Consider the following 451,221-nt stretch of genomic DNA (forward strand, 5'->3'; position numbering starts at 1 on the left):
GATCGAGAAGATCCCGAGCGGCAGTTTCCGCAACGCCATGCTGCAGAAGAACCGGTCGTTGCACCTCGCCAGCTTCGGCGGCTGGCTGAATTTCCCCGACTATTTCTTCTTCTGGGGCTATCACGGCCAGAATGCCGTATTCAACACCATGTCCTATCAGAGCAAGGCGATGGATGCCCTGATCGATGCCTCACGCTATGAGGAAGACCCGGCGAAATATCGCGAGCAACTGATGGGCTTCATCAAGATGGCGATGGTCGAGGTGCCGCGCGTGCCGCTGTACCAGCAGATGCTCGATGTCGGCATGCAGAAGAATATCAAGGGCTATACCTACTGGTTCCATCGCCAGCTCGACTTCCGCCAGATCGAGAAGCAGTGAGCCGGATATGAAGCATGGGTAACAAAAAACCCCGGCGGTTTCCCGCCGGGGTTTCTGGGCGAGGGCTTAAGCCCTGCCGAGTCTCTATTTACTCTGGTCACTCGTTCTTCTGGCCGAACAGGTTCAGCAGGGCCAGGAAGATGTTGAGGAAGTTCACGTAGAGCGAGACGGCGCCGAAGATCGCCTGCTTGGTCTGGATATCGGCCGGATCGCCTTCATAGAAGTCGCTCTTGATGCGCTGGGTGTCATAGGCGGTCAGGCCGGTGAACACCAGCACGGTGATCGCCGAGATCGCCATCTGCAGCACGCTCGAACCCAGGAAGATGTTCACGATGCCGGCGATCAGCAGGCCGATCACACCCATAAACAGGAACGAGCCCATGCCGGTGAGGTCACGTTTGGTGGTGTAGCCCCACAGGCTCATGGCACCGAACATCGACGCGGTGATCAGGAAGATGCGCGCGATCGAGCCGCCGGTATAGACCATGAAAATGCCGGCCAGCGACACGCCCATGGTGGCGGTGAAGGCCCAGTACAGCGCCTGCACGGCGGTGGCCGAGAGCTTGTTGGCGGCGAAGGTCATGATCAGCAGCAGGCCGAGCGGCACGAACGACACCAGCATGCCGAGGCCGGTGCCATACAGCGTCTGCATGATGGCCGGGCTCTGCGACACCGCGATGGCGAGGATGCCTGACAGCGCCAGGCCCGAACCCATCAGGTTATAGACACGAAGCATGTAGGAGCGCAGCGCCTGGTCGATGGTCGCGCGGTCCAACGTGCCGGCCGAGTAGCCGTAGCGCGTCTGGTTGAAGGGCGTGGACATGTGAGTAGCCTCCGTTGATGGAACGGCGTTTATGCGCCGTTTATGTCATCCCGATACTTGGGGATTTGCGCTGCAATTTCAAGCCCCCATCGCAGCCTCCCAGGAATGGCGATTCTCCCACTAAAACCGTTCATTTCAAAGGGAAATCGGTGTATTTGAAGATGCAAGAGCGCCTGATCAACCGGCGCCGGAGCCTCCCATGACCGCCTCTTCCCCGCCCGCCGCCCCGGGAACCCGGGTTTCGCTAGCGCGCCTGACCCTGATTCTCGGCGCCCTCACGGCCTTCACGCCGCTGGGCGTCGACATGTATTTGCCGGCCCTGCCGGCCCTGGGCCGTGAATTCGCCGCCGCCCATGGCCGCATCGAGCTGACCCTCTCTGCCTTCTTCCTCGGCCTGGCGCTGGGGCAGTTGCTGATCGGCCCGCTCTCCGACCGGTTCGGCCGGCTGAAGCCACTCTATATCGCCAGCGCGGTGTTCATCGTTGCTTCCGTCGCCTGTGCCTTCGCCCGCGATGTCGAAACCCTGATCGTGCTGCGCTTCGTGCAGGCCTTGGGCTGCTGCGGCGGCCTGGTGATCGGCCGCGCCATGGTGCGCGACCTCTATCCGCCGCAGGAGATGGCCCGCGTCTTCTCGCTGCTGATGCTGGTACTGGGCGTGGCGCCGATCCTGGCGCCCTTGCTCGGCGGTTACATGCTGATCTGGTTCGGCTGGCCCTCGATCTTCGGCTTCCTCGGCGCCATCGGCCTGGTGGTGCTTGGGGCTGCCATGTGGCTGCTGCCGGAAAGCCATCGCGGCCCGTATCAGCCACTCTCCTTGATTGGTACGCTCAAGGCCTATGCCGGCTTTTTCCGCGACCGCCGCTTCATGGGCTACACGCTGGCCTCGGCTTTGCCATCGGGTGGCATGTTCGCCTATATCGCCGGCTCGCCATACGTGTTCATCGACCTGCATGGCCTGCAGCCGCATCATTATGCCTGGGTGTTCGGCGGCGGTGCCTTCGGCCTGATCGGCCTGTCGCAGCTTAACCGCGTGCTGCTGCGCCATTTCAGCGCCGCCGAGGTGCTGAAAGTGGCCGGCGCGGTGGCCGCATTCTGCGGCATCGTGCTGTTCGCCGGCGCCTATGCCGGCCTCGGTCTCGGTTTCCTGATCCCCGGCGTGATCTGCACCATCGCGCCGATGGGCATGGTGATGCCGAATGCCGGCGCGTCGGCCATGGCCGGTGTGCTCGGGCCCCGTGCCGGCACGGCGGCGGCGCTCATGGGCATCATCCAGTTCGGCTGCGGCGGCATTTCCTCCGCCCTGGTCGGCGCGCTGCATAACGGCACGGCCCTGCCGATGACCGGCATGATCGCGCTGCTGATGACCGGCGGCTTCGTCGCCCGCGCCGTGCTGGTGCGGGAGGAAGACTGATCCGGCCGGGACTGACTAGGCTTGCCTGAGCAGGGGTGCTGGCTTGGCGTTCAGCGTTGCCCAGGCACCGCCGAGGCCGAGCAGCAGGGCGACGCCGAGGCCGCCGAGCGCGGTGAAGGCAGCGGTGCCGGCCAGCGGCGTATAGCCGGAACTCATGATCCGCGCCACGATGCCCCAGGAGGCGGCGAGGCCGAGGCCATAGGCGAGGGCCGCACCGACCAGGCCGACGGCGGCATATTCCAGCAGATGCGCCGCCAGGATATCGCTGCGCGTGGCGCCCAGCGCCTTCAGGATCGCGCCTTCGCGCAGCCGGCGGCGATGCTCGGCGGCCAGCGCGCCGGCCAGCACCAGCAGGCCGGAAATCAGCGTGACGATGGCGGCGCCGCGCACCGCCGAGCCGAGCTTGGTGACAAGGTTGTTAACCTCGGTCAGCACATCCTTCATGCGGATCACCGAGATGCCGGGCATCTGCCTGGTGACGGCGCGGAACAGCGCATTCTCGCCCTCCGGCGTCGCCTTCACAGTGGCGAGATGGGTATGCGGCGCGCGCTCCAGCAGGCCGGGCGAGAACACGATGACGAAATTGATGCCAAGGCTGCTCCAGTCGAGCCGTCGGATATTCGCGATCTTCGCCTCAATGTCGCGGCCCAGGATATTCACCGTCAGGCTGTCGCCGAGGCGCAGGCCCAGTCCCTTGGCGACGGCTTCCTCCAGCGAGATCAGCGGCGGGCCGTCATAATCCTTCGGCCACCATTCGCCGGCGACCAGCGTCGAGCCTTCCGGTAATTCGCGCGCATAGGTCAGGCCGCGGTCGCCCTGCAGCACCCAGCGCTGTTCTGGATCCACCGCCACCTGTTCCGGCGCCAGGGCACCGACGCGGGTGATGCGGCCACGCAGGTTCGGCACTGTCTGCACCGCGCCGGTGCCCGGTGTGGCCGCAACAAGCTGCTTGAAGGCGTCGATCTGGTCCGGCTGGATATCGACAAAGAAAAACGCCGGTGCTTCGTCGGGCAGGCGCTCGGTCACCTGCGCATGCAGGTTGCCTTCCACCTGCGCCATGGTGACGAGCAAGGTCAGCGCCACGCCGAGCGACAGCATCAGGCTGGCGGTGGCGGAACCCGGGCGATGCAGGGCGGCGAGCGCCAAGCGCAGCCGGGCGCTCCAGCGACCGCGATTGGCCGGCAGGGTGATGCGTGCCGCCACCTTGCCCAGGCCCCAGGCAAGCAGGCGGAAGAACAGGAAACTGACCGCCGCGCCGGCCACGAAATAGGCGGCGAAGCGCGGCACTTCGGCGGAGAAGATCGCCAGCGCCGCCAAGGCGGCGAAAAGCAAAGCCGTGCCGAGCAGGTAGGGCCAGCGCGGCAGGTTGAGGCCGGGCGCGACGAGGTCACGGTAGAGCGCGGCGGGGCGGATATCGGCGGCGCGCGCCAAGGGCCACAGCGCAAAAGCCAGCGCCACCAGCAGGCCATAGAGCCCGGCGACGGCCAGCGGCTGCCAGTAGAGGCTGGTGGCGAGCGGCACCGGCAGGGCGGTGTTCAGCGCGTTGGCGGCCAGCAGCGGCAGGAAGGCGCCGAGGCTGACGCCGATGATGATGCCGATGCCGGCGAGCAGGAATGTCTGCCACAGATAGACGCGGAAGATCAGCCCGGTGGTGGCGCCGAGCGATTTGAGCGTGGCGATGGTGCCGGTTTTGGCCTGCATATGGGCATGCACGGCATTGGCAACGCCGACGCCGCCGATCAGCAGGGCGGTGAGGCCGACCAGCACCAGGAACAGGCCAGCGCGGTCGAGGAAGCGGCGCAGGCCGGGATTGCCGCCGCGCCAGTCGCGGATGCGCCAGCCGCTTTCGGCGAATTCCGCCTTGGCACGCGCGGTCACGCTTTCCGGCTCGATGTCGGGGAAGTAAGAAACGCGGTAGTGGAAATAGCTTAAACTGCCGGGCTGCACCAGGCCGCTGGCATCCAGCGCGGCGCGGCTCGCTAGCACGCGCGGGCCCAGCGTCAGGCCCTCAGTGGCGCGGTCCGGTTCGCGCTCGATCACGGCGTTGAGCTTGAATTGCGCCTGGCCGATGCGGATCACATCGCCAAGCTGTGCTTCCAGCCGCACCAGTGTCGCTTCATCCACGGCGGCGCCGAATACATTGCCATCCCGGCGCAGCACGTCTGCCAGCGGCAGCGCCGGCTGCATTGCCACCTGGCCGACCAGCGGATAGGCAGCATCGACGGCTTTCAATTCGACCAGCGTGCTGCCATCGCCCTGGCTGCGGTGCGCCATGGCACGCATCTGCACGGTTTCGGAGACGCGGCCCTGGGAATCGAGGAAAGCACGTTCGCGCGGTTCGGCCTCGCGGTGGATGAGGCGGAATTCGATATCGCCGCCCAGCAGCAGGCGGCCATCGCGCTCAAGTCCGGCGACGATGGCGGAACTGAGCGAACCAATGCCGGCGATGGAGGCAACGCCGAGCGCGAGGCAAGCGACGAACAGGCGGAAGCCGAGCAGGCCGCCGCGCAGCTCGCGCCAGGAAAGTTTGAGTGACAGCATCAATCTGCTGCCTGGGCCAGCACGGCCTTGCCAGGCTCGATACTCCTGATCCGGCCATCCTCGATGCGCACCACGCGGTCACAGCGTTCGGCGAGTGCCTGATCGTGGGTGATCAGGATCAGTGTCGAATTCAGCCGGGCGGCCTCGCCAAACAACAGGTCAATTATCGTCTGGCCAGTGCTGCCATCGAGATTGCCGGTCGGCTCGTCGGCCAGCAGCAGGGCCGGCTTCGGCGCCACGGCGCGGGCCAAAGCCACGCGCTGTTGTTCGCCGCCGGAAAGCTGCGCCGGGTAATGGGTTTCGCGCTCTGCCAGCCCAACCTGTGCCAGCGCGGCCTTGGCTCGTGCCTCCGCATCCGCCGCGCCGGCGAGTTCCATCGGCACCATCACGTTTTCCAGCGCCGTCATGGTCGGGATCAGGTTGAAGGCCTGAAACACGATGCCGATACGCTGGCGGCGCCACAGCGCCAGTTCGTCCTCTTTAAGCTTGTTGAGATCGGCGCCGGCAACGCGCACTTGGCCGCTGCTGACGCCTTCCAGGCCGCCCAGCACCGCCAGCAGGGTGGATTTGCCGGAACCCGAGGGGCCGACAATGCCAATCCGTTCGCCCGGCGCCACACTGAGATCAATGCCGCGCAGGATGTTGACCGGGCCGGCCGTGCTGGTGAGAGTGAGCTTCACATCGGCCAGCGTCACGATGGCGCCGGCTAGGGAAATGGATTGCGAAGCGGATTCGGAGGCGGAAGAAGCTGTCATGCGCGTCATGGTTCCTTTGCACGGACTATATGGGAGGCTCCTGCGCCAGCGCCAATATTTGGCGCGGCTGTTTGTGATCCTGCTCACCATTACGTTATCGCCGTTCTCCGCCGCCTGGGGCCAAGCACAGGCCGTGCGCCTGCTGGCGCTCGGCGACAGCCTCACCGCCGGTTACAATCTGCCCGCCGATGCGGCTTTTCCGGCACAGCTTGAAAAGGCGTTGCGCGAGGCGGGCCTGAATGTCACCGCAATCAATGCCGGGGTTTCCGGTGATACCTCGGCTGGTGCGCTGTCGCGGCTCGATTGGTCGCTGGCGGACAAGCCGACCCATGCCCTGGTGGCGCTCGGCGCCAACGACATGCTGCGGGGCCTGAGCCCGGAGAATGCCCAGGCCAATATCGAGAAGATTGTTACCAAGCTGCAATCTGCTGGCGTCAAGGTGATGCTGGTCGGCATGCTGGCGGCGCCCAATCTCGGCGAGGATTACGGCCGCCGCTTCAATGCGCTGTATCCGGCCTTGGCCGAGAAATACAAGCTGCCGCTCTATCCGTTCTTTCTCGATGGCGTCGCCACCCGGCGCGACCTGACGTTGGATGACGGCATGCACCCTAACCGCGCCGGTGTTGCCGAGATGGTGAAGCGCATGCTGCCGTCGGTGACAGCGTGGCTGAAGGGCTGAGCTAACCTACAGCGTCATGCCCTGCGAAGGCAGGGCATCCAAGAGTTACCATTTTCTGGATATTTAAAACAAACTCGTGGATGGCCCGCCTGCGCGGGCCATGACGATTGTTAGATCCTTAGAATTCCTGCCAGTCGTCGTCATCCGCAGCCTTGGGGACAGGCTTCGGCGCTGCGGCCGGCTTTGCGATGGGCGCTGCCGGCTTCGGCGGGATCGGCTTTGCCGCCGGCTTGGCGGCAATCGGTGCCAGTTTGGGCGCGGCGGGAGCCATGGGCTTCGCCATCACAGGTGCTGCTGCCGACACCGGCGCTGTGGCAGTCGTTTCATCCAGCTTGAAGAAGCCGACCAGTTGCGCCAGTTCGCGGGCCTGTCCGGCCAGCGACTGCGCCGCCGCCGTGGTTTCCTCCACCAGGGCGGCATTGCGCTGGGTCATCTCGTCCATGCTGCCGACGGCGGTGTTGATCTGCTCAAGACCCGTGGCCTGCTCGCGGCTCGCCGCAGCGATCTCGGCGACGATATCCGACACCTTCTTGATCGCCGACACGATATCGGTAAGCGACTTGCCGGTCTGATTGACCAGGTTGGCGCCGGTTTTCACCTGTGCGTTAGAGGCCTGGATCAGCGCCTTGATGTCCTTGGAGGCATTGGCCGAGCGCTGCGCCAGCGCGCGGACTTCCTGCGCCACCACCGCGAAGCCCTTGCCGGCTTCGCCAGCACGGGCGGCTTCCACGCTGGCATTCAGTGCCAGCAGGTTGGTCTGGAAGGCGATTTCGTCGATCAGGCCGACAATGTCGGAAATCTTGCGCGCGCTTTCCTCGATCTGCGTCACCGCCGATACCGCGTCGTTCACCACCTTGCCGCCGGTTTCGGCGGTGTCGCGTGCCGTGGTGGCGAGCTGGTTGGCCGCCTGGGCATTGTCGGCATTCTGCTTCACCGTGGTGGTGATTTCGTGCATCGATGCCGCCGTCTCCTCAATGCTGGCGGCCTGGGATTCGGTGCGCTGCGCCAGATCCTGGCTGCCAGTGGAGATTTCGTCGGAGGCGGTGCGCACTGATTGCGCCGTCATGGTCAGGCGGCCGGCGAAATCGCGCATCTGGTCGGCCATGCTGTTGACGCCGTGCTTGATCTCGCCGAACACCCCGCGATAGTCGCCCTTCACGCGGGGCCGCAGGTCGCCATCGGCCATGGCGCCCATGGTAGAGGCGAGTTCCTCGCTCATGGTCTGCAACGTCACCACCAGGCGGTTCAGTTCCTGGCTGGTCGAAAGGAAGAAGCCGCTCTTGCCACTCTCGCTGATGCGGCCCGAGAGGTCGCCCTGGCCGACCTGGTTGACCAGCGTGGCGATTTCCTCGCCAGCGGCCTTCTCGCTGGCCTCGAGTTCCTGGCGGCGGCGCTCGGTTTCCTCGCGCTGGCGGGCGATATCGGCTTCGGCCTGTTCGCGCGCCACCATGTTGTCCTTGAATACCTGCAGCGCCTTGGCCATGCGGCCGATCTCGGCACCACGCTCGACGAAGGGAATGGTGGTGTCGAGGTCGCGTTCGGCCAGCCGCTGCATCGCCTCGGTCATGCCGCTGATCGGGCCGCTGACGCGCCATTGCACGATCAGGAAGCCGATAGCCGTCACCGCCACAGCCAGCGCCAGCAACACGCCGCTGATGATCAGGCGGCGTTGTGCCAGTTCCTTTTGATCCTCGGCCCGCAGGATCAGTTGCTCAAGCGCCTGGTTGGCGATTTCGTTGATCAGGCTGAGGCCTTCCACCTGGCGCGGCTGAAATTCCGCCTGCGGGATATCGGGCTTCTGGCCGGTGGCGAGCGCCATCACCACCTTCTGGCGTTCATCGGCCATCGGGCCCTGGAACACGGCGCGGGTCTTGTTGGCGGCTTCCGCCACGGCGGGCGGCGTGTCGTTGCGCGCGGCGGCTTCCGTGATGATGCTCCAGGCAGTGAGCAGCCGGCCGAAATCCTCGGCATGGGCGGCGATATCAGTGGCGGTCCATGGCTGGCCGCCGGTCATCGAACCCAGCAGGCGCAGCACCATCGAACCGGCATAGTTGCGCGCTACCCAGGCGGTGCGCTTCACCATCAGCAATTGGTCCACCATCGGGTCGACCATCTTGAGGGAGGCTTCGAGATAATCGGAAGCGGCTTCCACGGCATCGAGATAGGCCTGAGTCACGCGCGGCCAGTCGCGTATCGCTTGGGCGTCGCGTTGCGCTTCCGCAGCGGCCATCGCCGCCTGCGCCTTCGGCCGCAGCGCATCCACTGCATCATGGCTTTCCTTCAGCCTGGTCAGGATTGGGCCCGAGCCGGGCAGTGACGCCGCCAGGGCGCTGAAGCCGGCATAGCCATCCTGGAAGCCCTTCTTGGCCATGGCGCCGTAGTCGACGACATTCTTGCGCGCGGTATCCTCGGCCGGGTCCTTGCTGCGCATGGCGATGATGACGTTGCCGCGCTCCAGGCGATGCTGCTGCAGCGAGAGGAAGAAACTTTGGCTGATCGGCGCCAGGGCCGCGACGCGCTGTGCCGCCTGGCTACGCTCCAGGGCCTCCTGCAGCGACTTGACGCTGACCGCCACCAGCAGCAGCCCAAGCACGCCTATGATCACGCCAAGAATGGTGCGGATCGAAAGGTTTTTCATCGGCATTCCCCGCCTTGCCTCAATCTGTCAGGGGCGCAAATGCTTTGCGCCTTGGTTCGATTCTAACGGGTGATGGCGTGGAGGAGATAGCCTGCTTTTTTGCTGTTATCCCTTTCATTTCACGAATATTTCGGCCTGCAAAGATGCGTGCGGAGCTTGTACCCGGCTTAGCTCATGCAGCCTGCAGTGCGAATCACCCGACCAGGACATTTTGGCTGGCCAGCGATATGGGCGCGGGAATCAAAACGAGTCCGAAAGTGGACGGCATCGGCAAACTGTTATCTTCGGACAGGGAAAATTGCTTCAAACGCAATTAGTTGTTGTCGATGGGGTGGCCAACCTACAATATGTCGCTGTTACGCTTGTTGCCTGAAGGATTGCCGTTATGGAGTTTCGTCGCCTCGGTCGCACCGATTTGCAGGTGAGCCTGATCTGTCTCGGCACCATGACCTGGGGCCAGCAGAACACCGAAGCGGAAGCCCATGCCCAGCTTGATTATGCCTGGGAGCGCGGCATCAATTTCCTCGACGCCGCCGAAATGTATCCGGTGCCGCCCAGGGCCGAGACCCAGGGGCGCACCGAAAGCTATATCGGCACCTGGCTGAAGGCCCGCCAAAACCGCGACAAGGTGATTCTCGCCACCAAGGTGGCCGGCCGTGGCGGCGGGCCGCGCGGCGATTTCACCTGGCTGCGCGATGATGGCTTGCCGCCAAATTTAAGCCGCGGGCAAATTTTCGAGGCGGTGGACAAAAGCCTGAAGCGGCTGCAGACCGACTATATCGATCTCTACCAGACCCACTGGCCGGATCGCCTGACGACGAATTTCGGCCGTGCCGAATATCCTTGGAACGACGAAGAGTCGGTGGCGATCGAGGAAACCGTCGATGCCATGGCGGCGCTGGTGAAGGCTGGCAAGATCCGGCATTTCGGCGTCTCGAACGAAACCGCCTGGGGTGTCATGCGCCACCTTGGCTCGCCGGGTCCGCGCCTGGCCTCGATCCAGAATCCCTACAATCTGCTGAACCGCGCCTATGAAGGCTCGCTCTCCGAAGTGGCGCACAAGGAGCAGGTCGGCCTGCTGGCCTATTCGCCGCTCGGCATGGGCGTGCTCAGTGGCAAGTATCTTGATGGCGCGCGCCCGGCCGGCGCCCGGCTGACCTTGTTCACGCGCTTCACGCGCTATTCCAACCCGCAGGTTGACCGCACTGTCGGGCGCTATGTGGCGCTGGCGCGCCAGCATGGCCTCGATCCGGCGCAGATGGCGCTGGCTTATGTCAACACGCGGCCTTTCGTCACCGCGAATATCATCGGCGCCACCAGCCTGGAACAGCTCAAGGCCGATATCGACTCCCTTAACGTCAACCTGCCTAAGGAGGTGCTGGACGGCATCGACGCGATTCACCGCGACCAACCCAATCCTGCTGCCTGATATCGCCGCCCATTGCGGCCAGGCCAGCGTGACGAGGAGTACACGCCCATGGTCCGCCTGTTTGTCGCCTTAAGCATGCCCGAGGCCACGTCCCTGGCCTTGCGCGAACTCTGCTCCGGCCTGCCCGGAGCACGTTGGGTCAATCCCGCCCAGTTCCACATCACCTTACGCTTCATCGGCGAAGTGGATGGCCGCACCGCCCGCCATGTCGCGGAGGCCCTCAGCGGCATCCAGATGCCGAGCTTCGAGGTTGCCCTGCATGGGGTGGGCACGTTCGGCGACAAGCGCGCGGCGCGCAGCCTGTGGGCCGGTGTACGGCCGAGCCAGGGATTGGAACGGCTGCATGAGAAGGTGGATGGCGCCATGGCGCGGCTGGGCCTGGAGCCGGACCGGCGCAAATTCACGCCGCATGTCACCTTGGCGCGGCTGAATCAGCCGCCTGTGGATCGTCTTGGCGCATACCTGGCCCATCATGCGCTGGTCTCACCGCCCTGCTTCACCTGCGACCGCTTCGTGCTCTATTCCAGTTTCCTCTCCCATGGCGGCGCCATCTACACGCCGGAGCGGATCTATCGCCTGGATGGCGACGATGACCATGGCTGGATCGCCGACGAGGCCGAGGATTGGGAGCGGGCCGAAGCGGCGCGCGAACGTGAATCCTGGGAACAGGAGCGGCGCCATCTGCAACCAGCTCTGAGCTACGGCTTTGGCGACTAAATACCGTTCGCTGGTCATTCTTACCGGCGCCGGCATTTCCGCCGAGTCAGGGCTTGGCACCTTCCGCGACAAGGATGGGCTATGGACCAAGTATGACCTGCGCGATGTGGCGACGCCGGAAGGCTTCGAGCGCAATCCGGCCCTGGTGCATGATTTCTACAATGCCCGCCGCCGCAATCTGATCGAGGCCGTGCCCAACCCGGCCCATGCTGCTCTCGCGGCGCTGGAACGGGCCTGGCCCGGCGACTTCCTGCTGGTGACGCAGAATGTCGACGACCTGCATGAGCGTGCCGGCTCGGCCAAGCTGCTGCACATGCATGGCGAGTTGCTGAAGATCCGCTGCGAAAGCTGCGGCAACGTGTTGCCCTGCCGCGAGGATATCGATCTCTCCAGTGCCTGTCCGGCCTGTGCCACACCGGGCTACATGCGGCCGCATGTGGTGTGGTTCGGCGAGATGCCGTTCTACATGGACCGTATCGAACAGGCGCTGAATGGCTGCGACCTGTTCGTTTCCATCGGGACGTCGGGCAATGTCTATCCAGCCGCCGGCTTCGTTGCCGAGGCCCGCCGCCGCCGCGCCCATACGGTGGAACTCAATCTTGAGCCATCGGAGGGCTACTCGCACTTTGCCGAGAAACGCTATGGCGCGGCTTCCGAGATTGTCCCGGCCTACGTGCAGGAACTGCTCGGCTGACACCACGCTGTTGTGTTGCGCCGCCGCCGCTTTTCAGGCGACACTGCCGCGGGGTGACGGGGTGATGGATCGGGATGACCGAGGCGGGTAGGGCGCGTTTGCGCTGGTATGATGCGTGTTTCGCCGATCCCGGCGAAGAAGCGGCCTATCGCTGGGCCGATCTTGATGCCACCCTGTTTTTTGCCCGGATCGCGCTGCTGCTGGCATTGGCGCTGTTCGGCCTGTTCGCCGCCGTCGACCTGCTTTTTGGCGCCGATGGTCGCAGCCGGTTGCTGGTTGCCCGGGCGCTGATCTGCGCCAGCTTCGCCCTGCTCCTGCTGCTCACCTGGCATCCGGCCTTGCGTCGGCCGGACTGGGCGACGCGCCATTCCCAGGCCGCTGCCTTCGCCATTGCCCTGGGCTTTGGCCTGCTGGTTGGTTTGGCAGACGAGCCGCTGCGCGGCTTCTATGTTCCCGGCATCCTGCTGGTGGTGGTGGCATTGTTCGTGCTGCTGCGCCTGACGCTGCCGGAAATTGCCTGGGTGGCGGTGCCGCTGGTCTGCATCTACGACGCCGTCTGGCTGCGGGAATGGATCATGCCCGGCGAGTTCGGCGCTTTCGTGGTGATGCAGTTCTACCTCTTCGCCGCCGTCATCGTCGGCAGTTTCTCGAATTACGCCATCGCGCATCACCGCCGCATCACCCATGCCGCCGCCGGCGACCTGCGCGCCCAGGCGACGCGGCTGCAGCAGGCCCTGCAGCAGGCGGCGATGGCGCGGCAGCATGCTGAGCATGCCTCGCGGGCCAAGTCGGATTTCATTGCCCATATGAGCCATGAATTGCGCACGCCGCTGAACGCGGTGATCGGCTTCGGCCAGGTGCTGGAAGGCGAGGTCTATGGCCCGCTCGGCGGCGACAAGTACCGCGAATACGCCCGCCATATTCACGAAAGCGGCCAGCACCTGCTGTCGTTGATCAACGACGTCCTGGATCTTTCCAAGGTCGAGGCCGGGCAGTTCGAACTGCACCGCGAGGAAATCGACATCGCCGCCGCGATGCGCGCCGCCAGCCTGCTGGTTTCCGGCCTCTCCCACAAGCGGCAGGTGAAGCTGAAGTTGATAGTGCCGCCTTCACTGCCGTCGCTGCAGGCGGATGAGCGGGCGCTGAAGCAGATCCTGGTCAACCTGCTCTCGAACGCGGTGAAATTCTCACCTGCCGGTGGCGAGGTGACATTCGCGGCGGAAATTCTGCCGCAGGCCATCGCCTTCATTATCGCCGATGCCGGGCCCGGCATGGACGTGCAGCAGGTGGCGCGCGCCGTGGTGCCGTTCGGTCAGGCCAGCGGCCACACCGCTGAAGCGACGCGCGGTACCGGCCTCGGCCTGCCGCTGGCACAGCGCTTCACCGATCTGCATGGCGGCAGCCTGGTGATCGACAGCCGGCCGGGCCAGGGCACCCGCGTCACGGTGACGCTGCCATTAGAGTAACTTTGGTGCTCGGCTAATCCGTCGCCGCTTCGATGCGTTCCATATCCTCGTCGGACAGGCCGAAATGATGGCCGATCTCATGGATCAGCACATGGCGCACCAGCCGGCCCAAAGGCTCGGCATTCTCGCACCAGTAATCCAGCAAGGGCCGGCGGTAGAGGAAGATCATCGCCGGCATGGTGCCGGTGAAGCCGGCTTCTTCGGCGGTAATGCTGCCGCCCTGGTAGAGCCCGAGCAGGTCGAACGGGCTTTCCAGCCCCATCGTGGTCTGCACATCCTCATCGGGGAATTCCTCGACGCGGATTGGTACGCCATCGAGAAAACGGCCCAAAGCCGGCATCAGCCGCGAGCGTTCAGCTTCCGCGAGTGCGGCCAGATCATCCAGACTTGGCGGCAACTTGTCCGCACCGATATGTGAAGCAGAGCCCATGCGGCGTGTTGTCCCAGGGTGGTTGCGGCGGGGCGTGGTCCACGATAGGTAGTCGCCCCAGTACAGTTTGTATATTTTATTGAGCTGGCGCGGTTTGTATAGCCGCGGGCAGCAAGCGGAGGAGGCGGCCATGGCGATTGCCAAGCTGAATCAGGAAGAGCGCACAGCGGCGCTGGCGGCCTTGCCGCATTGGTCGCTGGTCGAGGGGCGCGATGCCATTCAGCGCTCCTTGCGCTTCGCCGACTTCAATGCCGCCTTCGGCTTCATGGCCTGCGTCGCGCTGGCAGCCGAAAAGGCGGACCATCATCCCGAATGGTTCAATGTCTGGAACCGCGTCGATATCACGCTCTCGACCCATGATGCCGGCGGCATAAGCCGCCGCGACATCGACCTGGCCAAGGTGATCGACGCCATGGCCCTTGCCATGGGGGCGACTGCCATGGGAGGCAAGGCATCATGAATTCCGCTCTGCGTGGCCTGGTCCGCGGCCTGGCGATTGCTGCTGTTGCGGCCATCGTGGTCTTTGCCGGCTTCTATGTCGTGCATTGGCTGGATGGCGGCAAGCAGGACAGTGCCGGCGTCGGCGAGGTCAGCATCGGCGGCCCTTACGCGCTCACCGACCAGAATGGCCGCGCCGTCACCGACAAGGATTTCCGCGGCAAGCTGCAACTGATCTATTTCGGCTTCACCTCCTGCCCCGATATCTGCCCCACGGCGTTGCAGACGGTCGCTATCGCGCTGGACGAGATGGGAGCTGCGGCAAAGGACGTGGTGCCGATCCTGATCACCGTGGACCCGGAACGCGATACGCCGCCGGTGATGAAGGAATATGTGCAGGCCTTCCACGAATCCATGATCGGCCTCACCGGCACGCCGGAGCAGATTGCCGCAGCAGCGAAGGCCTACCGCGTCTACTATCAGAAAGTGAAGCTGCAAAATTCCAGCCTGGACTATTCCATGGATCATTCCGGCTTCCTCTACCTGATGAACCGGGACGGCAAATATCTGGCGCATTTCCGCCACAACGCCACGCCGGAAGATATCGTGAAGCGAGTCAAGGCGGCGCTCTGAACATTGCCTTGGTGGACCAGGTCAAGGCCGCCGAAAGTATATTTTTGCACTGCAAAATAACACTATCCCTCGTGGCGGTTTCTTGTCATGATTCCGCCATGGCTGCGGTTTTCGCCGCGACATAAGGGGTGGGACCCGATGCTCTATCAACTACACGAATGGCAGCATGCTGCCATGGCGCCGATGCGTCTCATGGCCGAAGCACAGGCTAGCCTGCTGAACCTGCCGCATCCGGTGAACATGATGCCGGCGGCGCGCGGTCTGGCGGCCGGCCTGGAAGTGTTCGAGCGCGTCACACGGCGCTATCCGAAGCCGAAATTCGGCTTTGAGCCTGTCACCGTCGGCGGCCGCAAGCGCGCAGTGAACGAGCGCGTGGTGCTGCGCCTGCCATTCTGCCAGCTCAAGCATTTCGAGCGCGAGGGCACCGCCCAGCGCAAGGACCCCAAGCTGCTGATCGTAGCGCCGCTCTCGGGTCATTACGCCACGCTGCTGCGCGGTACTGTGGAAGCGATGCTGCCGAATCATGAGGTCTATATCACCGACTGGCGCGATGCCCGGCTGGTGCCATTGCGCGACGGTGATTTCGGCCTCGATGATTACATCGACTACATCATCCATTTTCTGCATCATCTCGGCCCCAACACCCATGTGATGGGGGTGTGCCAGCCGAGCGTGCCGGTGCTGGCGGCGGTGGCGCTGATGAGCCAGGCGCGCAATCCCAATGTGCCCGCTTCCATGACCCTGATGGGCGGCCCGATCGACACACGCTTAAGCCCCACGGTGCCGAACACCTTGGCGCAGGAACGCTCCATCGAATGGTTCGAGCATTCGGTGATCAACCGCGTGCCGGTGAATTATCCGGGCTTCATGCGCCGCGTCTATCCCGGCTTCATCCAGCTCTCCGGCTTCATGAGCATGAATATCGACCGCCATGTCGGCGCTCATGTGCGGCTGTTTCACCACCTGATCCAGGGCGATGGCGACAGCGCGCAGCAGCACAAGGCTTTCTACGACGAATATCTCTCGGTGATGGACCTGCCGGCGGATTACTACCTCGAAACCGTGCAGCGCGTGTTCCAGCAGCATCTGCTGCCGCTGCACCGTTTTCCCTGGCGCGGCCAGATCATCGATACCAATGCCATCGAGCGTACCGCCCTGCTCACCGTGGAAGGTGAACTCGACGATATTTCCGGCATCGGCCAGACCCATGCGGCGCATACCATCTGCGGCCGCATCCCGAAGGCAAAGCGCGAGCACCATTTGCAGCCCAGCGTGGGCCATTACGGCGTGTTCAACGGCCGCCGCTGGCGCGAGCAGATCGCGCCGCGTGTCACCGCTTTCATCGCCAGGCATGATCGGAACACCTGAGGCGCGATGCCGGGAGAAAAGCCTTTCTGGCGCCGCAAGACGCTGAAGCAGCTCACCACCGCCGAGTGGGAGGCGCTCTGCGACGGCTGCGGCAAATGCTGCCTCTATCGCCTCGAGGATGAGGACGAAGGCACGCTGGAGGCAACCAATGTCGCCTGCCGTCTGCTCGACTGCAAATCCGGCGCCTGCTCCAATTACGCCAAGCGCAAGGAAATCGTGCCGGACTGCATCAAGCTGACCCCGGCTGTGGTGGCGAAGATGGACTGGCTGCCGGCCACCTGCGGCTATCGCCGGGTACATCTCGGCAAGGACCTGCCCTGGTGGCATTACCTCAAGAGCGGCGACCGCGATCTGGTGCATAAGCTCGGTGTCTCGGTGCGCGGCAAGGCGATCTCGGAATTGAAGGCCGGGCCGCTGGAGCATCATATCGTCGACTGGGTCGACCATCCTGGCCCGCCGAAGCCCAAGAAGTCGGCGAAGAAAAAGACCAAGCGGGGCTAATTCTCGCTCTGACCCTCGTCATCCTCCGGCAGCGGCGCGTTGATCGCGTCGTCGTAATAGCTGTCCGGATCGGCGAAATAATTCTGCATCTCATGGAAATGCGGCACATCGCGCAGGCGGCAGGGCGTGATGCCCTCGTCATTGATCAGTCGCAGGTCGGCGCCGGGCAGACCCATGATGATCGGCGAATGGGTGGCGATGATCGCCTGCACATGGCTGCCATTCTGCCAGCGGTCCATCAGGCGCAGGAAACGCCGCATGCGTTGCGGCGACAGCGCAGCCTCGGGCTCATCGAGGATATAGATGCTGGGCTTGCGGCTTTTGAACTTGCTCTCGAAGGTGGCGAGAAAAGATTCCCCATGACTCTGATCCAGCAGCTTCTTGCCGCCCCAATAATCCTTGTCGCCTTCCTCGTCGATGTAGTTCGCCAGATTGAAGAAGCTTTCGGCGCGGAAGAAGAAGCCATGCGTCACCTTCGGTAGCCAGGCGGCCCGCAAGGCGTCGCGCAACGGATTGGCGCCACCGACATGCAGCAGCCGGTGATGCTGGTTGCCGCCATAGGCGGAAAAACCGCAAAGGCTGGCGATGGCTTCCAGGAGTGTCGATTTGCCGCTGCCATTCTCGCCTGCCAGAATCGTGATGGGGGCCGTGAAGCCGAGCTGGAAGTCATCCTCGAGCCAGGAGAGACGCGAGAACGGGAAGGCCGCGCGGTCGATCCGTTCCGGCAGCAAGATCAGGCGTTTCAAGAAAGGGGCGGAGAGCGGCATGGCGTTCAGTAAGGCTCGTCATCCGGGTCGAACGGCAGGGCCGGGGGCAGATCGGGCAGCGGCGTGTTGATGGCTTCGTCGTAATAGCTGTCGGGATCGTCGAAATAGCCCTGCAACTCGCGGAAATGCGGCACATCGCGCAGGCGACAGGGCGCGATGCCCTCGGCATTGATCAGCCGCAGGTCGGCGCCGGGCAGCCCCATGATGATCGGCGAATGGGTGGCGATGATGGCCTGGGTGCGGCTCGAGGTCTGCCATTCATCCAGGATACGGATGAACTGCCGCAGCCGCTGCGGCGACAAAGCCGCCTCGGGTTCGTCCAGGATGTAGAAGGCGCGCTCCTGGCTGTTCAGGCGGTGGCGGAAGGTGGCGAGGAAGGATTCGCCATGGCTCTGCCCATGCAGATTGCGGCCGCCCCAGGCATCGGGATTACCGTCGCGGTCGATATAGTCGGCGAGATTGAAAAAGCTTTCGGCACGGAAGAAGAAGCCCCGCGTCACCTTGGGCAGCCAGGAGGCACGCAGGGCATGGGCCAGCGGATCGGAACCGACGCCTGACAGCAACTGGTGATCCCGGCTGCCGCCATAGGCCGGAAAACCGGCGAGGCGGGCAATGGCTTCCAGCAAGGTGGATTTGCCGCTGCCATTCTCACCGGCCAGGATGGTGATGGGCGAAGTCAGGCTGATCTCGAAGTCTTCGTTCAGCCATTTCAGCCGGCTGAATGGGAAGAGATCCGGAAGCATCCGCTCCGGCAGCAGGGTGATGCGCTTGAGAAACGGGCTGGTCAGCATCGGCGCTGCTCCGAAAGGCGAGAAGTATGAAGAGGCAATATGATTAAGAGGGTAGCGCATAAAGAACATTATGGCAACATAAGAATCGCCGGCGATACGATTTTCCGCCCGTCTGCCGCGACGGCAGCACTGGCACGCGGTGAGGGTTCGCGCATAATCGGCGCCTTGCCGGAGGGTGCCCTTATTCATGTCTGATTCCATTTCGCTGGACGCTGCCCTGATTGCTTCGCTGTCCCAGATCAAGCTGCTGTCGCTCGATCTCGATGGCACGCTCACCGATGGCGGGCTGTATTATTTCGAGGATGGCGGCGAGGCGCGCAAATACCATGTGCAGGATGGCTTCGGCATCGTCGCGGTGCAGAAGGCCGGCATCGCCGTCTGCCTGATCACCATGAGCAATACGCCGGCCATCGCGCGCCGCGCCGAGCGGCTGCGCATCAAGCATTGCCATATGGGCGTGCATGACAAGCTGCCGGTGCTCAGGACGATCTGCGCTGATCTCGGCATCGGTCTGCACCAGGTGGCGCATATGGCTGATGACATCAACGACCTCACCGTGCTGCACGAAGTTGGCCTGCCGATTGCGGTGGCCAATGCGCGGCCGGCAGTGAAACAGGCATCGCGCTATGTCACGCAAGCCAAGGGTGGCGATGGCGCCGTGCGCGAGATTTGCGATTTCCTGCTCGACTATCAGAAAAGATAAGGGAGAAGAGTCCGATGGCCATCGATTTCCAGGGGCGCGTTGCCATTGTCACCGGTGCCGGCTCGGGCTTGGGCCGCAGCCATGCGCTGGCGCTGGCTGCGCGCGGCGCCCGCGTGGTGGTGAACGATCTCGGCGGCGCGGTGGATGGCACCGGCGGTTCGGCCAAGGCGGCGGACCAAGTGGTGGCTGAGATCAAGGCCGCTGGTGGTGAAGCGGTGGCGAACCATGACAGCGTTTCCGATGCGGCAGGTGCCGCACGCATCGTTCAGGCGGCCATGGATGCCTGGGACCGCGTCGATGTGCTGGTGAACAATGCCGGTATCCTGCGCGACAAGAGCTTCGCCAAGATGGAACTCGGTGATTTCGATACCGTGGTGGATGTGCATCTGCTTGGCTCGGCCTATGTCACCAAGGCAGCCTGGCCGGTGATGCAGGCGCAAAATTACGGCCGCATCGTCATGACCACTTCGGCTGCCGGGCTCTATGGCAATTTCGGCCAGACCAACTATGCCGCCGCCAAGCTCGGCCTGGTCGGCCTGATGAACGCGCTGAAGCAGGAAGGTGCCAAGAACGGCATCCTGGTCAACACCATCGCGCCGGTGGCCGCCACGCGCATGACCGAAGCCCTGTTTCCGCCGGCCCTGCTGCCGCATCTCAAGCCGGAATACATCACCGCCGCCGTGGTCTATCTCTGCTCGGAAGCCTGCAATGCCACCGGCGATATCGTTTCCGCCGGCGCCGGCTTCTATGCCAAGGCGCAGGTGGTGGAAAGCGAAGGCGTGTTCTTCGGTGCCGGCAGCAGTGTGTCGCCAGAAATGATCGCCGAGAATTACGGCCGCATTACCGATATGAGCCAGGCGCGCGCCTATGCCGCGGCCATGGAGGAAGTGGCGAAGATTTTTGGCTTCTTCCAGAAGAAGTGACGCGGCGCAAGCCCCCCGGGTCAAGCCCGGGGGTGACGCCTAGTGTTGATAGCCTCGTCATGCCCGGCCCTTCGGGCCTGTGCGCCCATGAACGCCCCTTGGCGCTCACGCGCTTACAGTGAGCCGGGCATCACTTTATTCAGTAATGCATCTCGGCGAAGACGACGCGGTTCTCGGCTGTCGGCCAGCTCTGCACCGCGAAGTTTTCGTCATTGCCGCGCACCAGCACGGTGCGGGGCGCCGCCGCCGGCAGCCGCAGCGTACCGGTGGATAGTGCGGGCACGCCTTCGCTCACGCCCGGCGCCACAGCGCCATCGATGGTGAAGACATCGCGGCCATGGCCGAAATAGCCACGCGGCCGGGTCAGCGTGATCGACGAGCCAGCCGCCTTGTCGGCATCGCTCAGGCGGCCCGGGCGCAGATGCACCAGGTTGGATGAGCGCGGGAAGGGCGTGCGGTAGATATGGGTGATCGCTTCGCCCGGCGCGCTGACCACGAATTCATAGGTCGCGTCCGGCTTGGCGGTGAAGGGGCCCCAGAGGCCATCGCTGCCGGTGGTTTTGCTATGCACCAGGCCGCGCCGCTGGCCGGTCGCCGGATCGGTCTCATAGATTTCCACCTTGGCGCCGGCAACCGGCAGATTGGTCGGCGTGCCGCCCGGCATGCCGTTCACCTTGCCGTTCAGTACCGGTGCGGCCTCGGCCTGGATCGCGAGGCTTGCCGGCGGCTTGCCGAGCAGGAATTCATAAATTGCCGCGAAGGCCTTGGGATGGAACGCTACCTCGCGGTGGTCCAGGCCCGGCAGCACGATATCCTTGGCGCCCTTCAGGGCCGGTCCCTCGAAGGTGACGCCGGTGGGCGTGCCGGCCGGCAGGCCGAGATAACGGCCATCGGGTTGAGCGAATTTGTCGGCATTGTCGGATCGCGTGGTGGCCCATTGCGTGCCGGGCACCACTTCGTTCGGCCCGTCATTGAGCTGGCGCAGGAAAGCACCGGCGCCGTTGAATTCGCTGCCGACCAGGATGCGGTCGGAGACGATCACGCCATGGTTCGGCGTACCGCAGAGGATGGCATGGCTGACATGGGCGGTGCCGCCGCCATTCTTGATGAAATTGCGCACCGCGTTGCCGCCGCGCGAGGAGGCGACCAGCGCGACTTTCTCGGCGCCGGTGCGTTGCTTCACTTCGGCGACAAAGGCGGCGAGTTCTTGGCGGGCCTCGGCGGTGGAGGAGCGCAGTTCCTGCTCTTTGTCATCGACGCTGCGCGATAGCGGATAGCGGAAGTCGATGGCGGCCAGGCGGTCGCGCGGAAAGCCGTTCGATTCAAAGCGCCACAGCATGGTGTGCCACAAGGCGGCGGTGTCGCCATTGCCATGCACGAACACGATCGGCACCGGTGGCGGCACCACCGGCGTGCTGGCGCAGCCGAGCAGTGGCAGCGTGGCTGCACCGGCAGTGCCGAGCAGGAAGGAGCGGCGGGAAACAGGCAGCATGGCGTTCACTCCGAGACGATTCTTATCTTTTCCAGCATGACAGCGGCCCCAGGGCTGGCCGTCAAGCATGGGTGGATGCTAATCATGACAATATGATGACAGTTATGTGAAGCCCCGCCGACAATGACCCCCCGCCGCCTGATTCTGCTGCTTTCCGCGCTGGGCGTGTTTGGCATCCTGCCCAATTCCAGTTTCCCCGCCCTGGTGCCGGATTTCATTGCCGCCTGGGGCCTAAGCAATGCCGAGGCCGGCTGGATCGCCGGCATGTACTACCTCGGCTACATGGCCTGCGTCGCCACGGCGATGCTGCTTACCGACCGTATCGATGCCAAATGGGTATTCCTCACCGGCTGCGTGCTGGCCGGTGGCAGCACCATCATCTACGCCGCCATTGCCGATGGCTTCTGGAGCGCCATGCTGCTGCGCGGTATCGCGGGGATCGGCCATGCCGCGATCTACATGCCCGGTCTGCGGGCGCTCACCGACCGGCTGAACCTGCTGCCGGGCGGCTCCGGCCCGGCGCTGCAAAGCCGTGCCGTCACCCTCTACACCGCCTGCTACTCGGTCAGCATCGCCGCCAGCTTCACGCTCACCGGCCTGCTGGCGGAGTGGTTCGGCTGGCGTGTCAGCTTCGCCGTTGTCGGCGCCCTGGCGCTGCTGCCCGCGATAGTGACCTGGCTGGTATTGTCGGATCTGCCGCCGCCGAAAACCGCAGGCAAGCCGCGGCTCGACTGGCGGCCGGTGTTCCGCAACCGGGCCGCCCTTGGCTATATCGTCGCCTATGGCGCCCATGGCTTCGAGCTGATGGCGATGCGCACCTGGCTCACGGCGTTTCTGGTTTTCGCCCTGGCGCGCGAGGCGGCGAACGCGCCCTCCTGGCTGCCCGGGCCGACCTTGCTCGCCGCTTTCGTCACCCTGATCGGCCTGCCGGCCAGCCTGCTTGGCAACGAGGTGGCGTTGAAGGTCGGCCGCCGCCGCGCACTGATGGTGATCATGGGTATCTCGGCGCTGATGGGCATCGCCTATGGCTTTGTCAGCGCGCTGCCTGTGCTCTGGCTGCTGCTCTACATGTGCGTCTACTTCATCTTCATCTGCGGCGATTCCGGCTCGCTCACCGCCGGCATGATGGCGGCGGCCGATCCGGCCTCGCGCGGCGCCACCATGGCGGTGCATTCGATCTTCGGCTTCGGCGCCAGCGTGCTTGGGCCGCTCTGCGTCGGCCTGGCGCTCGATGCCGTGTTCCCGGTCTTCGGCCAGGGTGTGCTGTCCTGGGGCTTGGGCCTGGCGGTGATGGGCTTTGGTGCCGGCCTGGGGCCGCTGGCGCTGTGGTGGTGGGCGCGGGAGAAAGCCCCCAACTAGAGCAATGCTCTAACGCCGCAGGCGCGGATTTAGCGGTTCCCAGAACAGGCGGTCGAGCGAGAGTGAGCCGGGGCCACGGATAACCAGCAGCAGTAGGCCGCCGGCCCACAACAGGTGATCGCTCCAGTCGCCGGGATAAACCCACTGGATCACCAGTGTCACCACCAAAAGGCCGGCGGCGGCGAAGCGGCCGAACAGGCCGAAAAGCAGCAGGGCCGAAAGGATCAGTTCGCCACCGGCGCCCAGCATGGCGGCGGTTTCCGGGCCCAGCAGCGGCACGCGGTATTCATTGGCGAAGATATCGACCACGCCGGCCGCCAGACGTGGCGGTATTTCCGGCAGCATGCCCGAAGCCGTGGTGGTGACCTTGGTGAGGCCGGACCGCCAGAACAGTATCGCGAGCGCGATGCGCAGCATCAGCAGCGCCGGACTGAGCGGCAAGGCGGTGAGGGCGCTGCGGATCGCGAACAGCATGGTGCGTCAGCCGGGCCGTCCGAAGACGCCGCCTTCCAGGCACCAGGCAAAACTGGCGGTGAAGTCGAATGTTCCGGCTGCCTGTGCCACCGCCTGGGCTTGGGCCACCGCCTTGGCCAGCGATTTGCCGGCGAGAATGGTGTCGAGGAAGACGGCTTCCGCGGCCGTCAGCTTGCACCAGCGCAGATCGATGCCGGCACGCCAGACCAGCAATTGCTCGCCGCCCTGCTTCAGGTCGATGCTGTCGATGGCTGGTGCATCGGGCTGGTGCACCTGCCAGATCTCGCTGACCGGCCAGGGCGTATCGAGGCGGCGGGCGGAAGGATGCAGCCGCAAGGCCCGCTTCGCCATGGCTTCGGCATCGCCGATATCGTCGGCGCCCAGCGGTGGCGCATCCTCGGCATGATAGGCCTGATGCAAGGCCCATTCGAAAGCCGCGACGCAGGGCAGGTAGGCATGGCCGGCGAGATCGCGCAACGCCCGCAATGCCGCCGGAAAGTCGCCGCCATACATGAACAGCCGGGGGTCGCGCGGCGGCTGGCGCAAGACGAAGTCACGTGCCGCCTGGGTGAAGAAGGCTTCGCCGACCAGGGCATGGCTGACTGGAAACGTGGCAGCCAGCGCCTCGATCAGGCTGATACGGAACTGATCGGCATAGACCTGGATGCGGCTGGAGGCCGGGATGGCATCCTCTAGCACGCGCGCCGCCATGGCGCTGGGTCGTCCGACCAGGGCGGCGGCGAAATCGCGCTGCAGGTCAGGCAGCCTGTTCATCGCCCTGCTCATCAATGCCGTTCGGGCTGCTGTCGAGGGTGGCGGCGCGGTGGCGGTCGGCCAGGGCGGCTTCCGCCACCAGGGCACTGAGCGGCGGGATGTTGCTGTCCCACTCGATCAGCGTCTCGGCTTCAGGAAATAGCTGCACCGCATGGCGGTAGAGCCGCCAGAGCGGTTCCGGCACCATGGTGCCATGGTCGTCGATCAGGATGGCATCGCCGCCATCCAGCTCGGCCTCGCGGTATCCGGCGAGGTGAAGCTGCCGCACCGCCTGGCGTGGCAAGTCCTCAAGATAGGCTTCCGCCACCGCATGGGCAGCGCCAGCGCCGATATGGTTGAAGCTCGAGACATAGATGTTGCCGATATCGCAGAGCAGGCCGCAGCCGGTGCTGGCCACCAGTTGCGTGAGGAAATCCACCTCCGACATATGGCTTTCGCTGTAGCGCAGGTAGGTCGCGGGATTCTCGATCAGGATCGGGCGCTGCAGGCGCTGCATCACTGCCGCGACATTGCGGCGGCAATGCTCCAGGGTCTCATCGGTATAAGGCAGCGGCAGTTGGTCGTTGTAGTAACGGCCATCGATGCCGGTCCAGGCGAGATGCTCAGAGACCAGCAGCGGTTCAGTCCGTGCCACCAGGGCAGCGAGCCGGTCGAGATGCGCCGCGTTCGGCGGTTCGCTGCCGCCAAGCCCAAGGCCGGTGCCATGCACGGCGATCGGCCAATGCTGGCGTGCCTGCTCCAGGTAATGCAGTGCCGCACCGCCGCCCATATAGCTCTCGGCATGGATTTCTAGCCAGCCGACCGGCGGGCGCTGCTCGAGCAAAGCCACATGATGCGGCGCGCGCATGCCGATGCCGGCCGGCAGCGGCATGGCTGCGGCACCGGTGGAAGCGGCAAACGGGGCGGCCATCTGCAACAGCCATACTCCTTGAGGCCAGGATCAGGATCGGAACCAGCGGATCATAACACCCGGTTGTGCGGCTTGACGCAAGGTTAACGCCGGTTGTTCTAGTCCGTGTTGCCCCGTTCAGGGTTGGCAGGCAGGCCGATGCGGCCGATGCCGGGCAGCTTGATGGCCGGCCGCAGCGGGTCGATGCCCAGCGTCAGGCCCAGCAAGTGGATTTCCAGGCCCTCGCGCGGTGCCACCAGCAGGCCGGCAAGGCCGAACAGCGATACCTGCACGCCCTCGCCGCTGGGGGCACGGCCGAGCAGCGCGCCATCGGTGATATAGTCCTTGCCGATGGCGGTTGGCGGCAATTCCAGGCCTAGTTCGGGCACGCTGCGGCCGATATGGGCGATGAAGCTGTTCGAGTTCGGCCCCGGCCAGGTGATGTATTCCTTGCCATGCGGATAGCTCTCGATGCTGGCGAGGATTTTCGGGATCAGCGCGGCGGCTTCCGGGCCGCGGCGGTCGAGCAGCAATTCCGGGGCGTTGCCGGCCCAGCGCGTATCCGGCTCTGTGGTGATGCGCTGGCGCAGCGGCGGGCTGCTCCAGCGCATGATGTCAAAGCGCTGGTAGCTCGGCGCGCCCTCCGGCTTCACCGCGATCCAGCTATGCACCGCCAATGCGCCGCGCCAGCCCCAAAGCCGCGCGGCATAGACCTGGATCACAGCTTCCTGCGTGGTCGCCGGATCGGGCGCGATATCGATGCTGGCGGTGGAAGCCACCGACCAATGTGGCCGCTCGCCCAGCGCCACCGAGGCGCCGCTCCAGGCCAGCGGCAGCAGCAGAGCCAGCAGCAGGATGAGGATCAGGCGCTTCATGCCGCCAGGCTGTCCGGAAACAACCGCGCCACGAAGCGCGGATAGGTCTCGGCCAGTTCGCGCGCGATCTGGCCGCGCATCAGCGCCAGGGTGGCGGCGTCAGGGGGCGGCGTTTCCGACACCGTTGCCGGGCAGTCGAAATCGAAACCGGTATGGTCGCGCACTTCCTCGACGCTGTGGCCCGGATGCACGCTCTCCAGCGTGAAGCGGCGGCGCGCGCGGTCGAAGGAGAACCAGCACAGATTGGTCAGCAGGCCGATGGGGCCGCCGGGGCGATAGGTGCCGTCATTCTTCGGTCCGGCCGAAGAGATGAAATCCACCTTCGGCACCAGCACGCGGCGCGAATGTTCTTCGCGGAACAGGATCACGCGCGGCACCAGGTAATAGAGATAGGCCGAGCCAAAGGAGCCGGGCCAGCGCACGTTGGTTTGCGGGTATTCGCCGCCGGCGCCGACGAGATTGATATTAGCCTCGCCATCGATCTGGCCGCCGCCGAGGAAGAAGGCCTCCAGCCGGCCCTGGGCCGCGATGTCGAATAATTCGACGCCGCCATCGCAGAAGAAATCGTTGCGGATGCTGCCGAGCACATTCACGCGCATACGGCCGCCGGATTGCGCCCGCGCCAGCAGCGCGCCGGCACCGGGGATCGGCGAGGACGAACCCGTGGCGATCAGCCGGCAGCCGGCCAGCAGCCGTGCGATGGTATGGATCAGCAATTCCTGCGGGCGGAACGGCAGTTCGGCCATGGCGCTCACTCCGCCGCCTGGCGCGGCAGCACGAATTCGGCGAGATACTGCGCGAAGCCGGCCTCGCTGCGCGCCAGTTCGCAATAGCGCGTGATATGCGCCTCGTCATGACCGTAGATATTCCACAGGTTCACCGGCCAGGCACCGCGCGGTGCCACGGCAATGCCGCCGATATAGGCGCCGGTCAGCGTGCCGGCGGCGCTCTCTTCGTTGGCCAGCAGGTCGATGTCGCGGATTTCCTCCACCGTCACCAACGCTTGCTTGGCGGCATGCGCCATCGCCACCAGTTCGCGGCGACGGCCAATGAAGACATTGCCGTTGCGGTCGGCGTAGGGAGCATGGAACAGGGCGAAATCCGGCCGGATCGCCGGCAGCAGCACGATGGGATCAGGCTCGGTGCTGAACGGATTGTCCATCACCTGCCAGTCGCTGCGATGTTTCAGCAGGTCGGTACCCAGCATGCCACGCAACGGCATGAAGGGAATGCCCTTGCCGGCGGCCTGGATCGCGGCATGGATCGCGGGGCAGGTGGCATCCAGCATGCGGAAGGCCTTCTGCTTCAGGCCGGCGATGAAGCGGTGCGCGGTGCCATACTCGCCGAGCGTGACGGCGGAGGTTTCCAGCACCCGCACGGCGCCGGCGCCGATCAGCATTTCGGTCTGCAGGCCGGTCACCGGCACGCCCACCACATGCAGATCGCGGATGCCGCGGCGGATCATGGCGCGGGTGAGTTCCATCGCCACGCCGGAATAATCCGGCGGCACGGCGACTTTGGCACCATTTGGAATCAGGGCAGCGAGATCGTCGACGGAGAAAGTCATGGCAGGCCTCCAGAGCCCGCCGATTGTCGCGCCGGTCGGCGCCTAGCGCAAGCGATGACGCACCGGGTCGGCACTGGCGCGGAGGTTGGCATCCTGACGTTTTAGTGATTTCTCCAAGGCCGTCACCGGCACGCCGATGCCGACCAGGCAGGAAGCCTGGTAGCACCATTCGTTGTAGCCGGCGATCAGGCCATCGCGCAGGCGATAGCGGCTGGCGCCGGCCATCAGTACGCGTTTGCCCTGGTTCGGCGCCATATTCGAGGTGAAGCTGAACAGCCAGTTGGCATAGCCGATGCCGTTTGCCGCCACCGGTTCGTGCATCTCCCATTCGAAATCGCTGCCATCGCGGAAGAATTTCGCCAGCATCTCGCCAATCGCCGCGCGGCCATCATGGCGGCCATAGAACACATCATCGTAATAGGCATCCGGCGTGAACAGGGCCGTGAAGCCGGGAATATCCTGGCGCCGCACGGCATCGGAAAACTGCTCCATCAAGGCAATGAAAGCCGCCGTCTCGCTCATTGTATCTCTCCCGGTTTTTATAGGTTATGCAGCCGCTGCAGCACGGCCTGTTCGGTCTTGTCCAGCACGGCATTCTGCTCTGTGGCAAAAGCGGCGCCGGCCTGGCCCATCGCCGCGAGCGCGGCTGGATCATCCAGCAGGCGGGCGAGTTCCAGAGCCAAAGCTGTGGCATCCGGCACTTGCGTGGCAGCATGACGCGCCACCAGATCGGCAGCAATTTCACTGAAATTGAACATATGCGGGCCGAACAGCACGGCGCGTCCAAGCCGCGCCGGCTCCATCGGATTCTGCCCGCCATGCGCGATCAGCGAACCGCCCATCACCGCAATCGGGCAGAGGCGATACCACAGGCCGAGTTCGCCGAGCGTGTCGGCAACATAGATGTCGGTCGCAGCAGTGATGGCTTCGCCAGCAGCCCGGCGGCTCACCTTGAGGCCGGCTTGGCGCAAAGCTTCGACTACCGCCGGCCCACGTTCGGGATGGCGCGGCACCACGATGCCGAGCAGGCCAGGATGCCGGGCGGCGACGGCACGCTGAATCGTGGCGGTGGTTTCATCTTCGCCGGGATGGGTGGAGGCCATCAGCCAGAGTGTCCGGCCGGCGGTCTGGGCCTGGAGGGCGGCCAGGGCTGCTGCGTCCGCCGGCAGCGGCGGCGCTGCGAGTTTCAGGTTGCCCAGACTCTGCACGTCGCGGGCGCCCAGCACGCGGTAGCGTTCGGCATCGGCCTGACTCTGGGCATAGATGGTCTCGAAGCCGGCAAGCAGCCAGCGTGCGATGCCGGGCACGCGCTGCCAGCGGCGGCAGGAGCGTTCCGACATACGTGCATTCAGCAGCAGCATGGGAATGCCGCGCCGCGCCGCGCCAGCCAGCAGGCCGGGCCAGAGTTCGCTTTCACTCCACAGCACCAGATTCGGCCGCCAATGGGCAAAGAAGCGGTCGGTGGCCTGTGGCAGATCGGATGGCAGATACTGGTGCAGCAGGCCCGGTGCGCGCGACGCCACGGTGGCCGCCGAGGTACGGGTGCCGGTGGTGATCAGCAAGGCAATGTCAGGACGTGCCGCCTGCAGCCGCTGCAGCAGCGGGATCAGCGCCACCGCTTCGCCAACGCTGGCGGCATGACTCCAGACCAGCAGGCCGGCGGGGCGGGGCAGACTGGCGATGCCATTGCGCTCACCAAGCCGCGCAGCATCTTCCTTGCCTTGCGCCACGCGGCGGCGCAGCCACAGGGCGATACCCGGCGCGATGGCATGGCCGATGCCACGCCACAGGCTTTCCAGCCCGCTCATGCTTTCAGCCATTGCCGTTGCCATGCCTGCAGCATGAGCACGCCCCACAGGCCGTATTGCCGGTTGGCGCGGCCGCTCAAGTGATCCTGCCAGGCTTGCCGGATCGGGGTGGCGCGCAGCAGGCCGGTTTCATTCAGGGCCGCTTCCGAGAGCAGATCCTCGGCCCAGTCGCGCAGCGGCCCACGCAGCCAGGTGCCGATCGGCACCGCGAAACCGCTTTTCGGCCGCTCGAACAATTCCGGCGGCACATAGCGGCCGAGCAGATGGCGCAGCAGCCATTTGCCCTTGCCGTCGCGCAGCTTGATATTGCGTGGCAGGGCCAGGCCGAAACTCAGCACGCGGTGATCCAGCAGCGGCACGCGCGCTTCCAGCGCCACCGCCATGGTGGCGCGGTCCACCTTGGTCAGCACATCGTCATGCAGATAAGTGCCGGCATCGAGGCGCTGCAGATAGGCAACTATATCCTCAGCTTTGTGGCGTTTCGCCAAGGGCGGCACCGCGCCCGGCTGTTGCAGCAGCACAGCGGCATCGGGCCATTGCTCCACCAGCGGGCGGTAATATTGCTCCAGGCTTTCCGCCTGCAACGTGCCGGCCAGCTTATGCAGCTTCTCGCCGAATTGCGGCGGGCGCAGTGAAGCCGGCAGCAGGCCGGCCGCACTATCCCATTGCGATGGACTCAACAGCCGCAGCGCACCGGCCAGGCCCTGGCGCAACGGCGCCGGCCAGGCGGCATAATTCTGCCAGGCTGGTGCCATGACATGGCGGTTATAGCCGGCGAAGCCTTCATCGCCGCCATCGCCGGAGAGTGCCACGGTGACATGCCGCCGCGTCAGCCGCGCCACCAGATAGGTCGGGATCTGCGAAGCATCGGCGAAGGGCTCGTCATAGATCGAGGCCAGGCCGGGAATTACTTCCAGCGCCTCGGCCGGCGTGACGGTCAGGGTGGTATGCTCGCAGCCGAGATGCTTCGCCACCGCCTCGGCGGCCTGCGATTCATCATAGCCGGACTCGGTATAGCCGATGGTGAAGGTTTTCACCGGCCGTGCCGACTGGCTCTGCATCAGGGCTGCCACCAGGCTGCTGTCGATGCCGCCGGAGAGGAAGGCGCCGAGCGGCACATCGCTGATCATGTGGTCGCGCACCGCGTCGCGCAGCAATTCGTGCAAGCGCTGCGTGGCTTCCGTATCGCTGGTGACAGCGGGTTCGGCGGCGATGGCCTGGTCCAGCGTCCAGTACAGCCGCTCTTCCGGCGCGGCATCCGGGCGCTTGATCAGTAGGCCACCCGGCGGCAGCTTGCGCAGGCCCTGCCAGATGCTGCGCGGCGTCGGGATGTAGTTGAAGCGCAGATAGTCGGAAACGGCCGTTGCATCCAGCCGTTTCTCGAAACCGGGCAAATAATGGAAGGCGCGGGTCTCGGAGGCGAAGGCGATGCCCTCAGTGCCGACCGGATACCAGTAGAGCGGCTTGATGCCGACGCGGTCGCGGGCCAGCGACAGGGTCCGGGTTTCATGGTCCCAGAGTGCCAGGGCAAACATGCCCTGCAGCCGGGCAAGGCAGGGTTCGAGCCCCCAGGCTTCTATGCCAGCCAGCATCACCTCGGTATCGGAATGGCCCCGGAACGGCACGCCGGCGGCTTCCAGTTCGCGCCGCAACGCCTGGAAGTTATAGATCTCGCCGTTATAGGTGAGCATGTAGCGGCCGCTATGGGAGGCCATGGGTTGGCGGCCAAGCGGCGACAGGTCGATGATACTGAGGCGGCGTTGACCCAGCGCGATGCCGGCGGTATCTGCCCACACATCGCCGTCATCGGGGCCGCGATGCTGCAACGAGGCCGTCATCGCCGCGGCGATTTCGCGCAGCCGGTCCGGGCCGGAATGAGGGTCGAGCAGGCCAGCGATGCCGCACATGGCGCGGACCTTAGAACATCACGTTCCCGAAATGAAGCATCGCGCTGCGGTAGAGCATGTAGGCCGCCACCAGCACCAGTATGGCGGCGAATAGCCGGGTCAGTAGGCCTCGGCGCTGTGCCAGTCGTTGTGCCAGTCCCTGGCCGAACCAGCCGCCGATGGCGCCGCCCAGGATGAACAGGCCGGCGATACCCCAATCGACCAGCCCGGCACTGGCATAGCTGACGGCAGTGGTGAGGCCGAACGCAGCTACGCCGAGCAGCGAGGAGCCGACGGCATTCAGTCCTGCCATGCCGGAACCCAGCAGCAGACCGGGCAGGATCAGGAAGCCGCCGCCGATACCGAAGAAGCCGGCCGCAAGCCCGGCAAGCAGGCCGAGGCCGGCCAGGCGCCAGGCAATGCGCGGTGTGATGCGCACGTTTGGATCGCCGCCATCAGCACGCCGGCGCAGCATGTTGGCGGCAACGGCCAGCATCGCCAGGGCAAATAGGGCAATCAGCTTCTGACCATCCACCTGGCGGCCGGCCCAGGCACCGATAGCGGCACCGAACATGCCGCTGGCGGCAAAGACACTGGCGCAGGGCCATTTCACTGTGCCGGCACGGGCATGCGGCACCAGGCTGAGGGCGGCGCTTGCCGCCACCGCCAGCGACGCCGTGCCGATGGCGCGGTGTGGATCGGAAATACCAACCCCATAGAGCAGCAGCGGCACCGCCAGGATCGAGCCGCCGCTGCCGATAACGCCCAGCACTAGGCCAACCAGGACGCCGGCGCCTGTGGCAGCGGCAGAGCTCAGGATCATGGTGTCACGCGGGTATGGAGAAGCGGCGATTCCATGGCATCAGGGCGAGCAGGCGGGCCATGCCACAGAAGCCGGTAACGCCGGCAAAGACCAAGCCGGCACCGACGAAGCCGGAAAGCATGATGAACCAGGGCGACACCAGCCAGGCGAGCAATGCGCCCAGCGCGACCAGGCTGCCAGCGGTGATCTGCACCTGGCGCATCAGGTCGATGGGGGCGTCGCGGTTTTCATGCAATGGCAGGCCGGCCTTGCGCCAGGCATCCAGGCCGCCTTGCAGGATATAGGCTTCCCGGAAACCGGCGGCAGCGAGTTTCGCTGCATTCATTGCCGTGCGATTGCCACTCTTGCAGTGGAATACCGCGATCTTGTCCTTGTCGCGGTCGAAGTCATGCTGGTCGAAGGCGGAAAGGGGGGCGAGGCGGGCACCCAGGATATGCTCGCGGGCATGCTCGGAGGGTTCGCGGATGTCGATCAGTACGGTCTGGCCGGCATCCATCAGGGTTTTCAGGCGGTCGGCAGTGATGCTTTGCAGGCTCATGTCACTTCTTCTTTGATTTGCCGGCGGGCTGGCAGAATTGCCGGTAGAGCAATTCGATCAGGGCCGCCACTTTCGGATCGGCAAGGTGGTAATAAATGGATTGCCCGTCGCGACGCGTGGCGACCAGGCCGTCATCACGCAGCTTCTGCAGATGCTGCGAGAGGGCAGACTGGCTAAGCTCCACACGCGCCGCCAGGTCGCCCACGCTCAATTCGCCCTCGACCAATTGGCAGAGGGCAAGCAGTCGCTTTTCATTGGCGAGCTGGCGCAGGAAGCGGCTGGCTTCCTGGGCGGCTTCGGCCATGGCAGCGGCGTTCGGCTTGGTCGGCATTGTACGGCAATCCATGTATTTTAGTTGTTGCTAATTTAGTATTATCTAATATAATTGGCAAGAGAAAAGATGAGGACGTCATGGCGCTGCAGATTTCTCCGCATTTCCACGAACCCACCTTTACGGTTGCCTACCTGCTTTGGGATGACGCCACGCGGCAGGCGGCGGTAATTGATCCGGTGCTGGATTTCGATGCCAAGTCTGGCCGCACCCACACCCAGTCGGTTGATGCGCTGCTGGCCGAGGTGGAGCGGCGCGGTCTTGAGGTGCGCTGGTCGTTGGAAACCCATGCCCATGCCGATCATCTTTCCGCCGCCCCGGTGGTGCGCAGCCGTACCGGTGCCCGCACTGTGATCGGTGAACGCATCACCCAGGTGCAGAAGGTATTCAAGCCGATCTTCGATGCCGGCGATCTGGCAACCGATGGCTCCGCCTTTGATCATTTGGCGAAGGATGGCGAAAGGCTGCCGCTCGGCAACCTGGAGATCGAGGTGATCCCGACGCCAGGCCATACCCCCGCCTGTGTCAGCTACCGCATTGCCGATGCTGTGTTCGTCGGCGACACATTATTCATGCCTGATTACGGCACAGCGCGCTGTGATTTTCCTGGTGGCAATGCCGCCACGTTGTATCGTTCGATCCGCAGATTGCTCAGCCTGCCGCCGGAAACGCGGCTGTTCATGTGCCACGACTACAAGGCGCCGGGCCGCGAGGCTTATGCCTGGGAAACCACGGTGGCGGCACAGCGCCAGGGCAATGTCCATGTACATGACGGGATCGACGAGGCGGCTTTTGTTGCCATGCGCGAGGCACGCGACCGCAAACTCGACATGCCGGCGCTGATCCTGCCTTCAGTGCAGGTGAATATCCGCGCCGGTGAGATGCCGCCGCCATCGGAGAATGGCATCCGTTATCTCAAACTGCCGGTGAACACCCTTTAACGGATGAAGCGGTCGACATAATCGGCGCCGAGGCCGCAGGCGGTGTAATGCTTGCGGCACATCTCGATCTTGCTGAACACATCCTCATAGGCCATCACCTTGCCCCAGGGATCGACATAGATCATGGCGCCGGTGATATGGAACAGCGTGATCATTTCCGGGCAATCTTCCGGCACCACCAGGGTATGGGTCTCGCCCGGCGGCTCGAACACGTAGGAGCCGGTCTCCGCCACCCAGTCATGCTCCAGGTAATGCCATTTGCCGCGCAACACTTGGCCGTGCACCGGCGCCGGATGGCGGTGGCGGCTCAAGACGCCGGAGCGGCGCACGCGCAGCAGGTTGACCCAGTAGCCCTGGCCGGCATGCAGGCAGAGCGGCCGGAACCAGACATTCTCCGCCTGCGGCACCCAGACGCGCTCATCCTCGGGAATGACGCTGCCGATCACGATTTCACTGGCCGCTTCCTTTGGAAACGGCAACTGGTAGGGCATGCGGCTGGTATCGTCGGTCATGATGTTTCCCTCTCAAGCGACGGCGTAGCCGCGCGCCTTGCGTTATGCGATAGCGTAGCCGCCATCGACCGGCAGAATGCTGCCGGTGATGAAGCCGGCGGCGTCGGAGGCCAGGAACAGCACGGCGCGCGCCACATCCTCAGGTCGGCCCCAGCGTTTCATCGGCGTGCGGTCGAGAATGCCCTGCGAACGGCCCGGGTCGTCCTGCAGCGCCTGGGTCAGCGGCGTCGCGATCCAGCCCGGCGCCACGGCGTTGACGCGGATATTCTCAGCTGCCCAGGCTATCGCCAGCGACTTGGTGAGCTGCATCACGCCGCCCTTGCTGGCCGAATAGGCCGGCACCAGGCCGCCGCCGAAGAAACTGAGCATCGAGGCGGTGTTGACAATGCTGCCGCCCTGGCGTGCCAGCAGCGGCCGCGCGGCGGTGCAGAGCCGCATTGTGCCGGCAAGATTTACGTCCAGCACGCGCAGGAAGGTTTCCATGTCGTATTCCGCCTGGCGACGGATCATGCCGGCGCAGTTCACCAGGATGTCGAGCCGGCCAGGATTGCTGCCGATACGGCTGACCAGGGCATCGACGCCGGCCTGATCGCCGGCATCCAGGGCGACGAATTCAATGCCGCTGGCGGATGGCGTCTCACCCGGCAGATGTGTGGCGATCACCCGCGCCCCGGCATCGCGGAAGGCTTCGGCGATGGCCCGGCCAATGCCGCTGCTGCCGCCGCTGACCAGCGCCACTTGGCCGGAAAAATCGAATGAATACCTGCCCATACCCGTCCCTCCCAAGACTAAACTGACATATCAGATATGAATCGCAGCGACAAGGCGAGGCGGAATCCAGTTGGCGCGACTCAAGGGGGCGCATTAAAGTTCCGTGATTGAAAGCGATGCGACTCCGAAGGTGGCGGGGGCTGCCGGGCGCAGGCTTGGGGGATATCACATGCTTGAGAGCTATTTCCGGCTGAAGGAAAACGGCACCACCGTGCGGGTCGAACTGGTGGCGGGTCTCACCACCTTCCTGACCATGGCCTACATCATCTTCGTCAACCCGATGATCATGTCCAAGGCCGGCATGGACCAGGGCGCCGCCTTCGTCGCCACCTGCCTCAGCGCCGCCTTCGCCAGTGCCTTGATGGGCCTGTGGGCACGCTATCCGGTGGCGCTGGCGCCGGGCATGGGCCTGAATGCCTATTTCACCTATGGCGTGGTGCTGGGCATGGGCCACACCTGGCAGGTCGGCCTGGGCGCCGTGTTCCTTTCCGGCTGCCTGTTCCTGATCATCAGCGTGCTGCCGATCCGGGAGAAGATCGTCAATGCCATCCCGATGAGCCAGAAGATGGCAATCGGCGCCGGTATCGGCCTGTTTCTCGCCATCATCGCCCTGGAAAACGCCAATATCGTGGTGGCGCATCCTGCCACCATCGTCACCCTGGGCAAGATCGGCGCCCCGGCCGGCCTGCTTGCCTGCCTCGGTTTCGTGCTGATCGTGGCGCTGGATTACCGCAAGATTCCCGGCTCGATCATGATCGCCATTCTGGCCATCACCGTGATCGGCATTATCGCCGGCGTCTCCAAGTTCAACGGCCTGGTTTCGGCGCCGCCGAGCCTGGGACCGACCTTCCTGCAGCTCGATATTCCCGGCGCGCTCTCGGTCGGCCTGGTTTCCATCGTCTTCGCCTTCTTCATGGTCGACCTGTTCGACAATACCGGCACGCTGATCTCGATTGCGCCGCGCGCCGGCATGATGGATGCGGATGGCAAGCTGAAGCGCATCGGCCCGGCCTTCATCTCGGACTCGGTCGCCTGCATGGTCGGTGCCGCGCTCGGCACTTCCACCGTCACCAGCTACATCGAATCCGCGGCCGGCATCCGCGCCGGCGGCCGCACCGGCCTTACCGCCGTGGTGGTGGCGGTGCTGTTCCTGCTTTCGATCTTCATCGCGCCGCTGGCCACCTCGATCCCGGCCTTCGCCACGGCTCCGGCCTTGTTCTTCGTTGCCTGCGTCATGGCCGGCAGCATGGTGAAGATCGATTGGGAGGATGTTACCGAATACGCCCCGGCGGTGGTGACGATGATCGCCATGCCGCTGACCTTCTCGATCGCCACTGGCATTGCGCTGGGCTTCATCGCCTATGTGGTCTCGAAGCTGCTCGCCGGCCGCATCCAGGAAGTCAGCTTCGTGATGATCCTGCTGGCGATTGCCTTCGTCGCCAAGCTGGCCTTTGCTTGAGGCCTCGGGCTTGAGGCCAGCTATTTAGATCGCGTGCGTGGCGAGGCTGAGGGCGATACCGCCGAGCAGCAGCGCCACGCCGACGATTTCGGTGGGGCTAGGCCTTTCGCGGAAGGCGAAATAGCCGATGAGGAAGGTGAAGATGATCTCCACCAGCCCCAGCATGCGGACATAGGCCGCCACCTGCAGCGCCATGGCGGTGAACCAGCCCGCTGACCCTGCGGCAGACGTGATGCCCACCATCAGGCCGGGTTTCCAGGCGGCAGCAACCGCCCGGAGCTGGCCCGGCTCGCGCCAGGCGATATAGGCCAGCATCAGCAAGGTCTGCGTCACCGTGGCATAGGCCAGCGTAGTGGCAGCGGCCAGCGGAATATTGGCGGCCTCGAGCGAGAGGGAGGCGGCGCGAAAGCCGATAGCCGAGACGGCGAAGAAGCCGCCCGACGCAATGCCGATCAGCGCCGAGCGTTCGGTCCAGCCGAGCAGGAAGGCGCGCAGCTTGTCGTCGCTGCCGCGCAGCGAAATCAGCATCACGCCGACGGTGCCGAGCATGATGGCGAACACGCCTGCGGCGCTGATCGTCTCGCCCAGCAGCACCACGCCGAAGATCGCCGCCTGGATCGCCTCGGTCTTGGAATAGGCGGTGCCGACCACGAAATTGCGCAAGCTCAGCGCCAGGATCAGCAGGTTGGTGGCGATGATCTGGGCCACGGCGCCAAACAGCATCCAGCCGAGGAAGCTGCTATTCGCCATGGGCACCGGCGCCTGACTGATCTTGGCGGCGATGAACAGGTAGATCAGTGCCAGCGGCATGCCGAAGACGAAGCGGGTGAAGCTGGCGCCGTTGGTGCTGAGGCGGCCCTTGAGATGCTTTTGCAGGCCGGTACGCACGGTCTGGCAGGCGGCGGCCCAGATGGTGATCGGTATCCAGGCCCATTCCATGGCACATCATCCTTATCGCTGGTGCGCCGTGGATACGCTGTGGCGCGAAATTAGGCAAATGAGAAAGCCGCAAGCCAGGTTGAAGGGAATTTCAAGTTGCTGATTTTGCTGGACCTTGCCGGTCATGCCGTTAAGCTTGGCATGCAACCTTGGGGATTGGAGCGCATGTTCGGCCTTGCTGCAGCAACCTGGCGACTGATGCTGGTCATGCTGTCGCTGATCGGCATGCCAGACATGGCCCGGTCGCAGCCTCCGGCCCAGCCTGCCAAGGAAACCTGGGTTATCGCCTGCGACAGCTTCTTCCCGCCCTATAACTGGCTCGACCAGGGCAAGGTCACGGGCATGGACGCGGAGATCGTCACCGCCCTGGTGCGCCGTGCCGGTGCCGAACCGCGTTTCGAGCCGGCACCCTGGAACCGGGTGCAGCAATTGCTCGAACTAGGCCAGATCGATGCTGCCTTCCAGTTTGTCGGCCGGCCGGACCGTTTCGAGAAATTCCACATGATAGGCCCCATCCGCCATGGCGAGACGGTGTTCGCGGTGCCGAGAGATGGCATGCCGGATTGGGACACGCTGGAAGATTTCAAGCCGTTCAGCATCGGCGTGGTGCAGGGCTACACTTATGGCGCGGCTTTCGATCAGGCGACCTATCTGCGCAAGGAAAGCACTGCCGGCGATAACCGCCTGCTGCTGCGCATGCTGGCAGCGAAGCGGGTGGATGCGGTGATTGGCGACCGCGTGACGCTGGCCTATCTGGCGCAGCAGGAGGGCCTGCGCGACAGTATCCGCTTCCTGACCAAGCCGTTCGATCGCGTGGCGCGCTATATCGCGGTGCCGAAGGCAAAAGCCGCCATTGCCGAACGGCTGCAGCGCGCGCTGGATGCCATGAATAGCGACGGCAGCATCACCCGTATTATGCTGAACTGGGAATAGTCCAGTTCAGGCGGCGAGCACGCGGCCCTGGGGAAAGCGCAAGGTGGCAGCTGTGCCGCGGCGCGGTGCCGAGCGCAGGTCAATGCGGCCGCCATGCAAAGCCATCAGCGAGCGCACGATGGGCAGGCCGAGGCCCATGCCATCCTCTGGGCGGGCCACCATGGCATTGGCGCGGCCGAATGGCTCGAAGACATGGCGGCGTTCATCGGGCGAGATGCCGCGCCCGGTATCGCTCACCACGATGCTCAAGCCCTCCGGTCCTTTCAGGGCCGATACCACGATGGAGCCGCCGGACTCGGTATACTTGATCGCGTTGCTGAGCAGGTTAAGCAGCATCTGGCGCAGCAGCAAAGGATCGGCCTTCAGCGCCGCTGCCGGCATATCGCCAATGCCGATCTGCAATTGCCGCGCTGCGGCCTGGGCGCGGACCAGATCCACCGCCTCGTTTACCGCCCGCACCACATCGCAGTTTTCCTCGCGCAGCGGCATCGCCTGGGATTCCAGCCGGGCGATCTGCAGCACCTGGTTCACCAGCCCGAGCAGATGTTCGCCGCTGCGGTGAATGTCCTGGCCATAGCGTTTGTAGGTGTCGCTCAAGCTTCCCAGCATGCCGCCGGCGATGATTTCGGAAAACCCCAGAATGGCATTCAGCGGTGTGCGCAATTCGTGGCTCATGCGGGCCATGAAATGCCGCTTGGCCTCGTTCGCCGCCTCGGCCCGGTTCAGTGCCCAGCGCACCCGTGCGGCTTCTGCATCGCGCCGGCGCAGCAGGGCCAGGATCAGCATCAGGAAACCCAAAGTCAGCAGCGTGGCGATGCTGCCGAGCACCAGCGGCAATACAATCTGACGCTGCCATTTGGCCTTGAGGTCCTGGAGTTCAACGCCGACGAAGGCGGTGACCGGCAGTTTTTCCAGCATGGCGTAGCCGGCCAGCATCGGCGGTACGGACTTACTGTTGGTATATTCTATTACACCGCTCGTCCCCTTGGTCTGGCGCAGGTTTTCGAGGAAATCTTCTGGCATCCGGGCACCGATCAGGTTGCGTTCCTCATTGGCGGTGAACAGCACCAGGCCATCCTGCCGCGCGATGCCGAGATAGGTCGGTGCCGAGATCAGGAAATCACTGTAGGCGTCACGGAAATGCGCCACTGGCACGGCGGCCAGCAATACTTCGACGCCATGGCTATTGGCGGAGGTGCGCATGGTCAGGGTGATCACCGGGCGACCAGAGACGCGGCTGCTGCGCACCGCAGAGATGTGCAGGTAACCCGGCTGCGCACCGGTCATGGCGCGCATGTATTCGCGGTCGCTGACATCAATGGCGCTTTCGCGTGGATCGCCGAGCCGCCATAGTTTCTGATCTCTGCCGATCAGGCCAAGTTCGATCGGTTCGTCGTCGAAACCTTGCAGGCGTGCCATCAGGTTTTCGATGTCGGCCATTGTATTTGCGTCACGGCCCAGCATGTGGTCGATGCCGGCCAGCATCACCTGGGCATTTTCCAGCGTCTTTCGCAGATGCGCCTGCAGCGCCTTCTGGGCGCCGAACAACTCATTCTCAGCATCATGCCGGATCTGGTCGTAGGTGGCAGCCATGCGTTGCGCCGTAGTGATCCAGATGCTGGCAACCACCAGGGTAGTGAAGACGATGACCGCGGCACGGGGGGCCAGCCAGAGACGGCGCAGTTTCCGGATCATCGTCGTCCCCCAACGTCGCTACTGACTATGCAGCGATTGCTTCCACCGCTGATGCGCCGAGCAGGCGGTCCGGATCCAGGATCGATACCATCTGCTCGCCGCGCGTCGCCAGGGCGGCGAGGAAGGCATGATCGCTGCCGAGCCCTGTCTGCGGCACCGGCTGCAGATCGCCGGGCGCCAGCGACAGTATATCGGAAACCGTGTCAACCAGCAGGCCATAGGTACCGGCAGCGGCGGCAATCACGATCACCACATGGCTGGGCGTCGGCGGTGTTGCCGTGGCCCCCAGCCGCAAGCGCAGATCATAGATCGGCACGACTTCGCCGCGCAGGTTGATCACACCGCGCACATGCGCCGGGCAGTTGGGCAGCGGGTTCTCCGCTGTCCAGCCACGGATCTCGCGTACCGTCAGGATATCGAGCGCATAGCTCTCTGTGGCGACGGTGAAGGCCAGGAAGTCGCGCGGGGAGTCGCCGGTGAAACTGGCGAGCAGGGGGGCGGGGGCATTGGTCGCAAGAGCGTTCATGGTCGTTCTCCTCAGAACCGATTCTGCTCAGAACTCAGTCCACGCGGCATCGCCTTCGGCATCGGCCTTGACCGCCGTGTTGCCGGCAAGCTTCAGCGCCGGCTTCGCGGCGGGCTTGGTTGCGGTCCTGGTGCCTGCGGGCTTGCTGCCGGCAACCGGAGCCAGAACCGGCTTGCGGTCATTGGCGGCGGGACGGGCGGCCTGCGGCTTGGTGTCGACGCGGAAGAAGGCCACCAGGCCGGAAAGCTGCTCGGCCTGGGTGGCGAGCTGCTGTGCGGCGGCCGAGGTTTCTTCAACCAGGGCGCCATTGCGCTGGGTGGTTTCATCCATGCCGGCAACGGCGGTGTTGATCTGCTCCAGGCCCACGGCCTGTTCCTGGCTGGCGGCGGCGATTTCACCGACGATGTCAGCCACTTTCTTCACCGCGCCGACAATGTCTTCCAGGCTGGTGCCGGCCTGCTGCACCAGGCTGGCGCCCTGGCGCACCTGGCCGTTCGACTCGTTGATCAGCGACTTGATTTCCTTCGAGGCGCCGGCGGAACGCTGCGCCAGGCTGCGCACTTCCTGCGCCACCACCGCAAAACCCTTGCCGGCTTCGCCGGCGCGCGCCGCTTCCACGGAAGCGTTCAGTGCCAGCAGGTTGGTCTGGAAGGCAATTTCGTCGATCAGGGTCATGATTTCGGAAATCTTGCGGGCGCTGTCTTCGATGCGGCCCATCGCCTGCACCGCCTCGCCGACAATGCCGCCGCCCTTGTTCGCCGTTTCGCGCGCCGTGGTGGCGAGCTGGTTGGCGGCCTGGGCATTCTCGGCATTCTGCTTCACGGTTGCGGTGATCTCCTGCATCGAGGCGGCGGTTTCCTCGATATTTGCCGCCTGCGCCTCGGTGCGGCTGGCCAGATCCTGGCTGCCGGCGGAGATTTCGGCGGAGGCATCGCGCACCGCGTGGGAGGCCTGACCAAGCTGGCCGGCAAAGTCGCGCAGCGTCGAGGACATGCCGTTGACGCTCTGCTTCAGCTCACCGAACACGCCGGCATAGTCGCCGTTCACGGTGCGGCTCAGGTCGCCTTCGGCCATGGCGCCGGTGATGGTGGCCAGTTCACCGGTCATGGTCTGCAGCATCCCGGCCAGGCTGTTGAGCTGCTGGCTCATGGTGAGCAGGAAGCCATCCTTGCCGGCTTCGTCCAGGCGGCTGTTGAGGTCGCCGGCGGCAATGCGGTCGCAGAGCTGGCTGATCTCGGCGATGGCGGCCTTCTCGCGCGCCTCACGCTCGGCGCGGGACTGCTCGTCGCTCTTGCGCTGGGCTTCGATCTGCGCTTCCGCCTCGGCACGGGCTACCATGTTGTCCTTGAACACGCCGACGGCCTTGGCCATGGCGCCGATTTCATCGCGGCGCTCGGCGCCATTGATGCGGGTTTCCAGGTCGCCGGTGGCAAGCTGGCGCATCGCGGCGGTGATGCCGGTGATCGGGCGGGTGATGGTGGCAATCACGATGAACAACGCCAGCGCGAGCACGATAACCAGGCCGGCGATGCTGCCCCAGATCATTACCGGGCGCTGCTGGTTGTAGAACACGGTCAGCGCGTCATTCATGTCGCCTGCTGCCTTGGCGTTGCGGTCGCTCACCGTTACCAGGGTATTGAGGATATTCTGGCGCAGCTCGCGGTAATCCTCGCGATCCGCCTCGAGCTGGGCGGTGATGATGCTGTCCAGTTCGGCGACGCGGGCAATCTGCTGGCGGCTCTTGATGAAGGCGGCGATCGGCGCCTTCACCTGGTCGGTAAAGGCTTGGCGCGATTCCACCGGCACCTTATTTTCCCACAGCGCGATCAACTCCTCGGCTTCCTTGATATGCTGGCGCAGGTCGGCATTGGCGCTCTTCATTTCTTGCTGATTGCGCGCGGTGTAGACGCCGCGGGTGTCGCCGACGATGGCGGTGATCACCGCATTCATCTTGAGGCTGAGCATGGCGCGCTCGGAAACGCTCGACATGGCGTTCGACTGTTCTTCGTAGCGGTCGAGGCCATTCACGCCCATGGCGCCGACCCCGACAGTCAGGGCGACCAGCAGGCCGAGCACGATGAAAATACGGACACCGATGTTGAAACGGGACAATAGGCGCATAGCTACCCCCTGCCTGCCGGGCAGCCAGCAGGCCTCAATAGAGACTAGAGTGGAGAGCCGATGATGTGCTGGGCGGCGCCGGTAACATGCGAGGCCCTCATCGACGGTATATGCGCCCCCCTTCCCGCGGGAGACGGCCACTCGCCATGCGGGCGATCTGCCCGAGCAACGGTTGTGGACGGGGCGGAAAATGACCGAGCAAAGATCATCTCGCAATTGCAAACTCTGACGGGCAGTCATGCATCTGGTGCATGCCTAGGCAGAAGTTGCGCCTTACGCTAATACATCCGCCATGAACAGCCCAATGACCGGCCCAATGACCAGCTTCGTGATCGCAATCGATGGCCCCGTTGCCGCCGGCAAGGGCACCCTGGCACGGCTTCTGGCGGCTCGTTTCGGCTACGCCTATCTGGATACCGGTGCGCTTTACCGTGCCGTAGGCTCCAAGGTTCTGCGGCTTGGCGGCGATCCTGCGGATGCGGATTTTGCCACGAAAGCCGCAGAAAACCTTACTGCCGATGACCTGACCGCGCCTGACCTGCGGGCCGAGGCGGTGGGCCTCGCAGCGTCCAAGGTGGCGTCCATTCCCGGCGTGCGGGCCGCCCTGCTGGATTACCAGCGCCGCTATGCCGCCCACCCGCCGGGTGGTGAGAAGGGCGCTGTGCTGGATGGCCGTGATATCGGCACCGTGGTCTGCCCCGATGCACCGGTGAAGCTGTTCGTTACCGCCAGCGACGAGGTCCGTGCCGGCCGCCGGCACAAGGAATTGCTCGAGAAAGGCGGCAATATTGCCTTCGAGCAGGTGCTGGAGGACTTGCGCCGGCGCGATGCCCAGGACAGTTCCCGCGCCACCGCACCGCTTAAACCGGCGGTGGATGCCCACTTGCTCGATACCTCGTATTTGGCTATAGATGCCGCCGCCGAGGCGGCAGCTCAGATTGTCGCCCGGGTCCTGGGGCGCTGACGCCCGCCCCGGGCGATCCATCCAACCTCCCGCCGCTCTAGCGTCAGCGCCGGACCCGCCTGCATCCCCCGCGGCGCAGCCTCCAGGACCATATGTCCCCGGGGCCGCCGGCAGGCACCAGCCCACGGGGACCTCAGGAGACAATATGGCTAAACGTAGCGCCGCGGCGGCCGTTCAGGTCGAGCCGATGGAAGTCGAAAATTTTGCTGCCCTGCTCGATGAATCGTTCAGCACGTCCAATTCCATGGAAGGTTCCGTGGTCAAGGGCGTGGTGGTTTCGATCGAGAATGATTTCGCTCTGATCGATGTGGGCCTCAAGTGCGAAGGCCGCATCTCGATCAAGGAATTCGCCGGTCCCGGCCAGCAGGCCGAGATCAAGGTCGGTGACGTGGTCGAGGTCTACCTCGAGCGCATCGAAAACGCGATGGGCGAAGCGGTGATCAGCCGCGACAAGGCCCGCCGCGAAGAGGCTTGGGAAAAGCTGGAGCAGGCGTTCAACGCCAACCAGCGCGTGGAAGGCATCCTGTTCGGCAAGGTCAAGGGCGGTTTCACCGTCGACCTGTCCGGCGCGGTCGCCTTCCTGCCCGGCAGCCAGGTCGATGTGCGCCCGGTGCGCGATGTCGGCCCGCTCATGGGCCATCCGATGCAGTTCCAGATCCTCAAGATGGATCGCCGCCGCGGCAATATCGTGGTGTCGCGCCGCGCCGTGCTCGAAGAGAGCCGCGCCGAGGCCCGTTCGGAACTGGTGTCGAACCTCAAGGAAGGCCAGGTGCTCGACGGCGTGGTCAAGAACATCACCGATTACGGTGCGTTCGTTGATCTCGGCGGCGTCGACGGCCTGCTGCATGTCACCGACATCGCGTGGCGCCGCGTCAATCACCCGTCCGAGGTGCTGACCATCGGCCAGACCGTCAAGGTGCAGGTGATCCGCGTCAATCCGGAAACCCAGCGCATCTCGCTCGGCATGAAGCAGCTCGAGGCGGATCCGTGGGAGGGCGTGAAGTCCAAGTATCCGGTCACCGCGAAGTTCATCGGTCGCGTCACCAACATCACCGACTACGGCGCCTTCGTGGAGCTGGAGCCGGGCGTGGAAGGTCTGGTGCACGTGTCCGAAATGAGCTGGACCAAGAAGAACGTGCATCCGGGCAAGATCGTCTCCACCTCTCAGGAAGTGGAAGTGATGATCCTCGAGGTCGATCCGGCCAAGCGCCGCATCAGCCTGGGCCTGAAGCAGTGCCTCGCCAATCCTTGGGACGCCTTCGCCGACAAGCATCCGATCGGCTCGGTCATCGAGGGCGAGATCAAGAACATCACCGAATTCGGTCTGTTCATCGGTCTCGACGGCCAGGTCGACGGCATGGTGCATCTCTCCGACCTCGACTGGAACAAGGCGGGCGAAGAGGCCATCAAGGAGTACCAGAAGGGCCAGATCGTCAAGGCGCAGGTGCTGGACGTGGATACCGAGAAGGAGCGTATCTCCCTCGGCATCAAGCAGCTCGCCAACGATCCGTTCCAGTCGCTCGGCAGCCTGAAGAAGGGCGACGTCGTCACCTCCACGGTGGTGGCGGTGGATCCGCGCGGCATCACGGTCAGCGTCGGCGACGGCGTGCAGGGCTACATCCGCAAGGCCGAGCTGTCGCGTGACCGCGACGAGCAGCGCCCGGACCGCTTCTCGGTCGGCGACAAGCTGGACGCCAAGATCGTCACCATCGACGGCAAGGCGCGCAAGCTGAGCCTGTCGGTGAAGGCGCGCGAGATCGAGGAAGAGCGCGAAGCCATGGAGCAGTATGGCTCCGCGGATTCGGGCGCTTCGCTCGGCGACATCCTGGGCGCCGCCATGCGCAAGAAGAAGGACGAGGACGCCGCTTAAGTAAGCGGCTCCCTCAACCCTGTTTCACGAGAAACCCCGGCGGAGCGATCCGCCGGGGTTTTTCTTTATTTGGGATTGCCATTCCAATCGTCATGCGCGGACTTGATCCGCGCATCTCAGGCCAATTGGAAAAAGATGCCCGGCTCAAGGCCGGGCATGACGATATGGAGGCGGCAGAATGGGGGGCGGAAAGCGCCTAGCCCAGCGTAAACGCTTCATGCACGGCGCTCTGCACGCCGCCGCCCATCACCGCGCCGCCGCCGGCGACATGGATATAGTCGCCGATCGCCACGGCGCCGAGGCCATGGCGCGGCGTCGGCATTGGCGCATAGGCCTGCCAGCGGTCGGTGCTGAGGTCATAAGCCTCGTTCTGGCCGAACACGCGGTTGGTGCCTTCGCCGCCCATGATGAAAATCTGGTTCCGGTACAGCACGGCGCCATGGCCGGACCGCGCGGTGGGCAGCGGGTTGCGCATGCGCCAGCGGTCCTCCTTGGCATCATAGGTGTGGTGCAGGTTGGAATTGGTATGGAAGCTGTCGACGCGGCCACCGATCACATGCACCACGCCATTGGCGACAAGCGTGCCGGTATGGTCGCGGGCAGTGGGCAGCGGCGCGGCGCTCTCCCATTTGTTGGCCTTGGGGTCGTAGGCCCAATGCCAGTCGACCGATTTCTTGGTCTCGAAAGTATCGCCGATGGCACCACCGATGGCATGGATGCGGCCCGCCAGCGCGACGCAGGCAATCGCCGCGAAAGGCTGCGGTAGTGGTGCAATGCTGCGCCAGGCATTGTTCTCGAACACGAAGCAGAGATTGTCCGGCTTGCGGTTCTGCTCAACGAATCCGCCGATGGCATAGAGTTTGCCATCCAGCACCGCGACGCCGACATGGTTGGCGCCGCGCGGCAGCAGCGGCGCGTCGATCCAGCGGTCGGCGGCCTGGTCGTAGGCATGGTGATAGGGGCGGTCGACACGCTGTTCGCCATAGCCGCCGACAATATGCATCTTATTTTCGAGCACAGTGGCCCAGGCCATCTCACTGCGCGGCAGCGGCAGCGGCGCGCGTTCCACCCAGCGGCCCGGGTTGGCGGCTTTCGGTGCCGGGCTGTCGGTAACGCGCTGCTCCTGCGCCACCTCCGGCACCGGGATGCGGCCAGGCCGGTCCAGCCGCTCGAACATCGGGCCGTGGCCGGCATGCTGTGCCCAGGCGCGGCCGGCGAGGGCCGGCATGGCAAAGGCGGCGGCGCCGAGGCCGGCCAGCAGGTTCCTGCGCTTGATCATCATATCCTCCCGGAGAGTCGCGTCGGGGAAGGCTATGCGAGCCGCCGGATAGCTGGAAGGGGGATTCTATGCCTCAGCCCTTGGCAGCGCCGACGGGGTCGAAATATTGCTGGATCATCTTGGCGATCTGGCGGTCGTGGCAGACATATTTCACCGCGATCATGCCGTCCTGGGCGGCGCGCATCACTTCCGCCTCGGCCTCGAAGGCAATCTGGATTTTCGGATTCTTGATCCGCACCGTGAGGCGCAGCTTCTCGCCGGTGGCGAGCGTGGCGCTCACCGGGCCGAACAGCAGGCCCATCGCGCTCCAGTTCTTCAGCGGCACCTTCATGGTCTCGACGACGACATGATCCTCGGGGCCGCAGATGGTGCGTGGTGCGCGGCGCTGCTCGCCGGCCTTGATGGTGCCGATCAGGTGGTCGATCAGCTCGGTGAGCTTTTCGCGGCGGTGGTCGGGCAGGCCAGCAGTGCTCAGCTTGTCGCGAATCGCCCCGGCCATTTCCAGTTTCTCGGCCTGGCTGGTCGAGGGATCGGCGAAATCCTTCGCCAGATCACGGTGCTCGGCCATGTAGAGCACGAATTTCAGCAGGATGTCGCGTGCGCCTTCGCCGATGGTCTGTTCATACAGCATCAGCGCCTGCATCAGCTTCGGGCCGGCATAGATACCCTGGATCAGGCGGGCGAGATTTTCCCGCGTCACCAGCCGCTTCATGCGGGTTTCCATGCGGTCGGCAACACCGATTTCCACCGCCAGGGCCTGGTCGCGCGTCAGCGTCTCGTAGACCAGCCGGGTGGCACGGAATTCCTCGTTCGGCTCGTCGGAAAGGAAGGGGATCGAACTATCGAGCAGGCGGCGGATGAGCTGCAGCACGGCGTCGCGCAGGGCCGACATCGGCTGACCATGCATCAGCTTGGTCAGTTTTTCGGCCAGCTCGGTCACCGGTTCATCCGCCGGCAAGGCAAAGCGCTCGTCTAGCAGCGCGAGCAGCTGTGCGATGCGGTGCAGCGGGTTGCGCGCCTTGCCCATCAGTTCCGGCACGCCGGTACGCGCGAGCAGGATTTCCGCCAGCGCGGCATCCAGGATATGCAGCGCGGCGGCATCGGCGGCGGGCCGCTGCGGGTTGCCGATCAACAGGAAGCAGCGTTCCGCTTTCTCGATCCAGCCACGGGTGAAGGCCAGATGGCGGGTCAGGGCGGCGAAGGCGATGCGCTCGCCATAGAGCGGATCGCCCTGCGCCAGTTTCGAGAGGCCGGCGGCATCCACCGGCGGCGGCGGCAATCGTTTCTCGAATTGCTGCGTCTGGGTCACAGCGCCGTTGAGCAGGGCGGTGAGCTTGTTGACGCGGTCGCGCACGCCTTGCTTCAGCGCCTGGGCCTGCGCGATGGCGACGCGTTGTACCAGGGCGCCGAACAGCGTGTCGCTGTTCACCACCATGCGCGCCTGTTCGCTGGAGGACAGCAGCTCAAGCGCGGTGAGCTTGTTCTCCTCCAGGTAATCGGCGGCAGCCCGAGCCACGGCGGCGCGGCCACGCGGACTGTAGAGCTCTTCGGTATTCTCGCAGACGATCAGGGGCCCTTGCGAGGCGGGTGCGGCGGTAACATTCATGCCACCGTCTTAAGCCGAAACCGCCGCGCTGCCGAGTCCGAATTGTCAGTTATCTATGCAACTACTGCTTGATACGAGCGTTGCTTCAGGCGGCGCGCTCGGCCATCGGGGCTTCCCCGGCGACGAAGGCACGCACCCGTTCGATGTTGGCGGGATCGCTCAGGATGCGGCGGTGTCCCAGGCCTTCGAGGATTTCCAGCCGCGCGCCACGCCAGGCATCGGCATTGTCGCGGCTGTGCTGCAGCGGCACCACGCGGTCGGCCCGGTCATGCAGGAACAGCGCTGGCAGGTTCAGGCGGCGCAGCAGCGGCGGCAGGTGCAGCGCCTGCATCGGGCGGCCGGCCAGGCTTTCGATGGCGAGCCGCATGCGTTGGAAGCTGGCTTCGTTCAGGCCGATGAAGCCGGCAATGCCGCGCGCGAAATGTTCCGGGTGATTGGGCGAGGCGAGGATCACGGCGCGACGGGCCGTTACGCCGAGCTCGGCCATGGCGATCATGGCGGCGGTGCCGCCGAGCGAATGCGCCACGATGGCTTCCAACGGCCCGACCAGGCGGGCCACTGCTGCGACGGCTTCGGCAAGCTGCGGGATCGGTGCCAGCCTGCCATCGGAGCGGCCATGACCCGGCAGGTCCAGCGCCACGACGCGGAAGCCCGACCAGGTGAGGCGGTCGATCAGCGCCGTCATGCCGCGATGGTCATCCTCCCAGCCATGCACCACCAGCACGGTCGGTCCCTGACCCCAGCTCCAGGCGCGCAGATGGCCGCCCCGGAAATCGAGTTCGAAAGGCGTGGCGCCACCCTGGGGTTCAGGCAGATGGGCCGGCGCACGGCGCTGTGGCGTGAGGAAGATCCGCGCCGCTCGTCCGGCGGCATAACCGGGCGCAAGGGTGAAACCGAGGCGATAACCCAGCCGCAGGGCGGCGAGGCTCAAGTATTGCCGCACGTTCGTGCTTAATTTACGCAGCGGATTGGTCTTGGCCATGGGCTGGCTCCTTATTCTCAGGCGTTGTTCGGGGAGGCTTGGGCGTACTGGAATGCAGCCAGCGGCGCAGCGCCATGACGTGCCATGAGCTGGGAAAAAGCGGTTTCGGCATGGCGCCGCCAAGCGGCATCGTGCAGCAGGCGGGCATGCTGCTGCGCTTCCAGGATCAGGCCGTAAAGCTGGAAGGCGATCAGGCCGGGATCGCCGGCATTGTCGAGATGGCCCTGGCGCATCGCGCGGCGGACGAATTCCTCCAGCGTGCCAACCCATTGCGCGTGGCTGTCGCGCAGCCGGTCCTGCAGCGGGCCGGGCAGGTCGTCCCATTCGCGCATCGCCGGAATCAGCGGGCAGCCGCCGGGCAGGCCATCGGCGGTCTCGACCCAATCAAGCCAGTAGCGAAAGATGGCAACTAGGCGCGGCAGGCCGCGCGGCGCCTGCAGGCTCGGGGTGAACACGGCGGTGGTGAAACGCGCCATCGCCGCTTCCAGCACGGCCATCTGCAGGCCCTGCTTGTTGCCGAACGGCAGCACCACGCCGGGTTTGCTTAACCCCAGCAGGCCGGCCAGACGGCCGAGCGACAGACCGCGCAGGCCTTCCAGGCTGGCTTCGATCAGCGCAGCATTCAAGATGCGGTCGCGGGTGGTGAGGATGGCAACGGACATGATCTCAATTTAACGAACGGTCGTAAAGCTGACAAGAAAAATCCCAGTATAGGGAAAAAATTAATAGAAAATAATGAGTTAGCCGAGTTTAACGGCGGTCCCGTTGGCCGTCACCATCAGCAGGGTACGGTCGTTGCCGCTGATCGCCTCGTAATCCAGGTCGATGCCGACCACGGCATCGGCGCCAAGTTTCTTGGCCTTCTCGGCCAGATCCTGCAGCGCCTCCTGCTTGGCGTCACCGAGCACGCCCTCATAGCTCTTGGTGCGGCCGCCGACGATGTCGCGCACGCCGGCGAAGAAATCCTTGAACAGGTTGGTGCCCATCACGGTCTCGCCCGAGACGACGCCGAGATAGGCGGTGATGCGCTTGCCTTCGACGCTGTCGGTAGTGGTCAGGATCATGGCGGGTTCCTCCTCGATGCTGACAGCAAGACTAGCATCGCCTGCCTTGATTTCGCCATCCCCGGGCTTTAAAGCCAAGGCCATGAACGCTGAACGCACGACCCGCCGCGCGCTGCTTGGCGCCGCCTGCCTTACCGGCCTTGCCGCCCTGCTGCCGCGCGCCGTCCTGGCGCAGGGCGCCAAGTTCTCGGATGCGGAAAAGGCGGAATTGGCGCGGCTTGCAGCGTATTTCAACGGCATCCGCAGCCTGATGGGCCGCTTCCTGCAGATCGGCCCCGATGGCAGTGCCAGCGAGGGCCTGATCGCCATGCAGCGACCGGGCCGCTTCCGCTTCGAATACGATCCGCCGGCGCCGTTGCTGATCGTGTCGGATGGCAGTTACATCACCATGGAAGACCGTCAGCTCAAGTCGGTCGACCGACTGCCGCTCGGCACCACGCCGCTCGACATCCTGGTCCGCGACCAGGTCAGCTTCGATGACCCCAAGCTGGCGGTAACGCGGCTGGAGCGCGGCGCTGCCGCCCTGCGGGTGACGCTTGCGGAAGCCGGCAAGCAGGGCGATGGCAGCCTGGTGCTGGCCTTCGCCGACAAGCCGCTCGGCTTCACCGGCTGGACGGTGCTCGATGCCCAGGGCAACACCACCACGGTTTCGCTCTCCAGCCTGGACCTCAATCCGACCCTGCCGGAGAGCCTTTTCCGCTATGGCATGCGGCCGGCCCAGCTCCGCGAATTGCAGCGCCGCCGGTAAACTTTTTTCGACAACGACGTTACATTTTGCAATACCTCCGCCCGGGCCCCGGGCCCCGGGCCGCGCCCCGGCAGGGGTGGGACCATTCCTGGAACTTTCGTCTAAAACCCGGATTCGCAAGGCCCGGCAGAGGTTGCGGCGGCAGCGGAGGCTGCTATAACCTCGCTCGCACTTCGAACCGAGAACAGCCGGGGTTCCAGAGCTTTTGCAGGGTTCCCCCCAAACCGAAGGTCCGCATGAATATCCATGAATACCAGGCCAAGAGCCTGCTCGCCAAATACGGTGTCGCGGTGCCCCGCGGCGGCGTCGCGTTCACCCCGGAAGAAGCCGCCAACGTGGCGCGCGAACTCGGTGGTCCGGTTTGGGTCGTGAAGGCCCAGATTCATGCCGGCGGCCGTGGCAAGGGCGGCGGCGTCAAGGTGGTGAAGTCGATCGATGCCGTCACCGATACCGCCAAGGCGATGCTGGGCATGACCCTGGTGACGCACCAGACCGGCCCCGAGGGCAAGCTGGTGAAGCGTCTCTACGTGGAAGAAGGCTGCGACATCAAGCGTGAGCTGTATCTCAGCCTGCTGATCGACCGCGCCACCTCGCGCATCACCGTGATGGCCTCCACCGAAGGCGGCATGGACATCGAGGAAGTGGCCGCCAAGCATCCGAAGAAGATCTTCAAGCTGGCGATCGACCCGGTGACCGGCCTGCAGCCCTTCCACGCCCGCAAGATCGCCTTCGCGCTGAAGCTGAAGGACAAGCAGGTCGGCTCGGCGGTTAAGTTCCTGCAGGCGATGTACCAGGCCTTCGTCGGCCTCGATGCTTCCATCGTCGAGATCAACCCGCTGGTGGTGACCGGTGCCGGCGACCTGATCGCGCTCGATGCCAAGATGAACTTCGACGACAACGCGCTGTTCCGCCACAAGGACGTGGCCGAGATGCGCGACCCGGACGAGGAAGACCCGTCCGAGCTCGAAGCCGCCAAATATGAACTGAACTACGTCAAGCTCGACGGCAAGATCGGCTGCATGGTCAATGGCGCCGGCCTTGCCATGGCGACCATGGACATCATCAAGCTCTACGGCTCCGAGCCGGCGAACTTCCTCGATGTCGGTGGCGGCGCCACCAAGGAGCGCGTCACTGCGGCCTTCAAGATCATTCTCAAGGACCCGAACGTGAAGGGCATCCTGGTGAATATCTTCGGCGGCATCATGCGTTGCGACGTGATCGCCGAAGGCGTGATCGCGGCTGCCCGCGAAGTGAAGCTGAGTGTGCCGCTTGTCGTTCGCCTCGAGGGCACTAACGTTGAGCTTGGCAAGAAGATCATGGCCGAGTCCGGCCTGCCGATCATTTCCGGCGACAATCTCGCCGATGCCGCCGCCAAGGTGGTCAAGGCCGTGAAGGAGGCCGCGTAATGGCTGTTCTCGTCAACAAGGACACCAAGGTCATCTGCCAGGGCATCACCGGCAGCCAGGGTACTTTCCACACCGAGCAGGCGATTGCCTACGGCACCAAGATGGTCGGCGGCGTCACCCCGGGCAAGGGCGGCAGCCAGCATATCGGCCTGCCGGTGTTCGACACCGTGGCCGACGCGGTGAAGAAGACCAAGGCCACCGCCAGCGTCATCTACGTGCCGCCGCCGTTCGCGGCTGACTCGATCCTGGAAGCCATCGACGCCCAGCTCAAGCTGGTGGTCTGCATCACCGAGGGCATCCCGGTGATCGACATGGTGCGCGTGAAGCGCGCCCTGCAGGGCTCCAAGACCCGCCTGATCGGCCCGAACTGCCCGGGCATCATCACGCCGGGCGAATGCAAGATCGGCATCATGCCGGGTCACATCCATCGCCGCGGCAAGGTCGGCATCGTGTCGCGTTCCGGCACCCTGACCTATGAAGCGGTGGCGCAGACCACGGCGGCCGGCCTGGGCCAGACCACCTGCATCGGCATCGGTGGCGATCCGGTGAACGGCACCAACTTCATCGACTGCCTCGACATGTTCCTCAAGGACCCCGAGACCGAAGCCATCATCATGATTGGCGAGATCGGCGGTTCGGCCGAGGAAGAGGCCGCCGAGTTCCTGCGCAAGAACAAGGTGAAGAAGCCGACCGTCGGCTTCATCGCCGGCCGCACGGCGCCTCCGGGCCGCCGCATGGGCCATGCCGGCGCCATCATTTCCGGTGGCAAGGGCGACGCCAATACCAAGCTTGAGGCCATGCGTTCGGCGGGCATCCGTGTTTCGGAAAGCCCGGCGGCGCTTGGCACCACCCTGGTCGATCTGTTGAACGGGAAGTAACGGCAACACACTGCAGAGGGCGGCGCCGGCCAACAAGCGGCGCCGCGATACAGCCCCATGACGGCGCAACTCGAACGCACCCAGTTCCTCTACGGCGGCAACAGCTCCTTCGTGGAGGAGCTGTACGGCAAGTTCGTCGCCGATCCCAACAGCGTCGATGCTTCCTGGCGCGAGTTCTTCTCCGGCCTTGGCGAAGGTTTCGCCAAGCCGGCGGAGGCCCAGACCCGGCCGTCATGGCAGCCGGTGCCGCCGCTGGTGCAGCTCGACGACGAGGGTCTGCTGGGCAGCCAGGGCAAGGCCGCCAAGGCTGCCGAAAAGGCGCTGAAGGGTGGCGCCACCGCCGCCGATGCCCGCGCCGCCGCGCTGGATACCATCCGTGCCGCGATGCTGATCCGCAATTACCGTATCCGTGGCCACCTCATGGCCAACCTGGATCCGCTCGGCATCCAGGCGCCGGGCGCGCATCCCGAACTCGAGCCGTCGAGCTACGGTTTCTCGGATGCCGATCTCGACCGTCCGATCTTCATTGATCACATGCTGGGCCTGGAAACCGCGTCTTTGCGCGAAATCCTCGCCATCCTGCGCCGCACCTACTGCTCCACCATCGGCGTGGAGTTCATGCATATCTATCACCAGGAACAGAAGGCCTGGATCCAGGCCCGCATCGAGGGCCGCGACAAGGAAGTGCACTTCACGCCCGAGGGCAAGAAGGCGATCCTCAACAAGCTGGTGGAAGCCGAAATCTTCGAGCGCTTCTGCCACATGAAGTTCACCGGCACCAAGCGCTTCGGCCTTGAGGGCGGCGAGGCGCTGATCCCGGCGCTGGAAGCCATCATCAAGCGCGGCGGCCAGATGGGCCTGAAGGATATCGAGCTGGGCATGCCGCATCGCGGCCGCCTCAACCTACTCGGCAACGTGATGGCCAAGCCCTACCGCGCCATCTTCTCCGAATTCAAGGGCATGGCCTATCACCCCGAGGATTTCCAGGGCTCGGGCGATGTGAAGTACCATCTCGGCGTTTCGTCCGACCGCGAATTCGACGGCAACAAGGTGCATCTCTCGCTGGCGGCCAACCCGTCGCATCTCGAGATCATCAACCCGGTCTGCCTCGGCAAGTCGCGCGCCAAGCAGACCCAGATGGGCGATACCGAGCGCGGTCAGGTGATGTCGGTGCTGCTGCATGGCGATGCTGCCTTTGCCGGCCAGGGCGTGGTGGCGGAATGCTTCGCGCTCAGCGAACTGCGCGGCTACCGCACCGGCGGCACCATCCACATCATCGTCAACAACCAGATCGGCTTCACCACCAACCCGAGCTATTCGCGCTCCTCGCCCTATCCCTCCGATGGCGCCAAGGTGGTGCAGGCCCCGATCTTCCATGTGAATGGCGATGATCCGGAAGCCGTGACGCATGTGGCGAAGATTGCCACCGAATTCCGCCAGACTTTCAAGAAGGATGTGGTGATCGACCTGTTCTGTTATCGCCGCCATGGCCATAACGAGACCGACGATCCTTCCTTCACCCAGCCGATCATGTATCGCACCATCGCGTCGCATCCGACAACGCGGCAGCTCTATTCGAAGCGGCTGATCGACGAAGGCACGATTTCGGAAGCTGATGCCGAGGCGATGGTGACCAACTTCCAGAATCGCCTGGAAGACGAGCTGGAGGCCTCGAAGTCGTTCAAGCCGAACAAGGCCGACTGGCTGGAAGGCAAGTGGGCCGGCCTCGAAGTCGCCTCGGGCGACGAGCGGCGCGGTTCGACCGCCGTGGAGCTGGATGTGCTGCGCAAGGTCGGCACCGCCATCACCACCGTGCCGGAAGGCTTCAACATCCATAAGACGCTGACCCGCCAGCTCGCCACCAAGAAGGCGATGATCGAGAGTGGCGAAGGCATCGACTGGGCGACGGCGGAAGCGCTGGCTTTCGGCTCGCTGCAGCTTGAAGGCCATGGCGTGCGCCTCTCGGGCCAGGATTGCGGCCGCGGCACTTTCAGCCAGCGCCACTCCGTGTGGCACGACCAGCAGACCGAAGAGCGCTATGTGCCGCTGAACAATATCGGCGATGGCGCTGCCAATTATGAAGTGATCGACAGCCTGCTCTCGGAAGTGGCGGTGCTGGGCTACGATTACGGCTACAGCCTGGCCGACCCGAACACCCTGACCATCTGGGAAGGCCAGTTCGGCGACTTCGCCAATGGCGCCCAGGTCGTGGTCGACCAGTTCATCTCGTCGGGCGAAGCCAAGTGGATGCGCATGTCGGGCCTCGTCATGATGCTGCCGCATGGCTACGAGGGCCAGGGACCGGAGCATAGCTCGGCCCGCCTCGAGCGCTATCTGCAGCTCTGCGCCGAAGACAACATGCAGGTGGCGAACTGCACCACGCCGGCCAACTACTTCCATATCCTGCGCCGCCAGTTGAAGCGCAATTTCCGCAAGCCGCTGGTGCTGATGACGCCGAAGTCGCTGCTGCGCCATAAGCTGGCGGTGTCGAAGCTCAGCGAGATGGGGCCGGGCTCGTCCTTCCACCGCGTGCTGTGGGACGACAAGCAGCCGGCGGCGGATGACAAGATCAAGCGCGTCATCCTCTGCACCGGCAAGGTCTATTACGATCTCTTCGAGGAGCGCGAGAAGCGCGAACTCAAGGATACCGTGATTCTGCGCATCGAGCAGCTCTATCCCTTCCCGCACAAGGCACTGGCGACTGAACTCGGTCGCTACAAGAATGCCAAGATCGTGGTCTGGGCCCAGGAAGAGCCGAAGAACATGGGTGCCTGGAGTTTCGTCGAGCCGTATCTCGAGAAGGTGCAGGTCGAAGTTGGTCTCAAGCCCAAGCGTCCGGTCTATGCCGGCCGCGTGGAGGCTGCTTCGCCGGCCACCGGTCTGATGAGCAAGCATAACCAGCAACAGGCGAAGCTGGTGGACGACGCGCTGACCGCGTGATTGTCCGTCCAATCGTCCGCGTAGCATGAAGGAATTAAGCAATGGCTGTTGAAATCCGTGTGCCGCAACTGGCGGAATCGATCTCGGAGGCCACCGTCGGCAAGTGGTCGGTGAAGGCCGGCGACAGCGTCGCCCGCGACCAGCTTCTGGTCGAACTCGAAACCGACAAGGTGACGGTTGAAGTCAATGCCACGGAAGCGGGCAGCGTGGGTGAAATCCTGGCCGCCGAAGGCGCCACGGTGAAGGTGGGCGACCTGCTCGCCACCATCACGGCGGGTGCCGGCGGTGCCAAGCCGGCGCCGAAGCCCGCTGCCGCTCCGGCTCCCGCGCCAGCCCCGGCCCCGGCACCTGTCGCCGCCCCGGCCGCCGCTCCGGTCGCAGCTAAGGCCGCCGGCCAGCCGCTGCCGGCCGCCGCCAAGGCTGCCGCCGAAGCCAATCTCGACGTCTCGGGCGTTTCCGGTTCGGGCAAGGATGGCCGCGTCACCAAGGGCGATGTGGCTGCCCTGCTGGCCGCCGGTGCTGCCGCGCCGGCTGCGAAGCCGGCGGCGCCCGCCGGCCCGCGCAGCAATGCCGAGCGCGAAGAGCGCAAGCCGATGTCGAAGCTGCGTCAGGTGATCGCGCGCCGCCTCAAGGAAGCGCAGAACACCGCCGCCATGCTCACCACCTTCAACGAGGTGGACATGTCGGCGCTGATGGCCGCGCGCAAGACCTATGTCGATGGCTTCGAGAAGAAGCATGGCGTGCGCCTTGGCTTCATGTCCTTCTTTGTGAAGGCCTGCGTGCAGGCGCTGAAGGAATTCCCGGCGGTGAATGCCGAGATCGAGGGCACCGATGTGGTGTTCAAGAATTACTACAATATCGGCTGCGCCGTCTCGACGCCCACCGGCCTCGTGGTGCCGGTGATCCGCGATGCCGACCAGATGTCGTTTGCCGGCATCGAGAAGGCCATTGGTGATTTCGGCAAGCGCGCCCGTGATGGCAAGCTGGGCCTGGATGAATTGCAGGGCGGCACCTTCTCGATCTCGAATGGTGGCGTGTTCGGCTCGCTGATGAGCACACCGATCCTCAACCCGCCGCAATCCGCCATCCTCGGCATGCACAAGATCCAGGACCGCCCGATGGCCGTGAACGGCCAGGTGGTGATCCGCCCGATGATGTACCTGGCGCTCTCCTACGACCACCGCATCATCGATGGCCGCGAGGCGGTAAGCTTCCTGGTGCGCGTGAAGGAAAGCATCGAAGATCCGCAGCGCCTGCTGTTCGAGGTGTAAGCCATGGCTGAGCAAGCGTTCGACGTCGTCGTCATCGGCGCCGGTCCCGGCGGCTACACCGCCGCGATCCGCGCAGCCCAACTTGGCTTCACCGTGGCCTGCATCGAAAAGGATGCAGGCTTGGGCGGCACCTGCACCAATGTCGGCTGCATCCCGTCCAAGGCCCTGCTGCATTCCTCGGAACTCTATCACGAGGCCACCCATGGCTTCGCGCAGCACGGTATCAAGGTCGGCAAGATCGAGATCGACCTGCCGGCGATGATGGCGCAGAAGCAGAGCGTGGTGACTTCTTCGAACAAGGGCATCGAGTTCCTGTTCAAGAAGAACAAGGTTACGCGCTTTCTGGGCGAAGCTAGCCTGCTGGGTGGTGGCAAGGTGCAGGTCGGCGAGGATACGCTCACCGCGAAGCATATCATCCTGGCGCCGGGTTCCGAGGTGACGCCGCTGCCGGGCATCGATATCGACGAGGAGAAAGTGGTTTCCTCGACCGGCGCGCTGAAGCTTGCTGCCGTGCCGAAGACCATGGTCGTCATCGGCGGCGGCGTGATCGGCCTTGAGCTTGGCTCGGTGTGGAGCCGGCTTGGCGCCGAGGTCACGGTGGTGGAATTCCTCGACCGCATCCTGCCGACCAATGACGGCGAAGTTTCCAAGCAGATGCAGCGCGTGCTGACCAAGCAGGGCATGAAGTTCAAGCTCGGCACCAAGGTCACGTCGGCCAAGGCGTCGAAGAAGGGCGTCACGCTTACCGTCGCGCCGGCTGCCGGCGGCGACGCGGAAGAACTCAACGCCGATGTGGTGCTGGTCAGCATCGGCCGCCGTCCCTATACCAAGGGCCTCGGCCTGGGCAAGGCCGGCGTCGAACTGGACGAGCGCGGCCGCATCAAGGTGGACGATCACTTCGCCACCACGGCGCCAGGCATCTATGCCATCGGCGACTGCATCCGGGGCGCCATGCTGGCACACAAGGCCGAGGAAGAAGGCGTGGTGCTGACGGAAATGCTGGCCGGCCAGAAGCCGCATATCAACTACGATGCCATTCCGGGCGTGGTCTACACCTGGCCGGAAGTGGCGAGCGTGGGCAAGACCGAGGAAGAACTGAAAGCCGCCGGCGTGCAGTACAAGACCGGCAAGTTCCCGTTCACCGCCAATGCGCGTGCCCGCGCCATGACGATGACGGATGGCTTCGTGAAGATCCTCGAGGATGCGGCGACGCAGAAGATCGTCGGCTGCCACATCATCGGCGCCGATGCCGGCCATATCATCCAGGAAATCGTGCAGGCGATCGAATTCGGCGCCTCGGCCGAGGATGTGTTCCGCACTGTGCATGCGCATCCGGCGCTCACCGAAGCAGTGAAGGAAGCCGCCCTCGCCGTGGAAGGCCGCCCGATCAATATTTGAGCTTTAGCATCTGACAGTGAAAAAGCCCGGCTTCTGTGCCGGGCTTTTTTATTGCCACCAGCCCGGTTCTTTCGGTGTCCACCATTGTGCGGCGGCTGTGATCCGGGCGGGGTAGTCCGGCCAGTCGGGCAGGATCAGCGGCAGGCGGATATCCTCGGCAACAATGGTGCGCAGCAGTGGCCAGTCGAGCGCCGGTCTGTCATGGCCGGCGCGGCGGCAGGCATAGCGCCAGATGTCGATTTCCTGGCCCCAGCAATAGATCTCCGTGGCGGCGACATTGGCCTGCATGCGGCGCGCCTCATCAATCCGCTGCGGCGCCGAGTAGCGCAGCCAGATATCGGCCTGCAGGCTGTCCACCGGTGCATCGGGCCGCCAGGTCAGGGCATCAGCCTGCACCAGGGTAAGCTTGGCGCGCGCCGGCTCCGGCAGCAATTCCAGCACGCCGGCGGCTCGTACTGCGGCGATCACGTCGCCATCACGCTCCACCACGGTAACGCGGCTGACTTCCGACCGCAAAGCCGCATTGGCCGCCAGCCAGCCCATGCCGAGGCCGAATACCACGGTATGGCCTCGGGCGGCACGCAGGCCGATTTCCTGGCTTTCGATTTCGGTAGGCGTCAGCGACATCCAGCTTTCGCGTCCGCCATCAGGGCCGTCGCGGGTCAGCACCACGCTGCCGCCGAGCGGCTTCACGTCGCCCCAATAGCCACGGCAGGCCACCATCCGGATCACATGCAGCCGCCAGGGGCCGGAGCGCAGCGAACGGTAGAGCGGCATGTACAGGTCGCTGTAGAGGCCGCCAAAGAATGGCGTCGGATCAATCAGGTCGTCGGACATGCAGGCTCCCGCAAGGCGGTAGCAGCATACACCGACAGCGCCAGACCCGGTAAAGCCCGGAGAAAGTGTGAAGCCTTACAGCAGGCCGGCGATAACGCGATCCGGCGGGGCGTGGCCGTCGGCGAAGGTCTTGATGTTGATGATCACCTTCTCGCCCATGTCGACGCGGCCTTCCAGCGTGGCCGAGCCCATATGCGGCAGCAGCACCACGTTCTTCAGCTCCAGCAGCTTCGGGTTCACCGCCGGCTCATGCTCGAACACGTCGAGGCCGGCGCCGGCGATCTCGCCCTTGCGCAGCTTGCGGATCAGCGCGTTCTCGTCGATCACCTCGCCGCGCGCGGTGTTGACCACATAGGCCTGCGGCTGCAGCAGGTCGAGGCGGCGGGCGGAAAGCAGGTGGAAGGTGGCCGGCGTATGCGGGCAGTTCACCGAGATGATGTCCATGCGCGCCAGCATCTGGTCCAGGCTTTCCCAGTAGGTCGCCTCCAGTTCCTGCTCGATGCTCTCATGCACGCGCTTGCGGTTATGGTAGTGGATCGACAGGCCGAACGCCTTGGCGCGGCGGGCCAGCGCCTGGCCGATGCGGCCCATGCCGATGATGCCGAGCCGCTTGCCCCAGATGCGCTGACCGAGCATCCAGGTCGGCGACCAGCCCTGCCATTCGCCGGTGCGCAGCACGGCGGCACCTTCGATCAGGCGGCGCGGGCCGGCCAGGATCAGCGCCATGGTCATGTCGGCGGTATCTTCGGTCAGCACGCCGGGCGTGTTGGTCACAGTGACGCCGCGCTGGCGGGCGCCGGCGAGGTCGATATGGTCGACGCCGGTACCGAAATTGGCCACCAGGCGGAAATTCGGGCCGGCATGGGCCAGCACGGCGCCGTCGATCCGGTCGGTCAGCGTCGGCACCAGCACGTCGGCGGTCTTCACCGCCTCAATCAGTTCGGCCTGGGTCAGCGGTTTGTCCGAGACATTAAGGCGGGTCTCGAACAGCTCCATCATCCGGGTTTCGATCTGGTCCGGCAGCTTCCGGGTGACAACCACCAGCGGGCGCTTTTTGGGCGTGGGCATAAGGGCGTTTCCGGTGCGAAATGATGAAGACTATCGGGCCTTGATTAGCAGATCGCCCCGACCGAGACAAACCCTCGGTGGGGGCGATTTTCCTGGCCTTTGGGCGGCTGCCGCCGCGGCAAGCCGCAGCCCGTATGTCTGCCTATGATTCGGGCGGCGCTTTAGGCACCCAACAGGTTGCCGGGTGCCATGGCCCGCCGCAATCAGCGGGCGTAAAGCGGCAGATACTGACGAATGTTACGCTCAAGCTCGCGGTCGACGTCGGTGCTCACGTCCTTGATCAGGTTATAGATCAGCAGGTCGCGGTCGTTCAGCGTCGCCTTCTCGTCGAGCGTGCCGGAACGCTTGGCCGAAGCCTGGGCCTCGCCGAGCTTGAAGCCACGGGCGTCGCGCACCTCCACCACCATGGCCAGGCTGGCCTCGAAGCGGCTGACTTGGTCATTGGTGAACTGGCCGCGCAGGCCGGGAGTCTTGGCGATATCCTGCTCGATCACGCTGGCATCCTTGATCACCACGCGAACACTGTTGTTCTGCGAGTTGTCGAGGCGGATGCGGTCGCGCGCCCAGCGCTCGGCCACCCGGGCCGGCGGCTGCGGCAGCAGGTGCTCGATATAGGGCGGGGCGAAGCTGGAGCGGAACTCGTTCACGGTCTCGGCCGAACCGGCGGCGAAGGTGAGCGGGCCAGACTGGGCGAAGCCGATCTCCGGCAGGTTCAGGCGCGGCGGCGGCGGCGTGGTGCAAGCGGCAAGCGAGAGGGCCAGCAACGGCAGGCCGGCAAGGACGGCGCGCCGAGCGAACTTCACTGGGGATTGCATGGGAGATTCTCCTCTTTAACCAGTAATTCCGGCTCTCAGTAAAAGCCGTCAAATAAGGCCGATTTAGGGCGTATTTTGGACGATTTCGGCCGCGAATTGATAGGTCTTGGAGCAAAATTGGCACGTTGCGGCGACCTGGCCGGCTTCCGTGATGTCGGCCAGTTCCTCGGGCGAGAAGGAGCGCAGGATGCCAAGCAGCCGGTCGCCATTGCAGGTGCAGCGTGCCTCCAGCGGTGCCGGCTCGTACACCCGCACCCCGTCCTCGTGATACAGCCGGTAAAGCAGCCGTTCCGCCGGCAGGTCGGGATCGCAAAGCTCCTGCACCTTCACGGTATGGGTCAGGGCCTTCACCCGTTCCCAGGCGTCGTGGCGTTCCTCGGGGCTGAGGCCATCGGCCTTCTGGGGTAATTGCTGGGCCATCAGGCCGCCGCCGCGCCAGCGCCAGACGCCATCGGCGCAGAGCACGCGGGCGGCGCCCAGCATGAGGCAGGCATTGAGCTGTTCCGACTGGGCGAAATAGGCGCGTGCCGCCTCGGCCAGCGTGGCGCCGGAAAGGTCGACGATACCCTGGTAGCGTTCCATGTCCTCGCCGGCCGGGTCGATGGTGAAGGCGAGATAGCCCTTGCCCAGCAGCAGCGGCACCGGCGCATTGCCGCGCGTCTCGCTATTGGGGCCCAGCGCAAGCGCGGCCAGGGCTTCGGCGTCGAAACTGGCATAGCCGCGCAGGCCGCCTGCCGTTTCGCCGTCAGCCTGATTGATGCGGTAATCGGCAACCAGCAGCGAGACCGGGCCATCGCCCTTGGCCTGCAGGCTGAAGATGCCATCGAATTTCAGCGCGGTCGCCATGGTGGCGGCCAGAGTCACGGCTTCGGCGACCAGCAGGGCCACCGGTTCCGGATAGGCATGGCGCTCCAGGGCATCGTCGAGCGCATGGCCCACCCGTACCAGGCGGCCGCGCACATCGCAGGCCTCGACCTGGAACGGCAAGGACAAATCGTCGGGCGGCAAGGTCACGGATCAGCCGTTGAAGCACCAGGCCAGGATGGCCTTTTGCGCATGCAGCCGGTTCTCGGCTTCGTCGAACACCACCGATTGCGGGCCGTCGATCACCTCAGGCGTCACTTCCTCGCCGCGATGCGCCGGCAGGCAATGCATGAAGATCGCCTTGGGCGCCGCCTTGGCCATCAGCGCGCCATCGACGCGGTAGGGCTCCAGCATGGCATGGCGGCGATTGGTCTCTTCATCCTGGCCCATCGACACCCAGGTATCGGCGACGACACAGGCGGCATCGGCGACAGCCGCCGCCGGATCATTGCTCAAATGCACCGAGCCGCCTTCGGCCCCGGCATGGGCCTGGGCCCAGTGCATCAGGCCATCGGTCGGGCGCAGGCCGGGCGGACAGGCGATATCAAGGCGGAAGCCGAATTTCACGGCGGCATGGATCCACGAGGCGGCAACGTTGTTGCCATCGCCGACCCAGGCGATCTTGTGGCCCTTCACCGGCCCGAGCTTTTCCTCGAAGGTCAGCAGGTCGGCCATGATCTGGCAGGGGTGGCTGTCGTCGGTCAGGCCGTTGATCACCGGGATGCTGGCATTGCGCGCCAGTTCCAGCAGGTTCTCATGCTTGCTGGTGCGCAGCATCACCGCGTCCACCATGCGCGAGAATATCCGTGCCGTGTCGGCGATGGTCTCGCCCCGGCCCAATTGCAGGTCGTCGGCGCGCAGCACCATGCTGGAGCCGCCAAGCTGGCGGATCGCGGCGTCGAATGACAGCCGCGTGCGCGTCGATGGCTTCTCGAAGATCATCGCCAGCACGCGGTCGCGGCCCGGCATATCCTGCTCGACCTTGCCGGTCGGCCAGCCGGCGCGGCCCGCCTTCATGCGCGCGGCATGGTCCAGGATTGCCCGCAGCGTCGCTGCGGGCAGATCCTTCAGGTCCAGGAAATGCCGCAGACTCATGCTGCCCCTTTGGCAGCCTGGGCCTGGCGAGCTTCCAGGTTGGTGCAGGCGATTTCCAGCTTGCGCACCGCTTCGCCGATTTCGGCATCGCTGACGGTCAGCGGCGGCAGCAGACGCACGGTGTTGTCGGCCGCCGAAACGGTGACCATCTCCTGCGCCACCAGCTCGTTGAGCAGGTCGCTGTTCGGCACTTTGGTCTTGACCGCCAGCAGCAGGCCCTGGCCACGCACTTCCTCGATGATCGAGGGATGGCGATCAGCGATCATGGCGAGCTGCTGGCGCAGCCGCAGGCCGCGCTGCTGCACCTGCTCCAGGAAGCCCGGCGCCAGCATCACGTCCAGCACGGCATTGCCCGCCGTCATCGCCAGCAGGTTGCCGCCAAAGGTGGTGCCATGGGTGCCGGGCGTGATGCCTGAGCCGGCGCGCTTGCTTACCAGGATGCCGGCGACGGGGAAGCCGCCGCCCAGGCCCTTGGCCATCGCCATGATGTCCGGCGTCACGCCGCTCCATTCATGGGCGAACAGCTTGCCGGTGCGGCCCATGCCGGTCTGCACCTCGTCGAAGATCAGCAGCAGGTCATGCTCATCGCAGATCTGGCGCAGCGCGCGCAGCGTCTCGGCGGGCACCTCGCGGATGCCGCCTTCGCCCTGGATCGGCTCCACCATCACGGCAGCGGTTTCCGGTCCGATGGCAGCCTTCAGCGCCTTCAGGTCGTTCAGCGGCACATGGTCGAAGCCGTCGGCCTTGTGGCCGAAGCCGTCGAGATACTTCTTGTTGTTGCCGGCGGCGAGCATCGCGATGGTGCGGCCATGGAAGGCGCCGTCAAACGTGATGACGCGCCAGCGCTCGGGCTGGCCCTTGGCGGCAAAATACTTGCGCGCAATCTTCACCGCGCCTTCGCAGGCCTCGGCGCCGGAATTGCAGAAGAAGGCCTGGTCGGCGAAAGTCGCCGCCACCAGACGCCGGCCCAGTTCTTCCTGGGCCGGAATCTGGAACAGGTTGGAGGTATGCCACAGCTTGCCGACCTGCTCCTGCAGCTTGGCCACCAGATGCGGATGGCTGTGGCCCAGGTTGGTGACGGCGATGCCAGAGGCGAAGTCGAGGTAACGTCGACCGTCGGCGGTGTAGAGGTAAGAACCCTCGCCCCGCTCGAACGCGAGGTTCTGCCTCGCGTAGGTCGACATCAATGCTTCGCTCACGACACTCTCCTGTTTCTGTGGCTGGGATCCCCCAGCAATTGGTTGGATCGCCGGGCATGCCATTCGCCCAAAACGACTTCGCCAGCCCCGGCTTTGGCGCTGCCGGGCTGGCGATACCCGTAGTTTTACGGGGCGGGGGTAATTGTGTCAATTCGGGGATTGAACCCGGACAATAGGGAATTCAGGGCCTTAGGCGGTAGCCTCGGCGAAACAGCAGCAGGCAGAAGCCCCAGAGCGCGGCTGCTACCACGGCCAGGGCGGTGGCGCCGAGCGCGATATCGCCATCGGTGTGGCCGGTCATGCCATAGCGGAAGCCGTCGATCATGAAAAAGAACGGGTTGGCATGGGCGGCGGCATACCAGAAGGCCGGCAGTTGCTGCACCGAATAGAAGGTGCCCGACAGGAAGGCCAGCGGCGTCACCACGAAATTGGTCACGGCGGCGAGGTGGTCGAATTTCTGGCTCCACAAACCGGCCAGGATGCCGGTCAGGCTCATGATCAGCGAGCCGGTGACGACGTAATAGATCACCGCCCACCAGGCCTGCACCGGCGTCGCGAGGAAAGGCTGCATGGCGATGAAGACGGCCGTGGCCACCACTGCGCCGCGGGTCACGCCGGCAAGCACATAGGCGGTGAGCAATTCGCCGGCCGACAGCGGCGGCATCAGCACGTCCACGATATTGCCCTGGATTTTCGAGATCATCAGCGATGACGAGGTGTTGGCGAAGGCATTCTGGGTGGTGGCCATCATGATCAGGCCGGGCGCCAGGAAGTCGATGAAGGGCAGGGCGCCGATATGACGTACGGCGCCACCCAGCGCCAGCGCGAACACGGCGAAGAACAGCAAGGTGGTCACCACCGGCGCCAGCACGGTCTGCGTGATCACTTTCAGGAAGCGCTGCACTTCCTTGAGATAGAGCGTCCACAGGCCGGTCCAGTTGACGGCGCCATAGGTGCGCGGACCGTTGATCGGGGCGGCGGCGGGCAGGTCGCTGGAAGGGGTCATGAAACTGGCCGGAGGGTACGGGGGGACGCTTGTCGGGCGCCTCTCATAGCGCGTATTTTGCGCCGATGCAAAACGCCGCCGCCCCCGCTGATGCAGCGCCTGCCTGGCTGCCGGGCCTGCTGGCCGGCGAACGTGCCGCGCTGGCCCGCGCGATTACCGCCGTCGAGAATGAAACGCCTGAGGCCCGCCCAGTGCTGCGTGCCATCCGCGACCGGCTGGGCCGTGCCCTGGTGGTGGGTTTCACCGGCGCGCCGGGTGCCGGCAAGAGCACGCTGGTCAACGCCTATGTGGCGGAACTGCGCCAGCGCGGCCTCACCGTCGGCGTGGTGGCGGTGGATCCCTCCAGCCCGCTCACTGGCGGCGCCATCCTGGGCGACCGCATCCGCATGAGCCAGCATGCCGCCGATCCTGGCGTGTTCATCCGCAGCCTCGCCAGCCGGGGCCATCTCGGCGGCCTGTCGCGCACGGCGGCACGGGTGATCGACGTGTTCGATGCCTCGGGCCGCGACGTGGTGGTGGTGGAAACCGTCGGCACCGGCCAGTCGGAAGTGGAAATCGCCGAGATCGCCGATGTGCGCGTGGTGGTCAACGCGCCGGGCCTCGGCGACGACATCCAGGCGATCAAGGCCGGCATCCTGGAAATCGCCGATGTGCTGGTGGTGAACAAATCCGACCTGCCTTTCGCCGAACGCTCGGCGCGGCAGCTTGCTGCAATGGCCGCTCAGCGTGATGGCCGCCCGGTGCCGGTGCTGCGCACCTCGGCGACGCGCAATGAAGGCGTGCCGGAATTGGCCGATGCCATCGCCGGCCTCGGGCGGCGCAAAAAACCCGATCCGAAGGCGCGGCTGCGCCGCCTGCTCACCGGCCTGGCGCAGGACTGGTTCCGCCGCCGCCTCGACACCCTGCCGCCGGCCAGGCTCGATGCCCTGGCGCTCGACCTGCTCGATGGCAGCGCCGATACCGATACCGTTCTCAAATCCCTCCTCCAACATCTGTCACGGGAGTCCGAGTAGTCTCATGTCCGTCACCGCCCCGATCCGCTCGAATATCCAGGCCATCAATGGTTCGCGTATCCGCATCGTCAACCGCGCCGCTGCCAACATGCCGGACGTGCTGCCGCTGTGGTTCGGCGAGGGCGACGATCCGACGCCGGCTTTCATCGCCGATGCCGCCGCCGAAGCGGCCAAGAGCGGCAAGACCTTCTACACCGCCAACCGTGGCATCCCGGAATTGCGCAGCGCCATCCAGCGATACCTCAAGCGCATCTACGACCAGGATGTGGCCATCGAGCGCATCACCGTCACGGCATCCGGCATGAACGCGCTGATGCTGATCACGCAATGCCTGGTCGGCCCCGGCGACAATGGCGTGGTGATCGGCCCGGTCTGGCCCAACGGCCAGCAGGCGATGCGGGTGATGGGCGCCGAGCCGCGCCGCGTCGACCTGGAGCCGCGTGAAGACGGCGGCTGGCGCCTCGATCTCGACAAGCTGTTCGATGCCTGCGACGAGAATACCCGCCTGATCTCGATCAATTCACCCGGCAATCCGACCGGCTGGATGGCGACGGAAGAGGAATTGCGCGCCATTCTGGATTTCTGCCGCGCCCGTGGCATCTGGGTGCTGTCCGACGAAGTCTATTCCCGCATTGTCTACGACCGCCCCTATGCGCCGAGCTTCCTCACCATCTCCGAGCCCGATGATCCGGTGATTATCGTCAACTCGTTTTCCAAGAGCTGGTCGATGACCGGCTGGCGGCTCGGCTGGATCATTGCGCCGCCACGGTTGCAGGCGGAAATCGAGAAGATGACCGAGTTCAATATCTCGCACGCCACCACCTTCGTGCAGTATGGCGGCGTGGCGGCGATGGATCACGGCGACGCCTACACCAACAGTCTGGTGCAGCGCTATGGCCAGGCCCGCGACATGGTATTTCAGCGCCTTGCCGCCTTGCCGCGCGTGCGCCTCGCCCGCCCGGAAGGCGCTTTCTATGCCTTCTTCGCGCTGGATGGCATGAGCGACAGCCTGGCCTTCTGCCTCAAGCTGCTGGAGACCGCCAAGGTCGGCCTGGCGCCGGGCATTGCCTTCGGCGATACCGGCGAAGGCCGCATCAGGCTCTGCTTCGCAGCCTCGCTGCCGAAGCTGTCTGAGGCGCTCGACCGCCTGGAGCCGCAGTTGCGCTAGTCCGATATAATCGCAATTGGTCACGTCATCGCCGGGCTTGACCCGGCGATCTCGCGGGAACGAGATGCCCGGATCAAGTCCGGGCATGACGATTAAAAAGGATAGTGGAGGAAAACATGCAGCAGCCGTATTTCAGCGACGAGCTGGAGCAGATGCGGGCGCAGATGGCGCGTTTCATCGCCCAGGAAGTAATGCCACAGGGCGAGGCCTGGGAGGAAAGCGGCGAGGTGCCACGCGAGATCCTGCGCCGCATGGGCGCGCTGGGTTTCCTTGGGCTGCGGCATGAGGAACGGTTTGGCGGCTTAGGGCTGGGCCCGCTGGCGTCCACGGTGCTGGCGGAGGAATGTGGCAAGTCCGGCTTTGGCGGCTTTTCCGCGACTGTACTGGTGCATACCGACATGGCCTCGCCGCATCTGCGCCATGCCGGCTCGGAAGCACAATTGGCCGAGCATATGCCGGCCATCGTGCGCGGCGAACGCATCACGGCGATTGCCGTCACCGAACCCGATGCCGGTTCGGACGTGGCCGGTATGAAAAGCCGGGCAAAGCGCGATGGCGGCGACTGGGTGCTGAGCGGCTCCAAGATGTTCATCACCAATGGCGCGCTGGCCGATATCTATTTCGTCGCTGCCCGCACCGACCCGGACGCCAAGGGCTCGCGCGGCATCTCGATTTTCATTCTGCGCAAAGGGGCGCCGGGTTTCAGCGTCAGCCGCCGGCTGCGCAAGCATGGCTGGCTCTGCTCGGATACTGCCGAACTGAGCTTCGATGGCGTGCGGATTCCGGCTGCCGACATGCTGGGTGAGGAGAACAAGGGCTTCTACGCCATCATGAAGAATTTCCAGAATGAGCGCCTGGTGCTGGGCGCCATGGCGGTGGGCGAATGCCGCCGCGCGCTGGAGATCACCAAGCGCTATGTGGCAGACCGCAAGGCCTTCGGCGCCACCCTGCTCGACAAGCAGGCGATCCGCCAGCGCCTGGCGATGCGCGAGGCGGAGACCGCCGCCGCCGCGCAACTGGTCTATCATGCCGCCTGGCTGATGGAGCAAGGCGTTGATGCCGTAAGGGAAGTATCCATGGTCAAGGCGCTCTGCGGCGAGCTGGTCAACCGCGTGACCTATGATTGCCTGCAATTCCATGGCGGTGCCGGCTACCTGCGCGACTCAGCCATCGAGCGTATGGCCCGCGATGCCCGCATCCATCCCATCGGCGGCGGCGCCACCGAGGTGATGCTGGAAGAGGTGGCGAAACGCTGGGCGGTATGACCGCCTTTGGGCGCTGAGCGGTCTGATCTGCGCCAGAAAATAGTCCGCTTACATTACAATTGCGTCCTGTCCGACTTAAGGGTAACTTTGTCGGACAAACTCTGGAGGGAACCCCGAAAATGACCGAAGCCGTCATCGTCTCGACCGCGCGTACCGGCCTTGCCAAGTCCTGGAAGGGCGGATTCAACATGACCCATGGCGCCACCCTGGGCGGCGCTGCCCTGTCCGCCGCCGTCGAGCGCGCCAAGGTCGATCCGGCCGAGATCGAGGACGTGATCATGGGCTGCGCCAATCCGGAAGGCGCCACCGGCAGCAACATCGCCCGCCAGATTGCCATTCGTGCCGGCCTGCCGGTCAGCACCTCGGGCGTCACCGTCAACCGTTTCTGCTCCTCGGGTCTCCAGACCATCGCCATGGCAGCGCAGCGTGTGATCGTCGATGGCGTGCCGGTGATGGCCGCCGGCGGCGTCGAGTCGATCTCGCTGGTGCAGAACGAGATGAACAAGAGCAACCTGGTCGATCCGTGGATTAAGGAGCACAAGCCGGAAATCTACTGGCCGATGCTGCAGACTGCCGAGACCGTGGCGAAGCGCTACAATATCAGCCGCGAGGACCAGGACCGCTATGGCGCCCGCAGCCAGCAGCGCGCTGCCGCTGCCCGCGCCGCCGGCAAGTTCGATGCCGAGATCATTCCGGTGAAGACCACCATGGCGATTGCCGATAAGGAAACCGGCCAGATCACCACGCGCGAAGTCACCGTGAACAGCGATGAAGGCATTCGTGCCGACACCACGTTCGAAGGCGTGTCGCAGATCAAGCCGGCGATTCCGGGCGGCGTGATTGCGGCGGGCAATGCCAGCCAGTTCTCAGACGGCGCCTCGGCCTGCATCGTGATGAATGCCAAGCTGGCTGAGAAGCGCGGCCTGCAGCCGCTTGGCTATTTCCGTGGTTTCGCGGTGGCCGGTTGCGAGCCGGATGAAATGGGCATCGGCCCGGTGTTTGCCGTGCCGCGCCTGCTGGAACGGGCCGGCCTCAAGGTATCCGATATCGGCCTGTGGGAGCTGAACGAAGCCTTTGCCTGCCAGGTGATCTACAGCCGCGACAAGCTCGGCATCCCGGATGAATTGCTCAACGTCAATGGCGGCGCCATTGCCGTCGGCCATCCCTATGGCACGTCCGGCGCGCGCCTCACCGGCCATGCCCTGATCGAGGGCAAGCGCCGTGGTGCCAAGTATGTGGTGGTGACCATGTGCATCGGCGGTGGCATGGGTGCCGCCGGCCTGTTCGAGGTCGCCTGAGCGGAAGACGCTGGTTTCGCTGCTAGGGAAGGGGCCGGTTCGCCGGCCCTTTTCTTTTTAGCTGCGCAGCACGTCGTTGATCGCCTGGGCAACGCGGGTCGGCGTGGCGTCGATGCCTTTCAGGATATTCACCAGGTTGGCGCGCGGCACGCCCACCTGCAGCGCAAAGTCATCCAGCGTGATGCCCTTAACGCGGCACCATTGAATCACTTGGTCGTGGGAATCCTTGGGGAAGTAGAGGCGGTTGTCCTGGCGGATCGGTGCAATAAGCATTGTTTTCTCGTTTGACACCGCCGCAGCCAGTGACTGGCGCGGCGATGAAGCTGCTGATCGTCGCGACACACAAACGCTAAAAAAAGACAGGGCGGATACATCGCCATAACAGGGAGGATCCGCCCTTGGCCGGTGTTAACCAAGCCTGGGGTAACGATGTGGTTATTAAGAAAGCCGGAGAGATTCGTCAACGGAATTTCTACGGGTACGGATCAACTGGGGCCGGCTGCCTAAGCGGGTGAAAAGTAACGCATTCTGTCCGAGTTGGCGGGCCAGGATGGTGCCGATCCGGCGCGGCATGCCGAGGATGGCGACCCCGGCTTCGGTCCAGGCCGGATCAGTGGCGCGGTATTCCGCCGGCAGCCAGCGGTAGCCCCCCTTGTCCAGCCAGGCTTTCAACGCAGCATCGGCGGCATGGTTTTCTGTGGCCGCGTGGCGGCGGCTGGCCGGATTCCAGGCGGTGAGCAGCACCGCCTGGTTCACCCGCTCGGCCCGCAGCCAGGCGTCAGTGGCGGGATCGTAGCGGTCCGGATGCAGTACCAGCTCGGCCGCGCCATTATCGGAGTTGCTTGGCCGCACCACCGCATAGGCGGTGGTGCGGTAGGCGCGGGCCAAGCTGGGGCGCATCAGCGCAGTTCGGCCTGTAGCAGCGCCTGGCGCAGTTCGCCGGTGCCGTTATTGGCCACGGCGTTGTTGTAGAGGATATCGCGCGGATGTGCCGAGCGGCCATAATAGGCTTCGTTGCGGCTATGGCGTGCGGTGATCACCGCACCTTCCACCGAAAAGCCGACCGCCAAGCCCTTGGTGCGGGCATAGGAAAGGATGTCGGCGCCCAGGTTGGTGGTGGTGGAGGCTTCGATGCCAACGCCGACCGGGCCGGCAGCAACGCTGGCATCGGCGCCGAGCTTGAATTCGTTGCGCAGGATCGCATCGACCGCACGGGCCGACATCAGCAGCAGCATCACTTCCGACACCTCGCCGCCGATCTGCAGGCCGATCGAGCCGGCGCCCATGGTGTAGATCGAGGGCTGGCTCCACTGGCCACTGTTGCGGGCCAGCAGCACGCCGGAACCGCCTTCGCCGCCGATGATGAAGCTGCCCTTGATGAGCTGCGGCACCACGAAGACACCGCGCGCATTCGCGAGATGGTGTCGCATATCGGTGAAATTGGTGTCACGGGTGAAGTTGTCGACGGCAATTCGGGCCTGATCAATCAAGGCTTGGTCGCCAGCCTGGGCCATGGCGGTACGGCTAATGGGGAGCAGGCCGGCGGCGCCGGCCAGGGCCAAGTTTTGCAGCAGGGTGCGGCGGGCAATCATGGGTCCATCCTCGCGTTGGTAAATCTCGGGGGTTGGCAAACATAATCATACAATATATGGAGCCAGCCAGGGACTGCCTGTGCGTTGTGGCAACCCCTGGGGCGGCCTTAGACTAGGCCGGCAAATGGGGCCGAATTTGGATCAGGAGGCGGCATGACTAAGGCAGCCAATACGACGGAAACGGCGGAAAACCAGCCGGAAATCCCCGCCGACATCCAGGCCATGAGCTTCGAGGCGGCCTTGAAGGCGCTGGACGAGATTGTCTCGCGGCTGGAGAGCGGCCGGGTGGAACTCGAGGAATCCATCGCGCTCTATGGCCGTGGTGCGTTGCTGCGCCGCCACTGCGAAACCAAGCTGCGGGCGGCGGAAGAGAAGATCGAGAAGATCGTGGTGGCGGGCGACGGTTCCGTCTCCGCCCAGCCGTTCCGGGGCGACTGAGCCACCCTGCCATGAGCGACACAGCTTTTCAGGCGGCGATGCAGGACGTGGCGGCCGCCATTGAGGCGTTGCTGCCGGAATTGCTGCCGAAACCCGAAGGCCATACCAAGGCCTTGGACGGCGCCATGCTCTATGCCTGCCTGGGCGGCGGTAAGCGCCTGCGGCCGCTGCTGACGGTCGCCGGTGCCGACCTGTTCGGCGTGCAGCGCGGCCACAGCCTGCGCGCCGCTGCGGCCATCGAGATGCTGCATTGCTATTCGCTGGCCCATGACGACCTGCCCTGCATGGACGATGACGACCTGCGACGCGGCCGGCCGACCCTGCATAAGGCCTATGACGAGGCCACCGCCGTGCTGGCCGGCGACGGGTTGCAGGCCCAGGCCTTTGCCGTGCTGGCCGATCCGGCGACACATCCGGATGCCGGCGTGCGGCTGGAACTGGTGGCGGCGCTGGCCCAGGCGGCGGGGCCGCGCGGCATGGTCGGCGGCCAGGCCATCGACCTGCATGCCGAAGCCCTGGCAGAGCAGGGCAAGCCCATGACCATGGCAGAGATCAGCCGGTTGCAGGCGCTGAAAACCGGCGCCCTGATTGGTTTCGCCGCCGAGGCCGGCGGCATCCTGGGCCGGGCGGATCCGGCGGCGCGACAGGCGTTGCGGGCTTATGCCGGAGCCATCGGCCTGGCCTTCCAGATCGCCGACGATATCCTGGACCGGGAGGGCGATGCCGCCACGCTCGGCAAGCGGGTGGGCAAGGACGAGGCTGCCGGCAAGGCCACCTTTGTTGGCCTGCTGGGCCTGGAGGGGGCCAAGGCGCGGGCCGCGGAACTGGTGCGCGAGGCCCAGGGGTATCTTGGCCAACTGCCGGGCGATACAGGGGTTTTGCATGGATTGGCGGCGTTTGTTATAACCCGCCGCTCGTGACAGAATACGCCCCATGATCAGCAACCGGACTCCCCTGCTGGATAGCGTGCGTTCGCCCGCCGATATCCGCGCTTTCGATACCGACCAGCTCAAGCAGCTGGCCGACGAACTGCGCCGTGAGACCATCGACGCGGTGTCGGTGACCGGTGGCCATCTCGGTGCCGGCCTGGGTGTCGTCGAGCTGACGGTGGCTATCCATCATGTTTTCGCCACGCCGCATGACAAGCTGATCTGGGATGTCGGCCATCAGGCCTATCCGCACAAGATCCTCACCGGCCGCCGCGACCGCATCCGTACGCTGCGCCAGGGTGGCGGGCTTTCCGGTTTCACGCGCCGCAGTGAAAGCGAATACGATCCGTTCGGCGCCGCGCATTCCTCCACATCGATTTCCGCCGGCCTCGGCATGGCGGTGGCGGCGCAGTTGAGCGGTCAGCCGCATGAGACCATCTGTGTCATCGGTGATGGCGCGATGTCGGCCGGCATGGCCTATGAGGCGATGAACAATGCCGGCTCGATGGATAGCCGCCTGCTGGTGGTGCTGAACGACAACGACATGTCGATTGCGCCGCCGGTCGGTGCCATGAGCGCCTATCTCTCGCGCCTGCTGTCCTCGCGCCAATACATGTCGCTGCGCCAACTCGCCAAGCAGCTTGGCCGCAAGGTGCTGCCCAAGGGCCTGGCCGATGCCGCCGAGAAGGCGGAGGAATATGCCCGCGGCATGGTGACGGGCGGTACGTTGTTCGAGGAACTGGGCTTCTACTATGTCGGCCCGGTGGATGGCCACAATCTTGAGCATCTGGTGCCGGTGCTGAAGAATATCCGCGACAACAAGCAGACCGGTCCGGTGCTGCTGCATGTCGTGACTCAGAAAGGCAAGGGCTATGCCCCGGCGGAAGCCGCCGACGACAAGTATCATGGCGTTGCCAAGTTCGATGTGGTGACTGGTGCCCAGGCGAAGCCGAAGGCTGGACCGCCGAGCTATACCAAGGTTTTTGCCGAAAGCCTGATCCGCGAGGCGGAAGGCGATAGCCGCATCGTCGCCGTCACCGCCGCGATGCCTTCGGGTACCGGACTCGATCTTTTCGCCAAGCGGTTTCCGCAGCGCTGCTTCGATGTTGGTATCGCCGAGCAGCATGCGGTGACGTTTGCCGCCGGCCTGGCCTGTGAAGGCTACAAGCCTTTCACCGCGATCTATTCCACCTTCCTGCAGCGCGCTTATGACCAGGTGGTGCATGATGTGGCGATCCAGAAGCTGCCGGTGCGCTTCGCCATCGACCGTGCCGGCCTGGTCGGCGCCGACGGCGCGACCCATGCCGGCAGTTTCGATGTTGCCTATCTCACCTGCCTGCCGGATATGGTGGTGATGGCGGCGGCCGACGAGGCCGAGCTGATGCATATGGTGGCGACTGCCGCCGCACTCGATGACCGCCCCTCGGCTTTCCGCTATCCGCGTGGCGAGGGCACCGGCGTGGCTTTGCCGGCGCGCGGTCAGATTCTGCCACTTGGAAAGGGCCGCGTGCTGCGCGAGGGCAATGCGGTGGCGATCCTCAGCCTCGGCACCCGGCTCGGCGAATGCCTCAAGGCCGCCGATGAGCTGGCTTCGCGCGGGCTTTCCACTACCGTGGCCGATGCGCGTTTCGCCAAGCCGCTGGACACCGATCTGGTGCGGCAACTGGCGCGGCATCATGAAGTGGTGCTCACGGTTGAAGAGGGCAGCATCGGCGGCTTCGGTAGCCAGGTGCTGCATTTCCTCAGCCATGACGGGCTGCTGGATCATGGCCTGAAGATCCGCCCGCTGGTGCTGCCGGATCGCTTCATCGATCACGACACGCCGCAGCGGCAATATGACGAAGCGGGCCTCAATGCCCCGCAGATTGCCGCCGCCGCGCTCATCGCGCTGGGCCGCTCGGCCGATATCCCGGCCCGCGCTTAAAGGTCTTAGCCATGTTGCTCCCCGAAGTCAGGGCCACCGTGGCCCTGGCGCTGCCAATCGTCGGCACCCAGCTGGCCCAGATGGCTATTCACACCACGGATATCATGCTGCTGGCGCGCTATTCCGAATCCGCGCTGGCGGCAGCCGCCGTCGGCATGTCGCTCTATTACATCCTCTGGGTGATGGGTATGGGCCTGGGCATGGCGACGCCGGCCATAGCGGCGCAGGCTTTGGGCCACGATGCCGCTGACCGCGAGGGCGTGCGCCATGCGGTGCATGACGGCCTGATCCTGGTCGGCATCTTCTGCCTGTTCTCGATGGTCTTGCTGTGGTTCACCGAGCCGCTGCTGTTGCTCACCGGTCAGGCGCCTGACCTTGCGGCAGAAGCCGCGCCCTTCGTGCGCGCGCTGAGCCTCAGCTTCCTGCCGTCGCTGTGGTTCATGGTGCTGCGGCATTTCACGGCGGCACTGGAGCGGCCGCGGCCGGCCATGCTGCTCACCATCGCGGCGGTGGCGCTGAACGCCGCCGTGAATTACGCCCTGGTCTTCGGTCGTTTCGGCATGCCGGAACTGGGCGCGGTCGGCGCCGGTCTGGGCTCGACGCTGGTCAATCTCGCAACCCTGGTCGCTCTTGGCGTCATCCTGGCGCGCGATCCTGGTTTCGCGGCCTATAGCTTGAGCCGAGGCTGGTGGCGCAGTTCCTGGCCACGGCTGCGCGCTTACTTGCGCATCGGCGTGCCGATTGCGCTGACGCTCGGCGCCGAGGTAGGGCTGTTCTCGGCCGCCGCCATGCTGATGGGCCGGCTGGGGGCGGCGGAAGTGGCGGCACACCAGATCGCGCTGCAATGGGCCGCCATTGCCTTCATGGTGCCGATGGGCATTTCCCAGGCCGCCACCGTGCGCGTCGGGTTGCATGTCGGCGCCGGCGATTTGCTTGGCGCACGCCGCGCCGGTCGCGTCGCTTTCGTGCTCGCCATCGGCTTCATGGCCTGCACCGGCCTTAGCTACTGGTTTGCCGCACCGGCACTGATTGCCGTGTTCCTGCCGGATCGCGCCAGCAACGTGCATCTGCTGGCGGTCCTTTATCTATCCTGGGCGGCCCTGTTCTCCACCATGGATGGGGCGCAGGCAGTGGCCAATGGCGCGCTGCGTGGTCTGAAGGACACTGCCATGCCAATGCTGCTGGCCAGTATCGGCTATTGGCTGATCGGCTTGCCGGTGGCGATCGCCTTCGGCTTTTTCACCGAGATGCGCGGCAGCGGCATCTGGCTCGGCCTTACCGCCAGCTTGATCAGTGTCGCGGTGATGCTGAGCTGGCGCTTCGAGGCACGCATTGCTAGGCTGCTGACGCGATGAGCAAGGCGCCGAAAATCCGCCTGGATCAGGCCTTGGTGGAGCGCGGCCTGGCGGAAAGCCGGGCCAAGGCGCAGGCCGCGATTATGGCCGGGCTGGTATTTTCCGGTGAGCGCAAGCTGGACAAGCCGGGTCATGCGGTCGCCGCTGACCAGCCGCTGGAATTGCGCGGCAAGCCGCATCCCTGGGTCAGCCGCGGCGGCATCAAGCTGAAACACGCGCTGGAACATTTCGGGCTGGATGCAACGGGCCGCGTCTGCCTCGATATCGGCGCCTCCACGGGTGGTTTTACCGATGTATTGCTGCAGCATGGCGCCGCCAAGGTCTATGCCGTGGATGTCGGCGAGGGGCAACTGGATTGGCGGCTGCGCAACGATCCCCGCGTGGTGGTGCTGGAAAAGACCAATGCGCGCCATCTCACCGCCGAACAGGTGCCGGAAGCGGTGGATGCCGTGGTCTGCGACGCCAGTTTCATCGGGCTTGAAACCGTGCTGCCGGCGCCGCTTGCCCTGGCCAAGCCCGGCGCCTTCGCCGTGGCGCTGATCAAGCCGCAATTCGAAGTTGGCCGCGAGCGCGTCGGCAAGGGCGGCGTGGTGCGCGATGCGGCGTTGCATGACGAAGTCTGTGCCCGTATCCGCGCCTGGTTCGAGGGCTTGGCCGGCTGGCGCGTGCTGGGCCTGGAGCCGAGCCCGATCCTGGGGCCGGAAGGCAACCGCGAATTCCTGATCGCCGCCATGAGGGACTCAAATGCGTGATGTGACCGGCACGATCCAGCGTATCGGCGGCCAGGGCCATGGCGTGCTGGAAACCGCCGATGGTTTGCGTGCCTATGTGCCCTATACGCTGCCCGGCGAGCGTGTTGCCGCGCGGATTCGGCCTGCCAAGCACAAGACCGCCCATGGCGATGGCGAGATGGCGGAGCTGGTCGAGATCGAAACCACCTCGCCCGAGCGTGTCGAGCCGCCCTGCGGCCATTTCCATGCCTGTGGTGGCTGCAACATGCAGCACTGGCGGCAGGACTCTTATGCGGCCTGGAAACGCGGCCGGCTGGTCTCGGCGCTGACGCGGCGCGACTGGAGTCAGGCCGAAGCCGAGGCAATCGTACAGCCGCTGCTGCTGATCCCGCCGCAGACCCGCCGTCGCGCCGAATTCGCTGCCCGCCGGGTGGGGCGGAAATTGCTGCTGGGCTTCCACGAAGCCGAAAGCCGGCGCATTGTTGATCTCACGGAATGCAGCGTGCTGCGGCCCGAATTGCTCAAGCCGCTGCCGCGCCTGCGCGAAGGGCTGGCGACGCTGATCGAGGATGGCCGTGGCCTTGATATCAAGCTGACCCTGGCCGAGAACGGCATTGATGCCCTGCTCAGCGGACCGCTCAAGCTGGATGCCGGCGCGCGCCAGGACCTCGCCGGGCTTGCCGCCGAACTTGGCATCGTGCGGCTTTGCCATCGCGCCACGCCTGACCAGCAGCCGGAAATCCTCGCGCAGGAAGCGGCGCCGCGGATCAAGTTCGGCAGCGTTGCCGTTACCCCGCCGCCAGGCGGTTTCCTGCAGGCCACCGCCGAGGCCGAGGCCGCCATGGCGGCGGCGCTGATCGGCGCGCTGCCGGCGCCAAGCGGCCTCAAGCTGGCCGATCTGTTCGCCGGCTGCGGCGCCTTCGCCTTGCGGCTGGCGGCGGCGAAACATGACGTGCTGGCCTGCGATGCCGATGGCCCGGCGATCAACACACTCACCGCCGCCGCCAATGCGCAGCAGCTTGCGGGTCAGGTGCGTGCCGAGCGCCGCGACCTGGAGCGCCGGCCGCTGCTTGCGGCAGACCTGAAGAAGCTCGATGCCGTGCTGCTCGATCCGCCGCGCGCCGGCGCCCGCGCCCAGGCCGCCGCCCTGGCCGAAGCGGTAAAGGCCAAGGCCGCGCCGCCGCTGGTGCTGATGGCTGCCTGCGATCCCAACAGTTTCGCCCGCGATGCCCGGTTGCTGGTGGAGGCCGGCTACCGCCTCGAAACCGCTCAGCCGATCGACCAGTTCCTGTGGACCCCGCATCTGGAACTGGTGGCGGTTTTCCGCCGCGGCTAGCAAAGTCAGGGGTCTGGATAGGCCCAGGGCGTCTCGGGGGCAGGCAGGGGGTTGCAAGCCCGGCCCGGACGGGCTATACCCCCCGCCGATCCCTGCTGGGGGATCGTCTAACGGTAGGACCCCAGACTCTGACTCTGGTTGTCTAGGTTCGAATCCTAGTCCCCCAGCCAACGCTCCTGCACCCCTCTGATAATCAAGCGCTTTGTCGGCTTGGACCAACCGTTCGGGGCGTCGTATGCGCTATGCTGCCACATTACCCTGAAGAGGGTCGTTTTCTATTACCCCCATCGATTTCCTGCCCCGCTGCGGCGGTGAACGGGCGCTCTCGCTGCTGACAACGAATTTTCGCCGTGCTGAGTATTTGGCATCACGGCTGGATCAAGCCTTTGCTCAGGCGCTCAGGCCTGTGGCCGAACTGCGAGCAAAAAAGCCATTGATGGTGACCAATAGGGGCTGCAGTTAATGATTCTGCCGAGTCCATCCACGGCTGCGTGCAATTCGCGATAACGCATCCCATTTGCAATTAAAAACAGGTAATTTTTGGCAATAAAAAATACAAATGTATACGGTGAAATTTGCCAAGCTGGGTATTCTGAAATAAATTGATGATAAATTACATTACATTGAACTAAATTATAATTTAGTTTCAAAATTCTAGCCATTCTCACAGTTCTCTTTGACGCCACGGCGTCATGATATCGAAATGTATACGCAGAGAGGCTTCAGCAGGCGATGACCAATCAGCTAAGCGAGCGAGTTTACACAGGCCTCCGGCAGGAAATCATTTCCGGCCGGATTGCCATGGGCGAGCGCCTGCGCGAGACACATCTGGCGATGCGGTTGAAAGTGTCGCGCACGCCGATCCGTGAGGCGCTGCAGCAACTCGCCGCCGAGGGGCTGGTCGAGGTCGATGAACAGGGCTTCCATGCCAGCATCTACTCGGCGGCACGCGTTGCCGAAATCTATGGCTGCCGCGCGCTGCTTGAAAGCGAGTCGGCCCGGCTGGTGGCGCAGACCGGGCTGAACAGCGAAGCCCAGATTGAGCTTGAGCAGGCAGTGGGCTTCTGCGACCGCCTGCTGGCCGATGCGCGTGCCAAGGGCATGATTTCCGATCCCGATGTGCGGCGCGCTTTCCTTGAGCAGAACAATATCTTCCATTCAGTGATGCATGCCGCTTGCCCGAACCGGATGCTGCGCGAACTCATCCGACAGGTTGGCGACATCCCGGCGTCGATCCGCAATTATTTTCGCTTCAGCGACGATCAGCTTTTCGAGAGCCATACCGCGCATCGCCGCATTCTGCGCGCCCTTATCGCGCGGGATGGCGAGCGCGCCGCGGCGCAGATGCGCGAGCATATCTGGGCGGCACGGGATCGCATGGATCCCACCGCGTTCCGCAAATTTACTGAAGCTAGTTCGGCAATACCGGTGCCACCCATGGCCCCGGAGGCAAACAGGGTAACATCCAACGAACAGGGGAATGACGATGAAAAGCAGCAAGTCGCCAGTTGAAAAGAAGCTCTCCCGCCGCCGGTTCCTCACCAACACGGCCGCCGGCGCGGTTGTGATCGGCATGCCTTGGGTCACCACCAAGGCCCGTGCCGCCGGCCAGCTAACCGTGGTGCTGAATCAGGGTCTGCTGGCGAAGCTCTGGATCGATCATCTCAATCCGGTGTTCGAGAAGGAAACCGGCGCCAAGCTGAATGTGCAGCAGTCGGTGACATCGAACATGCTGGCGATGCTCAAGACGCAGAAGGACAATCCGCCCGACCTGATGCAGTTCTCGGAAGCCGGTGTGTTTCTGGCCCGTGATGAAGGTCTGCTGCGGCAGCACAAGGCGGCGAATATTCCGAACTGGAAATTCCTGCGCAAGGAATTCAACATGGCCGACGACTACTCGGCCGGCATGATCGATGCCATGCATACGATCTTCTACAACACCAATGTGGTGAAGGAAGCGCCGAAATCCTGGGCCGAGTTGTGGGACCCGAAGAACAAGAACCGCATTGCCATTCCGCCGGTCACCTGGAATAACGGCCTGCGCATGATCGTAACGGCGGCCGAAATCGCCACCGGCAAGCCACTGGCCCAGGCCCAGTATGATTACGAAGCCGGCATCAAGCACCTTGCCAAACTGAAGCAGAATGGCGTGGTCATCTACAATGATGCGCCGCAGGCCCTGCAGATGATGCAAAGCGGCCAGGTGCCGTACGTGCCGTTCTATGTTGCCTTTGCCGCCCCGGTGGTGGCCCAGGGGGCGCCGATCTATCCGGCTTCCACCCTGAAGGAAGGCAAGCATGGCGAGATCGTCGGCCTGAACATGCCGGTGAACGCCAAGAATGTCGAGTTGGCTGAAGCCTATGTCAATCTCAGTCTGTCGAAGGACTTCCAGTCCAAGATCGACTCGGTGCTGCGGGCCCGCTGCGCCCATACCGAGGTTGTGGTTTCGCCGGATACCGCCAAGCTGATCGGCGCGCCGGAGAATACCACCTATGCCGATTGGGCCTTCCTGTCGAAGAACCGGGCCAAGATTACGGAAGTCTGGAACGAGGCATTCGCCTAATACCGGCAGGCCAGCAGGGGGTGCAGAAAGTGAGCGGCATCGCTACGCCAATGACCAGGTTCGACGCCACCGATTGGCGGCGTGTCAGCCGAGGTCTGCTGTTGCTCGCGCCCCTGCTGGCCTTCCTGCTGGTCTTTTACATCATGCCCTTCGCCAACATGATCGGCGAAAGCTTTTCCTACTGGAGCGGTGATGCCAAGACCGGGCAGGGGCCGACGCTGTTCCAGTATGTCAAGACTCTGGAAAGCGCCCGCGTCCTGCGCGCCTTGAACCGGACTTTCGGCATCGCCTTGAATACAGTGTTGATTACGCTGCTGCTGTCCTACCCGGTGGCCATGCTTCTGCTCGGGGTGGGGCGGCGACTGCGCACGGCCATCCTGCTTGTCACCTTCGTATCCCTGGCATCCAGCCTGATTATCCGGAATTACGGCTGGGTGGTGGTGCTGGCGGATGGCGGCGCGGTGAACAGCCTGCTCATAGCCCTGGGCCTGATCGATGCGCCGATACGGCTGATGTATTCCGAACTGGCGATCACGCTTGGCCTTGTGCATTACGCCATGCCCTTCATGATACTGCCGATCTACGGCACTTTGCTGCGCCTGCCGCCGTCGTTGCGGGAGGCATCACTCTCGCTCGGCGGCAGTGAATGGCGCACTTTCCTGCATGTTGTGCTGCCGCTCAGCCTGCCGGGGGTTTTCGGCGGCACTATGCTGACCTTCGCCGTCAGCATGAGCGCCTTCGTCACGCCCTTGATGCTGGGATCGCCGCGCACTGCCATGATCTCCCAGGTGGCCGCAGAGCAATTGCTGGTGCAGCTCAATTTCGCCTGGGGCTCGGCCATCATCGTGGTGCTGACGGTGATCACGTTCGCGATTGTCGCGATTTATGCATTCCTGCTGCGCAAGGTGTTCCGGGCCGATGTCTGACCGCAGCATATTCCACAGCGTCAACAGCGTTATTGCCTGGCTGTCCCTGGCGTTTCTGGTCTTCCCGGTTCTGCTCACCGTGGTCGTATCGTTCAATGCCTCTTTCTTCATTGAATTCCCGCCGAAGGCCTTTTCGCTGCATTGGTATGGCAATATTGGAAAGATTCACCGCATTGTGGATGCAACGCTGATCAGCGCCGGCATCGCCATCGCCAGTGGGATTTGCGCCTGCATCCTGGCTGTAGGCGCCAGCCTGGCACTTTCCCGCTCGCCACTGCCGGGGCGGGCGGCGATCACGGCTTTTCTGCTGTCGCCGGTGACCATGCCGATGGTGGCTATCGGCATCGCGCTGGTGCAGTTCTTCATCTCCATTGGCACCGCCTTCACTTGGTACAGCCTGATGATCGGACATATCGTGCTGGTGGTGGCGTATCCGATCCGCACCTTGCTGGCCTCGCTGGCGCTCACCAATCCGGCCCTTGAAGAAGCCGCCGAGTCACTGGGCGGCGGTCGCTGGACGGTATTTCGCACCATCACCTTGCCGCAGATGAAGCCCGGTCTGGTCAGCGGCTTCCTGTTCGCATCGCTGATCAGTTTCGACAACTACCCGATCAGCGTATTTCTGGTGCGGGGCGGCATCACCACAATGCCGATCGAAATATTCAACTACATCACGCAGAATCTTGATCCGACACCTGCTGCATTCTCCACTCTGTATATCGTGGTGATCAGCCTGGTGATTGCGCTGGCCGAATGGCGCTATCGGATCATTTCGCACACCATACCGTGAGGTGCCAATGGCAGGGCTTGAACTGGAAGCTGTACGGGTATGGATCGGTAATCACGAGATCCTCAAGGGCGTTGACCTGAATGTCGCTAAGGGGGAATGCCTGGCACTGCTTGGCCCTTCCGGCTGTGGAAAAACCACAACGCTGCGGGTAATCGCCGGCTTCACCAAGGCGCAGCAGGGGCAGGTGCGCGTTGCCGGCCGGAATGTCGCCGATACGCCGCCAAACAAGCGCAATGTCGGACTGGTGTTTCAGGATTACGCATTGTTCCCGCATATGACGATTGCCGAGAATGTCGGCTATGGCTTGCGCATGCGCGGATTGCCCAAGGCCGAGATATCCACCCGGGTAAATGATGCATTGGCCATGGTGCAGCTGGAGCACGTGGCTGCCCGTTTTCCGGCCAATCTTTCCGGCGGCCAACGCCAGCGTGTTGCCTTGGCGCGGGCCCTGGTGATCAAGCCCGATATCCTGCTGCTGGATGAACCGCTGGGCGCGCTTGACCGCAAGCTGCGCGATCAGATGCAGGTCGAACTCAAGCAACTGCAGCGGCGCAGCGGCATCACAACGATCATTGTTACCCATGATCAGGAGGAAGCGCTTTCGCTTGCGGATCGCGTGGCAGTGATGTTCAACGGCGCCATCCGCGAGATAGGCACGCCAGAGGTGCTTTATGAAACGCCGCGTTCGCGTGCGGTGATGGATTTCCTCGGCACCTCGAATATTGTGCTGGCTAATCTCGCCACGCCTGGAATCATGGTGCTGCCAAATGGCGTGCAATTGGCGCGGCCGCAGGCCTTGGCGAATACGGGTACCACGGCCACCCTGGGGATCCGGCCCGAGCATGTGCAGCTTGTCGCCGGCGCTGCATCCCCCGATACGATGACTGCCGATCTGATTGAGTGTGTCTATAAGGGCGGCTTGGTTGAAGTGCATGGCCGGTTGGCTGATGGCTCGGCCATCCAAATCAACACCACTGCCGCCCAGGCTGCCGCCCACGGCCTGAGCAGCCAGGGCGCCACGATCCGGTTCAGGTTCCCGCCTGAACGCCTGCAAATACTGGCCGAGTAGGGGCTGTGTGCCGCAGCTAAACAGACCGGGGCATGATGGAGGGAACAGTGGATAGAAAGGTCAACGATGTCGGGGGATTGCCCAAGGAAGGCGCTCTCCATCTCGAAGAACATCCCGTGACGCTGCACGAGAAGCGCATCGACGCTATGTTGATGCTGCTGACCAGCCCGAAGGTGGATGCCTTCAAGGTTGATGCGCTGCGCCGTGCCATCGAGCGCCATACCGCGGACGACTACCGGAAGTTCGGCTACTATGACAAGTGGATCCGCGCGGTACGCGATCTCCTGATCGAGCAGTCAATCCTTACGGCTGCCGAGATCGATGCCAGGATTGAGCAGCTCAAGGCTCGCCGGGCAGGGGGCGCCACATGACTGCAGTGCCACCAAAGCCAGGCCAGGCAATGAATATTGGCACGATGGTTCGCGTGTCGACCCGGAAACCAGAAGTGCATTGCCGCACGCCCAGCTATTTGCGCGGCGCGTCCGGCGTGGTGGATGAGGTGGTCGGCTTCTATCGCGACCCTTCTCTGTTGGCATTTCACAAACCGGGCCTCCCCATGCGCCTGCTGTATCGCGTGCGCTTCCGCCATCGCGATATCTGGCCGAATTACATGGGCAATGCCGCGGACAGCATATTCGCCGATCTCTATGGGGATTGGCTGGAGCCGATACAGGAGCAAAGCAATGGCCAGGCCTGAAAACCCGCACCATGATCATCACGACCATGACCATGACCATGACCATGACCATGACCATGACCATGATGACCATGCGCCGATCAATGATGATGATTTCAGCACCCGCTATGAAGTGCTGCTGGAAACGGCGATCCGGGAATTGCTCGATGAAAAAGGCATCTTGAGCAACGAGGATATCCATCGCCAGATTGATATCCAGGATAGCCGAACACCAGCGCTGGGGGCGAAGGTTGTTGCGAAAGCCTGGGTAGACCCGGCCTTCAAGGCGGCTTTGATCGCCGCGCCGCTCAAAGCCATCAATGATCACTTTGGCCTGGCCATCCAGACGCCGCTGGAACTCAAGGTGCTCGAGAATACCCAGACCCTGCACAATGTCGTGGTCTGCACGCTTTGCTCCTGCTATCCGCGCATGCTGCTGGGGATTCCGCCAGCCTGGTACAAGTCGATTGAGTACAGGTCCCGCGTTGTGGTCGAGCCACGCCAGGTTCTTACTGAATTTGGCACGGTACTGCCTGCCGATGTGGAAGTGCGGGTTTCCGACAGCACCGCAGATATCCGCTATCTCGTGCTGCCGATGCGTCCACCGGGCACGGATGGCCTGAGCGAAGACGCACTGGCGGCATTGGTGACGCGGGATGCCATGATCGGCACGGCCTTGCCGCTGCCCGTTGCCTGAAACCGTAACAGCTTATCTTAGTCAGGAGCATATTGTGCAAGCGACACCCACTCTGCGCGAAAGCCTCAACCGCGGTACCTTACTCAGCATTCCCGGCGTCTTTGACATGATTTCCGCGCGTATCGCCGACTCGCTCGGGTTTGATGTGCTGTATATGACCGGCTATGGCACGGTTGCTTCCTATCTCGGGCTGCCTGATGCTGGCTTGGCCACCTATACCGACATGGTTTCCTGTGTATCCCGTATAGCCAGCGGGACGCGCGCGCGATTGATTGCGGATGGCGATACCGGCTATGGCGGCCTGCTCAACGTGCAGCATACGGTGCGTGGCTATGAGATGGCTGGCGCTGCAGCGATCCAGCTTGAAGATCAGGAATTTCCCAAAAAATGTGGCCATACGCCGGGCCGCCGGGTGATCCCGAGCGAAGACATGGTGGCGAAGATCAAGGTGGCGGTGGAGACCCGCAGCAGCAGTGACTTTCTGATCGTGGCGCGCACCGATGCGCGTACCACGCTTGGTCTTGATGAGGCTCTGCGCCGCGCTGAAGCCTATGCCAGGGCCGGGGCGGATATATTGTTCGTTGAATCTCCCGAAAGCGAAGAGGAGATGGAACGGATCTGCCGCAGCTTCGACCTGCCGCTGCTTGCCAACATGGTGGAGGGCGGGCGTACCCCGGTGCTGCCGGCGGCGCGGCTGCAGGAACTTGGCTATGCGCTGGCGATTTTTCCCGCCACTGGCTTCCTCACGGTCGGCGCGGCACTCACCCGCAGCTACAGCGAAATCAAGGCGCATGGCTCCACCGCCAATCGCGACCTTGATCTCTACGATTTCATGGATTTCTCGCGCTTGATGGGTTTCGAAAAGGTCTGGGATTTTGAGCGCCGCACCGCCGGCCTTACATCAAATTAAGCCAGGAGCAAGCAGACATGGAGATCGCTGCCGATCTTTCGGAGAATTACCGCGTTGCCTTCGATGGCCGGATCGGCTTCGGCAAGCGACCTGCCCTGCTGTCGATCGATTTCGTCAAAGCCTATACCACGCCGGGGGCGGCGCTGTTTGCACCGGGTGTGGTCGACGCGGTGAAGGCATCGGTTGCGCTCTATGCCGCTGCCCGCAGGGCTGGGATTCCGATCATCTACACCAAGGTTATCTACCGGCCCGATGGCCGCGACGGCGCCGCCTTTGCTACCAAGGTTCCTTTGCTCAGAACCATGACGGCCGATAACCCACTCACCGAGATTGTCGATGAATTGCCGCCAGCGCCGGCAGATACCATCATCGTAAAGCAATTTGCCAGTGCTTTCTTTGCCACCAATCTGGCGCCGATGCTCACCTGGATGGGGGTGGACACCCTGATCCTCACCGGCTGCTCCACGAGCGGCTGCGTGCGGGCCACGGCGGTGGATGGTTGCTCCTATGGCTATCGTGTGATCGTGCCTGAGGAATGCGTTGGCGACCGCCATCCGGCGCCCCATCAGGCCAATCTGTTCGATATCAACTCGAAATATGGCGATGTCGTCGGCATTGCCGAGGCGAGCGACTATCTGGCGCAATGCCAGGCGATCAAGCGCTGAGCCGGAGGAACATTATGCGGATCAAGACAGCTTTTCTGGTTATGGCCATGACATTGGCCACCTCTGCGGCACAAGCGCATCATCCCATGGGTGGCATGACGCCGCGCAGCCTGATGGAGGGCCTGCTGTCAGGCCTTGGCCATCCCATCCTGGGCCTCGATCATTTCGCTGCGTTTATCGGCTTTGGCCTGATCGTGGCGCTAAGCGGGTTGCCGCTGGTTGTTGCGGTTCTGCTGCCCGCCTGCCTTGCGATGGGCGCTGTGCTGCATGTATCCGGTGTCTCGGTGCCCCATGCCGAAGCCTTGATCCTGCTCAGCCTGGTCGCAATGGCGGTGTCGCTGCTCGCCATCCGGAAGTTGGGGCGGCTGCTGCCAGCCTTGGTTATCCTGGTCAGTGCGGCGCTGCATGGCTATGTGCTGGCCGAAACCATAATCGGTGCCGAGCCCACCCCGCTGCTGGCCTATTTCGCCGGCCTTGTGATCATTCAATCGGCAATGCTGCTTGGCCTGGTGTTGCTGCTGCGCCTGCCTGTTTTGATGGCTGCTTCTGTCCCGGTCTCGCGCGCCGCCGCGGTTGCCCTGTTGCTTGTCGGCGGTCTGTCGCTCGTCCTCTGAGCGGACAGCTCATTGCATACATATGGTCTGTGCCCGCAGCGGATACTGCTGCCGCGTGAAGAGCCATAGCTGCTCGCCAATAGCGAGCAAGCCATAACTGGCCGTCAAAGCTGATTGGGCGGCTGGCAGATTTCGCTTGACTTATTTAATTCCTATATGGAAATTAGTTTAACTAAGTTATTCCATATAGGAATTTTTATGAGCCAGCCCTATCGGTGCGCCATCCTCAACGACTATCAGTCCGTTGCACTCACGATGGCCGATTGGAGCGGCGTGGCGGCTCAACTCGACATCACGGTGTTCGATCGCCATCTGGGCGATGAAAACGCCGTGGCGGCGGCATTGCAGGATTTCGAGATTGTCGTGCTGATGCGGGAACGCACGGCATTTCCGCGCAGCCTGTTCGCCCGCCTGCCGAAGTTGAAGCTGCTGGTCACCACGGGAAGGCGCAATCCGTCCGTAGACATCCAGGCGGCTCGCGACCATGGCGTATTCGCAGCCGGTACCGGTTCTTTCGACCACCCGACCGGCGAACTGACCTGGGGCCTGATCCTTGGCCTGCTGCGGCAGATTCCGCTGGAAGATGCGAACCTGCGCCAGCGCGGTCCCTGGCAGCGCAGCGTCGGCGTCGACCTCAAGGGGCGCACCATCGGTATCCTGGGCTTGGGCAAGCTGGGCGGTCAGGTCGCCCGGGTGGCCGAGGCATTCGGCATGCGCCGCATTGCCTGGAGCAACAACTTGACGCCGGAACGCTGCGCCGAACTCGGGGTCGAGTATGTCAGCAAGGACGAATTGCTGCGCCAGTCGGATATCCTGACCATCCACACTAATCTGAGCAAACGCACTATCGGCCTGATTGGCGCTGCCGAACTGGCCATGATGAAGCCCACGGCGATCCTGGTGAATACCTCGCGCGGTTTCATCGTCGATGAGAAGGCCTTGGTCGAAGCGTTGCGGCAGAACCGGATCGCCGGTGCCGCGCTGGACGTCTACGATCAAGAGCCGTTGCCGGATGACCACCCGTTGCGCGACCTGCCAAACACGCTGCTGACCCCGCATATCGGCTATGTCACCGAGGATAATTACCGCCTGTTCTTCAAGCTGGTGGTGGAGGATATCCGCGCCTGGCTCGATGGCGCACCAATCCGCGAGTTGACGCACGAAGCACAACTCGATCGCACTCAATAACGTAATATGGAATTATTATTGTAGACAACTTTCCATTTTGGAATGTAGCGTCTGCATCAACAGGACATCGACTAGTCGGAACAACAGACAGCAACGGGGGTTGGTGATGAGCAAGCTGGACAAGAAGCGTATTGGTCGCCGCGCGGCGCTGAAGACCCTGGGCGGCGGCGCTGCTGCTGCCGCCTTCACCCTTGGCGGCGCGCCCTGGAATTTCGCCATCGGCCAGAGCCAGCGCACCGTGCGGATCTGGACCACGCAATCGGCGCCGGCGCAGATCAAGGTGTATGACACGATCATCAAGATGTTCGAGGCCAAGAACCCGAAGATCAAGATCGCCCTTGAACTGGTTTCCGACGACGATGTTTTCCCCAAACTGACCGCTGCTCATGCGGCTGGCCAGCCGCCAGAAATCTGCTCCAACACGAATACCTATGTTCCTGGCGCGCTGCATGGCCGTGGCCTGGTGGAGAACATGGCCGACGTGGCCAAGGCGGTGGGCGATTTCACGCCGCGCTCGCTTGAAGTCTACAATGAAGGCGGCTTCCAGTTCTCGCTGGGCGCCGCGCTGACTGTGATCTCGGCGATGTGGGTGCGCACCGATCTGTTCGCCGCCGAAGGCCTGGACGTGCCCAAGCACTGGGATGATTATCTGGTCGCCGCCAAGAAGCTGACCAAGCGCGGCGTTTACGGCACGGCGCTGCCTTATGGTAAGGGTGCTTTCGCCAACCGCATGATGGACATGTTCATCCGCCAGGCCGGCGGAGATATCGTGGCGCCGGATATGTCGGTAGTGTTTGACAATCCCGGCACGCATCGCGCGCTGGAATTCATGGCTGAAGCACGGGCCTTTGCGCCGCCGGGCGCCAACAACTACAGCTTCGGCGAGACCCTTAATGCTTTCGTCAGTGGTGCCACCGCCATCGGCGTTTACTCTGGCCGCACGCTGTCAAACATTCATGCGCAGAATCCCAGCCTCAAGGACAAGGTGAAGGCCGCGTTCTATTCCTATCCGCGCGATGGCCAGCGTTACTGGGTCTGTGGCTATGATGCCTTCTTCATCAACAAGGGCGCCAAGGTGAATACCGACGAAGCCAAGATCTTCGCCGAGTTCTTCTACCAGCCAGAACCCTATACGCTGTTCCTGCATGGCGCGCCTGCGCATAACCTGCCGGTGGTGGACAAGGTGGCGCGTTCCGCGACTTACAATGACAACCCGGTGCTGAACCAGCACAAGGCCGATATCGACACTCTGATGGCCATCGCTGCCGAAGGCTGGGTTAATATCAAGCCGACGGCGAAGCATCCCTTCATCTTCAAGATGGGCGATATCTACGGCAGCAATATCATGGCCGAAGTGCTGCAGCGCGTCGTGGTCGAGAAACAGACCCCGAAGGCCGCCGCCGCCTGGGGCCAGGATCGTATCGCCGAGATCATGAAGGCCTGATCCGGCCGGCAAACCGAACGAGAGCAAGATGGCGCGTCCCCTAACCATCGAACAGCGCGACAGCCGGCTGGGTGTCTGGTTGATCGCGCCATCCGTTCTCGTTTTCCTTTGCCTGATCGCCTATCCGCTGGTCGATAGCGTCTGGATGAGTTTCCGCCAGATCAATACCATCACCCTGGATGGCCATTACGTCGGGCTGCGCAATTACGAGGAAATTATTAGCAGTCCGGATTTCTGGCGTTCGCTGATCAACAATTTCATTTGGACCGCCGGCGCGCTTACCTTGCAGGTTGTCGCCGGCATCGCTATCGGCCTGATGCTGCACCAGAATGTGTGGTGCCGTTCGTTGGCGCGCGGCTTGATTCTGTTTCCCTATCTGCTGCCGATGGTGGTGGCGGTTCTGGTTTGGAAATGGCTGTTCAACGATCTCTACGGCCTGCTGAATGCCGCCCTGGTGCATTCCGGGCTGGTGGATTTCCCGGTCGACTGGCTCGGCGGTATGCCAAGCGCGATGATCAGCATCATCATTGTCGGCGCCTGGAAATACTTCCCCTTCGTTGTGCTGACTGTGCTGGCGCGGCTGCAAAGCATCCCGGAGCAGCTCTACGAAGCAGCAAAGATTGATGGCGCCGGCCCACTGGCTCGATTTGTCGATATAACGCTGCCGCAATTGCGCGGAGTCCTCGTCATCGTGGTGTTGTTGCGTGCTATCTGGGATTTCAAGGAATTCGATCTGATCTACATGATGACCGGAGGCGGCCCGGTGATAAGCACGCAAACATTGCCATTGCTGGTGTTCAAGCATGCCTTTCCGTTGCAGCAGCTAGGCAAGGGTGCGGCTGTGGCCGTTATCATGATGCTGATTATGCTGGTATTCATGCTGGGTTACCTGCGACTCTACGGGCGGGAGCAGGATAAATGAGGCAGCATCCCTGGCTTGGCCGCCTGTTGTGGAATCTCATGGTATGGGCCGTGGTGCTCACCATTGCCTTTCCGCTTTTCTGGATCGTCTCAACGGCGCTGCGTCCTGAAACCGAATTGTTCCAGCGCCCGCCGTCTTTGCTGCCCGGCACGGTCACCTTCGAGCATTTCCGCCGGCTGGTGATGGATACGCCGTTTCCGATCTATTTCCGCAACAGCGCCATCGTCGCGCTAGGCACCACGCTGATGGTGATCATCGTGGGATCGCTGGGCGCCTATAGCCTGTCGCGCTTCCGCTATCGCGGACGGGGCGCCATCGCCAAGGTGGTGCTGCTCACTTACCTGATGCCGTCGGTCGTGCTGTTCCTGCCGCTTTACCTGATCATGGCTGAACTCGGCCTGGTCAACAGCCTGTTCTCGCTGGTGCTGGCCTATATGACCTTCGCGCTGCCCTTCGCGCTCTGGCTGCTGCGCTCGTTCATCGATGCGATCCCGGTGGAAACCGAGCTGGCCGCCATGGTGGATGGCGCGTCGCGCATGGGGGCGTTCTTCGACGTGGTGCTGCCGCAGGCGCTACCCGGCATCATCTCCACCGCGCTTTTCACCTTCATCCTGGCCTGGAATGAATATCTCTATGCCCTGGTCCTGACCAACCGGGATACGGAGAAGCCGTTGCCGCCGGGTGTCATCACGATGCTGACCTCGTCATACAATATCGAATGGGCCCTGCTGATGGCGGCATCGGTGCTGATGAGCCTGCCGCTGATCTTGAGCTTCGCCTTCATGCAAAAACATCTCACGCGCGGCTTCGGTGCCGGCGCAGTCAAAGGTTAGGGTAGCGGCGTGGCCAGTGTCACCTTGAAGCATCTCGGCAAGAACTACACCACGGCTGCGGCGGCGGCCGTGACGGATCTGTCGCTCGATATCCGCGAAGGCGAATTCATCGCCTTGCTGGGGCCGAGTGGCTGCGGCAAAAGCACCACATTGCGCATGATCGCTGGCTTGGAAACCCCTACCGCCGGCAACATCCTGTTCGGCGACAAGGATGTGACCTACGAATTGCCGGCCGACCGCAATATTGCCATGGTTTTCCAGAATTATGCGCTCTATCCGCATATGACGGTGCGGGAGAACCTGGAATATCCCTTGAAGAAGCGGCGCGTGCCGGTGGCAGAGCGCCAGGCGAGGTCGCGCGAGGTATCCGAGCTGCTGCAGATAACCGCGCTGCTCGATCGCCGTCCAGGCCAGCTTTCGGGCGGCCAGCAGCAGCGCGTGGCGCTGGGGCGCGCGCTGATCCGCAGCCCTTCCGTGTTTCTGCTCGACGAGCCGCTCTCCAACCTCGATGCCAAGCTGCGCAGCCATATGCGCACCGAGCTGGTGCAACTGCATCGTCGCTTGCGCACCACGATGATTTACGTCACCCATGATCAGCTTGAAGCCATGACCATGGCGGATCGCATCGCCATCATGTTCGATGGTAAATTGCAGCAATTCGATACCCCTGAGCAGATTTACAACAAGCCCTGCAATCGCGAGGTGGCCGGCTTCATCGGCACGCCGATGATGAACTTCCTTGCCGGCAGCGTGCAGCCCGGAGCCAATGGTCCGGAGTTGATCGTAGCCGGACATCTCGCAGCCATACTTCCTGCCCAGCTCAATAGCCTGTGTGGCCGCACGGTGACGGTTGGGGTTCGCCCCGAGGACGTTACGGAAACCGCCACTGGTATCGCGGCGCAAGTGGTGCTCACCGAGCCGATCGGGCACGAAACCCTGGTCAGCCTGGATCTTGGGCCGCATCGTGTGGTGATGCGCCATCGCCCGGATTTCCGGATTGGCGCAGGGGAGTACATGCAGCTTCACTTCAACCCTCAAAAAGTGCACTTATTCGACCCGGATACAGGGCAACGAGTCGACACAGGCACATGACCGGCCGGCCAGCCGGCAGCAAGGGAGAGCGAAGTGGACCTTAAGGAATTGCAGAGCTTTTGCATGGTGGCGCGGCTGCGCAGCTTCTCCAAGGCATCGCAGTCGCTAGGCATCGGGCAGCCGGCGGTGACCAAACATATCCATCGCCTGGAAGCCGAACTGGGCAAGAGCCTGATCGAGCGCGGCACCCGTCCTACCCAGTTGACGCCAGCCGGCCTAGAGCTGTTCCGGCTGGCAACGCCACTGGTGGAAGGATTGCTGCGTTTCGCCCGCAATGAACGGCAACAGGCTACCCTGGCGCCAGTGGTGGTGGCCTGCACCCACGGCTTCATGAACGAACTACTGCTGCGCTCGGTGCAATCCTTCCGCGTGGTTGAGCCGCATCAGCCGGTCCGTATCAAGCTTGGCACCAAGCAGGATGTGGTGTCGATGGTTACTTCCGGCGCAGCGGATTTCGGTATTGCGCCGAGCCCGGATCGCCTGAAAGCGCTTAATTTCGCACCGCTCGCGGCTTCTGAACGCGTGTTGATCACGCCACGTGACCATGAATTGCTCAACCGCCCGCTGACCAGCCTGGCTGAAATCGCCCGCTATCCGCTGATCCTGCTGGGCTACATGACTCAGACCCGGGTGCTGATCGAGGATGCCTTCAAGGAGCATGGCGTTGCTTATGAAGTCGCGGTCGAACTCGACAGCATGGATATGGTGAAGCGCTATGTCGAACTCGGCCTCGGGATCGGCATCGGCCACAAGATCGCGCTGGATGCCGAGGATAGCGTCAATCTCGGTATCGTGCCGCTGAGCAAGTTCCTGCCTTCCGAGCTGGTCGGCGTCACCACCAGCCGTTCACGCCCACTGCCAGAGGCAGCGGCGAAGCTGATCGATCATATGAAGCAGAAGCTCGAAAAGACCGTCAGCCGCCAGGCGGCGAAGCCGGTACCTGGCGCTGCGCGGCGCAGCCGCAGTTGATGCCATGGTAAACTCGGCAGCCGTTTCCGCCTCGCTGCTCGCCGCCGAACTGGCGCGGGCAGAGGCCGTGGCTGCCGCTGACGTGGCTGTGGCCCGCAACCGTGCCCAGCCGTTGAAGCTCTCCTTTCCAGTGGATAGCCAGACGATGCCGGCCTTTCAACCGAGCTGCCGTGAGCCGGCCGATGGCTGAAGCCGCCGATCTCAGTGTGGCCGACGCCGCCGCGCTGATTGCGCGCCGAGCGCTTTCGGCCCCGGAGCTGTGCGACAGCTACCTGGCGCGCATCGCGCGTCGCGATCAGCGCCTGAATGCCTATCTGCATGTTGATGCCGATGCGGTGCGACGCGCCGCTGCCACGCGACAGAACCTGATCGATCGCTCCGGTCCTGCTTCACCGCTGGATGGCATCCCGATTGCGGTCAAGGATATCATTGACGTCGCCGGCCAGCGCACCAGCAGCCATTCCGCCGTTACTGAGAACCATGTTGCCTCCCGCGATGCTGCTGTAGTCGAGAGGCTGCGGGAGAATGGCGCCATCATCCTCGGCAAGACCGCTTTGCATGAATTTGCCATTGGCGGGCCGTGCTTCGATCTGCCCTGGCCACCGGCGCGCAATCCCTGGGATGTGACACGCCACCCGGGGGGGTCCTCCAGCGGCTCCGGCGCGGCTGTTGCTGCCGGCATGGCGGCTGCCGCGCTTGGCACCGATACGGCGGGGTCCGTGCGCAACCCGGCCACCTGCTGCGGCCTGTATGGCCTCAAGCCGACTGCCGGTGCGATTTCACGGCGCGGTGTGTTCCCGCTTGCCTTCAGCTTGGATGCCGTTGGGCCGATCACGCGGCGCGTCGAAGACATGGCCCTGATTTTTGCGGCCCTGGCGCAGCCCGATCCGGATCCGGCAGGCAGTCGCGCGCATCCGCATCATGGCCGCCTGTATCCGATTGCCCAGGGCATCACGGGCATGACGCTGGGCCTGGTGCGCCGCTTCCACCGCGATGCGCCGGAAACCGAAGCAGTGATGGCGGAGAATTTCGAGCAGACGGCGGCTGCCTTTGCAGCACTGGGCGCCAGGCTGGTCGAGATCGACCTGCCGCCGCTGGCGGACTGGGCCAATTGCACCCGCGTGATCCAGCAGAGCGAAGCCTATTCGATCCATCGCCCCTGGTTGGAGAGCCAGCCAGAGCGCTACTGCGCCATCAGCCGGCAGAAGCTGCTTCCGGGGGCTTTCCTGCGCGCCATCGACTATATCGAAGCCCTGAAGGCGCGGCGGGTGCTGACAGCAATTCTGGACGATGCCTTCAGCCGTTGCGATGTGATGCTCTGTGTATCGAGCATGACTGTCCCCTGCCGCCTGGATGATCCGGAAGCGATCCGGACGACTTACGAGAAGCAGGCAAGGCTGCCCTTCAGTCTTTCCGGCCATCCGGCGCTGGCTTTCCCTACGGGCTTCACCGCCGACGGGTTGCCCCTGGGCCAGCAACTGGTGGCGCCGGCATGGCGCGAGGATTTGTTGTTCCGCTTCGCACAGACTTATGAGAAGGCACATCCCTGGCATGAAAGGCGGCCGCCATGCTAGCCGGTTCGTTGCGCGACAAGCTGCGCTCAGGCACAGCTTTCTTCGCCCTGCATTCCGCGGGTGCCAATCCGGACCTAGTGGAAATGCTGGCGAAGGCCGGTGCCGATGCGGTTTATCTCGATGCTGAGCGCAGCCCGCTCGACCTCGGCCAGATCGTCGCCATGCGCCGTGCCGCCCATGCCTCCGGCTGCCCGGTGCTGCTGCGGCCACATAGCGACATGCCGGCCGAACTGGTGCGCTATCTCGATACCGGCGTTGACGGCCTGATCTGCCCCCGGATTGAAAATCCCGCGGATCTGGTGGCGATCCGCGAGACCATTCGCTACGCCCGTGGCAAAGCAGCCGACAAGACAGCATTGGTGGCGCAGATTGAAAGCGCTGCCGCAGTGGAGGCGCGCGCCGCATTATTCGCCGCCGATGCCGCTGATGCTTTCTTCCTGGGGCCAAACGATATCGCCTGGGGCATGGGGCTGGAGGCATCGGCAGTGGAGGTGCAGGACCTGCTGCGCCTGACCTTGCGAGATGGCGCACAAGCTGGCCGCACGGTCGGCCTGCCCGTCGATCCAGCTTCCGTGGCTGAGTGGCATGAACATGGCGCCCGCTATTTCAGTGTTCGCCTTCCTGCCGTGTTCAAGGGCTTGATGCAGCAGTTGCAAGTGGCCACGGCTGGTTAGTGGCGCGTTACAGTAGAAACGAGGATTACATGCCGACATTGCCCAAGGAACGCTTTCCCTATTCCTCGCCTTTCACGCGACCGGCACTCAGCTTGCCCGATGGCGGACGGATGATCGTGTGGCCGGTGGTGAATATCGAGGAATGGGAAGTCACGCGCCCGATGCCGCGCCATGTCTCCTCGCCACCGATGGGGCAGCAGGTGATCCCCGACATGCCGAACTGGACCTGGCATGAATACGGCATGCGTGTGGGCATCTGGCGGTTGATCGAGGCTTTCGCAGCGGCTGACATACGACCGACGCTTTCGATCAACGCCAAGGTATGCAGCAGCTATCCGGAAGTGGCGCAGGCCGTGCGCAAGGCGGCCTGGGAATTCATGGCGCATTGCTATGTGCAGATGCCGATCCATCAGATCGAGGATCAACGCGACATGATCCGGCTGTCGCTCGATACCTTGCGCGATTTCACCGGCAAGCAGCCGGAAGGCTGGCTGGGGCCGGGGCGGACACAGACATTCCATACGCTGGATTTCGTCGCCGAAGCCGGGTTGAAATGGTTTGCTGACTGGATTCTGGATGACCAGCCTTTCTGGGTGAAGACGGCGCATGGCCCGATTCTGTCCATCCCGTATTCGGTCGAACTCAACGACATCACCATCATGGTGACCGGGCAGCATTCCTCCGACGAGATGTTCCGCCGCACCTGCGATGCCTTCGACCGGCTCTATGAGGAGTCGGCCAACTCGACGCGGGTGATGGCATTCGGCGTGCACCCATATGTCACCGGTGCGGCGCACCGCATCACCTATCTCGAGAAGATGCTGAATTACATGAAGCAGCGCAGCGGTGTCTGTTTCTGGACTGGCGAGCAGATCTACGACTGGTATTTGGCACAGGTGCCGGCGCCGGCCTGAAGGCGATCACGCACGGAGCGGATCGGCCTGCCGGCCCAGAACCAGATCGGCACAGGCGCGGCCATAGGCTGGCCCCAGAGTCATGCCATTCATGGTGACAGCGTGGAAGAAACCCCTCTCACGCCCCGACTCGCGCAGGATCGGCCGCCCATCGGTGCCGGAATTCACCGCCACCCAGCTTCGCAGCATCACCAGATCGGCTACCGGCGGCAGCACCCGCGCCGCCGTGACGAGATTCCCGGCGAGACGCGGGGCGCTGGCCCGCAAACGCCCATCGGCGGCAGCCACGGCGCGCCAGCCGCCACCGATGATCATGTTGCCGGCCTTGGCCTGCTTCATGGTCAGCCGTTCGCTGACATGCGCCAGCAGCAGATCGGTCAATGGCGGCGCCGGCTCGCTCACCAGCATATGCAGCGGTGTGGCGCGCACTGGAATTGTCTCGCCGATCATGCCGGCAATTTCTCCGGCCCAGCCGCCGGCGGCATTCACCACGCGGCGTGCCCGCACCAGGCCCCGCGCCGTCGCGATGGCAAAGCCTTCCGGTTCGCGGCGGATACCCTGCACCGGCGCCTGTTCCAGGATGGTGATGCCGTTGCGCCGGGCCAGCCGCGCGAGCGCCGGCGCGGCCAGCAATGGATTGATCTTGCCTTCATCGGCGCCATAGGAAGCGGCCATCACGGATGATGACAGGTGCGGTACGAAGCCTTGCGCTTCGGCGGCAGTAAGTAGCCGGCTATCGGCACCGGCGGCATTTTCCAGCACCACCTTGCGCCGCAGCTTCTCCAGGTCTTCCGGCGTCTCCGCCACCACCAGGCCGCCCGTCACGGCGATCTCGATATTGGTATCCAGCCTCGGCGCCAGGGCTTGCCACAAAGCAACGCTACGCTTTTGCAGTCGCAGCAGATCCAGTGCCGCTTGCACATTCTCGCCCTCCAGGATCGGAAAGGCATAGGCCAGAATCTGGGTATGCAGGCTGCCGGCATTGGCAAAGGAAGCCTGGCCGCGCCCCCGGTCGCGATCAATCACCACCACGCTGGCGCCACTCTCCTGGAGTGCCAGCGCCGTGCATAGGCCAATGGCACCGCCACCGATCACCGCCACATCGGCATGCAGCGGTGCGGGCAATGGCTGGCCGACACTCGGCGGCGGTGCCGGCAACGGCGCAACACTGGTTCCATCGCCAATCAATGCGGCATAGCCGGCCATCGCATCCAGCGTGATCGGTTTGGCCGGTACTTGAGCCGGCAGGCGGGAATCGGCTTGCATCGCTTCCGGATGGCAGGCCGCCAGATTGGCGCTGCAAAGCCGGCCCTGGCAACGTCCCATGCCGCAGCGCGTGGCCCGTTTCATATCGGCGAGCAACGCTGCCGCGTCGGACTGGGCCGCAAATACTTCGGCACGCGGCACCGCTTCGCAACGGCACAATATGGCGTCGTCATCCGGCAGATGCGCCAAGGGCGGCGCGCGGTAAATGCGCCAGAGCGCACCCTGGAACGCGCGCTGGCCGGCCTGGTCTTGCTGCCATTGGCGGGCCGCTGCATCCGGCCGTGCCTTGCCGGCCTCGCGGTCTGCCAGCAAGGCTTCGGCCGCCAGCCTGCCGCCGCTTTGCGCCGCATCCGCGCCCCAGATGCCGGCACAATCCCCGGCGACATAGAGGCCGGGCAGGCTGCTGCGGCCCATCGCATCGCAATCCGGCACAACGCCGCGTGCATGCTGGCGTTGATCCAGGGCCATGCCGAGCCCCAGTATCTGCTGCAATTCGAGATTGGGCTGGAAGCCATAGCCCATGCAGACGGTGTCGACCGCGCAGGTCCATTCACTGCCTGGAAGCGGCCGTCCTTCGGCATCGACGATGGCAAGGGTGGCGGCTTCGACCTGGTGCGCGCCATGCACCCGCAGCAGCGCGGTCGAGAAGTGCAGCGGTACGCGCCGCGCCCAGAGCTGGCCGAGATAACCAAGCCCGCGCAAAGTTTGCGCCGTGCCATGGCGGGCCAGCGCAACAAGATCGGCTGCCGCGGCGGCCCAGGGTGCTGGTGCCGCCTCGGCCACAGCGACCAGTTCGGCACCATCGGCGGCCAGGCTGGCGGCAAGCTGGAGATTGAGCGGCCCGTTGCCGGCGATCAGGATGCGTCGGCCAGGCGCCACGCGATAGCTGCGGCTCAGCGTCTGTGCCGCACCAGTCGCCATGACCCCGGGCAGGGTCCAGCCCGGCACCGGCAGCGGACGCTCGGCCGCCCCGGTGGCGAGGATGACAAACCGCGCCGACCAATGCAGCGCGTTGGCCTCGCTTTCGGCAAAGAGGTGGTATCCCTGTGCCTGCCGCGTGATGTCCCAAACCATGCAACCGGTGTGAAATCTGGCACCGGCGGCGCGCGCTTCGGCAACCAGCGCCTGTCCGGCGGCGAATTGTGCATCCGCCGCCGCCCCCTTGCGTGGCACAAAGCCAGGACTGAGCGGTTTGAAATACTGCCCGCCAGGACTGGGGCGTTCGTCCAGCACTGCCACATCCAGGCCGCGCCGTGCCAGCATTGCCGCCGCCGCCAGACCTGCCGGACCGGCGCCCACTATCGCGACATCGCAGCGCTCCTCACGCAGCGGCTTGCCGGGGCGTCCGGCAGCGGCACCGCCCTTTGTGTGTATTTCCTGCCCCGGCTGCACCTTGGTGAGGCAGGCCCGCTGCCCCGGTCTGCCATCTACGGTAACAATGCAATCCATGCATACGCCCATGCCGCAAAAGCCGGCGCGAATACGTCCGCGATCAACGCCGAATTGCCGCAAGCCGGATGCCGCCATGGCTGCGGCAATCGTATCGCCCTCTATTGCCGCAATGGCTTGCCCATCAACTCTGATGGCGACATCGGCACCACATTGGCGATAGGCTGGCGTGGCGAAGCGGTGGGAAATCTGAGCGTCCATGGTCCTGACAGACTAAGGTAATTGCGTTCGGCCCGGAAAAATATCTTTGATTAAAATGGAAATTTCTATAGTCTTAGTATTCCATTCTGGAAACATAGCCGGAGCACTAAAATGGATCGCAATTCGGTAGATTGGTCAGGGCAGGTGACTGCGGTGGTGACGCCGTTCAACCAGGATGGCTCGATCAATGAAGAAGGCCTGCGCAACCAGATCGACTTCCTGGTTGAAGAGGGCGTGAATGTGGTTATCGCCAACGGCTGTACCGGCGAGTTCTGGGCGCAGTCGATTGAGGAACGCAAGCGCGTTATGAAGGTGGCGGTGGAAGCCGCTGCCGGTCGCATCCCGGTGATCGGTGGCGCCAGCGCCAACTACACGCCAGACGTGGTCGATCTTACGCGCTACGCAGCCGATATCGGCTGCAGCGGCGTGATGGTGATGCCGCCATACCTGGTGCGACCGAACAACGATGATATCTATCACCATTACAAGATGGTGTCGGATGCGGTGGACCTGCCGATCCTGCTCTACAACATTCCACGCGACACGGTGAATGATCTGACGCCGGAACTGGTCAACAAGCTGGCGGATCTGCGTACCACGGTGGCGATCAAGGACAGCAGCTTCGACTTCAATATTTTCTGGCGCCTGCAGACCTCTGTCAGCGATCGCCTGCGCGTGCTGATCGGCCCGTCGACGATGTTTGGTGCGCCGGCCGTGCTGATGGGGGCCGATGGCTGGGTGGATACTTACTCCAACCTCTGGCCGCAGATGACGGTTGGTCTGTGGCGCGCAAGCAAGGCGGGCGATTGGGACAAGGCGCGACAGCTGCAGCGCGTCGGCATCGAGTTCCGCCGTTTCCTCTCCGAAGGCGACCGCAATATGTACAGCGCCGTGAAGGCGGCGATGAACATCATCGGCCTGCCGGGCGGCTATCCGCGCCTGCCGCTGCGCCCGCTCGAGGAACCGCATCTTTCCCAATTGCGCGATGGCATGATCCGCTTCGGCGTGCCGGGCCGCAGGCAGAACCTCGCCTCCGTAGCCGAATAAGAGCGGCGCGAAGTTCGAGCAGCGGAGGCGCAAGCCTCCGCTGCTTTTTTTGTGCTCAACGGGTGTGATCTGTGGCGCTCGTGCACCGCCGCGCAAGCAAGGCCGAGCGGCGGACAAAATCGGCGAGAACGGTCCGGTCGAAATCGGTGCGGCGGTATTCCGGGTGCGATTGCAAACCGAAACAGAACCCGTCCATCAGACCTTAAAAAGCTTCGATTATCCTGTCGGGCGAGCCGGCAGCGATGCGGAAATCACTGGATCCGACCAGGGCATGCCGGTGCAGGCTGTTACCTCTGGCCTCGCGGCTGACGCCCCTCTCACACATCCGCAGGCCATCGAGCCGGGTAAGGGATCGATGGCCTGCGTCTGGTGTCGCAATAGGCGGCTTTTCAGCTTCAATAGCCCGTCGGCGTTACTTCTTCACCAGCGGGCATTTTGACAGTGACAGCGGCTGGAATGCCTTATCCGCCGGAATGGTGGCCAGCAGCTTGTAATAATCCCACGGCCCCTTCGATTCGGATGGCTTCTTGACCTCGAACAGATACATGTCGTGGACCATGCGACCGTCCTCACGGATCTTGCCATTCTTGTAGAATACATCGTTGATGGTGATTTCACGCATCTTCGCCATAACTTCTTCGGTGCTGTCGGTGCCTGCCGCCTGCACCGCCTTCAGATAGTGCAGCACCGAGGAATAGGTGCCGGTCTGCAGCATGTTCGGCATGGCGCCCACGGTGGCAAAGAAACGCTGTGACCATTTCCGCGTTTCGTCATTCAGATCCCAGTAGGATGCCTCGGTAATTGTCAGGCCCTGGGCTTCCTTGAGGCCGAGGCCATGCACATCGTTGATGAAGCCGGCAAGGGCGGCGAGCTTGTGACCGCTCTGAGTCAGACCGAATTCAGAAGCCTGCTTGATCGAGTTGATCGTATCGCCGCCGGCATTGGCCAGGGCGATGACCTTCGGCTTCGAGTTTTGCGCCGTCAGCAGGGCGGACGAGAAATCTGCCGTGCCTACTGGATGCCGGGTGTTGCCAAGAACCTTGCCGCCGAGACTGGTGACGACGGCGCTGAGGTCGCTTTCCAGGCTATGGCCGAAGGCGTAGTCGGCGGTTACGAAATACCAGGTGTTGAAGCCTTGCTCCACCAGGGCGCGCCCAGTGCTCTGCGCGATGGCATAGGTATCATAGGCCCAATGCACCGCATAAGGCCCACAGGCATCGTTGGTGATCCGGATCGACCCAGGCGAACTAAGGGTAAGAATTTTCTTCTTTTCCTTGGCTATTTCCAGCACCGCAAGAGCCGGTGAGGAGGAGGCGACATCAAGGATGGCATCCACCTTCTCGGTGTCAAACCACTTGCGGGCGATGGCGCCGCCGATGTCGGGTTTGTTTTGGTGGTCCGCGTAGACCAGTTCAATCGGCATGCCGAGAACCTTGCCGCCGAATTCATCAATGGCCATCTGTGCGGCCGCCACCGCGCCCTTGCCGGTAATATCGGCATAGACACCAGACATATCCTCGATCACACCGACCTTGATGATGCCATCAGAGACTTTGGTGTTTTGTGCGAAAGCGGTATGCGCGCATAGAACTACGGTAGTGGCGAGCAGTGCCGCTGCAGCCTGGTTAGATATCTTCATGTTTGTCCTCCCATTGAAGTGGTTCTTGGTTTCCAGTGCCGGCCTATTTTTGTGTTCCCTTGCTTGCAAAGGCAGCAAGGCCGCGTTTGGCGTCCATGCTGGTGAAGGTGCGTTGGCCGAGCGCAGCCTCCTGGCGAAAAGCTTCGGCGAGCGGCAGGTCTGGCAGTGTTAGTGCCGCTTGCTTGATTGTCTGGATTGCTCCTGGACTTAATGCGGCGATTTTTTCGGCTATTTCAATGGCAAGTGATTCGACTTGATCTGCATCGCACACCTGATTGACGACGCCTCTGGCCAGCATGTCCTGTGCTGAGAATCTCTCCGCTGTCAGCATGATTTCCATGGCATGGGCATAACCGATCTGCCGAACCAGCCGTACCAGCGTGCCGCCAGCGGGCACGAAACCATGCTTCGGCTCCGGTAGCTGGAAAATTGCCGTATGCGCGGCGATGCGGATATCAGTTGCCAACATGATCTCGAAACCGCCACCCATGCAAAGGCCGCGGATGGCGCTGACAACGGGCTTGTAGAAGCCGGGAAACTTGATATGCGCCGGATCCCAGGCCGAGATATCGATCCGGTCGGAAGCCAGCGCCGGAATCGATTCCGTCAGATCAGCACCGACACAAAAGGCGCGATCACCTGCACCAGCAAGCACCACGACGCGAATCTCACTGTCGTCATTGACGGCATGAAACGCGCTGCCGAGCTCGTCATACATCGCAAGCGTCAGCGCATTCAGTTTGTCTGGCCGGTTGATCCGGATTGTCGCTATGTGTCCATTCTTTATCAGATCGATAGACATCAGATCGCTCCCGATGCCTTGAGCTGCTCGAATTCGGCAGGCGTCACGCCAGCAAGGCAGGAAAGCACCAGGGCGTTATGCTCGCCTGGCGCAGGAGCTTTTTCGAATGTCATGCCGGGGGCATGGGAAAGCTTGATCGGCTGGCCGAACATGCCGATCAGCTTGCCGGCGACAGGCACGTTAACGATCATGTTGCGCGCCGCGATATGGGGGTCTTCCACCACTTCGGCGATATTCTTGATGGCGCTGAGCGGGACTTTGTCGCCAGCCATGGCTTCAAGCTCGGCCTTCGTGTACTTGCCGAACCAACCTTCCAGAAGTGGCTTAACAATGCTTTCTGCCACCACCGGGTCGAAACGCTTTTCCATCGTATCGATTGCCGGGTCGGCAGCCTTTTCAGGATCGCCGAACAAGCTGCAGGTGATTGCCCAGAATTTGTCGGTATAGCCGCCGAAGAAGACATAGCCATCCTTGCAGCGGAATTGCCCATAGGGCCGCACAAAGGGATGATCGTTGCCGAGGGGCGAGGCGATTTCCTGCTTGGCGGTGTAGCGCACGACAGCATTCTCGGTGAGGGTGAGCACCGAATCCTGCTGCGAAACATCGACCACCTGGCCGATACCGGTCTTTTCTGCCTGCCGCAGCGCGGCAAGCGTACCGATGGCGGCATAGAGCGACGCGGCAAGATCGCCAATGATGGTGCCGACGCGCACCGGCGGCATATCTGGATAGCCGTTCATCGACCAGAGGCCACCGGCGGCCTGGCCGGTATTGTCGTAGGCTGGTTTGGACGAGTTGGGCCCGGTACGGCCGAACCCGCTGATCGCGGTATAGACCAGCCTGGGATTGATCTTCTGCAGCACCTCATAGCCGAGCCCAAGCTTATCCATCGTCCCGGGCCGGAAATTCTCGACCAGGATATCGGTGCGGCGGACCAGTTTTTTCAGCAATTCCCTGGCTTCATTGGATTTGAAGTTCAGGGTGATGCCGAGTTTGTTGCGGTTATACTGGGCGAAGAAAGCGCTCAACTGTTCGTCATCGATGCCGGCGAAAGGCGGGAAAGTCCTCGCGTAATCCGGGTCGTCCGGATGCTCAACCTTGATCACGGTGGCGCCCAGGTCGGCCAGCAGCATCGAGCAGAATGGGCCGGCAACCACTCGCGTGATGTCGAGCACTGTCAATCCCTTTAGCGGGCCGGCCCGTTCCTCCAGGCCAGTATTATGTTTTCCTGCGCTCATGTTTCTCTCCCATTTTCGCAACAGCTCTGCAGACAACATGGTTGTCAGGAGTTATCGCGGCGCAAGAGGGTGAAGACCGGAATTTTTTGCGCTGATACCGGCCGGCCGCGATTTGGCGGCATTGGTCAACTTCAGACTTTCTCCCGGCGCATGGATTCCAGCATTTCTTTGGCGCGATCGACGCGCACGTCGTGATTGGCGGCCAAGGCGGCAGCGATCTTTTCGATCTCGTCGCCGCTGGCACCGGCAACGATGGCGATGTTCCTGGCATGCAGCGCCATATGGCCCTTCTGGATTCCTTCCGTCGCCAGGGCGCGGAGAGCACCCATATTCTGTGCCAGGCCTACCGCAACGGCCACTTCAGCCAGCTCCTGGGCGGTTTCCACATTCAGGATCTTCAGGGCGGCGCGGGCGGCGGGATGGGTCTTGGTGGCGCCGCCTACCAGGCCAAGTGCCATCGGCATCTCAATCGTGCCGACGAGATTGCCAGCGCGGTTGATTTCCCAGTGCGTCAGCGAAGTATAGCGGCCGGACCGAGAGGCCCAGACATGGGCGCCGGCTTCGATGGCACGCCAGTCATTGCCGGTGGCCACAACAATCGGATCAATGCCGTTCATGATGCCTTTGTTATGGGTCGCCGCCCGGTAGGGATCCACCAGGGCGAAGGCGCAGGCCTCGACAATGCCGCCAGCGATGCGCTCGCCGGAATACTCCTCGGTCTTCAATGCTTCGGGTGTGATGGTAGCCATGGCGCGGGCGATGCGCAGATCGGCGAAATTCGACAGGATGCGCAGGCGGACTTCGCCACCGGTGATCTTCTCCACCAGAGGCGCGACGGTTTCCGCCATGGTATTGACCGTGTTGGCACCCATGGCATCGCGTACATCGACAATGAGATGGGCCACCACCATTGGGCCAACGGGGGTATCCTCGAAAATATGCACCTCGACATCGCGACAGCCGCCACCAAGTGAGATCAGTACTTTGTCCTTGGCATTCGCCGCAGCGATGATCTCCGCCCGTTCCCGCAACAATTTGGCGCGCGCGCCATATGGATCGGTGACGCCGAGCACCTGGATCTGTGCCCGCATGATCGGGCCGGTGCTGGAGGTCTGGAAGCCGCCGCATTTGCGGATGATGCGGGCCATGTAGGAAGCGGCGGCCACCACCGAGGGTTCCTCGACTGCCATTGGCACCAGATAGTCACGGCCGTTGATGGTGAAATTGGTGGCGACGGCAATCGGCAATTCAAACGTGCCGATCACATTCTCGATCATGCCATTCGCCAACGTGAGGGGCAGTGCGCCGGCGGCGAAGGCGTTTTTCTCGCTCTCGCCGAGGGCGGCGGCGACGGCTACCTGCTCCAACCGCTCTGTCGGCGTCAGATTGCGCAGATTCTCCAAACGGGAATTAACGACATGGCGGTTAACGCCACTGCCCAGTCCTGCCACGGTCGAATCTCCCTAACCAAATCCATTGTGTTTTTTTCACATATTCATTTTCTGGCTGGGTATGTAAGGGACGGTTTGAAGATATTGTCTCAAACTGTACCCATTCCATCTCATCGACCATGAGGTGCTTGACCCCAATATTTTCCCTGTAATTTAGTATTTAAGCTCTGAGTTATGGATATTGATGAAGCGCGAGGCCACATCGGACATCATGCGGGTGGACAGTTTAGGTAATTCTTTGCAACTGTACCCATGCATGAAGGGAGGGTGGTTTGGCTGGGGCAGGTGAGTTTAACAAGCGCGACACTTTGGTGGGTGAACTGGCCGCCAAGCTGCGTGATCAGATTGTGTCTGGCGTATTGGCCGAGGGCAGCCGCTTGCCATCGATCCGAAAGGCGGTGGTGAAATTCTCTGTTTCGAAAAATACTGTCGTCGAAGCCTATGACCGGTTGGTGTTAGCCAATCTCGTCGCCGCAAAGCCAGGCTCCGGCTTCGTTGTCATCTACCGCGGCGAGGCCGAGAATCTGAAGCCGAAGCATGTTGCTGAAGCGGTCGATATCGCCTCGCTTCTGAGCGCCCAGCTTTCACAGAGCTTTGAAATCCGGGTTGGCGATGGCAGGCCGCCTGCCTCCTGGACCGAGCAATCGGAAATCAAGCGGCATTTGAGCGGCATTGGCCGCATGCTGCCGGCAGATGCCGATGCCTATGGCTCCGCACTCGGCTATTTTCCGCTGCGCCAACAGATCGCCCAGCGCCTCCGTGGCCAGCAAGTGCAGGTTGGAGAAGAAGGCCTTCTCCTGACCTTTGGTGCCAATCACGCACTCGATCTCATTATCCGCGCGATGCTGATGCCGGGTGATACCGTTTTGGTGGATGAGCCAGGCTACTATCCGCTCTTCGCGAAACTGGCGCTGGCGCAGGTGCGAATGGTTGGTATCCGGCGTCTGCCGGATGGACCGGATGTCGACGATCTGCTCGCAAAAATTCAGTCCGAGCGGCCCAAGCTGTTCTTCACCCAATCTCTGGGTCACAATCCGACCGGTGGCTCAATCACCCTGCCGGTTGCTCATGCTGTTCTCAAGATCGCGACGCAGTTCAACCTCCTGATCGTCGAAGACGATCCGTTTGTTGACCTACCGACCATCGCCAAAAGCAGATTGGCGACACTGGATCAGCTCAACAACGTCATCATGGTCGGCACTTTCTCCAAGACGCTTTCCGCTAGTCTGCGGTCCGGTTTCATCGCTGCCCGCAGCGACCGCATCGCGGCGCTGGCGGAACTCAAGATGCTGACCACCGTGAACAGTTCCGGCCATGTCGAGCGCCTGATCCACCGCCTGCTTGTCGAGGGTCATTATGATCGCCATCTGAAGCGGCTGGGGCAGCGTACGGAAGTCGCGTTGGCTGGCGTGCAGGAGAATCTGCTGCGGGCCGGTCAGCGGATATATTCCCAGAGCAATGGTGGCTATTACCTTTATCTGATGCTGCCAGAGGGCATCGACGATATGGAGTTTGCCCGGCAGGGTGCCAGGCAAAGCATCTTCATCGCTCCGGGCAGCTTGTTCTGCCTCGATAAAAACAATCACCTGGCGCGCGGCATTCGGATAAATGTCTCACGTGCCGATAATACGAAATTCTATGAATTCCTTTCCCGGCATAGCAGCTAGCGCTGCAGGGCAATGTAAGCATTCGCATCACCTCTTAAAGTTGCCGTCTGCGCGAGGATGCATCCCTGTTCAATATTGATCTTGGCTGCCTTGCAAAATGTCCGAAGCGGTTATGTGCAAAACAGCAAAAATCCCGAAATCTAGCGTGATGCTGGCTTGTCATGACTGCCATCGATTGCTTCAAGGTTATGGCCCGTATGGCTTGGGAGCCGGCATCGACAACAAAGCGCCTTTGGGAGGGACAAAATGTTGAAATTTACTGGCTATGTGGCCGCGGCGGTCGTTTCGGCGCTGTGCATGGCGTCGCCCGTTCGGGCCGATGAGGCTTATCCACGCCTGAACTTCACCTATGCTCACATGGTTGCCGCCAACAATGCGCTGGCGAAGTTCGATGTGCGCTGGATGGAAATCGTCGAGCAGCGCAGCGGCGGCAGGATCAAGTTCAAAGTGTTCTGGTCCGGCGCCATGGGTGGGCCGACGGAGATTCCGGATCTTGTGGGCTCCGGCTCGGTGGATTTCGGCTCCACTGCATTGGGCTATCTGCCGAGCCAGTTCCCGCTTTCCGGCGTGGTTGGCAACATGCAGCGCACATTCGCCACGCCAACGGATGCGCGTCAGGCCTCGATGGAGATCTTCTCGCTGCCGCCGGTACAGGCGGAGCTGACCAAGGCCAACATCGTTATCCTCAACACTACCACGGCGAATCCCTACAACCTGACCTGTACGAAGCCGATCAAGACCATGGACGAGCTGAAGGGCAAGCGGATCCGTGCCAACGGCAAGTACCCGCCGATTTTCTTCAACACCTTCGGCGCCAGCCCGCAGACCATCGCTTTCGCTGAAATGTATGAAGGCCTGGAAAAAGGCCTGATTGATTGCGCCTGGATGTCGCATGATTTCGCCATTTCCTCGAAACTGAACGAAGTGGCAAAGTTCGCTATTGACCTCAATCTCGGGGCTGTGCCGGCTACCCAGTTGCTAGTAAATCGTAAGAAGTTTGTTGGTTTGCCGAAGAAGGTGCAGGAGTTGCTGATGTCGGCGGCAGAGCAGAGCAGTGTCGACGAAGCGAAGTATCTTGCCGAGGTGATGACCAACACCATCAAGGTTGACATGCCAGCCAAGGGCATGACCTATGTTCATTTCGAGGATGAGAAGAAGTTCGTTGCTGCCGAACCGAACATGCCAAAAATATGGGAAAAGGATATTGCGGCACAGGGGCAGCCCGAAGCCGCTAAGGCAATTGCCGATATTCTGCAAAAATATCGCGCCAAGCTGGTCAACTAAGCCTGTTCTTCAGGCAACGGAAAAGGAGGCATCCTACGGATGCCTCCTTTTTTCATTTCAGTTTGGCAGATTTCAGGGCGGCAGCTAGGCTAGTTGCGCGTCGATGATGCCCTGCTGGTTTTCCTGTAGAGGCTTGCGCCGGATTTTCTGGGTCTCGGTGCGCGGGATCGCGGCAACGAATTGCAAGTAGCGAGGCAACATGTATTTCGGCACCCGGGTTGCCAGAAAATCGCGCAGTTCCTTAATGGGGAAGGGGGTATCTGCCACCACGCAGACCTTGATTTCCTCCTCCAGGATCGGATCCGGCACCGCCACTGCGGCCACATCGCGTACCTTGCTAAAGGCCAGAATCAGTTCTTCCAAGGCAGTAGGCGAGATATTTTCGCCGCCCTTTCGGATGATTTCTTTGCTACGACCGAGGAAATAGAGGAAGCCATCTTCGTCGAAACGGCCGAGATCGCCGCTGTGAAACCATAAATTCCGCGATGCCTCCTGGGAGGCAGCCGGGTTGTTCCAGTATTCCAGCAGGATGCGGAAAGGTTCGCGGGGGCGCATCACGATTTCCCCAGGTTTGCCATGCGACACCGGATTGTCTTGTCCATCCACCAGCATCAGTTCGATGTCGTCGCGCACCTTGCCACAAGAGCCAAAGCGGTAATGTGCGACGGAGTTTGAACTGGCCCAGCCGGCGGTTTCCGACATGCCATAGAGCTCGAACGGCGTGACTCCGAACCGATCCTGCATCCTGTGCCATATTTCTGGCGAGCAGCCACCACCGACACAGCGAGTGACGCGGTGATTCCTGTCGCCGTCGGGCAGTTTGGCCGCAATCATCGCCAGCACAGAACCGACATAGGTGAACATAGTGGCGTCGAACTGCCGCGCCTCATCGAACACCCGGCTGGCCGAGAAGCGTTTGCGGATGATGATGGTGCAGCCGGTTTCCAACGCAGTCATCACGGCATAAATCTGCGGGTTGGCATGAAACAGCGGCAGCATCACCATGATGCGGTCGTCCATTGTGATATTCAGGGATTCGGCTAGCCGCCGGCCGCTCTCCAAGTAAGCGGTGTGGCAGTTTAGCACGCCCTTTGGCGCCCCCGTGGTGCCGGAGGTATAGACAATGGTGATCGGATCGCTACCAAGACCGGCATAGATCTCATCCTCGGACTCATTCTGCGTCATGGTTGCGATATCCGCCTCGTCGGCGAAGCGCAGCTTGATGAGCGGCTGGTCTATCTGGTCGATCTCTGCCGCAAGTGTTTTATGCAGCGCCTCTTCGATCAGTAGGAAGCTGGACTGCGATTGCACCAGGGCATAGCGCAGTCCATCGCCGACCAGGCCAACATTGACGGTGACGGCGATGGCGCCGACATTGGCGGCGGCAAACCAAGCAATCAGATAGGCGGCGCGGTTGCCGCAGATCAGGGCAACCCGATCGCCCTTGCGCAGGCCTTGGCGGCGCAGATAGCTGGAGAGGCGGAAGGATTGCCCAGCCAGTTCGGCCCAGCTCCAAGTGCCTTCGTCAGTAACGATAGCGGGGCGGCTGCCATCCCGCTGGGCCCGTTCGGCGAGTTTGACAGCAAGCGTGCTCATGGCGTCGCCTCCTGCCCTGTCGTGGCAAGCTGCGCCAGGCTTTTCGCAATCGTGTTTTTGAGTATCTCTGCGGAACCGCCAGCCACCTCATAAGCCTTGGCATCGCGCAAGTAGCGGCCAAAAGGTGCATTCTCCATGATGCCATAGGCACCACAGATCTGCGCGCACAGACTGGCCACCTGAGTCGCCACGCTGGCCGCCTTGTATTTGGCCTCGCTGCCCCAGCGCGGGATCTGGTGTCCATCGCTCAGCGCCTGGGCGGCGCGATAAACCAGAAGCCGCGCTCCGTCGATCTCGGTCAGCATGTCCGAGAAATACCATTGGATACCCTGGAAATCGATCACCTGCTGCTTGAATGCCCGGCGCCTGCGGGCAAAGTCCAGGGCGCCTTCATAGGCCGCGCGGGCGATGCCGAGCGAAACGGCGCCGGCAAGTGTACGAGAATAGTTCAGTACGCTGACCGCCTGACGCACGCCCTTGCCTTCGATGCCGATCATGTGGTCCGCCGGCACTCGCACATTTTCAAACACAATGTTCATATGTGGGCCATTGCGCAGACCAAACGTGGCGGAATTCTTGCCTTCGTAGCGTGAGACGCCCGGTGTGTCGCCCGGCACTGCGAATACTGTTACACCGACCGGGGTTTCGGCCAGGATGATGTAGAATTCCGCTGCCGTGCCTGACGTGATGAAGTGTTTTTCGCCCTGGATGATCCAGGTATCACCGTCGCGCCGAGCCTTGGTGTCGAGCTGGGTTATGTCGCTGCCGTGGTTTGACTCGGTAAGCGCATAGGCGCTGATCAGGCCGCGGGAGAATTGCGGCAGGAAACGCTGCTTCAGGCTATCCTGTCCGAACAGCCGGATCATGGTCTGTGCCTGATATATGGTGATCAGGCAGATACCAGTGGCGGCACTGGCAAAGGAAATTTCCTCGAGCGCGCAGGCGGCAAAGGGATAGCTGCGACCACCGCCGCCATAGGCAGGTTCCAGCGTCAAGGTGTTGTAGCCCTGTTCCGCCAGAGCCTTGACGATATGCACGGGATAGATGTCGTCGCGGTCGATCCGGTCTGCTTCCGGTGCAATATGTCTGGCGACGAAACGCTTGAGGTCCTGCACGAAGGCATCGTCGACATAGCTGGTCCAGAGGGAATTGTCACCGGCTGCTTGGTTGAGGTCAATCATCCTGCGTTTGCTCCCTTGGCTGCCTCTTGCTGGGGCATGCGGCTTTTCACCATTCTTTTGGCCGTGTATTCCAGCACCGTCTCACCCCGCTGGTTGATGACGGCGTTATGCGTGGTGACGATGCCGCGCCCGGGTTTCGAGGTTGGGCGCGTGTCGCTGACGGTGACGACAACATGGATGGTGTCACCGGCGAGGCATGGAGCCTTCACAGCGATTTCGCCACCGAGATAGGCGATACCGGTATGTTGCAGGGCAGCCTGCATCTGCAGGCCCTCGGCAAAGGCATAGACCATTATCCCGGGTGCTGGCCGCGCTTTGAACGACGAGGCCCGTGCGACATAGTCCAGGTCGGTAAACAACACTTCCACCATGCCGGTGGCATTCACGAAATTGGTGATATCGGCATCGGTAATCGATCGACCGATGGTCCGGAAGCAGCGGCCAAAGGTCCAGTCCTCGAGAAAAAAACCGAGGCCGATATAGCTGGGTTCTGCGTCGACCATGGTTCAGTCGCCGCTATAGACGGCGCCGCGCCGTTCCAGCATGGCGTTCACCGCCTCGGCATGGTCCTTGGTCTGGTGCGCCGCGCCCTGGTAGATGGCGGCCAATTCCAGGCTGGTCTCCAGCGTCGTATTCATACCCTCGCGCATCAGGCGCTTGGATAGGCGCAACTGACGGGGTGGGTGGCGTGCGATACGTACGGCCATTGCGTGGGCGGTTCCCATCAGCTTGTTTTCCGGTACCACGGAGGATACCAAACCCCATCTCAGGGCGGTGGCGGCATCTATCGGATCAGCGGTGAAAGTCATTTCAGCTGCACGCGATAGGCCGATCTGCCGTTGCAGCAGCCAGGAACCGCCATCGCCGGGGATCAGGCCGAGTTGCACAAAATTTTCTGCGAAGCGTGCAGTGGGGCCGGCTATGCGAATATCCGCCATCAGGGCCAGGTCGCAACCGGCGCCATAGGCAGCACCATTCACGGCAGCGATGATCGGCAATTCACACTGCCAGATTGTGCGCGCGAGCTTCTGTACGCTGCGGCGATACTGGTTCATCACAGTGAAAGTGTCGCCGCCGAAAATCGACTGCTTATCGCGGATGTGTTTGATGTTCCCGCCCGAGCAGAAAAACTTGCCGGCACCGGTGAGGATGATGCAACGCACCGAAGCGTCGTTACCCAGGCGGTCGAACTGCTCGATGATACTGGCGCAGAAGGCAGTGTCGGACAGGGCATTGGCCGTATCCGGCATATTCAGGGTGAGCGTAACGATATGCTGGTCCTGTTCGACCAATAATGTTTCCGCCATTGCGGCCCTCCCATACTCCAAGCCTACAGTATGACTTCGGCTTCCCCTGTGATTACCGGCCGGCCATGCTGCGTGGAGCCGTTGATGATGATGACGGTATGGCGCAGGCCATCGCGTTCACCAAGTGAGGCAACATGGCCGGTGAAGCTGAGAGCATCGCCGACCAGCACGGTCGCCAAGAATCTGGCTTTGAACCACCGGATATTGCGTTGTGGCCGCCAGCGGGTGAGCAGCCTGGCCATGCAGGCCATCACCAGCATGCCATGGGCAATCACATCCTCATGCCCCATGGCTCGGGCAATCGCCGGTTCGATATGGATGGCGGTGTGGTCGTGGGAAGCACCCGCGAAGAGCGCCAGGGTTTTGCGCGAGATCGGCGGCAGGGTCAGTTCGGGCAACTGGTAGCCGACATGTATTTTGCTGGTAAGGAGCTGGTTCATGCCGCTGGCTCCGCCTTGATGATCAGGCTGGATTCCATCCGTGCCACCAGTTGATCGAGCTGGTTCACCAGACAGGTCTCGGTGAGCACAAAGAGCAGGGCGCCGGATTTCTTCTCGAAGATATCGACGATCTTTTCGGTGATGGTCAGGTGGTCACCGGCGCATACCGGCTCATGGAACTCAAAGCTCTGTTCGCCATGCAGGGAACGCCCCAGTTCATCCTCGCTCATGTCAAGCACGGTGACATAAGGCATCTCCTCTGCCGAGCCGCGCAGGCAACTGAAGCAGAAAGTGGGCGGTGCCAGGATCGAACGATAGCCGGCGGCCTTCGCCGCCGCCTCGTCAAAATAGACCGGATCAGTTTCGCCAACCACTTTGGAGAAGAAGCGCAACTGACCCTTCTCGACCTCGTAGTGCAGCGGTGGCAGGATGTAGCCGACTTTGCTTCTATCTACCATGGTGGTTCTCGCGGGCAATCATGGTTGCTGCTCCGCCAGCGGTACGGTCACGGCACATTGGTGAGAATGGCGGTGCCGGCGGCAAAGAACATGCCGCCCACGCCCTGCACCATGGATATCTCCACACCATTGACCTGGGCCGGGGCGGTGCCGCGCAATTGCCGGATACCTTCCTGCAAGGCGAACATGCCGTAGCGACCGGGATGGGTATAGCACATGCCGCCACCATTGGTGTTCAGCGGCAGCGATCCACCTGGTGCGGTATGGCCCTCCTTGATGAAATCGCCAGCTTCCCCACGGCCAACAAAACCGATGGCTTCCAGGCCATAGATCGGCAGATGCGCGAAGGCGTCATAAATCATCAAGTGATCGACATCCTCCTTGGTGATACCGGCTTCCTGGAAAGCCTTGCGGCTGGAAACCGAGAACACATCGGCGCGGGTGAAATCGGCCATCTGGCTGATATTGTTCATGCTGACGGTTTCGCCGCCGCCCATATAGTAGATCGGCTTCTGCCGCAGGTCCTTGGCGCGGTCGGAACTGGTCACGATGATGGCACCGCCGGCGTCGGTTACCAGACAGCACATTAGCTTGGTGATCGGATCGGCGATCATGGTGGAGGACAGTACGTCATCCACTGTCACTGGATCGCGCAGATAGGCACGCGGATTCTTAGCAGCCCATTCACGCTGGCGTACATGCGCCCAGGCGAGATGCTCTGGCGTAAGACCGGTTTCATACATGAACCGGCGCACCGGCAGAGTGAACATGGTTGGCGGCATTGTGGCGCCGTATGGCAGTTCAAATTGCCGGTGGTTATCGGTATATTTCATGTCGAGGCCGGTGGTGCCAAGCCGCGAGCGGCCGCTCTCGCCATGGGTGATTAGAATCGTGGTGGCATGGCCGGCCTGGATTGCCGAGACGGCATGGCGCAGATGCAGCATATAGGCACAACCGCCGACATCGGTGGCATCGACCCAGGTTGGCGTGATGCCGAGGGCCGCTGCGATGGTCCAAGGCAGTTCTTCAGCGGAAGCGATGCCGTCGATATCCTTCGGCGTCAGACCAGCATCTTTCATGGCGCGTAGAGCAGCATTGCAATGCAGCTGTACCTGGCTCATGTCATCGACAATACCAATGCGGTCGCTTTCGGCGGCGCCAACGATGGCTACACTATGGCGCGGCATTCAGGCAATCTCCACGGGCTTGAACATCACCAGATTGATATCGTCACTTACCGGTTCGAATACCACTTCCACCGGCATTTCCATGGCGATCGAAGCGGAATCCTGTGGGCAGCCGACAATGTTGGTCAGCATGCGTGGGCCTTCATCGAGCTGTACCACCGCAATGGAATAGGGTGGTGTGAAGCCCGGAGAACGGAAATTTGAGATGATGAAGGTATGAATCCGGCCCTTGCCGGATGCCTTGACGACCTTGATCTTGCCATCGCCACAGGAGGGACAAAAGGGGCGAGGCGGAAAGTAGGTATGCTCGCAGGAATTACATTGCTGCAGCAGCAGTTCCCCTTTTTTCGCCCCCTCCCAGAAATGAGCTGTTTCCGGCGTCGGCACCGGAATTTGGCGCGCTTTGGTCAATACCCTCTCCTCATTTATGCCATTCCACGCCTCTTTGGGCGTTGCTGCAAAGGCTGAGGCATTTTGAGGTCAAAGAGGGTGGTCAAGAATAACGGATATCGACATTCTTATGTTCATTAAAACGCCCATGGAGCGACTTGTGGAATCGCACGCCATGGACGGTTGGCGCGGCGCGGTCAAACTACCATGCCGCCATTCACTTCGAGGATCGAGCCGGTGAGGTAGTCGTTGGCGAGAATATGCGCCGCTGCCATGGCGATATTCTCGATCTGACCAATGCGCCGCAGCGGAATCTGCGCCGCCAACGCTTTGAGGCCTTCCGCTGGCATGGAGCGCAGCAGATCGGTATCGACGGCACCTGGTGCGATCACCATTGAGCGGATGCCATAGCGGCCATATTCCTTAGCCCAGACCCGGCTCATTGCCACCAGACCGGCCTTGGCAGCGGAATAGTTAGTCTGGCCGTAATTGCCACGGAAAGAGCCGGACGAAATATTGACGATGGCGCGGTCGCTGCCATCCCCCGCCAGCATATGAGCGACGGCTTCCCGTGCGCAGAGGAATGCCCCCTTGAGGCAGACATTCATCACCTTGTCAAAATCCTCAAGACTCAGCTTGGACACTACCTTGCCATCGCGGACCTTGACCATCAGGCCATCGCGTATGATGCCGGCATTATTCACCAAGCCATGAATAGCGCCGAAGTCACCAGCGATTTCGGCGAAGCAATTTTCGACAGCTGATTCGTTTGTGATGTCACAGACATAGCCTTTGGCTCGAATGCCGATTCGCGAAACGGTTTCCTCAATCGTTGCTGCGTTTACGTCGATAATGGCGAGCCGGGCGCCATGTTGTGCCAGGTGATAGGCGATGCCCTGGCCGATGCCGCGTCCGCCGCCGGTAACCACTACTACCTTGTCCTGCAATCCCATTGATTTCCGTCCTGCCAGATACCTACGCGGGTCTTCCTGTCGCCCGCTCAGGTCTAGAATAGGAAGCACATGGGATATGGACATAACCAGAACTGCCAAACTGCTGTGCTGATCTGGCGGCGGATGTCAGCGGTGGCGATAGGATTCCGGTGTCGCACCGGTCCAGCCCTTGAAGGCGCGGCTGAAGGCGCTGGGTGTCGAAAAGCCCAGTCGCTCTGAGATCTCGGCGATAGTGTATTTGTTGTTGGTGAGGTGGAACACGGCCGTATCCAGCCGCAGGCTGTCCTTAATCTTCTGGAAGGTGTTGCCTTCCTGGCGCAGCCGCCGGCGCAAGGTCTGCTCGGTCATCGCCATTTCGCTGGCGATGATCTTGGAATTCTGCGCGTCGTCCTCAGTCTTGCGACTCAATGCCACATAGACCCTGTTGGTCAGGCTATCGGTGCCGATCAGCTTATTCAGCAGGTCCAGAGGGGCTCGCCGGTTATAGGCTTCTACATCCGAGGCAGTTTTCAGCACCGGAAGATTGAGATACTGCGCTGCGAAGGCCAGCATATTCGGGCCGGGCTGGCTGAAGCGATGCTCACAAGGGAACAGGTAGATATATTCGTTCAGATTCTCAGTCGGCGTATAAGCGAAATCGCAATATTGCAGGGTAATGGCGCGGCCAGCCAACCATGATGACAGACGAAAGCCGATGCACATGAAGGTTTCCACGACGAAATGCGCCACGTCCAGTTCCGGGCGCCGCAACTCCACCATGAAACGAGCTTCTTTGCCCACAGTCTTGAGCGTCAGCGCGACATCGTCGGTTACGGCACCATAGAAGCGGCAGATTTTTTGCAGTGCTTCGCCAATAGTCGCGGCATTCGCAGCATATTCGCAGGCGATAGAGAAGGTGCCGAAGCGCAGCCGGCGCGGCAGATAGCCGAAGGCCTCATCATCGATATGCGGCGCGATTTTCTGATACAGCCGTACATGGCTTTCTATCGGTACCCGCGCCTTGGCTTCCTGCATCACGGAAGGTGCGATATTGGCCTCCTGCAGGAATTTCTGGCATTGCGCGGGATCGTGCTGCAGGCCGTGCAGCAGTGTCTTCGGGTAGTGAATGCTCAAGGTAAGAGTTTTCATCCTGGCGGACCGCTGGTACGGGCTATTTCACCTGGGACAGGGCTTTGATGATCTTGGCGAAGGCATTGCTGACCCAGGCCGGATCCTCGCCCTTGCTCACTAACTGCTCATAGAAACCAAGGCGTGCCGAGGTCAGCAGCACCGCGACAACCCGCAATTCTCGATCGGTAAAACCCCTGTAGCTGCCGGCTTCCTTTTGGCGTCGCAGCGACTTCGTGTAACGCTGCAGCACATTCGCCATGTGATTGTTATAGGCCTCCGGGGCATAGACCTCGGCTTCTTTGAACACCCGCATGATCGGCGAACCTGAGGATACATAGTCGAAGTAGGTCTTAATCGAGCGTACTTCGCCCTCGACCACCGACTTAGCATCGTGGAATTCCTGTCCCAGGGTGGCGATGAGGTGTGAGCCCACCGCCGGCAGCAATTGCCGGAACAGGTCATCGCGGCTTTCGAAATACTGGTAGAACAGGCCGAGCGACAGGCCGGCGCGGCGTGTTACCTCGGCAATGGTGGCGGCTTCATAGCCGCTTTCGCCGACGATGCTCGCGGCGGCATTGATCAGTGCTTCGCGGTTTTCCCTCGCCCGCTCGGCCCTGGAGCGTCGGCGGCGGACTGGCTTGGTGGAGGTTGGCGTAGCGGCCGTCACGGTTACAGCCCGTATTCGGTGACGATCTGCGGCATCGAGCGGGAAACGATCTGACGCATGATTTCATTGGTGCCGCCGACGATCCGCTGCGAGCGGGCATCGGCATAGGCACGGGCAATGGGGAAATCCCAGATGAAGCCGTAGCCACCATAAAGCTGCAGGCAGCCATCCAGCACGCGGCCTTCCAGTTCGGTGACCCAGGCCTTGGCCATTGCGGCAGAAACCGGATCGAGCACGCCATCGGCAGATTTCTGAATGCAGTCATCTACGAAAAGGCGCCCAGCCTTGGCATCCATCACGTAATCGGCCAGTTTGAACTGGGTATTCTGGTAGGAGGCGACTGGTTTGCCGAAAACTTCTCGGTCACTGGTATAGGCGAAGGCATCGGCAATCGCTCGTTCGATCACCGCCATGGCCTGTATGGCGATCTGTGTCCGCTCCCAGGCCAGCTCGGTCATTAGATATTTGAAGCCCAGGCCTTCCTCGCCGAGCATATTCTCCTTTGGCACGCGCATGTCCTCGAAAAACAGCTCGGCGGTATCCTGTGCCTTCATGCCGAGCTTGTTGAGCAGTCGGCCGCGCTTGAAGCCAGGTGTATTGGATTCCACCAGGAAGAGGGATATGCCCTTGGCGCCGGCCTGCGGATCGGTCTTCGCTACCACCAGCACCAGATCGGCCATCCAGCCATTCGAGATAAAGGTTTTCGAACCGTTGATGATGTAGTCGTCGCCGTCGCGTACCGCGCGGGTGCGAATGCCTGCCAGGTTGGACCCCCCGCCAGGCTCGCTCATCGCGATGGCCATGATCCTGGTGCCGGCAATGAGCTGTGGCAGCCAGGTGCGCTTCTGCGCTTCGGTGCCGTAGCTGGCGATATAAGGCGACGCCATATCCGAATGCAGCCAGAAGCCGGGGCCAGTCTGGCCGGCATAGGCAGCTTCCTCAAGAAAGACTACAGGAAATTTACGATCGACTTCTGCACCACCATATTCCGCGGGTGCCGTCATGCACAGGAAACCCATCTGGCCGGCCTTCTGCCAGACTTCGCGGTCGACATGGCCTTGCTGCTCGAACTTCTCGCGGTAGGGAGTGACGTGCTCGGCGAAGAAGCGCCTGGCGGACTCGCGGAAAACCCTATGTTCTTCGTTGAAAATTGGGCGATTCATAGCTGCTTGCTTCTCCGTCTCTGCTCCCTTGGTTGTGTTCTGAGCTACACCCGCGTCGGGTTGGTGTCAATAAAAATGAAAAATGGTTCAATTTTTATTTTCTATGTTGACAAGGTGGTGCTGCACTCAATACTCCAGAAGCAACAACAATGAATTTCTGGGGAGTGGGCGTGTCTGGACCGTTGACGGGAATCAAGGGTATCGAGCTTGCCGGCATCGGTCCGGCGCCATTGGCAGCGATGCTGCTGGCCGATCTAGGTGCGGAAATTCTACGTATCGAAGCGCCGTTCAAGCGCGAACCAAGCGTTACCATCGACCGCCGGGCGGATATCATGCTGCGCGGTCGTCGTGCCATGACACTGGATCTGAAACAGCCGGCAGACCGCGACTATTTGCTGGAGCTTTGCGGCAAGGCGGATTTTCTTATCGAGGGTTTCCGGCCCGGCGTGATGGAGCGGCTTGGATTAGGGCCAGAGGATGTCTGGCGCGGCAATCCGAAGCTGGTATTCGGCAGGATGACTGGCTGGGGGCAGAGCGGGCCGCTGGCGCAGCGGGCAGGCCACGACATCAACTACATCGCCCTGGCGGGGGCCCTGCATCCCATCGGGCAGACTGAAGATGTGCCGCCGCCACCGCTCAACCTGATTGGCGATAATGGTGGCGGCGCGCTGTTTCTGGCTTTCGGCGTGCTCGCGGCCTACATCGAGGCACAGCGCTCCGGTCGGGGCCAGGTTGTAGATGCCGCCATTGTTGATGGCACGACAGCACTGATGGCGCCGTTCTTCAGCATGCTAGCCGCCGGCACCTGGAAATTGGAGCGGCAGAGCAACATGATCGACGGCGCTGCGCCATGGTATCGTGCCTATCGCACCGCCGATGGCCAGTTCGTTGCCATTGGTGCCATAGAAACCAAGTTCTACGACACCCTGATTAGCCGCATGGGGCTGGTACAGAGCGAATTGCCGAGTCAGTTCGACCGCAGCCGCTGGCCCGAACTGGAGCGGATATTTACCGCCACTTTCGCCAGCCGCACGCGCGATGAATGGGTTGCTATCCTTGAGCCTGAAGATAGCTGCTTCGCACCGGTATTGAATATCGGCGAAATGGCGCAGCACCCGCATGTGCAGGCGCGCGGGACGGTGGTTGAGCATCAGGGCGTGCTGCAGCCGGCGCCGGCGCCGCGCTTCAGCCGCACCCCTGGGGAATTGCAGGCGCTTTCCCATGAGGTGGCGTGGGATTGCACTGAATTGCTCCGGCGCTGGGGTGTTGCGGCGCGGATTTGAAGGCGGGCAGGTATGCTGCCGGTTTGACATGGTTCTGTGCGGCAGGTTGATTGTTTCCGGTATTTGTGCCCGAAGGACTGGCGCATATGCTGCGGAAAAATTGAACAGGCGGATAAACGAATTTACCGCCTGATGCGGAATATCCCAGGGAGGGATGGATGCAATTCGTAGCAGCGTTCAATTATTGGACCGACAGAGCAAATAACCTCGTTTATCAGTTCTGTGGCATCTGCATGCTGGTCATCATGGTGATCGGTGCTGTCGATATTGTGCTGGGTAACACAATAGGTTACAGGCCTCCGGCGACTATCGATATATCTCAATCACTATTCACGGTCAGTGTATTTCTGGCATTGCCTATTGTGATTGCACGAAACGATCATATTCGCGTTGATCTGTTTCTAGGCATTGGCAATGGCGGCTTTCGCCGATTTTCGGACAGGATTTCGGCTGTGATCAGTATTCCGGTCTATGCCGTTCTTGCCTACACGATGTGGCTGCTCTTCATGCAAAGTTGGGGAATGAAAGAGAAGTCAGTATCTCTGTTCGCCTTTCCGATCTACCCGATAAAGTTCGCCGCGTTTATTGGGCTAACATTAGCTGCATTTGTGAGCGCCAGTCGCTTATGTCTGATGCTGGTCCAATCTCAAGAAAAGAAAATCTGAGGTACGCGTTATGGAATTGTCAGGTCTTGGGCAAGGCACTCTCACTATCACCATCATCCTAGTGCTTATGGGTCTTGGAGTTCCAGTTGCTGTCTCAATGATCGTCGTTGCTGGTGCCGCGATGTGGTATTTCGTTGATATCAATTTCATGCTGACGAATTTCCGCACTCTGCCTTACACGCTTACCTCAAACTATACTTATGTTGTTGTGCCGATGTTCGTTTTGATGGGTGAATTGGCGTCGAAGTCTGGGATTATCTCCGATCTCTATATGGCAGCCCACCGCTTCACTAGTCGTATTCGGGGGGGGCTGTTTATGTCGACTATCCTGGCTTCCGCGGGCTTCGGTGCCGCTTCCGGTTCGACAGTTGTGTCGGCGAGTGTATTCACCAAGATCGCATTGCCGGAGATGAAGCGTTTCAAATACAATCTTGGTGTTTCTGCTGGTTGTATTGCTGCCTCAGGTACCTTGGCGGCGTTGATTCCCCCTTCGATCGCAATGGTCATCCTTGCCGTACTCACGGATCAGTCTATCGGCGCCTTGCTGATGGCTGGTGTGGTTCCCGGCTTGCTGACCGCCGCCTTCTACATGGGGGGCGCTTATATCTTCGTCCGTATCCGGCCTGATTGGGCGCCATTGACAGGCGAGTCCTATTCGTGGCGAGAGAAATTGCAGGGCCTGCGTGGTGTTTGGGCCATCATGCTGCTAGCCACTGTAGTCATAGGTGGATTGTATTTTGGTGTTTTTGCACCATCAGCAGCCGGTGCCGCAGGCGCAGCTGGCGCAGCTCTGATCGCTTTCTTGTCAAGACGCCTCACCTTGCGCGAATTCTGGGGGGCGACGCTGGAAGCGGCACGGATCACTACGGTTCTTTTCCTGATATTCATCGGCGGCATGCTGCTCAGCCGGGCATTGTTGGTGATGGGTTTCATTGATGACCTGAATGATATGATCGCGGGTTACGGTATATCTGCTGGCATGTTTATAGCCCTAGTAATTATCATCTACTTTATTCTTGGCATGTTCGTGGATTCCATATCGATCATGGTTATTACGCTGCCATTTATGTTCCCAATTTCACAGGTGCTAGGCATCAACGCTATATGGTTCTCAGTCCTGCTGATAAAGCTGGTTGAGATTGCCGCAATAACACCCCCCGTAGGCCTCAATTTATATGCAGTGCAGACAGCGGCTGCGGGGGAAATAAATTCACGACAAATATTCCTTGGCGTGTTGCCTTTCGTCGCAACGGAAATAGTGCTGCTGGCGGTTCTTATCATGGTGCCGGAATTTGCCACTTGGCTGCCAGACCAGATGCGGCGCTGAGCTTGGGAGGGAAGCGATATGCCGGAGTGGTATCCGAAAAAACGGGTTGGTGATCTGGCTGATGATGCTGCGCGCCGCTTCGGTGACAGAGAAGGCTTGGTCTACAAGGACAGGCGCTACAGCTTCCGGGCCATGGCCGAACAGGTGGACTTGGCGGCGCGGGCATTGCTGGCGCTGGGCGTTCAGCGCGGCGAACATGTGGCGCTGTGGCTGAACAACCGCGATGACTGGATTTTCCTGCAATACGCCATTGCCAAGATCGGCGCAGTTCTGGTGCCAGTCAACACGCGCTTCCGCAGCGGCGATATCGAATACTTATTGCGTCAATCGGATAGCGCCTACCTGATCACCCATGATGTCTCCGGCCCAATCAACTACCTCGATATCGTCCGTGATGTGGTGCGGCTGCCGGAGGGCGGCGATACGGTGAATGACGTTAATTTTCCCAAATTGCGCAAGGTGGTGATTCTAGGTGAGGGCGACCATGCCGGCACGGTTTCCTGGGAGGCAGCCAAGCGGGCCGGCGCCAAGGTGAGCATGGGCGAACTGACGGCGCGGGCCGCCTCAGTTGACCCCGACGATACCACGTTGATCCTCTATACTTCGGGTTCCACCGGCTTTCCCAAAGGGGTGATGCACACCCATATCATCATCCGGGTACTGGAAGAGCGGGCCTTCAAGCATAGCCTGAATGACCGTGATGCAATCATAAATTACCTGCCGCTGTTCCATGCCTTTAGCATCTCCGAAGGCTCGCTGATGTCCATGGTCAGCGGTGCGCGCCAGGTGCTAACCGAGCTGTTCGATCCAGCGGAAGCACTTGATCTGATTGAGCGGGAACGCATCACTATCGCCCATGGCTTCGATACCCATATCATGATGCTCATGGACGAACAGCAGAGGAAACCCCGCGATATCAGCACGCTGCGGGTCGGCTGGCTGCCGGCCGGACCGTCGAATGTGGTACCCACCGCTCACAAGGCCCGCAAGATACTGGCGCCGATCAAGACCTTCTCCGGCTTCGGTATGACCGAGACCTGGACCGGCGCCTGTGTCGGCGCGCTCGACGATACCGACGAGCAGCGTTGCGAAGCCTCAGGCCGGCCGGCGCTGGGATTCGAGGTGCGGGTGGCCGATCCCATAACCAATATCCCGCTGGGCATCAACGAACAAGGCGAGATTCAGGTGCGGGGCCCCAGCGTGATGAAGGGCTATTACAACAAGCCCGCTGAGACCAAGGCAACTTTCACCGAGGATGGCTGGCTTAAATCCGGCGATGTCGGCTTTTTCCGTGAGGATGGCTGCCTGCGCTTTTTCGGCAGGATCAAGGATATGCTCAAAGTCGGCGGCGAGAATGTCGATCCGCTGGAAATCGAGGGTTTCATTCTCGGCCACCCGCAGGTGCAGCAGGTTTCTATTGTCGGTGCGCCGGACAGGAAATTGTCCGAAGTGCCGGTCGCCTATGTGCGCAAGGTGGATGCCGCGACCATCAACGGCGAGGAAGTGATTGCTTTCTGCCGCAATAAGATGGCCAGCTTCAAGATTCCGCGCCATGTGGTGTTTGTTGAGGATTTTCCGATGACGGGATCGGGCAAAATCCGCAAGCAGGATCTGCGCGATGATGCGGCTAAGCGCTTTCCTGCCGCCATAGACTGAACAATGGTTTTCGAGACGATCCTTTGCGATATCGATGAACGTGGTGTCTGCACACTGGTATTGAATCGGCCGGACAAGGGTAATGCCGTATCGGAGACGATGCAGGCTGAATTGCTGACGGCGATCGGCAGAGCTGCAGGCGATGTCGCGATACGGGTGGTGGTGCTTTCCGGTCAGGGCAGGAATTTCTGCACCGGCGGCGATCTCGACTGGTTCATGCAGTCATTCGACGATACTAGGGAAGGGCGGATCCAGCGCAGTGCCGCCTTTAGTGATCTCTATGAGGCCCTTAACACTTTGCCGAAACCCCTGATCGGCCGCATCAATGGCTCGACCTTCGGCGGCGGCATGGGTTTGGTCGCGGTCTGCGATACGGTGCTTACACTCACTTCGGCCAAGTTCGGTTTTTCCGAAACCCGCATTGGCCTGGTGCCAGCCTCGTTCTCACCCTATGTCATTCCCCGCATCGGGATTGCCAATGCCCGCAGGACCATGCTGTCCGGTGCGCCTTTCACGGCGGATGTGGCGGCCAGGATCGGCCTGGTGGATGAGGTCTGCGGCGATGAGGCAGAACTGGATCGACGCGTGGCGGTCATTGTGGATGAGCATCTGGCTGCAGCACCGGTAGCCGCTGCCATGACCAAGCGTATGCTTGCCGGCTTCGCGCTGGAACCGCCCCAGGCATCGCGTGCCCATATGAGTACTTTGATCGGTGATGCGTGGGAAACCGGTGAGGCGAAGCAGCGCCTGGCAGAGCGACTAGGTAAGACGCGGGCCTGAGTGCGACGCATAGGCGCGGCAGAATGTCATTTCCTGTCATTGCCCTGATGCGGGCCTGACCGGCAGACTCTCCCTTCATGTTTTGGGAGGGAAGAATGCAGCCGCTGGCAAAGAACAGGGAACAGCCATTTCCGCATCTATTCCAGGCGGGACGGCTGCGCAATCTGGCGCTCAAGAACCGCCTGATCATGGCGCCGATGGAATCCAATCTTGCCGCCGAAGATGGTTCGGTTTCCGACCTGATGCGTGAGTATTACCGTGCCCGCGCAGTCGGCGGTGTTGGCATGATCATTGTCGAGTATACCTGCATCGACCGTCCCCTCGGTTTGGGCGGGCAACCTCAGTTGGGCCTGGATGACGATGCGTTGATTGCCAGTCATGCAGACTTGGTGCAGGCAGTGCATGCCGCTGGTAGCCGCATCTGCGTGCAACTGTTTCATGCCGGCCGGCAGACCCATCCGAAATTCACCGGCGGCCAGCAGCCGATTGCCGCCTCGGCGATTCCCTGTCCGATGTATCGCAAGATGCCGCGTGAAATGAATGCGGCGGATATGGACCGTGTGTTGCAGAAATTCCGCGACGCGGCGGAGCGGGCGGCGAAGGCCGGTTATGATGCCGTGGAGATCCACGGTGCCCATGGCTACCTGCCGGCCAATTTTCTCTCAGCGGCTTCCAACCAGCGCGGTGACGAGTTCGGCGGTTCGCTGGCCAACCGCCAGCGTTTTCCGCTGCGTATCGCGGAGGCTGTGCGGCAGGGTGCCGGCGACCTGCCGGTGATCTTCCGTCTCTCGGCCGATGAATTCGTCACCGGCGGTACGGATATCGGTGAGGCGATGGATACCGCGCGGCGGTTGGAAGCCGTGGGCGTGGATGCCATTCACGTTTCCACTGGCTGCCATGAGCGTATCGACCGCAATGTCGATCCGGTGTGGATGCCGGAAGGCTGGCGCCTGCCGCTGGCTCGGCAGATTCGCGATGTTGTCAACATCCCGGTGATTGGTGTCGGCGTGATCCGGCACCCGGAAGTGGCCGAACGGGCGATAGATGAGGGTTCGGCTGATTTCATTGCCCTGGGCCGGGCATTGCTGGCCGATCCGGAATGGCCGAACAAGGCTGCTGCCGGTAGAGTCGCTGATATCCGGCCTTGCACATCGTGCAATTGGTGCGTGGCGCAGATCGGTACCGGCCATACGCCGGTTGGCTGCGCCGAGAATCCTCGTACCGGACGTGAAACTCAACCGCAGCCGGTCTTCATCGGCAGCCGCGAATTGGCCGTGGTGATTGGCGCCGGGCCAGGCGGGATCGCGGCTGCATTGACCCTGGATCGTGCCGGCTACCGGGTATTGCTGATGGAGCGGCAGACCGCGTTGGCACCCGGCCTGCTGGCTTCGGCGGCGGCACCGAAGAAGGACAAGTTTCTCTGGTATCGCGATTATCTTGCGCACAAGCTACGGCATTCCGATGTCGAGCTGAAATTCGGCAGCGCCGCCGGCGCGGCGGACATCGCTGGACTCTCACCGGCTCTTGTGGTGCTGGCCACTGGATCGCGGGATCGCGCTCTGGAAGGGGTCCGTGGTCTGGACTTGCCGCTGGTGAAGTCGGCCTATGCTGTTCTTGCCGGCGACGACAGCATCCGACAAGGCCCGGTGGTGATCTATGGCGCCGGCGAGGTCGGCTGCGAGGCCGCGAAATTCGCGGCCAGTAAGGGTTTCGAGGTGATCTTGGCGACGCGTTCCAGCGATGCCAATGCCTTGTCGCGCTCCACTTCCCTGCGCATCTACCGCGAGCAGTTCATCGAAACCATCCGCGCCTACCCGAATATCAGAATTGAGTTGGGTACTGCGCTGCGGTCGGTTAGTCCGGATGCTGTTCACATGGAACGCGACGGGCAGGAAATCACATGGCGCACTGGCCAGCTTTTGCTTGCGGTGGGCAGATTGCCAAACGACGATCTGTCGGTCGCCCTACAGGCTGCCAGCATCCCGACGTTGGTGGTCGGCGATGCCGTGGACGTGCGCCGTATCGGCGATGCCGTGCATGATGCCTACTGGAAGATCCGCGATATGACGCGGCGGATCAACCCGCAAGGCACCGCAATAGAAAGTATCGATTTCCTCTAGGGGTGGCCGATTTCACAGCGGCAGGCGGTAAACCCGCTTTGCTGTATCGTGGAATAGGGCGTTTTTCTCGGTTTCGGAATAGGCGATCGTCAGGCGCTTGAAGCCATTCCACAGTACGGGATAGGCGATGGCGACGCCATCTACCGGGAAGTTGCTTTCGAACATGCAGCGCGACGGACCGAATTGCGTGATGACGTGATCGAACCAGGCCTCGTAATGCGTGGCATATTCCATTGAATCGAGCGGCCGATCGCGCTTGTGCCAGCCGAAACCGACCGGCGACATTGCCATGCCACCGAGCTTGATGCATAGGTTCGGGCATTGCGCCACCAGGGCGATGTTACTCTTCCATTCTTCGAAATATTCGGCATGACGGCCCTTGTAGGGGCCGACACCGATCACGCCGCCCATATGGTTGCAGACGATAGCCGCTTCAGGCACGGCACGGGCCAGGTCGGCGATTTCGGACAGGCGCGGGAAATAGACATAGGTATCGAAGGCGAGGCCGCGCTCGGCCAGGCGCTTTAGGCCGCGCCGGAAGGCGCTATCGGCTAGCAGGCCTTCAGGCGGGTTGGTGTGACCGTTCAGTAGGCCAGGATCGGGATGCCAGGCTGCAGAATTGCGGATGCCGCAGAGACGGCCGCCAGAAGCCTCGATCAGGGCATCGATCTCGGCATCGAGATTGGTACTGCGCAGATCGGTATAGCCGATCACGCCGGCCACGGGGTCACAGATCCTGGGGCGCCCCTGCTGCAATTCCCGCATCCGGGCGCCCTGTTCGGTGGCAAACCGCATTTCACCCGGGGCGCCGCCCTGGATGAAGAAATCAGCATTTGCCTCCATGTGGATGGCGCCACGGATATTGTGCCCGGTATCGACCATGGTGAGGAAGTCGGCAGCTAGGAATTCATGGCCACGTCCGGTGAAGAAGTGGAAATGTGGGTCAATGATGGGGCGATCGGGATCAATCGCGGTCTCTTGCACCTGCGCAAACCATTCCCGGCGATCATCACGTTTTCCAGCCAACGGTGATTCCATTCTCTAGTGCTATGTATTTGATCTAATGATACTATTTTGATGGGTGTGCTGAAGAGCAGAAACCTACATTCGAATAGACGAGAATTTATTCAGGGCCATATTGGGGTGGCTTGGCATATTGCGCGAATACACTGCTGTAGAATTCTGCTTCCCAGCGCGTGGGATCTGCCTTCAGGCATCGCCGTGATTTCGATTCGTGTCGTTGAAAGCCGGCAAATGCCTGTTTTTCTTGATAATTTCTCTGATATCGAGAGAGTTTTCTCTTTTCCAAGTTAAGTGGAGATTGCGTGTTTTTACCTGCTGACAGGGAATGGTGGACTGGGCAAAGCTGGCTGGCGACCGTTCAAACAGCCAGCCGTTCTCTTTAGCCGCCTGAGCGGGAGCCGTTTTGATTCTGATTTTGGCTATAAAGCCCTGCCATCTTACAGTTCCGATGGAAATGATCGGAAATCCCACCTGCAACCGCGTCCGTTTCCGGCTCACAATTGTATGCGGCGATGGCGATTAGCTGTGCGCCGATCCCAAAGACGCAGTATTTCCCGATTAACAACAATTTTCCAGAGAAGCTTGGCTCTCACAAAGCCTTGACTGACACGCCGCCACATGATTGGATCCATGATCAAGGCTTCAAAATTCAAAAAAGGAGGGAACACATGCTCAAGCGCTTCGCGGTGGCCGTCGCCGCCGCCAGTCTGCTCGGCTCCGCGGCCATGGCCCAGGAAGTCACGCTCACGATCCTGTCGCATAAGGTCCATGAAAATGTTTCACGTGGCCTGGTGCCTGGCACCACAGGCGGCGATATCGCCGGCGAATGGGCGAAAAAGAAGGGCGTGAAGCTCAATTGGATCACCGCCAATATCGAGCCGATGCATGATCGCCTGTTTCGCGAACTGTCGCTGCGCGAGACTTCTATCGATCTGGCCTTCGTGATCAACAAGTTCGCCACGCCGAAGGTGAGCGTGCTGCTCGAGCCGCTGGATGACTGGCAGAAGAAGTCGCCCATCGAGGCTTTCGACGGCATCCCGGCCAACCTGTTGGGCGCGATGCGCTATGGCGGCGTGCTGACCGCGATCCCGTTCCGCCATGCCACCACCGGCCTGCATTTCAACACCGAATTGTTGAAGGAGCGCGGCCTGACGCGGCCGCCACAGACCGCCGACGAGGTGGTGGAATATGCCCGCAAGCTGACCTACACCCGCGCCGATGGTACCCGGGTGAACGGCCTGACGATGAATTCCGGCGACGAGCATCTCGCCGTGCTCACTTTCCTCAACATGTATGGCGCTGAACTGATCGACAGCAAGATGCAGGTGCGCGCCAGCTCGCCGGAGATGATCAAGGCGCTGACCGTGATGGCGGCGCTCTACAAGGAAGGCGTGCTGCCGACCAACTATGCCTCGCTCAGCATCGACGAAGTGATCACCACCATGCAGGCCGGCCGCGCCGCCATGGCGATTGATCCCTTCGCGCGCTACACCGTCTACAACAATCCCAAGGCGTCGAAATTCCCTGGCGCCGTGGATGTAATGGTGCTGCCGTCCGATCCCGCGACCAAGCGCGACGGCACCGCGATGACCGAAATCTGGTCGATGGCGATTCCGAAGAACTCCAAGAACAAGGAGCTGGCCTGGGATCTGGCCCGCGAGTTGTCCGGTCCGGAAAATACCGTGCTGGTGGCGCTGAACGGCAACGGCCCGGTGCGCCCGCAGGCTTATAGCGACAAGCGGCTGCAAGAACGCCTGCCCTACACCAAGGAAGAGGCGCGCGCCATTGCCCAGGCGCTGGTGGTGCCCTCGGCCTTTAATGCTTCGCTTGAGGCGCTGGCGATCTTCCGCGAGGAGTCGCAGGCAGCGGTGATCGGCATGAAGAGCCCGGCCGATGCCGCGGCATCGATGCAGAAGCGTATCGAACCGCTGGTCAAGAAGTGATAGCGTGACATATCGGCGGGAGCCGGGCATTTCCGGCTCCCGCCTGATTTTTGTGTGGGTAGATCCAGGATACGTGAAACAGCATGCGCCGCCCTGATTTCTTCGCCTATATGCTGCTGGCGCCGGTGCACCTGCTGCTGCTGGCGGTGATCGCACTGCCCTCGCTTTACGTGCTGTGGCTCAGCCTGAATCAGTCTGGGTATGGCACCGGCCTGGAATTCGTCGGCCTTGCCAATTACTACAAGATCTTCGAGGACCGCTATTTCTGGCGCGCCTCGCTCAACACCTTCATCGTCGTCAATGCCGTGGTCTATGCCGAAATCGTGCTCGGCCTGGCCCTGGCGGCGCTGTTTGTGCGCGGTGTGCCCCTGCCACGTCTGATGTTCGCCATCGTGCTGATGCCCTATGCGGTCTCCGAAGTGGTCGGCGTGCTGACCTGGAAGATGCTGATGGATCCGAATTTCGGCACTATCAGCCGCCTGATCGAAGAACTGGGTCTCGGCCGTTTCAACTGGTCAGTCGCGCCCTACCAGGGCCTGACACTGATCTCAGTGATCAGCGTGTGGCACAATCTGCCCTTCACCTTCCTGCTGCTTTATGCCGGCATGCTGGCGATCCCGCAATCGGTCTACGAAGCGGCGAAGATCGATGGCGCCACGCCCTGGCAGACCTTTACGCGCATCACTCTGCCGCTGATGGTGCCGAGCATCCTGGTCGCCATCATCTTCCGGCTGGTTTTCGCCTTCCGCATCTTCTCCGAGGTCTGGCTGCTGACCAAGGGCGGGCCGGCGCGGTTCACCGAAGTGCTCGCAGTGTATCTCTATCAGGCGGGCTTCCGCTTTGGCGATTTCGGCGTCGCTTCGGCCACAGGCTGGGTGATGGTGATCGGATCGCTGCTCATTGCCTCGATCTATCTGCGCGAAATGCACAAGCGCATGGTGAACAAGCATGCTTAAGCGCGCCCTCGGCAGCCTGCTGCGCTATCTCGCCTTCGCCCTGGTCGCCTTGTGGTCGGCGGTGCCGGTGCTGTTTATCGTGCTGTCCTCGCTGAAGCGCGAACAGGATATCTTCACCTATCCGCCGGTGCTGCTATTCCGCCCGACTTTCGATCACTATGTCACGCTGTGGCAGCAATGGGGCGGCTTCTTCGATACCCTGCGCAACAGCCTGATCGTTGCCAGCGGCGCCACCCTGCTCGCCGCTGCGGTCAGTTTCCTCGCCGGTTTTGCCTATTCGCGCTATTCCAGCCGCTTCCTCGCCGGCAGCGCCTTCTACATGATCGCGGTGCGCCTGCTGCCGCCCATCGTTGTCACGTTGCCGTTGTTTCCGCTCGCTGATTTTCTGGGGTTGAGCGACAGCCACGTGCTGCTGATCGTGCTCTACGCCACCTTCTGGGTGTCACTGTTCACCATGATCATGAAAACCTTCATCGACGAAGTGCCGGTGGAACTGGACGAAGCCGCCTATGTCGATGGCGCTTCGCGCTGGCAGACGCTGATGAAGGTGATCTTCCCGTTGGCGCTGCAGGGCATGGCGGCGGGCAGCCTGTTCGTCTTCATCTATTCCTGGAACGAATTCCTGTTCGCGCTGATCTTCACCACCAAGGATGCCAAGACGGCGCCTCTGGTGATCAGCGAAGTGATGGGCTCTGTGGATGGCACGGCGTGGGGCGTGCTGTTCGCCGGCGTCACGGTGCAGTTGCTGCCGGTGGTGCTGCTGGCCGGTTTCGCCCAGCGTTTCCTGATCGCCGGGCTTACCGCCGGTTCAGTGAAGGGCTGAACCGCAGCGGATGGGTGGCTAAATGCCGCCTACCAACAGGTATTTCATTTCACAATATTCCTCGATGCCGTGGTGCGAGCCTTCGCGGCCGATGCCGGATTGCTTGAAACCACCAATGGGCGCCTGCTCGGTGCCGAGCGCCACGGCATTGATGCCGACCATGCCGTATTCCAGGCGTTCGGCCAGGCGGATCACGCGGCCGAGGTCGCGGCCATAGAGATAAGCCGCCAGGCCGTAATCGCCGGCATTGGCGCGCGCCACTAGATCGGCGTCGTCGGTGAATCGGCTCACGGCAGCCACCGGGCCAAATGTTTCCTCACGTGCGATCAGCATGTCATCGCTCACCTCGCAGAGCACGGTCGGCTCGTAGTAGGTGCCGCCCAGCGCCGAACGGTTGCCGCCGGCCAGCAGCTTCGCCTGCTTGGCCAGGGCGTCCGATACATGGCTTTCCACCTTGGCGACAGCGCGCTGGTTGATCAGCGGCCCCTGGGTGATGCCGGCGGCATCGCCGCGCCCCAGCGTCAGCTTCGCCACCTGGGCGGTGAAGCGTTCAAGGAAGGCATCATGGATGCTGGCATGTAGCCAGATGCGGTTGGCGCAGACGCAGGTCTGGCCCATGTTGCGGAACTTGGCGATCATCGCGCCTTCCACGGCGGCATCGAGATCGGCATCCTCCAGTACGATGAACGGTGCATGACCGCCGAGTTCCAGGCCGATTTTCTTCACCCCGGCGGCGGCCTGGCGCATCAGCAGTTTGCCCACGGCGGTGGAGCCGGTGAAGCCGATGAAGCGCACGGCCGGATGGGTGCAGAAGACATCGCCGATGGCGGCGGCATCACCGGTCACCACATTCAGCACGCCGGCGGGCAGGCCGGCTTCTTGGGCCAATGCGGCCATGGCCAGCGCAGTGAACGGCGTTTCCGGTGCCGGCTTCAGCACCACGGTGCAGCCGGCGGCCAGTGCCGGGCCGATCTTGCGCGCCACCATGCCGGCGGGAAAATTCCACGGCGTGATCGCCGCCACCACGCCGATCGGCTGGCGCAGCACCAGGATGCGGCTGTCCTGGCGGTGTGCCGGGATCACCTCGCCACGAATGCGCCGCGCCTCGTCGGCGAAGAAGTCGATATAGCCGGCAGCCGAGAGAATCTCGCCGCGTGCCTCCGCCAGCGGTTTGCCCTGTTCGGCGGTAAGGATTGCCGCCAGAGAATCGGCCTGCTGCGTCAGCAGATCGGCGAAGCGGCGCAGGATCAGGCCGCGGTCCTTGGCTATCAGGCCGCTCCAGGCCGGGAAGGCGGCACTGGCCGCTTCCACCGCCACAATCGCCCCCTCGCGCCCCAGGTCGGGTACCTGGCCGATCACGGTGCCGTCCGCCGGATTACGGATCGCCAGGCTGGGCTGGCCGGTCCAGGCGCCGTTCACGAGGCATTGCTGGCGCAGCAGGGAAGGGGCGAGATCGGCCATCGTGGTCTCCAAAGTATGTTTCATTAGGGATGTTGCATTATGGATCCAAATTTGCAATAGTCTGCCCGCCCGGGATGCGGCATGGATTGGCGCCGCATCCCGAGGCAGTGAGAAAAAAGAAAGTCGGGAAGCCATGCAGATAAGGGAATACGACGTCGTGGTTCTGGGCGCCGGCAGTGCCGGCATCGCTGCGGCGGTGGCCGCCGCGCGCAATGGCGCCCGCACCGTGCTGGTGGAAGGCGGCCCGACGCTCGGCGGCGAATTGCTCACCGGCATGACCATCGATGGCGCCATCAACGGCAAGGGCGAACAGATCATCGGCGGCGTGCTGAACGATCTGCTGGCCATTTGCCGCGAGATGGGTGGCTTCGTTGCGCCGCTGAACGATTGGCGCCTGATCCAGTATTTCGCCTATGACCCCGAGATCATGAAGATCGCGATTCCGCAGCTCATCTACGATGCCGGAGTCGACGTGCTGCTCTACACCACGGCGGAAGACGTGGTGCGCAAGGGTGAGGAAATCAGCGGCGTGGTGGTGCGCAACAAGACTGGCCGCACGCTGCTTACCGCCAAGGCTTTCGTCGATGCATCGGGCGATGCCGATCTCTGCTACATGGCCAATGCGCCGATGCTGCCGGACGAGGGGCCGGGCAATCCGCAGCCGGTGTCGATGATGTTCCGCATGGCCGGCGTTGAGACAGAGCCGCTGCTGCGCTTCGTGCAGCAGAATCCGGATTATGTCGCGGTGGGTGAGAGCGATGCGATCCGTGGCGGCCGCACCGACCAGCAGATCGTCGACGAGATCTACAAGCAGGGCCATCCTTGCGTGTTTTTCCGCGGCAATGGCGACCTGCTGCGCGGCGCCATCGAGCGCGGCGAGATGTTTCCCACCGCGCTCATCATGATGCAGCCGACCTCACCGGCGCGGAAGGAAATCTGTATCAACGCCACCCGCGTGTCGTTGAAGAATCCGCTGGAGCCGGAATCACTCAGCCTTGCCATGCGCAGCCTGATGCAGCAGGTGCGGCAATGCAGCGATTTCCTGATCCTTAATGTACCGGGCTTCGAAAAAGCCTGCCTTTCCGGTTTGGCGCCGCGTATCGGCATTCGCGAAACCCGCCGCATTGAGGGCGATTACGTGATGACGCGCGAGGATGTGCTGGAAGCGCGCAAGCGCAGCGATGGCATTGCCAAGGGCTGCCACCATGTTGATATCCACCAGGATGGTACCGGCCAGATCCGTATTCCGGTGGCGCATGGCGGTTCCTACGACATCCCGCTGGCCAGCTTGTTGCCGAAGACGCTCAGCAATGTGGTAGTGGCGGGGCGGTGTCTTTCCGCTTCGCGGGATGCCCATGGCTCGGCACGCGTGATGGGCGGCTGCATGGGCATGGGCCAGGCTGCCGGTGCCTTGACGGCAATGGCGCTGCGGCAGAATCGTTCCGCCGATCTGCGTGCCGTCGGCGTCGACCGCCTGCGGGAACGATTGCTGGAGCAGGGTGCCGTGCTCAGTGGCACGGCTTGAGGCGCTACTCAGCGGCTCGCGGCCACCGGCGCATCATGCAGATTGTCGAGAACCGTTGCCTGGGTGCCGGCGTTATGCGCGGTGAGCAGGGCAATAAGCTGGTTGCAGTCGCCGCGCTCGATGGCTTCCACCATCTCCGCATGGTCCTGCGTCGAGCGCTTGATGCGTGCTTGGTGCAGCAGTGCGGTGCGCTGGTAGCGTTCAGAAAGGTCGAACAGCGAGACGATATTGCGCAGGATGTAGCGGTTACGGCAGGGCTCGTACATCGCCAGGTGAAACGAGCGGTTGGCATCCATGTAATCATCCAGATCCTGGGTTGGATCGATGCCGCGCAACTGGCGCTCAAGATCGCGGATCTGGCGGCGGGTCTCCGCCGTGTAATGCGGCCAGGCCGCCAGCACCGCCCAATGCTCAACCACGCGGCGCGCGGAATACAGTTCTTCCATATCGTTGGCGGAAATATCCGCCACCACGGCGCTGCGATGCGGGTTGAGATGAATGAAGCCGCGTTCGGAAAGCCGCTCGATGGCCTGGCGCACTGGGTGCCGGCTGACATCCAGCCGCTTCGCCAGCTCAATCTGGTCGATCGGAGCGCCGGCCGGCAATTCACCGCTGAGGATGAGGTGCCGTATCTCCGCCGTGGTGTAGTCAGCGGTGCTTTTATAGCGCATAGCTTGCCGCATGGTTCCTCCAGGGCGTCGACGGTGAGACCCTTGTAGCACAGCACGAACTGCCCCCGGAGTCATTCTGGATCCACCATCATTGACCCAGAACAGCACCGGATGTCATAGTCTTACATTAAATGGATCCATGATCCAACAGTCTGCCAGGGATTTTATAGGGAGGCCGTTCATGGCCGACACGTATGATTACATCATCGTTGGCGCCGGGTCGGCCGGCTGTGTGCTGGCGAACCGGCTGAGCGAGCGCCCGGATTGCCGGGTGCTGCTGCTGGAGGCTGGGCCGGAGGACCGCTATCCCTGGATTCACATCCCCGGCGGCCTCTACAAGCTGGTGCATAACCCGGCGGTGGACTGGTGCTTCGTCACCGAGGCCGATCCCGGCTTGAACGGGCGCCAGATGAAATGGCCGCGCGGCAAGGTGCTGGGCGGTTCCAGTTCGATCAATGGCCTGGTCTATATCCGTGGCCAGGCAGAGGATTTCGATCTCTGGGCGCAGCGCGGCAATCGCGGCTGGTCCTATGACGACGTGCTGCCCTATTTCCGGCGCAGCGAGGCGCAGCAGCGCGGTGCCGACGAATATCATGGCGGCGATGGTCCGCTGCAGGTTTCCGATACCGTGGAGCGTTACGAGATCGTCGAGGCTTTCATCGCCGCCTGCGAACAGGCCGGCGTGCCGCGCACCGATGATTTCAATGGCCGGGTGCAGGAAGGAGCCGGCTATTTCCAGCTCACCGCGCGCAATGGCCGCCGCTGCAGCGCCGCCAAGGCCTATCTGGCGCCGATCCGCCATCGGCGCAATCTCGAGATTGTCACCGAGGCACTGGCGCATCGCCTGCTGTTCGATGGCCGCCGCGCCAGCGGCATCGAATACGAGCGCGATGGCAAGCTCCATACCGCGCAGTGCAAGGCTGAGATTGTGCTTTCCGCCGGCGCAATCAATTCGCCGCAATTGCTGCAGCTTTCCGGCATCGGTGATCCGGCGCTGCTGCAATCGCTCGGCATTCCGGTGCAGCATGCCCTGCCGGGCGTCGGCGGAAATCTGCAGGATCACCTGCAGGCGCGCATGGTGCTGAAGACCAAGCAGCCGATCACGCTGAACGACCGCACCCGCTCGCCGCTGCAGAAAGCAATGATCGGCCTCGACTACCTGCTGCGCCGCCGGGGTCCCTTGAGTTTCGCCGCCAGCCTGGCCGGTGCTTTCGTCCGCACCGATCCGCGCCTGCAATCGCCCGATGTGCAGTTCCATTTCCAGCCGCTGAGCCTCGATAGCTATGACGGCGGCCTGCATCCATTTTCCGGCTGCACGCTCTCGGTCTGCCAGTTGCAGCCGGTCAGCCGTGGCAATCTGGCGATCCGTTCAACCGATCCGCGGCAGGCGCCACGCATCGAAGCGAAATACCTCTCGGCGCAAGAAGACCGTAACGCGATGATCCGGGCGGTGCGCTTCTGCCGCCAGGTTGCCGAAGCGCCGGCCATGGCGCGACATGTCGCCAGCGAATTCCGCCCTGGGCCGGGCGTGCGGAGCGACGACGAGATTCTCGGCTATCTGCGCGAAACCGCCACCACCATCTTTCATCCCTCGGGCACCTGCGCCATGGGCCAGGATGCCCTTGCCGTGGTTGACGATCAACTCCGCGTGCATGGCGTTCATGGCTTGCGTGTTGCCGACTGTTCGATCATGCCCACGGTGGTATCGGGTAACAGCAATGCCGCTGCCATCATGATTGGCGAGAAGGCCGCCGACCTGGTCCGCCAGGCAGCCTAGTCTTTTATCATTCCGGGAGAATACCGTGGCTTCGGTTCAGATTGATCGCGTCGGCAAGGCCTTCGGCCAGCATCGTATCCTGCAGGATGTCTCCTTCGAGATTCCGGATGGCGCCTTCGTGGTGCTGGTCGGGCCATCAGGCTGCGGCAAGAGCACGTTGTTGCGGCTGATCGCCGGGCTCGAGGAAATTTCATCGGGCCGGATCAGCATTGGCGGCAAGGTGGTGAACGAATTGCCGCCAATGGAGCGCAACATCGCCATGGTGTTCCAGAATTACGCGCTCTATCCGCATATGACCGTGGCGAAGAACATGGCCTTCTCGCTCAGCCTGCAGAAGGCACCGGCGGCTGAGATCGAGCGCAAGGTGATGCACGCTGCTGGCATCCTTGGCCTGGAGAAGATGCTGGACCGCCTGCCGCGCCAGCTTTCCGGCGGTCAGCGCCAGCGTGTCGCCATGGGCCGCGCGATTGTCCGCGATCCGCAAGTCTTCCTGTTCGACGAGCCGCTGTCCAATCTCGATGCCAAGCTGCGGGTGCAGATGCGTACCGAGATCAAGGCGCTGCATCAGCGGCTGAAATCCACCATGATCTATGTCACCCATGATCAGGTGGAGGCCATGACCATGGCTGACCAGATCGTGGTAATGCAGGGCGGCCATATCGAGCAGATCGGCGCACCGCTGGAACTCTACGACCGGCCAGCCAATACCTTCGTTGCCGGTTTCATTGGTTCCCCGGCGATGAATTTTCTATCGGGCCGAATCCAGAGCGGCAGTTTTGTCACGGCTTCGGGTGCCGCATGGCCCTTGCCGCCAAATGCGGCAGCGACGGCCGATACTCGGATCACCTATGGCATCCGGCCAGAGCATTTTGAATTGGGCCAGGATGGTGTTCCATTCAGCGTGGAAGTGGTGGAGCCGCTTGGCAGCGAGACGCAGCTTTTCGGCCATGTCGGGCAGGATCGCTTGAGCCTGCTGTTGCGCCAGCGGTTGGCCGTGAAGGCAGGTGAGACCATTCCGGTTCGCCCCATCGCGGCCCAGGTCCATCTTTTTGATGATTCAGGCAGCCGATTGGACTGATGGTTGAGTGCGGCAGGCAGCGGCCGAGGCAGTCGGGCTGTATCATTCGATTTATGCTCGGTAACCATCAATTACAGGCCGAGTAGCTGATGGCTGGTTTGCAATATGCGATGCAATGAAAAAGGGATTACCTATTGGAAGCATTCCGCATAAGTAACCATTTTATGTATGTAATTGCATTATAAATAGGTATATCTTCCCTCCTGGTCTGCTCAACAAGAAGATGTAGAGTATGAGAAGTGCATACCGGCGGTGAGATCGATAGCGGCCTGTATTCATTGGCTGCGATACTTCGTGTTCTCGGTCAGGCTGTCGATCTGGGGCAATTGCAGCATCGTTTCGGGCGGCCGGGCCAGCCGCTGAATGCTGCGGAACTGGTGCGGTGCGGACGCCAGCAGGATTTGAAGATCCGGCTGATCAGGAGCGACTGGGATCGCCTGGCTGGCACACAGCTTCCGGCTATTGCCGAACTCAATGATGGGCGCTTCGTGGTGTTGGCGGCCTGCCGCACCGAGGTCGGAAAGCAGGCGGTACTGCTGCTGGATCAGGCGACAGGCCGGCCCATCTCGATGAACCGGGCGGAATTCCAGGCCTCGTGGTCCGGCCGCCTGATCCTCGTTACCAGCCGTGCCAATCTGGCGGGAAGCGATCGGCGTTTCGATATCACCTGGTTCATCCCGGCGATTGTCCGCTATCGCAAGATGTTCGGCGAGGTACTGCTCGGCTCGTTCATTCTGCAGCTCCTGGCGCTGATCTCCCCGTTCGTGTTCCAGATCATCATCGACAAGGTGATGGTGCACCGTTCGCTGACAACCCTGGATGTGCTGATTTTCGCCTTGGTGACGATGTCGGTATTCGAGGCGCTGTTCGGTGGTTTGCGCAGCTACTTATTCTCCCACACCACCAACCGCGTGGACATGGAGCTTGGCTCGCGGCTATTCAGCCACTTGATGAGCCTGCCTCTGTCCTATTTCGAGGCCAGGCGCGTAGGCGACAGTGTCGCGCGCGTGCGTGAACTGGAAAATATCCGCAACTTCCTCACCGGTTCGTCGCTGACCGTCGTTGTCGATGCCTTCTTCACCATTGTTTTCATCCTGGTGATGTTCATCTACAGCAGCTTTCTCACCTGGATCGTGCTCATCTCCATTCCGTTTTATGTCGGGCTGTCGCTGCTGATAACCCCGGTGTTGCGCCAGCGGCTGGATGAGAAATTTGCCCGGGGCGCGGAAAATCAATCCTTCCTGGTTGAGCGCGTCGGCGGCATCGAGACGGTGAAGGCCATGGCCGTAGAGCCGCAGATGCAGCGGCGCTGGGAGGAATTACTCGCCGCCTATGTCGGCGCCTCATTCCGCGCCGGCCATATCAGCAACATCGCCAGCCAGATAGCTCAATTGATCAACAAGCTCGTTGTCGCTGCCACATTGTGGTTTGGCGCCAAGCTGGTGATCGGTGGCGCGTTGACCGTCGGTGAACTGGTCGCTTTCAACATGCTGGCCGGGCGGGTCAGCGCGCCGATCCTGCGCATGGCCCAGCTCTGGCAGGATTTCCAGCAGGCGCGACTCTCGGTGCAGCGCCTGGGCGATATTCTCAATACCGTGCCGGAAAATGGCCTGCGCGCCGGCAAGGCCTCGTTGCCTGCTGTCAAAGGCGAATTGTTCTTCGACCGCGTGAATTTCCGCTATCAGCCCGATGCGCCGGAAGTCTTGCGCAATGTTTCCCTACGGGTACCGGCGGGTCAGGTTCTGGGCATTGTCGGGCCGTCGGGTTCGGGCAAAAGTACGCTCGCCAAGCTAGTGCAGCGCCTCTATTCGCCGGAAAACGGCAAGGTACAGATAGATGGCCTTGATCTGGCGGGCATCGATGCCATGGCGCTGCGCCGGCAGATTGGCGTTGTGCTGCAGGAGAATGTGTTGTTCACCGGTAGCGTGCGCGACAATATTGCCCTGGCGCTGCCAGGCATTGAATTGCCCCGTGTCATCCGGGCTGCCGAACTGGCTGGCGCGCATGACTTTATCATGTCACTGCCGCAGGGCTATGACACCGTGATCGGCGAGCGCGGTTCTACCCTGTCGGGCGGCCAGCGCCAGCGCATCGCCATTGCCCGCGCGCTGGTCACGGATCCGAAGATCCTGATTTTCGATGAGGCGACGAGCGCGCTGGATGTGGAATCAGAGGCGGCAATCCAACGCAACATGCGCCTGATCTGCCAAGGGCGCACAGTGATCATCATTGCCCACAGGCTATCTGCCGTGCGCAACACCGACCGGGTTATCACCATTGAGCATGGCGCAGTGGTGGAGGACGGGACGCCTGATGAATTGCTGCATGCCGGCGGGCGTTTCGCAGCCATGTATCGTCAGCAGGCTGGGGGCATGCATGCCGTTTGATGGTTTGCGCCGAGCTTTTGCGGTAATGGGCGCGGCATTGGCCCAGGAAAAGGCTGCACCGAAACAGCATTCTCGCGGCCGCGATGAAACCGAATTCCTGCCCGCGGCCCTGGAATTATTGGAAACGCCGCCATCGCCAACCGCGCGGCTTTTCTTTTGGTTCATGACGGCTTTCCTCGCCATCGCCCTGGCCTGGTCGTTCATTGGACAGCTTGATGTGGTCGCCACGGCGGAAGGCAAGCTGGTGCCGGCCGGCAAAGTAAAGCTGATCCAGCCACTCGAAGCTGGCATCGTGCGGGCGATCCATGTTCAGGATGGCGCCACGGTGCGGGCTGGCGATCTGCTGGTGGAACTCGATGCCACTGCCACTGGCGCTGATTTCCGCCGTCTGACCGCCGATCTTGTAGCGGCCGAGGCCGAGGCGGCGAGATTACGGGCAGCACAGTATCCGCTGGATGCCCTGGCGCATTACAAGCCGGGCGCCGTGGTGCCGGCCGAGCAGCGCGTCATGCAGCAGGCATTACTGCTGAATCAGACGGAGGAATATCGGGCCAAGCTCGCGGCATTGGAGGAGGAGGTGACCAGGCGGAAAGCGGAGCGCCGTTCGGTGGACACCGCTATAGAGAAAGTGCAGGCGGCTATGCCGTTGCTGCGCCAGCGCCGCGATGCCAGGCAGGAACTCGCCGATAAAGGCTATGGTTCGCGTTTGGTGGCCTTGGAATTGCAGCAGCAGGTGATTGAGCAGGAGCATGAATTGCAGGCCTTGCGGCATCGCCGCGAGGAGAGCAATGCTGCACTGGGAGGGCTGGAGAAACAGAAGCGCCAGTACGAGGCCGAATATCATAAGGCCATCCTGGCGCAATTGGCCGAGACCGAGCGCAAGATCGCAACGCTGACCGAAGAGCTGCTCAAGGCGGAGCAGCGGCAAGACCAGCAGCGCCTGCTGGCGCCTGTGGATGGAGTGGTGCAGCAACTGGCCGTGCATACTGTCGGCGGCGTGGTGACGCCGGCGCAGGCGCTGATGGTTATCGTGCCAGCCGATATGCCACTGGAAATCGAGGCCGTGCTGCCGAACCGGGATATTGGCTTTATTCATCCCGGACAGTCGGCGGAAGTGAAGCTGGAAACCTATTTGTTCACTAAATATGGCACGCAGCCGGCGCAGGTCGTATCGGTATCGCGCGACGCCGTGCAGGATGAGAAGCGAGGGCTGATCTATCCGGTGCGCATGGCACTGGAACGGACCTGGATCGAGGTGGATGGCCGCCGCATGAATCTGGCGGCTGGCATGGCACTGGTGGCGGAGGTCAAGACCGACCAGCGACGCGTCATTGACTATCTGCTATCGCCGATTCTGCGCTACCAGCAGGAAAGCCTGCGCGAACGGTGAACACTTGCATAGCTCAAGGAGCGCACGGCCTTATTCGTCACTGAGGTCGCGGTAGATATAGGCAATTTTGAGCGGCCATCAGCCAACGCCGCAACGGTGCTGGAAAGTCAGTATCAATAATCATGACGGATGGCGGAGTTCACTGCATTCCCATGTCGAATCAGGCATAGTTGTTTTGCCCTGTTTCGAATGGAGTCGCATGCCATGCCGGCGATCAAGGAGTTCATTCTGTTTCACGATTCCATGCCGCGTGCACCGGAGGCTTTCCAAGCCGCGTGGCTGCGGGTGGATGGCGGGGCCGGGCCGGGCGCCTATGCCTACCGGCGTAATTTCGTTGGCAATCCGATTGATGGTTTTGCATCTGGCGCCTATGCCGGTGTGGCCGAATACTGGCGCAGCGATGCCGAAGCGCCACTGAAGGCAGGGGCCGGCGGTGCGATTCCCGCTGTGGATGCCACCAAATCGGCGCATTTCCTGGCGGAGGAATTCATCATTAAGGAGGGGTGCGGGGCGGTGAAGTTCATGTCCGTTCTGCGGCGCAAACCCGGTCTCACGCCCGCGGAATTCAGTGCTGCCTGGCGCATGCGACACCCGCTGGTGGTTCGCTCAGTCCCGGAAATCTGGGGGCTGTTTCGCGGCTATCGCCAGAATCATGTGCTGCCGGGGCAATGCCGGCATCTGGACGGCAGCGCGATGGAACGGCCCATCGACGGCATCGTGGAAATCTGGTTCGACAGTCTTGCCGATTTGCAGGCAACGATGATGTCTGCGCGCTACCGTGAGATCGTGCGGCCGGATGAGGAAACTTTTGTCGACCTGCCGAACACCCGGCTGTTCGTCACCGAAGAGGTGGTGATTGCCGAGTGATCCGCCTTCAATCTGGTTGTCTCAGTTCTCCGGCGTGAAGGCATTCTCGAAGGCGATGGCAGCCACTGGCTTGCGCAAGGTCGGGCTATCCTTGCTGCGCAAAGGCTCGGGCAGCAGCGCGCGGTCACCTGGCCGACCGACAGCGATCATCATCTGCACTGCATAGGGTTCGTGGATATCGAAGCTTTCCACGGCGCGCGTATAATCAAAATCCTGCATGCCGCGAACCGCGAGGCCCAGCGCGTGGCCTTGCAAAGCAAGATTCTGCCATGATGCACCAGCATTCAGGGCATGTGAGCGGTCATGCTTCTCGTTGTGCTCGAATTGCGTGCGTGCCACCAGGATCATCAGCACGGCAGCATTGGCACACCAGATCTTGTTGATCGGGTCCAGCAGATCGTACATCGCAGCCCATGCGGCTGATCCCTTATGCGCGTAGATATAGCGCCAAGGCTGGCCGTTGTAGGAGGAAGGCGCCCACCGTGCCGCCTCGAACAGGCTCATCAATTCGGCATCGCTCACTGCCTCGCCAGACATCGCGCGCTGCGACCAGCGCCCGATAAGCGCCGGCATTACTGGATACTCAGCCACTCGTTCCGCCATGCCGCCTCGCTGTAGCTACCTGTTTCTGGGTGCGAATTTATTACTATACTTTTATATGAGAATAGTATAGTTTTCAAACCAGGACGAAAAATTATTCTTAGGAGGATTATCGTGCTCGATACCCCGTCCCGTGGTCTCATCATTCAGCGCGAAGAGGCGCAGAGCTGGTGGCAGCCAGCACCTTCGCATGGCTGCATGAACACGATTCTCACACCCGAGAATTGCCCTTCCAACACCTTCACGGTAGCTACCCAGTATATCGATGAAGGCTGTGTGATCCGCCATCACGCCCATGACGCCGCCGAGGAAATCCTGTTCCTCTATGAAGGTGAAGGGACGCTGCATCTGAACGGCCAGGATTTCGAAGTCGGGCCGGGTGCCACCTGCCTGGTCGGGCGCTACACGCTGCATGCGCTGCTGAACAAATCGCCGGGCACCATGAAGGTGCTGGCGGTGCTGTTTCCGCCCTGCGCGGAAATCACCTGGCGCGGCATGGGCCGGCCGCGTGTGTGGGGAGAGCCGCCGCCGCCGCGTTATGGCCGCGAGCAAATTCCCGATATGAAGGACCTGCTGGTGCAGGGTCGCTTCGCCGATCCGGCAAAGATTTCCAGCGCGAAGCCGGAAGAACGCGGCGCCGCGATCTGCATGCAGCCGCATGAGGGCGTATCCTACTGGCAGCCGCAGCCGACCGGCGGCTTCGTCACTTGGAAGCTGTGGCATGACACCATGACCAGCAACATGTTTGCCATGGGCACCCAAAGCATTCCGCCGGGTGGCGTGATGCGCCCGCGCTCCTTCAGCCGCGCGGAAGGCGTCTTCTTCGTTTATCGCGGTGAAGGCATTGCCACGGTGGATGGTCAAACACGCCCGATCGGGCCGGAAACCACGGTATATGCTGGCCGTGGCGCAGTGCATTCGCTGGCCAATACTGGCAAGGAACCGCTGGAGTTTGTCTGGATCACCACGCCGCCAGGCCCGGAGCAGACTACCCGGATGCTCGGCAAGCCACGCCAGCATGGCGAAACGGCACCGGCGCCTTTCGAGTATGATGCAGGCTGGGAAAAGACCTGGGCCTGGGCCGGGCAGCAGCCTGGCTGAAACCGGCGCATGTAAAATAAAACAGGGTCGCGATGCAGATCGCGGCCCTTTTCTTTGCCTGACGTCAGGGCGCCGGCCAGAATCAGGCCATCGAACCGCCGAGATAGGCATCGCTCACCTTGGGATCGCGCGCCAGCGCGGCCGCTTCACCAGCCATGACGATCTGGCCGTTTTCCAGCACATAGGCGCGGTTGGCAACACCCAACGCCATCGCTGCATTCTGTTCCACCAACAGAATGGTGGTGCCGGCCTTGTTGATGTCGCGGATGATCGAGAAGATCACCTTCACCAGCTTAGGCGCCAGGCCCATCGAGGGTTCATCCAGCAGCAGGATGCGCGGTTTGGCCATCATGGCGCGGCCCATGGCCAGCATCTGCTGCTCACCGCCCGATAGCGTATCGGCCATCTGGTGCCGGCGTTCATGCAGCACCGGGAAACGCTCGAATATCTGTGCCTTCTCGCGTTCCAGATCGGCTTCCTTGGCGCGCGAATAAGCTCCCATCTCCAGATTCTCGTCGATGGTCATCTCGCGGAAGACGCGGCGACCTTCCGGCACATGCGAAATGCCGGCGCGCACCACATCGCTGGGAGCGGCGCGGGACAGCGACTTGCCTTCCAGCACGATCTCGCCGCTGGCCGGCAGCAAACGGGAGATGGCCTTAAGTAGCGAGGTCTTGCCGGCGCCATTGGCGCCGATCAGGGCAACAACCTCGCCACTATTCACTGACAAAGAGACATCGCGCAGTGCCGGGATACGGCCATAGGAAACGGAAAGGGATTTGATGTCGAGGAGGCTCATGCCGCATCCTCCTCACCGAGATAGGCTTGCAGCACGCGGGGATTGCTGCGGATCTCTGCCGGCTTGCCCTCCGCGATCTTCACGCCATGATCCATTACGATAATGCGGTCAGACACACCCATCACCAGTTTCATATTATGCTCAATCAGGAAGATGGTAATGCCGCGCTGGCGCACCCGCTCGATGGTCTCCATCATCACACCGACTTCCGTCGGCGTCATGCCGGCGGTGGGTTCGTCCAGCAGGATCAGGGAGGCATCCGTAGCCAGGGCACGTGCCATTTCCAGCCGCCGTTGTTCGCCGTAGGATAATGCCGAGGCGAGGTAGTCCGCTTTGTCCGCGAGTCCCAGTAGCTCCAGCAGTGCGGCAATGCGCTCGCTTTCTTCACGCTCGCGCCGCAGCGTCGAGGGTAGGCGGAAAATGGCACCCAGAGCGGAAACCGGCGAATGGCATTGGCACGCCACGCGCATGTTGTGCGCCACCGTCATGTCCTGGAACAGTTCGATATTCTGGAAGGTGCGGCCGATCCCGAGCCGGGCAATGGCATGCGGGGGCAGGCCATTGATCTCCTGGCCCTTGAACAGGATGCTGCCGGTATCGGCGGCATAGAAGCCGGTGATCATGTTGAACACCGATGTCTTGCCGGCGCCATTCGGTCCGATCATCGACACGATCTCGCCGGCCTGCAATTCGAAGCTGGCATCCGAAACCGCCTTGAGGCCGGAGAAGCTTTTGGCCAAGCTGCTGACTTTCAACATGGCTTCAGCTCCGGCGCCAGAACAGGGCTGCGGTGCCAACCAGGCCGCGCGGCACGAAGATCATCAGGATCATCAGCAACAAGCCGTAGATCAGCATGTTGTAGTCTTTCAGCATGGTCAGGGTTTCGCGCAGGTAGACCACGATCACCGCGCCAACCAGCGGGCCTGTCAGCGTACCCATGCCGCCGATCACGGTCATGATCAGCAGGTTGATCGACTCACCCAGGCCGAAAGCATCGGGTGCGATATAGCGGTTGAGATGGGCATAGAGCGAGCCGCCGATGCCGGCGAAAGTGGTGGAGATGGCGAAAGCCAACACCTTGGTGCGCTGCAGGTCGATGCCCATGGCGGCGGTGGCCTTGGGGCTGTCCCGTACGGCAATGAAACGTGAGCCGAAATGCGAGCGAATCAGGTTCCAGTAAACCAGGAATGCTAACGCACCGATGGCCAGAACCAGATAATACTTTGCTGTTGGCGTGTTAAAGCTGTAGCCGAACAGTGCAGGATGCGGGATGCGGGAGATGCCGGTGGGACCGCGTGTCACCACTTCCCAGTTCACCAGCGTCATCTTCACGATCTCGCCAAAGCCAATCGTGGCCATGCCGAGATAAGAGCCCTCCAATTTGAGCGATGGCGTGCCAACGATATAGCCAAGAATGAAGGCTGCGATACCGGCAAACAGCAGGCCGATCCAGAAGGGCAGGCCGAGATCGATGGTGGTGAGCGCGGAAACATAGGCGCCGACGGCGAAATACGCGGCATGGCCGAGCGAGATCTGACCCGCATAGCCAAACACCAGGTTCAATCCCATGGCGACGATGGCGTAGATGCCGATCAGCGAATAGATATGCAGCGTGTAGGGATTGGCGCCGATAGCCGGCAGCAGCGCCAGGATTAGGATGGTTGCGGCGATGGCGATATAAGTCTTCATCCTGGGGCCTCAGACGCGACGTTGCACGGGCTTGAGCAGCAGGCCTGAGGGCTTGTACTGCAGGAACAGGAGCAGTAGGGCGAAGGCAACTACATCCTTGTAGACCGAGGAAATCAGGGCGATCACTAGACTTTCGGCCAGCCCGAGCAGCAGGCCGCCGAGCAGGGCGCCGCGCATCGAGCCGAGACCACCGATCACCGCGGCAGTGAAGCCTTTCAGGGCATAGCCGGCCCCCATGGTGGGGTAGGCGAAGGAAATCGCACCGATCAGTAGGCCGCCGACGGCACCGACACCGGCAGAGAGACCAAAGGTCCAGGAATCCGCTGCCGCCAGGCGCACACCCATCAAGGCAGCCGTTTCGCGGTCCTGTGCTGCTGCGCGCAACCCTTTTCCGATCCAGCTGCTTTGCAGGAAGAAGTTCAGTGCGGCCATCAGGGCTATGGCCACGGCGGTGATCCAGAGATATTCGGTGGGGATCAGCGCGCCGAGCACGGAAAACGGTTGTTGGTCAAACACCTTGGGGAAGGGCAGCGCCTGCGCACCCCAGACCAGCATGGCGCCATTCTGCAGGAAGATGCCGGTGCCGATGGTGGAGCAGATGATCAGGATATGCAGGCGTGCCGGATGATTGACATTCGCCTTGAATACCGGGCGGTAGGCTAATTTCTCGAATATCACGCCGATAATCGATACGGCAGCAGCGGTGAGGGGGATGGCGGCCCAGAAGGGTAACCCAAGCGTCACGGTGAAACCGATGCCGACATAGGCACCCAGCATGAACAACTCGCCGGTGGCGAAGTTGATCTGGTTGAGTGCCCGCACGGTCAGGCTGAAGGCCAGTGCCACCAGGGCATAGACACTGCCAACAGCCAGACCGCTGACAACTTGTTGTAGAAGCGCACCAAGCATCACCATCCCCACGCGGCTGGATTACTGCGATACCGCTTCAGCAACGCCCTGCTTGATCTGCAGGATGATCGCACCCTGGCCAAGTTCGCCATCCGGCGCGCCGGTCTTCAGGCCGGTGACGCCCGGATAGTTCTTCATCGCCTTCAGTTCAGCCACCACCTTCTCGCGGTTGGTGCCAACCTTCTCGATGGCGGCCAGCAGCATGTTGATGCTGTCATAGCCCAGGCCGGCCACCGGGTTTGGGTCGGTATTGTAGGCCTTCTTCCACTTGGCGATGAATTCCTTGGTCTGCGGCGCACTATCGGCGTTGGAATAATAGCTCACCACTGTCACGCCTTCGGCGGCCGAACCAGCGAGTTCAAGGAAGTTGCCCTGCAGCACGCCAGAGCTGGCGAAGATCGGCAGGCCAAGGCCGAGCTTCTGCGCCGCCGAAACAATCTTGGCACCTTCGACATAGAAGCCCCAGAGGATCAGGCTGTCGGCACCGGATGCCTTGATCTTGTTGATCTGCGAGGCGAAGTCCTTGTCCTCATTGTTGAAGGATTCGGTGATCACCGGCTTCATGTTCAGCTTGGCCAGTGCCGCCGTGGCGGAGGCCAGGCCGCCCTTGCCGTAATCCGAGCTGTCGGACAGGATCGCGATCTTGCTGGCGCCCTTCTTCTTCACGGCGTAATCCACCAGCTCGGCGGCGAGGATGGAATCGGTCGGCGTCACGCGCAGCACATAGGGATTGCCCATCTGCGTCACTTTTGGTGCCACACCCAGCACCAGGTGCGGTACCTTGGCTTCCATGGTCACTTCCAGAGCGGAAAGCGCGGTGGGGCTGTTTGGTGTGCCGATCACAGCAAACACGTCGTTCTGGAATACCAGGCGGCGCGCGGCATTGGCGGCGACGGTCGGCTGCAACTGGTCATCCTCGATGAAAAGCTGAATTTTGCGGCCTTTGATGCCGCCTTTGGCATTCACCTCATCCACCACCATCTTGATCGCATCGCGCTGCGACTGGCCCGGCTGGCTGGCCGAGCCGGTGAGCGCACTGAGGGAGCCAATCTTGATGTCCTGAGCCGCGGCCGACTGAGCAGCGAGGGCGAGGCCGGAACAGGTAAGCACAAGGGCAACGGTATGCTTCATGGACATCTGCTTCTCCTTTGATTGTGCATTGGGGGATTGTGCAATGGGGCGAGAGAAAAGGGTGGGTTGATCAAGAAAATCAGGCATGGGCATCACGTTGTGCAGCTACCACCATGATTTCGACGCGTGCATGAGGGCGCGCCAGTTTGGCTTCGACGCAGGCGCGCGCTGGCGCCTCGCCGGGCGGCAGCCAGGCATCCCACACGCGGTTCATTTCGTCGTAGTAGCGCATGTCGCTGACCCAGAATTGCGCCGAAAGCAGGCGGTCGCGGCCGGATCCGGCCTGGGTCAGCAGGTCATCAATCGTGGCAAGGATCTGCTGCGTTTCGTCCGTGATGCTGGCGCAGGGAGCCTCGGCCACAATGCCGGCCAGATGCACCATGCCGGCGCAAACCACGGCTTTGCTCATGCGAGCACTGGTATTGATGCGTTTTATCTGCATGTCCCCCTGCCAGCTCATCTTTACGATGACCCTGTCATGGGTATGAAATTATACTATTGAAAAATTATAGTCTACATTTTTCTATCCGTGGCGGCGAAAGTTTGATTCTAGTAGGATCAGGCTTCTCGCCGATTCTAGCCGGGATACAGAAAAGCCATGAATACAGCCCGCAAAAAGCGCAAGATTGAGAAGCGTCGCCAGGAAATCCTCAGCACGGCGAAGCAACTCTTTCTCAACAGCTCCTATCTCGACGTCACCATGGACGAGATTGCCGAAGCTGCGGACATGTCGAAGGCGACGATCTACAGCTACTTCGAGAACAAGCTGGAAATTTACTCCGCAATCACGCTGGCCGATGCCGAGGCGTTGGTGGTGTCGCTGCAGACTTCAGTGAGCGAGCGCGCCAGCACCCGTGAAAATCTCGGGGCTTTGGCGAAAGCCTACATCACCTTCTTCTTCAATCACCCGGAATATTTTGAAAAGCTTTCCTGGTTCTATTTCCCTGGCCGCGAAAAGCATTTGTCCCGCGCGCAGATCCAGGCGGTGGGCGAAAAGTTCGAAGCGGCGCGTGATGTGATCGCCAAATGCCTCAATCAGGGTATCAAGCGCGGTGAATTGCGCGCCATGGACGTGAAGACGGCCGCCGTCACCATCTATTCGCAGTGGCTGGGACTGGTTTATCTTGCCATCGCTGGCGGCAATACCAAGCGCAAGGTGTTCCTGGATATCGACAAGGCGATCGAATTCGCTGGCGACATGCAAATCGCCGGCCTGATGAAGCGGGCCTAGCGATGGCGCTGTGGCATGGCCTGAACGACGGGCAGATCGAGATCGAATACAATCCGCGCCACGCCGTGCCGGATTTCCAACGCCATTTCGAATGGCGCGAGGCGGAAAGCCAGCGCTATCGCGAAAGCCATGGGCTGCCGCAGAGCCTAGCCTATGGGCCGGGTGAGCGCGAGGCAGTCGATTTATTCCCGTATGCCGGCAGCCGTACCACTTTGTGCTTCATCCATGGCGGAGCCTGGCGTGCCGGCAGCCGGGCCAATTTCCATTATATGGCGCAGGCGGTGCAGGCGATGGGGCTGTCCTTTGCCAGTATCGGCTATCCGCTGGCGCCGCAGGCCGGCATGGGCGCGATGGTAAAGGCCGTGGCTGGTGCCCTAACCTTGCTGGCGCGAGAAGTATCCGGCGACTTCATCCTCTCCGGCCATTCTGCCGGCGCGCAACTCGCCAGCCTGCTGCTGCTGTCGCATCCAGCGGTGGGGCGGGTGAAAGGTGCCCTGCTGGTCAGCGGCCTTTATGATCTGGGAGCCGTGGCGCGCACCACGATCAATGCCGATGTGAAACTGACACAGGACGAGATTGCCTCCTGCACGCCTTTCTCAGCCGGTCAGGCGTGGCAGACGCCAACCTGTGCCGTGGTTGGCGCACTGGAAACCGATGCCTTCAAGGAAGAGTCCCGGCGCATTCTGGCGTTGGCTCCGGCCACAGCCGACCAGTATGTCGCGCTAGAGGGGGAGAATCATTTCTCCATCGTGCGGCAATTCGCCGATCCGGCATCGCCGCTCAATGCGCAGGTACAGGCACTAGCCGCCGGCTGAAGCAGCAAAGATACGCTGGTAGAGATGGCGTTCAATCGCGGTAAAGCGCGAGACCCAGAATTGCGTACTCTCGGAAGCTGCCCGCCATTTCTTGTAGGTTTCGTTTTCAACTGCCTCGGGGCTGGCAAGGCGGTAGACCGCAAGATAGCGGATGCCGGGACCGATCTGGCGGAACCGCTCGGCTGAAATGAAGCCGGGCAACTGCATCAGTTCCGGTATATGCACATCGTTATACCAGGCGTTATAGGCGGCTTCATGTTCATCAGAAACATCGGTCATCATCAGCAGCAGGGCTTGATCGGTCATTATTTCCTCACATCACGACATGTAGATCGCGGGGTACGCCCGACGTTAAATTCTCGGCGCCATCTGCGGTAACCAGTACGCATTCCTCCAGGAAAGCACCTTGCACGCGGAATTGTGGCACATCATAGGCCGGTATCTCGATTGCCAGTGCAATGCCTTCGCGCAACACCACGTCGCCGCCTGCGGCGATCATCGGGTATTCATAATTTTCCAGCCCAATACCATGGCCGAAGACGCGCCAGGCAATTGCCTCGGTGGCGGCGTTCTCGCGCATCGCCGTTGCTGCGGCGTCATAGATGGCGCCGGTGGTGACACCTGGGCGGATTGCCGCTAGCGCGGCATCAATGCCACGCCGGCTTTGCGCATAGAGCCGGGCCTGCAAATCGCTTACCGGGCCGATATTGGCGAAGCGGTGGATATCGATATGGTAGCCGTTCAATACAGGGCCGCCGGCCAGCATCATTTGCTCGCCAGTTTGCACCCGGCGTGTGGTGGGCGGACCGCAGAATACGGGGTAGCGGTCTGGACCGGAGCGGACCATGATCTGGCCGCCATTGGGGCCGGCATCGGCCCCGGCGGCGATCATGGCGCCCCACATGGCGCGCGCCACTTCCTGCTCGCTTACGCCAGGTGCGATCATCGCCAAGCCGGCACGGAAACCGAGGGCAGTGATGGCGCCAAGGCGTCGATACTGCGCCAGTTCCCAGGCTGTCTTGAGGATGCGGCAATCCCAGAGTTGGGGGGAGATGTCTGTCAGCCGGGTTGAGCCGATGCCCTGTTCGATGGCCGCCAGTTCAGCCGCATCGGCGGCACGGTGCAAACCCATGGAGCCTTCCATGCCGATGCGGCCGCTTGGCCCGGCCAATTGCAGCAGTGTGGCGATGCCGGCGGTGGCGCTATCCACTGTCGTCACGTCGCCCCAGGCGCATTCGCGCATCAGGTTGGCCAGCCCGGGCATGCCGATGAGCTGGGCTTCACCGGATACCGGCAGGTAAGCGGCAACAAAAGCCATATTCGGCGCAATGATGCTGGGGCGGAAGCCGGTAAGCCAAGCGATATTGGCGCGGTTGAGCAGCAAGGCGCCGCGCAGGTCCAATGCAGTTAAACAGCGCTGCAGCCTGCTACGCCGTTCCAGATAATCGCTTTCCGGGATAGCCGGGTAGAGCCGCGTCACGGCCATTGGGAGTCTCCAAAACAATACTATTAAGTCATAATAGTATTGTTTCTGAACTCCTAAATCAATTATGTATTGATGTAGCTGCCATGCTTACGCATAGGCACGTCGGCGCTCTTTAACCAGGTTTGTCAGTCGGTCGGTCGCAGCAAGATATTCCCGCTCCATGCGGCGGATCAATTCGGCGACCGGCGGCGTGTCATGGATCGAACCAACGCCCTGGCCGGCACTGAGAATGTCGCGCCAACGCTTTGGCTCGCCGAGTACATCGGTGACATTCATGCTGCCGACCGTACCACCGGCCCGCAGGTTGCCTTTTTCCGGCAGGGTCTGGCGCAGCCAATTAGCGCCAACACCATCAACTTCGGCAGAATAGATGATATCGGTGATGTCCGACTCGATGACCAACTGCTTCATCTTATCCGAGGCCATGCTCTCGGCGGTGTTGACCAACCTTGTGCCGACATAGGCCAGATCGGCGCCGGCCGCGATGGCGCTGGCGATGCTGCTGCCATCGCTTATGCAGCCTGAAAGAATCAGGGCCTTGTCACCCAGCAGCGGGCGCAATTCGCCAATAAAGGCGAAGGGATTGTATGTGCCGGCATGGCCGCCGGCGCCGTTGCACACGGCGATGATGCCATCCACGTTCATTTCCAGCGCGCGGCGGGCGTGATGCACGTTGATGGCATCATGAAACACCAGGCCGCCATAGGCATGCACGGCATCGGTCACTTCGCGGGTGATGCCCAACGCGGTGATCAGGATCGGCACTTGGTATTTCACTGTCAGGGCCATGTCTTCGGCCAGGCGGGCATTGGTGCGGTGTACTGCAAACTGCACTGCCCAGGGTGCGTCATCCGGACCGAGCCGGCCGCGGATATCCTTTAGCCATTCCTCGTAACCGGCCGATGTGCGCTGGTTGAAGCTGGGGAAACTGCCGATCACGCCGGCCTTGCTGGTTTCCACCACCAGATCCGGGCCGGAGATCAGGAAAAGCGGCGAAGCCAGCACCGGAAGCCGCAGGCGTCCTGCCAGAGTGGTTGGCAACATTTTTTATCCTCCCTTAGGTCGTATAGGTGCCATCGTAGCGTGATTATGACTTATAAATAATATTATTTACTTAAAAGTCAAATTGACTATAATGGTATCCGCTGAAAAGCGGTCCGCAGTGGCCGCGTGACAACAATTGGAGGAAACCAGATGGCTGCCAGCGGAATCGACAATGAACTGGTCGAGGGCGTGCGCCGCTTTGTCGCCAAGCGTATCACCCCCTATACCGCTGCCTGGAATCGGGACGGGCGCGCGCCTGATAGCGTGCTGGCGGAAATGGGCGAGATGGGCCTGTTCGGCCTGCTGCTGCCTGAAGAATATGGCGGCGCTGGCTGCAATCTTTCCACCTTCATTGCCGTGGTCGAGGAACTGGCGGCTGGAGACGGCGGCCTCTCAACCCTGGTGCATGTGCACGGCCTGGGTACCGCCATGTTGCTGGCGCGGCTGGGCACCGAGGCACAGAAGCAGGCTTGGCTTGGCAAGATGGCGAGCGGCGAGGTGATCGGCGCGGTCTGCCTCACCGAGCCGTCAGCCGGCTCCGATCTTTCCGCCATCACCGGGCGCGCTACGCGCGCTGAAGGTGGCTGGATTCTGAATGCCACGAAGCAATTCATCTCCAATGGCGCCCGCGCCGGCCTGGTAATCGTGCTGGCGGTCACCGATCCCAAGGCCGGTTCGCACGGCAAGAGCTTCTTCCTGGTGCCAAAAGGCACGCCAGGCTTCACGCCGGGCAAGCTCGAACGCAAGATGGGGCAGCACACCTCCGACACGGCACAGATGCATTTCGAGAATTGCTTCGTGCCCGATGACATGGTGCTGGGGGCTGTCGGCGAAGCCCTGCCGCTCACCATGGGGCTGCTCTCCGATGGCCGCATCTCGGTTGCTTCCCAGGCCGTGGGCATGGCGCGCGCCGCCTATGAACTGGCGCTCGGCTATTCGCGGGAACGCACCGCGTTTGGCAAGTCGATCTTCGATCATCAGGCGGTTGGGTTCCGGCTGGCCGACATGCATGCCGCCATCGACATGGCGCGGGTCTATACCCGGCATGCGGCGCAGCTATTCGATGAAGGCAAGGAATGTGCGCGCGAGGCCTCGATTGCCAAGCTGGTATCCGCGGAAATGGCCGAGAAGGTCTGCACCGATGCCATCCAGATTCATGGCGGCAATGGCTATCTCAACGATTACCGCGTGGAGCAGATTTTCCGTGATGTCCGCGTCTGCCAGATCTATGAAGGCACCAACGATATTCAGCGGCTGATCATCGCCCGTCGCATTCGCGAGCAGCAGCTATAAACGGCAGGAGAATATGACGATGGCGGATAAGCTGGTTACCTTCGAGCGCAAGGGCGCAGTAGCGTGGCTTACGCTGACGCGCCCCGAAGCCGGCAATGGCATGAATGTGGCTTTGCTTAGCGATCTTGGGGAGGCGGTGCGTCGCTGCGATGCCGATCCGGCGGTGCGGGCCGTGGTGCTGACCGGTGCCGGGCGCTTCTTCTGTGTCGGCGGTGACCTTAGCGGCATGCGAGACCCGGCGGAAACCGCGCTCAGTATTCGCACCATGACCCTGCATCTGCATGCCGCCGTTGCCTGCCTGGCGCGGATGCGGGCGCCGAGCATTGCCGCTGTGAATGGTCCCGCCGCCGGCGCCGGTTTCAGCCTGGCGTTGGCCTGCGATTTTCTCATCGCGTCCGAAACGGCGCAATTCGCCTCCGCTTATGCTGCAGCCGGGCTTTCTGCTGATGGCGGCCAGTCCTGGTTACTGCCCCGCCGTGTCGGTCCGCATCGTGCCAAGGTAATGATGCTGCAGGGGCGCAAGCTTTCCGCTGCCGAGGCGCTGGACTGGGGCATCGCCGATCAGGTGGTGAAACCGGACGCGTTCATCGCTGCTGCCACTCAGATGGCTGAGGGCTTGGCCGGCGGCCCCACGGCGGCCTTCGGCCGGATGAAGAATCTGCTCGCCGATGCGGAATGCACCAGCTTGGAAACCCAACTCGAACTGGAGGCGCGCGGCATTGCAGCCTGCGTCGAGTCCCGGGATGCGCAGGAGGGTATTGCTGCCTTCATGGAAAAGCGCAAGCCGGTATTCCAGGGCTGCTGAAAGGAAAGCGCAATGGCTGATGCGGCGGCGAAGGAATGGCGCGGTCTGGCGCTGCGTTCCTGTATCACTTCGACCGGCGAACTGCGCCTTGCTGTGGCCGAGGAAGTGATCGCTGCACCAGCGGAGGGTGAGGTGGTGGTGCGGGTGGAGGCGGCACCGATCAACCCCACCGATATGGGCCTGCTATTCGGCCCGGCCGATCTATCGGCCGCGCGGCTTGAAGGTAGCGTTGGGCAGCCGGTGCTGGTAGCGCCGGTCCCACAGCAGGCGCTGCCTTTCGTGGCTTTGCGTTTGAATCGGCCCTTGCCGGTGGGCGTGGAAGGGGCGGGTGTGGTCGTTGCTGCCGGGCGGGGCCAGGAAAAGCTGCTCGGCAGAACAGTGGCAATGCTGGGCGATGGCGCCTATGCGCAGTACCGCCGGATTGCGGCTGCCGATCTTCTGGTGTTGCCTGAAGCTACTGATCCGGCAGATGCCGCTTCGGCCCTGGTCAATCCGCTGACTGTGCTGGGGCTGCTTGAGACCGCGAAGCAGAATGGACACAAGGCTGTGGTCCATACGGCGGCTGCTTCCAGCCTTGGCAAGATGCTGATCCGCGCATGCCGGCAGGATGGCGTGCCGCTGGTCAATATCGTGCGCCGCGAGGAACAGGTGGCTGAGTTGCGTGCACTCGGCGCTGAGCATGTCTGCAACAGCACTGCGCCTGACTTTAGGCAGACATTGGCGGAGGCGCTGCAGGAGACTGGTGCCACGGCCTGCTTCGATGCTGTGGGCGGGGCGCTTACCGGGCGTGTGCTCGGTGCCATGGAAGCAGCGGCCTTGCGCCGGGCGACACAGTATAGCCGCTATGGCACCGACGTGCTGAAGCAGGCCTATGTCTATGGCGCACTCGACCGTTCCCCTATCGAGATCGGCCGTAGTGTCGGTTTGAGCTGGAGTGTGGGCGGTTGGCTATTGTTCAATTTCCTGCGGCAAGTGGATGCGGCAACCCTGGCGCGGTTGCACCGGCGGGTTTGCGATGAACTGCGCACGACCTTCGCCAGCAGTTATGCCGCTACCCTCTCTCTGGCGGATGCGGTGCGGCCAGATATGGTCGCCGCTTATACGCAGCAGCGTAGCGGCGCCAAATACCTGATCAACCCGCAGCTTTGATGCCGTCAAGAATCTCGGCGGTATGCTCGCCGAGTGCTGGCGCGCCTGAGCGGATACTGCTGGCATAGGCGGAGAACTGTACCGGCTGCAGGATATGCTCCTCCCCGTTCGCCAGGCGTTGAAACAGGCCGCGGTCGCGGAAATGCGGTTCCTGCAGCACCCCGCTGAAATCGTGCAGCGGCGACCAGGCGATGTTACCGATGGCATCGAAGACGGCGGCCCAATGCGCGCGCGGCTGTTGTGCCAGCAAGGCGGCAATCTCCGCCTTCAGTTCGGCGCAGCGCTGGCGCCGCTCTGGCGCCTTCAGCCCCGCATGCTGCGGCAGGGAGAGGGCCGTGCAGAGTGCCGCCCAGAAATGATCTTCATGGGCAATGGAAAGGGTGAGCTGCTTTTCGTCGCCGCAGGTGAACAGGCCATAGGCGGGTTCGTCGAAGACCTCGAAAGCCTTGTCGCCGCTCATATGCGGCACCAGGTAAGGCGTCATCCAGGAAACCAGGCCATCGGTCATGGACACATCAATGGCAGTGCCATGGCCGCTGCGCTCCCGGCCATAAAGCGCTGCGGCAATGGCGAAGGCGGCAAAAGTAGCGCTGGAAAGATCGCCAAACGGGATTTCAGGCATGGCCGGTGGTGCGCCAGCGCTGCCAAAGACCATGCCGGCCACGGCCTGATAGGAAAGATCATGGGCGGGGCGCATGCGGCTCGGTCCGCTCTGGCCGAAACCGGTGATCGAGGCATATATCAGGCGCAGGTTGCGGGCTGAGAGCACCTCATAACCGACGCCGAGGCGATCCATGGTACCCGGACGGTAGCCTTCCAGTACCACGTCTGCCTTTGCCGCCAGGGCAAGGAAGTCAGCCCGCCCGGTCTCGGTCTTGAGGTCCAGGCAGAGGCTGCGCTTGTTGCGGCCAACCGAGCGGAAGAAGGACGGGAAGGCACGCGTCGGGTCGCCGCCGGAGGGACGCTCCACCAGTATGACATCGGCGCCGAGATCGGCCAGAAGCAGCGTGGCATAGGGCCCAGGCAATTGCTCGGCCAGCGATAGAACCCGGATGCCGTCGAAAATGCCTTTCATCTTACCCTCCTGCTGCTTACGATTCGGCCGATATCGCAGCCCTGCCGAGTCGCCAGACTCGTCGCTGCGGTAAAAAGGACCTGATTTAGGGGCGGTTTATTTGACTTTGTAGTAAGTTTATTCAATGTTTCCCGCCGCAGGCCCGATTCCCGGAATATGTGTGGCATCGCAGGCAAGAGCCGGCGGGCCGATCGAGCCGGATTGAAGCGGGCAGAATTGAAGGAGACGTGCCGTTGGCACAGCGTGGTCGTAAAGCATCGGCTTGGAAGAATGTGGCGCCCAGCCGGGATCAGCTTTTTGCACTGAAGCGCACGGCGTTGCTGCGCGAAGCGGCGCGTGCCTTCTCTGCCCGTGGCTACCACGACACCTCGCTCGATGATGTCGCCAAGACCCTCGGTGTCACCAAGCCGGCGCTCTATTACTATGTCACCAACAAGCAGGAAATCCTGTTTGAGTGCCATATGCTGGCGCAGGATCTCGGCAATGTCGCCTATGACTATGCCTTGGAGCATGGCAAGACCGGGCGCGAACGCATCGTGCTGGTTTGCCGCCGTTACATCGAATTGATCACAGGCGAGATCGGTTCCTGCGCCGTGCTGAGCGAATTCGCTGCACTGGAGCCGAAGAACCGTGCCGTGATCGCCCGCCGCCGTGACGAATTTCAGAAGAAATTCTCCGAACTGATCGCTGATGGCATGAAGGATGGCAGCATCCGCGAGGCCGATCCGCGCATGACGGTGTTTTTCTTCATGGGCGCGATCAACTGGATGACGCAATGGTTCCGGCCCGATGGCGACATGAGCGGCGAGGGTATTGCACGGGTGTTTTCCGACCTGCTGGAGCATGCGCTCAAGCCGCAGTAACGTTCCGTCCGTTCCGGGCGCTCTGATAATCACGCTGGAAGCGCCGCACCAGGTCGGCAACGCCTTCCACTTCGCGAACATCGCCAACGCCGTGGCCGGCGCTCCAGATGTCGCGCCAGGCTTTCAGGGCATTCATTTCCTTCAGCAGATTGAAGCCGCCTTCATGCTTGCCCCCTGATTTCAGGCCGGCGCCTTCCAGGCTCTGGCGCAGCATGTTGGCCGGGATGCCGGTGATCTCGGCAGTGAGGATGATGTCGTCGGCATTGGCACTGATCAGCATCTCGCGGTACTGGTCGTTGGCCTGGCTTTCGCGCGTGGCGATGAAGCTGGTACCGATATAGGCGAGATCGGCGCCCATTTCCTGGGCGACATGAATATAGCGCCCGCGTGAAATGGCACCGGCCAGCACGATGGGGCCATCGAAGAATTCGCGCACCTCGGCGACGAAGGCGAAGGGGCTGAGCCAGCCGGTATTGCCGCCGGAACCGGCGCAAAGCAGGATCAGGCCATCGACACCGACTTCCACGGCGCGGCGTGCATGCTTGAGCGATGCCACGTCGGAAAAGACCAGGCCGCCATAGGCATGCACGCGGGCAACCACACCGGCCGGGCTGCCAACGCTGGCGATCACCAGGGGCGCTTTGTGCTTTTCCACCAGCACCAGATCCTCTTCCAGCCGGGTATTGCTGGAATGCACGATCAGATTCACCGCATACGGAGCAGCACCTGGGCGGCTGGTTTCGGCAGCGATGCGGGTCAGCCATTGGTCGAGCAGCTCAACGGTACGGGCATTCAGGCTGGGGAAGGAGCCGACGACACCGGCATTACAGCAGCCGATCACCAGATCCGGCCCGGAAATCAGGAACATCGGTCCGGCAATAGCCGGTAGTTGCAGTTGCGAAGTGAAACGGGCGGCGAGTTCGCGGCTGCCAGATTTTGTCGTCATTTGTGTCCTCCCAAGAATGTGCGAAAGAGAGATTGACATAAATTTACCCGTAAGTAAACTAGACGTCCATATGGTCAGATACTAAATAGGCCAAGCCGGTCCGGGAGCTGAACCCGGCCGACGATAGGGAGGAACGAGTGGAAGCGATGGCAATGTCGCGCGACGCGGCGACCAGCGCGGGCAAACGCCCGGTGCTTGCTGCCCGTGAAATCTATCTGCAGTTCGGCGGCATCAAGGCGCTGGACGGTGTCACCATCGAGATTGGCCAGGACGAACTGGTGGCGGTTATCGGCCCCAATGGTGCCGGTAAATCTTCTCTGATGAACTGCTTCAGCGGCTTTTACCGCCCGCAGCGCGGCAGCATCGAGTTCGATGGCATGCCAGCCAACGGCAAGTCGGTGCACCAGATTGCGCGCGCCGGCCTCGCCCGTACCTTTCAGGGTACGCATATCTTCTCAGGCATGACGGTGATCGAAAACATCATGATCGGCCGTCATATGCACATGCACACCAGCATCCTGGATGCCTTCGTGCATTTTGGCCGTTCCCGCGCTGAGGAATTCACCCAGCGCGAAGTGGTGGAAGAGATCATCGAACTGCTGGAAATGGAATCGATCCGCCATCGCCCTGTCGGCACATTGGGTTACGGCCAACGCAAGCGCGTCGATCTGGGTCGTGCACTGGCACAAGAACCGAAGATCCTGCTGATGGACGAGCCGATGGCCGGCATGAATACCGAGGAGAAGGAAGACCTAGCCCGCTTCATTCTCGACGTGCGCGAGGCGCGCGGCATTCCGGTGGTGCTGGTGGAGCATGACATGGGCGTGGTGATGGATCTCGCCGACCGCGTCGTGGTGCTGGATTTCGGTCGCAAGATCGCCGAGGGCACGCCGGCCGAGGTGCAGCGCGATCCGGCGGTGCTAAAAGCCTATCTGGGTGAGGGGACGCGCTGATGCTGGCGATGCAGACTTTGCCGCAACTACTGTTGCAGCGCGGCAAGCAGGAACCGAAGCGCTTGGCGCAGCGCCACAAGAAGCGTGGTATCTGGCGCGAATATAGCTTTGGCGATGTGCTCGAGCATGTCCGTGGCCTCGCCCTTGGCCTTGAGGCCATGGGCATCAAGCGCGGTGAGACTGTAGCCATCATTGGGGAAAATGAGCCGGAAAATTTCTGGGCAGAATTCGCCGCCCTGGCGCTCGGCGCCAAGGTGATCTCGCTCTATCCCGATCTCACCGCCGGTGAAATTGATTATCTGTTGAATAACAGTGAGGCGGTCTGCCTTATCGCCCAGGACCAGGAGCAGGTCGACAAAGGCCTTGCCGTGCGCAGTGCGGTACCCGGCCTGCGGCATATCCTTTACTGGGACACCACTGGCATGTGGTCCTATGGCAACAAAGGACTGCATACCACTCAGGATGTGGCAGCACGTGGCAATGAGCGCCATCGCGCCAATCCGCAAGCCTTTGAAGTGATGGTGGCGGCGGGCAGCCCGGATGATATCGCCGTACTGTCCTATACCTCAGGCACCACCGGTAAGCCGAAGGGGGTGATCGTCACCCACAAGATGATGATCGATAATGCCCACCGCATTATGACTGCGGCTGAGGTGAAACCGGGCCTCGATTACCTCACCTATATCGCGCCGGCTTGGATCACCGAGCAGATTGTCGGCGTAACCATGGGTCTGGCTGTGCCGATGGTGGTGAATTTCCCCGAATCACCAGAGGAAGTGCTGGCCAACCTGCGCGAGATCGCCGTCGAGATGATGGTGTTCGCACCCCGGCAATGGGAAAGCCTCGCGGCCACGATCCAAGCGCGCATGCTGGATGCCGGCCCGCTGCGGCGTCGCATCTACGAATGGGGCGTTGCCATCGGGCATAAGGTGAATGTCGGTCGTCTGCAAGGCAAGCCGGTGCCGCTGCTCGCCCGCTTGCTCTATCCCCTGGCCGATGCCGTGGTGCTGCAGCCGCTGCGCGACAAGCTGGGCCTGACGCGGTTGAGCTTGCCGGTCTGCGGCGGTGCCACCATGGCGCCAGATGTGTTCCGCCTGTTCCATGCCATCGGCGTGCCACTGCGCAACATCTATGGCGCCACCGAGGTGGGCCTGATGACCTTGCACCAGGGCGCCAGCTACAATCTCGAAACCGTCGGCCATTGGCTGAAGCCGCATCCGGATGCCGGCAAACCGCTGGAATGGAAGCTCTCCGAAGCCGGCGAATTGATGGTGCGCGGCGGCTCCTTCTTTCAGGGCTATTACCGAAACGAAGAGAAGTCCGTCGAGCGCCTCAGCGATGGCTGGTATCTCACCGGTGACGCGGTCACCGCCACAGAGAGCGGCGAGTTGGTTTTCCTCGAACGTATCAGCGACCTGCGCCGCATGCGCAGCGGTGACAGTTTCCCGCCGCAGTATATCGAGACGCGGCTGCGCTTCAGCCCGTTCATCAAGGATATCCTCACGCTTGGCGATGAGAGCCGTGATTTCGTTGGCGCGCTGATCAATATAGACATGGAAGTGCTGTCGCGCTGGGCGGAAGAACGCAACATCACTTATTCCACTTTCACCGATCTTTCACAGAAGCCAGAAGTGGGAGCGCTGATTCGGGAGGATATCCGCCGCGTCAACCGCTTCCTGCCCGAGCATGCCCGGGTGCGGCGCTTTGCGAATTTCCCCAAGGAACTTGATCCGGACGAAGGCGAATTGACCCGCACCCGCAAGCTGCGGCGTGAATTCATCACCGAACGCTACCGGTATCTGGTGGAGGAACTCTATCAGGGCAGCAGCATGGCATCATTGAACATCCCGATCACCTACCAGGATGGCCGCAAGGGCACACTCTCGGCAGTGGTGCGGATCAATGATGTGGATGAGGATTTCAAGATGACCGAGACCCAGAACAACAGGCGGGCCATCGCATGAGCGAGTTCCTGAACTATACCATAAACGGTGCCCTGATCGGGTTGCTCTACGCCCTGATCGCCATGGGCTTCATCGTCATCTACCGCGCATCGAAGGTATTCAATTTTGCCCAGGGCGAATTGGTAGTGTTTGGTGGCTTCGTGGTGTGGTGGATGATCACCTCCATCGGCCTGCCTTACTGGATCGGCATTCCGTTGGCCTTCGGTGTCGCTGCCCTATTCGGCTTGGCCATCGAGCGCATCTTTTTCTCCAAACTGGTGGGTGAGTCGGTTTTTGCCATGGTGATGGTGACAATTGGCCTGCTCATCCTGTTGCGTGGCTTGATCCTGGTATTGTTTGGCCCGCAGGTGCGGCCATTCCCGATCATCTTCCCGCTGCAGCCAGTGATCGTGGGGGAAATCCTGATCCCGCGCTCGCTGTTTGTCGGCGGCATCATCACGGTGATTGTTGGCTTTGGCCTGTCCTGGTTCTTCAACCGTACCCGCCTCGGCCTGCGCATGACAGCGGTGGCTGAAGATCACCAGGTGGCGGTGTCGATGGGCATTTCGGTGAAGCGCTCGGTGGCCTTCGCCTGGATACTCGGCTCGGTCCTGTCCACGCTCGGCGCGATCATTTTCCTCAGCGGCAAGTCGATCAGCTTCCTCGCCTCGGATATCGGCTTGGCTGCGCTGCCGGTAGCCTTGCTGGCCGGCTTTGAGTCAATTGCCGGCGTGCTGCTTGCGGGCATTATCGTTGGCATCATCCAGGGCCTCGTCACGGCTTATATCGACCCAGCACTTGGCGGCTCGGTCGGCAGTGTTTTTCCATTCATCATCATGCTTGCCATCCTGTTTATCCGGCCGACCGGTATGTTCGGCTGGAAGATGGTCGAAAGGGTTTAAGCCATGGATCCCGCTGGCGTATTTGCAACCAGCTTCGCGCGTGACCAGTCTCTGATCCGCACGCGCAAGCAGCTTATCTGCCTGGTGCTGTTCCTGTTGCTGCTGGCTGTGCTGCCGCTGTTGGTCGGCCCGCGTCTGGTAGCAGTGGCCACCTCGGCGCTGATCACCGCCGTGGTCACCGTCGGCCTGCAGATATGCACCGGCTATGGCGGCCAAGTGAATCTCGGTCAGGCTGCTTTCATGGGCAGCGGGGCTTATGCCACCGCCGTCCTGGCCAGCAAATTCGGTTTCCCGTTCTGGGCGTCTATTCCGCTCGGCGGCTGCGCTGCCGCGGCCTTCGGCTTCGTCTTCGGCCTGTCGGCGGTGCGCATCAAGGGATTCTACCTGGTGCTGACCACCATTGCCGCGCAGTCGCTGTTCCATTTCCTGGTGCTGAACCTGCCACAATCCTGGCTGGGTGGCTCCAACGGTCTGTCGCTCGAACCGGCGAATCTCTTCGGCTTTGCCATCGATACCGACCGCTCGATCTACTATCTCTGCCTGGTGTTTGCCGTAGTGATGGTGGCTGGTGCTTATGGTATTGCCCGCAGCCGCCACGGCCGCGACTTCGTGGCGGTGCGCGATGATGATGTCGCCTCTGGCATGATGGGCATTGATGTGGTGCGCACGAAGGCCATGGCCTTCCTGGTTGGTGCCTTCTATGCCGGCATCGGCGGTGGTCTCTGGGCCTACTATGTCCGCTTTGTCGCGGTCGACCAGTTCACGCTGTTCCACTCGATCTGGTTCATCGCGATGATCATTGTCGGTGGCATCGGCTCGGTGACCGGTGCACTGATCGGCGTCGTTGTCATCCTCTCTGTGCGCGAGAGCTTTATCAGCCTCGGCCCGACATTTGTGCAGGTGGTGCCCTGGCTGGGCGGCGATGTGGTGTTCGCCACGCTCAATGTATTCCTGGGCGGCATCATCGCGGCATTCCTGATCTTCGAGCCGCGCGGCTTGATGCATCGCTGGTCGATCATCAAGCGGTCCTACCGCATGTGGCCGTTCCCCTACTGACGTTCAAGAAGGTTTAAACGAGTTTCACCGCGTAGCAAAAACGGGAGGAAGTAAAATGAACATGTTCGTGCGCACCGCTGCCGCCGGGATGGTTGCGGCAATGCTGGCTGGTCCGGTGCAGGCCCAGACCACTTACAACATCGCATCGCTGGCCGACTTTACGGGCCCTTATGCCGACGTGATGAAGGATCTGAACGGTGCCCGCCATGCCGCCGTGGCGTGGTGGAATGCCGAGGTCGGCAAGTCGCTCGGCATCCAGCTCCGGATGAAGGATTACGATCATCGCTACGACGCCGCCCAGGTCGCCAGCCTGTGGCCGGGTATCAAGGCCGAACTGAATCCGATCATCGCTCTTGGTGTTGGCGCACCGGACGCAACCGCGTTGCAGGGCCGCCTGCCGGCCGATGGTATTCCGCTGATCATGTCCACTGCCGGCTACGGTTTCGGCTGGAAGAGCGATCCCTGGGTGTTCAACCCGCGCTCGACCTATGCCCATGAGGCGGCCGGCTTCCTCGAATGGTACCGCAAGGCCAACAATATCTCTGGTCCGCTGAAGGTCGCGGTGTTCTCGTCGGAAGCGTCGCCAGCCTATGTCGATATCGCCAAGGGCCTGAAAAAGTATGCTGACGAGAACAAGGCCACCATCGACCTGGTTGAAACTGTGTTCACCGAGGTTCAGCCGACCGATCTGACCACCCAGGTGAACCGCGTGCTCGGCAAGGGGGCGCAGGTGCTGGACGTGCAGACCAACACCGCTGCCGTGGTGGCGGTGAAGCGTGCCCTGCAGGCCTTGAACAAGAAGGTCCCGATCGTGATGAGCTCGCATAACGGCATCACGGCTTCTGCCCAGGCTATTGGTGGCATTGCCAATCTGGAGGGCGACTACGAAGTCTACGGCATGGCGATGCCGACTGACGAGATGACCAAGTCGCGCCAGTTCTACGAGAAGCTCAAGGCCCAGTATGGCATGAAGGGCGGTTGGACGGTGCCGACCCTGATGGGGCTGAACCAGACCCTGGTAGCCTTGCGCGCGGTGGAGGCGTCGGCCAAGAAGTCCGGCGCTGCCAATGTCACCGGCCGGACGGTGCGCGAGACCTTGCTCACTACCACGATCACCAGTGCGGAGACCTTCGAGATCCTCTCGGACGTCAAGTACACCAATGATGCCCCGTTCCCCACTACGGGCGCGGCGGTGAATATCGGTGTTGTGAAGGGCGGCAAGTATGTAACGGCTGCCCAGGCTGTGCCGGTGCCGCAGATCGGTAAGTGGTAATTCAGTCGCAAAAGCGGGCCGGGCATCATGCCCGGCCCGACACTGCCGGAGGCGCGCGTGCTTGAACTCAACAATGTCGAAGTGATCTACAGCGAAGTCATCCTGGCCGTGAAGGGGGTGTCGCTGCGCATCAATGAAGGCCAATGCGTTGCCCTGCTGGGCGGCAATGGCGCCGGCAAGTCGACGACGCTGAAGGCGATTTCCAACGTGATTCAGACCGAGGATGGCCGCGTCACCTCGGGCAATATCCAGTTCAATGGCCAACGCATCGACAACCGCGATGCGGTGGATATCGTCGATGCCGGCATCATCCATGTGATGGAAGGCCGCCGTGTGCTGCGCCACCTCACCGTGGAGCAGAACCTGATCATCGGCGGCCACAAGGAGACCAGCCTGCGCGCAGTGCGCCAGCGACTGGACGAAGTCTATGCCCGGATCGGCCGTCTGGCGGCGCTGAAGGACCGTACCTCGGGCTACCTCTCAGGCGGCGAGCAGCAGATGCTGGTGATCGGCCGTGCCATGATGGCCCGCCCCAAGCTGATGCTGATCGACGAGCCATCCCTGGGCCTGGCGCCGCTGATGGTGGACGAAGTCTTCGCGGTGCTGCAATCGCTGAAGGAATCCGGCGTCACGTTGCTGGTGGTGGAGCAGAATGCCCGCGTTGCCCTGGCCTTGGCCGATTACGGCTATGTCATGGAAAATGGCCATATCGTGCTTGAAGGTGCTGGCGATGAACTGCGCAGCAACGAGGATGTGCGGGAATTCTATCTCGGCCTCAATATCGAGGGCGAGCGCAAGAGCTACCGCGACGTCAAGCATTACCGCCGGCGCAAGCGCTGGCTCGGCTAAGCTGCCAGAGCTGCCTGCGCCTATTGGCGCAGGTCTCGCACCAGCGGTGCCTCCGGGGGCAGTTCTGCGGCTGTCACGATTTCCACATGATCGGCCTTGAGGCGGGACAATTCGCGGAACTTTGCCTGCGCCGGCTCGGTCACACCGGCGGCATCGGTTTCATCCTGCAGCGACAGGCGCAGGGTGACGCAGTCCCGGTGGCCTTCTCGGCTGATCGAGGCTTGAGCCCGCAGCACCCCCGGAATGGCGATGGCAAGGTCTTCCAGTTGGCGCGGATAGATGAAGATTTCCCGCGCCTTCACCGATTGCCCGACGCGGCCCTGCAACATCGAGATATGCGCCACGCTACCATCGCCATGCAGTTCGCGGGCAATGGCGACATCGCCGGTGCCGAAACGGATCAGTGGCCAGCCCGGGCGCAACGTGCTGACCACGATCTCTCCTGGCTCGCCTATAGGCAGCGGCAGACCGCTTACGGGGTCGCAGATCTGCACGATACGGTCGGGATGGGTTTCATACCCCTCCTTTCCGGGGCGCTCAAAGCCGATCAGGCCAAAATCTGCCGTGGCATAGACCGAGAAGGTACGGATGCCATAACGCGCCTCAAGCCGACGCCGCTTGCCCATCCAGTCGCCGAACTCGCCGCCCAGGAAGGCCGAGGTGACACTCCAGTCGCGTGGCAGCTCATGTCCGGCCTGTTCCAGCGTTTCAGCCAGGGTGACGAAATAGGCAGTCGCGGCGCAGATGCAGGTGACGCCAAGGTCGCGCACCAGCTTGGCCTGCATCTCGCTGCCGCCGGTACCAGCAGGGATCACTGTGGCGCCGGTATTGCGTATGCCTTCATCCAGCAGCAGGCCGGCCGGCACAAGGTGGTAGGACCAGGTGTTCAGCACCACATCGCCTTTGCCGATGCCGGCAGCGGCGAAGGCAGCGCCGAAACCGAAGGCATCATCTTCGCTGCGCAATTGCGGTTCATTGATCGGGCCTGGCGATACAAAGATACGCTCGATATCTGCGGGATCGGCAGCAAGGAAGCCGCCATAAGGCGGTGCCTTGCGCTGCTGCTCGATCATCGCTTCCTTCTTGAACACGGGCAGGCGGCTAAGGTCCGCAGCATTGCCAAGCTGCTCGGGACGCAAGCCGGCGCCATCGAACAGGGCGCGGATTGCCGGAGCGCGCTCATAAGCCCGGGCCTGGATGGCGCGCAGCCGGGTGAAACGGTCGTCGGTCATCGTGGCGCTCTCCCGGATCAGCGGCCAGTGAAGCGCGGCTGGCGCTTTTCCTCGAAGGCGGCCAGTCCTTCCTTCAGGTCGGCGCTCTGGGCATGCAGCTCGGAGGCCAGCAATTCCAGGCGCAGTGCCTGGGCGGTGGGCTGCTCCAGCCCGTCATCCACCAGAGCCTTTACGCGTCGCAGCACCAGCGGGCTTTTCACCGCCAGCTTGGCCACCAGGCGGCCGGCAGCGGCCATCAGGTCGGTATCCTCCACTACCTCGTTCACCAGCCCAGCCGGTACCAGATCGGTAGCCGGAACCGACTCACCAGTAAACAACAGATATTTCGCCCGGGTGGGACCGATCTTGCGCGGCAGCCGAACCGACGAGCCGCCGCCCGGCAACAGGCCAAAATTGGCATGGGCATCGCCGATGCGGGCCGAGCGTGCTGCTATGACCAGATCGCAGCACAGCAGCAACTCCAACCCGCCGGCCAGCGCCAGTCCATTCACCGCCGCGATCACTGGACGCGGACAGCTTTCCAGGCGCGTCATCATGTGCAGCACAGAATCCAGGAATATACTGACATTTCTCTCATCCTGGCCGCTGGTGGCGCGTACGAATTTGAGGTCGGCGCCGGCACAGAAGGCACGGCCATTGCCGGTCAGCACCACGGCGCGGATGTCATCTTGTTCCGCGCGGTCAAGCGCCTGTTCGATGCCGGCGACAATGGCCGGAGTAATCGAGTTGAGCGCGGTGGGGCGGTTCAGGCAGATCCAGACCGCACCATCGCGGACTTCGACCAGCACGCTGGAATCGACAGGTGCGTTCATGGCTTTCCTCCAGTTATTGACTCATGAGTCATTAAATAATATTGTAAGTCATATTGTAGACCATATAGAAATATTGGCAAGCACCGCGACGCTTTCGCACGGGTGCCGTAGCCGTCGGGCAAAGCGAGGGAGGGAAAGATGGAACAGGTATATGTCGTTGGCGTCGGTATGACGCCGTTCGGGCGCCAGCTCGACAAAACGATCAAGGGCATGGCGCAGGATGCCGTGCAGGGTGCGCTGAAGGATGCCGGGCTGGAGCGGCAGCCAGCGGAGGCGGCGTTCTTTGCCAACTCGACTCAGGGCCATATGGAACGCCAGCATATGATCCGCGGCGAAGTGGTGATGCGCAGCATGGGCGTTGGCGGCATTCCCGTGGTGAATGTGGAGAATGCCTGCGCCAGTGCGGCGACGGCATTCAACCTAGCGGTCAATTTCCTCAAAGCCGGCGAAGGCGATGTGGCGCTGGCGCTCGGGTCCGAGAAGATGTTCTCGACGGACCGCGAGCTGATGTTCTCCGCTTTCGACGGCGCCTGGGATGTGGCGGACGTGACGGCGATCAAAGATCGTCTGCTCAAGCTCGGCGATGGCGTCGAGGTGCCGGAGGGCACTACGTCGCCGAAGCCCTACAGTGCCTTCATGGATGTGTATGCGGCTTTCTCCCGTTCGCATATGAAGCGCTTCGGCACCACCCAGCGCCATCTGGCTGCGGTGGCGGCCAAGAACCATACCCATTCGGTGCATAACCCGCTGTCGCAGTTCCGCGATGCTTATACGGTGGAGCAGATTCTTGCTGCGCCGCCAATCACCTATCCGCTCACCCTGCCGATGTGCTCGCCGATATCGGATGGTGCTGCCGCGGCTCTGCTGGTGACCGAGGCTGGCCTGCGCCGTCTTGGCATCGACAAAAGCCGTGCCATCAAGGTTCTGGCCAGCGTGCTGCAGACCGGCAGCGACCGCGATCCGTCGGAAGTGGAAAAGCATTGCACGGCGCTTGGCTCCAAGCGCGCCTATGAGAAGGCCGGCGTCGGTCCGAAGGACATTTCGGTTGCCGAGGTGCATGACGCGACCGCGATGGGCGAGATCATCCAGATCGAGAATCTGGGCTTTTGCGATTTCGGTGAAGGCGGGCCGATTTCCGAGCGCGGCGAAACCACGTTGGGCGGCCGTATTCCGGTCAACCCGTCGGGCGGCTTGGAATCCAAGGGCCATCCGGTCGGCGCCACCGGTCTGGCACAGGTCTATGAACTGGTGATGCAGCTTCGTGGTGAAGCCGGCGCGCGCCAGGTCGAGGGTGCCAAGCTGGCACTGGCCGAAAATGGCGGCGGCTTGCATGGCATCGAGGAAGCGGTTGCCAGCGTCATCATTCTCGGTCGCTAACACACAGTATTTCAGTCTGGGAGGATACAATGAATTTGCAGAACAAGGTTGCCGTGGTCACCGGCGCCGCATCGGGTTTGGGATTTGGTACCTGCAAGGCCTTGGCCGCTGCTGGCGCCAAGATCGTCGGCCTGGATCGCGACAAGGAAAAGCTGGCGACTCTGGCTGCTGAACTCGGCGCCAATGGCATCACCTGTGCCGTCGACGTGGCCGATGAGGCCAGTGTGCAGGCTGGTATCGACGCGGCGATGCAGGCCTTTGGTGCCATCCATGTGGCGGTGAATTGCGCCGGCGTCGCTGATTCGGCCAAGACGCTCTCGCGCGGTCAGCCTTTCCCGATGGCCACCTGGAGCAAGGTGCTCGCAATTAATCTCACCGGTACGTTCAATGTCATTCGCTTCGCGGCACAGGCGATGAGTGCCAATCCGCCGGAGGAAAGCGGCGAACGCGGCGTCATTGTCAACACCGCTTCGGGTGCTGCCTGGCAGGGCCAGATCGGCCAGGCCGCCTACAGCGCGTCAAAGGCCGGCGTGATGGGCCTCACCCTGCCGGTGGCGCGCGATCTGGCGGAAATCGGCATCCGTGTCGTCACCATTGCGCCAGGCCTGTTCGACACCTCGATGGTGGCGGGCCTGCCGGAGAATGTGTCGCAGTCGATCATCAACCGGATGATCCTGTATCCCAGCCGCATGGGGCAGGCCTCGGAATTCGGCGCTCTGGTGCGGCATATCGCGGAAAACCAATATCTCAATGCGACCACCATCTCGCTGGATGCCGGCGCCCGCATGGCGGCGCGCTGATCACCCCAGCACAAGGATCAATCATTAGCGCGGTACCTTCCTCCCTGTGAGGCCGCGACTACCTGGCCCAGCCTTGCTGCCGCAAGGCTGGGTCTTTTTTTGATTGTCTGCCAGCCCGTATTTACCGTTGACTCCATCCTTAATGTACTATCAGTATAACAATAGTACTAAGCAGGGGCGAAGCGGACATGGTGGCTGCGGGCGGAGCTAGGGCGATAGACGAGCGTCTGCCGACGCCGTTGTATCACCAGATTCTGCTCATTCTGCGCAGCCAGATCCTGGACGGTCGCCTGCAGGCCGGCGTGCAACTGCCCGGTGAAGAAGAGCTGGCGCGGCAATTCAATGTCTCGCGAATAACGGCACGCCGCGCGCTCGCCGAATTGGCGGCCGAGGGCCTGGTGACGCGGGGCAGGGGGCGCGGCACTCATGTGGCACAGCGTTCGGACCCACCGCCGATCCGCGCTGGAGTCGAGGGGTTGCTGGAAAACCTGCTGGCCATGGGTCTCAAGACCCAAGTGACCCTGGTTGATTTCGGTTATGAGCCGGCGGCGCCAGATGTCGCCGCCGCCTTGCAGGTGCCAGCGGGCGAGGAGGTGCAACGTGCCGTGCGTGTGCGCTCTCTGGAAGCCGGGCCCTTCTCCTACCTCACCACCTATGTGCCAGCCGATATCGGGCGTAAATTTTCGCGCAAGGAATTGGCACAGCAGCCGCTGCTGAGCCTGCTGGAACAATCCGGCGTCACCATCGGCGGTGCCGAACAGACCATCTCGGCCACCCTGGCCGATGCCCGCGTAGCCCCCCTGCTGCATACCGCGATAGGCGCGCCACTGCTGCGTATCGGGCGCGTGGTGCAGGATGCCGCCGGCCGGCCGGTAGAGTACATCATCGGCCTCTACAGGCCTGACCGCTATCAATTCCGCATGAGCCTCGACCGCGTGCGCGGCGAGGAGGAAAACACCTGGTCGGCCCGCGTGGCGCCGACTGCAGGGGGCAAGAGGCCGCCACGCTCCACCCGCCCAAGTGCCATCCGCAGGGAGAAATTAAAATGACAACGCCCAAGTCTGGTTTCCGCTTCACCCGCCGCCATTTCATTGCTGGTTCCGCCGTCGGTGCTGCTGCCGGTATCGGCGGCTTCCCCGCCATCCTCAAGGCGCAGCCGCGCACCATCAAGGTCGGCATCCTGCATCCGGTGACCGGCCCGCTGGCGCCCTCGGGCCAGCAATGCCGCCTCGGTGCCAAGCTGGCCATCGACACCATCAATGCCAATGGCGGTATCGCCTCGATGGGCGGGGCCAAGCTGGAGCCGATCTATGCCGACGCGCAGTCGAAGCCGGATGTTGGCGCCGCTGAGGTTGAGAAGCTGAATGAGATGGGGGCTGCTGCCATCATCGGGCCGTTCGCTTCCGGCATCGCGCTGGCCACCACCCAGGCGGCGGCCAAGCACAACATTCCGCATATCGTCGATGTCGGCGTGGTGGATCAGGTGGTGACGCGCGGCCTCACCAACACTTTCCGTTTCGGCCCAGGCCTCGGTGCCATCGTCGATAGCGCCATCGACAATCTGGTGGCACTCAACACCCAAGCCGGCAAGCCGGCCAAGACGGTGATGATCGTGCATGAGGAATCGGCTTTCGGCGCCGGCATGGCCAAGACGCTGAACGAGAAGCTGCCGGCCAAGGGGTTTGAGGTACTGGAGACCATCCCGCATGCCAACCCGACCCGCGACTTCAACAATATTGCGCTGAAGATCAAGGGCCGTAATCCGGACCTGCTGATTCCCTCCAATTACTACAATGAATTCGTGCTGTTGGCGCGCACCCTGCGGCAGCAGAAGATTCGTCCGAAGGCGATCTATGCCATCCTTGGCGGCGCTGCCTCGCAGTATCGTTTCGTTGAAGAATTCCCCGATGCAGCCGAATTCATCATGGATTGCAATCACTGGTTTGATCCGCGCAATCCGGTGGCGCTGGAACTGAAAAAGAAGGTGGAAGCCGAAAAGGCCTACTTCTCCTACGAAGTGTTCCTCAACCATGAATGCGTCCGGTTGCTGGCTGATGCGCTGGAACGCGCCGCTTCCGCCGACCGTGCCGCCATCACCCAGGCGCTGGCCGCTTCCGGCTGGAGCAACCACTTCATGCCCTATGGCCCGACCCGCTTCGTCAATGGCCAGAATGTCGGCGCCGCACCGGTGAACACCCAGGTAATCGGCAAGGATATCAAGGTGATCTTCCCGAAGGATTTCGCCAACGCCAAGCCGGTTTTCCCGGCGCCGCGCGCCTGATCCGTTGAGTGCCAGCGGGGCCGGCCAGGCCGGCCCCGTCAATCATCGGAATAGTAATGCTCGAAGTATCGATCCTGCTGCCAGCAATCCTGAACGGCCTGACGACCGGGGCGATCTATGCCCTGATCGCACTCGGGCTGACGCTGATCTACGGCGTGCTGCATATCATCAATTTCGCCCATGGCAGCCTGCTGATGCTGGCGCTTTATGGCGTGTTTTTTCTCCACAGCCTGTTCGGTATCGATCCCTATCTTGCTTTGCCAGTGGCGGCTTTGGCGCTGTTCGGTATCGGCTATGGCCTGCAACGCTTCGTCATCGGTCAGGCCAGCCATGGCAAGGATGAGAATATTCTGCTGGTGACGCTGGGCCTGTCGGTGATCATCGAGAATTTGGCGCTGTATCTCTGGCGCTCGGATACCCGCACCATCGAGACGCCGTATTCCTTCGATGTGGTGGATTTCGGCGTTGCCTTCATCGCTGTGCCGAAAGTAGTCGCCTTCATTGGCGCGCTGATCGTCGCGGGCCTGCTCTGGCTGCTGATGGCGCGGACTGATCTCGGCCGTGCCATCCGCGCGTTGGCCAAGGAGCGCCAGGGTGCCAAGCTGGTCGGCATCAATGTCGAGCATATCTTCGCCATGTCCTTCGGCATCGGCTGTGCTTGTCTCGGCATTGCTGCTTGTCTGCTGCTGCCGAGCTTCTATGTCAGCCCACAGGTCGGCCATGCCTTCGTGCTGGTGGCATTCACCGTGGTCGTACTCGGCGGCATGGGCAGCTTCATCGGTGCTTTGCTCGGCGGTCTTATCATCGGGGTCACAGAGAGCATTGGCGGCCTGTTCCTCGGCGAGAGCCTGGGGCAGCTCGGGATTTTCCTGATCTTCATCATCGTACTGCTGTTCCGGCCCACCGGACTGCTCGGGCAGAAGGCATGACCATGCGCGGCCTTGCTCCCATCCTGATTTTTGCCTTTGTGCTGGCGCCGCTGCCATTGCTGGTACAGTCGGATTTCTGGCTCACCTGGCTCACCCTGGCGCTGTTCTATGCCTATCTTGGCCAGGCCTGGAATCTGCTCGGCGGCTATGGCGGGCAGTTCTCCTTCGGCCACGCACTGTTCTTTGGTACCGGCGCCTATTGCACGGCAATCCTGCAGATCCGTTTTGGCATCAATGCCTGGGGTGGCTTTGGCCTGTCCGCCATCGCCGCCGGTGCCGTGGGTGCCGGCACTGGCTGGCTGGTGTTCCGCTATGGCCTGCGCGGCTCGTATTTCGCTCTCGTCACCCTCGCCTTCGCGGAAGTGTTCCGTATCCTGGCCAACACTTTCGCTTTCACCGGTGCTGGTGTCGGTCTGCTGGTGCCGCTGCAGCCGGGCTTCGCGCAGATGCAATTCCCGGACAAGGCCGGCTTCTTCTGGCTGCTGCTGGCGTTGGTCACGGCGGCCCTGCTGCTCACCTGGTGGCTCGAGAATGCCCGTTTCGGCGCCAGGCTGATGGCGGTGCGCGAGAATGAAGAAGCGGCCCGGGCTCTTGGCGTCGATCCCTTCGCGACCAAGCTTGGCGCCATCGTACTGTCCGGCGCATTGGCCGGCACTGGCGGTGCCATCTATGTGCAGCTTTTTCTCTACATCGATCCTGGTATCGCCTATGGCCCAGCCATGTCGGTGGAGGCATTGCTGGTGCCGATCATCGGCGGGCTGGGTACCATTTTCGGCCCGGTGCTTGGCGCCTTCGCGCTGCATGCCATTGCCGAGATCGGCCGCATGGTGTTTGGCGAAGCGCCGGGCCTGAATCTGGTGCTCTATGGCCTGCTGCTGGTGCTGATGGTGCTGTTCCTGCCCAATGGCCTGTTCGGTCTTGGCAAGGCACGGTTCGGCAGCGGTGCTCTCCGTCGTTTGTTCAAGCGGGGGCAGCATGCTTGAAATCCGGCACCTTGCGAAGAAATTTGGCGGTCTCGTCGCCACCAACGATGTCAGCTTCATTGTGCCGGAAGGTCGCATCACGGCGCTGATTGGCCCGAATGGCGCTGGCAAGACCACTATTTTTGCGCAGATATCGGGCTTCCATCGCCCCGATGGCGGCGACATTCTGTTCCAGGGGCGCTCGCTGGCTGGCATGACGCCGGAGGCGATCTGCCGGCTCGGCATCGCCCGCACCTTTCAGATCGTGCAGCCCTTCGCTGGCTTGAGCGTGCGCGAGAATATCGCCGTTGGTGCCCATCTGCATCGTGCTGGCCGCCGCGCGGCGCTGGATCATGCAGAAGCTGTGGCTAAGCAGGTCGGCCTGGCGACGCAGCTCGACAAGCCGGCAGCAGCGCTCACCGTGGCGGGCCGCAAGCGGCTGGAATTGGCCAAGGCGCTGGCCACCGACCCGAAGTTGCTGCTGCTGGATGAAGTGATGGCCGGCCTCAATCCGGCGGAGATCGACGAGATCATTCCGGTGATCCGCGGCATCCGTGCTTCTGGCGTCACCATTCTGCTGATCGAGCATGTGATGCGGGCGGTGATGAATCTGTCCGAGCATGCCTGGGTGCTGAATAATGGCAGCCTGATTGCCAGCGGCACGCCAGCCGAGATTGCCGCCGATCCGCAGGTGATCGAAGCCTATCTCGGCCATGGCGCTGCGCAACGCATGCAGGCGGACACAGCAACGGCGGGGGTGCGCCATGCTTGAAGTGCGTTCCCTGGAAGCCGGTTACGACGAGATCGCTGTTCTGCGCGGCGTCACGCTTGATGTTGCCAAGGGGGAGATCGTTGCCTTGCTCGGCGCCAATGGTGCTGGGAAATCGACGCTGAACAATAATCTTTCGGGTCTCTATCGGCCGCAGGCCGGCAACATTCGTTTTCTGGGTCAAGACATCACCGGCGCTAATCCCGACCGCATTGTCGAGGCCGGGCTGATACAGGTGCCGGAAGGTCGTCGGGTTTTTCCTAACCTGAGCGTGCGCGAGAATCTGGAGCTTGGCAGCTATCGTCGCGCTCGCGCCAGCCGTGTCGCCAATATCGAGCGCGTCTATGCCATTTTTCCACGCCTGCAAGAGCGCGCCAGCCAGCATGCCGGCACGCTCTCGGGCGGTGAGCAGCAGATGTTGGCCATTGGCCGTGGCCTGATGGCGGAACCGGAATTGCTGATCCTTGACGAGCCATCGCTCGGCCTTTCACCGCTGCTGGTGGAGGAAATGTTCGGCCTGATTCAGCGGCTGAACCGCGAGGGCCTCTCGATCCTGCTGGTGGAACAGAATGTGGTACAATCCCTGGCCATCGCGCACCGCGCCTTCGTGCTTGAGCATGGCGTGATCGCCTTGTCTGGCCCAGCGGCCGAGTTGATGAACGATCCGGGGCTCAAGGCCTCGTATCTGGGGATCTGACCATGACCCAGGCGGCAATACAGCCGGCAATGACTCTCGCTGAAAAACTGGTGGCCCGCGCCGCCGGGCGCGGCAGCGTGCGGCCGGGCGAGGTGATCACTGCCAGGGTCGATCTGGCCATGATGCACGATTCCGGTGGCCCGCGACGGGTGGCGCCGATGCTGCAGCGGCTTGGCGCCTCGGTGTGGGATCCGGAGCGCGTGGTGGTGATCTCAGATCATTATGTGCCGGCAGTGGATGCGGAGAGTGCAGGTATCCTCGATCTCACGCGCAAATGGGTGAAGGCTGCCGGCGTATCGAAGTTCCACGACATGCAGGGTATCTGCCATGTGGTGTTGCCGGAACGCGGCCATCTGCGCCCGGGCATGTTCGTGGTCGGCGGCGACAGTCACTCGCCCACAGGCGGAGCCTTCGGCGCCTACATGTTTGGCGTCGGTGCCACCGAGATGTGCGGCGTGCTGGTTACCGGCGAGATCTGGCTGCGCGTGCCGGAAACCATCCTGCTGCATTGGCAGGGCAAGCTCGCGCCGGGCGTGGTGGCGAAGGACATGATCCTAGCCATGTGTGCCAAGCTTGGCATGGATGGTGGCCGCTATCAGGCCATCCAGTATGCCGGCGACACCATCGGCAGACTGGCGATGCAGGAACGCATGACCTTGAGCAACATGGCCGCTGAGCTTGGTGCCCAAGCCGGCCTGATCGCACCCGACGCAGTGACGCGCAGCTATCTCGAAAGCGTCGGCGTGGCGTCGGAAGTCATCGATACCGCCTATTGGCAAACCGATGCTGCTGCCTGTATCGCCGAACGCCATGATTTCGATGCTTCCGAATTGGCTCCGATGGTTGCGGCGCCGCATAGCCCGGCCAATTCTGCGGCGGTCACCGAACACAGGGGCGTTGTTATCGATCAGGCCTATATTGGTGCCTGCACCGGTGCCAAGATCAACGATCTGCGTATGGCTGCCAGTGTGCTGAAGGGCCGCAAAGTGGCAAGCAGCACACGGCTGCTGATCGCGCCGGCCTCTGCCCGCACAACCGCCGAAGCCGCTGCAGACGGCACCCTGGCAATACTGGCCGAAGCCGGGGCAATCCTGTTGTCGTCAGGTTGCGGCGCCTGTGCCGGCTATGGCGCCGGTGTACTGGCCGAAGACGAAACCTGCATCGCTTCCACGGCCCGCAATTTCAAAGGCCGCATGGGGGCTGGTTCTTCCAAGGTCTATCTCGGTTCGCCTTATACGGTGGCAGCATCAGCAATTTCGGGCCGTATCTCTGATCCCCGGGAGTTTCTGTGATGGCCGGCCGGGTGTGGAAGTTTGGCGACAATATCGATACCGATGTCCTGGCGCCGGGCCTGTACATGAAAAGCCCGCTCAGTGAATTGGCCCGCCATTGTCTCGAGGCAGTGGAGCCGCGTTTCGCGGCGGAAGTGCGGCCGGGAGATGTCGTGGTCGGTGGGCGCAATTTCGGTATGGGTTCATCGCGCGAGCAGGCGGTGATGGCGTTGCGGGAGCTTGGCGTTGGCGCTGTGATCGCGCCATCATTCGCCGGCATCTTCTATCGCAATGCCCTGAATCTGGGGCTTCTCGCGCTGGTCTGCCCGCGCGCTGCCGAGATTCCCGCCGAAGCAATGCTGAATGTGGATGCAGCCAGCGCCACCCTGCGCGATACGGCCAGTGGTGCAGCATTTGACTGCGAGCCATTGCCCGTGCATCTGCTGCAGATGATCGATGATGGTGGCCTGCTGCCGCATCTGGAAAAGAAAATCAAAGCCAATAAGCTGAAGGAGGCGCAGGCATGAGCCAACTGCGCGCGAAATTGCAGGGCGGTGGCATTGTCGTCGCGCCTGGCGTCTATGACGGCCTGTCCGCCTTGGTGGCGAGCCAAGCCGGTTTCGAAGCTTTATACCTCTCGGGTGCCAGTATCGCTTATACCCGTTTCGGGCGCTCCGATATTGGTCTGGTTTCCATGACCGAGGTGGCCGATACGTTGGGGGCGATCCGCGAGCGTGTTGACACCGATATCATTGTTGATGCCGATACCGGCTTTGGCAATGCATTGAATGTGCAACGTACCGTGCATCTATTCGAGCGCAATGGTGCCGCTGGAATCCAGATCGAGGACCAGGCTTTGCCAAAGCGCTGTGGCCATCTGGATGGCAAGATACTGGTGTCCCCGGCAGAGATGGTCGGCAAGATCAAGGCCGCGTTGGATGCCCGCCGTTCAGCGGATACGCTGATCGTTGCCCGCACCGATGCCATTGCTGTCGAGGGTTTCGACGCGGCGATGGAACGCGCTGCGCGTTATGTGGAAGCTGGCTGCGATGTGCTGTTCGTCGAGGCGCCGCAGGATACCGAACAGATGCATCAAGTAACCAGCCGCTTCGGCAACCGCGTACCGTTGCTGGCCAATATGGTGGAAGGCGGCAAGACGCCGCTGCTCTCGGCAGATGAGCTGGCGGCGATTGGCTATCGCCTGGCGATCTTCCCCGGTGGCCTGCCTCGCGCATTGGCGCATTGCATGACTGCCTATTTCGCCTCGCTCAAAAGTCACGGAACTACGGCGCCATTCCGCGACCGTATGCTGGATTTCAACGCGCTCAATGCCCTGATCGGCACGCCGGAATTGCTGGCGCGTGGCCGTGCCTATGATGCCGCGCAACATGAGGGCCAACCATGATCGATCCCATCACCCTGGCGGTGTTGAAAGGCCGCCTGGAGCAGGTCGCCGACGAGATGGACGCCACCTTGTTCCGCTCTGCCTTCAATCCGATTATTGCCGAGGCGCATGACGCCAGCCACGGCCTCTATCATGCCGATACTGGCGAGACCCTGGTGCAGGGCAAGTCTGGCCTGCCGATCTTCGTCGGCGCCATGGCTTTCGCGGTCAAGGCGGTGATCGACAAGGCAGCGCGCGACGGTGATCTGCAGGAAGGCGATGTCTATATATTCAACGATCCCTATGATGGCGGCACACATCTTTCGGATTTCAAGCTGGTACGGCCGTTCTTCCGCCAGGGCAAGGTATTTTGCCATCTTGCCTCAGTCGGCCATTGGCATGATGTTGGTGGCAATGTGCCGGGTAATTACAATCCAGTTGCCACCGAGTGCTTCCAGGAAGGCATGGTGATTCCGCCGGTGAAGCTTTATGCCGCAGGCGTGCTGCGGCAGGACGTCGTGGATATTCTGCGCGCGAATACGCGGCTGCCGGATAGCCTTTATGGCGACATGAACGGCCAGGTGAACGCACTGGATCTTGGCGCTCGCCGCCTGCATGCCTTGCTCGATGAGTACGGCGACGCGACGGTGGCCGAGACGCTGGTTGAACTGAAGCGGCGTGCCGCGCTGCAATTCCGCAGCCTGCTGCGCGAACTCCCGGATGGCCGCTATGCGGCTGAGGATTTCCTCGATAATGACGGCATCCGCGACGAGGCCCTGCGCATCGGACTTGAGGTGGTGATCGAGGGAGAGGGGCTGACGCTCGATTTCACACGCACGTCGCCGGCCTGTGCCGGTCCGGTGAATATCGCGCGTTCAACGGCGATTGCCGCCTGCTATGTTGCCATCAAGCACATTTTCCCCGATGTGCCGGCGAATTCAGGCGTACTCGAGCCGGTGAAATTCATCATCCCGGAAACCAGCCTGATCAGCGTGAAGGCGCCGAAGCCGGTCGGCGGTTATACCGAAACCATTCTGCGCCTGATCGATGTGATCTTCGCGGCTTTTGCGCAGATTGCGCCGCAGCGGGTGAATGGCTGCGCCTATGGTACCATCAATGCGCTGTCGCTGGCCGGGCACCGCAAGGACGGCCGGCGCTGGGTGATGTTCAGCTTTTTCGGCGGCGGCCATGGTGGTCACCCCCTTGGCGATGGCCTAAACCACGGCAATGCACCGATCTCGATGGCGACGATCCCGCCGCTTGAAATTCTGGAAGCCGCCTATCCCGTATTGTTCACTGAGTGGAGCTTGCGTGCGGATAGCGGTGGTGCCGGCAGGCATCGTGGTGGCCTGGGTGCTGTCTATGAAATCGAATTGCTGGAAGAACAGGCAGACCTGTTTCTGTTCGGCGAACGCGGCAAATATGCGCCAGCCGGTGTACTCGGCGGTCATGCGGCGCAACGCAATCGTTTCCTTTATCCGAAGAATGGCGAAGTGGTCGAGCCGGCCATGGTATCGAAGCTGCATGACGCAAAGCTGAAGAAGGGGGAGCGCATTCGCTTGGAGACGCCGGGTGGCGGTGGCTATGGCCCGCCGGCGGAACGCAAGCCAGAGCGGATCGCCGAGGATTTGCGGCTTGGCTATGTCACCGAGGCCGGCCTGGTGCGTGATTATGGCCGCAAGGCCAAGGAGGCGGCGGAATGACCGAGCAAAGCAGTATCCCTCGCTTCGCCGTTGGTGTGGATGTCGGCGGTACTTTCACCGATGTGTTCTTCATGGATGAAGCAAACGGCCGTATCGATATTGCCAAAGTGCCATCGACGCGCGGCGATCAGGCTACGGGTTTCATCGAGGGTCTGCGTACCAAGGTCTCGCCCAAGCAGATTGCTACCGTAGTGCATGGTACCACGGTAGGCACCAATGCACTGCTGGAGCGTAAAGGTGCGCGTACTGGCATCATCACCACACGCGGTTTCCGCGATGTGCTGGAGATGCGTCGGCGCGACCGCCCGAATACCTGGGGCCTGTGGGGCCAGTTCATGCCGGTGGTGCCGCGGGATCTGCGGTTGGAAGTCTCTGAGCGCGTGCTGGCGGATGGCACGGTGCGCGAAAGCGTCAGACCGGAAGAAGTGCAGGCCATGGCGCGCGAGTTGCTGGCGCGCGGCGCCGAAGCCGTAGCGGTGGTGTTCATCAACGCTTACGCCAATCCGGAGAATGAGCGTGCCGCGCTGGCTGCCGTCCGCGAGGTATGGCCGAATGCCTATGTCACCGCCTCCAGTGACATTCTGCCCGAGATTCGCGAATTCGAGCGCACTTCCACGGCGGCCTTGAATGCCTACCTGCAGCCACCTGTCGGCAGCTATCTGCGCAAGCTGGAAAGTCGTCTGCAAGACGATGGCTTCGGCGGACAGCTTCTCATCGTGCAGTCGAATGGTGGCGTGATGAGTGTGGATAGCGCCGCCAGCCGGCCGGTGCGAACCGCACTTTCCGGGCCGGCGGCGGGTGTCATTGCCTGTCAGCATATCGCGGTTGCGGCCGGCTTCCCCAATGTCGTTACCTGCGATATGGGCGGCACCAGCTTTGATGTGTCGTTGATTGCCGGCGGCGAGCCGGCGATGAGCGCCCAGACAGCGATCGATTTCGGCATGGTGGTGCGCGCGCCGATGATCGAGATCACCACCATCGGCGCCGGAGGCGGTTCGATCGCCTGGATCGATCGCGGCGGCATCTTGCAGATTGGCCCGGAAAGTGCTGGCTCCGATCCCGGCCCCGTTGCCTATGGCCTGGGCAACGACCGTCCGACCGTGACCGATGCCAATGTGGTGATGGGCCGCATCGATGCCGAACGTCCGATTGGCGGTAAGCTGAAGCGTCTGGATGTCGAGGCAGCGAAGGCGGCCATTGCCAAGCATATCGCGGAGCCGCTCGGGCTCGACGTCATGGCAGCGGCGGAAGCCATCATCCGCGTCGCAAATTCACGCATGGCCGGGGCGATCCGGCTGGTTTCCATAGAGCGCGGCCATAATCCGCGCGATTTTGCCGCCATGCCGTTTGGCGGCGGCGGTGCGTTGCATGTTGGTGCGCTGATCAAGGAAGTTGGTCTTGCTTCGGCCCTGGTGCCGCGCTTCCCCGGTGTTACCTCGGCGCTTGGCTGTGTCATTGCGGATATGCGCCATGATTTCGTCCGCACGGTGAATCGCACCCTGGATGAACTTGATCCGGTCGTGCTCGATACGGCGATCGCCGAGGCGGCGGGCGATGGCCTGCGGCTGCTTGATCAAGCCGGCATCGCCTTCGAAGGCCGCGCCATCCAGGTCGAACTGGATATGTCCTATCTCGGCCAGACGCATACTGTGGCGGTACCTTTGCCGGGGGATTTCAACCAGAGCTTTGCGCTCAACCGCAACGGCATCAAGGAGGCTTTCGAAGCTGCCTATGCCGCAGCCTTCGGCCGCGTGCTGGATAAGATCGGTATCCGCGTGCTGAACCTGCGGGTCGCGGCTATAGGCAAGCGCAAGAAGTTTGATCTGGCCCTGCTGGCGCCACCCAGCGAGGGCTCGCTGGCGGCAGCCAAGCGCACCACGCGCAAAGTCTGGCTTGATGGGGCCTGGCATGAGGCCGGCATCTATCGCCGTTTGGAACTGCCACTCGGCGCCGTGGTACCTGGCCCGGCAATACTCGAGCAGCCGGATACTACCATCCTGATTGAAGCTGATCTGGTCGGCGAAGTGGATGCTCATGGCAATCTGATCGTGAAGCGGAAGACTTGAAGACATGGCCGATTTCGACCTTCGCCATACCGCCTTGCTTATTGTCGATCTGCAGAATGATTTTCTGCATCCGAAGGGCGCCTATGCGCGCGGCGGCGCCGTGCTGCCCGATGCAGCAAATCTGGTGCCGAACATGCGGTTGGTCACCGAGGCTATGCGCGCCAGAGGTGGCGTCATCATCTCGACTCAGTTCACCCTGGTGCCGGGACGCGGTGGTGAGCCGCTGATCAGCCCGCATCTCAAGCAGTTGCGCCCTTTCCTAGCCAAGGGTGATTTCCAGCCCGGTGCCTGGGGGCATGGCCTGGTGGATGAACTGGCGCCGGCGGATTTCGTGATCGAAAAGGTGGCTTACTCCGCCTTCTACATGACCAGGCTGGAATTCGTGCTGCGCAAGCTCGGTATCGAAAGCCTGCTGATCGGCGGCATTGTTACCAATGGCGGCGTTGCCAGCACATTGCGCGATGCCCATGTACGCGATTTCCATGCCAGTCTGCTCACGGATGGTTGTGCGGCTTTCAGCCGCGAAGCGCATGAGGCCAGTATCGCCTCGCTTGGCACTATCGCGCCAAAGCTCACCTGTGCCGAGGCGGCGGCACGGATAAAAGCCGCATGATCCCAATGCACTGAGGCTCGTGCCATGAACCGTGTACTGCCAGCGTCCGGTATTGATTTCCCGTTACATGTACCGGTGCTGGTGATCGGCGCCGGTGCCTGTGGTCTCACTGCAGCCCTGGCGGCTCATGATGCCGGCGCAGAAGTTCTGGTGCTGGAGCGCGATCCGAGCCCCAGCGGCTCCACCGCCATGTCATCGGGCATGATCCCGGCGGCTGGCACCAGCTTGCAGCAGAAAAGCGGCGTGGTTGATTCTGCCGCATTGATGGCCGCCGATATCCAGGCCAAGGCGCACGGTGAGAATGATCCGGCCATGGTCGCGGCGATCTGCGCCGCCTCCGGCGCCACAGTGGATTGGCTGGTACACAAGCATCGCGTGCCGCTCACCCTGGTCGAAGGGTTTCTCTATCCCGGCCACAGCGTTGCGCGCATGCATGCGCCGGTCTCGCGCAGTGGCGCTGATTTGATTGCCGGATTACTCGCGGCCACTGGAGCCTCCGGCATTGATATCGTCTGCGATGCCATTGTCACCACACTGTTTTCCGAAGCGGACGGCCGTATCCGTGGCGTGACATTGCGGCGGCCGGATGGCAGTGAGGAACGCATAGGCTGCACTGCGCTGGTGCTGGCCTGCTCCGGTTTTGGTGGGAATACCGATTTGGTGGCGCGCCATATCCCAGAGATGGCTGGCGCATTGTATTATGGCCACACTGGTAATCGCGGCGATGCGCTGCTCTGGGGTGAGCAGCTCGGCGCCGGTGTCGGCAATCTTGGCGCTTACCAGGGCCATGGCTCGCTGGCCTCGCCGCATGCCATCCTGATCACCTGGGCCTTGATGATCGAAGGTGGCTTCCAGGTGAACGCGAGGGCTGAGCGCTTTTCCTGCGAGCACGATGGCTATTCCGAGCAGGCGATGCGTGTCATCCAGCAGCCCGGTGGGGTGGCTTGGAATATCTATGACGAGCGCCTGCACAAGCTGGGCCTCGATTTCGAGGATTATCGTGAGGCGGTTAATGCTGGTGCGGTCAAATCCGCCACCGATATCGCAACATTGGCGAGTGCGTGCGGCCTGCCTGGCGAGGCGTTGGCGGCAAGCCTGGCCGAGACGCGGCGTCTCGCAGCGGGCGAGGGGAGGGATCGTTTCGGCCGCGATTTCACCGGCAAGCCGCCGCTTGTCGGGCCGTATTTTGCGGTGAAGGTCACCGGGGCGCTGTTTCACACCCAGGGCGGCCTTGCCATAGATACTGAGGCTCGCGTGCTGCGGCCGGATGGTTCCCCCTTGCCGAACCTGTTCGCCGGCGGTGGCGCCGCCTGTGGCATATCTGGACGGGGCCGCGATGGCTACCTGTCTGGCAACGGCCTGCTTGCCGCCACCGTGCTCGGCGCCAAGGCTGGGCGCTCTGCGGCCGGCCTTTCCTGACCGTTATATAACTGATTGTATTTATTGAAATAAGTCGTTTCTCGGCGGCGTTTTCTACCTAGGCATTCAGGAGGGTTGCGCCAGCAATCTTGACTGGGTTGCGCCTATTGCTAATAGTGGCGCTACCTTTTTCTGGCCCTGCCATTATACAGCCCTGGAGCCTGCCGTGCCGGTCACCACTATTGGCGTCAAGATCGACGACGAGCTGAAGCAACGATTGAAACTGGCTGCCGAGGGCATGGGCCGTTCGCCACATTGGCTGATCAAGCAGGCGATCTTCTCGGTGCTGGAACGGGTAGAGCGCGGGGATACGCTGCAGGATCTGTTCGGTGACAGCCGGGCCGTGGATGTTTCAGAGGTGAGTGCGGCAGCAGAAGCACCCCAGCCGCCGTTCCTGGAATTCGCCCAATCGGTTCAGCCGCAGAGCGTGTTGCGGGCCAAGATCACCGCCGCCTATCGCCGCCCGGAAACCGAATGCCTGCCGCAACTCATCGCCGAAGCATCGTTGCCCAAGGCGGTGACAGCAGCAGCGCGCGATCTTGCCACCCGGCTGGTCGAACGGCTGCGCGACAGGGACCAGTCCGGTGGTGTTGAGGGCCTGATTCACGAATATTCGCTGTCCAGTCAGGAAGGTGTGGCGCTGATGTGCCTGGCCGAGGCATTGCTGCGCATCCCTGACCGCGCCACGCGCGATGCATTGATCCGCGACAAGATCGGCCATGGCGACTGGGAAGCGCATCTCGGCAACAGCCGTTCGCTGTTCGTGAATGCTGCCACCTGGGGTCTGCTGATTACCGGCCGCCTCGCCAGCACCAATAGCGGCAAGTCGCTTTCCGGGGCGCTTGGCAAGTTGATTGCCAAGGGCGGCGAACCGCTGATCCGCAAGGGTGTCGATATCGCCATGCGCATGATGGGCGAGCAGTTCGTTTGCGGCCAGAGCATAGCCGACGCCCTGGCCAATAGCCGCAAATGGGAAGCGCTGGGTTTTCGCTACTCCTACGACATGCTGGGCGAGGCAGCGGTCACGGCGGCGGATGCGCAACGCTATTATGCGGATTACGAACAGGCGATCCACGCCATTGGCAAGTCGGCGGCGCGACGCGGCATTTATGAGGGGCCCGGTATCTCGGTGAAGCTGTCGGCGCTGCATCCGCGTTACAACCGCGCCAATCTCGATCGCGTGAAAACCGAACTGTTGCCGCGACTGAAGGCGCTGACCCTGCTGGCGCGGCGCTACGATATCGGCCTCAATATTGATGCGGAGGAAGCGGATCGTCTGGAAGTTTCGCTCGATCTGCTGGAAAGCCTCTGCTTCGATCCAGAGTTGGCGGGTTGGAACGGCATCGGCTTCGTGGTGCAGGCTTATCAGAAGCGCGCGCCCTTCGTACTCGACTGGATCATTGATCTGGCGCGCCGCAGCGGTCATCGGGTGATGGTGCGGCTGGTCAAGGGTGCCTATTGGGACAGCGAAATCAAGCGTGCCCAGGTGGATGGCTTGGAAGGCTTTCCTGTTTTCACCCGCAAGGTACATACCGATGTGTCGTATCTGGCCTGTGCCCGCAAGCTGCTGGCGGTGCCGGATGCGGTCTACCCGCAATTCGCCACCCATAATGCGCAGACGCTTGCCACCATTCATGCGATGGCCGGCGAGAACTATTATGTCGGCCAGTATGAGTTCCAATGCCTGCATGGCATGGGCGAGCCGCTGTATCAGGAGGTGGTGGGCCGCGACAAGCTGAACCGGCCTTGCCGGATTTATGCCCCGGTGGGTACCCATGAGACGCTGCTGGCCTATCTGGTGCGGCGCCTGCTGGAGAATGGCGCGAATACCTCTTTCGTCAACCAGATCGCCGACACTGCGATACCGGTTGAGAAGTTGACCGCCGATCCAGTGGAGGCGGCACGCGCCATCCAGCCGCTCGGTGCGCCGCACCCGAAGATTGCACTGCCATGTGACATGCTTGGTGCTCGCCGCAATTCCACCGGCCTGGATCTCACCAATGAGCAGCGCCTGGCGTCACTTTCCGCAGCCTTGCTTTCAGGTGTGGATCAAGGCTGGCGCGCGGAGCCGTTGCTGGCCGATGGTGCGGTGACAGAAGGCGATACACTGCTGGTACGTAATCCCGCCAATCGCAACGATGTGGTTGGTCGCGTGGTGGTGTCGGATGAAGCCCTGGTCAGCCGGGCTGTTGCCGGCGCGGTCGCTGCCGCGCCGATCTGGCAGGCAACGCCGCCGGCAGAGCGGGCGCAATGCCTGCATGCCGCTGCCGATCTGCTGGAAGAGCGGATGCCATTACTGTTGGGTCTGATTGTACGCGAGGCTGGCAAGTCATTGCCGAATGCCATCGGCGAGGTGCGCGAGGCTGTCGACTTCCTGCGCTACTATGCAGATGCCGTGGCGAGAGACTTTTCCAACGATACGCATCGACCGCTGGGGCCAGTGGTCTGCATCAGCCCGTGGAATTTCCCGCTCGCCATCTTCATGGGGCAGGTGGCGGCAGCACTTGCGGCGGGCAATGTGGTTGTCGCCAAGCCGGCAGAGGAGACGCCGCTGATCGCGGCCCAGGCCGTACATATCCTGCGCGAAGCCGGCGTGCCGCCGGGCAGCATTCAGCTAGTGCCAGGCGATGGCCGCATTGGCGCCGCGCTGGTGGGCGATACGCGCATCCGTGGTGTGATGTTCACCGGCTCCACCGAGGTGGCTCGTCTGATCCAGAAGCAATTGGCGCCGCGCCTGACGCCTGATGGCAACCCGATCCCGCTGGTCGCGGAGACCGGTGGCCTCAATGCGATGATTGTCGATTCTTCGGCGCTGCCGGAACAGGTGGTGGCCGATGTGCTGGCCTCGGCTTTTGACTCCGCAGGCCAGCGTTGCTCTGCGCTGCGGGTGCTGTGCCTGCAGGAAGATATTGCCGATCACGTCCTGGCGATGCTGAAGGGTGCCATGGCCGAGCTTGCCATTGGCTCGCCGGATCGGCTTTCGGTAGATATCGGCCCGGTGATCACGGCAACGGCGCAGCAATCCATTCAGGCCCATATCGATGAGCTGAGGGCCAAAGGCTGCCGCGTGACGCAGCTAGAACTCCCCGCTCAGGCAAGGTTCGGCAGCTTCGTACCCCCGACTATAATCGAATTGCCTCGGATTACCGATCTGGCCCGCGAAGTATTTGGCCCGGTGCTGCATGTGGTGCGCTTCCCTCGCGATGAAGTCGATGCCCTGATCGCGGATATCAACGCATCCGGCTATGGCCTCACCTTTGGTGTGCATAGCCGCATCGAAGAGAGCATTGCCCATATCACGCAGGGCATCGCAGCCGGCAATCTTTATGTCAACCGCAACATTATCGGGGCCGTGGTCGGCGTGCAGCCTTTCGGCGGCCAAGGCCTCTCGGGCACCGGACCGAAAGCAGGCGGGCCGCTGTATCTGCGTCGCCTGCTGTCTTCTGTGCCACGGATGTCGACGCTGACCGGAGCTGCGGCAGCCCAGCCGGCCAAAGATTTCCTGACTTGGCTGTTGGCCCAAGGCCATGCAGAGGAAGCGCAGATCTGCCAGGATTACATCCAGCGCAGCCCGTTGGGGTATATGGGCGATCTGGCCGGTCCCGTGGGTGAGCGCAATGTCTATACCTTGCTGCCACGCGGCAATATTCGCTGTGTGCCGCAATCGCGCTCTGGCCTGTTCACGCAGATTGCCGCCGTGTTGGCTACCGGTAACCGGGCCATCCTGCCGCAGCAGCTTGCCTTCCCGGAGGCGTTGGCTAGTTTGCCGCCTGGCTTGCAGCCGTGGTTGCTGCAGGATGATTCTGAGCCGGATATTGCTGCCGTGTTGTTTGAAGGTGATGGCGATGCACTGAGCCGGCTGGCGCAACAGCTTGCCGAAAGCCTGCCGCGCGTGGTGCCGATTTTCGGCAGACCTGCTGCGTCACATTCAGGTGATGCAGGCTACCCGCTGGAATTCCTGGTGGCCGAACGTGCGATCAGCACCAATACGGCGGCGGCTGGTGGCAATGCCAGCCTGATGAGCATCGGCTGAAGCGAGGGTTACTCGGCAGATTGCTTGGGGTCGTGATCAAGATGGCCGACAATGCTGTCGGACACATCATGCAGATGCTCTTTCATCGCTGCGGCGGCCGCGTCCGGATTGCCTGACATCAGGCAGCGCACGATGCGGTCGTGATGTTCCGCCGCACCTTCGCTCAGCTTCTCGTATTCGTTGGCGCGATGCCGGGCCCGATGTACATGCCACATGATATGCTCATGCATGTCGGCCAGGGTTTTGTTTTCGGCGCCCAGCACGATGGCGCGATGAAATTCATCATTCAGGCGATAATAGGTCGAGGGATCGTGCTGATGCGCGGCGGCGTTCATGCGCATATGCAGCAGGTTGATCTGCTCCAGCACCGCCGGCGGTCGGGTCATCGCCACTTTCGCAGCGGCTGCCTGCTCCAGTGCGGAAAGCACTTCCATTTTCTCGGCCACATCGGGCTGTGTCGGGTCGGTGACCACGGCACCGACATGCGGCACCAGTTCCACCAGGCCTTCAGCTTCCAGGATTTTCAGCGCGTCGCGCATCGGCGTGCGTGAAATGCCAAACTCGGCGCAGAGCAGAGGCTCCGGCAGTCGTTCGCCAGGACGCCAGCGGCCTTCCACGATGTCACGGCGGATATGCGGCAGCACCTGTTCATGCATCGGCTCGCGGCTGATCACCGTGCGCCGCATTGGAAGGTCGCTCGGTTCGGCAGCGCTGCGCGGAAGGGCAGCGATTTTAGTCATCACGTCCAATCCTCGTTCCTCACCGATTCTATCTGCCGGCCTTCCCACTTACCCCTTATTGGGGAGGGAGAGAGGCTTTGGCAAGCCCATACGTGTGCCTGAATAAGGAGCAATACTGGTTCAGGCAAATTCTTGTGCATTTGATGTTTGACTCTCGTCAAACAGATCGTATACGATATTCATTATACGATGATTGGGCCGACAGTATAGGCCTAATTGTTGAAATTATTGCAAAATTTATGTCTCGGGGATGACGAGTCAGATGGCGAATGGGACGATCGACGCTGCCGCTACCGGAAAAAGCCGCCCCCAGGGCGTCGGTAATGCAGTCCTTCGGGTCGAGGATCGGCGCTTTCTTGAGGGCAAGGGCGAGTATCTCGCCGACCTAAATATCCCCGGCACCTGGGACCTGGCTTTCCTGCGCAGCCCCGTCGCCCATGCCAGGCTCAAGGGCGTCACGATCCCCGAACAATATCGCGGCCAGGTTTTCCTGATCGACGCCATTGATTTCGCCAAGCCGATCGTCGCCGTGGGTAAGGCACCGGGCTTCAAATATTCCGAATATCCGCCGCTGGCGCGCGAGCGTATCCGTTTCGTCGGCGAGCCGATTGCCATGTGTATCGCGCCCACCCGTGCCGAAGCCGAGGATATCGCCCAGGCCTGCGAACTCGATATCGAGGAACTCCCGGCTTTGTGGGATATCGACGTGGCATTACAGCCCGGTGCGCCGACCCTGCATGATGGCTGGACCGACAATCTCTATGTCACCACCGAGATCAAGACCGGCGATATTGCCGAAGCCAAGGCGGCTGCCGCGGTTACGGTGAAGAAGTCGCTGCGCATGGGCCGCCATGTCGGCGTATCGCTGGAAACCCGCGGTGTGCTGGCGCATTACGACCGCCGGCTTGGCGAACTGGTAGTGTATTCCTCCACCCAGTTTCCGCATGTCATCCGCACCATCCTGGCGCAGGCCCTCGGCATTGCCGAATCGACTTTGCGCGTGGTGGCACCCGATGTCGGCGGCGGCTTCGGCCCAAAGAATAATTTCCAGCCCGAGGAACTGGCCGTAGCGGCGCTGGCGATGAAGCTGGGCCGACCGTTGCGCTGGCTGGAAGATCGCCGCGAGCATTTCATTGCCTCTCCCCATGCCCGTGAGCACCGCTACGAACTCACCGCCTACGCCGATGCCAAGGGCAAGCTGCTCGGCGTCGAGGGGCAGGTGACGGTGGATGCCGGCGCCTATTCAGTCTGGCCCTGGACCGCCTCGATGGAGGCCGGCATGGCCGCGGGCATCATGACCGGGCCTTACGACATCCCGATCTATCACGGCCGCGCGATTACCGTTGGCACCAACAAGTCGCCGCTCGGGCCCTATCGCGGCGTCGGTCGCACCGGCGCCTGCTTCGCCATCGAAACCCTGATCGATGCGGTGGCGCGGGCGGTGAACCGTCCGCCGGAAGATGTCCGCATCGAAAACATGGTGAAGCCGGAGCAGATGCCGTATCGCTCAGCCACCCATAAACTCTATGACAGCGGCGATTATCCGGAATGTGCGCGCCGCGCGGTGGCGGCCATCGATCCGGCCGCGATCCGCGCGCGTCAGGCCAAAGGTGAGCCAGATGGCCGCCTGATCGGCTATGGCGTTGCCAGCTATACCGAACAATCGGCCCATGGCACGGCGGAATGGGTGGCACGTGGCCTGCCGGTGGTGTTCGGCTTCGAACCGGCTTTAGGCCGCTTCACACCCGATGGCAAGCTGATCCTGTTCGTCGGTATCCAGAATCATGGCCAAGGCCTGGAAACCACCCTGGCGCAGGTGGCGAGCGAGGAGCTTGGCATTAGCGTCGAGGATGTGGTGGTACGCCATGGCGACAGCTCCACCTCGCCTTATGGCATGGGCACCTTCGCCTCCCGCAGCATGACCATGGCCGGCGGTGCCGTATCGCGCGCCTGTGCCGAACTGGCAGTGAAGGTGAAACGCATCGGCGCGCATCTGCTGCAGGCACCGGAAGATCAGGTGAAGCTTGCCGATAATGCCGCCTGGTTTGGCGATCAGTCGATCAGCTTTGCCGAGATCTGCAATGCCGCCTACCTGCATCCGGAGCGTCTGCCGGAGGGCATGGAGCCGAGCCTGGAAGCCAGTGTGGTCTACGAGCCCGGCCGCTCCACCGGCGCCTTCTCCTATGCCACCCATGCCTGCGTGGTGGCGGTGGATCCCGGCACCGGCCTTGTCGAAGTGCTGGATTACGTGGTGTGCCACGATTGCGGCACCATGGTGAACCCGTTGCTGGTGGAAGCGCAGGTGGTTGGCGGTGTCGCCCAGGGTCTCGGCACTGCGCTCTATGAGGAAATCCCCTACGACGAGAATGGCCAGCCGCTGGCCTCCACTTTCCTCGATTATCTGATTCCCGGCGCCGCCGAGGTGCCGGATGTGCGGGTGCTGCATATGGAAACCCCGTCGCCGCATACCCGCTTTGGTATCAAGGGCATGGGCGAGGGTGGCGCCATCGCGCCGCCCGCCGTGGTGGTCAATGCCATCAACGATGCCCTGCGCGGCCTGAACGTGGAAATCAGCGAAACCCCGGTCACGCCTGAGCGTTTGCTCGCTGCCCTGCTTGATGCGCGGAGCCACTAAGTCATGAAGCCCGCTTCCTTCACCTATGCCCGCCCCACTGCGCTGGATGAAGCCATTCAGTTGTTGCGCGATGCTGGTGCTCGTCCGCTGGCCGGCGGTCAGTCGCTGGTGCCGATGCTGAACCTGCGCCTGGCACCAGTGGACCAACTGGTCGATCTTGGTCGTATCTCGGCGCTGCGCGATGTAAGCGAAACCCCAGCAGCGGTGATCTACGGCGCAGGCACGCGTCACGCCGCTTTCGAGGATGGCCTGGTGCCCGATGCCTCCAATGGCCTGATGCGCCATGTCGCTGCGCGTTTTGCTTATCGCGCCGTGCGCAATCGCGGCACCATCGGCGGCGCCCTGGCATTGGCCGATCCCGCCGCCGATTGGCTGCTCACGGTCATTGCGCTGGAAGGCAAGCTACATCTGCAGGGTGCTGATGGCGTGCGTGTCGTCGAGGCCGAGGCATTCGTTCTGGGACCGTATTTCACCGCGCTGGCTGAAGGCGAACTGATCACGGCGGTGGAGATTCCGCGGCGGCCGGCGGGTGAACGCTGGGGATACAGCAAAGTCACCACCAAGATCGGTGAATATGCCGAATCGATGGCGCTTGCACTGTTCGACAAGGCCGCGGCCAAGGCCCGCTTGGTGCTTGGCGCTGCCGATGGTGCGCCCATCGTGCTGCGCGACACTGCTGCCGCCTGGATCTCTGGCACCAGCGGCGAGGCGCTGCGGCCGCTTATTCTCAAGGAAATCGATGCCGCTGAGCGCGAATTCAGCGCCGCCAAGCGGCATATGCATGCCACCACGCTGCTGCGTGCAACACAGGATGCGGCCAAGTGACTACCAGCCCCAAAATTCCGGTCTCCCTTACTGTCAACGGCCATGCCGTGGAAGCGATGGTGGAGCCGCGCACCCATCTTGCCGACCTGCTGCGTGACAAGCTCCGCCTCACGGCCACGCATCTTGGCTGCGAGCATGGTGTGTGCGGCGCCTGCACCATTCTGATCGATGGCCAGCCGGCGCGCTCCTGCATCGCTCTTGCGGTCAGCGTCGATGGCGCCGAGATCCGCACGCTGGAGGGCATGCAGGGCGATGCGCTGATGGAGATTTTGAAGCAGGCCTTCCATGAGCAGCATGGCTTGCAATGCGGTTTCTGTACCCCCGGGATGCTGACCAGCGCCTGGGATCTGCTTCGGCGTGGGGTGACGCTGGATGAACGGAGCGTGCGCGAGGCGATGGGCGGCAATCTGTGCCGCTGCACCGGCTACCAGGGCATCATCCGTTCGATCATGGCCGCGGCTAAGATGGCCAAGGCGACCGGCCTCATCAAGATCGGAGAAACTGCCTGATGACCAGCACCATCGTCGGCGGCGCCATGCTGCCGCATGCCCCGCAATTCTTTACTCTGCCGGATACCGAGGACAAGGCCACTGTCGCGAGTGTGCAGAAGGTTGCTGCCGAGATCGGCGACAGGCTGCGAGCCCTCGATCCCGATCTCTGGATCATCTTTTCCAACGATCATGCCGAGCAGTTCTTCCACGGCATCGCGCCGCCCTTTACCATTCATGTCGGCGGCGAGGCGGGCGGTGAATTCGCCGGCCGCAAATTTCATTGGGAAATTCCCAGCGCGGTGAGTTTTGAGCTGGTGCGCCAGCTCTATCGCCAGGGTTTTGATCCGGCTTTCACCAGCACGGCGAAATTCGACTATGCCATGGGCATTCCGCTCACCCATCTGGGTCACAAGGGCGCGGTGCTGCCGATCTATGTGAATGCCTATCTGCCGCCGCAGCCGACTGTAGAACGCTGCTATGCCTTCGGCCAGGCGGTGGCACGGGCCGTCACCAATCTTGGCTTGCGTACCGTGGTGTTGGCATCGGGCGGCATGTCGCATTTCCCCGGCACAGACCGCTACTCGCATCCGGAGCTGGATTGGGACAACAAGGTGCTGGAGCGCCTTGCCGTTGGCAATCTCAAGTCGCTGATCGGCTATGACGAAACCGAACTCGACGACAAAGGCAATATCGAGCTGCGTTGCTGGGCCTGTGCCGCCGGCGCACTCGGCGAGCGCAAGCCCGATATCGTGCAGATGGACCCGAGCTGGCATCACAATTATGCCTCCCTCGGTTGGTTCAACAGCGATCTGGTCGGCGCCGAGCCGCATTACCCGACGATCAAGCCGGATCTGGTGCAGATCACCTCGGCTCTGCATGCCCTGGCGCATGACCGCGAGGCGCGCAACGCCTATATCGCCGATCCGGCCGCCTATGCTGGCCGCTATCAGCTCAGCGAAGCCCAGCATCGCGCCCTGGTGGCGCTGGATATGCCAGCCATTGTGGCGATGGGCGCGCACCCGCTGGTGCCCTTCCTTGCCAACATGCAGATCCAGCGCCTGCGCAATCCCAAGTAATCGTCAGGCCAAGAGACCACCAGGAAAGATGATGACCCATCCCGCGATCGATCTGATCAACCCCCAGGACGGCAGCCTGATCACCAGGTTGCCGGAGCAGGGTGAGGCTGGCGTGACGGCGGCGGTCGTCGCTGCCGAAGCTTGCTTCGCGGCGCATCGCAAAGCGCCGGTGCATCAACGCGTCGCCTGGTTGAAGGCGGCGGCTGTTGCCCTGCAAGCCGCGGCGGAAGAGTTCGCCCAGATCATCCGTGAGGATGTCGGCAAGCCGATCCGTGTTGCACGCGGCGAGGTGAAGCGCGGCGTGGAGTTCATCGAAGCCTGTGCTGCCTTCTTGCCGCAGCTTGGCGGCGAAGTACTGGCGCTGGACGCCACGGCGATGGGGGCGGGTAATTTCGGCTTCACCAGGCATATCCCCTATGGCGTGGTGGCAGGCATCACGCCGTTCAATGCACCGATCAATCTGCTGGTGCAAAAAGTGGCGCCGGCCATTGCCGCCGGCAATGCCATCGTGGTGAAGCCGGCACCGGCCGGCACCCGCACGGCCCAGCGTCTGACGGAGGTGTTCCGCGCCGCCGGCTGGCCTGAAGGCCTGTTCAGCGTGGTCAGCGGCGACCGCATCACGGCGGCGGCACTGGTGTCGCATCCTGGCGTACGGGCTGTCAGTTTCACTGGTTCGACTTCAGGCGGCGAGGCACTGGCTCGGGCGGCTGGCGCCAAGAAGTTTGTCGCCGAGCTAGGCTCCAATGCTGCAAATATTGTGTTGGCCGACGCCGATGTGGCTGATGCCGCCAAGAAGATTGCCGGCGCCGGCTTCGAGGCCAGCGGCCAGCAATGCATCTCGGCCCAGCGTGTGCTGGTGGCGCGTACCGTGCTGCCGGCCTTCCTTGAGGCGTTCGTTGCCGCCGCCAAGGCGCTGAAGGTCGGGCGCGCTGACGACGCCACCAGCGATCTTGGCCCGATGGTGACAGAGGCGGCGGCCAAGCGGGTGATGGCGCTATGCGAGGATGCCATTGCACGAGGCGCTCGCTATGCCCTGGAGCCGAAGCGTGATGGCGCCACTGTCTCTCCCGGCATTCTCATCGATCTGCCGTTCCAGGCGCGGCTGTGGTGCGAGGAAGTATTCGGGCCGGTCGCCGTTGTGGTGCCGTTCGATGATATCGACGAGGCGCTGAAGCTCGCCAATGATTCCGATTTCGGCCTGCAAGGCGCGCTGTTTACCCGCGACCTCGGCGCTGCCTTCCGCTTCGCCGAGGATTTCGATGTCGGCGCGGTGTGGGTCAACCAGGCCAGCCGTTTCCGGCTCGACATGTATCCCTTCGGTGGCGTGAAGCAGAGCGGCGTCGGCCGAGAGGGCGTGCGCTACGCCATCGAGGAACTCTGTCAAATCAAGTTCATCGGGATCAAGGCCTGAGATGAACAGCCTGGAGCGCCTTTGTCAGACCGTCGCCGCCACCGGCAACAAGGTGGTGACATCGGCGCATCCTGCCGCCAGCGCGGCTGGAATCGCAGCCTTCGCCCAAGGCGGCAACGCCTTCGATGCGGCTCTGGCGGCCTGCTTCATGGAGACCGTGGCGCTGCCGATGAAATGCGGCCTGGCCGGCGATCTGGTGGCGCTGTATCGCCGTGCCGATGGCTCGATGGAAACCATCGTCAGTGTCGGCCCCGGCCCGCAGGGTTTGGCCCTAGGCGCGATCCTGGAGCGTGTCGGGCCGCGTTCTGTGGGGATTCCCGGAGCACCTGATGGCTATGCCATGCTGCACAGTTTAGGCAGCTTGCCGCTGAAGCAACTGGTGGCGGCGGCGGTGCAGGCAGCGGATGCCGGTATCCCCTGGACCTGGACGGCACTCAGTTATCTCGATGAAGCAGAAGAACTGCTCGGCCGCTACAGCCCGCATCATCCCTATTGCCCGCATGGCCGCCGGCCGCAGATTGGCGAACTGCGTCGCCTGCCAGGCCTGGGCCGCTTGCTGGAAGCCTTCGCTGAAGCGGGTGCTGATCTTTTTGCCGGCGATCATGGCCGCAGGCTGGCGGCGGAAGTGCAGAGCCGTGGCGGCTTCATCACGCTCGCCGATTTGCGGACACGCCCAGCCAGGCGTTTGCCGGTGATCAGTGTGACGCTTGGTGAGCGCATCGAGTTGCTGGCGACGCCAGCGCCGACCGGTGGCCCGCGCCTTGCCGATGTCTTGAGCCGCTATCAGGCTGGCGCTGGCAACCTGCTCGACCTAGTCCGCGCCGAACGCCAGGAAAGCCGCAAGCGCAACCGTGAGGCTCAGGACGAGGGCACCTCGGTGGTCACGGCGGCCGACGACCAGGGTAATGCCGTGGTGGTGGTGCATAGCAATTCCTTCCCGCGTTTCGGTTCCGGTGTGGTGCTGGAAAGTGGCCTGGTGCTGAACAACCGTCCGGGCCGTGGTTTCGACCTGAATGCACCGCCGCAGGCACGCAATGCCCCGGCGGCAGGGCGCGTGCCGCAAACCACGTTGCATGCCTGGGCCTTGAGCCATGGTGAAACACTCTGCCTGGGCGCCACGCCGGGCGGCGTCAATCAGTTGCCATGGAACAGCCAGGTGCTGGCCGATCTGCTTGCCGGTGCGACACCCGCCGAAGCCGTGACCAATCCGCGCTGGGCATTGGATGACAAGGAAGAATTGAGTGCCGAGGACGGTGTGCATTGCGCCGCTGGCACGGTGCCTGACCGGGCGCTACAGCGGTTCGCCCATCGCTCGGTGCAGCAGGTGGTGATGATGCGGGCCGGTTTTCCGCATTTAGCGGCGGCGGACCCGCGCAGCGGCGCTTCAGCGCTGGGCATGTATTGAGGAAGTAGAGCAATGCAGATCGAAAAGGAATTCACTGTTGCGCATGGCCCTGATGTGGTGTGGGGCGCTTTCTCTGATGTGCGCCTTGTCGCTTCCTGCCTGCCAGGTGCGGCGATCCTGGCCGAACTCGGCGACGACCGCTATCGCGGCCAGTTCTCGGTGAAAGTTGGCCCGCTCGCCGCGGCTTTCGATGGCGAGGTGACGCTGAAGCGTGATGACGCGGCGATGAGCGGCCATGTCGAGGGCAAGGGCGCGGATGCCAAGAGCAACTCCCGCGCCTCGGGCAGCATGACCTACCGCGTGCTGCCGGATGCAGCCGGCAGCCGTGTGGCGGTGGATTGCACCATCAACCTGGCCGGGGCACTGGCGCAATTCGGCAAGGCCGGGGTGGTGAAGGAAATCGCCAACCGCATCACCGCTGAATTCGTGCGCAATCTGGAAGCCCAGCTTGCCGCGCGGGTGCCGGCCACGGCCGCAGAGATAGGCGAAAATGCTGCGCCTGCCGCTGCCCAGGAACAAGTTTCGCCGCCGCCGCCAGCCCAGTCGCTGGATGCGGGTCGGCTCCTCTGGTCGATCGTCCGCGATGCGTTTGTCGGATTCTTCCGCTCGCTTTTCGGCCGTCGCAACAGTGTCATGTGATCAACCCAAGCCAACCAAGACGACAAGGAGGAGTGCATGAATCGGACTGCTTTATTCGGCGCTGTAGCCGCCGCTGCATTGTTCCTGGGCCAGCCCGCCCAGGCGCAGGACACCATCAAGATCGGCGTCATCCAGCCGCTTACCGGCTCGGTGGCCTATAACGGCAAGGCCGATGTCTCCGGCTCCGAACTCGCGGTTGAGCAGCGCAATGCTGCCGGCGGTGTGCTCGGCAAGAAGGTCGAGTTGATCATCGAGGACGGTTCGTGCAATCCGGCCAAGTCGGTGAACGCGGCCGAAAAGCTGATCCAGCGCGACAAGGTGACTGTACTCTCTGGCGCCTTCTGCTCCTCCGCCACCCTGGCGGTGATGCCGGTGGCCGAAAACTACAAGATCCCGCTGGTTACCGGCGTGTCGTCCAAGGCCGATCTGACGGAGAAGGGTAATCGCTACTTCTTCCGCGCCACCGAGACCGACGCGCTGCTCGCCGAGGCTTTCGCCAAGATCCTCTATGATCAGCTCAAGTTGCGCAAAGTTGCTTATATCGGCGTCAACGACGACTGGGGCCGTGGCGGCGTTGAAGAGTTCGAGAAGAACATGAAGGCGCTGGGTGCCACTACCGTGATGAAGGATTACTTCGATCACGGCACCACCGACTTCTACACCCTGCTGGCCAAGCTGAAGGCATCGGGCGCCGATGGTGTATTCGTTGCCGCCGAAACTCAGGACGGTTCTATCTTCGTGAAGCAGAAGGCCGAGTTTGCCCTCAACCTGAAGATCTTCGGTGTTGGCTCCTGGGCCACTGCCGACTTCATGCGCCTGACCGAGAAAGCGTCCGAGGGTATCTATGCTGCGGTGCCCTATGCCTCGACCATGACCACACCGAAGAACCAGGCCTTCGTCGCCGCTTATGAGGCGAAGACCAAGGAGAAGCCGGGCAAGTATGGCGCGGCTGGCTACAACGCGATCAACATCATCATGGATGCGATCCAGCGTGCTGGTTCCACCGAGCCGGAGAAGATCCGTGAGGCTCTGACCAAGACTGATTATGAAGGCCCGAACGGCAAGTTCCGCTTCGATGCCAAGGGTCAGGCCAGCGGTTTCGATGTGGTGCTGGTGCAGCTTCGCAGCGGCGTGCCGGTGGTTGCCGCGTCGACTTCTATCGGTCAATAAGCATTACCCAGCCGGCGGCTATTGCCGCCGGCTGGTTCTCTCTTTCAGTAGGCGGGGTGAAGATGGATTTCTTACTGCAATTGGTGGCCAATGGCCTGGTGAATGGCAGCTTCTATGCGCTATCCGCCATCGGCCTCACCCTGGTCTTCGGCCTGATGCGCGTGGTGAATTTCGCGCATGGCGATATTTACATGGTGGGCGGCCTGCTCGGCTGGACTTTCACCGTGCATCTCGGCCTCGGCTTCTTCCCCTCGCTGCTGGCAGTGATCGTGGTGATGGGGGCCGCCGGCTGGCTGATCGAGCGCGTGCTGATCGAGCGTGTGCGCGAACAGGGCGAAGAGCCCGGCATCCTGCTCACCATCGGCCTTTCCATCTTCCTGGTGAATACCGCGTTGCTGATCTACGGCACGGCACCGCTGAAAGTCACCGGCCCGATGCCGAACGCACCGATCTTCCTTGGCCCTGTGGTGTTGACCAAGGCGCGCCTGGCCATTGTTGGCATAGCCGCGCTGCTGATCCTGACATCACATCTGATTATCCAGCACACCAAGCTAGGCCGCGCCATGCGCGCCACTTTCCAGGATACCATGGCGGCAAAGCTTGCTGGCATCCAGACTGCCCAGGTCTATGCCACCACCTTCGCCATGGGCATCGTGCTGGCTAGCGTTGCCGGCATGCTGCTCGGTTCGATCTACGTGGCACAGCCGACCATTGGCGGTCTCGTCAGCCTGAAGGCTTTCGTCGTGGTAATCTTCGGCGGCATGGGCAGTTTCCCCGGCGCCATTGTCGGCGGCCTGGTCCTTGGTCTGGTTGAAGCCATATGGGGGGGCTATGTCGGCACCGGCTATGTCGATGCGATCGGCTTCGCCATGGTCATTGTCATGCTGCTGGTGCGGCCTTATGGCCTGTTTTCCAAGCGCGCGGAGCGGGTGTGATGCGCAATACCGAACGTAATATTCTGCTCGCCTTCATTGCTGTTGCAGCTCTGTTGCCGCTATTGGTGCGCAATGAGTATGTGTTGCATCTTGGCGTCATGGTGATGTTTTCGCTGATCCTGGCGACCAGCTTCAACCTGATCGTTGGCTATGTCGGTGAATTTCCTCTTGGTCATATGGCTTTCCTCGGCATCGGCGCTTATGCCGCAGCCATCGGCTCGTCGAAGTTGGGGTTGCCGATCGAGCTGACCATACCTTTTGCCGGTGTCATTGCGGCCATCTCCGGCCTTGCCATCGGCGCCATCACGCTGCGGCTGCGTGGTCCGTTCTTTGTCATCATCACGCTCTGCTTCGCTGAAGTGCTGCGTCTGGTGGCAAATAACTGGGTGGCGCTGACCAATGGTCCGATGGGTATTTCCGGCATCCGCAAGCCGCCGGCCATTGCTGTGCTCGATGCTCTGGGACAGAAGACCGCTTTTTACTATGTCGCGCTGCTGCTTGCCGCCATCGTGCTCTATGTTGCTTTCCGCTTCGTCTATTCGAATATCGGGCGCGGTGCGGTGGCGATCCGAGAGAACCGCTTTGTGGCACAGTCGGTCGGCATCTCGCCGTTCCACTATGCCCTGCTCACTTTTGTCGTTGCTGCAGCACTGGCAGGCCTGAGCGGCGGCTTCTATGCGCATTATATCTCCTTTGTCGGCCCGGAAGTGTTTGGTTTCAGCTTCATGGCTTCCACCATCATCATGGTGCTGCTGGGCGGCAAGGGTACGTTGGTCGGCCCGGTGCTCGGTGCACTGGTGGTCGTGGTGCTGGAAGAGTATCTGCGTGATTTCAAGGAATTGCGGCTCTCGATCTTCGGCGCCATCGTGATCGCCGTGGTGCTGTTCATGCCGCGTGGCATCATGGGGTTCCTGACGGAAAAGCGTGACAATTACGCCCGTGCCAAGGAGGCCGTCTGATGCTGCAGGTCAATAACCTCCGCATGCGCTTTGGTGGCATCACCGCCGTCAACGACGTGTCTTTCGAGGTCAACAAGGGCGAGATCGTTAGCCTGATCGGCCCGAATGGCGCCGGCAAGACCACCTGTTTCAACATGATCACAGGCTTCCTCAAGCCGACCGATGGTTCGGCGGCTTTCGAGGGCCAGGTGGTGACAGGCAGGGCGCCGCATGACATCGCGCGGCTTGGCGTGGTGCGCAGCTTCCAGAAGACCAATATCCTCAAGAGCCTGTCGGTGTTCGAGAATATTCTGGCGGCGCATCAGCGCCAGGGCACGCTATCGCTGCTCGCCACCCTGCTGCCCGGCAGTGGCGTGAAGCAGAGCGAGGCCCGGCTGCGTGATAGTGCAGCAGAGATCGTTGACTTGATCGGCCTGGGTTCACGCATGAACACCGAGGCAGCATCGCTTTCCTGCGGCGAGTTGCGTTTGCTGGAAGTCGGTATCGGCCTGGGTGCCAAGCCGCGCCTGCTGATGCTGGATGAGCCGGCGGCCGGCCTCAATTCAGAGGAGGCGTTGAAGCTGGGCACGATCCTGAAGGGCCTTGTCGGCAGCCAAATCGAGGCGCTCTTGCTGGTCGAGCATAATATGAACCTGGTGATGAGCATTTCAGACCGTATCGTGGTGATGAATTTCGGCCTCAAGCTGGCCGAAGGCGGCCCGGAGGAAGTGCGCAACAATCCGGAAGTGATTGCTGCCTATCTCGGCAGCGCGACGGGGCATTGATATGACGCAGCAACCGATTCTGGAATTGCGCGACCTCAAGGTCAGCTACGGCAAGGTGCAGGCATTGCATGGCGTCAGCTTCAGCATCGCCCAGGGCGAGGTGGTGGCGCTGATCGGCTCGAATGGTGCCGGTAAGAGTACGTCGCTGCGGGCGATTTCCGGCCTGATGGCCCCGTCCGCCGGCAGTATCCTGTTCAAGGGCGGCGATATTTCCGGCAAGCGGGCCGATGAGGTGCTGCGTGCCGGCATTGCTCATTGCCCGGAAGAGCGTCATGTCTGGCCGGAAATGACTGTCGAGGAAAACCTCCAGCTCGGCGGCTATATCGTCAGCGACAAGACTAAGCTGGATGCCCGCGTCGAGGATGGCTTCAACCGCTTTCCGCGCCTGCGCGAGCGTCGCAAGCAATTGGCCGGCACGCTTTCTGGCGGCGAGCAGCAGATGCTGGCAATTGCCCGCGCCTTGATCTCGGAGCCGACTCTGCTGTTGCTGGATGAGCCGAGCCTGGGCCTCAGCCCGCTGCTGGCGCAGGAAGTGATGGGTGCGGTGCGTGAGTTGCAGAAAGGCGGCATGACCATTCTACTGGTGGAGCAGAATGTGCATAACGCACTCTCGGTTGCCTCGCGCGCCTATGTGCTGGAAACCGGCCGTGTTGTGGCTGCAGACACGTCTGCGGCTTTGCTCGGTAACAAGGATGTGCTGCGCGCTTATCTCGGAGGCTGATCCCATGTCCGGTCTGAAGGTTGGCCTGATCGGTTATGGTGCCATCGGTGGCCTGGTGGCCGAGGCAATTGCCGGCCGAGATGATATGGCACTGGCTGGTGTGTTGCTGCGGCCTGAATCGCAGCGGGCGCTGCCTGAGGGCCTGCCGCTGGTGACGGATGCCGCCGGATTGCTGGCGAAGCAACCCAATATCGTGGTAGAGGCGGCCGGCCATGGCGGCTTGCGGGCTTATGGGGCTGCGATCTTGAGTGGCGGCGTTGACTTGCTGATCGCCTCTGTCGGCGCATTGGCCGATGCCGAACTGGAAAACCGCCTGCGTACTGCAGCGAAAGCGGGCCGCGCCAGAGTGTTGGTACCTGCCGGTGCGCTGGGTGGCCTGGATGCTCTGGGGGCGGCGAAACATGCCGGACTCGAGCGGGTGCAATATATCGGTCGCAAGGCGCCGAAAGCCTGGATCGGCACCAAGGCTGAAAGCATGATTGATCTGGCCAAGGTGACAGAGCCGACGCCGTTCTTCGAGGGCAGCGCGCGCGAAGCGGCCCTGGCTTTTCCGCAGAATGCCAATGTGGTTGCGGCCGTGGCGCTGGCGGGTCTCGGCTTCGACCATACCCGGGTGCGGTTGATGGTGGATCCTACCGAGGCACGCAATCAGCATAGCGTCGAGGCCAGCGGAGCCTTCGGCAGCTTCAGCAGCCATGTGGTGGCCCAGGTGCTGCCGAGCAATCCCAAGACCTCGATGCTGGCCCCCTACAGCCTGGTGCGCGGCCTTTGCGGCATGGTTGATACCATCGCCGCCTGAGGGGCGAGAGCAGAATTGCCGCCCGGTTGCCCGGCCTTTAGCTGCCAACCTGCAGGGTCGCGGTCAGCCGCCGCAACGTACTGACGATGGACATGGCCGTGATGCGGCTGGAACGTGGGTTATCGGCCATCGGCAGGTTCTCGATGGTGGCGGAGAGCAGCGCGCTATCAGAAGTAATCTCGATGGCGTGGGTGTTGCGTACCAGGCTGGGATCGGCCCAGACCTCGACCTGGGTGCGATCCGGGCCGATGCCGGCGAGGCTCAGCGTTGCCGCGACATTGACATTGGCCGGAAAAGCCTTTGCTGCGGCGCGGGCATTGCCGCTGAACACGCAGAGTGGCGCGGTCAGCGCCTCCAGGCTGATGCCCTGTTCGGCCAGATAGGGGGCGCTGCGCAAGCCGTTTGGCGGCTTGCGTGAAATCAGCTTGGCGCTGGTGATCTCGCCTTCTGCCATCGCCGCCAGGGCATCCAGGGCCATCATCGCACCAGACGGCACGATGATGCGGCCGCCATGCCGCCGGGCCAGTACTGGCAGGTCTTCGGCCTCAAGCAAGGCAGCCGAACTGATGGCAATCAGGATTTTGCCGCGCATCAGCACCGGTACGGCAATGTCACGAAATGCCGCCGCCGGCAGGCTCTCCACCACGATATCGGCCTGCTCGGCAAGTGCGGTCAGACTACACATTGCCGGGGGTTGCTTGAAGGAAGCCAGCTTGGCAACAGCCTTGGCCTCATCGCGGGCGGCAATTCCGGCGAGCATCAGGCCATCAATGCCAGTATCCAGGCGTCGTGCCACATCAAGGCCAATGGCACCAAGTCCAGCGATGCCGACGCGGAGCGGAGGGGTGGTTGTGGTCATCATATGCTTCACCTGTAGAAATGCATTCGAGTATTGTTTCGCCACCATCTGCCCATTGCCTGTGCAGATGGTGGCGAAATATTGGAGACGGCAACCCTACAGGGTCAATCCTTGTCTGCCAATATTGACTATCTGGTTAGTAATAAATATTCTGTATCGCATGGTGCAACCAGTCTGACGGGTGAGGTCATGGCCAATATCATTCAGTCGTATTTCCCAGGCAGTGAAGCCCTGCCAACCGACACCCGTTTCAATCTGGTGCGTCCTAGTGACGGCGCCGTGATTGGCGAAATCGCCGAAGCCGGCGTGCCGGGCGTGGCGGCAGCGGTGGCGTCCTCGCTCGCGACTTTCCGGGCGCTGCGCAGGACGCCGCTGCATACGCGCATCCAGTGGCTGCGGCAAGCGGCAGCGGCACTGAAAGGCGAGGCCGAAGCACTGGCACAGCTCATCGCCGAGGATGTCGGCAAACCGATCCGGGCCTGCCGCTTCGAAGCCCAGCGCGGCGTGGAATTCATCGAGGCCTGTGCCGCTGCCATCGCGCAGATTGGCGGCGAGGTATTGCCGCTGGATGCCGCAGCCACTGGCACCGGTTTGATCGGCATGACCCGTCATTTGCCCTATGGCGTGGTTGGTGCCATTACGCCGTTCAATGCGCCGATCAACCTGCTGGTGCAGAAGCTGGCGCCGGCTGTTGCCGCCGGCAACACCGTGGTGGTGAAGCCGGCTCCGGCCGGCACCCGTACCGCTTTGAAGCTGGCTGCCCTGTTCCGTGCGGCAGGATGGCCTGAGGGGTTGTTCAACGTGGTGACCGGAGACAAGGAGACGGCGCTTGCCCTGGCGGCGCATTCCGATGTGCGGGCGGTATCCTTCACCGGCGGCACGCAGGGTGGCGAAGCCCTGGCCCGCGCCGCTGGCGCCAAGAAATTTGTTGCTGAGCTGGGCTCGAATGCCGCAAATATCGTGTTGGCTGATGCCAATCTGGCCGTCGCTGCCAAGAAGATCGCCAGCGCCGCCTTCGAGGCCAGTGGCCAGCAATGCATTTCGGCCCAGCGTGTGCTGGTGCAGGAATCAGTGTTCGAGGCTTTCACCGCGCAGTTCGCCGCCGCTGCGGCCGCACTCAAGGTCGGCAAGCCCGAGGATCCCGCCACCGATGTTGCCGCCATGGTATCGAGCCAGGCCGCTGACCGGGTGATGGCAATGATCGCCGATGCCAAGCAGCATGGTGCCGTTACCGTGCTGGAACCGAGCCGCGATGGCGCGACGATCTCGCCGGCCATCCTCAGCCTGGTGCCGAAAGCGGCGCGGCTGTGGCGCGAAGAAGTCTTCGGCCCAGTGGCGATCCTGGTGCCGTTCAAGACCGTGGAGGAGGCCATTGCGCTGGCGAATGATTCGCCCTTCGGTTTGCAGGGTGCGGTATTCACCAGCAATCTTGCCACGGCGCTGCAATTCGCCGATGATTTCGATGTCGGCTCGCTCTGGATCAACGAGGCCAGCCGTTTCCGGCTCGACATGTATCCTTTCGGCGGTGTGAAGCAGAGCGGTGTTGGCCGCGAGGGTGTGCGCTATGCCATCGAGGAAATGTCGCAGATCAAGTTCATCGGCATCCGGCCGACGGCTTAAGGTTCAGCCTTCGGCGATAAATCCGAGGATCGCTTCGCCCAGTGCAGTTTCAGCGGTGTTGAAATGCGCGATGGATGAGGTGTGGTTGTGGCGTTTGAGCCAGTAGACCGGCGGCGCCCGACGTTTTGCCACGGCCAGCCGGTGCGCCAGTTCCAGGCAGTAGAGGTCGATCAGCGGATTCTCGAATTCCGCGAGCGCGATGAAGGTGCGCACACTATTGGCATCGACATGCGAGACCGGTGAGTAATCGTCGAACTTGGTGGCATCTGGCCCGTAATAGGCCTCTACTTTTCGGGCATTGGGATTCTCGGCCAGATTGTCGGCCCGCACACGGCCGCTGACGATGATCAGGCCGGCTAGGCCATGGCCCTTGGCGCCATGCAGGCGCTGGTCATAGGCATAGCTGGCGGTATGGGCGCCGCCGGCGGAATGGCCCATCAGGTAGATCCGTGCCGGATCAATCCGCCAGTCGGTGGCATGGCTTTTCACCCAGTCGACCACACTGGCGATATCCTGGCTGGCCCCGGGATAGGATGTGTCGTCAGCCAGGCGATAACCGATATTGATGCCGACAATCCCGTGCCGCGCGAAATAATAAAGCACGTTCGCGTAAATCTCGTCGCTGCGGTTGCGATGCCCCTCGACGAAGGCACCGCCATGGACAAACAGCAGCACTGGCCGCGGTTTGTCGATTGAATCCTGCGGCGAGAAAATATCGAATTGCTGGCGTGGATGTGGGCCATAGGCAATATCGCTGGTCACCGATACGCCAGCCTTTGGCGCGTTTTTCAGCACCTTGCTGAAGGCTTCGATCATGCGCCGGACATTGCCGCCGGTATCGGAACCCCAGCGCGGCCCGATTTCGGCCATTTCGGCCCAGAGCTCGTCGGGAATCGGTGGCAAGCTGGTCATTGCATGCGGTCCACTATTGAACGGATTGTGAGCAAGTAGGTCACCAATTGACCAGATAGTCAATTATTGACGTATTGTCGGTGATCCGATAGGTGTTGTTCATTCTGTTGTAAAACGTAGTCCAGGGGTGGCATTGCGATGGCTATGAATATGAAGGGCGAGGTTTCCCTCCCGGCATCACGCAACACAGTATGGCAGAAGCTCAATGATCCGGAAGTACTGAAGCTCTGCATCCCGGGTTGTGAATCCCTGGAGCGCACCGAGGAAGGCGGCTTTGCCGCTGTTGCCAAGATGAAGATCGGGCCGGTTTCGGCCACGTTCCGCGGCAAGGTCGAACTGGCCGATCTCGATCCCCCGAATGGCTATCGCATTCTTGGTGCAGGTGATGGCGGCATTGCCGGGCATGCCAAGGGCGGAGCCAAGGTGGCGTTGACGGCGGAGGGCGAGGATCAGTGTCTGCTGAGCTATGAGGCGGAGGCCAATATCGGCGGCAAGATCGCTCAGCTCGGTGCCCGCATGATCGATTCCGTGGCCAAGAAGATGGCGGATCAGTTCTTCGAGAAATTCGCCGCCCAGGTTGGTGGAGAGAGTGGCGGCCAGGAGGCCCAGGCATGAGCAGCAGCATGAGCGGCGATGAATTCGATGCCGAAACTTTCGTGCGCCAGAGCGCGGCGCTGAGCGGCTTCACCATCACGCCGGAGCAGCTGCCGGGCGTGGTGACGAATATCAAGCGGATCGTGCCGCTTGCCCGGCTCTATCTGGATTTTCCCCTGCCCGATGAGGTGGAGCTGGCATCGGTGTTCAAGCCATGATCGACCATACCAGCAACGCGGCGGAAATTGCAGCCGAGGTTCAGTCCGGTCGCCGGAGCGCGGCAGAGGCGGTGGAGATTTCCCTGGGCCGCATCGCCGCCCTGGATTCGAAGCTGAACGGCTTCACCGATGTGATGGCGGATCGCGCCCGCGCCACGGCGTCGCGGCTGGATGCGGCGCGTGCCGCCGGAACGGTGCTGGGGCCGCTGGCCGGTGTGCCCTTCGCGGTGAAGAGTCTTTATGATGTTGCCGGACGTGTCACGGTGGCTGGTTCGGCAATCAATCGCGATCATGCCCCGCGCCAGGCCGATCAGCCGTTGATCCAACGCCTGGAAGCCGCCGGTGCCATTCTGATCGGCGCGCTGAACATGAGCGAGTATGCCTACGATTTCGTTGGCGAGAATGTGCATTACGGCCATGCCCGTAATCCGCATGATCCCTCGCGTGGCGCCGGTGGCTCATCCAGCGGCTCTGGTGTGGCGGTCGCCAGCGGCATGGTGCCTCTCAGCCTTGGCTCCGATACCAATGGTTCGATCCGTGTGCCGTCTTCTTTCTGCGGTCTGTTCGGCTTGAAGCCGACTTTTGGCCGCTTACCGCGTAATGGCAGCTTCCCCTTCGTGTCCAGCCTTGATCATCTTGGGCCGATTGCCCGCAGTACGCGGGATCTGGCCTTGGCCTACGATGCAATACAGGGGCCGGATGCCGCCGACCCGGTCTGCGCCCAGTGCGCGCCGGAGCCGGTCCTAGGTAGTCTGGAGCAAGGCATCGATGGTCTGCGTATCGCCGTTGCTGATGGCTACTTCGCCAAAGGCGGAGAACCGCTGGCGCATGAGGCAGTGGAGGCTTTCGCCAAGGCATTGGGTGCCGACCGGCGAGTGACGATCCCGGAAGCCCATCGTGCCCGTGCCGCTGCCTATGTTATGACGGCCATCGAAGGCGCCAATCTGCATCGTGAGCGGTTGAAGCAGCGCGCCGATGATATCAACCCCGAGGCACGCGACCGTTTCCTGGCCGGCGCCCTGCTGCCGGGCGAATGGTATGCCCAGGCCAGCCGCTTCCGCCGCTGGTATCAATCCCGGGTGCAGGAAATCTTCCGCGATGTCGATATCATCCTGGCACCAGCCACTCCCTGTGTGGCACCGCAATTCGGCCAGGAGATCATTGTCATCGATGGTGTGGAATTGCCGGTGAAGTCCACCATCGGCATGTTCGTGCAGCCGATTTCCTTCCTCGGCCTGCCGGTGGTGGCGACGCCCTATGCCAAGGCAGCGCCAATGCCCATTGGTGTGCAGGTGATCGCTGCTCCATGGCGCGAGGATCTGGCCCTGCGCGTGGCGCATCATCTCGAGCGCCAGGGTGTCGCGGCCTCGCGGGTCGCTTTCTTGTGAGGTTGGAGCCTGTAGCCCCGCCAGTTGCCGCACCAGCGGAAACGGTGCGGCTATGCGTCAATGGTTGCGATAAAGCTGTCGCTGTTCCTGCTGGTGCGACTTTGCTGGAAGCCTTGCGGAATCAACTTGGCCTGACGGCAGCACGCTTCGGCTGTGGTCTGGAGCAATGCGGTGCCTGCATGGTGCTGGTTGATGATGTGCTGCGCCATGCTTGCCGGATTGAGGTGGCGGATATGGCCGGTCGAAATATCCGCACGCCAGAGGCCTTGCAGGATGATCCTCTCGGCAGGATGTTGATTGATGCCTTCGTGACCCATCAGGCAGCGCAATGCGGCTATTGTCTCAGCGGCATTCTGATCACGGCCTATGCTTGGCTGCGTGGCCTGGATTATCTACCCGGCCGGACTGAGATTGCCGCCCAGCTCGACCACCATCTCTGCCGCTGTGGGGCACATCCACGCATCTTGGCGGCGATAGCGGCGGCGGCCAAAGCACGCGTTACCGCCTAGGCATGAAACCGCCGCCGAAAAGCCTGCAGGACAATCCATGCCTCGGTGCCTGGCTGGCACTGGAACAGCCGGGCCGCGTCAGTCTGCGCAGCGGCAAGGTGGAGTTGGGGCAGGGTATTCATACTGCCCTGATCCAGATCGCTGCCGAAGAATTGAACCTGAAGCCTGAGTGCTTCGATCTGCAGCCATTGCTCACCAGCTCCGGCCCGGATGAATGGCTCACCGCCAGCAGCCAGTCGATTGAAAGCGGCGGTGCCGCCATACGCACAGCGGCCGCCTGCTTGCGCACATCCACTATTGCCATTGCCGCGTCGATGCTGAATGCCGATCCTGCCCAGTTGGATCTGGTCCAAGGCGAAGTGTGGCATGGCGATGTCGCCACTGGCCATGATTTGTGGTCGCTGGCAGGCCGGATCGACTGGCAGCAGGACCTGCGTGACGGTTGGAGTGGTTGGCCTGCGACTATGCAGCGTTCGATCGGGCAGTCTCTGCCGCGCCGTGATCTGCCGCACATCATTGCCGGCGGTGGATTCCTGCAGGACCTGCAGCTACCGGGCATGTTGCATGGCCGCGTGCTGCATCCACCCGCTCATGGCGCGGTGCTTGAGAATTTGCCGGAGATGGCTTTCAAGGCACGTTTTGCCGAGCAATGCCGGCTACTGCGGCGGCGTGATTTCCTTGCTGTTGTTGCCGATAGCGAAACCCTGGCTCGACAGGCGGCTGACTATCTCGGCCCACGGCTGCGCTGGCGGCAAGCCGAGATTGTCATACCGGAAGATATTGCCCCATGGTTACAGGCGCAGCCTGCGCAAACGATGCGTGATGATCCGGTGTCAACCGGTCCGGGCATTGCTCCGCATGCAGCCACCTATTCGCGCAGCTTCCTGTTGCATGGTTCTATTGCGCCTAGCTGTGCTGTGGCTATGCGCGGTGGCGGCGGACTGCATATCTGGACACACAGCCAAGGGGTTTTCCCGCTGCGCAGCCAGCTTGTCCGCGTCCTGGGCTTGCCGGCAGAGGAGATCGTGCTGGAGCATCGCCCAAGCGCGGGCTGTTATGGCCATAATGGTGCCGATGATGTGGCGCTGGAGGCTGCCCTTCTGGCGGAAGCATTCCCTGGCCGGCCGGTCCGCGTGTTGTGGAGCCGGGCGGATGAAATGGCCGCCACCTGCGGCTCGGCGATGGCGATCAGCCTGCAGGCGGGCATGGATGCCTCGGGCCGGATCGGACCATGGCGGGCCGAGGTCTGGAGTGGCACTCATTCCAGCCGGCCGGGCGCCGGCGGTGACGTCAATCTCAGCGCCGCCGCTGCGTGCGATGCGGCTTTTGTACCGAAGGCAATCAGCGATGTCGCCGATGCGGTGGGCGGCGGTGCCATGCGCAATATTGCGCCCCTTTATGATCTGCCATCGATCAGCGTGCGGCACCACCTTCTGCCGCAATTACCGCTGCGCACGTCATCGCTGCGGGCGCTTGGCGCACAGCCGAATGTATTCGCCATCGAAGGTTTCATGGATGAACTAGCGGAACGGGCTGGTTGCGATCCATTGCATTTCCGCAAGCAGCATCTGAAGGATCCACGCGCTCTCGCCGTGCTGGAGGGGGTGGCCGCCATGGCGGGATGGGAAGCCGATGCCAAAACTGGTATGGGCCGCGCGAAAGGCATCGGCTTCGCGCGTTACAAGAACAAATCGGCTTATTGTGCCGTGGTGGTGGAGGTTGAGGTTGAAGAAATTGTGCAGGTGACGCGCGTGTGGTGCGTCGTCGATGCCGGACTTGTGATCAATCCCGATGGCGCAAGAAACCAGGTCGAAGGTGGTATCGTGCAATCGCTGAGCTGGTGCCTGAAGGAAACGGTGCGCAGCGATGGCGGTATGATCAGCAGTCGTGACTGGGACAGCTATCCGATTCTGCGTTTTTCAGAAGTGCCTGAAATCGAAACACGTTTTATCATAGACTGGGAGACGGAACCCCTGGGCGTCGGCGAGACATCACAGGGCCCAACAGCGGCAGCACTCGGCAATGCGGTCAGCCGTGCGCTGGGTACCCGGTTGCGTGCCCTGCCGTTCACGCGCGACCGGCTGCTGGCCGCCTTAGCCTGACGGCGTGACCGGCAGCTTGCCGCAATTTCACGCAGCAACTGCCTGATTGCTGGGCTGCCGCAGAATGCGACATTTGCTTGACCATGCTGTGCTTGCAAACTAAACTAACCGGACAGTCAATTAAGTATGCAGTGGTGGTGCGGCCCTATCGCAGCTTGGAGACGGCTGCGGTGTTTGGTGAAGACGGCTGACACCAGGAAATTGCCATGTTGTGAATTGCGGCTTGGGTGTCGGGTTGTTGAGTATCGTGCTGCGGCTTCCTGGCTGCAGCCCGTTTCGGGGGTGAGGCAGATGGGTGGCGTGAAAGGTGGCGCGAAGCCGGGTGCTGGCGTCGCGGACATGGTTTTTGAAAAAGACGTGCCGATCCAGGTCGGCGATGGCACCGTGCTGCGTGCCAATGTCTACCGCCCGGCGCAGCCCGGGCGCTATCCCGTGGTGATGGCCATGGGCATCTACGGCAAGGACATCCACTTTGCCGATGGTTATAAGCTGCAATGGGATGTGCTGAAGCGCATCTATCCGGGCGTGGATTCGGAAGGTACTTCCGGCGAACATCTGCGCTGGGAACTGGTGGATCCGGAGCGCTGGGTGCCAGCGGGTTATGTGGTGGTTGCCGTTGATTCGCGCGGCAGCGGCAAATCGCCGGGCTATCTCGATCCCTTCTCGCCGCGCGAAACACAGGATTATTACGATGCCATCGAATGGGCCGGCGTGCAGCCCTGGTCGAATGGCAAGGTCGGTACCATCGGCATTTCCTATTACGGCATCAAGCAGTGGCAGGTGGCGTCGCTGCGACCGCCGCATCTGGCGGCAATCTGTGTCTGGGAAGGTGGCTCAGATCTTTATCGCGACTGGAGCCATCACGGCGGCATTTTCAGTCATCTCTTCCCTACCGCCTGGTATCCGCGCCAGGTGCTGCCAAATCAGCATGGCAACGCTGCCACGCATTACCGCGAGCGCGATACCGGCCAGCCGAATACCGGCGCGCCACTGAGTCCGGCAATGCTTGCCGGCAACCGCGCCGATCATCCGCGTGATCTGCTGGAGCATCCCCTGGATGATGCCTGGTACAGGGCGCGTTCGCCAAACCTGCCGCGCATCGATGTGCCGCTGCTCTCGGCGGGCAATTGGGGCGGTTCCGGCCTGCATCTGCGCGGCAATATCGAAGGTTTTCTGCGTGCCGGTTCGCAGCAGAAATGGCTGCAGCTTCATATTGGCACGCATTTCGAGAGTTTTTATCTGCCGGAATTCATCCAGCGCCAGCAGCGTTTCTTCGATCACTTCCTGAAAGGTGAGGAAAACGGCTGGGACGATGAGGCTAGAATACGGCTGTTCATCCGCCGGCCCGATGGCGGCGCCTTCCGCACCGAAACGGAATGGCCCTTGGCCCGCACGGCATGGACCCGCCTGCATCTCGATGCTGCCGGCAAAGCGCTAAAGGCTTCTCCGCCGCAGGTGGAAGCCAAGCTGAGCTATCGGTCGCTGGGCGAAGGCATCAGCTTCAGCACCGAGCCTTTCGTGCAGGAAACCGAATTCACCGGCCCGCTCAAGGCGCATCTCTGGGTCAGTTCCAGCACAACGGATATGGACTTGTTCGTCACCCTGCGGCTATTCGATCCGGCCGGTGAGGAAGTGGTATTCACTGGCGCCAGCGATCTCACGCCGGTGGCGCGTGGCTGGCTACGAGCCTCGCATCGCAAGCAGGATGCGGCGATGACGCAGCCCTACCGGCCCTATCACAGCCACGACGAAATCCAGAAACTGACGCCTGGCGAAGCCTATGAACTGGACGTCGAAATCTGGCCGACCAGCATTGTCTGCCCGCCGGGCCATCGTCTGGTGCTGACGATTCAGGGCCGCGATTTCGAGGCTTGGGATATTCCCGGGCGCATCCTGCATAACAGTGAAGCGGATCGCCCACGCGCCGAGTTCGATGGCCTTTGCACCATCCTCACCGGCCCGGAACACGATTCCTACCTGCTGCTACCGAAGATCCCTGCCTGATGCGCCCCTCATCCGCATGGTCCTGACATGAAGTTGTCTCGTCTCGAATACGCGCGCCCCGCCAGTGTGGCCGAAGCCATTGCCCTGCTGCAGGCCAATGAAGGTGCCAAGATCATTTCTGGCGGCCAGAGCCTGATGCCGGTGCTGGCTTTCCGCCTGGCGGCGCCGCCGCTGCTGGTGGATATCGGCGCCATTGAAGCGTTGCGTGGCATAGAGATCGCGGCGGCCGGTACCCGCCTTGGGGCACGGGTCCGCTGGTGCGAAATTGAGCGCGATGTTGCTTTGCGCCAGGCGCAGCCATTACTGGTGGCGATGATTGATCAGGTGGCGCATTACCAGATTCGCAACCGGGGCACGGTTGGCGGCAGCTTGGCCCACGCCGATCCGGCGGCGGAAATGCCGGGCGTATCGGTGGTATGCGATGCTGTGTTGCATATCGTCGGGTCTGGCGGCAGCCGTGCCGTGCCGGCGGCGGATTTCTTCACCGGCCCGCTGCAGACCGTGCTGGCGGAAGATGAGGTGTTGGTGGCGGTCGACCTGCCGGCCTGGCCGGCAGCACGGCGCTGGGGCTTCGAGGAATTCGCGCTGCGTCGGGGTGATTTTGCCTTGGCCGGCGTTGCCGTGCATTACGATCGTGATGCGGCTGGTCAGGCGCGCCACGTCCATGTCGGCGTTATCGGTGCCGACGAAATGCCGCGTCGCCTGCATGATGTCGAGCAGGCGATGGAGGGCCAGAAGATCGATGCAGCATTGATTGCCTCGTCAGCGGCGCTTGCCGCCGCCAGCGTCAATCCGATGAGCGATCTGCATGCCGATGCGGAATACCGCCGGGCATTGGTGGCAACCCTCTTCGAGCGCGTGGTCCGCCGCGCCGAACAGTTGCAGTAAGGAACAAGCGATGTCCGTGCAATTCACTTTGAATGGCAAGGCGGTGGAGTTCACCGGTGAAGCCCGCACCACTCTGTCTGATTGCGTGCGCCATCATTTCGGCAAGACCGGCACGCATGTCGGTTGCGAGCATGGTGTCTGCGGTGCCTGCACCGTGCTGGTGGATGGCGAGGCAGTGCGATCCTGCCTGATGCTGGCGGCGCAGGCCGGTGGTCACGAGGTGGTGACGGTGGAGGGGCTGTCGAATGACGACGAACTGTCGCCATTGCAGGCCGCCTTCCGCAAGCATCATGCATTGCAATGCGGGTTCTGCACGCCGGGCATCCTGACGACCGCACATGCCCTGCTGACCCATGAGCCGGATGCCGACGCAGAACGGATTCGCCATGTTCTCTCTGGCAATATCTGCCGCTGCACCGGCTATCTGCCGATCATTGACGCAATCCTGGAGGCAAGGGCCGCCTATGCCAAGCCGGGCATTCAGGTGAAGTCCGACCAAGGAGAGCCGAAATGACGGTGCATGGCAGGGAATTCTCTGCGGCGGCGCCCGCCATCGGCCAGCCCATCAGCCGCGTCGAGGATCTGCGGCTGCTGCGTGGCAAGGGCCGCTATATCGACGATCTGTCGCTGCCCAATCAGGTTTTCGCCGTCATGCTGCGCAGCAGCGTGCCGCATGGTCGCATCATTTCTATAGATGTGTCGGCAGCCCGGCGCATGCCTGGCGTGCATGCAGTGCTCACCGCAGCCGATATCGGGCTGCCGGTACCAAGCATTCCGGTGCGCTTGTTCCCGATACCTGAATATCTGCCGTTCCAGCAGCCGGTGATCGCCCAGGACAAGGTGCGTTACGTCGGTGAGCCCATCGCCATGGTGATCGCCGATAGCCCAGCCATCGGCGAGGACGCGTTGGAATTGATCGAAGTGGATATCGAGATGCTGCCCCCTGTGGCCGATCTCGAAGCCTCGCGCCGTGATCAAGCCCTGCTGGTCGAAGCCACCGGCTCGAACAAGTCGCATTTTTTCGAGGTCAGGAAAGGTGATGCCGAGGCGGCTTTCGCTGGCGCCGAATATACCAGGCGTGAGCGGCTCTATGTGCATCGCCATACCGGTGTCACCATGGAATTGCGTGGTTCGCTGGCACAGTGGGATGTCGAGCGCGGCCATATGACCGTATGGGGTGCCTCCAAGGTGCCGTTCGCCAATCGCCGTATTCTGGCCGCCACGATGGGCCTGCCGGAAGAAGCCGTCGATATGATCGAGGGTGACTCGGGCGGCAGCTATGGCGTGAAGGGCGAGTTCTTCCCTGAGGATTTCCTGGTTCCCTATGCGGCCAAATTGCTGGGCCGGCCAGTTAAATGGACCGAGGACCGCCGCGAACATCTGCTGGCTATCAGCCATGCCCGCGATATCGAGGCAGAGCTGGAGATTGCCTGCACCCGTGAAGGCCGTGTGCTCGCCATTCGTGGCGAAGTCTGGGCCAATATCGGCGCTTATATGCGCACGGCTGCGGTGATCACGCCGCGCAATGCCGGGCAGTTCATCTCCGGCCCTTATCAGGTCGAGCATGTGCATATAGACGTGGCGATGCAGGTGTCGAACAAGTCGCCGTCCGGTACATACCGTGGCCCGGGCCGCTTTGAGGCGGATTTCTTCCGTGAGCGCCTGTTTGATCTTGTCGCCAAGGATCTCGGCATCGATCCGGTGGAGTTCCGCCGTCGCAATCTGGTGCCCGAATCGGCGATGCCTTATCCGCTGCCGCAAACCGCGCCGGTGAACAATCCCACCGCGCTGGATAGTGGCGCCTATGAATTGCTGTTGGACCGCTGTCTCGCCGATGCCGGCTGGGCCGAGAAGCAGCATCTGCAGGGCAAGCTGGTTGATGGCCTGTATCATGGCCTGGCGGTGGCCTGTTTCATCGAAGGCGGCGCCGCTGGTCCGCGCGAATCCTCACGCATCGTGATCGAGGCCGATGGCATGGCGTCGGTTTATGTGGGTTCCTCCGGCGTCGGTCAGGGGGCGGAGACCATTCTGGCCCAGATCGCGGCCGATGCCCTTGATGTGCCTTATGACCGGGTGCGGATGTTCCTTGGCTCGACCACTTATGTGAAGGAGGGCTGGGGTTCCTACCATTCGCGCTCCACCGTGATGGGCGGTTCGGCGATCCTGCTGGCTGCGGAAGAGATCAAGCAGAAGCTGCGTGAGGCAGCGGCGATGCGGTTCAACTGTGCGCCTGATGAAGTGGACGTTACGCGTGGCGAGGTGCTGGCGCGCGATGGTCGGCGCTTGAGCTTTGCTGATCTGTCCTGTCAGGATATCAGCACAGAGGCGACCTTCCACAATCATCGCCATACCTATGCCTATGGCAGCCATGTGGCGCATGTGACAGTCGATCCCGGCACCGGACAGGTGACGGTGGTGGATTATGTCACCGTGGAAGATGCTGGCCGCGTCATCAATCCGCTGACCCTGCATGGCCAATCGATTGGCTCCATCGTGCAGGGCCTGGGCGGCACGCTGCTCGAGAATCTGGTCTACGATGAGAATGGCCAGATGCTGAGCGCGTCTTTCGCCGATTACCTGATGCCGCTGGCGACCGACTTTCCCAATATCCGTTCCACGGCCATCGGACTGCGGCCATCGCCATTCAATCCGCTGGGCGCCAAGGGCGCGGGCGAAGGCGGCACCATTCCGGTTGGCGGCATCATTGCCAATGCGGTAGCCAATGCGCTTTCCAGTTTCGGCGTCGAGCCGATGGAACTACCGCTGACCCCGCCGCGCGTGTGGCGCATGATTCAAGCCGCCAGGCGCAAGCAACAGTCGATGGGAAGGACGGCGTGATGCAGAAGCTGAAAGTCATCGTTTTCGAAGGTATGCAGAACCTGGCGATCTTTGCGGCGCAAGCGCAAGGATATTTTGCGGCCGAGGGACTGGATATCGATCTCACTTTCACACCGGATTCCGGTGTGTTGCGCAATGGCCTGGCCGCCGGGGATTACGATATCGCGCATACGGCCGTGGACAATGCCATCGCCATGGTCGAGCTGGCCAAGGCAGATGTTGCCGTTGTGCTGGGCGGCGACAGTGGCTTCAACGCGCTGATGTTCCAGCCGGATGTCGGCTCGTTCGAGGATCTGCGTGGTCAGACCGTGCTGGTCGATGCACCTAACACCGCCTTCGCCCTGGTGCTGTATCGCATCATGGAACTGCATGGCCTTAAGCGCGGCGATTATGTGGCGCAGCCGGTGGGCGCCACGCCATTCCGCTTCAAGCGTATGCAGGAAGACCCTGCGGCACGGGCCTCGATCATGAACCTGCCATTCCGGATCCAGGCGCAGCGCGCCGGCCTGAAGCTGATCTGTGAAGCCATTGATGAAATCGGCCCGTATCTGTCCACGGCTGGTTTTGTCATGCGGCCCTGGGCAGCGCGACATGAAGCAGCGCTTACAGCCTATTGCCGTGCCTATATCCGGGGCCTGCGCTGGGCGCTGGCGGCGGAGAATCAGGCGGCGGCCGTGGCATTGTTGGCCGAACGGCTGCGGCTTCCGGCCGATGTTGCCGCCGAAGGCTTTGCCATCGCCACAGCACCCGGCGGCATCGCTGTGGACGCAGAGATCGACATGGTCGGGCTTGGCAATGTGCTGCGGCTGCGCGCCGTGGTGGAAGGGCAGTGGGGCGGCGTGGCGCCGCCACCGGAGAATTATGTCGACCGGCATTTTCACGCGGCGGCACTGGCATCCTTGGGGTGAAGGGAATGGGAAGGTGCCGCCAGACATGCGGCGGCAACTGGCCTCGATATTAACGTGAGTGAGAAGGAGACTGTCATGAGTGTCGCGCGTCATAAGCGCCCCCCTGAACTGGAGGGCATGTCGCTGGAGCAGATCATTGCCACCCATGTTGGCGAGTTCCGTAACAAGCGTGCCGATTGGGCCGCTTTCGAGGATGCCAAGATCGAGGGCTTCAAGCGGGCACAGCATCGCTTCATTGGTGCCGGCGGCTCTGGCAAGCATAACGATCCTACCGTTATTCCGGCGCGCAACATGACCCTGTCGATCATGTATGTCGAACCGGGCCAGGGTAATGCCGCGCATACCCATGAGGTGGAAGAAGTGTTCTTCGTGCTCGATGGGCATCTCGATGTCTTCGTCGAGGATGAAGAAGGCAACCGCATTACCAAGCGTCTCGGTAAGTGGGATTGCATTTCCTGCCCGCCTGGCGTGATCCATGGGTATGAAAACAACAGCCTTGAGCGCGTCTACTTCCAGGTCATGCTGGGCCGTGCCAAGCCTGAGACCATGGGTTATGCGGATGACAGGCTGTTTCAGCGCCGCTCCGCGCACTTGTCTGAAACTGACTAAGCGGCAGTGCTTGATGAGAATGGCGATGCAAGCGGCTAAATTTCGTGCGTATGCCCCTTTATCGACCGTGCACCTGCTGAAAAAGCAGAGACGCGGCGATGCGCACAATGCCGTTCGAACACGAATGGACGGCGTGGGAATCCGCTTTGCATCTGCTTTTTTTGTGCCTATAAAAACTGACGAGTTAGTAAAGTAAGGAAAATCGGTGCTGCAGGCGATGCGTGATCGCAAGCGGATTCCGTTAGGGGTGGCAAAGCGTTCAAGCGGTGGAGCAAGCGGCGGAATGGTCTGCAATTTGCAAAGCCTGGCGCAGTTTAAACGGAAGGAAATCGCGAAAATGGAACAACTCAACCGGCATACACTTCTTCGTTCGCATCTCTTTGCGGCGGTACTGTTTTCCGCTGTCGCAGGCGCGGCGGTGCTGATGGCGCAGCCCGTGCAGGCGGCTGATCGTCCGGTCAAGATGCTGCTCGACTGGATCCATAACGGCCCGAATAGCGGCTTCGTGGTGGCGAAGGAGAAGGGCTTCTACAAGGAAGCCGGCCTCGATGTTTCCATCGAGCAGGGCAAGGGCTCGGGCAGCACTGCTCAGCTCATCGCCAGCAAGGTTGCCGATTTCGGCTTTGCCGATGGCTATGTCGTCACCAACGGCGTTGCCAAGGGCATGGACCTGAAGATGGTGGCAGGCGTGTTCCGCCGCAATCCCACCGCAGTGATCGCGCTGCAGAAGTCCAGCGTCACCTCGGCCAAGGAACTCGAAGGCAAGACCATCGGCATCGCCACCGGCGCCGCCCAGTTCCAGCAATGGCCGGCCTTTGTCGGCGGTTGCAAGCTGGATGGCAGCAAGATCAAGGTGGTGAATATCGATCCGGCCGGTTATGTCGCGTCGATGATCGCCGGTCAGGTCGATGCCGTCGCCGGCTTCGCCCAGGGCATGGTCCCGGGTATCGAAGTGCGCGCCAACCAGGATGCCCGCATCATGTGGTATGCCGATTGCGGCGTTAATGCGGTGTCCAATGGCATTATAGTCCACAGCGATTTCCTCAAATCCGATCCGGCGGTGATCAAGAGCTTCGTTGCCGCCAGCCTGCGCGGCTTCCTCTATGGTCGCGCCAATCCGGCGGAGGCGATCGATATCCTGAAGAAGTATCAGCCGAATCTGACTCCGGCGATTACCAACCGCGAGATGAGCATCTCCTGGACCAACTGGGTGACGCCTAACACAGCCGACAAGCCGCTCGGTTGGATGTCGGAACAGGATTGGGCTTCCACCATCGAGGTTGCCAAGCAGTTCGGCGGCATGACCGCGGACCTGAAGACGTCGCAGCTCTACACCAATGAGTTTGTGCCGACGGAAGCATCCTTCATTCCGCCTCAGAAATGAGTCGGGCGCAGGCTTAAGCGATGCAATACTGTCCCGCCGGGCCTGAAACCTGGCGGGACAGTCCAGCAGGTGCCTCTTGGAGTTCGGCATGACACAGGGTGAAGCGGTACGCGGCCAGGACGACGCGTATCTGAATATTGATCACATAACCAAGGTCTACAGCACGCCCACCGGCTCGGTCAGGGCGCTGGAAGAGACCACCATCAAGCAGCGGCCGGGAGAGTTTCTCTCCATTGTCGGCCCCAGCGGCTGCGGCAAGAGCACCTTGCTGATGATCGCGGCAGGATTATCCGCGCCTTCGACCGGGGCCGTGATTGCCGGCGGCAAGACCATTACCGCCCCGCGCACCGATATCGGCATTGTCTTTCAGAGCCATGTGCTGCTGGAATGGCGCACTGTGCTCGGTAATGTCATGCTGCAGGCCGAGGCCCATAAAATCGAGAAAAGCGAGGGCGAACGCCGTGCCAGGGCACTGCTGAAATCGGTTGGCCTTGAGGGTTTTGAAGACAAGTATCCGCATGAATTGTCTGGCGGCATGCGTCAGCGTGTTTCGATCTGCCGTGCCTTGGTGCATGAGCCGAAGCATTTGCTGATGGACGAGCCATTCGGCGCTCTCGACGCGCTGACTCGTGATCAGATGATCCTGGATATGCAGAAAATCTGCCGTGAACGCGCCATGTCGGTGTTGTTGATCACGCACAGCGTTTCCGAGGCGGTTTTCCTTTCTGACCGCGTCATCGTGATGACGCCGCGGCCGGGCAAGATCGACCGTGTTCTGGAGATCGATCTGCCGCGTCCGCGTCGTCTGATCGATCGCGAAAGCCCGGAATTCAACCGCTATAACCGCGAAATCCTGGAGATGTTCCTGGCGCGCGGCGTGCTGCGCGAGTGATGCCGGCTGCCTGTCTGCCGGCCTGTCGATTTATGAGGGGGTGCCATGAGTGAAGATGTCGAAGCTGCGGTGGAACGCCGCCGGCGCAATTTCGAGCGGCGTGAGAAGTTCAGCGTGGTGTTTTACCCGCTCTTCGCCATGTTCGTGTTGCTGGTGATCTGGGAAGTTCTCACGCTGGTTTTCAATGTGCCAGAATTCCTGCTGCCGAAGCCGACGGTCGTATTCCAGTCGATCCAGCAGAATGCATCGCTGATTCTGCGTGAAAGCTGGGTCACGGCGGCGGAGATTGCGCTTGGCTATTTGCTCAGTATCGCCGTAGGTGTGCCGCTGGCATTGGCGATTTTCCTCTGGCCGTTCTTCGCGCGCTCGATCTACCCGATCCTGATTGCCACCCAGGCGATGCCCAAGGTGGCGGTCGCGCCGCTGCTGATCGTCTGGTTTGGCTTCGGCATGCTACCCAAAGTGCTGATCGCCTTCCTAATCGCTTTCTTCCCCATCGTCATCAACACGGTTATGGGTCTTACATCGATTGAGAAAGAGAAGATCTATCTCGCCCGCGCCATGGGTCTCGGCACCATCGACACCTTCTTCAAGATCCGCCTGCCGAACGCCATGCCGTCGATCTTTGGTGGCTTGAAGATTTCGATCACACTGGCCGTGGTCGGCGCGGTGGTGGGCGAGTTCGTTGGCGGCAATGCCGGCCTCGGCTATCAGCTCATTGTCGCCAATGGCGCCATGGACACGCCGATGCTGTTCGCTCTGCTCTTTGGCCTCACCTTGCTGGGTATCGGCATGTTCCTGCTGGTCGAACTGGCCGAGCGGCTGATCGTGCCGCGCCATATGATTGGCGCTGGCGGTGGCCGCGAGATGATCTGATTATGTCGATTTACGAGACGGCGCTGCGCCCGCTGCTGTTCCGGTTGTCGCCGGACCGCACCCACGAACTGGCACAGCTTGCCCTGCGCTGGCCGCTGCCCTGGCAATTGCTGTCGCGGCTTTCCGGTTTGCGGGAAACTTCTCTGGGTGAAGGCAGTGCCGGTCTCGAGACCAATTATGCCGGCATCAAGCTGGCTAATCCGATCGGTCTGGCTGCTGGCTTCGACAAGAATTGCGAATTACTGGATAGCCTGTCCAAGCTTGGTTTCGGCTTCCTCACTGTCGGTTCGGTGATGCCGGTGCCCCGCTTTGGCAATCCATTTCCACGCCTGGTGCGCTATCCAGATAAAGAAGGCATTGCCGACTCCATGGGGGTGCCGAGCAAGGGGCGGGCCTATGCAGTGGAGCGGCTTAAGCAGTTCGATCGCCGCCGCCGCATCCCACTGATCTGCAATATTGGTGGCTTTTCCGCTGAGGAGATTGCGCAGGGCTTTGTCGATGTCGAGCCTTATGTCGATATCGTCGAACTCAGCCTGATGTGTCCGAATGTGCTGAAGCCGGGCGAGGTTTTCGATTATACCGGCATGCTGCGCGATGTGCTGCGGCGTATCGACAAGCGGCAGAAACCGGTGACGGTGCGGATTCCGAATGACGTTGCGGTATCCGATGCATTGCTTGGCGCGTTGCTTGAGGCCGCCGTGGCGGAAGGTGTGGCCGGGATCAAGATCGGCGGTGGCCGGCCGGTGCCGGAGCCGGGGCTTGGCACCGGGCGCGGTACGCTCCATGGCCGTCCCATTGCCGATGCCGCCTTGGAAAATCTTAAGCGGGCGGTCCGGCTGGCCAATGGCCGGCTGTCGATCAAGGGCAATGGCGGTGTCTTCACTGCGGCCGATGCCCGGGCCATGCTATCGGCCGGTGCCGCCTGCATCGACCTCTATTCCGCTTTTATCTATCGCGGCTGGACCATCGCACGTGATATCAACCGCGGGCTTGCCACCGGCAAGCCCTGATCCGGCTTTTCAGCGGAAAAGATAGCAAAACTAGGGACAGCCCAGTCAGTCTATAGTATAGATTGAGAATCAACCGCATCTGATTCAAACGGGCAGAAGCGGGTCGCCCCTATTTGCAAACGTTTGTCTGAAGCGGGCTTATGACCATGGTGAAGAAGACTCTGTCCTCACGGCGCGGCGCGGCGGCTAAAGCACAATCGACTGCCAAAGCGCTATCGACGGCGCCGAAGCGCAAGCGCGATGCGGAACAGAGCCGGCGGCTTATTCTGGAGACGGCTCTGCGGCATTTTGCCACCAAGGGCTATGACGGTGCCCGGGTCGACGACATCGTTGCCGAGACGCATCTCAGCAAGAACATGCTGTATCACTATTACGGCAGCAAGGAAGAACTATTCGTCGCCGTGCTGGAAACGATCTACGAGCGCTTCCGCGGCCGCCATGGCGAAATCGCCATCGCTGAACTGGAGCCGGTGGAGGCTTTGCGGCAACTGGTGGCGGAAACCGCCAAGGCACTGATCCGCACGCCGGAAATCATTTCGATCCTGAACACCGAGAATCTCTACAAGGCGGCCCATATCAAAAGCTCGAAGAAGATCCGGATGATCTATGATCCGCTGTTTGGCGATCTTGGCCGGGTGCTGGAGAAGGGGCAGAAGGCCGGTGTGTTCCGCGCCGAGATCGAGCCGTTGCAGCTCTATATCTCGCTCTCGTCGCTGGTCTATCACTATCTATCCAACGGCTACACGCTGTCGGTGATCCTGCGGCAGAATCTGCTGTCGCGGCAGAATGTCGCCGAACGCATCAGTCATGTGGAAGAAATGGTGCTGCGTTTCTGTGTGCGTCCGGAACTGGCAGCCAAGTATATCGGCTAGGCATTCCTCGGCATGGACGGCTGCTGGAATATCACCCGGTTGCGGCCTGTCGACTTGGCTTTATAGAGCGCCACATCGGCGCGGTCGATGCTATCCTGGATATCCTCGTCCGCTTCGGCGAATACGGTGCAGCCCAGGCTGACGGTCAACTTCAGCGGCGGTGCTTCCGGCAGGGCAATGCCAGATTCCGCGATCATGCTGCGCACACGCTCGGCATAGGCATTGGTGGCGGCGGCATCGGTTTCCGGCAATATCACAACGAACTCCTCGCCGCCGAAGCGGCCAACCAGATCGCTGTCGCGGGCCGCCGCCTTCAGCCGTTCGGCCACGGCGCGGATGGCCAGATCGCCCACCGCATGGCCATGGGTATCATTCACCGATTTGAAGTGGTCGATATCCACCACCACGATGCCGATAGCGCGATTGTAACGCCGGGCCAGGGAGACCAGCCGCTCGGCTGAGTCGAGGAAACCGCGACGGTTCAGCAGGCCGGTAAGCGGATCGCTTTCGGCAAGCTGGCGCAGGCGCTCGACATCGCTGGTCAGTTTTCGCGCTTCCGCATTCTTGGAAGCGATATCCTCGGCGGCATGAGCGAGTTGTTCCTCGGCGAGGCCGATGCGGCGCAGCAGCGAGCGCAAGGCGCGCGACAATTCCGCCACTTCACGCGAGCCGCCGGCTCGCGGCAGGGTGTCGCCGCCGAGACTACGGCCGAGGCGTTCGGCATCGGTGGTCAAGCTCCGGATCGGGTGGGTCAGGCGCCGCGCCAGCAGCCAGGCGCCCAGGCTACCGGCGAGGCTGAGCAGCAGGCCAATGCCGGCGGTAATACCCACTAGGTTGCGCACCGGAGCATTCGCCACGTTGGCCGGCTGCTGCGCGATCACTACCCAGCCGAGTCCCGGATAATCGCGATGGCCGCGCGTGGCGGCAAAACCGGTGAGCCATTGCTCTGGTTGGGCGCCAAAGTAAATGCCGACGCCGCGCTTCTGCGTCAACAGATGCTTCATGGTGTTCTGATCAAGCAGAATGCGGCCACGACTTTCGCCCAGCAGCACCCGGCCATTGTGGTCCAGGATGGAAACACGGGTACGGCTGGGCCGAGATTCCCGCAGCAGCACATCGCGCGCTTCCGCCGCCCAGTCCCAGCTCATATGCGCAGCCAGCACACCGAGCAGGAGGCCATCCTTGTCTCGTATTGGATACGCGACATCGACAAAGCGGAAGGGTTCGTCATCGCTGCGCGGGCCTAGCAGCTTGGCCAACAGCACCGCATCATGCACATCGCCAACGAAAGGTCCGGCCAAGCCACCGCTGAACCAGGGGCGCTGCGCCACCGACAATCCCTCCAGCATGCCGCGCGTTGCGGCGCGTACCGTGCCGGCGGTATCGGCAAAGCCGATCCAGGCATAATCAGGATAACTCTGCTGCAATTGCTCCAGGCTTGACCTGAGCACAACGGGATCGCCGGTCCAGATATCACGCAAGGGTTCCAACTTCGCGAGCGTGCCGATCTCGCGATAGCGCTCGAACATGTCATAATCCAGCCGCGCTGCCATGGCCACGGCGAGATCGGCCATATGGCCGCTGACTAGTTCAGCGGTGCGTTGGCGCGCAAACCAGCCCGCGCCCGCCGAGGCCATTGATACCAGCAGGACGCAAAGCGCTCCAACGGCTACGGCCATTTGTACTTGCACGGACATCCGTCCGATGGCGGCGGCAACACGCAAGCCAGCTCCCTTTCCTTACCGGCCTAAATCACCACCAGTCTAGCCGCAGGTTCTGGTGAGATGAACCGGTTTTCCGGCTTCGTCTACGTTGGTTTGGTTGAGGGATGGTGTTGGAAGGCGCGGAAAAGTAATGACGTTCGGAAATTTCGCCTAAGCTGTCGCCCCACACATAATCCAGAATACTCGAAGTTCCGGTTGGTTGTCGTCAGCAATGTTTCTGTCAACGCGCAACAAGGTGAAAAGAGAGTGCAGCGTCATCCCATGCCATATTCCAGGCGAGACTGGTTTCGCTCCCCTGGCAACGCTCCAGGCGCAGGCGCCAACAGGGGCGATAACCGTCGCTGTTAACCCAATCGATATGCCAGCGTGTGAGTGCGGCAGAGGGCTGGCTATCGCGGCGCAGCAGGAAGCCGATGCCACCGCCCTGCTTGGCAGCGCTCTGTAGGCGGTGTGTCTCGGCCAGGTTGATGCTGTCGATCTCGGCCACCACGGCGCCATAGCCGAGTTCGCTCAAGCCTTCCTCGATCGACCACAGACGATCATCGGCTCGGCGGGCGGAGACAATGGTGAGGCGGCGATGATCGAGGCCGAACTGCAAGAGGCCAGACGCATGGAGACTGGAATCGGGCGTTACCCATAGCACTTCGCCACAGCGCGGATTTTGTCCGAGCAGGGCCGCGAGGAAGCCGGTGATGGCGCCGCGATCCCCGGTCATTTCATGCAGGGCGCCGCGCGCCAGGCCTTGGCCGGGCAGCGCCTGCTCGATCTCTGGCAGGCCAAGCTTGAGAGCACTACCGCCGATCAATCCGCCGCTGGTGAGCCTGGAAAGCTGTTGGCGCAGATGGTCAATGGCCGGGCTGAAAAGGGGCGCTGGGCTGCGGGGGATCGGGCTGTAATGCATGGTGGCCTCCGTGGCTGAGGCATATGTTCTACTATTGATCTTATAAAATCGCAAAATGTTCTTTTTATGAACTTGAATTTTCCACTATTTTGTATGAGAACGCGAATGCCAGCCACCAGATACAGGGTTCCCTTCGCCGTCTGCACAGGTGACGCAGAAATGAGAACGGCGGCATCGCAGGATGCCGCCGTTCCGGGAAGGCTCAAGCCGGCGACCAAGTCCAGAGGGACCCAGCCGCCAGGATTGGGCTACATCTTGCCGCGTACTTCCGCCAGGGCAGCGCGGAATTCCTTCAGCACCTGGGTGCCGGGCTTGCCGCGCTTGTCGAGGGTTTCAGCCCAGTCGCGCGCCACTTCATCCGACACATCATCGAACGGCTTGCGCTCGGCGGCGGTCAGCGTGTGGTACTGCACGCCCGCGGCGGCGAGTTTGGCCTGGGCTTCCTCGACGCTGTGATCGACCACCTTGCACATATTGGCTGTGGTGGCGTCGCCGGTTTCGGTGATGATTTTCTGCACATCCTTCGGCAGCTTGTTGAACACCGCGTCGCTGATCACGTAGGAAGCGACGAAGGAGCCGAAATTACCGCCCTTGGTGCCAAACTTCACGAAGCTCTGCAGATCGTAGGACATCACGCTTTCATTCGGGAAGATCAGGCCATCGAGCGTGCCGCGCGAGAGCGATTCACGGGCTTCCGGCGCCGGAATGCGCACCGGAATGGCGCCAATCTTGCGCGCGAAGATATCCATTGCGCCGCCGGTGGAGCGCAGCTTCAGGCCCTTCACATCCTCCACCGTCTTCACCTGCTTGGTGGTGGTGTAGAACTGATACGGCTCGAGCACGATGGCGAAGATGGCCCGCACCTTGTTCGGCGCGAACTCGTTCTTGGTCATGGTCTCGCCCTTGACCAGCTTCCAGTAGGCCGTGGTGCCTTCACAGGCGGTGGTGAAGCTGCCGGGCAGCTGCGCCACACTGGAGAAGGGCATCTTGTCGGAAACATAGGACATGCCGACATAGCCGATATCGGCAACGCCGCTCTGGGTCAGGTTGAGCAGATCCTGCGCCTTGCCGAGCTGCTGCGCCGGGAAATATTCGAACTTGATACGGCCATTGGTCCGCTTGGTCACTTCCTCCATCCACGGCTTGGTGCCGCGTTCCGAAATGAAATGGCCGACAGGGAAGGAATCAGCGACGCGCAGCGTCGTGACCTTGTCCTGGGCCTGGGCCCCCTGGGCCAGCCCCAAGGCTGCCAACGGAACACCGATGATGGCGGCTGATACAAGCAATTTCAAAGTTTTACGCATGTTTCCTCCTGGGTGTTTTTTGTTTCGGGGGCTGTACTTTCGTCCCGGCTTTCGGCATGAAAGGACTGAACTGGACACAACCCGTCTTTCTTAATTCTTATATCGGAACTATATTCAATATTATGAACAGTGCAATCCCTAAATCGGACCGTGTCAAGGCCACCCTGGATGGCAAGCCGGAAGGGCCGCGTTCGCCGTTGCGCGTGATGCAGGCGCTGGAATTGCTCGCCGCCGAGCCCGATGGCTTGTCATTGGCGCGTCTGGCCGAGCGACTGCAAACGCCGAAGACCAGCCTGCTCAGCCTGCTGCGTTCACTTGAAGCCGGCGGCTACGTCACCCAGCTTGGCGCCCAATATCAACTTGGTGCCAAGACGATGCGGCTCGGTGCCCTGGTTGCCAGCCGCGCGACGCCGGATTCCTCGATCACCGCGCGCATGCATCCACTGCTGCGCGAGATGATGGAGCAGAGCGGCGAGACCACCTTGCTCGGTGTGATGGGCGATGACCGTCGCCATGGCGTCTATGTCGATATCGTCGAGGGCCGTGGCGCAATCCGCTTTTCGTCGCTTATTGGTACGCGTAGACCGCTGTTTTGCTCGGCTTTCGGCAAGATACTGCTGGCCTACCAGCCGCAAGCCGAAATCGATTTCTATCTTGATAACACTGAACTGGTGCAGCCCAATGGCGGCCGCCGCATGCACAAGGAAGAAGTGCTTGGCATCCTGGCGGCGATCCGCGCCACCGGCATCGGTGTTTCGCATGAAGAGATCGTGGATGGCGCCGGCGGCATCGGCTCGCCGATCTTCGACCGCGATGGCCGCAATTGCGGCGTGCTGGTGGTGGCGGCGCCGATCTCGCGGCTGCGTTCGCAGCATGACCGGTTTTCAGCGATGACCCATGATTACGGCGAGCGTGCCTCGCGCCTGCTTGGCTTCTCCGGCCGCTATCCCGGCAGCAAATAAGCCCTTCAATTCTGTCCGGTAGTCTGCGCGTAAACGCGCCACCCCGTTTTGCGACAACCCTATTGACTTTGCCGCCGACCTTTCCCTACGATGTTCAAATATAAGCACGTTGTTCCGATATAAGAACATATTATCGGGCGACGGCCGGGAATTGGGAGAGAAACGTGACTGTCGACCTGACCGCCGACCAGCAATCGATTCGGGATGCGGTGTCCCGCCTGTGCACCAAGTTTGGCGACGATTACTGGCTTGCCCGCGACCGCGATGGCGAATTCCCGGAGGAGTTCAAGCAGGCGCTAGCGGAGGGTGGCTGGCTTGGCCTGACCATGCCGGTGGATTGCGGCGGTGCCGGCTTCGGCATCACCGAGGGCGCCATCATGATGCAGGCGATTGCCGAATCCGGTGCCGGCATGAGCGGGGCCTCGGCGATCCATCTCAATGTCTTCGCGCCAAAGATTATTGCCCGCTACGGCACCGAGGAGCAGAAGCAGCGCATGCTGCCGCCGATCATCAGCGGCCAGGTGATCGCCGCCTTCGGCGTCACCGAGCCGGATGCCGGCCTGGATACCACCAATATCAAGACCAAAGCGGTGCTGAAGGGCGATCGTTACATCGTCAATGGCCGCAAGGTGTGGACCACGCTGGCGCAGCGCGCCAGCAAGCTGTTCCTGCTGGCCCGCACCACGCCGCGCGAGCAATGCGCCAAGGCCACCGATGGCATTTCGCTGTTCTACACCGATCTCGACCGCACGCGTTGCGAGGCGCGCGAGATCGAGAAGATGGGCCGCAAGTGCATCGATTCGAACCAGTTCTTCATCGATAACCTTGAAATCCCGGTGCATGACCGCATCGGCGAGGAAGGCCGTGGCTTCGAATACATCCTTGCCGGTCTCAATCCCGAGCGCGTGCTGCTGGCTGCCGAGGCCGTTGGTCTTGGCCGCGCCGCGCTCAACCGCGCCACGCGCTATGCCAAGGAGCGCGTGGTGTTCAACCGGCCGATCGGCAAGAACCAGGCGATCCAGCATCCGTTGGCGCTGAACTGGATGGAACTGGAAGCGGCGAACCTGATGGTGTTCCGTGCCGCCCAGCTTTACGACGCCGGAAAACCCTGCGGCGCCGAGGCGAATGCCGCCAAGTATCTCGCGGCCGAAGCCGGCTTCAAGGCCTGCACCCAAGCGGTGATGACCCACGGCGGCTACGGCTATTCCAAGGAATTCCACGTCGAGCGCTACATGCGCGAGGTGATGATCCCGCGCATCGCGCCGGTCAGCCGCGAGATGATCCTGAGCTTCATCGCCGAGCGCGTGCTCGGCCTGCCGAAATCCTACTAAGCAAGAAACCCCAGCGGAGAAGCTATCGTGTCGATTGAGAAGCTGTTGCGTTCCACTGAATTGTGCCGCCGCGTCGGCCTGGAATATCCGATCATGCAGGCCGGCATGGGCCAGGTTGCTTATGGCCGGTTGGCCGGCGCGGTTTCCGCTGCGGGCGGCCTGGGCGTCATCGGCGCCGGCTATCTTACCGCCGATGAACTGCGCCGCGAAATCCGTGTCATTCGCGATACCACCGACAAGCCGTTCGGCGTCGATATCCTGTTCGCCAAGGTGAGCGGCAACGACGATGCGGCGGTGGCCTATACCACCCAGGTGCAGGACCAGATCAATGTCAGCCTCGACGAACGTGTGCCGGTGCTGATTTCCGGCCTCGGCAATCCGCTCGGCGTGGTGAAGGAAGCGCATGAGCGCAACATGCTGGTGATGAGCGTGGTGGGTAATGTGCGCCAGGCCAAGCTGCTGGAAGCGGAAGGCGTGGATATGCTGATCGCTTCGGGCGGCGATGGCGGCGGCCATGTCGGCCGCGTTGGCACCGCGGCCCTGGTGCCGGCGGTGACCGAAGCGGTGAAGATTCCGGTGATAGCCGGTGGTGGCCTGGCCGATGGCCGTGGCCTGCTGGCAGCTTTGTCCTTCGGCGCAGTCGGTGTGTGGATGGGCACGCGCTTCATCGCCTCGGAAGAGGCGCGGGCGCATGAGAATTACAAGAATGAACTGGTGGCGCGCGATGACGAAGGCACGGTGATCAGCCGCGCCCATAGCGGCAAGACGGTGCGCATGCTGCGCAATGCCTTCACCAATTACTGGGAGCGGAATCAGGACAAGATTCTGCCCTATCCCCGCCAGATGCAGGAAGTCGGCTTGCCGGCCACCATCAAGGGCCGTATCGAGGGTGATATCGACAATGGCGTACTGCCTGCTGGCCAGAGCGTGGCGCTGATCCATCAGGTGAAGCCTGCTGGCCAGATCGTGCGAGACATCTTCGAGGAAGCCTGCGCCTCTTACCGCAAGACCTTTGGCGGTGCGGCATGATCCGCAGCCTGTTCTTCGCCCCGGCCAACCGCCACGACCTGCTGGCCAAATTCCCGCGTTTCCAGGCTGATTGTTATGTCATCGACCTGGAGGACGGCACGCCGCCTGCCGAGAAGGAGGGCGCCCGCGCCAAGCTGAACGAAGCCGTGCAGATGCTGCGCGCCGCCAAGCTGCAGGGCAAGATCTATGTCCGCATCAACGAGCCGGTCTCGCAGCATTATATCCGTGACATCGAAGCCTCGGTGGCCTGCGATATCGATGGCCTGGTGCTGCCGAAGCTGGAACAGCGCGACCAGATTTTCCCGATCAGCCATGCCATTGCCCGTGTCGAAAGCCAGGACAAGGCGAAGCGCCGCATCGAGATCATGGCCGGCATCGAATCGATGCGCGGTGTGATCGATGCCGTGCCGCTTTGTGCCGCGCATGAGCGCATCACCTCGGCATTTTTCGGCGCCGAGGATTTCGCCGCTGATATCGGCGCCCGCCGCACCAAGGCCGGCGATGAAGTGCTTTATGCCCGCTCGCAGGTGGTGCTGGCGGCCAAGGCGGCCCGCGCCATTGCCATCGACCAGGCGGTAGTGGATATCCGCGATGACGAGCAATGCCGGCTCGATGCCGAGAAAGGCCGCAATCTCGGCTATGGCGGCAAGATCTGCCTGTTGCCGCGTCAGGTGGAAATCTGCAACGAGGTCTATGCGCCGACGGCGGCCGAGATCAGCCACGCCCGCGACCTGATCGCTGCCTATGAGGATGCGACGCGGCGCGGCATCGGTACCATCGACTTCAAGGGCCAGATGGTGGATGGCCCGATCCTGAAGCGGTCCGAAGCCATCCTCGCCATGGCCGCCAAACTCGAAGCAGGCAAGTGATCATGCAGACCGTCAGTGCCGATAGCCTTGATCTCAAGGGCCTGATCCGGCCAGGCGATACCATCATGTGGGGCCAGGCCTGCGGCGAGCCAACCACGCTGGTGGAAATCCTGCTCAAGCAGCGCGCCAGCCTTGGCGGCGTGCAGGCTTTCATGGGCTCGGGCTTTTCCAACACGCTGAAGCCGGAACATGCCGACCACATCCGCTTTGCCGCCATGGGCGCCGCCGGCACCCATCGCCGGCTGACCAAGGCGGGCGTGCTGGATATCCTGCCCTGCCATGTCTCGAAGATGGAGGGCTATGTCGCTGATGGCCTGCTGCCCTGCGATGTGGTGTTCATCCAGGTGTCGCCGCCCGATGAGAACGGGCATTACAGCCTTGGCCTGATCAGCGACTATATCCGCGCCGCCGTGCGCCGCGCGCGGGTAGTCATCGCCGAGATGAATGCCCAGGTGCCGCAGGTGCCTTGCGCCGAACCGCTGACCGCTGACGAGATTCACTACCTGATTGCCACCGACCGGCCGCTGATCGAATTGCCGGCGGCACCGGTTACCGATCTCGACCGCACCATCGCCGGCTTCGTGCAGAATTTCATCCCGGAACGTGCCACCCTGCAGGTCGGCATTGGTGCGGTGCCGGAGGCGGTGATGTCCGGTCTGCGCGACCGCCGCGACATGGGCATCCATTCCGGCATGCTGGGCGACAGCGTGGTCGACCTGGTGGAAGCCGGCGCGATTTCCAATGCCTACAAGGAAGTCGATCCCGGCCTGATCATTACCGGCGCATTGATCGGCACCAAACGGCTCTACAATTTTTGCCACCGCAACAAGCTGGTGCGCATGCATCCCTTGTCGCATACCCACAACATCGCGGTACTGTCGCGGCTGTCCAATTTCATCTCGCTCAATTCGGCCATCGAGGTCGATCTGAGCGGCCAGGTGAATGCCGAATCCGCTGGCGGCCAGTATATCGGCGCTGTCGGCGGCCAAGTGGATTATGTCCGTGCCGGTTCGGCCTCGCGTGGTGGCCACTCCATTATCGCCTTGCCCGCGACGGCGCAGAATGGCGAAGTCAGCCGCATCGTCGCCGGCCTGGGTGGTCCGGTGACCACGGCGCGCAGCGATGTGGATGTGGTGGTGACCGAGTTCGGCGCCGCCGAATTGCGCGGCAAGACCCTGAGCCAGCGCGCCAAGGCACTGATCGCTATCGCCCATCCGGCGCATCGCGAGGTGCTCGAGCGCGCTGCCCATGGTGCAAGCAAGAGTGCCGCATGACCAAGCCAGCCGCGAAGCAGCCCGGACCGCTGGATGGCATCCGTGTGGTCGATCTCACCTCGGTGCTGATGGGGCCCTACTGTACGCAGATTCTGGCCGATCTTGGCGCCGATGTGGTGAAGGTGGAAAGCCCGCTCGGCGATACCTCGCGCTATGTCGGCCCGACCAAGACCAAGGGCCGCAGCGGCATGTTCGCCAATCTCAACCGCGGCAAGCGTGGTGTTGTGCTGGACCTGCAGACGGAGGAGGGGCGCGAACTCTGCCTCAAGCTGGTCGAGCGCGCTGATATCGTGCTGCATTCCATGCGCAAGCCGGCGATCGAACGGCTGCGGCTGAATTATGAAACCGTTTCGGCGGTCAATCCTGGCGTCATTTATGCCAGCCTCTATGGCTATGGCCGCGAGGGCCGCTATTCCGGCCGTGCCGCCTATGACGATACGATCCAAGCGGTGAGCGGCATGGCGATGCTGCAGGCCGAGATCAATCCCGAGCCGCAATATGTCACTACCGTGCTTGGCGACAAGGTCAGTGCCTTGAGCGCTGCCTATGCGCTGATGGCCGCCCTGTTCCACCGCCAGCGCGGCGGCAAGGGGCAGGAAATCGAAGTGCCGATGTTCGAGATCATGGCGTCTTTCCTGCTCGCCGAGCATATCGCTGGCGCTGCCTATGTTCCGCCGCTGACCCGACCGGTCTATACCCGAACCGTCACGCCCTACCGCCGGCCCTACAAGACCGCCGACGGCTATATCTCGGTGCTGGTTTACAATGACAAGCAGTGGCAGCGCTTTGCCGCTTTGGCCGGACGGCCAGACCTGGCCAAGGACGAACGTTTCATCAGCCAGTCGCAACGCAGCGTCAATATAGCCGCCTTCTGCGAATTCGTTGCCGAGACCATAGCGCAGAAGACCTCCGCCGAATGGATGGAGCTGCTGAACGAGGCCGAGATCCCGGTAGCGCGGCTGAACGAGATGGCGGATCTCTATACCGATCCTCACCTTGCCGATGTCGGCTTTTTCCGCACCCTGCAGGATCCGTTGGATGGCGCGATGCTGTTTCCTGAGAGTCCGGTGCGTTTCTCCGATACGCCTGGCGGTTTCGAGCGTGCCGGGCCGATGCTGGGCGAGCATACAGCGGAGGTGCTGCGCGAACTCGGCATCAGCGATGCGGAATTGGAAGGATACGAACAGCGCGGCGCGATCCGGCGCTGGAGTGGAAAGGCCTGAGCATGAGTGAGATTCTTTACGAGCGCAGTGGCGCTGTTGCCATCATCACCATCAATCGGCCTGAGCAGCGCAATGCCATCAGCAAGGCCGTGCGCAGCGGCCTGCGTGAAGCCTTCGAGCGTTTCGAGGCCGAGGACGATGCCCTGGTGGCGATTCTCACCGGTACCGGGGAGAAAGCTTTCTGTGCCGGCATGGACCTCAAGGAAGCCGCCGATACCATGATCGGCGTGCCACCACGTGGTTTCATTCCGGTGCTGGGCGATAGCGTGCATGTCACCAAGCCGGTGATCGCGGCGGTGAACGGCGTGGCCTATGCCGGCGGCTGGCTGCTGGCGCAGATGTGCGATCTTTGCATCGCTTCCGAGACGGCCACATTCGCCATCACTGAAGGCAAGGTGGGGCGCGGCATGCCCTGGGCGACGCCGCTGGCCAATATGATACCGCAGCGCATCATGATGGAGCTGCTGCTTACCGGCGATCCCATCGACGCCAAGCGCGCGCATGCGATTGGCTTCGTCAACCATGTGGTGCCGCCGACCGAACTGATGCCGGCTGCCATCGCCATGGCCGAGCGGATCGCGGCTTGTGCCCCCTTGACCGTGCGGGCGGCGCGCGAGACCGTGTATCTTGCTGCCGAGATGGGGCGTTCTGCGGCGCTGCGCGCTGCCAATCACGTCTTCGACCGCGTCTATCGCAGCGAAGATGCCCAGGAAGGCCCGCGCGCCTTCAAGGAGAAACGCAAGCCGCAATGGCGGGGTCGCTGACCGCGTCGGCCAAAAAAGAATAAGCCGGGGGAGACATGACGGGATTATTGAAACGCTATGGAAAGCTGGAAACGGCTTTTCTCTACCTCACCAGCTTTGGGCTGTTTCTGATCATGATGGTGATCGTGGTCGATGTGGTGCTGCGCTACATGTTCAATGCGCCCTTAAGCTGGTCTTTCGACCTGATCTCGATGTACCTGGTGACGCTGGTCTTCTTCCCGGCTCTTGCCGATACCTTCAGCCGTGGCGGCCATATCAAGGTGGACATGTTCGATGCTTTCCGCCGCACCAAGGTCTTCGCTTTCTTCGAGATCGTCGGCTACTGCACCGCCATCGTCTTTTTCTCGCTGATCTTCTGGAAGATGGCGGAAACCGGCTGGGAAGCCTTCATCGAGAAGGAAGTGGTGGATGGTGCGATCCCGTGGCCGACCTGGCCGCCGCAGGCCTTCGGCGCGGTCGGCGTCGGATTGCTGCTGATCAGCATGGCGGTCGGCATCGTGCTGCGGGCCCAGGCTCTGATGGAGGGGCGTGTATTTGAGGCACAAGGTGAGCATCACCACGCCGGGGAGCATGTAGAATGATTGTCGCGGCTGGTCTCATCGCGCTTTTCGCGCTGCTGATTTTTGGCATGCCGGTTGCCTTCTCGCTCGGCATTGCCGGCATGATCGGGCTCTACCTCAAGGGCGGTCTGGACATGGTGCTGGGTATCCTGCGCACCACGCCGATCTCCACCACCTCGTCCTATGAACTCATCACCGTACCGATGTTCATGCTGATGGCAGAGTTCATCATCGTCAGCCGCATCGCCGAGGAATTGTTCGACAGCGCCAAGGTCTGGCTTGGTCGCACGCCAGCGGGCCTGGCCATTTCAACGGCCCTGGCCGGTGCCGGTTTCGGCGCCATCTCCGGTTCATCCACGGCTTCAGCGGCGACGTTGTCGGGCACCAGCATCCCGGCGATGATCCGGCATAAATACGATCCGCGACTGGCTTCTGGCGTGGTGGCGATTTCCGGCACGCTTGCCATGCTGATTCCGCCATCCATCGCCATCGTGCTCTATGGTCTGATCGCCCAGGTGAGCATTTCCAAGCTGCTGATTGCCGGCATCATCCCCGGCATCCTGGTGACCGCCGTAATCATCCTCACGGTGCTGGTGCTGGTGGCGATCAATCCCTCCCATGCGCCGGCGGGCTCGAGCTACTCTATGCGCGAGAAGTTGGCGTCGCTCCGCGTGGTTGGCCCGATGCTGGCCCTCATCATGCTGGTGACGGGCTGCATCTATCTCGGTATTGCCACACCCACAGAAGCCGCCAGCCTTGGTGCCTTCGGCGCCATGGTGATTGCCGCGATCCGTGGCCGCCTTAACTTCAAGACCTGCCTGCAGGCCCTGTTCAATGCCTCGCGCACCACTTGCATGATCATTCTGATCGTGATCTGCGCGCAGGTGTTCGGCTACTACTTCACCCTTACCGGCTTCACCCAGGATCTGGTTTCCTATGTCGGCGGCCTGGATGTATCGCGCTGGGTGATTTTCTGCCTGATCATCCTGCTTTATCTGGCGCTCGGCTGCATCATGGACCAGATTGCGATTCTGTTCCTCACCGTGCCGGTGGTGCTGCCGGTGATGACCGCTCTGGGCTTCGATCCGATCTGGTTCGGCATCATCATCATCGTCACAGCCGAGGTCGGTCTGGTCACGCCGCCGGTGGGCCTGAATGTTTTCGTGGTTTCGGCCTATTCCAAGATACCGGTTAAGGATATCTTCATCGGCGTGGCGCCGCATGTGGCAGCGCATCTGCTGGTGATCTTCCTGTTGGCGGCATTCCCGGGCCTGGTCCTCTGGCTGCCATCAACCATCTCGCAATAGGCATATGGGTAGAGGCGACGAGGCAGCGGAAACCGGGCGAGGCAATAGTCGCATCGCCTGGTATGCGCTGAGCGTCGCCTTTTTCTTTGTGCTGGTATCGCGCGGCGTGATCGATACCTGGATGGTGTTCCTGCTGCCGATTGAGCAGGAGTTCAATGTCAACCGCCAGCTCACGGCCGGCGTGTTCTCCACCTATATGCTGGCCACTGGGCTGAGTGCACCGCTGGCCGGATTGATGTTGCGCCGCTTCGGCTATCGCCTTTGCTACTGCTTGGGCCTCGCACTCATCGCCCTGGCCAATTTCATTGCTTCGCGTGCCCATGGCATGCTGGAGTTGTATCTTTGCATCGGGATCCTGTCTTCCATCGGCATTTCAGCCATTGGCGTGGTGCCGGCATCGGCGCTGATCGGCCGCTGGTTCAGGCATCGCATGTCGGTGGCGATGGGCGCGGTATATGCTGGGCTTGGCACCGGGTCGCTGCTGCTGGTGCCCCTGGCTCAGTGGCTGATCGAACTGCAAGGCTGGCGCGCCACGTATATCCTGATGGCCAGCAGCGTTGCCGTGTTGGCGCTGATTGCGCTGATACTGCCCTGGCGTACCCTGGAAGGCGGCAATGCCGAGCCGATAGTTGCCGCTGGCAGCGGCGGTACAGCCAGCCCGCCTGAAGGCATCACCCTGCGCCAAGCCATCCGGTGCCGGGAATTCATCGGCCTGTTCATCTCTTTCGGCTGCACCGGGCTTGGCATGTATATCGTGGTGGTGCAGGCGGTACCGTTCCTGATCGATGGCGGTGTCTCGCCGCTCAAGGCTGCGACGGCGTATGGCCTGTGCGGCATGCTGTCGGTGGGCGGCGTCATCATCACCGGCTGGCTGTCGGATCGCTTCGGCCTGCGACCGGTGGCCTTGGCGAGCTTCGCCTGCACATTTGGCGGCATACTCTGCCTCCTCGGCCTGAGCTTCGGTGTTTCGGAAATACTGCTGGCCAGCTATGTCGCCTGTTTCGGTATTGCGCAGGGTGCGCGCGGGCCGATTGTCGCCACGCTCTCGAATCGGCTGTTTCCCGGCCCGTCTGCCGCCGCGATCTATGGCGTCATCTATGCGTCCAGCAATATCGGCGCTGGCGGCGGCGCCTGGCTTTCCGGCTTGCTGCATGACATGACTGGCAGCTATCGGCCGGCATTGCTGCTGGCGGCAGTGATCATCTTTAGCGCGGCGATGCCCTTCGCTTTTGTGCGTGCCTTCCGGGCGCCACAGCCAGTGCAGCCGCTAACATGAAGAGGGGTGAGCAGTATGTCTGGCGAGATTGTGGTGCCGCGGCTGGCGGCGTCTCTGATCATCCTGCGTGATGGTGCCCAAGGGATTGAGGCCTTGCTGGTTGAGCGGACCGGCAAGGCCAGCTTCGCCGCAGGCAAGTTCGTGTTTCCCGGCGGCACTGTGGACCAGGAAAGCGATGCGGCATTGGCGCCGGATATCGAGGATGGTGCCTTGCGAGCCGCTGCGATACGCGAAACCTATGAGGAAAGCGGCCTGTTGATTGTCGAGCCGGAGCCGCGCGACGTTGCGCCAGGCCAGGATTTTGCTGCTCTTTGCCGCGCCAGTGGTTTCGCGCCGGCCACGCACCGCCTGGTACGTTTTGCCCATTGGATCACCCCGATCACCCAGCCGAAACGCTTCGATACTCATTTCTACCTGGCAGCGGCGCCGAATGCGCAGGTTGCTCAGGCGGATCAGCGCGAAGTGATGTCGGCGGTGTGGCGTCAGCCCCGCGCCGTGGTCGCTGCCGCCGAGGCGGAAGAACTCGATCTGATGTTCGCCACCTATATGAATTTGCGCTGGCTGTCGCGTTTCGATGCCGTGGCCGAGGCCCTGGCGGCGGCGGCGCAGCGCCGCATTGTCACTGTGGTGCCCAGGCCCGAGGCCGGACCGGATGGCCGCATCTTCCATATTCCGGCGGATGCCGATTATGCCGAGGCTGCGGTGCCTGAGAAGCGTTTCCGCCGCGCACCGCCGTAAAATAGGGCAGTCTCCCGTTGCGCGATCCGGTAGCCCGTGCCATGCAGATACTGGGCCTCTGAGCCATAAAACGGAGGGTGGGGATGGGAAAGCTCACGGCGACCGGGATTCTGCCGCGCGATGAAAACGCCTTGCTGGTTGGCCGTGTCTGGTCGGCACGGGCGAAGGGGCCATGCCTGGTGCTGGTGGAGCGCAGTGGCCTTGGCCTGCGGGATATTACGCCGCTGGGGCCAACTATGGCGCAGTTGCTCGAGCGAGACGACTTGCCGGCGCGCCTGCGGGAGCCGGCGCGTTTCGAGGCACTAGGGCCAATCGATGATTTCCTGCGCCAGGCCCCGGAAGCTGGTGGCAATACGCTGTTGGCGCCCTGCGATCTGCAGGCGGTGAAGGCGGCTGGTGTCACCTTCGTCGACAGCATGCTGGAGCGGGTGATTGAGGAAAAGGCTGGCGGCGATGCTTCGCGGGCGCAGGAGGTGCGGGCGCGGCTGGCGCCGGTGCTGGGCAGCAACCTGCGCGGCCTGCAACCGGGCTCGGAGAAGGCACGGCAGGTCAAGTCCGTGCTGCAGGATATGGGGATGTGGTCGCAGTATCTGGAGGTCGGCATCGGCCCGGATGCGGAGATTTTCACCAAGACGCAGCCGATGGCCTCTGTCGGCGTTGGCGCCGAAATCGGTATTCATCCGAATTCCCACTGGAACAACCCTGAGCCGGAGCTGGTGCTTGCCGTACGCTCGGATGGCCGTATCGTCGGTGCCACGCTTGGCAATGATGTGAATCTGCGCGATGTCGAGGGGCGCTCGGCATTGCTACTTGGCAAGGCCAAGGACAACAACGCTTCCTGTTCGATCGGGCCGTTCATCCGGCTGCTGGACGAGCATTTCACCATCGACAGTCTGACCGAACTGGAAATCAGCCTGGAAGTGAAGGGCCAGGATGGCTTTGTGCTGCAGGGCAGCAGCTCGATGGGCATGATCAGCCGCAAGCCGGAAGAACTGGCACGTCAGGCGCTGAACCGTAATCACCAGTATCCCGATGGCATGATGCTGTTCCTCGGCACCATGTTTGCCCCGGTGAAGGATCGTTTCGAACCCGGCCAGGGCTTCACCCATGCGGTGGGAGACATGGTGACGATTGCGACACCGGCACTGGGCGCATTGATCAACCGCGTCAATCACACCGACCAGATCGCGCCCTGGACTTTCGGCAGTACGGCTTTGCTGCGCAATCTGGCAGAGCGCGGACTGCTCGGTGGCAACGGCTGAAGCAGCAGTCTGTTCTAGTTCGCGGGTTTCGCCGTGCCAGAGAGTTCGTGATACTGGCGGGCGTAGAACATGCGATGCGCGGTCTGGGTTTGCGCGATGGCCTGGCGGCGGATCAGCTCTGGCAGTTGGGCATCTTTGAGCGGTTCAAGCTGGTAGGGGCCGGTGCGCATGCTGTAGGGGCGGACATCGCCCTGCGGCGTCAGGATCGCGGCATTGCTGCCATTGCCGAAGGCGACATCGAAATTATGCGCCATGGCGATGCGGCCGCTGCCATCCCTCGGCGCACGGCGCAGGTCTACGCCGAAGAAGGGGCTGTCATAGCTCAAGCCGAGCAAGCCGAGGATTGTCGGTCCGACATCCATGCTGGAGCCCAGCGCCGGATTGCGTTCGGCCTTGATGTATTTCGGCGCCAGGAAGATCAGCGGCACACGGAAGGCCTGTACCGGGATCTGCGCCGCGCCCCAGACTTTCGGCCCATGATCGCCGATCATCACGAACAGGGTATCGTCGAACCACGGCTTCTTTCTGGCGGCATCGATGAACTGCCCCAGGGCCCAGTCGGCATAGGCCGCGGCATGATCGCGGTCGCTCGGGCCGGGTTTGAACGGCACGCGGCCCTCGGGATAGAGGAAGGGGCGATGATTTGTCACGGTCAGGCAGGCAAAGAAGAATGGCCCCGGTTCAGCCGCCAACTGGTCGATCCGGGTCAGCGCCTCCTTGAACAAGTATTCATCGGCCACACCCCAGATGGTCTTGAAACCCTGGTCGGCGATATCGCTCTGGCCGAGCACAGGCGAGAAGCCGATGCTGCGCCAGAAATAGCCCATGTTGTCGAAGCTGGTGGGGCCGCCATAGAGGAAGCTGCTGCGGTAGCCGAACTGCTTCAGCAGGAAGGGCAATGAATTCATGCCTTCCGATCCGGCGCGGCGGGCCGTCGAGATGCCGGGAATCGGTGGGAAGGACGTGAAGATCGCTTCCAATGCGCGCACGGTGCGGTCGCCGGTGGCATAGATATTGGTGAACAGCAGGCCGTCCTCGGCGATGCGGTGCCAGTTCGGCGACATGGTGCGCCAGTAATCGCGCTGCTTCTCCTGGAATACATCCTCGAAATAGACCGAGCCGTAGGATTCTTCCAGAATCAGCACCACATTCAGTTTCTTCCCCGGCGCCGGGCCATTGTCGACATGACGGCGGATGCTGCGTTCACCCGGTGCGGCGAGGTTGGTGGTGTTGTCCTGTGCCACCATGGCACGCAGCAGCGGCAGCGCTTCGGCCTCATCGATGCCGGCATAAATGCCGTCGTATTTGCTATCGTTGGTAACGAAGGCGCGCAGGATGCTGTGCATGCCGTTCACAGCCAGTTCATTGATGGTGCGGCTTGTTGAGGGCTCACGCGGCCCGGCATAGATGATCAGGGCGGTGATCAAACCACTGCCGATGGTCAGCAGCAGCGCACGCTTCTGTTCGCCCAACTGCATTGTTGCAGCGAGGGCCCGGTTCAACGGCCGGAAGAGTAAAAAGCCATAGATCGCCAGCACGACAGCCCCGATAGGCGGCAGATAGAGCCGCAGGTCGAAGCTTTCGCGGATATTGCCCAGCACTTCCTTGGGGAAAATCAGGTAATAGACCGCGATACCATTGAAGCGGCTGTTGTATTCTTCCCAGAAGAACAGTTCTGCCACGGCACTGAACACCGCTAGGCCAAGCAGCAGCAGTAGCAGCAGATGCGCGGCAACCTTGCCAATACGCCAGCTCAGCGGCTTGCGCAGGAAATACAGGCCGAGCAGAAAAGGTAGACCAAGCAGTATGGCGGTGGCGGCATCGTCCACGGTGCCGAACAGCCAGGCGGCAACAAAGGGCAGAATGTCGTCCGGCGTGTCGCGTGCGATCCATATGGTGAGCACCAGGCGCACCGTGGCGGAAAGCAGCATGAAGACAATGAGGCAGCGCAGCCAGAAGGCTAGGCGGGTATAGGGTCGCGTGGCGTCGGCTGGACGATACATGCCAAGACTATTGCTCTGCCGGGCGATGCCTGAATATACCCGGGCGCCTAAAATGTTTTTAATGCTGCGTATGCGAATGAATTGTATGTATCCGGCAGATTGCTTGGTTTAAGCCGTATTGCAGCCTCCAGGGGGGTGAGGCCTTGTCATGCAGATTATTCGGACGCCAGCCGCCGCAATATCTCGGCGGTCGCCGTGTCGGCCGGGAAGAAGGATTCGATCGCCAGTTCAGCCAGCGTGATATCCACCGGGGTGCCAAACATCATTGTGGTGCTGAAAAAGCGCAGTATTCCGGCCTTGGTGGCGAATTCGAAGGGTACGGCTAGCTGTGCCGCGTCGCGCTCTGCCGGCATCCGCCGCATGGTGCCACCCGATGGCGCGGGATACGTGCTGAGTTCGCTATACAGCGCGCTCAGCGTATCGTCGGCGGATAGGTCGATCTGGCGCTTCAACCGCGCCAGCAGATGCGCCCGCCATTCGGCATAGTTGACGATACGGGTGGCAAGGCCCTGGGGGTGCAGGCTGAGGCGCAGCACATTGATCGGTGCGGTCAGCAGGCTGGGATCGGCGCCGGCCATCAGCGGCATCACCATGCGGTTCGCCGCCACCATCTGCCAATGCCGGTCGATGGCCAGGGCCGGATAGGGCTCATGTCCGGCCAGCACCTTGTCGATGGCCTCGCGGATCGGCGCCAGCGCCTGATCGGACAGCTCGCGCTCGGGAAAGACCGGGGCGTAACCGGCGGAAACCAACAGGGCGTTGCGGTCGCGCAAAGGCACCTCCAGCCGTTCGCAGAGATGCAGCAGCATGTCGCGGCTGGGCGCGGCACGGCCGGTCTCAAGGAAGCTGACATGCTTAGTGGAGATGTCGGCCTCAAGCGCGAGGTCGAGCTGGCTCAGGCGCCGGCGCTGGCGCCATTCGCGCAAACGCAGGCCTATCGGTGCGGCTTCGGTCATGGCGCAACGCTACAGCCAACGCGGCCCCGATCCAATTACCTGCAAGGTAATCGACCGCCGCCCAGGCCGGCGGCATCCTGCCCGCGTTCTTAAATCTTGAATCCCAGGAGACACATCATGAGCTTCCTTCGCCGCATCCTGTTCCTCGACGCCGCCACCTGCATCGCTACCGGCCTGCTGCTCACCCTTGGCGCCGGCCTGTTGGCTGGCTGGCTCGGCCTGCCGGAAATGCTGCTGCGCTATGCCGGCATCAGCCTGCTGCCTTTCGCGGCTTTCCTGCTCTATCTCGCGGCGAAGCCGCTTCCGCCGCGCGGCGGCGTGTGGCTGGTGATCGCGCTGAATGCGCTTTGGGTGCTCGACAGCATCCTCTTGCTCATCGCTGGCGGTGTGGCGCCGACCACGCTCGGCTATGCTTTTGTACTGGCGCAGGCGGCGGCCGTGCTGGTGCTGGCCGAACTGGAATGGCTTGGCCTGCGCCGCCAGCAGGCGCGGCTTGCCTGATCTTACTTCAGCATGAAGGCTTTCACCTCGCCGCTGGTGATCTGGTCGAAGCTGGTGGCTTCGACCAGATCCAGCGCGGGGCGCGGCCGGCCGGCCGGAAAGGCGATCAGGTTGACGTCGCTGCCCTGGATCGCCTGGGTCGAACGCTTGAAATTGCCGGCACGGAAACGCTGTGCCGCGAACCAGTAGGGCGTATAGTCATAGCCGCGCAAGGCGCTAGTGATGGCACCGAAAGTCTCGGCCTTGTTGGCTTCGCAGAAAATCATCGGCTGGTGCTGGCGGATCAGGGCGTCACCGCCCCGCAGCACCGGCACTTCCAGGCCTTCGACATCGATTTTGAGGAAATCCAGCCGTTGCAGACCGCGCAGAGCCGGCTCGGAATCCAGCGTGGTGAGCCGCACCGGCTCGCGCCAGGTGCCGGCTGCATAGGCGTTCTCGGTCGAGAAGCCCTTGTCGATGGAGAAGGAGCCGTAGTTGAACGGCTGCGAATAATCTGAAGTCTCGATTTCGATCTCGCCGGCCTCGCCGCCCACCGCGCAATGCAGCGGATGGGCATTGACGATGCCGTTGAGCGCAAGATTGGCGCAGAGCAAGGTGAAGATCGGTCGTTGCGGCTCGAAGCAATAGACCCGGCCCTTGGCGCAGAGCTTTGCCAGCGCCACCGCATGGGTGCCGATATTGGCGCCGACCTCGACAACAGTGGCTTCCGGTGTCAGCAGCAGGCGGAACAGGGCGACTTCGGCCTCGCTCCATTCGCCATACACTTTCATGTGGTCGCTGATGAAATCGCCCTGCAGCAGCAGGAATTTGCCCCAGAGGCAATCTTCCAGATAGGTCTGCATCAGGCTTCACTCCACGAGGAAGGGCAGGTTCGCTGTGGCGGCAGCACCGCGGCCATCGCGCAGCACCAAGAATAGCCGATAACGGCCCGGTTTCAGCCCCTGGATATTGATCCCGTCGAGACCGCCGCCGAGCAGCGCATGCGGAAAGCTGGGCGGTACGGTCTCCAGGTCGCCGGCAACGCGCAGGTCGGTGCTTTCCGCCAGGATGGTCCAGGTCGCCTGCAGCTTGTCGTGATCCGGATCCTCGGCCTTCAGCACCGCGCGGCCGATGGCACCGGCCGGCCAGTTGGCGGTATGGGTGAAACTGAATTCACGGATACGGGGCGCACGGTTGCCGCCAGGCGTGCGGCCATGCCACTGCGCCGCCAGGGCCTCCGCTGTTTCGGTCCATTCGCCGCCCGGCAGCAGCAGGCTGTGCCAGGTCGGCGTCACTTCCTGCTTGTTGCCCCAGAGGAAAACCAGATGTCCGCTGGTGGCCGGCGGCGAAAGCGGCGGCAGGTAGCGCCGCAGCAAGGCGGCCTTCTCGCCGCTGGTGGGTTCGATGAAAGCGCCCCAGGGAGTCTTGGCCGCCTGCCACTGGCCTATGGCGCCAAGTTCGGTGATCAGCAGCGGCCCGGTCCAGCCCTGCTGCCGCACCCGACCGGGCAGGCTCGGCAGGGAGTCGCCATAGGAGTTCACGCCCAGCACATCGATGCTTGGTGCTGCTGCCTTCAGCTTCGCCACCTTGTTGTTGCCGGCTTCGGCCAGCACCGCCAGCGTGGGGTGTTTGCGGTCAAGCTGCTTCACCAGTTTTGCGGCTTCCTCGATGCCGGGCCAGACCTGAGCGTCGTCGGCCAGCTCGGATTCCACCTCATTGCCCAGGCCCCACATCAGCAGGGCGGGGTGGTCGCGGTAGCGCTCGACAAAGCCTCTAAGCTGGTCCAACTGGCGGCGCACGAAAGCCGGGTCGCGGTAGGAAACGCCGCGGCGCGGATGTTCCAGCCAGAAGCCGAGGATCACCTTGAGGCCATGCTTCTGCGCTTCGTCCAGCACAGCGGCTTCTTCGGCGCCATAGGTGCGGATGGTGTTGGCGCCAAGCCCGGCCAGCACATCCAGCCGCACCGTGCCGGAGGCGCCGCGCAGGCCGAACGGTTTGCCATCCACCAGGATGTCGTGGCCACGCACAGCCACCTCGGCGGCATGGGCCGCCGGGGTGATGCAAAGCAGGAGGGCCAGAAAAAGGCCGCGGATCAAAATGCTGCCGCTTTGGCGATGGCCGGCTGTGCGCCACGCAGGCCGCCCAGCATGGTCGGCAGGCCGGAAGCCAGCTCGCCCTTGCGATACACTGCGCGGTGATGCTGGCGGCGCGCGGCGCGGGTGATGTCGCTGGCAGGGTCGCCGTCCACCAGCAGGAAATCGGCAGGCAGGCCGGCCTGCACCTTGCCGTGACTCGGCAGGTCAAGCAGATCGGCCGCAGCGGAGGTGCTGGCGCGCAGGGCTTCCAGCGGCTTCATGCCGGCCTCGACCATGAATTCCAGTTCCAGCGCATTGTCGCCATGCAGATTGAACGGCGTGCCGGCATCGGTGCCCATGGCGATCTTGCCACCGGCACCGTGGAAACGCTTGAAGGAGTCGAGGTGGATGACGTAGACGCGGTTGGCCTTCTCGATCACCCAGGGCGGGATGCCGCCCTTGCCGGCGTTGTTGACGATATTGCGCACGGCGGCCAGCGTCGGCACCAGATAGGTGCCGCGCTTCAGCATCTCGGCCAGGCATTCATCATTCATGAAAATGCCATGCTCGATGGAATCGACACCACCCAGCACGGCATTGAGAATGCCCTCGGAGCCCTGGGCATGGCTGGCGGTGCGCTTGCGGAAACGCCGGGCTTCGGCCAGGCCGGCGGCCATTTCCTCGCGGCTGTAATGCGCGTCCTCGGGATCGACGCCTGGCGTCATCACGCCGCCGGTGGCCATGATCTTGATCGCGTCGGCGCCGGCATGGATCTGCTCGCGCACGCCGCGGATCACATCATCGACGCCATCGGCGACACGGCCGGTGCGGTTGCCATGGCCGCCGGTCATGCACAGCATCTTGCCGACAGCGCGGATCACCGGACCGCTGAACTCGCCGCGCAGGATGGCATCACGCACGCTGATCTCGATGTAATCCTTGCCGCCGCAATCGCGCACCGCGACGATGCCGGCCTGCAGGGTCTGCTGCGCGCGTTCCAGGGTCTTGAGCGTGAGGCGCGAGGCGGAAAGCTTGTCCTGCGCCGTGCCCGGATCGGCCTCGCCGCCCATGGTGAGATGCACATGGCAGTCGATCAGGCCGGGCAGCAAGGTGCCGCCGCTGGTATCGACGGTTTCGCCAGCGAAGCCAGCGAATTCGCCTTTCGGCGCCACCTTCGTCACCTTGCCGTTTTCCACCAGCACGCCATGATCGGCAACCGGGGCATTGTGGCCATCAAACAGGGCGCCGCCGATGAACAGGGTAGCCATCGTTTATCTCCTGGATAGGAATGTGAAGTTGCCGTCAGGGTCGCGCTTTGCAAGCGTGCCGTCAACGCTCTAGTCTGGCACCACAACAAGAGTTGAGGGGGAGGGGATGATGGCCGAATGGACCTTGCCGCCCGGCGTGGCGACGCGGTACGAGGCGCATTTCGGCGATCGGGTGGTGCGCTGCTTCAGCGACCGCGTGAGCGATATCTACGACACCCTGGCCCGCGCCGTGGCGGCACGCGGTGAGGAGGAAGCCGTGATCTGCGGGCCGGAGCGCCTGACCTATGCCGAATTCGGCCGCCGCGTCGAACGGGTCGCCGGCGGCCTGGCAGTGCGTGGTATCGGGCCGGGCGACCGTGTCGCGCTTTTGCTTGGCAACCGGGTGGAGTTCCTGCTCACGGTCTATGCCGCGTTGCGGCTGGGTGCCATCGCTGTGCCGATGGGCACCCGCCTGCAGACACCGGAAATCGCCTATATCCTCGATCATGCCGGGGCAAAGGCGCTGGTGGTGGAGCCGGAACTGCTCGGCCGCCTGCCGGCCCGTGCCGAAACCCCGGAGCTGACAGATATATATGTGCCAGGTACATATCTGGAGGGCGGTGCTGCCGGTGCGTATGATTTCGCCCTGCTGGATGGCGACCCGCCGCCACGCGTTGTGGTCGCTGAGGAAGACACGGCAGTGATCCTCTATACCTCGGGCACCACTGGCCGGCCCAAGGGCGCGATGCTGACCCATTTCAACCTGGCGCATTCACTGCTGCATTTCCAATATGGCATGAACCTGACCAGCGCCGACCGCATGCTGCTGGCGGTGCCGGCAAGCCATGTAACCGGCCTGGTGGCATTGATCATGCTGGCGGTGCAGGCCCAGGGTGCGCTGATCATGATGCCGGAATTCAAGGCGCGGCCGTTCCTGGAACTGGCCGCGCGCGAGCGCATGACCAACGGCATCCTGGTGCCGGCAATGTATAATCTCTGCCTGCTGGAGCCGGATTTCGACCGCTTCGATCTTTCCGCCTGGCGCGTCGGCGGCTATGGCGGTGCGCCGATGCCGGCGGCGACTATCGCGGCCTTGGCCGAGAAGCTGCCAAATCTCGGCCTGATGAATGCCTATGGCGCGACCGAGACAACCTCGCCAACCACAATGATGCCGCCGCAATACACGCGCGAGCATGCCGATAGTGTCGGCCTGGTGCTGCCGTGCGCCGATGTGATCGTGATGGATCCGGAAGGCCGCGAAGTGGCGCCGGGGATGAGCGGTGAAATCTGGATCCGTGGCGCCATGACGGTGCCGGGCTACTGGCGCAACCCGGAAGCGACGGCGCGTGAATTCACCGCCGGCTATTGGCATTCCGGCGATGTCGGCTCGAAGGATGCGCAAGGCTTCGTGCGCGTGTTCGACCGCGTAAAGGACATGCTGAATCGCGGCGGCTACAAGGTCTATTCGGTGGAAGTGGAGAATGTGCTGGCCGGCCATGATGGCGTGCTGGAAAGCGCCATCGTTGCCAAGCCCTGCCCGGTGCTGGGCGAGCGCGTGCATGCCTTCATCAGCCGGCGGCGGCATGACGTTACGGCAGAGGAACTGCGGGCTTTTTGCGCCGCCAGACTCGCGGATTACAAGGTGCCGGAAAGCTACACGCTGCTGGATGAACCATTGCCGCGCAACGCGAATGGCAAGCTGATGAAACGCACCTTGCGCGAAAGGCTGCTGGCCAGCATGGCGTGAAGGCGCATGGTTGGCGGCGAATCGCCTTCTGAACCCCGGTAGAGCCGCATTTCAAGCGGCTTTTTCGCTATCAGGCGATGGGAAATTCCGTTGGGCGGTGCTATGGAGTGATTCGGGGATGCACCCCGATTCGATTCGGACACCCGAAAAGATCGATCCAACGGAGGAGTGAAAACCATGGCGAAAGCCGCCGCCGCTACCAAGACGGTCACTGTGACCGCGAAGCAGATTGTGAACACGCTGGCCGAGAAGAACGGCCTGCAGAAGAAGTCCACCGTCGCCCTGTTCGACGATTTCTTCGCCGCCGTCACCAAGTCGCTGAAGAAGGGCGAGCGTATCCGTCTCGGCGATCTCGGCGTGCTGCAGGTGCGCAAGCGCGCCGCCCGCACCGGCCGTAACCCACAGACCGGCGAGCCGATCAAGATCAAGGCCTCCAAGAAGGTCGCCTTCCGCGCTTCCAAGGCGCTGAAGGAAGCCGTCTGAGCCTCCTGGGTTCCGAACGCTGAAAAGGGCTCGCCGCAAGGCGAGCCCTTTTTTGTTGTGGTTAAGCGACGTGGTTAACGCAACCTCCGGGCGCGTGAAAACCATTGAAAAACCTGCCTGAATCGATACTCGCGCGCCGAGTAATGCTGCGTCGCCAAACCAGTCTTTGAGATAAGTGCTTGCAATCGCGGCGGAAAATTATTAAAAACGGGTAAATTCAGTGCGCGCTCGAGAACGGGAAGCGGCTGAACCCGCAATTTGGCTAACGATCGGGGGACAGAATGGTCTCGGTCATCACCAGCGCGGCGGCGATATCGGCCGTCCATTCGTTGCGCGAAATCGATACGCGCTTCGTTTCAGCATCCAAACGGATCGAATCCGGCTATCGCGTTGCAGATGCCAGCGATGATGCGTCGGTCTTCGCGGTTGCCCAGGGCGTCCGCGCCCAGGTGAAATCGGCCGCTGCGGTCAGTTCCTCGCTCACCCAGGGGCAGAACACCGTGCAGGTTGCCCTGGCCGGCCTGAAACAGATCTACGATCTCAGCAACGATATCCGCGCCAACATCATTCTGCTGGCCGATGGCGCCACGGCGGAAAGCGCGCGGACCATCATCCAGAACAATACCCGGACCCTGCTGGACCAGATCGATTCCGCCCGCCTGACCGCCAATTATAACGGTTCCAGCCAGCTCACGGCGGATGCCCAGGCGCGCAGCTTCATTTCCGATGTCAGCGGCACCTCGATCACGGTGGGCATTTTCGATGCCCAGACCGAAATCGATGCCTTGCGTACGGCCGTGAACAATATCACCGATTCCGCCTCGGCACTGACGGCGTTGGATGCAGCCCGCGCCTTCGAGCAGAAGGTGAACACCACGCTGGCGGATCTTGCCGCCACCGGCAAGGCACTCGCGGCCAGCAACAGTTTTGTCGACTCGCTGACCGATGCGCTCAAGAAAGGCATGGGTGTTCTGGTTGATACCGATGTGGCGGAAGCCATGGCGGTGCGGGAATCGGCAATCGTGCAGCGTGGCCTTTCGATCGCCTCGCTCGATTTCACCAATGGCGCCAATCGGCGCATTGTCAGTATCCTGCGCTGATTCAGCCTGAAACTGCCCGAATGATCCGCCTCATATTGTGCTGGTGCGGCTTGTAACCGCGCCGTCACATAGGTCATGGAAAATTCACGAGACTTGCACGCGGCCGCGACGCATCGTCGCGCCGGCACGCGCGCCGCGTGCCGATTCGGCGCCGGAGCAAGTGATGAACATGGTCCCGTTGGACATGACTCCCGATGCAAGCAGCGGGAGCGTTTTACGTTACCGCACGATATGGATATCGGACATTCATCTTGGTACCCGCGGCTGCAAGGCGGATCTGCTGCTGGAATTCCTGCGGCATACGGAATCGCAGACGCTCTATCTGGTCGGCGACATCATTGATGGCTGGCGGCTGAAGCGCTCCTGGTACTGGAACCAGAGCCATAACGACGTGGTGCAGAAGCTGCTGCGCAAGGCGCGCAAGGGTACCCAGGTCATCTATGTGCCGGGCAACCACGACGAGGCATTGCGCGACTTCACTGAATTGCAGTTCGGCGGTATTGCCGTGCAGATGGAGGCAATCCACCGCACGGCCGACGGGCGCCTGCTGCTGGTCACCCATGGCGACCATTTCGATGGCATCGTCACCTATGCCAAATGGCTCGCGCTGCTGGGCGACATGGCCTATGCGGCGGCGCTTGGGCTTAACACCTGGTTCAACCATCTGCGCCACAAGCTGGGCCTGCCCTACTGGTCGCTCTCGGCCTATCTCAAGCACAAGGTGAAAAACGCCGTCGAATTCATCTCCGATTATGAAAAGGCAATCGCCGAGGAGGCGCGCCGCCGCCATGTCGATGGCGTGGTCTGCGGCCATATCCACCATGCGGAAATGCGCGATATTGACGGTATTCTCTACTGCAATGATGGCGACTGGGTGGAAAGCTGCACTGCCCTGGTGGAGCATCATGACGGGCGGCTGGAAATCCTGCACTGGGCGGTAGTCCGCGAGACCCTGGCGGACGAGGTCGTCGAGGTGCCCGTCATCCCGCTTTCCGTCTGATTCCATTACATTTCCAGCCAGACCCCCTACACTCCGGCGCCGGAAGAGGGTATACTGGGCCATGTTTGGCAAAATCATGGAAGCCATCGGCCTCGGGAAATCGGGGCAGGATGGGGCTAAATTCAGCGCGACCGCCTCCGGCCTCAAGGTCTGGGAAGAGAAGGTTGGCGATGGCGAGAAGGCCACGCCGGACCGGGTCGTGACCGTGCATTATACCGGCTGGCTCTATGTAAACGGCCAGGCTGGGCGCATGTTCGACTCCTCGCGCGCCCGCAAGGAGCCGTTTTCCTTCCAGCTCGGCGCCGGCAAGGTGGTTAAAGGCTGGGATGAGGGCGTCCGCTACATGAAGGTTGGCGGCAAGCGCTGGATCATCGTGCCGCCCTATCTCGGCTATGGCAGCCAGGGCATGGGCCGCATCATTCCGCCTGGCGCCACCCTGATGTTCGAAATCGAACTCGTCGCGGTTCGCTAGAACCCTGAATTTCCGGAGTTGATGCCATGCGCCGTCTGTTCGCCGCTCTTGTTCTTTGCCTGGGGATGTTTGCCATGACCGAACCCGCTGATGCCCAGACTGCCGGCGCCGAACAGCGCACCGCCTCAGGCCTGCGCTACATTGAGGAAAAGCCGGGCACTGGTGCCGAGGCCATGCGCGGCCATACCGCCGTGGTGCATTACACCGGCTGGCTGTATCAGAACGGCCAGAAGGGCGCGAAGTTCGATTCCTCCCGCGACCGTGGCCAGCCCTTCGAGTTTCCGCTCGGCGCCGGCCGCGTCATCCGCGGCTGGGACGAGGGCGTTGCCGGCATGAAGGTGGGCGGTCGCCGCACCCTGATCATCCCGTCCGATCTCGGCTATGGCGCGCGCGGCGCCGGAGGTGTGATCCCGCCGAATGCGACGCTGATGTTCGATGTCGAGCTGGTCGGCCTCAAGTAGGCATCACGATTACCACGCGCGGCCAGGTGGCGGGCCAGTTCTTCGCCGCCATGCGGGCGTGATAGGCGGCGGCGCGGCGCTGGCCCGAGAGGGTCGGCCGCACCCGCAGCGCCATCAGGTCCTCCAGCCCATAGGGCGCCAGCAGCGTCAGCCGTCCATCCGCCTCCAGCCGCACTGCCACGGCGGTCGGCGTCTCCAGCCAATGGGCGATGGCGTCCAGCGTGTCGCGGTAGGGCAGGTCGCCATTGCCGGCATGCATGCGCGCCTGGTTGCGCACGCTCCAGCCCAGGCCCGGCGCCTGCTGTTCCAGCCAGGCTTCGGCTTCCTGCTCCCGCCGTGGTGACAGGTCACTGCCATCGAAATACAGCAGGTCGATATCGGCCAGCGGCGTCGGCTGGGTGTAGCCGCTTAAATGATCCCAGGCCAGCGAGCGGATGAAGCCGGCGCCAATGGCCCAATCAGGCAGGCAGAGGTCGCGCGCCACCCGCAGGCAGCGCATCGCCTGGCTCGAAGCCCGCAGCCAGCCGGTCAGCGTCTCCGCATCATCCGCCATATAGTCTCCCAAAAAACAAACGGCCGGGGATTGCTCCCCGGCCGCTGGTGAACCCTATTCCTGACCCTGATCCGTTATGGGGTCAGGCGGCGAGGTTGCGCAGCACCGTCTGCAGGATGCCGCCATTCTTGTAGTACTCGATCTCGTCCAGCGTATCGATGCGGCACAGCACCTCGAAGGTCTGGGTCGAGCCATCGGCGCGGGTCAGCGTGACCGGCAGCTTCATGCGCGGCTTCAGCCCGCTGGCGACGCCCGAGATGTCGAATTTCTCGGTGCCGTCGAGCTTGAGGTCGAAGCGGGTCATGTCGTTGAGGAACTGCAGCGGCAGCACGCCCATGCCCACCAGATTGGAGCGGTGGATACGCTCGTAGCTCTCCGCGATCACGGCCTTCACGCCCAGCAGGATGGTGCCCTTGGCCGCCCAGTCGCGCGAAGAACCGTTGCCGTATTCCTTGCCGGCGAAGATCACCAGCGGTGTGCCGGAAGCCTTGTACTTCATGGCGGCGTCGTAGATCGACATCACTTCGCCGGTCGGCTGGTACTTGGTGATGCCACCCTCGGTGCCCGGCACCAGTTCGTTCTTAAGCCGGATATTGGCGAAGGTGCCGCGCATCATCACCTCGTGGTTGCCACGGCGGGCACCATAGGAGTTGAAGTCGGCGTAGGTCACCTTGTTCTCGATCAGGTACTTGCCGGCCGGGCCGTCCTTCTTGATCGAGCCGGCGGGCGAGATGTGATCGGTGGTGATCTTGTCCGGCAGCACGGCCAGAACGCGGGCGCCCTTCACATCGGTGATCGGGGCCGGCGTCTTGCTCAAGGTTTCGAAATACGGCGGGTTCTGCACGTAGGTCGAGGTGTTGTCCCAATTGTAGGTCTGGCCGGTACCGACCTTGATCTTGCGCCAGTTGGTGTCGCCCTTGAACACGTCGGCATAGCGCTTCTTGAACATCGCGGCGGTGACATACTTGCGCACCATCGTGGCGATCTCCTTGTTGGAGGGCCAGATGTCCTTGAGGTAGACCGGCTTGCCCTTGGGATCGTGGCCGAGCGGCTCCTTGGTGATGTCGATCTTCATGTTGCCGGCCAGCGCGTAGGCCACCACCAGCATCGGCGAGGCGAGGTAGTTCGCCTTGGTCAGCGGATGGACGCGGCCTTCGAAGTTGCGGTTGCCCGAGAGCACGGCGCCGACGACGAAGTCGTTATCGGTGATCGTCTTGGAGATGTTGTCCGGCAGCGGGCCGGAATTGCCGATGCAGGTGGTGCAGCCATAGCCGACAATCTGGAAGCCCAGCTTGTCGAGCGACTTCTGCACGCCGGACTTGGCCAGATAGTCGGTCACCACCTGGCTGCCGGGTGCCAGCGAGGTCTTGATCCACGGCTTGCTCTTGAGGCCCCGCTTCAGCGCGTTGCGGGCCAGCAGGCCGGCGCCAAGTAGCACGCTCGGATTCGAGGTGTTGGTGCAGGAGGTGATCGCAGCGATCACCACGTCGCCATGGCCGATATCGAACTTGGCGCCATCGACCTTGACGCGGAAATCCTGCGCCGTCTTCTTGCCATAACTGGTGCCGAGCAGTTCCTTGAAGTCGGCGGCGACGCGGCTGAGCGGCACGCGGCCTTCGGGACGGGTCGGGCCGGCCAGCGACGGCTCGACGCTGTTGAGGTCCAGTTCCAGCGTATCGGTGAACACCGGTTCGGGCGAGCGCGCGGTACGCCACAGGCCTTGCGCCTTGGCATAGGCTTCCACCAGCTTGATGCGCTGCGGGTCGCGGCCCGTGGCCTTGAGATACTCGATGGTCTCGCCGTCCACCGGGAAGAAGCCGCAGGTGGCGCCATATTCCGGGGCCATATTGGCGATGGTGCAGCGGTCGGCGATGGACAGCGCGTCGACGCCGGGGCCGTAGAATTCAACGAACTTGTTGACCACGCCCTTCTTGCGCAGCATCTGCGTCACGGTCAGCACCACGTCGGTGGCGGTGGTGCCTTCCTTGGTCTTGCCGGTGAGGCGGAAGCCGACCACTTCCGGCAGCAGCATGGAGATTGGCTGGCCCAGCATGGCCGCTTCGGCCTCGATGCCGCCGACGCCCCAGCCGAGCACGGCCAGACCGTTCACCATGGTGGTGTGGCTGTCAGTGCCGACCAGCGTGTCCGGATAGGCGACTTCGGTTTTGCCATCCATTCCGGTCCACACGGTCTGGGCCAGGTATTCAGTGTTCACCTGGTGGCAGATGCCGGTACCCGGCGGCACAACGCGGAAATTGTCGAACGCGGTCTGGCCCCAGCGCAGGAAGGCGTAGCGCTCGCCGTTGCGCTCGTATTCCAGGTCCACGTTCTTCTTGAAGGCGCCACCGCTGGCGGAATAATCCACCATCACCGAGTGGTCGATCACCAGATCGACCGGCGAGAGCGGGTTGATTTTCTTGGTGTCGCCGCCCAGCTTCTGCATCGCATCGCGCATCGCCGCCAGATCGACCACGGCCGGCACGCCGGTGAAGTCCTGCATCAGCACGCGGGCCGGACGGTAGGCGATCTCGCGGTCGGAGCGGCGGTCCTTCAGCCACTGGCCCACGGCCTTCACATCGTCCACGGTGACGCTGCGGCCATCCTCATAGCGCAGCAGGTTCTCCAGCAGGACTTTCAGCGAATAGGGCAGGCGGGAAAGGTCGCCCAGTGTCTTCTCGGCGGCTTTCAGCGAATAATAGGCATAGGTCTTGTTGCCGACCTTCAGGGTCTTGCGGGTCTTCAGGCTGTCCTGGCCCACCGCGATGGCGACCGCACGGGCGGCGCCGGAAGCCTTCGCCGGCTTGGCGGCCTTCTTCACGATCTTCTTGGCCGCTTTCTTGACAACCTTCGGGGCGGCCGGCTTGCGGGCTGCTGCCGTTTTTTTGGTCACCTTCGCTGCCGGCTTCTTGGTGGCCTTCTTGGCCTTCTTGGCGGCGGGACGGCTGGATTTCTTCGGGGCTTTCACGGGGCGATCCTTCCTTGCATCGGGTAGAGCTGGAATCTCGTGCCGCGCGGCTTGAAGCCGGCTGCTGGCGCCCGCCATTGGTGCCGTAAATCGCCCTTTTTGCCAAGGGGTTCTGCAAAGAACCGGGGGCTTTCGCGGTGAAATATATTCAACCCCGGTTGACTTTGCCCCACCCTGACGCAGCGGCGGGCCTTGACTGTCGCGCCCGGCGGAGCCTATCAACAATTGCACTATCAAATGACGACGCGGCACAAAGCCGCGCGGGCGCCATTCAGGGAGGCGACGTTGAGTGTGGAGAAGCCGGACGGCCGCGATCCGCTTGGACGCGACACGATTCCCAAATTTCTGGCCTATAACGCCGAGCATCGGCGTGACCGCGCTGCCATGCGGGAGAAGTATCTCGGCATCTGGCAGAGCTGGACCTGGGGCGAGGTGGCGGCCAATGTGGAAGCCATTGCCGGGGGCCTGAAGGAACTCGGGCTGCGCCGCGGCGACAAGATGGCCATCATCGGCGACAACCGGCCACAGCTCTACTGGACGCTCGGCGCGGTGCAGGCGCTCGGCGCGGTGCCGGTGCCGATCTACCAGGACAGCGTCGCCGACGAGGTGCAATACGTTGTCGAGCATGCCGAGGCCCGCTTCGCGCTGGCGGAAAACCAGGAACAGGTCGACAAGCTGCTATCAGTGCGCGACCGCCTGCCGAAGCTGGAATTGATCATCTTCGCCGACCCGCGCGGCATGCGGCATTACGATCAGCCCTTCCTGCATGATCTGGACAAGGTGATGGAGCGCGGCCGCGCCTATGGCGCCACCCATGCCGGCTTTTTCAAGGCCGAGGTGGCCCAGGGCAAGCCGGATGATCTGGCGCTGATCTGCTACACCTCGGGCACCACCGGCCGGCCCAAGGGCGTGATGCTGAGCTACGACAACCTGGTCCGCTCGGCCAATCTGGCGATCAATTTCGACAAGATCAACGAAACCGACGAAATCCTCGCCTACCTGCCGCTGGCCTGGGTGGGCGACAATTTCATCTCCTATGCCGAGGCGACCATCGCCGGCTTCTGCGTCAATTGTCCGGAATCGGGCGAGACGGTGCTGAACGACCTGCGCGAGATCGGCCCGACCTACTTCTTCGCGCCGCCGCGCATCTTCGAGGGCCTGCTGGCCACAGTGATGATCCGCATGGAAGATGCCAGCGCCATCAAGCGCGCCATGTTCAAGTATTTCATTTCGGTGGCGAAGCGCGCCGGCCGCGCCATCCTGGAGGGCAAGCCGGTCGGTTTCGCCGACCGCCTGCTCTACGCGCTGGGCGACCTGCTGGTCTATGGCCCGCTCAAGAATGTGCTCGGCATCAGCCGGCTGCGCCTGGCCTATACGGCGGGCGAAGCGATTGGCCCGGATATCTTCGATTTTTTCCGCGCGCTGGGCATCAACCTGAAGCAGCTCTACGGCCAGACCGAGAGCACCGTCTATCTCTGCCTGCATACCGATACCGACGTGAAGGCCGATACCGTCGGCCCGCCCGGCCCCGGCATCGAATTGCGCATCGACGAGCAGACCGGCGAGGTGCTGTATCGCAGCCCGGGCGTGTTCGTCGGCTATTACAAGAATCCGGAAGCCACCGCCGAGACCAAGACCGCCGATGGCTGGGTGCATACCGGCGATGCCGGCGTGTTCACCGATGCCGGCCATCTGCGCATCATTGATCGCGCCAAGGATGTCGGCCGGCTCAATTCCGGCGCCCTGTTCGCGCCGAAATTCGTTGAAAACAAGCTGAAATTCTTCCCCTCCATCAAGGAGGCGGTGGTGTTCGGCGACAAGCGCGACCATGCCACCGCCTTCATCAATATCGATCTCGCGGCGGTAGGTTCCTGGGCCGAGCGCAAGGGTATCCCCTATACCTCCTACACCGACCTCGCCAGCCGGGCGGAAGTGTATGAGCTGGTGCGTGGCTGCATCGAGCAGGTGAACCGCGACCTCGCCTCCGACAGTTCGATGGCCGATAGCCAGGTGAAGCGGTTCCTGATCCTGCACAAGGAACTGGATGCCGACGATGGCGAACTGACCCGCACCCGCAAGGTGCGCCGCCGCATCATCGCCGAACGCTATGGCGACCTGATCGAGGCGCTGTATTCCGGCCAGAACGAAGTGCAGGTGGATGCCAAGATCACCTTCGAGGATGGCCGCACCGGCAGCTTCAAGGCACGGCTGAATATCGCCGCCGCCAAAACCTATGACACCATGCGCAAGGCGGGCTGAGCGGTATGCGTGCTGAAACCATGTCCATTGGCCCCAAGTCCATCGGTGACGTGCTGCTGAAGGTGGAGAATATCTCGCTGAGCTTCGGTGGCGTGAAAGCGCTGACCGATATCAGCTTCTCGATCCGCGAGCGCGAGATCCTCGCCATCATCGGCCCCAACGGCGCCGGCAAGTCATCGATGCTGAACTGCATCAACGGCTTCTACCATCCGCAGCAGGGCACCATCACCTTCAAGGGCCAGCCGCGCAAGCAGATGCGCCCCCATGAGGCAGCCAGCCAGGGCATTGCCCGCACTTTCCAGAATATCGCGCTGTTCAAGGGCATGTCGACGCTGGACAACATCATGACCGGGCGTTTGCTGAAGATGAAAGCCGGCCTGCTGGCGTCCGCCTTCTACAAGGGGCCGGCGGAGCGCGAGCAGGTGGAGCATCGCGCCTTCTGCGAAAAGATCATCGACTTCCTGGAAATCGAGGCGATCCGCAAGGTGCCGGTGGGGCGGCTGCCCTATGGCCTGCAGAAGCGCGTCGAGCTTGGCCGCGCGCTGGCCGCCGAGCCGACCCTGCTGCTGCTGGACGAGCCGATGGCGGGCATGAACCTGGAAGAGAAGCAGGACATGTGTCGCTTCATCCTGGATGTGAACGATGAGTTCGGCACCACGATCTGCCTGATCGAGCATGACATGGGCGTGGTGATGGATATCTCGGATCGCGTGGTGGTGCTGGATTACGGCCGCAAGATCGGCGATGGCACGCCCGACGAGATCAAGAACAACAAGGACGTCATCGACGCCTATCTTGGCGTTCAGCACTAGAGCGGGGCGGGACGGAAAATGGCGTTCTTTATCGAAGTTCTGATCGGCGGCCTGATGGCAGGCGTGATGTATTCGCTCGTCGCGCTGGGCTTCGTGCTGATCTTCAAGGCGTCGGGCGTGTTTAACTTCGCCCAGGGCGCGATGGTGCTGTTTGCCGGCCTGTTCTTCGTCGGCTTCCTGCAGAAAGGCGTGCCGATCTGGCTCTCCATCATCCTCACCCTGGTGGTGATGGCCATTCTCGCCTTCGTGATCGAGCGGCTGGTGCTGCGCCATCTGGTGAACCAGGAAGGCATCATCCTGTTCATGGCCACCATCGGCGTATCCTATTTCATCGATGGCTTCGGGCAGTCGATCTGGGGTTCCAGCGTTACTTCCTTCGATGTCGGCATCCCCACCGATCCGATTTTCATCATGGACGGCGAAATCCTGATCCAGTCCTTCGATCTCTGGGCTGCCCTGGTCGCAGGCACGCTGCTGGCTGCGCTTGTGGTATTCCAGAAGACCCGTATCGGCCGGGCGCTGCGCGCGGTGGCCGACGACCATCAGGCGGCTCAGTCGGTCGGCATTCCGCTCAATGTGATCTGGATCATCGTCTGGACCATCGCCGGCATGGTGGCTTTGGTGGCCGGCGTGATGTGGGGCTCCAAGCTCGGCATGCAGCCGGCCATCGTCAGTCTGGCGCTGAAGGCTTTGCCGGTGCTGATCCTGGGCGGTTTCACCTCGGTGCCCGGCGCCATTATCGGCGGCTTGATCATCGGTGCCGGCGAAAAGCTGGCGGAAGTCTATATTGGCCCCGCCTTCGGCGGCGGCATCGAGAATTGGTTCGCCTATGTGCTGGCACTGGGCTTCCTGCTGATCCGGCCGCAGGGCCTGTTCGGCGAAAAGATCATCGAACGCGTGTAGGGAAGGGCGGTCATGCTGTATCGCGAGTCCGGTCAATTCAAGACCAGCTATCCCGCCGATCAGGCGATCTTCACCATCCCGCAGGACCGCGTGTTCTTCGCGCTGCTGCTGCTGGCAGCCTTCGTCGGCGTGCCGATGGTGGCGACGGATTATCTCTACACGGCTTTGCTGATCCCGTTCCTGTGCATGGCACTGGCTGCCTTGGGCCTCAATATCCTCACCGGCTATTGCGGTCAGGTCTCGCTTGGCACCGGCGCCTTCATGGGTGTCGGCGCGGTGGCGGCCTGGAACCTGGCTTTCCGTATCCCGGAACTCAACCTGCTGGTGGTTTTCATCATCGCCGGCCTGATTGCCGCCGTGGTCGGTGTCATCTTCGGCCTGCCATCCTTGCGCATCAAAGGCTTCTACCTTGCGGTGGCGACGCTGGCGGCGCAGTTCTTCCTGCCCTGGATGTTTGTCAAGTTCGGCTGGTTCACCAACAATGCCTCGTCCGGTGTCATCACCGTGCCGAAGCTGACGTTGTTCGGCTGGAGCATTGACACGCCGATGGAGAAATACCTCTTCGCGCTTGGCGTCGTCGCGATCCTGGCGCTGGCGGCGAAGAATCTGGTGCGCTCCAATCCGGGCCGGCAATGGATGGCCATCCGCGACATGGATATCGCCGCCGAGATCATCGGCATCCGGCCCATCGTCGCCAAGCTCTCGGCTTTCGCCGTCTCCTCCTTCTTCATCGGTATCGCCGGTGCGCTCTATCTTTTCGTCTATCTCGGTTCCGCCGAGCCGGATGGCTTCAATATCAACCTATCATTCCAGGCGCTGTTCATGATCATCATCGGCGGCCTCGGTTCCATCCTGGGGAGTTTCCTCGGCGCTTTCTTCATCCTGCTGGTGCCGATCTTCCTCACCCGCGGCCTGCCGCTGATCGGCCTGGAAATGTCCACTGCTGCCATCGCGCATGCGGAATTCATGGTGTTCGGCGCATTGATCGTGTTCTTCCTGATCGTCGAGCCGCATGGCCTGGCGCGGCTGTGGCAGATCACCAAGGAAAAGCTGCGGGTTTGGCCCTTCCCCTATTGATGGGCCGATGAATGCCGGCTTTGTCCGGTCCGGTTTCGCGTGTTAGGGTTAAATCAACCCACCCCACGAATGGGTGGCAAACGGGAGGAAAAACAATGCGTGTCAGCAAACTGACCATGGCGCTTGTTGCGGGCGCCGCCTTGCTCGGGGCGGGTGCCGCCTCGGCGCAGCAGACCCAGATGATCCCTTCGATGGTCTACCGCACCGGCCCCTTCGCGCCGTCGGGCACGCCGACCGCCGATGGTTTCGCCGACTACATCACGCTGCTCAACACCCGCGATGGCGGCCTCAACGGCGTGCGCCTCAAGGTCGAGGAATGCGAAACGCAGTACAACACCGAGCGCGGCGTTGAATGCTACGAGCGCCTCAAGGCGATGGGCGGCACCATCTTCAGCCCGTATTCCACCGGCATCACCTATGCGCTGATCGACCGCGCGCCGACCGACAAGTCGGTGATCTTCTCCATGGCCTATGGCCGCGCCTCGGCGATGGTCGGCAACATCTTCCCCTGGGTGTTCAACGCCCCGGTGACCTACTGGTCGGGCGCTTCCGCCGCGATCCAGTTCTTCGCCAAGGAAGCCGGCGGCAAGGACAAGCTGAAGGGCAAGAAGATCGCCCACGTCTTCATCGACATCCCCTATGGCAAGGAGCCGAATCCGGTTCTGCAGAACTATGCCCAGGAACTCGGCTTCCAGCTCGAACTGGTGCCGGTGCCGGCACCAGGCCTGGAGCAGAAGTCGATCTGGCTGCAGGTGCGCCAGATGCGCCCGGATTTCGTCTACCTCACCGGCTGGGGCGCGATGAACGCCGTGTCGCTGAAGGAAGCGGCGGCGGTGGGCTTCCCGCGCGAGAAGATTCTCGGCGGCTGGTACACCTCGCAGGATAGCGACACCGTGGGCGCCGGTCCGGCGGCCAAGGGTTTCCGCGGTCTCACCTTCCATAGCGCCGACCGCAACCTCGAACTGATCAAGCAGCTCAAGACCCAGGTCATCGACAAGGGCCAGGGTAGCCAGAACGGCAAGCATCTCGGCGAGATCGGCTACATGCGCGGCGTGTTGAATGCCGTGTTCACCACCGAGGCGCTGCGTACTGCCCAGGCGCAGTATGGCAACAAGGTGATGGATGGCGAGCAGTCGCGCTGGGGCTTCGAGAACATCAACCTCACCGCCGACAAGCTCGAAAAGCTGGGCCTCAAGGGCTTCATCCAGCCGATCAAGCTGTCCTGCGACAACCACCAGGGCGACGGCAAGATGCTGATCGTGCAGTGGGAGGGTGATCACTGGAAGACCGTCAGCGACTGGATCGCGCCGGAAAACCAGAAGCTGATGCCGCTCTACCTGGCTGGTGCCGAGCAGTATCAGCGCGAGAAGAATATCCCCGCGCGCTCCTGCGCCAAGTCGTAAGCTGACGTTGATCCCCGCCGGCTGGTCCGGCGGGGATTTTCCTTGCCATTGCGAGCCTCTGCCGATGACTGTCCAGACCGCCGCCGCCCCGAATGCCGCCCCAAGCGCTGCGCCGCCGCTGCTGAGCGTCAACAACATCGAAGTGATCTACAATCACGTCATCCTGGTGCTGAAAGGCGTGTCGCTGCAGGTGCCGGAAGGCGCCATCGTTGCCCTGCTTGGTGCCAATGGCGCCGGCAAGACCACCACGCTCAAGGCGATATCCAATCTGCTGCATGCCGAGCGCGGCGATATCACCAAGGGCCATATCGATTTCCGTGCCGAGCGCATCGAGGCGTTGAATCCCTCTGCGCTGGTCAAGAAGGGCCTGATCCAGGTGATGGAAGGGCGGCATTGCTTCGCCCATCTCACCGTGGAGGAAAACCTGCTTACCGGGGCCTATACCCGCAGCGACGGCAACCGCGCCATCAACGAGGAACTGGAGAGGGTCTACACCTACTTCCCGCGCCTCAAGGTGCGCCGCAAGTCGCTGGCCGGCTACACCTCGGGCGGCGAGCAGCAGATGACCGCCATCGGCCGCGCGCTGATGAGCAAGCCGAACATGATCCTGCTCGATGAGCCGTCCATGGGTCTGGCACCGCAGCTTGTCGAGGAAATCTTCGAGATCGTCCATCGGCTGAACAAGGAAGCCAAGGTCAGCTTCCTGGTCGCCGAGCAGAACACCAACATGGCGCTCCGCTATGCCGATTACGGCTATATCCTAGAGAATGGCCGTGTGGTGATGGATGGCCCGGCTTCGCAATTGCGCGAGAATGCCGACGTGAAGGAATTCTATCTCGGGCTTGGCTCCGGCGGGCGCATGAGCTTCCGCGATGTGAAGCATTACCGCCGCCGCAAGCGCTGGCTGGCTTAAGCTTAAGGAAGCACCATGGCAGACAACAGGTTTTACGACGCGCTGGAGACACGCGATCCGGCCGAGCGACAGGCCGCGCAATGGGCGGCTTTGCAGGCGCAGATCAGCCATGCCGCTGCCAACTCGGCCTATTTTGGTGAAATCCTGGCCGGTGTGACGGGCGCCGATATCAAGTCTGCTGCCGATCTTGCCAAGTTGCCGGTAACGCGCAAATCCGATCTCGCCGCGCGCCAGAAGGCCAAGCCGCCCTTCGGCGGCCTGGAGGCTGTGGCGCGGGCCAAGCTAAAGCATGTGTTCCAGTCGCCGGGGCCGATCTATGAACCGGATGGCTATGATCGCGACCATTGGCGCTTCGCCCGCGCCATGTGGGCCGCCGGCCTGCGTCCGGGCGATCTTGTGCTGAACTGCTTCTCCTATCATCTCACGCCGGCCGGCATGCTGGTGGAGAGCGCCGCCCATGCCATCGGCTGCCCGGTAATTCCGGGCGGCGTCGGCAATACCGAACTGCAATTGCAGGCGGTGCATGACCTCAAGCCCGATGCCTATGGCGGCACGCCGTCCTTCCTGCGCATCCTGCTGCAGAAGGGCCGCGAAATGGGCCTGGATGTGTCGTCGCTGAAAAAAGCCCTGGTCGGCGGCGAGGCCTTGCCACCTTCGCTCCGCAAGGAGATCAATGATCTCGGCTGCTTCGTGCTGCAGAATTACGGCACCGCCGATCTCGGCCTCGTCGCCTATGAGAGCCCGGCGATGGAAGGCATGATCCTGGATGAAGGCGTGTGGGTGGAGATCGTGCGCCCCGGCACCGGCGATCCGGTGGCGCCGGGCGAGGTCGGCGAGGTGGTCGTCACCACGCTGACCAACAAAGAATACCCGCTGATCCGTTTCGCCACTGGCGATCTCTCGGCGGTGCTGGCCGGCACCAGCCCCTGCGGCCGCACCAATACCCGCATCAAGGGCTGGATGGGCCGTGCCGACCAGACCACCAAGGTGAAGGGCATGTTCGTCACCCCGGGCCAGATCGCCCAGGTGGTGGCCCGTCATGCCGAAATCGCCAAGGCGCGGCTGGAGGTCACTTCGACCAACAACACCGATGCCATGGTGCTGAAGATCGAACTGAAAGGCTCGGGCGCCGATATCACCGCTACGGTTGCCGAGACTCTGCAGGCCGTCTGCAAGGTGCGTGGCAGTGTCGAGGCCGTGGCCGCCGGCTCGCTGCCCAATGACGGCAAGGTTATCGCTGACCTGCGGACTTATCAGTAAGAGCTACTTCATATCCGTCATGCCCCGCCTTTGCGGACCATGGCGATTGCTTTTTATTCGTCACCCTCGGGCTTGACCCGAGGGTCCCATTTCAGCCGGTAGAAAAATGGGATGCCCGCTTTCGCGGGCATGACGGCAAGGGTGGCCGCGCCTCGCCAAGCGGGCGGGCTTTCGCCTAGACTGCCGCCATGACCTTGGCGGTGGAAAATCTGGCGGTGGTGCGTGGCGAGCGCCAGCTCTTCAAGGGCGTCGGCTTCGCGCTGGCGCCGGGCGAGGCTTTGCTGCTGCGCGGGCCCAATGGCAGCGGTAAATCCAGCTTGCTGCGCCTGCTTGCCGGCTTTCTCCAGCCTGCCCAGGGCCGGGTTGCCTGGCAGGGCCAGGATATTGCCGGCGATAACGAGGCCTATCGCGCCGGCCTGCTCTATCTCGGCCATGCCGATGCCGTGAAGCCGCAGGTGACGGCAGAGGACAATCTCGTTTACTGGGGCCGACTCAGCGGCCTGGATGCGGAACCCGCCCGCCAGCGCGCCCAGGAGGTTTTGGAACAGGCCGGTCTGGGCCGCCAGCGCCGGCTGCCGGGGCGCTATCTTTCGGCAGGCCAGAAGCGGCGTTTAGGCTTGGCGCGGCTGCTGCTGCGCCCGGCCAGCCTGTGGCTGCTGGACGAGCCGACCAATGCCCTGGATACCGCCGCTATTCAATGGCTTGGCGCGGCTTTGGCCCGGCATCGCGCCGCCGGCGGCATCGTGCTGATGGCCAGCCATGTGGATGTGCCGCTGCCCTCGGCCCGCAGCCTTGGCCTGCCGGATGGAACCCTGACCGCCGGGGCAGGGATATGAGTACCTTTCTGGCCATCGTCGGGCGCGACCTGCGCCTTGGCCTGGGGGCGCAGGGGGCGGCGCTCACCACATTGTTATTCTTCGTCCTGGCGGTCAGCCTGTTCCCGCTCGGCGTCGGCCCGGAGCCGCAATTGCTGTCGCGGATCGCGCCCGGCGTGATCTGGGTGGCGGCTTTGCTGGCGGCGCAATTGTCGCTCGACCGGCTGTTCCAGGCCGACCATGAGGATGGCACGCTGGACCTGCTGGCGCAGACGCCGCTGCCGCTCAGTCTTGTGGTCGCGGCCAAGATCCTGGCGCATTGGCTCGGCACCGGCCTGCCGCTGGCGCTGATCGCGCCATTGCTGGCCATTCTGCTGCAAATGGATATGAGCGCGCTGCCCACCCTGCTGCTGGCCTTGCTGCTCGGCACGCCATCCTTGAGCCTGATCGGCGCCATCGGCGCGGCGCTGACCCTGGGGGCCCGGCGCGGCGCCATCCTGGTGCCGCTGCTCACCCTGCCGCTGCTGGTGCCGGTGCTGATTTTCGGCGTCGGGGCCGTGGAGGCGGCCGCTTTCGGCCTGTCGCCGAAGCCGCATCTGCTGCTGCTTGGCGCCTTCCTGGCCGGGGCAGCGGTGCTCAGCCCGCTGGCCGGGGCGGCGGCGGTGAAACTGGCCTTGGAATGAACGAAGCCCTATAACGGCGCCCATGCATTATCTTGCCAACCCCGCCCGCTTCCTGCGCCTGATGGCGGCGATCCGGCCCTGGGCCGCCGCTGTGGCGGTGCTGTGTCTGGGCCTAGGCTTCGGCTGGGGCCTGCTCTATTCGCCGCCGGATTATCAGCAGGGCGAGACCGTGCGCATCATGTATCTGCATGTGCCGGCCGCCTGGATGAGCCTGTTCATCTATGCCGGCATGGCGCTGGCCTCGGCGGCGGCGCTGATCTGGCGGCATCCGGTGGCGGAACTCGCTGCCAAGGCTTCTGCCCCGGTGGGCGCGGCCTTCACGCTGATTTGCCTGATTACCGGCTCGCTCTGGGGCAAGCCGATGTGGGGCACCTGGTGGGTCTGGGATGCCCGGCTCACCTCGATGCTGATCCTGTTCTTCATCTATCTCGGCTACATGGCGCTGTGGGAGGCCTTCGACGACCCGCAACGCGCGGGCCGCGCCGCCGCCATCCTGGCCCTGGTGGGGGCGGTGAACCTGCCGGTGATCAAATTCTCCGTCGATTGGTGGAACACGTTGCATCAGCCGGCCAGCGTGCTGACGCTTTCGGGGCCGAAAATCCACAGCGATATCCTGTGGCCGCTGCTTTTGGTGGCGATCGGCTGCAAGGCCTATTACCTCTGGCTGCTGAGCCTGCGCGTCCGCGCCGAAATCCTTGCCCGCCAGGCCCGCATGCTGCGTTTCGCCGCAGCCGGGGAAGGGGCCGCCGGGTAGTTTTCACCCCGCCGGCAGTATATATTTTTCATGAACTTATGGAGCCGCGGACAGCCCCGTGTACTGGTCCAGCCTCAGTGACTTTTTCGCCATGGGCGGCCATGCCGGATTCATCTGGCCGGCCTTCGCCATCGGCTTTGCCGTGCTTGGCGGTCTCGCCCTGCTGAGCCGCCGCGCGCTCGGCGAGGCTGAACGCGAACTGGCCGAGGCGCGCAAAGAAGCGGGCCGCGATGCGTAGCATCGAAAGAGAAAGCCGCGATGCCTGATCGGGCCGGAGAAAACCGTGACGCGTAAACGCAAGCGGCTGTTTGCCGTGCTGGCGCTGGTGGCGGGCCTGGGCGTGGCTGCCGCCCTGGTGCTGACTGCCTTTTCCGACAACCTGGTATTCTTCCACTCGCCCAGCGATGTGGTGGAAAAGCACCTGCCTGCCGACAAGCGGTTCCGCGTTGGCGGCCTAGTGGAGCAGGGCAGCGTGAAACGCGATGGCCTGGTCACCGATTTCGTCGTTACCGACCTGAAGCATTCGGTGGCGATCCGCTATACCGGCATGCTGCCCGACCTGTTCCGCGAGGGCCAGGGCATCGTCGCTGATGGCCGGCTCGACCGCCAGGGCCGCTTCATCGCCTCCGAAGTGCTGGCCAAGCATGACGAGAATTACATGCCGCCGGAAGTGGCTGACGCTTTGAAGAAGTCGGGCCAATGGCAACATGCCGGACCGGGGCAGCATGCCGGCGAGGGTAAGCCGAAATGATCGCCGAGTTGGGTCATTTCGCGCTGATCCTGGCGCTGGCGTTGGCGGTGGCGCAAGGCACCCTGCCGCTGATTGGTGCTGCGCGCGGTATCGCGCCGTGGATTAACTTGGCGCCTTCGGCGGCCATGGGCCAGGCGCTGTTCACCGCCTTTGCCTTTGGTTGCCTCACCTATGCCTATGTCACCTCCGATTTCTCGGTGATGAACGTGGCGCAGAATTCCCACACGCTGAAGCCGATGCTCTACAAGATCAGCGGCGTGTGGGGGAACCATGAAGGCTCGCTGCTGCTGTGGCAGTTGATCCTCGCCGTGTTCGGCGCTGCCGTCGCGATATTCGGCGCGCCTTTGCCCGGCACCCTGCGCGCCCGCGTGCTCAGCATCCAGGGCCTGATCGGTGTCGGCTTCCTGCTGTTCATCCTGCTCACCTCCAATCCCTTCGACCGCCTGTTGCCGGCGCCGCTGGAAGGCAAGGGGCTGAACCCGTTGCTGCAGGATCCCGGCCTCGCCTTCCATCCTCCCTTCCTCTATCTCGGTTATGTCGGTTTCTCGGTCGCCTTCTCCTTTGCCATCGCGGCGCTGATCGAGGGCCGCGTCGATCCGGCCTGGGCGCGCTGGGTGCGGCCCTGGACGCTCGCCGCCTGGATCTTCCTCACCATCGGCATCGCCATGGGCTCCTGGTGGGCCTATTACGAACTCGGCTGGGGCGGCTGGTGGTTCTGGGACCCGGTGGAGAACGCTTCCTTCATGCCCTGGCTGGCTGGCACGGCCTTGCTACATTCCGCCATCGTGGTGGAAAAGCGCGAGGCGTTGAAAAGCTGGACCGTGCTGCTCGCCATCCTCACTTTTTCGCTCAGCCTGCTCGGCACCTTCCTGGTCCGCTCCGGCGTGCTCAATTCGGTGCATGCCTTCGCCACCGATCCGACACGCGGCCTGTTCATCCTGATCTTCCTCGGGATCGTCGTCGGCGGCAGCCTGGCGCTCTATGCCTGGCGCGCGCCGGCATTGTCGAGCGTCGGCATTTTCGCGCCGATCAGCCGCGAGGGCGCCCTGGTGCTCAACAACCTGCTGCTCGCGGTGGCCACTGGTGCGGTTTTGCTAGGCACGCTCTATCCGCTAGCGCTGGATGCCATCGCCAGCCAGAAGGTTTCAGTTGGCCCGGCCTATTTTAACAGCGTGTTCATTCCCTTGATGGCGCCGCTCTGCGCGGCCATCGCGGTCGGCCCGCTGCTGGCCTGGAAGCGTGGCGATCTTGCCGCCGCGCTCGGCCGGCTGGGCTTCGCCGGCGGTGCCGCCATTCTCGGCCTGCTGCTGGCGTTGTGGCTGCGCGGCGATGGCCCCTGGCTCTCGTTGCTCGGCCTGGCGCTTGGTGCCTGGCTTGGCGTCGGCGCCCTTACCGAATGGGCCTCGCGCATCAAGCTGTTCCAGGCATCGCCCTCCGAGAGCCTGAACCGCGCCCGCCATCTGCCGCGCGCCGCCTGGGGCATGACGGTGGCGCATCTTGGCGTCGCGGTGATGATTCTCGGCATCACCGTATCGGAAACCTGGCAGATCGAGAAGCAACTGGTGATGAAGGCCGGCGAGGTCGTCACCGTCGGCCCGGTGCAATACCGCTTCCTCGGCGTGCAGCCGGTGCAGGGGCCAAACTACCTCGCCAACCAGGGCCGTTTTGAATTGCTGCGCGACGGCAAGGTGGTGGACCTGCTACTGCCATCGCAGCGCCGCTACCAGCAGCCGCCGATGGAAACCACCGAGGCCGCGATCCGGCCGTCGCTGTTCGCCGATCTCTATGCCGTGGTCGGCGAGGGCGATGCCCAGCGCGGCCATGCCGTGCGGCTCTACTGGAAGCCGATGGTGTCCTGGATCTGGCTTGGCGCCCTGGTGATGGCCTTCGGCGGCCTGCTGTCGCTTTCCGACCGCCGCCATCGTGTCGGTGTGCCGAAATCGCAGCGCCGCCCACAATCAGTTCCGGCAGCGGCAGAGTAAAACAGCATGATGCGCTATCTGCCCTTCGTCCTGTTCATCATCATCGGCATTGGCCTGGCCATCGGCCTCACGCTCAATCCGCGCGAGATTCCCTCTGCCCTGATCGGCAAACCGGTGCCGGAATTCTCCCTGCCGCCAGTGCAGGGCCGCAGCGATGGCTTGAGCAGTGCCGATCTCAAGACCGGCGAGGCCAGCCTGGTCAACGTGTTCGCCTCCTGGTGCCTGCCTTGCCGTGTCGAGCATCCGTTGCTGCTGCAGCTCAGCCGCCAGGGCGTGCCGGTGCATGGCCTGAACTACAAGGACGAGCCACAGGCGGTGGCGCGCTGGCTCGACGATCTCGGCGACCCGTTCAAGCGCACCGGTGCCGACCGCGATGGCCGTGTCAGCATCGACTGGGGCGTCTATGGCGTGCCGGAGACTTTCGTGGTCAATGGCACCGGCCAGATCATCTGCAAGCATATCGGCCCGCTCAGCGACTTTGATGTGGTGAACAAGATCAAGCCGGCAGTGGAAGCCGCGCGTGCCGGCAAGCCGGTGCCGGCCGAAACCAAATGTTGAAGCGGCCCAAATGCTGAAGCAACTCGGTTTCCTTCTGTTGCTGCTGCTGGCGCTGCCCGCATCGGCGCAGCATCTTGAGCCGACGCTGACCGATCCGGCCGCCGAGGCCCGCGCGCGGCAATTGTCCAAGGATCTGCGCTGCCTGGTCTGCCAGAACCAGTCGATCGAGGAATCCAATGCCCCGCTGGCACGCGACCTGCGCCGCCTGGTGCGCGAGCGCATCCTGGCTGGCGATTCCGATCAGGCGGTGCTGGATTATCTGGTGGCGCGCTATGGCGAATGGGTGTTGCTCACGCCACGCTTCAACCAGCGCACCCTGCTGCTATGGATTGGTCCCGGCCTGCTGCTGCTGGCCGGCGCTGCCGCCGTCTTCGCCCTGCATCGCCGCAACCGCCGTGCCATGGCCGAGGCCAAGCCGGCCACGCCGCTTTCCGCCGATGAGAGCAAGCGCGTCACCGAACTGTTGCAACGCGGGGAACCTTAAGCATGCTGTGGCTTGGCATTGCCCTGCTGCTCGCCGTGGCGCTGGCCTTCCTGCTCTGGCCCTGGCTCAGTCGCCGCCGTGGCGCCACTGCGCGCAAGGCCCATGATCTAGCAGTCTATCGCGCCCAGCTTGATGAGATTGCCCAGGAAGTGGCACGCGGCACCTTGAGCGAGGCGGAAGCCAACAACGCGCGCGTGGAAATCCAGCGCCGCCTGCTGCGTGCCGATGCCGCGCCCGATGAGGCGGCGGTCTCCCGGGCATTCACGCCGGGTGTAATGATCGGCACCGGGCTGTTGCTGGCCTTGCTCCCGGTTGGTGCTGTCGGCCTTTATGCTGCGCTGGGGCGGCCGGATGCGGCGCGGCTGCTGCCGGCGGTGCAGCAGGCCGAGCTTGAGCACCAGCGCGCCGAGCGCCGCGAACTGGATGTGCTGGTGGATCGCCTGCGCCAGCGGCTTGAAGCGGAACCGAACCGCGCCGATGGTTGGCTGCTGCTCGGCCGCACGCTGATGAATATGGGCCGCTATGGCGAGTCCGCCGATGCCTTCAACCGGCTGGTGGCGTTGCAGCCGCAGGATGCCGAGGCGCAGGCCTTCCTCGGCGAGGCCTATGTTTTCGGCAACGATGGCGCTGTGACGCGCGAGGCGCGGGTCGCCTTCGAGCGGGTGCTGCAGATCGAGCCGGGGCATCCTGGCGCGGCCTATTACATGGGCATGGCCAAGCTGCAGGATGGCGACACGCGTGCTGCCTTCGCCGATTGGCTGGCATTGGCACGTTCGGCCGAACCCGATGCGCCCTGGCTGCCGATGCTGCGTGCCCGCCTGGCTGAACTGGCGCCGCGCCTGGGCGCCGACCTGGCGCAACTGTTGCCGCCGCTGGCTGCCGCTCCGGTTCAGCCAGGGCCGGCGCAGCCCGGCCCGACACGCGAGCAGATGGAAGCGGCGCAGGCGATGTCGGCGGAGGACCGTGCGGCGATGATCCGCTCCATGGTGGATCGCCTGGCCGAACGCCTGAAGGATAATCCCGACGATGCCGAGGGCTGGGTGCGGCTTGGTCGCGCCCGCGAAGTGCTGAACGACAAGCCTGCCGCCATCGAAGCCTATACCAAGGCCCTGGCCCTGCTGCCGGCTAACCTGCCGCAGCGGGCGGAAGTGGAAGGCCGCTTGCGGGTCTTAAAACCCTAACAGCTTTTAACCATGGCGCTTAACCCGGATTTAAGAGTCGGCGGCCCTTAATCGGCCCCAGCTTTTCCGGAGTCCGACACCCCATGGCCATCGCGCCCAGCACCAATCTGCTCAATGCTCTGTCGCAGTTGCAAGGCAGCAAGCCGACGGCTTCCGCAGCCCGCCCTGCCGCCAGCGGCCCTGCTGCTACTGGCAATGCCAGTTTTTCCGCACAATTGAGCCAGGTTTCAGCAGCAAGCCCGGTCAGCCGCAGCGGCGAAGCCGGCCCCGCCCGTGCCACTTCCCAGGCCCAGGAGACGCTACCGGGTGCTGAAACCAGCCAGCCCCGGCCGCGCGGTCGCTATCTCGGGCAATACGTCAATATCCTCGTCTAGACCCTCTGGTTGACGCCAAAGGAACCCCCAATTAGGTTGGCCGCAATGCCAATCGAGTATTAGGGGAAACGCCATGTCGTCGCGCCGTACGATTCTCGCCGCCTTGCTCGCGGCGGGCCTTGCTGCTGCCATTCCTGCCGCCGCCCAGGCCCAGTCGAAAGATAAAGCTTCCATCGCTTCGCTCGCCTTCGTCTCCTCGGCGCCGATCTTCATTGCCAAGGAACGCGGCTATTTTGATGCCGAGGGTATCGATCTCGAAATCAAGATTTTCAACGCCGCCCAGGCGATTGCCGTGGCGGTGGCCGGCGGTGATGCCGATTTCGGCATCACCGCCTTCACCGGTGGCTTCTTCAACCTCGCCGGCAAGGGGGCGCTGAAGGTGATTGCGGCGCAGAGCCGCGAGGAGAAGGGCTATAATTTCGTCGCCTATGTCGCCGGCAAGAAGGCTTATGACGACGGCTTCCGTAACCCGAAGGATTTTGCCGGCAAGAGCGTCGCCGTCACCACCATCGGTTCCAGCTTCCACTACAATCTCGGCATGCTGGCCGACAAATACGGCTTCAAGCTCGATAGCGTGCAGATGAAGCCGGTGCAGTCGATCCCCAACATGATGGCGGCGCTTGCCGGCGGCCAGGTGGATGCCACCATCCTGCCGGCCAACAATGCATTGAAGCTGCAGGCCGATGGTGCCGGCACCATCATCGGCTGGGTGGCCGATCACACCCCGTGGCAGCTTGGCGCGCTGTTCACCTCGACCAAGAATGTGGAAGGCAAGCGGCCGCTGGTGGAGCGCTTCGTGCGCGCCTACCAGAAGGGCCTGGCCGATTATGCCGATGCCTTCCTGGCCAAGGATGCCGCCGGCAACCGCGTGTTCGGGCCCAAGGCTGAAGCCGCCTTCCCGATCCTGGAAAAGTGGGTGGAGCCGAAGCCGAGCTACGACGTGGTGAAGGTTTCCGCCAACTTCATGGACCCGCAGGGCCGCCTGCTGGTGAAGAACATCTACGACCAGGTGGCCTGGAATCAGGCCCAGGGCCTGGTCGACAAGACGGTCGATGCCAAGCAGTTCCTCGACTTGAGCTTCGTCAAGGATCATCTCGACCTGCCGAAGTAACAGCAATGCAAGTGGTGTTGCGGCAGGTCGGCCATGCCTATGGCGACCTGCCGGTACTGGATGGCATTTCCTTCGCGGTGGCGCCGGGCGAGACGGTGGCACTGATCGGCCCATCCGGCTGCGGCAAGTCGACGCTGCTCAATCTGGTTGGCGGCCTGCTGGAATTGCAGCAGGGCAGCATCGATCTGGTTGGCACGCCGCCGCCCGGTTGCCTCAATCCGCTCACCTTCGTGTTCCAGGATTTCGCATTGCTGCCCTGGCGCAGCGTTGCCGGCAATGTCGCGCTGGCGTTGGAGCATCACAATCTGAGCAAGGCTGAACGCACCGCCCGCATCGACGAGGTGCTGGCGCTGTGTGGCCTCAGTGATTTCGCCCATGTGCTGCCGAAGCAGCTTTCCGGCGGCATGCGCCAGCGCGTCGGTATCGCGCGCGCCATCGCCGTGAAGCCCGCCGTGCTGCTGATGGACGAGCCGCTTTCCGCGCTGGATGCCCAGACGCGCGAATTGCTGATGGAAGACCTGCTCGCCATCTGGAGCCGCGAGCGTACCACCACGCTCTATGTAACGCATAACCTGGCCGAAGCCGTGCGGCTGGCCGACCGCGTGGTGGTGCTGTCGCGCCGACCCGGCCAGATCAAGGCGGTGGTTGATATTCCGGTGCCGGTGGCCGAGCGCGGTGCCGCCACCCATGCGGCGCAATTGCAGGCGATGCAGGCGGAACTCTGGCAGTTGATCAAGTCCGAAGCCCAGGTGGCAGATCGCGAGATGCAGCATGACGCCGGATAAGACGCACAAATCCGTGCCGTTCCGCGGCGGTGGCTTCGTCCCTGGCGTGAAGCGCTGGGCCCCCTGGCTGGCCTTCGCCGTGATCATCGCACTATGGGAGGTGGCTTCGCTGACGCGCCTGCTGCCGGCCCTGTTCATGCCGGCGCCGCATGAGGTGATCAGCGCGCTACGTGATCTGCTGGCCTCGGGCCGTTTCATGGCCCATATCAGCGCCTCATTGCAGCGCGTATTGATCGGCTGGCTGCTCGGCACTTCCGCCGGCCTGGTGGTCGGCTTCCTGATGGGTGTGTTCACGCTCGCGCGCTCGGTTGGCCTGCCGGTGGTTTCGGCGCTGTTCCCGATCCCGAAGATCGCCCTGCTGCCGCTGCTGATCCTGTGGTTCGGCATCGGCGAGCCGTCGAAATACGCCACGATTGCCTTGGGTGTGTTCTTCCCCACGGTGGTTTCCACCTTCTCGGCGGTGGATAACGTGCCGCGCAACCTGATCCGCATGGCGCAGAGTTTTGGCCTCTCGACGCCAAGCATCATCTTCAAGGTGGTGTTCCCCGGCGCCATGCCGGGCATTCTCGCCGGCTTCCGCATCTCGTCCTCCATCGCCCTGATCCTGCTGGTTTCCGCCGAGATGATCGGCACCCAGGTCGGCATCGGCGCCTTCATCCTGGGTGCCGGCAACCTGATGCAGACGGATCAGCTTGTCGCCGGCGTGGTGCTGCTGTCGCTGCTTGGCCTGACAATTTCCGCTTTGCTTTCGGCGGCGGAAAAATTTCTGCTGCGCTGGCGATGAACGATTATCCGATTCCCGATACCCGCGTTGTGCGCCGGCAGGATGGTGTGGCGAAGCAGTATGCCGGCGATATCGCCATCCTGGGCGCCGGCATCGCGGGTGTCTCGGCGGCGCTGGAAGCGGCGAAGCTGGGCCGCAAGGTGGTGCTGATCGATGCCGGATCGCAGCTTGGCGGGCAATCGACGCAATCGCTGATCGGTACCTTCTGCGGCCTTTATTCCAATGGCCCGTCGCCCTACCGCGTCGTCTATGGCATGGCCGATGCCATGCTGCGCGATCTGACGGCGGCGGATGCGGTGGCGCCGCGCCGGGGCCGCAACACCATTATCCTGATGTACCAGGAACAGGCGCTGGCGCGCTGGATCGAGCGCAGCCTGGTCGAAGCCGGCGTGACGTTGCTGCTTGGTGCCACCTTGCTGGAAGCGCGCCGCGATGGCGGGCGCATCACCGCGCTCAGGCTGGCAACGCGCTTCGGCCTTATCGACGTGGCGGCGCAGGGCTTTGTCGATGCGTCCGGCGATGCGGCCTTGGCCTATGCCGCTGGTTTCGATTGCCGCGAGCCGGCCACGCCGATCATGGGCACGCTGATGTTCAGTATCGAGGAATTCGACGAGGCGGCGGCCTTGAAGCTCGACCGCTGGGCGATGCAGAAGCGCCTCGCCGAAACCGCTGCGCAGTATGGCCTGGTGCGCAAGGATGGTTTCGTTTTTGCCTTTCCCGGCAAGGGCCAGGCCCTGGTCAACATGACCCATGTGGCAACCCCGCTGGATGCGGCCGGCCATGCCCTGGCGCAGATCGAGGGTCGCGCCCAGGCCGACCGCGTGCTGGATTTCCTGCGCGGCGAATATGCCGAGGTTTTCGGCCACGCCCGGGTGCGCAGCTATGGCCTGCTGGGTGTGCGCCAGACGCGCTGGATCGTCGCCCGCCACAGCCTTGATGTGGCCTCCGTGCGGGCCGGGACCCGTACTGCCGATGCCATCCTGCGCTGTTCCTGGCCGATCGAGCTGCATGACCGGCCCGATGATGTGCATTGGGAGGAATTCGGCGACGACCATCTGCATTACCTGCCGTTCGGCACCATGGTGCCGGCGCAGGCCGACAATCTGGTTGCCGCCGGCCGCTGCATCGATGGCGATCCGGCGGCGCTCGCTTCGGTGCGGGTGATGGGGCCATGCATCGCCATGGGCGCGGCTGCCGCTCAGGCACTCGATCTGGCTGGTGCCGGCTCGGTGCGGCAGGTGGATATCGCTGCCTTGCAGGCACGCCTGGCCGATAACCTGGAACGCCGCGATCCCGCCTGATAGGCTGTGGTCATGAAACTGCTGTTCGTGGTCAATGCCGATCCGGCACAACTGGCCGGCGGCGCGATAGCGTTGGCCAGCGTGCGTTACCGTGCCGCCATGCCGGCAGCGGGTTTGCGCGCGCTCGGCTGGGATGTGGATGTGATCAGCCTGGATCAAGTGCTCGATCCGGCTTTCCAGTTCACGGGCGACGCCATCGTGCTGGCCCAGCCCAAGGAAGACCGCCTGCTGCGCGGCGATCTGCTGCCTGGCCTTGGCAGCTTCATTCAGCGCCACCGTGCCGCCGGTGTCAGGCTGCTGATCGATGTGTCTGATCTCAAGGTCGGCGAGCCCTATCTGGCGCATATCGGGCGAGGCCTGCGTAATCCGGCAGCCATTGCGCTGTGCCGCCAATTCTATCCGGCCCTGCTCCGTGCCGCCGATCTGCTGGTGGTGCCAACCGCCGTGCTGGGAGAGCATATCCAGCTTCATGCGGGCAGCCATATCCGCTTTGCCGCAGTAGGCGACACGGTGGAGGTGGCGGCAGCGCCGGTACGTTTCGCGCCCGTTCCGGCAGGGCCATTGCGCCTGCTGTGGTTCGGTTTCTTCGGTGTGCATGCCGCCGCATTGGCGCGCTTTTGCCTCACGGATATGCCGCGCCTGGCTGCCCTCAGGCCATTGCATCTCACCATGCTGTGCGAGGCGCCGGCCGCGGCGCAGATTCCGCGCCTGCATGAATTGGCCAAGGGCAGCGGCGAGATTGCCTTTCAGCCCTGGTCGGTGCCGGCGCTGGAAGCGGCACTTGCGGCTTGCGATGCGGCGGTATTTCCCATCGACCAGGAATCCGAAGTCTCCGTCGGCAAGAGCAACAACCGCGCCCTGCAGGCCTTGCAGGCCGGTCGCGCCATTTTTGCCCATCCCATCGCCAGCTATCGTGAATTGCAGGAATACGGCGTCATCGCCGATGATCTGGTGCCCGGGATCGCTGCCGCGCTGGCCGATCCGGCGGCCTGTGTCGCGCGCACGACAGCCGGCCAGGCCTATGTGGCGGCGCAATACAGCCCCGCCGCCATCGCGCAGCGCTGGGCCGATGTGATCAGGTTGTAGAGATCAATCCAGCAGCTTGAACAAGGCGGCGAAGGCGGCATCGTCGTCAGGCGCCGCCAGTTGCGGCGGTGCCGGGCAGTTGCCTTCGTCGGCCCAGCAAGCCCAGCCGAAATCCAGGATCACCGGCCCTTCCGCCGTCAGCATCACATTCTGCGGCCGCAGGTCGCGGTGGCGGATGCCAGCCGCCTTAAGTGCAGCTTGTGCCTGCTGCAGGCCAGCGCGCACCCTGTCCTTGTTCTCGATGTCACCATCGGCGGCGGCTTCGGCCAATGTCTTGCCTTCCAGCAGCGGCAGCGCCAGCACATAGGTCTTTTCATCCATGCCGAAGGCGACCGGCTTCAGGAAGCAGGGCACATCCAGGCTGTAGAGGAATTCATGCTCGCGGTAGAGCAGGCTGCGCGCGATATCGTGCTTGCCCTGCACCAGCTTGATCGCCAGCTTCTGCGTGCCGCCCATCAGCACGGCATAGATGCGGCTGATGAACTGGTCGTTTTCCTTGGCGTAGAACGGCTTGCTGCCGGCAGCCATGCGCGCCACCTGGGCCAGGCCTTCCGGCGCCATGGCCCAGAGATCGGGAGCCGCCACGGCGCGGTTCTGCGAGCGGAACAGCAGCCGCTTCTGCGCCATCGGCGAACCGGGCGCCGGGATCGCGCCCAGGCAATCCACATGACTATGGATGCCGGTATTCTTCACCATGGCATGCACGGCGGCCGCATCGGGAATCTGCGGCAGCTTCATCTTGCCTTCCTGGCCCATGGAAGTTTCAAAGAAAAGTACATCGCAGTGGCGCTGCACTTCCTCGAGCAGTTTCACGGCCGCTTCGAAGCCATCGAAATGCACCACCCACTGGAAGGTGGAAAGGAACAGGATGACATCGAAATGGCCAAGATCGCGGATCAGCTCCGGCGAGGCGGCGGCATTGATGAAGGTGATGCCTGTTTGCTTCAGCTCGTTCACGTCCTGCCCGATCTCGCAGGTCAGCGTGTCCTTCTCGATGCCGGTGCAGGTATAGCCCAGGCGCTGGAAGCGGAAGCAGTTATAGCCGCTGTGGCAGCCGATATCGAGCAGGCGGCCGGTCTTGAACGGACGCGGCAAGGTCGTCTGCATCAGCGCGAAGCGCTCCTCCACGGCATCGCGCTGATAGGGGATATCAGCGAATTCCTCGAAGGGCAGGGGATTGTACAGGTGTCCCGGCCGGCTGGCATTGCCGGGCTGATAAACCTGACCCATGCGGGCAATCTTTGCCCGAATCGACTCGACCGTGACCATGACTGACCCTTCCGAAAGCGGCGTCTGCCGGGTCAGATTAGCCCGAAAAGGTTAATTTTCGGCCATGTCCGTTTCGGCTTCGGCGGTATCCAGGGCGGCGGCGCCCGCCGGGCCGTTTACCGAGGCCAGCAACCGCAGCAGGTCGATCAGTTCGGCCCGCCTGGCAGGCGGTACCGGCTGCATTGCCCGGGTCTGCGCCCGCAGCACCGCCGGCAGGGCCGCCCGCAGCATGGCCTCGCCCGCCTCGGTTACCGCCAGCGCATTGGTGCGGCGGTCCGTGGCGGTGCGGCTGCGCTCCAGCAATTCGCGCTTGAGCAGACGAGCCACCATCTCGGCGACTGTCGAGCGATCGATGCCGGTCAGCCGCACCAGATCGACCTGGCTCAGGCCGCGATTCTGGTAGACGGTCAAAAGCAGCGCGAATTGTGGTGGTGTTGGGCCGCTATCGCCCACTTCCTCGGTATAGAAATCCACCGCGATCTGATGGCAGCGACGTAACAGATGCCCTGGAGCGTCGAGCAGCACGAAGCTGCCCAGCGGATCCTCCGGCATAGTCGATTTAGCCATGCCCCACTCCCCCCATTTTTTTCGGGTGGTTTGACACCACCTCATGCTTTGCGAAAATCAGCCTACGCCGGACCAAGGCGATTTGCCAACCGGGGTATGCAGAATATAAACTTCTCGTGATGGCGATCCAACGACCCAGCGATTTCAGCTTCACGCATCAGGTGCCGGACGGTGACGACAAGCCGCGTCTGGTCTGTGGCAATTGCGGCTGGATTCACTACGTCAATCCCAAGATCGTGGTCGGTGCGGTATGCAGCTTCGGCGACCGTATCCTGCTCTGCCGCCGCGCCATCGAGCCGCGCCATGGCTTCTGGACCTTGCCTGCCGGCTTCATGGAAGAGCGCGAGACCACGGAAGCCGGGGCTGCCCGCGAGGCAATGGAGGAAGCCGGGGTCACTATCCGGATCGATGCGTTACTGGCTGTGTACAACATACCGCGTATCAGCCAGGTGCAGATGATGTATCGTGCCACGCTGCCGGGGCCGGAACTCGATCCTGGTCCTGAATCGCTCGAAGCGAAGCTGTTCCTGTGGGATGAAATTCCATGGAACGAGCTGGCCTTCCCGAGCGTGCTGTGGGCCTTGCGCCATTGGCGCGAAGTGCGCGGCAAGCAGGATTTTGCTGCTTTTGGCAATCCGCCCGATGCAGTGGGTGTTTAGTTAGCTTTTCTGCTCCAGCCCGGCCAGCGCGCGGGCAAAGGCATCGGCGGAGAAAGGCTGCAGGTCGGCGGCGGTTTCGCCTACACCGACGAAATGCACCGGCAGACCGAACTTGTCGGCAATCGCCACCAGCACGCCGCCGCGCGCTGTGCCATCCAGCTTGGTCACCACCAGGCCGGTGACATTGCAGATCTCCTTGAAGGTCGCCACCTGGTTCACGGCGTTCTGGCCAGTGGTGGCATCCAGCACCAGCAGCACATGATGCGGCGCTTCGGGCGTCTGCTTCTTGATCACGCGCACGATCTTGGCCAGTTCCTGCATAAGGTCGGCCTTGTTATGCAGGCGGCCGGCGGTATCGATCAGCAGCAGGTCGGCGCCTTCTTCGCGGGCTTTGCTCAGGGCCTCGAAAGCAAGGCCGGCGGCATCGGCGCCGGTTTCGCCTTTTACGATAGTGGCGCCGGTGCGCTGGCTCCAGATGCTGAGCTGTTCAACGGCGGCGGCGCGGAAGGTGTCGCCGGCGGCCATCACCACTTTCCTGCCGGCTTCGCGGCTGCGTTGTGCGATCTTGCCGATGGTGGTGGTCTTGCCGACCCCGTTGACGCCAACCACCAGCACCACCTGCGGCTTCGGCCCGTCAAGGTCGAGCGGCTTTTCCACCGGCTTCAGGATCGGGGCCAGGCTTTCCGCCAGGGCGGTACGGATTTCCTCCGAAGTCACTTCCTTGTCGAAGCGGGTGCGGGCAATGTCCTGCACGATGCGGGCAGCGGTCGTGACGCCGAGATCGGCGCCGATCAGGGTTTCCTCGAGTTCATCCAGCGCCTCCTGGTCCAGCTTGCGCTTGGTGAACAGGCCGGTGATCTGATCGCCGAGCGCGCTGGCGGAACGCGACAGGCCCTGCTTGAGGCGACCGAACCAGCCGAGCTTGGGCGCGGATTCCGGTTGCTCGCTCATGTCTGCTCACTCATCAGGCGGCCTCCAGCCAGAGTTTGCCGTCGCGCGCGGCGCCGATCCGGCGCTGCAGAATGGTGCCTTTCGGCGGCCCCGGCGGCAACACCACCGGTGCATAGGTTTCGTCGCGGCCCAGGCCATCCTGTTCTACCAGGATGCTGGCCTCGCGACCGATTCGGCTGTGCAGGAAACGCTGCTGCGCGGCCGCACCGCGCCGGCGCAATTCCGCCGCGCGTGCCTTGCGGGTGCCAAGCGGCACCTCCGGCATGCGTGCCGCCGGTGTGCCCTGGCGCGGCGAATACGGAAACACATGCACAAAGGCCAGCGGCATCTCGTCGATCAGCGCCGCCGAGCGCTCGAAGGCCGCGTCGTCCTCGGTCGGGAAACCGGCAATCAGGTCGGCACCCAGCGCAATGCCGGGGCGCAACCGCTGCAGCGTCTCCGCCATGCGCAATGCCTGCGCGCGGCTATGGCGGCGTTTCATGCGCTTGAGGATCAGGTCGTCGCCGGCCTGCAGGCTGAGATGCGCATGCGGCATCACGCGTTCTTCCTCGGCATAGAGCCGAAGCAGGTCTGTGTCGATCTCGGCGGGATCGAGCGAGGAGAAACGCAGCCGCTGGATTTCCGGCACCAAGGCCAGCAGGCGCCGTGCGGCCTGGCCCAGGCTGGGGCGGCCCGGCAGGTCATGGCCATAGCTGGTAATGTCGACGCCGGTGAGCACGAATTCGCGATAGCCGCGCTGTGCCAGCGCGCGGGCCTGTTCGGCCACGGCGCCGAGCGGCAGCGACCGGCTGGGGCCACGGCCATAAGGAATGATGCAGAAGGTGCAGCGATGGTCGCAGCCCTGCTGGATTTCCAGATAGGCACGTGGCCGGCCGGGAAATTCACTCACACTCGCCCATGCTTGCTCAGGCGCAATCGCCGGCGGCGTGGCCGCCAGGATGTCACCGACCATGACGCGGGCCTTGCCAAGTTGTTGCCAGGCAGTCGTATCAAGCTTCTCGCGGTTGCCGAGCACATGGTCGACTTCCGTCATCGCAGCGAAGCGTTCCGGCGCCACCTGTGCGGCGCAGCCGGTGACGACGATGCGCGCCTCCGGCTGTTCGCGGCGCAACCGGCGGATGGCCTGGCGTGCCTGCTTCTCGGCTTCCGCCGTGACGGCGCAGGTATTCACCACCACCACGTTATCAAGGGAGAGTTCGCCGAGCCTGGCGCGCACGGCCTCGCCTTCATAGGCGTTGAGCCGGCAGCCAAAGCTCAACACATCGACAGCCATTGCGGTTCAGGCCGCCGCCGGTTCGTCGAGCCAGAAGGCCGGAGGAATGGTGCCACGGAAGGATTCGGTGGCAGGGCCGGTCATGTAGATGTGGTTGTCGGCTGCCCAGTGGATGTTCAGCACGCCGCCATCCAGCAGCACGTCGGCGCGACGCGCCGAAAGGCCGCGACGGGCCGCCGCCACCAGGGTGGCGCAGGCGCCGGTGCCGCAGGCCTTGGTGATGCCGACACCGCGTTCCCACACCCGCATGCGGATACGGTCCGGGGCCAGGATTTGCGCGAACTCGACATTGATGCGCTGCGGGAACAGCGGGTCATGCTCGATCCGCGGCCCGATCTCGGTCAGCGGCACGGCTTCCACATCACTCGGGAAAAACACCACATGCGGGTTGCCGACATTCACCGCACCGGGCGCGGAAAAGCCGGCATGGGTATAGTCCAGGGTCGCGGTATCCATGGCGCGGCTCAACGGAATCTGCTGCCAGTCGAAGCGCGGCTCGCCCATATCGACGGTGACCAGGCCTTCGACGCTCGCCGCATCGGCGCGCTTGGCATTCAGCCAGCCGCCGAGCGTGTCGATGCTGACACTTTCCTTGCCGGTCTCATGCATCAGCAGGCTGGCGACGCAGCGCGCCGCGTTGCCGCAGCTTTCCACTTCGCCGCCATCGGCATTGTGGATGCGCATGAAGGCATCGGCCTTGCCGGAGCGCTCGATGGTGATCATCTGGTCGAAGCCGACGCCACGGCGACGGTCGGCCAGCCGGGCGATGGCGGCCTGTTCCAGCGGCAACGCATGGGCGCGCGCATCCAGGACAACGAAATCGTTGCCGAGGCCGTGCATCTTCACGAAGGGCAGGGGCGTGGTCGGGCGCATGAGCGGGTTATAGGGCGCCGGGGGCTTTTAGTCCAGCCAGGGCTGTCATCCAGGGTGGCGCGGCAGGGGGCCGTTCAGGCCTGGGAATCCCTGGTTTTTGCCTTTTCCACGGCGGCTTTCAGGGAGGCGCGGAGCTGTGCTTCCAGGGCACCGCCGGAACCGCTGATCTTGTGCGCCACCACTACATAGAGTGTATCGATATGAATGGAGACGATTTCCTGCTGCAGGTCGTCGAGGTCGCCATCGAAGGTCTTGAGGAAGTCATGCAGCGACTTGGCGAATTCGGTGAGCAGGGGATAGCCGAACACGCCGCCCATGCCCTTGATCTGGAAAGCCTGCTCGCGCACATCCTCGACCAGCGCGCGGCGATCCTCCGGCGAGGCAGTGCCGGCAGCGCTGAGGCGCTCGCGCAATTCCTTGATCTGCTCGGCGGTCTCGTCCAGGAAGGCATTGGCGGACGCCTGTACCAGGGCATCCATTTTCTGGCGCAGCGCATCATCAAGCTTGAGCTCAAGGCCCTTCTTGTAATTCACCGCCTTGCGCTTGAGTTCGCCGCGGTTCGGGATGTGGACCGGGCGTGCCGGCCTTGAATCCGCCGACACTTGCATCATTCCTTCGCGCGGCGGTCAGCGCCATCAAACGGCAATTGCTGGCGGCGACGGTCAGGTCCGAAATAGCCGCGCACGCTGACGAAGTCGCGCGGCCGGGCAATCACCGAGACCAGACGGCGGTAGAGGCCGTCAGCGGTGAAGGGCTTGGCGAGGAATTCGGTGACACCGGCATCACGGGATTCAACCACGTATTCCATTTCGGAATTGGCGGTGAGCATGATCACCGGCAGCAGGCGGTCGGCGGAGGTTGCATCGTTGCGGATAAAATCGAGCAGTTCGAGGCCGCTGCGCGGCTTCAGGTTCCATTCCGTGATGCAGACATCGATATGGCCCGAGCGCAGCGAACCCAGTGCGCTGTCGTAATCACGGGCCAGGCTGATCTGCACGGCACCAAGCATGGCCAGGATATCCTTGACCAGCTTGCCCATCAGCCGATTGTTGTCGACGATGAGGAAGCGCACGTGGCTGAAATCAATTTTTTCCGACATGCGACTGTCCAACGCTCCCGGCCTGGCGACTAATCCACCCGCGGATATGGCTTCTTCCGACCAAATCTCTATATACTTTAACCCTTGCGAAGCCAACCAATTGAACGATTCTACCGGGGCTTGTTAACGACTAGTAATCATCCGTGCAGAAACTTGCCGCTGCGTTGTTTCTGCGTCCCTCTCGCAATGGCGAAATATGACTGAATCAGTCGCCACCCGACCGCCTGGTCTGCTCGCGCTGCTCGGGATAGTGAATGCCAACGGTATTCTGGTGGCAACGATGTATCTGCCGTCGCTGCCGAGCCTGAGCAATGTGCTGGGCGTACCGGTAGATGCAATGCCCTTCACGCTGATGGTGTATTTGGCCGCTTATGCTGGCGGTCAGCTTGTGTTTGGCCCCTTGAGCGACCGCTGGGGCCGGCGCTGGCTGATGCTTGGCAGTCTGGCTGTGCTGGCGCTGGTGAGCGCCGCCTGCGCTTTCGTCACCACCTTGGAGCAACTCTGCTGGCTGCGCGGCATCCAGGGCTTTGCCGCGGCCGCCGGCCTGGTGATCGGTCGTGCCGTCCTGTTCGATGTATACAATCGTGCCGAAGCAGCGCGCGCGACGGCAGTGGTCACGGCCACCCTGGCGATGGCACCGATCTTTTCGCCTCTGCTTGGCGGTCTGGTGGAGGAGTTCATTGGCTGGCGGGGAAATTTCCTGATCTCAGCCGCCGTCACGGCCGGCGCCTTGCTGCTGCTTGGTATCTGGCTGGGCGAGACACATCGCCCGGTGCGCCGCCCGGGTTCGATGCTGGGCGGCATTTTGCGCGATTATGCCGGCCTGCTCGGCTCGCGCGCCTTCCTTGGCTTTGGCGGCGTGATCGCCAGCATCTTTGCCGGGTTGCACAGCTTTAATGCCGCAGCACCTGCCGTGCTGATCGAAACCTTAGGCTTGCGTCCGGCGGTTGCCGGCCTGCTGCTGGCCTTGGGCGGCGGCGGCTTTTTCCTCGGCTCGCTGTTCTGCTCGCTCTACTCCATGCGGCTTGGCACGGCAAAGCTGATCGAGCTTGGCATCGCGGCGATGCTGCTGGGGGGCTGCGGCCTGCCGCTGCTCACCGCCCTGTTCGGCGACAGCGTGGCGGTGGTGATCGGTTGCCGCGTGGTCTGGGCGGCGGGCATGGGCATTGCCGTACCGGCGGCGGTGGCGGGAGCCACCGGGGCAAACCCCAAGGCGCTGGGTGCCGGTTCGGCGCTGGCTGGCTTCATGCAGAATGCCGCCGGTGGCCTGGGCGCCATGGCGATGGGCCTGCTGCCGGCAGGCGATACCCTGGCGCTGGGCCTGGCCTATGCGGCCATGGCGGTATTGGGCTGGGCCGGCTGGATGGTCAACCGACGCGCCGCGCTGGCGGCGATTAACTCTCCGGATTGAGCACGGCCTGCAATTCGCGCCATTCGCGCGCGGACAGGCCGGACGAAGCCTGATCGACAGCCTCGCCGGCCAGCAGGCGGCGCACCGTCTTCAGTGCCGTGGCCGAGAGGCTGGCGCCGCCGATGCGGTATTCCACGAAGGCGTCGTAGCAGGCCGGCACCCAGCGCTTCACTGTTTCCAGCATTGCCTCGGCATAGACACGGATTTCGTATTGCGCGTGGCTGTCGGCGCGCAAGCTGAGGAAATGCAGCAGGTTCAGCAGGTCGGTCTTCCAGTACCACTGGGTATAGTAATTCAGCGTCAGGTTCATGCGCGCCAGCTCGCGCGCCAGCCCGGAGCGGTCTTCATCCACGCGGCTGCCATCGGGGCGCTCGTTCAGCATTTCCTCGTAGGAATCGTAGGCCTGGGTGGCGTCGCGCTTCAGCAGTTCCATCACTCGCTCGGCTTCAGCACCGGTCAGCAGGTTGCCGCGCCCCTGGCGATTGGTGGTGGCCTGGGCCGCAAGCTGGTCGGCGGCGGGCAGGTAGAATTCCTTGTCCAGGATCGAGTAGCGCGCGGAATATTCGTTCACATTGGCGGTGCGGTGGCGGATCCACTGCCGCGCCACAAAGATCGGCAGCTTGACGTGATACTTGATCTCGCACATCTCGAACGGCGTGGTGTGCCGGTGCCGCATCAGGTAGTTGATCAGGCCGCGATCCTCGCTGACCTTCTTGGTGCCCCGGCCATAGGAGACGCGCGCCGCCTGCACCACCGCCGCATCGTCGCCCATATAGTCGATGACGCGCACGAAGCCGTGATCGAGCACGGTCAGCGGCTCGTAGAGGATTTCCTCCAGCGCCGGCACGGTGGCACGCCGGGTCGGCTGGCTCTGGCTGCGCAGCGCGGCAATCTCGGCGGCTTGTTCGGGCGTGACGGACATCGGCGGGCTCCCTGTCGGCGGCCCCCTGGGAGGGGCCCGGGGAATCGGGCGCCCCGGCTGAAGGCCGGACTTTATAGACCCTTCAAAATGCCTTCGGGAAGCCTTATATGTCTCTCTGCCGGCTTGCCGGCTATGGCGATAAACGCCGCTCGGAATAGGCGTAATGGACCCGGGGGCAGTACCCGGCGCCTCCACCATGAGGCCAGGCTCAGGCGATCCCGCCGCCCTGGCTTGATGATGGGGGCGAATCAGGCTCGACATGCGCAATAAAGGATCGGTTTTTGCCCGGCATGATACCGCCGTTATCGGGTCAAACTCTAAGTGCGAACGATAACTCCGTAGCACTCGCTGCCTAATTAGGTAAGCGCGGCTTGGGGGGTGCCGGGCAACAGAAACCCCCCGCTTATTCCGCTATCTCCCGTATAGCCTTGCGTTTTCCGGCATTTACGCTGCCCGGAATTGAAGTTTGGCATGGCCTTGGGTTATGATGGCGGCAACCTGCACCCCACCCGTGTAACAGGCATGGCCGGCAAGCTGCTCGATTATAACCTCCTGGTCGAAAACGCACTGCGTGGCGCGGTGCGCGACGCGTTGAAGCGTGCGGCCGAATTCGGCCTGCCCGGCAACCACCATTTCTACGTCACGTTCCGCACCGATCAGCCCGGCGTGGAAATCCCCGCCTACCTGCGGGAACGCTATCCGGACGAGATGACCATCGTGCTGCAGCACCAGTTCTGGGGCCTGGAGCCGGGCGAGGACAAGTTCCAGGTCACACTGAGTTTCAACAAGGTGCCGGAACGCCTGGTGGTGCCCTATGCGGCGCTCACCGCCTTCGCGGATCCGAGCGTGCAGTTTGGCCTGCAGTTCCGTGTGCAGCCCTCGGCCGAGAGCCTGGCACGCGGCGCCGCATTGGCGGCGGAAGCCCCGGCCACCGAGCCTTCGGCCGATGACAAGCCGGCGGAAGAGCCGAAGCCGACCACTGGCGAAGTGGTGGCGCTGGATGCCTTCCGCAAGAAGAAGACTTAAATCCCGCCTTTCCGTCCGCCGCCCCAGTTTCACCAGCGAGACACGCCATGCCTGATTTCAGCTACCAGGATCTCTTTCCGCTTGGCCCCGACAGCACGCCCTACCGCAAGCTTTCGAGCGACGGCGTGGAAAGCATCGAGGTGGCCGGCCGCCGCGTGCTGAAGGTCAGCGACAAGGCGATGAGCGACCTGACCTTCGCTGCCATGCGCGACATCGCGCATCTTTTCCGCCCCGGCCATCTGGCGCAGTTGCGTGCCATCCTGGAAGACAAGGATGCCTCCGACAACGACCGCTTCGTGGCGCTGGAGTTGCTGAAGAACGCCAATATCTCGTCCGGCTTCGTGCTGCCCTCCTGCCAGGATACCGGCACCGCCATCGTGATCGGCAAGAAGGGCCAGTATGTCTGGACCGAGGGCAATGACGAGGCGGCGTTGAGCTACGGCGTCTACCGTACCTACACCGAGACCAACCTGCGCTATTCGCAGCTCGCGCCTTTAAGCATGTTCAAGGAAGTGAATACCGGCACCAACCTGCCGGCGCAGATCGAGCTCTATGCCACCGAAGGCGACGCCTACAAGTTCCTGTTCATCGCCAAGGGCGGCGGCTCGGCGAACAAGACCTATCTCTACCAGCAGACACCGGCCGTGCTGCGCGGCGAGAACCTGGTCAAGTTTCTCGATACCCAGATCAAGACCCTGGGCACCGCGGCCTGCCCGCCCTATCACCTCGCCATCGTCATCGGCGGCCTCTCGGCGGAGCAGAATCTCAAGACCGCCAAGCTTGCCTCGGCGCGCTATCTCGACAGCCTGCCGACCCAGGGCAGCCCGTCCGGCCATGCCTTCCGCGATCTCGAGATGGAGCAGACCGTGCTCGAGCTCTCGCGCAACAACGGTATCGGTGCGCAGTTCGGCGGCAAGTATTTCTGCCATGACGTGCGCGTCATTCGCCTGCCGCGCCATGGCGCCAGCGTGCCGATCGGCATGGCGGTGAGTTGCTCCGCCGACCGCCAGGTGCTGGGCAAGATCACCAAGGATGGCGTTTTCCTCGAGCAGCTTGAGACCGATCCGGCCAAGTACCTGCCCGAAGCCACGGAAGACGCGCTTTCCGAAACCGTGGTGAAGGTGAATCTCAATCAGCCGATGAGCGAGATCCGCAAGCTGCTGTCGCAATACCCGGTCAAGACCCGTCTGTCGCTCACCGGCACGCTGATCGTTGCCCGCGACCTGGCGCATGCCAAGTTCGCCGAGCGCGTCGAGCGCGGCGAGGGCCTGCCCGAGTATGTGAAGAACCACATGATCTACTATGCCGGCCCGGCCAAGACGCCGGAAGGCTATGCCTCGGGTTCCTTCGGCCCGACCACGGCTGGCCGCATGGATTCCTATGTCGGCATGCTGATGCAGAATGGCGGCGGCTTCATCAGCCTGGCCAAGGGCAACCGCTCGAAGCAGGTGACTGATGCCTGCAAGCAGTATGGCGGCTTCTATCTCGGTTCGATCGGCGGCCCGGCCGCGATCCTGGCCAAGAACAACATCAAGAAGGTCGAGCAGCTCGAATATCCCGAGCTCGGCATGGAATCGGTGTGGAAGATCGACGTGGAAGACTTCCCGGCCTTCATCATCGTGGATGACAAGGGCAACGATTTCTTCGCCAAGCTGGCCTGAGGCAAAGCCTCTGCAGACTCTATTGCTGTTTCTCGTCATCGCCGGGCCCGCCCTTCGGGCCTCTGCGCCTACGCCGCCTTCGGCGGCGCGCGCTTAGAGCCCGGGCGATCTCGTGGGAGCGGCACGAAGGTGCCCGGGTCAAGCCCGGGCATGACGACTGAATCGAAAAGCTTCAAAGATAGTCGACTATCTCAGCGCAAGACCGCGCGGCCCTCGGGATCGTAAACCACGCTCAGGACCAACATGCGGTCCACCGTCACGCCATCGGCGGCGAGCGGAACCACCAGGGTTTCCGCGCTGCCATAGTCGCGGCCCGGGCCAACCCGTTTTGGTCCGCGCCGCCAACTCGGGCCACGGTTTTCCGCCACCCAGGTAAGCCCCTCGAAGGATTGCGGGTCGGCGCCCAATTCGTCCAGCCAGCGGCCGGTCGGATCGGCATGCAGATGCCGGGTGATCATGGTGCCGACCAGGCGCAGGCGGAAGCGCATCGGCGGCGGTTCGCGCTGCACCTCAAACAGCGTGATATGCGGCAGCAACTGCCGCACCGCGATGGGGTCGAAGTGATCACGGCTTGGCAGCAGGCCCTTGGCCATGCCCTCCGGCCACATATTGCGCCAGGCGTCGTAAAGGCCGCGCGACAGTGCATGCCAGGCGGCAGGATCAAGCGTGTCGCCACGTTGGATGAGGTCGGCGGTGTCAATACTCAACAGAACAATCACTCCACGGCGATACTGAAATGGGCGCGACACTGCACCAGTATTTGGTGAATGTTGTATTAACCCGGCGTGGTTGTTTTGATTGTCTACAGGCCGAGATAGGCTTGGCGCACGCGGTCATCGTGTAGCAATGCCTCGCCGCTGCCCTGCATGGCGATGCGGCCATTCTCCAGCACATAGGCACTGTCCGCCAATTTCAGCGACACCGCCACATTCTGCTCCACCAGGATGATGCTCAAGCCGCGCTCATGCAGCAGCTTGATGATGCGGAAAACTTCCTGCACCACGGCGGGCGCCAGGCCCAGCGACGGCTCGTCGAACATGATCAGTTCGGGTTGGCCCATCAGGCAGCGGCCAATGGCCAGCATCTGCTGCTCGCCGCCAGACATGGTGCCGGCCAACTGGCCACGCCGCTCGGCGAGGCGCGGGAACAGGCTGAAGATTTCCTCCAGCGTCTGCTTTTCCTTGCCCTTGGCGCGCGGCAGCAATGCGCCCATCTGCAGATTCTCCAGCACGCTGAGCGTGGGGAATACCTGGCGGCCCTCGGCCACCTGGCCGATGCCCAGATTGCACACCTTGTAGCTCGGCAGGCCGGCGATATTCTGGCCCTTGTAGCGAATACTGCCCTGGCGCGGCGTTTCGATGCCGGCGATGGTGCGGATCAGCGTCGACTTGCCGGCGCCATTGGCGCCGACGATGGCAACGATGCTGCGCTCTGCCGCCTTCAGGCTGACGCCATCCAGCGCCTGGGCATCGCCATAGAAAACGTCGAGGCCTTCGATCTCGAGACTCATACGGCGGCCTCCTCGCCGAGATAGCATTCCAGCACCGCCGGATCGCGCACCACGGCTTCCGGCTCACCGCGCGCGATCACCTCGCCATGGTGCAGCACCACCACCTGCTGCGACAAAGCCATCACCGCCCGCATCACATGCTCGATGAGCAGGATGGTGAGGCCATGGCGCTGGTTCAGTTCGCGGAATACAGCGACCATCTGGTCGGTTTCCGTCGGCCGCAGGCCGGCCATCACTTCATCCAGCAGCAGGATCGTCGGCTTGGTCGCCAGCGCGCGGGCCACTTCCAGGCGCTTGCGTTCCGGCAGGGTAAGCTGCGCCGCCGGCTGGTCGCGCTTGTCCAGCATGCCAAGCTGGTCGAGGATCGCTTCCGCCGCCTTCGCCGCCTTGCGCGCATCCGGCTCGGTGCGCAGCGCGCCGACGATCACATTGTCCAGCGCGGTCAGTTCCTTGAACGGCTTCACCAACTGGAAGGTGCGGCCAACGCCGGCATGACAGATCTGATCCGGGCGCAGGCCATCGATGCGGCGGCCTTCCAGCGTGACGCTGCCTTCATCGGGCTTGTAGACGCCGGCGATCATGTTGAAGCAGGTGGTCTTGCCGGCGCCGTTCGGGCCGATCAGGCTGACGATGCCGCCGCGCGGCACCTCCAGCGAGGCGCGTGTCACTGCCTTGAGGCCACGGAAGCTTTTCGAGATGCCATCGACCTGAAGCAAGGGCGCGCTCATGACTTGCTCTCCAGGCCGAGCCGGCGGCGCAGCGGCGGCCAGATGCCATGCGGCAGATACATGATCACGGCGGCAAGGCAGATGCCGTAGAACACATGCTTGATGCCGGGAATGTCGTAGCCCAGGCCATGCAGCAGTTCGTAAAGCCCTTCCGCCAGCACGGTGAGCACGAAGGCGCCGAGGATCGGGCCGAACAACGAACCCAGGCCGCCGATGATCGGCCCCAGGATCAGCTCGATGGAGCGGCTGATGTTGAAGATCTGCTCAGGAAACAGGTTGTTGTAGTAGAAGGCGAAGAACACGCCGCTGATCGCGGTCATGCCGCTGGAGATCAGCACCGCAAACATCTTGTAGCGGAAGGTATTGATGCCCAGCGTCTGCGCCGCATCCTGGTCCTCGCGGATCGCCAGCCAGTAATAGCCGATGCGACCGGTGAGCAGCCAGCGGCAGAGGATGAAGGCGCCGACAGTGAAGGCCAGCAGCAGGTAATAGAACATCACTGGCCGGCCACGCAGGTTCAGCAGGTCGTTGCTGGCATATTGCGCCACCGGCAGGAAGAAACCGCCGGAGCCGTTCACCCAGGCGAAGTGGTCGAAGCCGACGCGGGTGAATTCTGCGAAGGCGATGGTGAGCAGGGCGAAGTAGGTGCCGCCGATGCCGAAGCGGAAGGCGAGGAAGCCGATGCCGGCGCCGAACGCCATGCTGATGCCGATGGCGGCGAAGACGCCAAGGCTCGGCGGCAGCTTGAAATGCACATACAGCGCCGCTGCGGTATAGGCCGCAACACCGACATAGAGCGAATGGCCGAGCGAAAGCTGGCCGCAGAAGCCCATCATCACGTTCCAGGCCTGGCCGGTATAGGCGAAATACAGCACCAGGATCAGGATCGAGAGCAGATACGGGTCGACCAGGAAGGGCGCCACCAGGAAGGCGGCGAGCAGCAGGCCAAGCAGGATCAGGGCGCGCTTCGGCACGCCAGCGGTAAGGCGGTCGACAATACTAGCGATCATGACGGTTTCCTGCCCAGCAGGCCCTGGGGCCGGAACAGCAGCACCAGGATCAGCAGCGCGATGGCGAACATGCTCTTGGCCGAGGGCGCAAAGAACAGGCCGGACAATGCTTCCGAAAGGCCGATCAGCACGCCGCCGAGCAGCGCGCCGGGCATCGAGCCGAGGCCGCCGACGATGACGATGACGAAGGCCTGCAAAGTGAAGGCCGGGCCGAGGCTGGGGGTAACGTCGATCAGCAGCACCATCATGGCGCCGGCGGCGCCGACGCAAGCCGAGCCGAGGCCGAAGGTGAAGGCATAGAGCCGCTTCACGTTGAGGCCGACCACCAGGGCGCCGAGGTAATTATCGGCGCAGGCGCGGATTGCTTTGCCGGTGAGGGAAAGGCGGAAGAAGGCGAACAGGCCGGCGGTGATCAGCAGCGCCAGGCCGGCGGTGATCAGGCGCACCTTGTCGGCGAGCAGCGGCCCGATCTCGACGGAATCGAGGGCGTAGTCGACGAGCGTGGTGCGGGCATCGGGGCCGAAGATCATCAACAGCCCGTTCACCATGATGATGGCAACGGCGGCCAGCAGCATGAACTGGCTATGCTCCGGCCGGTTGATGAAGGGATTGATCAGCAGTGCCTGCATGGCATAGCCCAGCGCGAACAGCAGCACGGCGATCGGCACCATGCTGATCAGCGGGTCGATCTGCCAGGCACCGAAGGCGACGATGGCGCCATACATGGCAATGGTCATTATTTCGCCATGGGCGAAATTCACCACGCGGACCACGCCGAAAATGACGCTGAGGCCAAGCGCCATCAGGCCATAGACCAGGCCGGTCAGCACTCCCTGCAGGGTGACATTGAGAATGAGTTCAATCGGCATGTTGTGAAAACACCCACGGCGCGGCTAACGCCGTGGGTGCCATTTTGAGGGGTGGGTCAGGTTAGGCGCGCTTGTTCCAGCTCGGCATCGGCAGCAGCAGGTTGTCTTCCGACACGTTGAGCGGCAGCACCACCTTCGGACGCTGGCCGATATTCTGCAGCGTCACCGACTTGATGTTGGTGTTCTGGCCCTTGGCGTCGAATTCCAGCGTGCCGCCGGCCATCACGTGGTCGGTGATCTTGGTGGCGCGGATGGCATCGGCGAGTTCCTTGCCATTGGTGCTCTTGGCGCGGTTGAAGGCTTCCACCGCTACCAGCATGGCCTCGAAGGAGAAGCCGACATTCAGCTCGAACAGCTCCTTCGGATAGGCCTTGGTGAAGGCATCGAGCAGCTTCTGCGTCATGCTGGCGCGCGGGTTGTACCACGGCACATTGGTCAGCAGGTAATCGGAATACTTGCCGAGCGTGCGGTAGAACTGGCCTTCATAGAAGCCCGGCGCGCCGGGGCTCATGATCACCTTCGGCTCCCAGCGCTGCTTCACCATCTCGCGGATCAGCAGGATGGCGTCGTTCAGGCGCGTCACCGGCATCACCATGTCGGCATTGGTCGCCTTGGCCTTGGCGATTTCCACCGAGAGGTCCTTGGCCTGCGGATCGTAGCTGATGGTCTCGACGATCTGGAACGGCAGGTCGAAGCGCGGGGCCATCGCCTTGATGGCGCCGGCCATGGACTGGCCAAAAGTGTCGTTGGCATGCATGAACACCGCGGTCTTCGGCGACACGCCGCTCTGGGCGAACACGGTCTTCATCAGCGCCAGGCCGTCGCCGACCAGCATCGGCGCGGTCGGAAAGTTGCGGAACACGAACTTGTAGCCCTGTTCGGTGATCTGCGGCGCGGCGGCGACGTTGATGATGTAGGGCACGCCCTTCTGCTCGGCGACCTGGGCGATGGCGGCGGACTGGCCGCTGTCGAAGGCGCCGATCAGCACGTTGGCGCCGTCATTCACCAGTTTTTCGGCGCGGCTGCGGGCGATGTCGACATTCGACTCGGTGTCGGCATTCATGATCTCGACTTCGGCGTTGATGCCGAGGCCCTTGAGCACGCCCGGGGCGATGTCGATGCCACGCTGGCAGGCGAGGCCAAGCTGGGCCTGGAAGCCCGAGCGCGGATGGATCGAACCGATCTTCAGCACGCGGCCTTGGGCGCGGCCGATATTGAACGGCGCGACACCAGCGGTGAGCGCGGCAGCCGCAGCGGCGGTCTGGCCGAATTGCCGGCGGGTAAGCTTCTTGGTCATGTGTTCCTCCCGAAATTCCGTGCCGGAACGTGTCTGTCCGGCCTTGGTTTGTAACTTTAGCGGATCATCCGCGTCACACAAAGTCCCCGGGGCTGGATTCAGCCCCTAAATCCGTTGCAGCAGCTCCATTAATTGCCGCCTTTCGGCTGCATCCAGGCGGTGGCCGATGCGGCGGTCATGCTCGGCCACTTTGGCGCGCAGGCTGGCGGCGAGTTTCTGCCCTTTTGGTGTCAGATGCAGGCCATAGGCCCGGCGATCGCGTGGCGAAGGCTGGCGCAGCACCAGGCCGAGCCGCTCCAGGCGGTCCACCATGGTCATGGCGCCGGAGCGCGCCACGCCCAGCGCCTGGCCGAGATGGCCCTGCTGCACACCTGGATTGCCCTCCACCAGTACCAGGGCGGAGAACAATGCCGGGCTGATGCCGGTGCCGCGCAGGCTGGCGTAGAAATCCTCATAGAGCCGAAGCTGGGCCCGGCGCAGCACATAGCCGATCAGGTTGGGCAGATCGCCATAGTCGATCGCCGCCTTGGTATTGCTGCTGTCTGGTGCCGTTGCCGTGCCGTTTGCCGGCATCGCGCTGTCCCTTCGTTGCTCCCCATGCGGCCCGCGGCGCGAACCGTGCAGGCTACTAGGCGAGCCCGCTTGCGGTGCATTCTAGCTTACGCTAATTGTAATGCAACTATACAAATTGCAAGGCGGGAGGAAATAATGGTGGAGGCTCAAGCCCCGGCGGCGGCAATGGCCCCGAATGTCCTCATCATTGGTGCCGGCATCGGCGGTCTCACCCTGGCGCTCAGCCTGCACCGGGCCGGTATTCCGGCGCGCGTGGTGGAAGCGGTGCCGAGCATCAGGCCATTGGGCGTCGGCATCAATGTGCTGCCGCATGCGGTGCGCGAACTGACCGAACTGGGCCTGGCGGAAAAGCTCGAGGCCCGCGCCATCCGTACCAAGGAACTGATCTATACCAACAAGTTCGGTCAGGAAATCTGGCGCGAGGCGCGCGGCCAGGATGCCGGCTATAGCTGGCCGCAATTCTCGGTGCATCGCGGGCGGTTGCAGATGCTGCTGTTCGAAACCGTGGTCGAGCGGCTGGGGGCAGGCGCCGTGCGCACCGATGCCGAACTGGTCGGCTTCGAGCAGGATGAGGCCGGCGTCACGGCGCATTTCCGCCGTCGTTCCGATGGTGCCGCATTGCCGCCCGAGCGCGCCAGCATCATGATCGGCGCCGACGGCATCCATTCCGCCGTGCGGGCGCAATATTATCCCAATGAAGGCGCGCCGAAATGGAATGGTGCCGTGCTGTGGCGGGCCACCTCGGAAGCCGCGCCGTATCTGTCGGGCCGCTCGATGATCATGGCCGGGCACCAGGACCAGAAATTCGTCTGCTACCCGATCAGCCCGGAAGCCGCCGCGCGCGGCCGGTCCGAGGTGAACTGGATCGCCGAACTGCGTTTCCCGAACGACACGCCGTGGAACCGCGAGGACTGGAACCGTCCGGGCAAGATCGAGGATTTCCTGCCCCAGTTCGAAAGCTGGAATTTCGGCTGGCTGGATGTGCCGGGCCTGATCCGCAGCGCCAATGCGATCTATGAATTCCCGATGGTGGACCGCGATCCGGTGGCGCGCTGGAGTTTCGGGCGCGTGACGCTGATGGGCGATGCGGCGCATGCCATGTATCCGATCGGCTCCAACGGCGCCAGCCAGGCAATCATCGACGCCCGCGTGCTGGCGCACCGGCTGGCGACCATCGCCGATCCGGTGGCGGCCTTGCAGGCCTATGAAGCGGAGCGGCTGCCGGCGACTTCGCGCATTGTGCTGGCCAACCGGGCCAATGGACCGGAGCGGGTGATGCAGCATGTGGAGGAGCGGGCGCCGAAGGGCTATGCCAAGCTCGACGACATCATCAGCCGCAGCGAACTCGAGGCGGTGGCCAAGGATTACAAGCTGATCGCTGGGTTCGACAAGGATGTGCTGAACAACCGCCCGTCCCTGGACGCGCGGTACGGCGCTTAAGCCTCTTCAGGCTCCAGCATTTCTTCTGCCACGGCCGGGCGGCGGCGGTCGCCCTGGCGCCGTGACGAGGAATGGCGGCGATCAATGTCGCCGGGCAGTTCATGGCTGGTATGGCGGCGGTCACCCAGGCGGCGCTCGCCGCGGCGGCGGCGGTCGGGGCCGACATAGCCACCGCCCTTCACCATCACGCGCTGGCCGATCAGGGCATGCATCAGGCGGCGCACCAGCACCTGCATCGAAATCGGTTTCACCACCACTTCGTTGACGCCGGCATCGCGGGCCGCCACCACTAGGGAAGCGTCCACGTCGGTAGCCATCAGGATCACCGGCATAGCATTGTTGCCGACGCTGGTATCGCGGCGCAGCCGCTCGGTGAACATCAGCCCGTCCATCTTCGGCAGGCGGTAATCCACCAGGATCAAAGTCGGCTCATGGGCGGCGATTTCCAGCATTGCCTGGCGCGCATCTGCGGCCAGATGCACGGCGCCGAAGCCCATGCCGTAGAGCACATCGCGCAGGCCATTGCGCGTCGCCTTGTTCTCGTCGACGACGAGGATGCTGGAGACACGGAATTGCGACAGCATGGGATGAGACCTGCTGTCGGGCTTTGTCGGGCTGCGCATAGCGGTATTCATACCGGCAATTTTGCCGCGCGCGGGTTAATTAAGTGTAATTCCTGCCCAGGTTGTCCAGAATTTTGCTGAGCCGCCCTAACGACTTATCAGTCCCCTGATTAGTCTTTAGGCAACTTAGTCGCGCAGTAGTTCGTTGATCGAGGTCTTGGAACGGGTCTGGGCGTCGACGCGCTTGACGATCACGGCGCAGGACAGCGACGGGCCCGGCTCGCCATTGACCAGCGGCTTGCCCGGCAGGTTACCCGGCACCACCACGGAATAGGCCGGCACGCGGCCATAGATGATCTCGCCGCTGGCGCGGTCGACGATCTTGGTGGTGGCGGAGATGAACACGCCCATGGAAAGCACGGCGCCTTCTTCCACGATCACGCCTTCCACCACTTCCGAACGGGCGCCGATGAAGCAGTTATCCTCGATGATCACCGGGGCCGCCTGCAGCGGCTCCAGCACGCCGCCGATGCCGACGCCGCCCGAGAGATGCACATTCTTGCCGATCTGGGCGCAGGAGCCGACGGTCGCCCAGGTATCCACCATGGTGCCGCTGTCGACATAGCCGCCGACATTCACGAAGCTCGGCATCAGCACCACATTCGGCGCGATGAAGGCAGAGCGGCGCACCACGGCGCCCGGCACGGCGCGGAAGCCGGCGGCACGAAAGCGCTGCTCGTTCCAGCCGGCGAACTTGGACGGCACCTTGTCGAACCAGTTGGCGCCGCCTGGGGCATCGGAGATCAGCATGTTGTCGGTGAGGCGGAAGGACAGCAGGATCGCCTTCTTGGCCCATTCCTGGGCTTTCCACTTGCCGTCAATCTTCATCGCCGCGCGCACAATGCCGGCATCCATCGCCTCCAACGTGCTTTCCACAGCATCGCGCACCTCGCCCTTGGTGGCGGTGTTGATCTCGGCGCGTGCCTCCCAGGCAGCATCGATGATGGGCTGGAGCTGGCGCGCGAGGGTGGCGGCGTCGGTCATGGTGGAAATCCTTAAACTTTAGGGCCGGGTCAACTGAAGCGGCGGACGGAAAGTCGCGTGACAATAACCGGCGCGGCCGGGGCGTCAACCTTTTGCCAGCCCAGCCGCGTGCGGGGGAATAGCGCTCAGGAAGGCGGTCAGGTCCGGGGCGACATGGTGGATATGCGCCGCTTCATCCGGGCCGGGCTGGGCCCAGTCGGAGCGGGTCGGGACCCAGATTGTCGCCATGCCCAGCCGGGCCGCCGGGGCCAGGTTGCGCGCCATATCCTCCACCATTGTCGCCCGGCTCGGCTCCACACCATGCTCGGCCAGCAGCTTGGCATAAGGCTCGGGCCGCGGCTTGGGCAGGTAGTCGGAGGCAACGATGTCGAATATGGCTTCGAAGCAGTCGGCGATGCCAAGCCGGCCCATCACGCGCTCGGCGTGGGCCACGGTGCCGTTGGTGAAGATCAGCTTGCGGCCGGGCAGCGCCTGCAAGGCGGCGCGCAATTCCGGCAGATGCGGCAGCGGCGAGAGGTCGATGTTGTGGACATAGCCGAGGAACTCGGCCGGGTCGATGCCATGTTCCACCATCAGGCCACGCAACGTGGTGCCATGCTGCTGGAAGAAGCCCTTTTGCCGGCGCTTGGCTTCCACGGCATCGACACCGAGCAGGCCGGAGATGAATTCGCCCATCCGGCGGTCGATCTGGGCGAACAGGTCGCAATCCGCCGGGTACAGCGTGTTGTCGAGATCGAACAGCCAGGTTTCTGTGGCGGCGAGGCGGGCAGGGTTGGCGGCGGTGGTCAGCATGGCGGCAAAATATGCCGAAGCGGGCCCGATGACGAGGCCCGGGCAACACGGCTATAAACGACCCCGGAGGGCATGGGGCACCGATGGAAGCCGATACTTTCGCACCTGCGGGCATGGGGCCGGGCTTGAACCCGGAGGCCCTGATACCGGTATTTCCGGGGCCGGCGGCCTTGTTCGACGAAAACGGCGCCGTGCTGCAGGCGAACCGTGCCGCGGCGCCGCTGCTTGAAGCCCTGGCCGCCGATCAGCTCGTGGCGCTGGCCGCCGCCCTGGACGCCTCGCTGGCCGATGGCTTGCCGCGCCAGGAAAAGGCTGATCTGCCTGGCCTGCGCGGCGGCACCGCTCTGCAGGTGACATTGCTGCCGCATGGTCAATCGCCCGGTCAGCCGGTATCGCGCCTGCTTCTGCTGTGCCGCGATACCACGCTTGAGCGCAACCTGCTGCAGGCGCTGATGCAGTCGCGCCAGTTGTTCCGCGATCTGGTCGCCTGCTCCTCGGAATTCGCCTGGGAAACCAAGCCCGATGGCCGCTTCGGCTTCGTTTCGCCCCGCGGCGCGCTGGGCTACACCGCGCGCGAACTGGAAGGCCGCCGGCCGGAGGATTTCACCGCCCCGGATGCACCGGAAACCCCGCGCCCCAGCCTGTGGCCGTTCGATGCGGGGACGCCGCAGGATGCGGTGGAACTCTTTCTGGTCCGCAAGGATGGCAGCATCGGCTGCTTTGAAGTGTCGAGCGTGGCGGTCCGCGATGCCAAGGGGGCATTCGCTGGCGCGCGCGGCGTCGCCCGCGATGTCACTGAGGCACGCGAACGGCTCGAGGCGTTGCGCCGCGCCCACAAGACGCTCAACACACTGGCCAATACCGATGGCCTCACCGGCCTGCTCAACCGCCGGGCTTTCCTCGGCGAACTGGATAAGCGCCTGGCACGGCATTTCCGCAACCGCCTGACCGGTACGCTGATCTATTTCGATCTCGACAATTTCAAGAAGGTCAACGACGTGCATGGCCATCAGGCCGGCGACGAGGTGCTGAAAGCGGTGGCCGAGGCGGTACGCAAGGGTCTGCGCGTGGTCGATCTGGCCTCGCGTATCGGTGGCGATGAATTCCTGCTCTGGCTGGAGGAAACCGGCCGCGACAGTGCCGCCTCGATGGCGGCACGCCTCACCGAAGCGGCGGCCGAGATCAACAGGCAATGGGGAGTCGAAGGCTTTCCGCTTGGCCTTTCCATCGGTGCGGTATTCGCCCGCTTGGATGCGGCCGAAAACGCCGAAGCCCTGGTGGCGCGCGCCGATGCGGCGATGTATGTCGCCAAGAAGGGCGGCAAGGGCCGCACCCATATCGCCGAATATGTCGAGGAAGGCGGGCAAGCGTAATGGAGTATGATCGCGCCAAGGAACTCGCGGCATCGCCCGATCCCGCCGTGCGCCTGGAATTGGCCCAGCGCCAGGATGTGCGCCCCGAGATTCTGTATTTCCTCGCCATCGACGAAGCCACCGATGTGCGCCGGGCCATCGCCGCCAATATTTCGACGCCGAGCCAGGCGCATCTGCTGCTTGCCAACGATGCCGACGAGGAGGTGCGCGCGCAGCTTGCCGACAAGGTGGCGCGGCTGCTGCCCAGCATGCCAGAGGACGAAGCCGGAGCGGCGCGCGAATATGCCGTGCAGACCGTGGAATTGCTGGCGCGCGATGAACTGACCCGTATCCGTGCCATTCTTTCCCAGGCGCTGAAATCGGCGGTCAATGTTCCGCATCATGTGGTGAAGCAACTCGCGCTGGACGTGGAGCTGATCGTCTCCGCTCCGGTGCTGGAATTCTCGCCGCTGCTCACCGACGAGGATTTGCGCGAGATCGTTGAAGGTGCGGCGCAATCGGGCGCGCTTTCCGCCATTGCCCGCCGTGTTGGCCTGTCCTCCGGCGTATCGGATGCCATCGTCGCCACCCGCGACGTCTCGGCGGTGGCGGCTTTGCTGGCGAATGACTCGGCACAGATCCGCGAGGAGACGCTGGACCTCATCCTCGATGCCGCGCCGAGCGTGGAAGCCTGGCACGAACCGCTGGTGCAGCGCCCGAACCTGCCGGGCGCGGCGGCCAAGCGTATCGCTGGTTTCGTGGCGCAATCGCTGCTCAGCCGCCTGATGGCGCGCAGCGACCTGCCAGCCGAGGCGCTGGCCGAGATCAAGACCGTGATGCAGAAGCGCCTGAACGTGGCGTTGCCCGAGGAGCCGGCGGCCGAGGCTCCTGGCGCGGCCGGCAAGGAAAAGGAAAAAGAAAAAGACCCCAACTCGGCGATGGCCGAGGCGGAGACAGCGGTGAAGAAGCTGCTGAAGCTCAACAAGCTCGACAACGATGTGATGCAGGACGCCATCGAGCGGCTGGACCGCAATTTCGTGCTGCAGGCGCTCGCGCAGGCCGGCAAGGCACCGGTGCCGGTGGTCCAGCGCGCACTGGAGTCCCGCAATGGCCGGCTGATCACCGCCCTGGTCTGGCGCGCCAAGTTCAGCATGCGCACGGCGGTGATGGTGCAGCGTGATATCGCCAAGGTGCCGCCGAAGCAGATGCTGAATGCGCGCAACGGCACGGATTATCCGCTTGGCAAGGGCGAGCTGGAAGAACAGCTCAAGGTGCTGGGGCTGTAACTAGCGGCCCTATTTCCGGGAAGATCCTCGGGCCAAGCCCGAGGATGACGAATCCAAATAATACCTCGTCATGCCCGGGCTCGACCCGGGCATCTCATGCCGCGTGGCTCATTCCTTGAATTCGGCCTCGTCCGGAATCCGGTTGAAGGCGATCTTGGCGCCCATGAAATCGGTTTCCGGTTTCTTGCCCTTGCGCTGACCCGGCAGCGGGCCGATATGCACCGTGTCGCGGGTATATTTGGCGTTCAGCTTGTCGATTGCCTTGGCCAGTTTCACGCGCTTCTCGCTCAAGGCCGGATCGGCCTCGAAGCCGCTGCCGCCGCCGAACAGGTCGCCGGTGATTTCCGTCTCCGGCACCAGATCGGTCAGCGCCACGCCCACCTTGCGCAGGCGGCGGCCCTGATCGGCCTGGCTTTCGGCCACCATGCGCTGCCACAGGCGGTCCACCGCATCCAGGATCACGAAGCTGTCCTGGGTTTCGGTGAGGCGGAAATCGGCCGACCATTTCTCATGCGCGCGGTCATCGAAGCGCACCGAGAGATGCAGCAGGCGTGCGGCACAGCCGATGCGCCGCACCCGGGTCGCGGCTTTCGCCGCCAGCCGCCGCGCCACGCCCTGCGCCATGTATTCCGGCCGCAGCGAGGGCGGCAGCACATGGCTGTGGCTGACGCTGTGGCGACCCTCGGCGGCGCGGTGCACCGCCTCGCCGCGCAATTCGCGCCAGAACATCTCGCCGCCGATGCTGCCCCAGATGCGGCGTGCCTCGCGCGGCCCCAGATCCCACAAGGCCGGCAGGCTGTCGATACCGGCATCCAGCAGCCGCTGCTCCATGTTGGCGCCGATGCCGGGCAAGTCGCGCGGTTTCAGATTGAACAGCGGCCCGGGCAGGTCGGCGGCTTCCAGCACGGTGAGGCCATCCGGCTTCTTCAGGTCGCCGGCCACCTTGGCGAGGAAGGCATTCGGTGCGATGCCGATGGAGCAGCGCACATATTCGCCGATATTCTGGCGCAGGCCGGCCTTGATCCGCCCAGCCAGGGCCACGGCTTCCGATTTCAGTTTCTCGCGCCCCATCAACTCGCAGGCCATCTCGTCGATGGAGCCGACCTTGGCCACCGGGATATGGCGGTCGATCTCCTTCAGGATGCGGTGGTGGTAGCGGGAATACATGTCGTGTCGCGCCGGCACGATCAGGATGCCGGGGCAGCGCCGCTTGGCCTCCCAGATCGGCGTGCCGGTGCGGATGCCATAGGCCTTGGCCTCATAGCTGGCGGCGATGGCCGAGGTGGTGTCGGTCATCACCGGCGAGACCACCACCGGGCGACCGCGCAGGCGCGGCTGCTCCTGCTGCTCCACGCTGGCGAAGTAGCTGTTGAAGTCGATATAGAGCCAGTTGAGGCTCGACTCCGCCCAGGCCGGTTTCATGGCCCGACTCTCTCGCCCCAGGTCCATGGGGTCAATCGGATTCGCGATTATATCTTTGACTGAACAGGTGGGTTATGGAAAATAGCAAGCGACATGCAGAAGAGATCGAAATTACTCAAGAAATGGTCGAGGCGGGATGTTCAACTCTTTTGGAAAGTGGGGTCCTTCCTAATGATTATCTTTCGTCCGCAGACCCTCTTCTAGTGCAGCGAATTTTTGTGGCAATGTGGGATTGCCGACCTCATGGAACGTGGCGAAAAGCCGATTTACATCATCTACGCGTTCGACTTGCCACCGGGCCTTTTTCGCGCCTTGCATAATCGAGGATGCCGTTAGGCCGGGCGGTTGCCCTGTTTTGGCTATATGTCTGCCAACTCGGTTTTGATCGAAAACAGGAGAGCAAAGCCGAGCATGATTGCGTCCGCGAATTGTTAGGGTGACGGGCATGCCATGGGCGATGTTGTTGCGCATTTTGCGAGTACTGCGAAAATCCTCGTAAAGTTTAGACCAAAGCGGACTAAGATCGGCAATCCGAGGGTTTTCGTTAATTAATTGCTTAATGACGTTATCGACGATCTCAGTGCGCGCGTCAAAACCATTGGGGCTGTAGTAGATGGCATACGCGACTTGACTATGTTTTATGTCGAGGGCGCTATACAGGAGCGCACTAAGCGCAAGTTCCATTTCGTTGAATGTTGCGTTGAAAGCCCAAATAGCATTTCGAAGTTGGGTGTGTTCTGTTTTGAGGCGGTCATGATCATGGTTGATTTTGCGCCGTTCGTCGTGAGTCAGGGGGCGTAGTAATTCAGGAGGCACCGGATGAGCTTGACGAAATGCGATTACCTCAGGGTTGTCTTCGGACAATTCCTCCTCAGCATGCCCGGCTTGGGCCAAGGAAAATAAGCCCGTAACTTCACCCTTCCAATTTCTTTGGACAAAAGGCATGACAAATTCCCCCCAAGACAATCAGCGAGACGAGGTATTGAGGCGAATGCTCAATACCCCGCCAAAGCCGCATGAGCCTAAGGGTAAAAAGGCTAAGAGTCCCGCGAAAGACGTTTCTTCCAATAAGCAATCCAGCCGCGCAACTGGCAACGGGTCAATTTCTTCTTAGGCGGCAGCGCCGTTAGTCCGCCGATAGGTCAGGCGCTTGCCTTGGGAGCCCAGAAGCGCAAGATCGCGGCGTTCGTTGTCGCTGATTTCCAGCGCGATACGGTTGTTATAACGGAAGTCAAATTCGACAAGGTAGCGGTGCAGGTGCTGCTCCCCGCACTGCTGATAAACGCCCTTCATGCCGCGCTTAAAGATGGAGAAGAAGCCTTCCACGGTGTTGGTCGAAACCTTACCGCGCGCATATTCCTTCTTGGAATGCAGAATGGTTTCGTGCTTCTCAAAATGCTTGCCGGCATGGATATAGTGGCGCGCTTCATCGGTCATAAGGGTGCTGTCCTGGGCCAAGTTCTTGACCAGCAATTCCTTAATCTCGTTGTAGCGCAGATTTTCAACCTTGATCGAGCGAGCCTTACCGCCACGCTCCACCAGTGAAACAATTTTCTTCATGCCGGCGCCGCTGCGTTGCTTCTGCCAGCCCTTTTCGTTGCTGTAGGTATCGCGGTTCTGCCCGATAAAGGTTTCATCGGCTTCCACAATCTTGCCACCACCACCCAGCGGGCCGGTCGGGGCTTCAATCATGGACTCGCGGATGCGATGGGCCATGAACCAAGCCGACTTGTAGGTAACGCCCAGCATGCGATGAAGCTGGTGGGCGCTCATACCCTTTTTGGAAGCGCAAAGCAGGTGGGTTGCCAGTACCCACTTGTGCAACGGGATATGGCTGCGCTCGTACACGCTGCCGACGCGGACAGTGAACTTCTTGCGGCAGTCCGGGCAGTGATACCAACCATCGCCCATGCTCTTGCCACCCAAAGCCTTGGCATTGCCCACAACGCCGCAATAGGGGCAGCTAACCACCCCGTTCGGCCAGCGGATGCGTTCCAGGTGCAGCCGGGCGGCGGTTTCGTCGGTAAAGATGGGATTGGTCAGGTCGGTCATGGGCTTATCTCCTAGGCCCAAAACTACCCCGTCACGGCTGTTCAGTCAAGTATATAATCGCCATCGGATTCGTACAGAAAAAGAACATTTGCTGGATTGTGGAGAACATTGCCGCTTTCGCGGGCAGGGCGGGAATCGCATAAAAATTGCCCAAGAAATGTTTACACTTCCGCGTCCGTCATGCTTACAATCCGTGCTTGTGTGCAGCGCAATATCAGGGGGCAAGGCATGGCGCAGCGGTATCCGACCCGGCAGGGCGGGGACATTTGATGCAGGACAGCACCAGCTCTGCCTTCGTCACCCTCGACAAGGTCTCCCTCGTCTACCAGCAGGCGGAAACTTCCACCCTGGCGGTTGAGGACCTCTCGCTTGGCATCAAGAAGGGCGAATTCGTTGCCGTGGTCGGCCCGTCGGGCTGCGGCAAGTCCACCCTGATGAAGCTGGTCACCGGCCTGATGCCGACGACCAAGGGCGCCATCACCATCGAAGGCAAGCCGGTGAACGGCCCGACGCCCGGCGTCGGCATGGCCTTCCAGAATTCCACCCTGCTGCCCTGGCGCTCCACCATCGACAACGTGATGCTGCCGCTGGAGATCGTGAAGCCGCACAAGCACCAGCTCCGCCGCGAGCGCGACCGCTATGTCGCCCGCGCCATGAACCTGCTGCGCACCGTTTCCTTGCATGAATTCGCCGACAAATTCCCCTGGCAGCTTTCCGGCGGCATGCAGCAGCGCGCCAATGTCTGCCGCGCCATCATCCACGATCCCAGCCTGCTGATGCTGGACGAGCCGTTCGGCGCGCTCGATGCCTTCACCCGCGAGGAATTGTGGGGCGTGATGCAGAAGCTGTGGATGGAGCGCCAGTTCACCGCCATCCTGATCACCCATGACCTGCGCGAAGCCGTGTTCCTCGCCGACCGCGTTTTCGTGATGAGCAAGCGGCCAGGCCGCATCGTCTATGAGCGCGAGGTGGATATCCCGCGTCCGCGCACGCTGGACACTACCTTCGAGCCGTATTTCGGCCAGATCGTGCATGAACTGCGCGAGCGCATCGTGGAGGTCAAGCACTCATGAACCGCGAGAAGATCATTCTCCGCCTGATGCCGTGGGCCGTCACCATCGGCTTGTTCGTGATCTGGGAAGTCGCCTGCCTGGTCACCGGCGTAGCCGAATTCGTGCTGCCGGCGCCGACCAAGGTGTGGGAGGCGACAGTGAAATTCGCGCCGCAGATCCTGCATCATTCGCTGCAGACGCTTTATACCACCACTGCCGGCTTCGTGCTGGCCGTGGTCGGCGGCATGCTGCTTGGGGTGTTCATCGGTGCGTCCAAGCTGGTCTATACCGGACTCTATCCGGTGCTGGTCGGCTTCAACTCGATCCCAAAGGTGGCGATCGTGCCGGTGCTGGTGATCTGGTTCGGCATCGGCACCATTCCGGCCATCATCACGGCCTTTGTCATTTCCTTCTTTCCCATCGTGGTGAACGTGGCCACCGGCCTTGCCACCATCGAACCGGAATTGCGCGACGTGCTGCGCTGCCTTGGCGCCACGCGCACGGAAATCCTGTTCAAGATCGGTATTCCGCGCGCCATGCCCTACCTGTTCGCCTCGCTCAAGATCGCCATCACCCTGGCTTTCGTCGGTTCCGTGATCGCGGAAACCGTGGCGTCGAACGAGGGCATCGGCTACCTGATGCTGTCTGCTTCTTCCAGCTACAATGTGCCGCTGGTCTTTGCAGGCCTGGTGGTTGTCGGTATCATGGGCGTGCTGATGTATGCCGTTGCTGCGGCTTTCGAACGCCGGATGACCGGCTGGGCGTTCCGTGGCAGCGATCTGATGACCTGAGCCGGGCCGGAGGCGCAAGCCTCGGGCCGGAGGAGCGGACGGGATGCCGGAAACGGTACGCTTCCTGCTGCGTGGCGAGGTGGTGACAGTGGGGCCTGAATTGCCCCACACCACCACGGTCCTCGACTATCTAAGGCTCAGCCAGCGTCTTTGCGGCACCAAGGAAGGCTGTGCCGAGGGCGATTGCGGCGCCTGCACCGTGGCGGTGGCGGAACTCGACGGTGACAAGTTGCGCCATCGCGCCGTCAATAGCTGCATCCAGCTTGTCGGCCAGCTCGATGGCAAGGCCCTGATCACGGTCGAGGACCTCGCGGAAGGCGACATGCTGCATCCGGTGCAGCAAGCGATGGTCGATTGCCATGGCTCGCAATGCGGCTTCTGCACCCCGGGCTTCGTGATGAGCCTGTTCGCGCATTACAAGTCCGGCATGCCGACCGATAACGACAGCCTCTGCGATACGCTGGCCGGCAATCTCTGCCGCTGTACCGGCTATCGCCCGATTCTGGAAGCCGGTCAGAATATGGGCCAGGGTGAGGTCGGGGCACCGGATAAATTCTCCATCCTGGAAGCCGACTGGATTGCCAAGCTCAAGGCGATGCAGCGCAGCGAGGGCTTGCGCCAGGAGACGCCGGCTGGCCGCTTCCTGGCGCCGATCAGCCTGGATGAATTGATGACGCTGCTGCGCGGCGTCGACTGGGACGATACCTGGGTTTTGGGCGGCGGCACCGATGTCGGCCTGTGGATCACCAAGCAGCATCGCCGCATCGGCACTATCCTGCATCTCGGCAAGATCGCGGCACTCAAGCGGGTGGAGATTTTACCCGACGAAGTGAGCATCGGCGCCTCTGTCACCTACACCGAGGCGATGCCGGCAATTGCCGCGCTGCATGCCGATTTCGCCGCCATGGTGCGGCGCCTCGGCTCGACGCAGATCCGCAATGCCGGCACCATCGGCGGCAATATCGCCAATGGCTCGCCGATCGGCGACAGCATGCCGCCGCTGATCGCGCTGGGGGCGCGGCTGCAATTGCTCAGCCCGGCGGGCGAACGCTTCCTGCCGCTGGATGAATTCTTCCTCGGCTACCGCAAGACCTATCTGCGCCCGCGCGGCGTCGTCGCCAAGGTGATCGTGCCGCGTCCGGGGCCGGATTCGCGCTTCGCGGTCTACAAGCTGTCGAAACGGCTGGATCAGGATATCTCTGCCGTGCTTGGCGCTTTCCATGTCGTAATGGATGGCGACCATATCGCCTCGGCGCGCATTGCCTATGGCGGCATGGCAGCGATCCCGCAGCGGGCGCACGCCGCCGAGCAGGCTTTGCTGGGCCAGAAGCTGACCGTGGAAGCTGTGGAGCCCGCCGTTGCCGCCCTGGCGCAGGATTTCACGCCACTCAGCGACATGCGCGCCTCGGCACGCTACCGCCTGCTGGCGGCGCAGAATCTGTTGCGCAAATTCGCCGCCGAGCAACAGGCGGGCAGGCCGATCCGGATCGAGGCTGCAGAATGACACGGGTGGTGGCCAAGCCGCTGAAGCATGACAGTGCCGCCAAGCATGTCTCGGGCAGCGCGCGCTATATCGACGATCTGCCGGAGCCGGAAGGCTGCCTGCATGGCGCCTGCCACATGGCGGCGATTACCCATGGCCGCATCAAGTCGATAGACCTCTCGGCGGCGCGCGCCCTGCCGGGGGTGGTCGATGTCATCACGGTCGCCGATGTGCCGGGCGATCCCGATATCGCGCCGGTATTTCCCGGCGACCCGGTGCTGGCATTGGACACAATCGAATTTCACGGCCAGCCGGTGGTGGCTATCGTTGCGCGGGACCTGCAGACGGCGCGGGCGGCGGCGCGGCTGGTGAAAGTGGAATACGAGGAATGGCCACCGCTGCTCTCGGTGGCCGAGGCCATCGAACGCCAGGCCTGGGTCGGCGATCCGCTGACCATGCGCCAGGGCGATGCAGCGGCGGCCCTGGCCCGCGCGCCGCATCGGCTTAAGGGCGAGTTCAATCTCGGCGGCCAGGATCATTTCTATCTCGAAGGCCAGATCAGCCTGGCGCAGCCATCCGAAGATGGCGATGTACATGTCTGGTGCTCGACGCAGCACCCCTCCGAAGTGCAGAAGCTGGTGGCGCGGGTGCTGGCGCGGCCGATCCATGCCGTCACCGTGGAATGCCGCCGCATGGGTGGCGGCTTCGGTGGCAAGGAAACCCAGGCGGCGCAATTCGCCTGCCTGGCGGCCATCTTCGCCACGCGCACGAAGCGGCCGGTGAAATTCCGCCTCGACCGCGACGAGGACATGATCGCCACCGGCAAGCGCCATGATTTCCTGGTGCGCTACGATGTCGGCTTCGACGACGAGGGCCGCATCCTCGGCTATGACGTGACGCTGGCCGGGCGCGGCGGTTCTTCGCCGGACCTGACCAATGCGGTGGTCGATCGCGCCATGTTCCATGCCGATTCCAGCTATTTCCTGCCCGATGTGCGCATCACCGGCCTGCGATGCAAGACCAACACGGTGTCGAACACCGCCTTCCGTGGCTTCGGTGGCCCGCAGGGCATGGCCGCCACCGAATACGTGATCGACCAGATCGCGCGCTATCTCAAATGCGATGCGCTGGATGTGCGGCTGCGTAATCTCTATGGCACGACAGAGCGAAACGTCACCCCCTACGGCCAGACGATCCGCGACAATATCCTGCCCGAGCTGCTGGCCGAACTGATCGAGTCTTCCGACTATCGCCGCCGCCGCGCCGAGGTCGATGCCTTCAATGCCGCCAATCCTTATCTCAAGAAGGGCCTGGCCATCGTGCCGGTGAAATTCGGCATTTCCTTCACCACCAGCTTCCTCAACCAGGCCGGCGCGCTGGTGCTGATCTACGAGGATGGCTCGGTGCAGCTCAATCATGGCGGCACCGAGATGGGGCAGGGGCTCTATATCAAGGTGGCGCAGGTGGTGGCGGAAGTGCTGGGCCTGAAACCGGAGGCCATCCGCATCACCGCCACGCGCACCGACAAGGTGCCGAACACTTCGGCCACGGCGGCTTCCTCGGGCGCCGATCTCAACGGCAAGGCCGCCGAGGATGCGGCGCTGATCCTGCGCGGGCGCCTGGCAGAGGTTGCGGCAGCGAAGTTCGGCGTGCCGGCGGAGGCGGTGGTCTTCGCCGATGGCATGGTCAGTGGCGGCGGCAAGGCGCTGCCTTTTGCCGAGATCGCGCATCATGCCTATCTGCAGCGGGTACCGCTTTCCGCCAATGGTTTCTACGCCACGCCGGGCCTGACTTTCGACCGCAAGGCTGCTACCGGTACGCCGTTCTATTACTTCGCCTATGGCGCGGCGGTGACCGAGGCGTTGATCGATACCTTCACCGGCGAATACCGCTTTCCGCGCGCCGACCTGCTGCATGATTGCGGCTCCAGCCTCAATCCGGCGATTGATCGCGGACAGGTCGAGGGCGGCTATCTGCAGGGCCTGGGCTGGCTGACCATGGAAGAATTGTGGTGGGACGAGAAGGGCCGGCTGCGCACCCATGCGCCCAGCACCTACAAGATTCCGACCGCGCGAGACCTGCCGGCGGATTTCCGCGTGCAGCTGGTTTCCGGCCGCGCCAATCCGGCTGATACAATCTTCCGTTCCAAGGCGGTGGGCGAGCCGCCCTTCCTGCTCGGCGTCTCGGCCTGGCTGGCGCTCAAGGATGCCGTTGCCGCCGTGGGCGATCATCGCCTGCTGCCCGATCTTGATGCGCCGGCAACGCCGGAGCGCGTGCTGCTGGCGGTGGAGGCGTTGCGCCGGAAGCGGGCAGCCATGCCGGAACAGGCGGCAGCGAAATGAGCGAGTGGCTCAACCGGCTGATCACGCTGGAACAGCTCAACGTCCCCTGCGTGCTGGTGACGGTGGCGGCTGTGGATGGCTCGGCGCCGCGCGAGGCCGGCGCCAAGATGGTGGTGACGGTGGCGGAAAGCACCGGCAGCATCGGCGGCGGCGAACTGGAATTCCAGGCGATCCAGATCGCGCGCCGCATGCTGAAGGGCCGTACCGAGCCGGCGCTCCGCCGCTTTCCGCTAGGCCCCGCCCTGGGGCAATGCTGCGGCGGCCATGTCACCTTGTTGTTCGAGCCACGCCGGGCTGAGAATTTCACCGTTGCCCTGTTCGGCGCCGGCCATGTTGGCCGCGCGCTGGCGAATATCCTCGGCACCTTGTCCTGCCGGGTGCGCTGGATCGATCCGCGCCCCGATGCCTTCCCGGACCATGTGCCGCAGAATATCGATGTCGAGGTGTCGCCGGCGCCTGAGCGCGAGGTGGCGGCTCTGCCCGATGGCGCCTGGGTGATCGTGATGACCCATAACCATGCGCTTGATCTTGGCATCGTTGCCCGCGCCCTGCAGGAAGGCCGCTTCGGCTATGTCGGCCTGATCGGCTCGGATACCAAGCGGGCGCGGTTCGAGAAGCGGTTCCGCGAACTCGGCATCGCGGAAGACCGCATCGCCTCCCTGGTCTGCCCGATTGGCATTTCCGGCATCACCGGCAAGCAGCCGGGCGAAATCGCCATTGCCGTCGCCGCCGATATCCTGCGCCGCCGCGAGGCCCTGCTGGCCGGCCTGCCGCTGGAAGAGGCGGAAGCCTAGCCGCCGGCCAACCTAAAGGTAGGGTGGCGTTTCCGCGCTGGCAGCGTTGCGCCTGGCCCAGGGCAACCGCTAACATTCAGCCATAATCCAGAGGAAACGCTGTAGCGAGGAGATGCCGCCATGTCCGTGCCCGCCTTGTTCAAGGGCCGTCTGTCGATCCCGGTGATCGGCTCGCCGATGTTCATTGCCTCGACACCCGACCTGGTGATCGCGCAATGCAAGGCCGGTATCGTCGGTTCTTTCCCGGCGCTGAATGCGCGGCCCAAGGAAGTGCTGGAAGACTGGCTGAAGCGCATTGCCGGCGAGCTTGGCGAGTATGCCGCCAAGCATCCGGACAAGCCGGTGGCGCCGTTTGCCGTGAACCAGATCGCGCATCACTCCAATGACCGGCTGATGCATGACGTGGAAATCTGCGTCAAGCACAAGGTGCCCATGTTCATCACCTCGCTGAAGGCGCCGGTGGAAGTGGTGCAGGCGGCGCATAGCTATGGCGGCATCGTGATGCATGATGTGATCAATGTGCGCCATGCCCGGAAGGCGATAGAGGCCGGCGTCGATGGCCTGATCCTGGTCTGCGCCGGGGCCGGCGGCCATGCCGGCACGCATTCGCCTTTCGCCCTGGTGTCTGAGGTCCGCCGCTTCTTCAAGGGGCCGATTGCACTCTCAGGTGCGATCTCGAATGGCGCCCAGGTGCTGGCGGCGCAGGCCATGGGTGCCGATTTCGCCTATATCGGCACCCGCTTCCTTGCCACCAACGAAGCCAGCGTGGTGCCGGAATACAAGCAGATGCTGATCGATAGCGCGGCGGCAGATATTGTCTACACCTCGCTGTTCTCCGGTGTGCATGCCAATTACCTGAAGAAGAGTGTCGCCGCTTCCGGCATGGACCCGGAAAATCTGCCCGAGGCCGACAAGAGCAAGATGAATTTCGGCACCGAGGGCAGCAGCCACAAGAAGGTGTGGCGCGATATCTGGAGCGCCGGCCAGGGCACTGGCACCATCGACGAGGTGCTGCCGGTGGCCGATCTGGTGGCGCGTATGCGGCGCGAATACGATGCCGCCCGCGCCGCCCTTGCCGCCGGCGTGGCGGCTGATCAGGCAGCGGAGTGAAGGCCATGACCCTGCGCTACAAGACCCTCTATGCCGAGGCCAAGAACGATCCCATCGGCTACTGGCAGCGCCAGGCGCAGCGTGTCGCCTGGAGCAAGCCGCATGAGCGCGTGCTCGATGACAGCAATCCGCCCTTCTATCGCTGGTATCCCGGCGCCGAACTCAACACCTGCTACAATGCGCTCGACCGCCACATCGAGGCCGGCCACGGCGCGCGTGCGGCGCTGATCTACGACAGCCCGGTCACGAATACGGTGAAAAGCTACAGCTACACCGAATTGCGCGAGCAGGTGGCGAAGCTGGCCGGTGCCATCCGGGCGCTCGGTGTGAAGAAAGGCGACCGTGTCATCATCTACATGGCGATGACGCCGGAAGCGGTGATCGCCATGCTGGCCTGTGCCCGCATCGGCGCGGTGCATTCGGTGGTGTTCGGCGGCTTCGCGCCGCGCGAACTCGCCACCCGTATCGATGATGCCAAGCCGGTGCTGATGATCGCCTCATCCTGCGGCCTGGAGCCCGGCCGCGTGGTGGAATACAAGCCGCTGCTGGATCAGGCCATCGAGATCGCTGCGCACAAGCCGCAGGCCTGCCTGGTCTTCCAGCGTCCGATGTGCCAGGCGGCGATGATCGCCGGCCGCGACCATGACTATGCCGCTGCGGTCGCAGCCGCAGCCCCGGTGGATTGCGTGCCTGTCGCCGCCACTGATCCGCTCTATGTGCTCTACACCTCCGGCACCACCGGTATCCCCAAGGGCGTGGTGCGGCAGAATGGCGGCCATGCCGTGGCGCTGCACTGGTCGATGGAGCATATTTATGGCGTGAAGCCCGGTGAGGTATTCTGGGCCGCGTCCGATGTCGGCTGGGTGGTCGGCCATTCCTATATCGTCTACGCGCCGCTGATCTTCGGCGCCACGTCGCTGCTCTACGAAGGCAAGCCGGTCGGCACGCCCGATGCCGGCGCCTATTGGCGGGTGATCCAGCAGCACAAGGTGGTGGCCCTGTTCACCGCGCCCACGGCTTTCCGCGCGATCAAGAAGGAAGACCCGCGCGGCGAACTGGTAAAGAAATACGATCTTTCCCATTTCCGCGCCCTGTTCCTGGCCGGCGAACGCGCCGATCCGGATACTGTGCACTGGGCCGAGGATATCCTGAAGAAGCCGGTGATCGACCATTGGTGGCAGACCGAAACCGGCTGGCCGGTCTCGGCGAATTTCATGGGCCTGGAACTGCTTCCCGTGAAACATGGCTCGGCCACCTGCGCGGTGCCAGGCTATGATGTGCAGGTGCTGGATGATGACGGCAAACAGGTGCCCGAACCCGGCACCATCGGCAATATCGCCATTAAGCTGCCGCTGCCGCCGGGCTGCCTGCCGACGCTGTGGAACAACGACGAGGGCTTCAAGAAAAGCTATCTCGCGCGCTTCCCCGGCTATTACAACACCGGCGATGCCGGCTTCATCGATGAGGATGGCTACATCTACATCATGAGCCGCACCGACGACATCATCAACGTCGCCGGCCACCGTCTTTCCACCGGCGGCATGGAGGAAGTGCTCTCGGCGCATCCTGATGTCGCCGAATGCGCCGTGGTCGGCGTGGCGGATCAACTGAAAGGCCAGGTGCCGCTCGGCTTCGTGGTGCTGAAATCCGGCACGTCCAAGGCCGAGGACCAGATCGTGCGTGAACTGGTGGGGCTGGTGCGCGATAAGATCGGCCCGGTCGCTGCCTTCAAGCAGGCCGTGGTGGTGAAAAGGCTGCCCAAGACGCGCTCCGGCAAGATCCTGCGCGGCACCATGCAGAAGCTGGCCGACGCCCAGGAATTCCGCATGCCGGCGACCATCGACGACCCGGTGATCCTCACCGAGATCGAGCAGGCTTTGCAGCCGATAGGCTATGCGAAGAAGGGGTAGTGCCTCATCGTCTTCATGGTCGGCCTGCGCCAACCATGACGGTTTAACTAACCGTCACTCCCACTTGCGGAAGGCTTCGACGAACTTCTCTTCGCCGCAGGCGATGAAGTAGCCGCGGCGCACGCAATTCTCGGACTCGCCGAGCCGCTGGCGTACCGCCTTGAGGGCGGGGAGCATTTCCTCGGCGGTTTTCAATTCGGTAAAGCGGAACACTTCGCCTTCCGTGCGCGCGCCTTCGTAGATCACGCCGAGCCCGCTATCGGCGACGATCTGGTTGCGCGACTTCGGATAGGTCTTCATGCCCTTCATGCTGCCGGTCTTGTTGATGAAGCGCTCGAAGTCGGAGATGCCGGTATGGCGCTTGGTCGGCGCCGACGTATCCTCGTTGCAGCCAGCAAGCAGCAGGGTGGAAACGGCCAGAGCGGCGAGGGTGCGGGGGAAAGTAGACATCTTAAGCATGCAGCCGTTGTATAGACCGTTGGTTACAAAAAGCTATACGGATCGACATCGACACTGAGTTTTACACCCGAGGGTAGCGCCACCTGGGATAGCCATACGCGCAGCAGGGCCGGAACATCCACGCCGCGCTCGGCCTTCAGCAGCAGCCGCTCGCGATGCCGGCCGCGCAGGAAATTCAACGGTGCCGGTGCCGGCCCCAGCACGCGCAAGTCCGGCCCTTGGGGGGCACGGCGTGCCAGGTCGCGCCCGGCCTGGGTGACGCGGGCCTGGTCGGGGCCGCTGACGATCAATGCCGCCAGCCGGCCGAAAGGCGGCATGCCGGCACGCCGGCGCTCGTCCAGTTCGGCGGCGAGGAAGCCTTGGGCATCGCCGCGCGCCATCGCCGCCAGCACCGGATGCTCGGGCATGAAGCTTTGCAGCAGCACGCGGCCGGGCCGTTCGGCGCGACCGGCGCGGCCGGCCACCTGGGTGAGCAATTGCCAGGTGCGCTCCGAGGCGCGCGGATCGCCGCCGGCCAGGCCGAGATCGGCGTCGATCACGCCGACCAGGGTGAGCAGGGGGAAATGGTGCCCCTTGGCGACGATCTGGGTGCCGATCAGGATATCCACCTCGCGCCGTGCCACGCGGTCGAGCAATTCCACGATATGGCGCGGCGTGGTCATGGTGTCGGAGGCCATCACCGCCACGCGGGCCTCGGGGAACAGTTCGGCGGCCTCCTCGGCCAGGCGCTCGACGCCGGGGCCGCAGGGCTTGAAGCGGTCGGCTTCGCCGCAGGACGGGCAGGCGTCGGGCTGGCGTGCCTGGAAGCCGCAATGGTGGCAGAGCAGGCGGCCACGCCCGCGATGCTCCACCAGCCAGGCGCTGCAATTCGGGCATTGCAGGCGGTGGCCGCAGGCACCGCAGAGGGTGAGCGGGGCGTAGCCGCGGCGGTTCAGGAACAGCATCGCCTGCTCGCCCTGCGCCAGGGTTTCGGTCATCGCCGTCTGCAAGGCCGGGCTGATGAAACGCTGGCGCGAGATGCCCTGCTTGCGCATGTCGATGGCGGCGATATCGGGCAGGCTGGCGCCGCCATGGCGCTCGGGCAGTGGCACATGGCGGTAGCGGCCACGCTTCACATTCTGCAGCGTTTCCAGGCTCGGCGTCGCGGAAGCCAGGACCACGGGAATGCCCTGATGCTTGGCGCGCACCACGGCCATGTCGCGGGCATTGTAGATGGCGCCTTCCTCCTGCTTGTAGGAGGCATCATGCTCCTCATCCACCACGATGAGGCCGAGATCGGCATAGGGCAGGAACAGTGCCGAACGCGCGCCCACCACCACGCGGGCGCGGCCCGCGGCGATGGCGCGCAAGGTCTCGCCGCGTCTGCCGGGACTCAGTTCGGAATGCCAGGCCCAGGCCATGCCGGAGAAGCGGCGCTCGAAACGGTCGAGCCAGGCTTGCGTCAGGGCGATTTCCGGGATCAGCACCAGGCTTTGCCGGCCCAGCCGCAGCGCCTCGGCCACGGCCTCGAAATACACTTCCGTCTTGCCGGCACCGGTAACGCCTTCGAGCAGCAGCACATTATACTCGCGTGCCGCCACCGCTGCGCTCAATTGCTCGGCTGCCGCCGCTTGGCCTTCCGATAGCTGTGGCCCCGGCGCATCGCCCTCGGGCTCCGGCTGGCGGCGGTCGCTGGCAACAGCGCGCTGCACCAGGGCGCCAGCCGTCACCAGCCCGCGCACCACGGCGGGCGTGACTCTGGCGGCCTCGGCCAGCTCGGCCTGCGAAAGGCCGGGGCGTTCGCGGGCTATGCTCAGCACCCGCTGGCGCGCGGCGCTCGGGCGCAGCTCGGGCTGTGTCTCGGCGGCATCCAGCACGATACGGCTCGGCGCCTCGCCGATCAGCGCGTCGGGCATTGGCAGGCACATGCGCAGCACGGCGCCGGGCGGATTAAGCGTGTACTCCGCCATCCAGTCGATGAAACCGCGCAAAGCCGGCTCCAGCGGTGGCACTCCCGCAAAAACCGCCTGGATCGCCTTGGTCGTCTTGCCCGGCGCCAACGCCTCTGCGGTGCCATCCCATACCACGCCTAAACTCTCGCGGTTGCCCAGCGGCACACGTACCAGCATGCCGGGCTGCGGCAGCGGCTGGTTCGCCGGTGGCGCGTAACTCAGCGGCTGGCCGAGCGGCAGCGGCAGCAGCACGCGCAGCAGGGGGGGCGAGGGCATTGGCGGGCTGGCCATGGTGGCGACAGATCGGTTTTGATCGGATATTATTAACCAACGGCTTATAGCATCGCCCGCAGCGGCGGCACACCCGCCCAACAACAAGAGTGTAGAGGACCATGAAATTCTTCGTCGATACGGCTGACGTGACTGAAATTGCCGCCCTGAGCGAATCGGGGCTGCTCGATGGCGTCACCACCAACCCCACCCTGGTCGCCAAGACCGGCAAGGATTTCCTCACCACGATCAAGGAAATCTGCCGTCTGGTGCCCGGCCCGGTTTCCGCCGAAGTCACCGCCACCGATTTCGCCACCATGATGGAAGAAGCGCGCAAGCTTGCGGGCCTCGCCGGCAATGTCTGCATCAAGGTGCCGCTCACCCCCGATGGCCTGCGCACCTGCAAGGCGCTGTCCGATCAGGGCATCATGGTCAATGTCACGCTGTGCTTCTCGCCGGCGCAGGCGATCCTCGCCGCCAAGGCGGGCGCCACCTTCATCTCGCCTTTCGTCGGCCGGCTCGACGATATCGGCCAGGACGGCATGAGCCTGATCGCCGATATCGTGCAGATCTACCGCAACTACACCGATTTCAAGACCGAAGTGCTGGTGGCCAGCGTGCGGCATCCGATGCATGTGATCGATGCCGCCAAGATCGGCGCCGATGTCTGCACCCTGCCGCCGAATGTGCTGAAGCAGCTCTACAAGCATCCGCTCACTGACAAGGGCCTGGATGCCTTCCTGGCCGACTGGAAGCAGAGCGGCCAGAGTATCCTGGGCAAGGCGTAATGTCGGCGCCGGAACGCCAGAGCGACCAAGCCGCGAACCTCGCCGGGGATCTGGACGAGGCGCGCGTGCTGGCTTGGCTGAAGCAGCATCCGGATATCCTGAACCGCCACCCTGAACTCTGCGCCATATTGCTGCCGCCGCTGCGCGACGGCAGCGGCGACAATGTCACCGACCTGCAGCGGGTGATGGTGCAGCGGCTGCAGGGCCAGCTTGCCCGCGCCAACCAGGTGGGCGTGGCGCTGATCGATGCCGGCCGACAGAACATGACTGCCACGGCACGCGTGCATGAAGCGGTACTGCTGCTGCTCGATGCCACCAGCTTCGAGCATATGATCCATATCGCCACCCAGGACTGGACCGATCTGCTGGATGTGGATGTGGTCAGCTTGTGTGTCGAGGGCGACCCGCGCCGTGCGCTCGGCCTTTCCGCCAGCAGCGTTTATGTGCTGCCGCCCGGCAGCATCGATGATCTGCTGGGGGCGGGCGTGCCGAACTTGCTGCGCGAACACAGTGGCGTGGCGCCGAAACTCTATGGCCCGGCGGCGGAACTGGTGCAGTCCGATGCCCTGGCGCGGCTGCAGATCGGGCCGAACATGCCGCAGGTGCTGCTGGCGCTCGGCTCGCGCGAGGCCGGCAAATTCCAACCGGCCCAGGGCACCGAGCTGCTGGATTTCGTTGCCCGCGTCCTCGAACGCACGATCCGCACATGGCTGAAACTGCGGCGCCTCTAGGCGATACGCCGCCGCCTTTCTTCATCCTGGCCGGTGAAGATACGCAGCGGGCTGCCGCCCGCTGGTATGACTGGCTGGCCAAGGAGAAGCGGTATTCGCGCCACACTTTGCGAGGCTATGGCCAGGATCTGGCGCGTTTCTTCCTTTTTCTCTCCCAGCATCTCGGCGAACCGGCCAGCCTCAAGGACCTGGCCGAATTGCGCACCGCCGATTTCCGCGCCTATCTCAACCGCTGCCGCATGGATGGCCTGGAATCGACCTCGCTGGCGCGGCAACTGAGCAGCATCCGCGGCTTTTTCCGCCGCCTGCAGCGCGAGGGCCATGCCGTGCCGGCGGCCGCTTCGCTGATCCGCACGCCGAAGCTGAAGCAGGCCCTGCCCAAGCCGCTGACCCAGGCGGCGGCGCGCGATGTGATCGACATGGTGGAATCCAGCCGCGACGAGCCCTGGCAGCAGGCCCGCGATGCCGCCCTGCTGCTGCTGCTCTATGGTGCCGGTCTGCGCATCGGCGAGGCTTTGGGCTTGAACAACGCCGACCGACCGCGCGGCAACAGCCTCACCGTCACCGGCAAGGGCAACAAGCAGCGCGTGGTGCCGATCCTGCCCGTCGTGCGCGAGGCCATCGAAACCTATCTCAAGCTCTGTCCCTATCCGCAGGATGCCGGGGCGCCGCTTTTCTACGGCGCGCGCGGCAAGCGGCTCGATCCGGGCATCGTGCAGAAGGCGATGCGCGATGCCCGCCGCGCCCTGATGCTGCCGGAAACCGCCACGCCGCATGCGTTGCGCCATTCCTTCGCCACCCATCTGCTGGGCGGCGGCGGCGATCTGCGCACGATCCAGGAACTGCTCGGCCATGCCTCGCTCTCGACCACCCAGCGCTATACCGATGTGGACGCCGAGGCGTTGTTAAATGTGTATAAAACTGCCCATCCCCGCGCTACGATGGGGTAATGCGAATCTCCTGCCTGCTCGCCGGCCTTGCCGCCGGCATCATCGCTACCGCTGCTATTGCGCAGCCGAAGCATGGCCTCTCCGCCTTTGGCGACCTGAAATATCCGGCCAATTTCAGCCATTTCGACTATGTGAACCCGCAGGCGCCGAAAGGCGGCGAGTTGCGCCAATGGCAGCTTGAGACCTACGACAATCTCAACCCGCTGATCATCAAGGGCGTGACGGCGCAGACGCTCAGCCTGGTCTACCAGAGCCTGATGAGCCGGGCGGCGGACGAGCCTGATGCGCTCTATGGCCAGATCGCCGAAAGCGTGGAACTGGCGCCAGACCGCGCCTGGGCGGCGTTCAACCTCAATCCCAAGGCACGTTGGCACGATGGCAGCCCGATCACCGCCGAAGATGTGGTGTTCACGTTTGACGCTGTGCTGAAGGATGGCCACCCGCAATACCAGCTCATCCTGCAGGACATGGAGAGCGTGACGGCGGAAAATCCGCGCCGCGTGCTGTTCCGCTTCAAGCCGAGCGAAAGCCGCCGCGACCTGCCGCTGATCGTCGCCGGGATTCCGATCCTGGCGAAGAAATGGTTCCAGGGTCGCGACTTCGCCCGTGCCACCATCGAGCCGCCGCTGGCCAGCGGGCCGTACCGCGTCGACCGTGTCGATGCCGGCCGCAGCCTGACTTTCCGCCGTGTCGCCGATTGGTGGGCCAAGGATCTGCCAACCAATCGTGGCATGTATAATTTCGACTCCGTGCGCGATGATTATTACCGCGACCGCGACATCGCCGCCGAGGCGCTGTTCGCCGGCGAATACGATTACCGCGTCGAGGTGACGGCGCGGGTCTGGGCCACCAGCTACGATCCCAAGCCCGCCGTGCAGCAGGGCCGCATCAAGCGCGAAGTGCTGCCGGATGAAACGCCTTCCGGCGTGCAGGCTTTCTTCCTCAACACGCGCCGCCCGCATCTGGCCGATCCGCGCGTGCGCGAGGCACTGAACTACGCCTTCGACTACGAGTGGATGAACAAGACGCTGTTCTACGGCCTTTATAAGCGCAACCGCTCGATGTTCGAGAATTCGCCGCTGGCCGCCACCGGCTTGCCGGCTGCCGACGAACTGGCGCTGCTCGATCCCTACAAGGCGCAACTGCCGCCGCGCGTTTTTACCACCGAATATCAGCCGCCGATGAGCGACGGTTCGGGCGCCAACCGCGATAACCTGCGCAAGGCACAGGCTTTGCTGCGCGAGGCCGGCTACGATATCCGCGATGGCAAGGCTTATGCCAAGGGTGCGACCGAGCCGTTGACCATCGAATTCCTGCTCTACGAGCCGAGTTTCCAGCGCGTGATCGGGCCGTTCACCGCCAGCCTGCAGCGCATCGGCGTGCAGTCGCAGGTGCGGGTGATCGACCTCACGGCATACGAAAACCGCATGCGCTCATTCGATTACGACGTGATCCTGCGCCGCTTCACCCAGCCGCTGACGCCCGGCGTGGAGCAGCGCAACTACTGGGGCAGCCGCGCCGCCGATATCACCGGCAGCTTCAATTTCTCCGGCATCAAGAACCCGGCCATCGATGCGCTGATCGAGCGGATCGTCGCGGCCCGGAGCCGCCAGGAATCCGTCACCGCCGCCAAGGCGCTGGATCGTGCCCTGATGTGGGGTTTCTACGTCATCCCCAACTGGTATAGCGGCACCTACAAGCTCGGCTACTGGGACCGTTTCGGCCGCCCGGCGGTCAAGCCCAGCTACGACCTCGGCCTGCTGGAAACCTGGTGGATCGACGAGGCCAAGGACAAGGCCATCGGCTTGCGGCGGTAGGGTATCGCCGGTATCCTTGGCCCAGTCCCCCATTGACGGTGAACGATGCTCGCCTATATCGCCCGCCGCCTTGCCCTGATCCTGCCGACCCTGTTCGGCATCATGGTGATCAATTTCGTGGTGGTGCAGTTCGCGCCGGGCGGACCTGTCGAGCAGGTGATCGCGCAAGTGACTGGCACGGCGGTGGACGCCACCTCGCGGATTTCCGGCTCGGCCGGCGGCGGCGAAATGCCCGGTGGCGGCGCCCCCCCGCCCGGCATCATTGGCGGCGGCGGCGATGTTTCGAAATACCGTGGCGCCCAGGGTCTCGATCCGGCCTTCATCAAGAAGATCGAGCAGCAATTCGGCTTTGATAAGCCGGCGCATGAGCGGTTCTTCCTGATGCTGAAGAATTTCGTGCGGCTGGATTTTGGTGAAAGCTATTTCCGCTCCCGGCCGGTGATTGATCTGATCGTCGAGAAGCTGCCGGTCTCGATTTCGCTCGGGCTGTGGACCACCTTGCTGGTCTATTTCATCTCGATCCCGCTCGGTATCCGCAAGGCGGTGAAGGACGGCAGCCGTTTCGATATCTGGACCTCCGGCATCATCGTTGTCGGTTATGCCATTCCAGGCTTCCTGTTCGCCGTGCTGCTGGTGGTGCTGTTCGCCGGCGGCAGCTTCGTGCAATGGTTCCCGCTGCGCGGCCTCACCTCCGATAACTGGGCTGATCTCAGCCTGATGGGCAAAGTGCTGGATTATTTCTGGCATCTGGTGCTGCCGGTGGTGGCGATGGTGGTGGGCGGCTTCGCCAGCCTCACCATGCTGACCAAGAATTCCTTCCTGGAAGAGATCAACAAGCAATATGTGCAGACGGCGCGCGCCAAGGGCCTGCCGGAACGCCGCGTGCTCTATGGCCATGTCTTCCGCAATGCCATGCTGATCGTGATTGCCGGCTTCCCGGCCGCCTTCATCGGCATCCTGTTCACTTCCTCCATGCTGATCGAGGTGATCTTCTCGCTGGATGGCTTGGGCCTGCTTGGCTTCGAGGCAGCCTTGAAACGCGATTACCCGATCATGTTCGGCTCGCTGTTCATCTTCACCTTGCTGGGCCTCATCGTCGGGCTGATTTCAGACCTGATGTATGTCTGGATCGATCCGCGCATCGACTTCGAAAGCCGCGACGCCTGATGCAGCTTTCCGCCATCAACCAGCGCCGCTGGCGCAACTTCACCAACAACCGGCGCGGTTACTGGTCGCTGTGGATTTTCCTGGCGCTGTTCGTCTTCAGCCTGTTCGCCGAACTGATCGCCAACGACCGGCCATTGCTGGTGCGCTACGACGGCAAGTTTTATACGCCGGTCTTCGTCGCCTATCCAGAAACCACCTTTGGCGGCGATTTCGAGACCGAGACGAAATACCGCGATCCTTTCGTCGCCGACCTGATCAAGGAAAAGGGTGGCTGGATGCTGTGGCCGCCGGTCCGCTATTCCTACAGCACGATCAACCTCGATCTGCCGGTGCCGGCCCCGGCGCCGCCGAGCCGCGACAACTGGCTCGGCACCGATGACCAGGGCCGCGATGTGGTGGCGCGGCTGATCTACGGTTTCCGCATCTCGGTGCTGTTCGGCCTCATTCTCACCATTGCCTCCTCGATCATCGGCGTGATGGCCGGTGCGGTACAGGGCTATTTCGGCGGCCTCACCGATCTGCTGTTCCAGCGTTTCATCGAAATCTGGTCCGGCCTGCCGACGCTTTACCTGCTGATCATCCTGGCTTCCGTGGTACAGCCGAATTTCTGGTGGCTGCTCGGCATCATGCTGCTGTTTTCCTGGATGGCGCTGGTCGGCGTGGTGCGCGCCGAGTTTCTCCGGGCGCGCAATTTCGATTATGTCCGCGCCGCCCGTGCGCTGGGCGTTCGCGACGCCCAGATCATGTTCCGCCACCTGCTGCCCAATGCCATGGTGGCGACGCTGACCATGCTGCCCTTCATCCTCAACGGCTCGATCACCACGCTCACGGCGCTGGATTTCCTCGGCTTCGGCCTGCCGCCCGGCTCGCCCTCGCTCGGCGAATTGCTCAGCCAGGGCAAGACCAACATCCAGGCGCCCTGGCTGGGTATCACGGCCTTCGCCGTACTCGCCGTGATGCTGAGCCTGCTGATCTTTATCGGCGAAGCGGTGCGCGATGCCTTCGACCCGCGGAAGATCTTCAAATGAGCGACCTTCTGCTTGAGGTCAGCGGTTTGGGTGTCGATTTCGATGTCGGCGGGCGGAAGGTTTCTGCGCTCCGCGATGCCGCTTTCACGCTCCGGCGCGGCGAGACTTTGGCCCTGGTGGGCGAAAGCGGCTCGGGCAAGTCGATCACCGCGTTGAGCGTGCTGCAATTGCTGCCCTACCCAACGGCGAGCCACCCGCCCGGCTCCTCGATCCGTTTCCGTGGCCAGGAGCTTGTCGGTGCCGGCGAGGCTGTGCTGCAGACCGTGCGCGGCAACCGCATCGCCATGGTATTCCAGGAGCCGATGACCTCGCTCAATCCGCTGCACACGATTGAGCAGCAGATCAATGAGGTGCTGTTCCTGCACAAGCGGCTCAATCCGCAGGCGGCGCGCGCCCGCACGCTTGAATTGCTTACCCTGGTTGGCTTGCCGCAGGCGGAAAAGCGGCTCGATGCCTATCCGCACCAGCTTTCCGGCGGTCAGCGCCAGCGTGTCATGATCGCCATGGCCCTGGCCAATGAGCCGGATATCCTGGTGGCCGACGAGCCGACCACGGCGCTGGATGTGACCGTGCAGGCGCAGATATTGAAGCTGCTCAAGGAATTGCAGCAGCACCTCGGCATGGCGATCCTACTGATTACCCATGATCTCACCATCGTGCGCAAATTCGCCGATCAGGTCTGCGTAATGACTCAAGGGGAAATCGTCGAGGCCGGCAAGGTGGCCGATGTCTTTGCCGCGCCGGCCCATGCCTATACCCGCAAGCTGCTGGCCGCCGAGCCGAAGGGCAAGCCATCGGAAGCCCGTGCCGATGCGCCGGTGGTGCTGGAAGCGGAAGCGGTGAAGGTCTGGTTCCCGATCAAGGCCGGCTTTTTCCGTCGCACCATCGGCCATGTGAAGGCAGTGGATGGCATCAGCATCTCGATCCGGGCCGGCGAGACCCTCGGCGTGGTCGGCGAGAGCGGTTCGGGCAAGTCGACGCTCGGTTATGCGCTGCTGCGGCTGCAGCGGGCCGAAGGCCGCATCGCCTATGCCGGGCGCAACCTGCAGGGCCTCACCTGGGCCGATATGCGGCCACTGCGCCGCGAGATGCAGGTGGTGTTCCAGGATCCGTTCTCCAGCCTCAGCCCGCGCCTCTCGGTATTCCAGATCATCGAGGAAGGCCTGCGCGTGCATGGCCTCGGCGGCTCGGAGCCTGAGCGCCGCGAGCGTGTCGCCTCGGCGCTGCGCGAAGTCGGGCTCGATCCCGCCAGCATGGACCGCTACCCGCATGAATTCTCCGGCGGCCAGCGCCAGCGCATCGCGATTGCCCGCGCCATGGTGCTGGAGCCGCGTTTCGTGGTGCTGGACGAGCCGACCTCGGCGCTGGACATGAGCGTGCAGGCGCAGATTGTCGATCTGCTGCGCGACCTGCAGCAGAAGCATGGCCTGGCCTATCTGTTCATCAGTCATGATCTGCGCGTGGTGCGCGCGCTGGCCGACCGCGTGCTGGTGATGAAGGATGGCCGCGTGGTGGAAGAGGGCGCGGCAAAAGCGCTGTTCACCGCGCCGCAAACCGATTATACCCGCGCCCTGATCGCTGCCGCCTTCGACCTGGCGGTGACGCATGAACACGCGGTGCGTGGCTGATACCAGTACGGGACTGATATGGCGCTTCTGATTTACACGCTGATCCACGATGCCGATGAATGGGCGGAGACGCTTGCAGCACAACTGCCCGGCCTCGATATCCGCGTCTATCCCAATATCGGCGACCCGGCCGATATTGACATGGCCCTGGTGTGGAAGCCGCCTGTCGGTTTCCTGGCCGGCTTTCCGAACCTGAAATTCGTGCACAGCTTCGGCGCCGGTGTCGATGGCATCCTGGCCGATCCGAAATACCCCCGCCATGTGCCGATGGCCCGCGTGGTCGATGCCGGGCTGGCCAACGGCATGGCCGAATATGTGGTGCTGCATGTGCTGCGCTTCCATCGCCAGGTGCAGGCGATGCAGTTCAACCAGCGCAACAAGACCTGGAAATGGCTGCCCCCCGTGGATGCTTCCGAACGCACCATCGGCATCATGGGCATGGGCGCGCTGGGCGCTGTCGCCGCGAAGCGGCTGACCGATTTCGGCTTCCAGGTGGTTGGCTGGAGCCGCCGTCTGAAAGCCATCGAGGGTGTTGCCAGCTTCCATGGCGAGGATCAGCTCGAAGGCTTCCTGCGCCATTGCAACGTACTTGTCTGCCTGCTGCCGTTGACGCCGGAAACCACCGGCATCATCAGCCGCCGCACCATGTCACTGCTGCCGCGCGGTGCCTATATCATCAATGCCGGCCGCGGCGGTCATGTGGTCGAGGCCGACCTGCTGCATGCGCTGGACAATGATTATCTCTCCGGCGCCACGCTGGATGTTTTCGCCGAGGAGCCGCTGCCGGAAGACCATCCGTTCTGGACCCATCCCAAGGTAACGGTGACGCCGCATAACGCCGCTGACAGCATTCCCAGCCTAGTGGTGCCGCAGATCGTCGAGAACATCCGCCGCCACCGCGAAGGCAAGCCTTTGCTGCGCGTGGTGGATCTGACGGTGGGTTACTAACCATTCAAAGGCGTCATGCCCGGGCTTGACCCGGGCATCTTTCTCCGCTGGACATCGAGATGCCCGGGTCGAGCCCGGGCATGACGAAAATAAAAAAGAAGCCCTACCGCCGCGCCTCGCGCAGCTTGGCTTCCTTGGCGGCATCGACCCACCAGGCCATGAAGTCGTTGCCGTATTTCGGCGTCTTCTCCGGATGGCCGAACTTGTCCCAGTAGGCGATGCGATCATAGCCGAAGGTCCAGCCATGGATCAGGTAGAAGCCCCAGGTTAGCGCGCGGTCGAGTGCCCGCGTGGCGGTGATCAGTTCGTCGCGGTCCTTGGCGTAGATCACCGCATCCACCAGCTTGTCGATGGCCGGGCTCTTGATGCCGGCGAAATTGCGGTTGGAGGGATTGTCGGCGGCGGCCGTGGTCCAGAAGCTGCGCTGCTCGTTGCCGGGTGAATCCGACTGGCCCCAGCCGCCGGAGATCATGTCGTAATCAAAGGCGCGCAGTCGGTTGGTGTATTGCGAGGAATCGACAATGCGCAGATTCAGCTTGATGCCGACGCGTTCCAGGCTTTTGCCCCAGGCGGCGGCGATACGCTCGAAGGCGGGATCGACCAGCAGCATCTCGATCTCGAACGGCTTGCCGGCCTTGTCCACCAGCTTGCCGTCCTTGACGCTGTAGCCGGCCTCGGTGAGTAATTCGCGGGCTCGGCGTAGCGTGGCGCGGTCGGTGCCGCTGCCATCGCTCACCGGCGGCTGGTAGGCCGGGCCGAACACGCGCGGCGGCAATTGCGCACGCATCGGCTCCAGCAGTTTCAGTTCGGCAGCCGAGGGCTCGCCGCGCGCGGCGAAATCGGAATTCTGGAAGAAGCTCTGCGCCCGGCTGTATTCGCCGAAGAAGAAATTCTTGTTCGCCCATTCGAAGTCGAAAGTGTAGGTTAGCGCCTCGCGCAATTTCGGATCGGCGAATTTGTCGCGCCGCAGGTTGAAGACGAAGCCGGAGAGGCCGCCCGGCCGCTCATGCTTGATCTTCTCCATCTTCACCAGGCCGTTCTGCCGCGCCGGGAAATCGTAGCCGGTGGCCCAGACGCGGGCGATGTTTTCCGGCCGGTAATCGTATTGCCCGGACTTGAAGGCTTCCAGCGTCACCGTGTTGTCGCGGTAGATGTCGTAGCGGATGCGGTCGAAATTGTAGCGACCCTTGTTGATCGGCAGATCCTTGGCCCACCAGTTCGGATCGCGCTCATAGACGATGAAGCGGTTGGCCTCGAATTCCTTGATTCGGTAAGGGCCTGAGCCGGTCCAGGGCTCCAGCGTCACCTTGTCGAACTCACGCTTCTGCCATTGCGCCTTCTGGATCACCGGCAACTGGCCCATGATCTGCGGCAATTCGCGGTTCGGCGGGCCGTCGAAATGGAACTTGATCTGGCGCGGCCCCAGTACTTCGGCGCGGCTGACATTGGCATAGTAATACTGCATCGCCGGTTCGCCCTTTTCCTTGATCTGGGCGAAGCTATAGGCGACATCCTCGGCGGTGATTGCCGAGCCATCGGCCCATTTCGCTTCCGCGCGCAGGCGGAAGCTGACCCATTTCAGGTCGTCGGGCACTTCCACGCTTTCGGCGATCAGGCCGTATTCGGCTGACACATCATCCATCGGCGAGGTCATCAGCGTCTGATAGATCAGGCCAAGGCCCGGCGCCTCGTCGCCCTTCGGGATGAAGGGATTGAGGCTGTCGAAGCCGCCCAGGCCGACCAGCTTGATTTCGCCGCCCTTCGGCGCCGCCGGATTGACATAGTCGAGCTGCTTGAAGTCGGCGGCGTATTTCGGCGCCCCAACCAATGAGAGGGCATGGCTGCTGGTTTGCGCTTGCCCAAGATTGGGCAGCAAGGCAAGGCAGCAGGCAGAAGCAAGGGCAGCCAGACGCAGCATCACGGTCTCCCGGAAAGCGGTGAGGGCGTAAAACGAGCGTATACTATATAGAGGCTTCAGGCGCCCGCGAGTATGGCCTTCGCGGCATCGTGAAGGCCGGCATTGGCGGCAGCCAGCACGCGGGCCGGGTTCCTGGTATCGAGCCGGCGGCCTTCCCAGTCGGTGACGATGCCGCCGGCACCTTCGATCACCGGGATCAGCGCGGCGTAGTCATAGGGCTGCACCTTGCCGTCCAGCACGATATCGGCAAAGCCGGAACTGATCAGGGCATAGGCGATGCAGTCACCGCTCATGCGGTTCAGCCGGCAGGATTTGCGCAATGTCGTGAAGGCGGCGGCTTCGCTGTCGGTGAAGCCGTCGACATAGGTGGTGAGCAGGGCCGCATCGGCCAGCGCGGTGCCGCTATTGGCCTTGGTCGCCACGCCGTTATAGGTGGTGCCGTGGCCCTCGGCGCCGATCCAGCGGTCGCGCATGATCGGCTGGTCGATCACGCCCAGCAGTGGCCGGCCCTCATAGGTCAACGCGATCAGAGTGCCGAAGATCGGCAGACCGGTGACGAAGCTCTTGGTGCCGTCGATCGGATCGAGAATCCATTGCCACGGCGCTTCGGGGCGCGCATGGCCGTATTCCTCGCCATAGATGCCGTGGTCGGGATAAGCCTGTTCGATGGCCTTGCGCATCGCGGCTTCAGCGCCACGATCCGCCACCGTCACCGGCGAGGCATCGGCCTTGCTCTCCACCGCCATGCTGCGCTGGCGGAAATGCGGGCGAATAGCTTCCCCGGCCAGATCGGCCAGGTGACCGGCGAAGCGAATCAGGTCAGCGGGGCAGGACTGCACCGGCAGTGTTACTGCAGCGGCTTCGGGCTATCCGACTGGGCGTTCAGATAGGCGATCAGGTCGGCGCGCTCCTTGGCGCTCTTGATGCCGGCGAAGGCCATCTTGGTGCCCGGGGCATAGGCCTTCGGGTTGCCGATGAACTTGAACAGGCTGTCGGTGCTCCACTCGCCGCCGGTCTTCTTCAGGCCGTCGGAATAGGCGAAGCTGGCGATATGGCCCTTCGCGGCGCCGACGATGCCGTACAGGTTCGGGCCGACCTTGTTGGCACCGCCCTTGTCGAAGCTGTGGCAGGCTGCGCACTTGGCAGCAGCCTTCTGGCCGGCTTCGACGCTGGCGGCGGCGAGCAGTGGGCCAACCGGCTGCTCCGGCTCGGCGGCGGCCGGGGTGGCAGCGCCACCGGCGGGCGGCTGATCCGGCACGTCGATCTTGTAGGCCTGCTCGGCCAGCTTCTTCGGATGGATCACCATGTTGCCGATCTGGTTCAAACCGGTGATCACCAGCAGGCAGGCGAGGGCGGCGCCGGCGATCTTATTCAGCTCGAAACTATCCATTCGACAACTCCATAGGGCTGCGGCGCTCCCCAGTCAGCGAGAGGGCCGGAAATTGCGCGCAGATTACCGGCTTCCCCCCGCCATCCGCAACCCGTATAAAGCCGGCGGGACGGGCCGGCGGCGGCCCCATCCTGCGGCGAAGTGCCGCATCCCCCGCGATTCGCAAGCCTTTGAAACTCATGCCCCAATCCGCCCAAGCCCAATCTGCTCTGCCCCAGAACCCGATCGTGCTGATTCCGTCACGGCTGGCCTCCACCCGGCTGCCGGACAAGCCGCTGGCCGATATCCATGGCAAGCCGATGATCGTGCATTGCCTGGACCGGGCGCGCGAGGCCGGATTCGCCCGCGTGGCGGTGGCCTGCGGCGACCAGGCAATTGCCGATGCGGTGCGGGCCGCCGGCGGCGAGGCGGTGATGACCGACCCGGCGCATCCCTCGGGCTCCGACCGCATCTTCGAGGCGCTGACCCGGCTCGACCCCAAGGGTGAGCATGACGCGATAATCAATCTGCAGGGCGACCTGCCGGCCATCGATCCCAAGGTGGTGCGCGCGGCGCTGGCGCCGCTGGCCGATGCCGCCATCGACATTGCCACGCTCGCGACGCCCATCGTCGACCGCCATGAGATCGACGATCCCAATGTGGTGAAGGCGGTGCTGAGCCTGGAGCCCGGCCAGAGCATCGGCCCGGCGCTGTATTTCAGCCGCCGCCCGGTGCCTTCGGGCGACGGGCCGCTGTGGCACCATATCGGCATCTATGCGTATCGCCGCGCCGCGCTGGTGCGTTTCGTGGCGCTGAAACCATCGCCACTTGAGCGGCGCGAGAAACTGGAGCAGTTGCGTGCGCTTGAGAATGGCATGCGCATCGCGGCAGCCGTCGTTGACACCCTGCCGCTCGGCGTCGATACTCCCGGCGACCTTGATCGCATCCGCCAAGTCATGGCGAAATAAAGAAAAAATGTAAGGCCCAGGCATGTCTCCGGTCGCAACTCTCGCCACGTCTTCCACCGATCCGGCCCGCGTCGTGGCCTTCCAGGGGGCTGCTGGCGCCTATTCGCATCTGGCCTGCCGCGAAGCCTTGCCCGATCTGGTGCCGCTGCCCTGCGCCACTTTCGAGGATGCTTTTGCCGCCGTGCGCGAGGGCCGCGCCACCTGCGGCCTGATCCCGATCGAGAATTCCACCGCCGGCCGCGTCGCCGACATCCATCACCTGTTGCCGGAAGGCGGGCTCTACATCACGGCAGAGCATTTCCTGCGCGTACGGCACCAGCTTCTGGCGCCGAAGGGCGCCAGCCTCAAGACGGTGCGCCGGGTCTACAGCCATGTGCAGGCATTGTCGCAATGCCGTGGCGTGATCCGCGAGTTGGGCCTGGAGGCGATTGTCTCCACCGACACCGCTGGTTCGGCCAAGGATGTGGCGGAACGCAACGATCCGGCGGAAGCCGCTGTTGCCTCCACCATCGCCGGCGAACTTTATGGCCTGCAGGTGTTGCGCCCCGATATCGAGGACAACGACACCAACACCACGCGCTTCGTGAAGCTGGAGCGTCAGCGCCTTGATCCCGATCCGGTGCAGGCCGCTGATTGCCTCACCAGCCTGATGTTCAAGGTGCGCTCGGTGCCTGCCGCGCTCTACAAGGCGCTGGGCGGTTTCGCCACCAACGGCGTCAATGTCGTGAAGCTGGAAAGCTACATGACCGATGGCTTCCGCGTCGCGGAATTCTATTGCGAGATCGAAGGCCATCCCGCCACCAAGAGCGTGCAGTTGGCGCTGGACGAGCTCGGCTTCTTTTCCCGCCAGCTCAAGATTCTCGGCGTCTACCGCGCGCATTCCTATCGTTCCAGTTTGTGAGCCGGGCCGGGATGCGGCGCGCCTCCCGGTCACTCCTGTCGCGGCGCCGGCTTCTGGCGGTTGCCCTTGGCAGTGGATTGCTGCCGCGGTTTGCGCGCGCACAGGCCGTGCCGGCCAAGGTGGATGTGGCCATATTGGGTGCCGGCATCGCCGGCCTGGCGGCGGCACGGCTGCTGAAGGATCGTGGCCTTTCCATTGCGGTGCTGGAAGCACGCAACCGTATCGGTGGTCGCGCCCATACCGATACGCAGCGTTTCGGCTTCGCCGTCGATCTCGGTGCCCTGCATCTGCGTTCGCTGGAAGTGAATCCGCTGGTGCCGCTGATCCGCGAGGCGCGCGTTGCCAACCAGATCGAGGATGGCGATTTCTGGCTCTACGAACCCGGCCATGAAGCGTCGGCCGGCGATTACGACGCGCTTGGCGCCGCGCTCGACCGCATCGACGATGCTCTGAACGATGCCAAGGCCGCGCACCAGGACCGCGCGCTCGCGGCCCTGGTGCCGGTGATGGAAACGCGCTGGGCCGATGCTGCCCGTGCGCTGGCCGGGCCGTTGCATGTCGGTATCGAATTCGCGCAAGTATCGGCACTGGATGCGCCGCGCCTCACCGGCACCGGCAATGATCTCTGGCTGCCGGGCGGCCTCGGCGCCTGGGTCTCAAGCCTCGGCGCCGGCCTGCCGATCTTCCTCGAGAAACCAGTACATGCCATTGAATGGAGTGAGCGCGGCGTCAGCATCGGCCATGCCGGCGGCAGCCTGGAGGCGCGCGCCTGCATCGTGGCCGTGCCGCTCGCCGTGCTGGCCACCAATGGCGTGAATTTCCGTCCCGAATGGCCCGGGCCGCGCCGCGAGGCACTGGGCCGGCTGCAGGTTGGCGCCATCGAACGCATCGCCCTGCGCTACCGGCCGGGCAGCTTCGATGCCGCGCCAAGTACGCAGCTTTTCGGTCCCGGTCCTGGCGGCGATGTGGATATCGCGCGCCAGGCGATGCAGTTCCGGCTCAACGCACTTGGCCAGCCGGTGGTGCTGGCCAGCGTCGGCGGCGCCTACGCCCGCGACCTGGTGCGGGCGGGCGAAGAGGCGATGATCGAGGCCGCGCGGCGCCGCCTGGCGAAATTGCTCGGATCGCAGATCGATGCCAGCTTCGTCGATGGCATGGCCTCGCGCTGGGGCGCCGATCCCTACAGCCTCGGCAGCCATTCGGTGGCCCGGCCTGGCGCCGTGGCGGCGCGGCGGGCGCTGGCGCAGCCTTTGGGCCGCGTCTTCTTCGCCGGCGAGCATGTGGCGCCGCCGGAATGGGTCAGCCAGCTGCCCGGTGCCTGGGCCTCGGGCCGCGAGGCGGCGCTGGCGGTACTGAAAGCCCTGGCTTGAGTTAAACTGGCATGAGTTAAACTGTGTAATCCAGGGGGAGGGACGCATGACATCGGCAATGATCCGCGTACTGGCCTTGATGCTGCCGCTGCTGCTGGCGGCCGTGCCGCTGCGGGCACAGGAGGATGCGGCGGCGGTGCAGCAGTTGCTCAGCCTGAACCGCGATTTCCGCAGCGCCTATGAAGCAACCCGCAAACAGATGGAAGCCGGCGCCGAGCCGGTGCTGATCGTCGGCGGCAGCCAGCTCGAACTCTACCGCCGGGGCGTGCGCGAATGGAGCGCCGATATCACGCCGCCGCTCTACACCCGCTACAAGGCGATGGCGCATATCCCGTTCGCAGTGGAACTGACCCTCGCGCCGTGGCTGGGGCGCCAGGAGGCCGGCTGGCTGCCGGCGTTGCAGGGCTACCGCGACAAGGTGGCGGCTTTGCGCGACCGTCTCGGTCAGCTCGGTTTCCCCAGCGATCAGTTGCCGCGCCAGCAGGCCATTGCGGAGTATGCGCTGCGCTACATGGACACGCTGTTGCAGAGCCGGCGGCTGGACCCGGCCGACCTGCGCTCGTTTGCGCGTGGCATCGCGCCCGACCTGCTGGCCAATGCCGATGCAGCCGCAGCGTTGCAGCTTGACCTGATGCATGCCGAGACGGCGCGGCTGCGCGCCCGCTTGGGTGAGGCGGATTGGGCGAAGCTGTGGATCCTGGTGCCGGGCCCGAAATCGCCGCGCGCGGGCAATCTGCAATACAGCTACTACAGTCGCCTGCTGCGCGGCACTGAAGATGAAAAGCGCCTGCTGTATTTCGAGGGCATGTTTGATGCGCAGCCTTCCCTGAACCAGCTTGGCCGCTATATCACCGACAGGCAGGCGGCGGAGCTGTTCTTCGGCGACGCTTACCGCCTGGATCGCGACCTGCTTGCCGATGGCGCCGCCCGCCATCTCGACCGCCTATTTCCCAAGTGAAACGCTCCCCGTTAAGTAAAAAGAGGAAACCCCAGAGATGGCGAAAAAGATCATCGATTACCTGCAGCAGCGCAGCAGCATCCGCGCCTTCAAGCCGGATCCGGTGCCCGCCGAGGTGCTGCAGCGGCTGCTGGCTGCTGGTTCGGAAGCGCCGAGCTGGAGCAATACCCAGCCCTACCGCGTCGCCGTGGCGCAAGGCGACCTGCGCAACCGCATCGCCAAGGCGCTGTGCGACCGCTTCGATGGCGAGGTCGAGCATGGCCGTCCCCGCGAATACCATGTGCCGGACAAGTACCCGGCCGAATTGCAGCCGCGCCGCGTCGCCTGCGGTTTCGGCCTCTATGGCGCGCTCGGCATCGAGCGCCAGGACATGGCGGCGCGAGCCCAGCAGATGCGGCGCAATTTCCATTTCTTCGACGCGCCGGTGGGCCTGTTCATCTATGCCCATGGCGCGCTGGATGCCTATGCCGCGCTGGATGCCGGCGCCTACATGCAGTCGGTGATGCTGGCGGCGCTGGACGAAGGCCTTGGCACTTGTGCCCAGGCGGCGCTGGCCACCTGGCCGGAGGCGGTGACGCCGTTCTTCGATGTGCCGCCGGAATACAAGCTGCTCTGTGGCATGGCGGTCGGCTATCCGGCCGAGCATGTGGTGAACAAGTTCCGGCCGCATCACCTGCCGCCGGCGGACCTCAGCATCGCGCCGAAGTGATTGCTCAATAGTGGTGGTCGCTCTCGCGCAAGCGAGAGTCCCATTTTCCGGCAGGCGTGAAATGGGATACCCGCTTTCGCGGGTATGACGCCAACCCTATGGCTCAGGCGATGATGTCGGGCAGCAGCAGGCTTTCCAGCTTGATAATCTGGTCCTTCAGGGCCAGCTTCTTCTTTTTCATGCGCTGGATCTGGAGCTGGTTGATATGCGCCTGGCCGGCCAGCGCGTTGATCGCGTCGTCAAGATCGCGGTGTTCCGACATCAGGTCGGCCAACTGGCGCTGCAGGGCTTCAAGGTCGAGGGAGCCGGAAAAATTCATGTCTGCGGTCTACGCCTGTTCACGGAACGCGCGGGGCGGGTATCTTAACACGGAATGACGGGTCCGGGCATGGCATTCTGGCGGTTTTCCCTGGCGCTTTATGGCCGGCCCGGGGTGGCGGATTCCTGCCTGAAATTGCAGGACGAGGCCGGGGCGGACGTCAACCTGCTGCTGCTGGGCTTCTGGCGCGCGGAACAGGGCCTGGCACCCTGGACAGCGGCGGAAATCGCGGCTCTTGCGGCAGCCATCGACCCGGTAAACGCGGTGTTGCGGCCTTTCCGGCAGGCACGCCGGGGCCTCAAGGCCCTGATCGCCACCACGGCAGACGCCGGCGACCTCTATGAACAGGCCAAGGCGCTGGAATTGCGGCTTGAGCAACTGGTGCAGGCGCGGCTTGCCGAACTGACACCGGTGTCCGCCACTGCCCATGCCGGCAGCGACTCGGCCGAGGCACATCTCGCGGCCTACATGGCGACCCTGCCGCAGCCCGGCCATCCTGCCGCCGCCGCTCTGTTGGCGGCTGCCGGCTTTAGCGTTTCTTGAGCGGGCTGCCCTGCCAGCGCCGCACCAGGCCGGACTCAATGCCGAAAAGATCGAGCACGCGGCCGACGCTGTGGTCGATCAGATCGTCCAGCGTCTTTGGCTCGGCATAGAAGGCCGGCATCGGCGGCGCCACGATGGCGCCGATTTCCGTCACGCTCACCATGTTGCGCAGATGCCCGAGATGCAGCGGCGTTTCGCGCGGCACCAGCACCAGGCGGCGGCGCTCCTTCAGCACCACATCGGCGGCCCGCGTCAGCAGATTGCCGGTAACCCCGGTGGCGATCTCGGCCAAAGTCTTCATCGAGCAGGGTGCCACCACCATGCCCAAGGTCTGGAACGAACCGGATGCTATCGCGGCGCCGACATCCTCCAGCGGATAGACCTTGTCGGCCAGGGCTTTGACGTCCTTCGCCGTATACGGTGTTTCATAGGCGATGGTCATTTCCGCAGCGCGGGTGACGACGAGATGGGTTTCGATCTCGGAATTTTTGAGCGATTCCAGTAACCGGATACCGTAGATCACGCCGGAGGCGCCGCTGATACCGACGATCAGGCGTTTTGCCACTTTTGATCGCGCAACCCTTGTCGGGATTGGCGATGGCGGTTGCGTATGATTTTTGCGGCGCGTCATATCCACAAGATAATGCTTGAAAGGGGCTGACAAAGCGAGGGGGCAGTGCTTACATGAATATCAAGCGCATGCCTGAGCGGTTGCGCAAGCCACCGCGCCGGTCATCGCGCTCCCGGATCATCCCTGGTCCGGAGAACGGAGGAGGATAGCGATGGCTACTGAAGCCCATATTGAGAGCCTCGTCGAAAAACATGCCCATCTGCAGGCGGTCATTGACGACGAAACGCACCGCCCACTCCCAGATCCTGTCCGCGTCAGCCAGTTGAAGCGCGAAAAGCTCAAGCTCAAGGAGGCGATTGAACGCCTCAAGCAGTGAGCCTTACTGGACTAGCCTGAAACATCTCACCTGAAACAAAACTGGCGCCGGATTGCTCCAGCGCCAGTGGTGAGGTTCGTTCGTTGCACGTACAAGCCGGACCCGGCGTTAGCCGAGATTCTTGGCCTTCTCGCGCAATTCGAATTTCTGAATCTTGCCGGTCGAGGTTTTCGGCAGTTCGCTGAACACCACAGTCTTCGGCACCTTGAAGCGCGCCAGATGCTCGCGGCAGAAGGCGATGATGTCGTCTGCCGTCGCCTTGCCGCCCTGCTTCAGCGTGACGAAGGCGCAAGGCGTCTCGCCCCAATGCGCGTCGGGCCGCGCCACCACGGCGGCTTCCATCACGTCCGGATGCATGTAGAGCACGCCTTCCACTTCCAGCGTCGAGATATTCTCGCCACCGGAAATGATGATGTCCTTCGAGCGGTCCTTGATCTGCATGTAGCCGCCGGGATAGGCAACGCCGAGATCGCCGGAATGGAACCAGCCGCCGGCGAAGGCTTCCTGGGTCGCCTTCGGGTTTTTCAGGTAGCCCTTCATCACGATGTTGCCGCGGAACATGATCTCGCCCATGGTCTCGCCATCGGCGGGTACGCGCTGCATGGTCTGCGGGTCCAGCACCGCCACGTCTTCCTCGACATGATAGCGCACGCCCTGGCGCGCCTTCAGCTTGGCGCGCTCGGGCAGATCCAGCTTTTCCCATTCCTCATGCCAGTCGCAGACCACGGCGGGGCCATAGACTTCCGTGAGGCCGTAGACATGGGTGATGTCGAAGCCCATTTCCTCCATCGCGGCGATCACGGCGGCGGGCGGCGCGGCACCGGCGGTCATGCATTTCACGCCCGGCTTCAGCTTGGCGCGCACCTCGGCGGGTGCATTGATCAGCATGCTCAGCACCGTCGGTGCACCGCAGAAATGCGTCACGCCGAGATCGGCGAAGCTGGAGAACACGGCGGCCGGCTCGACCTTGCGCAGGCAGACATGCACGCCGGCCAGCATGGTGATGGTCCAGGGGAAACACCAGCCGTCGCAATGGAACATCGGCAGCGTCCAGAGATAGACCGGATGCTTCGGCAGGTTCCAGGTTACGGCATTGCCCATGGCATTCAGGTAGGCGCCGCGATGATGCGTCACCACGCCCTTGGGATTGCCGGTGGTGCCCGATGTATAGCCGAGCGCGATGGCATCCCACTCATCCAGCGGGCCCTGCCAGGGATATTCATAGTCGCCGAGCTTGAGGAAATCCTCGTACTCGATGCTGCCGATGCGTTCGCCAGCAGTGACGGCGGCATCGTCGATGTCGATCACATAGGGGCGCACTTTCGCCAGGGCCAGAGCCTGCTCGGCAATGGCAGCGAATTCGCGGTCGACGAACAGCACCTTGGCTTCGCCGTGATCGAGGATGAAAGCGATGGCTGCCGGGTCCAGGCGTGTGTTGATCGAGTTCAGCACCGCGCCGGTGGCCGGCACGCCGAAATGCGCTTCCAGATGCGCCGGGGTATTCGGCGCGATCAGCGCCACGGTGTCGCCGCGCCGGATGCCGCGCCGCGCCAGTGCCGAGGCAAGGCGGCGGCAGCGGACATAGAGCGTCGCATAGTCATAGCGCCAGGCGCCATGCACCACCGCCAGGCGGTGCGGGAAAACCTCCGCCGTACGCCGCAGGAAACTCAAGGGCGACAGCGGCTCGTAATTCGCCGGGTTCTTGTCGAGATCACGATCATAAATTGTTGTCATGGGTTTCACTCCCCAAAGCGTTTCAGCACCCCTAGATCGGCGGGGAGAAACTAATGACAACCGGGCAGCCGGGCAACCGCCGCTGGCGTCAGTTTTGCCTTATTGGCGTCAGTTTTGTTTGTGCAGAGCCAAAACGGTTTTGTGGCCAGGAGCGGCCTGCACCACGGCAGCATGGAAGCTGTCCTTGGTTGGCGCCTGCAGATGCAGGTCAATCTCGGCCTTGCCGCGGTTGACCACGGTGAGCTGGTCGCCCTTGGCCGGCTCGTGCAGCGTGGCGTAACGCACCTTGCCCTGGTCGAGATGATGCGTCAGGTCGCGGCGGCCCTGGCGCAGATGGGTCAGTGAGGCAGCCAGCTCCTCGCGGCTCTGGATGCGCAGATGCACCGGATCCTTGTTGTCCACCTGCACGTCGAGATTGAGCTTTTCGCCCGGCTTGAGGCGATAGTCATGGGTCCAGTCCATCGCGTCGGCGGCAGCATGGAAATGCACCGCCACCACCTGCAGGCGCGGCTGGGTATGGTCGATATTGTGCTGCACCACCGCGAGCGTCACGGCGGCGGTGATCGCGGCCCCGACCAGACCGCCCAGCGCGGTGCGCAATTGTGGTGGCTGTCGCAGCCAGGTGAGCAGGCTGGCCAGACGGGCCGCCAGGGGGGTGGGCTGCGGCCTTGCCAACGGCGCGGCGAGGCTGGCCGGCAGCGGCACGGCTTCGCTCATGCGCGCCAGGTCGCCGAGATCCTGCTCCAAAGCCGCCAGCGCTGCCGCTTCGGGCAGCTTCTCCGGATGCGACGCCAGTTCGGCCAGAAGCTCTATCCGCTCCTGCCGGCTGAGGTCGCCATCGATATATCGGCCGAGCCGCTCTTCGAACACGCCCGTACTTCTCCTCAAGAAATTCATGGCTGGGCGGTCGCTTGCCGCCCGGCATGCACTAACCCGTAGACTTGAGTGTCGGCAGCGGCGGGATAGTTCCCGCCGCCGCGACATTTTTTCACGCCAGCGCCGACCGCAGCAATTGCCGGGCCCGGAAAACCCGGCTGCGGATCGTTCCGATCGGCACGCCGAGGATTTCGGCGGCCTGTTCGTAGGTCAATTCTTCCAGCGATACCAACAGGATGGCCTCGCGGAATTCACCCGGCAACGTGGCGATGGCGCGGTGCAGGCGCTGCAATTCATCGCGCACCACATAATGCTCGGCCAGCGGCGGGTCGTTCGAGGGCACCGCCTCCAGCGCCTCCTCGCCGACAAAGCGCCGGTTGCCGGCGGCCATGCGGCGGTGGCTGCGCACCATGTTGAAGGCAATGCCGATCACCCAGGTGGAAAGCGCCGCGTCCTGGCGGAAGCTTTGCAGATTTTCCAACGCCACCAGGATCACGCGCTGGGTCAGGTCTTCCGCATCGCCGGCATGGCCGATGGCCTTGAGGATGAAACGGAATACCCGCGCCCTCAGTTGTGCCACCTCATTGGCTCTCGAATCGAGCAACACTATCCCCACCGGTTTTTACGCCATGAGTATGAGGGCATTCCGCCCGGCCCGCCAAGCCTAGCGGAAATGAAAACGCGCGCCGCCGGGAACCATCGCCGCGCCTGCCGCACTCATGGCCTGAAGCCGAGAAACAGCAGAGGACAGGATGAGAGAAGTGAAACACAGGCAGCGACGCCGACCGGCGCGGCGGAGTGTCAGCACACTTCCCTGGCGTCCGCTGGCCTGGCTGATCCTACTGCTGCTGGCGCTGGGGCCGTTGGCGCAACCATGAACTCGGCAGATTGATCCACTGCCACCCGCCCGGACAGCCTGTCCCCGTATCACTCGTCCCGGCGGGTCTTTTCTTTAAATCCTCAAAGCCCGAAGCCATCGGCCAGCAACTTCAGGCCGCAGAGGAAAGTGATGCCGTAGATGATGCGGTAGAAGGTGGTGTCGCTGAGAAACTTGTGCAGATACATGCCGAGAAAGACACCGCCGACCGCGACCGGCGCCAGGATCGCGGCGGTGCCGAGATTCTCCGGGCTGAATTGCCCGAGCCAGGCATAGGGGATCAGCTTCACATAGTTGAGGATGGTGAAATACACCACGGTGGTGCCGAGGAAGAGCGTCTTGTCCAGGCGTTGCGGCACCAGATAGACCGAGAGAGGCGGGCCGCCGGCATGGGCGATGAAGCTGGTGAAGCCGGAAATGATGCTCCAGAACACGCCTTTCTTCACATTGCGCGGTGCCGGCTGCGGGCTGCCCTTGCGCAGCAGCTTGTCGAGCACGAAGGCAATGGCGACGATGCCGATGATCACCTGCACGCCGCGATTGCTTACCCAGTCGGCGGTGAGCGTGCCGATCAGGATGCCGAGCAGCGCGCCGGGCAGGATGATCGCCATGTTGGCGCGGTCCCAATGCTTGCGGAACCCCCATAGTCCGGCGAGATCCATGACGCAGAGTACCGGCAGCGTGATGGCGGCGGCCTGCAGCGGCGGAATGGTCAGGCTCATCAGCGGCAGCGCCAGCATGCTGGTGCCGGGGCCGAAGCCGCCCTTGCTCAGGCCGATGATGATCACCGCCGGCATCGCGGCGGCATAGAACCAGGGGTCGTGCAGGATCGGCAGGGCTTCGAGCATGGGGCTGTGGATAACTTGCGCGGATGGCGATGCGGGCAGGTGGTTTGGTTGACGCTGAGGGGAAGCGACGCTTATCCTGCCTCTCAGCAAATCGCGACAACATCATAAAGCAATTGACGATCATGGAAACCGGTGTGGCGGCAGCTTCGGCTGCTTTGGAAAAGGCATTGCGGCGGCTGGATGCCGCGCTTGCCAACCGCGCCGTGGCCTATCGTGCCCTGGCCGAGCAGTATGGTCAGGCGACACTCGAACTGCGTCAGACGCGCGAGGCATTGCAGACGGCCCGTGCCGAGGCCGATTCTTTCCGCGAGCGCGCTGCCCTGGTGGATGCGCTGCGCCAGGAATTGGCGATCCATCAGGCCGAAGCGGAAGCGCCGGCCGCGACAGCGACCGACAATTCGGTGGATGCCGGCAGCGAAGTCCTTGCCGCGCTGGAGCGCGAGAATGCCAGCCTGAAGCGTGAATGCGGGGATTTGCAGAACCGCCTTTCAGCCGCCTTGGCGGCGCAGGAGCAGTTGCGCCTTGCTGCCGAGCGCCCCGCAATGCCAGCACCGGTGCCGGTGACCGTGGCTGCCGCCGAGGAAGGCGACACCGCCGAGCCCATCGCTGCCGCACTGCGTGCCGAGCTTGATGCCGCACGCGCCGCCCAGGCCGAGGCCAAGGCCTTCGAGGCCAGCCTGCTGGCGCGTCTGGATGCCACCATGGACCGCTTGCGCCGCTCGCTCGAGAGCGCCGGCGGCACCGCTTGAGGAGGGCGTCATGGCCGAGGTGAATGTTACCATCAATGGCCGTATCTACCCGATCGGCTGCGACGATGGCGAGGAAGCCCAGGTCACGCGGCTATCCGCCCTGGTGGATGCCCGCGTGCGCGAACTGGCCGCCCTGGTCGGCCAGGTGGGCGAGGCGCGGCTGATGCTCATGGCATCGCTGACCATGGCCGACGATCTGGAAGTGGCGCAGCGTGACCTGGCGCAGTTGCGCGAGGATGTTGCCACCCTGCGGCGCGGCCAGGAAGCCGACAAGAGCGGCGCCGATGCGCTCATCGGCCTGGCGCAGAAGCTCGAAGACATCGCGGCCAAGCTCGAGACGCCCTAGATTCTCAGGCTAAGCCGGCGCGGCCACTCGCCATGTCGGCGCGCAGGGCGCCGGCATAGTCGCGGAAATCCACTTCCAGGGTATAGCGCGCGCTGTTCACATAGCGGCGCTTGACGCCGGCATGATGCGCCGCGATTTCGGCCTCCATCGTCCCACGGTCGGGCAATGCGATGCGGCCCGCCAACACGCCGGCAAGCCAGCGCGCCTGGATTTCCACCAGCGGAATAGTGGCGCCAATCGGCTGCACCAGCCCGACGAAATAGAGTCCGGGATGCGCGGGGCTTAGCATGCGGCGGTAGAGTTTTACTGGCTCGCCATCGCGCACGCTGAAGATATCGGATTTCAGAAACGGGAAGCTGGTGCGGTAGCCGGTGGCATGGATGATGGCGTCAACGCGGCTTTCCGCGCCATCGGCGAACAGCACCTTGTCGCCCCGCAATTCGCTGACATTCGGCCGCATGGTGATCCAGCCATGGCCGATATAGGGCAGCAATTCCTGGCTGATGGTGGCGTGTTCGCGCCACATCGGATGCGGCGGCTTCTTCACGCCATAGCGTTCCTGATCGCCGACGGTGAGGTACATCAGCTTCGACACGATGGCGCGCGCGACCACGGTCGGCAGTTTCAGCTTGCGGATCAGGAAGGCCGACCAGCGGTCGGTGGGAATGCCGAGGATGTATTTCGGCATGATCCAGGCGCCGCGCCGTGTGGAAAGCTGCACGCTGGCGGCGCGGCGGCAGAGGTCCACCGCGATATCAACGGCGGAATTGCCCAGGCCCACCACCAGCACATGCTTGCCCTCGAAGGGCGCGGCGGTCTTGTAGTGGTGCGAATGGATCTGCTCGCCATCGAAGTTACCGGGGAAACTGGGCCAGCGCGCATCCCAGAGATGGCCGTTGGCCACCAGCACGGCGCGGTAGAGCCTGCTTTCGCCATTCTGCAGCGTGACGCGCCAGTTGCCGGCTTCCGGCGAAACATCAGTTACCGTGACCTGGAACCGGATATGCTCCAGCACGCCGAAACGCTCGGCATAGGCTTGCAGATACTGCATCACCTGCCAGTGGCTGGGAAAATCCGGCCAGTCGTCGGGCGTCGGGAAATCCGGGTATTGCAGGTTCTTGCGGCTGGTATCGATATGCAGGCTGCGATAGGCCGAGGACAGCCCGTTGTCATTTTCGTAGCGCCAGTTGCCGCCTATCCTCGAGCCGATCTCGAAACACTCGAAAGCAATGCCGGCCTGTTTCAGGGCCTTCGCCGCCGCCACGCCGCTCGAGCCGGCGCCGATGATACAGACGGGCAGTGTCGTATCGCTCATGCGCTGGCCAGATAATCCTGGATGATCGCGTCCATGTCGGCATCGGGCAGGATGCCGAGGCGGCGGGCGCGGGCGGAATCGAAGCGTTTCGGCCAGCCGGCGACAATGCGGATCAGTTTTTCGTCCGGCGCCCAGCCGATGGGGCCGAGGCGGCGGTCGCCGGCAACGCGGCGCAAGCTCTCGATCATCATGGCGATTGTAACGCTCAAGGCCGGCAGGTTGATGGCACGGCTGATCCCGAAAGCCTCGCGCGGCAATTCATGCACGCCAATCAGGCCGCGCGCCACGGCACCGACAGAGGCGACAGTGAGCCAGCTTTCCGGCGGCAGCGGGCAGGCAACGGGCTCGCCGCGCAAAGGTTCACGCAAAACGGCGGCAACGCGGTCGGAAACGGAGTCGACCGCTGCACCGGGGCGGATCAGCACGATGGGCAGGCGCAGCGCGCGACCGTCCAGCACACCGTGGCGGCTATGATCATCCAGCAGCAACTCGGTGATCAGCTTATGCGTGCCGTAGGAGGTCTGCGGCCGCTGCACGCAATCATCCTCAACGGTTTCCGGCAGCGCGCCGCCGAAGGTGGCAATCGAACTGGCGAAGATGAATTTTGGCGGCGCCGCCTGCTGGCGGCAGAGCTGCAGTAGCTCCAGCAGGCCACCGACATTGACACGCAGGCCGGCTTCGATGTCGCGCTCGGCATCGGTGGTCAGCGTTGCCGCCAGATGGAACAGGCTGTCGAAGGGCTGGGCGAAGGCGCGGGCGCGGAAATCGGCATCGGCGAGATCGCCGGCGGCGGTGCGGATGCCGATGCGGGCGGCTTCCGGCGGCAGATTCCAGTCCGGCAGGTCGATGGTGGCGCGGTCGAGCAGCAGCAGGTCGGTAATGGCGCGCTCATGGCCCATGGCATCGCGCAGCCGGCCCCGGCTTACCAGTTCACGCACCAGGCGCCGGCCGATGAAACCGGCCGCTCCCGTCACCACTACGCGCATTGCCTGATCCCGAGTATGGGTTCGATCCCGATATTGGCCCGTTTTCCGCCTTCTGCTTTAGCAAGGTTGCGGGGCGGGGCCAAGCGCCCTACATTCCCCGCCGGACGGTGTTTCCTGCCCGGTGCGTTAGGTTTTCACAACCCTGGGGCCAATGCTGATCTCTAGGGAGCTGTCCCTGGCCGGGACCGAGGTTTCGGACATACGGCGCCCACCTGGTACGCCAGGCCTACAGAGGTTGGATTCATGCCGACGGCCACGGTGGGCACCGTCCACTCTTCGCCCTAAAGAAGCCGATGCCCCAGTCAGATAGCCTCGATGATATCCAGGCCGCCAAGGCGGCGCTCCGGCCGAAACTGCGCCAGCGCCGCCAGGAAGCGGCCAAGGCCAATGGCGCGGCGATTGCCGGCGTGGCGGCGGAGCGGTTCATCGCCGGCATTCCGCTGACGCAAGGCATGGCCGTGGCTGGTTACTGGCCGCTGCCGAGCGAGATCGACCCGCGGCCCCTGCTGGCGCGGTTGCGCGCCGAGTTTGGCGCGCGCATCCTGTTGCCGACGGTGCAGCCCGATAGCCTGGGTTTGACTTTCCGGCCCTGGAATGGCGACGACGCAATACTTGAGCCGGGGCGTTACGGCATCCCGGCACCGCCGGAGGCCGCTGGCGCGGCACGACCCGATCTGGTGATCGTGCCGCTGGTCGGCTTCGACCGTCAGGGCCGGCGGCTCGGTATGGGCGCGGGTTATTACGATGCCACGTTGAGCGCGTTGCGCCGCGATGCGGCGAACCGGCCGCTTTGCGTCGGCTATGCCTTCGCCGTGCAGCAGGTGCCAAAGGTGCCATGCTGGGCCCAGGATGAGAGACTGGATTGGGTAGTGACCGAGCGCGGCGCTATCAGATGTGAAGATAAGGTTGAAGAACGGGAAGGCAGGTAGGCGGGTGAAGCTGCTGTATTGTGGAGATATTGTCGGGCGCTCCGGGCGCGATGCGGTGATCGCGCGCATTCCCGTACTGCGCCGCGAACTCGGCCTCGATTTCGTGGTGGTGAATGGCGAGAACGCCGCCGCCGGTTTCGGCATTACCAGCCGTATCTGCGCCGAACTCTACGAAGCCGGCGTCGATGCCATCGTGCTCGGCAACCATTCCTGGGACCAGCGCGAGACGCTGTCCTATATTCAGTCTGACGCGAAGCTGATCCGGCCGCTGAACTACCCGAAGGGTACGCCGGGCCGTGGCTCGGCGATGTTCACCACGCCGCAGGGCAAGCGCGTGCTGGTGGCGCAGGTGATGGGCCGCGTGTTCATGGACCCGCTGGATGATCCCTTCGCCACCATCGACACCGAGCTGGCGAAATACCGCCTCGGCGCCAGTGCCGACCTGATCCTGGTCGATATCCATGCCGAGGCGACCTCGGAAAAGATGGCGATGGGACATTTCCTCGATGGCCGCGTCTCCATAGTCTGCGGCACCCACAGCCATATCCCGACAGCGGATGCGCAGATCCTGCCGGGCGGCACCGCCTATCAGACCGATGCCGGCATGTGCGGCGACTACAATTCGGTGATCGGCATGGAAAAGACCGAGCCCTTGAGCCGCTTCCTGCGCAAGATTCCCTCGGGCCGCTTCGAGCCGGCCAATGGTGAAGCGACGCTCTGCGCCGTCTATCTCGAAACCGATGACCGCACCGGGCTTGCCACCCGCATCCAACCGGTCCGCCTCGGTGGCCGTCTTGCCCAAAGCCCGGTCGTCCTTTGAGGCCCTGCTTGCCGAGATCGCGGCCTGCCGGGTCTGCGCCGCTGAGCTGCCGCTCGGGCCGCGCCCGGTGGTGCGCCTCGGGCCCAGCGCCCGGCTGCTGATCATCGGCCAGGCACCTGGCACCCGGGTGCATGAAACCGGCATTCCCTGGAATGACCGCTCCGGTGATCAGCTCCGCGCCTGGCTCGGCCTCGACCGGGATACCTTCTACGACACCAGCCGTATCGCCATCATGCCGATGGGCTTCTGCTATCCGGGAGTGCTGCCGCAGGGCGGCGATGCACCGCCCCGGCCGGAATGCGCCCCGCTCTGGCATGACCGGCTGCGCCGCCATCTGCCTGCGATCAAGCTCACCCTGCTGGTCGGCTCCTATGCCCAGGCGCGCTATCTCGGCACACGGCAGATGACCGAAACTGTGCGCGACTTTGCCACCCACCTGGCTCGGGGTTTCTTCCCGTTGCCGCATCCTTCCTGGCGGAATACCGCCTGGCAGAAACGCCAGCCCTGGTTCGGTGCCGAGGTGTTGCCGGCTTTGCGTCGGCAACTGGCCTGTCTCTGGGCCGATTGAGTCTCTGGGCCGATTGAGCGGCCAGCGGCGGCTTGCTTTTCGCCGCATCTGGCTTTATCCGACGGCCCAACCGGGCTGCCTGCAAACCGGAAAATATGGTAAACATGCCCGATTCGCAGCAGCCGCAGCTTCACCCCCGTTTTTGCCGCGCAGGTAGATCATGGCCGGTCATTCCCAGTTTAAGAACATCATGCACCGCAAGGGTGCGCAGGATGCCAAGAAGGCGAAGGTCTTCACCAAGCTGATCCGCGAGTTGACCACCGCGGCGAAGATGGGCCAGCCGGACCCGGCGACCAATCCACGCCTGCGTGCCGCGATCCAGGCTGCCCGCGCCGCCAACATGCCCAAGGACACGGTGGACCGTGCCATCAAGCGCGGTGCCGGCGGCGATGGTCAGGATAATTACGAAGAGGTGCGCTACGAGGGTTATGGCCCGGGCGGCGTGGCGGTGATCGTCGAGGCGCTGACCGACAACCGCAACCGCACCGCCGGCGAAGTGCGCGCCGCCTTCTCGAAGAATGGCGGCCAGCTTGGCGAAACCAATTCGGTGTCGTTCATGTTCGACCGCGTCGGCCTGATCGTGTTCCCGGCCAGCATCGCCAATGCCGACAAGATGATGGAGGCCGCCATCGAGGCCGGCGCCGAGGATTGCCAGTCGAACGACGAGGAACATGAAGTCACCTGTGGCCAGGATGATTTCGCCGCCGTGCGCGAGGCGCTGGAAAAGGCGGTCGGCGAGCCGAAATCGGCCCGCATCGTGTGGCGCCCGAAGAATCTCACCCCGGTATCCGGCGACAAGGTGGAAACCTTGATCAAGATGCTCGACACGCTGGAAGATTCCGACGACGTGCAGCAGGTCTACGCCAATTTCGAGATTTCGGAGGCCGAGCTGAGCAAGCTCGCCTCCTGAGGCCGGCAATGGCGGGGCTGCAGCGCATCATCGGCCTCGACCCCGGCCTGCGGGCCACCGGCTGGGGCGTGATCGAGGCCGAAGGCAACCGCCTGCGCCACATCGCCCATGGCACCATCCGCATCAACCCGGATGAGGAGCTGGCCTACCGCCTGCGTTTCCTGCATGACGCGCTGGTGCAGGTGCTGGCCGAATGGCAGCCGCAATCGGCGGCGGTGGAAGAAACCTTCGTGAACCAGAATCCGGCTTCCACGCTGAAACTCGGCCAGGCGCGCGGCATCGTGCTGCTGGCGCCGGCCCAGGCCGGCCTGCCGGTGGCTGAATATGCGCCTAACCTGATCAAGAAAGCGGTGGTCGGCGTCGGCCATGCCGAGAAGGAACAGGTGCATGCCATGGTCAAGCGCCTGCTGCCCGGTGTGGCGGTCAAGGGTGCCGATGCCGCCGATGCGCTGGCTGTCGCCATCGCCCATGCCCATCTCGCCGCCACCCAGGGCCGCATTCGTGCCGCCGAGACGGCGGCTTATCTGGCAACGCAGGCCGCGCGATGATCGCCAAGCTGAAGGGCCTGCTCGATAGTGTTGGCGAGGGCGCGCTGGTGATCGATGTCGGCGGCGTCGGCTACCAGGTGTTCTGCTCGGCGCGCACTTTGCGCGGGTTGCCCAAGGTTGGCGAAGCCGTGCAGCTTCACATCGAAACCCATGTGCGCGAAGACCATATCCACCTGTTCGGTTTCCTCTCTCAGGCCGAACGCGCCTGGTTCACCCTGCTGCAGACCGTGCAGGGCGTCGGTGCCAAGGTGGCGCTCGGTATTCTCGGTTCGCTCAGCCCTGATGAACTGACCCGCGCCCTGGCCTCGGGCGACAAGGCGATGCTGACGCGCTGCGATGGCGTTGGCCCAAAGCTGGCGGCGCGGCTGGTGACGGAACTGAAGGACAAGATGGGCGGCCTCGAGCTTGGCGCCGCTGCCGCCGGCCTGCCGGAAGCGGCTGCCGACGCTCCGGCGGCGGGCGAAGGCCAGGGAGCCGTCTCCGATGCGCTCTCGGCCCTGGTCAATCTCGGCTATAAGCGCGCCGACGCCTTCGGCGCCGTGATGCAGGCGGCGCGCAGCCTCGGCGACAAGGCCGATGTGTCGTCGCTGATCCGCCTTGGCCTCAAGGAACTGGCGAAATGAGCGACGCTAATCGTCTGATTTCGTCCAAGGCCGCCGAAGGCGACGATCTCGACCGCCATCTGCGGCCGCAGGTCTTGAGCGATTTCGTCGGCCAGGCGCGGGCGCGGGAGAATCTGTCCATCTTCATCGCCGCCGCCCGCGAACGCGGCGAGGCGCTGGACCATGTGCTGCTGCATGGGCCCCCAGGCCTCGGCAAGACCACGATGGCGCAGATCGTGGCGCGCGAACTCGGTGTGAATTTCAAGGCCACCTCCGGCCCGGTGATCGCCAAGGCCGGCGACTTGGCCGCCTTGCTGACCAATCTCGAAGCCCGCGATGTGCTGTTCATCGACGAAATCCACCGCCTCAACCCGGCGGTGGAGGAAATCCTCTATCCCGCCATGGAGGATTTCCAGCTCGACCTGATCATCGGCGAAGGGCCCTCGGCGCGCAGCGTGCGCATCGACCTGCCGCCGTTCACCCTGGTCGGCGCCACCACGCGGTCGGGCCTGCTGACCACGCCGTTGCGCGAGCGGTTCGGCATTCCGCTACGGCTGAATTTCTACGAAGTCGCCGAGCTGGAATTCATTGTCAGCCGGGGCGCGCGGATCCTGAATCTTAATCTCGATGCCTCCGGCGCCCATGAGATCGCCAAGCGCTCGCGCGGCACGCCGCGCGTCGCCGGCCGATTGCTGCGCCGGGTGCGCGACTTCGCCGTGGTTTCCAAGGCGCCGGTGGTCGGCGCCAAGGAGGCGGATGCGGCACTGACCCGGCTGGAAGTCGATGGCCGCGGCCTCGATGCCATGGACCGGCGCTACATTTCGGTGATCGCGCGCGATTTCGGCGGCGGCCCGGTGGGTGTCGAGACCATCGCGGCGGCCTTGTCCGAGCCGCGCGACGCGCTGGAAGACATTATCGAGCCCTACCTGATCCAGCAGGGCTTCCTGCAGCGCACCCCGCGCGGCCGGCTGCTGACCCCGCAGGCCTTCGCCCATCTCGGGCTGGCGGCGCCGAAGCGGCCGGATGCGGCGCAGCTCGGTCTGCTGGATGGCGAGGATATGGATGCCTGACGTTGCGGAAAGACCCCAGGAACGCCCCCTGGGCCACCTCTATCCGTTGCGTGTGCAATGGGAGGACACGGACGCCGCCGGCATCGTCTATTATGCCAATTATCTCCGATTCGCGGAGCGGGGGCGGTCAGACGTGCTGCTGAGCCAGGGGGTGAGCCAGGACAGGTTGCTGCAGGAGCAGAAGATCGCTTTTGCCGTGCGGGCCTGCGCCATCGAATACCTCAAACCCGCCCGGCTGCATGACGAACTGCTGGTGGCGACCCGCCTGAAAGCGGCCCGGGGCGCCACCCTGGTGCTGGATCAGGCGGTGTGGCGCGGGAGGGATAAGCTGGCGGTGGCCGAGGTGACCCTGGCCTGCATGGGGCTGGAAGGCCGTCCACGGCGGATTCCGGCGGCGATTACGGCGCTGTTCGCCACACTTTCAACAAATTCTTCGCAATCCTCTGGTACCCAGACTGAAAAGGAATGAGGCGTTATGGATAGAACTGTGAGTGCGGCGGCCCTTGGTGGCGCCGGTCCTGCTGCCGACCTGTCGATGTGGGCGCTGTTCTGGCAGGCCGACTGGGTCGTCAAGTCGGTGATGCTGATGCTGGTGATTGCGTCTTTCTGGTCCTGGGCGATCATTTTCGACAAGCTGATCAAGATCCGCCGCACTTTGCGCGAGACCGATCAGTTCGAGCATGATTTCTGGTCCGGCGGTTCGCTCGATACGCTTTACGACCGCCTGTCGCAGATGGGCCCGCAGCACCCGATGGCGGTGCTGTTCGTTGCCGCCATGCGCGAATGGCGCCGCTCAACCGAGCGCGGTCTGGTGCGCGGCAAGCAGGGCCTGGGCTCGCTGCAGGTGCGCATCGGCCAGGTCATGCGCGTCTCCATCGACCGCGAGATGGAGCGCCTGGAACGCTATCTCGGCTTCCTCGCCTCGGTCGGTTCGGTGGCGCCCTTCGTCGGCCTGTTCGGCACCGTGTGGGGCATCATGAATTCCTTCCACTCCATCGCCGCCAGCAAGAATACCTCGCTGGCTGTGGTGGCGCCCGGCATCGCGGAGGCTTTGTTCGCCACCGCGCTCGGCCTGCTCGCCGCGATTCCGGCGGTGATGGCTTACAACAAATTCTCCAACGATCTTGGCCGGCTGAATATCCGGCTGGAGGGTTTCGCCGGGGAATTCCAGGCGCTGATGAGCCGTCAGCTTGACGAGGAGGCGGCCTGATGGGCGCCCAGCTCGCCGGCGGCGATACCCGCGGCCACCGCATGCGGCGGCGGCCGATGTCGGACATCAATGTGACGCCGCTGGTCGACGTCATGCTGGTGCTGCTGATCGTGTTCATGGTGACGGCGCCGTTGCTCACCGTCGGCGTGCAGGTCGACCTGCCGAAAACCCAGGCCTCTGCGATACCGGGGCAGGATGAGCCGCTCACCATCACCATCGATTCCAAGGGTGGCGTGTTCCTGCAGGAGACCGGCGTGGAACTGGATGCCCTGGTGCCGCGTTTAACCGCTATCGCCAATGGCGCGCTGGATCGCCGCATCTTCGTGCGCGGCGACCAGGCGGTGAATTACGGCAAGGTGCTGGAAGTGATGGGTGTGGTGAATGCCGCTGGCTTCACCAAGGTCGCCCTGATCGGCAATCCGCCGCAGGGCGGCAGTGGCAGCAGCAACACCCGGCGCCGCTAGGGCCGGGCGAAGCGTAGAGGATAGAAGGCAGTGCAGCGTCGCTCTTATGTGTATTCCGCAGCTTTCCACGCGAGTCTGGTCGCGGTGGGAATCTTCGGCCTGCCGTATTTCGAGCGCGAGCGCATTCCTGAGCCGCCGGTGATCCTGGCCGAGCTGGCGCCGATTGCCGAAAAGAGCAACGTGCCGAAGCCACAGCCGCTGCCGGTGGAAGCCAAGCAGGAACCGAAGCAGGAGCCGGAGCCGCCGAAGCCCGAGGCCAAGCCGGAGCCGCCCAAGCCGGTAACCGCCGCGCCACCACCACCTCCGCCGCCCCCTCCGCCACAGCCGCCCAAGCCGGTGGAAGTCGCCAAGCCGACCCCGCCGCCGCCAGAGCCGCTGCCGAAGCCGGAAGTGAAGGCCGAGCCGCCGAAGCCGGTGGCCAAGCCGGAACCGCCGAAGCCGCCGGCGCCGCCGCAGCAGACCCAGGCCAAGGCGCCGGATTTCAGTTCGGTGGCCGCCCTGGTGAACAAGATGCAGAAGCCGGCGCCCGCGCCGGCACAGCCGGCCCCGGCCCAGCCGCAGGTGGCGCAGCGCACGCCGGCGCCGCCGGCACCGCGCGCCGTCGGCCCATCCGACCCGAGCCAGCCGCTGTCGATTTCCGAGAAGGATTTCATCGCCAGCCAGATCTATGACAAATGGGCACTGGATTGCGGCCGCCGCGATGCCCGCGAGCATGTCGTGCGCGTGCAGTTCCAGCTCAATCCCGATGGTTCGCTCAAAACCCAGCCGGAAGTGCTGGATGCAGTGAAGCTCTACACCCAGGATAATTATCGCGCCTCGGCGGAAGCCGCGCGCCGCGCCGTGTTCAAGGCGGTGCCGTTCAAGTTCCCGCCGAACACCGACATCGCCAAATTCACGCAAGAAATCATTTTGAACTTCGATCCGAGGACGCAATGCAATTCCTAAAAGGCGAAACTGCCGCCGTGTCCAGGCTGCTGGTTCTGCTCTCGCTCTTCCTGTTCGCCGCCCAGAATGCCGAAGCGCGGGTGGAGATCGATATCACCAAGGGCAATATCCGCCCGGTGCCGATCGCGATTTCCGATTTCGACGCCGATAACCCGCAGGCGACCAAGCTTGGCAGCGATGTCGCCCGCGTTATCCGCGCCAACCTGGAACGCTCCGGCCTGTTCGCCCCGGCCGATCCCAGGGCGCATATCCAGCAGCCCGCCGCGATGCGGGTGCAGCCGCGCTTCCAGGATTGGCGCGTGATCAACATGGATGCGCTGGTGACGGGCCGCATTGAGCTGCAGGCCGATGGCAGGCTGCGCGGCGAATTCCGCTTGTGGGATGTCGCCGCCGAGCAGCAGATGACCGGCCTGGCGCTGTTCACCACGCCGGATAACTGGCGCCGCCTGGCGCATCTGATCTCGGATGCGATCTACAAGAAGGTGACCGGCGAGGACGGCTATTTCGATACCCGCGTCGTCTATGTCGCCGAGAGCGGTCCGCCGGACAAGCGCGTCAAGCGCCTCGCCATCATGGACCAGGACAGCGAGAATCACCGCTTCCTCACCGATGGCCGCTTCTTGGTGCTGACCCCGCGCTTCAGCCCGAGCCAGCAGGAAATCACCTATCTCTCGTATTTCAACGACCGCCCGCGTGTGTATCTGTTCAACATCGATACCGGGCAGCAGGAACTGGTTGGCGACTTCCCCGGCATGACCTTCGCGCCGCGTTTCTCGCCCGATGGCAACCGCGTGATCATGTCGCTGGCGGTGGATGGCAATTCCGATATCTACATGATGGATCTGCGCACCCGTGCGCGCAGCCGGCTGACCTCCGATCCGGCCATCGACACCTCGCCGAGCTTCTCGCCCGATGGCCGCCAGGTGACCTTCAACTCGGATCGCGGCGGCACCAAGCAGCTTTACGTGATGGAATCCGATGGCTCCAACCAGCGCCGTATCAGCTTCGGCCAGGGCCGCTATTCCACCCCGGTCTGGTCGCCGCGCGGCGACCTGATCGCCTTCACCAAGGAAGGCGGCGGCACCTTTGCGATTGGCGTGATGCGCCCGGATGGTTCCGGCGAGCGCATCCTCACCACCTCGCCGATGGTGCAGGAAGCCCCGACCTGGGCGCCGAACGGCCGTGTACTGATGTTTTACCGGGAACGCCCCTCCGATTCGCGGGGCCGGGGCCAGCGCGTGAAGCTGTACTCAATCGACCTCACCGGTTTCAACGAACGCGAGATTCCGACCCCGATCGATGCCTCCGATCCGGCCTGGTCGCCGCTCTCGGCCCTCATCCGATAGGTTGAAATCGGGTGGAACTGTTGCAGAAATGCCGCAGTAATGCGGCATCCGTTACGTGGAGTGTGGATTAGCCCCCGCCAACCTTGATTCGTGTATAGGCGGTGGATATGATTAAAAGTGACGCAGTGGCTTGAACCGTCGGTTCCGGCATCGTTTTCCTCTGGCGCAGGTTAAGTCGCAAGACCTAAACCGCTGGCGGAGCGGATCGCAGACGGAACGGGTTGAGGCTTAAGGCGGCGGGTTATGGTCGGTTGTCCTCCAAAGGAGGCACGGCAATGGCCTGCAAGTTGGAATAACAGGTACCTGATCACCAAACCAAACCCTTGGAGGGGTAAAACATTATGCGCCTCAACACCTTCGGCACCAAGTTCCTGGCCGTTGCCGCCGTGGGCCTGTTCCTGGCCGCTTGCGAAAAGGCTCCGGAACCGGCTGCCAGCACCAGCGGCAGCGGCACCTCCGCCGCTCCGGCCACCGCCACCGCTCCGGCCGCTACCGCCACCACCATCGCCCCGGGCTCCGTGCAGGACTTCCAGGTCAATGTCGGCGACCGCGTGTTCTTCGACTATGACAAGTTCGACGTGAAGCCGGCCGGCAAGGCCACCCTGGACAAGCAGGCCGCCTGGCTGAAGCGCTATGGCCAGTGGAAGGTCGTGATCGAGGGTCATGCCGACGAACGCGGCACCCGCGAGTACAACCTTGCTCTCGGCGAGCGTCGCGCCAACTCGGTCAAGGCCTACCTGGTCAACCAGGGCATCCCGGCCAACCGCGTGACCACGATCTCCTACGGCAAGGAGCGCCCGGTCGCTCTCGGCTCGAACGAAGCCGCCTGGGCGCAGAACCGCCGCGGCGTGACCGTTCTGTCGAACTAAGCTGATCCAGCCTTGGCCGGCTCCGTGCCGGCCAGAGCGTGGCTCAAGAGATTGCACCCGCCTAGCCCCTGACCTGTTCAGGCGGCAGGCGGGTGTTTTCGTTTGCAGGGGTCGGAAATCCACGCCCAGGCCGGTTCCATGGCTGGCGAGACGCCTTGGTTTCGCCGTAAAAATCGCGCACCCTATTCGCTGATTCGCGCCCTCTGGCGCGCCCCGCATACCGCCAGCCCATACAGGGGTGAGCCCATGTTTCGCATCCTGCCTTCGCTTGTTTTCTCCAGCCTCCTCAGTGTGGGCCTGGTGAGCGCCGCCTTTTTGGCGCCGGCTGCCCATGCCCAGAGTGATCAGGCGCTCTACGACCGCATCAACCGGCTGGAGACCGATCTGCGCACGCTGCAGCGCCAGGTCTATCGCGGCGGCCCCATACCCCAGACTGGGCCCCAGGGTGCCGCGCCGGCGCCAAGCGGTTCGCTGACCGAATCCGGTGAAGGCGAAACCAGCGCCGCCAACCGGCTGAACTCCCGCATCGACCAGCTCGAGGGCCAGATCCGCGACCTGATCGGCCGCTTCGAGGAAGTGGAATACAAGAACATCCAGACCCAGCGCCGCCTCGACAAGCTGGTGGAGGATATCGACTTCCGCCTCAATGCGCTGGAGCGCACGCAACCGGCACCGGGCAGTGCGCCGGCTGCTGCGTCGGCGCCGGCTTCCGGCGGTGGGGCCCAGGCCCAGGCCCCGGCCCAGGCTGTGGCCGGCGCGCCCGGCCAGTCGTCGTCGAACCCGAATCAGGCGCCGAGCCGCGAAGGCGTGCTCGGCAGCATGCCGGTGGATGCGCAAGGGCGGCCGCTGCCGGGCAATGCCCAGTCCGGCGCTCCGGCCCGCACCGCCGCGGCACCGGCGGCCCCCGCTGCCTCGGCCCGCGCCCGGCTGCCGGCCGGCAGCCCTAAGGAACGCTACGACTACGCCTACAAGCTGCTGGTGCAGAGCGACTATGCCGATGCCGAAGCCGCTTTCCGCGAATTCATCGCCGCCCATGGCCAGGATCCGCTGGCCGGCAATGCGCAATACTGGCTCGGCGAGACCTACTATGTGCGCGGCCAGTATGAGCAATCGGCCTCGGCCTTCCTGCAGGGCTACCAGGGCTATCCGAAGAATGCCAAGGCGCCCGACAGCCTGCTCAAGCTCGGCATGTCGCTCACCGCGCTGAAGAAGACGGCGGAGGCCTGCGCCGCCTATGGCCAGCTCGCCAAGGAATTCCCCAACGCGCCGCCGCATGTGAAGGACGCCATGGGCCGCGAACGTGCCAAGGCCGGCTGCCGCGCCTAATACATCATCGCGACCGCTGGCGGCGGCTGAATTCGGCCGCCTGCTGGCGCCGCTGGTGGCTGATGCCGGATCGCTGGCTGTTGCCTGTTCCGGCGGCGCCGATTCCCTCTGCCTGACACTGCTGAGCCATGACTGGGCGGCCCGGCGCGGTATCGCGCTCACCGCGCTGATCGTCGATCACGGCCTGCGGCCGGAGTCGCGCAGCGAAGCGCGCCAGGTGGCGGCCTGGCTGCGCGATGCCGGCATTGCCGCCGAAATCCTCCCCTGGACCGGCACAAAACCCACCGCCAACCGCCAGGCGGCGGCGCGCGACGCCCGCTATGCCCTGCTCGAAGCCTGGTGCCGGCGCCATGGTGTCGCGCATCTGCTGCTGGCGCAGCATCGCGACGACCAGGCCGAGACTTTGCTGCTGCGCGCCGCGCGCGGTTCCGGCGTCGATGGCCTCAGCGCCATGGCGCCTTCGCTGGAGGTGAACGGCATCCGGCGGCTGCGGCCATTGCTGGGCATCCCGAAAGCGCGGCTGCTCGCCACCCTGCGGGCGCGCGGCCAAAGCTGGATCGAGGACCCGAGCAACCGGCATCCGGCCTATGCCCGCACCGCCATGCGTGCCGCGCTTGCCGGCCTTGGTGATGACGCAGCGGCGCATCTGGCGCAGACGGCCGCCAACATGGCGCGGGCGCGGGCGGCACTGGAGCAGATCACGGCGGAGCGGCTGGCCCAGGCCGTGGCCTATGACGATGGCGCCGGCATCGCCTGGGTGGATGCAGCAATGCTCTGCCATGGCCCCGACGAGATCGCGCTGCGGGCGTTAAGTACTGTGCTGAAACGCATCGGCGGCGAGGCGTTGCCGCCGCGCCTCGAACGCCTGGAACGCCTGCTGGCGAAACTGCGCGGTGGCGATTTCAGTCACACTTTGCACCGCTGCCGGCTGCTGCCTTGGGATAATCGCCTCTTGATCCTGCGCGAGGCCCGCCATCTGGCACCGCCGCTGGCGCTGAAAGTTGGGCAGGAACAGGTCTGGGATGGGCGCTGGCGCGTGCTGGCTTTGCACAAGCTGCCGCGTGGCTTGCGGCTTGGCGCGTTCGGTGAGGGCGCATTGGAGCGAAACGGCGCTTTTCCGGGCCTCATGGAACGCCGCCTGCCGGCCCCGGCGCTGCCTGTGCTGCCGGCGCTGTTGCTAGGGCGGCGGGTGATCGGCCTGCCCAGCCTGGGGCTGGGCGCCAATCCGGGTGTCATGCTGGCCTGGGGTCATGCCGGCTAAGCTGTAACCATTGCTCATAATTTCGTGAGCCGAAGCACAAAATAAGGTGCTTGTTTCAGCTCCATGGGCTCTTATGTAATGAGGACGAGGCAGTGGTGCCGCCGGCTTCCGGCCGCTACACTATTGCCCGACCGGGCGGACAGATGCCGTCTGGTGCTTCGTCGAGAAAGGGTAAGGCCTCCGTGAATATGTTTGGTCGCAATCTTGCGCTCTGGGTGATCATCGCTCTGCTGGTGGTCGCGCTGTTCAATCTGTTCCAAGGCCCCACCATGCGCGAGGGCGGCAGCCAGGTTGCCTATTCCGATTTCCTCAACGATGTGCAGAACGGCCAGGTCACTGATGTCGCCATCCAGGGCCACACCATCAAAGGCCATTACCGCGACGGCCGCGGCTTCTCCACCTATGCCCCCAGCGATCCCGGCCTGGTCGGTCGCCTGACCGAGCGCGGCGTGCGCGTGCAGGCGCTGCCGCCGGAAGAAAATTCCACCCTGGTGCAGATCCTGATTTCCTGGTTCCCGATGCTGCTGCTGATCGGCGTCTGGATTTTCTTCATGCGCCAGATGCAGTCCGGTGGCGGCAAGGCGATGGGCTTTGGCAAGTCCAAGGCCCGCCTGCTCACCGAGCGCCATGGCCGCGTCACCTTCGAGGACGTCGCCGGCATCGAGGAAGCCAAGACCGAACTGGAAGAGATCGTTGAATTCCTGCGCGACCCGCAGAAATTCCAGCGCCTCGGCGGCAAGATCCCGAAGGGCTGCCTGCTCGTCGGCCCGCCCGGCACCGGCAAGACCCTGCTCGCCCGTGCCATCGCCGGCGAAGCCAATGTGCCGTTCTTCACTATCTCGGGCTCCGACTTCGTGGAAATGTTCGTCGGCGTCGGCGCCAGCCGCGTCCGCGACATGTTCGAGCAGGCGAAGAAGAATGCGCCCTGCATCATCTTCATCGACGAAATCGACGCCGTTGGCCGCCATCGTGGCGCGGGCCTCGGCGGCGGCAACGACGAACGCGAGCAGACGCTGAACCAGTTGCTGGTCGAGATGGATGGCTTCGAGGCCAATGAGGGCGTGATCCTGATCGCCGCCACCAACCGCCCCGATGTGCTCGATCCCGCTTTGCTGCGCCCGGGCCGCTTCGACCGTCAGATCGTGGTGCCGAACCCGGATATCCTCGGCCGCGAGAAGATCCTGCGCGTGCATATGCGCAAGGTGCCGCTGGCCCCGGATGTGGACCCCAAGATCGTGGCGCGCGGCACCCCGGGCTTCTCCGGCGCCGACCTCGCCAATCTGGTGAACGAGGCCGCCCTGCTTGCCGCACGCAAGAACAAGCGCGTCGTCACCATGGCCGATTTCGAATCCGCCAAGGACAAGGTGATGATGGGTGCCGAGCGCCGCTCGATGGTGATGGGCGACGAGGAAAAGCGCCTCACCGCCTATCACGAGGCCGGCCATGCCCTGGTCTCGCTGTTCATGCCGAAATGCGATCCGCTGCATAAGGTGACGATCATCCCGCGCGGCCGTGCGCTCGGCGTCACCATGTCGCTGCCGGAAAAGGATCGCCTCTCGGTCTCCAAGCTGGAACTGGAATCGCGCCTCGCCATGATGTTCGGCGGCCGCATCGCCGAGGAAATTGTCTTTGGCCGCGAGAATGTCACTACCGGTGCGTCGAACGACATCCAGCAGGCCACCGGCCTCGCCCGCCGCATGGTCACCGAATGGGGCATGAGCGACAAGCTCGGCCGCCTGCGCTACTCGGATAACGAGGAAGAAGTGTTCCTCGGCCATTCCGTCACCCAGCGCAAGAACGTGTCGGATGCCACCGCCAAGCTGATCGACGAAGAAGTGCGCCGCATCATCGACGAGGCCGAGGGCAGCGCCATGCGCATCCTCACCGAGCATCGCGACGACCTCGAGAAGGTGTCGCTGGCCCTGCTCGAATACGAAACCCTCTCGGGTGACGAAGTGAAGGCTTTGCTGCGCGGCGAGGAGATTGTGCGCACCGACGACAACAAGCCGGCCTCTGGCGACAGCGGCCCGCGCTCGGCGGTGCCGACCACCAATCGCGGCGGCGGCAAGAAGTCCGGCCCCTCGGGCCTCGAGCCGGAGCCGCAACCGGGCGCGTAATGCTATCTCGCGTCATCCCCGGGCTTGACCCGGGGATCTCGTGCCACAGACCAAAAGCCCGGCAGCAATGCCGGGCTTTTTCTTTGCCTAACTCCCTCCTGCCGTCACCCCGGGCTTTCGAGCCGGGGTCCCATTTTTTGTGTTACGATTTTCCATTCGATCACTCAGGGAATCGCCATGCTCACCGTGCATCATCTCGGCAAGTCGCAATCCGAACGCATCGTCTGGCTCTGCGAGGAACTGGGCATTCCCTATGACCTCAAGGTCTACCAGCGCGCGCCGCGCCTGGCGCCGCCGGATTACAAGGCGCTGCATCCGATGGGCAGCGCACCAGTCATTACCGATGGTCCGGTTACGCTTGCGGAATCAGGCGCCGTGGTGGAATACATCCTGGCGAAATACGGCGAGGGTCGCCTGGCGCTCGGCAAGGATCATCCGAATTTCGCCGACTATCTCTACTGGCTGCATTTCGCCAATGGCACGCTGCAGCCCGGCTTCATGCGGCTGATGGTGACAACATTGCTCGATGCCCCGGTTGATAACCCGACGCGGCAATGGGGCGAGAAGCGCCTCGCCCAGGCGCTCGGCCTGATGGATCAGCGCCTCGGCGCCACCCCCTGGCTCGCTGGTGCTGAATTCACAGCGGCAGACATCATGTCGGTGTTCTCCCTCACCACCATGCGCCACTTCCAGCCCTACGACCTCACGCCTTATCCGCATATCCGCGCCTACCTGCAACGCGTCTCTGCGCGACCGGGCTACAGCCGAGCGATGGCGAAGGGCGATCCGGGGATGGAATTGCTGTTGGGGTGAGGGACGCCCACTAAAATGAGCGAACGTCTCGACTAATCTAAAGTATATATCTAGTGCCTTCGCATGTCTCCCGTCTTGTGGTTCTTAGCCCATTCTTGCATTTCGGTATCAGCTTCGCGTGGAGTTGCAGAAATATGCCTCGCCAGTTGATCAAGCAAACGTACTTTCAGAGAGTTGGAAATGTGTTTGGCGTTGTTGATGTGGTTGCGTGCATCACGAAATCGCTTTCGTTCCATAAAAATGCGAACCTCGAGCTCCTCTACAGCCCCTTCTTCTCCTTCCGATGATCCTGCTTCTGCAAGTATGCGTGTTAGAGCCTTAAGATCAGCTTCCGCTGCCTCACAATCCGATGCGGCTAGATGAATCTCTGCCCTAATAAAATAAGCATCAGGCAGGTTTGGGGTTCTTTCAATTGCGCGATTGATTGATGAGAGCGCTTCTTGACGGTTTTTATTCTTCAATTTTTGCTGTGCGTCCCGAACCAAGAAGAATGACGAGCCGGGCGCATCTCCATATATCTTTAATTGGTCCATTATGTGGGAAAGCTCTTTTTGATCAACGCGCAACCCCATTCCAAGTTTCCCCAGTAGGGTGTCCGCAAAAATATCAAGAATGAATGGATTGGTTGGTGCAATCTTATACGCAGCTCGAGCGTGTACCTCTGCATCTTGATAGCGGCGCTGTCGGCAATACAAGCTTGCTAGCTCTCTGTTTACGCTTTCATTAGATGGAGTGAGTTTCCATGCCTCTTTGAATTTTCCTTCAGCAATATCGAGTTGTCCTCTGCGTCTTGCTTCGAATCCTTCCAAAAAGAATCCTACGCGCTTCGCGATTGGGCTCGCATACTGTTTGAGTTGTTCTAGGATGTGGTCAATCATTTGACGTTTCTTTAATCTTACTGCGGAAAGCCCCCACAATCTAAGGGCCTCTACCTGTGCATCTATGGGTAGGCGGTTTTTCATTCCATATGCGCGTTCGCAGAATTCCATGCACGGCCCTCTCTTGCCGGCATCATAATATTCTTTAGCGATGCGCAGGAGGTGGGAGGGCAATACTAGCGTGGATAAAAAAGCAGGTGGGTTTACTGCTCTGGCAGCTGCCAAAGTTGCGCTTTGAATAATTGTAACTGGCATATGGTCGTCATCTTCATAGCCGTCAATTAAAGCGCAGATTGCTTGTCCTATTTGTTGTTTCCAGGAATCATCCCTATGAAATCGATCGTCTCTCCTCATTCCATCTCGAATTGGAGGGGAGATGTGGAAGTAATGCTCTCGCAGCTCTACGCAGCAATGCTCTTGAAGTCTTTTTATTGCTTGCGTCACTACTATTGAATCCTCATCTAATGCCGCAATTAATGTATGTGAATCTAAGTATTGATACTCGGAAAGAATGGCCATTAAATCTTCTTCAATGGCGCTAAATTTTATTTTCCGCAAGAAATCGACGGCTCGTCTATTCTTCCAGTCGATTAAATCGCTGGGGTCAGTTAGCAAAGAATCAATTCCAAAATTGAGGATAAACTGGATAACAAATCGTATGTTATACGGGTGCCCGTCAATCAAATTGGCTATTTCACTTACTTGGGCTTCTGAAAAGCTAATTCCAAATTCCTTAAGCGTAAGACTAACAAGCTCTATTATTGTTTCAGTAGATAGGGGTTTTAAGTATTGGTGAAATGTGCGCCCAAGGTTTTGGCGACGTGAAAATGGCATCATTCTAGTCTGAATGAATCCGAGAGAAGGCTGCCCTGCTGATTTAAGTTGATCGAGTAGATCGGCGAGAAATGGTTGCAGTTCGCCGTCATCGGTTAGAGCTCCGCCATTATCTATGACAATGACAAACTCATTGTGCAGGGCCATATTTCTAATTACACGTCCGATTTCTGCCGCTTGATTGATGGCTGGCATCTTTGAGAAAGATAAGAACGCATTGTATGTTTCATCAGCGGAAGCAACTTCACTTAGGGTGAATAATTGTCGATAAAGTTCTTCTGGCCCTTCAAATTGCCCCAAGGTTACTTCAACGAAAGTGTTGTACAAACGTGGGAAAAATTTTGATAGGGATTTGGAAAGAAAAGTGCGCCTACCAATGCCATAATGGCCAACGGCATGTAGATATATTGGCGTACTCTCTGGCGGTGCTATAATAGCCTTCCTAAGATCGCTCTCGTCTGTTTCCCTGCCAAGATACAGCCCAATGCCTTGGTCTTCTTGGGCTTCTAGCTCCATTAAGGCAACTTGTATTTGTCGCGCACACATTTTTGGAGAGCTGATTTTTCGAACTATGTTTATATCTTGCAGCCACCCCGGTAGGGCTTTGTGGGATGTTTGATCAAGAGCAAATATTAATACTCGTTTAATAAGCCCTTTCCCTCTATTCTCTAGGGCAGCTCTAAGTTCTTCGTTGACATAAGAAGATGCAATGGAATTTTGAGATAGAAAAAAAACAAAAAGATTGCAACGGTTTAGCGCATTGTGAATGGCTTGAACATTTAATTTGTACTCAAATGTCCATTCATCATATTCAATTTGAGTCTTTCCAAGTTGCTCCGCAACTTGCCGAATGAATGCTTTATCTTTGCTGCTGTGGGATAGAAACGCAGTCATTGAATTTCCCCTATTTTAGTTTTCTATGGCTCCGTCACTGCCAGCTTAACACCAAGCCCGACGAAGGCCGCCGCAAAAGTCCGCCGCAGCCACAGCATCACGCGCGGGCGCGTCAGCACATGGTCGCGCATGGCGGCGGCGAACAGGCCGTAGACGGCGAAGACCGCAAACGTCATCGCCATGAAGACGGCGCTTAAGGTCAGCATGCTGCCGAGCGGCGCCGGGTCGTTGGCCGCGATGAATTGCGGCAGGAAGGCGAGGAAGAAGATCGAGAGCTTGGGGTTGAGGATGTTCACCAGCACTGCCTCGAGCGTGATCTGCCAGCCGGAACGGGGCGCACCGTTGGCCTGAGCGGAGAAGCTCATGGCGCCGCGCTCGCGCCAGGTTGCCCAGGCCATGTAGAGCAGGTAGGCGACGCCGGCATATTTCACGATCTCGAAGGCCAGCGCGCTGGCATGCAGCAGGGCGGCGAGGCCGGTGATGGCGGCAAGCATATGCGGCACGATGCCGAGCGTGCAGCCGAAGGCCGCGATCACGCTGGCGCGGCTGCCGCGCCCCAGACCGGCGGCGATGGTGTAGACCACGCCGGTGCCGGGCGTGGCGACGACGATCAGCGAGATAATCAGGTAATCCAGGCTCATGACGATGCCGCTCCAGGTCAAGCCGCCGCTGCGAGCCCCGCGATCCGTTGCCGGCGCCAGCGCAGCAGCATCCAGCCGATGATAGCCACATTGAGCAGGTTGAAGGCAATGCCGTTCAGCAGGGCGGCCTGATAGCTCCCCGTCAGGTCGAAGATGGCGCCGGACATCCAGCCGCCCAGGCTCATGCCGGCAAGCGTGGCGGCGATGGCGACCGAGACGCGCAGGCCCGATTGCTCGGGCGGAAACAGTTCGCGCACGATGAAGGCATAGCTCGGCACGATGCCGCCCTGTACCAGGCCGAAGAAGGCCGAGACGATGTAGAGCGAGGCGAGGCCATCGAAGGGCAGGTAGAAGGTCAGCGCCAGGCCCTGCAAGGCCGAGCCGAGCAGCAGCGTAGCGAGTCCGCCGATGCGGTCGAGGATCCAGCCCGAGGCCAGCCGGCTGATGATGCCGAAGGCCAGCATGAGTGAGAGCATCTCGGCGCCGCGCGCCGGGCCATAGCCGAGATCGACGCAATAGGCGACGATATGCACCTGCGGCATCGACATGGCGACGCAGCAGGCAATGCCGGCGATCAGCAGCAGGCCCTGCACGCCATTCGGCGCCAGCCCGAGCGGGCGATGCGCACCGGCCTTGTTCAAGCCCGCGCTGGCCTGCGGCAGCGGCGGCTGGACCGGCGGGCGGCGGCGCAGCACAAAGCTCAATGGCACCATGGTGACGAGGCAGAACAGGCCGATGCCCCAATGGGTGTCGCGCCAGCCATGCTGGGCGATGAAATATTCCACCACCGGCGGCCACACCGCGCCGGCGAAGTAATTGCCGCTGGCGCAAAGCCCGATGGCGAGGCCACGGCGGCGCTCGAACCACAGCGAGATATCGGCGATCAGCGGGCCGAACATGGCGGAGGAACCGAAGCCGATCAGGCCGCCATAGATGAAGGCCAGCATGGTGATGCTGGTGGCTTTCGCCGCCAGCACATAGCCGAGACTCAAGGAGAGCGTGCCGAGGATCACCGGGGTGACGATGCCGAAACGGTCGGCCAGCCTTCCCATGAACACCACGCCGACGACAAAGCCGAGCATGGTCAGTGAGTAGGGCAGCGAAGCACCGCCACGCAGCACGCCGAATTCCGCCTGCACGGCGGGCAGCGCGACGACGATAGCCCACATGCCGACACCGCCGATGGTGCTGATGGTGAAGCTGCCCAACAGGCGCAGCCAGGCATAGGGGGATTCAATATCGCTGGCGTGACCAGGGGCGGTGGTCATGCGGCGGCTTCCTTCTGGGCGAGACGTTTCCTTGTCCGCTAGCCTAGGTGCTGCCGCATTCCATGGCAATGGCGCGATTGTGCGGGTGCAATGCTCTAGGCGGTTATTCCGCCGCCCAGCTACTCCGCTGCTTCGGCGTCGAGGATCGCCTGCTTGCGCGCCAGGCCCCAACGATAGCCGCCCAAGCCGCCATCGCTGCGCAATGCGCGGTGGCAGGGCACCAGCACGCCGAGGATATTGTTGCCGCAGGCCGAGCCGACGGCGCGCGCCGCTTTCGGTTCGCCAAGCGCGATGGCAATTTCGCGATAGCTGCGGGTTTCGCCGCGCGGGATGGCGCTCAAGGCCTGCCAGACGCGGATCTGGAACGCCGTGCCGCGCAGATCCAGCGGTAGCTCCTGCTTCGGCTTGCGGCCCATCAGCAGGGCGTCGAGCGCGGCCAGCGCCTTCTTGCCGGCCATGTCGTCGCGGCTGATGTCGGCCGCCGGGAATTCGCCGCGCAATTCATCCAGCATCGCCGTGTCGCTGTCGCCGAACAGCAAGGCGGCAATGCCACGATGGCTTTCCGCCACCAGCACGCGGCCAAGCTTGCGCGGCGCGGGATGGATCGCCACGGTGAGGCTCAAGCCTTCGCCGCCGCGCTTGTAATCGGCCGGCGTCATGCCGAGCCAGCGGTCGGCTTTTTCATACACCCGGCTCGGGCCACCGAAACCGGCGCCATAGATTGCGTCCGACACGTCAGCACCGCCTTTCAGTTCCGCTTTCAGCTTGTCGATGCGCCGCGCTTCGGCATAGGCGCGCGGCGAGAGGCCATAGGCCGCCGTGAACAGCCGCTGCAGATGCGTCGGGCTGACATGGGCGGCACGGCTTAAAGAGTTGAGGTCCGGCGCTGCTTCGCCGGCTTCGAGTTTCTTGTCGATCAATTGCCGCGCCCGCTCCAGCCGCGCATCGGCCTCAATCAGCGCATCCGGGCGGCAGCGTTTGCAGGCACGGAAGCCGGCGGCCTGGGCCTCGTTCGGGGAAGCGAAGATGCGGACATTGTCGCGCTTCGGCGCCCGGCTGGTGCAGGAGGGGCGGCAGTAGATCCGCGTGCTGGCGACGCCGTAGAAAAAGCGGCCATCGGCCTTGGCATCGTTGCCGAGGATGGCGGCGAATTCGCGGTCAGTAGGGGTGCGTGGCTTGCTCATGGGATGAAATCTACGGCCTGCCCCGTCGCCCGGCTATCCGGTTCCTGCGGTTTCAGTGGGGGCCTTATTTCCTATTGACTATGCGTCACCCCCGGGCCCGACCCGGGGGTCTCAGGCCAGTCACGGCGAGATGCCCGGGTCAAGCCCGGGCATGACGATGGGAATGGGGGGCAGTCGGCCCTCAATCCCCCTTGAGGCCCCAGGCGGCGGGCACCGGCACCGGGAAATCCAGCAGCATGCCGGCATAGGCCTTGCCCTGGGGGTCGTTCTGCAGCGAGGCGATGCCGCCGCCGCCGAGCGAATCCTTGAGCAGGAAATTCAGGCCATGGATACCGGGCCATTCATAGCGCGTCACGCCGCCCTGGCAGCGATGCGCGAAATACTTTTGCACGGCCTCCGGGGTCAGGGCGGCACGGATCGCCGGCAGATAGTCCGGCTTGCGCGCGATGACGCCGATATTGCTGTCGTTGCCTTTGTCGCCGGAGCGCGCCCAGGCCAGCCGGATCAGCGGTACAGTGAGATCGGTCTGCTGTGGCGCCGGCGTGGTATCGGGCACGCCCGCCGGGCCGCCGCAGACATCGCCGCCCACCGTCATCACCGCCACCGGCTTCGCGATGCCATCGCCAAGCTCGATGCTGACCGGCAGGGCGGCTTTCGGGATGAAGCAGGAGAACAGCCGCACGATCGGTTGCGGCGAGGCGCGGCCGCCACCCGAGCCGGTGGTGCCGGCGGCGAAAGACGTGCCGGCCGGCGCGATCTCGCGCACGAAAATGTCGAGCGCCGCCTTCTCGGCATGGCTCACCGCCAGCTTCATCACCACTTCGCGGCTATCCAGCGCGCCTTGCCGGGCATTGTCGCCATACATCGCTTCCGTGCCGATTTCCTCGATGGAAACCGCACGGTAATCGCCCAGATTCAGCATCTGGAAAATCTTGCGCGTGCGAGTGAGGATGGCTTCCGCCGTGCGCCGCGCGCGTTCGCGTGCTTCCCGCCCGCCGATGGTGAGCTGCGCCACGGCGCGGAAGCCGTCCATGTAGGTGGCCGAGACCTTGTATTCGTCGCCCGGCGGCTGGCCCTTGGCGTTCGACACCTTCACGCGATGCTCGCCAACCTGCTCGATGCGCACGGCGGTGAAATCGCAGGTCACATCGGGCAGGCGATAGGCCGCCGGATCGCCGATCTCGTAGACCAGCTGCTCGGACACCGTGCCGACGCTGACCAGGCCGCCGGTGCCTTTCGGCTTGGTGACGATGAAGCTGCCGTCTTCCGACACTTCCGCGATGGGATAGCCGATATTGTCCCAGTCCGGCACGTCGCGCCAATCGGTGAACAGGCCACCAGTGGCCTGCGCGCCGCATTCCAGGATATGCCCGACCAGGCTGCCGGCCGAGAGCCGGTCGTAATCAGTGAGGCTCCAGCCGAATTCATGCAGCAAAGGCCCCAGCGCCACGGCGCTATCGACGCAGCGACCGGTGATGACGATATCGGCGCCGTCCTTGAGGGCTGCGGCAATCGCCCCTGCCCCGAGATAGGCATTGGCCGACATGAAGCGGGCAGGGCGCTCAGTGCCCGGTACCATCGGGCGCAGCCTGCCTTTGAGTGTCTCGATATTCGGCATCAGGTCGTCGCCCTGCACCACGGCGACTTTGAGGTCGAGGCCGGCATCGGCGATCATCTGGCGGATCACTGCCCCACAAGCCTGCGGGTTCACGCCGCCGGCATTGGACACGATCTTCACCTTGCGCCGCGCGATCTCGGGCAGCAGGCGCTTCATGGTCACGGTGACGAAATCGGTGGCATAGCCTTGCGCCGGATCCTTGGCGCGCATGCGGGCCATGATCGACATGGTGATCTCGGCCAGATAGTCGAAGATCAGGTAGTCCAGTTCGGCCTGGAACAGCAATTGCGGCGCGCCCACCATGGAATCGCCCCAGAAGCCGGATGCGCAGCCGATCTTCACCACTTTGCCGGTCATCGCCGTTTCCTCATGCTTTTTCTCTTTATGGCGCAAGCTTAGCGGCTGTTGACCGGGCCGTCATCGCTGCCGCAACGTAAGCAGATGAGCCTTGGCGCGATTTCCCCCCTGCCACGCGGCCTGCGGCGCTTCGGTCGCTGGGCGCTGGATGCCCTGCTGCCGCCGCGCTGCATGCTCTGCGGTGCCCTGGTCGACGAGCCGGGCCGGCTTTGCGCCGGCTGCTGGCCCAGCCTGGATTTCATCGCCGAACCGCTTTGCCCCTGCTGCGGCACGCCCTTTGCCATCCCGGTGCCGGCGGGGATGCTCTGCGGCGCCTGCCTCGCCAAGCCGCCGCGTTTCCGCCGCGCCCGCGCGGCGCTGGTCTATGGCCGTGGCGGGCGCGACCTGGTGTTGCGCTTCAAGCGCGCCGATCGCACCGACCTGGCTTTGGGCCTCGCCGGGCTGATGCGCCAGGCCGGCGGCGTGCTGCTTAAGGAAGCCGACCTGATCCTGCCGGTGCCGCTGCATCGCGGCCGGCTGTGGCGGCGGCGCTATAACCAGTCAGCCCTGCTGGCCCAGGCGCTGGGGCGGCTCAGCGATAAGCCGGCCCTGGTGGATGCCCTGGAGCGGGTGAAACCCACCCCCAGCCTCGGCGGCCTGAACCGGCGGCAGCGGCGCGAGGCCCTGGCCGGGGCCATCCGGGTGGCGCCGCAGCGGCGTGCCAGTCTGGCCGGCAAGACCGTGCTGCTGGTGGACGATGTCTACACCACCGGGGCGACGGTTTCGGCCTGTATCCGGGCCTTGCGCGGTGCCGGGGTGGCTGCCGTGGATGTGTTGACGCTCACACGGGTGCTGCGGCCGGATATTGTTTAGCCCCGCGGCCGCGCCATATAATTTTCATAGACGACTCACTCCCCGAGGCAGGCCCATGGCCGACATCACCATCTACACCACGTTTCTTTGCCCTTATTGCGCGCGCGCCAAGGCGCTGCTGGACAAGAAGGGCGCCAGCTACAACGAGATCGACGTCTCCTACGACCAGCCGAAGCGCGAGGAGATGACGCGCCTGACCGGCGGCCGCACCAGCGTGCCGCAGATCTGGATCAACGGCCAGCATGTCGGCGGCTGCGACGATCTCTACGCCCTGGACCGCGCTGGCAAGCTCGATCCCATGCTGGCGGCGGCCTGACCATGGCCGCACCGGAGGCTGCGACCGGTAATACAAAAGGCCCGCGCCATATTCGCATCGCCTGCGTGCAGCCGAATATCGGCGATGACATGGCGGCGAATATCGCCCAGGTCTGCGGCCTGATCCGCGAGGCCCATGCCAAGGGCGCCGAATTCGTCACCACGCCGGAGAATTCCAGCTTCATGGGGCGCAATTCGGCGGCGAGCCTGGAGGCCGGCAAGCCCGAGGCAACGCATCCGGCGCTGAAAGCCTACCGCGAGCTGGCGGCGGAACTGAAAATCTGGCTGCTGATCGGCTCGATCTCGGTGCGCGAGGACGGCGCCAACCGCAACGCCAACCGCAGCTATCTGGTCAATCCAGAAGGCGAGATCACCGCGACCTACGACAAGATCCACATGTTCGATGTCGACTTGCCAAACGGCGAGGTGTTCCGCGAGTCCAATACCTTCGCGCCGGGCGAGCAGGCGGTGCTGGCGGATCATCCCCAGGCCAAGCTGGGCCTTTCGATTTGCTACGACGTGCGCTTCCCGCAGCTTTATCGCGGTCTGGCGCAGGCTGGTGCGGAAGTGATCATGGTGCCGGCGGCGTTCACGCGCAATACCGGCCAGGCGCATTGGCATATCCTGCTGCGGGCGCGGGCCATCGAGACCGGGGCCTTCGTGGTGGCGCCGGCGATGTGGGGCGATCATCCGGGCAAGCGCCAGACCTACGGCCATTCGCTGATCATCGATCCCTGGGGCCGCGTGCTGGCTGATGCCGGCGAGGGCACCGGCGTGGTGCTGGCGGATATCGATCTCGATGAAGTGGCCAAGGCGCGCGGGCAGATTCCCGCCTGGCTGCATGAGCCACGCTATTCGAAGCCGATCACCTCGGCGACGAAGGGATAAAGCGCCGGCGTTGCTGCCAGCACGGCATTGCCTTTGTTAAGGCCGTCGTTTTTCAGGAAATCGTTCATCTCGCCGCCGGCTTCCGCCACCAGCAGCAGGCCGCCCAGCGCATCCCAGCTATTGAGATGCGTTTCGTAGAAACCTTCCAGCCGCCCGGCGGCGACATAGGTGATGCCGAGCGCGCCGGAACCGAGCCGGCGGTATTCGCAGCCGCGCCGCAGCAGCCCGTCGATGGCTTCGACATGCGGCGTCTGGCTCATGCGGTGGCCATAGCCAAGCCCGATGCAGGCACGGCTGGGATCGCTGATGCTGCTTACCTGCATGCGCTGGCCGTTGGCAAAGGCGCCCTTGCCACGCCGGCCGGAAAAAAGCTCGTCGCGCACGGCATCGTAGACCAGGCCAAGCTCCAGCCTGCCATCCACCACCAGGGCCAGCGACACGCACCAGAAGGGCAGGCCACGCAGAAAATTCGCCGTGCCGTCGATTGGATCAATCACCCAGGTGGCATGGCCGCCATCGCGGCCCTTGGCTTCGTAGAGACCGCCTTCTTCGCCCAGGATATTGTCCTGCGGAGATTCCAGGCCGAGCCTGGAGACTATCAGCGCCTCGGTTTCCTTGTCGGCGCGGCTGACGAAATCCTGCAGGCCCTTCTGCTCGATGGTCAGGGTCGCGCGGTTGTCGAAATAGGCTCGCGCCAGTTTGCCGGCGTCGCGGATGATGTCCTCGGCCAGATGCCAGCGCCGCTCGATGCCGTCACCACTCATGTTCCGCTCCCTCTCAAGGGACGGCCAGATAACTCAATGATCCGCGCCCTCTCAAGGGACGGATTGTGTCACCGTTTCGGGTGTTGGGCAAATCCAGGCCTCGCGGTCGAGCGCGAACCAGCGCACGTTGCGCTCCCATAGCAGTTTCTCGCCCTCCGGCGCGAAACCAAGCTTCAGCAGCACGCGTTGCGAGGCGCCGTTGCCCGGCGCGGTAACGGCAAAGACATGCGCCAGGCCCGCCGCGCCGAAGCCATGATGCAGTGCGGCGCGGCCGGCCTCGGAAGCCAGGCCACGGCCCCAATGGGTCTTGTTCAGCAGGTAGAGCAGTTCCACCGCATCGGCCTCCGGCACATAGCGCAGGCCGCATTGGCCCAGCAGCCGGCCGCTGGTGCGGTCGGCCACGGCCCAGACGCCATAGCCGCGCTGTGTCCAGGAGGTGCCGAAATTGTGGATGTTGCTCTTGGCCCGTTCCTCGGCCTGGGCCGGCGAAAGCCCGCGCCCCGGCAGCATGTGGCGCATCACCGTGTCGTCGGCATAGAAGCGTGCCAGGCCCTGCCAGTCGCCGGGCTGGAAGCCGCGCAGCCGCAGGCGCTCGGTTTCAATTTCAGGCGCGGTCATCAGTCCTGGATTCATAGGCGCCGCGCCGCGATACGCTGGCGCATGGCCGTTTTTGGTTGGCTTTCCTCGCCCTGCTCGAAGGCGAGTACTTGGCAATGTGGTCGGCAGAGATCGAATAGTTCGTTCTCGGCCAGCAGGAAATCCGGGTTGGACGGTTTGCCGAAGCGTTCGTTGCCGCGCATGAAAGTTTCATAGAGCAGCAGGCCGCCGGGTTCCAGGGCGGCGAAGAGTGCCGGAAACAATGGCCGCCACAGGTAGTTCGTCACCACGATGGCGGCGAAGGCGCGGTTGGCCAGCGGCCAGGGAGCATTGCCTTCGAGATCGGCCTGCAGCAGTTCCGCGCCAGGTTGGCCTTGCAGATCGGCAACGCCGCGCAGGTCGATATCGACGAAGCAGACCGGGTGGCGGTTTTCCAGGAACAGCCGGCCATGGCGCCCGCCGCCGCAGGCGAGATCGAGCACCGCACCACCCGGTTTGGTGGTGGGGGCGAAGCGCGCAATCCAGGCCGAAGCCCCATCCCCCTTGCTGTGCACCGGCAACTGCCCCATATATTAGTCAATAATCATCAATACTTGGGTCCCCCCAGCGGAATCAAGCGGCAACGCGATGATCAAATACGAGTTGAAATGTAAAAAGGAACATGTCTTCGAGGCGTGGTTCCAGGATAGCGCCACCTACGACGTGCAAGCGAAGAAGGGCCAGGTGCAGTGTCCGCATTGCGGCTCGCGCAAGATCGCCAAGGCGCCGATGGCGCCGCGCCTCGCCCGTTCCAGGGGCGAACAGGCCGCCGACGAGGCCCGCATGGCGGCGGATGCGCGCAAGGCGCTGCTGGCGTTGCGCGAACATGTCGAGAAGAATGCCGATTATGTCGGCGCGGAATTCCCCGAGGAAGCGCGCAAGATGCATTACGGCGATGCCGAGACGCGCAACATCTACGGCGAAGCCACACCCGACGAGGCCAAGGAACTGGCCGAGGAAGGCATCGAGGTGACGTCGATCCCGTGGATTCCCCGGGGGGATGCGTAAGTAGACACAAATATACAAATATCGTCATGCCCGGGCTCGACCCGGGCATCTCTCTCAATTTAGCCTGAGATGCCCGGCTCAAGGCCGGGCATGACGAGTTTATAAAGAAACGGGCTGTGGAATTTAAGCCATAACAAAGACCGTCATACTCCGCGTAGGCGGAGTATCCACGAGTTTTCTTTATTTCGATTGCTCAAGCAAAAACGCGTGGATGGTCGGCCTTCGCCGACCATGACGTTTTATGTAGGTCTGGTCCTGAAATTCACAGCAGGTCGCGCAGCATCGCCACCAGCGGCACATCGGCCGGCGGCATCGGCAACTCGCTCATCTTTACCGGCCGCACCCATTTCAGTGCCTGGCCCTCGCGGCCCTCGGGCTGCCCAGCCCAGCGGCGGCAGACATAGAGCGGCATCAGCAGGTGGAAATCATCGTAGCTGTGGCTGGCGAAGGTGAACGGCGCCAGGCAGGCGGCGCTGATATCGAGGCCGAGTTCCTCGCGCAGCTCGCGCAAGAGCGCCGCTTCGGGCGTCTCGTTCGCTTCCACCTTGCCGCCGGGAAATTCCCACATGCCGGCCAGCTTCTTGCCCGGCGGGCGCTGGGTCAGCAGCACGCGGCCATCGGCATCCACCAGGGCCACCGCCACCACCAGCACCACCGGTTTCGGCTTCAGCACGCTTTCGGCATCGCCGGGGCAGAGCGGGTCGGCGTTCATCGTGCGATTAGCTGCGGTAATCGGCGTTGATGTCGATATAGCCGTGCGTCAGGTCGCAGGTCCAGACCACGGCCTTGCCCTTGCCCACGCCGACATCGACGCCGATGCGCACATCGTCGCTCTTGAAATGTGCCGTGGCGGCGGCTTCGTCATGGTCCTTGCGCACCATGCCCTTCGAGGTCACGGCTTTGCCGCCGATGGTCACCACCAGCTTGTCGCGGTTGGCCTGCTCGCCGCTCTTGCCCACGGCCATGACGATACGGCCCCAATTGGCATCGGCACCGGCAATCGCGGTTTTCACCAATGGCGAATTGGCGATGGCGCGGGCGATGACGCGTGCGGCGGCATCGTTCTTGGCGCCGGTCACGCTCACCGTCACCAGCTTCTGCGCGCCTTCGCCATCCTTGGCGATCAATTGCGCCAGTTCGGCCATCACTTGAGTCAGCGCGCGGCGGAAATCCGCCAGCGCCTTGTCATTTGCCTTGGCCGGCGCCTTGTTGCCGGCAGCACCGGTGGCGAACAGCAGCACGGTATCGGAGGTGGAGGTGTCGCCGTCCACCGTGAGGCAGTTGAAGCTCTGATCGTTGGCACCTTTAAGCAACGCCTGCAACACATCGGTCGGCAGCTTGGCATCCGTCACCAGGAAGGCCAGCATGGTCGCCATGTCCGGCGCGATCATGCCCGAACCCTTGGCGATACCGTTGATCGTCACCGGCTTGCCGTCGATCTTGCAGGTGGCGGTGGCGAGCTTGGGGAAGGTGTCAGTGGTCATGATGGCGCGGGCCGCAGCGGCCCAGCCATCGCCGGTCAGCGCCTTCTTCAGCTTCGGCATCTGCGCCACGATCTTCTCGGCCGGCAGCAATTGGCCGATCACGCCGGTGGAGGCGAGATAGATCTGGTTCGCCTTGGCGCCCAGCGCCTTGGCCGCGCCCTCGGCAGTGGCCTTCACCGCCGCGAGGCCGGCCTTGCCGGTGAACACATTGGCGATGCCGGCATTCACCACCAGGCCGCGCGCCGGCTTGCCCAGGATCTTGCGGCCCCATTCCACCGGCGCACCCGGCATCGAGGATTGCGTGAACAGGCCCGCCGCCTTGGTGCCAGGCGCCAGTTCGATCAGTAGCAGGTCGTCGCGGTTCTTGTAGCGCATGCCGCTATGGCCGGTGGCCAGGCGCGCGCCGGCAATGGCAGGCAGGCTGGGCAGGGTCTTGGGGGCAAGCGGCGAAACCGGATGCGCGGCCATGGCGGCGTTTCCTCGTCTTCTCTGATCTAATTTACTTCTTGGGAGCCGGCGCCAGGGTCGGGAGCTGGCCCGCCGGCTTGGGCTGTTCCACGATCTCGATCTTGGCGCCCTTCTTCAGGTCGTTGACCGTCTGCTCGACGATCTCGCGCACCAGGATGTCGCGCACTTCGTCGGCGACGTCGTTGAAGGACGGCGGCGGCGCCACGCGGCGCGCTTCCACCTTGATGATGTGGAAACCGAACTGGGTCTTCACCGGCTTCTGCGTCACCTGGCCGGGCTGCAGCGCGAAGGCGGCTTCGGCGAATTCGGGCACCATCTGGTCCTTGGTGAAGAAGCCGAGGTCGCCGCCAGTGGTGGCGGTCGGGCCGGTCGAACGCTTCTTCGACACGTCGCCGAAATCCTGGCCCTTCTTCACGTCTTCCAGCGCCGCCATGGCGTCGGCTTCGGTGGCGACCAGGATATGGCGGGCATGCACTTCGTCGCGCGGCGGCTGGGCCTTGATCAAGTCGTCGTAACGCTGCTTCAGCCGCGCCTCGGTGAGCTGCTGCGACACGGCGCGCTCAAGGAAGGCCTGCTGCATCACGTTTTCACGCGCCACTTTAAGCTGATCCTTCACCTTCGGATCATTGTCGATCTTGGCCTTCTCGGCGGCCTCGTTGATCAGGCGGCGGGCGACGATCTCGTTGATCAGCGCCGGCATGATGGTGTCGAGCGGCGCCTGGCGCATCTGCGGCGGCAGCGTCTCATACACGGCGGCGACCTGCGAGCGGGTGATGGCCTGGCCGTTCACGCGTGCCACCACCGGGTCATTGGCAGCCGGGGCAGCAGCCTGGGCGGGTGCCGCCGGCTTGGCGCCTTGGGCCAGCACGGTGGTCGGCATGGTGGCCGGCAGCGAGCAGGCCAGCAGGCCGGCGATGAGGGCAAGGCGGGAAGCGGAGAGATGGAACACGGGCGGGCTCGCGGGAAGAGGGGAGGGGTGCATTAAAAGCGGCGCCAGCATAGCCATTTCCAGCCTCCCGGCAAGGCCGCGATTGTCAGGGTTCACAGGCTTTTCAAGTCTTTATTCGGTCAGCTTCTTATCCGGCTTTTCCGGGCTTCGGCTGGCTCAAGCCGGCAGCTTCGCGCAGCGCAGCGATTTCGGCGCGCAGTTCTTCGATCAGCGGGGTGCTATGGCGCAGATACCGGGCCTCGGCGGCCAGGATGATCTCGAAGGCGCGGTATTTCAGGGCGCGGCGGTCGACACGCGGGGCGTCGGTGCCGTCCAGGCCGGAATCGCAGACGATGTCGATCAGTCGCTCCACGCCATGCAGCCGGCCCCAGAGATAGTCGTTCTCGCGGTGCGGCCGGCTGAAGAAGGCACCGAAACGGCCGAAATTGATGCCCTTCAGCGTGTTGGCATCGCGGATGGCGCGGGCATCTTCCGGGCTGATGCGGTCGATGCGGATTTCGTTAAATTCGCCCAGGTCTCGCCAGTTGGTGATGGTGAAGGTCAGCACGTCCCAGAAGGCAAAGCCGATATAGCTTTCCAGGATGTCGCGCCGCGCCACCCGGCTCCAGTCGTCGGGATGCAGTGTGGCAAGCAGGGCATCCAGCCGGTTGGTGGTGGCATTCAGCGCGATGTCGGCATTGAGGCCATCGACGATGGCGTCGATCTCGTGCAGATGCGCGTCGGCGAATTCGGCGGCATCCTGCGCCAGTTTCTCCGGCTCCATTGGCTGGATCGAGCGGCGGAACAACTGCCGGATGCGTGATGCCGTGTCGATCGAGACGAAGCCGCCGGTATCGAAACGCCGCAAGGTTTCAAGTTCGCCGTAGAGCAGCCGTTTGAGCTGGTTGAGCTGCACGGCTTCCAGCCCCTGATGCTCGGGATCGCCGATCTTGGCATAAAAGGTGTTCAGCCGTTGCAGCAGAAAGCGCAGGCGGCGCTGACGGAAGGCGACGTCGAAGGCGAGCAGGAAACGCACCCAGGGCGGCAGTTCGTCGCGATTGCTTGCCAAAGTGGTGCGGGCATAGCTCGGTGCCGTGGCGCAGACCTGGCGCACCGTGGCCCAGCGCGTGATCACTTGTGCGATCCAGGCGGATTCGATGGAGTTCTCGCGCAGTTCGCTGATGCGCTCGATCTGCCGGTTGATGAATTGCTGCACGGCGCCGAGCTTGAGGCGGATATAGCCTTCATAGGCGAAGCCGGCATCCTGCGCGGCGCGCGCGCTCGCAGCCAGCCGCCAGGCGCGGATCTGGTCCTCGTTCAGCGGCCCGTCGCGGCCTTCCGGCGCATGCTCGCTCACCAGGCGGGAAATCTGCGGCTGCGTCGCGTCGATGATGCCGCGCAGATGCCGCACGCGCTCGTTGAAGCGGCTGACCCAGATCAGTTCATCCGAAATCGGCTGGTTGCGCGGGATATCGGAAAGTGCGCCTTTGAGCGTGCGGAAAAAGCCCGGGATGCGGCCAGTGGGCGGCGGCGGTGGCCGGATCGGCGCCGGATCGATATAGACCAGGCGGCGGTCGACCTGGCGGTAGGCCGGGCGACCGCGGATCGCCTTCATCGCCGAGGCGAAGGGTTTGTTGTTCAGCACGCCGCCATCGACGAAGGAAGTCAGCGATGGATCCAGCCCGGCGCCGAGATAGTCGCCGAAATTCTTCCTAAGGAAGGCTTCCTTGCTTTCCCATTGCCGGCCGCGTTCGGCCAGCAGCGCGTCGATTTCGCTCAATTGCGCTGGTGGGAAGGCGCCGGGAAAGGCCGAGGTGGCGCGGCCGGCGAAGGCCAGGGCCGGCGCATCCAGTTTGGTGAAATCGGAAATCTCCTCGCCATCCTGCCAGCGGCGGTACTGGAATTTCAGCATGTGGCGATGCTCGCGGTCGCGCACGAAGGGCGGATCGTGGATCGGGATATGCTGCAGATAGCCATAGAAATCGGTGACGGTGACGAACAGGTCGAGCTGCAGGCCGGCCGGCATCAGCGAGGCGCCGGGCTCGGCGGGATCGCCCATGGCTTCCAGGCCCTGCAGCAGCTTGCGCCCGAGATGCATGCCGTCGAAAGGCGGCTCGAACCAGCGCGAGCGGGTGAACAGCGACACCTTCTCGCGGATCTCCGGATCGGCCAGCAGGCGGCCGAGCCTGGAGCGCGAGGCCAGCCAGAGCAGGGGCCGCATGAACCATTTGCTCCAGGGCGAGGCGCGCTTGGAGCGGTCGAGCAGTTTGCTCACATCGGCCTGCTTCAGCCACAGGTCGCGGAAATGCGACAGCCGCAGGTCATGTGCCAGGGCGCGGGCCAGCATGATGCCGTTCATACCGCCGGCCGAGGCGCCGGCGATCACGTCCACGATCACCCGCAGCTCGATATGCTTGCTCAGTTCCTGGATCAGCTCGAAATAGATCAGCTCGCTATCCGCCGGATGCTTCTCGGCATCCTCGGTATCGGCATAGCTGATGGTCTCGCGGCTGCCCTTGGGCAGGGTGTGGAAGGCCTTGGAAGCGCGCACGAGTTTCAGGATTTCCTTCGACACGCCATGCATGTAGATGGCGAGCGAGACGCCGCCAAAACACACCAGAGCCAGGCGCAGTTCCTTCTCTTGCACCGCGAATCCTCCTTAACTTCCGGCAGTCTGCGCCTCGCCGCCCGGCTTCACAAGGCAGGAATCCGCACGGCTTTCCCCAGGGGAGGACCGGGGAGCGGCTTGCAGGCAGAAGCCTGGGGGCGTAAAGGGTTGCCATGCCTCTCGATGCTGAAACCATCGCCGTCAGCACCGACCGCGCCGCCCATGAATGGCGTCGTGGCCGGGCCGTGCTGCTGCAATCGGCGACGGGCAATTACCTGGCGCTGGCCGCCGAAACCCTGAGCGAGATGGCGCTGGCCCAGGCGCTTGCCCTGGCGGGCGCCGGCGCCGCCGAGGCGGCCCTGGCGCTCACTGCGCAGCGCGCCGCCGTGCTGCATATCCTGCCCAACGGGCATGACACCCTGCTGCTGCCGTTGGCCGAATTGCCGGTGCCAGTCCCTGAACGTGCCAGCCTGATCCGCGACCTCGCCGATGCCAGCCGCGACCTGGCGGCGCCCTTGCGCGGGCCTTATCAGCGATTGCGCGGGGCACCGCCGCCGGCAGCCGCTGCTGCGATCAAGCTGGCCAAGGTGGCCTACCTGCTGCCCGCCGCCGTGCTGATCCCGCTGGGCGAGGCTGTGCTGTCCGATCTTCTGGTGCGGGTGCAGGCCGAAGCCATCACCGCCTATGACCAGGCGGCGGCGGAAAGCCTGAAACCGGTGAGCCAGGCGCGGCTGCCGGTGGCCGATGCCGAGGATGCACGGCTTTATGCCTTCCGTGCCGCTGATGGCGGGCCGGAACATTTCGCCCTGGTGATCGGCCGGCCCGATCCCGGCCAGCCGGTGCTGGCGCGGCTGCATTCGGAATGCTTCACCGGCGACCTGCTTGGCAGCCTGCGCTGCGATTGCGGCGAGCAGTTGCGCGGCGCCGTGCGCACCATCCGCGAGTCCGGCGGCGGTGTCCTGCTCTACATGGCACAGGAAGGCCGTGGCATCGGCCTGGTCAACAAGTTGCGCGCCTACCAGCTCCAGGACGAGGGCTTCGACACCGTGGAGGCCAACCTGCGCATCGGCTATGCCGCTGACGAACGCTGGTTCCTGCCCGCCGCCCGCATGCTCAAGCTGCTCGGCTTTTCCAGCGTGCGGCTGCTGACCAACAACCCCGAGAAGGTGGATGGCCTGTCTGCCGCCGGTATCGAAGTGGCCGAGCGGGTGCCGCACAAATTCCCCGCCAACAGCCATAACGAAGCCTACCTGGCGACCAAGAAGAAGCGCTCAGGGCATTATCTGTAAATAGGCGCCGTATCCATCAGCCGTGCAGATGCCGTCCTGGCTCATCTATGGTCAGCACCAGGCGCTCATGGCCTGGCCGATAGGGTGGCGAGCGATGTACCACGCCGCGGCCATTCCAGGCCGGGTCACGCTCGCCGCGCAGCAATGCGGCCCAGCCGGGCTGCAGGCTCGCCACGGCGTCGGGATCGCGCAGCACGGCGGCATTGTCGCCACGGCCCAAGGCGGACCGGTTGACCTTGTCATCCGGTAGCCATTCGGTGCCAGGACCGGCATAGCTGCATAGCAGCCGCTGCCCCACCATGTCGGTGTGATAGAAGCGGCAGGCATTGCCGCGCACGGGAGCCAGCCCGACATGCAGCCGCGGCGCGCGGCTCTGGCGCCGGAACCAGTCGATCAAGGTGGCGATATCGGCCATCAGCAACTGCAAGCCGGTGCCGGCATTCCGCATTGGCTGTGGCTGCCAGCCTGGGGCGGCAAATGCCTGCAGCGTCGCCTGTTGTGACGGCTCATCGCGACGGACCCAGAATTGCAGGCCATCCTCGGCTTCTGCCGCGAGATGCCGCGCCGCGCTGAACAGACAAGGCGATAAATCACGGCGCCAGATGGCGATGTTGGATTGTGGCCGCCACACTGCGGCAGCCGGCACCATCCTGCGCAACGCCGGCATATTCATGCGGCCTTGGCCTGCCGCCAGGTCGGGAAAGGGTCCCACAGGAATTTCCAGCCGCGAGGCCCCAGTTGCATTTCGGCCGGCGTCAGCAGGCAGGCATCGAAGCCTCGGCGCAAGGCGGCTTCATCCATGCCGGCGCCGATCAGCACGATTTCCTGGCGCCGGTCGCCAAACGGCTCGCGCCACACCTGCTGCATGCCGGCCTGCCAATCCGGATGATCCGGCCAATCCTCGCGCGGCACCTGGGCCCACCAGAGGCCGCCTTTTTCATGCCGGGTCACCGCTCCGGCCTGCGACCAGGTGCCGACAAAGGCCATGCGGCTGGCCAGCCAGAAGAAGCCCTTCGAGCGCCATACATTTGGCCATTCGCTGTTGAGCCAGTGATACAGCCGCTCGGGATGAAACGGGCGATGGGCGCGATAGACGAAGCTGCGGATGCCGTATTCCTCGGTTTCCGGGTTATGTAATCCCAACAGCGCTTGTTGCCAGCCGGGCAGGCGGCCGGCACGTTCGGCATCATAGCGGCGGGTATTCAGCAGGGCCTCGAGCGGTACGCGGCCATGCTCGGCATGGCGTATATCGGCATCGGGATTGAAGCGCCGGATCAGTCCTTCCAGGAAACCAAGCTGTGCCGATGTCACCAAGTCCGCTTTGTTCAGCACGATCACATCGGCGAACTCGATCTGCTCCAGCAGCAGGTCGACCACGGTGCGCTCGTCGCCCTCGCCGGCACTGGCGCCACGCTGATGCAGGAAGTCCGTGGAAGCATAGTCGCGGCTGAAGTTGAAGGCGTCGACCATGGTCACCAGCGTGTCCAGCCGCGCCAGATCACTAAGCGAAAAGCCGGCTTCGTCGCGGAAATCGAATGTTGCAGCCACCGGCATCGGTTCGGCGATGCCGGTGCTTTCGATCAGCAGGTAGTCAAAGCGATTCTCGCCTGCCAGGCGCTTCACTTCTGCCAGCAGGTCGTCGCGCAGGGTGCAGCAGATGCAGCCATTGCTCAGCTCCACCAGCTTTTCCTCGGTGTGGCTGAGGCCGGCGCCGCCATCGCGGATCAAAGCCGCGTCGATATTCACCTCGCTCATATCATTCACGATCACCGCCACCCGTCGGCCCTCGCGGTTCGACAGCACATGATTAAGCAGCGTGGTTTTGCCGGCGCCGAGGAAGCCGGACAGGACGGTGACGGGCAGGCGGGTATCGGCGGCGGGGCTGACGGTGTCTGGCATGGATGGCTCGATCAATTATAGTTATGTTATAATATAACATATTTAATGGGCCGTTAGGCAAGCGCTGCAGTCTCCACCCGGCAGAATCTGCCCGCCGCTCCGCCACATTCGTCTAAAGTATTGAATTATATACATTTTGAAAACTGGCATTGCGCTTGCTTTGGTTAACCGCGAAAGCGAGGGGAAGAGCAATGGTTGCCGCCTTCATAGACAGTTCGGAGAACATGACGCTGGGCGTGTCGCCGTGGCAGAAAGCCACCACGCCGGCGTCGGGTGCTGCCGGGTCGAAGGCGGGTGCAACCAAGGCGCAGAATGCGCTGGATGACTCCCAAGCGGTGGCCGACGGCAAGCAGCATCGCGGCCTGTTCGGGCCGGAAGGCTTCACCTTCTCGTCCTTCCTCGACATCATCAATCCGCTGCAGCATATCCCGGTGGTGAACACCATCTACCGCGCGGTGACAGGCGACACGATCGAGAACGGTCCGCGCCTGATCGGTGGCGCCCTGTTCGGCGGTCCGCTCGGGCTTGCCGCTTCGGTGGTCAACGGCATCATCGACGAGGAAACCGGCAAGGATATCGGCAGTCATGCGCTCGCCGCCATCGGCATCGACGATGGTACCGGACGCGACAGCACCATCGGCCTGGCCCAGAATGGGCCGCCGCCAGAAACAATGGCGGAGACCCAGGCCTGGGTTGGAACAGCAAACGGTCCGTTAGCTGTCAACGCGCCGACCGCCAATGCCCTAGTATCGCAGAATCCGGCGCCGCAGAATGTGGCGCAGTTGCGTGCCCGCGCCTCGGGCGAGCGAGAAGCCGCCACGCGCGATACCGGGCCGCGCACCGTGGCGGAAGCCGCCACCATTCCCTACAGCCCGGTGGTGATGAACAATCTTGCCGCGCCGCTGCCGGCCGATCAGGCCCAGCCGCAGCAGCAGAATCTGCCGTCAGCCCCCGCCAGCCGGGGCGATGATGGCCGCAAATGGTACTCGGTCGATACCCAGCAGGGCGGTGTGGTGACGCGCGGCGTCGGCGCCCAGCCAATCACGTCCAACAACATCACGCAGAAATTCGGCGTCACCAAGGGCACCGCCTATGCCGGCTCGGTGCCGGCGCCGCAACCGCAGCAGCAGGCGCAGCCGGTCAATGCCTCGGCAAACCCCGGCATGCAGACCGTGCCCGCCGATTTCCTCGAACGCGCCAACGCGGCCTACGCGAAATACAACGCCTTGAAGCAGGCTGAGCCGCGCCAGGGCCGCGTCGATCAGACTTACTGATTTCCGGGCTGCCGAAGATTACTCTGCCGGCTGCTTCTCGGCGGCATGGTCATCATCTGGGGCTTTCGGCAGGAAACGCTTCACGAAGCTGCCGAAATCATCCAGATAGCTGTAGATCACCGGCACCACCAGCAAGGTCAGCAGGGTGGAGGAGATCAGGCCGCCAATCACCGCATGCGCCATCGCCGAGCTTTGCTTGGCACCTTCGCCGAGCGCCAGCGCCAGCGGTATCATGCCGAAGATCATTGCCAGGGTGGTCATGATGATCGGGCGCAGGCGGATTTCGCCGGCTTCCTGCAGGGCTTCGGTGCGCGGCTTGCCGGCCGCGCGCGCCTGATTGGCGAAGTCGATCAGCAGGATGGCGTTCTTGGTCACCAGGCCCATCAGCATGATGAAGCCGATCACCGAGAAGATGTTGAAGGTGGAACCCCAGGCATAGAGGCCGATCAGCACGCCGATCAGGGAGAGCGGTAGCGAACTCATGATCGCGAAGGGCTGCAGGAAGCTGGCGAATTGCGAAGCCAGGATCAGGTAGATGAACACCACTGCCAGCAGCAAGGCGGCGGCGGCGAAGCCGGCGCTTTCGTTCATGTCCTTGGAGGAACCACCGAACCAGAAGCGGTAGCCTGGCGGCAGGTGCAGGCCGCTCAGCCGTGCCTGGATGTCGCGGCTGACTTCACCCACCGGGCGGCCCGAGGAAGAGGCGGATAGCAGCACTTCGCGGTTGAGGTCGCGGCGGTTGATCTGGGTCGAGCCGGCAGATGGCGCGATATCCGCCACCTGCGACAGAGCGACCATCTTCGGGCTGCCATCGGCATTGGTCTGGCTGGAGGCGACATAGAGGCGGTCGAGATCGGGCAGGCCGGCGCGGTCGCTGCGCGGCAGGCGCACGAACACGTCGTAATCCTCGTCATCCGGCGCCTTCCAGGTGCCGGCCTCGTCGCCGGCCAGCAAAGGCCGCAAGGTCGCGGCAATCGAGCCGAGGCCGACACCGAGATCGGCGGCCAACTGGCGGTCGATGGTCAGCGCCACGGTCGGCTTGTTCGCCTTCAGGCTCGATTCCAGGTCGACCAGGCCCGGCACGTCGCGGATCAGCGCCATCGCTTCGCGTGAGAGCCGGTCGAGTTCGGCGATATCGCGGCCCTGCAGGCTGATCTGGATGGTCTTGTTCAGGCCGCCGCCGATATTCGGCTGGCCGATATTGATATTGTCGATGCCGGCGATCTGCCACAGGCGCTGACGCATCGGCTGCGCCAGTTCCGCCGGCGTGCGCGTGCGGTCCTTGAGGTCGACGAAGCGCACATAGATGGTGCCGACATTCTTGCGCGCCAGCAGGCCGGCATTGGCGGCGCCATAGCTGTAGCGCACTTCCGGGAATTCCTTCAGCGCATCCTGCACCTGGCGCAGCTTGGCTTCCATATAGTCGAGCGAGGCGCCGGGCTGCACCGTCACTTCCACCAGGATTTCGGAAAGATCGGCATCAGGCACAAACTCCGTGCCGATGCGCTTGGCCAGGCTGAAGCAGCCGATGAAACTGGCCAGCGCGAGCACCAGCACCAGCCAGCGCCAGCGCAGGCTCCAGCCGAGCAGGCGGTGATAGACGCGGCCGAGTTTCTCCATGCCCTTGTCGACCAGGCCAACCAGGCGGCCGATGGGGCCGCGCTTGGCGTTGGGCAGGGAGTCCGGATCATGCCACACGCTCGAGAGCATCGGATCGAGGGTGAAGCTGACGAACAGCGAGATCAGCACCGCCACCACCACGGTGATGCCGAATTGCAGGAAGAAGCGGCCAATAATACCGCCCATGAAGGCGACGGGCAGGAATACCGCGACGATGGAGAAGGTGGTGGCGAGCACGGCGAGGCCGATTTCCTCGGTGCCCTCCAGGGAAGCGCGGCGGTGCGATTTGCCCATCGCCACATGCCGGGTGATGTTCTCGCGCACCACGATGGCGTCGTCGATCAGGATGCCAACCGCCAGCGACAAGGCCATCAGGGTCAGCTTGTTGAGCGTGAAGCCGGCGGCATAGACGGCCGCCAGGGTACCGATCACGGCAATCGGCAGGGTGAGGCCGGTGATGATGGTGCTGCGCCAGGAATTCAGGAACAGGAACACGATGATCACGGTCAGCACGCCGCCCTCGATCAGGGTGCGGCGCACGCTGTCCACGGATACGCGGATGCCGCGCGAGGTGTCCTTGACGAATTCCAGCTTCACATCGGGCGGCAGCGATGGCTCGAGTTCCTTGACCAGTTGGCGCAGGTTGTCGATCACCTGGATGGTGTTGGCGCCCTGCACCTTCAGGAAGTCGATGGCCAGCATACGCTCGCCATTCAGCATCGCCACCGATGTGTCGTCTTCCTCGCCATCCTCCACGGTGGCGATGTCGCGCAAGTAAACCGGCGCGCTGCCGCGCCGCGCCACGATCAGGTCGGCGAATTTCGCCGGATCCTGCACCCGGCCCTCGATCTGCACCACGAATTCCTGCTGCGCCCGGGTCAGCGTGCCCACGGGAAGCTGCTGGTTCTCGGCCCGCAGCACGCTCATCAACTGGTCCATGCCGATGCCCTGGGCCAGCATCTTCTCCGGGTCCGGCATCACGTTGATGCGCCGCTTCACGCCGCCGACGATATAGGCTTGGCCGACGCCGCGCGCGATCTGCAGCCGCTTGATGATCACCTGATCGGTCAGCGTGGTGAGTTCGCGTAACCCACGGCGTTCCGAGCGCACCGCGATGGAGGCGATGGGCTGATTGTCCGGGCTGAAGCGGCTGATTTCGGGATCCTTGATCTCGCGGCGGAATTGCGGCGCCACCAAAGCCACCTTCTCGCGCACATCCTGCACCGCGCGCACCGGGTCTATGGTCAGTTCGAACTCGATCACCACGCTGGAACGGCCTTCCAGCGACCGCGAGGTGAGCGAGCGCATGCCGCTGATGGTGTTCACGGCTTCCTCGATCGGCCGCGTCACTTCGCTTTCCACCGATTCCGGCGTGGCGCCGGGATAGCTGGTATTCACCAGCACGATGGGAAATTCGACTTCCGGGAATTGATCGACGCCGAGGCGCGAATAGGAGAACAGGCCAACCACCAGCAGCGACAGCATCATCATGCTGGCGAAGACCGGGTTGTTGATGCTGACGCGGGTGAGCCACATAGAGGTCAGCGCCCCGCGACGCGGGCAGCCAGGCCGTCGGAGAGTTTCAAGCCCGGCGCCGAGATCACGGTTTCACCGGGCTGCAATCCTTGAGTGATCTGCACCAGGCCCTGCACGGTCTCGGTCAGGCCGACCTCGACCTTGCGCTTCACCACGCGGTTATCGGCCAGCACGAACAGGTGTGTGCCAGCGGCATCGCGGCGCAATGCTTCATAGGGCACCGCCACGGCGTTTGCTGCTTCCGCCAGGATTGCCTCGCCGCTGGCGAACATGCCGCCGCGCAGGGTGAGATCGGGATTGCTTAAGCGGATATAGACCAGGATCGAGCGCGAGCCGGCCTGGGCGGTGGGGTTGATGCGGTCGATGCGGGCGAGGAATTCGCGGTCGGCGAAGCCTTCCACCTTCAGCGCCACGCGCTGGCCGATCTTGAGCCGCGGCACGTCGCGCGCCGGCACCAGGGCTTCCAGCTCCATGGTGGTGAGGTCTGCCAGCACGAACAGCTTGCCATCCACCGGCACGCGTTCGCCCGGATTGGCGCTGCGGTCGGCCACTTGGCCGTCGATGGGCGCATAAATCGCGGCATCGCTCAGCGCCTTGCGCGCCATGGTAAGCTGCTGCTCGATGGCGGCGACATTGGCGCGCGCGGTGTTGTAGGCATTCTCGGCATCGTCCACGGCGGTCTGCGATTTCACGCCGCGCTGATTGAGCTGGATCGCCTTGGTGCGGTTGGTCTCGGCCAGGCTGAGTGAGGAGCGCGCCGAGGCCAGATTGCTCTCGCGCTCGCGCAGGCGGGCGGCAAGGTCGCGGGTATCCAGCTTGGCCAGCAACTGGCCCTTCTTCACCGTCTCGCCGCGCCGCACCGTCACTTCCAGCACCAGGGCGGCGACTTCGGCCCGCACATTGCTCTGTTCCAGCGGCTGCACCGTGCCGGAGAGCCGCACGCTCTGGCGCAGGTCGGCGCGCTTCGCTTCACTGAGATCGGCCGGCGAGAATTCGATGCCCTCGAAACGCGGTGCTGCTGCCGGGGTCTGTGCCGCAGTCGCCACGGCATTGGCGCCCTGTCTGCTTTTCAGCACATAGAGGCCGCCGCCGGCAACGCCCGCCAGCACCACAAGCCACAGGCCGATCTTCACCGCACGCTTCATGTTTCCGCCTTCGGGGGACAAGTCCGATTTTCACCGATAGAGCACTGTATAATCAAACGGCTGAACACCGTCGAATCCTGCTGTGGTTACCCCTGGGTAACTGTGATTTCGATCACAAGACTTCGGCACCCAGCCGCGCGCACCAGGCGCCGCGCTTCTCTTTCAGCAGCCGTTCGCGCACGAAACCGAGCTCCTCTTCCTCCAGCGCTTCCAAGGCTTCGAAGCGGAAGGCGTCCGGCCCATGCGCCGACCAGGCGGCCTGCAGGCTGCCGTGGCGGTGACTGCCGTGTCGCAATGCGAACCAGATGCGGTTCTGGATTTTTGCCAGGTCGGGCGCGCTGCCAACCCAGCATTGGCCATTCGCCAGGCAGGTAATGGCGAAGATGCCGGCCTCGGTCTTGCGTTCCTTGTAGGCGGCGGTGGCCGCTTTCTTCTGCTCGTTATTCATAACTCGCTCCTCATCGGGTTGGCGATATATCACCCGGGTAATATTGACGCAAGAATTTTATCCGGGTAAATAATCCCCATGACCGACCCGATCCTATGTACCGCCTTCGCCGCCGACCGCCTGCTGGCTGCCGGTCCCCTGCCTGATATCGCCCTGGCGGTGAAAGCGGCGCTCGCCGCCGATCCCGTCCTGCCGGTGCTGGTATTCGATGACCGCAATGGCGCGGTGATTGATCTCGACCTGCGCGGCAGCGATGCCGAGATTGTCGCTCGCCTGATCCCTGCCGAGACACGCGGGCGCGGCAGGCCGAAGCTTGGCGTGGTGGCGCGCGAGATCACCCTGTTGCCGCGCCATTGGGATTGGCTCAGCACACAGCCCGGCGGCGCCAGCCAGGCGCTGCGACGGCTGATCGACCAGGCACGCAAAGCGGAAGAGAGCGGAGCAGGCGAGGCGCGGGCGCGGCGCGAAGCCGCCTACCGTTTCATGAGCGCCATGGCGGGCGACCGGCCGGGCTTCGAGGAAGCAGCGCGCGCGCTGTTCGCCGACGACCGTGCCCGCTTCGATGCCGAGAGCCGGGCCTGGCCGCTTGATATCCGCCGCCATGCGCGCAGACTGGCCTGGCAAGAAGAGGGAGCCGCGTGAGCGTCACGGTCTACAGCATCGGCCATTCCAACCGCGATACCGACCATCTGGTCGCGCTGCTGCGCCAGCATGGCATCCAGTTGCTTGCCGATATCCGCTCGCAGCCGGCGTCGCGCTATCTGCCGCATTTCGGCCGCACCGCGTTGCAGCAGAGCCTGCCTGAGGCCGGCATCGCCTATCGCTGGCTTGGTGAAGCCCTGGGCGGCAAGCCGCGCGCGCCCTTGCCGGTTTTTTCGGCAGGCATCGAAACGCTGCTGGAACTGGCGGCGCAACAGCCCGTGGTGATGATGTGCGCCGAGCGCGATCCGGCGCATTGCCATCGTGCGCATCTGGTGACGCCGGCCCTGCTGGCGCGCGGTGCCGCAGTGCAACACATCCATGGCGACGGCCATCTCGAAAGCGATGCCGATTTGCGCCGCCGCATCGCGCCGCCGCTGCCGCGCCAGCCTGATCTGTTCGGATAAAACTCATATATCAGATGGTGATCTTGGCTTGACGCGGCGCGGCGCGCTGCCGCACACTCTCGCCTACAAAAATAAACTCGGAGGAACGCCACATGATTACCCGCCGTCTCGGCGCTTGCGCCGCTATTGGTCTTGCATTTGCCGCCGCTTGTGGTGCCGGCGATGCCAGCGCACAAACCTACAAGCTGATGACCGGCCCGCAGGGTGGCGTCTGGGTGCCGATGGGCGGCACCTTCAAGGCGATGTTCGAAAAGGCGGTTGCCGGCTCGAATATTCAGACCCTGCCCGGCGCCGGTATCGCCAATGTGAAAGGCATCGAGGAAAGCAAGGCCGATTTCGGCTTTGGCAACTCGATCTCCACCGTGGATGCGATCAACGGCAACCCGCCTTTCGACAAGAAGGCAACCAACGTCTGCCAGATCGCCAATCTCTATCCGCAGTATTTCCAGGTCGTCGCTCTTGCCGATGCCAAGATCGGCAAGGTTGAGGACATGAAGGGCAAGGCCATCGCGGTGCAGACCAAGGGCAACACCGCCGAGGCGATTTCCGCCGATATCCTCAAGGCCCATGGTCTCAGCTATGCGGCCATGAGCAAGGTCAATTACATGGCCAGCTACAACGATGCCGCCGCCCTGCTCAAGGATGGCCATGCGCAGATCTTCACCCTCGGCACCACCATTCCGGCGGCGTCGATCATGGATCTGGCCACTGCCCGCGACATCACACTGGTGCCGGTAAACGATGCCAGCGTGGCGGCGATGAAGAAGATCAACGCTGGCTATGTGAAGGGCGTGATTCCGGCCAACACCTATCCGAAGCAGGACAAGGATGTGCCGGTGATTGCCTATTCGGCGCATTTTGTCGCGTCGTGCAAGCTGCCGGCGGATGTCGTTTACACCATCACCAAGGCCATGGCGACCAACCTCGCCGACCTGGTGGCGGTGAACAAGGCGATGGCCAAGGTGACCGTGAAGGATATGGCCGAGGATATCGGCGTGCCGTTCCATCCGGGTGCCGCCAAGTATTACAAGGAAGTCGGCGCGATCAAGTAAGCGTTCATTTCCTAAAGCGTAAACGCCGCCGCGCAAGCGCCCGCAAGAGGCGCGCGCGGCGGCTCGATTTCTGGTCGATTGGTATTGGTCTGAGGGGGAAGTATGACTTTGGGCAGCAACATGATCGCCCGCATCGCGGCGCCGATTGGCATCGCCATGGCGCTGTATCACATGTATGCCATCGCGATAGCACCGCCCGAGGCGCTGATCTATCGCGGCATCCATCTGTCCTTCGCGATCGTGCTGGTTCTGTTGCTGTATCCTTTCGCCGTGCGCCAGGATGGCAGCCGCCGGCTGTTCTGGGTCGACCTGTTGCTGCTCGGTTTCGGCCTGCTTGCCATGGGCCATCTGTTCATCAACTACGATTATTTCATCAACCGCATCATCTATATCGACGATCTCAAGCCGCTTGATGTTGTGGCGTCGATTGCCCTGGTGCTGCTGGTGCTGGATTGCACGCGGCGTGTAATCGGCTGGGCATTGCCGATCACGGCGATGATTTTCATGGGCGAGGCGTTGTTCCTTACCAAGGTTGATCCGCTCACCTTGCTGGATCAGCTCTACATGACCACCGAAGGCATTTTCGGGTCCACCCTGGGCGTCTCGGCATCCTATGTCATGGTCTTCGTGCTGTTCGGCAGCTTCATGGAGCGCACCGGCACCGGGCGGCTGTTCATGGATTTCGCCCTGGCGCTGACCGGCCGGTCTGCCGGTGGTCCCGGCAAGGTGGCGGTGGTTTCGTCGTCGCTCTTCGGCACCATTTCAGGCTCTGCGGTGGCCAATGTGATGGTGGATGGCCCGATCACCATTCCCTTGATGAAGCGTACCGGCTTCAGCAAGGCATTCGCTGCCGGCGTCGAATCCGTCGCCTCTACCGGCGGTCAGATCATGCCGCCGATCATGGGCGCTGCCGCCTTCGTGATGGCGGAATTCCTAGCGGTGCCATATGCCACCGTTGCGCTCTGGGCGCTGGTGCCGTCGCTGCTGTACTATGTTGCCTGCTTCGGCGCGGTGCATTTCGAAGCCAAGCGCCAGGGCCTGCAGGGGCTGCCCGCTGCGGAAGTGCCGGCGCTGGGTCAGGTGCTGCGCGAGCGCGGCCATCTGTTTCTGCCGGTGGCCATCATCCTGGCCGGCATGTTCTCCGGCTATTCGGCGCCGCTCTGTGCCCTGGCTGGTCTGATCGCCTGCTTCCCGGTGGCACTGCTGCGCGCCAATACCCGCCAGGGCCTCACCTGGCATCTGGTACTGGAAGCCCTCGAAGATGGGGCGCGCAACACGCTGGCCGTCGCGCTGGCCTGTGCCTGCGCTGGTATCGTGATCGGTTCGATTACGCTTACCGGTCTCGGCATCACCTTTACCAACATGATCGTTGGCCTGTCGCAGAACAGCCTGATCCTGGCGCTGGTGCTTACAGCCGTGGCCGGCATCATCCTTGGCATGGGCATGCCGACCACGCCGGCCTATATCGTCATGGTGTCGCTGATGGTGCCGGCGATCATGAAGCTCGGCGTCATCGAACCTGCCGCGCATATGTTCGCCTTCTACTTCGCCATTCTTTCGGCGATCACGCCGCCGGTGGCACTCGCGGTCTATGCCGCGGCCTCGCTGGCCAAGGCGAATATCTGGGATGCCGGCTGGGCGGCGGTGCGCATCGGCGCTGCCGGCTTCATTGTGCCATTCATGTTCGTTTACGAACCGGCACTGCTGTTCATCGGTGATTGGCAGACCATTCTGCATGCCACGGTTTCGGCCACGATCGGTTGCCTCACCCTGGCTGCCGGCCTGCATGGCCACCTGATCCGCCATACCCGGCTATGGGAGCGCGCCGCGCTGGTCGCCGGCGCGCTGCTGCTGATCAAGCCCGGTATCTACACCGACATGGCCGGTCTGGCATTGATTGTGGTGGTCTATCTGGCGCAGCGCTCGCGCCCGGTGGATGCCATCGGCACCACTCAGGTGAAGTCGTAGACCAGCTTCACCACGCCGTTGGGATAGGGCGTCGATAGCGCCAGGCGCAGGCGGTTCTGCGGCCCGGTATCGCGCTGGAACAGCGGGATGCCGCCGCCCAGTGTCACCGGAATCAGGAACAGTTCCAGGCGGTCGACGGCGTCGATGCCGAGGAAGCCCTCCAGCAACTGCGTGCCGCCGCAGAGCCATACATCATGGCCCAGGCCGCGCAATTCGTCTGCCAGTTCGCGGAAGCGGGCTGGCCGGGTTTCGACGCCGGCCGGTGCCGAGATCAGCGGTCTGCTGGTCACCACCAGCACGCGCTTGCCCTTGTAGGGCCATTCCGGGAAAAGCAGCACCTGGTCATAGGTGGTACGGCCCATCACGATGGTGCCGATCTCGTTGATGAAGGATTTGTAGCCATAATCCTCGGCATCGAAGGGCTTCAGCCATTCGATGCCGCCATCGGCAGTGGCGATATAGCCATCCAGGCTGGAGGCGATATAGCAGCGGATCATGGGTTCACCACCTTACCCGGATTCAGGATGTTGTCGGGATCGAAGGCGCGCTTGATCTTGCGCATCATCTCGATCTCGATGGGCGATTTGTAATGCACGATTTCGTCGATCTTCATGCGGCCGACGCCATGTTCGGCGGAGATCGAGCCGTTCATGCCGTGTGCGATATCGTGCACGATCTGGTGCACATCGTCCCACAGCGCCATGAATTTCGCTCTCTCCCAGCCCACCGGCTGCGACAGGTTGAAATGCACGTTGCCGTCGCCGATATGGCCGAAAGTTACAACGCGCACGCCCGCGATATGGGCCTCCACCGCCTTGGTCGCCTGCGCGATGAAGTCCGGCATGCGCGATACCGGCACCGAGATGTCGCATTTGATCGAGCCGCCCTCGGGCCGCTGCGAATTCGACAGCAGCTCACGCAGTTTCCAGAAGGCCGCGCGCTGGGTTTCCGATTGCGCGATGGCGGCATCCAGCACCAGGCCGGCCTCGAAGCCATCGCCGAGCACGGCTTCCATGGTGGTGCCGATCGAGCCATCGTCGCTGCCCGAGGAGAATTCCATCAGCACATACCAGTCATAGCGCGCCGCAATCGGGTCGCTGGTGCCGGGATTGTGCTTCAGCGCGAAATCCAGCGGCAGCCGTCCGATCAGCTCGAAGCCGGTCACCTGGCCACCGCTCATCGCCTTGGCCTTGGCCAGCAATTCGATGGCCGCCGAAGGATCACGTATGGCGGTGAAGGCGGTGGCGGTGGCCTTCGGCAGCGGGTGCAGTTTCAGCACGGCGGCGGTGATGATGCCAAGCGTGCCTTCGCCGCCGATGAACAGGTCCTTGAGGTCGTAGCCGGTATTGTCCTTGCGCAGGCCGCGCAGGCCATCCCATACCTGGCCATCGGCCAGCACCACTTCCAGACCCAGCGCCAGTTCGCGCGTGTTGCCATAGCGCAGCACGGCATTGCCGCCGGCATTGGTGGAAAGGTTGCCGCCGATGGTGCAACTGCCTTCCGAGCCGATGGAGAGCGGGAACAGGCGGTCGGCATCGCGCGCCGCCTGCTGCACCTGCGCCAGCACGCAGCCGGCTTCCACGGTGATGGTGTCGTTCAGCGCATCCAGGGCGCGGATCTTGTTCATGCGCTGCAGCGACACGATGATTTCGTCATTGCCCATGAACGGGATGCTGCCGCCGACCAGGCCGGTATTGCCGCCCTGCGGCACCAGCTTGGTGCGGGTTTCGCGCGCCAGCTTCACGATGGCGGCCACTTCCGCCGTGCTGGCCGGGCGCAGCATCAGCGGCGTGATGCCGCTATAGATGTCGCGCGGCTCCACCAGATGCGGTGCCAGGATATCGGGATCGGACACCCAGCCCTTGGGGCCGACGATGTCACGGAAACGGTTCAGAAGTTCAGGTGCAAGCGCGGTCATGACGCGCCGATTATCGCCCGCGCGCCGCGCGCCGTAAACGGTCGAGGATCGCCACGCCCAGGCCTTGTTCCGGCAGGGGCATCACGGCGATGCCGTCCAGATCATCGCGGTCCAGGGCATGCAGGCCGGCATAAAGTTTCTGCGCCGCCTCGGCGAGATCGCCGCTTTCGCTCAACGGATAGTATGCCGCGAAACCGGGCAGGGCAGGGCCGAAGCTTAAGAGCCCCTCGCGGCCCTGGGGGGCGGTTGCATCCAGCCGCACCGGTCGGCCCGGCGCGTAATGCTTCAGCAGCATGCCGGGGCTTTCCAGCTTGCCATGGGTGGGAAGCTTCAGCTTCTGCCCGAGTGCCGCCTCGATGGCCTCGGCGGCAATGCCGCCCGGCCGCAGCAATAATGTGTCCGGCCCGCTGAGGCCGATCACGGTCGATTCCAGCCCCACCGGGCAGGCGCCGCCATCCACCACCGGCATTTCAGCCCCCAGACTGTCCCAGACATGCTGCGCCGTGGTCGGCGAGACATGGCCGGAGCGGTTGGCCGAGGGTGCCGCAACCGGGCGGCCGAGCTGGGCCAGGATGGCATGGGCAACAGGGTGGGCGGGGATGCGGATGGCCAGGCTGGGCAGGCCGGCCGACACGGTTTCGGCCACCGGGCAGCCGGGCTTGCGCGGCAGCACCAAGGTCAGCGGGCCGGGCCAGAAGGCTTGAGCCAGCGCCCGGGCGCGCTCGTCGGTTTCCACTAGATCGTGCAACTGGCTGAAATCCGCCACATGGCTGATCAGCGGGTTGAAGCTGGGCCGGCCCTTGGCGGCGAAAATCTTCGCTACCGCCGCCGGATTGGTGGCATCGGCGGCAAGGCCGTAGACGGTCTCGGTCGGTATCGCCACCACCTCGCCCTGGGCCAGCAGGCGGGCGGCCGCGTCGGGCGTGATGGATGTCGTAGCGTCAGCCATGGCGCGATTGTGTAGCCGCAACCGGCCCGTGTTACCAGTCCTGGGCTTGCTCGCCGCCTCAGTCCATATTATCACCCTGCAAATCAAACAGTCGTTCGAGGAGACCCCGCCATGACCTACACCGCGCCGATCAAGGATATGCGTTTCGTGCTGGAACAGGTGGCGGGCCTGCAGCAATTGAGCGGCTTGCCGGGCCTGGGCAATGCCGAGCCGGAAACCGCGGCGGCGGTGCTGGAGGAGGCGGCGAAATTCGCCACCGGCGTGCTGGCGCCGCTGAACCGCATCGGCGATCAGCAGGGTTCCCGCGTCGAGAACGGCACCGTGCGTACGGCGGATGGTTTCGCCGAGGCCTACAAGCAGTTCGCCGAGGCCGGCTGGAATGGCATGCCCTTTGCCGAGGAAATCGGCGGCGGCGCGATTCCCTGGGCCGTCACCATGGCGGTGCAGGAAATGGTGCAGGCATCGAATCTCTCGTTCTCGCTCTGCCCGCTGCTCACCCAGGGCGCGATTGATGCCATCATCGCCCATGGCACGCCGGAACAGCAGGCGATGTATCTGCCGAAGATGGTGGCCGGTACCTGGACCGGCACCATGAACCTGACCGAGCCGCAGGCCGGCTCCGATGTCGGTGCGCTGAAGTCGAAGGCGGTGCCGAATGGCGATGGCACCTACCGCATCACCGGCACCAAGATTTTCATCACCTATGGCGAACACCAGATGGCCGAGAATATCGTGCATCTGGTGCTGGCCCGCCTGCCGGGTGCGCCGGCCGGTACCAAGGGCATCTCGCTTTTCATCGTGCCGAAATACATCCCGAAGGCCGATGGCAGCTTGGGCCGCCGCAACGACCTGCGCGTCGTCTCGGTGGAACACAAGCTCGGCATCCATGCCAGCCCGACCTGCGTCATGTCCTATGGCGACAATGACGAATGCATCGGCTGGCTGCTGGGCGCAGAGAACCAGGGCATGCGCTGCATGTTCACCATGATGAACAATGCCCGCCTCAGCGTCGGCTGCCAGGGCCTGGCGATTGCCGAGCGCGCCTTCCAGCAGGCGCTTTCCTATGCCGAGGGCCGCAAGCAGGGCCGCCATCCCGGCATGAATGCCGAACAGCATGTGGCGATCATCGAACACGCCGATGTGCGCCGCAACCTGATGCTGATGAAGACCCAGACCGAGGCGTTGCGCGCGCTGATCTACCTCAACGCCGCCAGCATCGATCGCGCGCATCACGACACCGACAAGGACAAGGCCGCTGACGCCAAGGCGCTGGTGGAATTGCTCACGCCGCTGTCGAAGGGCTGGGCCACCGATGTTGGCGTCGAAGTCGCTTCCATCGGCGTGCAGATCCATGGCGGCATGGGTTTCATCGAGGAGACCGGTGCCGCGCAGCATTACCGCGATGCCCGCATCCTGCCGATCTATGAAGGCACCAACGGCATCCAGGCCATCGACCTGGTGACGCGCAAGCTCGGCCTGCAGGGCGGCGACGCCGTAAAGCGGCTGTTCGCAGAAATCGAGGCCACGGTGAAGGCACTTGGTGCCGCCGGCGAGGGCTTCGCTTCCGTGCAGCGCGAATTGTCGCGCGCGCTGGCAGCCCTGGTTAAGGCATCCTTGTGGATGGCCGGCACGCTGGCCAAGGATGCCAATGCGGCGCTTTCGGGCGCCACGCCGTATCACCGCGCTTTCTCGGAAACCGTTGGCGGCTGGCTGCTCGCCAAGCTGGCGCTGGCGGCCAAGGCGGAAATCGCAGCCGGCAGCACCGATCCGTATTTCGCCGCCAAGATTCTCTCTGCGCGCTTCTATGCCGAACAGGTGCTGACGGCGGTGGAAGGCCGCTGCCTCGGCGCCATGGAAGGCGCCAAGGATCTCGCCCAGGTGACGCCGGATCTGCTGCGCGCCTGAAGTCTAGGAGCGCGGCGGGTTTTTCAGCCGCGCCTTGATCACATCGGCCAGCGCGGTGGCTTCCACCGGCTGGTCGACCAGATCATCGACTTCCTTCGGGTTGAAGCTCACCGGCTTGCCATCGGCGCGGCCGATCAGCACGAAGCCGGGGCGCGGCTTCGCCAGTTTCATGGCGATCAGCTTGGCCAGCGCCGGGCCGTCATCCTCGCTGGCGGTCGCCACCGCCACCACGATGGCTGGCTTGGCGCCGCTTTGTAGCGCCGGCCATGCCTTGCTGCCATTGGGATAGAGCGTCAGTTCGCAGCCCGCATCGCGTGCCGCCTTGCTCAGCAGCGCGGCAATCGCCGCCTTGTTGGTGACACCAACCATGGTCGGGCCGCCGCGCGGCCGCTCCGGTTCGTTGAGGCCGGAAAGCTCGACGGCGCTTTCAGCCGCCGCCGCATGCTGCTGGTTGGCGCTGCGCAGCCGCTTGGCATAGGCATTGAGCAGCCCGCGCAGCACCGGATCGGCTTCGCCGACCAGGCGCTGCAGCACGCTGCGGGTGATCACGGCGCAGCGCGCGCCCTTCGGGCCGGCCTGCACATGCGCCGAGCGCGGCTGGCCATCGAGCAGCGCCATTTCGCCGACGATCTGTCCGGCCTCAATATTGCCGAGCGGCAGCGGCTCGCCATCGGCGCCATCGAGGAACACCTCAAGCCGGCCCTCCAGCACCAGAAAAGCCTCGGCAGCCGCTTCCGGCACCGGATCGCCGGCCCGGAAGAGCATTTCGCCCTTGGCGAAATCCTTTATCTGATAAGGGGTTGAGGTCATGCCATTGACGCTAACGTTAACGTCACCCTAGATTATCCATAACAACGTCATAATATTCTCCCGACAGACTGCAAGGAAATCCAACCGTGTCCGAGCTGCAAGAGCGCGAAATCGGCTTGAGCTACCCATTCGCCGGGCATCCGCAAGGCCCGCGCCCCGGCGATGCCGAGGTTTACGAACTGCGTCCCGGCGCGCTGTGGCTGCGCATGCCGATCCCCATTCCCGGCCTAGACTACATCAATCTCTGGCTGTTGCGCGATGGCGAAGGTTGGACCGTGGTGGATACCGGTTTCCGCTCAGCCAAGCTGCAGGCGCTCTGGGAACAGGTGTTCGAGCGCCATCTCGGCGGCCTGCCGATCACCCGCATCATCTGCACCCATTTCCATCCCGACCATATTGGCCTCGCCGGCTGGCTGCATGAACGCTGGCAGGCGCCACTCTGGATGACGCTGGGCGAGTGGAGCTTCGGCCGCATGCTGATGCTCGACAGCCTGCCTGAAGTGCCGGCGGAAGTGATCGACTTCTATCAGCGCATGGGCTTCAGCCCGGAGCAGATGGAGAAGATCAAGGCCAGCGGCTTCGGCAATTTCCGCAAGGCGGTGGGCGAGATCCCGCGCTACTACCACCGCATGGTGGAAGGCGATAGCGTGCGCATCGGCAGCCATGATTGGCGAGTCATCATCGGACGCGGCCATTCGCCGGAACATGCCAGCCTGTATTGCGCCGATCTCAACCTGCTGATTTCCGGCGACCAGGTGCTGCCGCGTATCAGCCCGCATATCGGCGTCTATCCCGGCGAGCCGGATGCCGCGTCGTTGACGCTGTATCTCAAGTCCTTCGACCGCTTCGCCGACCTGCCGGCGGATGTCTGGGTGCTGCCGGCCCATGGCGACGTGTTCGTCGGCCTGCATGCCCGTATCGCCTATCTCAAGCGCCACCACCAGGAACGCCTGGATATCATCATGCAGGCGCTGGACAAGCCGATGACGGCGCTGGATACCCTGCCGCTGCTGTTCAAGCGCGACATCACCGGGCATCTGACGCTGGCTGCCGGCGAGGCGGTGGCGCATCTGCATCACCTGATGGAAGAAGGCCTGATCGAGCGCCGGGTCAACGCCGCTGGGGTCTACGAATACAGCCGCCGCCTGCTGGCCGAGGCGGCACAGTAAAGAACAAAAACCGAGGGGAGGGGCGCATGACGACGCTCAAGGGCAAGACGCTGTTCATTACCGGCGCCAGCCGGGGCATTGGGCTGGCCATCGCTTTGCGCGCAGCCCGCGATGGCGCCAATATCGTCATTGCCGCGAAGACCACCGCGCCGCATCCCAAGCTGGCCGGCACCATCTACTCCGCCGCCGAGGCCATCGAGGCGGCCGGTGGCCAGGCCTTGCCGCTGGTGGTGGATGTGCGCGAGGAAGCGGTGGTGGAAGCCGCCATGGCGCAGGCTGCTGAACGCTTCGGCGGCATCGACATCCTGATCAACAACGCCTCCGCCATCAGCCTCACCGGCACGCTGGAAACGCCGATGAAGCGGTTCGACCTGATGCATCAGATCAATCTGCGCGGCACGTATCTGTGTTCGCAGAAGGCTTTGCCCTATCTGCTCAAGGCGCCGAACCCGCATATCCTCACCATGTCGCCGCCGCTCAATGTTGAGGAACGCTGGTTCGCGCCGCATGTCGCCTACACCATGGCGAAATTCGGCATGAGCCTCTGCGTGCTCGGCATGGCCGGCGAATTCCGCGACAAGGGCGTGGCGGTGAACGCGCTGTGGCCGCGCACCGCCGTCGATACCGATGCGATGAACGTGATCACCGGGCCGGATTTCCGCCGCCGCTGCCGCAAGCCGGAAATCCTCGCCGATGCCGCGCATGCGATCCTCACACGGCAGAGCAAATCCTGCACCGGCAATTTCTTCATCGATGATGACGTATTGCGCGAAGCCGGCGTCACCGACTTCGCCATCTACCGCCATGAAGGCGTGGCGGAGAAGGACCTGATCCCGGATTTCTTCGTCTGACGGCTGGCTCCAGGCTCAGCCGTTGCGCTGCTCCAGCAGGCGGCGGGCGATCACCTGCGCCTGAATTTCGGCGGCACCCTCGAAGATGTTGAGAATGCGCGCGTCGCACAGCACGCGGCTGATCGGGTATTCCTCGGCATAGCCGTTGCCGCCATGCACCTGTAGCGCATTATCGGCATTCGACCAGGCGACGCGGGCGGCGAGCAGCTTGGCCATGCCGGCTTCCAGGTCGCAGCGGCGGTCGGCATCCTTCTCGCGCGCGGCGAAATAGCTGAGCTGGCGCGCGAACATGGTTTCCACCACCATCCAGGCGATCTTGCCGTGCACGCGCGGGAAGGAATAGATCGGCTTGCCGAACTGCACCCGGTCAAGCGCGTATTTCATGCCGAGTTCGAGCGCGCATTGCGCCACGCCGAGCGCGCGGGCGGCGGTCTGGATGCGGGCCGACTCGAAGGTTTCCATCAACTGCTTGAAGCCCTGGCCCTCGCGGCCGCCGAGCAGGTTCCCGGCCTTCACCTTGAAGCCATCGAAGCCGATCTCGTATTCCTTCATGCCGCGATAGCCGAGCACCTTGATCTCGCCGCCGCTCATCCCTTCTGCGGGGAAGGGATTGGCATCGTCGCCGCGCGGCTTCTCGGCCAGCAGCATCGAGAGGCCCTTGTAGCCCGGCTCGCTCGGATCGGTGCGCACCAGCAGGGTCATCAGGTCGGTGCGCGCCGCGTGCGTGATCCAGGTCTTGTTGCCGGTGACTTCGTAGAAGTCGCCGTTCTTGATCGCGCGGGTGCGCAGGCTGCCGAGGTCGGAGCCGGTATTCGGTTCGGTGAACACGGCGGTGGGCAGGATTTCGCCCGAGGAAAGCTTCGGCAGCCAGTATTTCTTCTGCTCTTCCGTGCCGCCGCGCAGGATCAGCTCGCCGGCGATTTCGGTACGGGTGCCAAGGCTGCCAACGCCGATATAGCCGCGGCTGAGTTCTTCCGACACCACGCACATCGCGGTCTTGCCGAAGCCATGGCCGCCGTATTCTTCAGGAATGGTGAGGCCGAACACGCCCATCTCGGCCATTTCCAACACCACCGGCATCGGGATGAATTCATCCTTGCGGTGCCAGTCATGGGCAAACGGGATCACCTTGTCCTCGGCGAAGCGGCGGAACTGCTCGCGCACCATGGCGAGGGTCTCGTCCAGGCCGAGTTCGCCGAAATTGCCAGTGTTCAGGCTGTCGCTGATAAGCTGCGCGATGCGGCTGCGCACGGCGCTGTTGTTGCCGCCCTGCACCAGGGTCAGCACCGCCGGGATGCGGTAGGCGCCAAGCGCTTCCTGGGTCACGCCAAGGTCTTCCGGGCGGCAGATTTCCACCTGGCTCATGGCGATGCCGCCCTGAAGCTGGGCCAGGTATTCGCCGAAACCGGCCTGCAGGATCAGGCTTTCCAGTTCGCTCAGGCGGCCATCAGCCTGAAGCCGCTCGGCCCAGTGCAGCGTTTCCTTCATGGTCGCGGCATAGGTGGCGAACCACGACAGGCCATGGCAGGCGAACTGCTCTTCCTCAAGCCGCGCCGTATCGATGCGGCCATCGGCGCCGCGCACCAGCTGCGCCACCGCCGCCGTGGCTTGCGCCACCAGTTGCTCGGCGGCCCCCAGCGCTTCGCCGCAGGTGGCGAGCAGGTTGGGCAGCAGCAGGCTTTCAGGAGCAGCAGGCAGTTTGACGGCAGCGGACATGGCGGGCGGTCTTCGTTATGAGAGAGAAGCGTTGCATAAAGAGAACGGGGCGCGGCTTTGCGCCGCGCCCCGGCCTTCAGGTCAGTTGTTGCCGACCTCGATGGCGTCCTCGACGGTACGCAGGCCCGGCACCTTGGCCGAGACCAGCACCGCCATGTTGCCCGGCTTGTGCTGGTTCTTCCACATCTTGGTGTGGGCGCGCGGAATGTCGGCCCAGGAGAACACTTCCGACATGCAGGGATCGAGGCGGCGTTCGATCACCAGCTGGTTGGCCTGGCTGGCCTGCAGCAGGTTGGCGAAATGGCTGCCCTGGATGCGCTTCTGCCGCATCCACACGAAGCGCGCGTCGAAGGTGATGTTGAAGCCGGTGGTGCCGGCGCAGAACACCACCATGCCGCCGCGCTTGACGACGAAGCAGCTCACCGGGAAGGTCTGCTCGCCCGGATGCTCGAACACGAAATCGACATCGTTGCCCTTGCCGGTGATGTCCCAGATTGCCTTGCCGAAGGCACGGCACTTCTTCATGTACTCGGCGTATTTCTCGACATCGAGCACCGGCGGCAACTGGCCCCAGCAATCGAAGTCGTTGCGGTTGATTACGCCCTTGGCGCCCAGGCTCATCACGAAGTCGCGCTTCGATTCATCCGAGATGATGCCGATGGCATTGGCGCCGGAAATGGCGACAAGCTGGATCGCCATCGAGCCGAGGCCGCCGGCGGCGCCCCACACAAGCACGTTATGGCCCGGCCGCAGGATATGCGGGCGGTGGCCGAACAGCATGCGGTAGGCGGTGGCGAGCGTCAGCGTGTAGCAGGCGCTTTCTTCCCAGGTCAGGTGCTTCGGGCGCGGCATGAGCTGGCGCGACTGCACGCGAGCGAACTGGGCGAAGGAACCATCCGGCGTCTCGTAGCCCCAGATGCGCTGGGTCGGCGAGTTCATCGGATCGCCGCCATTGCATTCCTCGTCGTCGCCGTCGTCCTGGTTGCAATGGACGATGACTTCGTCGCCGACCTTCCAGCGCTTCACGCGGCGACCGACGGCGTAGACGATGCCCGACGCATCGGAGCCGGCGATGTGATACGGCGCCTTATGCACGTCGAAGGGCGAAATCGGCACGCCGAGGCCGGCCCAGACGCCGTTGTAGTTCACGCCCGCCGCCATCACCAGGATCAGCACTTCGTCGGCGTCGATCTCTGGCGTCGGCAATACTTCGAGCTGGAACGAATCTTCCGGCGGGCCGTGGCGCTCGCGCCGGATCGCCCAGCCATACATCTGCTTCGGCACATGGCCGAGCGGCGGAATCTCACCCACCTCGTAGAGGTCCTTGTAGCCACCCTTGACCGGCGTGCCATTGGAAGTCTGCAGCGTCACCACGGTCCCACCCGCATTGGACATGTTATTCTCCTTCACCGAGGTAACCCCTCGTCAGATCATCTTTGCCCCTGCCTGACCCGCCATAGGCGAGTGCAGGCGCTGCAATGCGATTGACATTTTTCGGCGGTGCCGCAAAAATGGCAAGTGCGTTTTGCAGTGCAGCGGAGGTTATGATATTTCCGTTGCAGGCCGCAAGGGGGCAATTTAATGTCCCAAAATCGAATCGCGACGGAATATTATTATGACGAAGCCCGTTGAAGCCTCTGCTGCTGCGCAACCCGTTCTTCGCACTAGCAAAAAGCCGGATTCTGCCGCCGCGGTCGAGAAACCTTGGCTTTTTCGCACCTATTCCGGGCATAGCTCGGCCAGTGCCTCGAACGAGCTTTACCGCACCAATCTGGGCCGCGGCCAGACCGGTTTGAGCGTCGCTTTCGACCTGCCGACCCAGACCGGCTACGATTCGGACCATGTGCTGGCGCGCGGCGAAGTCGGCAAGGTCGGCGTGCCGGTGGCGCATCTGGGTGACATGCGGGTGCTGTTCGACCAGATCCCGTTGGCCAAGATGAACACCTCCATGACCATCAACGCCCCGGCGGCCTGGCTGCTGGCGCTTTATATCGCGGTGGCCGAGGAGCAGGGCGCCAGCCGGGCCGAACTGAACGGCACGGTGCAGAACGACATCATCAAGGAATATCTCTCGCGCGGCACCTATATCTTCCCGCCGGCGGCCTCGATGCGGCTGATCACCGATGTGATCGCGTTTACCTATCGCGAGCTGCCGAAGTGGAACCCGACCAATGTGTGCAGCTATCACCTGCAGGAAGCCGGCGCGACGCCGGTGCAGGAACTGGCTTATGCGCTGGCGACCGGCATTGCCGTGCTCGATGCGGTGAAGGCCTCGGGCCAGGTGCCGCCGGAAGATTTCGCGCAGGCTTTCGGGCGCATCAGCTTTTTCGTCAATGCCGGCATCCGGTTCGTGACCGAAATCTGCAAGATGCGCGCCTTCGTCGATCTCTGGGAGGAGATCGGCCGCGAACGCTACGGCGTCACCGACGAGAAGGCTTTGCTGTTCCGCTACGGTGTGCAGGTGAATTCGCTCGGCCTCACCGAGCCGCAGCCGGAAAACAATGTCTACCGCATCCTGCTTGAGATGCTGGCGGTGGTGCTGTCGAAGAAGGCGCGTGCCCGCGCCGTGCAGTTGCCGGCCTGGAACGAAGCGCTGGGCCTGCCGCGTCCCTGGGATCAGCAATGGTCGCTGCGCCTGCAGCAGATCGTCGCCTATGAAACCGACCTCTTGGAATATGGCGACCTGTTCGATGGCAACCCGGCCATTGATGCCAAGGTGAGTGAATTGAAGGCTGCCGCGCGCGCCGAACTCAAGCGCATCGAGGATATGGGCGGCGCGATCCAGGCGGTCGAGAGCGGCTATCTCAAGCAGGCGCTGGTGGAGAGCAACACCAATCGCGTGCGCGGCATCGAAACCGGTGCGATCACCGTGGTTGGCGTCAACAAGTTCACCGAAAGCGCGCCGTCGCCGCTGGTGGCCTCCGAGGGCGGCGCCATCATGACCGTCGATCCTGCCGCCGAAGCTGAGCAGATCGAGCGGTTGAAGGCCTGGCGTGCACAGCGTGACCCGCAGGCAGTGGCGGCAGCCCTAAAAGAATTGGAAGCGGCGGCGCGCGAAGGGCGCAATATCATGGAGCCGAGCATTGCGGCGGCGAAGGCCGGCGTCACCACCGGTGAATGGGCCGGCTGCCTGCGTGGCGTGTTCGGTGAATACCGCGCGCCCACGGGTGTCGCGGCCTCCGCCAATGCTACCGCCGACGATGGCATGGATGAATTGCGTGCCGAAGTCGCCGCCGTGGCACGCCGGCTTGGCCGCCCGATCAAGCTGCTGGTCGGCAAGCCAGGGCTCGATGGCCATTCCAACGGTGCCGAGCAGATCGCGGTGAAGGCACGCGATTGCGGCATGGAAGTGGTCTATGAAGGCATCCGCCTGACGCCGGAACAGATCGTTTCGGCGGCGCTGGAAGAAGGCGTCCACCTTGTCGGCCTGTCGATCCTCTCTGGCTCCCATGTTGAGCTGGCAACCGATGTGATCGAGCGCATGCGCGCCGAAGGCATCGGCGACGTGCCGGTGGTGGTCGGCGGCATCATCCCGCCAGAGGATGAGCGCAAGCTGCGCGCAGCCGGCATCGCCGCCGTATTCACGCCGAAGGACTTCAACCTGACGCAGATCATGCGCGCCATCGCCCAACTGGTCGACACGACCTATTCCAAGGCGGCTTGAATAGAATGACTCGTGAATGCCCCCGCCAAGCCGGGGCATTCACGTGCTGCTTTATCCTCCAAACCGCACGTCACCGCCGGGCTTGACCCGGCAATGACGACGGGGGTGGGGCATGCCCGCCACACATTCCCACGTCATCCCCGGGCTTGACCCGGGGATCTCATGCCATTCTTGATCACCAGCCTGAGATGCGCGGATCAAGTCCGCGCATGACGAGAAGGAAGGCGCAACAAAAAAGCCCAGGGCTTGCCTGGGCTTTTTTGTTTGAGCCGAAACGGCAACTCAGTTGATCGGGGTGCCTTCTTCCATCGGCGGCAGGTCGATCATGCCGGCTTCGGCCTTGGCCTCTTCCGGGGTCAGGTCGGCATCGGCAGCCGGGGTAGCAGCGGCGGCTGCCGCCGGGCTGGCCTGCACATTGCCGAGTTCGTCGGCGATGGTGAAGGCGCGGATCGGCAGCGTGTCCTTTTCCGGCACCATCGGCGCCAGGGCGAGGTCGAGTTCGATCGGCTTATCCAGCAGGCCACGGTCGGTGCCGAGATGGCGCTCGAAGAAATCCGTGGTGCGGGCGATGGAATCATCCTTGGCGGCGCCTTTGAAGGCATGACCTTCGCCGTTGTAGATTTTCATCTCGTAATCGGCGCCGACATCCTTGAGCAGGCTTTCCAGCTCATGCGCCTTGCGCACCGGCACGATGCGGTCGCGGTCGCCATGCAGCACCAGGGTCGGCGGCATGCGGTCGATGCCCTTGCGCTGCACTTCCGCCGGCATGGCGCCGAACATGTTCACCACCGCCTGCACGCGGGCATCGCGGCTGCCGAGGCTCAGGGCATGGAAGCCGCCGAGCGAGAGGCCGAACACGCCGATCTTGTCGCTGTCGACATAGCCGAGCTTGGAGACATAGGAGATCGCCGAGGCGATTACCTTCTCGCGCTGCTCATGCAGGGCGGGCGATGCCTTGCGGGCCTCGGAGAGGCCGTCGAAATAATGCACCACGAAGGCGGAGATGCCGCGATCGGCCAGGGCCTTCGCCTGCGGGTAGAATAGCGAGCCGTCGCCAAGGCCATGCGAGCCATGCAGGATCAGCACGGCGGGGGCCTTGCCGGCATAGCCGAGCAGGGAGGTGTCACCCTTGATGATATCCACCCGCACCCAGCGACCGTCGATCATGAAGCCATCGCCGCGCGCCTGGGCGGCGGCGCGGGCCGGCTCGGCATTCTTCTGCTTGCGCTGCTTCGGCGCCGCCTTGGCCGGTTGTGCCTTGGCGGTCTGGGTGGTTTTCTCGGTCTGCTTGTGTGTACGCGGCTGGCCCGAGGCGCTCCAAGGGGTGAGCGCCAGGGCCGGTAGGGCGCCCAGGGCAAACGCCACCGCAGTGATGCGGTGAAAGCGTCGTAGCGTCGCAGCCAAGCCCAAGGCCATTAACTCCCCCGTTAACCCCCTGTTTACCCTAACCGGATAGCCTAGGACCATCCGGTGTTACAAACTGTAACGACCGCAGCCGGGCTTGTCACCCCTTAAATCGCATAAAAATTCCGCCCGATTCGTTAATCGGAACATGGGGTTGACTCAACATACTGTGGCTGCTTGACGCTCCCCGGCCACCTCCCTACCTTATTTGCGACCAGCGGCCCACAAACGGGACCGCGCCAGAATAAGGAACCACTCCCATGTCCGCCGCGACGACCAAGGTGACCGACGACTCTTTCGAGACCGATGTGCTCAAGGCCTCGGGCCCGGTGCTGGTCGATTTCTGGGCTGAGTGGTGCGGCCCGTGCCGCCAGATCGCCCCGGCGCTGGACGAAATCGCGCAGGAGATGGGCGGCAAGCTCACCGTCGCCAAGGTGAATATCGATGAGAACCCGACCACCCCGACCAAGCTAGGCGTGCGCGGCATCCCGACCCTGATCCTGTTCAAGGATGGCAAGCCGGTGGCGACCAAGATCGGCGCCATGCCGAAAAGCCGCCTGGTCGAGTGGATCAATTCGTCGATCTAAGGCGATACCTACGAGTTGCGGGCCAGCACCTGGCCCGCCAGATACAGAGAGCCGGCGACGAGAAATCGCGCCGGCTCTTTTTGTGTGTGCAGGCCCGAGAGGAAGCGCAGCGCCTCGGCGGCATTGGTGGCCGGCCAGGTGCTCAGGCCCTCGGCCAACGCGATGCGAGCCAGATCCTCCGCCGTCAGACTATTGGCCTCGCCGGGAATGGGGATAGTGGCGGCGGCGGCGATATGGGGCCTTAAGGGGCGCAGGAAGCCGCCCGGCTCCTTGGTGTTGAGCATGCCGGCCACCAGATAGGTGCGCCGCCGCGTCGCCGGATCGGCATGCCATTGCCGCAGCATCGCCGCCAGCGCCTCGCCGGCCATCGGGTTATGGCCGCCATCGAGCCAGAGTTCGGCATCCGGCGGCAGCAGGTCGAGCAACGGGCCCTGGGTCAGGCGCTGCAATCGCGCCGGCCATTCCACGGCACGCAAACCCGTCGCGATGGCGGCTTCGGGCAGCTTCAATTGCAGGGCGCAGGCAATCGCCGTGCCGGCATTCTCGATCTGGTGTGGACCGGGCAGGGCCGGGCGCGGCAGGCGCAGATGCTGCGTATTGCTGTGCCACGCGAGGCCGTCGCGTGTTGCCGCTACCTGCCATTCATGGCCATGGCGCAAGAGCGGCGCCTGCAATTGGGCGGCGCGTGTCTCCAGCACGCGGGCCGCTGCCGCGCGCTGCGGCCCGACCACGCAAGGCACACCGGGCTTGAGGATGCCGGCTTTCTCAAACGCGATCTTTTCCAGCGTGTCGCCGAGGAAAGCGATGTGATCCATGCCGATGGGGGTGATGGCGGTCAGCGCCGGCTGCGGCACCAGGTTGGTGGCATCCAGCCGACCGCCGAGCCCGGTTTCCAGCAGCACCAGATCGGCGGGCTCCTCGGCGAAGGCGCGGAAGGCGGCTGCCGTGGTGATCTCGAAGAAGGTGATCGGTGCCTCGCCGTTGATGCGTTCGAGGTCGCTGAGCAAGGCCTGTAGCCGCTCCTCCTCGATCAGCCTGCCATTCAGCCGGATACGCTCGTGGAAGCGCACCAGATGCGGCGAGATATAGGCATGCACGCGCAAGCCGGCGGCTTCCGCCATGGCCCGCAGATAGGCGACCAGCGAGCCCTTGCCATTGGTGCCGGCGACATGCACCACCGGCGGCAGTTTCAACTGCGGATCGCCGAGCTTGCGCATCAACCCGGCGACGCGGTCGAGCGACAGGTCGATCACCTTCGGGTGCAGCGCCATCAGGCGTTTCAGGATGGCATCGGATGGCAGGGCAGACGGGACCACGCGAACTCCGCAAGATTTATCAATCGCGGCCATGATACTGGTTTAGCGTTCTCGCCGCAGCAGGGATGCCCGCATGTCCGACCCGCTTTTCAGTACCACAGACCAGGCCGGCTATGTCCGCCGCTTCACGCGGGTGACGGAATATATCTACGCCCATCTCGATGCCGAACTCGACCTTGCCATCCTGGCCGAGGTGGCGGCGCTGTCACCCTGGCATTGGCACCGCATCTGGCAGGCGGTCTATGGCGAATCCGTGGTGCAGACGGTGAAGCGCCTGCGCCTGCAGCGCGCCGCCGCCGATCTGGTGCATAGCCCGATGCCACTCGACGATGTGTGGCCGCGCGCCGGCTATGGCAGCGCCGCCGCCTTCAACCGCGCTTTCAAGGAAGCCTATGGCCTGCCGCCGGCGGAATACCGCAAGAGCGGCAGCCACACCCGCTTCAACCTGCAATTCGCGCCCAAGGGAGTCGTTGCCATGCATGATGTGTCGATCCGCAAGCTCAGCCCCGCCATGCTCGCCGTGGTACCGCATCGCGGCTCTTACATGGAAATCGGCCGTGCCTTCGAAACCCTGTTCGGCGTGCTCGGCGCGCGCGGGCTGCTGCGGCCCGGGCTGTGCATGAAGGGATTGTATTACTCCGACCCGACCTCGGTGCCGGAAGCCGAGTTGCGCTCGGCGGCAGGCATTGTCATTCCCGATGCCGGCTTTCCGGTGGAGGCGCCGCTTGAGCGCGCCGAATTGCGCGGCGGCGAGTATGCCGTGCTGCGCCACAAGGGACCGTATTCCGACATGCGGCCGGCCTATGACTGGCTGTTCGGCACCTGGCTGGTGCAATCGGGCCGCGAGGCCGCCGATGCGCCGGTCTTCGAGGATTACCTGAACAACCCGCGCGAAGTGCCGCCGACCGAATTGCTCACGGATATCTGCCTGCCGCTGAAGTGAGCGGCGCAATGCCCCATCGTCATGCCCGGGCTCGACCCGGGCATCTCAGGCCAAATAGAGAAAGATGCCCGGGTCGAGCCCGGGCATGACGAGTGTATAAAAACGGCTGTGGAAACTAATCCAGGATCAACGCGGCCGGATGGCGCCGTGCGGGATTTCGCCGGTCGGCGGCACGTCGAGGCCCGGGCGCGGCAGGGCCACCACGTCGGCCTTGGTCACCGGCTCCAGCAGCAGCGACACGATGCGGCCCAATGTCTCACGCAGCTTGTGGCGATGCACCACCTGGTCCAGCATGCCATGGTCCAGCAGGTATTCGGCGCGCTGGAAGCCTTCCGGCAGGGTCTCGCGGATGGTCTGCTCGATCACGCGCGGGCCGGCGAAACCGATCAGCGCGCCGGGTTCGGCGATCTGAATGTCGCCAAGCATGGCATAGGAAGCAGTGACGCCGCCGGTGGTCGGATCGGTCAACACCACGATGAAGGGCAGATGCGCCTCGCGCAGGCGCTGCACGGCAATCACCGTGCGCGGCATCTGCATCAGGCTGAGGATGCCTTCCTGCATGCGGGCACCGCCGGCAGCGGCGAACACGATCAGCGCCGCGCGCTGGCTCACCGCCAGCGTCGCCGCCGCGATCAAGGCCTCGCCGGCCGCCATGCCCATGGAACCGCCCATGAAGGCGAAATTCTGCACCGCGACGACCACGTCCTTCTTCTGCAGCGTGCCATGCGCCACCACGATGGCATCGCGCAAAGCCGTCTTGTTGCGCGCATCCTTCAGGCGGTCGGGATACTTCTTCTGGTCGCGGAAGCTTAAGGGATCCTGGATCACGTCCGGCAATTCGATGGTCTGGTATTCGCCGTCATCGAACAGCGCGGCGAAACGCTCCTTCGAGCCGATGCGCATGTGATGGTCGCATTTCGGGCAGACATGCTGATTCTCCTCCACTTCCTTGGAGTAGATCATCTGGCCGCAGGCCGGGCATTTGCGCCACAGGTTGTCGGGCGTGTCCTTCTTCCGCGTCATCTCGCGGATCTTCGGCAGCACCGTGCGTGTTAACCAGTTCATGGGCGCGTCAACCAGTTCATAGCGTTACTCCCTCAGATCACTTGCGCGCGGTGCGCACGGCGTCGCCGAGCTCCCGCACCAGCGCCAGCACATGCGCCGCCGGGTCGATGCCCTTAACTTGGGCTTCCGCCACCCGTTCGACAAGGGCCGAGCCGACGACGGCGGCATCCGCCGCGCGGGCGATTTCGGCGGCGCGCTGGCCGTCGCGGATGCCGAAGCCGACGCCGATGGGCAGCTTGGTATGCTTGCGCAGGCGGTTCACGGCAGCGGCCACCGCGCTGGCATCGGGCGCGGCGGCGCCGGTGATGCCAGCAATCGAGACGTAGTAGAGGAAGCCCGATGTGTTGGCCAGCACGGCGGGCATGCGCTTGTCGTCCGTCGTCGGCGTCGCCAGCCGGATGAAATGCAGCCCGGCCTGGATCGCCGGCAGGCAGAGTTCATCGTCTTCCTCGGGCGGCAGGTCAACCACGATCAGGCCATCGACGCCGGCTTCCTTGGCATCTTTCAGGAAGGCATCGACGCCATAGGCGGAGATCGGGTTGAAATAGCCCATCAGCACGATCGGCGTGGCGTTATCCGTCTTGCGGAAGCCGCGCACCAATTGCAGCGTCTTGCGCAAAGTGGCGCCATTGGCCAGCGCACGCAGATTGGCGGCCTGAATCGAGGGGCCATCGGCCATCGGATCGGTGAAGGGTACGCCAAGTTCGATTACATCGGCGCCAGCCGAGGGCAGGCCGGCCAGCAGCCGGGCACAGGTGTCGTGGTCGGGATCGCCGGCAGTGATGAAGGTGATCAGGCCGGCGCGGCCTTCGGCTTTCAGGGCTTGGAAACGGGCGTCGATACGGCTCACGGCAGGCTTCCTTAGAGAGTGACGCCAAGCGCGCGGGCGACGGTGAACACATCCTTGTCGCCGCGGCCGCACAGATTCATCACCATCAGGTGATCCTTGGGCAGGGTCGGCGCCCATTTGATGACATGCGCCAGCGCATGCGAGGGTTCCAGCGCCGGGATGATGCCCTCAAGCCGCGAGCAGAGCTGGAACGCATCCAGTGCCTCGCGGTCAGTGGCCGAGACGTATTGCACGCGGCCGACATCATGCAGCCAGGCATGTTCCGGGCCGATGCCGGGATAGTCGAGGCCGGCGGAAATCGAATGCGCCTCGGTGATCTGGCCATCCGCATCCTGCAGCAGGAAGGTGCGGTTGCCATGCAGCACGCCCGGCACGCCGCGCGCCAGCGATGCTGCATGCTTCTCGGTATCGAGGCCTTCGCCGGCTGCTTCCACGGCGTGGATCTCGACATCCGGATCGTCCAGGAAGGGATGGAACAGGCCGATGGCGTTGGAGCCGCCGCCGATGCAGGCAACCAGGCTGTCGGGCAGGCGGCCTTCCTTCCGCATCATCTGCTCGCGGGTCTCGCGGCCGATCACCGACTGGAAATCGCGCACCAGGGCCGGATAGGGATGCGGGCCGGCTGCCGTGCCTATGATGTAGAACGTGTCATGCACGTTGGTCACCCAGTCGCGCAGCGCTTCGTTCATCGCATCCTTGAGCGTGCGCGAGCCAGACGTGACCGGGCGCACTTCGGCACCCAGCAGCTTCATGCGGAACACGTTCGGTGCCTGGCGCTCGATATCGGTCTCGCCCATGTAGACCACGCAGGGCAGGCCGAAGCGGGCGGCGACCGTGGCGGTAGCGACGCCATGCTGGCCGGCGCCGGTCTCGGCAATGATGCGCTTCTTGCCCATGCGCTTGGCCAGCAGGATCTGGCCAATGCAATTGTTGATCTTGTGCGCGCCGGTATGGTTCAGCTCGTCGCGCTTGAAATAGATCTTGGCGCCACCAAGATGCTCGGTCATGCGCTCGGCGTAGTAAAGCGGGCTCGGCCGGCCGACATAATCGGTGAGGAAGTAATCCATCTCCGCCTTGAAGGCGGGATCGTTCTTGGCGGCGGTGTATTCGCGCTCCAGGTCGAGGATCAGCGGCATCAGCGTCTCGGCGACGAAGCGGCCACCGAAGATGCCGAAATGGCCACGTTCATCGGGGCCGGAGCGATAGGAATTCAGCGCGGTCATGCGTTCAGTCCTTATAGGCGAAAAGCGGTATCGAGGAAGGCGCGGATCTTGGCCGGGTCTTTCTTGCCCGGCGCGCTTTCCACGCCAGACGAGACATCCACGGCCGTAGCGCCGGAGCGGCGCACGGCTTCCTCGAGATTGTCAGGAGTCAGGCCGCCGGAAAGCAGCCAGGGGCGCTTGAAGCTCTTGCCTTTCAGCATATCCCAGTCGAAAGCCTGGCCGTTGCCGCCAGGCCGCGTCGCGCCCTTCGGCGGACAGGCATCGAACAGCAGCCAGTCGACGATATCCTCGTATTCGCGCGCCTTCTCGATGTCGGCCGGCGTGCTCACCTTGATCGCCTTGATGATCGGCAGGCCGAAATAGATGGTGATGGCGCGGCAGCGTTCCGGCGTCTCGTCACCATGCAATTGCAGCAGGTCGAGCCGCGCCTTGCCGAGGATGGCATCGAGCTGGTCGTTGCTCGGATCGACGAACAGGCCGACCCGATCAGTGCCGCTGGGTACTTCGTTGAGCAGGGAAACCGCCGCTTCGAGGCCGAGATTGCGCGGCGAGGGCGGGAAGAACACGAAGCCGAGCATGTCGGCCTCGAATTCCAGCGCGGTCTCCAGCGCGACTGGATCGGTGATGCCGCAGATTTTGGTGAACAGGGCCATCAGGCAATCCCGGCGATTTCCTGCGCGATGGCACGCGCGGCGGCATCGGGGTCGGCGGCTTCGGTGATCGGGCGGCCGATCACCAGATGGTCGGCGCCGAGCTTCAGCGCATCGGCCGGGCCCATCACGCGCTTCTGGTCGCCGGCAGCACTGCCCTTCGGCCGGATGCCGGGTACCACCAGCTTGAAGTCCGGGCCGCAGGCTTCGCGCAGCAGGGCGATTTCGGTGGCGGCGCAGATCACGCCGGTGGCGCCATTGGCCTGGGCCAGTTTGGCCAGCCGCACCACATGCGCCGAAACGTCGCCGCCCAGCCCAACAGCCTCCAGGTCGGCAGCATCCAGCGAGGTCAGCACCGTCACGGCCAGGATTTGCGGCTTCTGCCGGCTGGAGGCGGCGGCCTCCACGGCGGCACGGATCATCGCAGCCCCACCCGAGGCATGCACGGTGACGAACATCGGCCCCATGCCGGCGGCGGCCGAGCGGATGGCGCCGGCCACGGTGTTGGGGATGTCGTGGAATTTGAGGTCGAGGAATAGCGGCGCACCGGTGGGCAGGATGGCGCGCACCTCGGTCGGGCCGTGGGCGGTGAAGAATTCCTTGCCCAGCTTGACGCCGAAGCCGGCGGCAGTCGCGGCACGGGCGCAGCGGGCGGCATAGGCCAGCTCGGTGGTGTCGATGGCGCAGAAAACGGGAGTTTGGCGGGTCATAGCCGGGCTTATACTAAAAAGCGGCCCCCGAGTCTGCCCTTTTGGCCCCGGAAAATTGGCCTGCGAAAACCGCCTCAGTGACCGGAAAAAACGGCTCAAACAAGGGGTTAACGCGCCGGCAGGGCCACCGCGCGGCGGATCATTTCCGCCAGTTGCTGCGCCAGGCAGCCATTCATCGTTTCAGCCTCGCGCATCTGGGTTTCCTGGCTCTTGGCCTGCAGGTCGAAGATCTCGTTCTCGGCCCAGAACTGCATCATGTCGTGGCGCGGGAAAACCGGCACGCCCTCGCTGTCGCCAACCCAGTTCATCATCTGGTCGAAGCGCTCGGTATCCACCATGGGCGAGAGCCGGGCGCGGTATTGCGGCGCGATCAGGATGGTGTCGATGCCGGCGGCACGCAGCCGGCGCAGGCCGTCGCTGAGGCTTTCCGCGAAACTGTTCGGATCGGTCTGGCGCGCGGCTTCCACGTTGCCGGTCTGCCAGATCAGCAGGTCGGGCTTGGCCGGCACGACTTCAGCGGCGATGCGCTTCTGCATCTGCGTGGTCGATTGCATCCGCAGCGACAGGTTGTCGATGCTGAACTGTTTGCCGGGAAAACGCATCTGCAGCGCATCGGGCAGGCCGGCGACATAGGTGCGCGCCAAGCCGCCGGTATCGTGTTTCAATGACGACGACGTGCCCAGCACCACGATGCGGATCTCGCTGCGGGCCTTGAGTGCCTTGGCCAGATTTTTCAGCGGCGCATCGACGAAGCGCAGGCTGTCGGGCAGCGTGCAGCGTTCCTTCGGCTCGGTATTCGCGCTGGTCTGTGCCGCACCGGGCAGGGCGGGAAGCAACAGCAGCAGTATCAGCAGCAGGCATCTCATGGCCGGTCAGTCCCCGCCGGCCGGCACGCGGGTTTTGCCTCCGCGCGGCGCCGAACCGGCTTTTTCAGTATCTGTATACCAAGTCAGCAGATAGGCAAGCGCCACCATCATGCCCATGCCGACCAGGCTGACCAGGAATTGCGCCGGCAGGCTGGGGCTGATTTCCACCAGCACGAATTGCGCGGCGAAGGAGAGGAAGATGCTGGCGCAGAACACGTCCAGGGAATGTTTGCCGCAGAGCAGCACCGGGCGGGCCAGACGGGAGGACAGGAAGGCGGCATGCGGCGATACCAACCGCACCACCAGATAGGCCTGGGCGAGGAAATGCAGCAAGCGCAACAAATCCAGTTCGGTCTTGTCGATGGGGTAAAGCATCCGGCGCAGCCAGTGCGGCACATACTGGCTCCACGGCGGGTAGAGCCAGGTACAGACGATGGCGAAGGCGAACAGCAGGTAGAGGCCGGCGGCCCAGCTTGTCAGCCCAGCCGGCAGCCGCCGCCAGGGCGCGGCATTGCGGTGCATGGCGCACCAGGCGCCGATCAGGAACAGGAACTGCCAGGCCAGCGGATTGAAGAACCAGCCGCCTTCCGGATAGGCCGGCAGGTTCCAGTGCCATTGCTGTACGCCGAACCAGAGCAGGAAGCTCGCCGCCATCAGTGTTTTCGGCCAGCGTTTCAGCAGCGGCAGCAGCAACGGGAAAACCAGCAGCAGCGCGATATACATCGGCAGCACATCCATGTTCGCCGGCTTGAACTTCAGCAGCAGCGCCTGCAGCATCAGGATATGCGGATGCTCGAACAATTCCGCGATGCCCATTTCCTCGGCGAAGGCCGGGTTGAAACGGTCGGCGACATAGGCGATATGCGCCACGAACACCATGAACAGGAAGATATGCGCGGTGTAGATCTGCCAAACGCGACGGCCGATGCGCGCGGCGGTGACGGTCCAGCCGACGCGCTCGGGCAGGGCGCCGAAGGCCAGCATCACCGAATAGCCGGAAATGAACACGAAGATTTCGGTGGCGTCGGAAAAGCCGTAATTGCGGTTGCTGATCCAGCTCACCACATTGCCGGGAATATGGTTGAGGAAGATGAACAGCAACGCCAGGCCGCGGAAGAAATCCAGCCTGAGATCGCGTTCCGCCTTGCCTTCCACTCCCGCCATCAAAAGCCCCTGCAGCCTCCCTGGCGGGTAGTATGGGAAATCGCTAGACTGGGCGCAATGCGCAAAACCCTCACATACCTCGCCCTGCTGCTGCCCGTTCTGGTGGGCGTGCCTGGGCCATCCCACGCTGCCGACCATGCCGCCCCCCATGCCTCGGTGCTGATGTATCATCGCTTTGGCGAGAACCGCATCCCGTCCACCAATATCCGGCTGGAGCAGTTCGAGGCGCATCTGGCGGAACTCACGTCGGGCGCCTACCGCGTGCTGCCACTGTCCGAAATCGTGGCGAAGCTGAAAAAAGGTGAGCCTTTGCCCGACCGCGCCGTCGCCATCACCGCCGACGACGCCTATCTCTCGATTGCCACCGAAGGCTGGCCGCGCCTGAAGAAAGCCGGGCTGCCCTTCACGCTGTTCGTCGCCACCGAGCCGGTAACGAGCAAGATAAAGGGCTACATGACCTGGGACGATGTGCGGCGGCTCCGCGATGAAGGCGTCACCATCGGCGCCCATGGCCACACGCATCTGTCGCTGCCCTCGCTCACCCCCGATGGCATCCGCAAGGACCTCGACACCTCGATGCAATTGTTCGAGAAGGAACTGGGCGAGAAGCCATCGTTGTTTGCCTATCCGTTTGGCGAATGGGATGCCAAGAGCCTGGAGATCGTGAAGGGCATGGGCTATGCGGTGGCGTTCGGCCAGCATTCCGGCTCGATGCATGCGCGCAACGATTTCTTCTGGATGCCGCGCTTCCCGATGAACGAGACATTCGGCTCCATCGAGCGCCTGCGTCAGGCGCTGAATTCCCTGCCGCTGCCGGTCAGCGATGTCGAGCCGAAAGATGTGCTGGTGAAACTCGGCCAGACGCCCAATCCGCCGACGCTGCGTTTCACCGTCGACCCGGAGGTCGAGCGGCTGAACCAGATGGTCTGCTACACCTCGGAAGGCAAGGCGATTACGCCCAAGCTGATTGCTGAGCGGCGCTATGAAATGCACGCCCCGGCGCCGCTGCAGCCGCCGCGTGACCGCATTTCCTGCTCGGTGCCAAGCAAGGAGCGTGGCCGCTTCCGCTGGTTCGGCATCCAGTTCACGGTGGTGAAGTAAGCTCAAAAACGGACTCGTGGATGCCCCGGCCAAGCCGGGGCATGACGGCCCAACTAATAAGTCGTCATGCGCGGACTTGATCCGCGCATCTCATGGAGCATCGGCATAAGATCCCCGGATCAAGCCCGGGGATGACGAGGTTTGTTTTCAGTGTCATGCCCTGCGAAGGCAGGGCATCCACGAGTGGTTTTTTAGAACTTTTCCGGCTTCGGGCTGCCGACCGAGCGGAAGAATTCCTCTACCGCCGCACGGCGCGGGATCGGGCCGACGGCGCCAAAGCCGATGGTGGTGAGCGCCGCTGCCGTGTTGGCATAGGCGGCGGCTTCCGGCGGGCTGGCGCCGCGCGCGATTTCGGCCAGGAAGGCGCCGTCGAAACAGTCGCCGGCACCGGTGGCATCCACACTCGGCACGCTGTGGCCCGGCACGCGCCAGCGGCTGCCATCGCCTAAGCGCAGCAGCACGCCGGCAGCACCGCATTTCAGCACCACCAGGGCGCCGCCGAGTTGATGATAGAAATCCAGGATCGCTTCCGGCTGCTCCAGGCCGCACAGCGCGCGGGCATCCTCCAGGCTCGGCAGCAGGATATCGGCGAGTTTCGCGGCGCGGTGGGTTTCTTCGCGCGCCTGCTCGATGGGCCAGAGCTTGAGCCGCAGGTTGGTATCGAAGGAAACGCGGCGGCCAAGCTTCCTGGCCTCCGCCATGGCGGCGAAGCTGGTGGCGCGCAGGTCGGCCGAAACGCCCAGGCTGATGCCGGAAACATGCAGGATGGCGGCGCTGGCAATGCTGCCCGGCGGCAGGTCGGCGGGCAGCATGCGGCTGGCCGCCGAGCCCTTGCGGTAATAGCTGAAGGTGTGGCCGGCCTTGCCATGGGTGACGAAATAGATGCCGGTCGGTGCGTCAGCACGCTGTGCCACGCCGCTGGTATCGACGCCCTCGCGCTGCCACAGGTCGAGCAGCAGGGCGCCGAAGGGATCGGCGCCGACCAGGGTGAGATAGCCGACCCGGGCGCCCTGGCGTGCCGCCGCGATGGCGCAGTTCGAGGTATCGCCACCATAGTCGCGCAAATACTGGTCGCTGTCCGAGCCGCCGGTCTGGTTGAACTCGACCATCGCCTCGCCCAGGCACAGAATGTCCAGGTTCATACCGGCCTCCCGGCTTCCTTCCTAGCCCAATCAGTAGCTTAGGGGCAACCGGTTTCTTACATATCAGATACGACTTGTGGGGTTCGGGAGCGCCTGCTAGGGTCTGGCGGAACTCAGAATCCGAATGCAGTCCGTTGTCTTCAGGAGGCCGTCATGGCCAAGGCCAAGCCGTTGCGCGCCGGCACTATCGAACGCCCGAAGTCGCTCACCGAGCTGGTCAAGGAGCATATCCGCACCCGCATCATCGATGGCGAGTTGAAGCTTGGCGAGGCGTTGTCGGAGAATGTGCTGGCGGCCCAGCTTGGCATTTCCAAGACTCCGGTGCGCGAGGCCCTGCTGCAGCTCAAGCTCGAGGGCCTGGTGGATATCCAGCCGCAGCGCGGCTCCTTCGTGTTCACCATGAACCCGAAGGACATGGAGGAATTCTGCGAATACCGCATCATCCTCGAAACCGCCGCCTTGCGCAGCGCCATCGAGAATGACGAGGCTGGCCTGGTGGTGGCGCTGGAGCAACGCGCCAAGAAGATGGTGAAGGCGCTGGAGGAAAACGATTTTTCCAGCTATCGCCGCATCGACACTGATTATCATCGCCAGATCCTGCAGCGGGCGCAGAATTCCTACCTGCTCAATGCCCACAGCCAGCTTGAAATGAAGATCCAGGCCCTGCGCGCCCATGTGACGCAGCGCGACCGCTCCATCGAAGTGTCGCTGGCTGAGCATTTGAGCATCGTCAAGCTGCTCAAGGCCAACGACAAGGCCAAGGCGCTGACTGTGCTGAGTGGCCATATTCGTGCCGCCTCGCGCGATTTCCGCGCGCTTTCGGAAGAAGGCGGCAGCCTTGGCTGAACAGAAGGTAGGTGCCGCGGTCGCCCCAATGGACCGCGCGCTGTTGCAGGGCATCGGCTTCATGCTGCTCGGCACGGCTTTGTTCACCTTCAACGACGCGCTTGGCAAATGGCTGGTGGTCAGTGTCGCGGTCGGGCAATTGCTGTTCATCCGCTCGGCTGCCGCCTTCCTGATCCTGGCACCGATGATCCACCGCGCCGGCTGGCGCCAGGTTTTCGTCGTCGAGCAGCCCTGGCGCCACAGCCTGCGGCTGGCGCTGATCGTGGTCGAGGTCGCGGCTTTCTATATGGCGGTGCGGCATCTGCCGCTGGCCGATGTGATGAGCGTGTATCAGGCAGCACCCCTGATCGTTACCGTGCTGGCGATTCCTCTGCTGGGTGAGCGCGTCGGCTGGCGCCGCGCCCTGGCGGTAGGCGTCGGTTTCATCGGCGTGCTGCTGGTGCTGCGGCCCGAGGGCGGCGTGTTCACCGCCCCGGCGCTGATCGCGCTGTTCGGCGCTGTCGCCTATGCCCTGCTGATGGTGACGACGCGGCAATTGCGCGCCTCAAGCAATCTCACCCTGATCGCCTGGCATACCGTCGGCGTCGGCCTGTTCGGCCTCGCTTCCCTGCCCTGGGGCTGGGAGCCGCTCGACCTGACAACGCTGGTTTTGCTCGGGCTGATTGGCGTGGTCGCCACCTCGGCGCATGTCTGCATGAACCAGTCGCTGAAACTGGCACCGGCCAGCACAGTGATGCCCTACCAGTATAGTTCGCTGCTCTGGGCCATCCTGCTCGGCTGGCTGTTCTTCGGCGACATCCCCACCGGTGCCATGCTGCTCGGCGCCGGCATTATCGTCGCCAGCGGCCTTTTCGTGCTGCACCGCGAGCAGCTCGGCAAAAAAGCATAAGACTTCAATCGGGAGTGAAACGATGACAAGCAAGCCCCAGAACGACAAGAAGCGCCTGCGCAGCCGCGAATGGTTCGACAATCCCGATGATCCGGGCATGACCGCGCTGTATCTGGAACGCTACCTGAATTACGGCCTCACGCTGGGCGAATTGCGCGGCACCAAGCCGATCATCGGCATCGCGCAATCGGGCAGCGATCTTTCGCCCTGCAACCGCCACCATCTCGATCTCGCCTCGCGTATCCGCGACGGTATCCGCGATGCCGGCGGCCTGCCGCTGGAATTCCCCACCCACCCGATCCAGGAAACCGGCCGCCGCCCCACCGCCGCGCTCGACCGCAATCTCGCCTACCTGACCCTGGTGGAATTGCTGCATGGCTATCCGCTGGATGGCGTGGTGCTTACCACCGGCTGCGACAAGACCACGCCGGCCCTGCTGATGGCGGCAGCCACCGTGAATATCCCGGCCATCGTGCTCTCAGGCGGCCCGATGCTGGATGGGCATTACAACGGCCAGCTTGCCGGGTCCGGCACCGTGGTATGGTTCGCGCGCCAGGAACTCGCCGCCGGCCGCATCAATTATGATGAATTCCTCGAAATGGTGGCGTCTTCCGCGCCATCACCGGGCCATTGCAACACCATGGGCACGGCGCTCTCGATGAACAGCCTGGCGGAAGCCCTCGGCATGTCGCTGCCCGGCTGTGCCGCTATACCGGCGCCCTACCGCGAACGCGCCCAGATGGCCTACGAAACCGGGCGCCGTGCCGTCGAGATCGTGCATGAAGACCTGCGCCCCTCCCGCGTGCTTACCCGCAAGGCATTCGAGAATGCCATTGTTGCGGCGTCCGCGCTCGGTGCCTCGACCAACTGCCCGCCGCATATCAATGCCATCGCGCGTCATATCGGCGTCGATCTCGATGTGAAGGAATGGGACAAGATCGGCTACGACATTCCGTTGCTGGTAAACTGCATGCCGGCCGGCAAATACTTGGGCGAATCCTTCCACCGCGCCGGTGGCGTGCCGGCGGTGATGCGCGAATTGCTCGAAGCCGGCAAGCTGCATGGCGATGCCCTCACCATCAACGGCAAGACGATGGGCGAGAATGTGAAGAACGCCAAGAACGGCAATCCTGACGTGATCATGCCTTACAACAAGCCGTTGCTCCCCGAAGCCGGCTTCCTGGTGCTGGGCGGCACGCTGTTTGACTCGGCGGTGATGAAGACCTCGGTGATCTCGCCGGAATTCCGCAAGCACTTCCTCGAGCGCAAGGGCGATGAGGGCGCCTTCGAGGGTACGGCCATCGTGTTCGACGGGCCGGAGGATTACCACCACCGCATCAACGATCCGTCGCTGCCGATTGACGAGAATTCCATCCTGTTTATCCGCTATAGCGGCCCAGTGGGCTATCCCGGCTCGGCGGAAGTGGTGAACATGCTGCCGCCGGATCGCCTGGTGAAGCAAGGCGTGCTGCTGCTGCCCTGCATCGGTGATGGCCGCCAGAGCGGCACCTCGGGCAGTCCGTCGATCCTCAACGCCTCGCCGGAAGCGGCGGTGGGTGGTGGCCTTGCCCTGCTCGAAACCGGCGACCGCGTGCGCATCGACCTCAACAAGCGTTCCGCCGATATCATGATTTCGGCCGAGGAGTTGGAACGCCGCCGCAAGGCCTGGACGCCGCCGAAGCTGGTGAACGCGACGCCCTGGCAGGAACTGCACCGCAAGACCGTGGGCCAGCTTTCCACGGGCGGCTGCATGGATTTCGCCACCGGCTACCAGAAGGTCGACGAAACCTTCGGCGTGCCGCGCCACAATCACTGAGGAGCCATAATCATTAGGGAGTGAGTGCCATGAGCAATGGTCCCGTAATCCGCCTGCATCCGGACGACAATGTGGTGATCGCCCGTTCGGCGCTCGCCGTTGGCACCTCGATTCCGGGCGAGAATGTCGTCACCGCCGAACCCGTGCCCGCCGGCCACAAGCTGGCGGTGCGCGCGATTTCGCCGGGCGATGCCGTGACGCGCTATGGCCAGATCATCGGCTTCGCCACCCAGGCCGTGCAGCCGGGCCGCCATGTGCATACGCATAATATGGGCATGGGCGATTTCCAGCGCGATTATGCCTTCTCTCAAGCCGTCAAGCCCACCGCCTTCGCTGAGCCCCAGGCGACCTTTATGGGCATCAAGCGCCCGGATGGCCGCGTCGCGACGCGGAATTATATTGGCATTCTCACCACGGTGAATTGTTCGGCCACGGCAGCGAAATACGTGGCGGATGCCTTCCGCGCCAACCCTTTCACCGGCGCCAATCCTTTGGCGGAGTATCCCAATGTCGATGGCGTGGTGGCGCTGACGCACAAGCTCGGCTGCGGCCTCAACACCCAGGGCGAGGGCATCGATGTGCTCCGCCGCACCATCGCCGGCTATGCCCGGCACCCGAATTTCCATTCCGTCATCGTCATCGGCCTGGGCTGCGAGGGCAACCAGATCGACACGCTGCTGAAGGCGGAAGGGCTGGAGCGCGGCCCGCATCTGCATACGCTGACTATTCAAGACACCGGCGGCACCGCCAAGACGGTGCAGGCGGCGATGGCCAAGGTGCAGGAATTGTTGCCTGAAGCAAACAAGATCAAGCGCGAGCCGGTGCCGGCGAGTTTCCTCACCATCGGCCTGCAATGCGGCGGCTCGGATGGCTATTCCGGCATCTCGGCCAACCCGGCCTTGGGCGTTGCCTCCGACCTGATCGTGCGCCATGGCGGCACGGTGATCCTGTCCGAAACGCCGGAAACCTATGGCGCCGAGCATCTGCTCACCCGCCGCGCCGTCACCCCCGCCGTGGGCCAGAAGCTGGTCGACCTGATGGGCTGGTGGCGCGACTATACCGAGCGCAATGGCGGCGAGATGGACAATAACCCGTCGCCCGGCAACAAGGCCGGCGGCCTCACCACCATTCTGGAAAAGTCGCTCGGCGCGTCCGCCAAGGCCGGCTCGACCAACCTGGTCGAAGTCTACCGCTATGCCGAGGCGGCGACGGCGCGCGGCTTCGTGTTCATGGACAGCCCCGGCTACGATCCGGTCTCGGCCACCGGCCAGGTGGCGGGCGGCGCCAATGTGGTCTGCTTCACCACCGGGCGCGGCTCGGTGTTCGGCTGCCGCCCGGCGCCGTCGCTGAAACTCGCCACCAACAGCGAGCTTTACGCCCGCATGACCGAGGACATGGATATCAATTGCGGCACCGTGGTCGAGGGCAGCGAAAATCTCGAGGCGCTCGGGCGCCGCATTTTCCAGCTCATCCTCGATACCGCCAGCGGCCAGCCGAGCAAGAGCGAGGCGCTCGGTTTCGGCGAGGAGGAATTCGCGCCCTGGCACATCGGTGCGGTGATGTAGTCACCGCACGGGGCATATCGGCGCCGTGATGTAATCACGGCAGGGGTTTTTAGTAAAAAAGCCGGTGTTGTTTTACGGCCAGGCGCGCCAAATCAGAGCAGTGCGGCCATTTGAGGCTTGGCACTGCGGCACGCTTTCGCTAAGCTGATATATAAGATGCCACAGGGCATAACGAACAAAAAAGCTTGCAGGGAGTAGGGACCAGATCATGGCCAGCGTGACGGTAAAGCAGGTTCGCAAGAAATACGGCGCCCTCGAGGTGATCCGGGGTATCGACGTTGCCATTCCCGATGGCGAATTCGTCGTCCTGGTCGGTCCGTCCGGCTGCGGCAAGTCGACGCTTCTGCGCATGATCGCCGGCCTGGAAGCGATCACCGACGGCACCATCAGCATCGGCGACGCGGTGGTGAACGATGTGCCGCCGAAGGACCGCGATATCGCCATGGTGTTCCAGAATTACGCGCTTTATCCGCATATGACGGTGCGCGACAATATGGGCTTCTCGCTGAAGCTGCGGAAAGCCGACAAGAGCGAGATCGACAGCCGTGTCGCCACCGCTGCCGGTATCCTTGGATTGGGCCAGTATCTCGACCGCTACCCGAAGCAGCTTTCCGGCGGCCAGCGCCAGCGCGTTGCCATGGGCCGCGCCATCGTGCGCAACCCGCAGGTCTTTTTGTTCGACGAGCCGCTGTCCAACCTCGATGCCAAGCTGCGCGTGCAGATGCGGACCGAGATCAAGGCGTTGCACCAGCAGCTCAAGACCACCTCGATCTACGTGACGCATGACCAAATCGAGGCCATGACCATGGCCGACCGCATCGTGGTGATGCACGATGGCATCGTCGAACAGATCGGCTCGCCGCTTGAACTATACGATACCCCGGCCAACCTTTTCGTCGCCGGTTTCATCGGCTCGCCGGCGATCAACCTGATCCAGGGCACGTTGCGCCGCGAGGGCGGTCGCGCCTGGGTCGCCACCGGCGCCGGCATCGACCTGCCGCTTGGCCCCAATGCCGTGGGCCAGGATGGCCAGAGCGTGGTCTATGGCGTGCGGCCGGAGCATCTTTCCCCCGCCAGCAGTGGCGGTCTGCCGGTGAAGGTGGAAGTGGTGGAGCCGACCGGCGCCAACACCTTCGTCTATGCCACGCTCGCCGGCGCCCAGGTCTGCGGCGTATTCGCCGAACGCACCGGCTATGCGCCGGGCGCCGAGGTGCATTTCCTGCCGCAGCTTGATCGCGTGCATCTGTTCGATGCCGGCAGCGGCCGCCGCCTGGTGGCCTGAGTGTATGGCCTGAGCCCATGGCCTGAGCCTATGGTCTGCGCGCATTGATCACCGTCGATTGGGGCAGCACCGGCTTCCGCGCCTGGCGGCTTGATGCCGAGGGCCGGGTGCTGGAGCGTCGTTCCGCGCCGCTCGGCATCACGCAACTGGAAGCCGGCGAACATGGCCCGGCCTTGCAGAGCCAGGTCGGCGACTGGATTGCTGCTGGCGAAAACCGCATCCTGGCTTCGGGCATGATCGGCAGCCGCAATGGCTGGGTCGAGATGCCCTATATCGCCTGCCCGGCAGGCCTTGCCGATATAGCAGGGGCCGTGCGGCGCATCGCGTGGGACGGCGATGCCGACCTCTGGTTCTGCCCCGGTCTCTCCTGCCGCGATGCGGAGGGCGTGCCGGATGTGATACGCGGCGAGGAAATGCAGGTTTTCGGCGTGGCGGACGAGAATGGCAATGCCGATCTCTGCCTGCCCGGCACCCACAGCAAGGCGGTGACGCTGCGGGCCGGTCGTATCATTGGCTTCGCCACCTATTTCACCGGCGAACTCTATGCCCTGCTGCGCAGCCATGGCCTGCTTTCCGGCCTGTTGCAAACGGAAATCCAGCCGGAAACGAAAGCTTTCGCCGAAGGCGTGAAGCGTAGCGGCGAGGGCGGCGGCCTGCTGCATCATCTGTTCGGTGTGCGTGCGCGCGGCCTGTTCGCTGAACTATCCGGCCCGGCCGCCAGCGCCTATCTTTCCGGCATCCTGATCGGCCATGAATTGCGCGGCCATGCGCCCGCCGCGCGCCTGCTGCTGGTCGGCGAACAGGCGCTCTGCCTGCGCTATGCCGATGCCGCCCGCCTGCTCGGCCGGCATGTCGAAATCGCCCCCATCGATGCCGCCGCGCGCGGTCTTCACCGTTTGAGCAAGCTGCTGCCATGAACCTGACCGACGCCCTTAAAGCCGCGCCGCTGATCGCCATCCTGCGCGGCGTGCAGCCCGATGAAGTGCTCAGCATCGGCGATGCGCTCTATGCCGCCGGCTTCCGCATCATCGAAGTGCCGCTGAATTCACCGCGCCCGCTGGAAAGCATCCAGCTTCTGGCCGAGCATTTCGGGGCTGAGGCGCTGATCGGTGCCGGCACGGTGCTGAACCTGGCGCAGATGGAGGCGGTGGCCTTGAGCGGCGGCCGGCTGATCGTGATGCCGCATGGCGATATCAATATCGTGCAGGCGGCAAGGCAGCGCGGCCTGACCGTGCTGCCGGGTTTCGCCACGCCGACGGAAGCCTTCGCCGCGATCAATGCCGGCGCTCATGGCCTGAAGCTGTTTCCGGCTGAAGCCGCCAGCCCGGCGGTGCTGAAAAGCCTGCGCGCCGTGCTGCCGCCGGCCCTGCCGGTGCTGCCCGTCGGCGGTATCGGGCCTGACAATATGGCGCCCTGGATCGCCGCCGGTGCCAGCGGCTTCGGGCTCGGTTCCTCGCTCTACAAGCCCGGCTTCACGGCCGCCGAAGTGAGCCAGCGCGCCCATGCCTGCCTCGCCGCCTGGCGCGTGGGCAGGGGTTGAGGGCTTGTTCGTTCCGTCGTCATGCGCGGACTTGATCCGCGCATCTTTCTCCATTTGGCTTGAGATGCGCGGATCAAGTCCGCGCATGACGCCATGAGAGAAAGAACTGCCTACAGAAACTTTTCCGCGATATCGGTGGAGCTTTCGACGCCGATCTTGTCGTAATGCGCCTGGATGAATAGCTCGGCGCGCTGTCGGCCCAGGTTGAACAAATCTTCCAGGAACGACATTTCGGCATTGAATTTCGAGGAGGCGCCAAGTGCTGCCAGTTCGGCCTCGGCATCCACTGTATGAATCAGCATGCGCTTCAGGCGGCCATTGTCGTCATAGCCGTCGTCGATGATCTTGCTGACGAAATGAATCGCGCGCATTTCGCGCATCAGACTGGAATTGAACGACAGCGTGTTGATGCGGTCCATGATGCCGTGCGCGGTCTTTGGCACCGCGTCGATCTTGATCGGGTTGATCTGCACGATCACCACGTCGCGGCTGTCGCAGTCATAGATCAGCGGGTAGATCGGCGGGTTGCCCATGTAGCCGCCATCCCAGTAATGCTCGCCGTTGATCTCCACTGCCTGGAACAGGAAGGGCAGGCAGGCCGAGGCCATCACCGCGTCGATGCTGACATCGTCATTCTGGAATACGCGGATCTTGCCGGTCAGCACATTGGTGGCGCAGACGAACAGTTTCACATGGCGGCAGCCGCGCAGGTCATCGCAATGCACGATTTTGGCGAGTATGTCGCGCAGCGGGTTTATGTTGGCCGGGTTGAGCTGGTAGGGCGAGAGCATGCGGCTGACGATGTCGAACATCAGGTAGGCCGGCGAATGGTTCATGCTGCCGGGCTGCATCACGCGGTCGAGCCAACTCGGCTGCAATGGCGAGAAACGGCTGGCTTCCGCGATGGCTTCCCAGAATTTGCGCAGTTCGATGCGCGCCATGGTGTTACCGCCAATCGCCAGGCCATGCGCCAGCACGATGGCGTTCATGGCGCCGGCCGAGGTGCCGACAACGCCCTCGATCTCGAACAGGTCGGATTCCAGCAGGCGGTCGAGCACGCCCCAGGCGAAAGCGCCGTGGCTGCCGCCGCCCTGGAGCGCCAGATTGATCTTCTTGCGTGATGCGACAGCCTTGGGCTTCGCCATGGCACTATCCCCGTGGTCCGTGGCAGAATAAGCCCATGCCTGAGAGTGTTGCCTGAGACTATGCTGATTTTCGATCCCGCAGCCAAGCGCCTGCATCGCCGCCGCGCCGCGCCGCGTTTCGCGGCCCATGATTTCCTGCATGCCGAGATTGCCTCGCGGCTGGTCGACCGGCTCGGCGATATCCGCCGGCAGTTTCCGCTCGCGCTGGTGCAAGGCGTAGCGCCCGGCTGGCTGGCACCGCGCCTGGATCCCGCCTGCGGTGTCGAAGATTTGATCGGGCAGGGCAGCGATTTCATCGCCGATGAAGATTTGCTGCCACTGGCCGAGGGCAAATTCGATCTCGCCATCAGCCTGCTCAACCTGCATTGGGTGAATGATCTGCCCGGCGCGCTGATCCAGCTACAGCGGGCGCTGAAGCCCGATGGCCTGTTCCTGGCCGCCCTGTTCGGCGGCGAGACGCTGACCGAACTGCGCCAGGCCTGGCTGCAGGCGGAAAGTGAACTTGAAGGCGGCGTGTCGCCGCATGTGGCGCCGATGATGACCACCTATGACGGCGCCGGGCTGCTGCAACGCGCCGGTTTTGCCTTGCCCGTCGCCGATGCCGAGCGCATCAACGTCACCTATGGCGATGTGTTCGCCTTGCTGCGCGACCTGCGCTTCATGGGCGAGGGCAATGCCTTGCGCGACCGCCGCCGGGGTTTCACCCGGCGCGCGACCCTGCTGCGCATGGCGGAAATCTATGCCGAACGCTTCAGCGGCCCCGATGGCCGCATCACCGCCACGTTTGACGTGGTGATGCTCACCGGCTGGCGCCCGGCGCCGAACCAGCAGCAGCCGTTGAAGCCCGGCAGCGCCACGCTCCGCCTCGCCGACGCGCTCGGCACGGTGGAGCATAAGACCGGGGATAAGGCGGGGCGTTGAACGCTTATCTCAATGCTCGTCACCGCCGGGCCTGCCCTTCTGGCCTCTGCGCCCACGCCGCATGCGGCGGCGTGCGCTTAGAGCCCGGCGGTCTAGTTGGAAATTTTGCTGAGATGCCCGGGTCAAGCCCGGGCATGACGATCTAAAACATACGTCGTCATGCGCGGACTTGATCCGCGCATCTCAGGATCATTCTAGTTCCCAAACAGCAGCGCCAGTATCCGGTCCAGCGCGCGCTCACAAGCTTGCTGGGCGGCGCGCTCGTCCTTAGCCTCGGCCAGCCACAGCACGGCTTCGTTCATGGCGCCGGAGAGCAGATAGGTGAGGGCTTCCGCCGAAAGCTGGCGCTCCGGTGGCAGGGCCGCCACCGCCGCTTCCACGCCATAGCGCAGCGAGCCCATGGCATGGCGGCCGTCGATCTCGCGCCAGCGCGGCCAGCCGAGCACGGAAGGCGCATCCAGCAGGTAGATCTGCCGCGTGCCGGGGGCAAGACAGGCTTCCAGGAAGGCGCGGCTGCCGCGCTGCAGGGCGTCGAGCGGGTTTTGCGCGCCTTCCGCTGCCCGGTTGATCGCCGCCAGCACCGTGGCGGCTTCCTGCTCCACCAGGGCCTCGAACAACGCCCGCTTGTCGGCAAAGTGATAATAGAGCGCGCCGCGCGTCACTTCGGCCTCGCGCACCACGTCCTCGGTGCCGGTGCCGGCATAGCCGCGCTCGGCGAAAAGCCGCCGCGCCACGCCCAGCAGCGCCGCCCTGGTGGCGGCATGCTTCTCGGCTTTGCTTTGCCTGGGGCTTTGCCTGGGGCTCTGCCTGGGCAGTTTGGCAGCCTTATGCTTTTCTTCTTGCATACATACAGCCTGTATGTTAAATACATCCCATCGTAACGCGGGGCGGTGCCGTTTTGCCAGTGGAAAAGCGGAACTCCCGCGCCGTGACCGAGAAAAGCCATGCTGAGCCATGTTTCACGTGAAACATAAAGCGCTCATTGCGGCCAAGTATCAGAAAATATTCCTATAGCAGCGAAAGCCAAAGGAGCGTTCCCGTGAAACTGACCAGCTATTACCCCGTGATCTGCACCGATTCCGTCGCCGCCACCCAGGCCTATTACCAGCGGCATTTCGACTTCGCCCCGGCCTTCGAGGCCGACTGGTATGTGCATCTCACCTCGCGCCACGATGCCACCGTGCATCTCGCCGTGCTGGATGCCGGCCATGCCACGATCCCAGAGGGCTACCGCCAGCCGTTGAAGGGCGGCCTGCTGCTGAATTTCGAGGTCGAGGACGTGGATGCCGCCTATGCCCGCGCCACTGCCGAGGGGCTGGATGTGCGCCTGGCGCTGCGCGACGAGCCGTTCGGCCAGCGCCATTTCATCGTCGCTGACCCGAATGGCGTGCTGATCGACGTGATCAAGCCGATCCCGCCCAGTGCGGAATTCGCGGCCCAGTATGCGCCCGAGGCGCTGCCGGGCTGACATAACCGGTTGATCATTATTTGTTCCGTGATAGGATAAGGCCCGGTCGCCGGCTACGCCGACGACCGGCGAGCCCAGGGCGGAATAGCTTGGAATAAGCGCGAATAAGCCCGGTTAAGGCCGAATAAGCCGAAATAAGGAAAAATAAGAAGAAATAAGGAAGAATAAGGAGAAATAAGGATTTTTAAGGCCGGATTTGCCGGTTTTCCAGGATGCTGAAAACGCAATTCAGGACTTTCATCCTAGTATCCGGGGCGGTCGGCTGGCCCCGGATGCCAGGATACCCCCTTATTGAATGACGATGCGCGGCCCGGCGGCCTTGCCGGCGCCATGCTCGATCTTCGCCAGCACCTGCGCGGCAATCGCCGCGTAGGCCTTGGCCTCGGCGCTGTCTGGCTGGCTCATCACGATCGGCGTGCCGCCGTCCGAAGTCTCGCGGATCGCCATCACCAGCGGCAATTCGCCGAGGAAGTCGCAGCCGAGTTCCTCCGCCGTCTTGCGCGCGCCGCCATGTGAGAAGATGTCCGAGCGGTGGCCGCAATTCGGGCAGCAGAAATAGCTCATATTCTCGATGATGCCGAAGACCGGCACATCGACGCGGCGGAACATGTTGAGGCCCTTGCGCGCATCCAGCAGCGCGATGTCCTGCGGTGTCGAAACGATCACCGCGCCGGCCAGCGGCACGCGCTGCGCCATGGTGAGCTGCGCATCGCCGGTGCCCGGGGGCATGTCCACCACCAGCACGTCGAGTTCGCCCCAGGTAACATCGCGCAGCATCTGCTCCAGCGCGCTCATCACCATCGGGCCGCGCCAGATCATCGGCGTGTCCTCGGCCACCAGGAAGCCCATCGACATCGCCGGCAGGCCCCAGCCCAGCATCGGCTGCAGCTTCTTGCCATCCGGCGAATGCGGCTTGCCGCTGATGCCCAGCATGCGCGGCACCGAGGGGCCGTAGATATCGGCGTCGAGAATGCCGACCTTGCGGCCCTGGCGCGCCATCGCCAGGGCGAGGTTAACGGCGGTGGTGGATTTGCCGACGCCGCCCTTGCCCGACGCCACGGCGATGATCGCCTTGATCCCTGGCACGCCCGGCCGTTCGCCGACAGTCGGTTGTGCAGCGGCAGCCGGCTTCGCGGGGGCGTGAGAATGCCCGTGATGATCGTGGCCATGATGATCGTGGGCGGCCTGCCTGGGCCCCGCCTGCTTGGGCGCGGCCTTGCCCTGCGTTTGAGCAGTGAGAACGGCGGTGACGGAGGTGACGCCGGCCAGGGCGGCCACGGCGCTCTCGCAGGCCTTGCGCAAAGGCTCCTTGCGTGGGCCGTCCTGGGCTGCAACTTCCAGCACGAAGCCGATATTGCTGCCTTTCACCACCAGGCCGCCAACCATGCCGAGTTCCACCACATTCTTGCCATGATCAGGGTCCACAACCCCGCGCAAAGCCTCCAGAACTTGCGCTTCAGTCACCCCGGTCATGCTTGAAATCCCTGCAATCGTTCCAATATTGTCGCTGGCGGCCAACGACGACGTGCCGAAGGTATAACGCGGCAGGCGTATTGGGGCAAACCGCCCGACAGGAAGGCTTTATAAACGCGGCAAGCCCGGCGGGGCCTGCCGACCGCCGATACCCCGGTCCGACATGCCGGGCCGGCTGGCGCAACAATCCCACGCGGAAGGACGGAAGAGTATGCCCTGGAGCAATCAAGGTGGTGGTGGCGGTTGGCAAGGCGGCGGCGGTGGCCGCGGCCCCTGGGGCCAAGGCCCGCGCGGTGGTGGCCCCACCGGCGGCGGCGGCAACGGCGGTGGCCCGATTCCGCCCAATCTTGAAGACCTGCTCCGCAAGGGCCAGGACCGCATGCGGGACATGATGCCCGGCGGCAATTTCTCGGCGCGCGGCATTGCGCTGCTGTTCCTTGCCGCCATCGCGGTGTGGATGGGCAGCGGCATCTACCGCGTCGATACCAATGAAGCCGGCGTGGTGCTGCGTTTCGGTCGTTTCGCCGATATTACCCAGCCGGGCCTGCGCTGGCATTGGCCGTGGCCGATCGAGTCGGTGCTCACCCCGCGCGTCACCACGGTGAACCGCGAGGAAATCGGCTTCCGCACCGTCGGCGAGACCAGCACCCGCGCCGGCCAGAGCCGCGACGTGCCGGAAGAAAGCCTGATGCTCACCGGCGACGAGAATATCGTCGATATCGATTTCACCGTGCTGTGGCAGGTCAAGGATCCGCAGCTTTATCTGTTCAATGTCTCCGATGTGCAGCGCACCATCAAGCAGGTGGCGGAAAGCGCCGTACGCGAAGTGGTGGGCAAGAACCCGATCCAGTTCACGCTGACCGAGGGCCGCACCAAGATCGCCGATGACTCGCGCCTGCTGATGCAGAGCGTGCTGGATGGTTACAAGGCCGGCGTCACCATCAACCAGGTGGCGTTGCAGCGTACCGAGCCGCCGGCATCGGTCATTGATGCCTTCCGCGACGTGCAGGCCGCACAGGCCGACCGCGAGCGCGCGCAGAACGAAGCCGAGGCCTACCGCAACGATATCCTGCCGCGCGCCCGCGGCGAGGTGCAGCGCATCCTGCAGCAGGCGGAAGCCTACAAGCAGGAAGTGATCGCCAATTCCCAAGGTGAAGCGGCGCGCTTCATCTCGGTCTACAACGAATACAAGCTGGCCAAGGATGTAACCGCCAAGCGCATGTATCTTGAGACCATGGAGAGCATCCTGCGCGGCACCAACAAGGTGATAATGGATACCAGTGCAGGCGGCCAGGGCGTGGTGCCCTATCTGCCGCTGCCCGAACTGCAGAAAAAGAAGTAAGGAGGCGCCGCCATGAACCGCACTGTCGTCGCCGCGCTGGTGGTGATTCTCATCGCCGCTGGTGCTCTTCTCAAGAGTTCGCTGTTCACCGTGCACCAGGCGCAACAGGCGCTGGTGGTGCAGTTCGGTGATCCACGCCGCGTCATCACCGAGCCAGGCCTGCACTTCAAGGTGCCGATGATCCAGGACGTGATCTATTTCGACAAGCGCATCCTCGGTCTGGACGCGCAGCCGGAAGAAATCCTCACCACCGACCGCCGCCGTCTGGTGGTGGACAGCTTCGTGCGCTACCGCATCGTCGATCCGCTGCTCTACTACCAGTCGGTGCGCAACGAAGCCTTGCTGCGCAACAACCTGGCGCCTTCGGTGGCCAACGCCTTGCGCGGCGCCTTCGGCAAGCTGGATGCCATCGCCATTGTTTCGGGTGATCGCCCGGCGGCGATGCAGGCGGTGAGCACCGTGCTGGAAGTGGATGCCAAGCGGCTTGGCATCGACATCGTGGATGTGCGCATCAAGCGCGCCGACTTCCCCGAGGCTATCGGTCAGGCGATTTTCCGCCGCATGCAGACCGAGCGCGAGCGCGAGGCCAAGGAGCAGCGCGCCACCGGCTTCGAGCTGAGCGAGAAGATCCGCGCCGATGCCGAGCGCCAGCGCACCGTGCTGCTGGCCGATGCGCGCAAGCTATCGGAAGTGCTGCGCGGTGAGGGCGATGGCGCCCGGACCCGGATTTTCGCGGAAGCCGCGAACCAGGACCCGGAATTCTACGCGTTCTACCGGTCGCTGCAGGCCTATTCCAAGTCGCTGCAGCAGAGCGACACCACGATGATTTTATCTCCCGACTCGGAGTTCTTCCGCTATTTTACGGAAAGCCCCGGGGCGAAGTCGAAACGCTAGGTTTCCGGCTGTTCGCACGGGCAGGAGGGTACACATGGGTATGATGCCGTCTCTCAAGGGCCAGATTCCGTTCAAGAATCTTGTTTCCCTCAAGAGTTTGGCCGCAGCTTTGCTCGCCGCACAGCTCCTGCTTGGCGCGGCGGCGACCGCCCAGGCGCGGGCGCCGGAAGGCGATTTCGCCGATCTGGCCGAGCAGTTGCTGCCCTCGGTGGTGAATATCTCCACCACCCAGACGGTGAAGAACCGCCCTGGCGGCAGCCTGCCGGAAGGCATGCCGCAATTTCCGCCGGGGTCGCCTTTCGAGGAATTCTTCAAGGATTTCTTCGACCGCCAGCAGAAGGGCCAGGGCGGTGGTGGCAATCGTCCGCCGCGCCAGGTGTCCTCGCTCGGTTCCGGTTTCATCGTCGATGCCCGTGGTTATGTGGTCACTAACAATCACGTGATCGCCGATGCCGACGAGGTCCGCGTCATCCTGCACGACAACACCGAATTGCCGGCCAAGATCATCGGCCGCGACCCGGAAGTCGATCTCGCCGTCCTTAAAGTGGAGCCGAAGCAGCCGCTGAAGCCGATCAACTGGGGTGAGTCGGGCAAGGCCCGGGTCGGCGAATGGGTGCTGGCCATCGGCAACCCGCTGGGCTTGGGCGGCACTGTCACCGCCGGCATTATCTCGGCCCGTGGCCGCGATATCGGCGCCGGCCGTTACGATGACTTCATCCAGACCGACGCCTCGATCAACAAGGGCAATTCCGGCGGCCCGCTGTTCAACCGTGCCGGCGAGGTGATCGGCATCAACACCGCGATCTTCTCGCAGTCTGGCGGCTCCATCGGCATCGGCTTCTCGGTGCCCTCGGCCATGGCCCGCCCGGTGGTGCAGCAACTGATCGAATTCGGCCGCACCAAGCGCGGCTGGCTCGGCGTGCAGATCCAGTCGGTCACCGACGAGATGGTGGAAGACCTCGGCCTTGATAAGGCCCGTGGCGCCCTGGTTGCCAAGGTGGTGCCGGGTGGCCCGGCCGAGAAGGCCGGTATCCAGTCCGGCGACGTCATCGTCAGCTTCGATGGCAAGCCGATTGCCTCCACCAATGCGCTCACCCGTACCGTGGCCGAAACCACGGTCGGCAAGGCGGTGCCGGTCGAATTGCAGCGCAAGGGCAAGAAAGTCACCGTGCGTGCCACGCTCGGCGAACTGGAGCAGGCCATGGCCTCGGCGGAAGCGCCGCCGGCCAAGGGCAGTGATCCGAAGCAGCGCCCGGCGCGCGGCGAGACGGCTTTGGCCGATCTCGGCGTCAAGATCGCGCCGCTGAATGCCGAGACGCGCAAGCGTTTCGACATCAAGGACGATGTGAAGGGCGTTGTGGTGGTGGACGTGGATGCCGATGGCCCGGCGGCCAAGCGCGACGTGCGTGCCGGCGATGTCATCGTCGAGGTGTCGCAATCCGAGGTGCGCAACCCCGAGGATGCCGCCGAGATGCTGAAGGCGCTGCGCGATGCCAAGCGCAAGGTGGCCCTGCTGCAGATACTGCGCGGCGGCGAACCACGCTTCGTGCCGGTCCCGCTGAAGTCGTAAGGCGCTCAGGTCAACAAAAAAAGCCCCGGCAGTTCGCACTGCCGGGGCTTTTTCTTTGTCTTGTCTCAGCCGAGTTCGCTGGCCGAGGAGATGATCTTGCCGACCAGGCCGTAGGTCACGGCTTCCTCGGCGCTCATCCAGTAGTCGCGGTCGGTATCCTTTTCGATCCGCTCCAGCGGCTGACCGGTCTCGTGGGCGAAAATCTCATTCAGCCGCTTGCGCATGCGGATGATTTCCTTGGCCTGGATGGCGACATCCGAGGCGGTGCCGCCGGCGCCGCCCGACGGCTGGTGCAGCAGGAAGCGGGTGTTGGGCAGGCTGAGGCGGTTCTCGCGCGGCGCCGCCGAGTAGATCAGCGCGCCGGCCGAAGCGACCCAGCCGGTGCCGACGATGCGCACCGTCGGCTTGATGAACTTGATCACGTCGTAGATCGAGTCACCCGATTCCACATGGCCGCCTTGGGAATTGATGAATACGGTGATCGGGTCGTCGCTGGCATGGGCCAGCGCCAGCAGGCGGGCCGTCACTTCCTTGGCCAGCTTCTGGTCGATGCCGCCGAAAATCAGGATAGTGCGGGCCTTGAACAGGCGTTCGTCCAGGCCGCCGGACTTTTCCGCCTTGGCGTCCTTGTCCTTGTCGTCCTGCGCCGGTTCGTCGTCGTTGAACTGGTAAAGCATCGGCTTTGAGTCTCCAAAATCCGCTTCATCCTGGGTAGCCCAGCGGCCCCGTTGTTGCAAGGCTCCGGGGGGGCACGCTAAGGTGCGCCGCACCGCAAAAAAGCTGCACTGCACTTAATGGAGAGCGCCGATGCTGAAAGGCAAGTCCGCCGTCGTCACAGGTTCCACCAGCGGCATCGGCCTGGGCGTCGCCCGGGCGCTGGCGCAGCAGGGCGTGAACATCATGCTCAACGGCTTCGGCGATCCGGCGGCCATCGAGCAGATCCGCGCCGGCCTGGCGGCTGAAACCGGCGTGACCGTGCTCTACAGCGGCGCGGATATGAGCAAGGCGGCGGAGGTCGCCGACCTGGTGAAAGCTGCCGAGACCGCTTTCGGCGGCGTCGATATCCTGATCAATAATGCCGGCATCCAGTTCGTTTCGCCGGTGGATGAATTCCCCGAGGCGAAGTGGCAGGCGATCCAGGACATCAACCTGTCGTCCACGTTCCATGCCACCAAGGCGGCCTTTCCGGGCATGAAGCAGCGCAACTGGGGCCGCGTGGTGAATATCGTTTCCGCCCATGGCCTGGTGGCCTCGCCGTTCAAGTCGGCCTATGTCGCCGCCAAGCATGGCCAGATCGGCTTCACCAAGTCGGCGGCGCTGGAAGTGGCCGAAACCAACATTACCGTGAACGCGATCTGCCCGGGCTATGTCCGCACGCCGCTGGTGGAGGGCCAGATCGAGGACCAGGCCAAGGCGCATAACATGCCGCGCGACCGCGTGATCCGCGAGGTGATCCTGGCGGCGCAGCCGAACAAGCGCTTCGTGGAAGTGGAGGAAGTGGCAGCCCTGGCGGTGTTCCTCTGCGGCGAGATGGCGAAGTCGATCACCGGTACCGCCATCGCCATTGACGGCGGCTGGACCGCGCGCTGAGGCGCGCGGTGGGATGGGGCTGGACCGCGCGCTGAGGCATATGTGGACTGGGGCCGCCGGCGGGAATCCGCTTGACGGCCCCGGAAATGGGGCCTAAAACGCCTGTCACTTCGTGGTGATTTGAGCCGACCGGCTTGCGGACCACGTTAAACAAACCGCTAAAAGGTCGGGCGGTTATTGAAACCCCGGACCTTTGCGGTGCCGGGGTTTTTTGTTGCCCCGGAGGTTTTTTTACTTGCTGCGGGCGCGGCAGACGAGGGATGCGATGAGCGATCAGAAGGGCAAGGCGGAGAAGTGGCGGCTGGCCACCAAGCTGGTGCGCGGCGGCACCATGCGTTCGCAATTCGGCGAGACCTCGGAAGCCCTCTTCATGACCTCGGGCTTTCGCTACGACAGCGCCGAGGCAGCCGAGGCGCGCTTCAAGAACGAGCAGCCGGGCTTCGTCTACAGCCGCTTCTCCAATCCCACGGTGGAAATGTTCGAGACCCGCATGGCGCTGCTGGAAGGTGCTGAAGCGGCGCGCGGCGTGGCGTCGGGAATGGCGGCGGTGAACGCGGCGCTGATGTGCCAGCTTAAAGCGGGTGACGAAGTGGTGTCGGCCCGTGCCGTATTCGGCTCCTGCCGCTATATCGTGGAAGACCTTCTGCCGCGCTTCGGCATCAAGACCACGCTGGTTGATGGCACCGACCTCAAGGCCTGGGAAGCCGCGATCACCAAGCGTACCCGCGCGGTGTTCCTGGAAACCCCGGCCAACCCGACGCTGGAACTGATCGATATCCGCGCCGTGGCCGATATCGCCCATGCCGTCGGCGCCCGTGTCGTGGTCGACAACGTGTTCGCCACCCCGGTGCTGCAGAAGCCGCTGGAGCTTGGCGCCGATATCGTCATCTACAGCGCCACCAAGCATATCGACGGCCAGGGCAGGGCGCTTGGCGGCGTCATCCTCGGCTCGGAAGCCTTTGTACGCGACGAACTGACGGTCTACCTGCGCCATACCGGCCCTTCCATGAGCCCGTTCAATGCCTGGATCATGCTCAAGGGCCTGGAGACCCTGGAATTGCGCGTAGCCCGCCATGTCGAGAATGCCAGCACGGTGGCCGCCGCCCTGGCCGGGCACCCGCAGATCGAGCAATTGCTGTTCCCGGGCCTGCAGAGCCACCCGCAATACGACCTTGCCAGGCGCCAGATGGCCGGGCCGGGCAACATGGTCGCCTTCCGGGTCAAGGGCGGCAAGGCGGCGGCGTTCAAGGCCCTCAATGCCCTAAAATTGGTGGATATCTCGAATAATCTGGGTGACTCCAAGAGCCTGGTGACACACCCGGCTACCACTACGCACCAAAGGTTGTCGGCCGAGGAGCGAGCAAAACTGGGGATCGATGACAGCCTGCTGCGCATGTCGGTTGGCCTGGAAGACCCGCTCGACATTATTGACGATTTAAATCAAGCGCTTGCCACCGCTGGATGAACCGGTTCCCGCCCCTGTGGCAGCTTTGCCACAGGGGGGTGAATTTTCCGCCCTGCGACAGCCTTTCCGCTTTACGCTGGCGCCGCCAACGCCGATAGTGTGGGCACTGTATTTCGAGTCCCGGCGCGGATGCCTCCAAGCATCCGGTTCGCCTTGTTTTTTTGAAGGGAGATTTGGTGATGATGAACGCGCGTATGGCCCTCCTGGCCGGTGCCGCTCTCGCCGTGATGGCGATGCAGCCCGCCGCGGCGCAGACCAACGGCTGGTATACCGGCCTCGCGGGCGGTGCTGGCTGGACTGATGACACCAAAGTCCGCAATGCCCCCGGCGGCCCTGCTGCAGTTGAGCATGACCCTGGCTTCGCCGTTCTCGGTAAGGTCGGCTACGGCTTCGGCGAAGTGCGCGTTGAAGGCGAACTCGGCTATCGCCAGAACGATGGCAAGGGTGCCAACAATGTCGACCTGAACACCTGGTCGATGTTCGGCAACTTGCTCTACGACTTCGCTGGCATGGGCAGCTTCGTGCCGTATGTCGGCTTCGGCGTTGGTATGCAGAATATTGGCGCTGAAGGTACCGTCAGCGGCGCCCGCTTCGATGATAGCGCCTGGGCTCCGGCCGTGCAGGGCATCATCGGCGCCAACTACGCGCTGAGCGACAACTGGCTGGTGGGCGCTGACTATCGCTACATCACTGGCGCCCGCGCCAAGTTCGATAGCAACACCGCCAATGTCGATGCCAAGTCGGGCAATCAGAACCATGTCGTGACGGTTGGCTTCACCTACCGCTTTGGCGCCCCGGCGCCAGCGCCGAAGCCGACCCCTGCTGTGGCTGCGCCGCCGCCGCCGCCCCCGCCGCCGGCCCCGGCTCCCGCCGTTCAGGCTCCGCCGCCGCCGCCGCCGCCGGCCCGTCTGCCGGAGACCTACGTGGTGTTCTTCGCGTTCGACAAGTCGGATATCAGCCCGGTTGCCTCGCAGGTGCTTGACCGCGCCATCGCCGACTTCCGCGCCACCGGCAGCACCCGTGTGGTGATCGAAGGCCATACCGACCGTTCGGGTAAGGATGTTTACAACCAGCGTCTCTCCGAGCGCCGCGCCAAGTCGGTTGCTGATTACCTGACCGCCAAGGGCGTTGCGGGTTCGGCGATCCAGACCGCCGGCTTCGGTGAAACCCGTCCGCGCGTTCCGACCGCCGATGGCGAGCGCAACGAAGAGAACCGCCGCGCTGAAATCTTCCTGCGCAAGTAAGCGCTGGATACAAGGTTAACAGCGGCCGCCCTGGGGCAACCCAGGGCGGCCGTTGCCGTTTAAGGGCCTTGTCGTTTCAGGACCTTGCTGTTTCAAGATTTTGGTGTTGCGCCCTTGGGGTGGACAAAGCGCCAGCCCGTTCTACAATCGGCGACATGTATCAGAAGATCACCCGTGGCATCGCCATCACCGTGCGTCCCTCCTACCTCGAGGAGCAGTCCTCGCCGGAGGAGAATTATTTCGTCTGGGCCTACAACATCGTGATCGAGAACAAGGGCGAGCAGACTGTGCAGTTGCAGAGCCGGCATTGGAAGATCACCGATGCGCGCGGTCGGGTGCAGGAAGTGCAGGGGCCTGGCGTGGTTGGTGAGCAGCCGGTGCTCGGTCCGGGCGAGCGGTTCGAATATACCAGTGGCACGCCGCTGCCCACATCATCCGGTTTCATGGTCGGCACGTATAAGATGGTGAGTCATGATGGTGACAGCTTTGATGTCGCCATCCCGGCTTTCTCGCTCGACAGCCCGCATGAGGCGCGCCGGGTTAACTGAAATAGCCCATTGCTTGGGCTGCTAACGGCACTATTTCATTGGCATGCCCTGGTTGGCCGGTGCTCGGCTGGCAGCAAGGAATGGGCCGGCAACTGGAGATGCGCGTCATGAACAACATGGCCACGGGCAAAGAAGCTGGGATCAAGCGTTTCACCAAGGCGGGCGACCATGTTGTGCGCGACCGTCCAAGCCGCGCCGAGGCGGAATTGGCGGTACGTACCCTGATCCGCTGGGCCGGCGATGATCCGGACCGCGAAGGCCTGGTCGGCACGCCCGACCGCGTGGTGCGCTCGTATGAGGAATTCTTCGCCGGCTATGATGAAGACCCGGTGGCGATGCTGGAGCGCACCTTCGAGGAAACCGACGGCTACGACGAGATGGTCGTGCTGCGCGACATCCGCCTGGAAAGCCATTGCGAGCATCACATGGTGCCGATCATCGGCAAGGCACATGTCGCCTATCTGCCGGGGAAGCGTGTGGTAGGCATCTCGAAGCTGGCGCGCGTGCTGGAAGTCTATGCCAAGCGCCTGCAGATCCAGGAAAAGCTCACCGCCCAGGTGGCCAACACGATCCAGACCGTGTTGCAGCCGCGCGGCGTTGCCGTGGTGATCGAGGCGGCGCATCAATGCATGACCACGCGCGGCATCCGCAAGCCGGGCGTCACCATGGTCACCAGCCGCATGCTCGGCGCCTTCCGCGATGATCCGCGCACGCGGCAGGAATTCATGGCGATGATCGGCTCCGGCGGCAATCGCAGCGTCGAAGGCTGATCCGGCATGGCAGGCGAGGCGGCGGCAGCGAAGCCACGCGTCGTCATCGCCTATTGCACGCAATGCCAGTGGCTGCTGCGGGCTGCCTGGATGGCGCAGGAACTGCTCGCCACCTTCGCCGATGATCTCGGCGAAGTGGCGCTGCAGCCCGGTACCGGCGGCATTTTCCATATCACCTATGACGATGCCTTGCTCTGGGAGCGCAAACGCGATGGCGGCTTCCCGGATGTGAAGACGCTGAAGCAGTTGGTGCGCGACCGGCTCGACCCGCAGCGCGACCTCGGCCATATCGACAGCTGATACCGCAACAACGGAGCCTGCCCGGCGAAGCTTGCCGCGGGCGGCAAAATCTGCCGCCCGGCGGCATGGTTTACAAATATTAAACCATTGAAATAGTGAGGAAATTCACGGCCTGGGCGGCTGGCATGGTGGTTGCTTCTGCTGAAGCAAACCTGATCCAGGAGTCCGTCATGTCCTTCGCCGTGCAATCCTCCACCGCTTCCTATCTCGCCTATGCCGCGACCGCCGTTAAGGGCGCTGCCGCCAATGACGATGCCTCTCAGGCGACGGGCCAGACCGCTGCTGCCGATGCGACCAAGACCGCGCCCGGCCAGCCGGACGCGACCGAACAGAATTTCCTCGACTATGCCCGCATGTCGGTGGCCGAGCGCATCCGCAAGCATTACCTGGAGAAGGCCGGCATGACCGAGGAGCAGCTCGGCCAGCTCGATGCCGATGCCCGCGCCAAGATCGAAGAGGAAATCCGCAACAAGGTGCGCGAATCCCTGCTGCAGAATGGCGGCAAGGATTCCGGCTCGATCGCCAATATTGTGGTTTAGGCGGAAATTGCGCCCGGCTGGTTTCAGGCTGGGCGCTGGTTTATAAGCGAGGGATGAGCCAGCCCATCTCCCTCGACTGGATTTCCCGCCTGGTCGGCTTCGATACCACCAGCCGCGATTCCAACCTCGCCCTGATCGACTGCATCGCCGAGTATCTCGCGGCGCATGGCATCGCGTCGGAAAAGATCTTCGATGCTTCGGGCCGCAAGGCCAATCTCTATGCCACCATCGGGCCAAAAGAGCAGGGCGGCATCATCCTGTCGGGCCATACCGACGTGGTGCCGGTGGATGGCCAGGACTGGGTCACCGATCCATTCAAGCTGCAGCAGCATAGCGGCAAGCTGTGGGGGCGCGGCACGTCCGACATGAAGAGCTTCATCGCCATCAGTCTGGCGATGCTGCCCGAGATGCTGGCGCGGCCTTTGCGCGTGCCGCTGCATTTCGCCTTCTCCTATGACGAGGAAGTCGGCTGCCTCGGCGTGCATGGCATTGTCGATTTCATCAAGCGCGGCGGGCCGCGCCCGGCTTTGGCCATCGTCGGCGAGCCGACCGAGATGCAGGTGGTGAACGCCCATAAGAGCGTCTGTGCCTGCAACACCTCGGTGCATGGCCTGGAGGCGCATTCCAGCGCCACGCATCAGGGCGTCAACGCCATCCAGTATGCCGCCGAAATGATTGCCGAACTGAACCGCATCCAGCGCGCCTACAAGGCACCGGAGCATTGCGAGCCGCGCTTCGAGCCGCCGCATACCACGATCACGGTCGGCCAGATCAGCGGCGGCACGGCGCGCAACATCCTGGCCAAGGAATGCCATTTCATGTGGGATGTGCGCTCGGTACGGCCGGAGCATGACCAGCAGGTGGTGGATGCCTTCAACCGCTATGTGGAGGCGGAAATCCTGCCCGACATGCGCCGCATCCATCCTGGCGCGCGGGTGGAAACCAATGTCGTGGCGCATGTGCCGCCCTTCCTGCCGCAGGCCGACAACAAGGCCGAGCGGTTGGCGATGCGGCTGGCGCGGCAGAATAACGCCTATGCGGTTTCCTACGGCACGGAAGCCGGCATTTTCGAAGTCGGCGATATCCCCACCGTGGTCTGCGGCCCCGGCAATATCCGCGAAGCGCATAAGCCGAACGAATATATCGAGGTCAGCCAGATCGTCGAAGGCGAGGCCTTCATGCGCCGGCTGATTGATTTCTGCGCCGGCGACGCGGCACTGGATTTCATCAAGAGCTAAGCGTTCAGCAGCTTCTGCATCGCCGCGCGGTAGCGGGCGGCGATGGCTTCGCCCTTGATATGGCGGCCCTCGGACACCACGCGTTCGCCGCCGACATAAACCTCGCGCACTGCATTCGGCTGGCCGGAGAAAATCCAGGCATCGAGCAGACGTTCGGGCGGCAGCCCGGCGAATTGCGCAGCATTGCCGTCCAGCAGCACGAAATCGGCGCGCTGGCCCACGGCTATCGCGCCGGTAGGCTGTTGCAACGCCTGGGCGCCGCCCGAGGCGGCGGCGTCAAACAGTTTCGGCCCGGTGGCGGCACCCGGCGCACCACTTAGGATGTTGCGGCCGCGATGAAACAGCCGCTGGCCGTATTCCAGCCAGCGCAGTTCTTCGACTGCGCTGATGCTGATATGGCTGTCGGAACCGATTCCGAGGCGGCCGCCCTGGCTGAGATACGCCACTGCCGGGAATAGGCCGTCGCCGAGATTGGCTTCGGTGCTTGGGCAGATGCCGGCGACGGCCTGGCTTGCGGCCAGCCGCGCGGTTTCTTCCACCGTCATATGCGTCGCATGTACCAGGCACCAGCGCGCATCCACGGCGGCATTGTCGAGCAGCCACTGCACCGGGCGCTTGCCGGTGAAGGCTTCGCATTCCGCCACTTCGCCGGTCTGTTCGGCGATATGGATATGCACCGGACCCGTGGCATCGAGCCGCAGCACCTCGGCCAGCATCTCGGCCGGCACGGCGCGCAGCGAATGCGGCGCCATGCCAAGACGATGCTTGCCAGTGAGGCGCGGGCGCAGCCTGTCGAGCAGGGCGGCATAGCCGTCAATGTCATGCAGGAAGCGGCGCTGGCGCTCAGTGGCTGGCTTGCCGAAGCCGCCGGCGGCGTAGAGCACCGGCAGATGCGTCAAGGCCATGCCGGTCTGCTCGGCGGCAGAGAGGATGCGCCAGCTCAGTTCCGCCCTGTCGTCATAGGCGCGGCCATCGGGCTGATGGTGCAGGTAGTGGAACTCGCCGACGGCTGTGTAACCCTGGGCCAGCATCTCGGAATAGAGCTGCGCTGCGATGGCCTCCACATCCTCGGGCGAAAGCGTCAGCGCGAAACGGTACATGGTCTCACGCCAGGTCCAGAAATCATCGCCGGCCGGGCCGGCAATCTCGGCCAGGCCGGCCATGGCGCGCTGGAAGGCGTGGCTGTGCAGGTTGGCAAGGCCGGGCAGCACCGGGCCATCGAGCCGCAGGGCATCTGTGGCGGCGGGGCGGTCTGGCGTCACCGCCTGGATCATGCCGGCGGCATCGGCGGCAATCTCCACCCCCCGGGCCCAACCTCCCGGCAGATAGGCTTGGCTCAGCCAAAAGCGGCGCATGACGATCTCTCCTCACTTGTATATATAAGTTGGCAGAGTTGCCTGGATCAGGAAAGAGCGAAGCATGGCGGGCGAGGGCGAATTCGATACCGTGTGGCGCGATGCCAGCATTGCCACCATGGTGCCCGGCGGCACCCCGTTCGGCGCCATCGAGAATGGCGCGATTGCCGCCAAGGACGGGCGCATCGCCTGGGTTGGGCCGGTGGCGGCGCTACCCCAGGCGCGGATCGGTGCGCATACCGTGGTGCATCGGCTGCAAGGTGGCTGGATCACGCCCGGCCTGGTCGATTGCCACACCCATCTGGTCTTCGGCGGCAACCGCGCCCATGAATTCGAGCTGCGGCTGAATGGCGCCACTTATGAAGAGATTGCCCGCGCCGGCGGCGGCATCCGCTCCACCGTGGCGGCGACGCGTGCCGCCGATGAGGCCGAATTGCTGCGCCAGAGCGCGCCGCGCCTGAAAGCCCTGATTGCGGAGGGCGTCACCACGCTGGAGATCAAGTCCGGCTACGGCCTCAGCCTGGAAGACGAACTGAAATGCCTGCGCGTGGCGCGGCGTCTGGGCGAGCTATACCCGGTGCGCATCCGCACCACGCTGCTGGCCGCCCATAGCGTGCCGGCGGAATTCGCCGGCCGTGCTGACGACTATATCGATCTGGTCTGCAACACGATCATTCCCGCCGCCGCCCGCGAGGGCCTGGCCGATGCGGTGGATGCGTTCTGCGAGGGTATCGCCTTTTCCGTTGCGCAGACGCGGCGCGTGTTCGAGGCGGCGGGACGCCATGGCCTGCCGGTGAAGCTGCATGCCGAGCAGTTGAGCAATCTCGGCGGTGCCAAGCTGGCCGCCGAGTTCAACGCGCTTTCGGCGGATCATCTCGAGCATCTGGACGAGGCGGGCGCCGAGGCGATGGCCAGGGCCGGCACCGTGGCGGTGCTGCTGCCCGGCGCCTTCTATGCCTTGCGCGAGACCCAGGCGCCGCCGGTGGCTTTGTTCCGCAAGCATGGCGTGAAGATGGCGGTGTCCACCGACTGCAATCCCGGCACCTCGCCGGTATCTTCCTTGCTGCTGATCCTCAACATGGCCTGCACCCTGTTCCGTCTTACCCCGGAGGAGGCGCTGGCCGGCGCCACCCGCGAGGCTGCCCGGGCGCTCGGGCTGGCGGCTGATTGCGGCACGCTGGAGCCAGGCAAGCGCGCCGATCTGGTGGTGTGGGATATCGACCGCCCGGCGGCACTCGCCTACCGCATCGGCTTTAACCCACGCCGGCAGGTGGTGCTGGCCGGCCAGCCGCTGCCGGCGGCCACTTAGGGCCAGATCCAGGTACCACTCTGGCGTGCCTATCCTTTCGAGGGATTGCGGCGGTGTTTTCGCCACCTATATCGTAAGGATCAGGGAGAACCAGAAAGGGTCCTTACCATGGGCGATTGGGTATACGTACTCGGTGGAGGCATCGTTCTCTTCTGGGCTGGTGCCTGGCTGCTCCTGCATCTCGGCAATTTCGAGATGCGCATCAGTCAGCTCCGCCAGGGCATCGAGAACCGGATGTCTCAGCTTGAGCGTCAGCAGCAGAATTACAGCCGCACGGTGGCCGACTACGAACGCACCACCCAGACGATCTTCTCCCAGTTGGCGGATGTCACCGACAATCTGGAAAAGACCCGTCAGGAACTGGCCGACGTGAAGCGGTCGATCAACGTGATGGAAATTTCCTTGAATGACCTGAAGCTGCGCAGCATGCCGCCGCGCAGCATGCGCTACGGCTGACGCTTAGGCCGGATTGAGCGTGATGCGCAGCAGCTTGCCGGGCTGCGCCAGCCACAGCCATTGCCCCTGACCCGATACCGCGACGAAACCGCCGCGGCCCAGATCCAGCGCCGGCTGCCCGGTCTCGCGCGGCAATCCCTGATCCAGACGCCACGGCATTTCGCGCGACGGCATTTCGCCATCGCCCACGCGGATCGCCAGCAGCGGTGCGCCATCGCGGCCCAGCAGCCAGAGGCGTCCCTGGCGGTCCATGTTCAAGATGCCGGCGGGCGAGGGCGGATCGGCGGCAATCGCTTCATGCACCTTGCGGCCGGCATCCAGGCGGTGCAGGCGGCGGCCATCGGCTTCCAGCCACCATACGTCACCGCTTTTCTCGGCATAGAGCGAGATCGCCTCGGTGCCCGGCGGCAGCGGCACTTCCATGATCGAGCCTACCCGAGGCGGCAGGCTGGCGGCATTCTGGCCGGCACAAGCCACCAGCAGCAGGCAGCCGAATGCCAGGGTGAGGAAACGCGGCAGCAGGGAACGCAGGATGATCATGGCGGCGGCTTCGGGGCTCTGGCGTTGCATTGTGACAATTTTAGCCGCTGGCGCGCGCCAGAACCAGAGGGGCGGGTATTAGCTCTTGCTGATACCGCCGCCTCGGCCTATGACGGGCGCCAATCCCCCCATCCCCCGATCCGAGCCCTTAACCCGAGCTGATGCCCGTGAGCAAACCTCCTTCCAAGCGCCCCTCTGGCGCGCGCCCCTTTTCCGCCTCCAAGACAGGCGGCAAGCCCGGTGGCAAGCCTGCTGGTAAATTCAGCGGCAAGCCTGCCGGCAAGACGGGCGGCAAACCCGCTGGTAAATCCGGGGCCAAGTCTGGTGGCTGGGCGGGGGGCAAGCCGGGTTCCAAACCTGGCCATAAGCCGGGTGACCGTCCGGCCAGGCCATCCGGTCCCGGTCAACCTCATCCCGGTCAGCAGCGTCCGGGTCAGCGGCATGAACGCAGCGAGCGCCATGTTGAGCGCGCCCTGGAGCGTATTGAGGGCCGCCCGGAACGGTCTGAACGCCCAGGTAAGTCTGAACGCCCAGGTAAGTCTGAACGCTTTGGCAAGTCCGAGCGCCCAGGCCGTCACCATGAGCGCCCGGATCGCTCTGAACGCCCCAACCGTTCTGACCGTCCTGAACGGGCCGAGCGTGCCGGGAGCGCGGAGCATTTCAGCAAGCCGCGTTTCGACAAGGAGCGCCCAGACAAGCCCCGCTTCGATGGCCACCGTTCCGATGGTCCGCGCTCTGACAGGCCACGCTCTGATCGGCCACGCTCTGATCGGCCACGCTCTGACCGGCCCCGTTCCGACAGGCCGCGCTCGGATCTGCCGCATTCCGACAGGAGCGATGCCGACAGGCGCGGCCCGGATCAGCGGGAAGCCGGCAACCGGGGTTATGAAAAACGCGGTTTTGACAAGCGAGGCCCAGAGCGGCGCGAGCCAGACCGGCGCAGCCCAGGCCGGCGTGATTCAGACAGGGCCGGGGCCGAGAAGCCGCAACAGCGGCCGCCGCACAAGATCCGTCCTGGTTCCTCGCGCGCGGTGATTGCCGGCGCGGTGCAGTTGCTGGAGGCGATTTTCACCAGCGGCGAACCGGGCGATCGCGTGCTGCATGCCTGGATGAAGGCCAATCACCGCCGCTTCGATGCCGCCGAGCGTTCGGCGCTGGTCAACCTTGTCGAGGAAGTGCAGCGCCAGCGCGGCCGGATCGACTGGTGGCTGGCCCGCTCGGGCGAGGGCAAGGTGGCGCCGGGCAATGACCTGCGCGTCGCCGCCTGGCGCATCCTGGCGCAGGGCGCCAAGGCTGATGGCGCGGTCGCATCGCTGGGCCTGGCGGAAAGCGAAGTCGAGCCGATGTCGCGGCTGCTGCGGCCGCTGGAGGGCCACACGCTGGAGCATCCCGAGATGCCGGCGGTGGCACGCCACAATCTGCCGGCCTGGATCGAGCCGCGTTTCCGCACCCGCTTCGGCGCCGATTTCGATCTGGAAATGGCGGCGATGCTGCGCCCGGCGCCGTTGGATCTGCGCGTCAACCTGCTGAAGACCACGCGCGATGCCGCGCTTGGCCTGCTCAACGCCGCTGGCATGCGCGCGCAAGCCACGCCGCTTTCGCCCACCGGACTGCGCCTTGGGCCGCAGGCCTATGTGAACAACACGGAAGCCTTCGCCGAGGGGCTGATCGAGCCGCAGGATGAAGGTTCGCAACTGGCGGCGATGCTGGTGGAAGCAGCAGGCGCCAAGCTGGTGGTGGATTTTTGCGCCGGGGCTGGCGGCAAGTCGCTCGCCATCGGCGCCGCCATGCGCAACAACGGCCGCCTGATTGCCTGCGATGTCAGCGAGAAGCGGCTGGCGCGGGCCAAGCTGCGGCTGCGCCGCGCCGGTGTACATAATGCCGAGTGCCGCCCGCTGGAAGCCAAATGGTTGAAGCGCCAGGCCGGCAAGGCCGACCGTGTGCTGGTGGATGCGCCCTGTTCAGGGACGGGCACCTGGCGGCGCAAGCCCGATGCGCGCTGGCGCCTGAGCGAGAATGACATCGTCGAACTGACCCAGCGCCAGGCTGAAATCCTCGAGCGCGCCGCGCGCCTGGTGGCGCCGGGCGGCCGGCTGATCTACGTCACCTGCTCGGTGCTGACGGAAGAGAACGAAGCGCAGATCGCAGCGTTCCTGAAGGGCCATGGCGATTTCAAGCCGCTGCCGGTTGCCGATGTATGGGGCCGCGCCATCGGCGGGCCTTGCCCGACCTCGGACACCTATCTGCGCCTGACGCCGGGCCGCAATGGCACCGACGGCTTCTTCGTCGCGATATTGGAAAAGCAGGGCTAATCCGCCGCGTCGGCGAGCGGCGCCGGGGCCAATTGCTGCGCCGCTTTCTGGGCCGGTTTCACGCCAGGCTTGAGCGCCGTGCCATTGAGCCAGCGCGGCAGGAAACCGCGCAGCCAGGCGGCGATGCCGCCGTCATGGCGGGCATGGCCAGCATATTGCGTCTGGCGGCATTGTGCGCCCGGCATCACCAGGCGATGCGCCGCCCGCGTGGTCCATACCCGCATCATGGCGCCGGTCACTTCCGGGTGGAACTGGATGCCGAAGGCATTGCCGCCCATGGCGAAGGCCTGGTTCGGAAACCATTTCGTACTGGCCAGATGCTCGGCTGCCTTGGGCAGGTCGAAGCCCTCGCCATGCCACTGGTAGACATGCAGCTTCTCAGGGAACAGGGCACGGCCGGCGGCGCTGACCTGCAGAGGGTAATAGCCGATTTCATGCCAGCCATCGGCATGCGGCGCGACGCGGGCGCCGGCGGCACGGGCCAGCATCTGCGCGCCGAGGCAGACACCGAGATAGGGCTTGCCGCTGGCCGCCGCCATCGGAATCCAGTCCAGTTCGCGGCGGATGAAAGGCAGGTGGTCGTCGTTGGCGCTCATCGGCCCGCCGAACACCACCACGCCGGCATGGCCGCTCATGTCGCGCGGCAGTTCATGGCCGATGCAAGGGCGGCGGATATCGAGGGAATAGCCCAGCGCCTGCAATTCATCCCCGATGCGTCCGGGGGTGGATTGCTCCTGGTGCACGACAATAAGCACGGGCTGCTTAGGCGAAACTGGCAGCTTGGGGGCGGCTGTCATGCCCCCCAAGATGCAGCGATTCACGGGGTTTTTCCAGCCCATAAAATGTGGCCCCCATCACAAGACGGGGGTCACAGGATGGGCCACGGAACGGGGCGGGCGGGATTTGCCGGCTTATTGGGCGGTGATGCCGCCGTCGATGACGAATTCCGCGCCAGTGACGAACTTGGACTCGTCGGAAGCCAGGTAGAGGATGCAATAGGCGACGTCGTCCGGGTCGCCGAGGCAGCCGAGCGGCACCTGGGATTCCAGCTTCTGGCGCGTCTTGGCCGGGTCGCCGCCGGCATAGATCATCGACTGCACCATCGGCGTGTCGATGAAGGTGGGGTGCACCGAGTTGCAGCGGATCTTGTAGCCGCGCTTGGCGCAATGCAAAGCCGTGGTCTTGGCCAGCATGCGGGCGGCGGCTTTCGACGTGTTGTAGGCGCCCATATTGTGGCCGGCGATGATGCCGGAAACCGATGAGATGATGATGATCGAGCCCGGCGCATGCGCCTTCATGCGCGGCAGGGCATGCTTGTTGCCAAGGAAGGGGCCGTTGAGGTTGACGTCATGCACGAAGTCCCATTCCTCGATGCTGACATCTTCCACATTCTTCAGCACACCGACGCCGGCGGAGTGCACCAGCACGTTCAGGCCGCCGAAAGCGGCTTCCACCGCATCCAGCGCCTTGATCCATTGGTCTTCCTTGGTGACGTCCAGTTCCACCGCGATGGCATTGGCGCCGATCTCGTCGGCCACGGCCTTGGCGCCAGCGAAGTTGCGGTCGGCCAGCGCCACCTTGGCGCCTTCGCGTGCCATCATGATGGCGGTCGCCTTGCCAAGCCCTGAGGCGCCGCCCGTGATCAGGGCGACCTTGTTCGATACGCGTCCCATTGTTTCCTCCCGAAGGGTAAGGCAGCCAGAATAGGCTAGACCGTTCCCTTTGCATACGGATTCGCTGCGCCGAGGTGACTTTGCATTTTGGGTAGGAGCCCGACGCAGGGCGTAGTGGGGCTACGGCCAAGTCGGGCGACGCACCCAAAATGCAAAGTCACCCGGCCCCACAGGGGTTGCGTCTGGAGGCGGCATCCGCGGCGTCGAAACGCTTGCCGGTACGTCCAGTACCGGCTGCGCGCTTCTCCTTGCGGGCTACCGCCTCCAGACGCAACGCAGTCGGTTCCGTATGCGAAGGGAACGGTCTAGATGCCTATTGCCGCCAAGCGCGCGCGCAGCCCGGCTGCCCCAAGGGCCGTCACAAGTTCTTCCAGATGGGCGCGGTCGCGGGCTTCCACCACGAATTCTATTTCGGTGGATTTCGCCGAGGCGAGCGTGAACAGGCGTTGATGCGCCACCTCGATGATGTTGACACCGGTGGTGCCGATGATGCCGGCGGCGCGCGCCAGGCGGCCCGGCGCGTCGTCGGTGGTGACGATCAGCCGTGCCAGCCGGCCATCGCGCACCAGGCCGCGCATCAGCACGGAGGCGAGCAGGCGGGTGTCGATATTGCCGCCAGTGAGCACGATGCCGACGCGGCGGCCCTGGAAGAGCTGCTTATGCGCCAGCAAGGCGGCGAGGCCGGCGGCACCGGCGCCCTCGGTCACGGTCTTTTCGATCTCCACCAGCAGCACGATGGCGCGCTCGATCTCGGCCTCGCTGGTGATCAGCACGTCGCGCACCAACTGGCGGGCGACCTGCATCGGTGCGCGGCCGATATCGCGCACGCTGATGCCCTCGGCTATCGAGATGCCGCCAACCTGCACCGGCTGGTCATGCATCTGCTGATACATTGCTGTGTAGAGTTCGCCCTCGACGCCATAGAGATGCAGGCCGGGCCGCTTGGCATGGGCCGCGATGGCCATGCCGGCGATCAGGCCGCCGCCGCCCACCGGCACCACCAGGTCATCCAGGTGCGGTGCCTGTTCCAGCATCTCCAGCGCCACCGTGCCCTGGCCGGCCATCACCGCCAGATCATCATAGGGATGCACGAAGACCAGGCCCTCGTCGGCGGCAAGCTGCTGCGCCTTGGCGGCGGCTTCCGCCAGCGTCTCGCCTTCCAGCAGCACGCGGGCACCGTGGTTGCGCACATGGCGCACCTTCACATAGGGCGTGAAGCCCGGCATCACGATGGTGGCGGGAATGC

The 451,221-nt window shown here is 63.2% G+C and carries 426 protein-coding genes, 1 tRNA gene, 2 other RNA genes, 1 pseudogene and 1 riboswitch (2 of these 431 only partly in view); of the genes and pseudogenes, 265 read left to right on the forward strand and 165 right to left on the reverse strand.

The genetic code is table 11. The annotated features are described in order from the left end of the window. Positions 1-379: the 3' portion of an ABC transporter substrate-binding protein gene (locus V6B08_RS06990; RefSeq protein ID WP_341979065.1), read on the forward strand. It extends 1,238 nt beyond the left edge of the window; the window shows 379 of its 1,617 coding nt (coding positions 1,239-1,617); its start codon lies beyond the left edge, outside the window; it ends in the stop codon at positions 377-379. A gap of 97 nt (positions 380-476) precedes the next feature. Here the strand turns inward: V6B08_RS06990 and V6B08_RS06995 are convergent, their stop codons facing one another. Further along, entirely contained in the window at positions 477-1,202 is a 726-nt protein-coding gene (locus V6B08_RS06995; RefSeq protein ID WP_341979066.1) for a Bax inhibitor-1/YccA family protein, read from the reverse strand. Between the two features lie 199 nt (positions 1,203-1,401). Between V6B08_RS06995 and V6B08_RS07000 the strand changes: the two genes are divergently transcribed. Beyond that, complete coding sequence (locus V6B08_RS07000) at positions 1,402-2,613, forward strand: multidrug effflux MFS transporter (protein WP_341979067.1); 1,212 nt, start codon at positions 1,402-1,404, stop codon at positions 2,611-2,613. 15 nt (positions 2,614-2,628) lie between these two features. Here V6B08_RS07000 and V6B08_RS07005 read toward each other — a convergent pair whose 3' ends face one another. Both V6B08_RS07005 and V6B08_RS07010 read right to left on the reverse strand, forming a co-directional pair. After that, entirely contained in the window at positions 2,629-5,154 is a 2,526-nt protein-coding gene (locus tag V6B08_RS07005; RefSeq protein WP_341979068.1) for an ABC transporter permease, read from the reverse strand. Beyond that, on the reverse strand, positions 5,154-5,909 hold the full coding sequence (locus V6B08_RS07010; protein ID WP_341979069.1) for an ABC transporter ATP-binding protein: 756 nt from the start codon (positions 5,907-5,909) through the stop codon (positions 5,154-5,156). The genes V6B08_RS07005 and V6B08_RS07010 overlap by 1 nt, the downstream gene beginning before the upstream one ends. Before the next feature lie 58 nt (positions 5,910-5,967). Between V6B08_RS07010 and V6B08_RS07015 the strand changes: the two genes are divergently transcribed. Further along, a complete protein-coding gene (locus V6B08_RS07015) occupies positions 5,968-6,588 on the forward strand; it encodes an arylesterase (RefSeq protein WP_341979070.1) in 621 nt (206 codons plus the stop codon). Between the two features lie 118 nt (positions 6,589-6,706). On the opposite strand, the gene V6B08_RS07020 is transcribed toward V6B08_RS07015, so the two are convergent. Continuing rightward, positions 6,707-9,226 carry a methyl-accepting chemotaxis protein gene (locus V6B08_RS07020; protein WP_341979071.1) on the reverse strand — a complete coding sequence of 840 codons (2,520 nt, stop codon included), beginning with the start codon at positions 9,224-9,226 and terminating at the stop codon, positions 6,707-6,709. A 385-nt stretch (positions 9,227-9,611) separates the two neighbouring features. Here V6B08_RS07020 and V6B08_RS07025 point away from each other — a divergent pair, with 385 nt between their 5' ends. From V6B08_RS07025 to V6B08_RS07040, 4 genes are all read left to right on the forward strand, one after another. Further along, complete coding sequence (locus V6B08_RS07025; protein ID WP_341979072.1) at positions 9,612-10,655, forward strand: NADP(H)-dependent aldo-keto reductase; 1,044 nt, start codon at positions 9,612-9,614, stop codon at positions 10,653-10,655. A gap of 48 nt (positions 10,656-10,703) precedes the next feature. After that, entirely contained in the window at positions 10,704-11,372 is a 669-nt protein-coding gene (thpR, locus tag V6B08_RS07030; RefSeq protein WP_341979073.1) for an RNA 2',3'-cyclic phosphodiesterase, read from the forward strand. Beyond that, the gene (gene cobB, locus V6B08_RS07035; protein WP_341979074.1) at positions 11,362-12,066 is read left to right on the forward strand and encodes a Sir2 family NAD+-dependent deacetylase; all 705 of its coding nucleotides are present in this window, start codon (positions 11,362-11,364) and stop codon (positions 12,064-12,066) included. Before thpR ends, cobB begins: the two co-directional genes overlap by 11 nt. Before the next feature lie 74 nt (positions 12,067-12,140). Continuing rightward, positions 12,141-13,532 (forward strand): sensor histidine kinase, encoded by a 1,392-nt coding sequence (locus V6B08_RS07040; RefSeq protein ID WP_341979075.1) that lies wholly within the window; start codon positions 12,141-12,143, stop codon positions 13,530-13,532. 13 nt (positions 13,533-13,545) lie between these two features. Here the strand turns inward: V6B08_RS07040 and V6B08_RS07045 are convergent, their stop codons facing one another. Then, complete coding sequence (locus V6B08_RS07045) at positions 13,546-13,962, reverse strand: metallopeptidase family protein (protein WP_341979076.1); 417 nt, start codon at positions 13,960-13,962, stop codon at positions 13,546-13,548. 94 nt (positions 13,963-14,056) lie between these two features. Here V6B08_RS07045 and V6B08_RS07050 point away from each other — a divergent pair, with 94 nt between their 5' ends. From V6B08_RS07050 to V6B08_RS07065, 4 genes are all read left to right on the forward strand, one after another. Next, positions 14,057-14,422, forward strand: a complete 366-nt coding sequence (locus tag V6B08_RS07050) for a 4a-hydroxytetrahydrobiopterin dehydratase (RefSeq protein ID WP_341979077.1) — start codon at positions 14,057-14,059, stop codon at positions 14,420-14,422. Next, a complete protein-coding gene (locus tag V6B08_RS07055; RefSeq protein WP_341979078.1) occupies positions 14,419-15,033 on the forward strand; it encodes an SCO family protein in 615 nt (204 codons plus the stop codon). Before V6B08_RS07050 ends, V6B08_RS07055 begins: the two co-directional genes overlap by 4 nt. 138 nt (positions 15,034-15,171) lie before the next feature. Next, entirely contained in the window at positions 15,172-16,401 is a 1,230-nt protein-coding gene (locus V6B08_RS07060) for a polyhydroxyalkanoate depolymerase (protein WP_341979080.1), read from the forward strand. Positions 16,402-16,407: 6 nt separating this feature from the next. After that, entirely contained in the window at positions 16,408-16,902 is a 495-nt protein-coding gene (locus V6B08_RS07065; protein ID WP_341979081.1) for a YcgN family cysteine cluster protein, read from the forward strand. Here V6B08_RS07065 and V6B08_RS07070 read toward each other — a convergent pair. Both V6B08_RS07070 and V6B08_RS07075 read right to left on the reverse strand, forming a co-directional pair. After that, positions 16,899-17,648, reverse strand: coding sequence for an AAA family ATPase (locus V6B08_RS07070; protein ID WP_341979083.1), 750 nt, complete (start codon positions 17,646-17,648; stop codon positions 16,899-16,901). The two genes, V6B08_RS07065 and V6B08_RS07070, sit on opposite strands and share 4 nt — an antisense overlap. Positions 17,649-17,674: 26 nt before the next feature. After that, the gene (locus V6B08_RS07075; protein WP_341979084.1) at positions 17,675-18,460 is read right to left on the reverse strand and encodes an AAA family ATPase; all 786 of its coding nucleotides are present in this window, start codon (positions 18,458-18,460) and stop codon (positions 17,675-17,677) included. Positions 18,461-18,647: 187 nt separating this feature from the next. Here V6B08_RS07075 and V6B08_RS07080 point away from each other — a divergent pair, with 187 nt between their 5' ends. Next, on the forward strand, positions 18,648-19,163 hold the full coding sequence (locus tag V6B08_RS07080; protein WP_341979085.1) for a KdsC family phosphatase: 516 nt from the start codon (positions 18,648-18,650) through the stop codon (positions 19,161-19,163). A gap of 14 nt (positions 19,164-19,177) precedes the next feature. Beyond that, entirely contained in the window at positions 19,178-20,086 is a 909-nt protein-coding gene (locus V6B08_RS07085; RefSeq protein WP_341979087.1) for an SDR family NAD(P)-dependent oxidoreductase, read from the forward strand. A 139-nt stretch (positions 20,087-20,225) separates the two neighbouring features. On the opposite strand, the gene V6B08_RS07090 is transcribed toward V6B08_RS07085, so the two are convergent. Next, positions 20,226-21,578 carry a hydrolase gene (locus tag V6B08_RS07090; protein ID WP_341979089.1) on the reverse strand — a complete coding sequence of 451 codons (1,353 nt, stop codon included), beginning with the start codon at positions 21,576-21,578 and terminating at the stop codon, positions 20,226-20,228. A 123-nt stretch (positions 21,579-21,701) separates the two neighbouring features. On the opposite strand from V6B08_RS07090, the gene V6B08_RS07095 reads away from it, so the two are divergent. Next, positions 21,702-22,937 (forward strand): MFS transporter, encoded by a 1,236-nt coding sequence (locus V6B08_RS07095; RefSeq protein WP_341979091.1) that lies wholly within the window; start codon positions 21,702-21,704, stop codon positions 22,935-22,937. Positions 22,938-22,946: 9 nt separating this feature from the next. On the opposite strand, the gene V6B08_RS07100 is transcribed toward V6B08_RS07095, so the two are convergent. The 12 genes from V6B08_RS07100 to V6B08_RS07155 all read right to left on the reverse strand — a co-directional run bounded on the left by V6B08_RS07100 (position 22,947) and on the right by V6B08_RS07155 (position 32,902). After that, positions 22,947-23,411: a DoxX family protein gene (locus tag V6B08_RS07100; RefSeq protein WP_341979093.1), complete on the reverse strand. Its 465-nt coding sequence runs from the start codon at positions 23,409-23,411 to the stop codon at positions 22,947-22,949. Positions 23,412-23,417: 6 nt separating this feature from the next. Further along, complete coding sequence (locus V6B08_RS07105; RefSeq protein ID WP_341979096.1) at positions 23,418-24,185, reverse strand: HvfC/BufC family peptide modification chaperone; 768 nt, start codon at positions 24,183-24,185, stop codon at positions 23,418-23,420. Beyond that, positions 24,169-25,095, reverse strand: coding sequence for an MNIO family bufferin maturase (bufB, locus tag V6B08_RS07110; protein ID WP_341981603.1), 927 nt, complete (start codon positions 25,093-25,095; stop codon positions 24,169-24,171). Before bufB ends, V6B08_RS07105 begins: the two co-directional genes overlap by 17 nt. Before the next feature lie 98 nt (positions 25,096-25,193). Continuing rightward, positions 25,194-25,949: a DUF3750 domain-containing protein gene (locus tag V6B08_RS07115; RefSeq protein WP_341979098.1), complete on the reverse strand. Its 756-nt coding sequence runs from the start codon at positions 25,947-25,949 to the stop codon at positions 25,194-25,196. Continuing rightward, entirely contained in the window at positions 25,946-26,695 is a 750-nt protein-coding gene (locus V6B08_RS07120; RefSeq protein WP_341979100.1) for a CoA-transferase, read from the reverse strand. Before V6B08_RS07120 ends, V6B08_RS07115 begins: the two co-directional genes overlap by 4 nt. Positions 26,696-26,700: 5 nt before the next feature. Beyond that, positions 26,701-27,516, reverse strand: coding sequence for a CoA transferase subunit A (locus tag V6B08_RS07125; protein ID WP_341979102.1), 816 nt, complete (start codon positions 27,514-27,516; stop codon positions 26,701-26,703). 42 nt (positions 27,517-27,558) lie between these two features. Further along, entirely contained in the window at positions 27,559-28,038 is a 480-nt protein-coding gene (locus tag V6B08_RS07130) for a nuclear transport factor 2 family protein (RefSeq protein WP_341979103.1), read from the reverse strand. 17 nt (positions 28,039-28,055) lie between these two features. Then, positions 28,056-29,324, reverse strand: a complete 1,269-nt coding sequence (locus V6B08_RS07135) for a 3-deoxy-D-manno-octulosonic acid transferase (protein ID WP_341979105.1) — start codon at positions 29,322-29,324, stop codon at positions 28,056-28,058. Continuing rightward, a complete protein-coding gene (gene asnB / locus V6B08_RS07140; RefSeq protein ID WP_341979107.1) occupies positions 29,321-31,231 on the reverse strand; it encodes an asparagine synthase (glutamine-hydrolyzing) in 1,911 nt (636 codons plus the stop codon). The genes V6B08_RS07135 and asnB overlap by 4 nt, the downstream gene beginning before the upstream one ends. A 10-nt stretch (positions 31,232-31,241) precedes the next feature. Next, on the reverse strand, positions 31,242-32,033 hold the full coding sequence (locus V6B08_RS07145; protein WP_341979109.1) for a sulfite exporter TauE/SafE family protein: 792 nt from the start codon (positions 32,031-32,033) through the stop codon (positions 31,242-31,244). A 4-nt stretch (positions 32,034-32,037) separates the two neighbouring features. Beyond that, positions 32,038-32,571: a rhodanese-like domain-containing protein gene (locus V6B08_RS07150; RefSeq protein ID WP_341979111.1), complete on the reverse strand. Its 534-nt coding sequence runs from the start codon at positions 32,569-32,571 to the stop codon at positions 32,038-32,040. Position 32,572: 1 nt separating this feature from the next. After that, positions 32,573-32,902 (reverse strand): ArsR/SmtB family transcription factor, encoded by a 330-nt coding sequence (locus V6B08_RS07155; RefSeq protein WP_341979113.1) that lies wholly within the window; start codon positions 32,900-32,902, stop codon positions 32,573-32,575. Positions 32,903-32,982: 80 nt separating this feature from the next. Here V6B08_RS07155 and V6B08_RS07160 point away from each other — a divergent pair, with 80 nt between their 5' ends. Further along, positions 32,983-33,843: an MBL fold metallo-hydrolase gene (locus V6B08_RS07160; RefSeq protein ID WP_341979115.1), complete on the forward strand. Its 861-nt coding sequence runs from the start codon at positions 32,983-32,985 to the stop codon at positions 33,841-33,843. On the opposite strand, the gene V6B08_RS07165 is transcribed toward V6B08_RS07160, so the two are convergent. After that, positions 33,840-34,355, reverse strand: coding sequence for a 2,4'-dihydroxyacetophenone dioxygenase family protein (locus V6B08_RS07165; protein WP_341979116.1), 516 nt, complete (start codon positions 34,353-34,355; stop codon positions 33,840-33,842). The genes V6B08_RS07160 and V6B08_RS07165 overlap by 4 nt on opposite strands. A 42-nt stretch (positions 34,356-34,397) precedes the next feature. Next, complete coding sequence (locus V6B08_RS07170; protein ID WP_341979117.1) at positions 34,398-35,126, reverse strand: SDR family NAD(P)-dependent oxidoreductase; 729 nt, start codon at positions 35,124-35,126, stop codon at positions 34,398-34,400. Between the two features lie 169 nt (positions 35,127-35,295). Here V6B08_RS07170 and V6B08_RS07175 point away from each other — a divergent pair, with 169 nt between their 5' ends. Beyond that, complete coding sequence (locus V6B08_RS07175) at positions 35,296-36,585, forward strand: NCS2 family permease (protein WP_341979119.1); 1,290 nt, start codon at positions 35,296-35,298, stop codon at positions 36,583-36,585. A gap of 24 nt (positions 36,586-36,609) precedes the next feature. Here V6B08_RS07175 and V6B08_RS07180 read toward each other — a convergent pair whose 3' ends face one another. Further along, positions 36,610-37,524, reverse strand: coding sequence for an EamA family transporter (locus tag V6B08_RS07180; RefSeq protein ID WP_341979121.1), 915 nt, complete (start codon positions 37,522-37,524; stop codon positions 36,610-36,612). A 96-nt stretch (positions 37,525-37,620) separates the two neighbouring features. Here V6B08_RS07180 and V6B08_RS07185 point away from each other — a divergent pair, with 96 nt between their 5' ends. Further along, complete coding sequence (locus V6B08_RS07185; protein WP_341979123.1) at positions 37,621-38,457, forward strand: substrate-binding periplasmic protein; 837 nt, start codon at positions 37,621-37,623, stop codon at positions 38,455-38,457. Between the two features lie 6 nt (positions 38,458-38,463). Here V6B08_RS07185 and V6B08_RS07190 read toward each other — a convergent pair whose 3' ends face one another. The 3 genes from V6B08_RS07190 to V6B08_RS07200 are packed head-to-tail and all read right to left on the reverse strand — an operon-like array spanning position 38,464 to position 42,799. Beyond that, the gene (locus V6B08_RS07190) at positions 38,464-40,152 is read right to left on the reverse strand and encodes a sensor histidine kinase (protein ID WP_341979124.1); all 1,689 of its coding nucleotides are present in this window, start codon (positions 40,150-40,152) and stop codon (positions 38,464-38,466) included. 25 nt (positions 40,153-40,177) lie between these two features. Continuing rightward, positions 40,178-40,678 carry a chemotaxis protein CheW gene (locus tag V6B08_RS07195; protein WP_341979125.1) on the reverse strand — a complete coding sequence of 167 codons (501 nt, stop codon included), beginning with the start codon at positions 40,676-40,678 and terminating at the stop codon, positions 40,178-40,180. 27 nt (positions 40,679-40,705) lie between these two features. Further along, positions 40,706-42,799, reverse strand: coding sequence for a methyl-accepting chemotaxis protein (locus V6B08_RS07200; protein ID WP_341979127.1), 2,094 nt, complete (start codon positions 42,797-42,799; stop codon positions 40,706-40,708). A 304-nt stretch (positions 42,800-43,103) separates the two neighbouring features. Between V6B08_RS07200 and cmk the strand changes: the two genes are divergently transcribed. Next, positions 43,104-43,763, forward strand: coding sequence for a (d)CMP kinase (cmk, locus tag V6B08_RS07205; RefSeq protein WP_341979129.1), 660 nt, complete (start codon positions 43,104-43,106; stop codon positions 43,761-43,763). Between the two features lie 145 nt (positions 43,764-43,908). After that, positions 43,909-45,633, forward strand: coding sequence for a 30S ribosomal protein S1 (rpsA, locus tag V6B08_RS07210; protein ID WP_341979131.1), 1,725 nt, complete (start codon positions 43,909-43,911; stop codon positions 45,631-45,633). Positions 45,634-45,829: 196 nt separating this feature from the next. Here rpsA and V6B08_RS07215 read toward each other — a convergent pair whose 3' ends face one another. The 5 genes from V6B08_RS07215 to V6B08_RS07235 form a co-directional block, all read right to left on the reverse strand. Further along, on the reverse strand, positions 45,830-46,912 hold the full coding sequence (locus V6B08_RS07215; RefSeq protein ID WP_341979133.1) for a Kelch repeat-containing protein: 1,083 nt from the start codon (positions 46,910-46,912) through the stop codon (positions 45,830-45,832). 73 nt (positions 46,913-46,985) lie between these two features. Beyond that, positions 46,986-48,518 (reverse strand): hypothetical protein, encoded by a 1,533-nt coding sequence (locus V6B08_RS07220; protein ID WP_341979134.1) that lies wholly within the window; start codon positions 48,516-48,518, stop codon positions 46,986-46,988. 85 nt (positions 48,519-48,603) lie between these two features. Next, positions 48,604-49,500, reverse strand: coding sequence for an alpha/beta fold hydrolase (locus tag V6B08_RS07225; RefSeq protein ID WP_341979135.1), 897 nt, complete (start codon positions 49,498-49,500; stop codon positions 48,604-48,606). A 17-nt stretch (positions 49,501-49,517) separates the two neighbouring features. Next, a complete protein-coding gene (locus tag V6B08_RS07230; RefSeq protein ID WP_341979137.1) occupies positions 49,518-50,162 on the reverse strand; it encodes a TetR/AcrR family transcriptional regulator in 645 nt (214 codons plus the stop codon). A 78-nt stretch (positions 50,163-50,240) separates the two neighbouring features. Next, entirely contained in the window at positions 50,241-50,564 is a 324-nt protein-coding gene (locus V6B08_RS07235; protein WP_341979139.1) for a YbjQ family protein, read from the reverse strand. Between the two features lie 82 nt (positions 50,565-50,646). On the opposite strand from V6B08_RS07235, the gene V6B08_RS07240 reads away from it, so the two are divergent. From V6B08_RS07240 to lpdA, 6 genes are all read left to right on the forward strand, one after another. Further along, a complete protein-coding gene (locus V6B08_RS07240) occupies positions 50,647-51,312 on the forward strand; it encodes a LolA family protein (protein WP_341979141.1) in 666 nt (221 codons plus the stop codon). 236 nt (positions 51,313-51,548) lie between these two features. Beyond that, complete coding sequence (sucC, locus tag V6B08_RS07245; protein WP_341979143.1) at positions 51,549-52,718, forward strand: ADP-forming succinate--CoA ligase subunit beta; 1,170 nt, start codon at positions 51,549-51,551, stop codon at positions 52,716-52,718. Continuing rightward, positions 52,718-53,596, forward strand: coding sequence for a succinate--CoA ligase subunit alpha (gene sucD / locus V6B08_RS07250; RefSeq protein WP_341979145.1), 879 nt, complete (start codon positions 52,718-52,720; stop codon positions 53,594-53,596). The genes sucC and sucD overlap by 1 nt, the downstream gene beginning before the upstream one ends. A 57-nt stretch (positions 53,597-53,653) precedes the next feature. Then, positions 53,654-56,536: a 2-oxoglutarate dehydrogenase E1 component gene (locus tag V6B08_RS07255; protein WP_341979147.1), complete on the forward strand. Its 2,883-nt coding sequence runs from the start codon at positions 53,654-53,656 to the stop codon at positions 56,534-56,536. 41 nt (positions 56,537-56,577) lie between these two features. Beyond that, positions 56,578-57,807: a 2-oxoglutarate dehydrogenase complex dihydrolipoyllysine-residue succinyltransferase gene (gene odhB, locus V6B08_RS07260; protein WP_341979149.1), complete on the forward strand. Its 1,230-nt coding sequence runs from the start codon at positions 56,578-56,580 to the stop codon at positions 57,805-57,807. Positions 57,808-57,810: 3 nt separating this feature from the next. Next, positions 57,811-59,205, forward strand: a complete 1,395-nt coding sequence (gene lpdA / locus V6B08_RS07265) for a dihydrolipoyl dehydrogenase (protein WP_341979151.1) — start codon at positions 57,811-57,813, stop codon at positions 59,203-59,205. Positions 59,206-59,253: 48 nt separating this feature from the next. Here lpdA and V6B08_RS07270 read toward each other — a convergent pair whose 3' ends face one another. From V6B08_RS07270 to V6B08_RS07300, 7 genes are all read right to left on the reverse strand, one after another. After that, positions 59,254-60,042 carry a spermidine synthase family protein gene (locus V6B08_RS07270; protein WP_341979153.1) on the reverse strand — a complete coding sequence of 263 codons (789 nt, stop codon included), beginning with the start codon at positions 60,040-60,042 and terminating at the stop codon, positions 59,254-59,256. Between the two features lie 75 nt (positions 60,043-60,117). After that, on the reverse strand, positions 60,118-61,110 hold the full coding sequence (locus V6B08_RS07275; RefSeq protein WP_341979155.1) for a 2-hydroxyacid dehydrogenase: 993 nt from the start codon (positions 61,108-61,110) through the stop codon (positions 60,118-60,120). Between the two features lie 203 nt (positions 61,111-61,313). Continuing rightward, positions 61,314-61,925, reverse strand: coding sequence for a hypothetical protein (locus V6B08_RS07280; RefSeq protein ID WP_341979157.1), 612 nt, complete (start codon positions 61,923-61,925; stop codon positions 61,314-61,316). Between the two features lie 63 nt (positions 61,926-61,988). Beyond that, positions 61,989-62,939 carry an Hsp33 family molecular chaperone HslO gene (locus V6B08_RS07285; protein ID WP_341979158.1) on the reverse strand — a complete coding sequence of 317 codons (951 nt, stop codon included), beginning with the start codon at positions 62,937-62,939 and terminating at the stop codon, positions 61,989-61,991. A gap of 3 nt (positions 62,940-62,942) precedes the next feature. Next, positions 62,943-63,884, reverse strand: coding sequence for an ornithine carbamoyltransferase (gene argF, locus V6B08_RS07290; protein ID WP_341979159.1), 942 nt, complete (start codon positions 63,882-63,884; stop codon positions 62,943-62,945). Continuing rightward, positions 63,881-65,083 (reverse strand): aspartate aminotransferase family protein, encoded by a 1,203-nt coding sequence (locus tag V6B08_RS07295; protein ID WP_341979160.1) that lies wholly within the window; start codon positions 65,081-65,083, stop codon positions 63,881-63,883. The genes argF and V6B08_RS07295 overlap by 4 nt, the downstream gene beginning before the upstream one ends. Before the next feature lie 181 nt (positions 65,084-65,264). Then, on the reverse strand, positions 65,265-66,089 hold the full coding sequence (locus V6B08_RS07300; protein ID WP_341979161.1) for an ABC transporter permease: 825 nt from the start codon (positions 66,087-66,089) through the stop codon (positions 65,265-65,267). Between the two features lie 65 nt (positions 66,090-66,154). Here V6B08_RS07300 and meaB point away from each other — a divergent pair, with 65 nt between their 5' ends. The 4 genes from meaB (at position 66,155) to V6B08_RS07320 (ending at position 70,833) form a co-directional block, all read left to right on the forward strand. Next, complete coding sequence (gene meaB, locus V6B08_RS07305; protein WP_341979162.1) at positions 66,155-67,102, forward strand: methylmalonyl Co-A mutase-associated GTPase MeaB; 948 nt, start codon at positions 66,155-66,157, stop codon at positions 67,100-67,102. A 4-nt stretch (positions 67,103-67,106) separates the two neighbouring features. After that, positions 67,107-68,270: a pyridoxal phosphate-dependent aminotransferase gene (locus tag V6B08_RS07310; protein WP_341979164.1), complete on the forward strand. Its 1,164-nt coding sequence runs from the start codon at positions 67,107-67,109 to the stop codon at positions 68,268-68,270. 116 nt (positions 68,271-68,386) lie between these two features. Next, positions 68,387-69,535 (forward strand): acyl-CoA dehydrogenase family protein, encoded by a 1,149-nt coding sequence (locus V6B08_RS07315; protein ID WP_341979167.1) that lies wholly within the window; start codon positions 68,387-68,389, stop codon positions 69,533-69,535. Between the two features lie 119 nt (positions 69,536-69,654). Then, complete coding sequence (locus V6B08_RS07320; protein ID WP_341979168.1) at positions 69,655-70,833, forward strand: acetyl-CoA C-acyltransferase; 1,179 nt, start codon at positions 69,655-69,657, stop codon at positions 70,831-70,833. A gap of 57 nt (positions 70,834-70,890) precedes the next feature. On the opposite strand, the gene V6B08_RS07325 is transcribed toward V6B08_RS07320, so the two are convergent. The 3 genes from V6B08_RS07325 to V6B08_RS07335 form a co-directional block, all read right to left on the reverse strand. Beyond that, positions 70,891-71,106 carry a hypothetical protein gene (locus V6B08_RS07325; RefSeq protein WP_341979170.1) on the reverse strand — a complete coding sequence of 72 codons (216 nt, stop codon included), beginning with the start codon at positions 71,104-71,106 and terminating at the stop codon, positions 70,891-70,893. Between the two features lie 165 nt (positions 71,107-71,271). Beyond that, on the reverse strand, positions 71,272-71,733 hold the full coding sequence (locus V6B08_RS07330; protein WP_341979172.1) for a DUF3293 domain-containing protein: 462 nt from the start codon (positions 71,731-71,733) through the stop codon (positions 71,272-71,274). Continuing rightward, positions 71,733-72,425 (reverse strand): lipid-binding SYLF domain-containing protein, encoded by a 693-nt coding sequence (locus tag V6B08_RS07335; RefSeq protein ID WP_341979174.1) that lies wholly within the window; start codon positions 72,423-72,425, stop codon positions 71,733-71,735. The genes V6B08_RS07330 and V6B08_RS07335 overlap by 1 nt, the downstream gene beginning before the upstream one ends. Positions 72,426-72,578: 153 nt before the next feature. Between V6B08_RS07335 and V6B08_RS07340 the strand changes: the two genes are divergently transcribed. The 28 genes from V6B08_RS07340 (at position 72,579) to V6B08_RS07475 (ending at position 97,658) form a co-directional block, all read left to right on the forward strand. Beyond that, complete coding sequence (locus V6B08_RS07340; protein ID WP_341979176.1) at positions 72,579-72,863, forward strand: exodeoxyribonuclease VII small subunit; 285 nt, start codon at positions 72,579-72,581, stop codon at positions 72,861-72,863. 11 nt (positions 72,864-72,874) lie between these two features. Beyond that, positions 72,875-73,783 carry a polyprenyl synthetase family protein gene (locus tag V6B08_RS07345; protein WP_341979178.1) on the forward strand — a complete coding sequence of 303 codons (909 nt, stop codon included), beginning with the start codon at positions 72,875-72,877 and terminating at the stop codon, positions 73,781-73,783. Between the two features lie 13 nt (positions 73,784-73,796). Then, complete coding sequence (gene dxs / locus V6B08_RS07350) at positions 73,797-75,716, forward strand: 1-deoxy-D-xylulose-5-phosphate synthase (protein WP_341979180.1); 1,920 nt, start codon at positions 73,797-73,799, stop codon at positions 75,714-75,716. An 11-nt stretch (positions 75,717-75,727) separates the two neighbouring features. Next, a complete protein-coding gene (locus V6B08_RS07355; RefSeq protein ID WP_341979182.1) occupies positions 75,728-77,071 on the forward strand; it encodes an MATE family efflux transporter in 1,344 nt (447 codons plus the stop codon). After that, the gene (locus tag V6B08_RS07360) at positions 77,068-77,823 is read left to right on the forward strand and encodes a TlyA family RNA methyltransferase (RefSeq protein ID WP_341979184.1); all 756 of its coding nucleotides are present in this window, start codon (positions 77,068-77,070) and stop codon (positions 77,821-77,823) included. The genes V6B08_RS07355 and V6B08_RS07360 overlap by 4 nt, the downstream gene beginning before the upstream one ends. Further along, positions 77,816-79,138, forward strand: coding sequence for a class I SAM-dependent RNA methyltransferase (locus tag V6B08_RS07365; protein ID WP_341979186.1), 1,323 nt, complete (start codon positions 77,816-77,818; stop codon positions 79,136-79,138). Before V6B08_RS07360 ends, V6B08_RS07365 begins: the two co-directional genes overlap by 8 nt. A gap of 96 nt (positions 79,139-79,234) precedes the next feature. Then, positions 79,235-79,308: transfer RNA gene (locus V6B08_RS07370), tRNA-Gln, on the forward strand. Between the two features lie 562 nt (positions 79,309-79,870). Next, positions 79,871-80,650 (forward strand): GntR family transcriptional regulator, encoded by a 780-nt coding sequence (locus V6B08_RS07375; protein WP_341979189.1) that lies wholly within the window; start codon positions 79,871-79,873, stop codon positions 80,648-80,650. Further along, positions 80,625-81,701 carry an ABC transporter substrate-binding protein gene (locus V6B08_RS07380; protein WP_341979191.1) on the forward strand — a complete coding sequence of 359 codons (1,077 nt, stop codon included), beginning with the start codon at positions 80,625-80,627 and terminating at the stop codon, positions 81,699-81,701. The genes V6B08_RS07375 and V6B08_RS07380 overlap by 26 nt, the downstream gene beginning before the upstream one ends. A 50-nt stretch (positions 81,702-81,751) precedes the next feature. Further along, entirely contained in the window at positions 81,752-82,627 is an 876-nt protein-coding gene (locus tag V6B08_RS07385; RefSeq protein WP_341979193.1) for an ABC transporter permease, read from the forward strand. After that, a complete protein-coding gene (locus tag V6B08_RS07390; RefSeq protein WP_341979195.1) occupies positions 82,620-83,417 on the forward strand; it encodes an ABC transporter permease in 798 nt (265 codons plus the stop codon). Before V6B08_RS07385 ends, V6B08_RS07390 begins: the two co-directional genes overlap by 8 nt. A gap of 7 nt (positions 83,418-83,424) precedes the next feature. Next, positions 83,425-84,486, forward strand: coding sequence for an ABC transporter ATP-binding protein (locus V6B08_RS07395; protein ID WP_341979197.1), 1,062 nt, complete (start codon positions 83,425-83,427; stop codon positions 84,484-84,486). 32 nt (positions 84,487-84,518) lie between these two features. Next, on the forward strand, positions 84,519-84,857 hold the full coding sequence (locus V6B08_RS07400; RefSeq protein ID WP_341979199.1) for a hypothetical protein: 339 nt from the start codon (positions 84,519-84,521) through the stop codon (positions 84,855-84,857). A 29-nt stretch (positions 84,858-84,886) separates the two neighbouring features. Next, the gene (locus tag V6B08_RS07405) at positions 84,887-85,183 is read left to right on the forward strand and encodes an SH3-like domain-containing protein (RefSeq protein WP_341979201.1); all 297 of its coding nucleotides are present in this window, start codon (positions 84,887-84,889) and stop codon (positions 85,181-85,183) included. Then, positions 85,170-85,859: a nitrile hydratase subunit alpha gene (locus tag V6B08_RS07410; RefSeq protein WP_341979203.1), complete on the forward strand. Its 690-nt coding sequence runs from the start codon at positions 85,170-85,172 to the stop codon at positions 85,857-85,859. Before V6B08_RS07405 ends, V6B08_RS07410 begins: the two co-directional genes overlap by 14 nt. A 34-nt stretch (positions 85,860-85,893) precedes the next feature. Next, a complete protein-coding gene (locus V6B08_RS07415) occupies positions 85,894-86,769 on the forward strand; it encodes an isocitrate lyase/PEP mutase family protein (RefSeq protein ID WP_341979204.1) in 876 nt (291 codons plus the stop codon). A gap of 17 nt (positions 86,770-86,786) precedes the next feature. Beyond that, positions 86,787-87,434, forward strand: coding sequence for an isochorismatase family protein (locus V6B08_RS07420; RefSeq protein ID WP_341979206.1), 648 nt, complete (start codon positions 86,787-86,789; stop codon positions 87,432-87,434). A gap of 47 nt (positions 87,435-87,481) precedes the next feature. Then, complete coding sequence (locus V6B08_RS07425; protein WP_341981605.1) at positions 87,482-88,048, forward strand: HupE/UreJ family protein; 567 nt, start codon at positions 87,482-87,484, stop codon at positions 88,046-88,048. A gap of 198 nt (positions 88,049-88,246) precedes the next feature. Beyond that, positions 88,247-89,236, forward strand: a complete 990-nt coding sequence (locus V6B08_RS07430) for a D-2-hydroxyacid dehydrogenase family protein (RefSeq protein ID WP_341979208.1) — start codon at positions 88,247-88,249, stop codon at positions 89,234-89,236. A gap of 106 nt (positions 89,237-89,342) precedes the next feature. Beyond that, positions 89,343-90,680 (forward strand): ABC transporter substrate-binding protein, encoded by a 1,338-nt coding sequence (locus tag V6B08_RS07435; protein ID WP_341979210.1) that lies wholly within the window; start codon positions 89,343-89,345, stop codon positions 90,678-90,680. A gap of 28 nt (positions 90,681-90,708) precedes the next feature. After that, a complete protein-coding gene (locus V6B08_RS07440) occupies positions 90,709-91,602 on the forward strand; it encodes a carbohydrate ABC transporter permease (protein ID WP_341979212.1) in 894 nt (297 codons plus the stop codon). Next, complete coding sequence (locus V6B08_RS07445; RefSeq protein WP_341979214.1) at positions 91,599-92,435, forward strand: carbohydrate ABC transporter permease; 837 nt, start codon at positions 91,599-91,601, stop codon at positions 92,433-92,435. Before V6B08_RS07440 ends, V6B08_RS07445 begins: the two co-directional genes overlap by 4 nt. A gap of 9 nt (positions 92,436-92,444) precedes the next feature. Then, positions 92,445-93,527 carry an ABC transporter ATP-binding protein gene (locus tag V6B08_RS07450; RefSeq protein ID WP_341979216.1) on the forward strand — a complete coding sequence of 361 codons (1,083 nt, stop codon included), beginning with the start codon at positions 92,445-92,447 and terminating at the stop codon, positions 93,525-93,527. A 33-nt stretch (positions 93,528-93,560) separates the two neighbouring features. Next, entirely contained in the window at positions 93,561-94,496 is a 936-nt protein-coding gene (locus V6B08_RS07455; RefSeq protein WP_341979218.1) for a LysR family transcriptional regulator, read from the forward strand. Positions 94,497-94,500: 4 nt separating this feature from the next. Beyond that, positions 94,501-94,686 carry a hypothetical protein gene (locus tag V6B08_RS07460; RefSeq protein ID WP_341979220.1) on the forward strand — a complete coding sequence of 62 codons (186 nt, stop codon included), beginning with the start codon at positions 94,501-94,503 and terminating at the stop codon, positions 94,684-94,686. Next, positions 94,679-96,070: an amidase gene (locus V6B08_RS07465; RefSeq protein WP_341979222.1), complete on the forward strand. Its 1,392-nt coding sequence runs from the start codon at positions 94,679-94,681 to the stop codon at positions 96,068-96,070. Before V6B08_RS07460 ends, V6B08_RS07465 begins: the two co-directional genes overlap by 8 nt. Then, positions 96,064-96,744 carry an aldolase/citrate lyase family protein gene (locus V6B08_RS07470; protein WP_341979224.1) on the forward strand — a complete coding sequence of 227 codons (681 nt, stop codon included), beginning with the start codon at positions 96,064-96,066 and terminating at the stop codon, positions 96,742-96,744. The genes V6B08_RS07465 and V6B08_RS07470 overlap by 7 nt, the downstream gene beginning before the upstream one ends. A gap of 29 nt (positions 96,745-96,773) precedes the next feature. Beyond that, positions 96,774-97,658: a polysaccharide deacetylase family protein gene (locus V6B08_RS07475; protein WP_341979226.1), complete on the forward strand. Its 885-nt coding sequence runs from the start codon at positions 96,774-96,776 to the stop codon at positions 97,656-97,658. A gap of 6 nt (positions 97,659-97,664) precedes the next feature. Here V6B08_RS07475 and V6B08_RS07480 read toward each other — a convergent pair whose 3' ends face one another. Continuing rightward, on the reverse strand, positions 97,665-100,574 hold the full coding sequence (locus tag V6B08_RS07480; RefSeq protein WP_341979228.1) for an FAD-dependent oxidoreductase: 2,910 nt from the start codon (positions 100,572-100,574) through the stop codon (positions 97,665-97,667). A 111-nt stretch (positions 100,575-100,685) separates the two neighbouring features. Between V6B08_RS07480 and V6B08_RS07485 the strand changes: the two genes are divergently transcribed. Continuing rightward, positions 100,686-101,621: a dihydrodipicolinate synthase family protein gene (locus V6B08_RS07485; protein ID WP_341979230.1), complete on the forward strand. Its 936-nt coding sequence runs from the start codon at positions 100,686-100,688 to the stop codon at positions 101,619-101,621. A gap of 412 nt (positions 101,622-102,033) precedes the next feature. Here the strand turns inward: V6B08_RS07485 and V6B08_RS07490 are convergent, their stop codons facing one another. The 4 genes from V6B08_RS07490 to V6B08_RS07505 form a co-directional block, all read right to left on the reverse strand. Beyond that, positions 102,034-103,260: an ABC transporter substrate-binding protein gene (locus tag V6B08_RS07490; RefSeq protein ID WP_341979231.1), complete on the reverse strand. Its 1,227-nt coding sequence runs from the start codon at positions 103,258-103,260 to the stop codon at positions 102,034-102,036. A gap of 43 nt (positions 103,261-103,303) precedes the next feature. Then, positions 103,304-104,062, reverse strand: a complete 759-nt coding sequence (locus V6B08_RS07495) for an enoyl-CoA hydratase/isomerase family protein (RefSeq protein ID WP_341979233.1) — start codon at positions 104,060-104,062, stop codon at positions 103,304-103,306. Beyond that, complete coding sequence (locus V6B08_RS07500; RefSeq protein WP_341979236.1) at positions 104,062-105,300, reverse strand: CaiB/BaiF CoA transferase family protein; 1,239 nt, start codon at positions 105,298-105,300, stop codon at positions 104,062-104,064. The genes V6B08_RS07495 and V6B08_RS07500 overlap by 1 nt, the downstream gene beginning before the upstream one ends. A gap of 131 nt (positions 105,301-105,431) precedes the next feature. After that, entirely contained in the window at positions 105,432-106,751 is a 1,320-nt protein-coding gene (locus tag V6B08_RS07505; protein ID WP_341979238.1) for a hydroxymethylglutaryl-CoA reductase, degradative, read from the reverse strand. A 272-nt stretch (positions 106,752-107,023) separates the two neighbouring features. On the opposite strand from V6B08_RS07505, the gene V6B08_RS07510 reads away from it, so the two are divergent. Both V6B08_RS07510 and V6B08_RS07515 read left to right on the forward strand, forming a co-directional pair. Then, a complete protein-coding gene (locus tag V6B08_RS07510; protein WP_341979240.1) occupies positions 107,024-108,418 on the forward strand; it encodes an aminotransferase-like domain-containing protein in 1,395 nt (464 codons plus the stop codon). Between the two features lie 246 nt (positions 108,419-108,664). Further along, a complete protein-coding gene (locus tag V6B08_RS07515; protein ID WP_341979242.1) occupies positions 108,665-109,702 on the forward strand; it encodes a TRAP transporter substrate-binding protein in 1,038 nt (345 codons plus the stop codon). Positions 109,703-109,786: 84 nt separating this feature from the next. Here V6B08_RS07515 and V6B08_RS07520 read toward each other — a convergent pair whose 3' ends face one another. The 12 genes from V6B08_RS07520 to V6B08_RS07575 all read right to left on the reverse strand — a co-directional run bounded on the left by V6B08_RS07520 (position 109,787) and on the right by V6B08_RS07575 (position 120,154). Next, entirely contained in the window at positions 109,787-111,298 is a 1,512-nt protein-coding gene (locus tag V6B08_RS07520; RefSeq protein WP_341979245.1) for a class I adenylate-forming enzyme family protein, read from the reverse strand. After that, complete coding sequence (locus tag V6B08_RS07525; RefSeq protein WP_341979246.1) at positions 111,295-112,479, reverse strand: acyl-CoA dehydrogenase family protein; 1,185 nt, start codon at positions 112,477-112,479, stop codon at positions 111,295-111,297. Before V6B08_RS07525 ends, V6B08_RS07520 begins: the two co-directional genes overlap by 4 nt. Beyond that, positions 112,476-112,982 (reverse strand): MaoC family dehydratase, encoded by a 507-nt coding sequence (locus V6B08_RS07530; RefSeq protein WP_341979249.1) that lies wholly within the window; start codon positions 112,980-112,982, stop codon positions 112,476-112,478. Before V6B08_RS07530 ends, V6B08_RS07525 begins: the two co-directional genes overlap by 4 nt. A 3-nt stretch (positions 112,983-112,985) precedes the next feature. After that, positions 112,986-113,786, reverse strand: coding sequence for a crotonase/enoyl-CoA hydratase family protein (locus V6B08_RS07535; protein WP_341979251.1), 801 nt, complete (start codon positions 113,784-113,786; stop codon positions 112,986-112,988). 23 nt (positions 113,787-113,809) lie between these two features. Then, a complete protein-coding gene (locus tag V6B08_RS07540; protein WP_341979253.1) occupies positions 113,810-114,226 on the reverse strand; it encodes a MaoC/PaaZ C-terminal domain-containing protein in 417 nt (138 codons plus the stop codon). Continuing rightward, positions 114,223-114,684, reverse strand: coding sequence for a MaoC family dehydratase N-terminal domain-containing protein (locus tag V6B08_RS07545; RefSeq protein WP_341979255.1), 462 nt, complete (start codon positions 114,682-114,684; stop codon positions 114,223-114,225). Before V6B08_RS07545 ends, V6B08_RS07540 begins: the two co-directional genes overlap by 4 nt. A 47-nt stretch (positions 114,685-114,731) precedes the next feature. Further along, entirely contained in the window at positions 114,732-115,871 is a 1,140-nt protein-coding gene (locus tag V6B08_RS07550) for a thiolase C-terminal domain-containing protein (protein WP_341979257.1), read from the reverse strand. Then, on the reverse strand, positions 115,872-116,282 hold the full coding sequence (locus V6B08_RS07555; RefSeq protein WP_341979259.1) for a Zn-ribbon domain-containing OB-fold protein: 411 nt from the start codon (positions 116,280-116,282) through the stop codon (positions 115,872-115,874). It abuts the gene before it with no gap. A 176-nt stretch (positions 116,283-116,458) separates the two neighbouring features. Then, positions 116,459-117,298, reverse strand: a complete 840-nt coding sequence (locus V6B08_RS07560) for an SDR family oxidoreductase (RefSeq protein ID WP_341979261.1) — start codon at positions 117,296-117,298, stop codon at positions 116,459-116,461. A 42-nt stretch (positions 117,299-117,340) separates the two neighbouring features. Then, the gene (locus V6B08_RS07565) at positions 117,341-118,327 is read right to left on the reverse strand and encodes an AraC family transcriptional regulator (protein WP_341979263.1); all 987 of its coding nucleotides are present in this window, start codon (positions 118,325-118,327) and stop codon (positions 117,341-117,343) included. Positions 118,328-118,364: 37 nt separating this feature from the next. Next, positions 118,365-118,991: a TetR/AcrR family transcriptional regulator gene (locus V6B08_RS07570; RefSeq protein ID WP_341979265.1), complete on the reverse strand. Its 627-nt coding sequence runs from the start codon at positions 118,989-118,991 to the stop codon at positions 118,365-118,367. A gap of 2 nt (positions 118,992-118,993) precedes the next feature. Next, complete coding sequence (locus tag V6B08_RS07575) at positions 118,994-120,154, reverse strand: acyl-CoA dehydrogenase family protein (protein WP_341979267.1); 1,161 nt, start codon at positions 120,152-120,154, stop codon at positions 118,994-118,996. 170 nt (positions 120,155-120,324) lie between these two features. Between V6B08_RS07575 and V6B08_RS07580 the strand changes: the two genes are divergently transcribed. From V6B08_RS07580 to V6B08_RS07605, 6 genes are all read left to right on the forward strand, one after another. Beyond that, positions 120,325-121,437, forward strand: a complete 1,113-nt coding sequence (locus V6B08_RS07580) for a CaiB/BaiF CoA transferase family protein (RefSeq protein WP_341979269.1) — start codon at positions 120,325-120,327, stop codon at positions 121,435-121,437. 158 nt (positions 121,438-121,595) lie between these two features. Further along, the gene (locus tag V6B08_RS07585; RefSeq protein WP_341979271.1) at positions 121,596-122,102 is read left to right on the forward strand and encodes a TRAP transporter small permease subunit; all 507 of its coding nucleotides are present in this window, start codon (positions 121,596-121,598) and stop codon (positions 122,100-122,102) included. A 10-nt stretch (positions 122,103-122,112) separates the two neighbouring features. Next, positions 122,113-123,429 (forward strand): TRAP transporter large permease, encoded by a 1,317-nt coding sequence (locus V6B08_RS07590; RefSeq protein ID WP_341979273.1) that lies wholly within the window; start codon positions 122,113-122,115, stop codon positions 123,427-123,429. A gap of 18 nt (positions 123,430-123,447) precedes the next feature. After that, on the forward strand, positions 123,448-125,085 hold the full coding sequence (locus tag V6B08_RS07595) for an AMP-binding protein (RefSeq protein WP_341979276.1): 1,638 nt from the start codon (positions 123,448-123,450) through the stop codon (positions 125,083-125,085). Between the two features lie 3 nt (positions 125,086-125,088). Further along, a complete protein-coding gene (locus tag V6B08_RS07600; protein WP_341979278.1) occupies positions 125,089-125,865 on the forward strand; it encodes an enoyl-CoA hydratase-related protein in 777 nt (258 codons plus the stop codon). Positions 125,866-125,960: 95 nt separating this feature from the next. After that, on the forward strand, positions 125,961-127,985 hold the full coding sequence (locus V6B08_RS07605; protein WP_341979280.1) for an oxidoreductase: 2,025 nt from the start codon (positions 125,961-125,963) through the stop codon (positions 127,983-127,985). Positions 127,986-127,997: 12 nt separating this feature from the next. On the opposite strand, the gene V6B08_RS07610 is transcribed toward V6B08_RS07605, so the two are convergent. Both V6B08_RS07610 and V6B08_RS07615 read right to left on the reverse strand, forming a co-directional pair. Further along, entirely contained in the window at positions 127,998-129,011 is a 1,014-nt protein-coding gene (locus V6B08_RS07610) for an amidohydrolase family protein (protein WP_341979282.1), read from the reverse strand. Between the two features lie 183 nt (positions 129,012-129,194). Beyond that, entirely contained in the window at positions 129,195-129,479 is a 285-nt protein-coding gene (locus tag V6B08_RS07615; protein ID WP_341979284.1) for a hypothetical protein, read from the reverse strand. A gap of 197 nt (positions 129,480-129,676) precedes the next feature. Between V6B08_RS07615 and V6B08_RS07620 the strand changes: the two genes are divergently transcribed. The 3 genes from V6B08_RS07620 (at position 129,677) to V6B08_RS07630 (ending at position 132,730) form a co-directional block, all read left to right on the forward strand. Next, positions 129,677-130,951 carry an extracellular solute-binding protein gene (locus V6B08_RS07620; RefSeq protein ID WP_341979286.1) on the forward strand — a complete coding sequence of 425 codons (1,275 nt, stop codon included), beginning with the start codon at positions 129,677-129,679 and terminating at the stop codon, positions 130,949-130,951. 83 nt (positions 130,952-131,034) lie between these two features. Then, entirely contained in the window at positions 131,035-131,907 is an 873-nt protein-coding gene (locus V6B08_RS07625) for a carbohydrate ABC transporter permease (RefSeq protein WP_341979288.1), read from the forward strand. Beyond that, the gene (locus tag V6B08_RS07630) at positions 131,900-132,730 is read left to right on the forward strand and encodes a carbohydrate ABC transporter permease (RefSeq protein WP_341979290.1); all 831 of its coding nucleotides are present in this window, start codon (positions 131,900-131,902) and stop codon (positions 132,728-132,730) included. Before V6B08_RS07625 ends, V6B08_RS07630 begins: the two co-directional genes overlap by 8 nt. Before the next feature lie 18 nt (positions 132,731-132,748). Here the strand turns inward: V6B08_RS07630 and V6B08_RS07635 are convergent, their stop codons facing one another. Continuing rightward, on the reverse strand, positions 132,749-134,191 hold the full coding sequence (locus V6B08_RS07635) for an NAD-dependent succinate-semialdehyde dehydrogenase (RefSeq protein WP_341979292.1): 1,443 nt from the start codon (positions 134,189-134,191) through the stop codon (positions 132,749-132,751). A gap of 133 nt (positions 134,192-134,324) precedes the next feature. On the opposite strand from V6B08_RS07635, the gene V6B08_RS07640 reads away from it, so the two are divergent. Further along, positions 134,325-135,716, forward strand: a complete 1,392-nt coding sequence (locus tag V6B08_RS07640; protein WP_341979294.1) for an FAD-dependent oxidoreductase — start codon at positions 134,325-134,327, stop codon at positions 135,714-135,716. An 8-nt stretch (positions 135,717-135,724) separates the two neighbouring features. Here V6B08_RS07640 and V6B08_RS07645 read toward each other — a convergent pair whose 3' ends face one another. Beyond that, a complete protein-coding gene (locus tag V6B08_RS07645) occupies positions 135,725-136,399 on the reverse strand; it encodes a GntR family transcriptional regulator (RefSeq protein ID WP_341979297.1) in 675 nt (224 codons plus the stop codon). A 169-nt stretch (positions 136,400-136,568) separates the two neighbouring features. On the opposite strand from V6B08_RS07645, the gene V6B08_RS07650 reads away from it, so the two are divergent. The 5 genes from V6B08_RS07650 (at position 136,569) to V6B08_RS07670 (ending at position 143,886) form a co-directional block, all read left to right on the forward strand. Continuing rightward, the gene (locus V6B08_RS07650) at positions 136,569-138,164 is read left to right on the forward strand and encodes a GMC family oxidoreductase (protein WP_341979298.1); all 1,596 of its coding nucleotides are present in this window, start codon (positions 136,569-136,571) and stop codon (positions 138,162-138,164) included. Positions 138,165-138,189: 25 nt separating this feature from the next. Continuing rightward, positions 138,190-139,242: an ABC transporter ATP-binding protein gene (locus V6B08_RS07655; RefSeq protein ID WP_341979299.1), complete on the forward strand. Its 1,053-nt coding sequence runs from the start codon at positions 138,190-138,192 to the stop codon at positions 139,240-139,242. Positions 139,243-139,481: 239 nt separating this feature from the next. After that, positions 139,482-141,629 (forward strand): type I secretion system permease/ATPase, encoded by a 2,148-nt coding sequence (locus tag V6B08_RS07660; protein WP_341979301.1) that lies wholly within the window; start codon positions 139,482-139,484, stop codon positions 141,627-141,629. After that, positions 141,619-143,019 carry an HlyD family type I secretion periplasmic adaptor subunit gene (locus V6B08_RS07665; protein WP_341979303.1) on the forward strand — a complete coding sequence of 467 codons (1,401 nt, stop codon included), beginning with the start codon at positions 141,619-141,621 and terminating at the stop codon, positions 143,017-143,019. The genes V6B08_RS07660 and V6B08_RS07665 overlap by 11 nt, the downstream gene beginning before the upstream one ends. A 204-nt stretch (positions 143,020-143,223) precedes the next feature. Beyond that, a complete protein-coding gene (locus V6B08_RS07670; protein WP_341979306.1) occupies positions 143,224-143,886 on the forward strand; it encodes an EthD domain-containing protein in 663 nt (220 codons plus the stop codon). Positions 143,887-143,907: 21 nt separating this feature from the next. Here V6B08_RS07670 and V6B08_RS07675 read toward each other — a convergent pair whose 3' ends face one another. After that, entirely contained in the window at positions 143,908-144,459 is a 552-nt protein-coding gene (locus V6B08_RS07675; RefSeq protein ID WP_341979308.1) for a nitroreductase family protein, read from the reverse strand. 141 nt (positions 144,460-144,600) lie between these two features. On the opposite strand from V6B08_RS07675, the gene V6B08_RS07680 reads away from it, so the two are divergent. Continuing rightward, positions 144,601-145,587: a cupin domain-containing protein gene (locus V6B08_RS07680; protein WP_341979309.1), complete on the forward strand. Its 987-nt coding sequence runs from the start codon at positions 144,601-144,603 to the stop codon at positions 145,585-145,587. 82 nt (positions 145,588-145,669) lie between these two features. On the opposite strand, the gene V6B08_RS07685 is transcribed toward V6B08_RS07680, so the two are convergent. From V6B08_RS07685 to V6B08_RS07710, 6 genes are all read right to left on the reverse strand, one after another. Next, positions 145,670-146,386 (reverse strand): ABC transporter ATP-binding protein, encoded by a 717-nt coding sequence (locus tag V6B08_RS07685; RefSeq protein ID WP_341979311.1) that lies wholly within the window; start codon positions 146,384-146,386, stop codon positions 145,670-145,672. Further along, positions 146,383-147,144 (reverse strand): ABC transporter ATP-binding protein, encoded by a 762-nt coding sequence (locus V6B08_RS07690; RefSeq protein ID WP_341979313.1) that lies wholly within the window; start codon positions 147,142-147,144, stop codon positions 146,383-146,385. The genes V6B08_RS07685 and V6B08_RS07690 overlap by 4 nt, the downstream gene beginning before the upstream one ends. Positions 147,145-147,148: 4 nt before the next feature. Further along, entirely contained in the window at positions 147,149-148,075 is a 927-nt protein-coding gene (locus V6B08_RS07695) for a branched-chain amino acid ABC transporter permease (protein ID WP_341979315.1), read from the reverse strand. Positions 148,076-148,084: 9 nt separating this feature from the next. After that, entirely contained in the window at positions 148,085-148,984 is a 900-nt protein-coding gene (locus tag V6B08_RS07700; protein ID WP_341979317.1) for a branched-chain amino acid ABC transporter permease, read from the reverse strand. 21 nt (positions 148,985-149,005) lie between these two features. After that, a complete protein-coding gene (locus tag V6B08_RS07705) occupies positions 149,006-150,121 on the reverse strand; it encodes an ABC transporter substrate-binding protein (protein WP_341979319.1) in 1,116 nt (371 codons plus the stop codon). Positions 150,122-150,194: 73 nt separating this feature from the next. Further along, the gene (locus V6B08_RS07710; protein WP_341979321.1) at positions 150,195-150,575 is read right to left on the reverse strand and encodes a RidA family protein; all 381 of its coding nucleotides are present in this window, start codon (positions 150,573-150,575) and stop codon (positions 150,195-150,197) included. 138 nt (positions 150,576-150,713) lie between these two features. Here V6B08_RS07710 and V6B08_RS07715 point away from each other — a divergent pair, with 138 nt between their 5' ends. Together V6B08_RS07715 and V6B08_RS07720 are read left to right on the forward strand one after the other, a co-directional pair. Continuing rightward, positions 150,714-151,346: a TetR/AcrR family transcriptional regulator gene (locus V6B08_RS07715; RefSeq protein WP_341979323.1), complete on the forward strand. Its 633-nt coding sequence runs from the start codon at positions 150,714-150,716 to the stop codon at positions 151,344-151,346. Between the two features lie 2 nt (positions 151,347-151,348). Continuing rightward, complete coding sequence (locus V6B08_RS07720; protein ID WP_341979325.1) at positions 151,349-152,161, forward strand: alpha/beta hydrolase; 813 nt, start codon at positions 151,349-151,351, stop codon at positions 152,159-152,161. Here the strand turns inward: V6B08_RS07720 and V6B08_RS07725 are convergent. From V6B08_RS07725 to V6B08_RS07735, 3 genes are all read right to left on the reverse strand, one after another. Continuing rightward, complete coding sequence (locus tag V6B08_RS07725; RefSeq protein WP_341979327.1) at positions 152,147-152,467, reverse strand: DUF4286 family protein; 321 nt, start codon at positions 152,465-152,467, stop codon at positions 152,147-152,149. The genes V6B08_RS07720 and V6B08_RS07725 overlap by 15 nt on opposite strands. 7 nt (positions 152,468-152,474) lie before the next feature. After that, positions 152,475-153,647, reverse strand: coding sequence for a M24 family metallopeptidase (locus V6B08_RS07730; RefSeq protein ID WP_341979329.1), 1,173 nt, complete (start codon positions 153,645-153,647; stop codon positions 152,475-152,477). A gap of 87 nt (positions 153,648-153,734) precedes the next feature. Continuing rightward, positions 153,735-154,691, reverse strand: a complete 957-nt coding sequence (locus V6B08_RS07735; RefSeq protein WP_341979331.1) for an NAD(P)H-dependent flavin oxidoreductase — start codon at positions 154,689-154,691, stop codon at positions 153,735-153,737. A gap of 150 nt (positions 154,692-154,841) precedes the next feature. Here V6B08_RS07735 and V6B08_RS07740 point away from each other — a divergent pair, with 150 nt between their 5' ends. Genes V6B08_RS07740 through V6B08_RS07750 form a run of 3 tightly spaced genes read left to right on the forward strand, consistent with a single transcriptional unit; the run spans position 154,842 to position 157,938 of the window. Then, positions 154,842-155,984: an acyl-CoA dehydrogenase family protein gene (locus V6B08_RS07740; RefSeq protein ID WP_341979334.1), complete on the forward strand. Its 1,143-nt coding sequence runs from the start codon at positions 154,842-154,844 to the stop codon at positions 155,982-155,984. A 19-nt stretch (positions 155,985-156,003) separates the two neighbouring features. Next, a complete protein-coding gene (locus V6B08_RS07745; RefSeq protein WP_341979336.1) occupies positions 156,004-156,789 on the forward strand; it encodes an enoyl-CoA hydratase/isomerase family protein in 786 nt (261 codons plus the stop codon). Positions 156,790-156,801: 12 nt separating this feature from the next. Further along, positions 156,802-157,938 carry a zinc-binding dehydrogenase gene (locus V6B08_RS07750; RefSeq protein ID WP_341979338.1) on the forward strand — a complete coding sequence of 379 codons (1,137 nt, stop codon included), beginning with the start codon at positions 156,802-156,804 and terminating at the stop codon, positions 157,936-157,938. On the opposite strand, the gene V6B08_RS07755 is transcribed toward V6B08_RS07750, so the two are convergent. Further along, positions 157,922-159,013 (reverse strand): CaiB/BaiF CoA transferase family protein, encoded by a 1,092-nt coding sequence (locus V6B08_RS07755; RefSeq protein ID WP_341979340.1) that lies wholly within the window; start codon positions 159,011-159,013, stop codon positions 157,922-157,924. The two genes, V6B08_RS07750 and V6B08_RS07755, sit on opposite strands and share 17 nt — an antisense overlap. A gap of 233 nt (positions 159,014-159,246) precedes the next feature. Between V6B08_RS07755 and V6B08_RS07760 the strand changes: the two genes are divergently transcribed. Further along, complete coding sequence (locus V6B08_RS07760; protein ID WP_341979342.1) at positions 159,247-159,876, forward strand: TetR/AcrR family transcriptional regulator; 630 nt, start codon at positions 159,247-159,249, stop codon at positions 159,874-159,876. On the opposite strand, the gene V6B08_RS07765 is transcribed toward V6B08_RS07760, so the two are convergent. Next, entirely contained in the window at positions 159,863-160,822 is a 960-nt protein-coding gene (locus V6B08_RS07765; protein WP_341979344.1) for an NAD(P)H-dependent flavin oxidoreductase, read from the reverse strand. The two genes, V6B08_RS07760 and V6B08_RS07765, sit on opposite strands and share 14 nt — an antisense overlap. A gap of 146 nt (positions 160,823-160,968) precedes the next feature. On the opposite strand from V6B08_RS07765, the gene V6B08_RS07770 reads away from it, so the two are divergent. The 6 genes from V6B08_RS07770 to V6B08_RS07795 are packed head-to-tail and all read left to right on the forward strand — an operon-like array spanning position 160,969 to position 167,798. Further along, the gene (locus V6B08_RS07770; protein WP_341981607.1) at positions 160,969-161,775 is read left to right on the forward strand and encodes an ABC transporter ATP-binding protein; all 807 of its coding nucleotides are present in this window, start codon (positions 160,969-160,971) and stop codon (positions 161,773-161,775) included. Next, positions 161,775-163,739, forward strand: coding sequence for an AMP-dependent synthetase/ligase (locus V6B08_RS07775; RefSeq protein ID WP_341979346.1), 1,965 nt, complete (start codon positions 161,775-161,777; stop codon positions 163,737-163,739). The genes V6B08_RS07770 and V6B08_RS07775 overlap by 1 nt, the downstream gene beginning before the upstream one ends. Next, a complete protein-coding gene (locus V6B08_RS07780) occupies positions 163,736-164,620 on the forward strand; it encodes a branched-chain amino acid ABC transporter permease (protein ID WP_341979348.1) in 885 nt (294 codons plus the stop codon). Before V6B08_RS07775 ends, V6B08_RS07780 begins: the two co-directional genes overlap by 4 nt. A 3-nt stretch (positions 164,621-164,623) precedes the next feature. Beyond that, positions 164,624-165,676 (forward strand): branched-chain amino acid ABC transporter permease, encoded by a 1,053-nt coding sequence (locus V6B08_RS07785; RefSeq protein ID WP_341979350.1) that lies wholly within the window; start codon positions 164,624-164,626, stop codon positions 165,674-165,676. A gap of 55 nt (positions 165,677-165,731) precedes the next feature. Further along, positions 165,732-166,949, forward strand: a complete 1,218-nt coding sequence (locus V6B08_RS07790; protein WP_341979352.1) for an ABC transporter substrate-binding protein — start codon at positions 165,732-165,734, stop codon at positions 166,947-166,949. Positions 166,950-166,976: 27 nt separating this feature from the next. Then, positions 166,977-167,798, forward strand: coding sequence for an ABC transporter ATP-binding protein (locus tag V6B08_RS07795; RefSeq protein WP_341979354.1), 822 nt, complete (start codon positions 166,977-166,979; stop codon positions 167,796-167,798). A gap of 20 nt (positions 167,799-167,818) precedes the next feature. On the opposite strand, the gene V6B08_RS07800 is transcribed toward V6B08_RS07795, so the two are convergent. Further along, positions 167,819-169,030, reverse strand: a complete 1,212-nt coding sequence (locus V6B08_RS07800; protein ID WP_341979357.1) for a phenylacetate--CoA ligase family protein — start codon at positions 169,028-169,030, stop codon at positions 167,819-167,821. Positions 169,031-169,047: 17 nt separating this feature from the next. Next, the gene (locus V6B08_RS07805; protein WP_341979359.1) at positions 169,048-169,842 is read right to left on the reverse strand and encodes an enoyl-CoA hydratase/isomerase family protein; all 795 of its coding nucleotides are present in this window, start codon (positions 169,840-169,842) and stop codon (positions 169,048-169,050) included. 138 nt (positions 169,843-169,980) lie between these two features. Between V6B08_RS07805 and V6B08_RS07810 the strand changes: the two genes are divergently transcribed. The 16 genes from V6B08_RS07810 to putA all read left to right on the forward strand — a co-directional run bounded on the left by V6B08_RS07810 (position 169,981) and on the right by putA (position 190,146). Beyond that, the gene (locus V6B08_RS07810; protein ID WP_341979361.1) at positions 169,981-171,219 is read left to right on the forward strand and encodes a thiolase family protein; all 1,239 of its coding nucleotides are present in this window, start codon (positions 169,981-169,983) and stop codon (positions 171,217-171,219) included. Between the two features lie 29 nt (positions 171,220-171,248). Beyond that, positions 171,249-172,019 carry an SDR family NAD(P)-dependent oxidoreductase gene (locus V6B08_RS07815; protein ID WP_341979363.1) on the forward strand — a complete coding sequence of 257 codons (771 nt, stop codon included), beginning with the start codon at positions 171,249-171,251 and terminating at the stop codon, positions 172,017-172,019. Positions 172,020-172,207: 188 nt separating this feature from the next. Next, positions 172,208-173,068 (forward strand): GntR family transcriptional regulator, encoded by an 861-nt coding sequence (locus V6B08_RS07820; RefSeq protein ID WP_341979365.1) that lies wholly within the window; start codon positions 172,208-172,210, stop codon positions 173,066-173,068. Further along, entirely contained in the window at positions 173,065-174,300 is a 1,236-nt protein-coding gene (locus tag V6B08_RS07825; protein ID WP_341979367.1) for an ABC transporter substrate-binding protein, read from the forward strand. The genes V6B08_RS07820 and V6B08_RS07825 overlap by 4 nt, the downstream gene beginning before the upstream one ends. 56 nt (positions 174,301-174,356) lie before the next feature. Next, positions 174,357-175,229: a branched-chain amino acid ABC transporter permease gene (locus V6B08_RS07830; RefSeq protein WP_341979370.1), complete on the forward strand. Its 873-nt coding sequence runs from the start codon at positions 174,357-174,359 to the stop codon at positions 175,227-175,229. Beyond that, positions 175,226-176,212, forward strand: a complete 987-nt coding sequence (locus V6B08_RS07835; protein WP_341979372.1) for a branched-chain amino acid ABC transporter permease — start codon at positions 175,226-175,228, stop codon at positions 176,210-176,212. The genes V6B08_RS07830 and V6B08_RS07835 overlap by 4 nt, the downstream gene beginning before the upstream one ends. Further along, positions 176,205-176,963 (forward strand): ABC transporter ATP-binding protein, encoded by a 759-nt coding sequence (locus V6B08_RS07840; protein WP_341979373.1) that lies wholly within the window; start codon positions 176,205-176,207, stop codon positions 176,961-176,963. The genes V6B08_RS07835 and V6B08_RS07840 overlap by 8 nt, the downstream gene beginning before the upstream one ends. After that, positions 176,956-177,657: an ABC transporter ATP-binding protein gene (locus V6B08_RS07845; RefSeq protein ID WP_341979376.1), complete on the forward strand. Its 702-nt coding sequence runs from the start codon at positions 176,956-176,958 to the stop codon at positions 177,655-177,657. Before V6B08_RS07840 ends, V6B08_RS07845 begins: the two co-directional genes overlap by 8 nt. Before the next feature lie 2 nt (positions 177,658-177,659). Further along, positions 177,660-178,949, forward strand: a complete 1,290-nt coding sequence (locus tag V6B08_RS07850; protein ID WP_341979378.1) for a 3-isopropylmalate dehydratase large subunit — start codon at positions 177,660-177,662, stop codon at positions 178,947-178,949. After that, on the forward strand, positions 178,949-179,455 hold the full coding sequence (locus V6B08_RS07855) for a LeuD/DmdB family oxidoreductase small subunit (RefSeq protein ID WP_341979380.1): 507 nt from the start codon (positions 178,949-178,951) through the stop codon (positions 179,453-179,455). Before V6B08_RS07850 ends, V6B08_RS07855 begins: the two co-directional genes overlap by 1 nt. After that, positions 179,452-180,333, forward strand: coding sequence for an isocitrate lyase/PEP mutase family protein (locus tag V6B08_RS07860; protein WP_341979381.1), 882 nt, complete (start codon positions 179,452-179,454; stop codon positions 180,331-180,333). Before V6B08_RS07855 ends, V6B08_RS07860 begins: the two co-directional genes overlap by 4 nt. Continuing rightward, a complete protein-coding gene (locus V6B08_RS07865) occupies positions 180,330-182,015 on the forward strand; it encodes a hydantoinase B/oxoprolinase family protein (protein WP_341979383.1) in 1,686 nt (561 codons plus the stop codon). The genes V6B08_RS07860 and V6B08_RS07865 overlap by 4 nt, the downstream gene beginning before the upstream one ends. Continuing rightward, positions 182,012-184,081 carry a hydantoinase/oxoprolinase family protein gene (locus V6B08_RS07870; RefSeq protein ID WP_341979385.1) on the forward strand — a complete coding sequence of 690 codons (2,070 nt, stop codon included), beginning with the start codon at positions 182,012-182,014 and terminating at the stop codon, positions 184,079-184,081. Before V6B08_RS07865 ends, V6B08_RS07870 begins: the two co-directional genes overlap by 4 nt. 4 nt (positions 184,082-184,085) lie before the next feature. Then, a complete protein-coding gene (locus V6B08_RS07875; RefSeq protein WP_341979387.1) occupies positions 184,086-184,694 on the forward strand; it encodes a cysteine hydrolase family protein in 609 nt (202 codons plus the stop codon). Positions 184,695-184,718: 24 nt separating this feature from the next. Further along, positions 184,719-186,113 carry an FAD-dependent oxidoreductase gene (locus V6B08_RS07880; protein ID WP_341979389.1) on the forward strand — a complete coding sequence of 465 codons (1,395 nt, stop codon included), beginning with the start codon at positions 184,719-184,721 and terminating at the stop codon, positions 186,111-186,113. A gap of 166 nt (positions 186,114-186,279) precedes the next feature. Next, a complete protein-coding gene (gene putA / locus V6B08_RS07885) occupies positions 186,280-190,146 on the forward strand; it encodes a trifunctional transcriptional regulator/proline dehydrogenase/L-glutamate gamma-semialdehyde dehydrogenase (protein ID WP_341979391.1) in 3,867 nt (1,288 codons plus the stop codon). 8 nt (positions 190,147-190,154) lie between these two features. On the opposite strand, the gene V6B08_RS07890 is transcribed toward putA, so the two are convergent. Next, positions 190,155-190,886 carry a GntR family transcriptional regulator gene (locus tag V6B08_RS07890; RefSeq protein WP_341979393.1) on the reverse strand — a complete coding sequence of 244 codons (732 nt, stop codon included), beginning with the start codon at positions 190,884-190,886 and terminating at the stop codon, positions 190,155-190,157. Between the two features lie 262 nt (positions 190,887-191,148). On the opposite strand from V6B08_RS07890, the gene V6B08_RS07895 reads away from it, so the two are divergent. From V6B08_RS07895 to V6B08_RS07955, 13 genes are all read left to right on the forward strand, one after another. Next, the gene (locus tag V6B08_RS07895; RefSeq protein WP_341979396.1) at positions 191,149-193,521 is read left to right on the forward strand and encodes a xanthine dehydrogenase family protein molybdopterin-binding subunit; all 2,373 of its coding nucleotides are present in this window, start codon (positions 191,149-191,151) and stop codon (positions 193,519-193,521) included. Positions 193,522-193,524: 3 nt separating this feature from the next. Beyond that, the gene (locus V6B08_RS07900) at positions 193,525-194,346 is read left to right on the forward strand and encodes an FAD binding domain-containing protein (RefSeq protein ID WP_341979398.1); all 822 of its coding nucleotides are present in this window, start codon (positions 193,525-193,527) and stop codon (positions 194,344-194,346) included. Continuing rightward, positions 194,343-194,855, forward strand: coding sequence for a (2Fe-2S)-binding protein (locus tag V6B08_RS07905; protein ID WP_341979400.1), 513 nt, complete (start codon positions 194,343-194,345; stop codon positions 194,853-194,855). The genes V6B08_RS07900 and V6B08_RS07905 overlap by 4 nt, the downstream gene beginning before the upstream one ends. Next, positions 194,855-195,913, forward strand: coding sequence for a DODA-type extradiol aromatic ring-opening family dioxygenase (locus V6B08_RS07910; RefSeq protein ID WP_341979402.1), 1,059 nt, complete (start codon positions 194,855-194,857; stop codon positions 195,911-195,913). Before V6B08_RS07905 ends, V6B08_RS07910 begins: the two co-directional genes overlap by 1 nt. Before the next feature lie 31 nt (positions 195,914-195,944). After that, positions 195,945-197,324 (forward strand): aldehyde dehydrogenase family protein, encoded by a 1,380-nt coding sequence (locus V6B08_RS07915; protein ID WP_341979404.1) that lies wholly within the window; start codon positions 195,945-195,947, stop codon positions 197,322-197,324. A 1-nt stretch (position 197,325) separates the two neighbouring features. Beyond that, positions 197,326-198,729 carry a gamma-glutamyltransferase gene (locus V6B08_RS07920; protein ID WP_341979406.1) on the forward strand — a complete coding sequence of 468 codons (1,404 nt, stop codon included), beginning with the start codon at positions 197,326-197,328 and terminating at the stop codon, positions 198,727-198,729. A gap of 12 nt (positions 198,730-198,741) precedes the next feature. After that, positions 198,742-199,368, forward strand: a complete 627-nt coding sequence (locus V6B08_RS07925; RefSeq protein ID WP_341979408.1) for an SRPBCC family protein — start codon at positions 198,742-198,744, stop codon at positions 199,366-199,368. 36 nt (positions 199,369-199,404) lie between these two features. Continuing rightward, positions 199,405-200,538 carry an ABC transporter substrate-binding protein gene (locus V6B08_RS07930; RefSeq protein ID WP_341979409.1) on the forward strand — a complete coding sequence of 378 codons (1,134 nt, stop codon included), beginning with the start codon at positions 199,405-199,407 and terminating at the stop codon, positions 200,536-200,538. A gap of 62 nt (positions 200,539-200,600) precedes the next feature. Further along, entirely contained in the window at positions 200,601-201,473 is an 873-nt protein-coding gene (locus V6B08_RS07935) for a branched-chain amino acid ABC transporter permease (protein ID WP_341979411.1), read from the forward strand. Beyond that, positions 201,473-202,432 carry a branched-chain amino acid ABC transporter permease gene (locus V6B08_RS07940; RefSeq protein ID WP_341979413.1) on the forward strand — a complete coding sequence of 320 codons (960 nt, stop codon included), beginning with the start codon at positions 201,473-201,475 and terminating at the stop codon, positions 202,430-202,432. The genes V6B08_RS07935 and V6B08_RS07940 overlap by 1 nt, the downstream gene beginning before the upstream one ends. Then, positions 202,432-203,196 (forward strand): ABC transporter ATP-binding protein, encoded by a 765-nt coding sequence (locus V6B08_RS07945; protein WP_341979415.1) that lies wholly within the window; start codon positions 202,432-202,434, stop codon positions 203,194-203,196. Before V6B08_RS07940 ends, V6B08_RS07945 begins: the two co-directional genes overlap by 1 nt. Before the next feature lies 1 nt (position 203,197). Then, positions 203,198-203,917: an ABC transporter ATP-binding protein gene (locus V6B08_RS07950; protein ID WP_440588796.1), complete on the forward strand. Its 720-nt coding sequence runs from the start codon at positions 203,198-203,200 to the stop codon at positions 203,915-203,917. A 4-nt stretch (positions 203,918-203,921) separates the two neighbouring features. Next, a complete protein-coding gene (locus V6B08_RS07955) occupies positions 203,922-204,716 on the forward strand; it encodes an aspartate dehydrogenase (RefSeq protein WP_341979420.1) in 795 nt (264 codons plus the stop codon). A gap of 37 nt (positions 204,717-204,753) precedes the next feature. On the opposite strand, the gene V6B08_RS07960 is transcribed toward V6B08_RS07955, so the two are convergent. After that, positions 204,754-205,578, reverse strand: a complete 825-nt coding sequence (locus V6B08_RS07960) for an aspartate dehydrogenase (RefSeq protein ID WP_341979422.1) — start codon at positions 205,576-205,578, stop codon at positions 204,754-204,756. A gap of 186 nt (positions 205,579-205,764) precedes the next feature. On the opposite strand from V6B08_RS07960, the gene V6B08_RS07965 reads away from it, so the two are divergent. Further along, positions 205,765-207,195 carry an aldehyde dehydrogenase family protein gene (locus tag V6B08_RS07965; protein ID WP_341979424.1) on the forward strand — a complete coding sequence of 477 codons (1,431 nt, stop codon included), beginning with the start codon at positions 205,765-205,767 and terminating at the stop codon, positions 207,193-207,195. 3 nt (positions 207,196-207,198) lie between these two features. On the opposite strand, the gene V6B08_RS07970 is transcribed toward V6B08_RS07965, so the two are convergent. Further along, positions 207,199-208,107, reverse strand: coding sequence for an alpha/beta hydrolase (locus V6B08_RS07970; protein ID WP_341979426.1), 909 nt, complete (start codon positions 208,105-208,107; stop codon positions 207,199-207,201). 138 nt (positions 208,108-208,245) lie between these two features. On the opposite strand from V6B08_RS07970, the gene V6B08_RS07975 reads away from it, so the two are divergent. The 16 genes from V6B08_RS07975 (at position 208,246) to V6B08_RS08050 (ending at position 225,199) form a co-directional block, all read left to right on the forward strand. Next, on the forward strand, positions 208,246-208,722 hold the full coding sequence (locus tag V6B08_RS07975) for an SRPBCC family protein (RefSeq protein ID WP_341979428.1): 477 nt from the start codon (positions 208,246-208,248) through the stop codon (positions 208,720-208,722). Further along, positions 208,719-208,919 carry a DUF4089 domain-containing protein gene (locus V6B08_RS07980; protein ID WP_341979430.1) on the forward strand — a complete coding sequence of 67 codons (201 nt, stop codon included), beginning with the start codon at positions 208,719-208,721 and terminating at the stop codon, positions 208,917-208,919. The genes V6B08_RS07975 and V6B08_RS07980 overlap by 4 nt, the downstream gene beginning before the upstream one ends. Further along, positions 208,916-210,307, forward strand: a complete 1,392-nt coding sequence (locus V6B08_RS07985; protein WP_341979432.1) for an AtzE family amidohydrolase — start codon at positions 208,916-208,918, stop codon at positions 210,305-210,307. The genes V6B08_RS07980 and V6B08_RS07985 overlap by 4 nt, the downstream gene beginning before the upstream one ends. Further along, a complete protein-coding gene (locus V6B08_RS07990; RefSeq protein ID WP_341979434.1) occupies positions 210,226-210,816 on the forward strand; it encodes a (2Fe-2S)-binding protein in 591 nt (196 codons plus the stop codon). The genes V6B08_RS07985 and V6B08_RS07990 overlap by 82 nt, the downstream gene beginning before the upstream one ends. Positions 210,817-210,818: 2 nt before the next feature. After that, positions 210,819-212,918, forward strand: coding sequence for a xanthine dehydrogenase family protein molybdopterin-binding subunit (locus tag V6B08_RS07995; protein ID WP_341979435.1), 2,100 nt, complete (start codon positions 210,819-210,821; stop codon positions 212,916-212,918). A 291-nt stretch (positions 212,919-213,209) separates the two neighbouring features. Next, positions 213,210-214,922: a CocE/NonD family hydrolase gene (locus V6B08_RS08000; RefSeq protein WP_341979437.1), complete on the forward strand. Its 1,713-nt coding sequence runs from the start codon at positions 213,210-213,212 to the stop codon at positions 214,920-214,922. A 27-nt stretch (positions 214,923-214,949) separates the two neighbouring features. After that, positions 214,950-215,810 (forward strand): FAD binding domain-containing protein, encoded by an 861-nt coding sequence (locus V6B08_RS08005; protein ID WP_341979439.1) that lies wholly within the window; start codon positions 214,950-214,952, stop codon positions 215,808-215,810. Between the two features lie 10 nt (positions 215,811-215,820). Then, positions 215,821-216,324, forward strand: a complete 504-nt coding sequence (locus tag V6B08_RS08010; protein WP_341979441.1) for a (2Fe-2S)-binding protein — start codon at positions 215,821-215,823, stop codon at positions 216,322-216,324. After that, positions 216,321-218,648, forward strand: coding sequence for a xanthine dehydrogenase family protein molybdopterin-binding subunit (locus V6B08_RS08015; protein WP_341979443.1), 2,328 nt, complete (start codon positions 216,321-216,323; stop codon positions 218,646-218,648). The genes V6B08_RS08010 and V6B08_RS08015 overlap by 4 nt, the downstream gene beginning before the upstream one ends. Further along, a complete protein-coding gene (locus tag V6B08_RS08020) occupies positions 218,648-219,556 on the forward strand; it encodes an ABC transporter substrate-binding protein (RefSeq protein ID WP_341979445.1) in 909 nt (302 codons plus the stop codon). Before V6B08_RS08015 ends, V6B08_RS08020 begins: the two co-directional genes overlap by 1 nt. Before the next feature lie 75 nt (positions 219,557-219,631). Then, positions 219,632-220,165: a cupin domain-containing protein gene (locus V6B08_RS08025; RefSeq protein WP_341979447.1), complete on the forward strand. Its 534-nt coding sequence runs from the start codon at positions 219,632-219,634 to the stop codon at positions 220,163-220,165. Positions 220,166-220,589: 424 nt separating this feature from the next. Continuing rightward, positions 220,590-221,549: an ABC transporter substrate-binding protein gene (locus V6B08_RS08030; protein WP_341979449.1), complete on the forward strand. Its 960-nt coding sequence runs from the start codon at positions 220,590-220,592 to the stop codon at positions 221,547-221,549. Between the two features lie 88 nt (positions 221,550-221,637). Then, entirely contained in the window at positions 221,638-222,441 is an 804-nt protein-coding gene (locus V6B08_RS08035; protein WP_341979451.1) for an ABC transporter ATP-binding protein, read from the forward strand. 45 nt (positions 222,442-222,486) lie between these two features. Continuing rightward, positions 222,487-223,317, forward strand: a complete 831-nt coding sequence (locus V6B08_RS08040) for an ABC transporter permease (RefSeq protein ID WP_341979453.1) — start codon at positions 222,487-222,489, stop codon at positions 223,315-223,317. A 2-nt stretch (positions 223,318-223,319) separates the two neighbouring features. Further along, positions 223,320-224,327 carry a beta/alpha barrel domain-containing protein gene (locus tag V6B08_RS08045; protein ID WP_341979455.1) on the forward strand — a complete coding sequence of 336 codons (1,008 nt, stop codon included), beginning with the start codon at positions 223,320-223,322 and terminating at the stop codon, positions 224,325-224,327. A gap of 146 nt (positions 224,328-224,473) precedes the next feature. Continuing rightward, positions 224,474-225,199, forward strand: coding sequence for a TetR family transcriptional regulator (locus tag V6B08_RS08050; protein WP_341979457.1), 726 nt, complete (start codon positions 224,474-224,476; stop codon positions 225,197-225,199). Here the strand turns inward: V6B08_RS08050 and V6B08_RS08055 are convergent. The 3 genes from V6B08_RS08055 to V6B08_RS08065 form a co-directional block, all read right to left on the reverse strand. Further along, complete coding sequence (locus V6B08_RS08055) at positions 225,196-226,896, reverse strand: sensor domain-containing diguanylate cyclase (protein ID WP_502258301.1); 1,701 nt, start codon at positions 226,894-226,896, stop codon at positions 225,196-225,198. The two genes, V6B08_RS08050 and V6B08_RS08055, sit on opposite strands and share 4 nt — an antisense overlap. 247 nt (positions 226,897-227,143) lie before the next feature. Continuing rightward, positions 227,144-227,824, reverse strand: coding sequence for an ImuA family protein (locus tag V6B08_RS08060; RefSeq protein ID WP_341979461.1), 681 nt, complete (start codon positions 227,822-227,824; stop codon positions 227,144-227,146). Between the two features lie 248 nt (positions 227,825-228,072). Continuing rightward, positions 228,073-229,128 (reverse strand): TRAP transporter substrate-binding protein, encoded by a 1,056-nt coding sequence (locus V6B08_RS08065; protein WP_341979464.1) that lies wholly within the window; start codon positions 229,126-229,128, stop codon positions 228,073-228,075. 122 nt (positions 229,129-229,250) lie between these two features. On the opposite strand from V6B08_RS08065, the gene V6B08_RS08070 reads away from it, so the two are divergent. The 12 genes from V6B08_RS08070 (at position 229,251) to V6B08_RS08125 (ending at position 241,723) form a co-directional block, all read left to right on the forward strand. After that, on the forward strand, positions 229,251-230,090 hold the full coding sequence (locus V6B08_RS08070) for an IclR family transcriptional regulator (protein ID WP_341979466.1): 840 nt from the start codon (positions 229,251-229,253) through the stop codon (positions 230,088-230,090). A gap of 164 nt (positions 230,091-230,254) precedes the next feature. Continuing rightward, positions 230,255-231,421 (forward strand): acyl-CoA dehydrogenase family protein, encoded by a 1,167-nt coding sequence (locus V6B08_RS08075; RefSeq protein ID WP_341979468.1) that lies wholly within the window; start codon positions 230,255-230,257, stop codon positions 231,419-231,421. Between the two features lie 27 nt (positions 231,422-231,448). Beyond that, entirely contained in the window at positions 231,449-232,450 is a 1,002-nt protein-coding gene (locus V6B08_RS08080) for an NAD(P)H-dependent flavin oxidoreductase (RefSeq protein WP_341979469.1), read from the forward strand. Further along, entirely contained in the window at positions 232,447-233,319 is an 873-nt protein-coding gene (locus V6B08_RS08085) for an HpcH/HpaI aldolase/citrate lyase family protein (protein ID WP_341979470.1), read from the forward strand. The genes V6B08_RS08080 and V6B08_RS08085 overlap by 4 nt, the downstream gene beginning before the upstream one ends. Positions 233,320-233,321: 2 nt before the next feature. Further along, a complete protein-coding gene (locus tag V6B08_RS08090; protein ID WP_341979472.1) occupies positions 233,322-234,593 on the forward strand; it encodes an acetyl-CoA hydrolase/transferase family protein in 1,272 nt (423 codons plus the stop codon). Next, positions 234,590-235,816, forward strand: coding sequence for a CaiB/BaiF CoA transferase family protein (locus tag V6B08_RS08095; protein ID WP_341979474.1), 1,227 nt, complete (start codon positions 234,590-234,592; stop codon positions 235,814-235,816). The genes V6B08_RS08090 and V6B08_RS08095 overlap by 4 nt, the downstream gene beginning before the upstream one ends. A 2-nt stretch (positions 235,817-235,818) precedes the next feature. Beyond that, on the forward strand, positions 235,819-236,580 hold the full coding sequence (locus tag V6B08_RS08100) for an enoyl-CoA hydratase/isomerase family protein (protein WP_341979476.1): 762 nt from the start codon (positions 235,819-235,821) through the stop codon (positions 236,578-236,580). A 35-nt stretch (positions 236,581-236,615) separates the two neighbouring features. Next, the gene (locus V6B08_RS08105) at positions 236,616-237,161 is read left to right on the forward strand and encodes a TRAP transporter small permease subunit (RefSeq protein WP_341979479.1); all 546 of its coding nucleotides are present in this window, start codon (positions 236,616-236,618) and stop codon (positions 237,159-237,161) included. Next, a complete protein-coding gene (locus V6B08_RS08110) occupies positions 237,158-238,447 on the forward strand; it encodes a TRAP transporter large permease (RefSeq protein ID WP_341979482.1) in 1,290 nt (429 codons plus the stop codon). Before V6B08_RS08105 ends, V6B08_RS08110 begins: the two co-directional genes overlap by 4 nt. A 4-nt stretch (positions 238,448-238,451) precedes the next feature. After that, positions 238,452-239,723: an MFS transporter gene (locus V6B08_RS08115; protein ID WP_341979489.1), complete on the forward strand. Its 1,272-nt coding sequence runs from the start codon at positions 238,452-238,454 to the stop codon at positions 239,721-239,723. A 15-nt stretch (positions 239,724-239,738) separates the two neighbouring features. Further along, the gene (locus tag V6B08_RS08120; protein ID WP_341979491.1) at positions 239,739-240,461 is read left to right on the forward strand and encodes an NUDIX hydrolase; all 723 of its coding nucleotides are present in this window, start codon (positions 239,739-239,741) and stop codon (positions 240,459-240,461) included. Between the two features lie 83 nt (positions 240,462-240,544). After that, positions 240,545-241,723 (forward strand): fumarylacetoacetate hydrolase family protein, encoded by a 1,179-nt coding sequence (locus V6B08_RS08125; RefSeq protein ID WP_341979493.1) that lies wholly within the window; start codon positions 240,545-240,547, stop codon positions 241,721-241,723. Between the two features lie 14 nt (positions 241,724-241,737). Here V6B08_RS08125 and V6B08_RS08130 read toward each other — a convergent pair whose 3' ends face one another. Together V6B08_RS08130 and V6B08_RS08135 are read right to left on the reverse strand one after the other, a co-directional pair. After that, on the reverse strand, positions 241,738-243,726 hold the full coding sequence (locus tag V6B08_RS08130) for an LTA synthase family protein (protein ID WP_341979495.1): 1,989 nt from the start codon (positions 243,724-243,726) through the stop codon (positions 241,738-241,740). A 155-nt stretch (positions 243,727-243,881) separates the two neighbouring features. Continuing rightward, complete coding sequence (locus tag V6B08_RS08135) at positions 243,882-244,682, reverse strand: MmyB family transcriptional regulator (RefSeq protein WP_341979497.1); 801 nt, start codon at positions 244,680-244,682, stop codon at positions 243,882-243,884. Between the two features lie 117 nt (positions 244,683-244,799). On the opposite strand from V6B08_RS08135, the gene V6B08_RS08140 reads away from it, so the two are divergent. Next, a complete protein-coding gene (locus V6B08_RS08140; RefSeq protein ID WP_341979499.1) occupies positions 244,800-245,183 on the forward strand; it encodes a hypothetical protein in 384 nt (127 codons plus the stop codon). Positions 245,184-245,185: 2 nt separating this feature from the next. Here the strand turns inward: V6B08_RS08140 and V6B08_RS08145 are convergent, their stop codons facing one another. The 3 genes from V6B08_RS08145 to V6B08_RS08155 are packed head-to-tail and all read right to left on the reverse strand — an operon-like array spanning position 245,186 to position 248,505. Beyond that, positions 245,186-246,025 (reverse strand): FkbM family methyltransferase, encoded by an 840-nt coding sequence (locus V6B08_RS08145; protein ID WP_341979500.1) that lies wholly within the window; start codon positions 246,023-246,025, stop codon positions 245,186-245,188. 6 nt (positions 246,026-246,031) lie between these two features. Next, a complete protein-coding gene (locus V6B08_RS08150) occupies positions 246,032-247,258 on the reverse strand; it encodes a glycoside hydrolase family 2 TIM barrel-domain containing protein (RefSeq protein ID WP_341979502.1) in 1,227 nt (408 codons plus the stop codon). Next, positions 247,255-248,505 carry a metal-dependent hydrolase family protein gene (locus V6B08_RS08155; protein WP_341979504.1) on the reverse strand — a complete coding sequence of 417 codons (1,251 nt, stop codon included), beginning with the start codon at positions 248,503-248,505 and terminating at the stop codon, positions 247,255-247,257. Before V6B08_RS08155 ends, V6B08_RS08150 begins: the two co-directional genes overlap by 4 nt. 106 nt (positions 248,506-248,611) lie before the next feature. Here V6B08_RS08155 and V6B08_RS08160 point away from each other — a divergent pair, with 106 nt between their 5' ends. From V6B08_RS08160 to V6B08_RS08185, 6 genes and pseudogenes are all read left to right on the forward strand, one after another. Then, entirely contained in the window at positions 248,612-250,231 is a 1,620-nt protein-coding gene (locus V6B08_RS08160) for a class I adenylate-forming enzyme family protein (RefSeq protein WP_341979507.1), read from the forward strand. Between the two features lie 159 nt (positions 250,232-250,390). Beyond that, positions 250,391-250,714 (forward strand): annotated as a pseudogene (locus V6B08_RS08165) (HU family DNA-binding protein); the annotation flags it as partial. A 281-nt stretch (positions 250,715-250,995) separates the two neighbouring features. Beyond that, positions 250,996-251,814, forward strand: a complete 819-nt coding sequence (locus tag V6B08_RS08170; RefSeq protein ID WP_341979509.1) for a flagellin — start codon at positions 250,996-250,998, stop codon at positions 251,812-251,814. A 163-nt stretch (positions 251,815-251,977) separates the two neighbouring features. Continuing rightward, the gene (locus tag V6B08_RS08175) at positions 251,978-252,814 is read left to right on the forward strand and encodes a UDP-2,3-diacylglucosamine diphosphatase (RefSeq protein ID WP_341979511.1); all 837 of its coding nucleotides are present in this window, start codon (positions 251,978-251,980) and stop codon (positions 252,812-252,814) included. 61 nt (positions 252,815-252,875) lie between these two features. Continuing rightward, a complete protein-coding gene (locus tag V6B08_RS08180; protein WP_341979513.1) occupies positions 252,876-253,286 on the forward strand; it encodes an FKBP-type peptidyl-prolyl cis-trans isomerase in 411 nt (136 codons plus the stop codon). Positions 253,287-253,360: 74 nt separating this feature from the next. Beyond that, entirely contained in the window at positions 253,361-253,747 is a 387-nt protein-coding gene (locus V6B08_RS08185; RefSeq protein WP_341979515.1) for an FKBP-type peptidyl-prolyl cis-trans isomerase, read from the forward strand. On the opposite strand, the gene V6B08_RS08190 is transcribed toward V6B08_RS08185, so the two are convergent. Both V6B08_RS08190 and acnA read right to left on the reverse strand, forming a co-directional pair. Continuing rightward, entirely contained in the window at positions 253,740-254,300 is a 561-nt protein-coding gene (locus V6B08_RS08190) for a nucleotidyltransferase family protein (protein ID WP_341979517.1), read from the reverse strand. The two genes, V6B08_RS08185 and V6B08_RS08190, sit on opposite strands and share 8 nt — an antisense overlap. A gap of 82 nt (positions 254,301-254,382) precedes the next feature. Beyond that, complete coding sequence (gene acnA, locus V6B08_RS08195; protein WP_341981611.1) at positions 254,383-257,064, reverse strand: aconitate hydratase AcnA; 2,682 nt, start codon at positions 257,062-257,064, stop codon at positions 254,383-254,385. A gap of 492 nt (positions 257,065-257,556) precedes the next feature. Between acnA and V6B08_RS08200 the strand changes: the two genes are divergently transcribed. The 22 genes from V6B08_RS08200 to V6B08_RS08305 all read left to right on the forward strand — a co-directional run bounded on the left by V6B08_RS08200 (position 257,557) and on the right by V6B08_RS08305 (position 278,541). After that, complete coding sequence (locus V6B08_RS08200; RefSeq protein ID WP_341981613.1) at positions 257,557-259,524, forward strand: AMP-binding protein; 1,968 nt, start codon at positions 257,557-257,559, stop codon at positions 259,522-259,524. A gap of 5 nt (positions 259,525-259,529) precedes the next feature. Next, positions 259,530-260,336: an ABC transporter ATP-binding protein gene (locus tag V6B08_RS08205; protein WP_341979519.1), complete on the forward strand. Its 807-nt coding sequence runs from the start codon at positions 259,530-259,532 to the stop codon at positions 260,334-260,336. A gap of 18 nt (positions 260,337-260,354) precedes the next feature. After that, on the forward strand, positions 260,355-261,239 hold the full coding sequence (locus V6B08_RS08210) for a branched-chain amino acid ABC transporter permease (RefSeq protein WP_341979520.1): 885 nt from the start codon (positions 260,355-260,357) through the stop codon (positions 261,237-261,239). A gap of 12 nt (positions 261,240-261,251) precedes the next feature. Then, the gene (locus V6B08_RS08215; RefSeq protein WP_341979522.1) at positions 261,252-262,316 is read left to right on the forward strand and encodes a branched-chain amino acid ABC transporter permease; all 1,065 of its coding nucleotides are present in this window, start codon (positions 261,252-261,254) and stop codon (positions 262,314-262,316) included. 95 nt (positions 262,317-262,411) lie between these two features. Continuing rightward, positions 262,412-263,719 carry an ABC transporter substrate-binding protein gene (locus V6B08_RS08220; protein WP_341979524.1) on the forward strand — a complete coding sequence of 436 codons (1,308 nt, stop codon included), beginning with the start codon at positions 262,412-262,414 and terminating at the stop codon, positions 263,717-263,719. A 64-nt stretch (positions 263,720-263,783) separates the two neighbouring features. Continuing rightward, on the forward strand, positions 263,784-264,632 hold the full coding sequence (locus V6B08_RS08225) for an ABC transporter ATP-binding protein (protein ID WP_341979526.1): 849 nt from the start codon (positions 263,784-263,786) through the stop codon (positions 264,630-264,632). 15 nt (positions 264,633-264,647) lie between these two features. Continuing rightward, a complete protein-coding gene (locus V6B08_RS08230) occupies positions 264,648-265,892 on the forward strand; it encodes a phenylacetate--CoA ligase family protein (RefSeq protein WP_341979527.1) in 1,245 nt (414 codons plus the stop codon). A gap of 188 nt (positions 265,893-266,080) precedes the next feature. Next, on the forward strand, positions 266,081-266,728 hold the full coding sequence (gene ccmA / locus V6B08_RS08235; RefSeq protein ID WP_341979529.1) for a heme ABC exporter ATP-binding protein CcmA: 648 nt from the start codon (positions 266,081-266,083) through the stop codon (positions 266,726-266,728). Further along, positions 266,725-267,390, forward strand: a complete 666-nt coding sequence (gene ccmB / locus V6B08_RS08240; RefSeq protein WP_341979531.1) for a heme exporter protein CcmB — start codon at positions 266,725-266,727, stop codon at positions 267,388-267,390. The genes ccmA and ccmB overlap by 4 nt, the downstream gene beginning before the upstream one ends. 22 nt (positions 267,391-267,412) lie before the next feature. Continuing rightward, positions 267,413-268,144 (forward strand): heme ABC transporter permease, encoded by a 732-nt coding sequence (locus V6B08_RS08245; protein ID WP_341979533.1) that lies wholly within the window; start codon positions 267,413-267,415, stop codon positions 268,142-268,144. 58 nt (positions 268,145-268,202) lie between these two features. Next, complete coding sequence (gene ccmD / locus V6B08_RS08250; protein WP_341979535.1) at positions 268,203-268,382, forward strand: heme exporter protein CcmD; 180 nt, start codon at positions 268,203-268,205, stop codon at positions 268,380-268,382. A 45-nt stretch (positions 268,383-268,427) separates the two neighbouring features. Continuing rightward, the gene (gene ccmE, locus V6B08_RS08255; RefSeq protein ID WP_341979537.1) at positions 268,428-268,895 is read left to right on the forward strand and encodes a cytochrome c maturation protein CcmE; all 468 of its coding nucleotides are present in this window, start codon (positions 268,428-268,430) and stop codon (positions 268,893-268,895) included. Further along, positions 268,892-270,877, forward strand: coding sequence for a heme lyase CcmF/NrfE family subunit (locus V6B08_RS08260; protein WP_341979539.1), 1,986 nt, complete (start codon positions 268,892-268,894; stop codon positions 270,875-270,877). Before ccmE ends, V6B08_RS08260 begins: the two co-directional genes overlap by 4 nt. A gap of 6 nt (positions 270,878-270,883) precedes the next feature. Next, positions 270,884-271,435 (forward strand): DsbE family thiol:disulfide interchange protein, encoded by a 552-nt coding sequence (locus tag V6B08_RS08265; protein WP_341979541.1) that lies wholly within the window; start codon positions 270,884-270,886, stop codon positions 271,433-271,435. 10 nt (positions 271,436-271,445) lie between these two features. After that, on the forward strand, positions 271,446-271,919 hold the full coding sequence (locus V6B08_RS08270) for a cytochrome c-type biogenesis protein (protein ID WP_341979543.1): 474 nt from the start codon (positions 271,446-271,448) through the stop codon (positions 271,917-271,919). A gap of 2 nt (positions 271,920-271,921) precedes the next feature. Continuing rightward, positions 271,922-273,100: a c-type cytochrome biogenesis protein CcmI gene (gene ccmI, locus V6B08_RS08275; protein WP_341979545.1), complete on the forward strand. Its 1,179-nt coding sequence runs from the start codon at positions 271,922-271,924 to the stop codon at positions 273,098-273,100. A gap of 83 nt (positions 273,101-273,183) precedes the next feature. Then, positions 273,184-273,474: a hypothetical protein gene (locus V6B08_RS08280; protein WP_341979547.1), complete on the forward strand. Its 291-nt coding sequence runs from the start codon at positions 273,184-273,186 to the stop codon at positions 273,472-273,474. Positions 273,475-273,547: 73 nt separating this feature from the next. Then, complete coding sequence (locus V6B08_RS08285) at positions 273,548-274,585, forward strand: ABC transporter substrate-binding protein (RefSeq protein ID WP_341979549.1); 1,038 nt, start codon at positions 273,548-273,550, stop codon at positions 274,583-274,585. Between the two features lie 5 nt (positions 274,586-274,590). Then, positions 274,591-275,370 carry an ABC transporter ATP-binding protein gene (locus V6B08_RS08290; RefSeq protein ID WP_341979551.1) on the forward strand — a complete coding sequence of 260 codons (780 nt, stop codon included), beginning with the start codon at positions 274,591-274,593 and terminating at the stop codon, positions 275,368-275,370. Next, positions 275,357-276,154, forward strand: a complete 798-nt coding sequence (locus V6B08_RS08295) for an ABC transporter permease (RefSeq protein WP_341979553.1) — start codon at positions 275,357-275,359, stop codon at positions 276,152-276,154. Before V6B08_RS08290 ends, V6B08_RS08295 begins: the two co-directional genes overlap by 14 nt. Further along, positions 276,151-277,455, forward strand: a complete 1,305-nt coding sequence (locus V6B08_RS08300; RefSeq protein WP_341979555.1) for an FAD-dependent oxidoreductase — start codon at positions 276,151-276,153, stop codon at positions 277,453-277,455. The genes V6B08_RS08295 and V6B08_RS08300 overlap by 4 nt, the downstream gene beginning before the upstream one ends. A 12-nt stretch (positions 277,456-277,467) precedes the next feature. Then, complete coding sequence (locus tag V6B08_RS08305; RefSeq protein WP_341979558.1) at positions 277,468-278,541, forward strand: hypothetical protein; 1,074 nt, start codon at positions 277,468-277,470, stop codon at positions 278,539-278,541. A gap of 3 nt (positions 278,542-278,544) precedes the next feature. On the opposite strand, the gene V6B08_RS08310 is transcribed toward V6B08_RS08305, so the two are convergent. Beyond that, positions 278,545-279,771 carry a protein kinase domain-containing protein gene (locus tag V6B08_RS08310; protein WP_341979560.1) on the reverse strand — a complete coding sequence of 409 codons (1,227 nt, stop codon included), beginning with the start codon at positions 279,769-279,771 and terminating at the stop codon, positions 278,545-278,547. A gap of 90 nt (positions 279,772-279,861) precedes the next feature. Then, positions 279,862-280,377 (reverse strand): MarR family winged helix-turn-helix transcriptional regulator, encoded by a 516-nt coding sequence (locus V6B08_RS08315; RefSeq protein WP_341979562.1) that lies wholly within the window; start codon positions 280,375-280,377, stop codon positions 279,862-279,864. Between the two features lie 119 nt (positions 280,378-280,496). Here V6B08_RS08315 and V6B08_RS08320 point away from each other — a divergent pair, with 119 nt between their 5' ends. After that, positions 280,497-281,036, forward strand: a complete 540-nt coding sequence (locus V6B08_RS08320) for an NUDIX hydrolase (RefSeq protein WP_341979565.1) — start codon at positions 280,497-280,499, stop codon at positions 281,034-281,036. Here the strand turns inward: V6B08_RS08320 and ftsY are convergent, their stop codons facing one another. The 5 genes from ftsY to V6B08_RS08345 form a co-directional block, all read right to left on the reverse strand. Next, a complete protein-coding gene (ftsY, locus tag V6B08_RS08325) occupies positions 281,037-281,987 on the reverse strand; it encodes a signal recognition particle-docking protein FtsY (RefSeq protein WP_341979567.1) in 951 nt (316 codons plus the stop codon). A 13-nt stretch (positions 281,988-282,000) separates the two neighbouring features. Next, on the reverse strand, positions 282,001-283,260 hold the full coding sequence (mtaB, locus tag V6B08_RS08330) for a tRNA (N(6)-L-threonylcarbamoyladenosine(37)-C(2))-methylthiotransferase MtaB (protein ID WP_341979568.1): 1,260 nt from the start codon (positions 283,258-283,260) through the stop codon (positions 282,001-282,003). Positions 283,261-283,266: 6 nt separating this feature from the next. Continuing rightward, positions 283,267-284,133: a diaminopimelate epimerase gene (gene dapF / locus V6B08_RS08335; protein ID WP_341979570.1), complete on the reverse strand. Its 867-nt coding sequence runs from the start codon at positions 284,131-284,133 to the stop codon at positions 283,267-283,269. Between the two features lie 74 nt (positions 284,134-284,207). Beyond that, positions 284,208-284,735 (reverse strand): Hpt domain-containing protein, encoded by a 528-nt coding sequence (locus tag V6B08_RS08340; RefSeq protein ID WP_341979572.1) that lies wholly within the window; start codon positions 284,733-284,735, stop codon positions 284,208-284,210. 5 nt (positions 284,736-284,740) lie between these two features. Beyond that, positions 284,741-285,232, reverse strand: a complete 492-nt coding sequence (locus V6B08_RS08345) for a response regulator (RefSeq protein ID WP_341979574.1) — start codon at positions 285,230-285,232, stop codon at positions 284,741-284,743. Between the two features lie 196 nt (positions 285,233-285,428). Here V6B08_RS08345 and V6B08_RS08350 point away from each other — a divergent pair, with 196 nt between their 5' ends. After that, entirely contained in the window at positions 285,429-286,643 is a 1,215-nt protein-coding gene (locus V6B08_RS08350; RefSeq protein ID WP_341979576.1) for an MFS transporter, read from the forward strand. Here V6B08_RS08350 and thyX read toward each other — a convergent pair. Next, on the reverse strand, positions 286,627-287,565 hold the full coding sequence (gene thyX, locus V6B08_RS08355; RefSeq protein ID WP_341979577.1) for an FAD-dependent thymidylate synthase: 939 nt from the start codon (positions 287,563-287,565) through the stop codon (positions 286,627-286,629). The two genes, V6B08_RS08350 and thyX, sit on opposite strands and share 17 nt — an antisense overlap. Before the next feature lie 77 nt (positions 287,566-287,642). On the opposite strand from thyX, the gene ssrA reads away from it, so the two are divergent. From ssrA to V6B08_RS08370, 3 genes are all read left to right on the forward strand, one after another. Next, positions 287,643-287,969: a transfer-messenger RNA gene (ssrA, locus tag V6B08_RS08360) on the forward strand. A 67-nt stretch (positions 287,970-288,036) separates the two neighbouring features. Further along, positions 288,037-288,591 carry an SspB family protein gene (locus V6B08_RS08365; RefSeq protein WP_341979579.1) on the forward strand — a complete coding sequence of 185 codons (555 nt, stop codon included), beginning with the start codon at positions 288,037-288,039 and terminating at the stop codon, positions 288,589-288,591. Between the two features lie 47 nt (positions 288,592-288,638). Continuing rightward, positions 288,639-290,252, forward strand: a complete 1,614-nt coding sequence (locus tag V6B08_RS08370) for a fumarate hydratase (RefSeq protein WP_341979581.1) — start codon at positions 288,639-288,641, stop codon at positions 290,250-290,252. A 191-nt stretch (positions 290,253-290,443) separates the two neighbouring features. Here the strand turns inward: V6B08_RS08370 and V6B08_RS08375 are convergent, their stop codons facing one another. The 7 genes from V6B08_RS08375 to V6B08_RS08405 all read right to left on the reverse strand — a co-directional run bounded on the left by V6B08_RS08375 (position 290,444) and on the right by V6B08_RS08405 (position 296,239). After that, complete coding sequence (locus tag V6B08_RS08375; protein WP_341979583.1) at positions 290,444-290,959, reverse strand: PAS domain-containing protein; 516 nt, start codon at positions 290,957-290,959, stop codon at positions 290,444-290,446. Between the two features lie 95 nt (positions 290,960-291,054). Then, positions 291,055-291,762, reverse strand: a complete 708-nt coding sequence (locus V6B08_RS08380) for an ABC transporter ATP-binding protein (protein WP_341979585.1) — start codon at positions 291,760-291,762, stop codon at positions 291,055-291,057. Continuing rightward, positions 291,759-292,490, reverse strand: coding sequence for an ABC transporter ATP-binding protein (locus tag V6B08_RS08385; protein WP_341979588.1), 732 nt, complete (start codon positions 292,488-292,490; stop codon positions 291,759-291,761). Before V6B08_RS08385 ends, V6B08_RS08380 begins: the two co-directional genes overlap by 4 nt. Continuing rightward, positions 292,487-293,500 (reverse strand): branched-chain amino acid ABC transporter permease, encoded by a 1,014-nt coding sequence (locus V6B08_RS08390; RefSeq protein ID WP_341979590.1) that lies wholly within the window; start codon positions 293,498-293,500, stop codon positions 292,487-292,489. Before V6B08_RS08390 ends, V6B08_RS08385 begins: the two co-directional genes overlap by 4 nt. Further along, on the reverse strand, positions 293,497-294,369 hold the full coding sequence (locus V6B08_RS08395; RefSeq protein WP_341979592.1) for a branched-chain amino acid ABC transporter permease: 873 nt from the start codon (positions 294,367-294,369) through the stop codon (positions 293,497-293,499). The genes V6B08_RS08390 and V6B08_RS08395 overlap by 4 nt, the downstream gene beginning before the upstream one ends. A 61-nt stretch (positions 294,370-294,430) precedes the next feature. Then, the gene (locus V6B08_RS08400; RefSeq protein WP_341979594.1) at positions 294,431-295,666 is read right to left on the reverse strand and encodes an ABC transporter substrate-binding protein; all 1,236 of its coding nucleotides are present in this window, start codon (positions 295,664-295,666) and stop codon (positions 294,431-294,433) included. A 105-nt stretch (positions 295,667-295,771) separates the two neighbouring features. Further along, on the reverse strand, positions 295,772-296,239 hold the full coding sequence (locus V6B08_RS08405; protein WP_341979596.1) for a MarR family winged helix-turn-helix transcriptional regulator: 468 nt from the start codon (positions 296,237-296,239) through the stop codon (positions 295,772-295,774). A gap of 135 nt (positions 296,240-296,374) precedes the next feature. Between V6B08_RS08405 and V6B08_RS08410 the strand changes: the two genes are divergently transcribed. Continuing rightward, positions 296,375-297,679 (forward strand): flavin-dependent oxidoreductase, encoded by a 1,305-nt coding sequence (locus V6B08_RS08410; protein ID WP_341979598.1) that lies wholly within the window; start codon positions 296,375-296,377, stop codon positions 297,677-297,679. Here V6B08_RS08410 and V6B08_RS08415 read toward each other — a convergent pair. From V6B08_RS08415 to V6B08_RS08425, 3 genes are all read right to left on the reverse strand, one after another. Continuing rightward, a complete protein-coding gene (locus V6B08_RS08415) occupies positions 297,676-298,263 on the reverse strand; it encodes a response regulator (protein ID WP_341979599.1) in 588 nt (195 codons plus the stop codon). The two genes, V6B08_RS08410 and V6B08_RS08415, sit on opposite strands and share 4 nt — an antisense overlap. Positions 298,264-298,428: 165 nt before the next feature. After that, positions 298,429-299,286, reverse strand: coding sequence for a 2,3,4,5-tetrahydropyridine-2,6-dicarboxylate N-succinyltransferase (dapD, locus tag V6B08_RS08420; protein ID WP_341979600.1), 858 nt, complete (start codon positions 299,284-299,286; stop codon positions 298,429-298,431). Positions 299,287-299,370: 84 nt separating this feature from the next. After that, entirely contained in the window at positions 299,371-300,078 is a 708-nt protein-coding gene (locus V6B08_RS08425; RefSeq protein ID WP_341979602.1) for a pyrimidine 5'-nucleotidase, read from the reverse strand. A gap of 83 nt (positions 300,079-300,161) precedes the next feature. On the opposite strand from V6B08_RS08425, the gene V6B08_RS08430 reads away from it, so the two are divergent. Both V6B08_RS08430 and V6B08_RS08435 read left to right on the forward strand, forming a co-directional pair. Continuing rightward, a complete protein-coding gene (locus V6B08_RS08430; RefSeq protein WP_341979604.1) occupies positions 300,162-301,451 on the forward strand; it encodes a sensor domain-containing diguanylate cyclase in 1,290 nt (429 codons plus the stop codon). Then, the gene (locus V6B08_RS08435) at positions 301,451-302,716 is read left to right on the forward strand and encodes a DUF2336 domain-containing protein (protein WP_341979606.1); all 1,266 of its coding nucleotides are present in this window, start codon (positions 301,451-301,453) and stop codon (positions 302,714-302,716) included. The genes V6B08_RS08430 and V6B08_RS08435 overlap by 1 nt, the downstream gene beginning before the upstream one ends. A gap of 108 nt (positions 302,717-302,824) precedes the next feature. On the opposite strand, the gene V6B08_RS08440 is transcribed toward V6B08_RS08435, so the two are convergent. The 3 genes from V6B08_RS08440 to V6B08_RS08450 all read right to left on the reverse strand — a co-directional run bounded on the left by V6B08_RS08440 (position 302,825) and on the right by V6B08_RS08450 (position 306,190). Next, the gene (locus tag V6B08_RS08440; protein WP_341979607.1) at positions 302,825-304,138 is read right to left on the reverse strand and encodes a Y-family DNA polymerase; all 1,314 of its coding nucleotides are present in this window, start codon (positions 304,136-304,138) and stop codon (positions 302,825-302,827) included. A gap of 168 nt (positions 304,139-304,306) precedes the next feature. Continuing rightward, on the reverse strand, positions 304,307-305,083 hold the full coding sequence (locus tag V6B08_RS08445; RefSeq protein WP_341979610.1) for a hypothetical protein: 777 nt from the start codon (positions 305,081-305,083) through the stop codon (positions 304,307-304,309). A 165-nt stretch (positions 305,084-305,248) separates the two neighbouring features. Continuing rightward, positions 305,249-306,190, reverse strand: a complete 942-nt coding sequence (locus tag V6B08_RS08450) for an IS1595 family transposase (RefSeq protein WP_341979612.1) — start codon at positions 306,188-306,190, stop codon at positions 305,249-305,251. Between the two features lie 269 nt (positions 306,191-306,459). Here V6B08_RS08450 and V6B08_RS08455 point away from each other — a divergent pair, with 269 nt between their 5' ends. The 7 genes from V6B08_RS08455 (at position 306,460) to V6B08_RS08485 (ending at position 315,672) form a co-directional block, all read left to right on the forward strand. Beyond that, positions 306,460-307,263, forward strand: a complete 804-nt coding sequence (locus V6B08_RS08455; protein WP_341979614.1) for an ABC transporter ATP-binding protein — start codon at positions 306,460-306,462, stop codon at positions 307,261-307,263. After that, complete coding sequence (locus tag V6B08_RS08460; protein ID WP_341979616.1) at positions 307,260-308,033, forward strand: ABC transporter permease; 774 nt, start codon at positions 307,260-307,262, stop codon at positions 308,031-308,033. Before V6B08_RS08455 ends, V6B08_RS08460 begins: the two co-directional genes overlap by 4 nt. Before the next feature lie 43 nt (positions 308,034-308,076). Beyond that, complete coding sequence (xdhA, locus tag V6B08_RS08465; RefSeq protein WP_341979618.1) at positions 308,077-309,537, forward strand: xanthine dehydrogenase small subunit; 1,461 nt, start codon at positions 308,077-308,079, stop codon at positions 309,535-309,537. Continuing rightward, positions 309,534-311,858, forward strand: a complete 2,325-nt coding sequence (xdhB, locus tag V6B08_RS08470; RefSeq protein ID WP_341979620.1) for a xanthine dehydrogenase molybdopterin binding subunit — start codon at positions 309,534-309,536, stop codon at positions 311,856-311,858. Before xdhA ends, xdhB begins: the two co-directional genes overlap by 4 nt. Next, a complete protein-coding gene (gene xdhC / locus V6B08_RS08475) occupies positions 311,855-312,652 on the forward strand; it encodes a xanthine dehydrogenase accessory protein XdhC (RefSeq protein ID WP_341979623.1) in 798 nt (265 codons plus the stop codon). The genes xdhB and xdhC overlap by 4 nt, the downstream gene beginning before the upstream one ends. A 120-nt stretch (positions 312,653-312,772) precedes the next feature. Further along, a complete protein-coding gene (locus tag V6B08_RS08480; RefSeq protein WP_341979626.1) occupies positions 312,773-313,762 on the forward strand; it encodes an NAD(P)H-dependent flavin oxidoreductase in 990 nt (329 codons plus the stop codon). Positions 313,763-313,767: 5 nt separating this feature from the next. After that, entirely contained in the window at positions 313,768-315,672 is a 1,905-nt protein-coding gene (locus V6B08_RS08485; protein WP_341979628.1) for a propionyl-CoA synthetase, read from the forward strand. A gap of 54 nt (positions 315,673-315,726) precedes the next feature. On the opposite strand, the gene V6B08_RS08490 is transcribed toward V6B08_RS08485, so the two are convergent. Together V6B08_RS08490 and V6B08_RS08495 are read right to left on the reverse strand one after the other, a co-directional pair. Then, complete coding sequence (locus tag V6B08_RS08490; RefSeq protein ID WP_341979630.1) at positions 315,727-316,122, reverse strand: hypothetical protein; 396 nt, start codon at positions 316,120-316,122, stop codon at positions 315,727-315,729. A 32-nt stretch (positions 316,123-316,154) separates the two neighbouring features. Next, on the reverse strand, positions 316,155-318,338 hold the full coding sequence (locus tag V6B08_RS08495; RefSeq protein WP_341979633.1) for a primosomal protein N': 2,184 nt from the start codon (positions 318,336-318,338) through the stop codon (positions 316,155-316,157). 116 nt (positions 318,339-318,454) lie between these two features. Here V6B08_RS08495 and fsa point away from each other — a divergent pair, with 116 nt between their 5' ends. Genes fsa through V6B08_RS08535 form a run of 8 tightly spaced genes read left to right on the forward strand, consistent with a single transcriptional unit; the run spans position 318,455 to position 327,389 of the window. Further along, complete coding sequence (gene fsa / locus V6B08_RS08500; RefSeq protein ID WP_341979635.1) at positions 318,455-319,120, forward strand: fructose-6-phosphate aldolase; 666 nt, start codon at positions 318,455-318,457, stop codon at positions 319,118-319,120. Continuing rightward, positions 319,120-319,851 (forward strand): DUF484 family protein, encoded by a 732-nt coding sequence (locus V6B08_RS08505; RefSeq protein WP_341979637.1) that lies wholly within the window; start codon positions 319,120-319,122, stop codon positions 319,849-319,851. Before fsa ends, V6B08_RS08505 begins: the two co-directional genes overlap by 1 nt. Then, positions 319,827-320,801 carry a tyrosine recombinase XerC gene (locus V6B08_RS08510; RefSeq protein WP_341979639.1) on the forward strand — a complete coding sequence of 325 codons (975 nt, stop codon included), beginning with the start codon at positions 319,827-319,829 and terminating at the stop codon, positions 320,799-320,801. Before V6B08_RS08505 ends, V6B08_RS08510 begins: the two co-directional genes overlap by 25 nt. Beyond that, on the forward strand, positions 320,801-322,618 hold the full coding sequence (locus V6B08_RS08515) for an extracellular solute-binding protein (RefSeq protein ID WP_341979641.1): 1,818 nt from the start codon (positions 320,801-320,803) through the stop codon (positions 322,616-322,618). Before V6B08_RS08510 ends, V6B08_RS08515 begins: the two co-directional genes overlap by 1 nt. 45 nt (positions 322,619-322,663) lie before the next feature. Beyond that, on the forward strand, positions 322,664-323,785 hold the full coding sequence (locus V6B08_RS08520; protein ID WP_341979643.1) for a microcin C ABC transporter permease YejB: 1,122 nt from the start codon (positions 322,664-322,666) through the stop codon (positions 323,783-323,785). Beyond that, positions 323,785-324,813, forward strand: a complete 1,029-nt coding sequence (locus tag V6B08_RS08525; RefSeq protein WP_341979645.1) for an ABC transporter permease — start codon at positions 323,785-323,787, stop codon at positions 324,811-324,813. The genes V6B08_RS08520 and V6B08_RS08525 overlap by 1 nt, the downstream gene beginning before the upstream one ends. Further along, the gene (locus tag V6B08_RS08530) at positions 324,810-326,441 is read left to right on the forward strand and encodes an ABC transporter ATP-binding protein (protein WP_341979647.1); all 1,632 of its coding nucleotides are present in this window, start codon (positions 324,810-324,812) and stop codon (positions 326,439-326,441) included. The genes V6B08_RS08525 and V6B08_RS08530 overlap by 4 nt, the downstream gene beginning before the upstream one ends. 18 nt (positions 326,442-326,459) lie before the next feature. Beyond that, the gene (locus tag V6B08_RS08535) at positions 326,460-327,389 is read left to right on the forward strand and encodes a 2-hydroxyacid dehydrogenase (RefSeq protein WP_341979649.1); all 930 of its coding nucleotides are present in this window, start codon (positions 326,460-326,462) and stop codon (positions 327,387-327,389) included. Between the two features lie 103 nt (positions 327,390-327,492). Here V6B08_RS08535 and V6B08_RS08540 read toward each other — a convergent pair whose 3' ends face one another. Genes V6B08_RS08540 through V6B08_RS08550 form a run of 3 tightly spaced genes read right to left on the reverse strand, consistent with a single transcriptional unit; the run spans position 327,493 to position 330,697 of the window. Continuing rightward, positions 327,493-329,307: an extracellular solute-binding protein gene (locus tag V6B08_RS08540; protein ID WP_341979651.1), complete on the reverse strand. Its 1,815-nt coding sequence runs from the start codon at positions 329,305-329,307 to the stop codon at positions 327,493-327,495. Between the two features lie 56 nt (positions 329,308-329,363). After that, on the reverse strand, positions 329,364-330,146 hold the full coding sequence (hisN, locus tag V6B08_RS08545; RefSeq protein WP_341979653.1) for a histidinol-phosphatase: 783 nt from the start codon (positions 330,144-330,146) through the stop codon (positions 329,364-329,366). Between the two features lie 8 nt (positions 330,147-330,154). Next, positions 330,155-330,697, reverse strand: a complete 543-nt coding sequence (locus tag V6B08_RS08550) for a c-type cytochrome (protein WP_341979655.1) — start codon at positions 330,695-330,697, stop codon at positions 330,155-330,157. Positions 330,698-330,876: 179 nt separating this feature from the next. Here V6B08_RS08550 and V6B08_RS08555 point away from each other — a divergent pair, with 179 nt between their 5' ends. The 5 genes from V6B08_RS08555 (at position 330,877) to V6B08_RS08575 (ending at position 335,582) form a co-directional block, all read left to right on the forward strand. Continuing rightward, positions 330,877-331,644, forward strand: a complete 768-nt coding sequence (locus V6B08_RS08555; protein ID WP_341979657.1) for a 3-deoxy-manno-octulosonate cytidylyltransferase — start codon at positions 330,877-330,879, stop codon at positions 331,642-331,644. A gap of 22 nt (positions 331,645-331,666) precedes the next feature. Continuing rightward, positions 331,667-332,545, forward strand: coding sequence for a prephenate dehydratase (locus V6B08_RS08560; protein ID WP_341979659.1), 879 nt, complete (start codon positions 331,667-331,669; stop codon positions 332,543-332,545). A 77-nt stretch (positions 332,546-332,622) separates the two neighbouring features. Next, entirely contained in the window at positions 332,623-333,915 is a 1,293-nt protein-coding gene (locus tag V6B08_RS08565; protein WP_341979661.1) for a flavin monoamine oxidase family protein, read from the forward strand. 46 nt (positions 333,916-333,961) lie between these two features. After that, a complete protein-coding gene (locus V6B08_RS08570; protein WP_341979663.1) occupies positions 333,962-334,873 on the forward strand; it encodes a hypothetical protein in 912 nt (303 codons plus the stop codon). Positions 334,874-334,910: 37 nt separating this feature from the next. After that, positions 334,911-335,582 carry a nitroreductase gene (locus V6B08_RS08575; protein WP_341979665.1) on the forward strand — a complete coding sequence of 224 codons (672 nt, stop codon included), beginning with the start codon at positions 334,911-334,913 and terminating at the stop codon, positions 335,580-335,582. A 103-nt stretch (positions 335,583-335,685) separates the two neighbouring features. Here V6B08_RS08575 and V6B08_RS08580 read toward each other — a convergent pair whose 3' ends face one another. Then, a complete protein-coding gene (locus V6B08_RS08580; protein WP_341979668.1) occupies positions 335,686-335,901 on the reverse strand; it encodes a YdcH family protein in 216 nt (71 codons plus the stop codon). Positions 335,902-335,970: 69 nt separating this feature from the next. Between V6B08_RS08580 and V6B08_RS08585 the strand changes: the two genes are divergently transcribed. Beyond that, the gene (locus V6B08_RS08585; RefSeq protein WP_341979670.1) at positions 335,971-336,444 is read left to right on the forward strand and encodes a TIGR02444 family protein; all 474 of its coding nucleotides are present in this window, start codon (positions 335,971-335,973) and stop codon (positions 336,442-336,444) included. Here the strand turns inward: V6B08_RS08585 and V6B08_RS08590 are convergent. Beyond that, positions 336,431-337,075 carry a UbiX family flavin prenyltransferase gene (locus V6B08_RS08590; RefSeq protein ID WP_502258298.1) on the reverse strand — a complete coding sequence of 215 codons (645 nt, stop codon included), beginning with the start codon at positions 337,073-337,075 and terminating at the stop codon, positions 336,431-336,433. The genes V6B08_RS08585 and V6B08_RS08590 overlap by 14 nt on opposite strands. Positions 337,076-337,226: 151 nt before the next feature. Here V6B08_RS08590 and V6B08_RS08595 point away from each other — a divergent pair, with 151 nt between their 5' ends. Next, on the forward strand, positions 337,227-337,391 hold the full coding sequence (locus V6B08_RS08595) for a YdcH family protein (protein ID WP_341979674.1): 165 nt from the start codon (positions 337,227-337,229) through the stop codon (positions 337,389-337,391). Between the two features lie 108 nt (positions 337,392-337,499). Here the strand turns inward: V6B08_RS08595 and V6B08_RS08600 are convergent, their stop codons facing one another. From V6B08_RS08600 to V6B08_RS08615, 4 genes are all read right to left on the reverse strand, one after another. Further along, on the reverse strand, positions 337,500-339,125 hold the full coding sequence (locus V6B08_RS08600; RefSeq protein WP_341979676.1) for an acyl-CoA synthetase: 1,626 nt from the start codon (positions 339,123-339,125) through the stop codon (positions 337,500-337,502). Between the two features lie 108 nt (positions 339,126-339,233). Continuing rightward, positions 339,234-339,995: an anti-sigma factor gene (locus tag V6B08_RS08605; RefSeq protein WP_341979682.1), complete on the reverse strand. Its 762-nt coding sequence runs from the start codon at positions 339,993-339,995 to the stop codon at positions 339,234-339,236. Positions 339,996-340,113: 118 nt separating this feature from the next. Continuing rightward, a complete protein-coding gene (locus V6B08_RS08610) occupies positions 340,114-340,581 on the reverse strand; it encodes an RNA polymerase sigma factor (protein WP_341979684.1) in 468 nt (155 codons plus the stop codon). A gap of 380 nt (positions 340,582-340,961) precedes the next feature. Then, on the reverse strand, positions 340,962-341,726 hold the full coding sequence (locus V6B08_RS08615) for a sulfite exporter TauE/SafE family protein (protein WP_341979686.1): 765 nt from the start codon (positions 341,724-341,726) through the stop codon (positions 340,962-340,964). Between the two features lie 122 nt (positions 341,727-341,848). Here V6B08_RS08615 and V6B08_RS08620 point away from each other — a divergent pair, with 122 nt between their 5' ends. Together V6B08_RS08620 and V6B08_RS08625 are read left to right on the forward strand one after the other, a co-directional pair. Continuing rightward, positions 341,849-342,475 (forward strand): hypothetical protein, encoded by a 627-nt coding sequence (locus V6B08_RS08620; RefSeq protein WP_341979689.1) that lies wholly within the window; start codon positions 341,849-341,851, stop codon positions 342,473-342,475. Between the two features lie 10 nt (positions 342,476-342,485). Further along, on the forward strand, positions 342,486-342,821 hold the full coding sequence (locus V6B08_RS08625) for a cell division protein ZapA (protein WP_341979691.1): 336 nt from the start codon (positions 342,486-342,488) through the stop codon (positions 342,819-342,821). Between the two features lie 4 nt (positions 342,822-342,825). Here the strand turns inward: V6B08_RS08625 and V6B08_RS08630 are convergent, their stop codons facing one another. Beyond that, positions 342,826-344,136, reverse strand: coding sequence for a flavin-containing monooxygenase (locus V6B08_RS08630; protein WP_341979695.1), 1,311 nt, complete (start codon positions 344,134-344,136; stop codon positions 342,826-342,828). Then, positions 344,133-345,122: an NAD-dependent epimerase/dehydratase family protein gene (locus V6B08_RS08635; protein ID WP_341979697.1), complete on the reverse strand. Its 990-nt coding sequence runs from the start codon at positions 345,120-345,122 to the stop codon at positions 344,133-344,135. The genes V6B08_RS08630 and V6B08_RS08635 overlap by 4 nt, the downstream gene beginning before the upstream one ends. 108 nt (positions 345,123-345,230) lie before the next feature. Here V6B08_RS08635 and ssrS point away from each other — a divergent pair. The 18 genes from ssrS to V6B08_RS08725 all read left to right on the forward strand — a co-directional run bounded on the left by ssrS (position 345,231) and on the right by V6B08_RS08725 (position 360,920). Further along, positions 345,231-345,391: non-coding RNA, 6S RNA (ssrS, locus tag V6B08_RS08640), on the forward strand. A 24-nt stretch (positions 345,392-345,415) separates the two neighbouring features. After that, positions 345,416-346,051, forward strand: a complete 636-nt coding sequence (locus V6B08_RS08645; protein ID WP_341979699.1) for a 5-formyltetrahydrofolate cyclo-ligase — start codon at positions 345,416-345,418, stop codon at positions 346,049-346,051. A gap of 4 nt (positions 346,052-346,055) precedes the next feature. Next, the gene (locus tag V6B08_RS08650) at positions 346,056-346,871 is read left to right on the forward strand and encodes a TIGR00282 family metallophosphoesterase (RefSeq protein WP_341979701.1); all 816 of its coding nucleotides are present in this window, start codon (positions 346,056-346,058) and stop codon (positions 346,869-346,871) included. Then, complete coding sequence (locus V6B08_RS08655; protein ID WP_341979703.1) at positions 346,846-347,439, forward strand: uracil-DNA glycosylase family protein; 594 nt, start codon at positions 346,846-346,848, stop codon at positions 347,437-347,439. Before V6B08_RS08650 ends, V6B08_RS08655 begins: the two co-directional genes overlap by 26 nt. Before the next feature lie 160 nt (positions 347,440-347,599). Then, on the forward strand, positions 347,600-348,349 hold the full coding sequence (locus V6B08_RS08660) for a YebC/PmpR family DNA-binding transcriptional regulator (protein WP_341979704.1): 750 nt from the start codon (positions 347,600-347,602) through the stop codon (positions 348,347-348,349). 8 nt (positions 348,350-348,357) lie between these two features. Beyond that, complete coding sequence (gene ruvC / locus V6B08_RS08665) at positions 348,358-348,897, forward strand: crossover junction endodeoxyribonuclease RuvC (protein ID WP_341979706.1); 540 nt, start codon at positions 348,358-348,360, stop codon at positions 348,895-348,897. Continuing rightward, the gene (gene ruvA / locus V6B08_RS08670) at positions 348,894-349,520 is read left to right on the forward strand and encodes a Holliday junction branch migration protein RuvA (protein WP_341979707.1); all 627 of its coding nucleotides are present in this window, start codon (positions 348,894-348,896) and stop codon (positions 349,518-349,520) included. Before ruvC ends, ruvA begins: the two co-directional genes overlap by 4 nt. Next, entirely contained in the window at positions 349,517-350,569 is a 1,053-nt protein-coding gene (gene ruvB / locus V6B08_RS08675) for a Holliday junction branch migration DNA helicase RuvB (RefSeq protein WP_341979709.1), read from the forward strand. Before ruvA ends, ruvB begins: the two co-directional genes overlap by 4 nt. After that, positions 350,562-351,038: a YbgC/FadM family acyl-CoA thioesterase gene (locus V6B08_RS08680; RefSeq protein WP_341979711.1), complete on the forward strand. Its 477-nt coding sequence runs from the start codon at positions 350,562-350,564 to the stop codon at positions 351,036-351,038. Before ruvB ends, V6B08_RS08680 begins: the two co-directional genes overlap by 8 nt. Before the next feature lie 6 nt (positions 351,039-351,044). Next, on the forward strand, positions 351,045-351,779 hold the full coding sequence (gene tolQ, locus V6B08_RS08685; RefSeq protein ID WP_341979713.1) for a protein TolQ: 735 nt from the start codon (positions 351,045-351,047) through the stop codon (positions 351,777-351,779). Then, entirely contained in the window at positions 351,779-352,243 is a 465-nt protein-coding gene (tolR, locus tag V6B08_RS08690; RefSeq protein WP_341979715.1) for a protein TolR, read from the forward strand. Before tolQ ends, tolR begins: the two co-directional genes overlap by 1 nt. A 30-nt stretch (positions 352,244-352,273) precedes the next feature. Beyond that, on the forward strand, positions 352,274-353,188 hold the full coding sequence (gene tolA / locus V6B08_RS08695; protein ID WP_341979717.1) for a cell envelope integrity protein TolA: 915 nt from the start codon (positions 352,274-352,276) through the stop codon (positions 353,186-353,188). Next, the gene (tolB, locus tag V6B08_RS08700) at positions 353,176-354,534 is read left to right on the forward strand and encodes a Tol-Pal system beta propeller repeat protein TolB (RefSeq protein ID WP_341979719.1); all 1,359 of its coding nucleotides are present in this window, start codon (positions 353,176-353,178) and stop codon (positions 354,532-354,534) included. Before tolA ends, tolB begins: the two co-directional genes overlap by 13 nt. A 341-nt stretch (positions 354,535-354,875) precedes the next feature. Beyond that, on the forward strand, positions 354,876-355,403 hold the full coding sequence (gene pal / locus V6B08_RS08705; protein WP_341979721.1) for a peptidoglycan-associated lipoprotein Pal: 528 nt from the start codon (positions 354,876-354,878) through the stop codon (positions 355,401-355,403). A 246-nt stretch (positions 355,404-355,649) separates the two neighbouring features. Then, the gene (gene ybgF / locus V6B08_RS08710) at positions 355,650-356,729 is read left to right on the forward strand and encodes a tol-pal system protein YbgF (RefSeq protein ID WP_341979723.1); all 1,080 of its coding nucleotides are present in this window, start codon (positions 355,650-355,652) and stop codon (positions 356,727-356,729) included. Then, complete coding sequence (gene tilS / locus V6B08_RS08715; RefSeq protein ID WP_341979725.1) at positions 356,704-357,990, forward strand: tRNA lysidine(34) synthetase TilS; 1,287 nt, start codon at positions 356,704-356,706, stop codon at positions 357,988-357,990. Before ybgF ends, tilS begins: the two co-directional genes overlap by 26 nt. Positions 357,991-358,172: 182 nt before the next feature. Beyond that, on the forward strand, positions 358,173-360,107 hold the full coding sequence (ftsH, locus tag V6B08_RS08720) for an ATP-dependent zinc metalloprotease FtsH (RefSeq protein ID WP_341979727.1): 1,935 nt from the start codon (positions 358,173-358,175) through the stop codon (positions 360,105-360,107). 177 nt (positions 360,108-360,284) lie between these two features. Further along, positions 360,285-360,920: a glutathione S-transferase family protein gene (locus V6B08_RS08725; protein WP_341979729.1), complete on the forward strand. Its 636-nt coding sequence runs from the start codon at positions 360,285-360,287 to the stop codon at positions 360,918-360,920. Positions 360,921-360,970: 50 nt separating this feature from the next. Here V6B08_RS08725 and V6B08_RS08730 read toward each other — a convergent pair whose 3' ends face one another. The 5 genes from V6B08_RS08730 to V6B08_RS08750 all read right to left on the reverse strand — a co-directional run bounded on the left by V6B08_RS08730 (position 360,971) and on the right by V6B08_RS08750 (position 368,594). Then, the gene (locus tag V6B08_RS08730; protein WP_341979731.1) at positions 360,971-363,526 is read right to left on the reverse strand and encodes a TIR domain-containing protein; all 2,556 of its coding nucleotides are present in this window, start codon (positions 363,524-363,526) and stop codon (positions 360,971-360,973) included. Between the two features lie 23 nt (positions 363,527-363,549). Then, positions 363,550-364,167 carry a LysE family translocator gene (locus V6B08_RS08735; protein WP_341979733.1) on the reverse strand — a complete coding sequence of 206 codons (618 nt, stop codon included), beginning with the start codon at positions 364,165-364,167 and terminating at the stop codon, positions 363,550-363,552. A gap of 17 nt (positions 364,168-364,184) precedes the next feature. Next, positions 364,185-365,435, reverse strand: a complete 1,251-nt coding sequence (locus V6B08_RS08740; RefSeq protein ID WP_341979735.1) for an MFS transporter — start codon at positions 365,433-365,435, stop codon at positions 364,185-364,187. A 119-nt stretch (positions 365,436-365,554) separates the two neighbouring features. Then, entirely contained in the window at positions 365,555-366,619 is a 1,065-nt protein-coding gene (gene ada / locus V6B08_RS08745) for a bifunctional DNA-binding transcriptional regulator/O6-methylguanine-DNA methyltransferase Ada (RefSeq protein ID WP_341979737.1), read from the reverse strand. Positions 366,620-366,800: 181 nt separating this feature from the next. Beyond that, positions 366,801-368,594 (reverse strand): acyclic terpene utilization AtuA family protein, encoded by a 1,794-nt coding sequence (locus V6B08_RS08750; protein WP_341979739.1) that lies wholly within the window; start codon positions 368,592-368,594, stop codon positions 366,801-366,803. Positions 368,595-368,678: 84 nt separating this feature from the next. Here V6B08_RS08750 and V6B08_RS08755 point away from each other — a divergent pair, with 84 nt between their 5' ends. The 3 genes from V6B08_RS08755 to V6B08_RS08765 are packed head-to-tail and all read left to right on the forward strand — an operon-like array spanning position 368,679 to position 370,649. Further along, entirely contained in the window at positions 368,679-369,446 is a 768-nt protein-coding gene (locus V6B08_RS08755; protein WP_341979741.1) for a double zinc ribbon domain-containing protein, read from the forward strand. 55 nt (positions 369,447-369,501) lie between these two features. After that, positions 369,502-369,762: a glutaredoxin 3 gene (gene grxC, locus V6B08_RS08760; protein ID WP_341979743.1), complete on the forward strand. Its 261-nt coding sequence runs from the start codon at positions 369,502-369,504 to the stop codon at positions 369,760-369,762. A gap of 2 nt (positions 369,763-369,764) precedes the next feature. Beyond that, positions 369,765-370,649 (forward strand): carbon-nitrogen hydrolase family protein, encoded by an 885-nt coding sequence (locus tag V6B08_RS08765; RefSeq protein ID WP_341979745.1) that lies wholly within the window; start codon positions 369,765-369,767, stop codon positions 370,647-370,649. Here the strand turns inward: V6B08_RS08765 and V6B08_RS08770 are convergent. The 3 genes from V6B08_RS08770 to V6B08_RS08780 are packed head-to-tail and all read right to left on the reverse strand — an operon-like array spanning position 370,613 to position 372,564. Continuing rightward, positions 370,613-371,413, reverse strand: a complete 801-nt coding sequence (locus V6B08_RS08770) for an inositol monophosphatase family protein (RefSeq protein WP_341979747.1) — start codon at positions 371,411-371,413, stop codon at positions 370,613-370,615. The genes V6B08_RS08765 and V6B08_RS08770 overlap by 37 nt on opposite strands. Positions 371,414-371,464: 51 nt before the next feature. After that, positions 371,465-372,031 (reverse strand): GNAT family N-acetyltransferase, encoded by a 567-nt coding sequence (locus tag V6B08_RS08775; protein ID WP_341979750.1) that lies wholly within the window; start codon positions 372,029-372,031, stop codon positions 371,465-371,467. Positions 372,032-372,042: 11 nt separating this feature from the next. Continuing rightward, positions 372,043-372,564 (reverse strand): class I SAM-dependent methyltransferase, encoded by a 522-nt coding sequence (locus V6B08_RS08780; RefSeq protein ID WP_341979752.1) that lies wholly within the window; start codon positions 372,562-372,564, stop codon positions 372,043-372,045. Positions 372,565-372,637: 73 nt separating this feature from the next. On the opposite strand from V6B08_RS08780, the gene V6B08_RS08785 reads away from it, so the two are divergent. Then, complete coding sequence (locus tag V6B08_RS08785; protein ID WP_341979754.1) at positions 372,638-373,057, forward strand: DUF1178 family protein; 420 nt, start codon at positions 372,638-372,640, stop codon at positions 373,055-373,057. Positions 373,058-373,319: 262 nt separating this feature from the next. On the opposite strand, the gene V6B08_RS08790 is transcribed toward V6B08_RS08785, so the two are convergent. From V6B08_RS08790 to V6B08_RS08805, 4 genes are all read right to left on the reverse strand, one after another. Beyond that, the gene (locus V6B08_RS08790) at positions 373,320-373,769 is read right to left on the reverse strand and encodes a (deoxy)nucleoside triphosphate pyrophosphohydrolase (RefSeq protein ID WP_341979756.1); all 450 of its coding nucleotides are present in this window, start codon (positions 373,767-373,769) and stop codon (positions 373,320-373,322) included. Positions 373,770-373,776: 7 nt separating this feature from the next. Further along, complete coding sequence (argJ, locus tag V6B08_RS08795; RefSeq protein ID WP_341979757.1) at positions 373,777-375,009, reverse strand: bifunctional glutamate N-acetyltransferase/amino-acid acetyltransferase ArgJ; 1,233 nt, start codon at positions 375,007-375,009, stop codon at positions 373,777-373,779. A gap of 31 nt (positions 375,010-375,040) precedes the next feature. Further along, a complete protein-coding gene (locus V6B08_RS08800) occupies positions 375,041-375,958 on the reverse strand; it encodes a peptidylprolyl isomerase (protein WP_341979759.1) in 918 nt (305 codons plus the stop codon). A gap of 127 nt (positions 375,959-376,085) precedes the next feature. Further along, a complete protein-coding gene (locus tag V6B08_RS08805; RefSeq protein ID WP_341979761.1) occupies positions 376,086-378,584 on the reverse strand; it encodes a patatin-like protein in 2,499 nt (832 codons plus the stop codon). Positions 378,585-378,718: 134 nt separating this feature from the next. Here V6B08_RS08805 and ribA point away from each other — a divergent pair, with 134 nt between their 5' ends. Further along, positions 378,719-379,834 carry a GTP cyclohydrolase II gene (ribA, locus tag V6B08_RS08810; protein ID WP_341979763.1) on the forward strand — a complete coding sequence of 372 codons (1,116 nt, stop codon included), beginning with the start codon at positions 378,719-378,721 and terminating at the stop codon, positions 379,832-379,834. Between the two features lie 16 nt (positions 379,835-379,850). Here the strand turns inward: ribA and V6B08_RS08815 are convergent, their stop codons facing one another. Together V6B08_RS08815 and zigA are read right to left on the reverse strand one after the other, a co-directional pair. Next, positions 379,851-380,507, reverse strand: coding sequence for a DUF1826 domain-containing protein (locus V6B08_RS08815; RefSeq protein WP_341979765.1), 657 nt, complete (start codon positions 380,505-380,507; stop codon positions 379,851-379,853). Continuing rightward, complete coding sequence (gene zigA, locus V6B08_RS08820; RefSeq protein ID WP_341979767.1) at positions 380,504-381,733, reverse strand: zinc metallochaperone GTPase ZigA; 1,230 nt, start codon at positions 381,731-381,733, stop codon at positions 380,504-380,506. The genes V6B08_RS08815 and zigA overlap by 4 nt, the downstream gene beginning before the upstream one ends. Positions 381,734-381,924: 191 nt before the next feature. Between zigA and V6B08_RS08825 the strand changes: the two genes are divergently transcribed. Further along, a complete protein-coding gene (locus V6B08_RS08825) occupies positions 381,925-383,007 on the forward strand; it encodes a hypothetical protein (protein WP_341979769.1) in 1,083 nt (360 codons plus the stop codon). Positions 383,008-383,025: 18 nt separating this feature from the next. Here V6B08_RS08825 and V6B08_RS08830 read toward each other — a convergent pair whose 3' ends face one another. From V6B08_RS08830 to V6B08_RS08840, 3 genes are all read right to left on the reverse strand, one after another. Further along, a complete protein-coding gene (locus V6B08_RS08830) occupies positions 383,026-386,163 on the reverse strand; it encodes an efflux RND transporter permease subunit (protein WP_341979771.1) in 3,138 nt (1,045 codons plus the stop codon). 5 nt (positions 386,164-386,168) lie between these two features. Then, complete coding sequence (locus tag V6B08_RS08835) at positions 386,169-387,308, reverse strand: efflux RND transporter periplasmic adaptor subunit (protein WP_341979773.1); 1,140 nt, start codon at positions 387,306-387,308, stop codon at positions 386,169-386,171. 112 nt (positions 387,309-387,420) lie between these two features. Further along, positions 387,421-387,756, reverse strand: coding sequence for a GIY-YIG nuclease family protein (locus V6B08_RS08840; RefSeq protein WP_341979775.1), 336 nt, complete (start codon positions 387,754-387,756; stop codon positions 387,421-387,423). Between the two features lie 78 nt (positions 387,757-387,834). Here V6B08_RS08840 and V6B08_RS08845 point away from each other — a divergent pair, with 78 nt between their 5' ends. The 4 genes from V6B08_RS08845 (at position 387,835) to V6B08_RS08860 (ending at position 391,882) form a co-directional block, all read left to right on the forward strand. Further along, positions 387,835-388,398, forward strand: a complete 564-nt coding sequence (locus V6B08_RS08845; protein ID WP_341979778.1) for a DUF2239 family protein — start codon at positions 387,835-387,837, stop codon at positions 388,396-388,398. After that, on the forward strand, positions 388,395-388,862 hold the full coding sequence (locus V6B08_RS08850) for a DUF488 domain-containing protein (protein ID WP_341979780.1): 468 nt from the start codon (positions 388,395-388,397) through the stop codon (positions 388,860-388,862). Before V6B08_RS08845 ends, V6B08_RS08850 begins: the two co-directional genes overlap by 4 nt. A 92-nt stretch (positions 388,863-388,954) precedes the next feature. Then, positions 388,955-389,914 (forward strand): TAXI family TRAP transporter solute-binding subunit, encoded by a 960-nt coding sequence (locus V6B08_RS08855; RefSeq protein ID WP_341979782.1) that lies wholly within the window; start codon positions 388,955-388,957, stop codon positions 389,912-389,914. 102 nt (positions 389,915-390,016) lie between these two features. Then, positions 390,017-391,882, forward strand: a complete 1,866-nt coding sequence (locus V6B08_RS08860; protein ID WP_341979784.1) for a TRAP transporter permease — start codon at positions 390,017-390,019, stop codon at positions 391,880-391,882. Here V6B08_RS08860 and V6B08_RS08865 read toward each other — a convergent pair. Genes V6B08_RS08865 through V6B08_RS08875 form a run of 3 tightly spaced genes read right to left on the reverse strand, consistent with a single transcriptional unit; the run spans position 391,867 to position 394,749 of the window. Further along, positions 391,867-392,379, reverse strand: coding sequence for a dihydrofolate reductase family protein (locus tag V6B08_RS08865; protein ID WP_341979785.1), 513 nt, complete (start codon positions 392,377-392,379; stop codon positions 391,867-391,869). The two genes, V6B08_RS08860 and V6B08_RS08865, sit on opposite strands and share 16 nt — an antisense overlap. Continuing rightward, positions 392,376-393,800 carry an FAD-binding oxidoreductase gene (locus V6B08_RS08870; RefSeq protein ID WP_341979787.1) on the reverse strand — a complete coding sequence of 475 codons (1,425 nt, stop codon included), beginning with the start codon at positions 393,798-393,800 and terminating at the stop codon, positions 392,376-392,378. Before V6B08_RS08870 ends, V6B08_RS08865 begins: the two co-directional genes overlap by 4 nt. Before the next feature lie 10 nt (positions 393,801-393,810). Then, positions 393,811-394,749, reverse strand: a complete 939-nt coding sequence (locus tag V6B08_RS08875; protein WP_341979789.1) for an L-threonylcarbamoyladenylate synthase — start codon at positions 394,747-394,749, stop codon at positions 393,811-393,813. A gap of 111 nt (positions 394,750-394,860) precedes the next feature. On the opposite strand from V6B08_RS08875, the gene V6B08_RS08880 reads away from it, so the two are divergent. Next, on the forward strand, positions 394,861-396,654 hold the full coding sequence (locus V6B08_RS08880) for an acyl-CoA dehydrogenase (protein WP_341979791.1): 1,794 nt from the start codon (positions 394,861-394,863) through the stop codon (positions 396,652-396,654). 3 nt (positions 396,655-396,657) lie between these two features. Here the strand turns inward: V6B08_RS08880 and V6B08_RS08885 are convergent, their stop codons facing one another. Beyond that, positions 396,658-397,464 carry a Crp/Fnr family transcriptional regulator gene (locus V6B08_RS08885; RefSeq protein ID WP_341979793.1) on the reverse strand — a complete coding sequence of 269 codons (807 nt, stop codon included), beginning with the start codon at positions 397,462-397,464 and terminating at the stop codon, positions 396,658-396,660. 86 nt (positions 397,465-397,550) lie between these two features. Here V6B08_RS08885 and V6B08_RS08890 point away from each other — a divergent pair, with 86 nt between their 5' ends. Both V6B08_RS08890 and V6B08_RS08895 read left to right on the forward strand, forming a co-directional pair. After that, positions 397,551-398,633, forward strand: coding sequence for an MBL fold metallo-hydrolase (locus tag V6B08_RS08890; RefSeq protein WP_341979795.1), 1,083 nt, complete (start codon positions 397,551-397,553; stop codon positions 398,631-398,633). A 26-nt stretch (positions 398,634-398,659) separates the two neighbouring features. Next, positions 398,660-399,484 (forward strand): SDR family oxidoreductase, encoded by an 825-nt coding sequence (locus V6B08_RS08895; RefSeq protein WP_341979798.1) that lies wholly within the window; start codon positions 398,660-398,662, stop codon positions 399,482-399,484. Between the two features lie 15 nt (positions 399,485-399,499). Here V6B08_RS08895 and V6B08_RS08900 read toward each other — a convergent pair whose 3' ends face one another. Both V6B08_RS08900 and ccrA read right to left on the reverse strand, forming a co-directional pair. Next, positions 399,500-401,200 (reverse strand): acyl-CoA dehydrogenase family protein, encoded by a 1,701-nt coding sequence (locus tag V6B08_RS08900; RefSeq protein ID WP_341979800.1) that lies wholly within the window; start codon positions 401,198-401,200, stop codon positions 399,500-399,502. A gap of 81 nt (positions 401,201-401,281) precedes the next feature. Further along, the gene (gene ccrA / locus V6B08_RS08905; RefSeq protein ID WP_341979802.1) at positions 401,282-402,595 is read right to left on the reverse strand and encodes a crotonyl-CoA carboxylase/reductase; all 1,314 of its coding nucleotides are present in this window, start codon (positions 402,593-402,595) and stop codon (positions 401,282-401,284) included. Between the two features lie 220 nt (positions 402,596-402,815). On the opposite strand from ccrA, the gene V6B08_RS08910 reads away from it, so the two are divergent. Further along, a complete protein-coding gene (locus V6B08_RS08910) occupies positions 402,816-404,864 on the forward strand; it encodes a methylmalonyl-CoA mutase family protein (RefSeq protein ID WP_341979804.1) in 2,049 nt (682 codons plus the stop codon). 282 nt (positions 404,865-405,146) lie between these two features. Here the strand turns inward: V6B08_RS08910 and V6B08_RS08915 are convergent, their stop codons facing one another. Further along, a complete protein-coding gene (locus V6B08_RS08915) occupies positions 405,147-406,280 on the reverse strand; it encodes a dienelactone hydrolase family protein (RefSeq protein ID WP_341979806.1) in 1,134 nt (377 codons plus the stop codon). A 248-nt stretch (positions 406,281-406,528) separates the two neighbouring features. Between V6B08_RS08915 and trxA the strand changes: the two genes are divergently transcribed. After that, positions 406,529-406,855, forward strand: a complete 327-nt coding sequence (gene trxA / locus V6B08_RS08920) for a thioredoxin TrxA (RefSeq protein WP_341979809.1) — start codon at positions 406,529-406,531, stop codon at positions 406,853-406,855. Positions 406,856-406,863: 8 nt separating this feature from the next. On the opposite strand, the gene V6B08_RS08925 is transcribed toward trxA, so the two are convergent. Beyond that, the gene (locus V6B08_RS08925) at positions 406,864-408,171 is read right to left on the reverse strand and encodes a bifunctional folylpolyglutamate synthase/dihydrofolate synthase (RefSeq protein WP_341979811.1); all 1,308 of its coding nucleotides are present in this window, start codon (positions 408,169-408,171) and stop codon (positions 406,864-406,866) included. A gap of 73 nt (positions 408,172-408,244) precedes the next feature. Here V6B08_RS08925 and V6B08_RS08930 point away from each other — a divergent pair, with 73 nt between their 5' ends. After that, positions 408,245-409,114: an AraC family transcriptional regulator gene (locus V6B08_RS08930; RefSeq protein ID WP_341979813.1), complete on the forward strand. Its 870-nt coding sequence runs from the start codon at positions 408,245-408,247 to the stop codon at positions 409,112-409,114. Positions 409,115-409,240: 126 nt separating this feature from the next. On the opposite strand, the gene accD is transcribed toward V6B08_RS08930, so the two are convergent. From accD to V6B08_RS08965, 7 genes are all read right to left on the reverse strand, one after another. Continuing rightward, entirely contained in the window at positions 409,241-410,179 is a 939-nt protein-coding gene (gene accD, locus V6B08_RS08935) for an acetyl-CoA carboxylase, carboxyltransferase subunit beta (protein WP_341979815.1), read from the reverse strand. Positions 410,180-410,216: 37 nt separating this feature from the next. Further along, positions 410,217-411,029: a tryptophan synthase subunit alpha gene (gene trpA / locus V6B08_RS08940; RefSeq protein WP_341979817.1), complete on the reverse strand. Its 813-nt coding sequence runs from the start codon at positions 411,027-411,029 to the stop codon at positions 410,217-410,219. A gap of 11 nt (positions 411,030-411,040) precedes the next feature. Further along, entirely contained in the window at positions 411,041-412,252 is a 1,212-nt protein-coding gene (gene trpB, locus V6B08_RS08945) for a tryptophan synthase subunit beta (RefSeq protein ID WP_341979819.1), read from the reverse strand. Positions 412,253-412,263: 11 nt separating this feature from the next. Further along, on the reverse strand, positions 412,264-412,908 hold the full coding sequence (locus V6B08_RS08950; protein ID WP_440588811.1) for a phosphoribosylanthranilate isomerase: 645 nt from the start codon (positions 412,906-412,908) through the stop codon (positions 412,264-412,266). Further along, positions 412,905-413,612 (reverse strand): orotidine-5'-phosphate decarboxylase, encoded by a 708-nt coding sequence (gene pyrF / locus V6B08_RS08955; protein WP_341979825.1) that lies wholly within the window; start codon positions 413,610-413,612, stop codon positions 412,905-412,907. Before pyrF ends, V6B08_RS08950 begins: the two co-directional genes overlap by 4 nt. A 107-nt stretch (positions 413,613-413,719) precedes the next feature. Then, on the reverse strand, positions 413,720-414,478 hold the full coding sequence (locus V6B08_RS08960) for an SGNH/GDSL hydrolase family protein (RefSeq protein WP_341979827.1): 759 nt from the start codon (positions 414,476-414,478) through the stop codon (positions 413,720-413,722). Positions 414,479-414,484: 6 nt separating this feature from the next. Continuing rightward, on the reverse strand, positions 414,485-415,642 hold the full coding sequence (locus tag V6B08_RS08965) for an OpgC domain-containing protein (protein WP_341979829.1): 1,158 nt from the start codon (positions 415,640-415,642) through the stop codon (positions 414,485-414,487). Positions 415,643-415,699: 57 nt separating this feature from the next. Between V6B08_RS08965 and V6B08_RS08970 the strand changes: the two genes are divergently transcribed. Further along, positions 415,700-416,743: a polysaccharide deacetylase family protein gene (locus V6B08_RS08970; RefSeq protein WP_341979831.1), complete on the forward strand. Its 1,044-nt coding sequence runs from the start codon at positions 415,700-415,702 to the stop codon at positions 416,741-416,743. Positions 416,744-416,934: 191 nt separating this feature from the next. Here V6B08_RS08970 and V6B08_RS08975 read toward each other — a convergent pair whose 3' ends face one another. Further along, complete coding sequence (locus tag V6B08_RS08975; protein ID WP_341979833.1) at positions 416,935-417,885, reverse strand: sugar kinase; 951 nt, start codon at positions 417,883-417,885, stop codon at positions 416,935-416,937. Positions 417,886-418,038: 153 nt separating this feature from the next. Here V6B08_RS08975 and V6B08_RS08980 point away from each other — a divergent pair, with 153 nt between their 5' ends. The 7 genes from V6B08_RS08980 (at position 418,039) to V6B08_RS09010 (ending at position 425,823) form a co-directional block, all read left to right on the forward strand. After that, complete coding sequence (locus V6B08_RS08980; RefSeq protein WP_341979836.1) at positions 418,039-418,731, forward strand: GntR family transcriptional regulator; 693 nt, start codon at positions 418,039-418,041, stop codon at positions 418,729-418,731. Continuing rightward, complete coding sequence (locus V6B08_RS08985) at positions 418,724-419,620, forward strand: DMT family transporter (RefSeq protein ID WP_341979838.1); 897 nt, start codon at positions 418,724-418,726, stop codon at positions 419,618-419,620. The genes V6B08_RS08980 and V6B08_RS08985 overlap by 8 nt, the downstream gene beginning before the upstream one ends. 22 nt (positions 419,621-419,642) lie before the next feature. Further along, positions 419,643-421,436: an IlvD/Edd family dehydratase gene (locus V6B08_RS08990; RefSeq protein WP_341979840.1), complete on the forward strand. Its 1,794-nt coding sequence runs from the start codon at positions 419,643-419,645 to the stop codon at positions 421,434-421,436. Between the two features lie 29 nt (positions 421,437-421,465). Further along, positions 421,466-423,001 (forward strand): UxaA family hydrolase, encoded by a 1,536-nt coding sequence (locus tag V6B08_RS08995; RefSeq protein ID WP_341979842.1) that lies wholly within the window; start codon positions 421,466-421,468, stop codon positions 422,999-423,001. A 208-nt stretch (positions 423,002-423,209) separates the two neighbouring features. Next, positions 423,210-424,283, forward strand: coding sequence for an ABC transporter ATP-binding protein (locus V6B08_RS09000; RefSeq protein WP_341979844.1), 1,074 nt, complete (start codon positions 423,210-423,212; stop codon positions 424,281-424,283). 44 nt (positions 424,284-424,327) lie between these two features. Beyond that, the gene (locus tag V6B08_RS09005) at positions 424,328-425,200 is read left to right on the forward strand and encodes a 2-dehydro-3-deoxygalactonokinase (protein WP_341979846.1); all 873 of its coding nucleotides are present in this window, start codon (positions 424,328-424,330) and stop codon (positions 425,198-425,200) included. Continuing rightward, positions 425,197-425,823, forward strand: a complete 627-nt coding sequence (locus V6B08_RS09010) for a 2-dehydro-3-deoxy-6-phosphogalactonate aldolase (RefSeq protein ID WP_341979848.1) — start codon at positions 425,197-425,199, stop codon at positions 425,821-425,823. Before V6B08_RS09005 ends, V6B08_RS09010 begins: the two co-directional genes overlap by 4 nt. Positions 425,824-425,933: 110 nt before the next feature. On the opposite strand, the gene V6B08_RS09015 is transcribed toward V6B08_RS09010, so the two are convergent. Then, positions 425,934-426,968: a patatin-like phospholipase family protein gene (locus V6B08_RS09015; protein WP_341979850.1), complete on the reverse strand. Its 1,035-nt coding sequence runs from the start codon at positions 426,966-426,968 to the stop codon at positions 425,934-425,936. A 60-nt stretch (positions 426,969-427,028) separates the two neighbouring features. Here V6B08_RS09015 and V6B08_RS09020 point away from each other — a divergent pair, with 60 nt between their 5' ends. Further along, positions 427,029-427,889 carry a methyltransferase domain-containing protein gene (locus V6B08_RS09020; protein ID WP_341979854.1) on the forward strand — a complete coding sequence of 287 codons (861 nt, stop codon included), beginning with the start codon at positions 427,029-427,031 and terminating at the stop codon, positions 427,887-427,889. A 194-nt stretch (positions 427,890-428,083) separates the two neighbouring features. On the opposite strand, the gene V6B08_RS09025 is transcribed toward V6B08_RS09020, so the two are convergent. Continuing rightward, positions 428,084-428,734 carry a TetR/AcrR family transcriptional regulator gene (locus V6B08_RS09025; RefSeq protein ID WP_341979856.1) on the reverse strand — a complete coding sequence of 217 codons (651 nt, stop codon included), beginning with the start codon at positions 428,732-428,734 and terminating at the stop codon, positions 428,084-428,086. Positions 428,735-428,928: 194 nt separating this feature from the next. Here V6B08_RS09025 and V6B08_RS09030 point away from each other — a divergent pair, with 194 nt between their 5' ends. Next, complete coding sequence (locus V6B08_RS09030) at positions 428,929-429,357, forward strand: VOC family protein (RefSeq protein ID WP_341979858.1); 429 nt, start codon at positions 428,929-428,931, stop codon at positions 429,355-429,357. A gap of 288 nt (positions 429,358-429,645) precedes the next feature. Here the strand turns inward: V6B08_RS09030 and apbC are convergent, their stop codons facing one another. Continuing rightward, on the reverse strand, positions 429,646-430,830 hold the full coding sequence (gene apbC / locus V6B08_RS09035; RefSeq protein ID WP_341979860.1) for an iron-sulfur cluster carrier protein ApbC: 1,185 nt from the start codon (positions 430,828-430,830) through the stop codon (positions 429,646-429,648). A gap of 211 nt (positions 430,831-431,041) precedes the next feature. On the opposite strand from apbC, the gene hflK reads away from it, so the two are divergent. From hflK to V6B08_RS09050, 3 genes are read left to right on the forward strand one after another with little or no spacing between them, the layout of a single operon-like run. After that, positions 431,042-432,172 carry an FtsH protease activity modulator HflK gene (gene hflK / locus V6B08_RS09040; protein WP_341979862.1) on the forward strand — a complete coding sequence of 377 codons (1,131 nt, stop codon included), beginning with the start codon at positions 431,042-431,044 and terminating at the stop codon, positions 432,170-432,172. A gap of 12 nt (positions 432,173-432,184) precedes the next feature. Then, positions 432,185-433,066, forward strand: a complete 882-nt coding sequence (gene hflC, locus V6B08_RS09045) for a protease modulator HflC (RefSeq protein WP_341979864.1) — start codon at positions 432,185-432,187, stop codon at positions 433,064-433,066. Positions 433,067-433,100: 34 nt separating this feature from the next. Continuing rightward, on the forward strand, positions 433,101-434,636 hold the full coding sequence (locus V6B08_RS09050; RefSeq protein WP_341979866.1) for a Do family serine endopeptidase: 1,536 nt from the start codon (positions 433,101-433,103) through the stop codon (positions 434,634-434,636). 65 nt (positions 434,637-434,701) lie between these two features. Here V6B08_RS09050 and V6B08_RS09055 read toward each other — a convergent pair whose 3' ends face one another. After that, positions 434,702-435,313, reverse strand: a complete 612-nt coding sequence (locus V6B08_RS09055) for an ATP-dependent Clp protease proteolytic subunit (protein ID WP_341979868.1) — start codon at positions 435,311-435,313, stop codon at positions 434,702-434,704. A 130-nt stretch (positions 435,314-435,443) separates the two neighbouring features. On the opposite strand from V6B08_RS09055, the gene V6B08_RS09060 reads away from it, so the two are divergent. The 8 genes from V6B08_RS09060 to argE all read left to right on the forward strand — a co-directional run bounded on the left by V6B08_RS09060 (position 435,444) and on the right by argE (position 442,330). After that, positions 435,444-436,226 (forward strand): 3-hydroxybutyrate dehydrogenase, encoded by a 783-nt coding sequence (locus tag V6B08_RS09060; protein WP_341979870.1) that lies wholly within the window; start codon positions 435,444-435,446, stop codon positions 436,224-436,226. Between the two features lie 102 nt (positions 436,227-436,328). Then, positions 436,329-436,408: riboswitch (SAM riboswitch) on the forward strand. Positions 436,409-436,491: 83 nt separating this feature from the next. Next, complete coding sequence (gene metZ, locus V6B08_RS09065; RefSeq protein ID WP_341979872.1) at positions 436,492-437,691, forward strand: O-succinylhomoserine sulfhydrylase; 1,200 nt, start codon at positions 436,492-436,494, stop codon at positions 437,689-437,691. Between the two features lie 179 nt (positions 437,692-437,870). Further along, on the forward strand, positions 437,871-438,935 hold the full coding sequence (locus V6B08_RS09070) for an OmpA family protein (RefSeq protein WP_341979874.1): 1,065 nt from the start codon (positions 437,871-437,873) through the stop codon (positions 438,933-438,935). A 155-nt stretch (positions 438,936-439,090) separates the two neighbouring features. Beyond that, entirely contained in the window at positions 439,091-439,483 is a 393-nt protein-coding gene (gene apaG, locus V6B08_RS09075) for a Co2+/Mg2+ efflux facilitator ApaG/CorD (RefSeq protein ID WP_341979876.1), read from the forward strand. Positions 439,484-439,599: 116 nt separating this feature from the next. Continuing rightward, positions 439,600-440,253 carry a GTP cyclohydrolase I FolE gene (gene folE, locus V6B08_RS09080; protein ID WP_341981616.1) on the forward strand — a complete coding sequence of 218 codons (654 nt, stop codon included), beginning with the start codon at positions 439,600-439,602 and terminating at the stop codon, positions 440,251-440,253. A 6-nt stretch (positions 440,254-440,259) separates the two neighbouring features. Beyond that, positions 440,260-440,553, forward strand: coding sequence for an Rdx family protein (locus V6B08_RS09085; protein ID WP_341979878.1), 294 nt, complete (start codon positions 440,260-440,262; stop codon positions 440,551-440,553). Between the two features lie 170 nt (positions 440,554-440,723). Next, on the forward strand, positions 440,724-441,092 hold the full coding sequence (locus V6B08_RS09090; RefSeq protein WP_341979879.1) for a hypothetical protein: 369 nt from the start codon (positions 440,724-440,726) through the stop codon (positions 441,090-441,092). Between the two features lie 53 nt (positions 441,093-441,145). Continuing rightward, positions 441,146-442,330 (forward strand): acetylornithine deacetylase, encoded by a 1,185-nt coding sequence (argE, locus tag V6B08_RS09095; protein WP_341979881.1) that lies wholly within the window; start codon positions 441,146-441,148, stop codon positions 442,328-442,330. Here the strand turns inward: argE and V6B08_RS09100 are convergent. Further along, positions 442,327-443,685, reverse strand: a complete 1,359-nt coding sequence (locus tag V6B08_RS09100) for a formimidoylglutamate deiminase (RefSeq protein WP_341979883.1) — start codon at positions 443,683-443,685, stop codon at positions 442,327-442,329. The two genes, argE and V6B08_RS09100, sit on opposite strands and share 4 nt — an antisense overlap. A 64-nt stretch (positions 443,686-443,749) precedes the next feature. Between V6B08_RS09100 and hutI the strand changes: the two genes are divergently transcribed. After that, positions 443,750-444,994, forward strand: coding sequence for an imidazolonepropionase (gene hutI, locus V6B08_RS09105; protein ID WP_341979884.1), 1,245 nt, complete (start codon positions 443,750-443,752; stop codon positions 444,992-444,994). A 108-nt stretch (positions 444,995-445,102) separates the two neighbouring features. Further along, the gene (locus V6B08_RS09110; RefSeq protein ID WP_341979886.1) at positions 445,103-445,450 is read left to right on the forward strand and encodes a nucleotide exchange factor GrpE; all 348 of its coding nucleotides are present in this window, start codon (positions 445,103-445,105) and stop codon (positions 445,448-445,450) included. A 3-nt stretch (positions 445,451-445,453) separates the two neighbouring features. Here the strand turns inward: V6B08_RS09110 and V6B08_RS09115 are convergent, their stop codons facing one another. Continuing rightward, positions 445,454-446,020 carry a hypothetical protein gene (locus V6B08_RS09115; protein WP_341979888.1) on the reverse strand — a complete coding sequence of 189 codons (567 nt, stop codon included), beginning with the start codon at positions 446,018-446,020 and terminating at the stop codon, positions 445,454-445,456. Positions 446,021-447,021: 1,001 nt separating this feature from the next. Between V6B08_RS09115 and V6B08_RS09120 the strand changes: the two genes are divergently transcribed. Continuing rightward, positions 447,022-448,302, forward strand: coding sequence for an RsmB/NOP family class I SAM-dependent RNA methyltransferase (locus tag V6B08_RS09120; RefSeq protein ID WP_341979890.1), 1,281 nt, complete (start codon positions 447,022-447,024; stop codon positions 448,300-448,302). Here V6B08_RS09120 and V6B08_RS09125 read toward each other — a convergent pair. The 3 genes from V6B08_RS09125 to V6B08_RS09135 all read right to left on the reverse strand — a co-directional run. Beyond that, complete coding sequence (locus V6B08_RS09125; protein WP_341979893.1) at positions 448,299-449,057, reverse strand: glutamine amidotransferase-related protein; 759 nt, start codon at positions 449,055-449,057, stop codon at positions 448,299-448,301. The two genes, V6B08_RS09120 and V6B08_RS09125, sit on opposite strands and share 4 nt — an antisense overlap. 156 nt (positions 449,058-449,213) lie before the next feature. Then, positions 449,214-449,975, reverse strand: coding sequence for an SDR family oxidoreductase (locus tag V6B08_RS09130; protein ID WP_341979895.1), 762 nt, complete (start codon positions 449,973-449,975; stop codon positions 449,214-449,216). 305 nt (positions 449,976-450,280) lie between these two features. Then, positions 450,281-451,221, reverse strand: the 3' portion of a protein-coding gene (locus V6B08_RS09135; RefSeq protein ID WP_341979897.1) for a threonine ammonia-lyase. The gene runs 274 nt beyond the window's last position; only the last 941 of its 1,215 coding nucleotides appear in the window; its start codon lies off the right edge, out of view; its stop codon occupies positions 450,281-450,283.

This window comes from Ferrovibrio sp. MS7, assembly GCF_038404985.1.
GTDB classification, from domain to species: domain Bacteria; phylum Pseudomonadota; class Alphaproteobacteria; order Ferrovibrionales; family Ferrovibrionaceae; genus Ferrovibrio; species Ferrovibrio plantarum.

Excerpts from the sequence above, each read along its gene's own strand:
- V6B08_RS06995 (WP_341979066.1), bottom strand. The coding sequence starts at position 1,202 with ATGTCCACGCCCTTCAACCAGACGCGCTACGGCTACTCGGCCGGCACG.
- V6B08_RS07000 (WP_341979067.1), top strand. The coding sequence starts at position 1,402 with ATGACCGCCTCTTCCCCGCCCGCCGCCCCGGGAACCCGGGTTTCGCTA.
- V6B08_RS07005 (WP_341979068.1), bottom strand. The coding sequence starts at position 5,154 with ATGCTGTCACTCAAACTTTCCTGGCGCGAGCTGCGCGGCGGCCTGCTC.
- V6B08_RS07010 (WP_341979069.1), bottom strand. The coding sequence starts at position 5,909 with ATGACAGCTTCTTCCGCCTCCGAATCCGCTTCGCAATCCATTTCCCTA.
- V6B08_RS07020 (WP_341979071.1), bottom strand. The coding sequence starts at position 9,226 with ATGAAAAACCTTTCGATCCGCACCATTCTTGGCGTGATCATAGGCGTG.
- V6B08_RS07025 (WP_341979072.1), top strand. The coding sequence starts at position 9,612 with ATGGAGTTTCGTCGCCTCGGTCGCACCGATTTGCAGGTGAGCCTGATC.
- thpR (WP_341979073.1), top strand. The coding sequence starts at position 10,704 with ATGGTCCGCCTGTTTGTCGCCTTAAGCATGCCCGAGGCCACGTCCCTG.
- V6B08_RS07040 (WP_341979075.1), top strand. The coding sequence starts at position 12,141 with ATGACCGAGGCGGGTAGGGCGCGTTTGCGCTGGTATGATGCGTGTTTC.
- V6B08_RS07045 (WP_341979076.1), bottom strand. The coding sequence starts at position 13,962 with ATGGGCTCTGCTTCACATATCGGTGCGGACAAGTTGCCGCCAAGTCTG.
- V6B08_RS07055 (WP_341979078.1), top strand. The coding sequence starts at position 14,419 with ATGAATTCCGCTCTGCGTGGCCTGGTCCGCGGCCTGGCGATTGCTGCT.
- V6B08_RS07060 (WP_341979080.1), top strand. The coding sequence starts at position 15,172 with ATGCTCTATCAACTACACGAATGGCAGCATGCTGCCATGGCGCCGATG.
- V6B08_RS07065 (WP_341979081.1), top strand. The coding sequence starts at position 16,408 with ATGCCGGGAGAAAAGCCTTTCTGGCGCCGCAAGACGCTGAAGCAGCTC.
- V6B08_RS07075 (WP_341979084.1), bottom strand. The coding sequence starts at position 18,460 with ATGCTGACCAGCCCGTTTCTCAAGCGCATCACCCTGCTGCCGGAGCGG.
- V6B08_RS07080 (WP_341979085.1), top strand. The coding sequence starts at position 18,648 with ATGTCTGATTCCATTTCGCTGGACGCTGCCCTGATTGCTTCGCTGTCC.
- V6B08_RS07085 (WP_341979087.1), top strand. The coding sequence starts at position 19,178 with ATGGCCATCGATTTCCAGGGGCGCGTTGCCATTGTCACCGGTGCCGGC.
- V6B08_RS07090 (WP_341979089.1), bottom strand. The coding sequence starts at position 21,578 with ATGCTGCCTGTTTCCCGCCGCTCCTTCCTGCTCGGCACTGCCGGTGCA.
- V6B08_RS07095 (WP_341979091.1), top strand. The coding sequence starts at position 21,702 with ATGACCCCCCGCCGCCTGATTCTGCTGCTTTCCGCGCTGGGCGTGTTT.
- V6B08_RS07100 (WP_341979093.1), bottom strand. The coding sequence starts at position 23,411 with ATGCTGTTCGCGATCCGCAGCGCCCTCACCGCCTTGCCGCTCAGTCCG.
- V6B08_RS07105 (WP_341979096.1), bottom strand. The coding sequence starts at position 24,185 with ATGAACAGGCTGCCTGACCTGCAGCGCGATTTCGCCGCCGCCCTGGTC.
- bufB (WP_341981603.1), bottom strand. The coding sequence starts at position 25,095 with ATGGCCGCCCCGTTTGCCGCTTCCACCGGTGCCGCAGCCATGCCGCTG.
- V6B08_RS07115 (WP_341979098.1), bottom strand. The coding sequence starts at position 25,949 with ATGAAGCGCCTGATCCTCATCCTGCTGCTGGCTCTGCTGCTGCCGCTG.
- V6B08_RS07120 (WP_341979100.1), bottom strand. The coding sequence starts at position 26,695 with ATGGCCGAACTGCCGTTCCGCCCGCAGGAATTGCTGATCCATACCATC.
- V6B08_RS07125 (WP_341979102.1), bottom strand. The coding sequence starts at position 27,516 with ATGACTTTCTCCGTCGACGATCTCGCTGCCCTGATTCCAAATGGTGCC.
- V6B08_RS07130 (WP_341979103.1), bottom strand. The coding sequence starts at position 28,038 with ATGAGCGAGACGGCGGCTTTCATTGCCTTGATGGAGCAGTTTTCCGAT.
- V6B08_RS07135 (WP_341979105.1), bottom strand. The coding sequence starts at position 29,324 with ATGAGCGGGCTGGAAAGCCTGTGGCGTGGCATCGGCCATGCCATCGCG.
- asnB (WP_341979107.1), bottom strand. The coding sequence starts at position 31,231 with ATGTGCGGCATCGCTGGCCTGCTCGACCCTCATTCCGGCCCGGACCGG.
- V6B08_RS07145 (WP_341979109.1), bottom strand. The coding sequence starts at position 32,033 with ATGATCCTGAGCTCTGCCGCTGCCACAGGCGCCGGCGTCCTGGTTGGC.
- V6B08_RS07150 (WP_341979111.1), bottom strand. The coding sequence starts at position 32,571 with ATGAGCCTGCAAAGCATCACTGCCGACCGCCTGAAAACCCTGATGGAT.
- V6B08_RS07155 (WP_341979113.1), bottom strand. The coding sequence starts at position 32,902 with ATGCCGACCAAGCCGAACGCCGCTGCCATGGCCGAAGCCGCCCAGGAA.
- V6B08_RS07160 (WP_341979115.1), top strand. The coding sequence starts at position 32,983 with ATGGCGCTGCAGATTTCTCCGCATTTCCACGAACCCACCTTTACGGTT.
- V6B08_RS07165 (WP_341979116.1), bottom strand. The coding sequence starts at position 34,355 with ATGACCGACGATACCAGCCGCATGCCCTACCAGTTGCCGTTTCCAAAG.
- V6B08_RS07170 (WP_341979117.1), bottom strand. The coding sequence starts at position 35,126 with ATGGGCAGGTATTCATTCGATTTTTCCGGCCAAGTGGCGCTGGTCAGC.
- V6B08_RS07175 (WP_341979119.1), top strand. The coding sequence starts at position 35,296 with ATGCTTGAGAGCTATTTCCGGCTGAAGGAAAACGGCACCACCGTGCGG.
- V6B08_RS07180 (WP_341979121.1), bottom strand. The coding sequence starts at position 37,524 with ATGGAATGGGCCTGGATACCGATCACCATCTGGGCCGCCGCCTGCCAG.
- V6B08_RS07190 (WP_341979124.1), bottom strand. The coding sequence starts at position 40,152 with ATGATCCGGAAACTGCGCCGTCTCTGGCTGGCCCCCCGTGCCGCGGTC.
- V6B08_RS07195 (WP_341979125.1), bottom strand. The coding sequence starts at position 40,678 with ATGAACGCTCTTGCGACCAATGCCCCCGCCCCCCTGCTCGCCAGTTTC.
- V6B08_RS07200 (WP_341979127.1), bottom strand. The coding sequence starts at position 42,799 with ATGCGCCTATTGTCCCGTTTCAACATCGGTGTCCGTATTTTCATCGTG.
- cmk (WP_341979129.1), top strand. The coding sequence starts at position 43,104 with ATGACCGGCCCAATGACCAGCTTCGTGATCGCAATCGATGGCCCCGTT.
- rpsA (WP_341979131.1), top strand. The coding sequence starts at position 43,909 with ATGGCTAAACGTAGCGCCGCGGCGGCCGTTCAGGTCGAGCCGATGGAA.
- V6B08_RS07215 (WP_341979133.1), bottom strand. The coding sequence starts at position 46,912 with ATGATCAAGCGCAGGAACCTGCTGGCCGGCCTCGGCGCCGCCGCCTTT.
- V6B08_RS07220 (WP_341979134.1), bottom strand. The coding sequence starts at position 48,518 with ATGAATGTTACCGCCGCACCCGCCTCGCAAGGGCCCCTGATCGTCTGC.
- V6B08_RS07225 (WP_341979135.1), bottom strand. The coding sequence starts at position 49,500 with ATGGCCAAGACCAATCCGCTGCGTAAATTAAGCACGAACGTGCGGCAA.
- V6B08_RS07230 (WP_341979137.1), bottom strand. The coding sequence starts at position 50,162 with ATGTCCGTTGCCATCCTCACCACCCGCGACCGCATCTTGAATGCTGCG.
- V6B08_RS07235 (WP_341979139.1), bottom strand. The coding sequence starts at position 50,564 with ATGATCCTGACCACTACCGACAGCGTCGAAGGCAAGCGCATCACCGCC.
- V6B08_RS07240 (WP_341979141.1), top strand. The coding sequence starts at position 50,647 with ATGAACGCTGAACGCACGACCCGCCGCGCGCTGCTTGGCGCCGCCTGC.
- sucC (WP_341979143.1), top strand. The coding sequence starts at position 51,549 with ATGAATATCCATGAATACCAGGCCAAGAGCCTGCTCGCCAAATACGGT.
- sucD (WP_341979145.1), top strand. The coding sequence starts at position 52,718 with ATGGCTGTTCTCGTCAACAAGGACACCAAGGTCATCTGCCAGGGCATC.
- V6B08_RS07255 (WP_341979147.1), top strand. The coding sequence starts at position 53,654 with ATGACGGCGCAACTCGAACGCACCCAGTTCCTCTACGGCGGCAACAGC.
- odhB (WP_341979149.1), top strand. The coding sequence starts at position 56,578 with ATGGCTGTTGAAATCCGTGTGCCGCAACTGGCGGAATCGATCTCGGAG.
- lpdA (WP_341979151.1), top strand. The coding sequence starts at position 57,811 with ATGGCTGAGCAAGCGTTCGACGTCGTCGTCATCGGCGCCGGTCCCGGC.
- V6B08_RS07270 (WP_341979153.1), bottom strand. The coding sequence starts at position 60,042 with ATGTCCGACGACCTGATTGATCCGACGCCATTCTTTGGCGGCCTCTAC.
- V6B08_RS07275 (WP_341979155.1), bottom strand. The coding sequence starts at position 61,110 with ATGCCCACGCCCAAAAAGCGCCCGCTGGTGGTTGTCACCCGGAAGCTG.
- V6B08_RS07280 (WP_341979157.1), bottom strand. The coding sequence starts at position 61,925 with ATGCAATCCCCAGTGAAGTTCGCTCGGCGCGCCGTCCTTGCCGGCCTG.
- argF (WP_341979159.1), bottom strand. The coding sequence starts at position 63,884 with ATGAGTCTGCGGCATTTCCTGGACCTGAAGGATCTGCCCGCAGCGACG.
- V6B08_RS07300 (WP_341979161.1), bottom strand. The coding sequence starts at position 66,089 with ATGACCCCTTCCAGCGACCTGCCCGCCGCCGCCCCGATCAACGGTCCG.
- meaB (WP_341979162.1), top strand. The coding sequence starts at position 66,155 with ATGCAAAACGCCGCCGCCCCCGCTGATGCAGCGCCTGCCTGGCTGCCG.
- V6B08_RS07310 (WP_341979164.1), top strand. The coding sequence starts at position 67,107 with ATGTCCGTCACCGCCCCGATCCGCTCGAATATCCAGGCCATCAATGGT.
- V6B08_RS07315 (WP_341979167.1), top strand. The coding sequence starts at position 68,387 with ATGCAGCAGCCGTATTTCAGCGACGAGCTGGAGCAGATGCGGGCGCAG.
- V6B08_RS07320 (WP_341979168.1), top strand. The coding sequence starts at position 69,655 with ATGACCGAAGCCGTCATCGTCTCGACCGCGCGTACCGGCCTTGCCAAG.
- V6B08_RS07325 (WP_341979170.1), bottom strand. The coding sequence starts at position 71,106 with ATGCTTATTGCACCGATCCGCCAGGACAACCGCCTCTACTTCCCCAAG.
- V6B08_RS07330 (WP_341979172.1), bottom strand. The coding sequence starts at position 71,733 with ATGCGCCCCAGCTTGGCCCGCGCCTACCGCACCACCGCCTATGCGGTG.
- V6B08_RS07335 (WP_341979174.1), bottom strand. The coding sequence starts at position 72,425 with ATGATTGCCCGCCGCACCCTGCTGCAAAACTTGGCCCTGGCCGGCGCC.
- V6B08_RS07340 (WP_341979176.1), top strand. The coding sequence starts at position 72,579 with ATGACTAAGGCAGCCAATACGACGGAAACGGCGGAAAACCAGCCGGAA.
- V6B08_RS07345 (WP_341979178.1), top strand. The coding sequence starts at position 72,875 with ATGAGCGACACAGCTTTTCAGGCGGCGATGCAGGACGTGGCGGCCGCC.
- dxs (WP_341979180.1), top strand. The coding sequence starts at position 73,797 with ATGATCAGCAACCGGACTCCCCTGCTGGATAGCGTGCGTTCGCCCGCC.
- V6B08_RS07355 (WP_341979182.1), top strand. The coding sequence starts at position 75,728 with ATGTTGCTCCCCGAAGTCAGGGCCACCGTGGCCCTGGCGCTGCCAATC.
- V6B08_RS07360 (WP_341979184.1), top strand. The coding sequence starts at position 77,068 with ATGAGCAAGGCGCCGAAAATCCGCCTGGATCAGGCCTTGGTGGAGCGC.
- V6B08_RS07365 (WP_341979186.1), top strand. The coding sequence starts at position 77,816 with ATGCGTGATGTGACCGGCACGATCCAGCGTATCGGCGGCCAGGGCCAT.
- V6B08_RS07375 (WP_341979189.1), top strand. The coding sequence starts at position 79,871 with ATGACCAATCAGCTAAGCGAGCGAGTTTACACAGGCCTCCGGCAGGAA.
- V6B08_RS07380 (WP_341979191.1), top strand. The coding sequence starts at position 80,625 with ATGAAAAGCAGCAAGTCGCCAGTTGAAAAGAAGCTCTCCCGCCGCCGG.
- V6B08_RS07385 (WP_341979193.1), top strand. The coding sequence starts at position 81,752 with ATGACCAGGTTCGACGCCACCGATTGGCGGCGTGTCAGCCGAGGTCTG.
- V6B08_RS07390 (WP_341979195.1), top strand. The coding sequence starts at position 82,620 with ATGTCTGACCGCAGCATATTCCACAGCGTCAACAGCGTTATTGCCTGG.
- V6B08_RS07395 (WP_341979197.1), top strand. The coding sequence starts at position 83,425 with ATGGCAGGGCTTGAACTGGAAGCTGTACGGGTATGGATCGGTAATCAC.
- V6B08_RS07400 (WP_341979199.1), top strand. The coding sequence starts at position 84,519 with ATGATGGAGGGAACAGTGGATAGAAAGGTCAACGATGTCGGGGGATTG.
- V6B08_RS07405 (WP_341979201.1), top strand. The coding sequence starts at position 84,887 with ATGAATATTGGCACGATGGTTCGCGTGTCGACCCGGAAACCAGAAGTG.
- V6B08_RS07410 (WP_341979203.1), top strand. The coding sequence starts at position 85,170 with ATGGCCAGGCCTGAAAACCCGCACCATGATCATCACGACCATGACCAT.
- V6B08_RS07420 (WP_341979206.1), top strand. The coding sequence starts at position 86,787 with ATGGAGATCGCTGCCGATCTTTCGGAGAATTACCGCGTTGCCTTCGAT.
- V6B08_RS07425 (WP_341981605.1), top strand. The coding sequence starts at position 87,482 with ATGACATTGGCCACCTCTGCGGCACAAGCGCATCATCCCATGGGTGGC.
- V6B08_RS07430 (WP_341979208.1), top strand. The coding sequence starts at position 88,247 with ATGAGCCAGCCCTATCGGTGCGCCATCCTCAACGACTATCAGTCCGTT.
- V6B08_RS07435 (WP_341979210.1), top strand. The coding sequence starts at position 89,343 with ATGAGCAAGCTGGACAAGAAGCGTATTGGTCGCCGCGCGGCGCTGAAG.
- V6B08_RS07440 (WP_341979212.1), top strand. The coding sequence starts at position 90,709 with ATGGCGCGTCCCCTAACCATCGAACAGCGCGACAGCCGGCTGGGTGTC.
- V6B08_RS07445 (WP_341979214.1), top strand. The coding sequence starts at position 91,599 with ATGAGGCAGCATCCCTGGCTTGGCCGCCTGTTGTGGAATCTCATGGTA.
- V6B08_RS07460 (WP_341979220.1), top strand. The coding sequence starts at position 94,501 with ATGGTAAACTCGGCAGCCGTTTCCGCCTCGCTGCTCGCCGCCGAACTG.
- V6B08_RS07465 (WP_341979222.1), top strand. The coding sequence starts at position 94,679 with ATGGCTGAAGCCGCCGATCTCAGTGTGGCCGACGCCGCCGCGCTGATT.
- V6B08_RS07470 (WP_341979224.1), top strand. The coding sequence starts at position 96,064 with ATGCTAGCCGGTTCGTTGCGCGACAAGCTGCGCTCAGGCACAGCTTTC.
- V6B08_RS07475 (WP_341979226.1), top strand. The coding sequence starts at position 96,774 with ATGCCGACATTGCCCAAGGAACGCTTTCCCTATTCCTCGCCTTTCACG.
- V6B08_RS07480 (WP_341979228.1), bottom strand. The coding sequence starts at position 100,574 with ATGGACGCTCAGATTTCCCACCGCTTCGCCACGCCAGCCTATCGCCAA.
- V6B08_RS07485 (WP_341979230.1), top strand. The coding sequence starts at position 100,686 with ATGGATCGCAATTCGGTAGATTGGTCAGGGCAGGTGACTGCGGTGGTG.
- V6B08_RS07490 (WP_341979231.1), bottom strand. The coding sequence starts at position 103,260 with ATGAAGATATCTAACCAGGCTGCAGCGGCACTGCTCGCCACTACCGTA.
- V6B08_RS07495 (WP_341979233.1), bottom strand. The coding sequence starts at position 104,062 with ATGTCTATCGATCTGATAAAGAATGGACACATAGCGACAATCCGGATC.
- V6B08_RS07500 (WP_341979236.1), bottom strand. The coding sequence starts at position 105,300 with ATGAGCGCAGGAAAACATAATACTGGCCTGGAGGAACGGGCCGGCCCG.
- V6B08_RS07515 (WP_341979242.1), top strand. The coding sequence starts at position 108,665 with ATGTTGAAATTTACTGGCTATGTGGCCGCGGCGGTCGTTTCGGCGCTG.
- V6B08_RS07520 (WP_341979245.1), bottom strand. The coding sequence starts at position 111,298 with ATGAGCACGCTTGCTGTCAAACTCGCCGAACGGGCCCAGCGGGATGGC.
- V6B08_RS07525 (WP_341979246.1), bottom strand. The coding sequence starts at position 112,479 with ATGATTGACCTCAACCAAGCAGCCGGTGACAATTCCCTCTGGACCAGC.
- V6B08_RS07530 (WP_341979249.1), bottom strand. The coding sequence starts at position 112,982 with ATGGTCGACGCAGAACCCAGCTATATCGGCCTCGGTTTTTTTCTCGAG.
- V6B08_RS07535 (WP_341979251.1), bottom strand. The coding sequence starts at position 113,786 with ATGGCGGAAACATTATTGGTCGAACAGGACCAGCATATCGTTACGCTC.
- V6B08_RS07540 (WP_341979253.1), bottom strand. The coding sequence starts at position 114,226 with ATGAACCAGCTCCTTACCAGCAAAATACATGTCGGCTACCAGTTGCCC.
- V6B08_RS07545 (WP_341979255.1), bottom strand. The coding sequence starts at position 114,684 with ATGGTAGATAGAAGCAAAGTCGGCTACATCCTGCCACCGCTGCACTAC.
- V6B08_RS07550 (WP_341979257.1), bottom strand. The coding sequence starts at position 115,871 with ATGCCGCGCCATAGTGTAGCCATCGTTGGCGCCGCCGAAAGCGACCGC.
- V6B08_RS07560 (WP_341979261.1), bottom strand. The coding sequence starts at position 117,298 with ATGTCCATATCCCATGTGCTTCCTATTCTAGACCTGAGCGGGCGACAG.
- V6B08_RS07575 (WP_341979267.1), bottom strand. The coding sequence starts at position 120,154 with ATGAATCGCCCAATTTTCAACGAAGAACATAGGGTTTTCCGCGAGTCC.
- V6B08_RS07585 (WP_341979271.1), top strand. The coding sequence starts at position 121,596 with ATGCAATTCGTAGCAGCGTTCAATTATTGGACCGACAGAGCAAATAAC.
- V6B08_RS07590 (WP_341979273.1), top strand. The coding sequence starts at position 122,113 with ATGGAATTGTCAGGTCTTGGGCAAGGCACTCTCACTATCACCATCATC.
- V6B08_RS07595 (WP_341979276.1), top strand. The coding sequence starts at position 123,448 with ATGCCGGAGTGGTATCCGAAAAAACGGGTTGGTGATCTGGCTGATGAT.
- V6B08_RS07600 (WP_341979278.1), top strand. The coding sequence starts at position 125,089 with ATGGTTTTCGAGACGATCCTTTGCGATATCGATGAACGTGGTGTCTGC.
- V6B08_RS07605 (WP_341979280.1), top strand. The coding sequence starts at position 125,961 with ATGCAGCCGCTGGCAAAGAACAGGGAACAGCCATTTCCGCATCTATTC.
- V6B08_RS07620 (WP_341979286.1), top strand. The coding sequence starts at position 129,677 with ATGCTCAAGCGCTTCGCGGTGGCCGTCGCCGCCGCCAGTCTGCTCGGC.
- V6B08_RS07625 (WP_341979288.1), top strand. The coding sequence starts at position 131,035 with ATGCGCCGCCCTGATTTCTTCGCCTATATGCTGCTGGCGCCGGTGCAC.
- V6B08_RS07630 (WP_341979290.1), top strand. The coding sequence starts at position 131,900 with ATGCTTAAGCGCGCCCTCGGCAGCCTGCTGCGCTATCTCGCCTTCGCC.
- V6B08_RS07635 (WP_341979292.1), bottom strand. The coding sequence starts at position 134,191 with ATGGCCGATCTCGCCCCTTCCCTGCTGCGCCAGCAATGCCTCGTGAAC.
- V6B08_RS07640 (WP_341979294.1), top strand. The coding sequence starts at position 134,325 with ATGCAGATAAGGGAATACGACGTCGTGGTTCTGGGCGCCGGCAGTGCC.
- V6B08_RS07645 (WP_341979297.1), bottom strand. The coding sequence starts at position 136,399 with ATGCGGCAAGCTATGCGCTATAAAAGCACCGCTGACTACACCACGGCG.
- V6B08_RS07650 (WP_341979298.1), top strand. The coding sequence starts at position 136,569 with ATGGCCGACACGTATGATTACATCATCGTTGGCGCCGGGTCGGCCGGC.
- V6B08_RS07665 (WP_341979303.1), top strand. The coding sequence starts at position 141,619 with ATGCCGTTTGATGGTTTGCGCCGAGCTTTTGCGGTAATGGGCGCGGCA.
- V6B08_RS07670 (WP_341979306.1), top strand. The coding sequence starts at position 143,224 with ATGCCGGCGATCAAGGAGTTCATTCTGTTTCACGATTCCATGCCGCGT.
- V6B08_RS07675 (WP_341979308.1), bottom strand. The coding sequence starts at position 144,459 with ATGCCGGCGCTTATCGGGCGCTGGTCGCAGCGCGCGATGTCTGGCGAG.
- V6B08_RS07685 (WP_341979311.1), bottom strand. The coding sequence starts at position 146,386 with ATGAGCCTCCTCGACATCAAATCCCTTTCCGTTTCCTATGGCCGTATC.
- V6B08_RS07690 (WP_341979313.1), bottom strand. The coding sequence starts at position 147,144 with ATGTTGAAAGTCAGCAGCTTGGCCAAAAGCTTCTCCGGCCTCAAGGCG.
- V6B08_RS07695 (WP_341979315.1), bottom strand. The coding sequence starts at position 148,075 with ATGAAGACTTATATCGCCATCGCCGCAACCATCCTAATCCTGGCGCTG.
- V6B08_RS07700 (WP_341979317.1), bottom strand. The coding sequence starts at position 148,984 with ATGCTTGGTGCGCTTCTACAACAAGTTGTCAGCGGTCTGGCTGTTGGC.
- V6B08_RS07705 (WP_341979319.1), bottom strand. The coding sequence starts at position 150,121 with ATGTCCATGAAGCATACCGTTGCCCTTGTGCTTACCTGTTCCGGCCTC.
- V6B08_RS07710 (WP_341979321.1), bottom strand. The coding sequence starts at position 150,575 with ATGAGCTGGCAGGGGGACATGCAGATAAAACGCATCAATACCAGTGCT.
- V6B08_RS07715 (WP_341979323.1), top strand. The coding sequence starts at position 150,714 with ATGAATACAGCCCGCAAAAAGCGCAAGATTGAGAAGCGTCGCCAGGAA.
- V6B08_RS07720 (WP_341979325.1), top strand. The coding sequence starts at position 151,349 with ATGGCGCTGTGGCATGGCCTGAACGACGGGCAGATCGAGATCGAATAC.
- V6B08_RS07725 (WP_341979327.1), bottom strand. The coding sequence starts at position 152,467 with ATGACCGATCAAGCCCTGCTGCTGATGATGACCGATGTTTCTGATGAA.
- V6B08_RS07730 (WP_341979329.1), bottom strand. The coding sequence starts at position 153,647 with ATGGCCGTGACGCGGCTCTACCCGGCTATCCCGGAAAGCGATTATCTG.
- V6B08_RS07735 (WP_341979331.1), bottom strand. The coding sequence starts at position 154,691 with ATGTTGCCAACCACTCTGGCAGGACGCCTGCGGCTTCCGGTGCTGGCT.
- V6B08_RS07740 (WP_341979334.1), top strand. The coding sequence starts at position 154,842 with ATGGCTGCCAGCGGAATCGACAATGAACTGGTCGAGGGCGTGCGCCGC.
- V6B08_RS07745 (WP_341979336.1), top strand. The coding sequence starts at position 156,004 with ATGGCGGATAAGCTGGTTACCTTCGAGCGCAAGGGCGCAGTAGCGTGG.
- V6B08_RS07750 (WP_341979338.1), top strand. The coding sequence starts at position 156,802 with ATGGCTGATGCGGCGGCGAAGGAATGGCGCGGTCTGGCGCTGCGTTCC.
- V6B08_RS07755 (WP_341979340.1), bottom strand. The coding sequence starts at position 159,013 with ATGAAAGGCATTTTCGACGGCATCCGGGTTCTATCGCTGGCCGAGCAA.
- V6B08_RS07765 (WP_341979344.1), bottom strand. The coding sequence starts at position 160,822 with ATGACGACAAAATCTGGCAGCCGCGAACTCGCCGCCCGTTTCACTTCG.
- V6B08_RS07770 (WP_341981607.1), top strand. The coding sequence starts at position 160,969 with ATGGCAATGTCGCGCGACGCGGCGACCAGCGCGGGCAAACGCCCGGTG.
- V6B08_RS07775 (WP_341979346.1), top strand. The coding sequence starts at position 161,775 with ATGCTGGCGATGCAGACTTTGCCGCAACTACTGTTGCAGCGCGGCAAG.
- V6B08_RS07780 (WP_341979348.1), top strand. The coding sequence starts at position 163,736 with ATGAGCGAGTTCCTGAACTATACCATAAACGGTGCCCTGATCGGGTTG.
- V6B08_RS07785 (WP_341979350.1), top strand. The coding sequence starts at position 164,624 with ATGGATCCCGCTGGCGTATTTGCAACCAGCTTCGCGCGTGACCAGTCT.
- V6B08_RS07790 (WP_341979352.1), top strand. The coding sequence starts at position 165,732 with ATGAACATGTTCGTGCGCACCGCTGCCGCCGGGATGGTTGCGGCAATG.
- V6B08_RS07795 (WP_341979354.1), top strand. The coding sequence starts at position 166,977 with ATGCCCGGCCCGACACTGCCGGAGGCGCGCGTGCTTGAACTCAACAAT.
- V6B08_RS07800 (WP_341979357.1), bottom strand. The coding sequence starts at position 169,030 with ATGACCGACGACCGTTTCACCCGGCTGCGCGCCATCCAGGCCCGGGCT.
- V6B08_RS07805 (WP_341979359.1), bottom strand. The coding sequence starts at position 169,842 with ATGAACGCACCTGTCGATTCCAGCGTGCTGGTCGAAGTCCGCGATGGT.
- V6B08_RS07810 (WP_341979361.1), top strand. The coding sequence starts at position 169,981 with ATGGAACAGGTATATGTCGTTGGCGTCGGTATGACGCCGTTCGGGCGC.
- V6B08_RS07815 (WP_341979363.1), top strand. The coding sequence starts at position 171,249 with ATGAATTTGCAGAACAAGGTTGCCGTGGTCACCGGCGCCGCATCGGGT.
- V6B08_RS07820 (WP_341979365.1), top strand. The coding sequence starts at position 172,208 with ATGGTGGCTGCGGGCGGAGCTAGGGCGATAGACGAGCGTCTGCCGACG.
- V6B08_RS07825 (WP_341979367.1), top strand. The coding sequence starts at position 173,065 with ATGACAACGCCCAAGTCTGGTTTCCGCTTCACCCGCCGCCATTTCATT.
- V6B08_RS07830 (WP_341979370.1), top strand. The coding sequence starts at position 174,357 with ATGCTCGAAGTATCGATCCTGCTGCCAGCAATCCTGAACGGCCTGACG.
- V6B08_RS07835 (WP_341979372.1), top strand. The coding sequence starts at position 175,226 with ATGACCATGCGCGGCCTTGCTCCCATCCTGATTTTTGCCTTTGTGCTG.
- V6B08_RS07840 (WP_341979373.1), top strand. The coding sequence starts at position 176,205 with ATGCTTGAAATCCGGCACCTTGCGAAGAAATTTGGCGGTCTCGTCGCC.
- V6B08_RS07845 (WP_341979376.1), top strand. The coding sequence starts at position 176,956 with ATGCTTGAAGTGCGTTCCCTGGAAGCCGGTTACGACGAGATCGCTGTT.
- V6B08_RS07850 (WP_341979378.1), top strand. The coding sequence starts at position 177,660 with ATGACCCAGGCGGCAATACAGCCGGCAATGACTCTCGCTGAAAAACTG.
- V6B08_RS07855 (WP_341979380.1), top strand. The coding sequence starts at position 178,949 with ATGGCCGGCCGGGTGTGGAAGTTTGGCGACAATATCGATACCGATGTC.
- V6B08_RS07860 (WP_341979381.1), top strand. The coding sequence starts at position 179,452 with ATGAGCCAACTGCGCGCGAAATTGCAGGGCGGTGGCATTGTCGTCGCG.
- V6B08_RS07865 (WP_341979383.1), top strand. The coding sequence starts at position 180,330 with ATGATCGATCCCATCACCCTGGCGGTGTTGAAAGGCCGCCTGGAGCAG.
- V6B08_RS07870 (WP_341979385.1), top strand. The coding sequence starts at position 182,012 with ATGACCGAGCAAAGCAGTATCCCTCGCTTCGCCGTTGGTGTGGATGTC.
- V6B08_RS07875 (WP_341979387.1), top strand. The coding sequence starts at position 184,086 with ATGGCCGATTTCGACCTTCGCCATACCGCCTTGCTTATTGTCGATCTG.
- V6B08_RS07880 (WP_341979389.1), top strand. The coding sequence starts at position 184,719 with ATGAACCGTGTACTGCCAGCGTCCGGTATTGATTTCCCGTTACATGTA.
- V6B08_RS07890 (WP_341979393.1), bottom strand. The coding sequence starts at position 190,886 with ATGACTAAAATCGCTGCCCTTCCGCGCAGCGCTGCCGAACCGAGCGAC.
- V6B08_RS07895 (WP_341979396.1), top strand. The coding sequence starts at position 191,149 with ATGGCGAATGGGACGATCGACGCTGCCGCTACCGGAAAAAGCCGCCCC.
- V6B08_RS07900 (WP_341979398.1), top strand. The coding sequence starts at position 193,525 with ATGAAGCCCGCTTCCTTCACCTATGCCCGCCCCACTGCGCTGGATGAA.
- V6B08_RS07910 (WP_341979402.1), top strand. The coding sequence starts at position 194,855 with ATGACCAGCACCATCGTCGGCGGCGCCATGCTGCCGCATGCCCCGCAA.
- V6B08_RS07915 (WP_341979404.1), top strand. The coding sequence starts at position 195,945 with ATGACCCATCCCGCGATCGATCTGATCAACCCCCAGGACGGCAGCCTG.
- V6B08_RS07920 (WP_341979406.1), top strand. The coding sequence starts at position 197,326 with ATGAACAGCCTGGAGCGCCTTTGTCAGACCGTCGCCGCCACCGGCAAC.
- V6B08_RS07925 (WP_341979408.1), top strand. The coding sequence starts at position 198,742 with ATGCAGATCGAAAAGGAATTCACTGTTGCGCATGGCCCTGATGTGGTG.
- V6B08_RS07930 (WP_341979409.1), top strand. The coding sequence starts at position 199,405 with ATGAATCGGACTGCTTTATTCGGCGCTGTAGCCGCCGCTGCATTGTTC.
- V6B08_RS07935 (WP_341979411.1), top strand. The coding sequence starts at position 200,601 with ATGGATTTCTTACTGCAATTGGTGGCCAATGGCCTGGTGAATGGCAGC.
- V6B08_RS07940 (WP_341979413.1), top strand. The coding sequence starts at position 201,473 with ATGCGCAATACCGAACGTAATATTCTGCTCGCCTTCATTGCTGTTGCA.
- V6B08_RS07945 (WP_341979415.1), top strand. The coding sequence starts at position 202,432 with ATGCTGCAGGTCAATAACCTCCGCATGCGCTTTGGTGGCATCACCGCC.
- V6B08_RS07950 (WP_440588796.1), top strand. The coding sequence starts at position 203,198 with ATGACGCAGCAACCGATTCTGGAATTGCGCGACCTCAAGGTCAGCTAC.
- V6B08_RS07955 (WP_341979420.1), top strand. The coding sequence starts at position 203,922 with ATGTCCGGTCTGAAGGTTGGCCTGATCGGTTATGGTGCCATCGGTGGC.
- V6B08_RS07960 (WP_341979422.1), bottom strand. The coding sequence starts at position 205,578 with ATGATGACCACAACCACCCCTCCGCTCCGCGTCGGCATCGCTGGACTT.
- V6B08_RS07965 (WP_341979424.1), top strand. The coding sequence starts at position 205,765 with ATGGCCAATATCATTCAGTCGTATTTCCCAGGCAGTGAAGCCCTGCCA.
- V6B08_RS07970 (WP_341979426.1), bottom strand. The coding sequence starts at position 208,107 with ATGACCAGCTTGCCACCGATTCCCGACGAGCTCTGGGCCGAAATGGCC.
- V6B08_RS07975 (WP_341979428.1), top strand. The coding sequence starts at position 208,246 with ATGGCTATGAATATGAAGGGCGAGGTTTCCCTCCCGGCATCACGCAAC.
- V6B08_RS07980 (WP_341979430.1), top strand. The coding sequence starts at position 208,719 with ATGAGCAGCAGCATGAGCGGCGATGAATTCGATGCCGAAACTTTCGTG.
- V6B08_RS07985 (WP_341979432.1), top strand. The coding sequence starts at position 208,916 with ATGATCGACCATACCAGCAACGCGGCGGAAATTGCAGCCGAGGTTCAG.
- V6B08_RS07990 (WP_341979434.1), top strand. The coding sequence starts at position 210,226 with ATGGCGCGAGGATCTGGCCCTGCGCGTGGCGCATCATCTCGAGCGCCA.
- V6B08_RS07995 (WP_341979435.1), top strand. The coding sequence starts at position 210,819 with ATGAAACCGCCGCCGAAAAGCCTGCAGGACAATCCATGCCTCGGTGCC.
- V6B08_RS08000 (WP_341979437.1), top strand. The coding sequence starts at position 213,210 with ATGGGTGGCGTGAAAGGTGGCGCGAAGCCGGGTGCTGGCGTCGCGGAC.
- V6B08_RS08005 (WP_341979439.1), top strand. The coding sequence starts at position 214,950 with ATGAAGTTGTCTCGTCTCGAATACGCGCGCCCCGCCAGTGTGGCCGAA.
- V6B08_RS08010 (WP_341979441.1), top strand. The coding sequence starts at position 215,821 with ATGTCCGTGCAATTCACTTTGAATGGCAAGGCGGTGGAGTTCACCGGT.
- V6B08_RS08015 (WP_341979443.1), top strand. The coding sequence starts at position 216,321 with ATGACGGTGCATGGCAGGGAATTCTCTGCGGCGGCGCCCGCCATCGGC.
- V6B08_RS08020 (WP_341979445.1), top strand. The coding sequence starts at position 218,648 with ATGCAGAAGCTGAAAGTCATCGTTTTCGAAGGTATGCAGAACCTGGCG.
- V6B08_RS08025 (WP_341979447.1), top strand. The coding sequence starts at position 219,632 with ATGAGTGTCGCGCGTCATAAGCGCCCCCCTGAACTGGAGGGCATGTCG.
- V6B08_RS08030 (WP_341979449.1), top strand. The coding sequence starts at position 220,590 with ATGGCGCAGCCCGTGCAGGCGGCTGATCGTCCGGTCAAGATGCTGCTC.
- V6B08_RS08035 (WP_341979451.1), top strand. The coding sequence starts at position 221,638 with ATGACACAGGGTGAAGCGGTACGCGGCCAGGACGACGCGTATCTGAAT.
- V6B08_RS08040 (WP_341979453.1), top strand. The coding sequence starts at position 222,487 with ATGAGTGAAGATGTCGAAGCTGCGGTGGAACGCCGCCGGCGCAATTTC.
- V6B08_RS08045 (WP_341979455.1), top strand. The coding sequence starts at position 223,320 with ATGTCGATTTACGAGACGGCGCTGCGCCCGCTGCTGTTCCGGTTGTCG.
- V6B08_RS08050 (WP_341979457.1), top strand. The coding sequence starts at position 224,474 with ATGGTGAAGAAGACTCTGTCCTCACGGCGCGGCGCGGCGGCTAAAGCA.
- V6B08_RS08055 (WP_502258301.1), bottom strand. The coding sequence starts at position 226,896 with ATGTCCGTGCAAGTACAAATGGCCGTAGCCGTTGGAGCGCTTTGCGTC.
- V6B08_RS08060 (WP_341979461.1), bottom strand. The coding sequence starts at position 227,824 with ATGCATTACAGCCCGATCCCCCGCAGCCCAGCGCCCCTTTTCAGCCCG.
- V6B08_RS08065 (WP_341979464.1), bottom strand. The coding sequence starts at position 229,128 with ATGCGTAAAACTTTGAAATTGCTTGTATCAGCCGCCATCATCGGTGTT.
- V6B08_RS08070 (WP_341979466.1), top strand. The coding sequence starts at position 229,251 with ATGAACAGTGCAATCCCTAAATCGGACCGTGTCAAGGCCACCCTGGAT.
- V6B08_RS08085 (WP_341979470.1), top strand. The coding sequence starts at position 232,447 with ATGATCCGCAGCCTGTTCTTCGCCCCGGCCAACCGCCACGACCTGCTG.
- V6B08_RS08090 (WP_341979472.1), top strand. The coding sequence starts at position 233,322 with ATGCAGACCGTCAGTGCCGATAGCCTTGATCTCAAGGGCCTGATCCGG.
- V6B08_RS08095 (WP_341979474.1), top strand. The coding sequence starts at position 234,590 with ATGACCAAGCCAGCCGCGAAGCAGCCCGGACCGCTGGATGGCATCCGT.
- V6B08_RS08100 (WP_341979476.1), top strand. The coding sequence starts at position 235,819 with ATGAGTGAGATTCTTTACGAGCGCAGTGGCGCTGTTGCCATCATCACC.
- V6B08_RS08105 (WP_341979479.1), top strand. The coding sequence starts at position 236,616 with ATGACGGGATTATTGAAACGCTATGGAAAGCTGGAAACGGCTTTTCTC.
- V6B08_RS08110 (WP_341979482.1), top strand. The coding sequence starts at position 237,158 with ATGATTGTCGCGGCTGGTCTCATCGCGCTTTTCGCGCTGCTGATTTTT.
- V6B08_RS08115 (WP_341979489.1), top strand. The coding sequence starts at position 238,452 with ATGGGTAGAGGCGACGAGGCAGCGGAAACCGGGCGAGGCAATAGTCGC.
- V6B08_RS08120 (WP_341979491.1), top strand. The coding sequence starts at position 239,739 with ATGTCTGGCGAGATTGTGGTGCCGCGGCTGGCGGCGTCTCTGATCATC.
- V6B08_RS08125 (WP_341979493.1), top strand. The coding sequence starts at position 240,545 with ATGGGAAAGCTCACGGCGACCGGGATTCTGCCGCGCGATGAAAACGCC.
- V6B08_RS08130 (WP_341979495.1), bottom strand. The coding sequence starts at position 243,726 with ATGTATCGTCCAGCCGACGCCACGCGACCCTATACCCGCCTAGCCTTC.
- V6B08_RS08135 (WP_341979497.1), bottom strand. The coding sequence starts at position 244,682 with ATGACCGAAGCCGCACCGATAGGCCTGCGTTTGCGCGAATGGCGCCAG.
- V6B08_RS08140 (WP_341979499.1), top strand. The coding sequence starts at position 244,800 with ATGAGCTTCCTTCGCCGCATCCTGTTCCTCGACGCCGCCACCTGCATC.
- V6B08_RS08145 (WP_341979500.1), bottom strand. The coding sequence starts at position 246,025 with ATGCAGACCTATCTGGAAGATTGCCTCTGGGGCAAATTCCTGCTGCTG.
- V6B08_RS08155 (WP_341979504.1), bottom strand. The coding sequence starts at position 248,505 with ATGGCTACCCTGTTCATCGGCGGCGCCCTGTTTGATGGCCACAATGCC.
- V6B08_RS08160 (WP_341979507.1), top strand. The coding sequence starts at position 248,612 with ATGATGGCCGAATGGACCTTGCCGCCCGGCGTGGCGACGCGGTACGAG.
- V6B08_RS08170 (WP_341979509.1), top strand. The coding sequence starts at position 250,996 with ATGGTCTCGGTCATCACCAGCGCGGCGGCGATATCGGCCGTCCATTCG.
- V6B08_RS08175 (WP_341979511.1), top strand. The coding sequence starts at position 251,978 with ATGAACATGGTCCCGTTGGACATGACTCCCGATGCAAGCAGCGGGAGC.
- V6B08_RS08180 (WP_341979513.1), top strand. The coding sequence starts at position 252,876 with ATGTTTGGCAAAATCATGGAAGCCATCGGCCTCGGGAAATCGGGGCAG.
- V6B08_RS08185 (WP_341979515.1), top strand. The coding sequence starts at position 253,361 with ATGACCGAACCCGCTGATGCCCAGACTGCCGGCGCCGAACAGCGCACC.
- V6B08_RS08190 (WP_341979517.1), bottom strand. The coding sequence starts at position 254,300 with ATGGCGGATGATGCGGAGACGCTGACCGGCTGGCTGCGGGCTTCGAGC.
- V6B08_RS08205 (WP_341979519.1), top strand. The coding sequence starts at position 259,530 with ATGCGTGCTGAAACCATGTCCATTGGCCCCAAGTCCATCGGTGACGTG.
- V6B08_RS08210 (WP_341979520.1), top strand. The coding sequence starts at position 260,355 with ATGGCGTTCTTTATCGAAGTTCTGATCGGCGGCCTGATGGCAGGCGTG.
- V6B08_RS08215 (WP_341979522.1), top strand. The coding sequence starts at position 261,252 with ATGCTGTATCGCGAGTCCGGTCAATTCAAGACCAGCTATCCCGCCGAT.
- V6B08_RS08220 (WP_341979524.1), top strand. The coding sequence starts at position 262,412 with ATGCGTGTCAGCAAACTGACCATGGCGCTTGTTGCGGGCGCCGCCTTG.
- V6B08_RS08225 (WP_341979526.1), top strand. The coding sequence starts at position 263,784 with ATGACTGTCCAGACCGCCGCCGCCCCGAATGCCGCCCCAAGCGCTGCG.
- V6B08_RS08230 (WP_341979527.1), top strand. The coding sequence starts at position 264,648 with ATGGCAGACAACAGGTTTTACGACGCGCTGGAGACACGCGATCCGGCC.
- ccmA (WP_341979529.1), top strand. The coding sequence starts at position 266,081 with ATGACCTTGGCGGTGGAAAATCTGGCGGTGGTGCGTGGCGAGCGCCAG.
- ccmB (WP_341979531.1), top strand. The coding sequence starts at position 266,725 with ATGAGTACCTTTCTGGCCATCGTCGGGCGCGACCTGCGCCTTGGCCTG.
- V6B08_RS08245 (WP_341979533.1), top strand. The coding sequence starts at position 267,413 with ATGCATTATCTTGCCAACCCCGCCCGCTTCCTGCGCCTGATGGCGGCG.
- V6B08_RS08260 (WP_341979539.1), top strand. The coding sequence starts at position 268,892 with ATGATCGCCGAGTTGGGTCATTTCGCGCTGATCCTGGCGCTGGCGTTG.
- V6B08_RS08265 (WP_341979541.1), top strand. The coding sequence starts at position 270,884 with ATGATGCGCTATCTGCCCTTCGTCCTGTTCATCATCATCGGCATTGGC.
- V6B08_RS08270 (WP_341979543.1), top strand. The coding sequence starts at position 271,446 with ATGCTGAAGCAACTCGGTTTCCTTCTGTTGCTGCTGCTGGCGCTGCCC.
- ccmI (WP_341979545.1), top strand. The coding sequence starts at position 271,922 with ATGCTGTGGCTTGGCATTGCCCTGCTGCTCGCCGTGGCGCTGGCCTTC.
- V6B08_RS08280 (WP_341979547.1), top strand. The coding sequence starts at position 273,184 with ATGGCCATCGCGCCCAGCACCAATCTGCTCAATGCTCTGTCGCAGTTG.
- V6B08_RS08285 (WP_341979549.1), top strand. The coding sequence starts at position 273,548 with ATGTCGTCGCGCCGTACGATTCTCGCCGCCTTGCTCGCGGCGGGCCTT.
- V6B08_RS08290 (WP_341979551.1), top strand. The coding sequence starts at position 274,591 with ATGCAAGTGGTGTTGCGGCAGGTCGGCCATGCCTATGGCGACCTGCCG.
- V6B08_RS08295 (WP_341979553.1), top strand. The coding sequence starts at position 275,357 with ATGACGCCGGATAAGACGCACAAATCCGTGCCGTTCCGCGGCGGTGGC.
- V6B08_RS08300 (WP_341979555.1), top strand. The coding sequence starts at position 276,151 with ATGAACGATTATCCGATTCCCGATACCCGCGTTGTGCGCCGGCAGGAT.
- V6B08_RS08305 (WP_341979558.1), top strand. The coding sequence starts at position 277,468 with ATGAAACTGCTGTTCGTGGTCAATGCCGATCCGGCACAACTGGCCGGC.
- V6B08_RS08310 (WP_341979560.1), bottom strand. The coding sequence starts at position 279,771 with ATGGGTCAGGTTTATCAGCCCGGCAATGCCAGCCGGCCGGGACACCTG.
- V6B08_RS08315 (WP_341979562.1), bottom strand. The coding sequence starts at position 280,377 with ATGGCTAAATCGACTATGCCGGAGGATCCGCTGGGCAGCTTCGTGCTG.
- V6B08_RS08320 (WP_341979565.1), top strand. The coding sequence starts at position 280,497 with ATGGCGATCCAACGACCCAGCGATTTCAGCTTCACGCATCAGGTGCCG.
- ftsY (WP_341979567.1), bottom strand. The coding sequence starts at position 281,987 with ATGAGCGAGCAACCGGAATCCGCGCCCAAGCTCGGCTGGTTCGGTCGC.
- mtaB (WP_341979568.1), bottom strand. The coding sequence starts at position 283,260 with ATGGCTGTCGATGTGTTGAGCTTTGGCTGCCGGCTCAACGCCTATGAA.
- dapF (WP_341979570.1), bottom strand. The coding sequence starts at position 284,133 with ATGCGCCCGACCACGCCCCTGCCCTTCGTGAAGATGCACGGCCTCGGC.
- V6B08_RS08345 (WP_341979574.1), bottom strand. The coding sequence starts at position 285,232 with ATGTCGGAAAAAATTGATTTCAGCCACGTGCGCTTCCTCATCGTCGAC.
- V6B08_RS08350 (WP_341979576.1), top strand. The coding sequence starts at position 285,429 with ATGACTGAATCAGTCGCCACCCGACCGCCTGGTCTGCTCGCGCTGCTC.
- thyX (WP_341979577.1), bottom strand. The coding sequence starts at position 287,565 with ATGTCCGTCACGCCCGAACAAGCCGCCGAGATTGCCGCGCTGCGCAGC.
- V6B08_RS08365 (WP_341979579.1), top strand. The coding sequence starts at position 288,037 with ATGGCCTTGGGTTATGATGGCGGCAACCTGCACCCCACCCGTGTAACA.
- V6B08_RS08370 (WP_341979581.1), top strand. The coding sequence starts at position 288,639 with ATGCCTGATTTCAGCTACCAGGATCTCTTTCCGCTTGGCCCCGACAGC.
- V6B08_RS08380 (WP_341979585.1), bottom strand. The coding sequence starts at position 291,762 with ATGAGTCTCGAGATCGAAGGCCTCGACGTTTTCTATGGCGATGCCCAG.
- V6B08_RS08385 (WP_341979588.1), bottom strand. The coding sequence starts at position 292,490 with ATGAGCGCGCCCTTGCTTCAGGTCGATGGCATCTCGAAAAGCTTCCGT.
- V6B08_RS08390 (WP_341979590.1), bottom strand. The coding sequence starts at position 293,500 with ATGATCGCTAGTATTGTCGACCGCCTTACCGCTGGCGTGCCGAAGCGC.
- V6B08_RS08395 (WP_341979592.1), bottom strand. The coding sequence starts at position 294,369 with ATGCCGATTGAACTCATTCTCAATGTCACCCTGCAGGGAGTGCTGACC.
- V6B08_RS08400 (WP_341979594.1), bottom strand. The coding sequence starts at position 295,666 with ATGACCAAGAAGCTTACCCGCCGGCAATTCGGCCAGACCGCCGCTGCG.
- V6B08_RS08405 (WP_341979596.1), bottom strand. The coding sequence starts at position 296,239 with ATGCCGGCAAACGGCACGGCAACGGCACCAGACAGCAGCAATACCAAG.
- V6B08_RS08410 (WP_341979598.1), top strand. The coding sequence starts at position 296,375 with ATGGTGGAGGCTCAAGCCCCGGCGGCGGCAATGGCCCCGAATGTCCTC.
- V6B08_RS08415 (WP_341979599.1), bottom strand. The coding sequence starts at position 298,263 with ATGCTGTCGCAATTCCGTGTCTCCAGCATCCTCGTCGTCGACGAGAAC.
- dapD (WP_341979600.1), bottom strand. The coding sequence starts at position 299,286 with ATGACCGACGCCGCCACCCTCGCGCGCCAGCTCCAGCCCATCATCGAT.
- V6B08_RS08425 (WP_341979602.1), bottom strand. The coding sequence starts at position 300,078 with ATGCTGACCACCGCCGCCAACCCTGCCCGCCTCGCCGCCACAGAAACC.
- V6B08_RS08430 (WP_341979604.1), top strand. The coding sequence starts at position 300,162 with ATGGAAGCCGATACTTTCGCACCTGCGGGCATGGGGCCGGGCTTGAAC.
- V6B08_RS08435 (WP_341979606.1), top strand. The coding sequence starts at position 301,451 with ATGGAGTATGATCGCGCCAAGGAACTCGCGGCATCGCCCGATCCCGCC.
- V6B08_RS08440 (WP_341979607.1), bottom strand. The coding sequence starts at position 304,138 with ATGAAACCGGCCTGGGCGGAGTCGAGCCTCAACTGGCTCTATATCGAC.
- V6B08_RS08445 (WP_341979610.1), bottom strand. The coding sequence starts at position 305,083 with ATGCCTTTTGTCCAAAGAAATTGGAAGGGTGAAGTTACGGGCTTATTT.
- V6B08_RS08450 (WP_341979612.1), bottom strand. The coding sequence starts at position 306,190 with ATGACCGACCTGACCAATCCCATCTTTACCGACGAAACCGCCGCCCGG.
- V6B08_RS08455 (WP_341979614.1), top strand. The coding sequence starts at position 306,460 with ATGCAGGACAGCACCAGCTCTGCCTTCGTCACCCTCGACAAGGTCTCC.
- V6B08_RS08460 (WP_341979616.1), top strand. The coding sequence starts at position 307,260 with ATGAACCGCGAGAAGATCATTCTCCGCCTGATGCCGTGGGCCGTCACC.
- xdhA (WP_341979618.1), top strand. The coding sequence starts at position 308,077 with ATGCCGGAAACGGTACGCTTCCTGCTGCGTGGCGAGGTGGTGACAGTG.
- xdhB (WP_341979620.1), top strand. The coding sequence starts at position 309,534 with ATGACACGGGTGGTGGCCAAGCCGCTGAAGCATGACAGTGCCGCCAAG.
- xdhC (WP_341979623.1), top strand. The coding sequence starts at position 311,855 with ATGAGCGAGTGGCTCAACCGGCTGATCACGCTGGAACAGCTCAACGTC.
- V6B08_RS08480 (WP_341979626.1), top strand. The coding sequence starts at position 312,773 with ATGTCCGTGCCCGCCTTGTTCAAGGGCCGTCTGTCGATCCCGGTGATC.
- V6B08_RS08485 (WP_341979628.1), top strand. The coding sequence starts at position 313,768 with ATGACCCTGCGCTACAAGACCCTCTATGCCGAGGCCAAGAACGATCCC.
- V6B08_RS08490 (WP_341979630.1), bottom strand. The coding sequence starts at position 316,122 with ATGTCTACTTTCCCCCGCACCCTCGCCGCTCTGGCCGTTTCCACCCTG.
- V6B08_RS08495 (WP_341979633.1), bottom strand. The coding sequence starts at position 318,338 with ATGCCCTCGCCCCCCCTGCTGCGCGTGCTGCTGCCGCTGCCGCTCGGC.
- fsa (WP_341979635.1), top strand. The coding sequence starts at position 318,455 with ATGAAATTCTTCGTCGATACGGCTGACGTGACTGAAATTGCCGCCCTG.
- V6B08_RS08505 (WP_341979637.1), top strand. The coding sequence starts at position 319,120 with ATGTCGGCGCCGGAACGCCAGAGCGACCAAGCCGCGAACCTCGCCGGG.
- V6B08_RS08510 (WP_341979639.1), top strand. The coding sequence starts at position 319,827 with ATGGCTGAAACTGCGGCGCCTCTAGGCGATACGCCGCCGCCTTTCTTC.
- V6B08_RS08515 (WP_341979641.1), top strand. The coding sequence starts at position 320,801 with ATGCGAATCTCCTGCCTGCTCGCCGGCCTTGCCGCCGGCATCATCGCT.
- V6B08_RS08520 (WP_341979643.1), top strand. The coding sequence starts at position 322,664 with ATGCTCGCCTATATCGCCCGCCGCCTTGCCCTGATCCTGCCGACCCTG.
- V6B08_RS08525 (WP_341979645.1), top strand. The coding sequence starts at position 323,785 with ATGCAGCTTTCCGCCATCAACCAGCGCCGCTGGCGCAACTTCACCAAC.
- V6B08_RS08530 (WP_341979647.1), top strand. The coding sequence starts at position 324,810 with ATGAGCGACCTTCTGCTTGAGGTCAGCGGTTTGGGTGTCGATTTCGAT.
- V6B08_RS08535 (WP_341979649.1), top strand. The coding sequence starts at position 326,460 with ATGGCGCTTCTGATTTACACGCTGATCCACGATGCCGATGAATGGGCG.
- V6B08_RS08540 (WP_341979651.1), bottom strand. The coding sequence starts at position 329,307 with ATGCTGCGTCTGGCTGCCCTTGCTTCTGCCTGCTGCCTTGCCTTGCTG.
- V6B08_RS08550 (WP_341979655.1), bottom strand. The coding sequence starts at position 330,697 with ATGGATAGTTTCGAGCTGAATAAGATCGCCGGCGCCGCCCTCGCCTGC.
- V6B08_RS08555 (WP_341979657.1), top strand. The coding sequence starts at position 330,877 with ATGCCCCAATCCGCCCAAGCCCAATCTGCTCTGCCCCAGAACCCGATC.
- V6B08_RS08560 (WP_341979659.1), top strand. The coding sequence starts at position 331,667 with ATGTCTCCGGTCGCAACTCTCGCCACGTCTTCCACCGATCCGGCCCGC.
- V6B08_RS08570 (WP_341979663.1), top strand. The coding sequence starts at position 333,962 with ATGACATCGGCAATGATCCGCGTACTGGCCTTGATGCTGCCGCTGCTG.
- V6B08_RS08575 (WP_341979665.1), top strand. The coding sequence starts at position 334,911 with ATGGCGAAAAAGATCATCGATTACCTGCAGCAGCGCAGCAGCATCCGC.
- V6B08_RS08580 (WP_341979668.1), bottom strand. The coding sequence starts at position 335,901 with ATGAATTTTTCCGGCTCCCTCGACCTTGAAGCCCTGCAGCGCCAGTTG.
- V6B08_RS08585 (WP_341979670.1), top strand. The coding sequence starts at position 335,971 with ATGGCATTCTGGCGGTTTTCCCTGGCGCTTTATGGCCGGCCCGGGGTG.
- V6B08_RS08590 (WP_502258298.1), bottom strand. The coding sequence starts at position 337,075 with ATGACGCGCCGCAAAAATCATACGCAACCGCCATCGCCAATCCCGACA.
- V6B08_RS08595 (WP_341979674.1), top strand. The coding sequence starts at position 337,227 with ATGGCTACTGAAGCCCATATTGAGAGCCTCGTCGAAAAACATGCCCAT.
- V6B08_RS08600 (WP_341979676.1), bottom strand. The coding sequence starts at position 339,125 with ATGACAACAATTTATGATCGTGATCTCGACAAGAACCCGGCGAATTAC.
- V6B08_RS08615 (WP_341979686.1), bottom strand. The coding sequence starts at position 341,726 with ATGCTCGAAGCCCTGCCGATCCTGCACGACCCCTGGTTCTATGCCGCC.
- V6B08_RS08620 (WP_341979689.1), top strand. The coding sequence starts at position 341,849 with ATGGAAACCGGTGTGGCGGCAGCTTCGGCTGCTTTGGAAAAGGCATTG.
- V6B08_RS08625 (WP_341979691.1), top strand. The coding sequence starts at position 342,486 with ATGGCCGAGGTGAATGTTACCATCAATGGCCGTATCTACCCGATCGGC.
- V6B08_RS08630 (WP_341979695.1), bottom strand. The coding sequence starts at position 344,136 with ATGAGCGATACGACACTGCCCGTCTGTATCATCGGCGCCGGCTCGAGC.
- V6B08_RS08635 (WP_341979697.1), bottom strand. The coding sequence starts at position 345,122 with ATGCGCGTAGTGGTGACGGGAGCGGCCGGTTTCATCGGCCGGCGCCTG.
- V6B08_RS08645 (WP_341979699.1), top strand. The coding sequence starts at position 345,416 with ATGCCCCAGTCAGATAGCCTCGATGATATCCAGGCCGCCAAGGCGGCG.
- V6B08_RS08660 (WP_341979704.1), top strand. The coding sequence starts at position 347,600 with ATGGCCGGTCATTCCCAGTTTAAGAACATCATGCACCGCAAGGGTGCG.
- ruvC (WP_341979706.1), top strand. The coding sequence starts at position 348,358 with ATGGCGGGGCTGCAGCGCATCATCGGCCTCGACCCCGGCCTGCGGGCC.
- ruvA (WP_341979707.1), top strand. The coding sequence starts at position 348,894 with ATGATCGCCAAGCTGAAGGGCCTGCTCGATAGTGTTGGCGAGGGCGCG.
- ruvB (WP_341979709.1), top strand. The coding sequence starts at position 349,517 with ATGAGCGACGCTAATCGTCTGATTTCGTCCAAGGCCGCCGAAGGCGAC.
- V6B08_RS08680 (WP_341979711.1), top strand. The coding sequence starts at position 350,562 with ATGCCTGACGTTGCGGAAAGACCCCAGGAACGCCCCCTGGGCCACCTC.
- tolQ (WP_341979713.1), top strand. The coding sequence starts at position 351,045 with ATGGATAGAACTGTGAGTGCGGCGGCCCTTGGTGGCGCCGGTCCTGCT.
- tolR (WP_341979715.1), top strand. The coding sequence starts at position 351,779 with ATGGGCGCCCAGCTCGCCGGCGGCGATACCCGCGGCCACCGCATGCGG.
- tolB (WP_341979719.1), top strand. The coding sequence starts at position 353,176 with ATGCAATTCCTAAAAGGCGAAACTGCCGCCGTGTCCAGGCTGCTGGTT.
- pal (WP_341979721.1), top strand. The coding sequence starts at position 354,876 with ATGCGCCTCAACACCTTCGGCACCAAGTTCCTGGCCGTTGCCGCCGTG.
- ybgF (WP_341979723.1), top strand. The coding sequence starts at position 355,650 with ATGTTTCGCATCCTGCCTTCGCTTGTTTTCTCCAGCCTCCTCAGTGTG.
- V6B08_RS08725 (WP_341979729.1), top strand. The coding sequence starts at position 360,285 with ATGCTCACCGTGCATCATCTCGGCAAGTCGCAATCCGAACGCATCGTC.
- V6B08_RS08730 (WP_341979731.1), bottom strand. The coding sequence starts at position 363,526 with ATGACTGCGTTTCTATCCCACAGCAGCAAAGATAAAGCATTCATTCGG.
- V6B08_RS08735 (WP_341979733.1), bottom strand. The coding sequence starts at position 364,167 with ATGAGCCTGGATTACCTGATTATCTCGCTGATCGTCGTCGCCACGCCC.
- V6B08_RS08740 (WP_341979735.1), bottom strand. The coding sequence starts at position 365,435 with ATGACCACCGCCCCTGGTCACGCCAGCGATATTGAATCCCCCTATGCC.
- ada (WP_341979737.1), bottom strand. The coding sequence starts at position 366,619 with ATGAGCAAGCCACGCACCCCTACTGACCGCGAATTCGCCGCCATCCTC.
- V6B08_RS08750 (WP_341979739.1), bottom strand. The coding sequence starts at position 368,594 with ATGACCGGCAAAGTGGTGAAGATCGGCTGCGCATCCGGCTTCTGGGGC.
- V6B08_RS08755 (WP_341979741.1), top strand. The coding sequence starts at position 368,679 with ATGAGCCTTGGCGCGATTTCCCCCCTGCCACGCGGCCTGCGGCGCTTC.
- grxC (WP_341979743.1), top strand. The coding sequence starts at position 369,502 with ATGGCCGACATCACCATCTACACCACGTTTCTTTGCCCTTATTGCGCG.
- V6B08_RS08765 (WP_341979745.1), top strand. The coding sequence starts at position 369,765 with ATGGCCGCACCGGAGGCTGCGACCGGTAATACAAAAGGCCCGCGCCAT.
- V6B08_RS08770 (WP_341979747.1), bottom strand. The coding sequence starts at position 371,413 with ATGAGTGGTGACGGCATCGAGCGGCGCTGGCATCTGGCCGAGGACATC.
- V6B08_RS08775 (WP_341979750.1), bottom strand. The coding sequence starts at position 372,031 with ATGACCGCGCCTGAAATTGAAACCGAGCGCCTGCGGCTGCGCGGCTTC.
- V6B08_RS08785 (WP_341979754.1), top strand. The coding sequence starts at position 372,638 with ATGATCAAATACGAGTTGAAATGTAAAAAGGAACATGTCTTCGAGGCG.
- V6B08_RS08790 (WP_341979756.1), bottom strand. The coding sequence starts at position 373,769 with ATGAACGCCGACCCGCTCTGCCCCGGCGATGCCGAAAGCGTGCTGAAG.
- argJ (WP_341979757.1), bottom strand. The coding sequence starts at position 375,009 with ATGGCCGCGCATCCGGTTTCGCCGCTTGCCCCCAAGACCCTGCCCAGC.
- ribA (WP_341979763.1), top strand. The coding sequence starts at position 378,719 with ATGCCTCTCGATGCTGAAACCATCGCCGTCAGCACCGACCGCGCCGCC.
- V6B08_RS08815 (WP_341979765.1), bottom strand. The coding sequence starts at position 380,507 with ATGAATATGCCGGCGTTGCGCAGGATGGTGCCGGCTGCCGCAGTGTGG.
- zigA (WP_341979767.1), bottom strand. The coding sequence starts at position 381,733 with ATGCCAGACACCGTCAGCCCCGCCGCCGATACCCGCCTGCCCGTCACC.
- V6B08_RS08825 (WP_341979769.1), top strand. The coding sequence starts at position 381,925 with ATGGTTGCCGCCTTCATAGACAGTTCGGAGAACATGACGCTGGGCGTG.
- V6B08_RS08830 (WP_341979771.1), bottom strand. The coding sequence starts at position 386,163 with ATGTGGCTCACCCGCGTCAGCATCAACAACCCGGTCTTCGCCAGCATG.
- V6B08_RS08835 (WP_341979773.1), bottom strand. The coding sequence starts at position 387,308 with ATGAAGCGTGCGGTGAAGATCGGCCTGTGGCTTGTGGTGCTGGCGGGC.
- V6B08_RS08840 (WP_341979775.1), bottom strand. The coding sequence starts at position 387,756 with ATGAATAACGAGCAGAAGAAAGCGGCCACCGCCGCCTACAAGGAACGC.
- V6B08_RS08845 (WP_341979778.1), top strand. The coding sequence starts at position 387,835 with ATGACCGACCCGATCCTATGTACCGCCTTCGCCGCCGACCGCCTGCTG.
- V6B08_RS08855 (WP_341979782.1), top strand. The coding sequence starts at position 388,955 with ATGATTACCCGCCGTCTCGGCGCTTGCGCCGCTATTGGTCTTGCATTT.
- V6B08_RS08860 (WP_341979784.1), top strand. The coding sequence starts at position 390,017 with ATGACTTTGGGCAGCAACATGATCGCCCGCATCGCGGCGCCGATTGGC.
- V6B08_RS08865 (WP_341979785.1), bottom strand. The coding sequence starts at position 392,379 with ATGATCCGCTGCTATATCGCCTCCAGCCTGGATGGCTATATCGCCACT.
- V6B08_RS08870 (WP_341979787.1), bottom strand. The coding sequence starts at position 393,800 with ATGACCGCGCTTGCACCTGAACTTCTGAACCGTTTCCGTGACATCGTC.
- V6B08_RS08875 (WP_341979789.1), bottom strand. The coding sequence starts at position 394,749 with ATGGCTGACGCTACGACATCCATCACGCCCGACGCGGCCGCCCGCCTG.
- V6B08_RS08880 (WP_341979791.1), top strand. The coding sequence starts at position 394,861 with ATGACCTACACCGCGCCGATCAAGGATATGCGTTTCGTGCTGGAACAG.
- V6B08_RS08885 (WP_341979793.1), bottom strand. The coding sequence starts at position 397,464 with ATGACCTCAACCCCTTATCAGATAAAGGATTTCGCCAAGGGCGAAATG.
- V6B08_RS08895 (WP_341979798.1), top strand. The coding sequence starts at position 398,660 with ATGACGACGCTCAAGGGCAAGACGCTGTTCATTACCGGCGCCAGCCGG.
- V6B08_RS08900 (WP_341979800.1), bottom strand. The coding sequence starts at position 401,200 with ATGTCCGCTGCCGTCAAACTGCCTGCTGCTCCTGAAAGCCTGCTGCTG.
- ccrA (WP_341979802.1), bottom strand. The coding sequence starts at position 402,595 with ATGTCCAATGCGGGTGGGACCGTGGTGACGCTGCAGACTTCCAATGGC.
- V6B08_RS08910 (WP_341979804.1), top strand. The coding sequence starts at position 402,816 with ATGACGAAGCCCGTTGAAGCCTCTGCTGCTGCGCAACCCGTTCTTCGC.
- V6B08_RS08915 (WP_341979806.1), bottom strand. The coding sequence starts at position 406,280 with ATGGCCTTGGGCTTGGCTGCGACGCTACGACGCTTTCACCGCATCACT.
- trxA (WP_341979809.1), top strand. The coding sequence starts at position 406,529 with ATGTCCGCCGCGACGACCAAGGTGACCGACGACTCTTTCGAGACCGAT.
- V6B08_RS08930 (WP_341979813.1), top strand. The coding sequence starts at position 408,245 with ATGTCCGACCCGCTTTTCAGTACCACAGACCAGGCCGGCTATGTCCGC.
- accD (WP_341979815.1), bottom strand. The coding sequence starts at position 410,179 with ATGAACTGGTTAACACGCACGGTGCTGCCGAAGATCCGCGAGATGACG.
- trpB (WP_341979819.1), bottom strand. The coding sequence starts at position 412,252 with ATGACCGCGCTGAATTCCTATCGCTCCGGCCCCGATGAACGTGGCCAT.
- pyrF (WP_341979825.1), bottom strand. The coding sequence starts at position 413,612 with ATGACCCGCCAAACTCCCGTTTTCTGCGCCATCGACACCACCGAGCTG.
- V6B08_RS08960 (WP_341979827.1), bottom strand. The coding sequence starts at position 414,478 with ATGAGATGCCTGCTGCTGATACTGCTGCTGTTGCTTCCCGCCCTGCCC.
- V6B08_RS08965 (WP_341979829.1), bottom strand. The coding sequence starts at position 415,642 with ATGGCGGGAGTGGAAGGCAAGGCGGAACGCGATCTCAGGCTGGATTTC.
- V6B08_RS08970 (WP_341979831.1), top strand. The coding sequence starts at position 415,700 with ATGCGCAAAACCCTCACATACCTCGCCCTGCTGCTGCCCGTTCTGGTG.
- V6B08_RS08975 (WP_341979833.1), bottom strand. The coding sequence starts at position 417,885 with ATGAACCTGGACATTCTGTGCCTGGGCGAGGCGATGGTCGAGTTCAAC.
- V6B08_RS08980 (WP_341979836.1), top strand. The coding sequence starts at position 418,039 with ATGGCCAAGGCCAAGCCGTTGCGCGCCGGCACTATCGAACGCCCGAAG.
- V6B08_RS08990 (WP_341979840.1), top strand. The coding sequence starts at position 419,643 with ATGACAAGCAAGCCCCAGAACGACAAGAAGCGCCTGCGCAGCCGCGAA.
- V6B08_RS08995 (WP_341979842.1), top strand. The coding sequence starts at position 421,466 with ATGAGCAATGGTCCCGTAATCCGCCTGCATCCGGACGACAATGTGGTG.
- V6B08_RS09000 (WP_341979844.1), top strand. The coding sequence starts at position 423,210 with ATGGCCAGCGTGACGGTAAAGCAGGTTCGCAAGAAATACGGCGCCCTC.
- V6B08_RS09010 (WP_341979848.1), top strand. The coding sequence starts at position 425,197 with ATGAACCTGACCGACGCCCTTAAAGCCGCGCCGCTGATCGCCATCCTG.
- V6B08_RS09015 (WP_341979850.1), bottom strand. The coding sequence starts at position 426,968 with ATGGCGAAGCCCAAGGCTGTCGCATCACGCAAGAAGATCAATCTGGCG.
- V6B08_RS09020 (WP_341979854.1), top strand. The coding sequence starts at position 427,029 with ATGCTGATTTTCGATCCCGCAGCCAAGCGCCTGCATCGCCGCCGCGCC.
- V6B08_RS09025 (WP_341979856.1), bottom strand. The coding sequence starts at position 428,734 with ATGCAAGAAGAAAAGCATAAGGCTGCCAAACTGCCCAGGCAGAGCCCC.
- apbC (WP_341979860.1), bottom strand. The coding sequence starts at position 430,830 with ATGACCGGGGTGACTGAAGCGCAAGTTCTGGAGGCTTTGCGCGGGGTT.
- hflK (WP_341979862.1), top strand. The coding sequence starts at position 431,042 with ATGCCCTGGAGCAATCAAGGTGGTGGTGGCGGTTGGCAAGGCGGCGGC.
- hflC (WP_341979864.1), top strand. The coding sequence starts at position 432,185 with ATGAACCGCACTGTCGTCGCCGCGCTGGTGGTGATTCTCATCGCCGCT.
- V6B08_RS09050 (WP_341979866.1), top strand. The coding sequence starts at position 433,101 with ATGGGTATGATGCCGTCTCTCAAGGGCCAGATTCCGTTCAAGAATCTT.
- V6B08_RS09055 (WP_341979868.1), bottom strand. The coding sequence starts at position 435,313 with ATGCTTTACCAGTTCAACGACGACGAACCGGCGCAGGACGACAAGGAC.
- V6B08_RS09060 (WP_341979870.1), top strand. The coding sequence starts at position 435,444 with ATGCTGAAAGGCAAGTCCGCCGTCGTCACAGGTTCCACCAGCGGCATC.
- metZ (WP_341979872.1), top strand. The coding sequence starts at position 436,492 with ATGAGCGATCAGAAGGGCAAGGCGGAGAAGTGGCGGCTGGCCACCAAG.
- V6B08_RS09070 (WP_341979874.1), top strand. The coding sequence starts at position 437,871 with ATGATGAACGCGCGTATGGCCCTCCTGGCCGGTGCCGCTCTCGCCGTG.
- apaG (WP_341979876.1), top strand. The coding sequence starts at position 439,091 with ATGTATCAGAAGATCACCCGTGGCATCGCCATCACCGTGCGTCCCTCC.
- folE (WP_341981616.1), top strand. The coding sequence starts at position 439,600 with ATGGCCACGGGCAAAGAAGCTGGGATCAAGCGTTTCACCAAGGCGGGC.
- V6B08_RS09085 (WP_341979878.1), top strand. The coding sequence starts at position 440,260 with ATGGCAGGCGAGGCGGCGGCAGCGAAGCCACGCGTCGTCATCGCCTAT.
- V6B08_RS09090 (WP_341979879.1), top strand. The coding sequence starts at position 440,724 with ATGTCCTTCGCCGTGCAATCCTCCACCGCTTCCTATCTCGCCTATGCC.
- argE (WP_341979881.1), top strand. The coding sequence starts at position 441,146 with ATGAGCCAGCCCATCTCCCTCGACTGGATTTCCCGCCTGGTCGGCTTC.
- V6B08_RS09100 (WP_341979883.1), bottom strand. The coding sequence starts at position 443,685 with ATGCGCCGCTTTTGGCTGAGCCAAGCCTATCTGCCGGGAGGTTGGGCC.
- hutI (WP_341979884.1), top strand. The coding sequence starts at position 443,750 with ATGGCGGGCGAGGGCGAATTCGATACCGTGTGGCGCGATGCCAGCATT.
- V6B08_RS09110 (WP_341979886.1), top strand. The coding sequence starts at position 445,103 with ATGGGCGATTGGGTATACGTACTCGGTGGAGGCATCGTTCTCTTCTGG.
- V6B08_RS09115 (WP_341979888.1), bottom strand. The coding sequence starts at position 446,020 with ATGCAACGCCAGAGCCCCGAAGCCGCCGCCATGATCATCCTGCGTTCC.
- V6B08_RS09130 (WP_341979895.1), bottom strand. The coding sequence starts at position 449,975 with ATGGGACGCGTATCGAACAAGGTCGCCCTGATCACGGGCGGCGCCTCA.